Source organism: Shigella sonnei, assembly GCF_002950395.1.
Classification (GTDB): Bacteria; Pseudomonadota; Gammaproteobacteria; order Enterobacterales; family Enterobacteriaceae; genus ECMA0423.
The window spans coordinates 2,360,311-2,821,683 of sequence record NZ_CP026802.1; the positions used below are offsets into that span (position 1 = coordinate 2,360,311).

At 51.6% G+C, this 461,373-nt stretch carries 385 protein-coding genes, 6 tRNA genes, 3 rRNA genes, 1 other RNA gene, 53 pseudogenes and 1 other annotated feature (2 of these 449 cut by a window edge); of the genes and pseudogenes, 206 read left to right on the plus strand and 242 right to left on the minus strand.

Going from position 1 to position 461,373, the window contains the following annotated elements; all coding sequences use genetic code 11:
- Positions 1–455, minus strand: partial view of a DUF1266 domain-containing protein gene (locus C1P89_RS12565; RefSeq protein WP_001030939.1) — the 5' portion only. 253 nt of this gene lie to the left of the window's left edge; the window shows 455 of its 708 coding nt (coding positions 1–455); it begins with the start codon at positions 453–455; its stop codon lies off the left edge, out of view.
- Positions 456–556: 101 nt separating this feature from the next.
- On the opposite strand from C1P89_RS12565, the gene C1P89_RS12570 reads away from it, so the two are divergent.
- The gene (locus C1P89_RS12570) at positions 557–1,111 is read left to right on the plus strand and encodes a tetratricopeptide repeat protein (protein ID WP_001036500.1); all 555 of its coding nucleotides are present in this window, start codon (positions 557–559) and stop codon (positions 1,109–1,111) included.
- Between the two features lie 9 nt (positions 1,112–1,120).
- On the opposite strand, the gene C1P89_RS12575 is transcribed toward C1P89_RS12570, so the two are convergent.
- Together C1P89_RS12575 and C1P89_RS12580 are read right to left on the minus strand one after the other, a co-directional pair.
- Positions 1,121–2,548: a J domain-containing protein gene (locus tag C1P89_RS12575; protein ID WP_000786613.1), complete on the minus strand. Its 1,428-nt coding sequence runs from the start codon at positions 2,546–2,548 to the stop codon at positions 1,121–1,123.
- Complete coding sequence (locus C1P89_RS12580) at positions 2,545–3,252, minus strand: DUF1266 domain-containing protein (RefSeq protein WP_000367142.1); 708 nt, start codon at positions 3,250–3,252, stop codon at positions 2,545–2,547. The genes C1P89_RS12575 and C1P89_RS12580 overlap by 4 nt, the downstream gene beginning before the upstream one ends.
- A gap of 163 nt (positions 3,253–3,415) precedes the next feature.
- On the opposite strand from C1P89_RS12580, the gene ybeQ reads away from it, so the two are divergent.
- Positions 3,416–4,393: a Sel1 family TPR-like repeat protein YbeQ gene (gene ybeQ / locus C1P89_RS12585; protein WP_000232239.1), complete on the plus strand. Its 978-nt coding sequence runs from the start codon at positions 3,416–3,418 to the stop codon at positions 4,391–4,393.
- Positions 4,394–4,462: 69 nt separating this feature from the next.
- Here ybeQ and C1P89_RS12590 read toward each other — a convergent pair whose 3' ends face one another.
- Positions 4,463–4,945, minus strand: a complete 483-nt coding sequence (locus C1P89_RS12590; protein ID WP_001044880.1) for a zinc ribbon-containing protein — start codon at positions 4,943–4,945, stop codon at positions 4,463–4,465.
- Positions 4,946–5,179: 234 nt separating this feature from the next.
- On the opposite strand from C1P89_RS12590, the gene leuS reads away from it, so the two are divergent.
- From leuS to C1P89_RS12670, 16 genes and pseudogenes are all read left to right on the plus strand, one after another.
- The gene (gene leuS, locus C1P89_RS12595) at positions 5,180–7,762 is read left to right on the plus strand and encodes a leucine--tRNA ligase (RefSeq protein WP_005141714.1); all 2,583 of its coding nucleotides are present in this window, start codon (positions 5,180–5,182) and stop codon (positions 7,760–7,762) included.
- A 14-nt stretch (positions 7,763–7,776) separates the two neighbouring features.
- The gene (gene lptE / locus C1P89_RS12600) at positions 7,777–8,358 is read left to right on the plus strand and encodes an LPS assembly lipoprotein LptE (RefSeq protein WP_001269673.1); all 582 of its coding nucleotides are present in this window, start codon (positions 7,777–7,779) and stop codon (positions 8,356–8,358) included.
- Positions 8,358–9,389 carry a DNA polymerase III subunit delta gene (holA, locus tag C1P89_RS12605; protein WP_000620537.1) on the plus strand — a complete coding sequence of 344 codons (1,032 nt, stop codon included), beginning with the start codon at positions 8,358–8,360 and terminating at the stop codon, positions 9,387–9,389. The genes lptE and holA overlap by 1 nt, the downstream gene beginning before the upstream one ends.
- Position 9,390: 1 nt before the next feature.
- Positions 9,391–10,032, plus strand: coding sequence for a nicotinate-nucleotide adenylyltransferase (gene nadD / locus C1P89_RS12610; protein ID WP_000838889.1), 642 nt, complete (start codon positions 9,391–9,393; stop codon positions 10,030–10,032).
- Between the two features lie 23 nt (positions 10,033–10,055).
- Positions 10,056–10,667, plus strand: a pseudogene (locus tag C1P89_RS12615) (adenosylcobalamin/alpha-ribazole phosphatase).
- Positions 10,668–10,926: 259 nt separating this feature from the next.
- Positions 10,927–11,244, plus strand: a complete 318-nt coding sequence (gene rsfS / locus C1P89_RS12620) for a ribosome silencing factor (RefSeq protein ID WP_001161664.1) — start codon at positions 10,927–10,929, stop codon at positions 11,242–11,244.
- Positions 11,245–11,247: 3 nt separating this feature from the next.
- The gene (rlmH, locus tag C1P89_RS12625; RefSeq protein WP_000776104.1) at positions 11,248–11,715 is read left to right on the plus strand and encodes a 23S rRNA (pseudouridine(1915)-N(3))-methyltransferase RlmH; all 468 of its coding nucleotides are present in this window, start codon (positions 11,248–11,250) and stop codon (positions 11,713–11,715) included.
- A 30-nt stretch (positions 11,716–11,745) separates the two neighbouring features.
- The gene (gene mrdA, locus C1P89_RS12630; protein WP_000776184.1) at positions 11,746–13,647 is read left to right on the plus strand and encodes a peptidoglycan DD-transpeptidase MrdA; all 1,902 of its coding nucleotides are present in this window, start codon (positions 11,746–11,748) and stop codon (positions 13,645–13,647) included.
- Between the two features lie 2 nt (positions 13,648–13,649).
- Positions 13,650–14,762: a peptidoglycan glycosyltransferase MrdB gene (gene mrdB, locus C1P89_RS12635; RefSeq protein WP_000131719.1), complete on the plus strand. Its 1,113-nt coding sequence runs from the start codon at positions 13,650–13,652 to the stop codon at positions 14,760–14,762.
- 10 nt (positions 14,763–14,772) lie between these two features.
- Positions 14,773–15,861, plus strand: coding sequence for an endolytic peptidoglycan transglycosylase RlpA (gene rlpA, locus C1P89_RS12640; RefSeq protein WP_001231428.1), 1,089 nt, complete (start codon positions 14,773–14,775; stop codon positions 15,859–15,861).
- A 138-nt stretch (positions 15,862–15,999) separates the two neighbouring features.
- Positions 16,000–17,211, plus strand: coding sequence for a D-alanyl-D-alanine carboxypeptidase DacA (dacA, locus tag C1P89_RS12645; RefSeq protein WP_001092082.1), 1,212 nt, complete (start codon positions 16,000–16,002; stop codon positions 17,209–17,211).
- Positions 17,212–17,320: 109 nt separating this feature from the next.
- Positions 17,321–17,584, plus strand: coding sequence for a DUF493 family protein YbeD (gene ybeD / locus C1P89_RS12650; protein ID WP_000850550.1), 264 nt, complete (start codon positions 17,321–17,323; stop codon positions 17,582–17,584).
- 100 nt (positions 17,585–17,684) lie between these two features.
- On the plus strand, positions 17,685–18,326 hold the full coding sequence (gene lipB, locus C1P89_RS12655) for a lipoyl(octanoyl) transferase LipB (protein WP_000284027.1): 642 nt from the start codon (positions 17,685–17,687) through the stop codon (positions 18,324–18,326).
- Positions 18,327–18,585: 259 nt separating this feature from the next.
- A complete protein-coding gene (locus tag C1P89_RS12660; protein ID WP_000378031.1) occupies positions 18,586–19,539 on the plus strand; it encodes a YbeF family transcriptional regulator in 954 nt (317 codons plus the stop codon).
- Positions 19,540–19,747: 208 nt separating this feature from the next.
- Positions 19,748–20,713, plus strand: coding sequence for a lipoyl synthase (lipA, locus tag C1P89_RS12665; protein WP_000042632.1), 966 nt, complete (start codon positions 19,748–19,750; stop codon positions 20,711–20,713).
- 116 nt (positions 20,714–20,829) lie between these two features.
- Positions 20,830–22,176: an IS4-like element IS4 family transposase gene (locus tag C1P89_RS12670; RefSeq protein ID WP_000483769.1), complete on the plus strand. Its 1,347-nt coding sequence runs from the start codon at positions 20,830–20,832 to the stop codon at positions 22,174–22,176.
- Positions 22,177–22,251: 75 nt separating this feature from the next.
- On the opposite strand, the gene tatE is transcribed toward C1P89_RS12670, so the two are convergent.
- Positions 22,252–22,455 carry a twin-arginine translocase subunit TatE gene (gene tatE, locus C1P89_RS12675; protein WP_000503931.1) on the minus strand — a complete coding sequence of 68 codons (204 nt, stop codon included), beginning with the start codon at positions 22,453–22,455 and terminating at the stop codon, positions 22,252–22,254.
- Between the two features lie 128 nt (positions 22,456–22,583).
- On the minus strand, positions 22,584–23,372 hold the full coding sequence (locus C1P89_RS12680) for a deaminated glutathione amidase (RefSeq protein WP_005141211.1): 789 nt from the start codon (positions 23,370–23,372) through the stop codon (positions 22,584–22,586).
- Positions 23,373–23,464: 92 nt separating this feature from the next.
- On the opposite strand from C1P89_RS12680, the gene crcB reads away from it, so the two are divergent.
- On the plus strand, positions 23,465–23,848 hold the full coding sequence (gene crcB, locus C1P89_RS12685) for a fluoride efflux transporter CrcB (RefSeq protein WP_000939738.1): 384 nt from the start codon (positions 23,465–23,467) through the stop codon (positions 23,846–23,848).
- Between the two features lie 53 nt (positions 23,849–23,901).
- On the opposite strand, the gene cspE is transcribed toward crcB, so the two are convergent.
- The 3 genes and pseudogenes from cspE to C1P89_RS12700 all read right to left on the minus strand — a co-directional run bounded on the left by cspE (position 23,902) and on the right by C1P89_RS12700 (position 25,467).
- The gene (gene cspE / locus C1P89_RS12690) at positions 23,902–24,111 is read right to left on the minus strand and encodes a transcription antiterminator/RNA stability regulator CspE (protein WP_000034825.1); all 210 of its coding nucleotides are present in this window, start codon (positions 24,109–24,111) and stop codon (positions 23,902–23,904) included.
- 174 nt (positions 24,112–24,285) lie between these two features.
- Positions 24,286–24,753: pseudogene (gene pagP / locus C1P89_RS12695) on the minus strand (lipid IV(A) palmitoyltransferase PagP); the annotation flags it as partial.
- Positions 24,754–24,769: 16 nt separating this feature from the next.
- A protein-coding gene (locus tag C1P89_RS12700; RefSeq protein ID WP_094096600.1) for an IS1-like element IS1A family transposase occupies positions 24,770–25,467 on the minus strand; the annotation gives its coding sequence in 2 pieces (ribosomal slippage) (positions 24,770–25,218 and positions 25,218–25,467; 699 coding nt in all).
- Between the two features lie 49 nt (positions 25,468–25,516).
- Between C1P89_RS12700 and dcuC the strand changes: the two genes are divergently transcribed.
- On the plus strand, positions 25,517–26,884 hold the full coding sequence (gene dcuC, locus C1P89_RS12705; protein WP_032156018.1) for an anaerobic C4-dicarboxylate transporter DcuC: 1,368 nt from the start codon (positions 25,517–25,519) through the stop codon (positions 26,882–26,884).
- Between the two features lie 40 nt (positions 26,885–26,924).
- Here dcuC and dpiA read toward each other — a convergent pair whose 3' ends face one another.
- Together dpiA and dpiB are read right to left on the minus strand one after the other, a co-directional pair.
- Positions 26,925–27,605, minus strand: coding sequence for a two-component response regulator DpiA (gene dpiA, locus C1P89_RS12710; RefSeq protein WP_000126495.1), 681 nt, complete (start codon positions 27,603–27,605; stop codon positions 26,925–26,927).
- A complete protein-coding gene (dpiB, locus tag C1P89_RS12715; RefSeq protein WP_005141195.1) occupies positions 27,574–29,232 on the minus strand; it encodes a sensor histidine kinase DpiB in 1,659 nt (552 codons plus the stop codon). The genes dpiA and dpiB overlap by 32 nt, the downstream gene beginning before the upstream one ends.
- Before the next feature lie 379 nt (positions 29,233–29,611).
- Between dpiB and C1P89_RS12720 the strand changes: the two are divergent.
- From C1P89_RS12720 to yldA, 12 genes and pseudogenes are all read left to right on the plus strand, one after another.
- Positions 29,612–29,728, plus strand: a pseudogene (locus tag C1P89_RS12720) ([citrate (pro-3S)-lyase] ligase); the annotation flags it as partial.
- Between the two features lie 36 nt (positions 29,729–29,764).
- A protein-coding gene (locus C1P89_RS12725) for an IS1-like element IS1A family transposase (protein WP_094096600.1) occupies positions 29,765–30,462 on the plus strand; the annotation gives its coding sequence in 2 pieces (ribosomal slippage) (positions 29,765–30,014 and positions 30,014–30,462; 699 coding nt in all).
- Between the two features lie 16 nt (positions 30,463–30,478).
- Positions 30,479–31,447, plus strand: a pseudogene (gene citC / locus C1P89_RS12730) ([citrate (pro-3S)-lyase] ligase); the annotation flags it as partial.
- A gap of 14 nt (positions 31,448–31,461) precedes the next feature.
- Entirely contained in the window at positions 31,462–31,758 is a 297-nt protein-coding gene (gene citD / locus C1P89_RS12735) for a citrate lyase acyl carrier protein (RefSeq protein WP_000700703.1), read from the plus strand.
- Positions 31,755–32,663, plus strand: coding sequence for a citrate (pro-3S)-lyase subunit beta (gene citE / locus C1P89_RS12740; protein ID WP_000622357.1), 909 nt, complete (start codon positions 31,755–31,757; stop codon positions 32,661–32,663). Before citD ends, citE begins: the two co-directional genes overlap by 4 nt.
- Positions 32,664–32,673: 10 nt before the next feature.
- Positions 32,674–34,206 carry a citrate lyase subunit alpha gene (gene citF / locus C1P89_RS12745; protein ID WP_005141192.1) on the plus strand — a complete coding sequence of 511 codons (1,533 nt, stop codon included), beginning with the start codon at positions 32,674–32,676 and terminating at the stop codon, positions 34,204–34,206.
- Between the two features lie 3 nt (positions 34,207–34,209).
- The gene (gene citX, locus C1P89_RS12750) at positions 34,210–34,761 is read left to right on the plus strand and encodes a citrate lyase holo-[acyl-carrier protein] synthase (protein WP_000550422.1); all 552 of its coding nucleotides are present in this window, start codon (positions 34,210–34,212) and stop codon (positions 34,759–34,761) included.
- Positions 34,736–35,614, plus strand: coding sequence for a triphosphoribosyl-dephospho-CoA synthase CitG (gene citG / locus C1P89_RS12755; protein WP_000062445.1), 879 nt, complete (start codon positions 34,736–34,738; stop codon positions 35,612–35,614). The genes citX and citG overlap by 26 nt, the downstream gene beginning before the upstream one ends.
- Positions 35,615–35,664: 50 nt before the next feature.
- Positions 35,665–37,128: a citrate/succinate antiporter CitT gene (gene citT / locus C1P89_RS12760; protein WP_000050326.1), complete on the plus strand. Its 1,464-nt coding sequence runs from the start codon at positions 35,665–35,667 to the stop codon at positions 37,126–37,128.
- Between the two features lie 113 nt (positions 37,129–37,241).
- A complete protein-coding gene (gene rna, locus C1P89_RS12765) occupies positions 37,242–38,048 on the plus strand; it encodes a ribonuclease I (protein WP_000643398.1) in 807 nt (268 codons plus the stop codon).
- A 229-nt stretch (positions 38,049–38,277) separates the two neighbouring features.
- Positions 38,278–38,688, plus strand: coding sequence for a nucleoside diphosphate kinase regulator (rnk, locus tag C1P89_RS12770; protein WP_000089731.1), 411 nt, complete (start codon positions 38,278–38,280; stop codon positions 38,686–38,688).
- Positions 38,689–38,825: 137 nt separating this feature from the next.
- Entirely contained in the window at positions 38,826–38,915 is a 90-nt protein-coding gene (gene yldA, locus C1P89_RS26260; protein WP_000796528.1) for a small membrane protein YldA, read from the plus strand.
- Positions 38,916–38,918: 3 nt separating this feature from the next.
- Here the strand turns inward: yldA and C1P89_RS12775 are convergent, their stop codons facing one another.
- Positions 38,919–40,157 carry a zinc-dependent alcohol dehydrogenase gene (locus C1P89_RS12775; RefSeq protein ID WP_000646162.1) on the minus strand — a complete coding sequence of 413 codons (1,239 nt, stop codon included), beginning with the start codon at positions 40,155–40,157 and terminating at the stop codon, positions 38,919–38,921.
- A gap of 220 nt (positions 40,158–40,377) precedes the next feature.
- On the opposite strand from C1P89_RS12775, the gene uspG reads away from it, so the two are divergent.
- Positions 40,378–40,806: a universal stress protein UspG gene (gene uspG / locus C1P89_RS12780; protein WP_000278504.1), complete on the plus strand. Its 429-nt coding sequence runs from the start codon at positions 40,378–40,380 to the stop codon at positions 40,804–40,806.
- Positions 40,807–40,926: 120 nt separating this feature from the next.
- Here uspG and ahpF read toward each other — a convergent pair whose 3' ends face one another.
- Positions 40,927–42,492, minus strand: a complete 1,566-nt coding sequence (gene ahpF, locus C1P89_RS12785) for an alkyl hydroperoxide reductase subunit F (RefSeq protein ID WP_000887629.1) — start codon at positions 42,490–42,492, stop codon at positions 40,927–40,929.
- A gap of 170 nt (positions 42,493–42,662) precedes the next feature.
- Positions 42,663–43,226, minus strand: a complete 564-nt coding sequence (ahpC, locus tag C1P89_RS12790) for an alkyl hydroperoxide reductase subunit C (protein WP_000052796.1) — start codon at positions 43,224–43,226, stop codon at positions 42,663–42,665.
- A gap of 371 nt (positions 43,227–43,597) precedes the next feature.
- Here ahpC and dsbG point away from each other — a divergent pair.
- Positions 43,598–44,360: pseudogene (gene dsbG, locus C1P89_RS12795) on the plus strand (thiol:disulfide interchange protein DsbG).
- On the opposite strand, the gene C1P89_RS12800 reads toward dsbG, so the two are convergent.
- A protein-coding gene (locus C1P89_RS12800; RefSeq protein ID WP_094096600.1) for an IS1-like element IS1A family transposase occupies positions 44,354–45,051 on the minus strand; the annotation gives its coding sequence in 2 pieces (ribosomal slippage) (positions 44,354–44,802 and positions 44,802–45,051; 699 coding nt in all). The pseudogene dsbG and the gene C1P89_RS12800 overlap by 7 nt on opposite strands.
- 283 nt (positions 45,052–45,334) lie before the next feature.
- Here C1P89_RS12800 and citR point away from each other — a divergent pair.
- The 3 genes from citR (at position 45,335) to C1P89_RS12815 (ending at position 48,206) form a co-directional block, all read left to right on the plus strand.
- Positions 45,335–46,237: a DNA-binding transcriptional repressor CitR gene (gene citR / locus C1P89_RS12805; protein WP_000002480.1), complete on the plus strand. Its 903-nt coding sequence runs from the start codon at positions 45,335–45,337 to the stop codon at positions 46,235–46,237.
- A gap of 146 nt (positions 46,238–46,383) precedes the next feature.
- Positions 46,384–47,604, plus strand: a complete 1,221-nt coding sequence (locus C1P89_RS12810) for a phosphoadenosine phosphosulfate reductase (protein ID WP_000029836.1) — start codon at positions 46,384–46,386, stop codon at positions 47,602–47,604.
- Positions 47,577–48,206, plus strand: coding sequence for an IbrB-like domain-containing protein (locus C1P89_RS12815; RefSeq protein ID WP_000502944.1), 630 nt, complete (start codon positions 47,577–47,579; stop codon positions 48,204–48,206). The genes C1P89_RS12810 and C1P89_RS12815 overlap by 28 nt, the downstream gene beginning before the upstream one ends.
- Here C1P89_RS12815 and ybdL read toward each other — a convergent pair whose 3' ends face one another.
- The gene (ybdL, locus tag C1P89_RS12820) at positions 48,207–49,367 is read right to left on the minus strand and encodes a methionine-oxo-acid transaminase (protein WP_000183931.1); all 1,161 of its coding nucleotides are present in this window, start codon (positions 49,365–49,367) and stop codon (positions 48,207–48,209) included.
- Between the two features lie 108 nt (positions 49,368–49,475).
- Here ybdL and hcxA point away from each other — a divergent pair, with 108 nt between their 5' ends.
- Positions 49,476–50,564 carry a hydroxycarboxylate dehydrogenase HcxA gene (gene hcxA, locus C1P89_RS12825; RefSeq protein ID WP_001120463.1) on the plus strand — a complete coding sequence of 363 codons (1,089 nt, stop codon included), beginning with the start codon at positions 49,476–49,478 and terminating at the stop codon, positions 50,562–50,564.
- A gap of 9 nt (positions 50,565–50,573) precedes the next feature.
- Here the strand turns inward: hcxA and C1P89_RS12830 are convergent, their stop codons facing one another.
- From C1P89_RS12830 to entC, 7 genes are all read right to left on the minus strand, one after another.
- Complete coding sequence (locus C1P89_RS12830; RefSeq protein WP_000460431.1) at positions 50,574–50,771, minus strand: YbdD/YjiX family protein; 198 nt, start codon at positions 50,769–50,771, stop codon at positions 50,574–50,576.
- Between the two features lie 181 nt (positions 50,772–50,952).
- Complete coding sequence (gene cstA / locus C1P89_RS12835) at positions 50,953–53,058, minus strand: pyruvate/proton symporter CstA (protein ID WP_001043132.1); 2,106 nt, start codon at positions 53,056–53,058, stop codon at positions 50,953–50,955.
- A gap of 180 nt (positions 53,059–53,238) precedes the next feature.
- On the minus strand, positions 53,239–53,652 hold the full coding sequence (gene entH, locus C1P89_RS12840) for a proofreading thioesterase EntH (protein ID WP_000637949.1): 414 nt from the start codon (positions 53,650–53,652) through the stop codon (positions 53,239–53,241).
- Positions 53,600–54,400, minus strand: a complete 801-nt coding sequence (entA, locus tag C1P89_RS12845) for a 2,3-dihydro-2,3-dihydroxybenzoate dehydrogenase EntA (RefSeq protein WP_060552812.1) — start codon at positions 54,398–54,400, stop codon at positions 53,600–53,602. The genes entH and entA overlap by 53 nt, the downstream gene beginning before the upstream one ends.
- Positions 54,400–55,257, minus strand: a complete 858-nt coding sequence (entB, locus tag C1P89_RS12850; RefSeq protein ID WP_001007145.1) for an enterobactin biosynthesis bifunctional isochorismatase/aryl carrier protein EntB — start codon at positions 55,255–55,257, stop codon at positions 54,400–54,402. The genes entA and entB overlap by 1 nt, the downstream gene beginning before the upstream one ends.
- 13 nt (positions 55,258–55,270) lie before the next feature.
- Positions 55,271–56,881 carry a (2,3-dihydroxybenzoyl)adenylate synthase EntE gene (entE, locus tag C1P89_RS12855; protein ID WP_000026810.1) on the minus strand — a complete coding sequence of 537 codons (1,611 nt, stop codon included), beginning with the start codon at positions 56,879–56,881 and terminating at the stop codon, positions 55,271–55,273.
- A gap of 9 nt (positions 56,882–56,890) precedes the next feature.
- Positions 56,891–58,066, minus strand: coding sequence for an isochorismate synthase EntC (gene entC, locus C1P89_RS12860; protein WP_005141144.1), 1,176 nt, complete (start codon positions 58,064–58,066; stop codon positions 56,891–56,893).
- 374 nt (positions 58,067–58,440) lie between these two features.
- On the opposite strand from entC, the gene fepB reads away from it, so the two are divergent.
- Complete coding sequence (gene fepB, locus C1P89_RS12865; RefSeq protein WP_001234334.1) at positions 58,441–59,406, plus strand: Fe2+-enterobactin ABC transporter substrate-binding protein; 966 nt, start codon at positions 58,441–58,443, stop codon at positions 59,404–59,406.
- An 80-nt stretch (positions 59,407–59,486) separates the two neighbouring features.
- On the opposite strand, the gene entS is transcribed toward fepB, so the two are convergent.
- Positions 59,487–60,737, minus strand: coding sequence for an enterobactin transporter EntS (gene entS / locus C1P89_RS12870; protein ID WP_001041789.1), 1,251 nt, complete (start codon positions 60,735–60,737; stop codon positions 59,487–59,489).
- Between the two features lie 110 nt (positions 60,738–60,847).
- Here entS and fepD point away from each other — a divergent pair, with 110 nt between their 5' ends.
- Genes fepD through fepC form a run of 3 tightly spaced genes read left to right on the plus strand, consistent with a single transcriptional unit; the run spans position 60,848 to position 63,653 of the window.
- Positions 60,848–61,852: a Fe(3+)-siderophore ABC transporter permease gene (gene fepD / locus C1P89_RS12875; RefSeq protein WP_005141140.1), complete on the plus strand. Its 1,005-nt coding sequence runs from the start codon at positions 60,848–60,850 to the stop codon at positions 61,850–61,852.
- On the plus strand, positions 61,849–62,841 hold the full coding sequence (gene fepG / locus C1P89_RS12880) for an iron-enterobactin ABC transporter permease (protein WP_000640963.1): 993 nt from the start codon (positions 61,849–61,851) through the stop codon (positions 62,839–62,841). Before fepD ends, fepG begins: the two co-directional genes overlap by 4 nt.
- Complete coding sequence (gene fepC, locus C1P89_RS12885) at positions 62,838–63,653, plus strand: iron-enterobactin ABC transporter ATP-binding protein (RefSeq protein WP_000140653.1); 816 nt, start codon at positions 62,838–62,840, stop codon at positions 63,651–63,653. The genes fepG and fepC overlap by 4 nt, the downstream gene beginning before the upstream one ends.
- Here fepC and wzz(fepE) read toward each other — a convergent pair.
- The 4 genes from wzz(fepE) to fes form a co-directional block, all read right to left on the minus strand.
- Positions 63,650–64,783, minus strand: coding sequence for an LPS O-antigen length regulator Wzz(fepE) (gene wzz(fepE), locus C1P89_RS12890; RefSeq protein ID WP_000096745.1), 1,134 nt, complete (start codon positions 64,781–64,783; stop codon positions 63,650–63,652). The two genes, fepC and wzz(fepE), sit on opposite strands and share 4 nt — an antisense overlap.
- Positions 64,784–64,998: 215 nt before the next feature.
- Positions 64,999–68,880 carry an enterobactin non-ribosomal peptide synthetase EntF gene (gene entF / locus C1P89_RS12895; protein ID WP_000077684.1) on the minus strand — a complete coding sequence of 1,294 codons (3,882 nt, stop codon included), beginning with the start codon at positions 68,878–68,880 and terminating at the stop codon, positions 64,999–65,001.
- Entirely contained in the window at positions 68,877–69,095 is a 219-nt protein-coding gene (gene ybdZ / locus C1P89_RS12900) for an enterobactin biosynthesis protein YbdZ (protein WP_000885795.1), read from the minus strand. Before ybdZ ends, entF begins: the two co-directional genes overlap by 4 nt.
- A 2-nt stretch (positions 69,096–69,097) precedes the next feature.
- The gene (fes, locus tag C1P89_RS12905; RefSeq protein ID WP_000125824.1) at positions 69,098–70,300 is read right to left on the minus strand and encodes an enterochelin esterase; all 1,203 of its coding nucleotides are present in this window, start codon (positions 70,298–70,300) and stop codon (positions 69,098–69,100) included.
- Positions 70,301–70,542: 242 nt separating this feature from the next.
- On the opposite strand from fes, the gene fepA reads away from it, so the two are divergent.
- Entirely contained in the window at positions 70,543–72,783 is a 2,241-nt protein-coding gene (fepA, locus tag C1P89_RS12910) for a siderophore enterobactin receptor FepA (protein ID WP_001034921.1), read from the plus strand.
- A 174-nt stretch (positions 72,784–72,957) separates the two neighbouring features.
- On the plus strand, positions 72,958–73,578 hold the full coding sequence (gene entD / locus C1P89_RS12915) for an enterobactin synthase subunit EntD (RefSeq protein ID WP_001370282.1): 621 nt from the start codon (positions 72,958–72,960) through the stop codon (positions 73,576–73,578).
- Between the two features lie 121 nt (positions 73,579–73,699).
- Here entD and hokE (C1P89_RS12920) read toward each other — a convergent pair whose 3' ends face one another.
- Together hokE (C1P89_RS12920) and hokE (C1P89_RS12930) are read right to left on the minus strand one after the other, a co-directional pair.
- Positions 73,700–73,852 (minus strand): type I toxin-antitoxin system toxin HokE, encoded by a 153-nt coding sequence (hokE, locus tag C1P89_RS12920; RefSeq protein WP_000956465.1) that lies wholly within the window; start codon positions 73,850–73,852, stop codon positions 73,700–73,702.
- Between the two features lie 350 nt (positions 73,853–74,202).
- Positions 74,203–74,355: a type I toxin-antitoxin system toxin HokE gene (gene hokE / locus C1P89_RS12930; protein WP_000956455.1), complete on the minus strand. Its 153-nt coding sequence runs from the start codon at positions 74,353–74,355 to the stop codon at positions 74,203–74,205.
- Between hokE (C1P89_RS12930) and C1P89_RS26360 the strand changes: the two are divergent.
- From C1P89_RS26360 to ybdG, 6 genes and pseudogenes are all read left to right on the plus strand, one after another.
- Positions 74,324–74,592: pseudogene (locus tag C1P89_RS26360) on the plus strand (hypothetical protein). The gene hokE (C1P89_RS12930) and the pseudogene C1P89_RS26360 overlap by 32 nt on opposite strands.
- Positions 74,593–74,794: 202 nt before the next feature.
- Positions 74,795–75,913, plus strand: coding sequence for a YbdK family carboxylate-amine ligase (locus tag C1P89_RS12940; RefSeq protein ID WP_001130635.1), 1,119 nt, complete (start codon positions 74,795–74,797; stop codon positions 75,911–75,913).
- Between the two features lie 65 nt (positions 75,914–75,978).
- Positions 75,979–76,227 (plus strand): annotated as a pseudogene (locus C1P89_RS12945) (DUF1158 domain-containing protein).
- 64 nt (positions 76,228–76,291) lie between these two features.
- A complete protein-coding gene (locus C1P89_RS12950) occupies positions 76,292–76,660 on the plus strand; it encodes an MmcQ/YjbR family DNA-binding protein (protein ID WP_000360951.1) in 369 nt (122 codons plus the stop codon).
- Positions 76,661–76,753: 93 nt separating this feature from the next.
- Entirely contained in the window at positions 76,754–77,407 is a 654-nt protein-coding gene (gene nfsB, locus C1P89_RS12955; RefSeq protein WP_000351464.1) for an oxygen-insensitive NAD(P)H nitroreductase, read from the plus strand.
- Between the two features lie 107 nt (positions 77,408–77,514).
- Positions 77,515–78,762, plus strand: coding sequence for a mechanosensitive ion channel YbdG (gene ybdG, locus C1P89_RS12960; protein WP_001153148.1), 1,248 nt, complete (start codon positions 77,515–77,517; stop codon positions 78,760–78,762).
- A gap of 67 nt (positions 78,763–78,829) precedes the next feature.
- Here ybdG and pheP read toward each other — a convergent pair whose 3' ends face one another.
- The 5 genes from pheP to cusC all read right to left on the minus strand — a co-directional run bounded on the left by pheP (position 78,830) and on the right by cusC (position 86,440).
- Positions 78,830–80,206, minus strand: coding sequence for a phenylalanine transporter (gene pheP / locus C1P89_RS12965; protein ID WP_000786308.1), 1,377 nt, complete (start codon positions 80,204–80,206; stop codon positions 78,830–78,832).
- 101 nt (positions 80,207–80,307) lie between these two features.
- Positions 80,308–83,451, minus strand: a complete 3,144-nt coding sequence (gene cusA, locus C1P89_RS12970; protein WP_000573964.1) for a Cu(+)/Ag(+) efflux RND transporter permease subunit CusA — start codon at positions 83,449–83,451, stop codon at positions 80,308–80,310.
- Between the two features lie 11 nt (positions 83,452–83,462).
- Positions 83,463–84,686 (minus strand): Cu(+)/Ag(+) efflux RND transporter periplasmic adaptor subunit CusB, encoded by a 1,224-nt coding sequence (gene cusB, locus C1P89_RS12975; protein WP_000717117.1) that lies wholly within the window; start codon positions 84,684–84,686, stop codon positions 83,463–83,465.
- Positions 84,687–84,701: 15 nt separating this feature from the next.
- On the minus strand, positions 84,702–85,034 hold the full coding sequence (gene cusF, locus C1P89_RS12980) for a Cu(+)/Ag(+) efflux RND transporter periplasmic metallochaperone CusF (protein WP_000709879.1): 333 nt from the start codon (positions 85,032–85,034) through the stop codon (positions 84,702–84,704).
- 23 nt (positions 85,035–85,057) lie between these two features.
- Positions 85,058–86,440: a Cu(+)/Ag(+) efflux RND transporter outer membrane channel CusC gene (cusC, locus tag C1P89_RS12985; protein WP_000074268.1), complete on the minus strand. Its 1,383-nt coding sequence runs from the start codon at positions 86,438–86,440 to the stop codon at positions 85,058–85,060.
- Positions 86,441–86,596: 156 nt separating this feature from the next.
- On the opposite strand from cusC, the gene cusR reads away from it, so the two are divergent.
- From cusR to envY, 10 genes and pseudogenes are all read left to right on the plus strand, one after another.
- Entirely contained in the window at positions 86,597–87,280 is a 684-nt protein-coding gene (gene cusR, locus C1P89_RS12990) for a copper response regulator transcription factor CusR (RefSeq protein WP_000770953.1), read from the plus strand.
- Positions 87,270–88,718 carry a Cu(+)/Ag(+) sensor histidine kinase CusS gene (cusS, locus tag C1P89_RS12995; RefSeq protein ID WP_000253815.1) on the plus strand — a complete coding sequence of 483 codons (1,449 nt, stop codon included), beginning with the start codon at positions 87,270–87,272 and terminating at the stop codon, positions 88,716–88,718. The genes cusR and cusS overlap by 11 nt, the downstream gene beginning before the upstream one ends.
- Positions 88,719–89,455: 737 nt before the next feature.
- Positions 89,456–91,358: pseudogene (locus tag C1P89_RS13000) on the plus strand (type VI secretion system Vgr family protein).
- A gap of 27 nt (positions 91,359–91,385) precedes the next feature.
- Positions 91,386–91,847, plus strand: coding sequence for a DcrB-related protein (locus C1P89_RS13005; protein WP_001160804.1), 462 nt, complete (start codon positions 91,386–91,388; stop codon positions 91,845–91,847).
- A gap of 19 nt (positions 91,848–91,866) precedes the next feature.
- Positions 91,867–96,408, plus strand: a pseudogene (locus C1P89_RS13015) (RHS repeat-associated core domain-containing protein).
- 33 nt (positions 96,409–96,441) lie between these two features.
- Positions 96,442–97,139 (plus strand): IS1-like element IS1A family transposase gene (locus tag C1P89_RS13020; RefSeq protein ID WP_237158186.1). Its coding sequence is split into 2 segments (ribosomal slippage): positions 96,442–96,691 and positions 96,691–97,139, totalling 699 coding nucleotides; the frame shifts between segments, so codons are not numbered across the junction.
- A 6-nt stretch (positions 97,140–97,145) separates the two neighbouring features.
- Positions 97,146–97,886 (plus strand): annotated as a pseudogene (locus C1P89_RS13025) (GspE/PulE/PilB domain-containing protein); the annotation flags it as partial.
- A complete protein-coding gene (gene nfrA / locus C1P89_RS13030) occupies positions 97,873–100,845 on the plus strand; it encodes a bacteriophage adsorption protein NfrA (RefSeq protein WP_000662370.1) in 2,973 nt (990 codons plus the stop codon). The pseudogene C1P89_RS13025 and the gene nfrA, both read left to right, overlap by 14 nt.
- A complete protein-coding gene (locus tag C1P89_RS13035; protein ID WP_001224601.1) occupies positions 100,846–101,736 on the plus strand; it encodes a DUF4434 family protein in 891 nt (296 codons plus the stop codon). It begins immediately after the preceding gene.
- Between the two features lie 182 nt (positions 101,737–101,918).
- A complete protein-coding gene (gene envY / locus C1P89_RS13040; protein WP_001177463.1) occupies positions 101,919–102,680 on the plus strand; it encodes a DNA-binding transcriptional regulator EnvY in 762 nt (253 codons plus the stop codon).
- A 44-nt stretch (positions 102,681–102,724) separates the two neighbouring features.
- Here the strand turns inward: envY and C1P89_RS13045 are convergent.
- A tRNA-Arg gene (locus tag C1P89_RS13045) sits at positions 102,725–102,801 on the minus strand.
- A 350-nt stretch (positions 102,802–103,151) separates the two neighbouring features.
- Here C1P89_RS13045 and C1P89_RS13050 point away from each other — a divergent pair.
- Both C1P89_RS13050 and fimZ read left to right on the plus strand, forming a co-directional pair.
- A protein-coding gene (locus C1P89_RS13050) for an IS1-like element IS1A family transposase (protein WP_094096600.1) occupies positions 103,152–103,849 on the plus strand; the annotation gives its coding sequence in 2 pieces (ribosomal slippage) (positions 103,152–103,401 and positions 103,401–103,849; 699 coding nt in all).
- Between the two features lie 19 nt (positions 103,850–103,868).
- Positions 103,869–104,453, plus strand: coding sequence for a fimbria biosynthesis transcriptional regulator FimZ (gene fimZ / locus C1P89_RS13055; RefSeq protein ID WP_005141110.1), 585 nt, complete (start codon positions 103,869–103,871; stop codon positions 104,451–104,453).
- A 2-nt stretch (positions 104,454–104,455) separates the two neighbouring features.
- Here fimZ and sfmF read toward each other — a convergent pair whose 3' ends face one another.
- The 4 genes and pseudogenes from sfmF to C1P89_RS13075 form a co-directional block, all read right to left on the minus strand.
- The gene (gene sfmF, locus C1P89_RS13060; protein WP_011310155.1) at positions 104,456–104,971 is read right to left on the minus strand and encodes a fimbria assembly protein; all 516 of its coding nucleotides are present in this window, start codon (positions 104,969–104,971) and stop codon (positions 104,456–104,458) included.
- A 10-nt stretch (positions 104,972–104,981) separates the two neighbouring features.
- Positions 104,982–105,989, minus strand: coding sequence for a type 1 fimbria D-mannose specific adhesin FimH (gene fimH / locus C1P89_RS13065; RefSeq protein ID WP_000691067.1), 1,008 nt, complete (start codon positions 105,987–105,989; stop codon positions 104,982–104,984).
- Positions 105,990–106,001: 12 nt separating this feature from the next.
- A pseudogene (fimD, locus tag C1P89_RS13070) lies at positions 106,002–107,776 on the minus strand (outer membrane usher protein FimD).
- A gap of 47 nt (positions 107,777–107,823) precedes the next feature.
- A protein-coding gene (locus C1P89_RS13075; RefSeq protein ID WP_237158186.1) for an IS1-like element IS1A family transposase occupies positions 107,824–108,521 on the minus strand; the annotation gives its coding sequence in 2 pieces (ribosomal slippage) (positions 107,824–108,272 and positions 108,272–108,521; 699 coding nt in all).
- 55 nt (positions 108,522–108,576) lie between these two features.
- Between C1P89_RS13075 and C1P89_RS13080 the strand changes: the two are divergent.
- The 8 genes and pseudogenes from C1P89_RS13080 to C1P89_RS13115 all read left to right on the plus strand — a co-directional run.
- Positions 108,577–108,753, plus strand: a pseudogene (locus C1P89_RS13080) (hypothetical protein); the annotation flags it as partial.
- A 12-nt stretch (positions 108,754–108,765) separates the two neighbouring features.
- Positions 108,766–109,536, plus strand: a pseudogene (gene hyi, locus C1P89_RS13085) (hydroxypyruvate isomerase); the annotation flags it as partial.
- Positions 109,536–110,714, plus strand: a pseudogene (allB, locus tag C1P89_RS13090) (allantoinase AllB); the annotation flags it as partial. The pseudogenes hyi and allB, both read left to right, overlap by 1 nt.
- A 56-nt stretch (positions 110,715–110,770) precedes the next feature.
- Positions 110,771–111,631, plus strand: a pseudogene (locus C1P89_RS13095) (uracil/xanthine transporter); the annotation flags it as partial.
- A 55-nt stretch (positions 111,632–111,686) separates the two neighbouring features.
- A protein-coding gene (locus C1P89_RS13100; RefSeq protein WP_237158191.1) for an IS1-like element IS1A family transposase occupies positions 111,687–112,384 on the plus strand; the annotation gives its coding sequence in 2 pieces (ribosomal slippage) (positions 111,687–111,936 and positions 111,936–112,384; 699 coding nt in all).
- Between the two features lie 53 nt (positions 112,385–112,437).
- A complete protein-coding gene (locus tag C1P89_RS13105; protein WP_000495364.1) occupies positions 112,438–113,697 on the plus strand; it encodes a YlbE family protein in 1,260 nt (419 codons plus the stop codon).
- A gap of 10 nt (positions 113,698–113,707) precedes the next feature.
- Positions 113,708–114,361, plus strand: coding sequence for an oxamate carbamoyltransferase subunit AllH family protein (locus C1P89_RS13110; protein ID WP_000152509.1), 654 nt, complete (start codon positions 113,708–113,710; stop codon positions 114,359–114,361).
- A complete protein-coding gene (locus C1P89_RS13115; RefSeq protein WP_000855388.1) occupies positions 114,358–115,251 on the plus strand; it encodes a carbamate kinase in 894 nt (297 codons plus the stop codon). Before C1P89_RS13110 ends, C1P89_RS13115 begins: the two co-directional genes overlap by 4 nt.
- A 136-nt stretch (positions 115,252–115,387) precedes the next feature.
- On the opposite strand, the gene purK is transcribed toward C1P89_RS13115, so the two are convergent.
- The 4 genes from purK to ppiB all read right to left on the minus strand — a co-directional run bounded on the left by purK (position 115,388) and on the right by ppiB (position 118,299).
- Positions 115,388–116,455 carry a 5-(carboxyamino)imidazole ribonucleotide synthase gene (gene purK, locus C1P89_RS13120; protein ID WP_000815542.1) on the minus strand — a complete coding sequence of 356 codons (1,068 nt, stop codon included), beginning with the start codon at positions 116,453–116,455 and terminating at the stop codon, positions 115,388–115,390.
- Complete coding sequence (purE, locus tag C1P89_RS13125) at positions 116,452–116,961, minus strand: 5-(carboxyamino)imidazole ribonucleotide mutase (protein WP_001377893.1); 510 nt, start codon at positions 116,959–116,961, stop codon at positions 116,452–116,454. The genes purK and purE overlap by 4 nt, the downstream gene beginning before the upstream one ends.
- A 118-nt stretch (positions 116,962–117,079) precedes the next feature.
- Positions 117,080–117,802 carry a UDP-2,3-diacylglucosamine diphosphatase gene (gene lpxH, locus C1P89_RS13130; RefSeq protein WP_000212262.1) on the minus strand — a complete coding sequence of 241 codons (723 nt, stop codon included), beginning with the start codon at positions 117,800–117,802 and terminating at the stop codon, positions 117,080–117,082.
- 2 nt (positions 117,803–117,804) lie between these two features.
- The gene (ppiB, locus tag C1P89_RS13135) at positions 117,805–118,299 is read right to left on the minus strand and encodes a peptidylprolyl isomerase B (RefSeq protein WP_000256002.1); all 495 of its coding nucleotides are present in this window, start codon (positions 118,297–118,299) and stop codon (positions 117,805–117,807) included.
- 173 nt (positions 118,300–118,472) lie between these two features.
- On the opposite strand from ppiB, the gene cysS reads away from it, so the two are divergent.
- Positions 118,473–119,858 (plus strand): cysteine--tRNA ligase, encoded by a 1,386-nt coding sequence (gene cysS / locus C1P89_RS13140; protein WP_000912336.1) that lies wholly within the window; start codon positions 118,473–118,475, stop codon positions 119,856–119,858.
- A gap of 35 nt (positions 119,859–119,893) precedes the next feature.
- Here the strand turns inward: cysS and C1P89_RS13145 are convergent, their stop codons facing one another.
- The 3 genes from C1P89_RS13145 to folD all read right to left on the minus strand — a co-directional run bounded on the left by C1P89_RS13145 (position 119,894) and on the right by folD (position 121,603).
- Complete coding sequence (locus tag C1P89_RS13145; protein WP_001143567.1) at positions 119,894–120,415, minus strand: metal-dependent hydrolase; 522 nt, start codon at positions 120,413–120,415, stop codon at positions 119,894–119,896.
- A 107-nt stretch (positions 120,416–120,522) separates the two neighbouring features.
- Complete coding sequence (gene ybcJ / locus C1P89_RS13150; RefSeq protein ID WP_000190283.1) at positions 120,523–120,735, minus strand: ribosome-associated protein YbcJ; 213 nt, start codon at positions 120,733–120,735, stop codon at positions 120,523–120,525.
- 1 nt (position 120,736) lies between these two features.
- A complete protein-coding gene (gene folD, locus C1P89_RS13155) occupies positions 120,737–121,603 on the minus strand; it encodes a bifunctional methylenetetrahydrofolate dehydrogenase/methenyltetrahydrofolate cyclohydrolase FolD (RefSeq protein WP_000729155.1) in 867 nt (288 codons plus the stop codon).
- A 263-nt stretch (positions 121,604–121,866) separates the two neighbouring features.
- On the opposite strand from folD, the gene C1P89_RS13160 reads away from it, so the two are divergent.
- The 3 genes and pseudogenes from C1P89_RS13160 (at position 121,867) to mnmH (ending at position 124,833) form a co-directional block, all read left to right on the plus strand.
- Positions 121,867–122,564, plus strand: a protein-coding gene (locus C1P89_RS13160; RefSeq protein WP_094096600.1) for an IS1-like element IS1A family transposase whose coding sequence is annotated in 2 segments (ribosomal slippage) — positions 121,867–122,116 and positions 122,116–122,564 — 699 coding nt in all. Because the reading frame shifts where the segments join, the coding sequence is not laid out codon by codon here.
- Positions 122,565–122,743: 179 nt separating this feature from the next.
- Positions 122,744–123,670, plus strand: a pseudogene (gene allS, locus C1P89_RS13170) (HTH-type transcriptional activator AllS).
- Between the two features lie 68 nt (positions 123,671–123,738).
- The gene (gene mnmH, locus C1P89_RS13175; RefSeq protein ID WP_001157995.1) at positions 123,739–124,833 is read left to right on the plus strand and encodes a tRNA 2-selenouridine(34) synthase MnmH; all 1,095 of its coding nucleotides are present in this window, start codon (positions 123,739–123,741) and stop codon (positions 124,831–124,833) included.
- A gap of 233 nt (positions 124,834–125,066) precedes the next feature.
- Here the strand turns inward: mnmH and ybbP are convergent, their stop codons facing one another.
- On the minus strand, positions 125,067–127,481 hold the full coding sequence (gene ybbP, locus C1P89_RS13180) for a putative ABC transporter permease subunit YbbP (RefSeq protein ID WP_000561835.1): 2,415 nt from the start codon (positions 127,479–127,481) through the stop codon (positions 125,067–125,069).
- Entirely contained in the window at positions 127,478–128,164 is a 687-nt protein-coding gene (gene ybbA / locus C1P89_RS13185; RefSeq protein ID WP_001110573.1) for a putative ABC transporter ATP-binding protein YbbA, read from the minus strand. Before ybbA ends, ybbP begins: the two co-directional genes overlap by 4 nt.
- Here ybbA and tesA point away from each other — a divergent pair.
- Genes tesA through cnoX form a run of 3 tightly spaced genes read left to right on the plus strand, consistent with a single transcriptional unit; the run spans position 128,135 to position 130,472 of the window.
- Positions 128,135–128,758 (plus strand): multifunctional acyl-CoA thioesterase I/protease I/lysophospholipase L1, encoded by a 624-nt coding sequence (tesA, locus tag C1P89_RS13190; RefSeq protein WP_005141088.1) that lies wholly within the window; start codon positions 128,135–128,137, stop codon positions 128,756–128,758. The genes ybbA and tesA overlap by 30 nt on opposite strands.
- A complete protein-coding gene (ybbO, locus tag C1P89_RS13195; protein WP_000148959.1) occupies positions 128,748–129,557 on the plus strand; it encodes an NADP(+)-dependent aldehyde reductase in 810 nt (269 codons plus the stop codon). Before tesA ends, ybbO begins: the two co-directional genes overlap by 11 nt.
- A gap of 60 nt (positions 129,558–129,617) precedes the next feature.
- Entirely contained in the window at positions 129,618–130,472 is an 855-nt protein-coding gene (cnoX, locus tag C1P89_RS13200) for a chaperedoxin (protein ID WP_005141086.1), read from the plus strand.
- A 62-nt stretch (positions 130,473–130,534) separates the two neighbouring features.
- Here the strand turns inward: cnoX and fetB are convergent, their stop codons facing one another.
- Together fetB and fetA are read right to left on the minus strand one after the other, a co-directional pair.
- Positions 130,535–131,314, minus strand: coding sequence for an iron efflux ABC transporter permease subunit FetB (gene fetB / locus C1P89_RS13205; protein ID WP_001295323.1), 780 nt, complete (start codon positions 131,312–131,314; stop codon positions 130,535–130,537).
- The gene (gene fetA, locus C1P89_RS13210; RefSeq protein ID WP_001157540.1) at positions 131,301–131,978 is read right to left on the minus strand and encodes an iron efflux ABC transporter ATP-binding subunit FetA; all 678 of its coding nucleotides are present in this window, start codon (positions 131,976–131,978) and stop codon (positions 131,301–131,303) included. The genes fetB and fetA overlap by 14 nt, the downstream gene beginning before the upstream one ends.
- Before the next feature lie 145 nt (positions 131,979–132,123).
- On the opposite strand from fetA, the gene C1P89_RS13215 reads away from it, so the two are divergent.
- Both C1P89_RS13215 and C1P89_RS13220 read left to right on the plus strand, forming a co-directional pair.
- Positions 132,124–133,041, plus strand: coding sequence for an SPFH domain-containing protein (locus tag C1P89_RS13215; protein ID WP_000904504.1), 918 nt, complete (start codon positions 132,124–132,126; stop codon positions 133,039–133,041).
- Positions 133,038–133,496: an NfeD family protein gene (locus C1P89_RS13220; RefSeq protein WP_000970323.1), complete on the plus strand. Its 459-nt coding sequence runs from the start codon at positions 133,038–133,040 to the stop codon at positions 133,494–133,496. Before C1P89_RS13215 ends, C1P89_RS13220 begins: the two co-directional genes overlap by 4 nt.
- Here the strand turns inward: C1P89_RS13220 and cueR are convergent, their stop codons facing one another.
- The 4 genes and pseudogenes from cueR to glsA form a co-directional block, all read right to left on the minus strand.
- Positions 133,497–133,904 carry a Cu(I)-responsive transcriptional regulator gene (gene cueR / locus C1P89_RS13225; protein WP_001026747.1) on the minus strand — a complete coding sequence of 136 codons (408 nt, stop codon included), beginning with the start codon at positions 133,902–133,904 and terminating at the stop codon, positions 133,497–133,499. It abuts the gene before it with no gap.
- Positions 133,901–133,998, minus strand: a pseudogene (locus C1P89_RS25970) (hypothetical protein); the annotation flags it as partial. The pseudogene C1P89_RS25970 and the gene cueR, both read right to left, overlap by 4 nt.
- Before the next feature lie 30 nt (positions 133,999–134,028).
- The gene (locus C1P89_RS13230; RefSeq protein WP_000982172.1) at positions 134,029–135,321 is read right to left on the minus strand and encodes an APC family permease; all 1,293 of its coding nucleotides are present in this window, start codon (positions 135,319–135,321) and stop codon (positions 134,029–134,031) included.
- Between the two features lie 2 nt (positions 135,322–135,323).
- On the minus strand, positions 135,324–136,256 hold the full coding sequence (gene glsA, locus C1P89_RS13235; RefSeq protein WP_000883033.1) for a glutaminase A: 933 nt from the start codon (positions 136,254–136,256) through the stop codon (positions 135,324–135,326).
- Positions 136,257–136,517: 261 nt separating this feature from the next.
- On the opposite strand from glsA, the gene copA reads away from it, so the two are divergent.
- Positions 136,518–139,022, plus strand: a complete 2,505-nt coding sequence (gene copA / locus C1P89_RS13240) for a copper-exporting P-type ATPase CopA (protein WP_000083968.1) — start codon at positions 136,518–136,520, stop codon at positions 139,020–139,022.
- Positions 139,023–139,236: 214 nt separating this feature from the next.
- Here the strand turns inward: copA and C1P89_RS13245 are convergent, their stop codons facing one another.
- Positions 139,237–139,578, minus strand: coding sequence for a HigA family addiction module antitoxin (locus C1P89_RS13245; RefSeq protein ID WP_001344274.1), 342 nt, complete (start codon positions 139,576–139,578; stop codon positions 139,237–139,239).
- A 137-nt stretch (positions 139,579–139,715) separates the two neighbouring features.
- Here C1P89_RS13245 and C1P89_RS13255 point away from each other — a divergent pair, with 137 nt between their 5' ends.
- Together C1P89_RS13255 and ybaK are read left to right on the plus strand one after the other, a co-directional pair.
- Positions 139,716–140,510 carry a TraB/GumN family protein gene (locus C1P89_RS13255; protein ID WP_000365182.1) on the plus strand — a complete coding sequence of 265 codons (795 nt, stop codon included), beginning with the start codon at positions 139,716–139,718 and terminating at the stop codon, positions 140,508–140,510.
- A 203-nt stretch (positions 140,511–140,713) separates the two neighbouring features.
- Positions 140,714–141,193: a Cys-tRNA(Pro)/Cys-tRNA(Cys) deacylase YbaK gene (ybaK, locus tag C1P89_RS13260; RefSeq protein ID WP_000186627.1), complete on the plus strand. Its 480-nt coding sequence runs from the start codon at positions 140,714–140,716 to the stop codon at positions 141,191–141,193.
- Positions 141,194–141,229: 36 nt separating this feature from the next.
- Here ybaK and ushA read toward each other — a convergent pair whose 3' ends face one another.
- Positions 141,230–142,882 carry a bifunctional UDP-sugar hydrolase/5'-nucleotidase gene (gene ushA / locus C1P89_RS13265; protein ID WP_000771745.1) on the minus strand — a complete coding sequence of 551 codons (1,653 nt, stop codon included), beginning with the start codon at positions 142,880–142,882 and terminating at the stop codon, positions 141,230–141,232.
- A 217-nt stretch (positions 142,883–143,099) separates the two neighbouring features.
- Here ushA and fsr point away from each other — a divergent pair.
- From fsr to ybaL, 4 genes and pseudogenes are all read left to right on the plus strand, one after another.
- Positions 143,100–144,236 (plus strand): annotated as a pseudogene (gene fsr, locus C1P89_RS13270) (fosmidomycin MFS transporter); the annotation flags it as partial.
- 57 nt (positions 144,237–144,293) lie between these two features.
- Positions 144,294–145,450 (plus strand): IS3-like element IS600 family transposase gene (locus C1P89_RS13275; RefSeq protein WP_134799510.1). Its coding sequence is split into 2 segments (ribosomal slippage): positions 144,294–144,543 and positions 144,543–145,450, totalling 1,158 coding nucleotides; the frame shifts between segments, so codons are not numbered across the junction.
- 41 nt (positions 145,451–145,491) lie between these two features.
- Positions 145,492–145,587 (plus strand): annotated as a pseudogene (locus tag C1P89_RS26475) (hypothetical protein); the annotation flags it as partial.
- Positions 145,588–145,824: 237 nt separating this feature from the next.
- Positions 145,825–147,501, plus strand: a complete 1,677-nt coding sequence (gene ybaL, locus C1P89_RS13280) for a YbaL family putative K(+) efflux transporter (RefSeq protein ID WP_151350960.1) — start codon at positions 145,825–145,827, stop codon at positions 147,499–147,501.
- A 132-nt stretch (positions 147,502–147,633) separates the two neighbouring features.
- Here the strand turns inward: ybaL and gsk are convergent, their stop codons facing one another.
- Positions 147,634–148,938, minus strand: coding sequence for an inosine/guanosine kinase (gene gsk, locus C1P89_RS13285; protein WP_000671574.1), 1,305 nt, complete (start codon positions 148,936–148,938; stop codon positions 147,634–147,636).
- 151 nt (positions 148,939–149,089) lie between these two features.
- On the opposite strand from gsk, the gene aes reads away from it, so the two are divergent.
- Positions 149,090–150,049 carry an acetyl esterase gene (gene aes / locus C1P89_RS13290; protein WP_000801838.1) on the plus strand — a complete coding sequence of 320 codons (960 nt, stop codon included), beginning with the start codon at positions 149,090–149,092 and terminating at the stop codon, positions 150,047–150,049.
- On the opposite strand, the gene hemH is transcribed toward aes, so the two are convergent.
- The 8 genes from hemH to C1P89_RS13330 form a co-directional block, all read right to left on the minus strand.
- Entirely contained in the window at positions 150,046–151,008 is a 963-nt protein-coding gene (gene hemH / locus C1P89_RS13295; RefSeq protein ID WP_001250066.1) for a ferrochelatase, read from the minus strand. The two genes, aes and hemH, sit on opposite strands and share 4 nt — an antisense overlap.
- Before the next feature lie 131 nt (positions 151,009–151,139).
- On the minus strand, positions 151,140–151,784 hold the full coding sequence (gene adk / locus C1P89_RS13300; protein ID WP_005141066.1) for an adenylate kinase: 645 nt from the start codon (positions 151,782–151,784) through the stop codon (positions 151,140–151,142).
- A gap of 180 nt (positions 151,785–151,964) precedes the next feature.
- Positions 151,965–153,839, minus strand: coding sequence for a molecular chaperone HtpG (gene htpG, locus C1P89_RS13305; protein WP_000678201.1), 1,875 nt, complete (start codon positions 153,837–153,839; stop codon positions 151,965–151,967).
- A 109-nt stretch (positions 153,840–153,948) separates the two neighbouring features.
- A complete protein-coding gene (recR, locus tag C1P89_RS13310; RefSeq protein ID WP_001195025.1) occupies positions 153,949–154,554 on the minus strand; it encodes a recombination mediator RecR in 606 nt (201 codons plus the stop codon).
- The gene (locus C1P89_RS13315) at positions 154,554–154,883 is read right to left on the minus strand and encodes a YbaB/EbfC family nucleoid-associated protein (protein ID WP_000467098.1); all 330 of its coding nucleotides are present in this window, start codon (positions 154,881–154,883) and stop codon (positions 154,554–154,556) included. Before C1P89_RS13315 ends, recR begins: the two co-directional genes overlap by 1 nt.
- A gap of 52 nt (positions 154,884–154,935) precedes the next feature.
- On the minus strand, positions 154,936–156,861 hold the full coding sequence (gene dnaX, locus C1P89_RS13320) for a DNA polymerase III subunit gamma/tau (RefSeq protein ID WP_000122026.1): 1,926 nt from the start codon (positions 156,859–156,861) through the stop codon (positions 154,936–154,938).
- Positions 155,539–155,603 (minus strand) — a sequence feature (DnaX frameshifting element). It overlaps the preceding gene by 65 nt.
- 128 nt (positions 156,862–156,989) lie before the next feature.
- Positions 156,990–157,541, minus strand: coding sequence for an adenine phosphoribosyltransferase (apt, locus tag C1P89_RS13325; RefSeq protein ID WP_000127356.1), 552 nt, complete (start codon positions 157,539–157,541; stop codon positions 156,990–156,992).
- Positions 157,542–157,693: 152 nt separating this feature from the next.
- A complete protein-coding gene (locus tag C1P89_RS13330) occupies positions 157,694–158,071 on the minus strand; it encodes a DUF454 family protein (RefSeq protein WP_001188905.1) in 378 nt (125 codons plus the stop codon).
- 69 nt (positions 158,072–158,140) lie between these two features.
- Between C1P89_RS13330 and priC the strand changes: the two genes are divergently transcribed.
- Positions 158,141–158,668, plus strand: a complete 528-nt coding sequence (gene priC, locus C1P89_RS13335; protein WP_000844871.1) for a primosomal replication protein N'' — start codon at positions 158,141–158,143, stop codon at positions 158,666–158,668.
- A 13-nt stretch (positions 158,669–158,681) separates the two neighbouring features.
- Positions 158,682–158,843, plus strand: coding sequence for a pleiotropic regulatory protein RsmS (rsmS, locus tag C1P89_RS13340; RefSeq protein ID WP_000051146.1), 162 nt, complete (start codon positions 158,682–158,684; stop codon positions 158,841–158,843).
- Positions 158,844–159,054: 211 nt separating this feature from the next.
- On the opposite strand, the gene mscK is transcribed toward rsmS, so the two are convergent.
- Positions 159,055–162,417: a mechanosensitive channel MscK gene (gene mscK / locus C1P89_RS13345; RefSeq protein ID WP_000177726.1), complete on the minus strand. Its 3,363-nt coding sequence runs from the start codon at positions 162,415–162,417 to the stop codon at positions 159,055–159,057.
- Between the two features lie 127 nt (positions 162,418–162,544).
- On the minus strand, positions 162,545–163,192 hold the full coding sequence (gene acrR / locus C1P89_RS13350; RefSeq protein WP_000101737.1) for a multidrug efflux transporter transcriptional repressor AcrR: 648 nt from the start codon (positions 163,190–163,192) through the stop codon (positions 162,545–162,547).
- 141 nt (positions 163,193–163,333) lie between these two features.
- On the opposite strand from acrR, the gene acrA reads away from it, so the two are divergent.
- The 7 genes and pseudogenes from acrA (at position 163,334) to pdeB (ending at position 171,883) form a co-directional block, all read left to right on the plus strand.
- Positions 163,334–164,527, plus strand: a complete 1,194-nt coding sequence (gene acrA / locus C1P89_RS13355; RefSeq protein WP_011310152.1) for a multidrug efflux RND transporter periplasmic adaptor subunit AcrA — start codon at positions 163,334–163,336, stop codon at positions 164,525–164,527.
- A 22-nt stretch (positions 164,528–164,549) separates the two neighbouring features.
- A complete protein-coding gene (gene acrB / locus C1P89_RS13360; RefSeq protein WP_001132464.1) occupies positions 164,550–167,699 on the plus strand; it encodes an efflux RND transporter permease AcrB in 3,150 nt (1,049 codons plus the stop codon).
- A gap of 545 nt (positions 167,700–168,244) precedes the next feature.
- Positions 168,245–168,619, plus strand: a complete 375-nt coding sequence (gene tomB / locus C1P89_RS13365) for an Hha toxicity modulator TomB (RefSeq protein WP_000344800.1) — start codon at positions 168,245–168,247, stop codon at positions 168,617–168,619.
- A 25-nt stretch (positions 168,620–168,644) separates the two neighbouring features.
- Positions 168,645–168,863 carry a hemolysin expression-modulating protein Hha gene (hha, locus tag C1P89_RS13370; protein WP_001291435.1) on the plus strand — a complete coding sequence of 73 codons (219 nt, stop codon included), beginning with the start codon at positions 168,645–168,647 and terminating at the stop codon, positions 168,861–168,863.
- Between the two features lie 170 nt (positions 168,864–169,033).
- On the plus strand, positions 169,034–169,585 hold the full coding sequence (gene maa / locus C1P89_RS13375; RefSeq protein WP_000102564.1) for a maltose O-acetyltransferase: 552 nt from the start codon (positions 169,034–169,036) through the stop codon (positions 169,583–169,585).
- A gap of 115 nt (positions 169,586–169,700) precedes the next feature.
- Positions 169,701–170,171, plus strand: a complete 471-nt coding sequence (locus C1P89_RS13380; protein WP_000136192.1) for a YlaC family protein — start codon at positions 169,701–169,703, stop codon at positions 170,169–170,171.
- Between the two features lie 163 nt (positions 170,172–170,334).
- A pseudogene (gene pdeB / locus C1P89_RS13385) lies at positions 170,335–171,883 on the plus strand (cyclic-guanylate-specific phosphodiesterase PdeB).
- 41 nt (positions 171,884–171,924) lie between these two features.
- Here the strand turns inward: pdeB and C1P89_RS13390 are convergent.
- Both C1P89_RS13390 and ffs read right to left on the minus strand, forming a co-directional pair.
- Complete coding sequence (locus C1P89_RS13390; protein ID WP_000878140.1) at positions 171,925–172,278, minus strand: DUF1428 domain-containing protein; 354 nt, start codon at positions 172,276–172,278, stop codon at positions 171,925–171,927.
- A 119-nt stretch (positions 172,279–172,397) separates the two neighbouring features.
- Positions 172,398–172,494: signal recognition particle sRNA small type (ffs, locus tag C1P89_RS13395), an RNA gene on the minus strand.
- Between the two features lie 162 nt (positions 172,495–172,656).
- Here ffs and C1P89_RS13400 point away from each other — a divergent pair.
- On the plus strand, positions 172,657–172,968 hold the full coding sequence (locus tag C1P89_RS13400; RefSeq protein WP_000409911.1) for an MGMT family protein: 312 nt from the start codon (positions 172,657–172,659) through the stop codon (positions 172,966–172,968).
- A 30-nt stretch (positions 172,969–172,998) separates the two neighbouring features.
- Here C1P89_RS13400 and C1P89_RS13405 read toward each other — a convergent pair whose 3' ends face one another.
- Entirely contained in the window at positions 172,999–173,571 is a 573-nt protein-coding gene (locus C1P89_RS13405) for a YbaY family lipoprotein (protein WP_000779812.1), read from the minus strand.
- Positions 173,572–173,788: 217 nt separating this feature from the next.
- On the opposite strand from C1P89_RS13405, the gene tesB reads away from it, so the two are divergent.
- Complete coding sequence (gene tesB / locus C1P89_RS13410; RefSeq protein ID WP_000075876.1) at positions 173,789–174,649, plus strand: acyl-CoA thioesterase II; 861 nt, start codon at positions 173,789–173,791, stop codon at positions 174,647–174,649.
- A gap of 48 nt (positions 174,650–174,697) precedes the next feature.
- On the opposite strand, the gene amtB is transcribed toward tesB, so the two are convergent.
- The 6 genes and pseudogenes from amtB to cof all read right to left on the minus strand — a co-directional run bounded on the left by amtB (position 174,698) and on the right by cof (position 181,537).
- Positions 174,698–175,984 (minus strand): ammonium transporter AmtB, encoded by a 1,287-nt coding sequence (amtB, locus tag C1P89_RS13415; RefSeq protein WP_000685029.1) that lies wholly within the window; start codon positions 175,982–175,984, stop codon positions 174,698–174,700.
- A 29-nt stretch (positions 175,985–176,013) separates the two neighbouring features.
- Positions 176,014–176,352, minus strand: a complete 339-nt coding sequence (glnK, locus tag C1P89_RS13420; protein ID WP_000780338.1) for a P-II family nitrogen regulator — start codon at positions 176,350–176,352, stop codon at positions 176,014–176,016.
- Positions 176,353–176,532: 180 nt separating this feature from the next.
- Positions 176,533–178,314 (minus strand): SmdB family multidrug efflux ABC transporter permease/ATP-binding protein, encoded by a 1,782-nt coding sequence (locus C1P89_RS13425; RefSeq protein WP_001256217.1) that lies wholly within the window; start codon positions 178,312–178,314, stop codon positions 176,533–176,535.
- Entirely contained in the window at positions 178,307–180,079 is a 1,773-nt protein-coding gene (locus C1P89_RS13430; protein WP_001235578.1) for a SmdA family multidrug ABC transporter permease/ATP-binding protein, read from the minus strand. Before C1P89_RS13430 ends, C1P89_RS13425 begins: the two co-directional genes overlap by 8 nt.
- 29 nt (positions 180,080–180,108) lie before the next feature.
- A pseudogene (gene decR / locus C1P89_RS13435) lies at positions 180,109–180,567 on the minus strand (DNA-binding transcriptional regulator DecR).
- A 151-nt stretch (positions 180,568–180,718) separates the two neighbouring features.
- On the minus strand, positions 180,719–181,537 hold the full coding sequence (gene cof / locus C1P89_RS13440; RefSeq protein WP_000113027.1) for an HMP-PP phosphatase: 819 nt from the start codon (positions 181,535–181,537) through the stop codon (positions 180,719–180,721).
- 99 nt (positions 181,538–181,636) lie between these two features.
- Between cof and C1P89_RS13445 the strand changes: the two genes are divergently transcribed.
- Positions 181,637–183,337, plus strand: a complete 1,701-nt coding sequence (locus C1P89_RS13445; protein ID WP_001238215.1) for an SgrR family transcriptional regulator — start codon at positions 181,637–181,639, stop codon at positions 183,335–183,337.
- A 64-nt stretch (positions 183,338–183,401) separates the two neighbouring features.
- Positions 183,402–184,097: a 7-cyano-7-deazaguanine synthase QueC gene (gene queC / locus C1P89_RS13450; protein ID WP_000817229.1), complete on the plus strand. Its 696-nt coding sequence runs from the start codon at positions 183,402–183,404 to the stop codon at positions 184,095–184,097.
- A gap of 51 nt (positions 184,098–184,148) precedes the next feature.
- On the opposite strand, the gene fadM is transcribed toward queC, so the two are convergent.
- The 14 genes and pseudogenes from fadM to bolA form a co-directional block, all read right to left on the minus strand.
- Complete coding sequence (gene fadM / locus C1P89_RS13455; protein ID WP_001194534.1) at positions 184,149–184,547, minus strand: long-chain acyl-CoA thioesterase FadM; 399 nt, start codon at positions 184,545–184,547, stop codon at positions 184,149–184,151.
- Positions 184,548–184,640: 93 nt separating this feature from the next.
- Positions 184,641–184,973 (minus strand): helix-hairpin-helix domain-containing protein, encoded by a 333-nt coding sequence (locus tag C1P89_RS13460; RefSeq protein ID WP_049792794.1) that lies wholly within the window; start codon positions 184,971–184,973, stop codon positions 184,641–184,643.
- Positions 184,954–185,268, minus strand: a pseudogene (locus tag C1P89_RS13465) (integrase core domain-containing protein); the annotation flags it as partial. The gene C1P89_RS13460 and the pseudogene C1P89_RS13465, both read right to left, overlap by 20 nt.
- A gap of 59 nt (positions 185,269–185,327) precedes the next feature.
- Positions 185,328–186,125 carry an IS21-like element IS21 family helper ATPase IstB gene (gene istB / locus C1P89_RS13470; protein ID WP_000544828.1) on the minus strand — a complete coding sequence of 266 codons (798 nt, stop codon included), beginning with the start codon at positions 186,123–186,125 and terminating at the stop codon, positions 185,328–185,330.
- Positions 186,125–187,297 carry an IS21-like element IS21 family transposase gene (istA, locus tag C1P89_RS13475; RefSeq protein ID WP_000952382.1) on the minus strand — a complete coding sequence of 391 codons (1,173 nt, stop codon included), beginning with the start codon at positions 187,295–187,297 and terminating at the stop codon, positions 186,125–186,127. Before istA (C1P89_RS13475) ends, istB (C1P89_RS13470) begins: the two co-directional genes overlap by 1 nt.
- A gap of 102 nt (positions 187,298–187,399) precedes the next feature.
- A pseudogene (locus C1P89_RS13480) lies at positions 187,400–188,244 on the minus strand (IS3-like element IS600 family transposase); the annotation flags it as partial.
- 64 nt (positions 188,245–188,308) lie between these two features.
- Positions 188,309–188,413, minus strand: a pseudogene (locus C1P89_RS25975) (hypothetical protein); the annotation flags it as partial.
- A gap of 150 nt (positions 188,414–188,563) precedes the next feature.
- Positions 188,564–190,435 (minus strand): peptidylprolyl isomerase, encoded by a 1,872-nt coding sequence (gene ppiD / locus C1P89_RS13485; protein ID WP_000969372.1) that lies wholly within the window; start codon positions 190,433–190,435, stop codon positions 188,564–188,566.
- Between the two features lie 191 nt (positions 190,436–190,626).
- Positions 190,627–190,917 carry a nucleoid-associated protein HU-beta gene (gene hupB / locus C1P89_RS13490; protein WP_254892905.1) on the minus strand — a complete coding sequence of 97 codons (291 nt, stop codon included), beginning with the start codon at positions 190,915–190,917 and terminating at the stop codon, positions 190,627–190,629.
- A gap of 190 nt (positions 190,918–191,107) precedes the next feature.
- On the minus strand, positions 191,108–193,462 hold the full coding sequence (lon, locus tag C1P89_RS13495) for an endopeptidase La (protein WP_001295325.1): 2,355 nt from the start codon (positions 193,460–193,462) through the stop codon (positions 191,108–191,110).
- A 187-nt stretch (positions 193,463–193,649) separates the two neighbouring features.
- A complete protein-coding gene (gene clpX / locus C1P89_RS13500; RefSeq protein ID WP_000130305.1) occupies positions 193,650–194,924 on the minus strand; it encodes an ATP-dependent protease ATP-binding subunit ClpX in 1,275 nt (424 codons plus the stop codon).
- Positions 194,925–195,049: 125 nt separating this feature from the next.
- A complete protein-coding gene (clpP, locus tag C1P89_RS13505; protein WP_000122253.1) occupies positions 195,050–195,673 on the minus strand; it encodes an ATP-dependent Clp endopeptidase proteolytic subunit ClpP in 624 nt (207 codons plus the stop codon).
- Between the two features lie 245 nt (positions 195,674–195,918).
- Complete coding sequence (gene tig, locus C1P89_RS13510) at positions 195,919–197,217, minus strand: trigger factor (protein WP_001198387.1); 1,299 nt, start codon at positions 197,215–197,217, stop codon at positions 195,919–195,921.
- A gap of 343 nt (positions 197,218–197,560) precedes the next feature.
- Entirely contained in the window at positions 197,561–197,878 is a 318-nt protein-coding gene (bolA, locus tag C1P89_RS13515) for a transcriptional regulator BolA (RefSeq protein WP_000973448.1), read from the minus strand.
- 304 nt (positions 197,879–198,182) lie between these two features.
- Here bolA and C1P89_RS13520 point away from each other — a divergent pair, with 304 nt between their 5' ends.
- From C1P89_RS13520 to C1P89_RS13560, 9 genes are all read left to right on the plus strand, one after another.
- Positions 198,183–198,761 (plus strand): lipoprotein, encoded by a 579-nt coding sequence (locus tag C1P89_RS13520; protein ID WP_001295326.1) that lies wholly within the window; start codon positions 198,183–198,185, stop codon positions 198,759–198,761.
- A 43-nt stretch (positions 198,762–198,804) separates the two neighbouring features.
- Positions 198,805–200,280, plus strand: coding sequence for a muropeptide MFS transporter AmpG (ampG, locus tag C1P89_RS13525; RefSeq protein WP_000098441.1), 1,476 nt, complete (start codon positions 198,805–198,807; stop codon positions 200,278–200,280).
- Between the two features lie 460 nt (positions 200,281–200,740).
- Complete coding sequence (gene cyoA / locus C1P89_RS13530) at positions 200,741–201,688, plus strand: cytochrome o ubiquinol oxidase subunit II (RefSeq protein WP_001239441.1); 948 nt, start codon at positions 200,741–200,743, stop codon at positions 201,686–201,688.
- A 21-nt stretch (positions 201,689–201,709) separates the two neighbouring features.
- Positions 201,710–203,701, plus strand: coding sequence for a cytochrome o ubiquinol oxidase subunit I (gene cyoB, locus C1P89_RS13535; protein ID WP_000467180.1), 1,992 nt, complete (start codon positions 201,710–201,712; stop codon positions 203,699–203,701).
- The gene (locus C1P89_RS13540) at positions 203,691–204,305 is read left to right on the plus strand and encodes a cytochrome o ubiquinol oxidase subunit III (RefSeq protein WP_000179819.1); all 615 of its coding nucleotides are present in this window, start codon (positions 203,691–203,693) and stop codon (positions 204,303–204,305) included. Before cyoB ends, C1P89_RS13540 begins: the two co-directional genes overlap by 11 nt.
- Complete coding sequence (locus tag C1P89_RS13545; RefSeq protein ID WP_000019869.1) at positions 204,305–204,634, plus strand: cytochrome o ubiquinol oxidase subunit IV; 330 nt, start codon at positions 204,305–204,307, stop codon at positions 204,632–204,634. The genes C1P89_RS13540 and C1P89_RS13545 overlap by 1 nt, the downstream gene beginning before the upstream one ends.
- A gap of 11 nt (positions 204,635–204,645) precedes the next feature.
- Positions 204,646–205,536, plus strand: a complete 891-nt coding sequence (gene cyoE / locus C1P89_RS13550) for a heme o synthase (protein ID WP_000971327.1) — start codon at positions 204,646–204,648, stop codon at positions 205,534–205,536.
- 184 nt (positions 205,537–205,720) lie between these two features.
- Complete coding sequence (locus C1P89_RS13555) at positions 205,721–206,032, plus strand: type II toxin-antitoxin system TacA family antitoxin (RefSeq protein WP_001297137.1); 312 nt, start codon at positions 205,721–205,723, stop codon at positions 206,030–206,032.
- Positions 206,016–206,558 carry a GNAT family N-acetyltransferase gene (locus tag C1P89_RS13560; protein WP_000227791.1) on the plus strand — a complete coding sequence of 181 codons (543 nt, stop codon included), beginning with the start codon at positions 206,016–206,018 and terminating at the stop codon, positions 206,556–206,558. The genes C1P89_RS13555 and C1P89_RS13560 overlap by 17 nt, the downstream gene beginning before the upstream one ends.
- 55 nt (positions 206,559–206,613) lie before the next feature.
- Here the strand turns inward: C1P89_RS13560 and C1P89_RS13565 are convergent.
- A pseudogene (locus tag C1P89_RS13565) lies at positions 206,614–207,159 on the minus strand (SEL1-like repeat protein); the annotation flags it as partial.
- 54 nt (positions 207,160–207,213) lie between these two features.
- Between C1P89_RS13565 and C1P89_RS13570 the strand changes: the two are divergent.
- Positions 207,214–207,911 (plus strand): IS1-like element IS1A family transposase gene (locus C1P89_RS13570; protein WP_237158176.1). Its coding sequence is split into 2 segments (ribosomal slippage): positions 207,214–207,463 and positions 207,463–207,911, totalling 699 coding nucleotides; the frame shifts between segments, so codons are not numbered across the junction.
- Between the two features lie 16 nt (positions 207,912–207,927).
- On the opposite strand, the pseudogene C1P89_RS13575 reads toward C1P89_RS13570, so the two are convergent.
- Positions 207,928–208,326, minus strand: a pseudogene (locus tag C1P89_RS13575) (SEL1-like repeat protein); the annotation flags it as partial.
- 368 nt (positions 208,327–208,694) lie between these two features.
- Positions 208,695–209,392, minus strand: a protein-coding gene (locus C1P89_RS13580) for an IS1-like element IS1A family transposase (protein WP_237158176.1) whose coding sequence is annotated in 2 segments (ribosomal slippage) — positions 208,695–209,143 and positions 209,143–209,392 — 699 coding nt in all. Because the reading frame shifts where the segments join, the coding sequence is not laid out codon by codon here.
- A 118-nt stretch (positions 209,393–209,510) separates the two neighbouring features.
- Here C1P89_RS13580 and C1P89_RS13585 point away from each other — a divergent pair.
- A complete protein-coding gene (locus C1P89_RS13585) occupies positions 209,511–210,875 on the plus strand; it encodes an MFS transporter (protein WP_001000971.1) in 1,365 nt (454 codons plus the stop codon).
- Between the two features lie 127 nt (positions 210,876–211,002).
- Here the strand turns inward: C1P89_RS13585 and yajQ are convergent, their stop codons facing one another.
- Positions 211,003–211,494 (minus strand): nucleotide binding protein YajQ, encoded by a 492-nt coding sequence (gene yajQ, locus C1P89_RS13590; protein WP_001138904.1) that lies wholly within the window; start codon positions 211,492–211,494, stop codon positions 211,003–211,005.
- A gap of 167 nt (positions 211,495–211,661) precedes the next feature.
- Between yajQ and panE the strand changes: the two genes are divergently transcribed.
- On the plus strand, positions 211,662–212,573 hold the full coding sequence (panE, locus tag C1P89_RS13595; protein WP_000705865.1) for a 2-dehydropantoate 2-reductase: 912 nt from the start codon (positions 211,662–211,664) through the stop codon (positions 212,571–212,573).
- Positions 212,536–213,126, plus strand: coding sequence for a protein deglycase YajL (gene yajL, locus C1P89_RS13600; RefSeq protein ID WP_001276309.1), 591 nt, complete (start codon positions 212,536–212,538; stop codon positions 213,124–213,126). Before panE ends, yajL begins: the two co-directional genes overlap by 38 nt.
- Positions 213,127–213,179: 53 nt before the next feature.
- Here yajL and thiI read toward each other — a convergent pair whose 3' ends face one another.
- Positions 213,180–214,628: a tRNA uracil 4-sulfurtransferase ThiI gene (thiI, locus tag C1P89_RS13605; protein ID WP_000668643.1), complete on the minus strand. Its 1,449-nt coding sequence runs from the start codon at positions 214,626–214,628 to the stop codon at positions 213,180–213,182.
- A gap of 205 nt (positions 214,629–214,833) precedes the next feature.
- On the opposite strand from thiI, the gene xseB reads away from it, so the two are divergent.
- The 4 genes from xseB to yajO are packed head-to-tail and all read left to right on the plus strand — an operon-like array spanning position 214,834 to position 218,891.
- Positions 214,834–215,076 carry an exodeoxyribonuclease VII small subunit gene (xseB, locus tag C1P89_RS13610; protein WP_001124934.1) on the plus strand — a complete coding sequence of 81 codons (243 nt, stop codon included), beginning with the start codon at positions 214,834–214,836 and terminating at the stop codon, positions 215,074–215,076.
- Positions 215,076–215,975 carry a (2E,6E)-farnesyl diphosphate synthase gene (gene ispA / locus C1P89_RS13615; RefSeq protein WP_000347217.1) on the plus strand — a complete coding sequence of 300 codons (900 nt, stop codon included), beginning with the start codon at positions 215,076–215,078 and terminating at the stop codon, positions 215,973–215,975. The genes xseB and ispA overlap by 1 nt, the downstream gene beginning before the upstream one ends.
- A 24-nt stretch (positions 215,976–215,999) precedes the next feature.
- On the plus strand, positions 216,000–217,862 hold the full coding sequence (dxs, locus tag C1P89_RS13620; RefSeq protein ID WP_000006837.1) for a 1-deoxy-D-xylulose-5-phosphate synthase: 1,863 nt from the start codon (positions 216,000–216,002) through the stop codon (positions 217,860–217,862).
- Positions 217,863–217,916: 54 nt separating this feature from the next.
- Positions 217,917–218,891, plus strand: a complete 975-nt coding sequence (gene yajO / locus C1P89_RS13625; protein ID WP_001199810.1) for a 1-deoxyxylulose-5-phosphate synthase YajO — start codon at positions 217,917–217,919, stop codon at positions 218,889–218,891.
- Positions 218,892–218,944: 53 nt separating this feature from the next.
- Here yajO and pgpA read toward each other — a convergent pair whose 3' ends face one another.
- From pgpA to nrdR, 6 genes are all read right to left on the minus strand, one after another.
- A complete protein-coding gene (gene pgpA, locus C1P89_RS13630; RefSeq protein ID WP_000154044.1) occupies positions 218,945–219,463 on the minus strand; it encodes a phosphatidylglycerophosphatase A in 519 nt (172 codons plus the stop codon).
- Positions 219,441–220,418, minus strand: a complete 978-nt coding sequence (gene thiL, locus C1P89_RS13635; RefSeq protein ID WP_000742107.1) for a thiamine-phosphate kinase — start codon at positions 220,416–220,418, stop codon at positions 219,441–219,443. Before thiL ends, pgpA begins: the two co-directional genes overlap by 23 nt.
- A gap of 77 nt (positions 220,419–220,495) precedes the next feature.
- Positions 220,496–220,915: a transcription antitermination factor NusB gene (gene nusB, locus C1P89_RS13640; RefSeq protein WP_000801125.1), complete on the minus strand. Its 420-nt coding sequence runs from the start codon at positions 220,913–220,915 to the stop codon at positions 220,496–220,498.
- Positions 220,916–220,934: 19 nt separating this feature from the next.
- The gene (gene ribH, locus C1P89_RS13645) at positions 220,935–221,405 is read right to left on the minus strand and encodes a 6,7-dimethyl-8-ribityllumazine synthase (protein WP_001021161.1); all 471 of its coding nucleotides are present in this window, start codon (positions 221,403–221,405) and stop codon (positions 220,935–220,937) included.
- A gap of 87 nt (positions 221,406–221,492) precedes the next feature.
- A complete protein-coding gene (ribD, locus tag C1P89_RS13650) occupies positions 221,493–222,596 on the minus strand; it encodes a bifunctional diaminohydroxyphosphoribosylaminopyrimidine deaminase/5-amino-6-(5-phosphoribosylamino)uracil reductase RibD (protein WP_001150449.1) in 1,104 nt (367 codons plus the stop codon).
- A 3-nt stretch (positions 222,597–222,599) separates the two neighbouring features.
- Positions 222,600–223,049, minus strand: coding sequence for a transcriptional regulator NrdR (nrdR, locus tag C1P89_RS13655; protein ID WP_000543535.1), 450 nt, complete (start codon positions 223,047–223,049; stop codon positions 222,600–222,602).
- A gap of 150 nt (positions 223,050–223,199) precedes the next feature.
- Here nrdR and C1P89_RS13660 point away from each other — a divergent pair, with 150 nt between their 5' ends.
- The gene (locus tag C1P89_RS13660) at positions 223,200–223,739 is read left to right on the plus strand and encodes a SadB/YajI family lipoprotein (protein WP_001382892.1); all 540 of its coding nucleotides are present in this window, start codon (positions 223,200–223,202) and stop codon (positions 223,737–223,739) included.
- A 298-nt stretch (positions 223,740–224,037) separates the two neighbouring features.
- Entirely contained in the window at positions 224,038–224,922 is an 885-nt protein-coding gene (gene tsx, locus C1P89_RS13665) for a nucleoside-specific channel-forming protein Tsx (RefSeq protein WP_001398502.1), read from the plus strand.
- Positions 224,923–225,098: 176 nt separating this feature from the next.
- Here tsx and yajD read toward each other — a convergent pair whose 3' ends face one another.
- The 6 genes from yajD to queA form a co-directional block, all read right to left on the minus strand.
- On the minus strand, positions 225,099–225,446 hold the full coding sequence (gene yajD, locus C1P89_RS13670) for an HNH nuclease YajD (RefSeq protein WP_000974813.1): 348 nt from the start codon (positions 225,444–225,446) through the stop codon (positions 225,099–225,101).
- Between the two features lie 128 nt (positions 225,447–225,574).
- The gene (gene secF, locus C1P89_RS13675) at positions 225,575–226,546 is read right to left on the minus strand and encodes a protein translocase subunit SecF (RefSeq protein WP_000046637.1); all 972 of its coding nucleotides are present in this window, start codon (positions 226,544–226,546) and stop codon (positions 225,575–225,577) included.
- 10 nt (positions 226,547–226,556) lie between these two features.
- Entirely contained in the window at positions 226,557–228,404 is a 1,848-nt protein-coding gene (gene secD / locus C1P89_RS13680) for a protein translocase subunit SecD (protein WP_000934822.1), read from the minus strand.
- 27 nt (positions 228,405–228,431) lie between these two features.
- On the minus strand, positions 228,432–228,764 hold the full coding sequence (gene yajC, locus C1P89_RS13685; protein ID WP_000007629.1) for a preprotein translocase subunit YajC: 333 nt from the start codon (positions 228,762–228,764) through the stop codon (positions 228,432–228,434).
- Positions 228,765–228,786: 22 nt separating this feature from the next.
- A complete protein-coding gene (gene tgt, locus C1P89_RS13690; protein WP_000667319.1) occupies positions 228,787–229,914 on the minus strand; it encodes a tRNA guanosine(34) transglycosylase Tgt in 1,128 nt (375 codons plus the stop codon).
- A 55-nt stretch (positions 229,915–229,969) separates the two neighbouring features.
- Complete coding sequence (queA, locus tag C1P89_RS13695) at positions 229,970–231,040, minus strand: tRNA preQ1(34) S-adenosylmethionine ribosyltransferase-isomerase QueA (RefSeq protein WP_001266503.1); 1,071 nt, start codon at positions 231,038–231,040, stop codon at positions 229,970–229,972.
- A gap of 92 nt (positions 231,041–231,132) precedes the next feature.
- On the opposite strand from queA, the gene acpH reads away from it, so the two are divergent.
- Positions 231,133–231,714: an ACP phosphodiesterase gene (gene acpH / locus C1P89_RS13700; RefSeq protein ID WP_001009884.1), complete on the plus strand. Its 582-nt coding sequence runs from the start codon at positions 231,133–231,135 to the stop codon at positions 231,712–231,714.
- Between the two features lie 4 nt (positions 231,715–231,718).
- Here the strand turns inward: acpH and malZ are convergent, their stop codons facing one another.
- From malZ to phoB, 5 genes are all read right to left on the minus strand, one after another.
- Positions 231,719–233,536 carry a maltodextrin glucosidase gene (malZ, locus tag C1P89_RS13705; protein WP_000979370.1) on the minus strand — a complete coding sequence of 606 codons (1,818 nt, stop codon included), beginning with the start codon at positions 233,534–233,536 and terminating at the stop codon, positions 231,719–231,721.
- A 155-nt stretch (positions 233,537–233,691) separates the two neighbouring features.
- Positions 233,692–235,065: a proline-specific permease ProY gene (gene proY, locus C1P89_RS13710; protein WP_005141619.1), complete on the minus strand. Its 1,374-nt coding sequence runs from the start codon at positions 235,063–235,065 to the stop codon at positions 233,692–233,694.
- Between the two features lie 75 nt (positions 235,066–235,140).
- Positions 235,141–236,460, minus strand: a complete 1,320-nt coding sequence (brnQ, locus tag C1P89_RS13715) for a branched-chain amino acid transporter carrier protein BrnQ (protein WP_000149639.1) — start codon at positions 236,458–236,460, stop codon at positions 235,141–235,143.
- 406 nt (positions 236,461–236,866) lie between these two features.
- On the minus strand, positions 236,867–238,162 hold the full coding sequence (gene phoR / locus C1P89_RS13720; RefSeq protein WP_000893626.1) for a phosphate regulon sensor histidine kinase PhoR: 1,296 nt from the start codon (positions 238,160–238,162) through the stop codon (positions 236,867–236,869).
- Positions 238,163–238,219: 57 nt separating this feature from the next.
- The gene (gene phoB, locus C1P89_RS13725) at positions 238,220–238,909 is read right to left on the minus strand and encodes a phosphate response regulator transcription factor PhoB (RefSeq protein ID WP_000113933.1); all 690 of its coding nucleotides are present in this window, start codon (positions 238,907–238,909) and stop codon (positions 238,220–238,222) included.
- Between the two features lie 189 nt (positions 238,910–239,098).
- On the opposite strand from phoB, the gene sbcD reads away from it, so the two are divergent.
- From sbcD to araJ, 3 genes are all read left to right on the plus strand, one after another.
- Positions 239,099–240,301, plus strand: coding sequence for an exonuclease subunit SbcD (gene sbcD / locus C1P89_RS13730; protein WP_001221319.1), 1,203 nt, complete (start codon positions 239,099–239,101; stop codon positions 240,299–240,301).
- A complete protein-coding gene (gene sbcC, locus C1P89_RS13735; RefSeq protein ID WP_000698938.1) occupies positions 240,298–243,441 on the plus strand; it encodes an exonuclease subunit SbcC in 3,144 nt (1,047 codons plus the stop codon). Before sbcD ends, sbcC begins: the two co-directional genes overlap by 4 nt.
- A gap of 125 nt (positions 243,442–243,566) precedes the next feature.
- On the plus strand, positions 243,567–244,751 hold the full coding sequence (araJ, locus tag C1P89_RS13740) for an MFS transporter AraJ (RefSeq protein WP_005141012.1): 1,185 nt from the start codon (positions 243,567–243,569) through the stop codon (positions 244,749–244,751).
- Between the two features lie 142 nt (positions 244,752–244,893).
- Here the strand turns inward: araJ and mak are convergent, their stop codons facing one another.
- On the minus strand, positions 244,894–245,802 hold the full coding sequence (mak, locus tag C1P89_RS13745; RefSeq protein WP_001219328.1) for a fructokinase: 909 nt from the start codon (positions 245,800–245,802) through the stop codon (positions 244,894–244,896).
- A gap of 124 nt (positions 245,803–245,926) precedes the next feature.
- On the opposite strand from mak, the gene rdgC reads away from it, so the two are divergent.
- On the plus strand, positions 245,927–246,838 hold the full coding sequence (rdgC, locus tag C1P89_RS13750) for a recombination-associated protein RdgC (RefSeq protein WP_005141011.1): 912 nt from the start codon (positions 245,927–245,929) through the stop codon (positions 246,836–246,838).
- A gap of 77 nt (positions 246,839–246,915) precedes the next feature.
- Here the strand turns inward: rdgC and C1P89_RS13755 are convergent, their stop codons facing one another.
- The 8 genes and pseudogenes from C1P89_RS13755 to C1P89_RS13790 form a co-directional block, all read right to left on the minus strand.
- The gene (locus C1P89_RS13755; RefSeq protein WP_000194190.1) at positions 246,916–247,371 is read right to left on the minus strand and encodes an SF0329 family protein; all 456 of its coding nucleotides are present in this window, start codon (positions 247,369–247,371) and stop codon (positions 246,916–246,918) included.
- Positions 247,368–247,703: pseudogene (locus tag C1P89_RS13760) on the minus strand (DUF2773 domain-containing protein); the annotation flags it as partial. The gene C1P89_RS13755 and the pseudogene C1P89_RS13760, both read right to left, overlap by 4 nt.
- Positions 247,704–247,802: 99 nt before the next feature.
- On the minus strand, positions 247,803–249,149 hold the full coding sequence (locus C1P89_RS13765; RefSeq protein ID WP_000483769.1) for an IS4-like element IS4 family transposase: 1,347 nt from the start codon (positions 249,147–249,149) through the stop codon (positions 247,803–247,805).
- 145 nt (positions 249,150–249,294) lie between these two features.
- Positions 249,295–249,579 (minus strand): pyrimidine/purine nucleoside phosphorylase, encoded by a 285-nt coding sequence (gene ppnP / locus C1P89_RS13770; RefSeq protein ID WP_000941942.1) that lies wholly within the window; start codon positions 249,577–249,579, stop codon positions 249,295–249,297.
- A 71-nt stretch (positions 249,580–249,650) separates the two neighbouring features.
- Positions 249,651–250,328 carry an AroM family protein gene (locus C1P89_RS13775; protein WP_001276422.1) on the minus strand — a complete coding sequence of 226 codons (678 nt, stop codon included), beginning with the start codon at positions 250,326–250,328 and terminating at the stop codon, positions 249,651–249,653.
- A 257-nt stretch (positions 250,329–250,585) separates the two neighbouring features.
- Positions 250,586–250,777, minus strand: coding sequence for a protein YaiA (yaiA, locus tag C1P89_RS13780; RefSeq protein ID WP_001142439.1), 192 nt, complete (start codon positions 250,775–250,777; stop codon positions 250,586–250,588).
- Between the two features lie 49 nt (positions 250,778–250,826).
- The gene (aroL, locus tag C1P89_RS13785; protein ID WP_000193393.1) at positions 250,827–251,351 is read right to left on the minus strand and encodes a shikimate kinase AroL; all 525 of its coding nucleotides are present in this window, start codon (positions 251,349–251,351) and stop codon (positions 250,827–250,829) included.
- Between the two features lie 182 nt (positions 251,352–251,533).
- Positions 251,534–251,992, minus strand: a complete 459-nt coding sequence (locus C1P89_RS13790; RefSeq protein ID WP_000158159.1) for a YaiI/YqxD family protein — start codon at positions 251,990–251,992, stop codon at positions 251,534–251,536.
- A 119-nt stretch (positions 251,993–252,111) separates the two neighbouring features.
- Between C1P89_RS13790 and proC the strand changes: the two genes are divergently transcribed.
- A complete protein-coding gene (gene proC / locus C1P89_RS13795) occupies positions 252,112–252,921 on the plus strand; it encodes a pyrroline-5-carboxylate reductase (protein ID WP_001295331.1) in 810 nt (269 codons plus the stop codon).
- 16 nt (positions 252,922–252,937) lie between these two features.
- Here the strand turns inward: proC and C1P89_RS25980 are convergent.
- Positions 252,938–253,027 (minus strand): annotated as a pseudogene (locus C1P89_RS25980) (hypothetical protein); the annotation flags it as partial.
- A 50-nt stretch (positions 253,028–253,077) separates the two neighbouring features.
- Between C1P89_RS25980 and C1P89_RS13800 the strand changes: the two are divergent.
- Positions 253,078–253,775 (plus strand): IS1-like element IS1A family transposase gene (locus tag C1P89_RS13800; protein WP_094096600.1). Its coding sequence is split into 2 segments (ribosomal slippage): positions 253,078–253,327 and positions 253,327–253,775, totalling 699 coding nucleotides; the frame shifts between segments, so codons are not numbered across the junction.
- A gap of 16 nt (positions 253,776–253,791) precedes the next feature.
- On the opposite strand, the pseudogene adrA reads toward C1P89_RS13800, so the two are convergent.
- From adrA to C1P89_RS25985, 5 genes and pseudogenes are all read right to left on the minus strand, one after another.
- Positions 253,792–254,637: pseudogene (gene adrA, locus C1P89_RS13805) on the minus strand (diguanylate cyclase AdrA); the annotation flags it as partial.
- A 101-nt stretch (positions 254,638–254,738) separates the two neighbouring features.
- Entirely contained in the window at positions 254,739–255,059 is a 321-nt protein-coding gene (psiF, locus tag C1P89_RS13810; protein ID WP_001295332.1) for a phosphate starvation-inducible protein PsiF, read from the minus strand.
- 118 nt (positions 255,060–255,177) lie between these two features.
- Positions 255,178–256,593 carry an alkaline phosphatase gene (gene phoA / locus C1P89_RS13815; protein WP_005141005.1) on the minus strand — a complete coding sequence of 472 codons (1,416 nt, stop codon included), beginning with the start codon at positions 256,591–256,593 and terminating at the stop codon, positions 255,178–255,180.
- Positions 256,594–256,693: 100 nt separating this feature from the next.
- On the minus strand, positions 256,694–256,954 hold the full coding sequence (gene iraP, locus C1P89_RS13820; protein ID WP_000792970.1) for an anti-adapter protein IraP: 261 nt from the start codon (positions 256,952–256,954) through the stop codon (positions 256,694–256,696).
- A 181-nt stretch (positions 256,955–257,135) separates the two neighbouring features.
- Positions 257,136–257,339, minus strand: coding sequence for a hypothetical protein (locus C1P89_RS25985; RefSeq protein WP_005141002.1), 204 nt, complete (start codon positions 257,337–257,339; stop codon positions 257,136–257,138).
- 77 nt (positions 257,340–257,416) lie between these two features.
- Here C1P89_RS25985 and ddlA point away from each other — a divergent pair, with 77 nt between their 5' ends.
- Complete coding sequence (gene ddlA, locus C1P89_RS13825) at positions 257,417–258,511, plus strand: D-alanine--D-alanine ligase (protein WP_000413677.1); 1,095 nt, start codon at positions 257,417–257,419, stop codon at positions 258,509–258,511.
- 23 nt (positions 258,512–258,534) lie between these two features.
- Here ddlA and C1P89_RS13830 read toward each other — a convergent pair whose 3' ends face one another.
- Positions 258,535–258,747, minus strand: coding sequence for a DUF2754 domain-containing protein (locus C1P89_RS13830; protein ID WP_001295334.1), 213 nt, complete (start codon positions 258,745–258,747; stop codon positions 258,535–258,537).
- Positions 258,748–259,006: 259 nt separating this feature from the next.
- Between C1P89_RS13830 and C1P89_RS13835 the strand changes: the two genes are divergently transcribed.
- Positions 259,007–259,315 (plus strand): YaiY family protein, encoded by a 309-nt coding sequence (locus C1P89_RS13835; RefSeq protein WP_000763151.1) that lies wholly within the window; start codon positions 259,007–259,009, stop codon positions 259,313–259,315.
- 58 nt (positions 259,316–259,373) lie between these two features.
- Here the strand turns inward: C1P89_RS13835 and yaiW are convergent, their stop codons facing one another.
- Both yaiW and sbmA read right to left on the minus strand, forming a co-directional pair.
- Positions 259,374–260,468: a surface-exposed outer membrane lipoprotein YaiW gene (gene yaiW / locus C1P89_RS13840; RefSeq protein WP_000092034.1), complete on the minus strand. Its 1,095-nt coding sequence runs from the start codon at positions 260,466–260,468 to the stop codon at positions 259,374–259,376.
- Between the two features lie 12 nt (positions 260,469–260,480).
- Positions 260,481–261,701 carry a peptide antibiotic transporter SbmA gene (gene sbmA / locus C1P89_RS13845; RefSeq protein ID WP_005140994.1) on the minus strand — a complete coding sequence of 407 codons (1,221 nt, stop codon included), beginning with the start codon at positions 261,699–261,701 and terminating at the stop codon, positions 260,481–260,483.
- Positions 261,702–262,052: 351 nt separating this feature from the next.
- On the opposite strand from sbmA, the gene ampH reads away from it, so the two are divergent.
- Entirely contained in the window at positions 262,053–263,210 is a 1,158-nt protein-coding gene (gene ampH, locus C1P89_RS13850; RefSeq protein ID WP_000830741.1) for a D-alanyl-D-alanine-carboxypeptidase/endopeptidase AmpH, read from the plus strand.
- Here ampH and iprA read toward each other — a convergent pair whose 3' ends face one another.
- The gene (iprA, locus tag C1P89_RS13855; RefSeq protein ID WP_001295335.1) at positions 263,211–263,834 is read right to left on the minus strand and encodes a hydrogen peroxide resistance inhibitor IprA; all 624 of its coding nucleotides are present in this window, start codon (positions 263,832–263,834) and stop codon (positions 263,211–263,213) included.
- An 87-nt stretch (positions 263,835–263,921) separates the two neighbouring features.
- Positions 263,922–266,810 (minus strand): autotransporter YaiT-related protein, encoded by a 2,889-nt coding sequence (locus tag C1P89_RS13860; RefSeq protein ID WP_000556497.1) that lies wholly within the window; start codon positions 266,808–266,810, stop codon positions 263,922–263,924.
- A gap of 524 nt (positions 266,811–267,334) precedes the next feature.
- Here C1P89_RS13860 and hemB point away from each other — a divergent pair.
- Entirely contained in the window at positions 267,335–268,309 is a 975-nt protein-coding gene (gene hemB, locus C1P89_RS13865) for a porphobilinogen synthase (RefSeq protein ID WP_001295337.1), read from the plus strand.
- 105 nt (positions 268,310–268,414) lie between these two features.
- Here the strand turns inward: hemB and tauD are convergent, their stop codons facing one another.
- From tauD to tauA, 4 genes are read right to left on the minus strand one after another with little or no spacing between them, the layout of a single operon-like run.
- Positions 268,415–269,266 (minus strand): taurine dioxygenase, encoded by an 852-nt coding sequence (gene tauD / locus C1P89_RS13870; RefSeq protein WP_000004057.1) that lies wholly within the window; start codon positions 269,264–269,266, stop codon positions 268,415–268,417.
- Positions 269,263–270,090, minus strand: coding sequence for a taurine ABC transporter permease TauC (gene tauC / locus C1P89_RS13875; RefSeq protein ID WP_000114609.1), 828 nt, complete (start codon positions 270,088–270,090; stop codon positions 269,263–269,265). Before tauC ends, tauD begins: the two co-directional genes overlap by 4 nt.
- The gene (gene tauB, locus C1P89_RS13880) at positions 270,087–270,854 is read right to left on the minus strand and encodes a taurine ABC transporter ATP-binding subunit (RefSeq protein ID WP_000939375.1); all 768 of its coding nucleotides are present in this window, start codon (positions 270,852–270,854) and stop codon (positions 270,087–270,089) included. The genes tauC and tauB overlap by 4 nt, the downstream gene beginning before the upstream one ends.
- A gap of 12 nt (positions 270,855–270,866) precedes the next feature.
- A complete protein-coding gene (gene tauA, locus C1P89_RS13885) occupies positions 270,867–271,829 on the minus strand; it encodes a taurine ABC transporter substrate-binding protein (protein ID WP_001317652.1) in 963 nt (320 codons plus the stop codon).
- 609 nt (positions 271,830–272,438) lie between these two features.
- Between tauA and C1P89_RS26480 the strand changes: the two are divergent.
- Positions 272,439–272,849 (plus strand): annotated as a pseudogene (locus C1P89_RS26480) (PIG-L deacetylase family protein); the annotation flags it as partial.
- A gap of 126 nt (positions 272,850–272,975) precedes the next feature.
- Here the strand turns inward: C1P89_RS26480 and C1P89_RS26485 are convergent.
- Positions 272,976–273,095 carry a hypothetical protein gene (locus tag C1P89_RS26485; protein ID WP_122995270.1) on the minus strand — a complete coding sequence of 40 codons (120 nt, stop codon included), beginning with the start codon at positions 273,093–273,095 and terminating at the stop codon, positions 272,976–272,978.
- Between the two features lie 24 nt (positions 273,096–273,119).
- Between C1P89_RS26485 and C1P89_RS13895 the strand changes: the two genes are divergently transcribed.
- From C1P89_RS13895 to fghA, 6 genes are all read left to right on the plus strand, one after another.
- Positions 273,120–274,316 (plus strand): glycosyltransferase family 2 protein, encoded by a 1,197-nt coding sequence (locus C1P89_RS13895; RefSeq protein ID WP_005140990.1) that lies wholly within the window; start codon positions 273,120–273,122, stop codon positions 274,314–274,316.
- The gene (locus tag C1P89_RS13900) at positions 274,316–274,876 is read left to right on the plus strand and encodes an LbetaH domain-containing protein (protein ID WP_000919694.1); all 561 of its coding nucleotides are present in this window, start codon (positions 274,316–274,318) and stop codon (positions 274,874–274,876) included. Before C1P89_RS13895 ends, C1P89_RS13900 begins: the two co-directional genes overlap by 1 nt.
- Before the next feature lies 1 nt (position 274,877).
- A complete protein-coding gene (locus C1P89_RS13905; RefSeq protein ID WP_000596085.1) occupies positions 274,878–275,651 on the plus strand; it encodes a YaiO family outer membrane beta-barrel protein in 774 nt (257 codons plus the stop codon).
- Between the two features lie 187 nt (positions 275,652–275,838).
- Complete coding sequence (gene frmR / locus C1P89_RS13910) at positions 275,839–276,114, plus strand: formaldehyde-responsive transcriptional repressor FrmR (protein ID WP_001141271.1); 276 nt, start codon at positions 275,839–275,841, stop codon at positions 276,112–276,114.
- Between the two features lie 34 nt (positions 276,115–276,148).
- Positions 276,149–277,258 (plus strand): S-(hydroxymethyl)glutathione dehydrogenase, encoded by a 1,110-nt coding sequence (gene frmA / locus C1P89_RS13915; protein WP_000842102.1) that lies wholly within the window; start codon positions 276,149–276,151, stop codon positions 277,256–277,258.
- A 92-nt stretch (positions 277,259–277,350) separates the two neighbouring features.
- A complete protein-coding gene (gene fghA, locus C1P89_RS13920) occupies positions 277,351–278,184 on the plus strand; it encodes an S-formylglutathione hydrolase (protein WP_000419049.1) in 834 nt (277 codons plus the stop codon).
- A 225-nt stretch (positions 278,185–278,409) separates the two neighbouring features.
- On the opposite strand, the gene C1P89_RS13925 is transcribed toward fghA, so the two are convergent.
- The 8 genes from C1P89_RS13925 to C1P89_RS13960 all read right to left on the minus strand — a co-directional run bounded on the left by C1P89_RS13925 (position 278,410) and on the right by C1P89_RS13960 (position 286,819).
- Positions 278,410–278,949, minus strand: a complete 540-nt coding sequence (locus C1P89_RS13925) for a DUF2058 domain-containing protein (protein WP_001096707.1) — start codon at positions 278,947–278,949, stop codon at positions 278,410–278,412.
- A gap of 101 nt (positions 278,950–279,050) precedes the next feature.
- Positions 279,051–280,262, minus strand: coding sequence for a 3-(3-hydroxy-phenyl)propionate transporter MhpT (gene mhpT, locus C1P89_RS13930; protein WP_000107624.1), 1,212 nt, complete (start codon positions 280,260–280,262; stop codon positions 279,051–279,053).
- A gap of 286 nt (positions 280,263–280,548) precedes the next feature.
- A complete protein-coding gene (mhpE, locus tag C1P89_RS13935; RefSeq protein WP_001013517.1) occupies positions 280,549–281,562 on the minus strand; it encodes a 4-hydroxy-2-oxovalerate aldolase in 1,014 nt (337 codons plus the stop codon).
- On the minus strand, positions 281,559–282,509 hold the full coding sequence (mhpF, locus tag C1P89_RS13940) for an acetaldehyde dehydrogenase (RefSeq protein ID WP_000044314.1): 951 nt from the start codon (positions 282,507–282,509) through the stop codon (positions 281,559–281,561). The genes mhpE and mhpF overlap by 4 nt, the downstream gene beginning before the upstream one ends.
- On the minus strand, positions 282,506–283,315 hold the full coding sequence (gene mhpD / locus C1P89_RS13945; RefSeq protein ID WP_000160704.1) for a 2-keto-4-pentenoate hydratase: 810 nt from the start codon (positions 283,313–283,315) through the stop codon (positions 282,506–282,508). The genes mhpF and mhpD overlap by 4 nt, the downstream gene beginning before the upstream one ends.
- Positions 283,316–283,324: 9 nt before the next feature.
- Entirely contained in the window at positions 283,325–284,191 is an 867-nt protein-coding gene (gene mhpC, locus C1P89_RS13950) for a 2-hydroxy-6-oxonona-2,4-dienedioate hydrolase (RefSeq protein ID WP_000121898.1), read from the minus strand.
- 17 nt (positions 284,192–284,208) lie between these two features.
- Positions 284,209–285,153 (minus strand): 2,3-dihydroxyphenylpropionate/2,3-dihydroxicinnamic acid 1,2-dioxygenase, encoded by a 945-nt coding sequence (gene mhpB, locus C1P89_RS13955; RefSeq protein ID WP_000543457.1) that lies wholly within the window; start codon positions 285,151–285,153, stop codon positions 284,209–284,211.
- Between the two features lies 1 nt (position 285,154).
- Complete coding sequence (locus C1P89_RS13960; RefSeq protein WP_001007450.1) at positions 285,155–286,819, minus strand: bifunctional 3-(3-hydroxy-phenyl)propionate/3-hydroxycinnamic acid hydroxylase; 1,665 nt, start codon at positions 286,817–286,819, stop codon at positions 285,155–285,157.
- A gap of 41 nt (positions 286,820–286,860) precedes the next feature.
- On the opposite strand from C1P89_RS13960, the pseudogene C1P89_RS25990 reads away from it, so the two are divergent.
- The 6 genes and pseudogenes from C1P89_RS25990 to C1P89_RS13995 all read left to right on the plus strand — a co-directional run bounded on the left by C1P89_RS25990 (position 286,861) and on the right by C1P89_RS13995 (position 293,796).
- Positions 286,861–287,694, plus strand: a pseudogene (locus C1P89_RS25990) (DNA-binding transcriptional regulator).
- A gap of 76 nt (positions 287,695–287,770) precedes the next feature.
- The gene (gene lacI, locus C1P89_RS13975; protein ID WP_005141552.1) at positions 287,771–288,853 is read left to right on the plus strand and encodes a DNA-binding transcriptional repressor LacI; all 1,083 of its coding nucleotides are present in this window, start codon (positions 287,771–287,773) and stop codon (positions 288,851–288,853) included.
- Between the two features lie 122 nt (positions 288,854–288,975).
- Entirely contained in the window at positions 288,976–292,050 is a 3,075-nt protein-coding gene (lacZ, locus tag C1P89_RS13980; RefSeq protein ID WP_000177894.1) for a beta-galactosidase, read from the plus strand.
- A gap of 51 nt (positions 292,051–292,101) precedes the next feature.
- Positions 292,102–292,371: pseudogene (locus tag C1P89_RS13985) on the plus strand (MFS transporter); the annotation flags it as partial.
- A 55-nt stretch (positions 292,372–292,426) separates the two neighbouring features.
- A protein-coding gene (locus C1P89_RS13990) for an IS1-like element IS1A family transposase (protein ID WP_243461340.1) occupies positions 292,427–293,124 on the plus strand; the annotation gives its coding sequence in 2 pieces (ribosomal slippage) (positions 292,427–292,676 and positions 292,676–293,124; 699 coding nt in all).
- A 39-nt stretch (positions 293,125–293,163) separates the two neighbouring features.
- A complete protein-coding gene (locus tag C1P89_RS13995; RefSeq protein ID WP_001355805.1) occupies positions 293,164–293,796 on the plus strand; it encodes a LysE family transporter in 633 nt (210 codons plus the stop codon).
- 16 nt (positions 293,797–293,812) lie between these two features.
- On the opposite strand, the gene yahM is transcribed toward C1P89_RS13995, so the two are convergent.
- Positions 293,813–294,058: a protein YahM gene (gene yahM / locus C1P89_RS14000; protein ID WP_000290612.1), complete on the minus strand. Its 246-nt coding sequence runs from the start codon at positions 294,056–294,058 to the stop codon at positions 293,813–293,815.
- 314 nt (positions 294,059–294,372) lie between these two features.
- Here yahM and C1P89_RS14005 point away from each other — a divergent pair.
- A protein-coding gene (locus C1P89_RS14005; RefSeq protein WP_094096605.1) for an IS3-like element IS600 family transposase occupies positions 294,373–295,529 on the plus strand; the annotation gives its coding sequence in 2 pieces (ribosomal slippage) (positions 294,373–294,622 and positions 294,622–295,529; 1,158 coding nt in all).
- Positions 295,530–295,737: 208 nt separating this feature from the next.
- Here the strand turns inward: C1P89_RS14005 and yahL are convergent.
- From yahL to C1P89_RS14045, 9 genes and pseudogenes are all read right to left on the minus strand, one after another.
- Complete coding sequence (gene yahL, locus C1P89_RS14010; RefSeq protein ID WP_001359624.1) at positions 295,738–296,553, minus strand: protein YahL; 816 nt, start codon at positions 296,551–296,553, stop codon at positions 295,738–295,740.
- 242 nt (positions 296,554–296,795) lie between these two features.
- Positions 296,796–297,845, minus strand: a complete 1,050-nt coding sequence (yahK, locus tag C1P89_RS14015) for an NADPH-dependent aldehyde reductase YahK (RefSeq protein ID WP_000692738.1) — start codon at positions 297,843–297,845, stop codon at positions 296,796–296,798.
- An 86-nt stretch (positions 297,846–297,931) separates the two neighbouring features.
- Positions 297,932–298,006 (minus strand): annotated as a pseudogene (locus C1P89_RS25995) (hypothetical protein); the annotation flags it as partial.
- A 215-nt stretch (positions 298,007–298,221) separates the two neighbouring features.
- Complete coding sequence (locus C1P89_RS14020) at positions 298,222–299,604, minus strand: amidohydrolase family protein (protein WP_000665148.1); 1,383 nt, start codon at positions 299,602–299,604, stop codon at positions 298,222–298,224.
- 9 nt (positions 299,605–299,613) lie between these two features.
- On the minus strand, positions 299,614–300,564 hold the full coding sequence (locus C1P89_RS14025; RefSeq protein WP_000661647.1) for a carbamate kinase family protein: 951 nt from the start codon (positions 300,562–300,564) through the stop codon (positions 299,614–299,616).
- Positions 300,565–300,706: 142 nt separating this feature from the next.
- A complete protein-coding gene (locus tag C1P89_RS14030) occupies positions 300,707–302,125 on the minus strand; it encodes a YlbE family protein (protein ID WP_000083445.1) in 1,419 nt (472 codons plus the stop codon).
- Positions 302,125–303,672 carry an acyl-CoA synthetase FdrA gene (gene fdrA / locus C1P89_RS14035; RefSeq protein WP_000111860.1) on the minus strand — a complete coding sequence of 516 codons (1,548 nt, stop codon included), beginning with the start codon at positions 303,670–303,672 and terminating at the stop codon, positions 302,125–302,127. The genes C1P89_RS14030 and fdrA overlap by 1 nt, the downstream gene beginning before the upstream one ends.
- Positions 303,662–304,525 carry an oxamate carbamoyltransferase subunit AllH family protein gene (locus C1P89_RS14040; RefSeq protein WP_005141544.1) on the minus strand — a complete coding sequence of 288 codons (864 nt, stop codon included), beginning with the start codon at positions 304,523–304,525 and terminating at the stop codon, positions 303,662–303,664. Before C1P89_RS14040 ends, fdrA begins: the two co-directional genes overlap by 11 nt.
- Before the next feature lie 39 nt (positions 304,526–304,564).
- Complete coding sequence (locus C1P89_RS14045; RefSeq protein ID WP_000023648.1) at positions 304,565–305,170, minus strand: ankyrin repeat domain-containing protein; 606 nt, start codon at positions 305,168–305,170, stop codon at positions 304,565–304,567.
- A gap of 257 nt (positions 305,171–305,427) precedes the next feature.
- Here C1P89_RS14045 and C1P89_RS14050 point away from each other — a divergent pair, with 257 nt between their 5' ends.
- Both C1P89_RS14050 and C1P89_RS14055 read left to right on the plus strand, forming a co-directional pair.
- On the plus strand, positions 305,428–305,925 hold the full coding sequence (locus C1P89_RS14050; RefSeq protein WP_001013890.1) for a DUF1097 domain-containing protein: 498 nt from the start codon (positions 305,428–305,430) through the stop codon (positions 305,923–305,925).
- A 91-nt stretch (positions 305,926–306,016) separates the two neighbouring features.
- A complete protein-coding gene (locus C1P89_RS14055) occupies positions 306,017–306,949 on the plus strand; it encodes a LysR substrate-binding domain-containing protein (RefSeq protein WP_001084399.1) in 933 nt (310 codons plus the stop codon).
- Positions 306,950–306,990: 41 nt separating this feature from the next.
- On the opposite strand, the gene C1P89_RS14060 is transcribed toward C1P89_RS14055, so the two are convergent.
- Entirely contained in the window at positions 306,991–308,079 is a 1,089-nt protein-coding gene (locus C1P89_RS14060; RefSeq protein ID WP_000146391.1) for an EAL domain-containing protein, read from the minus strand.
- A 141-nt stretch (positions 308,080–308,220) separates the two neighbouring features.
- Positions 308,221–311,856 (minus strand): annotated as a pseudogene (gene ehaA / locus C1P89_RS14065) (autotransporter adhesin EhaA); the annotation flags it as partial.
- A 49-nt stretch (positions 311,857–311,905) separates the two neighbouring features.
- On the opposite strand from ehaA, the gene C1P89_RS14070 reads away from it, so the two are divergent.
- Positions 311,906–312,603 (plus strand): IS1-like element IS1A family transposase gene (locus C1P89_RS14070; RefSeq protein WP_094096600.1). Its coding sequence is split into 2 segments (ribosomal slippage): positions 311,906–312,155 and positions 312,155–312,603, totalling 699 coding nucleotides; the frame shifts between segments, so codons are not numbered across the junction.
- A 74-nt stretch (positions 312,604–312,677) separates the two neighbouring features.
- On the opposite strand, the pseudogene betT reads toward C1P89_RS14070, so the two are convergent.
- Positions 312,678–314,630 (minus strand): annotated as a pseudogene (gene betT, locus C1P89_RS14075) (choline BCCT transporter BetT); the annotation flags it as partial.
- Between the two features lie 138 nt (positions 314,631–314,768).
- Here betT and betI point away from each other — a divergent pair.
- The 4 genes from betI to ykgH all read left to right on the plus strand — a co-directional run bounded on the left by betI (position 314,769) and on the right by ykgH (position 319,407).
- Entirely contained in the window at positions 314,769–315,356 is a 588-nt protein-coding gene (gene betI / locus C1P89_RS14080; protein ID WP_001299022.1) for a transcriptional regulator BetI, read from the plus strand.
- 13 nt (positions 315,357–315,369) lie between these two features.
- On the plus strand, positions 315,370–316,842 hold the full coding sequence (gene betB / locus C1P89_RS14085) for a betaine-aldehyde dehydrogenase (RefSeq protein ID WP_000089075.1): 1,473 nt from the start codon (positions 315,370–315,372) through the stop codon (positions 316,840–316,842).
- Positions 316,843–316,855: 13 nt separating this feature from the next.
- On the plus strand, positions 316,856–318,526 hold the full coding sequence (gene betA / locus C1P89_RS14090) for a choline dehydrogenase (RefSeq protein ID WP_001159107.1): 1,671 nt from the start codon (positions 316,856–316,858) through the stop codon (positions 318,524–318,526).
- 212 nt (positions 318,527–318,738) lie between these two features.
- Positions 318,739–319,407: a protein YkgH gene (ykgH, locus tag C1P89_RS14095; RefSeq protein WP_000003137.1), complete on the plus strand. Its 669-nt coding sequence runs from the start codon at positions 318,739–318,741 to the stop codon at positions 319,405–319,407.
- A 242-nt stretch (positions 319,408–319,649) separates the two neighbouring features.
- On the opposite strand, the gene C1P89_RS14100 is transcribed toward ykgH, so the two are convergent.
- The 4 genes from C1P89_RS14100 to rclR all read right to left on the minus strand — a co-directional run bounded on the left by C1P89_RS14100 (position 319,650) and on the right by rclR (position 323,877).
- A complete protein-coding gene (locus C1P89_RS14100; RefSeq protein ID WP_000370405.1) occupies positions 319,650–320,345 on the minus strand; it encodes a LutC/YkgG family protein in 696 nt (231 codons plus the stop codon).
- Positions 320,338–321,765 (minus strand): LutB/LldF family L-lactate oxidation iron-sulfur protein, encoded by a 1,428-nt coding sequence (locus tag C1P89_RS14105; RefSeq protein WP_000023907.1) that lies wholly within the window; start codon positions 321,763–321,765, stop codon positions 320,338–320,340. Before C1P89_RS14105 ends, C1P89_RS14100 begins: the two co-directional genes overlap by 8 nt.
- A gap of 10 nt (positions 321,766–321,775) precedes the next feature.
- A complete protein-coding gene (locus C1P89_RS14110; RefSeq protein ID WP_001102119.1) occupies positions 321,776–322,495 on the minus strand; it encodes a (Fe-S)-binding protein in 720 nt (239 codons plus the stop codon).
- A 527-nt stretch (positions 322,496–323,022) separates the two neighbouring features.
- Positions 323,023–323,877 (minus strand): reactive chlorine-specific transcriptional regulator RclR, encoded by an 855-nt coding sequence (gene rclR / locus C1P89_RS14115; RefSeq protein ID WP_000339611.1) that lies wholly within the window; start codon positions 323,875–323,877, stop codon positions 323,023–323,025.
- Between the two features lie 225 nt (positions 323,878–324,102).
- Between rclR and rclA the strand changes: the two genes are divergently transcribed.
- The 3 genes from rclA to rclC all read left to right on the plus strand — a co-directional run bounded on the left by rclA (position 324,103) and on the right by rclC (position 326,378).
- The gene (gene rclA, locus C1P89_RS14120; RefSeq protein WP_001046304.1) at positions 324,103–325,428 is read left to right on the plus strand and encodes a reactive chlorine resistance oxidoreductase RclA; all 1,326 of its coding nucleotides are present in this window, start codon (positions 324,103–324,105) and stop codon (positions 325,426–325,428) included.
- A 108-nt stretch (positions 325,429–325,536) separates the two neighbouring features.
- The gene (gene rclB / locus C1P89_RS14125; RefSeq protein ID WP_000474092.1) at positions 325,537–325,773 is read left to right on the plus strand and encodes a reactive chlorine resistance periplasmic protein RclB; all 237 of its coding nucleotides are present in this window, start codon (positions 325,537–325,539) and stop codon (positions 325,771–325,773) included.
- An 11-nt stretch (positions 325,774–325,784) separates the two neighbouring features.
- Entirely contained in the window at positions 325,785–326,378 is a 594-nt protein-coding gene (gene rclC, locus C1P89_RS14130; protein ID WP_005140940.1) for a reactive chlorine species resistance protein RclC, read from the plus strand.
- Between the two features lie 159 nt (positions 326,379–326,537).
- Here the strand turns inward: rclC and C1P89_RS14135 are convergent, their stop codons facing one another.
- The 3 genes from C1P89_RS14135 to C1P89_RS14145 all read right to left on the minus strand — a co-directional run bounded on the left by C1P89_RS14135 (position 326,538) and on the right by C1P89_RS14145 (position 329,266).
- Positions 326,538–327,407 (minus strand): aldo/keto reductase, encoded by an 870-nt coding sequence (locus tag C1P89_RS14135; RefSeq protein WP_005140939.1) that lies wholly within the window; start codon positions 327,405–327,407, stop codon positions 326,538–326,540.
- 260 nt (positions 327,408–327,667) lie between these two features.
- Positions 327,668–328,896, minus strand: a protein-coding gene (locus tag C1P89_RS14140) for an IS3-like element IS2 family transposase (RefSeq protein ID WP_088895425.1) whose coding sequence is annotated in 2 segments (ribosomal slippage) — positions 327,668–328,581 and positions 328,581–328,896 — 1,230 coding nt in all. Because the reading frame shifts where the segments join, the coding sequence is not laid out codon by codon here.
- An 88-nt stretch (positions 328,897–328,984) separates the two neighbouring features.
- Positions 328,985–329,266 carry a hypothetical protein gene (locus tag C1P89_RS14145; RefSeq protein ID WP_014333975.1) on the minus strand — a complete coding sequence of 94 codons (282 nt, stop codon included), beginning with the start codon at positions 329,264–329,266 and terminating at the stop codon, positions 328,985–328,987.
- Between the two features lie 38 nt (positions 329,267–329,304).
- Between C1P89_RS14145 and C1P89_RS14150 the strand changes: the two genes are divergently transcribed.
- Positions 329,305–330,461, plus strand: a protein-coding gene (locus C1P89_RS14150; protein ID WP_087879964.1) for an IS3-like element IS600 family transposase whose coding sequence is annotated in 2 segments (ribosomal slippage) — positions 329,305–329,554 and positions 329,554–330,461 — 1,158 coding nt in all. Because the reading frame shifts where the segments join, the coding sequence is not laid out codon by codon here.
- A 45-nt stretch (positions 330,462–330,506) separates the two neighbouring features.
- On the opposite strand, the pseudogene C1P89_RS14155 reads toward C1P89_RS14150, so the two are convergent.
- From C1P89_RS14155 to proB, 8 genes and pseudogenes are all read right to left on the minus strand, one after another.
- Positions 330,507–331,208: pseudogene (locus tag C1P89_RS14155) on the minus strand (hypothetical protein); the annotation flags it as partial.
- Positions 331,209–331,224: 16 nt separating this feature from the next.
- Positions 331,225–331,922 (minus strand): IS1-like element IS1A family transposase gene (locus tag C1P89_RS14160; protein WP_094096600.1). Its coding sequence is split into 2 segments (ribosomal slippage): positions 331,225–331,673 and positions 331,673–331,922, totalling 699 coding nucleotides; the frame shifts between segments, so codons are not numbered across the junction.
- A gap of 94 nt (positions 331,923–332,016) precedes the next feature.
- A protein-coding gene (locus C1P89_RS14165; protein WP_094096600.1) for an IS1-like element IS1A family transposase occupies positions 332,017–332,714 on the minus strand; the annotation gives its coding sequence in 2 pieces (ribosomal slippage) (positions 332,017–332,465 and positions 332,465–332,714; 699 coding nt in all).
- Between the two features lie 250 nt (positions 332,715–332,964).
- On the minus strand, positions 332,965–333,996 hold the full coding sequence (locus tag C1P89_RS14170; RefSeq protein ID WP_005136263.1) for an IS630-like element IS630 family transposase: 1,032 nt from the start codon (positions 333,994–333,996) through the stop codon (positions 332,965–332,967).
- Between the two features lie 1,623 nt (positions 333,997–335,619).
- On the minus strand, positions 335,620–335,778 hold the full coding sequence (locus tag C1P89_RS26000; RefSeq protein ID WP_000788777.1) for a hypothetical protein: 159 nt from the start codon (positions 335,776–335,778) through the stop codon (positions 335,620–335,622).
- Between the two features lie 605 nt (positions 335,779–336,383).
- Positions 336,384–336,459, minus strand: a tRNA-Thr gene (locus tag C1P89_RS14185).
- Between the two features lie 114 nt (positions 336,460–336,573).
- Entirely contained in the window at positions 336,574–337,827 is a 1,254-nt protein-coding gene (gene proA, locus C1P89_RS14190) for a glutamate-5-semialdehyde dehydrogenase (protein ID WP_000893278.1), read from the minus strand.
- Between the two features lie 11 nt (positions 337,828–337,838).
- Entirely contained in the window at positions 337,839–338,942 is a 1,104-nt protein-coding gene (proB, locus tag C1P89_RS14195; RefSeq protein WP_001285288.1) for a glutamate 5-kinase, read from the minus strand.
- 287 nt (positions 338,943–339,229) lie between these two features.
- On the opposite strand from proB, the gene phoE reads away from it, so the two are divergent.
- Positions 339,230–340,285 (plus strand): phosphoporin PhoE, encoded by a 1,056-nt coding sequence (gene phoE / locus C1P89_RS14200; RefSeq protein ID WP_000749863.1) that lies wholly within the window; start codon positions 339,230–339,232, stop codon positions 340,283–340,285.
- 38 nt (positions 340,286–340,323) lie between these two features.
- Here phoE and crl read toward each other — a convergent pair whose 3' ends face one another.
- The 3 genes from crl to gpt all read right to left on the minus strand — a co-directional run bounded on the left by crl (position 340,324) and on the right by gpt (position 342,577).
- Positions 340,324–340,725 carry a sigma factor-binding protein Crl gene (crl, locus tag C1P89_RS14205; protein ID WP_000174677.1) on the minus strand — a complete coding sequence of 134 codons (402 nt, stop codon included), beginning with the start codon at positions 340,723–340,725 and terminating at the stop codon, positions 340,324–340,326.
- Between the two features lie 57 nt (positions 340,726–340,782).
- Entirely contained in the window at positions 340,783–342,027 is a 1,245-nt protein-coding gene (gene frsA / locus C1P89_RS14210) for an esterase FrsA (RefSeq protein WP_000189530.1), read from the minus strand.
- A 91-nt stretch (positions 342,028–342,118) separates the two neighbouring features.
- A complete protein-coding gene (gpt, locus tag C1P89_RS14215; protein WP_001291990.1) occupies positions 342,119–342,577 on the minus strand; it encodes a xanthine phosphoribosyltransferase in 459 nt (152 codons plus the stop codon).
- Positions 342,578–342,837: 260 nt separating this feature from the next.
- Here gpt and pepD point away from each other — a divergent pair, with 260 nt between their 5' ends.
- Positions 342,838–344,295 (plus strand): cytosol nonspecific dipeptidase, encoded by a 1,458-nt coding sequence (gene pepD / locus C1P89_RS14220; protein WP_001293027.1) that lies wholly within the window; start codon positions 342,838–342,840, stop codon positions 344,293–344,295.
- Positions 344,296–344,351: 56 nt separating this feature from the next.
- Here the strand turns inward: pepD and prfH are convergent, their stop codons facing one another.
- Positions 344,352–344,966, minus strand: coding sequence for a peptide chain release factor H (gene prfH / locus C1P89_RS14225; RefSeq protein WP_000602134.1), 615 nt, complete (start codon positions 344,964–344,966; stop codon positions 344,352–344,354).
- A pseudogene (locus C1P89_RS14230) lies at positions 344,963–345,583 on the minus strand (RNA ligase RtcB family protein); the annotation flags it as partial. The pseudogene C1P89_RS14230 and the gene prfH, both read right to left, overlap by 4 nt.
- A 225-nt stretch (positions 345,584–345,808) precedes the next feature.
- Here C1P89_RS14230 and C1P89_RS14235 point away from each other — a divergent pair.
- A pseudogene (locus C1P89_RS14235) lies at positions 345,809–347,015 on the plus strand (IS110-like element ISEc20 family transposase).
- Between the two features lie 23 nt (positions 347,016–347,038).
- Here the strand turns inward: C1P89_RS14235 and C1P89_RS14240 are convergent.
- The 4 genes and pseudogenes from C1P89_RS14240 to lafU form a co-directional block, all read right to left on the minus strand.
- Positions 347,039–347,560: pseudogene (locus tag C1P89_RS14240) on the minus strand (RNA ligase RtcB family protein); the annotation flags it as partial.
- A gap of 245 nt (positions 347,561–347,805) precedes the next feature.
- On the minus strand, positions 347,806–348,258 hold the full coding sequence (locus C1P89_RS14245) for a GNAT family N-acetyltransferase (RefSeq protein ID WP_001059889.1): 453 nt from the start codon (positions 348,256–348,258) through the stop codon (positions 347,806–347,808).
- Complete coding sequence (dinB, locus tag C1P89_RS14250; RefSeq protein ID WP_001226164.1) at positions 348,255–349,310, minus strand: DNA polymerase IV; 1,056 nt, start codon at positions 349,308–349,310, stop codon at positions 348,255–348,257. The genes C1P89_RS14245 and dinB overlap by 4 nt, the downstream gene beginning before the upstream one ends.
- Before the next feature lie 70 nt (positions 349,311–349,380).
- A complete protein-coding gene (lafU, locus tag C1P89_RS14255; protein WP_000207568.1) occupies positions 349,381–350,166 on the minus strand; it encodes a putative lateral flagellar export/assembly protein LafU in 786 nt (261 codons plus the stop codon).
- On the opposite strand from lafU, the pseudogene C1P89_RS14260 reads away from it, so the two are divergent.
- Positions 350,132–351,850: pseudogene (locus C1P89_RS14260) on the plus strand (flagellar biosynthesis protein FlhA); the annotation flags it as partial. The gene lafU and the pseudogene C1P89_RS14260 sit on opposite strands and share 35 nt — an antisense overlap.
- Before the next feature lie 122 nt (positions 351,851–351,972).
- Here the strand turns inward: C1P89_RS14260 and rayT are convergent.
- Positions 351,973–352,470 carry an REP-associated tyrosine transposase RayT gene (rayT, locus tag C1P89_RS14265; protein WP_000006258.1) on the minus strand — a complete coding sequence of 166 codons (498 nt, stop codon included), beginning with the start codon at positions 352,468–352,470 and terminating at the stop codon, positions 351,973–351,975.
- 70 nt (positions 352,471–352,540) lie between these two features.
- Positions 352,541–352,669, minus strand: a pseudogene (locus C1P89_RS14270) (ISAs1 family transposase); the annotation flags it as partial.
- A 54-nt stretch (positions 352,670–352,723) separates the two neighbouring features.
- Here C1P89_RS14270 and C1P89_RS14275 point away from each other — a divergent pair.
- Positions 352,724–353,421 (plus strand): IS1-like element IS1A family transposase gene (locus tag C1P89_RS14275; protein WP_094096600.1). Its coding sequence is split into 2 segments (ribosomal slippage): positions 352,724–352,973 and positions 352,973–353,421, totalling 699 coding nucleotides; the frame shifts between segments, so codons are not numbered across the junction.
- 288 nt (positions 353,422–353,709) lie between these two features.
- Here the strand turns inward: C1P89_RS14275 and C1P89_RS14280 are convergent.
- Positions 353,710–354,453, minus strand: coding sequence for a C40 family peptidase (locus C1P89_RS14280; RefSeq protein WP_237158188.1), 744 nt, complete (start codon positions 354,451–354,453; stop codon positions 353,710–353,712).
- A gap of 215 nt (positions 354,454–354,668) precedes the next feature.
- On the opposite strand from C1P89_RS14280, the gene dinJ reads away from it, so the two are divergent.
- The 3 genes from dinJ (at position 354,669) to dpaA (ending at position 356,106) form a co-directional block, all read left to right on the plus strand.
- The gene (dinJ, locus tag C1P89_RS14285; RefSeq protein ID WP_000729704.1) at positions 354,669–354,929 is read left to right on the plus strand and encodes a type II toxin-antitoxin system antitoxin DinJ; all 261 of its coding nucleotides are present in this window, start codon (positions 354,669–354,671) and stop codon (positions 354,927–354,929) included.
- A gap of 2 nt (positions 354,930–354,931) precedes the next feature.
- Positions 354,932–355,210, plus strand: a complete 279-nt coding sequence (yafQ, locus tag C1P89_RS14290; protein WP_000615976.1) for a type II toxin-antitoxin system mRNA interferase toxin YafQ — start codon at positions 354,932–354,934, stop codon at positions 355,208–355,210.
- A 155-nt stretch (positions 355,211–355,365) separates the two neighbouring features.
- A complete protein-coding gene (gene dpaA, locus C1P89_RS14295; protein WP_001225679.1) occupies positions 355,366–356,106 on the plus strand; it encodes a peptidoglycan meso-diaminopimelic acid protein amidase in 741 nt (246 codons plus the stop codon).
- Here dpaA and C1P89_RS14300 read toward each other — a convergent pair.
- A complete protein-coding gene (locus C1P89_RS14300) occupies positions 356,077–356,844 on the minus strand; it encodes a class II glutamine amidotransferase (protein ID WP_000333380.1) in 768 nt (255 codons plus the stop codon). The two genes, dpaA and C1P89_RS14300, sit on opposite strands and share 30 nt — an antisense overlap.
- A 205-nt stretch (positions 356,845–357,049) precedes the next feature.
- On the minus strand, positions 357,050–357,628 hold the full coding sequence (gene lpcA / locus C1P89_RS14305; protein ID WP_000284050.1) for a D-sedoheptulose 7-phosphate isomerase: 579 nt from the start codon (positions 357,626–357,628) through the stop codon (positions 357,050–357,052).
- A 239-nt stretch (positions 357,629–357,867) separates the two neighbouring features.
- Between lpcA and fadE the strand changes: the two genes are divergently transcribed.
- The gene (fadE, locus tag C1P89_RS14310) at positions 357,868–360,312 is read left to right on the plus strand and encodes an acyl-CoA dehydrogenase FadE (RefSeq protein WP_000973074.1); all 2,445 of its coding nucleotides are present in this window, start codon (positions 357,868–357,870) and stop codon (positions 360,310–360,312) included.
- Between the two features lie 42 nt (positions 360,313–360,354).
- On the opposite strand, the gene ivy is transcribed toward fadE, so the two are convergent.
- Entirely contained in the window at positions 360,355–360,801 is a 447-nt protein-coding gene (gene ivy, locus C1P89_RS14315) for an Ivy family C-type lysozyme inhibitor (RefSeq protein ID WP_005141527.1), read from the minus strand.
- A 180-nt stretch (positions 360,802–360,981) separates the two neighbouring features.
- Between ivy and yafV the strand changes: the two genes are divergently transcribed.
- Positions 360,982–361,752 (plus strand): 2-oxoglutaramate amidase, encoded by a 771-nt coding sequence (yafV, locus tag C1P89_RS14320; RefSeq protein ID WP_001118061.1) that lies wholly within the window; start codon positions 360,982–360,984, stop codon positions 361,750–361,752.
- Between the two features lie 41 nt (positions 361,753–361,793).
- On the opposite strand, the gene C1P89_RS14325 is transcribed toward yafV, so the two are convergent.
- From C1P89_RS14325 to C1P89_RS14380, 11 genes and pseudogenes are all read right to left on the minus strand, one after another.
- Entirely contained in the window at positions 361,794–362,930 is a 1,137-nt protein-coding gene (locus tag C1P89_RS14325; protein ID WP_000420787.1) for an ISAs1-like element ISEc1 family transposase, read from the minus strand.
- Between the two features lie 468 nt (positions 362,931–363,398).
- Positions 363,399–363,776, minus strand: a complete 378-nt coding sequence (locus C1P89_RS14330; RefSeq protein ID WP_001077737.1) for a hypothetical protein — start codon at positions 363,774–363,776, stop codon at positions 363,399–363,401.
- Positions 363,776–364,219 (minus strand): annotated as a pseudogene (locus C1P89_RS14335) (hypothetical protein); the annotation flags it as partial. The pseudogene C1P89_RS14335 and the gene C1P89_RS14330, both read right to left, overlap by 1 nt.
- Before the next feature lie 4 nt (positions 364,220–364,223).
- Positions 364,224–365,360: pseudogene (locus tag C1P89_RS14340) on the minus strand (ISAs1-like element ISEc1 family transposase).
- A 261-nt stretch (positions 365,361–365,621) separates the two neighbouring features.
- Positions 365,622–366,071 carry an RHS element protein dsORF-h1 gene (locus tag C1P89_RS14345; protein ID WP_005141515.1) on the minus strand — a complete coding sequence of 150 codons (450 nt, stop codon included), beginning with the start codon at positions 366,069–366,071 and terminating at the stop codon, positions 365,622–365,624.
- Between the two features lie 11 nt (positions 366,072–366,082).
- On the minus strand, positions 366,083–370,300 hold the full coding sequence (locus C1P89_RS14350; protein ID WP_000508700.1) for an RHS element core protein: 4,218 nt from the start codon (positions 370,298–370,300) through the stop codon (positions 366,083–366,085).
- 75 nt (positions 370,301–370,375) lie between these two features.
- Positions 370,376–370,923 (minus strand): annotated as a pseudogene (locus tag C1P89_RS14355) (hypothetical protein); the annotation flags it as partial.
- A gap of 98 nt (positions 370,924–371,021) precedes the next feature.
- Positions 371,022–371,777, minus strand: a complete 756-nt coding sequence (istB, locus tag C1P89_RS14365) for an IS21-like element ISSso4 family helper ATPase IstB (RefSeq protein ID WP_001282649.1) — start codon at positions 371,775–371,777, stop codon at positions 371,022–371,024.
- Between the two features lie 16 nt (positions 371,778–371,793).
- The gene (istA, locus tag C1P89_RS14370; RefSeq protein ID WP_000447022.1) at positions 371,794–373,329 is read right to left on the minus strand and encodes an IS21-like element ISSso4 family transposase; all 1,536 of its coding nucleotides are present in this window, start codon (positions 373,327–373,329) and stop codon (positions 371,794–371,796) included.
- 226 nt (positions 373,330–373,555) lie between these two features.
- Positions 373,556–375,160 (minus strand): annotated as a pseudogene (locus C1P89_RS14375) (type VI secretion system Vgr family protein); the annotation flags it as partial.
- A gap of 209 nt (positions 375,161–375,369) precedes the next feature.
- On the minus strand, positions 375,370–375,888 hold the full coding sequence (locus C1P89_RS14380; protein WP_001142968.1) for an Hcp family type VI secretion system effector: 519 nt from the start codon (positions 375,886–375,888) through the stop codon (positions 375,370–375,372).
- A gap of 696 nt (positions 375,889–376,584) precedes the next feature.
- Between C1P89_RS14380 and tssB the strand changes: the two genes are divergently transcribed.
- From tssB to ykfM, 18 genes and pseudogenes are all read left to right on the plus strand, one after another.
- Entirely contained in the window at positions 376,585–377,085 is a 501-nt protein-coding gene (gene tssB / locus C1P89_RS14385) for a type VI secretion system contractile sheath small subunit (RefSeq protein ID WP_000037389.1), read from the plus strand.
- 34 nt (positions 377,086–377,119) lie between these two features.
- A complete protein-coding gene (locus tag C1P89_RS14390) occupies positions 377,120–377,344 on the plus strand; it encodes a hypothetical protein (protein WP_000123970.1) in 225 nt (74 codons plus the stop codon).
- A gap of 50 nt (positions 377,345–377,394) precedes the next feature.
- Positions 377,395–378,870, plus strand: a pseudogene (gene tssC, locus C1P89_RS14395) (type VI secretion system contractile sheath large subunit).
- Positions 378,871–378,876: 6 nt separating this feature from the next.
- Positions 378,877–379,290 carry a type VI secretion system baseplate subunit TssE gene (gene tssE / locus C1P89_RS14400; protein WP_000611742.1) on the plus strand — a complete coding sequence of 138 codons (414 nt, stop codon included), beginning with the start codon at positions 378,877–378,879 and terminating at the stop codon, positions 379,288–379,290.
- A gap of 3 nt (positions 379,291–379,293) precedes the next feature.
- Positions 379,294–381,144 carry a type VI secretion system baseplate subunit TssF gene (tssF, locus tag C1P89_RS14405; RefSeq protein WP_000393837.1) on the plus strand — a complete coding sequence of 617 codons (1,851 nt, stop codon included), beginning with the start codon at positions 379,294–379,296 and terminating at the stop codon, positions 381,142–381,144.
- Positions 381,108–382,190, plus strand: a complete 1,083-nt coding sequence (tssG, locus tag C1P89_RS14410) for a type VI secretion system baseplate subunit TssG (protein WP_000348788.1) — start codon at positions 381,108–381,110, stop codon at positions 382,188–382,190. The genes tssF and tssG overlap by 37 nt, the downstream gene beginning before the upstream one ends.
- A gap of 24 nt (positions 382,191–382,214) precedes the next feature.
- Positions 382,215–383,495, plus strand: a complete 1,281-nt coding sequence (tagH, locus tag C1P89_RS14415) for a type VI secretion system-associated FHA domain protein TagH (protein WP_001113715.1) — start codon at positions 382,215–382,217, stop codon at positions 383,493–383,495.
- On the plus strand, positions 383,492–384,016 hold the full coding sequence (gene tssJ / locus C1P89_RS14420) for a type VI secretion system lipoprotein TssJ (protein ID WP_001080148.1): 525 nt from the start codon (positions 383,492–383,494) through the stop codon (positions 384,014–384,016). The genes tagH and tssJ overlap by 4 nt, the downstream gene beginning before the upstream one ends.
- A gap of 2 nt (positions 384,017–384,018) precedes the next feature.
- Positions 384,019–385,350, plus strand: coding sequence for a type VI secretion system baseplate subunit TssK (gene tssK / locus C1P89_RS14425; protein ID WP_000246431.1), 1,332 nt, complete (start codon positions 384,019–384,021; stop codon positions 385,348–385,350).
- Positions 385,351–385,354: 4 nt separating this feature from the next.
- Positions 385,355–386,116, plus strand: coding sequence for a type IVB secretion system protein IcmH/DotU (gene icmH / locus C1P89_RS14430; protein ID WP_000343289.1), 762 nt, complete (start codon positions 385,355–385,357; stop codon positions 386,114–386,116).
- Positions 386,117–386,124: 8 nt separating this feature from the next.
- On the plus strand, positions 386,125–388,914 hold the full coding sequence (gene tssH, locus C1P89_RS14435; RefSeq protein ID WP_000614404.1) for a type VI secretion system ATPase TssH: 2,790 nt from the start codon (positions 386,125–386,127) through the stop codon (positions 388,912–388,914).
- Positions 388,911–389,653, plus strand: a pseudogene (gene vasI / locus C1P89_RS14440) (type VI secretion system-associated protein VasI). Before tssH ends, vasI begins: the two are co-directional and overlap by 4 nt.
- A 4-nt stretch (positions 389,654–389,657) precedes the next feature.
- Positions 389,658–391,070, plus strand: coding sequence for a type VI secretion system protein TssA (gene tssA / locus C1P89_RS14445; RefSeq protein WP_001240535.1), 1,413 nt, complete (start codon positions 389,658–389,660; stop codon positions 391,068–391,070).
- A 78-nt stretch (positions 391,071–391,148) separates the two neighbouring features.
- Positions 391,149–394,613, plus strand: a pseudogene (tssM, locus tag C1P89_RS14450) (type VI secretion system membrane subunit TssM).
- A gap of 10 nt (positions 394,614–394,623) precedes the next feature.
- On the plus strand, positions 394,624–395,976 hold the full coding sequence (locus C1P89_RS14460; protein ID WP_001087736.1) for a VasL domain-containing protein: 1,353 nt from the start codon (positions 394,624–394,626) through the stop codon (positions 395,974–395,976).
- 23 nt (positions 395,977–395,999) lie between these two features.
- Positions 396,000–396,482, plus strand: coding sequence for an Hcp family type VI secretion system effector (locus C1P89_RS14465; RefSeq protein WP_001284199.1), 483 nt, complete (start codon positions 396,000–396,002; stop codon positions 396,480–396,482).
- A gap of 43 nt (positions 396,483–396,525) precedes the next feature.
- Positions 396,526–397,468: pseudogene (locus C1P89_RS14470) on the plus strand (hypothetical protein).
- Positions 397,469–397,477: 9 nt separating this feature from the next.
- On the plus strand, positions 397,478–397,957 hold the full coding sequence (gene ykfM, locus C1P89_RS14475; RefSeq protein ID WP_001236637.1) for a protein YkfM: 480 nt from the start codon (positions 397,478–397,480) through the stop codon (positions 397,955–397,957).
- A gap of 136 nt (positions 397,958–398,093) precedes the next feature.
- On the opposite strand, the gene C1P89_RS14480 is transcribed toward ykfM, so the two are convergent.
- The 3 genes from C1P89_RS14480 to dnaQ all read right to left on the minus strand — a co-directional run bounded on the left by C1P89_RS14480 (position 398,094) and on the right by dnaQ (position 400,149).
- Positions 398,094–398,879 (minus strand): lipoprotein YafT, encoded by a 786-nt coding sequence (locus C1P89_RS14480; RefSeq protein ID WP_001053628.1) that lies wholly within the window; start codon positions 398,877–398,879, stop codon positions 398,094–398,096.
- A 329-nt stretch (positions 398,880–399,208) separates the two neighbouring features.
- A tRNA-Asp gene (locus C1P89_RS14485) sits at positions 399,209–399,285 on the minus strand.
- A 132-nt stretch (positions 399,286–399,417) separates the two neighbouring features.
- Positions 399,418–400,149, minus strand: a complete 732-nt coding sequence (gene dnaQ / locus C1P89_RS14490) for a DNA polymerase III subunit epsilon (protein WP_001297205.1) — start codon at positions 400,147–400,149, stop codon at positions 399,418–399,420.
- 64 nt (positions 400,150–400,213) lie between these two features.
- On the opposite strand from dnaQ, the gene rnhA reads away from it, so the two are divergent.
- On the plus strand, positions 400,214–400,681 hold the full coding sequence (gene rnhA, locus C1P89_RS14495) for a ribonuclease HI (protein WP_000917883.1): 468 nt from the start codon (positions 400,214–400,216) through the stop codon (positions 400,679–400,681).
- On the opposite strand, the gene C1P89_RS14500 is transcribed toward rnhA, so the two are convergent.
- Positions 400,678–401,400, minus strand: a complete 723-nt coding sequence (locus C1P89_RS14500) for a class I SAM-dependent methyltransferase (protein ID WP_001297210.1) — start codon at positions 401,398–401,400, stop codon at positions 400,678–400,680. The two genes, rnhA and C1P89_RS14500, sit on opposite strands and share 4 nt — an antisense overlap.
- A 33-nt stretch (positions 401,401–401,433) precedes the next feature.
- On the opposite strand from C1P89_RS14500, the gene gloB reads away from it, so the two are divergent.
- The gene (gene gloB / locus C1P89_RS14505) at positions 401,434–402,189 is read left to right on the plus strand and encodes a hydroxyacylglutathione hydrolase (RefSeq protein ID WP_001052720.1); all 756 of its coding nucleotides are present in this window, start codon (positions 401,434–401,436) and stop codon (positions 402,187–402,189) included.
- Between the two features lie 71 nt (positions 402,190–402,260).
- The gene (gene mltD, locus C1P89_RS14510) at positions 402,261–403,619 is read left to right on the plus strand and encodes a murein transglycosylase D (RefSeq protein ID WP_000644685.1); all 1,359 of its coding nucleotides are present in this window, start codon (positions 402,261–402,263) and stop codon (positions 403,617–403,619) included.
- A 48-nt stretch (positions 403,620–403,667) separates the two neighbouring features.
- Here mltD and C1P89_RS14515 read toward each other — a convergent pair whose 3' ends face one another.
- Positions 403,668–404,291, minus strand: coding sequence for a class I SAM-dependent methyltransferase (locus tag C1P89_RS14515; protein ID WP_000016005.1), 624 nt, complete (start codon positions 404,289–404,291; stop codon positions 403,668–403,670).
- 3 nt (positions 404,292–404,294) lie between these two features.
- The gene (locus tag C1P89_RS14520; RefSeq protein WP_001230983.1) at positions 404,295–405,095 is read right to left on the minus strand and encodes an endonuclease/exonuclease/phosphatase family protein; all 801 of its coding nucleotides are present in this window, start codon (positions 405,093–405,095) and stop codon (positions 404,295–404,297) included.
- A 240-nt stretch (positions 405,096–405,335) separates the two neighbouring features.
- On the opposite strand from C1P89_RS14520, the gene yafC reads away from it, so the two are divergent.
- The gene (gene yafC, locus C1P89_RS14525; protein WP_000648577.1) at positions 405,336–406,250 is read left to right on the plus strand and encodes a DNA-binding transcriptional regulator YafC; all 915 of its coding nucleotides are present in this window, start codon (positions 405,336–405,338) and stop codon (positions 406,248–406,250) included.
- On the opposite strand, the gene dkgB is transcribed toward yafC, so the two are convergent.
- From dkgB to gmhB, 8 genes are all read right to left on the minus strand, one after another.
- The gene (gene dkgB, locus C1P89_RS14530) at positions 406,247–407,050 is read right to left on the minus strand and encodes a 2,5-didehydrogluconate reductase DkgB (RefSeq protein WP_000997036.1); all 804 of its coding nucleotides are present in this window, start codon (positions 407,048–407,050) and stop codon (positions 406,247–406,249) included. The genes yafC and dkgB overlap by 4 nt on opposite strands.
- Positions 407,051–407,212: 162 nt before the next feature.
- Positions 407,213–407,289 (minus strand) — tRNA-Asp (locus tag C1P89_RS14535).
- A 193-nt stretch (positions 407,290–407,482) separates the two neighbouring features.
- Positions 407,483–407,598 (minus strand): 5S ribosomal RNA (rrf, locus tag C1P89_RS14540).
- Between the two features lie 94 nt (positions 407,599–407,692).
- Positions 407,693–410,595: ribosomal RNA gene (locus tag C1P89_RS14545) — 23S ribosomal RNA — on the minus strand.
- Positions 410,596–410,778: 183 nt separating this feature from the next.
- Positions 410,779–410,854, minus strand: a tRNA-Ala gene (locus C1P89_RS14550).
- 42 nt (positions 410,855–410,896) lie between these two features.
- A tRNA-Ile gene (locus C1P89_RS14555) sits at positions 410,897–410,973 on the minus strand.
- A 68-nt stretch (positions 410,974–411,041) separates the two neighbouring features.
- A 16S ribosomal RNA gene (locus C1P89_RS14560) occupies positions 411,042–412,583 on the minus strand.
- The 16S, 23S and 5S rRNA genes sit together here with 3 tRNA genes alongside, the layout of an rRNA operon.
- 363 nt (positions 412,584–412,946) lie before the next feature.
- Positions 412,947–413,522 (minus strand): D-glycero-beta-D-manno-heptose 1,7-bisphosphate 7-phosphatase, encoded by a 576-nt coding sequence (gene gmhB / locus C1P89_RS14565; RefSeq protein ID WP_001140187.1) that lies wholly within the window; start codon positions 413,520–413,522, stop codon positions 412,947–412,949.
- A gap of 187 nt (positions 413,523–413,709) precedes the next feature.
- Here gmhB and metN point away from each other — a divergent pair, with 187 nt between their 5' ends.
- The 7 genes from metN (at position 413,710) to C1P89_RS14600 (ending at position 420,174) form a co-directional block, all read left to right on the plus strand.
- Positions 413,710–414,741 carry a methionine ABC transporter ATP-binding protein MetN gene (gene metN / locus C1P89_RS14570; RefSeq protein WP_000593994.1) on the plus strand — a complete coding sequence of 344 codons (1,032 nt, stop codon included), beginning with the start codon at positions 413,710–413,712 and terminating at the stop codon, positions 414,739–414,741.
- Complete coding sequence (locus C1P89_RS14575; RefSeq protein ID WP_001294600.1) at positions 414,734–415,387, plus strand: methionine ABC transporter permease MetI; 654 nt, start codon at positions 414,734–414,736, stop codon at positions 415,385–415,387. The genes metN and C1P89_RS14575 overlap by 8 nt, the downstream gene beginning before the upstream one ends.
- A 39-nt stretch (positions 415,388–415,426) precedes the next feature.
- Entirely contained in the window at positions 415,427–416,242 is an 816-nt protein-coding gene (metQ, locus tag C1P89_RS14580; RefSeq protein ID WP_000874224.1) for a methionine ABC transporter substrate-binding lipoprotein MetQ, read from the plus strand.
- A gap of 117 nt (positions 416,243–416,359) precedes the next feature.
- Positions 416,360–416,764 (plus strand): Rcs stress response system protein RcsF, encoded by a 405-nt coding sequence (rcsF, locus tag C1P89_RS14585; RefSeq protein ID WP_001202327.1) that lies wholly within the window; start codon positions 416,360–416,362, stop codon positions 416,762–416,764.
- Positions 416,761–417,468, plus strand: a complete 708-nt coding sequence (tsaA, locus tag C1P89_RS14590) for a tRNA (N6-threonylcarbamoyladenosine(37)-N6)-methyltransferase TrmO (protein ID WP_000094011.1) — start codon at positions 416,761–416,763, stop codon at positions 417,466–417,468. The genes rcsF and tsaA overlap by 4 nt, the downstream gene beginning before the upstream one ends.
- Before the next feature lie 110 nt (positions 417,469–417,578).
- Positions 417,579–419,297 carry a proline--tRNA ligase gene (gene proS / locus C1P89_RS14595; RefSeq protein ID WP_001260712.1) on the plus strand — a complete coding sequence of 573 codons (1,719 nt, stop codon included), beginning with the start codon at positions 417,579–417,581 and terminating at the stop codon, positions 419,295–419,297.
- A gap of 52 nt (positions 419,298–419,349) precedes the next feature.
- The gene (locus C1P89_RS14600) at positions 419,350–420,174 is read left to right on the plus strand and encodes a YaeF family permuted papain-like enzyme (RefSeq protein ID WP_005139446.1); all 825 of its coding nucleotides are present in this window, start codon (positions 419,350–419,352) and stop codon (positions 420,172–420,174) included.
- A 154-nt stretch (positions 420,175–420,328) separates the two neighbouring features.
- Here the strand turns inward: C1P89_RS14600 and nlpE are convergent, their stop codons facing one another.
- From nlpE to C1P89_RS14615, 3 genes and pseudogenes are all read right to left on the minus strand, one after another.
- Positions 420,329–421,039, minus strand: coding sequence for an envelope stress response activation lipoprotein NlpE (gene nlpE, locus C1P89_RS14605; protein WP_000239192.1), 711 nt, complete (start codon positions 421,037–421,039; stop codon positions 420,329–420,331).
- A 73-nt stretch (positions 421,040–421,112) separates the two neighbouring features.
- A pseudogene (gene arfB, locus C1P89_RS14610) lies at positions 421,113–421,474 on the minus strand (alternative ribosome rescue aminoacyl-tRNA hydrolase ArfB).
- Positions 421,471–422,016 (minus strand): YaeQ family protein, encoded by a 546-nt coding sequence (locus C1P89_RS14615; RefSeq protein WP_001185303.1) that lies wholly within the window; start codon positions 422,014–422,016, stop codon positions 421,471–421,473. The pseudogene arfB and the gene C1P89_RS14615 overlap by 4 nt, the downstream one beginning before the upstream one ends.
- 165 nt (positions 422,017–422,181) lie before the next feature.
- Here C1P89_RS14615 and C1P89_RS14620 point away from each other — a divergent pair, with 165 nt between their 5' ends.
- Positions 422,182–422,382 carry a YaeP family protein gene (locus C1P89_RS14620; RefSeq protein WP_000417058.1) on the plus strand — a complete coding sequence of 67 codons (201 nt, stop codon included), beginning with the start codon at positions 422,182–422,184 and terminating at the stop codon, positions 422,380–422,382.
- Positions 422,369–422,629, plus strand: coding sequence for a Rho-binding antiterminator (gene rof, locus C1P89_RS14625; RefSeq protein WP_000062297.1), 261 nt, complete (start codon positions 422,369–422,371; stop codon positions 422,627–422,629). Before C1P89_RS14620 ends, rof begins: the two co-directional genes overlap by 14 nt.
- Before the next feature lie 48 nt (positions 422,630–422,677).
- On the opposite strand, the gene tilS is transcribed toward rof, so the two are convergent.
- The 3 genes and pseudogenes from tilS to ldcC form a co-directional block, all read right to left on the minus strand.
- Positions 422,678–423,976 (minus strand): tRNA lysidine(34) synthetase TilS, encoded by a 1,299-nt coding sequence (gene tilS, locus C1P89_RS14630; RefSeq protein ID WP_000176562.1) that lies wholly within the window; start codon positions 423,974–423,976, stop codon positions 422,678–422,680.
- A gap of 64 nt (positions 423,977–424,040) precedes the next feature.
- A complete protein-coding gene (locus C1P89_RS14635; RefSeq protein WP_000901098.1) occupies positions 424,041–424,430 on the minus strand; it encodes a VOC family protein in 390 nt (129 codons plus the stop codon).
- 56 nt (positions 424,431–424,486) lie between these two features.
- Positions 424,487–426,573, minus strand: a pseudogene (gene ldcC / locus C1P89_RS14640) (lysine decarboxylase LdcC).
- On the opposite strand from ldcC, the gene C1P89_RS26005 reads away from it, so the two are divergent.
- Both C1P89_RS26005 and C1P89_RS14645 read left to right on the plus strand, forming a co-directional pair.
- On the plus strand, positions 426,484–426,702 hold the full coding sequence (locus C1P89_RS26005; RefSeq protein WP_239964994.1) for a hypothetical protein: 219 nt from the start codon (positions 426,484–426,486) through the stop codon (positions 426,700–426,702). The pseudogene ldcC and the gene C1P89_RS26005 sit on opposite strands and share 90 nt — an antisense overlap.
- Positions 426,703–426,769: 67 nt before the next feature.
- Positions 426,770–428,116 (plus strand): IS4-like element IS4 family transposase, encoded by a 1,347-nt coding sequence (locus C1P89_RS14645; RefSeq protein ID WP_005139426.1) that lies wholly within the window; start codon positions 426,770–426,772, stop codon positions 428,114–428,116.
- A 48-nt stretch (positions 428,117–428,164) separates the two neighbouring features.
- Here C1P89_RS14645 and accA read toward each other — a convergent pair whose 3' ends face one another.
- The 17 genes from accA to rpsB form a co-directional block, all read right to left on the minus strand.
- Positions 428,165–429,124 carry an acetyl-CoA carboxylase carboxyl transferase subunit alpha gene (gene accA, locus C1P89_RS14650; protein WP_000055743.1) on the minus strand — a complete coding sequence of 320 codons (960 nt, stop codon included), beginning with the start codon at positions 429,122–429,124 and terminating at the stop codon, positions 428,165–428,167.
- A gap of 12 nt (positions 429,125–429,136) precedes the next feature.
- Positions 429,137–432,619, minus strand: a complete 3,483-nt coding sequence (dnaE, locus tag C1P89_RS14655; RefSeq protein WP_001294773.1) for a DNA polymerase III subunit alpha — start codon at positions 432,617–432,619, stop codon at positions 429,137–429,139.
- Between the two features lie 36 nt (positions 432,620–432,655).
- Positions 432,656–433,252, minus strand: coding sequence for a ribonuclease HII (rnhB, locus tag C1P89_RS14660; protein WP_000569430.1), 597 nt, complete (start codon positions 433,250–433,252; stop codon positions 432,656–432,658).
- Positions 433,249–434,397: a lipid-A-disaccharide synthase gene (gene lpxB / locus C1P89_RS14665; protein WP_000139654.1), complete on the minus strand. Its 1,149-nt coding sequence runs from the start codon at positions 434,395–434,397 to the stop codon at positions 433,249–433,251. Before lpxB ends, rnhB begins: the two co-directional genes overlap by 4 nt.
- Positions 434,397–435,185: an acyl-ACP--UDP-N-acetylglucosamine O-acyltransferase gene (gene lpxA, locus C1P89_RS14670; protein ID WP_000565966.1), complete on the minus strand. Its 789-nt coding sequence runs from the start codon at positions 435,183–435,185 to the stop codon at positions 434,397–434,399. The genes lpxB and lpxA overlap by 1 nt, the downstream gene beginning before the upstream one ends.
- A gap of 3 nt (positions 435,186–435,188) precedes the next feature.
- Positions 435,189–435,644, minus strand: coding sequence for a 3-hydroxyacyl-ACP dehydratase FabZ (fabZ, locus tag C1P89_RS14675; protein ID WP_000210739.1), 456 nt, complete (start codon positions 435,642–435,644; stop codon positions 435,189–435,191).
- Between the two features lie 104 nt (positions 435,645–435,748).
- The gene (gene lpxD / locus C1P89_RS14680; RefSeq protein WP_001139282.1) at positions 435,749–436,774 is read right to left on the minus strand and encodes a UDP-3-O-(3-hydroxymyristoyl)glucosamine N-acyltransferase; all 1,026 of its coding nucleotides are present in this window, start codon (positions 436,772–436,774) and stop codon (positions 435,749–435,751) included.
- 3 nt (positions 436,775–436,777) lie between these two features.
- Entirely contained in the window at positions 436,778–437,263 is a 486-nt protein-coding gene (gene skp, locus C1P89_RS14685; protein ID WP_000758956.1) for a molecular chaperone Skp, read from the minus strand.
- Between the two features lie 121 nt (positions 437,264–437,384).
- Entirely contained in the window at positions 437,385–439,817 is a 2,433-nt protein-coding gene (bamA, locus tag C1P89_RS14690) for an outer membrane protein assembly factor BamA (RefSeq protein ID WP_001240896.1), read from the minus strand.
- 29 nt (positions 439,818–439,846) lie between these two features.
- Positions 439,847–441,199, minus strand: coding sequence for a sigma E protease regulator RseP (gene rseP / locus C1P89_RS14695; RefSeq protein ID WP_005139421.1), 1,353 nt, complete (start codon positions 441,197–441,199; stop codon positions 439,847–439,849).
- 11 nt (positions 441,200–441,210) lie between these two features.
- Positions 441,211–442,068, minus strand: a complete 858-nt coding sequence (gene cdsA / locus C1P89_RS14700; protein WP_000922446.1) for a phosphatidate cytidylyltransferase — start codon at positions 442,066–442,068, stop codon at positions 441,211–441,213.
- 12 nt (positions 442,069–442,080) lie between these two features.
- The gene (ispU, locus tag C1P89_RS14705; protein ID WP_005139419.1) at positions 442,081–442,839 is read right to left on the minus strand and encodes a (2E,6E)-farnesyl-diphosphate-specific ditrans,polycis-undecaprenyl-diphosphate synthase; all 759 of its coding nucleotides are present in this window, start codon (positions 442,837–442,839) and stop codon (positions 442,081–442,083) included.
- Positions 442,840–443,027: 188 nt separating this feature from the next.
- Positions 443,028–444,224, minus strand: a complete 1,197-nt coding sequence (gene ispC, locus C1P89_RS14710) for a 1-deoxy-D-xylulose-5-phosphate reductoisomerase (RefSeq protein ID WP_000811923.1) — start codon at positions 444,222–444,224, stop codon at positions 443,028–443,030.
- Between the two features lie 91 nt (positions 444,225–444,315).
- Positions 444,316–444,873: a ribosome recycling factor gene (frr, locus tag C1P89_RS14715; RefSeq protein WP_000622418.1), complete on the minus strand. Its 558-nt coding sequence runs from the start codon at positions 444,871–444,873 to the stop codon at positions 444,316–444,318.
- 291 nt (positions 444,874–445,164) lie between these two features.
- Positions 445,165–445,890, minus strand: coding sequence for a UMP kinase (gene pyrH / locus C1P89_RS14720; protein ID WP_000224573.1), 726 nt, complete (start codon positions 445,888–445,890; stop codon positions 445,165–445,167).
- A gap of 146 nt (positions 445,891–446,036) precedes the next feature.
- On the minus strand, positions 446,037–446,888 hold the full coding sequence (tsf, locus tag C1P89_RS14725; RefSeq protein ID WP_000818114.1) for a translation elongation factor Ts: 852 nt from the start codon (positions 446,886–446,888) through the stop codon (positions 446,037–446,039).
- Between the two features lie 257 nt (positions 446,889–447,145).
- Positions 447,146–447,871: a 30S ribosomal protein S2 gene (gene rpsB / locus C1P89_RS14730; protein WP_000246884.1), complete on the minus strand. Its 726-nt coding sequence runs from the start codon at positions 447,869–447,871 to the stop codon at positions 447,146–447,148.
- Between the two features lie 367 nt (positions 447,872–448,238).
- Here rpsB and map point away from each other — a divergent pair, with 367 nt between their 5' ends.
- The 5 genes from map (at position 448,239) to C1P89_RS14760 (ending at position 454,037) form a co-directional block, all read left to right on the plus strand.
- On the plus strand, positions 448,239–449,033 hold the full coding sequence (map, locus tag C1P89_RS14735) for a type I methionyl aminopeptidase (RefSeq protein ID WP_001018194.1): 795 nt from the start codon (positions 448,239–448,241) through the stop codon (positions 449,031–449,033).
- A gap of 61 nt (positions 449,034–449,094) precedes the next feature.
- Entirely contained in the window at positions 449,095–451,767 is a 2,673-nt protein-coding gene (gene glnD / locus C1P89_RS14740) for a bifunctional uridylyltransferase/uridylyl-removing protein GlnD (RefSeq protein WP_001094568.1), read from the plus strand.
- A gap of 30 nt (positions 451,768–451,797) precedes the next feature.
- Positions 451,798–452,622, plus strand: coding sequence for a 2,3,4,5-tetrahydropyridine-2,6-dicarboxylate N-succinyltransferase (gene dapD, locus C1P89_RS14745; RefSeq protein ID WP_001186650.1), 825 nt, complete (start codon positions 451,798–451,800; stop codon positions 452,620–452,622).
- Between the two features lie 54 nt (positions 452,623–452,676).
- Positions 452,677–453,489 (plus strand): phosphodiesterase YaeI, encoded by an 813-nt coding sequence (yaeI, locus tag C1P89_RS14750; RefSeq protein ID WP_000625634.1) that lies wholly within the window; start codon positions 452,677–452,679, stop codon positions 453,487–453,489.
- Positions 453,490–453,650: 161 nt separating this feature from the next.
- Positions 453,651–454,037 (plus strand): DUF3461 family protein, encoded by a 387-nt coding sequence (locus tag C1P89_RS14760; protein ID WP_000272188.1) that lies wholly within the window; start codon positions 453,651–453,653, stop codon positions 454,035–454,037.
- An 88-nt stretch (positions 454,038–454,125) separates the two neighbouring features.
- Here the strand turns inward: C1P89_RS14760 and cdaR are convergent, their stop codons facing one another.
- The 5 genes and pseudogenes from cdaR to dgt (C1P89_RS14785) form a co-directional block, all read right to left on the minus strand.
- Positions 454,126–455,283 carry a DNA-binding transcriptional regulator CdaR gene (gene cdaR, locus C1P89_RS14765; RefSeq protein ID WP_000929439.1) on the minus strand — a complete coding sequence of 386 codons (1,158 nt, stop codon included), beginning with the start codon at positions 455,281–455,283 and terminating at the stop codon, positions 454,126–454,128.
- A gap of 154 nt (positions 455,284–455,437) precedes the next feature.
- Positions 455,438–456,862, minus strand: a complete 1,425-nt coding sequence (gene degP / locus C1P89_RS14770; protein WP_000753946.1) for a serine endoprotease DegP — start codon at positions 456,860–456,862, stop codon at positions 455,438–455,440.
- A 129-nt stretch (positions 456,863–456,991) separates the two neighbouring features.
- Positions 456,992–457,690 (minus strand): annotated as a pseudogene (gene dgt / locus C1P89_RS14775) (dGTP triphosphohydrolase); the annotation flags it as partial.
- Positions 457,691–457,699: 9 nt separating this feature from the next.
- Positions 457,700–458,397 (minus strand): IS1-like element IS1A family transposase gene (locus C1P89_RS14780; protein ID WP_094096600.1). Its coding sequence is split into 2 segments (ribosomal slippage): positions 457,700–458,148 and positions 458,148–458,397, totalling 699 coding nucleotides; the frame shifts between segments, so codons are not numbered across the junction.
- Between the two features lie 55 nt (positions 458,398–458,452).
- Positions 458,453–459,286 (minus strand): annotated as a pseudogene (dgt, locus tag C1P89_RS14785) (dGTPase); the annotation flags it as partial.
- 83 nt (positions 459,287–459,369) lie between these two features.
- On the opposite strand from dgt (C1P89_RS14785), the gene mtnN reads away from it, so the two are divergent.
- The 3 genes in view from mtnN to C1P89_RS14800 are tightly spaced (at most 37 nt apart) and all read left to right on the plus strand, a layout consistent with a single transcriptional unit that may run on beyond the window.
- Entirely contained in the window at positions 459,370–460,068 is a 699-nt protein-coding gene (mtnN, locus tag C1P89_RS14790; protein ID WP_000689844.1) for a 5'-methylthioadenosine/S-adenosylhomocysteine nucleosidase, read from the plus strand.
- On the plus strand, positions 460,061–460,861 hold the full coding sequence (btuF, locus tag C1P89_RS14795) for a vitamin B12 ABC transporter substrate-binding protein BtuF (protein ID WP_001129927.1): 801 nt from the start codon (positions 460,061–460,063) through the stop codon (positions 460,859–460,861). The genes mtnN and btuF overlap by 8 nt, the downstream gene beginning before the upstream one ends.
- A 37-nt stretch (positions 460,862–460,898) precedes the next feature.
- Positions 460,899–461,373 carry the 5' portion of a TRIC cation channel family protein gene (locus C1P89_RS14800; RefSeq protein ID WP_000964227.1) on the plus strand. Its footprint extends 149 nt past the window's final position, so only the first 475 of its 624 coding nucleotides appear in the window; the start codon lies at positions 460,899–460,901; its stop codon lies off the right edge, out of view.

Genomic DNA, 461,373 nt, shown 5'->3' on the forward strand with positions numbered 1-461,373 from the left:
TGAGCTCGTGCATAGACGCGCGATTGCAGCCATAAACTCTCTTCTTCCGTCAGCCAGTTGTTGAGCACACCGACCCGTGACAGAAACCCCATTCGAACATAATCCCAGGCTTTGATTCCCCCTTCTCCACAGCACATAGCGGTTTGGGCAACGAATTGGGTATAAATCAACCCTCTCTCCGAGCCACCAGCAATTAATGCTTTCCACTCTTCAGGGGAAGAGCGTTGCCATGTCAGATATAAGCCAGCTAAATCATTGGCATGACCATCATCAGTCATCTGATAAATAGTCTGAATTAAATCATCACGATTATTTATTCCCCAGGATGATGAGAGATCGAATTCTTTTATCCCAGTATACATTTTTGGCGAGTCATGCGCGGGTTTGCAACTCTGATTAAGTATTTCCATGGGCGCAGAAAGCGCAAAAAGAAGATATTGTTCTTCCTTATTCATTTTTTAATAATCCCTTAAGTGCATTAACTGACTACTTTTTTATTATTGATGAGTATAAACTTGACGCTTTCAAAATAAAAAGAAAATCGAAGCATTCACACATGAATAAAAAATCAATGTATATATTCGCAATTTTTATAGTTGCAGCAATTACCTGTATTAGCCAACCCAAGAAAACGACGTTGCGTGATAAAGCCATGGTGAATTATGCCTTTGATTATTTAAGATCACCAGGCAGTCTACCGTTAACCACGGCAGCCACGGAGCTTTCCGCGATTCATGGTCACTCAACATCGCAATATCGCCTTGGCGAATTTTATCTTCATGGTAGCGACGGTAAACCACTGGATTATACACAGGCGAGATACTGGTATGAGCAATCAGCAGAACAGGAAAATCCGCGCGCACAAAGCAAACTGGGGTGGATCTACCTGAAAGGCCTGGGAGTCAAACCCGATACCCGTAAAGCAATTCTCTGGTATAAGGAAGCAGCTGAACAAGGGTATGCTCATGCTCAATATACTTTGGGTTTGATCTACAGAAATGGCACTGGTATTAATGTTAACCATTATGAATCTCAAAAATGGTTAAAACTGGCCGCCAAACAACATTACAAAAATGCGGAAAGATTACTTGCCGGACTTCCCGCACATTAACGTCGACTGTCACCCGAAGAGATGGAGTATTTTTCCTATCAAACCGGCAAAGATAAAAATGTAGAAAATAATTTTGATGACGCCCAGACAGCCCAGCCCGCCATCGTCAACGGGCATTGGCTGCGGTTGCGGCTCCGGCTCGACGGTTTCCTGACCGGTAAAATTCGCCGCCTGAATTAATAATCGACGAATAATTAATGCTTCCAGTGGACAACGATCTTCTGCATCAAGGCGGCTCACAATCGGCATTAATGATTCTTCTGTCGGTTGGCTGGCCTGCACTAATTGTTTGGCAACTAAATATAATGGCCATAAGGGATGTTCTGTATCACGCGTGAGTGAGATCCGCGGCTTACGTCCTTTGTGCAAAACCATCTCGACCAGTGAACGCCCCAGCGCAGAGAGTTTTTCATCGCTGAGTATTTCGTATAAATGAAAACGCGTACGGGCGCTGTCGCCGGGGACATAAAGTAGCTGTTTACCCTGATCGTTAACCAGTTCACGAGCTTCAATCATCATCACCACTAACGGGTAATAATCGACCCGATGCTGACGGCACCATTGCAATATTAAAGCATCCGCCTGGGTGGAGGGATACTCGCGCCAGTAGTCACAAAGTTCTGCCAGCAAGCTTTCGCCTTCTCCACAATAGACGCGTTGCGCGTATTCATAATAACGCGCATCTTCATTATCAGGTTCAGCTTCCCGCCACGACCGGGCGTAATCCAGAAGTTCGGGGATATCCAGGCGACCTGCGCTATACCAGCGGAGTAAATTTCTGTGCAGTTTTGCATCATCGGGGATGATCACTGCGCGATGTTGCGCTAAATACAATGTCAGCCATTCTGGATGCGATGACCAAATCCGAGCGAACATTTGGTAAAAATCGATGGTGTCATTTTGCACGGCAACGGGCAGATGCAGAATGGTCTGGAAGTTAAAAACATTCCCCTTCGCAATGGCATATAAAAAGGATTCCAGTTCTTCTTCGTCTATTTCCCCGACGTTTTCCTCCTGCAACCACCGCAATCTTTCTGCTAATAACACCACGCACTCGAAGGATAAATGGGCAGTGTTCATGGCGATTGTGCACAGCGACCAGCGTAATTCATCAATCTCTTCCATCGAGCAATAATTTAATTGCTGAATGAATCGCTGCCAGGCGGAGGGCAGAAAACGTTCGCTATCAGAGGCAAGTAACGCGCGAAAGGCGAGCAGAATTTCATGTTCTGCTACCTCATATTCTTCTGGTTGCCAAACAGATTTAGCAGGCGACTGCGCAATCCGGAGCGCCTCCTCATACGCCTGACGAAGTTGTTTAAAACCCTGCGGATCGGTTTCTGGATGAAAGGACGGTAACAGCGCCAGATAAGCGCGGCGGATAATATCGACGTCAGTCGTTTCCTCTATTTCGAGGATCTTCCAGCAATTTTTCATAGGTCGCTCATATCCTTAAGCGTTTCCGGGCATGTGGGGTAGTCAGCCAGTGGTTGCCAGGACAAGGCAGGGTAATACGCATCATCACTGGCAAATAATTGATAAAACATATCATTGCCGGAATCGTCGTATTCTTTACGAGCTAAGAATTCGCGTAATAAAGGCAGATGATCATCTTCGGGAGACTGCCAATATTGCCGACCAAAGGTATAACCGGCAAAGTATTGCCGCCAGTTACTATAATAACGTAGAGCCCGTAGATGAATACGCGACTGGATCCATAGACTTTCTTCTTCACTCAACCAGTTATTAAGTACGCCCATTCGACTTAAAAAACCCATCCGGACATAATCCCATGCTTTAATTCCTCCCTCACCACAGCATTCGGCTGTGCTGGCGACAAATTGCGCATAAGCCTGACCTTGCTCATTTAGTTCAGCAAGATAGTCACGCCATTCACATGGCGAATAACGAAACCAGCGGTGATAAAACCCTGCCAACCGAGCGGCATGACCGTTATCGATCATTCGGTGAATTGTGCGCAGCAGGTCATCACGGTCATCAATTCCCCATGAGGAAGAAAGGTCAAAAAAGCATGTACCTAAATACATTTTGGGGGATGAATGCGAAGGTAAACAGCATTCATTGCGTATTTCCATCGGAGTGGAAAGTGCAAACAATATTTTTTGCGACCCCATGTCCATATAATTTATCCTTAAACATTCATTTAATGAATGTAAACTACATTTCGAGACTCAGTTATTTATACTTTTCTGACGCAACATAATACGCATAAAATAAGGCTTACGCAAAAATGGAACACATAAAAATATAATATGTTTTATCTACAACCATAAGGAAATGATAATGGTTTTTACGTCAAGTTGCTGCGATAATTTATCAATAGATGAGATTATCGAACGTGCTGAAAAAGGCGATTGCGAGGCTCAATATATTGTTGGGTTTTATTATAATCGCGATAGCGCAATTGACTCTCCGGACGACGAAAAGGCCTTTTACTGGCTGAAGCTGGCCGCTGAGCAAGGTCATTGTGAAGCACAGTATTCCTTAGGGCAAAAGTATACCGAGGATAAAAGCCGTCATAAAGATAATGAGCAAGCCATCTTCTGGCTGAAAAAAGCTGCCCTACAAGGCCATACTTTCGCTTCCAACGCCCTTGGCTGGACACTGGATCGTGGAGAAGCCCCCAATTATAAAGAAGCGGTTGTCTGGTATCAGATAGCCGCGGAGAGCGGAATGTCTTATGCGCAAAATAATCTTGGGTGGATGTACAGAAATGGCAACGGAGTCGCAAAAGACTATGCGCTGGCATTTTTCTGGTACAAACAAGCTGCATTACAAGGCCATAGTGACGCGCAAAACAATCTGGCCGATCTTTATGAAGACGGAAAAGGCGTTGCTCAAAACAAGACACTCGCCGCATTCTGGTATTTGAAAAGCGCACAGCAGGGTAATCGGCACGCCCAGTTTCAAATTGCATGGGATTATAACGCTGGCGAAGGGGTGGACCAGGACTATAAGCAAGCGATGTACTGGTATCTGAAGGCTGCCGCTCAGGAAAGCGTCGGCGCTTACGTCAACATCGGTTATATGTATAAACACGGACAAGGCGTTGAGAAAGATTATCAGGCTGCCTTTGAATGGTTTACGAAAGCCGCTGAATGCAATGACGCCACTGCCTGGTATAACCTGGCCATTATGTATCACTACGGAGAAGGAAGACCTGTCGATCTCCGACAGGCTCTCGACCTGTATCGTAAAGTTCAGTCATCCGGAACCAGAGATGTCAGTCAGGAAATTCGTGAGACTGAAGATTTACTGTAGAGATAAAAACAAGGGCCGGGGAATTTCATTCGGCCCATATTCTCTTTATTGCTGTGCGAAATCAGACTATTACGGCTCAAACGGGCGTCTCTGGAACTGGTCATGACCACATTTCGGGCATAGCGTCAGCACTTCCGGTGTGTAGATCGGGAGATGGAAGTGACATTTCTCGCAGACCAGATTTCCCAGCCCGACCACTTCTCCGCTGTGATAAACCCCATGATGATTGAGGTCCTGGAAAACTTCGCGCCATTCAAGCTGCGTTTTATCGGTGATATCTGCCAGCTCCTGCCATAAGCTTTCTTTAATCACCCGCATAAAGACGCTGTCAGATTCTTCTTTCAGGCTCTCTTCATAGCTCATGGCGAACTCTTCCAGGTCACGTCTTACAGCTCGCGTCAGCTCATCGACCTCGGTTCGCGTTAACTCCCCTGTTTTTATTACGCGCTCGCGCGCCTGTTCCACCAGTGCGTCGATATCACGTTCGCCATTGCGCAGGCGTTCGCTCAGTGACGCGACCAGTTCACGGTAATATTGAGCAACCTTGTTCATCGTTTCATCTCCCGGGTCGTTAACTGACTATAATAATAGACGTTCTTTGTTCCTTGCTTTGCTAATACGCCCACAAACTCTGTAAATTAATGTATGAATAATCCGGGCATCATTTCAACGTCGAGTGCGCGAAAGGCTGTTTTGACGCGGACGTTTGGGCTATGCTATGCGGATCTGAAAAACCACCTCAACGCTACATTTGTAGCCGTATTGAAAACAGGACCACTGGCTGCCATGCAAGAGCAATACCGCCCGGAAGAGATAGAATCCAAAGTACAGCTTCATTGGGATGAGAAGCGCACATTTGAAGTAACCGAAGACGAGAGCAAAGAGAAGTATTACTGCCTGTCTATGCTTCCCTATCCTTCTGGTCGACTACACATGGGCCACGTACGTAACTACACCATCGGTGACGTGATCGCCCGCTACCAGCGTATGCTGGGCAAAAACGTCCTGCAGCCGATCGGCTGGGACGCGTTTGGTCTGCCTGCGGAAGGCGCGGCGGTGAAAAACAACACCGCTCCGGCACCGTGGACGTACGACAACATCGCGTATATGAAAAACCAGCTCAAAATGCTGGGCTTTGGTTATGACTGGAGCCGCGAGCTGGCAACCTGTACGCCGGAATACTACCGTTGGGAACAGAAATTCTTCACCGAGCTGTATAAAAAAGGCCTGGTATATAAGAAGACTTCTGCGGTCAACTGGTGCCCGAACGACCAGACCGTACTGGCGAACGAACAAGTTATCGACGGCTGCTGCTGGCGCTGCGATACCAAAGTTGAACGTAAAGAGATCCCGCAGTGGTTTATCAAAATCACTGCTTACGCTGACGAGCTGCTCAACGATCTGGATAAACTGGATCACTGGCCAGACACCGTTAAAACCATGCAGCGTAACTGGATCGGTCGTTCCGAAGGCGTGGAGATCACCTTCAACGTTAACGACTATGACAACATGCTGACCGTTTACACTACCCGCCCGGACACCTTTATGGGTTGTACCTACCTGGCGGTAGCTGCGGGTCATCCGCTGGCGCAGAAAGCGGCGGAAAATAATCCTGAACTGGCGGCCTTTATTGACGAATGCCGTAACACCAAAGTTGCCGAAGCTGAAATGGCGACGATGGAGAAAAAAGGCGTCGATACTGGCTTTAAAGCTGTTCACCCATTAACGGGCGAAGAAATTCCCGTTTGGGCAGCAAACTTCGTATTGATGGAGTACGGCACGGGCGCAGTTATGGCGGTTCCGGGTCACGACCAGCGCGACTACGAGTTTGCCTCTAAATACGGCCTGAACATCAAACCAGTTATCCTGGCTGCTGACGGCTCTGAGCCAGATCTTTCTCAGCAAGCCCTGACTGAAAAAGGCGTGCTGTTCAACTCTGGCGAATTCAACGGTCTTGACCATGAAGCGGCCTTCAACGCCATCGCCGATAAACTGACTGCGATGGGCGTTGGCGAGCGTAAAGTGAACTACCGCCTGCGCGACTGGGGTGTTTCTCGTCAGCGTTACTGGGGCGCGCCGATTCCGATGGTGACGCTGGAAGACGGTACCGTAATGCCGACCCCGGACGACCAGCTGCCGGTGATCCTGCCGGAAGATGTGGTGATGGACGGCATTACCAGCCCGATTAAAGCAGATCCGGAGTGGGCAAAAACTACCGTTAACGGTATGCCAGCGCTGCGTGAAACCGACACTTTCGACACCTTTATGGAGTCCTCCTGGTACTATGCGCGCTACACTTGCCCAGAGTACAAAGAAGGTATGCTGGATTCCGAAGCGGCTAACTACTGGCTGCCGGTGGATATCTACATTGGTGGTATCGAACACGCCATTATGCACCTGCTCTACTTCCGCTTCTTCCACAAACTGATGCGTGATGCAGGCATGGTGAACTCTGACGAACCAGCGAAACAGTTGCTGTGTCAGGGTATGGTGCTGGCAGATGCCTTCTACTATGTTGGCGAAAACGGCGAACGTAACTGGGTTTCCCCGGTTGATGCTATCGTTGAACGTGACGAGAAAGGCCGTATCGTGAAAGCGAAAGATGCGGCAGGCCATGAACTGGTTTATACCGGCATGAGCAAAATGTCCAAGTCGAAGAACAACGGTATCGACCCGCAGGTGATGGTTGAACGTTACGGCGCGGACACCGTTCGTCTGTTTATGATGTTTGCTTCTCCGGCTGATATGACTCTCGAATGGCAGGAATCCGGTGTGGAAGGGGCTAACCGCTTCCTGAAACGTGTCTGGAAACTGGTTTACGAGCACACAGCAAAAGGTGATGTTGCGGCACTGAACGTTGATGCGCTGACTGAAGATCAGAAAGCGCTGCGTCGCGATGTGCATAAAACGATCGCTAAAGTGACCGATGATATCGGCCGTCGTCAGACCTTCAACACCGCAATTGCGGCGATTATGGAGCTGATGAACAAACTGGCGAAAGCACCAACCGATGGCGAGCAGGATCGCGCTCTGATGCAGGAAGCGCTGCTGGCCGTTGTCCGTATGCTTAACCCGTTCACCCCGCACATCTGCTTCACGCTGTGGCAGGAACTGAAAGGCGAAGGCGATATCGACAACGCGCCGTGGCCGGTTGCTGACGAAAAAGCGATGGTGGAAGACTCCACGCTGGTCGTGGTGCAGGTTAACGGTAAAGTCCGTGCCAAAATCACCGTTCTGGTGGACGCAACGGAAGAACAGGTTCGCGAACGTGCTGGCCAGGAACATCTGGTAGCAAAATATCTTGATGGCGTTACCGTGCGTAAAGTGATTTACGTACCAGGTAAACTCCTCAATCTGGTCGTTGGCTAAGCGCGGGAGGAAGCGTGCGATATCTGGCAACATTGTTGTTATCTCTGGCGGTGTTAATCACCGCCGGGTGTGGCTGGCATCTGCGTGATACCACGCAGGTTCCTTCCACTATGAAGGTCATGATCCTGGACTCAGGCGATCCGAACGGGCCATTAAGCCGTGCAGTGCGTAACCAGTTACGTCTGAATGGTGTCGAGTTGCTTGATAAAGAAACCACGCGTAAGGACGTTCCATCCCTGCGTTTGGGTAAAGTGAGCATCGCGAAAGATACCGCATCGGTATTCCGTAACGGTCAAACAGCAGAGTATCAGATGATCATGACGGTGAATGCGACCGTGTTGATCCCCGGCCGTGATATCTACCCGATTAGCGCCAAAGTCTTCCGTTCGTTCTTTGATAACCCGCAAATGGCGTTAGCGAAAGATAACGAACAAGACATGATCGTAAAAGAGATGTACGACCGTGCTGCCGAACAGCTGATTCGTAAGCTGCCAAGCATCCGTGCTGCGGATATTCGTTCCGACGAAGAACAGACGTCGACCACAACGGATACTCCGGCAACGCCTGCACGCGTCTCCACCACGCTGGGTAACTGATGATTCGGTTGTACCCGGAACAACTCCGCGCGCAGCTCAATGAAGGGCTGCGCGCGGCGTATCTTTTACTTGGTAACGATCCTCTGTTATTGCAGGAAAGCCAGGACGCTGTTCGTCAGGTAGCTGCGGCACAAGGATTCGAAGAACACCACACTTTTTCCATTGATCCCAACACTGACTGGAATGCGATCTTTTCGTTATGCCAGGCTATGAGTCTGTTTGCCAGTCGACAAACGCTATTGCTGTTGTTACCAGAAAACGGACCGAATGCGGCGATCAATGAACAACTTCTCACACTCACCGGACTTCTGCATGACGACCTGCTGTTGATCGTCCGCGGTAATAAATTAAGCAAAGCGCAAGAAAATGCCGCCTGGTTTACTGCTCTTGCGAATCGCAGCGTGCAGGTGACCTGTCAGACACCGGAGCAGGCTCAGCTTCCCCGCTGGGTTGCTGCGCGCGCAAAACAGCTCAACTTAGAACTGGATGACGCGGCAAATCAGGTGCTCTGCTACTGTTATGAAGGTAACCTGCTGGCGCTGGCTCAGGCACTGGAGCGTTTATCGCTGCTCTGGCCAGACGGCAAATTGACATTACCGCGCGTTGAACAGGCGGTGAATGATGCCGCGCATTTCACCCCTTTTCATTGGGTTGATGCTTTGTTGATGGGAAAAAGTAAGCGCGCATTGCATATTCTTCAGCAACTGCGTCTGGAAGGCAGCGAACCGGTTATTTTGTTGCGCACATTACAACGTGAACTGTTGTTACTGGTTAACCTGAAACGCCAGTCTGCCCATACGCCACTGCGTGCGTTGTTTGATAAGCATCGGGTATGGCAGAACCGCCGGGGCATGATGGGCGAGGCGTTAAATCGCTTAAGTCAGACGCAGTTACGTCAGGCCGTGCAACTCCTGACACGAACGGAACTCACCCTCAAACAAGATTACGGTCAGTCAGTGTGGGCAGAGCTGAAAGGGTTATCTCTTCTGTTGTGCCATAAACCCCTGGCGGACGTATTTATCGACGGTTGATATGAAATCTTTACAGGCTCTGTTTGGCGGCACCTTTGATCCGGTGCACTATGGTCATCTAAAACCCGTGGAAACGCTGGCGAATTTGATTGGTCTGACGCGGGTCACAATCATCCCTAATAATGTTCCTCCGCATCGTCCCCAGCCGGAAGCGAACAGCGTGCAGCGTAAACACATGCTTGAACTGGCGATTGCCGACAAGCCATTATTTACTCTTGATGAACGCGAGCTAAAGCGCAATGCCCCCTCTTACACTGCGCAAACACTGAAAGAGTGGCGGCAGGAACAAGGACCGGACGTGCCGCTGGCGTTTATTATTGGTCAGGATTCACTGCTGACCTTTCCGACCTGGTACGAATACGAAACGATACTCGACAATGCACATTTGATCGTCTGTCGGCGTCCAGGTTACCCACTTGAAATGGCGCAACCGCAATACCAGCAATGGCTGGAAGATCATTTGACACATAACCCGGAAGATCTTCACCTTCAGCCTGCCGGTAAAATTTATCTGGCTGAAACGCCGTGGTTTAACATCTCGGCGACCATCATCCGCGAACGTTTGCAAAACGGTGAATCGTGTGAGGATTTATTGCCGGAACCGGTACTGACTTACATTAACCAACAAGGCTTGTATCGCTGATACCTGTCGTTACGGAGGGCATGATGCGACTGTGGTTAATTCGTCATGGTGAAACGCAAGCGAATATCGATGGTCTTTACAGCGGTCATGCGCCCACCCCCCTGACCGCGCGCGGTATTGAGCAAGCGCAAAATCTGCATACGCTGCTACATGGTGTTTCCTTTGATCTGGTTTTATGCAGTGAACTGGAACGGGCACAGCATACCGCACGACTGGTTCTCAGTGACCGCCAGCTCCCCGTGCAAATCATCCCTGAACTCAACGAAATGTTTTTTGGCGACTGGGAGATGCGACATCATCGCGACCTCATGCAAGAAGATGCCGAAAACTATAGCGCGTGGTGCAATGACTGGCAGCATGCAATCCCCACGAACGGTGAAGGATTTCAGGCATTTTCGCAACGTGTGGAACGCTTTATCGCAAGGCTTAGTGAATTTCAGCACTATCAGAATATTTTAGTCGTCAGCCATCAGGGTGTACTGAGTCTGTTAATCGCCCGTTTAATTGGCATGCCTGCCGAGGCTATGTGGCATTTTCGCGTTGACTAGGGGTGTTGGAGCGCCATTGATATCAACCAAAAATTCGCGACGCTACGCGTCCTCAATAGCCGTGCCATCGGGGTCGAGAATGCATGACTTTTCTGTTTTTTTACGGGTAAGCCGCAACGACCATTGACAGACCCGGGCAGGCTGATATTCTCCGCAGCCAGACTTTTTTCGCCAGACACGACTTTGTAGAAATTGTTTTACAAAAATGGCGATGCAATCTGCGGCGCGGGGTGGGATGATAGCCCACTTTCGAAAGCCGATTCGGCGACAATTGTCCCGAAATCGCCTCTGGTTCAGGTATACTGACAGACCATTTTTATCTATTTGATTCACCCAGGGGGAAAACTTGCAGGGTAAAGCACTCCAGGATTTTGTTATCGACAAAATTGATGACCTCAAAGGTCAGGACATCATCGCCTTAGACGTTCAAGGCAAATCCAGCATCACCGACTGCATGATCATCTGTACGGGTACGTCCAGCCGTCATGTTATGTCCATTGCTGACCACGTTGTGCAGGAGTCTCGCGCAGCGGGCCTGTTACCGCTCGGCGTAGAAGGTGAAAACAGCGCCGACTGGATTGTCGTGGATTTGGGCGATGTGATTGTCCATGTCATGCAGGAAGAGAGCCGTCGCCTGTATGAACTGGAAAAACTCTGGAGTTAATGCGTGAAGCTGCAACTTGTCGCCGTGGGAACGAAAATGCCGGACTGGGTACAAACCGGTTTTACCGAGTACCTGCGTCGTTTTCCGAAAGATATGCCCTTCGAGCTGATTGAAATTCCGGCCGGAAAACGCGGCAAGAATGCGGACATCAAGCGCATACTCGACAAAGAGGGTGAGCAGATGTTGGCGGCCGCAGGCAAAAACCGCATTGTCACCCTCGATATTCCAGGCAAGCCCTGGGATACGCCGCAGTTAGCCGCTGAGCTGGAACGCTGGAAGCTGGATGGTCGCGACGTCAGTCTACTGATTGGCGGGCCTGAAGGGTTGTCGCCTGCCTGTAAAGCGGCGGCGGAGCAGAGCTGGTCGCTGTCGGCGCTTACCCTCCCCCATCCGCTGGTTCGCGTGCTGGTCGCAGAGAGTCTGTACCGGGCGTGGAGCATCACCACCAACCATCCTTATCACCGTGAGTGATAAGGGAGCTTTGAGTAGAAAACGCAGCGGATGAAACTACAGAACTCTTTTCGCGACTATACGGCAGAGTCCGCGCTGTTTGTGCGCCGGGCGCTGGTCGCCTTTTTGGGGATTTTGCTGCTGACCGGCGTGCTTATCGCCAACCTGTATAATCTGCAAATTGTTCGCTTTACCGACTACCAGACTCGCTCTAATGAAAACCGCATTAAGCTGGTGCCTATCGCGCCCAGCCGCGGCATTATCTACGACCGTAATGGTATCCCTCTGGCCCTCAACCGCACTATCTACCAGATAGAAATGATGCCAGAGAAAGTCGATAACGTGCAGCAAACGCTGGACGCTTTGCGCAGCGTGGTTGATCTGACCGATGACGATATTGCTGCATTCCGAAAAGAGCGCGCACGTTCACACCGTTTCACCTCTATTCCGGTGAAAACTAACCTGACCGAAGTACAAGTAGCTCGCTTTGCCGTCAATCAGTACCGTTTTCCGGGTGTCGAAGTTAAAGGCTATAAACGTCGTTACTATCCTTACGGTTCGGCGTTGACCCACGTCATCGGCTATGTGTCGAAAATCAACGATAAAGACGTCGAACGCCTGAATAATGACGGCAAACTGGCCAACTATGCGGCAACGCATGATATCGGTAAGCTGGGCATTGAGCGTTACTATGAAGACGTGCTGCACGGTCAGACCGGTTATGAAGAGGTTGAAGTTAACAACCGTGGGCGTGTTATCCGCCAGTTAAAAGAAGTACCACCGCAAGCCGGACACGATATTTACCTGACGCTGGATCTCAAACTCCAGCAATATATTGAAACGCTGCTGGCGGGTAGCCGCGCAGCTGTGGTTGTCACCGATCCGCGTACAGGTGGGGTGCTGGCGCTGGTTTCCACGCCTAGTTATGACCCAAACCTGTTTGTTGACGGTATCTCCAGCAAAGATTATTCCGCCTTGTTGAACGCCCCGAATACACCGCTGGTGAACCGCGCCACACAGGGGGTTTATCCTCCCGCGTCTACAGTTAAACCCTATGTGGCGGTTTCGGCATTGAGCGCCGGGGTGATCACGCGCAATACGACGCTGTTTGACCCAGGCTGGTGGCAACTGCCAGGTTCGGAAAAACGTTATCGTGACTGGAAAAAATGGGGCCACGGGCGTCTGAATGTCACAAGATCGCTGGAAGAATCTGCGGATACCTTCTTCTATCAGGTGGCCTACGATATGGGGATCGATCGCCTCTCCGAATGGATGGGTAAATTCGGTTATGGTCATTACACCGGTATCGACCTGGCGGAAGAACGTTCCGGCAACATGCCTACCCGCGAATGGAAACAGAAACGCTTTAAAAAACCGTGGTATCAGGGTGACACCATTCCGGTTGGTATCGGTCAGGGTTACTGGACAGCGACCCCAATCCAGATGAGTAAGGCACTGATGATCCTGATTAATGACGGTATCGTGAAGGTTCCTCATTTGCTGATGAGCACCGCCGAAGACGGCAAACAGGTGCCATGGGTACAGCCGCATGAACCGCCCGTCGGCGATATTCATTCCGGTTACTGGGAGCTGGCGAAAGACGGTATGTACGGTGTTGCTAACCGCCCTAACGGTACGGCGCATAAATACTTTGCCAGCGCACCGTACAAAATTGCGGCGAAATCCGGTACCGCTCAGGTCTTCGGTCTGAAAGCGAACGAAACCTATAATGCGCACAAAATTGCCGAGCGTTTACGTGACCACAAACTGATGACCGCCTTTGCGCCATACAACAATCCGCAAGTGGCTGTCGCCATGATTCTGGAGAACGGTGGTGCGGGTCCGGCGGTTGGTACACTGATGCGCCAGATCCTCGACCACATTATGCTGGGTGATAACAACACCGATCTGCCTGCGGAAAATCCAGCGGTTGCCGCAGCGGAGGACCATTAATCATGACGGATAATCCGAATAAAAAAACATTCTGGGATAAAGTCCATCTCGATCCCACAATGCTGCTGATCTTACTGGCATTGCTGGTTTACAGCGCCCTGGTTATCTGGAGCGCCAGCGGTCAGGATATTGGCATGATGGAGCGTAAAATCGGCCAAATCGCGATGGGTCTAGTCATCATGGTGGTGATGGCGCAAATTCCTCCACGCGTTTATGAAGGCTGGGCCCCCTATCTCTATATCATCTGTATTATTTTGCTGGTGGCGGTAGATGCTTTCGGTGCCATCTCTAAAGGTGCTCAACGCTGGCTGGACCTCGGTATTGTTCGTTTTCAGCCGTCGGAAATTGCCAAAATAGCCGTACCACTGATGGTTGCGCGCTTTATCAACCGCGACGTTTGCCCGCCATCGTTGAAGAACACTGGCATCGCGCTGGTGCTGATATTTATGCCCACGCTGCTGGTGGCTGCACAGCCTGACCTGGGAACATCAATCCTCGTTGCGCTTTCCGGTCTGTTTGTACTGTTCCTCTCTGGCCTTAGCTGGCGTCTGATTGGCGTCGCAGTAGTGCTGGTGGCGGCGTTCATTCCGATTCTGTGGTTCTTCCTGATGCATGATTACCAGCGCCAGCGCGTAATGATGCTCCTAGACCCGGAATCAGACCCACTCGGCGCGGGCTATCACATTATTCAGTCTAAAATTGCTATTGGCTCCGGCGGATTACGCGGCAAAGGCTGGCTGCACGGCACTCAGTCACAGCTTGAATTTCTCCCCGAACGCCATACCGACTTTATCTTCGCGGTACTGGCGGAAGAGCTGGGATTAGTGGGCATTCTGATTCTGCTCGCTCTCTACATTCTGCTGATCATGCGCGGGCTGTGGATAGCCGCCAGAGCGCAAACCACCTTTGGTCGCGTCATGGCTGGTGGCTTAATGCTGATATTATTCGTTTATGTCTTCGTAAATATTGGTATGGTAAGCGGTATTCTGCCGGTTGTAGGGGTTCCGCTCCCACTGGTCAGTTATGGAGGATCGGCGCTAATTGTGCTGATGGCTGGGTTCGGGATTGTAATGTCAATCCACACCCACAGGAAAATGTTGTCGAAAAGCGTGTAAGAGGTGCGCAATGCGTAAGCAGTGGCTCGGGATCTGCATCGCGGCAGGAATGCTCGCGGCATGTACAAGCGATGATGGTCAGCAACAGACGGTAAGTGTACCGCAGCCTGCGGTATGTAACGGCCCCATAGTTGAAATTAGCGGGGCGGACCCGCGTTTCGAACCACTGAACGCGACGGCAAATCAGGATTACCAGCGCGACGGTAAAAGCTACAAAATCGTGCAGGATCCGTCTCGATTTAGCCAGGCGGGACTGGCGGCAATCTATGATGCCGAACCCGGCAGTAACCTGACGGCCTCTGGCGAAGCTTTCGATCCGACACAGCTGACGGCGGCCCATCCAACGCTTCCGATCCCCAGCTACGCCAGAATCACTAACCTGGCTAACGGGCGAATGATCGTGGTGCGCATTAATGATCGCGGCCCTTACGGCAACGACCGCGTTATTTCACTTTCTCGCGCGGCAGCTGACCGTCTTAACACGTCAAACAACACCAAAGTTCGTATCGATCCGATTATTGTCGCCCAGGATGGTTCGCTTTCTGGTCCTGGTATGGCTTGTACCACAGTCGCCAAACAGACTTACGCCCTGCCAGCACCTCCCGATTTAAGCGGTGGCGCGGGAACAAGTTCAGTGTCTGGCCCGCAGGGTGACATTCTTCCGGTCAGTAATTCGACGCTAAAAAGCGAAGATCCGACCGGCGCGCCGGTAACCAGTAGCGGTTTCCTCGGCGCTCCAACGACCTTAGCGCCTGGTGTACTGGAAGGCAGCGAACCGACGCCTGCGCCACAGCCCGTTGTTACAGCTCCGTCGACAACGCCTGCAACCTCGCCTGCAATGGTGACACCGCAAGCCGCCTCGCAAAGCGCCAGCGGCAACTTTATGGTGCAAGTCGGGGCCGTAAGCGATCAGGCTCGTGCGCAACAGTACCAACAGCAACTGGGACAGAAGTTCGGCGTCCCCGGTCGCGTAACTCAAAATGGCGCGGTCTGGCGGATCCAGCTTGGCCCATTCGCCAGCAAAGCCGAAGCCAGTACCTTGCAGCAACGTTTGCAAACCGAAGCCCAATTACAGTCATTTATTACTACCGCGCAGTAGCGTAAAGCAGGCATCTGATGTGTCAATTTCTGTAAATGACGTTAACAAAGTCACGCGGAAAGTCAGATGCCTGCCGGTAGTGCATTTGCTATAGTAGGGCACTTTTTTAATTCCATCACGGATGTCGTAGTTCAGACCATGAATACCATTTTTTCCGCTCGTATCATGAAGCGCCTGGCGCTCACCACGGCTCTTTGCACAGCCTTTATCTCTGCTGCACATGCCGATGACCTGAATATCAAAACTATGATCCCGGGTGTACCGCAGATCGATGCGGAGTCCTACATCCTGATTGACTATAACTCCGGCAAAGTGCTCGCCGAACAGAACGCAGATGTCCGCCGCGATCCTGCCAGCCTGACCAAAATGATGACCAGTTACGTTATCGGCCAGGCAATGAAAGCCGGTAAATTTAAAGAAACTGATTTAGTCACTATCGGCAACGACGCATGGGCCACCGGTAACCCGGTGTTTAAAGGTTCTTCGCTGATGTTCCTCAAACCGGGCATGCAGGTTCCGGTTTCTCAGCTGATCCGCGGTATTAACCTGCAATCGGGTAACGATGCTTGTGTCGCCATGGCCGATTTTGCCGCTGGTAGCCAGGACGCTTTTGTTGGCTTGATGAACAGCTACGTTAACGCACTGGGCCTGAAAAATACCCACTTCCAGACGGTACATGGTCTGGATGCTGATGGTCAGTACAGCTCCGCGCGAGATATGGCGCTGATCGGCCAGGCATTGATCCGTGACGTACCGAATGAATACTCGATCTATAAAGAAAAAGAATTTACGTTTAACGGTATTCGCCAGCTGAACCGTAACGGCCTGTTATGGGATAACAGCCTGAATGTCGACGGCATCAAAACCGGACACACTGACAAAGCAGGTTACAACCTTGTTGCTTCTGCGACTGAAGGCCAGATGCGCTTGATTTCTGCGGTGATGGGCGGACGTACTTTTAAAGGCCGTGAAGCCGAAAGTAAAAAACTGCTAACCTGGGGCTTCCGTTTCTTCGAAACCGTTAACCCACTGAAAGTAGGTAAAGAGTTCGCCTCTGAACCGGTTTGGTTTGGTGATTCTGATCGCGCTTCGTTAGGGGTTGATAAAGACGTGTACCTGACCATTCCACGTGGTCGCATGAAAGATCTGAAAGCCAGCTATGTGCTGAACAGCAGTGAATTGCATGCGCCGCTGCAAAAGAATCAGGTCGTCGGAACTATCAACTTCCAGCTTGATGGCAAAACGATCGAGCAACGCCCGCTGGTTGTGTTGCAAGAAATCCCGGAAGGTAACTTCTTCGGCAAAATCATTGATTACATTAAATTAATGTTCCATCACTGGTTTGGTTAAAAATTGAACACTTGAAAGTGTAATTTCCGTCCCCATATACTAAGCATCAGTAAAAAACTCCCGCCTTCTGGCGGGAGTTGCTATTTAATTACGTTACGCCGGAGCTGACATGAAAACCAAACTTAACGAACTGCTTGAATTCCCTACTCCTTTTACTTACAAAGTTATGGGGCAGGCGTTACCTGAGCTGGTTGATCAGGTGGTTGAAGTGGTACAGCGCCATGCGCCAGGTGACTACACCCCAACGGTAAAACCAAGCAGCAAAGGCAACTACCACTCGGTATCTATCACTATCAACGCCACTCATATCGAGCAGGTTGAAACACTGTATGAAGAACTAGGCAAAATCGATATTGTCCGCATGGTTCTGTAACTCGCTTCTCCGTTACCCGGCCCCTGGTCGGGTAACTCCCCTCTCCTCGCTGTGATATACTTTTCCCCCACTTTTACTCATTCTCCACGGAGATGCAGTTTTGTATCAGGATAAAATTCTTGTCCGCCAGCTCGGTCTTCAGCCTTACGAGCCAATCTCCCAGGCTATGCATGAATTCACCGATACCCGCGATGATAGTACCCTTGATGAAATCTGGCTGGTCGAGCACTATCCGGTATTCACCCAAGGTCAGGCAGGAAAAGCGGAGCACATTTTAATGCCGGGTGATATTCCGGTGATCCAGAGCGATCGCGGTGGGCAGGTGACTTATCACGGGCCGGGGCAACAGGTGATGTATGTGTTGCTTAACCTGAAACGCCGTAAACTCGGTGTGCGTGAACTGGTGACCTTGCTTGAGCAAACAGTGGTGAATACCCTGGCTGAACTGGGTATAGAAGCGCATCCTCGGGCTGACGCGCCTGGTGTCTATGTCGGGGAAAAGAAAATTTGCTCACTGGGTTTACGTATTCGACGCGGTTGTTCATTCCACGGTCTGGCATTAAACGTCAATATGGATCTTTCACCATTTTTACGTATTAATCCTTGTGGGTATGCCGGAATGGAAATGGCTAAAATATCACAATGGAAACCCGAAGCGACGACTAATAATATTGCACCACGTTTACTGGAAAATATTTTAGCGCTACTAAACAATCCTGACTTCGAATATATTACCGCTTAATTGCATACCTCAATGGCCCAATTTACACTGGGTCATTACTCATAATACCTGCTAATGCTTTACATCTCCTTCGCGTTTGTATACTTTCTTTATCACTTGCAGAAATGCGGTGCTACGCCTTGCTCCGTAACTCACCCCATTGATTAACCTATTGAAATAGTTGATTATGGTGAGCAAAAGCGTTCCGTTCCAATTAGACATAAGATTATTGTAATTTTTTTAAATATTATTTTTCCATGAATAAAATTGGAGTAAGTGCGTGGATAGTAATAATCAAATTGAACCCTGTTTAAGCAGAAAGTCGTCAGAAGGTAAACCACAAATATTTACAACCTTACGAAATATTGATCTTAACCTTCTGACTATTTTTGAAGCTGTATATGTACATAAAGGGATCGTTAATGCAGCGAAAGTGCTTAATCTGACCCCCTCGGCAATCAGTCAGTCTATTCAGAAACTGCGCGTTATATTCCCTGACCCATTGTTTATTCGCAAAGGCCAGGGTGTCACTCCTACCGCATTTGCGATGCATCTACATGAGTATATCAGTCAGGGCCTTGAGTCCATTCTTGGCGCGCTGGATATCGAAGGAAGCTATGATAAGCAACGAACGATAACTATTGCGACCACTCCCTCGGTCGGAGCCCTGGTCCTTCCTGTCATCTATCGGGCGATTAAAACTCACTATCCGCAGCTTTTACTGCGCAACCCGCCCATCAGCGACGCGGAAAACCAACTCAGTCAGTTTCAAACCGATCTCATCATCGATAACATGTTTTGCACCAATCGTACGGTGCAACATCATGTTCTGTTCACCGACAATATGGTGTTAATTTGCCGCGAGGGAAATCCACTACTCTCTTTAGAAGATGACAGAGAGACTATCGACAACGCTGCGCATGTACTCCTGTTACCGGAAGGGCAAAATTTCAGCGGTCTGCGGCAGAGAGTTCAAGAGATGTTTCCGGACCGGCAAATCAATTTCACCAGCTACAACATTTTGACAATCGCTGCACTGGTTGCCAACAGTGACATGTTAGCGATTATTCCCAGCCGTTTTTATAACCTGTTTAGTCGTTGCTGGCCGCTGGAAAAACTGCCTTTTCCGTCCTTAAATGAGGAGCAAATAGATTTCTCTATCCACTACAACAAATTCAGCCTGCGTGATCCCATCCTGCACGGGGTAATAGATGTTATCCGTAATGCATTTTGAAAAAGTATTGTTACAGCCAGATCACAGCGCAGAACGATAAAATGGCACAATCCAACAACAATTTTACATTTTCGCGACCGCTTTGGCTGCTTTCAGGTCCGTTTCAATGATATACTGCCAGTCGTTAATTCAAAAATAGTTGATAATTACAACAATCTATTGAATTGAAACGCTTTCCTTCGTAATTCGCAACTGGAACACGCACGCTATGAGTAAACCCATTGTGATGGAACGCGGTGTTAAATACCGCGATGCCGATAAGATGGCCCTTATCCCGGTTAAAAACGTGGCAACAGAGCGCGAAGCCCTGCTGCGCAAGCCGGAATGGATGAAAATCAAGCTTCCAGCGGACTCTACACGTATCCAGGGCATCAAAGCCGCAATGCGCAAAAATGGCCTGCATTCTGTCTGCGAGGAAGCCTCCTGCCCTAACCTGGCGGAATGCTTCAACCACGGCACAGCAACGTTTATGATCCTCGGCGCTATTTGTACCCGCCGTTGTCCGTTCTGTGATGTTGCCCACGGTCGCCCGGTAGCTCCTGATGCCAATGAACCAGTGAAACTGGCGCAGACCATTGCCGATATGGCGCTGCGTTATGTGGTTATCACCTCCGTTGACCGTGATGACCTGCGCGATGGCGGTGCCCAGCACTTTGCGGATTGCATTACTGCCATTCGGGAAAAAAGCCCGCAAATCAAAATTGAAACTCTGGTGCCGGATTTCCGTGGTCGTATGGATCGTGCTCTGGATATTCTGACTGCAACGCCACCAGATGTGTTCAACCATAACCTGGAAAACGTACCGCGTATTTACCGTCAGGTACGGCCTGGTGCAGATTACAACTGGTCGCTGAAGCTGCTGGAACGCTTTAAAGAAGCGCATCCGGAAATCCCGACCAAGTCTGGTCTGATGGTGGGACTGGGTGAAACCAATGAAGAAATTATTGAGGTAATGCGCGACCTGCGCCGTCATGGTGTGACGATGTTAACGCTGGGGCAATATTTGCAGCCAAGCCGCCATCACCTGCCGGTTCAACGTTACGTTAGCCCGGATGAGTTCGACGAAATGAAAGCCGAAGCGCTGGCGATGGGCTTTACCCATGCTGCATGCGGTCCGTTTGTCCGCTCTTCTTACCACGCCGATTTGCAGGCGAAAGGGATGGAAGTTAAGTAATCCTGTAATAATTACTTACATCTGTCTGATAAAAAACCCGCTTTTTGAAGTAATGCCGATCAGTTAAGGATCAGTTGACCGATCCAGTGGCTGTGTAAGAATCCGGAAACGCTCACTTGTTTCCGGATTTTTTTATGCACATTGGACAGGCTCTTGATCTGGTATCCCGTTACGATTCTCTGCGTAACCCACTGACTTCTCTGGGGGATTACCTCGACCCCGAACTCATCTCTCGTTGCCTTGCCGAATCAGGTACTGTAACGCTACGCAAGCGCCGTCTTCCCCTCGAAATGATGGTCTGGTGTATTGTTGGCATGGCGCTTGAGCGTAAAGAACCTCTTCACCAGATTGTGAATCGCCTGGACATCATGCTGCCGGGCAATCGCCCCTTCGTTGCCCCCAGTGCCGTTATTCAGGCCCGCCAGCGCCTGGGAAGTGAGGCTGTCCGCCGCGTGTTCACGAAAACAGCGCAGCTCTGGCATAACGCCACGCCGCATCCGCACTGGTGCGGCCTGACCCTGCTGGCCATCGATGGTGTGTTCTGGCGCACACCGGATACACCAGAGAACGATGCAGCCTTCCCCCGCCAGACACATGCCGGGAACCCGGCGCTCTACCCGCAGGTCAAAATGGTCTGCCAGATGGAACTGACCAGCCATCTGCTGACGGCTGCAGCCTTCGGCACGATGAAGAACAGCGAAAATGAGCTTGCTGAGCAACTTATAGAACAAACCGGCGATAACACTCTGACGTTAATGGATAAAGGTTATTACTCACTGGGACTGTTAAATGCCTGGAGCCTGGCGGGAGAACACCGCCACTGGATGATACCTCTCAGAAAGGGAGCGCAATATGAAGAGCTCAGAAAACTGGGTAAAGGCGATCATCTGGTGAAGCTGAAAACCAGCCCGCAGGCACGAAAAAAGTGGCCGGGACTGGGAAATGAAGTGACAGCCCGCCTGCTGACCGTGACGCGCAAAGGAAAAGTCTGCCATCTGCTGACGTCGATGACGGACGCCATGCGCTTCCCCGGAGGAGAAATGGCGGATCTGTACAGTCATCGCTGGGAAATCGAACTGGGATACAGGGAGATAAAACAGACGATGCAACTGAGCAGGCTGACGCTGAGAAGTAAAAAGCCGGAGCTTGTGGAGCAAGAGCTGTGGGGTGTCTTACTGGCTTATAATCTGGTGAGATATCAGATGATTAAAATGGCGGAACATCTGAAAGGTTACTGGCCGAATCAACTGAGTTTCTCAGAATCATGCGGAATGGTGATGAGAATGCTGATGACATTGCAGGGCGCTTCACCGGGACGTATACCGGAGCTGATGCGCGATCTTGCAAGTATGGGACAACTTGTGAAATTACCGACGAGAAGGGAAAGGGCCTTCCCGAGAGTGGTAAAGGAGAGGCCCTGGAAATACCCCACAGCCCCGAAAAAGAGCCAGTCAGTTGCTTAACTGACTGGCATTAGCTTTTTGAAGCGGTTTTTTTTGTATCGAACAAGATATTGAGGGAGCGTCCTGCTCGCCACGTCACTCTTTATGAGAGAGCTTTTCAGCCTGAAGATCAACGTCTGCGCCTTTTTTCGCCGCAGCATCGTCATCATTCATCGCCTTCTTGAACCCTTTAATGGCCGCTCCAAGGTCTCCGCCCAGCGTACGTAACTTCTTAGTCCCAAACAGCAGAACGACCAGCGCCGCAACTACCAGCAGTTTGGTAATACTAATCTCCCCCATAGATACCTTCTTGACATATAACCGGCAACAGAACGCGCCTTAAAAACCAGAGAATATTAACGGTCATTCGACGCGCGCACACAATAGCAATCTGTAACAAGGTGAATCAAGCGCCGAGTAAAAAAACATCATAATAATTGCGGCGGCGCAAAGCGACGGTTGTTTAAGACGGGCAGTTGCGCGCGCACCTGACGCACACGTTCGGGCGTCACTTCCGCCATAATGAGTGCAGGCATTTCTGACGCTGCCGCAATGGTGACGCCAAAGGGATCTATAATCCAGCTTTGCCCGATATTTTTGTTCCCGCACTCCCCCGCCGCCACCATATAACAGGTGGTATCCAGCGCACGAGCGGCAAGCAACGTTGACCAGTGATGCTCTTTGAGCGGCCCGCGAACCCAGGCGGCAGGAAGTACCAGGATTTCAGCTCCCTGTAATGCCTGTGCCAGCGCCAGCTCTGGAAAGCGTAAGTCATAACAGGTCATCAGACCGACCTTCATCCCCTCCACCTCGAGTAACGGAGCGATTTCATTACCAGCATCAACACGGCGTGATTCCTGAATGGCAAATGCATCATAGAGATGCAATTTGGCATAACGGGCGACGATGTTTCCTGCCTGTAGCGCCACCAGCATATTCCATGCGCGCCCCGGCGTTGAAGGAACATGAATCGTCAGAATTGTCGTCATCATGTTACGTTTACTTTCTCGCCGTAAACGTCCGAGGAATTCGCCTTCCAGCAGCTGTGCTGATTTAACCGATAGATCTGCATCATGATCATCGCGCGCCAGCAATGCTTCCGGCAGGACGAACAGCGATACGTCGTTTTCCGCCGCCTGCGCCATCAACGAGGCACAAATCTCAGCGTTCTTTTCCCACACAGATGTAACAGCAAACTGTCCTGCGGCAACCAGCATTGCCACCTCCTGTCAGAGTCGTAAAATTCGCCAACGACGATTATTCGGCGTTACACTTATCACTCATACAAATCAAATAGCAGGATTTTGCAGTGTTACAACTTCTTTTAGCAGTTTTTATTGGCGGTGGTACGGGAAGCGTGGCGAGATGGCTGTTAAGTATGCGATTTAACCCGCTGCATCAGGCGATTCCGTTGGGGACGCTGGCAGCAAACCTGATTGGGGCATTCATCATAGGAATGGGATTCGCCTGGTTCAGCAGGATGACGAACATTGATCCAGTGTGGAAAGTATTAATCACCACCGGATTTTGTGGCGGTCTAACAACCTTCTCAACATTTTCGGCAGAAGTGGTGTTTTTGTTACAAGAGGGCCGCTTTGGCTGGGCGTTACTGAACGTTTTCGTCAACCTTCTGGGGTCTTTTGCCATGACCGCACTGGCTTTCTGGCTGTTTTCGGCCTCAACCGCACACTAAAGACCAAAAAAAACCCGCTGATTAAGCGGGTTTTGAATTCTTGCTGACGTATCTTACAGAGCGATTACGTTTGCAGCAGAAGGGCCTTTGGCACCGTTAGTGATTTCGAACTCTACGCGCTGACCTTCAGCAAGAGTTTTAAAACCATTAGTCTGGATTGCAGAGAAGTGTACGAACACGTCTTTGCTGCCGTCTTCCGGAGTAATGAAACCGAATCCTTTGGACTCATTAAACCACTTAACGTTACCTTTAATCTTAGACATCAAAATTACCTTTACATGAAAAATAGACACAAATGCTGTGTCGGTTACCAGTACACCAATTGTGGTACGCTTTGTCCAGTGCAACTTTACTAAAAAGTGATAAAAGTCGCGTTATTTTTGATGTTACTTATTTTAGTTATTGATTTTAAAGAAGTTACTAAAACTTCATTTGTCTCAAAACTGAAAGCGCATCCAGGCAAAGTACACATTGCCATTGTTGTAGGTACCCGGAATGTAGGTCATCTGAAAAGTCACTGGGCCATAACCCACGGAGGCCAATGGCAGTAGAACCGGGAGAGGGATGTAATTCCAGTTATCGCGTGCCGTTACGCCAGCGGTGAATCCCAGACCTAAATGAAAATTTTCATCCGCCAGCGGTCGCCAGGTACTTTCCCATCCGTATCCGGCAATCGGTTCCCATTTGTTCCACGAGTCCTTAAATGCCATGGCATACAGGCCATGCCAGTTTCCTTTTTCATCCCATCGCGACTGACCAAAACCGCCACCCCACGGTCGCTCGTTATAGCGATCGGTTTTTTCTTTGTCGTAAGCGAAACGTGCATGCCAGGTGATGGCAGGAATATATAAATCATAATGTTCAGGCTGTTGCCAGGTTTGTGCAATATTTTCTCTAAACGTTGTCGGTAATGACTCCAACTTATTGATAGTGTTTTATGTTCAGATAATGCCCGATGACTTTGTCATGCAGCTCCACCGATTTTGAGAACGACAGCGACTTCCGTCCCAGCCGTGCCAGGTGCTGCCTCAGATTCAGGTTATGCCGCTCAATTCGCTGCGTATATCGCTTGCTGATTACGTGCAGCTTTCCCTTCAGGCGGGATTCATACAGCGGCCAGCCATCCGTCATCCATATCACCACGTCAAAGGGTGACAGCAGGCTCATAAGACGCCCCAGCGTCGCCATAGTGCGTTCACCGAATACGTGCGCAACAACCGTCTTCCGGAGACTGTCATACGCGTAAAACAGCCAGCGCTGGCGCGATTTAGCCCCGACATAGCCCCACTGTTCGTCCATTTCCGCGCAGACGATGACGTCACTGCCCGGCTGTATGCGCGAGGTTACCGACTGCGGCCTGAGTTTTTTAAGTGACGTAAAATCGTGTTGAGGCCAACGCCCATAATGCGTGCAGTTGCCCGGCATCCAACGCCATTCATGGCCATATCAATGATTTTCTGGTGCGTACCGGGTTGAGAAGCGGTGTAAGTGAACTGCAGTTGCCATGTTTTACGGCAGTGAGAGCAGAGATAGCGCTGATGTCCGGCAGTGCTTTTGCCGTTACGCACCACCCCGTCAGTAGCTGAACAGGAGGGACAGCTGATAGAAACAGAAGCCACTGGAGCACCTCAAAAACACCATCATACACTAAATCAGTAAGTTGGCAGCATCACCATTGGGGTTGTGGTTATTGTGGGTGTAGCTCGCTACATCATTAAAGGGTATTCCGCCACTGGTGTGTTATTTGTCGGTGGCCTGTTATTGCTGATTATCAGTGCCATTATGGGGCACAAAGTGTTACCGTCCAGCCAGGCTTCAACAGGCTACAGCGCCACGGATATCGTTGAATACGTTAAAATATTACTAATGAGCCGCGGCGGCGACCTCGGCATGATGATTATGATGCTGTGTGGATTTGCCGCTTACATGACCCATATCGGCGCGAATGATATGGTGGTCAAGCTGGCGTCAAAACCATTGCAGTATATTAACTCCCCTTACCTGCTGATGATTGCCGCCTATTTTGTCGCCTGTCTGATGTCTCTGGCCGTCTCTTCCGCAACCGGTCTGGGTGTTTTGCTGATGGCAACCCTATTTCCGGTGATGGTAAACGTTGGTATCAGTCGTGGCGCAGCTGCTGCCATTTGTGCCTCCCCGGCGGCGATTATTCTCGCACCGACTTCAGGGGATGTGGTGCTGGCGGCGCAAGCTTCCGAAGTGTCGCTGATTGACTTCGCCTTCAAAACGACGCTGCCTATCTCAATTGCTGCAATTATCGGCATGGCGATCGCCCACTTCTTCTGGCAACGTTATCTGGATAAAAAAGAGCACATCTCTCATGAAATGTTAGATGTCAGTGAAATCACCACCACTGCTCCTGCGTTTTATGCCATTTTGCCGTTCACGCCGATCATCGGTGTACTGATTTTTGACGGTAAATGGGGTCCGCAATTACACATCATCACTATTCTGGTGATTTGTATGCTGATTGCCTCCATTCTGGAGTTCCTCCGCAGCTTTAATACCCAGAAAGTTTTCTCTGGTCTGGAAGTGGCTTATCGCGGGATGGCAGATGCGTTTGCTAACGTGGTGATGCTGCTGGTTGCCGCTGGGGTATTCGCTCAGGGGCTTAGCACCATCGGCTTTATTCAAAGTCTGATTTCTATCGCTACCTCGTTTGGTTCGGCGAGTATCATCCTGATGCTGGTATTGGTGATTCTGACAATGCTGGCGGCAGTCACGACCGGTTCAGGCAATGCGCCGTTTTATGCGTTTGTTGAGATGATCCCGAAACTGGCGCACTCTTCCGGCATTAACCCGGCGTATTTGACTATCCCGATGCTGCAGGCGTCAAACCTGGGTCGTACCCTATCACCCGTTTCTGGCGTAGTCGTTGCGGTTGCCGGGATGGCGAAAATCTCACCATTTGAAGTCGTAAAACGCACCTCGGTGCCGGTGCTTGTTGGTTTGGTGATTGTTATCGTTGCTACAGAGCTGATGGTGCCAGGAACGGCAGCAGCGGTCACAGGCAAGTAAATAGTAATGCCGGAGGCAAGTTTCCTCCGGCTTTATCATGTCACCCACTGTGGTATATGCGTTGTGGTCTGCCAACTTTGCCGTGAACAATTTCAGCAATAATCAGATGGCGGCTGGCGCAATATTCAAGATAACGCCTGGCAGTGGTGCAGCTGATGGTCAGTGCCTGCGCCACCGTTTCTGCCGTATGTTGCACACCAGGCTCTTTAAACAGTTTTCGCACCGCGTTTAGCGTCAAGGGGTCAATGCCGGTCGGTAGCTCGTCCTTAGGTTCACCGCGAGCATAAGCATTAAACATCTCATCAATTTGCTTCTGGCTGGCGCTATCAATACTTTCCAGCATATGTTTACGCTGGCGGAAACGGGTTAGCGTTTGCCCCAGCCGTTCATAGGCAATGGGCTTAATGAGATAATCAAATACACCACAACGTACGGCTTCAGACACCGTTTCCATATCGCTGGCTGCAGTGGTAAACACCACGTCGCCGGGATAATGCGCCTGCACCAGTTCATGCAGTAAATTAATCCCTCTACCGTCAGGAAGATAGTTATCGAGCAAGATTAGCCCCGGCTTAAAACGCTCGATCATCATTCGGGCCTGCGCCAGATTTCCCGCCAGTAATATCTGACTGAATCCGGGAATGTGACGAATATATTCCGCATGCATCTCTGCCAGCGGCGTTTCGTCCTCAACGATCAATAGGGTTAATGGAGCTGTCATTAGGTTTCACTTTCGGAATATAGATTGAAAATAAGGTACCGCAGGGATCATTATCTTCGAGAGTGATAACACCACCGCAGCGCGTTACGTAGCTGGCAATCAAGTACAACCCAATGCCATGTTCACCGGGCTCGTCAGCACGCGTACTGACCCCCTGCTCAAATATTTTGTCTCTTAGAGACTCTGGAACGCCGCAGCCCTGATCGGCGACTTCAATCACCACATCATCGCCTTCATCGCTGAGGAATAATTCAACGATCTTGTTTCCTTCATCGCTACGCAGGCTGGCTTCGAAGGCGTTATCAAGTAAATTGCCAACAATGGCGGCAAACTCGGTGCTATCCAGTCCTGGCGGCAGTTGCGAAAGCTGGCTACCGGGGACGATGATCATTTTTAGCCCCAGTTCGCGGGCGCGCTGCACTTTACCAAAAAGCAGCCCCGCCACCTGGCGATCGGCAAACGCCTCACGCAGGCTGTCAATAAGCTGTTGCTGGGCCTGAGACTCCCCCTGCACCATGGCCAGCACGCGATCATACTCTTTCATCTGCAACAGACCATTGAGCGTCGACATCCAATTGAGATGCTCGTGTCGCAATGTACGAAGGCTCTCGACGTATTGTTTTATTTGCGTCAGTTGCGCATTGAGGGTGGAAATTTCGTCTTTACTACGAAAGCTGATAATGGCCCCCAGCAAATCATCACCTGAACGAATAGCTTCCCGGTTGGCAATAACGTTCAGACCATTAAAGTTCGCCACCACATCCTGACGTTTTTCATCAATCTGTTCGGTAAAGAAATCGGCGGGCCTGACCACTTCAGCAATGGGTTTACCCAACCATTGCCGTCCGGGAGAGCTCAGCCCCAGCATCTTTCTTGCGTTACGATTGATGGCTGTAATGTAACCATGCGGATCCACCGCAATCAGCCCTTCATAAACCGAACTAAACAGCGCCTCTTGCTGACGGACCACGCGTGCGATTTGCTTTGGCTCCATGCCCATCATTTGTCGACGGATATGCGCGGCCAGGAACCACGACAGCAACATCAGAATCCCTAACAGCACGACAAACACGCCTGCCATCGGTAATAAAAACTCAGCCCGCCAGCTATCGATTTTACTCACCAGGTAGCCAATCGACACCACGCCGATGACTTTTCCATCGTCATCAAAGATTGGCGTTTTGGCGCGCATCGCCATCCCCATTGCCCCTTTCCCGGTAATGAAGTAGCTCTCCCCTTTCTCCAGCGCGCCCTGTTTGGTGAACTGCATAGGATAACCAATTTTCTCCGGATTAAGATGGTAAAGGCGGATCGAGTGCCGGTCGCCAATCACCACATAATCAAAATCGGTATCTCTTTGTAATTTGTTAGCGATGGTCGCCAGCCGTTTGTAGTCACGCGTTTTCACCGCAGAGATGACACTGTCATTGGAGGCAATAATTTTCGCCTGATTCATTGCCATGTCGCGTACATGAAGCGTTAAATAGTCCTCAAAACTGGCCGTAAAATATTGCGCCAGGGCTGCAATGACAAATATTGAGAACACCAGAATCAGCAAAAAGATACGCAGCGGAAATGCCAGTCTTTGGAAAAATGCAAACTGTTTATTCTCGTTAAGCTGCAACATTGTTTTCCTTGCGGGTTGTCCCGAGCCTCTTTGACGGATGTAATTAAAATGTTGAATCAAAATACATAGATATTAATTATGATCGTGGCAAATTTTATTCATTAAATCAATTAAATCACTTAAACCTGCAGGTCATTTCGTAATTACATTAATTAAAAAACTTAAAACCATTAAATAAATAAAAAACCACTAACTCTATGTGAAATAAATCAAAATTTCACGCTGCAATACTCCTTAGAATGTATAGCGAAAGGAGAAAAAGATATACCTCGATCACCCCCCTTTCTCCCAAGTGAAAATAAAAGGTTATCAACTTGCAACATTGAACAACATTCGTTGCAAATCGATAACAACATGCACCTTCAGGATACTATTTATTATGTTCGGCAATGATATTTTCACCCGCGTAAAACGTTCAGAAAATAAAAAAATGGCGGAAATCGCCCAATTCCTGCATGAAAATGATTTGAGCGTTGAGGTGATGCTGCCAACTTACTGATTTAGTGTATGATGGTGTTTTTGAGGTGCTCCAGTGGCTTCTGTTTCTATCAGCTGTCCCTCCTGTTCAGCTACTGACGGGGTGGTGCGTAACGGCAAAAGCACTGCCGGACATCAGCGCTATCTCTGCTCTCACTGCCGTAAAACATGGCAACTGCAGTTCACTTACACCGCTTCTCAACCCGGTACGCACCAGAAAATCATTGATATGGCCATGAATGGCGTTGGATGCCGGGCAACTGCACGCATTATGGGCGTTGGCCTCAACACGATTTTACGTCACTTAAAAAACTCAGGCCGCAGTCGGTAACCTCGCGCATACAGCCGGGCAGTGACGTCATCGTCTGCGCGGAAATGGACGAACAGTGGGGCTATGTCGGGGCTAAATCGCGCCAGCGCTGGCTGTTTTACGCGTATGACAGTCTCCGGAAGACGGTTGTTGCGCACGTATTCGGTGAACGCACTATGGCGACGCTGGGGCGTCTTATGAGCCTGCTGTCACCCTTTGACGTGGTGATATGGATGACGGATGGCTGGCCGCTGTATGAATCCCGCCTGAAGGGAAAGCTGCACGTAATCAGCAAGCGATATACGCAGCGAATTGAGCGGCATAACCTGAATCTGAGGCAGCACCTGGCACGGCTGGGACGGAAGTCGCTGTCGTTCTCAAAATCGGTGGAGCTGCATGACAAAGTCATCGGGCATTATCTGAACATAAAACACTATCAATAAGTTGGAGTCATTACCGAGCGTTGACACCACAGTCGAAGTATTTATTACCGTAACCCGCGATGAAAAGCTTATCACGTGCGGTGGAATTGCCGGAAATATTATTAAATGCGTTGCTATCAGTGAATCCGTTCGCGGTGAAGGACTGGCGCTGACATTAGCCACTGAATTGATAAACCTCGCCTATGAGCGGCACAGCACGCATCTGTTTATTTATACCAAAACCGAATACGAGGCGCTGTTCCGCCAGTGCGGTTTTTCCACGCTGACCAGCGTACCCGGCGTGATGGTGCTGATGGAAAACAGCGCCACGCGGCTGAAACGCTATGCCGAATCGCTGAAAAAATTTCGTCATCCAGGGAACAAGATTGGCTGCATTGTGATGAACGCCAATCCCTTCACGAATGGTCACCGTTATCTGATTCAACAAGCTGCGGCACAGTGCGACTGGTTGCATCTGTTTTTAGTCAAAGAAGATTCTTCACGCTTCCCCTATGAAGACCGGTTGGATCTGGTGTTAAAAGGCACCGCCGATATTCCACGCCTGACTGTGCATCGCGGCTCCGAATACATCATCTCCCGCGCTACGTTCCCTTGCTACTTCATTAAAGAACAGAGCGTCATTAACCATTGTTACACCGAAATTGATCTGAAGATTTTCCGTCAGTACCTCGCTCCCGCGCTGGGTGTAACTCACCGCTTTGTCGGTACTGAACCCTTTTGTCGCGTTACCGCCCAGTACAACCAGGATATGCGCTACTGGCTGGAAACGCCGACTATCTCCGCACCGCCCATCGAACTGGTTGAAATTGAGCGGCTGCGTTACCAGGAGATGCCGATATCCGCTTCCCGGGTACGTCAACTGCTGGCGAAAAACGATCTCACGGCTATCGCGCCGCTGGTCCCTGCAGTCACGCTGCATTATTTGCAGAACCTGCTTGAGCACTCCCGCCAGGACGCGGCAGCTCGTCAAAAGACCCCCGCATGAGAAACAGGTGAAAAATGAAAATAAACCAGCCCGCCGTTGCAGGCACCCTTGAGTCTGGGGATGTGATGATACGCATCGCCCCACTCGATACGCAGGATATCGACCTGCAAATCAATAGCAGCGTTGAGAAACAGTTTGGCGATGCAATTCGCACCACCATTCTGGACGTTCTCGCCCGCTACAACGTGCGCGGCGTACAGCTGAATGTCGATGACAAAGGCGCACTGGACTGCATTTTACGTGCACGACTGGAAGCCCTGCTGGCACGCGCCAGCGGTATCCCGGCTCTGCCATGGGAGGATTGCCAATGATTTCCGCTTCGCTGCAACAACGTAAAACTCGCACCCGCCGCAGCATGTTGTTTGTGCCTGGTGCCAATGCCGCGATGGTCAGCAACTCCTTCATCTACCCGGCTGATGCCCTGATGTTTGACCTCGAAGACTCCGTAGCATTGCGTGAAAAAGACACCGCCCGCCGCATGGTTTACCACGCGCTGCAACATCCGCTGTATCGCGATATTGAAACCATTGTGCGTGTCAACGCGCTGGATTCCGAATGGGGTGTCAACGACCTGGAAGCCGTCGTTCGCGGTGGTGCGGACGTTGTGCGTCTGCCGAAAACCGATACCGCTCAGGATGTTCTGGATATCGAAAAAGAGATCCTGCGTATCGAAAAAGCCTGTGGTCGTGAACCCGGCAGCACCGGCCTGCTGGCGGCGATTGAATCTCCGCTGGGGATTACCCGCGCAGTGGAAATCGCTCACGCTTCCGAGCGTTTGATCGGTATCGCCCTCGGTGCAGAAGACTATGTGCGCAACCTGCGTACAGAACGCTCCCCGGAAGGAACTGAACTGCTGTTCGCACGCTGTTCCATTTTGCAGGCCGCGCGCTCTGCGGGTATTCAGGCGTTCGATACCGTCTATTCCGACGCTAACAACGAAGCCGGATTCCTGCAAGAAGCCGCCCACATCAAACAGCTGGGCTTTGACGGCAAATCGCTGATCAACCCGCGTCAGATTGATCTGTTGCACAACCTCTACGCACCGACCCAGAAAGAAGTGGATCACGCCCGCCGCGTCGTAGAAGCCGCTGAAGCCGCCGCTCGCGAAGGCCTCGGCGTGGTTTCCCTGAACGGCAAGATGGTGGACGGTCCGGTTATCGATCGTGCCCGTCTGGTGCTCTCCCGTGCAGAACTTTCCGGCATCCGCGAAGAATAAGGCAATCAAAATGACGCAGAAAATTGAACAATCTCAACGACAAGAACGGGTAGCGGCCTGGAATCGTCGCGCTGAATGCGATCTTGCCGCTTTCCAGAACTCACCAAAGCAAACCTACCAGGCTGAAAAAGCGCGCGATCGCAAACTGTGCGCCAACCAGGAAGAAGCGATTCGTCGCTCTGGTTTACAGGACGGCATGACGGTTTCCTTCCATCACGCTTTCCGTGGCGGTGACCTGACCGTCAATATGGTGATGGACGTCATCGCTAAGATGGGCTTTAAAAACCTGACCCTGGCGTCCAGCTCCCTGAGTGATTGCCATGCGCCACTGGTAGAACACATTCGCCAGGGCGTGGTTACCCGCATTTATACCTCCGGCCTGCGCGGTCCACTGGCAGAAGAAATTTCCCGTGGTCTGCTTGCGGAACCGGTGCAAATCCACTCTCACGGCGGACGTGTGCATCTGGTACAGAGCGGCGAACTGAATATCGACGTGGCTTTCCTCGGCGTCCCGTCCTGTGATGAATTCGGTAATGCCAACGGTTACACCGGTAAAGCCTGCTGCGGCTCCCTCGGCTATGCAATGGTTGATGCCGACAACGCAAAACAGGTTGTGATGCTTACCGAAGAACTGCTGCCTTATCCGCATAATCCGGCAAGCATTGAGCAAGATCAGGTTGATTTGATCGTCAAAGTTGACCGCGTTGGCGATGCTGCAAAAATCGGCGCTGGCGCGACCCGTATGACCACTAACCCGCGCGAACTGCTTATTGCCCGTAGCGCTGCGGATGTGATTGTCAACTCTGGCTACTTCAAAGAAGGTTTCTCCATGCAAACCGGCACCGGCGGCGCATCGCTGGCGGTAACCCGTTTCCTGGAAGACAAAATGCGTAGCCGCGATATTCGCGCCGACTTCGCCCTCGGCGGTATTACCGCGACGATGGTTGATCTGCACGAAAAAGGTCTGATCCGCAAACTGCTGGATGTGCAGAGCTTTGACAGCCATGCTGCGCAATCGCTGGCCCGTAACCCCAATCACATCGAAATCAGCGCCAACCAGTACGCTAACTGGGGTTCGAAAGGCGCATCGGTTGATCGTCTCGACGTGGTGGTACTGAGCGCGCTGGAAATTGACACCCAGTTCAACGTTAACGTGCTGACCGGCTCTGACGGCGTACTGCGTGGTGCTTCCGGTGGTCACTGCGATACCGCGATTGCCTCTGCGCTTTCCATCATCGTCGCGCCGCTGGTACGCGGTCGTATTCCGACTCTGGTGGATAACGTGCTGACCTGCATCACCCCAGGCTCCAGTGTCGATATTCTGGTCACAGACCACGGTATCGCAGTTAACCCGGCACGTCCGGAACTGGCAGAACGTCTGCAGGAAGCGGGCATTAAAGTGGTTTCCATTGAGTGGCTGCGCGAACGCGCGCGTCTGCTGACCGGTGAACCACAGCCGATTGAATTCACCGACCGCGTCGTTGCCGTTGTGCGTTACCGCGATGGCTCGGTGATCGATGTTGTGCATCAGGTGAAGGAATAAGCCATGCACCTGCTTCCTGAACTCGCCAGCCACCATGCGGTGTCAATTCCCGAGCTGCTCGTCAGCCGGGATGAAAGGCAAGCACGGCAACACGTCTGGCTCAAGCGCCATCCTGTTCCACTGGTCTCCTTTACCGTGGTTGCGCCTGGGCCGATTAAAGACAGCGAGGTCACACGCCGAATTTTTAATCATGGCGTGACAGCCTTGCGTGCCTTAGCCGCAAAACAGGGCTGGCAAATTCAGGAGCAGGCTGCACTGGTTTCCGCCAGCGGGCCGGAGGGCATGTTGAGCATTGCCGCCCCGGCTCGCGACCTCAAGCTCGCCACCATTGAGCTTGAACATAGTCATCCTCTCGGGCGGTTATGGGATATCGATGTCCTGACGCCCGAAGGCGAAATTCTCTCCCGCCGCGACTATTCACTGCCGCCTCGCCGCTGCCTGTTGTGCGAGCAAAGCGCAGCCGTCTGCGCGCGTGGAAAAACCCATCAACTGACCGATTTACTCAACCGCATGGAGGCACTGCTGAACGATGTCGATGCCTGCAACGTCAACTAAAACCACAAAGCTTGCGACGTCATTGATCGATGAGTACGCCCTGCTGGGCTGGCGCGCCATGCTGACTGAAGTCAATCTGTCACCGAAACCAGGCCTCGTGGATCGGATTAACTGCGGTGCACATAAAGATATGGCGCTGGAAGATTTCCACCGCAGCGCGCTGGCGATTCAGGGCTGGCTACCCCGTTTCATTGAATTTGGTGCCTGTAGTGCGGAAATAGCACCAGAAGCGGTACTCCACGGATTACGCCCAATTGGTATGGCTTGCGAAGGTGATATGTTCCGCGCCACTGCGGGCGTAAACACGCATAAAGGCAGCATTTTTTCTTTAGGGCTACTATGTGCGGCAATTGGCCGTTTGCTTCAACTCAACCAACCGGTAACGCCAACAACCGTTTGTTCTACGGCGGCAAGTTTCTGCCGTGGCCTGACCGATCGAGAACTGCGTACCAATAATTCACAACTGACGGCAGGTCAACGGTTGTACCAGCAGCTTGGCCTTACCGGCGCACGCGGTGAAGCCGAAGCGGGTTATCCACTGGTGATCAATCACGCCTTGCCGCATTACCTCACTCTGCTGGATCAGGGGTTAGATCCTGAACTGGCATTGCTCGATACCTTGCTCCTACTGATGGCGATCAACGGCGATACCAACTTTGCATCGCGCGGTGGCGAGGGGGGCCTGCGCTGGCTACAGCGCGAGGCGCAAACATTATTGCAAAAAGGGGGCATTCGAACCCCCGCCGATCTCGATTATCTCCGGCAGTTCGACAGGGAGTGTATCGAACGAAATCTCAGTCCAGGCGGCAGTGCCGACCTGCTGATCCTTACCTGGTTTTTAGCACAGATTTAATTATTTAAGCACTTGATAAATTTGGAAATATTAATTTTCGGAGAACCCGTATGTCTTTAGCAAAAGATAATATATGGAAACTATTGGCCCCACTGGTGGTGATGGGTGTCATGTTTCTTATCCCTGTCCCCGACGGTATGCCACCACAGGCATGGCATTACTTCGCTGTGTTTGTGGCAATGATTGTCGGCATGATCCTCGAGCCAATTCCGGCAACAGCGATCAGTTTTATTGCGGTTACTATTTGCGTTATTGGCAGTAATTACCTGCTCTTTGATGCCAAAGAATTAGCTGACCCAGCGTTTAATGCGCAAAAACAGGCGCTGAAATGGGGTCTGGCTGGTTTTTCCAGCACCACGGTATGGCTGGTATTTGGCGCATTTATTTTTGCATTAGGGTATGAAGTTTCCGGGTTAGGTCGTCGCATTGCCCTTTTCCTGGTGAAATTCATGGGCAAACGCACGCTGACGTTGGGTTATGCGATTGTCATTATCGACATTCTGCTGGCACCGTTTACACCGTCCAACACCGCGCGTACCGGGGGTACGGTTTTTCCGGTCATTAAAAACCTGCCGCCGCTGTTTAAATCATTCCCCAACGATCCGTCCGCGCGTCGTATTGGCGGCTATTTGATGTGGATGATGGTCATTAGTACCAGTCTGAGTTCGTCCATGTTTGTCACCGGTGCGGCACCAAACGTGCTGGGTCTGGAGTTCGTCAGCAAAATTGCCGGTATCCAGATTAGCTGGTTGCAGTGGTTCCTCTGCTTCCTGCCGGTTGGGGTTATCTTGCTTATCATTGCGCCGTGGCTTTCCTACGTGCTGTACAAACCGGAAATCACACACAGTGAAGAAGTGGCAACCTGGGCGGGTGATGAACTGAAAACCATGGGTGCGCTGACACGCAGAGAGTGGACACTGATTGGCCTTGTATTGCTCAGCTTAGGTTTGTGGGTTTTTGGCAGTGAAGTCATTAATGCTACTGCAGTTGGTCTGCTGGCAGTTTCGCTAATGCTGGCCCTGCACGTTGTGCCTTGGAAAGATATTACCCGCTATAACAGCGCATGGAACACGCTGGTCAACCTGGCAACTCTGGTTGTGATGGCTAACGGCCTGACTCGTTCTGGCTTTATTGACTGGTTCGCCGGTACCATGAGTACGCACCTGGAAGGATTCTCACCAAACGCAACGGTGATTGTACTGGTTCTGGTGTTCTACTTTGCACACTACCTGTTTGCCAGCCTGTCTGCGCACACCGCAACCATGCTGTCGGTTATTCTGGCCGTCGGTAAAGGTATTCCGGGCGTACCAATGGAACAACTGTGTATCCTGCTGGTGCTGTCTATCGGTATCATGGGCTGTCTGACGCCGTATGCAACCGGTCCTGGGGTGATTATTTACGGCTGTGGCTATGTGAAATCAAAAGATTACTGGCGTCTTGGCGCAATCTTCGGGGTGATTTACATCTCTATGTTGCTGTTGGTTGGCTGGCCGATTCTCGCCATGTGGAACTAATACGTTCGCCAAACGCTGAATAAATCATCACGCCCGCCAGGTAAGCCCACCTGGCGGGCTTTTTTATGATTTAATAGATAGTATTCAGTGTATGTATGAGTTCCACACCCATTATGAAAGCATTCTGGCGTAACGCCGCGTTGCTCGCGGTTTCTCTGCTTCCCTTCTCTTCTGCCAACGCCGTAGCGTTGCAGGCAAAACAGTATGGCGATTTTGATCGCTATGTCCTGGCCCTCTCCTGGCAAACCGGATTTTGCCAGAGTCAACACGATCGAAATCGTAACGAACGAGATGAATGTCGCCTACAAACCGAAACGACCAACAAAGCTGATTTTCTGACCGTACATGGTCTGTGGCCAGGATTGCCTAAATCGGTTGCTGCCCGTGGTGTTGATGAACGCCGCTGGATGCGCTTCGGTTGCGCTACTCGCCCAATCCCGAATCTACCAGAAGCGCACGCCAGCCGGATGTGTTCATCGCCGGAAACCGGGTTATCACTGGAAACGGCCGCTAAACTAAGTGAAGTCATGCCAGGAGCTGGCGGACGTTCCTGCCTGGAACGCTACGAATATGCCAAACACGGTGCCTGCTTTGGTTTTGATCCGGACGCATACTTCGGTACGATGGTACGCCTGAATCAAGAAATTAAAGAGAGCGAAGCCGGAAAATTCCTTGCGGATAATTACGGTAAAACAGTGAGCCGCCGTGACTTTGACGCCGCCTTTGCCAAAAGCTGGGGAAAAGAGAACGTGAAAGCAGTTAAGCTAACGTGCCAGGGTAACCCTGCGTATTTGACTGAAATTCAGATCTCGATCAAAGCTGACGCCATCAACGCTCCGCTTTCTGCAAACTCATTCTTGCCACAACCACACCCAGGCAACTGTGGCAAAACCTTTGTGATTGATAAAGTGGGTTATTAATCATCTGATTTACAAAACACGCTAATTCGTCTTCCATAAACCGTGACGATTAAGAATTATACATAATGCGCTGCATTGAGGAATTCCCTGAATGTGACGCAAATCACTTCAAAGAGTGAGCAACAGTCAGTATCATCATGTGAGTTAAACCCTCGCCGCCTGACGGTGAGGGTTTTCTTTTGGGTATGTTTATCTGCGACACTCGCAGTACCGACGACATGGAGTAAAAATGTCCAGACCAACTATCATCATTAACGACCTGGATGCCGAACGCATCGATATTCTGCTGGAGCAACCCGCCTATGCTGGTTTGCCAATCGCCGACGCGTTAAACGCAGAGTTGGATCGCGCCCAAATGTGTTCGCCAGAAGAGATGCCACACGACGTGGTGACAATGAACAGCCGGGTTAAATTCCGCAATCTTAGCGATGGCGAAGTGCGTGTGCGCACGCTGGTGTATCCGGCAAAAATGACCGATAGCAATACTCAGCTTTCCGTTATGGCTCCGGTAGGTGCCGCACTGCTGGGGCTGCGCGTTGGCGATTCCATTCACTGGGAACTTCCGGGCGGCGTTGCAACCCACCTTGAAGTGCTGGAACTCGAATACCAGCCAGAAGCTGCTGGCGACTACCTGCTTTAATCCCATCTGCACAAGCGATAACTCGCTTTGCCCAGAGGATGCACTCGCATCCTCTTTACGCAAAATCAGCAATTTTTCCTGGTTCTCACTGTTCACTTTTGCTGCAAAATTATTCCGTTTCGTTTGTGGGAATAACCATGGCAGAAGCATTTTACATCCTGATAGGATTTCTGATTATGGCGGCGATTATCGTCATGGCTGTCCTTTACCTCGAAAACCACTCCTGACGATCATATTGTTCCCCCCGGCATCGCATTCACCAGACCTGAAACCGCCTTCTGCGCCGCCTCTGCGCTTTGTGCACCGGGTACCAGAATCACCTTACGGCACTCCTCTTCACGTTTTTCGAAAATCTCATATCCCCGGGCGGCCTCTTCAAACGGCATATAGTGGGTAACAATTTCTTCTGGTTTCAGTAATCCTTTCTCAATTAACGGTAATAATTCACCCAGCCATGCGTGAACGTGGGTCTGTCCCATTTTAAACGTCAACCCTTTATCAAAGGCGTCGCCAAACAGGAAACCGTGAATAAATCCAGCGTAGACGCCCGGTACGCTAACAATGCCGCCACGCCTGACCGCCGCAATACACTGGCGCAACGCTTTACCGCTGCTGCCCTCCAGTTTCAGGTTAGTCAGCACCGTTTCCGTGGTGCTGCCTTTCGCTTCAAAACCGACGGCGTCTATTACTGCATCCACGCCCCGGTGACCTGCCGTTTGTTCAATAATTGACTGTGCCGGATCGCTATCTTCATCGAAATTAATCGGGATCGCGCCGTAGCGGTCAGCGGCGAAACGCAAGCGGTAGGGATGATGATCAACAACAAAAATCTGTTCCGCACCGAGCAACCGTGCACAGGCGATTGTCAACAATCCCACTGGACCGGCACCATAGACTGCAACGCTTGAACCTTGTTGGATCTGCGCATTTTTTGCTGCCTGCCATGCCGTTGGCAGAATATCAGAAAGGAAAAGGGCTTTATCATCTGAAAGCAAAGGCGGTACTTTAAACGGCCCCACATTCCCTTTAGGGACGCGGACATATTCCGCCTGTCCACCAGGAACGCCACCATACAGGTGACTATAACCAAACAATGCCGCGGGAGCTGGTATCTGTTTTTTATTGAGCGCAGCGCCTTTACCCGCATTGGTATTTTCGCAGGCGGCATATTGCTGCATTCGACAGAAAAAACAGTCGCCACAAGCAATGACAAACGGAATTACCACCCGGTCGCCTTTTTGCAAATTTTTTACGTCCTTTCCGGTTTCAACGACTTCCCCCATAAATTCATGACCCAAAATATCGCCATGTTTAACCTGGGGTATTTTGCCTCGATAAAGATGGAGGTCAGAGCCACAGATCGCCGTTGCCGTAATACGCAGAATAATATCATCAGCCTGTTCAATGCCCGGATCGGGAACATTTTCTACCTGAACGTGATGTGGGCCGTGATAAGTCAATGCTTTCATGCAACCTCCAGAGACAGTTCAAAAAAGAGTCAGTCTTTAAGGGTAGCTATCACAGCGGGAAAACGGGCGGTACCGCAGGTTTTGGGAGAATTCCTGGTGTTCAGTGAGAATATATTAATCACAGAAACCGTTCGTAAGGAAAAAGAACCAGACAAATATCAGGGATAAATATTATAATCATGGCGAATGATTTGTTCATGATTAACAGGGAGAAAGGGTTATGTATAAGACAATCATTATGCCAGTTGATGTATTTGAAATGGAATTGAGCGACAAAGCTGTTCGCCACGCTGAATTCCTCGCCCAGGATGACGGAGTTATTCATCTACTTCACGTACTACCCGGGTCAGCCAGCCTGAGCCTGCACCGTTTTGCCGCTGATGTGCGTCGTTTTGAAGAGCATCTGCAACATGAAGCAGAAGAACGTCTGCAAACGATGGTCAGCCACTTCACCATCGATCCTTCCCGCATTAAACAACATGTCCGTTTTGGTAGCGTGCGGGATGAAGTCAATGAGTTGGCAGAAGAACTGGGGGCTGATGTTGTAGTTATCGGTTCTCGCAACCCATCGATTTCGACCCATCTGTTAGGTTCTAACGCCTCGAGCGTGATCCGCCACGCCAATCTGCCTGTACTGGTCATTCGCTAACAGATAAAAGTATTTATGCCGCCCTGCCTGGAACATCCCGGCAGGGCTTTTTAATGCCATAAAAAAGCCGCCAGGTTTGACCCCGGCGGCTAAGCAATTGCAGGTGAATCTTACTTCTTCTTATGCAGTTTTGGTGCGAATCAGGTAGTCAAAAGCACTCAAAGAGGCTTTGGCACCTTCGCCAGTGGCGATGATGATCTGCTTGTACGGAACCGTCGTACAGTCACCCGCTGCGAATACGCCTTTGACGTTGGTTTCGCATTTCGCATCAATGATAATCTCACCCATGCGGTTACGTTCGACTGCGCCTTCGAGCCAGTTGGTGTTCGGCAGCAGACCAATCTGCACGAAAATACCGGCCAGTTCGATGTTGTGAATATCGCCGCTGACACGATCTCGATATTCCAGACCAACGACTTTGCTGCCGTCGCCTTTCACTTCCGTGGTTTGCGCATTCAGAATAATGTCGACGTTTTTCAGGCTGCGCAGTTTGTCCTGCAGAACCTGGTCGGCTTTCATTTCTGGCGCAAATTCCAGCAGCGTTACGTGCTCAACGATACCCGCCAGGTCAATTGCCGCTTCCACGCCGGAGTTACCGCCGCCGATAACCGCTACGCGTTTACCTTTAAACAGCGGGCCGTCGCAGTGCGGGCAGTAGGTCACGCCTTTGGTGCGATACTGATCTTCGCCCGGAACGTTCATGTTGCGCCATTTTGCACCGGTCGCCACGATAATGCTGCGTGCTTTCAGTACCGCGCCAGAAGCTGTTTCAATCTGATGCAGACCACCTTCAACTGCTGCTGGGATCAGTTTGCTGGCGCTCTGGCTGTCGATCACATCAACGTCGTATTCATCAACGTGAACTTTCAGTGCGCCTGCCAGCTTCTGCCCTTCAGTCTTCGGTACAGAAATGTAGTTTTCGATATCAACGGTATCGAGGATCTGACCACCAAAACGTTCGCCCATCAGACCGGTACGGATGCCTTTACGTGCGGAGTAAATTGCTGCCGCTGCACCCGCCGGGCCGGAACCGACGATTAATACGTCATAAGCATCACGCTTGTTCAGCTCTTCTGCCGCACGTTTTTCCGCGCCCGTATCAATTTTGGCAACGATTTCAGTCAACGTCATGCGGCCCTGACCAAACTCTTTCCCGTTTACGAACACTGCCGGAACGCCCATCACGTTGCGATCGGTGATTTCGTTCTGGAAGGTGCCGCCGTCAATTGCAGTGTGCTTGATGCGCGGGTTCAGTACGCTCATCAGGTTCAGCGCCTGCACCACGTCCGGGCAGTTATGGCAAGAGAGCGAGTAATAGGTTTCGAATTCAAAATCACCGTCAATATGGCGAATCTGCTCCAGCAGAGACTGCGCTTCTTTCGACGGATGACCACCGGTCCACAGCAACGCCAGTACCAGCGAGGTGAACTCGTGGCCCAGCGGGGAGCCTGCAAAACGTGGCCCCTGGTTGGAACCTGGGTTGGTGATCAGGAAAGACGGCTTACGCACCGGCAAGCTGTTATCTTCTTTAAAGGTGACTTTGTCTGACAGTTCTGCGATTTCAGCCAACAGTTCCTTGATTTCTGCCGATTTAGCGCTGTCATCCAGCGTGGCAATTAACTCAACAGGCTTGGTCAATTTCTCAAGGTAAGCCTTGAGTTGAGTTTTCATATTTGTGTCGAGCATGTTTATCTCCTGGGCTTTAAACATCATCATGCAAGCGGCCTCTACGGCTACCTGGATGCAGCTTGCATCATGGTGCGGGGAAGAAAATCGGGTGCCGCAGCACCCGAAGAATTAGGTGAATTTCCGAAGTATTTCGCGCCGGAGTTGGTAGCGCGAAAGACGAAGGAAATTTAGATTTTACCAACCAGGTCCAGAGACGGAGCCAGAGTTGCTTCACCTTCTTTCCATTTAGCCGGGCAAACTTCACCTGGGTGAGAAGCTACGTACTGAGCTGCTTTGATTTTACGCAGCAGATCAGACGCGTCACGGCCAATGCCTTCAGCGGTAACTTCGATTGCCTGGATGATACCCTGCGGGTCAACAACGAAGGTCGCACGGTCAGCCAGACCTTCATCTTCACGCATGTTGTCGAAGTTACGGGTCAGGGCGCCAGTCGGGTCGCCGATCATCGCATATTTGATTTTAGCGATGGTTTCAGAGCTGCTGTGCCATGCTTTGTGGGTGAAGTGAGTATCGGTAGATACTGCGTATACGTCTACGCCCAGTTTCTGCAGTTCTTCGTAGTGGTCAGCAACGTCACCCAGTTCGGTCGGGCATACGAAAGTAAAGTCAGCCGGGTAGAAGAAGAAGACGCTCCAGCGGCCTTCGGTATCTTTTTCGGTGATTTCGATGAATTCGCCGTTTTTGAATGCCTGGTTTTTAAAAGGTTTAATTTTGGTGTTAATCAAGGACATCTATACTTCCTCCGTGTTTTCGATGAGATGTAAGGTAACCAATTTTTGCCGATTCGGCTAATGCGTTTCCATTATCAAATCGATAAGTTTTACCTTACAACCTTCGTAAGACAACTTTGTGAACTTTGCACCGCCAGCGGCGATAAAAAGTAAAATGGCCCCCTTTCCAGGTGACCGTGTAATCTGAACTACCCTTTGGTATCTTCAGCGCCTGCCTGCAGGCTGAGGTGTTGCCCTTACAAATGCAACAACGACATGGATTACAACACCCTCATAAACAAAGGGCAATCACCTGATCTAAGCTCTTACCTATGACAGTGATAGGTTATGCCTTTTACTCGACTTTTGCACTGACTGAAAAGGACAAATTAATGTTAAAAAAGATACTTTTACTGGCTCTGCTTCCTGCAATCGCCTTCGCAGAGGAACTTCCTTCCCCAGTAAAAGCGATTGAAAAACAGGGCATTACAATCATCAAAACGTTCGATGCCCCCGGAGGAATGAAAGGTTATCTCGGAAAGTATCAGGATATGGGCGTCACCATCTACCTACCTGACTCCCGATGGTAAGCACGCTATCTCTGGTTACATGTACAACGAGAAAGGTGAAAACCTGAGTAACACACTTATCGAAAAAGAAATTTACGCACCAGCCGGACGCGAAATGTGGCAACGGATGGAACAATCCCACTGGATCCTCGACGGTAAAAAAGATGCGCCGGTCATTGTCTACGTCTTCGCCGATCCGTTCTGCCCATATTGTAAACAGTTCTGGCAGCAGGCGCGCCCGTGGGTAGATTCTGGCAAAGTGCAATTAAGAACATTGTTGGTTGGGGTTATCAAGCCAGAAAGCCCGGCGACAGCAGCGGCAATTCTTGCCTCCAAAGATCCCGCAAAAACCTGGCAACAATATGAAGCCTCTGGTGGCAAGCTTAAGCTAAACGTGCCTGCAAACGTAAGTACAGAGCAAATGAAAGTGTTAAGTGACAATGAGAAACTGATGGACGATCTGGGGGCAAATGTCACGCCGGCTATCTATTACATGAGTAAGGAAAATACGCTGCAACAGGCCGTGGGGTTGCCCGATCAGAAAACGCTTAATATCATTATGGGGGTAATGACTCCAACTTATTGATAGTGTTTTATGTTCAGATAATGCCCGATGACTTTGTCATGCAGCTCCACCGATTTTGAGAACGACAGCGACTTCCGTCCCAGCCGTGCCAGGTGCTGCCTCAGATTCAGGTTATGCCGCTCAATTCGCTGCGTATATCGCTTGCTGATTACGTGCAGCTTTCCCTTCAGGCGGGATTCATACAGCGGCCAGCCATCCGTCATCCATATCACCACGTCAAAGGGTGACAGCAGGCTCATAAGACGCCCCAGCGTCGCCATAGTGCGTTCACCGAATACGTGCGCAACAACCGTCTTCCGGAGACTGTCATACGCGTAAAACAGCCAGCGCTGGCGCGATTTAGCCCCGACATAGCCCCACTGTTCGTCCATTTCCGCGCAGACGATGACGTCACTGCCCGGCTGTATGCGCGAGGTTACCGACTGCGGCCTGAGTTTTTTAAGTGACGTAAAATCGTGTTGAGGCCAACGCCCATAATGCGTGCAGTTGCCCGGCATCCAACGCCATTCATGGCCATATCAATGATTTTCTGGTGCGTACCGGGTTGAGAAGCGGTGTAAGTGAACTGCAGTTGCCATGTTTTACGGCAGTGAGAGCAGAGATAGCGCTGATGTCCGGCAGTGCTTTTGCCGTTACGCACCACCCCGTCAGTAGCTGAACAGGAGGGACAGCTGATAGAAACAGAAGCCACTGGAGCACCTCAAAAACACCATCATACACTAAATCAGTAAGTTGGCAACATCACCCATTATGGGAAATAAATAAAAGGTAATTCATGGATGGTTGAACTATATCCCTGCTTTTCAACCATCCTAAAAAAGCATGAATTGCTCGCTCTACCCTAAGTGGCTGTGCTATTTTAGAAAAACTTAATCCTGAGTTAAGCAAAAAAACATAATCAATAAAAATACATACGCAAAAAACATTGATTAAGTGAATATACCATGGAAGAAAAATATAAACCGGAGTAGTGTATGGCCAATCTCTACGACTTGAAAAAATTCGACTTAAATCTTCTTGTCATATTTGAGTGTATTTACCAGCATTTAAGCATTAGCAAAGCTGCTGAATCACTATATATCACCCCATCAGCCGTGAGCCAGTCGTTACAACGCTTACGTGCGCAATTTAATGACCCTGTATTCATTCGCTCAGGAAAAGGTATCGCGCCGACGACAACAGGGTTGAATCTGCATCACCATCTTGAGAAAAACCTCAAAGGCCTTGAACAAACAATTAATATAGTCAATAAGTCCGAACTAAAGAAAAACTTTATTATCTACGGCCCTCAGCTCATTTCTTGCTCTAATAATAGTATGCTGATCCGCTGCCTACGGCAAGATGCCTCTGTCGAGATTGAGTGCCATGATATCCTCATGTCAGCAGAGAATGCTGAAGAACTGTTGGTTCACCGCAAAGCCGATCTGGTGATCACCCAAATGCCAGTGATCAGCCGTTCCGTCATTTGCATGCCATTGCATACAATTCGCAATACTCTAATTTGTAGTAATAAGCATCCGCGAATTACTGACAATAGCACTTATGAACAAATTATGGCAGAAGAGTTCACCCAATTAATATCCAAATCAGCAGGAGTTGATGATATTCAAATGGAAATAGACGAGAAGTTTATGAATCGCAAAATTTCATTTCGTGGTTCCTCTTTGCTGACAATAATTAATAGCATTGCAGTTACAGATTTACTGGGAATAGTCCCCTATGAACTTTATAACTCCCACCGTGACTTTCTTAATTTAAAAGAGATAAAACTAGAACATCCGTTACCTTCAATAAAGCTTTACATTTCCTATAATAAATCTTCTTTAAATAATTTGGTGTTCTCCCGATTTATTGACCGTCTAAATGAGAGTTTTTGATATATAACTACAGACAGCTACTATAACTTTCATCTATTTATTCACAGCGCGAATGAAAAATAAAACACTCTGCTTTACAGTGTTTACTTTATAATTAACAGTCTTATCTCACTGTTCACCCTGTAACGTTCAGAGAGCGTCTTCAGATGTCTATTTATAAAATTCCTCTTCCGCTCAATATTCTGGAAGCTGCACGAGAGCGTATTACCTGGACACTCAACACCCTACCCCGCGTTTGTGTCTCATTTTCTGGCGGCAAAAACTCTGGTTTAATGCTGCATCTGACAGCCGAACTTGCCCGACAAATGGGCAAAAAAATCTGCGTTTTGTTTATCGACTGGGAGGCGCAATTCTCTTGCACCATTAACTATGTTCAGTCCCTGCGCGAGTTGTACACCGATGTCATCGAAGAGTTTTACTGGGTTGCGCTCCCGCTTACGACGCAAAATTCCCTTTCACAATACCAACCCGAATGGCAGTGCTGGGAACCTGATGTCGAATGGGTGCGTCAGCCCCCGCAAGATGCGATAACCGATCCTGACTTTTTCTGCTTTTACCAGCCAGGCATGACCTTCGAACAATTTGTACGTGAGTTTGCCGAATGGTTTTCACAAAAACGTCCGGTGGCGATGATGATCGGCATCCGTGCGGATGAGTCCTACAACCGTTTTGTCGCCATCGCCAGTTTAAATAAACAACGTTTTGCCGACGATAAACCATGGACTACGGCCGCACCAGGCGGTCATAGCTGGTACATTTACCCCATTTACGACTGGAAAGTGGCTGATATCTGGACCTGGTATGCAAATCATCAAAATCTCTGCAACCCACTGTATAACCTAATGTATCAGGCAGGCGTTCCTCTGCGTCATATGCGAATTTGCGAACCTTTTGGCCCGGAGCAACGACAAGGATTATGGCTCTATCACGTTATCGAACCGGATCGCTGGGCTGCTATGTGCGCACGAGTCAGCGGGGTAAAAAGTGGCGGCATTTACGCCGGACATGATAATCATTTCTATGGGCATCGGAAAATCCTCAAGCCAGAACATTTAGACTGGCAAGAATATGCATTATTGCTGCTCAATAGCATGCCGGAAAAAACAGCTGAGCATTACCGCAATAAAATCGCCATTTATTTGCACTGGTATCAGAAAAAAGGCATCGAGGTTCCACAAACCCAGCAAGGGGACATTGGCGCGAAAGATATCCCCTCCTGGCGGCGGATATGCAAAGTTTTACTCAATAACGATTACTGGTGTCGGGCATTATCATTTAGTCCTACGAAAGCGAAGAACTATCAGCGTTATAACGAACGGATAAAAGGAAAACGTCAGGAATGGGGGATACTATGCAACAACGATTAACGCAGGATTTAACGCAATTTCTCGCCAGCTTGCCGGAAGATGATCGCATCAAAGCGATTAATGAAATCCGCATGGCGATCCATCAGGTTAGCCCCTTTCGTGAAGAGCCAGTGGATTGCGTTCTGTGGGTTAAAAACAGCCAACTTATGCCTAATGATTACAACCCAAACAACGTGGCACCACCCGAAAAAAAACTGCTGCAAAAATCCATTGAAATAGATGGTTTTACCCAACCCATTGTGGTCACACATACGGATAAAAATGCCATGGAAATCGTGGATGGTTTTCACCGCCATGAAATTGGTAAAGGCTCATCATCATTAAAATTACGCTTAAAAGGTTATTTGCCGGTGATCTGTCTGGAAGGTACGCGTAATCAACGCATCGCCGCGACTATTCGTCATAATCGCGCTCGTGGACGCCATCAAATCACCGCCATGTCGGAAATCGTCCGTGAACTTAGCCAGTTGGGATGGGACGATAATAAAATTGGCAAAGAGCTGGGAATGGACAGCGACGAAGTGCTGCGCCTGAAGCAAATTAACGGCCTGCAAGAGCTGTTTGCCGACCGTCAATATTCCCGCGCCTGGACGGTTAAATAACTAAAGCTGGCGCAGGCGTTCAGCTGCTGCCAGCAACGTCGATTCCTTCTTGGCAAAACAGAGACGAATCAGTTTATGTGGGAAGGGATCGGCGCAAAACACCGACAGCGGAATCGCCGCTACGCCGTGCTCCTGCGTCAGCCACTGGCAAAACTCAACATCATCCAGGGTAGAAACCGCGCTGTAATCCACCAGCAAAAAGTATGTACCTTCACACGGTAAAATCTCCAGCCGGCTTTCATTTAAGGCATTTACCAGAATATCGCGCTTCTGGCGATAAAAGTCCGGTAACGCAAGATAATGCTCAGGTTCTGCACGTAGCATATCAGCAAGCGCCAGCTGTGCCGGGGTATTCACCGAAAAGGTCAGATACTGATGTACCTTGCGAATTTCGGCGCTGATGGGCGCTGGCGCAACACAATAACCCACTTTCCAGCCGGTCATATGATAGGTCTTGCCAAATGAAGAAACCGCCACTGCCCGCTCACGCAGCTGCGAATGCGCCAGCACACTGGCATGGCCCTGTTGTGAAAAGTTGATGTGCTCGTAGACTTCATCGCTAATGACAAAAATCTCGTGCCCGGCGATCGCCTGCCACAAAGCGGCGAAATCAGCCTGCTGCCAGACAGTTGCACTGGAGTTATGCGGAGTGTTGAGGATCACCAGTCTGGTGCGCTCGCTTAATAATGCGGCAAATTCCTGCCAGTCAACGCGAAAATGCGGTGGTTGCAGTGCCATACGCTTCACTATTCCCCCAGAAAGCGCGATGGCGGGGGCGTAACTGTCATAGCTGGGATCAAAACAAATCACTTCATCGCCATTGCGCACCAGTGCGGTAATCGCCGCGTATAACGCTTCCGTCGCCCCTGCCGTTACGGTGATATCGCTATCGGCATCTGGTTGATAGCCATACAAACGTTCCGTTTTCTGAGCAATCGCCTCGCGCAAGGCCTGCACGCCGGTCATGGGCGCGTATTGGTTTGCCCCCTGGGCAACGTGGTACGCCAGCCGCTCCTGTAAATAGCGCGGACCATCAAAATCAGGAAAGCCTTGCGACAGGTTAATCGCCTGGTGTTGCTGCGCCAGCGCGCTCATCTGGGTGAAAATAGTGGTGCCAAGTTGTGGAAGTTTGCTTTGTGGAATCAGAGGGTTATTTGTCATTTTTATTGTACCTGACGAAGTTGCGTGTTGAAGGCACTATAACACGATGCTAGTATTTGGCAATCAAGACGTTTAGATGTCTAAATAAAACAATAAGGACAACACAACATGCCTCACAATCCTATCCGCGTGGTCGTCGGCCCGGCTAACTACTTTTCACATCCAGGAAGTTTCAATCACCTGAACGATTTTTTCACTGATGAACAACTTTCTCGCGCGGTGTGGATCTACGGCAAACGCGCCATTGCTGCGGCGCAAACCAAACTTCCGCCAGCGTTTGGACTTCCAGGGGCAAAGCATATTTTGTTTCGTGGTCATTGCAGCGAAAGCGATGTACAGCAACTGGCGGCTGAGTCCGGTGACGATCGCAGCGTGGTGATTGGCGTCGGCGGCGGCGCACTGCTCGACACCGCGAAAGCCCTCGCCCGCCGTCTCGGTCTGCCATTTGTTGCCGTTCCGACGATCGCCGCTACCTGCGCCGCCTGGACACCGCTCTCCGTCTGGTATAACGATGCCGGACAGGCGCTGCATTATGAGATTTTCGACGACGCCAATTTTATGGTGCTGGTGGAACCAGAGATTATCCTCAACGCGCCGCAACAATATCTGCTGGCGGGGATCGGTGACACGCTGGCGAAATGGTATGAAGCGGTGGTGCTGGCTCCGCAACCAGAAACGTTGCCGCTAACCGTGCGACTGGGGATCAATAATGCGCAGGCCATTCGCGACGTATTGTTAAACAGTAGCGAACAGGCGCTGAGCGATCAGCAAAATCAACAGTTAACGCAATCATTTTGCGATGTGGTGGATGCTATTATTGCTGGTGGTGGGATGGTCGGTGGTCTGGGCGATCGTTTTACGCGTGTGGCGGCGGCTCATGCCGTGCATAACGGTCTGACTGTCCTGCCGCAAACCGAGAAATTTCTCCACGGCACCAAAGTCGCTTATGGCATTCTGGTACAAAGCGCCTTGCTAGGTCAGGATGATGTGCTGGCGCAATTAACCGGGGCGTATCAGCGTTTTCATCTGCCGACCACGCTGGCGGAGCTGGAAATGGATATCAATAATCATGCGGAGATCGACAAAGTGATTACCCACACCCTGCGTCCGGTGGAATACATTCATTACCTGCCAGTCACGCTGACACCAGATACGTTGCGTGCAGCGTTCGAAAAAGTGGAATCGTTTAAAGCCTGACGTGCAAATTTAGCAGCAGCGCGCGCCGCCTTTTCCACCGTAGCGCGCGTCCTGCCGCTCACGGAAAAACTCTTCGTAGGTCATCGGCGTTTGATCGGGATGGTTAACCCGCATATGTTCGACATAGTTGTCGTAATCAGGCATACCAATCATCAGCTTCGCCGCCTGACCTAAATATTTTCCGGCTTTTGCCAGTGAATCAAACATCTTGGCCTCCGCTAACCATGTTGCTGAAAGAGTGCCGGATGCGGCGTGAACGCCTTATCCGGCCTACAAATGCTATCAACGCGCTCGGTCAGTCCCCTCGCCCCATCGGGGAGAGGGTTAGGGTGAGGAGGAACCCTCGGCACTATGCCAACATTCGCCAACATCCCCCCTCACTCTGACTTTAGTGTGCGCCTTTTGCCTGCGCCACGATCTCCTCGACATTTTCCGGCATTGGCTCATACGGCGTTTCTTTCGCCGTTGGCTTCGGATCTTTCAATGCCGCCAGTGCCGACTTAATCGAGAACAGCGCCAGAACCACCACGACCACCATAAAGAAGATGGTTAACCCGGCATCCAGACGGTTGTTGAACACCAGTTGCGCCAGCTGTGACTCAGTATACTGCGACGGAATATTGCCGCTGTCGATCATTGCCTGGAACTTATTAGCAATGGCCAGGAAGCCGACTTTCGCATCCGGGCTAAACGCTTTCTGCCAGCCTGCGGTCAGGGTACAAATCAGCAGCCAGGCCGTTGGTACCAGCGCCACCCAGGCGTAACGTTGACGTTTCATCTTGAACAACACCACGGCACAGAGCATCAGCGCCATCCCTGCCAGCATCTGGTTGGCAATACCAAACAGCGGCCACAGAGTGTTAATGCCGCCCAGCGGATCGACCACGCCCTGATGGAGGAAGTAGCCCCACGCCAGTACGCACAGCGCTGTTGCCAGCAGGTTAGCAGGCAGTGAATCGGTCCGCTTCAGGCCAGGAGACACCACGCCCAGCAGATCCTGCAACATAAAGCGCGCAGCACGCGTACCCGCATCTACCGCCGTCAGAATAAACAGAGCTTCAAACAGAATGGCGAAGTGATACCAGAACGCCACATCCATCATACCACCCAGCGCACCGTGCAGGATGTAAGCCATCCCCACCGCCAGCGTCGGCGCACCGCCCGCACGGGAAATGATCGACTGTTCACCCACTTCGCTGGCAATCTGGTTGAGCGTATCCGGAGTAATCGCAAAGCCCCAGCTACTCACCACCTGCGCGGCAGAAGCGACCACATCCGCCGTCCCTGCCGGAGCCAGCACCGCCATCGGGCTGTTCATGGCGAAGTACACGCCCGGATCGATGATACAGGCGGAAACCAGTGCCATAATCGCCACGAAGGATTCCATTAACATTCCACCGTAGCCGATAAAGCACGCCTGCCCTTCGTTCGCCAGCATCTTCGGCGTGGTGCCGGAAGAGATCAGCGCATGGAAGCCTGACACCGCGCCACAGGCGATGGTGATAAACAGGAACGGGAACAGATTACCGGTCCATACCGGGCCAGTGCCATCGACAAATTTGGTCAGCGCAGGCATGGTCAGCGTCGGACGCATAATCAAAATGCCTACCGCCAGACCAACGATAGTCCCGATTTTCAGGAAGGTAGAGAGGTAGTCACGCGGGGCCAGCAGTAACCACACCGGCAGCACCGCCGCCACAAAACCGTAGCCCACCAGCATCCAGGTCAGCTGCACGCCGGTAAAGTCAAAGTACGGTGCCCAGGTCGGGCTTTCTGCCACCCAGCCGCCAGAGATAATGGCAAAAATAAGGAACACCAGGCCAATCACTGACACTTCGCCAATACGCCCCGGACGCAGATAGCGCAGGTAGATTCCCATAAAAATCGCCAGCGGAATGGTGAACGCAACGGTATACGTTCCCCACGGGCTATGAGTCAGGGCTTTCACCACGATCATCGCCAGTACTGCAAGGATAATGACCATGATCATAAAGCAGGCTACCAGCGCAATCACCCCGGCAGTTGGCCCCATCTCTTCTTTGACCAGCTCACCCAGCGAGCGACCGTCACGGCGCGTAGAAACAAACAGCACCATGAAATCCTGCACCGCACCGGCGAGAACCACCCCGGCGAGCAGCCAGATCATCCCCGGCAGGTAGCCCATTTGCGCTGCCAGCACCGGCCCCACCAGCGGCCCTGCTCCGGCAATGGCCGCAAAATGGTGACCGAACAGCACTTTCTTGTCCGTCGGCACATAGTCCAGCCCGTCGTTATGGCGCACCGCTGGCGTCATACGCGTCGGGTCAACCGCCAGCACATTTTTGGCGATATACAGCCCATAAAAACGGTAAGCGATCAGATAGATACAGACCGACGCCACCACAATCCACAGCGCGTTGATCTGTTCCCCACGATTTAAAGCAATGTATCCCAGAGCAAATGCTCCCATTACAGAGAGCACTGTCCAGACGAGGTATTTCCCTGATTTGTTCATAGTTGTTATCCGTGTGCGTGTCCATAGAGATGTTACATTTTGTTTCTATAACATCTTTGTACGATTTAACAACACGGTAACCATGTAAATCGGAGTTGAAACCAATATTTAACTTAACAATGTTAACTCGATCACTCCGTTAACCGAGTTTTCCTGCAATCTCATTTAATTCTGTCGGGCTCATCCCAAAACTGCCGTACCCAGCCGACAAGTGCAGCAACGCCGCCCCTGTTCATCGAAAACGATGATTTCCCAGCTCTGATTTTGCCGCCCAAGATGCAGCGGCTGGCAGACGCCGCGTACCTTGCCTTCAGACACCGGGCGATGATGGGTGGCGTTAAGTTCCGTACCCACCACACACTGCCCGTCACGGGTCATCATAAATCCGGCCATCGATCCCAGCGTTTCAGCCAGCGCCGCCGACGCGCCGCCATGCAGCAGGCCAAACGGCTGATGAGTACGGGTATCAACCGGCATTTCGGCTTCCAGCACATCATCTCCCAGACGGGTATACACAATTCCCAGATGCGCCACCATTGTGTTATCGCTGGTGGCGTTCAGTTCGTCGAGCGTTAAATGGCGTTTCCAGATCATGCTTATGCCCCAGCGTTGAGCCGCCATCGACCACAATATCCTGTAGGGTGATATGGCTGGCGAGGTCAGAGGCGAGGAACAAAATCGTGTTGGCGATCTCTTGTGGACGGGCGATTTTCCCCAGCGGAATGCCGAGTTTAAACTGCTCGCCAAAGCCGCGAATACGCTGTTCTTCGGCGTCATCGCTCACCCACAGCGTGCGTTGCATATCGGTGTCGGTGGAGCCAGGCGAAACCACATTACAGCGCACGCCGCTAACCGCCAGTTCCAGCCCGACGCTCAACGCCAGGCTTTTCAGCGCCGCTTTCGATGCGCCATAAGCACTCATACCAATACGCGGCGTGTGTGCGGCGTCGGACGCCACAGTGACAATCGCCCCGCCCCGCTGACGGCGAAACTGGTTCATGGTTTGCTGAAACAGGTTAAACGCACCGCCGACGTTAACCGCAAAAGTCTGCTGCCAGTCCTCTTTACTGAGCTGATCGGTCGCGCCCATGCGCAAAATTCCCGCCGCATTGACCAGCACGTCCAGTCGCTCCGTTTCAGCTAACAGTCGCTGACATACCTGCGCGACCTGCGCAGCATCGGCAACATCCATCACTTCGGTCGCAAAGGGATATTGCTCCTGAGCGAACGCTTGATCAAAACCGGTAACTTTCGCTCCCGCTTCAACAAACGCCAGCGCCGTGGCGTAGCCGATACCTTTACCTGCGCCGGTTACCCAGACATTTTTACCGCTGAAATCCATTATTTCACCTCGCGGGAGAGTAGCTTCCACCAGGCGTCGATGGTCGGGTTTTTCGCCAGCATGACAAAGTCGATATCGCCATGCACTTTGCGCCAGCGCGCCGCCAGCGCCATCATGCGCACCGAATCCAGACCGTAGTCGATCAGGTTGTCGTCATCGAACGGTTCATCGGACTCGTCCAGCAACGGCAGGATAACCTCACGCAGCGCCGCTTTCCTGGCGGGGACAGGTGCTGGCAGTAATCCTTCAGTCATCACCACCCGGCCAGACCGCCCGGCCACATATTTCAGCGACATCAAATGCTCGTCACGGCTGAAATCGGCCAGCGCATCCGCCACCATAAACGGTTTAATATCGCGCATAAATGCGTCGGTTGCGGTGGTCATACAGCCAATGTGGGCATATACCCCGGTAATAATCAGCTGGTTACGTCCACTCTCTTTGAGCATTTGCTCCAGCGGAGAACGATGAAACGCGCTGTAGCGCCACTTCACCAGCACCGTGTCGTCGGCATCTGGCGTCAGGCGATCCACCACCTTTTGCTGTTCCGGCGAACGGGTCAGGCCCGGCCCCCACATATCATTCAACAGCGCCCGATCTTCATCGCTCTGCTCTTTCGGCTGGGCGGTGTAATAAACCGGGATATTGTGCTGTTTGCAGTAGTCGCGCAGCGCAGCAATATTCGCGATCACCTGCTCCATCATCGGGCAGTTCTCGCCCCAGAAGCTGACAAAATAGTCCTGCATATCATGGATTAACAACGCGGCACGTTGCGGTTCAAAGGCCCAGTCAACTTTATTCTGCGGAATATCGTGAGACTCCGGCAGTGCGTAAGCCTGTAATTTTGGAATAGCCATCGTGTTCTCTCCTTCAGGCTGATGCGCGTGACGCCAGCCACTGACGTAATTGTTTTTTATCGACTTTCCCGACCGCCGTCAGCGGAAGTGAATCCACACACTCCACGCGATCCGGTAATTTAAATTCGGCAATACCCTGTTCACGCAGGAAACGACGCACCTGCACCGCGCGCAGCGGCTCTTTTACCACCAGATAAGCACAGCTTTTTTCGCCCATCAGCTCATCTTCCATGCTCACCAGTGCGGCATAGATCACCGCCGGATGGCGCAGCAGCAGGTTTTCGATCTCTTCGGCAGCGATCTTCTCGCCGCCACGGTTGATCTGATCTTTCTCGCGCCCCTGCACGGTGATGTAACCCTCTGGATCAATAGAGATCAGATCGCCGGAACAGTAAAAACCGTTGGCATCAAAGGCACTGGCATTGTGCTGCGGACTTTTGTAATAACCGCGGAAGGTGTACGGCCCGCGCGTCATCAGGCGTCCAACTTCCCCTTGCGGCAGTGGATTTCCTTCAGCATCAGCAACCCATACTTCATCGTCCGGACACATTGGGTAACCCTGGGTATGGATAATTTTCTCCGCGCTATCATCAAGTCGGGTGTAGTTCACCAGCCCTTCCGCCATGCCAAACACCTGCTGCAACTGGCAGCCAATCTCAGCGGAAATACGCGCCGCAAGGGTGGCAGAAAGACGTGCGCCGCCGACCTGTAACAGTTTCAGCGAGGCAAGCTGCGCCCGGCTTTCGCCTTCAGCCAGCGCCTGCAACCACAGGCTGACTGCCGGCGGCACCAGCGCGGTAACGTTAACCTGATGTTTTGCAATCAACGGGAAGCAAAGCGTGGCGCTGGGATCGGCCGCCAGAACAACCGTTCCTCCGGCAAGAAAGACGCCCAGCGATCCTGGCGAACTCATAGCGTAGTTATGAGCCGCCGGGATCGCGCACAGGTAGCGTGTCTGTTGTGTGAACTGACAAATCTCGACGCTACGACGCACGCTGTAGTAGTAGTCGTTATGAGTGCGCGGGATCAGCTTCGGTGTACCGGTGGTGCCGCCGGAAAGCTGGAAATAGGCCACTTCATCAGCAGGTGATGGCGTAGCAGTAAAACCGTCTGCCGGATGGTTAATCGCATCCTGCAAGTTATGCTCACCGCTGTCGTTGAGCAGTTGCACCACGCGAATGGAGGAATGTTCTGTGACGAAAGTATTGAGGAAATCATCCCCGCTAAACAGCGCATGTTGGCGATCGGCAATCAGTAACGCCGGTTCAATCTGGCTGGCATAGGCGTTCAGTTCACTACGCTGATGGCTGAACAACGCCAGCACCGGCGCAACGCCCAGTTTCAGCAGTGCGAAAAAGGTAATGTAAAGTTCAGCGACGTTACCCAGTTGTACCAGCGCGGTTTCACCGGGTTTAATGCCCTGACGGCGTAAACTACACGCGAGGTTATCCGCCGCCTGATTCAGCTCCCGGTAACTCAACTGTCGCTCGCCGTCGATAACCGCGATGCTGTCACTCGCAGCGTGGCGAGTCAGAATGTCGGTCAGCGGCAAATCCTGCCAGTAGCCTTTTTCCCGATAGCGACGGGCAAACTCTTCCGGCCAGCGGGTGAATGGAATGCTCATCCTCGCTCCTTAATGCAATCCAAAAACGTTCAACATGGTAGAAAGTTTGACGCCTGTTTCGCGCCACTCACCCAACGGTGACGACGCAGGCACAATCCCCGCTCCGGCAAACAGACGCACCTGATTTTCCCGCAGCTTCGCGCAGCGGATGGTCACCACCCATTCGCCGTTACCTTCGCTGTCACACCAACCCACAATGCCGCCAAACAGTTCGCGGTCAAACGGCTCCAGTTCAGCAATAACCTGGGTCGCGGCCTGATGCGGGAAACCGCTCAGCGCGGGGGTCGGATGCAGCAGACAGGCCAGAGTCAGTGCGTTTTCTTGCGAATTCGCTTTACCTTCAAAGGGAGTTGCGAGATGCCACAGCGTCGGCGTGGTAATCAATTGTGGAGAGGAGGGAACGTGTAACTCACTACTGCGTTCGCGCAGTACCTCTTTCATCGCCTGAGTCACCAGTTCATGTTCATGGCGATCTTTTTCTGACGCCAGCAGACGATTACCCGCTTCGCGATCGAGCACTTCATCCGGCTGACGACGCGCGGAACCGGCTAACGGAATGGAGCTAAAACGCTCGCCGTCTTTACGTAGCAGCAGTTCCGGGCTGGCCCCCAGCAGGACGCCACCATCAGCCAGCGGGACATGGAAGTTGTAACTAACCGGGTTTTGCGCAATCAACCGTTCCAGCAATACGCCACTATCAATGGCGGCGTCAGTGGTGATATCAATCAATCGTGACAACACCACTTTGTCGACCTGCGGCGTGGCGGTAAGTGCGGCGGCGCGGGCAACCATCTGTTCAAACGTGGTTTGTTCAGGAATTGCCTGGCGTTCCACCACGTTCAGCGACTGGCTGCGGGTAAAACAGTGGGCTGAGGTCTGTTTTTCCTGACGGGAGAACGACTGCCAGGATTCGGGAATATACAGCGACGAAGGCTGACGTGGATCGAAGGGAATCGCCCCGACCATCACCGGATTTTTGATGCCCTGCGCTTTGGCATCGGCAAACAGCGCGGCGAGTTTTTGCTGGAAGGGACTGTCGGGCGAATCCCCGTTCACAGCCGGTTCATCGAAGCGGGCGAAACATCCTGACGTCGTAAAACTGCGGTACGGCGACATAAAGAAAAAGCGATTGGGCGCAAGTGTTGCCATGGTCTGCTGTACTTCCTCAGCCAGTGACGTATCCATATCATCCTCCACAAAATGATAAAGGCTTTAATAATGATTATCATTTATATTTTCGGTCGCTAACCTAAAAGCAAACGCGCACTATGTCAACTCTTGAGGTAACGCAATCTGCAACTCGGGGTTGCATCTGGTTGTGGTTACAATGAAAATGAGAAGCATTATTGATGAATTCGCATAAGCGCAATGTGATGTCCTGCGCCGTTTTGCCCCCTCTCCCTTCCAGGGTGAGGGCTGGGGTGAGGGTTAATGTTCGCACCAGTGCTGGCTGTTCCCCTCACCCTAACCCTCTCCCCAAAGGGGCGAGGGGACGGATTGTGCGCTTTGTCGAATTTGTCATTACGCCCTTAACCTTATTAATAACAGGAAGCTGACTTGTGAGACTCGCCCCGCTCTACCGCAACGCCCTTCTATTAACAGGACTTTTGCTTTCAGGAATAGCCGTAGTTCAGGCCGCCGACTGGCCGCGTCAGATTACTGACAGCCGGGGCACTCATACCCTGGAAAGCCAGCCGCAGCGTATTGTTTCCACCAGCGTCACCCTGACCGGATCACTGCTGGCGATTGATGCTCCGGTGATCGCCAGCGGCGCGACCACGCCGAATAACCGCGTCGCAGATGACCAGGGCTTTTTACGCCAGTGGAGCAAGGTGGCGAAAGAACGCAAACTGCAACGGCTCTATATCGGCGAACCGAGCGCCGAAGCCGTTGCCGCGCAAATGCCGGATCTGATTTTAATTAGCGCAACCGGCGGGGATTCGGCGCTGGCGCTGTATGATCAGCTTTCCACCATCGCCCCGACATTAATCATCAATTACGACGACAAAAGCTGGCAGTCGCTGTTAACGCAGCTTGGCGAAATTACCGGGCATGAGAAACAAGCGGCAGAGCGGATTGCACAGTTTGATAAGCAACTGGCAGCGGCGAAAGAGCAAATCAAATTACCGCCGCAGCCGGTCACTGCCATTGTCTATACCGCCGCTGCACACAGTGCCAATCTCTGGACGCCGGAATCAGCACAAGGGCAGATGCTGGAACAACTCGGCTTTACGCTGGCGAAGTTGCCCGCAGGGTTAAACGCCAGCCAAAGCCAGGGCAAACGCCATGACATCATTCAGCTTGGTGGGGAAAATCTGGCTGCTGGGTTAAACGGTGAATCGCTATTCCTGTTCGCCGGTGATCAGAAAGACGCCGATGCGATTTATGCCAATCCACTGCTCGCGCACCTGCCTGCAGTACAAAACAAGCAGGTTTATACGCTGGGAACCGAGACGTTCCGCCTGGATTACTACAGCGCCATGCAAGTGCTGGACAGACTTAATTCACTGTTAAAAAAAGATTGATAAAACATACAATTAGAGCACTAATAATCCCCTCGCCCCTTTGGGGAGAGGGTTAGGGTGAGGGGAAAATGCACCTTTAGCTAACTGTCAGACGCTGTCACCTGCGGCGGCGTCTGGCGAAAACGTCGCAACTCCACCAGCACCAGCAATAACAACACGCCGATAATCAACAAACCAAAACCGCTCGCGCTTGCGGAAGCAACCGGTGTCATCATCGCGCCCAAACCACCCAACAGCGCCGCGCCTATGGCATCGCCCGTCACGTTCTGCGCCGTCCACAAACCGTTAATCCGCCCTAACATCGCTTCCGGGGTTTGCGTTTGCAGCATTGTATATTGCAGCAACGAACTAACCGCGCTCAGCCAGCCGAACAGCGCCAGACAAACCACGCCTAAAATCCACATCGGCATCAGGCCAAACAGACCAATGGCGAGGAACGATCCCAGCGTGGAGAGCAGCATCAATAACCCTGGTCGCGCACTATGTGCCAGCTTCCCGCTGGTTAACGCACCAATAGCCGCACCGAGCGGGATCGCCGCATAGAGAAAACCAATCTGTGCCGCCGACATCTGCCAGTTGTCAGCCAGCGCCGGATACAGTACCCGCACCGCGCTCGCCATCGTCAATAAACCACCCAGCAACGCAATCCCTCCTACCAGCGGGCTGGCGAGCAGAAAACGAAATCCTGCCAGTAATGATTTCAACGGATGCTCGCGCGGCTGCGGTGGCGGTGGCAACGCCGGAAGGCTTAACAACGGTAGCAAGGTAATAAACGTGCCCGCCGCCGCCAGCCCGTAGTTCCAGGCTACGCCGCCGGTCGCCAGCAATAAACCGCCAATCATGGGCGAAATCACCGACCCCAGACGCACGGTCAACATGGTGATCGCCCCGGCCTGCATTAAGTTTTCACGCCCTACCAGTGCAGGTGTTGCCGCCAGTAGCGCCGTAACACCAAGTGATGCGAAAAAACCATCCCATAAACCAAGTAAATAGATTGCCAGCAATGACGGCTCCGGCAGCAGCGCGTTCAGGCACAGTCCAATGAAGCCAATGCCACAGGTGCCGCGCGCCAGCAAAATCACTTTTTTGCGCTCATAGCGATCCGCCAGCACACCGCCAACCATCAGGCCAACAAACATCGCGCCGCCGGTCAGCGTCACCGAAAGCCCCACCTGCCAGGTAGAATGCGTCATCATCTGGATCTGCACCGGCACCGCGACGCCGAGCAAACCCAGAGACACAATTGAGATAAAACGAGCGAGGAATACTGCGCGAAACGCCGGGTGCGTTTTCAACAGGCTGAGGTTAAGCAGCCAGGATTGTTTATTCATTACAATGCCTTGCCATCAAATATTTTAAATACCTATTCTTAGGCTGCACATGCTAACATATCCAAATAAGATCGATAACGATAATTAATTTCATTATCATGGAAGTTCGTATGTCTGGTTCTGTTGCCGTGACACGCGCCATTGCCGTGCCCGGATTGCTGTTATTACTGATTATCGCGACGGCATTAAGCCTGCTCATTGGGGCAAAATCACTCCCCGCGTCAGTAGTGCTGGAGGCCTTCTCAGGCACCTGCCAGAGCGCCGACTGCACCATCGTGCTCGACGCGCGACTGCCGCGCACCCTTGCCGGTTTACTTGCAGGCGGTGCGCTTGGGCTTGCTGGGGCGTTAATGCAAACCCTCACCCGAAATCCACTTGCCGACCCCGGCTTGCTTGGCGTGAACGCCGGAGCCAGCTTTGCCATTGTGCTGGGTGCGGCGCTGTTTGGTTACTCATCCGCGCAGGAACAACTGGCGATGGCCTTCGCCGGGGCGCTGGTGGCCTCATTGATTGTTGCCTTTATCGGCAGTCAGGGCGGCGGGCAGTTAAGTCCGGTGCGTTTAACCCTGGCGGGCGTGGCGCTGGCGGCGGTGCTGGAAGGGCTGACCAGCGGCATCGCCCTGCTTAATCCTGACGTCTACGATCAACTGCGTTTCTGGCAAGCCGGTTCGCTGGATATTCGCAATCTACATACCTTAAAAGTGGTGCTGATCCCGGTTCTGATCGCCGGAGCAACTGCGCTATTACTGAGTCGCGCGCTGAACAGTTTGAGCCTCGGCAGTGACACCGCGACGGCGCTGGGCAGTCGCGTGGCGCGCACACAGTTGATTGGTCTGCTGGCGATTACCGTGCTTTGTGGTAGTGCGACGGCGGTAGTTGGCCCGATTGCCTTTATCGGCCTGATGATGCCGCACATGGCGCGCTGGCTGGTAGGTGCCGATCATCGCTGGTCGCTGCCCGTCACGCTACTTGCTACCCCTGCCCTGCTGCTGTTTGCCGATATCATCGGGCGGGTGATTGTGCCCGGCGAACTGCGCGTTTCTGTGGTCAGTGCGTTTATTGGTGCACCGGTGCTGATCTTCCTCGTGCGACGTAAAACGCGAGGTGGTGCATGATTTACGTCTCTCGCCGATTACTCATCACCTGTTTGCTGCTGATTTCCGCCTGTGTGGTTGCAGGTATCTGGGGATTACGCAGCGGTGCCGTCACGCTGGAAATCTCGCAGGTATTCGCCGCGTTGATGGGCGATGCGCCGCGCAGTATGACGATGGTGGTCACCGAATGGCGTTTACCACGCGTGCTGATGGCGCTGTTGATTGGCGCGGCGCTGGGCGTCAGCGGCGCGATTTTTCAGTCGCTGATGCGTAACCCGCTCGGCAGCCCTGACGTAATGGGCTTTAACACCGGGGCGTGGAGCGGCGTGCTGGTGGCGATGGTGCTGTTTGGTCAGGACCTGACGGCTATCGCGCTGGCAGCAATGGTGGGCGGCATTGTCACTTCTCTGTTGGTCTGGCTGCTCGCCTGGCGTAACGGTATCGACACCTTTCGGTTGATTATTATCGGCATCGGCGTTCGCGCCATGCTGGTGGCCTTTAATACTTGGCTGTTGCTGAAAGCGTCTTTAGAAACGGCGCTAACAGCGGGTTTGTGGAATGCCGGATCGCTCAATGGCCTGACGTGGGCAAAAACTTCGCCTTCCGCACCCATCATCATATTGATGCTCATTGCCGCCGCCTTGCTGGTGCGGCGAATGCGCTTGCTGGAGATGGGCGATGATACCGCCTGCGCGCTGGGCGTCAGCGTCGAGCGTTCGCGTCTGTTAATGATGCTGGTTGCAGTGGTGCTTACCGCTGCGGCAACGGCGCTTGCCGGGCCGATTTCCTTTATTGCTTTAGTCGCGCCGCACATTGCCCGACGCATTAGCGGCACCGCTCGCTGGGGGCTGACCCAGGCGGCGCTGTGCGGAGCGCTGTTACTGCTGGCGGCCGATCTCTGCGCCCAACAACTGTTTATGCCGTATCAACTTCCGGTTGGCGTCGTTACCGTCAGCCTCGGCGGTATTTACCTTATCGTCTTGTTAATTCAGGAGTCTCGCAAAAAATGACCGAATCAGTAGCCCGTTTGCGCGGCGAACAGTTAACCCTGGGATATGGCAAATATACCGTTGCGGAAAATCTGACTGTAGAAATTCCTGATGGTCACTTCACGGCAATTATCGGACCAAATGGCTGTGGTAAATCCACGTTACTGCGTACCTTAAGCCGCCTGATGACGCCTGCTCACGGGCATGTCTGGCTGGATGGCGAGCACATTCAACATTACGCCAGTAAAGAAGTTGCACGCCGGATTGGTCTGTTGGCGCAAAATGCTACCACGCCGGGCGATATCACCGTGCAGGAGCTGGTGGCGCGTGGACGTTATCCGCATCAACCGCTGTTTACCCGCTGGCGCAAAGAGGATGAAGAAGCGGTAACGAAAGCGATGCAGGCCACGAGAATAACTCATCTGGCAGATCAAAGCGTGGATACCCTTTCTGGCGGACAACGCCAGCGAGCGTGGATCGCGATGGTGCTAGCCCAGGAAACGGCAATTATGCTGCTCGACGAACCCACGACCTGGCTGGATATCAGTCATCAGATTGATCTACTGGAACTGTTAAGCGAACTGAACCGCGAGAAAGGCTATACCCTGGCGGCGGTGCTGCACGATCTTAATCAGGCCTGTCGTTACGCCAGCCATTTGATTGCATTGCGGGAAGGGAAAATTGTTGCTCAGGGAGCGCCGAAGGAGATTGTCACTGCTGAACTGATTGAGCGCATTTATGGTCTGCGATGCATGATCATTGACGATCCGGTAGCCGGAACGCCGCTTGTGGTGCCGCTCGGACGAACGGCACCTTCAACCGCAAATAGTTAAACTAAGTGGTCTGCCATCATGGCATCCTGTTTTCTGGATGCCATCGCATAGCGCAATAACACGCTACCACAAGCCACCATCCCGCCGATCAGCGCGGAAAGGATCACAATAATCGCCTTACCCGGACCGTCTTTTTTCACTGGCAATGACGGGCTTAACTGATATTTAAACGGCGTAAAATTCACATCGTTGACATTTGCTTTTGTTAATTGCTCGACAAGATACTGCCGATTACGTAATTCACCGTTCAGTTCCGCAACGTCAGTAACCGCTTTTTCAATTTCCAGTTTGCGTTCAATACCGTCTGCGCCGAGAGAAATAGAGAAATCGGGGTCATCTTTAACGGCCTGACCATTACTGTATACGGGCTTTTTAATTCCTGCCGCGTTGGCAATGTCGAGTGAATAATTGAGGCGCTGAATGTTTGCATCAAGTTGATTTTTCGTTTTAATGCGATCCTGAGCCAGTTTTTCTTTTTCAAACTGGGTTTTGATCTCCAGTTTATTACGGACGTTTTCTATCGACTCTTTCACCACCAACGCAGAGATATAATCGATATACCCGCTCAAAACGGTCTGCGCCTCTTTACTGGTTGGCGCGGTAAAACTTAGCGTCCAGGAGGTATACAGTGACGGTTCATCTTTTTTCTTACTGGCATTGTCATCAACCGCTTTCATTTTTTCGCTCAATGCAACAATAGCGCGATGCAAATCCAGTTCATCGATTTTCGCCTCTTTTAATTGGTCCATCACATAAGGTGATGAACGCAGGTACTCTTCCAGCAAGCTAACAGACTGAAACTTCTTGATAAACAGGTTAAATGCACCGCCACGGTCGATATTAACATCGAGATCAAGAACGCGGAGTTTGGTAAAGGTTTTCTCCAGGTCCTGCCACTGAATGGCTTCGGCGGGAGTAATAACGGCTGAGCTGGTCCATTTTTGCGGCAGGATGAAAGAGATCAGTAAACCTGCGCAGGCAAATGCAAAAACGACCGCCATGACCGTTTTTTTGGCCCGCCATAAAACTTCGATTAGATTAAGTAAATCAATTTCATTATTACTGGGCGACGCCAGAGGATACTCAGAAAAATGAGCGTCACTTCCCTGTTTAATATTCAATGATGACATGGGGTATAACCTGAAAATGAGTCCAATAGGGGAAAATCTCCACGGCGCTCACTTTACCAGTTGGTGAGAATTATCCGAAGCTGAAGTTTGTAAATTCCTTCCACTGAATGCAATATTCACTCTATTTAAGAGAAATATTCATCAAACCTATAAATCAAACAAATAAAAAACCCATAATTATTTTCTGTAATTATGGGTTTATAGATAATATTAATTTACCTGTTTAGCGTTGCGCGAATAATCGGCCCAATTTTTACAAACGCCCCTGGAGAGATAATATCCACATGCGCACAATCCTGACGATAGATATCCAGCTCCGCAATCCACGGCGACCAGGCGCGTTCAGGACTCATACCTTCCTGAAGCGTGCGTTCAGCAACAAACAACGTCGCTTTACCGTCAAACGGTACGCTATGAGCAGTCGTCAGCAGGCGCACAGCATCAGCGTAGTTGCCTTCAATGGTGGTAAACAACTCCGTTGAAGTACTTCCCTGCTGTGCCGCCAGGAAGGCCTCGCGCTCGCGGTTAATCTCCGCCAGCACTTCCGGGTCCAGACCATTAGCTTCTTTTTCCTGCCAGTTTTGCGTTTCTGGCGGCCAGGTATCCAGCAAGCCAAGAAATGCCACCTGTTCGCCACGGGCACGCAGTCGCGCCGCAATACCCTGCGCCAGCGTACCGCCAAGGGAATACCCCAGCAGGTAATAAGGGCCGTGCGGTTGTTGCTCAAGTAACGTTGCCAGATGCGCTTCGCAGACTTCATCCAGGTTTGTCGCTGTCTGCATGGGTCCATGAGGGCGCGGCGACTGAATGCCAATAATCGACCATTGTGGATCGAGATAACGCGAGAGTACGCTAAACTGCCAGGCAAAACCGGACGCCGGATGGAAACAAAACAGCGTCGGGCCATTACCTTCACGCAACGGCAGAATGGTTTCGAATCCCATGCGCCGGGAGCTGTCCTCTTCACCATCAATAATCGTTGCCAGTTTGGCGACGGTTGACGCGACCATCACCTGCCCCGGCGTCACCTGACGAGCAAACTGTCGACTTAACTGCGCTGCCAGTTTCATTGCCAGTAGCGAATGACCGCCCAGCGCAAAGAAATCAGCATCGGCATCCTGCACGTCACAACCCAGCAACGACGCGAATGCCGCGGCGATAATCGTTTCACTGCCCGCTTTCGGTGCACGTCCCGACGCTTGTGTCTTCAGTTCAGGCAACGGTAAGGCTTTGCGATCCAGCTTGCCGTTGGCGCTAAGAGGTAACTGTGGAAGTTGCAGCAGAACCACCGGTACCATATGTGGTGGCAATGTTTCACGAAGCTGCGCCTGCAATGCGCTGGTATCCAACGGCAGGCCCGATTGCGACACCAGATAGCCCACCAACTGACGCGCATCACCACCAGTGGCTGCCGCCTGGTTAATCACACAGGCGTGGGTAACGGCTTGTTCGACATCCGGCAGCGCCTGCATCACGCGATCGATTTCGCCCAGTTCGATACGCTGCCCGCGAATTTTTAGCTGATCGTCACTGCGCCCGAGGTACTCCACCGCGCCGTTATCCAGCCAGCGGGCAACGTCTCCGGTACGGTACATCCGTTCGCCAGGAGCAAAAGGATCGGCAATAAAGCGGCTGGCGGTCAGATCGGGGCGTCCGAGATAGCCCTGCGCCAGTTGAATGCCGGTAAGATAGAGATCACCCGCCACACCCGGCGGCACCGGATGCATCATCGCATCAAGAATACGCAGCCCCATGTTCCACACCGGATAACCAATCGGCACACTGCTGCCGCGCACCTGTGCCAGTTCCTCGCCAAAAGCCGGATACCAGCTGACATCTACCGCCGCTTCCGTCGGGCCATACAGATTATGTAACGGCGCACCGGTTAACTGTTGCCATTCACGGCATAAATCAGCCGGTAAGGCTTCACCACTACAGAAAACCTGTTTCAACGTCGCGCAACTCTGGCGAGCGGTTTGCGGAGTCAGCGAGGCAACAAATGCCGCCAGCATCGACGGCACAAAGTGCGTGGTCGTTACGCCATATTCGGCAAAGAATTGCTGCATAGCGAGCGGGTCACGGTGCGCTTCCGGTTCAGCCATCACCAGTTTTGCCCCTGCGATAAACGGCCAGAAAAACTCCCACACCGAGACATCAAAACTGCACGGCGTTTTTTGGGCAACGACATCTTCGCCTGTAAGCGGGTAGTGATTTTGCATCCATAACAGGCGGTTAACGATAGCCGTCTGCCCGACCATTACCCCTTTCGGCCTGCCGGTGGAGCCAGAGGTAAAGATGATATAAGCCGTGTGGTGCGGTTGTGAAAGTTGCAGCGGCGCACTGCCCTGGGGGGTAAGCGGGGCGTTATAGCAAAGGCTTGTTAAATTGGGAACATCGCTAAAGCGCGGCAGTTGATCGTCGGTGGTAATTAACAGCGACGGACGCGCATCTTCCAGCATCATTTTCAGGCGATCGTCCGGATAGCCGGTATCCAGCGGTAGCCAGGCCGCGCCAGCTTCAACTATTGCATGGAGTGCCAGGGTCAAAAAGACCGAGCGCGGTAGTGCCACCGCCACGCTGTCCCCTGGTTTAACGCCGCGCTCACGCAGCAGATTCGCCAGCGCCACCACCTGCTCGCGCATTTCCCGATAGCTGAACAGGTAACGCGCATCTGCCAGCGCCGGAGCATCCGGTGTTTTTGCCGCTTGTTCTGCCACCAGCGCGCTCAGCGTGGTTTCTGGAATCTCAACCTGAGTGGCGTTGATCTGCGCCAGCTGCGCATACTCACCTGGCAGCATAATATCGACATCGCCGCACAACAGCGCCGGATCCGCGGCGAACTGGGCAATCAGCATTTTCAGGCGTTCAGCATGCTGGATTAACGTTGGCTCATCGTAACGCTGTTTATTGGCGAGGATCTCAATACTCAAATCACCGTGTTCATCCGGGAACAGGGCCAGTTCAAGGTCATTAACCGGACCGGTTGCCAGGGTATGGGTTTGCGCCTGAACACCAGGAATATCCAGTTGGTAATCAAATACCTTAATATTGAGTACCGGACCAAACAGCGGTTCATCACCTGCCGCTCGCCCGCTGTCACGGACAATTTGTTCGGCATCGTAACGTTGATGGCGACGCATTTTTTTCAGTTGAGCCGCCAGTCGGGTTGCCAGTTCCGGCAGCGTTTCTTGCGCCGCAATGTGAATACCCAACGGTAAAACGTTGAGCACGGGTCCGCTAGCCGTCAGCGCCGCCGAGCCCAGTCGACGCATAAAGATAAATCCGGCGGCATAGTCCATGCGATTGCACAATCGCCCCAGCCACAAGGCTGCCAGCGCAAGGGCTAAATCGGTACGCTGCACACCTGAAAGTTGCGTAGCCAGCTGGCGGAATTCCCCGTCGGTAAATTCCAGTTTCAGGCGCAGAATATCTGCCGAAGCGCTGCGCCCCGGTAAAGGTGCCGGAGAAAGTGACGCGGGCGGCGGCAGTTGACGACGCTGTTCTGCCCAGAATGCCGCATCACGCTGCCAGGCTTCGCTTTCGCGGTATTGCTGGTACTCTTCCACTACATCAGCGAAAGGCGTAAACGGCGAAGCAGGCGTTGGTTCGCCACGCAGCCATGTGCAGTAAATATTGGCGATCTGGCGAGTAATGGCCGGGAAACTGAAGCCATCGACCAGCAAATGGTGATAACGCTGATACCAGTACCAGCGGTTATCCGCAACATGTATCAGCTGATGAAAGACCAGTGGTTTACCGCTATCGACGCGCAAATCTTGTTGCAAATCCGTCAGCATTAATGCCTGCGCAGTACCGTGCGGATCAATATTGGTTCGCAGGTCGATAATTTCTGGCTGTTCGAATATCAGCGCATCATCGACCCACTGCCAGACTTCGCCGTTATCTTCCGTAAAACGCATCCGCAACGTATCTGCTTGCGCTAGTCCGGCAACCACCGCGCGGGCCAGTAATGGCGCATCAACATCTCCAGTTAACTCAACGTAATGCGCCACGCTCCAGGCGGAGGGTAAATCCGACAGTTTTTCTGCCATCCAGATGCCGGGCTGTGCGGCGACCAAAGGTAAATGCTGGCTCATTGTGCCTCCTGCAACTGGGTGAAATTGGCCGGTGTCAGAGTACGCCAGTGGACTTCCAGCCACTGCTGGCAGGACGCCTGTGACTGCGGCTGACACACAATGTCCCAGCCTGCCGATAAGAGGCATTGTTGCGGCCACAGACTGAATTGCCCCTGCGCATTGCGCAAAATGTAAAACGCTCCCTGCGGATCATCGAAGGGATTACTGAATGCCATACTCAACTCCTGTCATGGAAAAGTGGTTGCCAGAGGTCGATTAACCCCTGCATCAAGCCACCGCGCCAACAAAGCGCATCATGTCCGCCGTCAACCTGACGCCAGAAAATGGATTCTTTTATAGGGTGCAATTGCGCATACAGCGCCTGATTGGCCCGCATGATCATCGGCTCGCGAATACCCGCTTCCAGCACAATGCGCAGACCTTCGGCGCTAACTTCACCAGCTTTTAGCTTTTCAAGTAACACGCCCTCTTGCTGCCCGTCCCGATGCGGCCACCAGTACGATCCTGACTGGCTTAATACACAGCCAAAGCGTTCAGGCCAGTGCAGTCCGGCATACAGCGCGGACAGCCCACCAAAACTCTGCCCGGCGACCACGGTGCGATCGGCGCGATCGCTAAAAGGGGCAATAGCTTTCACCAGGGGTAATAACTCTTGCTGTACTGCCAGCCAGAAATCCGCATTACACGGCAGTTCGTGGGCGCGGTGCGTGGTGTCGATAGCGTCGATCAACACATACACGGCGGGAGGAAGTTGCTGACGATGGGTCAGCGAAGTCAGCACAGGCCAGACGGGCATACTTTGCGCCCAAAATTCGCCATCGAGCAAAACTGCCAGCGGACGTTCTTCTGCTGTTACATCGCCGGTGGTAAAAATCCATACACGACGTGAATTTTTCAACCGTTCACTTTTCCAGATAATTTCTTTGGCTGCTATTTCTGGCACTTGCGGACAATCCCATCCCGGTTGCAGAGGCGCTTGCGGCATTTCGAGTGCAGAAACAGCGTGCCCTCGCCCGCCTTTCCAGCTTTGTGGATTCAGCGGATCGGCTATTGCCTGGGGTAATAGTTTTCGCCAGCCTTCACGTAATTCGAGGCGATCGGGGGATGGTGCAGAAAAAATGTCATCGCGTTCGGTGGGAATAAAGCAGTAGCTGCCGCGCCAGTTGGCATTGAGTTGTGTCGTCCACTGCCAGACATCAGTACCTGCAATTCGCTGCATCGACTGGGGCTGGCTGTTCTGATGATGATCGGTCACACCAGTGATGTAGATCCATACGCGCTTTATCGTCGAGTATTCTTCAGAACCTTGGGGATCACGCCACCAGAAAGTGACCTCAAACATTTCGTCATTCAGACGCTGCCATTCCGGGCCATGTTTCGACTGCCACCAGCTCTCACTTCCTACTTTTAACGCCGTCACACCATAACCCCATGTTTACTGTGCAATTTTTCATTGATTGCAGAAATATATTGATAATATTATTGATAACCATTTGCATTTGCAATAGCGTAATGGCGCGCCGTGGGAAGCGCGGACATTTATTAACCAACTGCACTGCGTGTCTTTCAGGATCAAAGGTTTTCGCGGTAGCGGGATGCGTCGTGTTGAGGACGACCATGCCCGACAGTTGCAATTCGTGGCAAAAATGCAGGAATAAAACAATGAACAAGAAGATTCATTCCCTGGCCTTGTTGGTCAATCTGGGGATTTATGGGGTAGCGCAGGCACAAGAGCCGACCGATACTCCTGTTTCACATGACGATACCATTGTCGTTACCGCCGCCGAGCAGAACTTACAGGCGCCTGGCGTTTCGACCATCACCGCAGATGAAATCCGCAAAAACCCCGTTGCCCGCGATGTGTCGGAGATCATCCGTACCATGCCAGGCGTTAACCTGACCGGTAACTCCACCAGTGGTCAGCGTGGGAATAACCGACAGATTGATATTCGCGGTATGGGTCCGGAAAACACGCTGATTTTGATTGACGGCAAGCCGGTAAGCAGCCGTAACTCGGTGCGTCAGGGCTGGCGTGGCGAGCGCGATACCCGTGGTGATACCTCCTGGGTGCCACCTGAAATGATTGAACGTATTGAAGTTCTGCGTGGTCCGGCAGCTGCGCGTTATGGCAACGGCGCGGCGGGCGGCGTGGTTAACATCATTACCAAAAAAGGCAGCGGTGAGTGGCACGGCTCCTGGGACGCTTATTTCAATGCACCAGAACATAAAGAGGAAGGTGCCACTAAACGCACCAACTTCAGCCTGACCGGTCCGCTGGGCGACGAATTCAGCTTCCGCTTGTATGGCAACCTCGACAAAACCCAGGCTGACGCGTGGGATATCAACCAGGGCCATCAGTCCGCGCGTGCCGGAACGTATGCCACGACGTTACCAGCCGGGCGCGAAGGGGTGATCAACAAAGATATTAATGGCGTGGTGCGCTGGGATTTCGCGCCATTGCAATCGCTGGAACTGGAAGCAGGTTACAGCCGCCAGGGCAACCTGTATGCGGGCGACACCCAGAACACCAACTCCGATTCCTATACCCGCTCGAAATATGGCGATGAAACCAACCGTCTGTATCGCCAGAACTACTCGCTGACCTGGAACGGCGGCTGGGATAACGGAGTGACCACCAGCAACTGGGTGCAGTATGAACACACCCGTAACTCGCGTATTCCGGAAGGTCTGGCAGGCGGTACCGAAGGGAAATTTAACGAAAAAGCGACACAGGATTTCGTCGATATCGATCTTGATGACGTGATGCTGCACAGCGAAGTTAACCTGCCGATTGATTTCCTCGTTAACCAAACGCTGACGCTGGGTACGGAGTGGAATCAGCAACGGATGAAGGACTTGAGTTCCAATACCCAGGCGCTGACCGGGGCGAACACCGGCGGCGCTATTGATGGTGTGAGTGCCACCGACCGTAGCCCGTATTCAAAAGCAGAAATTTTCTCGCTGTTTGCCGAAAACAACATGGAGCTGACTGACAGCACCATCGTAACGCCGGGGCTGCGTTTCGATCATCACAGTATTGTCGGCAATAACTGGAGCCCGGCGCTGAACATATCGCAAGGTTTAGGCGATGACTTCACGCTCAAAATGGGCATTGCCCGTGCTTATAAAGCACCGAGCCTGTACCAGACTAACCCGAACTACATTCTCTACAGTAAAGGTCAGGGCTGCTATGCCAGCGCGGGCGGCTGCTATCAGCAAGGTAACGATGACCTGAAAGCAGAAACCAGCATCAACAAAGAGATTGGTCTGGAGTTCAAACGCGACGGCTGGCTGGCGGGCGTCACCTGGTTCCGTAACGATTATCGCAATAAGATTGAAGCGGGCTATGTGGCTGTAGGGCAAAACGCAGTCGGCACCGATCTCTATCAGTGGGATAACGTGCCGAAAGCAGTGGTTGAAGGTCTGGAAGGATCGTTAAACGTACCAGTTAGCGAAATGGTGATGTGGACCAATAACATCACTTATATGCTGAAGAGTGAAAACAAAACCACGGGCGACCGTTTGTCGATCATCCCGGAGTACACGTTGAACTCAACGCTGAGCTGGCAGGCGCGGGAAGATTTGTCGATGCAAACGACCTTCACCTGGTACGGTAAGCAGCAGCCGAAAAAATACAACTACAAAGGTCAGCCAGCGGTTGGCCCGGAAACCAAAGAAATCAGTCCTTACAGCATTGTGGGTCTGAGCGCGACCTGGGATGTGACGAAGAATGTCAGTCTGACCGGCGGCGTGGACAACCTGTTCGACAAACGTTTGTGGCGTGCGGGTAATGCCCAGACCACGGGCGATCTGGCAGGGGCCAACTATATCGCGGGTGCCGGGGCGTATACCTATAACGAGCCGGGACGTACGTGGTACATGAGCGTAAACACTCACTTCTGATGCTAACGTCAGATTGTTGACAAAGTGCGCGTCGTTCATGCCGGATGCGGCGTGAACGCCTTATCCGGCCTACAAAAATCTTGCCAATTCAATATATTGCAGGACCATGTAGGCCTGATAAGCGTAGCGCATCAGGCAGTTTTGCGTTTGTCATCAGTCTCGAATATGGTCGATATGAAAACTACGCATACCTCCCTCCCCTTTGCCGGACATACGCTGCATTTTGTTGAGTTCGATCCGGCGAATTTTTGTGAGCAGGATTTACTCTGGCTGCCGCACTACGCACAATTGCAACACGCTGGACGTAAACGTAAAACAGAGCATTTAGCCGGACGGATCGCTGCTGTTTATGCCTTACGGGAATATGGCTATAAATGTGTGCCCGCAATCGGCGAGCTACGCCAACCTGTCTGGCCTGCGGAGGTATACGGCAGTATTAGCCACTGTGGGACTACGGCATTAGCCGTGGTATCTCGTCAACCGATTGGCATTGATATAGAAGAAATTTTTTCTGTACAAACCGCAAGAGAATTGACAGACAATATTATTACACCAGCAGAACACGAGCGACTCGCGGACTGTGGTTTAGCCTTTTCTCTGGCGCTGACACTGGCATTTTCCGCCAAAGAGAGCGCATTTAAGGCATCGGAGAGACAAACTGAAGCAGGTTTTCTGGATTATCAGATAATTAGCTGGAATAAACAGCAGGTCATCATTCATCGTGAGAATGAGATGTTTGCTGTGCACTGGCAGATAAAAGAAAAAATAGTCATAACTCTGTGCCAACACGATTAATTGACAACATCTGGTACGATTCGCCCGCAGCCATCACTGACTGCGGGCGAAAGTGTAAAGCAGGTGCCTTACCACTCTGACCTGACAACCGGATATGCAGGGATTGCTCCCCGCACAACGGCTACTTCTTCGGTTCGTAAGCGAGAACAGCCTTAAACTCAATATTACGTTCCTTTACGGTGAACTCACACAGCGAGTCTCCGACCAGAAGCGTAAATCCCAGCACCGTCAAACACAGCACTATGACTGCCACAAGGGCATATTTCGTCAGCATGTTTATATTGCCTCCATGCGAAGAAGGGACTACCATCCGAGTTGTTGAGGTTCGGAGTGGCAGCCCCAGGATTGATAGAAATATCTCCTGGGGCTTCATCTTTCCAGACCTCAGAGTAAACCTGAAACCGGAAAGCTTCAGGCACCCGCCGTTATCTTACCCTTCCTCAGCAAAATATCTGTTTATTTATACAGTAAGTCCTGTTTCGGACTTCTGTTGGCAACACTCGTTATTGCTCGTAAAACGAAATCGCCCGCAGCCATCACTGACCGCGGGCGAAAGTGTAAAGCAGGTGCCCTACCATCCTGACCTGACAACCGGATATGCGGGGATTACTCCCCGCACAACGGCTACTTCTTCGGTTCGTAAGCGAGAACAGCCTTAAACTCAATATTACGTTCCTTCACCGTAAACTCACACAGCGAGTCTCCGACCAGAAGCGTAAATCCCAGCACCGTCAAACACAGCACTATGACTGCCGCAAGGGCATATTTCGTCAGCATGTTTATATTGCCTCCATGCGAAGAAGGGACTACCATCCAAATTGTTCGGGTTTGGAGTGGCAGCCCCAGGGTTGATAGAAATATCTCCTGGGGCTTCATCTTTCCAGACCTCAGAGTAAACCTGAAACCGGAAAGCTTCAGGCACCCGCCGTTATCTTACCCTTCCTCAACAAAATGGCTGTTTATTTATACAGTAAATCCTGTTTCGGACTTCTCACTCCTCATTTAATCAACTGAAGCTGAGCCCGTTTTTTCTGCATGCCTCAATCGTCAAAATTCTTCGCCATCAGCCAGCTCTGCCATAACTTGCCACATTGAAAAAGTAGCCAAATTGCTTCAGTCACCATCATCAAAAAAAGAAACATTCCAGAACTTCCGCATCTCGCCCAGCCGCTCCGACTTCTATACTGAATAGAAAACGCCAACATAAGAGAAACCTATGCCATTACCCGATTTTCATGTTTCTGAACCTTTTACCCTCGGTATTGAACTGGAAATGCAGGTGGTTAATCCGCCGGGCTATGACTTAAGCCAGGACTCTTCAATGCTGATTGACGCGGTTAAAAATAAGATCACGGCCGGAGAGGTAAAGCACGATATCACCGAAAGTATGCTGGAGCTGGCGACGGATGTTTGCCGTGATATCAACCAGGCTGCCGGGCAATTTTCAGCGATGCAGAAAGTCGTATTGCAGGCAGCCGCAGACCATCATCTGGAAATTTGCGGCGGTGGCACACACCCGTTTCAGAAATGGCAGCGTCAGGAGGTATGCGATAACGAGCGCTATCAACGAACGCTGGAAAACTTTGGCTATCTCATCCAGCAGGCGACCGTTTTTGGTCAGCATGTCCATGTTGGCTGCGCCAGTGGCGATGACGCCATTTATTTGCTGCACGGCTTGTCACGGTTTGTGCCGCACTTTATCGCCCTTTCCGCCGCGTCGCCATATATGCAAGGAACGGATACGCGTTTTGCCTCCTCACGACCGAATATTTTTTCCGCCTTTCCCGATAATGGCCCGATGCCGTGGGTCAGTAACTGGCAACAATTTGAAGCCCTGTTTCGCTGTTTGAGTTACACCACGATGATCGACAGCATTAAAGATCTGCACTGGGATATTCGCCCCAGTCCTCATTTTGGCACGGTGGAGGTTCGGGTGATGGATACCCCGTTAACCCTTAGCCACGCGGTAAATATGGCGGGATTAATTCAGGCTACCGCCCACTGGTTACTGACAGAACGCCCGTTCAAACATCAGGAGAAAGATTACCTGCTGTATAAATTCAACCGTTTCCAGGCCTGTCGCTATGGGCTGGAAGGCGTCATTACCGATCCGCACACTGGCGATCGTCGACCGCTAACGGAAGACACCTTGCGATTGCTGGAAAAAATCGCCCCTTCCGCACATAAAATTGGTGCATCGAGCGCGATTGAGGCCCTGCATCGCCAGGTCGTCAGCGGTCTGAATGAAGCGCAGCTGATGCGCGATTTCGTCGCCGATGGTGGCTCGCTGATTGGGCTGGTGAAAAAGCATTGTGAGATCTGGGCCGATGACTAAGTAGGGAATTGCCTTACAGAAGAATATCCCTGACAATGGTGTTTTAACTTACATTTAACAATGTTATGAAACACCCTTTAGAAACCTTGACTACCGCAGCAGGCATTTTGCTGATGGCTTTCCTCTCTTGCCTGCTGCTGCCCGCCCCCGCACTGGGGCTGACGCTGGCACAAAAACTGGTGACCATGTTCCATCTGATGGATCTTAGCTAGCTTTACACTTTATTGTTTTGTCTGTGGTTTTTAGTGCTGGGCGCTATTGAGTATTTTGTTCTGCGCTTTATCTGGCGACGCTGGTTCTCGCTGGCGGATTAAACGTCGATTATCGCCGTACTTCGCGGCATACTTTGCTTATTCTCCTTCGCCTAAAGGAACGTTTATGGATAAGCAATCACTGCACGAAACGGCGAAACGCCTGGCCCTTGAGTTACCCTTTGTCGAGCTTTGCTGGCCTTTTGGCCCGGAGTTCGATGTTTTTAAAATTGGCGGCAAAATTTTTATGCTGTCGTCGGAGCTGCGCGGCGTCCCCTTTATCAATCTGAAGTCCGATCCACAAAAATCCCTGTTAAATCAGCAGATATACCCGAGCATTAAGCCAGGGTATCACATGAATAAAAAGCACTGGATTTCGGTGTATCCCGGCGAGGAAATCTCCGAAGCGTTACTTCGCGATCTGATCAACGATTCGTGGAATCTGGTGGTTGATGGTCTGGCTAAACGCGATCAAAAAAGAGTGCGTCCAGGCTAAAGCGGAAATCTATAGCGCATTTTTCTCGCTTACCATTTCTCGTTGAACCTTGTAATCTGCTGGCACGCAAAATTACTTTCACATGGAGTCTTTATGGATATCATTTCTGTCGCCTTAAAGCGTCATTCCACTAAGGCATTTGATGCCAGTAAAAAACTTACCCCGGAACAGGCCGAGCAGATCAAAACTCTCCTGCAATACAGCCCATCCAGCACCAACTCCCAGCCGTGGCATTTTATTGTTGCCAGCACGGAAGAAGGTAAAGCGCGTGTTGCCAAATCCGCTGCCGGTAATTATGTGTTCAACGAACGTAAAATACTTGATGCCTCGCACGTCGTGGTGTTCTGTGCAAAAACCGCGATGGACGATGCCTGGCTGAAGCTGGTTGTTGACCAGGAAGATGCTGATGGCCGCTTTGCCACGCCGGAAGCGAAAGCCGCGAACGATAAAGGTCGCAAGTTCTTCGCTGATATGCACCGTAAAGATCTGCATGATGATGCAGAGTGGATGGCAAAACAGGTTTATCTCAACGTCGGTAACTTCCTGCTCGGCGTGGCGGCTCTGGGTCTGGACGCGGTACCCATCGAAGGTTTTGACGCCGCCATCCTCGATGCAGAATTTGGTCTGAAAGAGAAAGGCTACACCAGTCTGGTGGTTGTTCCGGTAGGTCATCACAGCGTTGAAGATTTTAACGCTACGCTGCCGAAATCTCGTCTGCCGCAAAACATCACCTTAACCGAAGTGTAATTCTCTCTTGCCGGGCATCTGCCCGGCTATTTCCCCTCAGATTCTCCTGATTTGCATAACCCTGTTTCAGCCGTCATCATAGGCTGCTGTTGTATAAAGGAGACGTTATGCAGGATTTAATATCCCAGGTTGAAGATTTAGCGGGTATTGAGATCGATCACACCACCTCGATGGTGATGATTTTCGGTATTATTTTTCTGACCGCCGTCGTGGTGCATATTATTTTGCATTGGGTGGTACTGCGGACCTTCGAAAAACGTGCCATCGCCAGTTCACGGCTTTGGTTGCAAATCATAACCCAGAATAAACTCTTCCACCGTTTAGCTTTTACCCTGCAGGGGATTATCGTCAATATTCAGGCGGTATTCTGGCTGCAAAAAGGCACCGAAGCGGCAGATATTCTGACTACCTGCGCGCAGTTGTGGATCATGATGTATGCGCTGCTTTCAGTCTTCTCGTTGCTGGATGTTATTTTGAATCTGGCGCAGAAATTCCCGGCGGCATCTCAGTTACCGCTGAAAGGGATATTTCAGGGGATTAAACTGATCGGCGCGATCCTGGTCGGCATTTTGATGATCTCGCTGCTGATTGGTCAGTCGCCAGCGATTCTGATCAGCGGTCTTGGTGCAATGGCTGCCGTGCTGATGTTGGTATTTAAAGATCCGATTCTTGGTCTGGTGGCCGGTATTCAGCTTTCCGCGAACGATATGCTGAAACTGGGCGACTGGCTGGAGATGCCGAAATACGGCGCAGATGGCGCGGTGATCGATATTGGGTTAACCACCGTCAAAGTGCGTAACTGGGACAATACCATTACCACTATTCCCACCTGGTCTCTGGTTTCTGACTCCTTTAAAAACTGGAGCGGGATGTCAGCATCTGGCGGGCGACGTATTAAGCGCAGTATCAGTATTGATGTCACCAGTATTCGTTTTCTTGATGAAGACGAAATGCAACGTCTGAATAAAGCGCATTTGTTAAAGCCTTATTTAACCAGCCGCCATCAGGAAATTAATGAGTGGAATCGCCAGCAAGGTTCTACGGAGTCGGTATTAAACCTGCGCCGAATGACCAATATTGGAACCTTTCGTGCCTATCTGAACGAATATCTGCGTAACCATCCGCGGATTCGTAAAGATATGACCTTAATGGTACGCCAACTGGCTCCAGGTGATAACGGTTTACCGCTCGAGATCTACGCGTTTACTAACACCGTGGTGTGGCTGGAATATGAAAGCATTCAGGCTGATATATTCGATCACATATTTGCGATTGTCGAAGAGTTTGGTCTGCGACTTCATCAGTCGCCAACCGGCAATGATATTCGCTCTCTGGCGGGTGCATTTAAGCAGTAATTAAAAAAACCGCTCTCATCGAATGGATGAGAGCGGACATCGTTTTGTCGGATGTAGCGTGAATGCCTTATTTCCGACGCAGCGTTTTAAATGCCACAAACAGGAATACAATCCACACCGGCAGCAGGATCGCTGACAAGCGCATATCATCCATCGTGCACATCAGCAGCAAAATCATGCCGAGGAAGGCAATGCAGAGATAGTTTCCGAACGGATAGAGCAGCGCCTTAAACTGTGTTTCACGCCCCTGACGTCGCATCGCTGCACGAAAACGCAGATGCGCCAGACAGATCATAATCCAGTTCAACAGCAGCGTTGCTACCACCAGCGCCATCAGCAGACCAAACGCTTTTTGCGGCAGCAGATAGTTGATTAACACCACCAGCGAAGTGATCGCTCCGGAAAGCATCAGCGAGTTAATCGGCACACCGCGACGGCTGACGCGAGTCAAAAACTTCGGCGCATTACCCTGCACAGAAAGGCCAAACAGCATGCGGCTGTTAGAGTAAACCCCGCTGTTATACACTGACAGCGATGCTACCAGAATGACGAAGTTCAGCGCAGAAGCTACCACGTTGCTGTCGAGATTATGGAAAATCATCACAAACGGGCTACTGTTGGATTTCACTTCCACCCACGGATAGAGCGCCAGTAAAACCACCAGTGAACCGATGTAAAACAGCAGGATGCGATACACCACCTGATTTACCGCTTTTGGAATGCTTTTATCCGGATCGCGCGCTTCAGCGGCAGTAATCCCAATCAGCTCCAGACCGCCGAAGGAGAACATAATTACCGCCAGCGACAAAATCAGCCCATTCCAGCCGGTGGCGAAGAAACCACCGTAGCGCCAGAGGTTGTCGATACTGGCTTTCTCGCCGCCGTGACCAGAAAACAGCAGCCACAGGCCAAAGCCGATCATACCGATGATTGCCAGCACTTTAATCAACGCAAACCAGAACTCGGTTTCGCCATATAAGCGCACGTTCACCAGGTTAACGGCGTTGATGATAATAAAGAAGGCGGCAGCCCAAATCCACGTTGGAACATCCGGGAACCAGTACTGCATATAGATGCCCGCAGCGGTCAGCTCTGCCATTCCCACCAGCACGAACATTACCCAGTAGTTCCAGCCAGAGAGGAAGCCCGCAAACGGTCCCCAGTATTTATAGGCAAAGTGGGCAAATGAACCGGATACCGGCTCTTCGACCACCATCTCGCCAAGCTGGCGCATAATCAGGAAAGCGATGATCCCGGCGACGCCGTAGCCCAGCAATACAGCCGGACCCGCCATCTGAATCGCCGGACCAATGCCAAGAAACAGACCAGTACCAATTGCGCCACCCAGCGCAATCAGTTGAATATGACGGTTATGTAATCCGCGATGAAGCGTCGGCTCTTGATTCGACGCAGTATCTTCCGATACGGTTGACGCGTTTTTCACGCCTTTCCCCTGTGTGTCTTTTTTGTTGAGGGGCACCTTTTAACATTTAGTGCCCATCGTCGCAAGACACAATCCACACGGTTAAACGGGGTATCCTGCTTTTATTTCCGTACCCGATGTCGGTGCAGCCACATCAGCTTATACGCCGCCGGGATAATAAACAGCGACAGCAAAGGTGCGGTGATCATGCCGCCAATCATCGGTGCGGCAATCCGGCTCATCACCTCTGAACCAGCCCCCGTTCCCCACAGAATCGGCAGCAGACCGGCGATAATCACCGCCACCGTCATCGCTTTCGGGCGCACGCGCAGTACCGCGCCGTGATACAACGCCTCATCCAGCTTCTGCTCACTGAATGTTTGCGGATTATTCAACGACGGCTCGGCCTCTATGGCGTGACGTAAATACATCAGCATCACCACGCCAAATTCGGCGGCGACCCCGGCAAGGGCAATAAAACCGGTGCCCGTTGCCACAGAAAGATGAAAGCCCATCCACCACAGCAACCAGATGCCGCCCACCAGCGCAAACGGTACGCTGCTGATAATCAGCAACGCTTCGCCCACCCGACGGAATGCCAGATACAACAGCACGAAGATGATCATCAGTGTCATCGGCACCATGAGTTTCAGCTTATGGTTGGCGCGCTCCAGTAGCTCGAACTGCCCGGAGAATGCCACGCTGGTGCCCGGTTTTAACTGCACTTTTTCAGCTATCGCTTTTTGCAAATCGTGAACCACCGACACCATGTCACGATCGCGGGCATCGATATAAATCCAGCTCGTCGGGCGCGCATTCTCGGTTTTCAGCATCGACGGTCCGGTAGAGACTTTAACGTCGGCCACGTCTGCCAGGGTGATTTGCTGCTTCATCGGCGTCAGGATCGGTAGCTGGCGCAGTGCCTGCGGGCTATCGCGCCAGCTTTGCGGATAACGCAGATTAATGGGATAACGGGCAATCCCTTCCACCGTTTCGCCAACCATCGCCCCGCCCACCGCAGAAGTCACAAACAACTGCACATCCGCCACCGTCATACCGTAACGCGCGGCTTTTTCACGGTTAATCTCAACGTTGATATAGCGCCCACCTTCCAGACGCTCGGCTAGAGCAGAAGCCACGCTTGGCACCGTTCGCGCTACTTCTTCAATTTGCTCAGCCATCGCGTCGATATCCGCCAGCACAGTGCCGGAAACTTTAATGCCGATGGGGCTTTTAATGCCGGTTGAGAGCATATCGATACGGTTACGAATTGGCGGCACCCACAGATTCGCCAGCCCCGGCAGCCGCACGGTGTTATCCAGTTCCTCAATGATTTTGTCCATCGTCATGCCAGGCCGCCACTGATCCTGCGGCTTAAGCTGGATGGTCGTTTCAACCATCTCGAGCGGAGCAGAATCGGTGGCGGTTTCCGCTTTCCCGGTTTTGCCAAATACCCGCGCCACTTCAGGTACGCTCATAATTAGCTTGTCGGTTTTTTGCAGCATACTCGCCGCCTCTGCTGCGGAAATCCCCGGCAGCGTCGATGGCATATACAACAAGTCGCCTTCATTGATCTGCGGTAAAAATTCCCCGCCAACTTTATTGAGCGGCCAGAGAACCGTCAGCACCGAAAGCGCTGCCACCAACAGCGTGGTTTTCGGCCAGTGCAGTACTTTCAGCAATAGAGGATGATAAACACGAATCAAAAAGCGATTGAGCGGGTTACTGCTTTCCGGCGGAATTTTGCCACGGATCCAGTACCCCATCAGGATAGGGATCACTACGATCGCCAGCAGCGCCGCGCCCGCCATCGCATAGGTTTTAGTGAACGCCAACGGGCCAAACAGACGCCCTTCCTGCCCTTCCAGGGTGAAGATCGGGATAAACGACAACGTGATAATCAGCAGACTGATAAATAGCGCCGGACCCACTTCAACAGATGCATCGGTGATCACCTGCCAGCGCGTTTTATTATCCAGCGTGGCGTCAGGATGCTGGTGCTGCCACTCTTCCAGCCGTTTATGTGCATTTTCGATCATGACGATAGCGGCATCGACCATCGCCCCGACGGCAATCGCAATGCCGCCCAACGACATAATATTGGCATTCAGTCCCTGGAAGTGCATGACAATAAAAGCAATACACAACCCCAGCGGCAACGAAATAATCGCCACCAGCGCCGAGCGCACATGCCAGAGAAACAGCGCACAGACTACCGCCACCACGATAAACTCTTCCAGCAACTTGCCGCTGAGGTTGTCGATGGCGCGGTCAATGAGCTGGCTGCGATCGTATGTTGTAACTATCTCCACGCCTTCCGGCAGACTACTTTTCAGCGTTTCCAGTTTGTCCTTCACGGAGGCGATCACTTCTCGGGCGTTTTTGCCGGAGCGCAGGATCACCACCCCGCCCGCCACTTCGCCTTCGCCATTCAGTTCGGCAATGCCCCGGCGCATCTCCGGGCCAATCTGGACCTTCGCAACATCACGCAGATAAACGGGCACGCCATTTTCACTGGCTTTTAAAACGATGTGATTAAAGTCGTCGAGCGTTTGCAGATAGCCGCTGGCGCGCACCATATATTCCGCTTCCGCCAGTTCGATCGACGAACCGCCCGCTTCCTGGTTTGAAGCATCCAGCGCGCTTTTTACTTCGGCTAGACTGATGCCATATTGCGCCAGGCGCTGGGGATCGATAACCACCTGATACTCTTTCACCACGCCGCCCACCGACGCCACTTCCGCAACGTCAGGGATGGTTTTTAGCTCATATTTGAGAAACCAGTCCTGCAATGAGCGTAAATCGGCCAGATCGTGCTTACCGCTGCGATCCACCAGTGCATATTCATAGATCCAGCCAACACCCGTGGCATCTGGTCCCAGCTCGGCGCTGACTCCCGCAGGCAGCTTACCCTGTACCTGGTTGAGGTACTCCAGCACCCGCGAACGCGCCCAGTACGGATCGGTACCATCTTCGAAAATGACATACACATAAGAGTCTCCAAACTGCGAGAAACCGCGCACAGTCTTCGCGCCAGGCACCGACAACATGGTGGTGGTTAGCGGATAAGTCACCTGATTTTCAACGATTTGCGGTGCCTGACCGGGATAGCTGGTTTTAATAATCACCTGCACATCGGAGAGATCCGGCAGCGCATCCACTGGCGTGTTAATGATGGTCCAGGTGCCCCAGATGCTCAGAAACAACGCGCCCATCAGCACCAAAAAACGGTTCGCCACCGAGCGACGAATAATCCATTCAATCATTGGTTATTCCCTCAATGCGCATTGGTAGCACTTTCAGAGCGCATCCGCTCCAGTGCGCCAGAAATATTGGCTTCGGAATCAATCAGGAACAGGCCGCTGGAAACCACCTTTTCACCTTCCGCCAGACCAGAGTGTAACGCGGTGACGCCTTGCGATGCCTGGAAAACGGCAACGCGTTTCGGTACAAAGCGTCCGTCGGCATCAACGGTAATCACCCGCTGTTCGTTGCCGGTATCAATCAGCGCCTGTGACGGAATGAGCAGCATCGGTTCGCTGGCGGTGTTGAGTTGCAACCAGGCGTTCATGCCCGGTTTTAGCGCCTCGTCGGCGTTGTCGACTTCCAGACGCAGCTGCAGCGTGCGGGTCGCGGCATCCACGCCAGGTAGCAGCGTCCATTTGCGGATGGTGAGTGTTTTATCCGGTCGCGCCGGAACGGTGAGCGTAAACTGCGAGGCATCTTTCACCAGCCAGGCGATAGACTCCGGGATCGCAGCAGTGACCCACACCGGGTCCATACCCTGAATTTTCGCTACCACGTTATCTTTGGCGATATTCATTCCCGCGCGCAGATCAAACGCGGTGATCACGCCATCAATGGGTGCTTTGAGCGTAAAGCGAGTCTGGATTTTTTGCGTGGCGATCAGGCGGCGAATATCCGCCTCCGGCATTCCCGCCAGTCGCAGCCGCTCAAGAATGCCTTCAGTCTGGGTCGCCGTACCGCCGGTTTCGCGCAGCAGTAAATACTCACTCTGCGCTTCCACCCAGTCAGGAATGGTCAGGTCGAGAAGCGGTGTGCCCTTTTGTACTTTATCGCCCACGGTAAGCGGATACACCTTGTCGATAAACCCGGCAGCGCGAGCCTGCACAATGGCATACTGATACTCGTTGTAACTGACATTCGCCGGGAAACTCTGGGCAAAAGTCAGCGGTCCGCGCGTGACGGTAGCCGTTTTCACCCCCAGATTCTGCGTCTGAGTCGGGTCAATGCGCACACCAGACGCAGAACTCTCTTCATCGGCATATTTCGGCACCAGATCCATATCCATAAACGGCGATTTACCTGGTTTATCGAACCGCGTATTGGGGTACATCGGGTCGTACCAGAATAAGATTTTACGTTCTGCGGTCGACGTTTTTTCTGCGGGTGGTTCAGCCTTTGCAAACCAGGTAAAACCTGCCGCAGAAATAATACCGCCCGCGATCATGCTGCCGATAATAAGCGCGATTTTTTTCATCTCATTAAACCTGGGTTACTGGCTGACTTTAATATCCTGTAATAAAGAAAGGTTGCCCTGCTGGACAAAATTAAACGCCACTTTGTCGCCGGTTTTAATTTCACTCATTTTCGTCTGCGGGGTGATGGTAAAGCGCATAGTCATCTCCGGCCAGTTCACGGCAGCAATCGGATCGTGATGGATGGTGATTTTTTTGCTTTCCAGATCAATACCCTTTACCACGCCAGTGGCGCTAATAACCTGCGGTTGTACTTCGCTCATGGTTTCATGATGATGTTCGTTAGCCTGGGCATTAAAGCCAATAACGGTAAACAGACTGAACATTGCGACTTGCAGTGCTTTTTTCATTTATTCTCTCCTGGAGTTAAAAATTATTGCTGCCAACCGCCCCCTAAGGCGGTATACAAAGAAATTTCGTTAACCTGACGGGCATAATTCAGGTCGAGTAAAGTTTGTCGGGTTGCAAATAAAGAACGCTCGGCATCCAGCACTTCCAGATAACTTACCGCGCCGTGCTGATATAATGCCCGCGCCCGTTGCAAAGTAATTTGCAGCGACGCCAGATAACGCTGCTGGGCGCTGATTTGATCGTTCAGGCTTTGACGTAATGCCAGCGCATCTGCCACTTCTTTAAAGGCGTTCTGGATTTTCTGTTCATAATTCACTACCGACTGCTGCTGGCGAATTTCGGCGATATCCAGATTGGCCTGGTTGCGTCCGGCATTAAAAATGGGGATCTCAATTTTAGGAATAAAATTCCACATCCCGCTGCTAGCGTTAAATAATGAAGACAGATCGCTGCTGGCGGTTGATATTCCGCTGGTCAGGCTGATAGACGGGAAAAATGCCGCACGCGCAGCACCAATATTAGCATTAGCCGCCATTAACGCGTGTTCAGCTTCCATAATATCCGGGCGCTGCAATAAGATTTGCGACGACAAGCCCGCCGGTAATTTAACGCTTTGCAGGCTGCCGCTGTTTACTGTCTGCGCTTGCGGCAGTTTGCCGTAGCTTCCCAATAACAGTTGCAATGCATTATTCGCCTGCGCCAGTTCCCCCTGACGTTTAGCGATGTCACTGCGGGTACTTTCTATCACCCCGCGAGCCTGTTCCAGCGCCAGAACATTGCTGCTACCGGTCAACAGTTGTTTTTCGACAAACGCATATGACTGCTGATAATTACGCAGCGTTTCTTCGGCTATTTGCAATTGCGCATACGCCAGTTGCTGATTGAAATAGCTTTGCGCGACATTAGAAACCAGCAGAATATGCACCGCGCGCTGAGCTTCCTCAGTGGCTAAATAATTTTGTCGCTCGGCTTCGCTCATGTTCTTTAAGCGACCGAAAAAATCGAGGTCAAAGCTGGCGTTAAGGCCGGTCGAAAACTCCCGTGTCGTGGCGGTATTCCCTTTAAGATTACCGCTCCAGCTGCCGCTGCCCTCGCCATTGAGCTGTGGGTAGCGGTCGGCATCGGTCAGACGATATTGCGCCCGTGCCTCCTGCACTTTCAGCGTCGCCATGCGCAAATCCCGGTTATTCACCAGCGCCTCGCTAATCAGCGTCTTCACCTGATTATCAACAAAAAAGGTGCGCCAGCCCACGTTCTGGTAGTTATCTGCTGCGTTAACCAAGCCGTTCTGGCTGAGTGAGAACTGCTGCGGCACGGGCATTGCCGTACGCTGATAATCCGGTGCCAATGAACAACCGGTTAGCGCAAGGGCCACACAAAATGGCAGAAGTTTACAAGGAGACATAGGCTCATAATTTCTGGTGATTTTATACCGCCAACTTTACTCGCCAGGCTCTGATTTTCCGGTGACAGGAAAATGACAAAATTGTCATTTTGCCAATAAGCGATTGCCATCTGATCCCGCTACTCTAGAATTGCCCGGGCAACATGCGGAGGAAAAATGAAACTGTTGATTGTCGAAGATGAAAAGAAAACCGGAGAATACTTGACCAAAGGGTTAACCGAAGCCGGTTTTGTGGTCGATTTGGCCGACAACGGGCTGAATGGCTACCATCTGGCGATGACCGGTGATTATGACCTGATAATCCTCGATATTATGCTGCCGGACGTGAACGGCTGGGATATCGTGCGCATGTTGCGCTCCGCCAATAAAGGGATGCCGATTCTGTTGCTTACCGCGCTTGGCACCATTGAACATCGCGTCAAGGGGCTGGAGTTGGGGGCCGATGACTATCTGGTGAAGCCGTTCGCTTTTGCTGAACTGCTGGCGCGGGTGCGCACTCTCCTGCGGCGCGGGGCGGCGGTGATTATCGAAAGTCAGTTTCAGGTTGCCGATCTGATGGTCGATCTCGTCAGCCGCAAAGTCACCCGCAGCGGCACGCGCATCACTCTGACCAGTAAAGAGTTTACTCTGCTGGAGTTTTTTCTCCGCCATCAGGGCGAAGTGCTGCCCCGCTCGCTTATCGCCTCGCAGGTGTGGGACATGAATTTCGACAGCGACACTAACGCCATTGATGTGGCGGTGAAGCGGCTACGCGGCAAAATCGACAACGACTTTGAGCCGAAGCTGATTCAGACCGTGCGCGGCGTGGGCTATATGCTTGAGGTGCCGGATGGTCAGTAAGCCATTTCAGCGCCCGTTTTCGCTGGCAACCCGTCTGACCTTTTTTATCAGCCTGGCCACCATCGCGGCGTTTTTCGCCTTTGCATGGATCATGATCCACTCAGTGAAAGTGCATTTTGCCGAGCAGGATATTAATGATTTAAAAGAAATTAGCGCCACCCTTGAACGGGTACTTAATCATCCTGACGAGACGCAAGCCCGACGCTTAATGACGCTGGAAGATATCGTCAGTGGTTATTCCAACGTGTTGATTTCCCTGGCAGATAGCCACGGCAAAACGGTGTATCACTCCCCCGGTGCGCCGGATATCCGCGAGTTTACGCGTGACGCCATACCCGATAAAGACGCTCAGGGTGGCGAGGTGTATCTCCTTTCCGGCCCGACGATTATGATGCCAGGCCACGGTCACGGGCATATGGAACACAGCAACTGGCGGATGATTAACTTGCCGGTTGGCCCGTTGGTGGACGGCAAACCGATTTATACGCTCTACATCGCGCTTTCGATCGATTTTCATCTTCATTACATAAATGATTTGATGAATAAACTTATTATGACCGCATCTGTCATCAGCATCCTGATCGTCTTTATCGTGCTATTGGCGGTACATAAAGGTCACGCGCCGATCCGCAGCGTCAGCCGTCAAATCCAGAATATCACCTCGAAAGATCTCGACGTTCGCCTTGACCCGCAGACCGAGCCCATTGAGCTGGAACAGCTGGTACTGTCGTTCAACCATATGATCGAGCGTATTGAGGATGTCTTTACCCGCCAGTCCAATTTCTCAGCGGATATCGCTCACGAAATTCGCACGCCGATTACCAATCTCATCACGCAAACGGAAATCGCCCTCAGCCAGTCTCGCAGCCAGAAGGAGCTGGAAGATGTGCTCTACTCTAATCTCGAAGAGCTGACGCGAATGGCGAAAATGGTCAGCGATATGCTGTTTCTCGCTCAGGCCGATAACAACCAGCTAATCCCCGAAAAGAAAATGCTCAACCTGGCGGATGAAGTCGGCAAAGTGTTCGATTTTTTCGAGGCGTTAGCGGAAGATCGCGGCGTGGAGTTGCGATTTGTTGGCGACAAATGTCAGGTTGCGGGCGATCCGCTGATGCTGCGTCGGGCGTTAAGCAACCTGCTTTCTAATGCCCTGCGTTATACGCCAACCAGAGAGACAATTGTAGTGCGCTGTCAGACGGTCGATCACCAGGTGCAAGTTACCGTCGAAAACCCCGGTACGCCCATTGCGCCCGAGCACTTACCGCGATTGTTTGACCGTTTCTACCGCGTTGACCCTTCCCGCCAGCGAAAAGGCGAAGGTAGCGGCATTGGGCTGGCGATAGTGAAATCGATTGTTGTCGCGCATAAAGGCACGGTTGCAGTAACGTCAGATGCGCGGGGGACAAGGTTTGTGATTATGCTGCCGGAGAGAGAGTGATTATTAAGTTCAAATTCAGGGCGTGGTGCATCACCTCCTGGTATTGTTGATCAACAAATTAGAGAAAAACTTATTAAACATATGAAATATCGAAGGCTTTTATTTTTCAAAGTTTCACGAGATGTTTGTATATGAAACTTAGTTAAATCTGTGTTTCTTCCAATTGTAGATCACAATGCCCTTTCTAAATTTTCATCGTTATAAACAAGCCATCTATCATATAAAGCAATGAATAATTTAATCGCGATTAATCATCATTAATTGTTATATTATTCACTCAATCTATTTGTCAAGTGAATTTGATAAATTCCTAATTTAAAATATCCACTATTGAGCCAGTATTTAACAACGTTAAGATGTGCAATGTGCAGATCATGTTATCATGGGTGGAGCGGTAGCATATATTTCTTATGCAATCATTCATTTTAATAATGTTAATTGGATTATTTATTGCTGTGAATAAAAATATATTATGAATATTGGTTTAACTTTGCGTTTTTGTTACTCGTTGTGATATGCGTACCTGTCCTGAATAACGCCAAGAAACAAGAGGTTGAGCTTGTGATTATTTTTTTGACTGAACAGACACCCGTTTCTGTAAAGTAATATTTAAACAAAATTCTCACATAACCATAGCATTTTCTGTTCCTTCCCTAATAACGTCTGAAGTCGTCCCGCTTATCACATTATCCGCAGTTGTACGGTACGGATCATTATTCATTTTACTGGAGGTTGCTATGTCAACCGGATTACGTTTCACACTGGAAGTGGACGGCCTGCCGCCGGACGCTTTTGCGGTGGTTTCCTTTCATCTGAACCAGTCACTCTCTTCGCTCTTTTCCCTCGATCTCTCCCTGGTCAGCCAGCAGTTTCTCTCCCTTGAATTTGCGCAGGTGCTGGACAAAATGGCCTACCTGACGATATGGCAGGGCGATGAAGTACAGCGCCGGGTGAAAGGCGTGGTGACCTGGTTTGAACTCGGGGAGAACGACAAAAACCAGATGCTGTACAGCATGAAGGTGCACCCGCCGCTGTGGCGTGCCGGTCTGCGCCAGAACTTCCGTATCTTCCAGAACGAGGACATCAAAAGCATCCTCGGCACGATGTTGCAGGAAAACGGGGTGACCGAATGGAGTCCGCTGTTCAGCGAGCCGCATCCTTCCCGTGAGTTTTGTGTCCAGTACGGTGAGACTGATTACGATTTCCTGTGCCGGATGGCGGCGGAGGAAGGCATCTTCTTTTATGAGGAGCATGCTTACAAAAGTACCGACCAGAGCCTGGTGCTGTGCGACACAGTCCGCCATCTGCCCGAATCTTTTGAAATCCCATGGAACCCGAACACCCGTACCGAGGTGAGCACCCTCTGCATCAGCCAGTTCCGCTACAGCGCACAAATCCGCCCTTCTTCCGTGGTGACCAAAGACTACACCTTTAAACGCCCCGGCTGGGCCGGACGTTTTGAACAGGAAGGCCAGCACCAGGACTACCAGCGCACGCAGTATGAAGTGTATGACTACCCCGGACGTTTCAAGGGTGCTCACGGGCAGAACTTTGCCCGCTGGCAGATGGACGGCTGGCGAAACAATGCAGAAACCGCGCGGGGAATGAGTCGCTCGCCGGAGATATGGCCGGGACGACGAATTGTGCTGACGGGGCATCCGCAGGCGAACCTGAACCGGGAATGGCAGGTGGTGGCAAGTGAACTGCACGGCGAACAGCCACAGGCGGTGCCAGGACGGCAGGGAGCGGGGACGGCGCTGGAGAACCATTTTGCGGTGATCCCGGCAGACAGAACATGGCGACCACAGCCGTTGCTGAAACCGCTGGTCGACGGCCCGCAGAGCGCTGTCGTGACAGGACCGGCAGGCGAGGAAATCTTCTGCGACGAACATGGTCGCGTGCGGGTGAAGTTCAACTGGGACCGTTATAACCCGGCAGACCAAGACAGTTCGTGCTGGATCCGTGTGGCACAGGCGTGGGCAGGCACCGGTTTTGGCCACCTGGCGATACCGCGTGTGGGTCAGGAAGTGATTGTAGACTTCCTCAACGGCGATCCGGACCAGCCGATCATTATGGGGCGCACCTACCACCAGGAAAACCGCCCCCCCCGGCAGCCTGCCGGGAACAAAGACGCAGATGACCATCCGCTCCAAAACGTACATGGGCAGCGGATTTAATGAGCTGAAGTTTGATGATGCGACAGGGAGAGAACAGGTCTACATCCACGCGCAGAAGAACATGGATACCGAAGTGCTCAACGACCGTACCACCACCGTAAAACACGATCACCGCGAAACCGTAAAAAATGACCAGACGGTCACGATCCAGGAAGGTAACCGCCTTCTTACGGTGGAAAAAGGCCACAAGATCACCGGAGTACTGAAAGGGTCTTTATCTGAGGATGTCTTTCAGGACAGAGGCACGATTGCCGGTTCGGTGCATGTTGACGCTGTAAACAATGGTGGCGAAGGCGACGGTATACAGGCTTATACGGCGATTAAGGAAATTTTGCTGGCCGTGGAGGAAAGCAAAATTGCGCTGACGCCGGATAGCATTCAGCTACAGGTCGGGGAATCGACGGTAATCAGGCTGTCGAAGGATGGCATCACCATCGTGGGCGGTTCTGTTTTCATCAACTGATTCACTCAGATTATCAGGGAGTATTTTATGCAGTTCACTTTTAATGAAGGCCACATTCAACTGCCGTCTCAATGGCAGGATCAGTCAATGCAGGTCCTGGTGTCCACAGATAACAGTGGCATCAACCTGGTCATTACCCGCGAAGCCGTTCCACAGGGAACCCTGACACCAGAGCTGTACCAGGAAACGCTGGCGCTGTACCAGGGCAAACTTGATGGGTACACCGAACATGCCTGCCGGGAAATCACTCTGGCAGAGGCCCCGGCCTGGCTGCTGGATTATTCCTGGAACGGTCCGGAAGATGAGGGGAATCAGGGGCGGATTAGCCAGATAGCCGTATTCCAGCGGCGTGGAGATACGCTGCTGACCTTCACTTTCAGCACCTCCTTATCCCTGAAGAACAGTCAAAAGACGATGCTGCTGGAGGTGATAAAGAGCTTCACCCCGTTGCCACCGGAGAATGACATCCAAAAGGACCAGCCGCGCTGACATAAACGAGGGATAACACATGAGTGAAGGACCAGGCGGGCCACAGGGAGCGACCGCAGGCGGTACGCTGGCAATGCGAATGCTGTCACAGCAGGCGATGGTCGCCAGCCAGATGAAACGGGCAGCCAACGACAAAGCCATTGCACAGATGTTGGCATCAAAAAAGTCTGGCCCCCCGCCGCCAGGCTGGGCGATGAAATTCAGCACAAGAGTTTTTTGGGGGCGCTGGCAGGGGCCGTACTGGGGGCGATAGTGACCATCGCAGAAGGTTGCCTGATTATGGCCGCCTGTGCCACCGGCCCTTATGCGCTGGTTCTGGTACCTGCGCTGATGTATGCCAGCTATAAGGCGAGTGATTATGTGGAGGAGAAACAGAACCAGCTTGAATCATGGATAAACAGCTTTTGTGACACGGACGGCGCCATCAATACCGGTTCTGAAAACGTAAAAATTAACGGCGAGCTGGCCGCACGTGCAGCGGTCACCCTTCCCCCTCCTCCCCCACCTGGAGCAATACCTGAAGTCCCACAGGGGGAACCCTCATGGGGTGATATTGCCACTGACCTGCTTGAATCGGCAGCGGAAAAAGCAGTACCACTGGCGAAGGCCTGGGGGAACGCTGTTATCACCCTGACGGACAGCAATGCCGGTTTTATGGATCGCGTCAGCGCCGGCGCATCGCTTCTGTTTCCCGCCGGTCCGGTATTAATGGAGTTTGCCACCATGGTGGGCGGGCGTGGCGAAATCAAAAAAGATGTGGATTTCCCGGAAGCCGGTGAGGACACGGCGCTCTGCGACAAGGAGAACAAACCACCGAGGATAGCCCAGGGCAGCAGCAACGTCTTTATCAACAATCAGCCTGCCGCGCGCAAGGGCGACAAACTGGAGTGCAGTGCGGCGATCGTGGGAGGTTCGCCGGACGTCTTTATTGGCGGTGAGCAGGTCACATATCTGGATATCCAGCCGGAGTTCCCGCCGTGGCAGAGAATGATCCTGGGGGGAATAACGATAGCCAGCTATCTTCTGCCGCCAGCGGGACTACTGGGAAAACTGAAGAATCTGGCGAGACTCGGCAAACTGGGAAACTGCTGGGGAAAAGCGGGAAGCTGCTGGGCGCAAAGCTCGGCGCGTTGCTGGGGAAAACAGGTAAGTCGTTAAAAAGTATTGCCAATAAAGTCATCAGATGGGTAACAGATCCTGTCGATCCGGTAACCGGCGCATACTGCGACGAACGTACCGACTTCACCCTGGGCCAGACCCTCCCCCTCTCCTTCACCCGTTTCCACAGTTCTGTACTGCCGCTGCATGGCCTGACCGGCGTGGGCTGGAGCGACTCCTGGAGCGAATACGCCTGGGTGCGTGAACAGGGAAACCGGGTGGATATCATCAGCCAGGGAGCCACGCTGAGATTTGCCTTCGACGGTGACAGTGATACGGCGGTTAACCCGTATCACGCCCAGTACATTCTGCGCCGCCGCGATGATTATCTGGAGCTGTTCGACAGGGATGCACTGAGCAGCCGCTTCTTTTATGACGCCTTTCCGGGAATGCGTCTGCGCCACCCGGTGACTGACGATACCAGCGATGACCGCCTGGCACACAGCCCCAATGACCGGATGTACATGCTGGGCGGGATGAGCGACACCGCCAGCAACCGCATCACGTTTGAGCGCGACAGCCAGTACCGGATCACGGGTGTCAGTCACACCGACGGGATCCGGCTTAAACTGACGTACCACGCCAGCGGCTACCTGAAAGCCATTCACCGCACGGATAACGACATACAGACGCTGGCGACCTACGAACAGGATGCGCGGGGGCGGCTGACAGAAGCGGATGCGCGGCTGGACTACCACCTGTTTTATGAGTACGACGCTGCGGACCGGATCATCCGCTGGTCCGATAACGACCAGACGTGGAGCCGTTTCACCTACGATGAACAGGGCCGGTGCGTGAATGTCACCGGGGCGGAGGGCTATTACAACGCCACGCTGGACTATGGTGACGGCTGCACCACCGTGACGGACGGCAAGGGCATTCACCGTTATTACTATGATCCTGACGGCAATATTCTGCGGGAAGAAGCGCCGGACGGCAGCACCACCATGTATGAATGGGATGAATTCCATCACCTGCTGGCCCGCCACTCCCCTGCCGGGCGGGTGGAGAAATTTGAATACAACGCCGCACACGGTCAGTTAAGCCGTTACACGGCGGCAGACGGCGCGGAGTGGCAGTACCGCTATGATGAGCGCGGCCTGCTCAGCAACATCACCGACCCTGCCGGGCAGACGTGGACACAGCAGTGTGATGAACGCGGCCTGCCGGTAAGTCTGGTGTCGCCACAGGGCGAAGAGACCCGGCTGGCATACACCGCTCAGGGGCTGCTGTCGGGAATATTCCGCCAGGATGAACGGCGTCTGGGCATAGAGTACGACCACCACAACCGGCCGGAAACACTCACCGACGTGATGGGCCGTGAACACCACACCGAATACAGCGGTCACGACCTGCCAGTGAAGATGCGCGGCCCCGGCGGTCAGTCAGTGCGGTTACAGTGGCAGCAGCACCATAAACTGAGCGGCATTGAACGTGCTGGAACCGGCGCGGAAGGATTTCGCTATGACCGCCACGGCAACCTGCTGGCCTGGACGGACGGCAACGGTGTTGTCTGGACGATGGAATACGGTCCGTTCGATTTTCCGGTGGCGCGAACGGACGGTGAAGGCCACCGCTGGCAGTACCGCTACGATAAAGACACGCTGCAACTGACAGAAGTCATCAACCCGCAGGGTGAGTCATATCTTTATGTTCTGGATAACTGCGGCCGGGTGACGGAAGAGCGTGACTGGGGCGGCGTGGTCTGGCGTTACCGCTATGACGCCGATGGCCTCTGTACCGCCAGGGTTAACGGCCTGGAGGAAACCATCCTCTACAGCCGGGACGCCGCAGGCCGCCTGGCAGAAATCATCTCGCCGGAAGGCAAAACGCAGTATGCCTATGACAAATCCGGCAGGCTGACGGGTATCTTCAGCCCGGACGGCACATCACAGCGCACCGGCTATGACGAACGCGGGCGGGTGAATGTCACCACTCAGGGCCGACGGGCCATTGAATACAACTACCCCGATGAACACACCGTCATCCGCTGTATCCTGCCACCGGAAGATGAACGCGACAGACACCCCGGTGAATCCCTGCTGAAAACCACGTACCGCTACAACGCCGCCGGAGAACTGACAGAGGTCATTCTGCCGGGGATGAGACGCTGACGTTCAGCCGTGATGAGGCGGGACGTGAAGTGCTCCGGCACAGTAACCGGGGTTTTGCCTGTGAACAGGGCTGGAATGCAGCCGGTCAGCCTGTCAGTCAGCGCGCCGGATTTTTTCCGGCAGAAGCCACATGGGACGGGCTGGTTCCCTCACTGGTACGGGAGTACCGTTACGACAGCGCGGGTAACGTGTCAGGCGTCACCAGCCGGGAAGATTACGGACGGGAAACACGGCGGGAGTATCGGCTGGACCGGAACGGCCAGGTCACGGCGGTGACAGCCTCAGGCACCGGGCTGGGCTATGGCGAAGGCGATGAGTCCTATGGCTATGACAGCTGCGGCTACCTGAAGGCGCAGTCTGCGGGCAGGCACCGGATAAGTGAAGAGACTGACCAGTATGCCGGAGGCCACCGGCTGAAACAGGCCGGAAACACGCAGTATGACTATGACGCCGCAGGCCGGATGGTCAGCCGCACCAGACACCGTGACGGCTACCGACCGGAAACAGAGCGGTTCCGGTGGGACAGCCGGGACCAGCTGACCGGGTATTGCAGCGCACAGGGTGAGCTGTGGGAATACCGCCACGACGCCAGCGGCAGACGAACAGAGAAACGCTGCGACCGGAAGAAAATCCGCTTCACGTATCTGTGGGACGGCGACAGTATTGCGGAAATCCGGGAATACCGCGATGATAAACTGTACAGCGTAAGGCACCTGGTGTTTAACGGCTTTGAGCTGATAAGCCAGCAGTTCAGCCGGGTACGGCAGGCGCATCCGTCGGTGGCCCCGCAGTGGGTGACGCGGACGAATCATGCGGTGAGCGACCTGACGGGCCGCCCGCTGATGCTCTTTAACAGTGAAGGAAAGACGGTCTGGCGACCGGGGCAGACCAGCCTGTGGGGGCTGGCACTCAGCCTGCCCGCAGACACCGGCTACCCGGACCCGCGCGGGGAACTGGACCCGGAAGCCGACCCCGGCCTGCTGTATGCAGGACAGTGGCAGGATGCGGAATCCGGGCTGTGCTATAATCGGTTCCGGTATTACGAGCCGGAAACCGGAATGTACCTGGTGAGTGATCCGCTGGGGTTGCAGGGCGGGGAGCAGACTTACCGGTATGTGCCGAATCCTTGTGGGTGGGTTGATCCGCTGGGATTGGCTGCAAGTTCTAAAATCAGCAGTTTGATGGACTATATTGGCGATGGTCGTCGTGTTAGTGGGCATACGGGTTTCCTGGATGGGGTTCGTTTATCACGTAGTCAAATAAACAAGGTGATGCTGCCAACTTACTGATTTAGTGTATGATGGTGTTTTTGAGGTGCTCCAGTGGCTTCTGTTTCTATCAGCTGTCCCTCCTGTTCAGCTACTGACGGGGTGGTGCGTAACGGCAAAAGCACTGCCGGACATCAGCGCTATCTCTGCTCTCACTGCCGTAAAACATGGCAACTGCAGTTCACTTACACCGCTTCTCAACCCGGTACGCACCAGAAAATCATTGATATGGCCATGAATGGCGTTGGATGCCGGGCAACTGCACGCATTATGGGCGTTGGCCTCAACACGATTTTACGTCACTTAAAAAACTCAGGCCGCAGTCGGTAACCTCGCGCATACAGCCGGGCAGTGACGTCATCGTCTGCGCGGAAATGGACGAACAGTGGGGCTATGTCGGGGCTAAATCGCGCCAGCGCTCGCTGTTTTACGCGTATGACAGTCTCCGGAAGACGGTTGTTGCGCACGTATTCGGTGAACGCACTATGGCGACGCTGGGGCGTCTTATGAGCCTGCTGTCACCCTTTGACGTGGTGATATGGATGACGGATGGCTGGCCGCTGTATGAATCCCGCCTGAAGGGAAAGCTGCACGTAATCAGCAAGCGATATACGCAGCGAATTGAGCGGCATAACCTGAATCTGAGGCAGCACCTGGCACGGCTGGGACGGAAGTCGCTGTCGTTCTCAAAATCGGTGGAGCTGCATGACAAAGTCATCGGGCATTATCTGAACATAAAACACTATCAATAAGTTGGAGTCATTACCGAACAACTCGATACAGCACTGCGTAATCGCGTCGAAGGTCTACGCTTGGGCGGTTCAATGCTGATGCAGGGGCTGATTAGCGCCGAGCAGCTGGCACAGGCGCTGGCAGAGCAAAACGGCGTGGCGTGGGAATCCATCGATGCCTGGCAGATCCCTTCCTCGCTGATTGCCGAAATGCCGGCCTCCGTGGCGCTGCATTATGCGGTACTGCCGCTGCGTCTGGAAAATGATGAGTTAATTGTCGGCAGTGAAGATGGTATTGACCCGGTTTCGCTGGCGGCCCTGACGCGTAAAGTCGGACGCAAAGTGCGTTACTTCATTGTTCTGCGGGGACAAATTGTCACGGGGTTACGTCACTGGTATGCACGCCGACGCGGTCACGATCCGCGGGCAATGTTGTACAATGCGGTTCAGCATCAGTGGCTCACGGAACAGCAGGCCGGTGAAATCTGGCGGCAATATGTGCCGCATCAGTTCCTGTTCGCCGAAATACTGACCACGCTCGGTCATATTAATCGTTCAGCAATTAACGTGTTGTTATTGCGCCATGAACGCAGTTCTCTGCCGCTCGGCAAGTTTTTGGTCACCGAAGGCGTTATCAGCCAGGAAACGTTGGATCGCGTCCTGACAATTCAACGCGAATTACAAGTTTCGATGCAATCACTATTACTCAAAGCAGGTTTAAACACAGAACAGGTTGCGCAACTGGAGTCCGAAAATGAAGGAGAATAACCTTAATCGCGTCATCGGATGGTCTGGTTTACTGCTGACGTCTTTATTGAGTACCAGCGCACTCGCAGACAATATCGGCACCAGCGCAGAAGAGCTGGGGCTGAGCGATTATCGCCATTTTGTTATTTATCCCCGTCTCGATAAGGCGCTGAAGGCACAGAAAAATAACGACGAAGCAACCGCCATCCGCGAATTTGAATATATACACCAGCAGGTGCCGGATAATATTCCGCTGACTTTATACCTTGCGGAAGCCTATCGCCATTTTGGTCATGATGACCGGGCGCGGCTGTTGCTTGAGGATCAACTGAAACGTCACCCAGGAGATGCCCGACTTGAGCGCAGTCTGGCGGCTATTCCGGTTGAAGTGAAAAGCGTTACAACTGTTGAAGAACTGCTTGCCCAGCAAAAAGCGTGCGATGCTGCACCGACCCTGCGTTGTCGCAGTGAAGTCGGGCAGAATGCCCTGCGGCTTGCACAGTTACCTGTCGCCAGAGCGCAACTGAACGATGCGACGTTTGCTGCATCGCCGGAAGGAAAAACGCTGCGAACCGATCTGCTGCAACGGGCAATCTACCTGAAACAATGGTCCCAGGCAGATACGCTATACAATGAAGCACGCCAGCAGAACACATTAAGCGCGGCAGAACGCCGTCAGTGGTTTGACGTGCTTCTTGCCGGGCAGCTGGACGATCGGATCCTAGCACTGCAATCACAGGGGATCTTCACCGATCCTCAGTCATATATTACTTACGCGACCGCGCTGGCTTATCGTGGCGAAAAAGCACGCCTCCAGCATTATCTCAATGAAAATAAGCCGCTGTTTACCACGGACGCACAAGAGAAAAGTTGGCTCTATCTGTTATCTAAATACAGCGCCAACCCCGTTCAGGCATTGGCGAATTATACGGTGCAGTTTGCCGATAACCGCCAGTATGTTGTTGGCGCGACGCTACCGGTGCTGTTAAAAGAAGGTCAGTACGACGCAGCGCAAAAACTGCTCGCCACCCTCCCCGCCAATGAAATGCTTGAGGAGCGTTATGCTGTCAGCGTGGCGACCCGTAACAAGGCTGAATCTCTGCGTCTGGCACGATTGCTGTATCAGCAAGAACCGGCAAATCTTACCCGCCTGGATCAACTGACCTGGCAACTGATGCAGAACGAGCAGTCACGCGAAGCTGCCGATTTATTGCTGCAACGCTATCCTTTCCAGGGCGATGCGCGTGTCAGCCAGACTTTAATGGCGCGACTGGCGTCTCTGCTGGAAAGTCATCCTTACCTGGCAACGCCGGCGAAGGTGGCGATTTTATCGAAACCCTTACCGCTGGCGGAGCAACGTCAGTGGCAAAGTCAGTTGCCGGGTATTGCAGATAATTGCCCGGCAATAGTTCGCTTGCTGGGCGATATGTCGCCTTCCTACGATGCTGCCGCCTGGAACCGTCTGGCAAAGTGTTATCGGGACACGCTACCCGGTGTGGCGTTGTATGCATGGCTTCAGGCCGAACAACGACAACCGAGCGCCTGGCAACATCGTGCGGTAGCCTATCAGGCGTATCAGGTTGAGGACTACGCCACCGCACTGGCGGCCTGGCAGAAAATCAGTCTTCACGACATGAGCAATGAGGATCTGCTTGCTGCTGCCAATACCGCCCAGGCGGCAGGAAATGGTGCGGCTCGCGATCGCTGGCTACAACAGGCAGAACAACGTGGACTGGGAAGCAATGCCCTCTACTGGTGGCTGCATGCACAACGTTACATTCCTGGTCAGCCGGAACTCGCACTGAACGATCTCACGCGCTCAATCAATATTGCGCCTTCTGCCAACGCTTACGTTGCGCGGGCGACAATTTATCGCCAACGTCATAATGTCCCGGCCGCGGTGAGTGATTTGCGCGCCGCGCTGGAACTGGAACCGAATAATAGCAACATCCAGGCAGCGCTTGGTTACGCCTTGTGGGATAGCGGTGATATCGCACAGTCGCGGGAAATGCTCGAACAGGCGCATAAAAGGCTTCCGGACGATCCGGCACTGATCCGACAACTGGCCTACGTGAACCAGCGTCTGGATGACATGCCTGCGACGCAGCACTACGCCCGGCTGGTGATTGATGACATTGATAATCAGGCGCTGATAACCCCACTGACCCCAGAGCAAAATCAACAACGCTTCAATTTCCGCCGTTTGCATGAGGAGGTCGGTCGCCGCTGGACGTTCAGTTTCGATTCTTCTATCGGCTTGCGTTCCGGGGCAATGAGTACCGCTAACAATAATGTTGGCGGCGCAGCGCCAGGGAAAAGCTATCGTAGCTACGGGCAACTGGAAGCCGAGTACCGCATCGGACGCAATATGCTGCTGGAAGGCGACCTGCTCTCAGTTTATAGCCGCGTCTTTGCCGATACCGGAGAAAACGGGGTGATGATGCCGGTGAAAAATCCGATGTCCGGCACCGGTCTGCGCTGGAAGCCGCTGCGCGATCAGATCTTTTTCCTCGCCGTCGAACAGCAGTTGCCGCTGAACGGGCAAAATGGCGCATCCGATACCATGCTGCGCGCCAGCGCCTCATTCTTTAATGGCGGCAAATACAGCGACGAATGGCACCCGAACGGTTCAGGCTGGTTTGCCCAAAACCTGTACCTCGATGCGGCGCAATATATCCGCCAGGATATTCAGGCGTGGACGGCAGATTATCGCGTCAGCTGGCATCAGAAGGTAGCTAACGGACAGACTATTGAGCCTTACGCTCACGTTCAGGACAACGGCTATCGTGATAAAGGCACTCAGGGCGCGCAGCTTGGCGGAGTCGGGGTCCGCTGGAATATCTGGACCGGCGAGACGCACTACGACGCCTGGCCGCACAAAGTCAGTCTCGGCGTCGAGTATCAACATACCTTTAAGGCGATTAATCAACGTAACGGAGAGCGCAACAACGCGTTTCTCACCATTGGAGTGCACTGGTAAATGCGTAAGTTCATTTTCGTATTGCTGACACTGCTTTTGGTCAGCCCTTTTTCCTTTGCGATGAAAGGTATTATCTGGCAACCACAAAACCGAGATAGTCAGGTTACCGATACCCAGTGGCAGGGGCTGATGAGTCAGTTACGTTTGCAAGGCTTCGATACCCTGGTTTTGCAATGGACCCGTTACGGCGATGCATTTACCCAGCCAGAACAGCGCACGTTATTGTTTAAGCGTGCCGCAGCTGCGCAACAGGCTGGCCTGAAACTGATTGTCGGGCTGAACGCCGATCCGGAATTTTTTATGCACCAGAAACAGTCGTCCGCAGCGCTGGAAAGCTATCTTAATCGCCTGCTGGCTGCCGATCTCCAGCAAGCCAGATTATGGAGCGCCGCGCCTGGCATAACGCCGGATGGCTGGTACATCAGGGCGGAAATTGACGACCTGAACTGGCGCAGCGAAGCTGCCCGTCAGCCTTTGCTAACATGGTTAAACAACGCGCAGCGGCTGATTAGCGATGTTTCAGCAAAACCGGTTTATATCAGTAGTTTTTTCGCCGGAAACATGTCGCCAGATGGCTATCGCCAACTGCTGGAACAAGTTAAAGCAACCGGAGTTAATGTCTGGGTACAGGATGGCAGCGGCGTGGATAAACTTACCGCTGAACAGCGTGAACGTTATCTACAGGCCAGCGCCGATTGCCAAAGCTCCGCCCCAGCAAGCGGCATTGTTTATGAACTGTTTGTCGCCGGCAAAGGCAAAACCTTTACAGCGAAACCGAAACCGGATGCAGAGATCGCCTCGCTGTTAGCGAAACGTTCCTCTTGCGGTAAAGACACTCTCTATTTCTCTCTGCGCTATTTGCCCGTCGCGCACGGCATTCTCGAGTATTAAATCTCCTCCAGGTAAGTCGGGTACGACCTGGCTTACCTCTTTCGCTCTCGTCAGAATTCCATCAAGATTAATTGCTAAAAAGCGTGCTAAAGAAAGAAGATCGTTATCGGCGAACGGGCCGATCACTCATGCAGGAAGCATAGATCCTTTGAGCGGAGTTTCTGATATCTGAGGAGTGCGAAATGCAATTGAGCAGCAGTGAACCTTGCGTGGTGATCCTGACCGAAAAAGAGGTAGAGGTAAGCGTCAATAACCATGCTACGTTTACCCTTCCGAAAAACTACCTGGCCGCCTTCGCGTGCAACAATAACGTCATTGAACTCTCAACGTTAAATCACGTATTAATCACCCACATCAACCGTAACATCATCAACGATTATCTGTTGTTTTTAAATAAGAACTTAACCTGTGTAAAGCCCTGGTCGCGGCTGGCAACCCCGGTTATCGCTTGTCATAGCCGTACACCGGAAGTGTTCCGGCTAGCCGCCAACCACAGCAAGCAGCAACCCAGCAAACCCTGCGAAGCGGAGTTGACGCGCGCATTGCTTTTTACCGTATTGTCTAACTTTCTTGAGCAATCGCGGTTTATTGCCCTACTGATGTATATCTTACGCAGCAGCGTCCGCGACAGCGTCTGCCGCATTATTCAAAGCGATATTCAGCATTACTGGAATCTGCGAATTGTCGCCAGTTCGCTATGTTTAAGCCCCAGCCTGCTCAAAAAGAAATTAAAAAACGAAAATATCAGCTATAGCCAGATTGTCACAGAGTGTCGTATGCGTTACGCCGTACAGATGTTATTGATGGATAACAAAAATATCACTCAGGTGGCGCAATTATGTGGCTATAGCAGCACGTCGTACTTTATCTCTGTTTTTAAGGCGTTTTACGGCCTGACACCGTTGAATTATCTCGCCAAACAGCGACAAAAAGTGATGTGGTGAAGAGCAAAGCGGAACGGATAAGACGGGGTTAAATGAAGAAGAAATGGCGCGCCCTGCAGGATTCGAACCTGCGGCCCACGACTTAGAAGGTCGTTGCTCTATCCAACTGAGCTAAGGGCGCGTTGATACCGCAATGCGGTGTAATCGCGTGAATTATACGGTCAACCCTTGCTGAGTCAATGGCTTTTGATCTGGTTGCTGAACAAGTGAACGACCGCGTCTGATTTTCTGATTTATTACGCTATAGCGGCAAACAAATGCACACCGCTGCGCGTTTGAATCAAGAAAACCCGTATTTTCATGTATCAAAGTACAATTTACCGCCCTAACGGAAAATTGTCCGCTCCTATGAGACTGGTAACTATGAAACCAACGTCGGTGATCATTATGGATACTCATCCTATCATCAGAATGTCGGTGATGCTGCCAACTTACTGATTTAGTGTATGATGGTGTTTTTGAGGTGCTCCAGTGGCTTCTGTTTCTATCAGCTGTCCCTCCTGTTCAGCTACTGACGGGGTGGTGCGTAACGGCAAAAGCACTGCCGGACATCAGCGCTATCTCTGCTCTCACTGCCGTAAAACATGGCAACTGCAGTTCACTTACACCGCTTCTCAACCCGGTACGCACCAGAAAATCATTGATATGGCCATGAATGGCGTTGGATGCCGGGCAACTGCACGCATTATGGGCGTTGGCCTCAACACGATTTTACGTCACTTAAAAAACTCAGGCCGCAGTCGGTAACCTCGCGCATACAGCCGGGCAGTGACGTCATCGTCTGCGCGGAAATGGACGAACAGTGGGGCTATGTCGGGGCTAAATCGCGCCAGCGCTGGCTGTTTTACGCGTATGACAGTCTCCGGAAGACGGTTGTTGCGCACGTATTCGGTGAACGCACTATGGCGACGCTGGGGCGTCTTATGAGCCTGCTGTCACCCTTTGACGTGGTGATATGGATGACGGATGGCTGGCCGCTGTATGAATCCCGCCTGAAGGGAAAGCTGCACGTAATCAGCAAGCGATATACGCAGCGAATTGAGCGGCATAACCTGAATCTGAGGCAGCACCTGGCACGGCTGGGACGGAAGTCGCTGTCGTTCTCAAAATCGGTGGAGCTGCATGACAAAGTCATCGGGCATTATCTGAACATAAAACACTATCAATAAGTTGGAGTCATTACCCAGAATGTCTATTGAAGTTCTGTTGCAAAAAAACAGTGAATTGCAGATTGTCCTGAAAACGGATGATTACCGCATAACCATCGATTATCTCCGAACCCGTCCTGTTGATTTAATCATTATGGATATAGACTTGCCCGGAACAGACGGTTTTACCTTCCTGAAAAGGATCAAACAAATCCAGAGCACAGTGAAAGTGTTATTTTTATCATCGAAATCAGAATGCTTTTATGCTGGCAGAGCGATACAAGCTGGTGCTAACGGTTTTGTCAGTAAATGCAATGATCAGAATGATATTTTTCATCCCGTTCAGATGATCCTCTCCGGATACACGTTTTTTCCTAGCGAAACGCTCAACTATATAAAAAGCAATAAATGTAGTACGAATAGTTCAACGGTCACTGTGCTATCTAATCGTGAAGTGACCATATTACGTTATCTGGTTAGCGGATTATCTAATAAAGAAATTGCCGATAAGTTATTACTTAGCAATAAAACAGTTAGTGCGCATAAATCTAATATTTATGGCAAACTAGGTTTGCATTCAATTGTAGAGCTTATCGACTACGCCAAATTATACGAATTAATATAATATTAATTATAATTGATCATAAATATCGCATCCGCTTTCTCCACACCTGGCTGAACACCGCTGGCTAACGCTCGATAATTGGCAAAAAAGTTTAGTGTGACATTGCCATTTGCATCTACTTCCTCAGTCGGGCTCGCCTCCCCCAGTGCGAGCCGGGAGCGATCGCTATTACGTAATTCGATGGCGACGGTTTGTGCCATTGCGGGATCATCCAGAGCCAGCAGGTTGGTATCGGATGCCGGCGTTCCCGTAAATAAAATCGCAACTGAACCCGGAGGACATCCCTCCAGCCGCAGGCTAAAAGGGACGAGTGCCGTGGTATCGCCAGCGTTCAGTAATTGTGTCGTAGGCCATCTGCCTAAATCTACCGTCTTATCAATATCCGCAGTGTTTACGGTACAGGAGAAATCAACAACGTTACCGTGCAAATTGATATTAATCGTTCCCAAAGGGTCAGCTGCCCATCCACTGGAACTCCACAGTAACCCGCAGAAACAGCTAAAGAGTACTCTTCTCATTCTCCGTACCTCATTGATAATCGACGCGTAAATACCCCAGCGCGCTAAACGGCCCTTCGGTCGGTTTTTGACCGGTAATACTGATAGGCCAGGCGCGAAGTGTGACATTGGCTGCCGCAGCTGCATCCAGACGGAAAGGAATAACGCTATTGAGATCGTTAGGCGTGATCGGCGTATCGTTCTGATCGGCGACAATAAAACCTAAATCCTGATTGTCCGACACCATCGCCTGACCAGAAACGGCACTGGCTTCCAGACGCATTGTTAAATAAGCCTGCGCAGCAACATTCGTACATTTGATCGCAATGCTCTTGGTTTGCGGCATGACGCCAGCTGGTCGATTCCCCGGCCCTGCCGCACTAAATAACGATGCGCCGATATCACCAAAATCAAATTCAACAATCTGCCCGGCATTTAATTCGCAGTTTTGCGGCACTTCAACCCGGCCACCAAAACTAATGGTATAAACAGGTGTAACCAACGGATCGTAAGGCGTTGATGTCACATACACGGTAAACATCACCTGTCTGGGGATCTCCACCATGTTAATAAAGGGACGAATAACCTTTAAACGAAATATCAAACGAGAATCCATCACCCCGAACGGAAGGTTTTGCGAAACGTTAGGATCTGTTCCCATCCGAATATAATTTTGCGGGGGGAACTGAATATCCATCACACTATCAACCAGACTCATCGCACCTAATAGATAATCATTTAATTGCATATATTTATAATTATCGATAGTTTCCTGAACAATAAAGTTAGTGACATAACTACGGTATGTATAATTCACCAGCGTGCCGGGTGGACAAATTGCTGAGACACCTACCCAGCCGGATTTTTCCGGTAAAACAACAATCTGCCCTGGCTGGTTATTGGTGCTATTAAAGACATTTGAGAGATCATAGTGTTCATCTTCTGCTACGCCAGTACTATTTGCACAAACAGTAGCCCAGGATATGTTTGCCAGACACAAACATGCCATTGCCAATAATAATCTGCAGATTATCTTCATTGATAATTTCCTTTATGAGCCAGGATGTGTGCAAACTGCCGAAATAACAGTGACGGCTTGCTGTAAGCTTTGCTTTGGCAATACATAGTGCGCAATGCAGCGTGAGTTCGCGCCGTCTCCCCACTGAACCAGTAATTCACCAGACAATGGCGCACCACTTAAATAAACTTGCCCGTCATCACCCACCATACTGGTTATTCCGGTACTGTTTTCCCGTACCAGTGATCCAAACGGCACCGGTTTTCCGCCCTGGGTAACGGTAATGAGCGCCCGCACGCCTATGCGGGTATCAAAATTGGCACGAACCAACGCGCCTTGCGTCGGCACAACGCTGCTAATATTTTTTTCAACATCGATGGAATTCCCCATCGTATTGGTATCAAGCGCGATACGGTTATACCGATAAACCGTGGCATACGGCATCACCGCATAGCCGCGCCAGTCGGTTAAAATGCCAGTTTGATTTTCAATGCGTACACCGCCTGCGCCAGGCGCTTTAATCAAAACATTGGTATCCCCTAAAGGCTGGCTCAGTGTTATGCCATTTTCATGCCCGACCACACCGCCAGACAGCTGCCAGTTAACGTCATGTTGATCGCGGTCGTAGTTATACCCGACCCCCAGCGTACCGTAAGTGGCCTGCCAGTTTGCCGTGGCGCTGCCCGTGTACCCATTATTCGAGGTATCGCCCTGGCTTACGTGATAACTCAGGTTGTGGCCTTCCAGTAAGGTCCCACCAACGCCTGCCAGCCAGCTATTTTGCCCGTTGCTGTTACGGTTAGCGTTCAAGGAGGCATAAGCGCGGTCGAGCGCATTTTCCCGGGTGTAGCGACGTTTGGTCAAAACATTGAAAGGCACTGAAACATTAAGTCCGACAATATGTTCGTTATCGGGGATCCCTACAGATTCATTCCACGAAAATGAGAGTGAATAACTGATGCCAACCCAGCTGCTGGTATACCCCACCTGATACCAGGTATCTGAATCCGAAGTATTCCAGTATTTTTGATGGGTACCAGAGATATAAAGCGAGCCAAAGTCATTAAGTGATTGTGAAATATTTAACTGCAAACGGTCTTTGCGGCTAAAGCGTAAATTGTGGTAATTCACGATTATCGGTTCATCGCGATGCTCACCGTCGTAATCGTAATCATATTCGTACCCCTCCATTCGACGATACGCAACATCATCAAGGGTATAAAAACCTTGTGTCGAATAGCGGTAACCCATTAACTGAAAATTGGTGCCGAAGGTGTACATCGATTTCGCATAGAGGAAGCGAATGGAATCCCCCTCATGACGACTGTCGTCGGCTAACTGGCTGCGCGCATGGGTCACATCCAGCGACACTGCGCCCCAGTTCCCGAGGTTGCGCCCCAGCCCTAATAAAAAGGCGGTGTAATTGGCAGATAATTGCGTCCCGCCGTAGGCAGTAAATTCCTGTGGTAAACCACCGAGTGCCGTGCCCTGAAAAAAGAAAGGTGATGATTGCTGACTATTACCGCTACGAAAATCGCCCGCCGTCAGGTCAAATTTGAAACGCCCTTCGCGTTGTAAAATCGGCACTGTTGAATACGGAATTGTGTAATTCTGCCATCGCGCTCGTCGATGGTGACATCCAGATCGCCATTTGAAGATGTCGGGTGCAAATCAGTAATTTCAAAAGCACCGGGGGAAACATAGCTTTGATAGATAATAAAACCATTTTGCCGAATCGTTAGCTGGGCCGCCGTACGGGCAATCCCACGTACCGTTGGGGCAAACCCTTGCTGGCTATCTGGATACATATTATCGGAAGAATAAAGCCGTACACCACGAAGGTAATGACTCCAACTTATTGATAGTGTTTTATGTTCAGATAATGCCCGATGACTTTGTCATGCAGCTCCACCGATTTTGAGAACGACAGCGACTTCCGTCCCAGCCGTGCCAGGTGCTGCCTCAGATTCAGGTTATGCCGCTCAATTCGCTGCGTATATCGCTTGCTGATTACGTGCAGCTTTCCCTTCAGGCGGGATTCATACAGCGGCCAGCCATCCGTCATCCATATCACCACGTCAAAGGGTGACAGCAGGCTCATAAGACGCCCCAGCGTCGCCATAGTGCGTTCACCGAATACGTGCGCAACAACCGTCTTCCGGAGACTGTCATACGCGTAAAACAGCGAGCGCTGGCGCGATTTAGCCCCGACATAGCCCCACTGTTCGTCCATTTCCGCGCAGACGATGACGTCACTGCCCGGCTGTATGCGCGAGGTTACCGACTGCGGCCTGAGTTTTTTAAGTGACGTAAAATCGTGTTGAGGCCAACGCCCATAATGCGTGCAGTTGCCCGGCATCCAACGCCATTCATGGCCATATCAATGATTTTCTGGTGCGTACCGGGTTGAGAAGCGGTGTAAGTGAACTGCAGTTGCCATGTTTTACGGCAGTGAGAGCAGAGATAGCGCTGATGTCCGGCAGTGCTTTTGCCGTTACGCACCACCCCGTCAGTAGCTGAACAGGAGGGACAGCTGATAGAAACAGAAGCCACTGGAGCACCTCAAAAACACCATCATACACTAAATCAGTAAGTTGGCAGCATCACCGAACAGGCGAAAGCCTTAATGGCGCAATATCGGGTACCGGTAGTCGTGGAAGTTATTCTTGAGCGTGTGACCAATATTTCGATGGGCAGCGAACTGGATAACGTCATGGAATTTGAAGATATCGCCGATAACGCAGTGGACGCACCGACTGAAACCTGCTTCATGCACTATGAATAAGGGAGATAAATAATGTTACGTTTCTCTGCTAATTTATCGATGTTATTTGGTGAATATGATTTTCTCGCCCGTTTTGAGAAAGCTGCGCAGTGTGGTTTTCGCGGCGTTGAATTTATGTTTCCTTATGACTACGACATTGAAGAATTAAAACAGGTGCTGGCGAGTAATAAACTCGAACATACGCTGCACAATCTACCGGCGGGTGACTGGGCGGCGGGGGAGCGCGGTATTGCCTGTATTCCTGGCCGTGAAGAAGAGTTTCGGGATGGCGTAGCAGCAGCGATTCGTTATGCCCGTGCGCTGGGGAATAAAAAAATTAACTGTCTGGTCGGTAAAACGCCGGCTGGTTTCAGCAGTGAACAGATTCACGCAACGCTTGTAGAAAACCTGCGTTATGCCGCGAATATGCTGATGAAAGAAGATATTTTATTACTGATTGAACCTATTAACCATTTTGATATTCCTGGTTTCCATCTCACCGGAACTCGGCAGGCGCTGAAATTGATTGATGATGTTGGTTGCTGCAATTTGAAAATTCAGTATGACATTTATCACATGCAGCGGATGGAAGGTGAATTAACCAACACCATGACTCAGTGGGCCGATAAAATTGGTCACCTGCAAATTGCTGATAATCCGCATCGCGGCGAACCGGGGACCGGAGAAATTAATTATGATTATCTCTTTAAGGTAATCGAAAATTCTGACTACAACGGTTGGGTTGGGTGTGAATATAAACCCCAAACCACCACGGAAGCCGGTTTACGCTGGATGGATCCGTACTTTCTGAACCGGGTCGTAGCCACTGGGAAGGTTATGAAACCGGTACTCGCGCAGCGGCAAAAGGTGGTATCACCACCATGATCGAAATGCCGCTCAACCAGCTGCCTGCAACGGTTGACCGCGCTTCAATTGAACTGAAGTTCGATGCCGCTAAAGGCAAGCTGACTATCGATGCGGCACAACTCGGTGGCCTGGTGTCTTACAACATCGACCGTCTGCATGAGCTGGATGAAGTGGGCGTTGTCGGCTTCAAATGCTTCGTTGCGACCTGTGGCGATCGCGGTATCGACAACGACTTCCGTGATGTAAACGACTGGCAGTTCTTCAAAGGTGCGCAGAAGCTGGGCGAACTGGGGCAGCCGGTGTTGGTGCACTGCGAAAACGCGCTGATCTGTGACGCACTGGGCGAAGAAGCGAAACGTGAAGGTCGCGTAACTGCCCATGACTATGTGGCTTCGCGTCCGGTATTTACCGAAGTGGAAGCGATTCGCCGCGTGCTGTATCTGGCGAAAGTTGCCGGTTGCCGTCTGCACGTTTGCCATATCAGCAGCCCGGAAAGTGTTGAAGAAGTGACTCGTGCACGTCAGGAAGGTCAGGATGTTACCTGTGAATCCTGCCCGCATTACTTTGTACTGGATACCGATCAGTTCGAAGAAATCGGTACTCTGGCGAAGTGTTCACCGCCGATCCGCGATCTGGAAAACCAGAAAGGCATGTGGGAAAAACTGTTTAACGGTGAAATCGACTGCCTGGTTTCCGACCACTCACCATGCCCTCCGGAAATGAAAGCCGGCAACATCATGGAAGCATGGGGCGGTATTGCCGGTCTGCAAAACTGTATGGACGTGATGTTCGATGAAGCGGTACAGAAACGCGGAATGTCTCTGCCAATGTTCGGCAAATTAATGGCGACTAACGCAGCAGATATTTTCGGTCTGCAGCAAAAAGGCCGTATCGCCCCAGGAAAAGATGCCGACTTCGTCTTCATTCAGCCGAATAGCAGCTATGTTCTTACCAATGACGATCTGGAATATCGCCACAAAGTCAGCCCGTATGTTGGCCGTACCATTGGCGCGCGTATCACGAAAACCATCTTACGTGGTGATGTGATTTACGACATTGAACAGGGCTTCCCTGTTGCGCCGAAAGGTCAATTTATCCTTAAACATCAGCAGTAATCTGGCCCCTGCAATGCCCGTCCTTGCGGCGGGCATTCTCCGGTTAAGGTGTGTTTATGTTCAATTTTGCAGTCAGCCGCGAAAGCCTGTTATCAGGATTTCAGTGGTTTTTCTTTATTTTTTGCAACACGGTTGTGGTTCCTCCTACGCTACTTTCTGCTTTTCAGTTGCCGCAAAGTAGCCTGCTTACGCTCACGCAATATGCTTTTCTTGCTACCGCACTGGCCTGCTTCGCTCAGGCGTTCTGCGGTCATCGTCGCGCTATTATGGAAGGGCCGGGTGGCCTGTGGTGGGGAACCATCCTTACTATCACCCTTGGCGAAGCATCGCGCGGGACACCGATCAACGATATCGCTACCAGTCTGGCGGTGGGGATTGCACTCTCCGGCGTGCTGACGATGTTGATTGGTTTTAGCGGATTAGGCCATCGCCTGGCACGGTTATTTACGCCGTCGGTGATGGTCTTGTTTATGTTGATGCTGGGCGCACAGCTGACCACTATCTTTTTCAAAGGTATGCTCGGGCTGCCGTTTGGCATAGCCGACCCATATTTTAAAATTCAGTTACCACCGTTCGCGCTCTCGGTGGCGGTGATGTGCCTGGTACTGGCGATGATTATCTTTCTGCCGCAACGTTTTGCCCGTTATGGCCTGCTGGTCGGCACCATAACCGGCTGGTTGTTGTGGTACTTTTGCTTTCCTTCTTCGCATTCGCTCTCCGGTGAGTTGCACTGGCAGTGGTTCCCGCTCGGCAGTGGCGGTGCTTTGTCGCCGGGAATTATTCTGACGGCGGTGATTACAGGTCTGGTAAATATCAGCAATACCTACGGTGCGATTCGGGGCACGGATGTTTTTTATCCGCAGCAGGGCGCGGGGAATACGCGTTATCGTCGCAGCTTTGTGGCGACCGGATTTATGGGTGATGCTGCCAACTTACTGATTTAGTGTATGATGGTGTTTTTGAGGTGCTCCAGTGGCTTCTGTTTCTATCAGCTGTCCCTCCTGTTCAGCTACTGACGGGGTGGTGCGTAACGGCAAAAGCACTGCCGGACATCAGCGCTATCTCTGCTCTCACTGCCGTAAAACATGGCAACTGCAGTTCACTTACACCGCTTCTCAACCCGGTACGCACCAGAAAATCATTGATATGGCCATGAATGGCGTTGGATGCCGGGCAACTGCACGCATTATGGGCGTTGGCCTCAACACGATTTTACGTCACTTAAAAAACTCAGGCCGCAGTCGGTAACCTCGCGCATACAGCCGGGCAGTGACGTCATCGTCTGCGCGGAAATGGACGAACAGTGGGGCTATGTCGGGGCTAAATCGCGCCAGCGCTGGCTGTTTTACGCGTATGACAGTCTCCGGAAGACGGTTGTTGCGCACGTATTCGGTGAATGCACTATGGCGACGCTGGGGCGTCTTATGAGCCTGCTGTCACCCTTTGACGTGGTGATATGGATGACGGATGGCTGGCCGCTGTATGAATCCCGCCTGAAGGGAAAGCTGCACGTAATCAGCAAGCGATATACGCAGCGAATTGAGCGGCATAACCTGAATCTGAGGCAGCACCTGGCACGGCTGGGACGGAAGTCGCTGTCGTTCTCAAAATCGGTGGAGCTGCATGACAAAGTCATCGGGCATTATCTGAACATAAAACACTATCAATAAGTTGGAGTCATTACCTGGCTCGTTTATTAGAACGTTTGCAATAAGGGGTTCCCATGTTTACATCAGTGGCGCAAGCCAATGCTGCGGTTATCGAACAAATTCGTCGCGCTCGTCCACACTGGCTGGATGTGCAACCGGCTTCTTCACTTATCAGCGAACTAAACGAGGGCAAAACACTGCTTCACGCCGGGCCGCCAATGCGCTGGCAGGAGATGACCGGACCCATGAAAGGGGCGTGCGTGGGCGCATGTCTGTTCGAAGGCTGGGCGAAAGATGAAGCGCAGGCGCTGGCAATACTGGAGCAGGGGGAAGTGAACTTCATTCCTTGTCACCATGTGAATGCCGTCGGTCCAATGGGCGGTATTACTTCTGCCAGTATGCCGATGCTGGTGGTCGAGAACGTGACCGACGGCAACCGGGCGTACTGCAACCTCAACGAAGGTATCGGCAAAGTGATGCGTTTTGGCGCTTACGGCGAAGATGTCCTGACTCGCCATCGCTGGATGCGCGATGTGTTAATGCCAGTATTAAGCGCGGCGCTGGGGCGCATGGAGCGCGGTATCGATCTCACGGCGATGATGGCGCAGGGCATTACGATGGGCGATGAGTTCCATCAACGCAATATTGCTTCCTCTGCACTGTTAATGCGTGCGCTGGCCCCACAAATTGCTCGCCTCGATCATGATAAACAGCACATCGCCGAAGTGATGGATTTCCTCAGCGTGACCGATCAGTTCTTCCTCAACCTCGCGATGGCTTACTGCAAGGCGGCGATGGATGCTGGCGCGATGATCCGCGCAGGCAGCATCGTCACGGCAATGACCCGCAACGGCAATATGTTCGGGATTCGGGTAAGCGGGCTGGGCGAACGCTGGTTTACTGCGCCTGTAAACACTCCGCAAGGTCTGTTTTTCACCGGCTTCTCGCAGGAGCAGGCGAACCCGGATATGGGCGATAGCGCGATTACCGAAACCTTTGGTATCGGAGGTGCGGCAATGATCGCAGCGCCTGGCGTAACGCGCTTTGTCGGTGCGGGTGGCATGGAAGCGGCCAGAGCGGTATCTGAAGAGATGGCGGAAATTTACCTTGAGCGCAATATGCAGTTGCAGATCCCAGGCTGGGATTTTCAGGGCGCGTGCCTGGGACTGGACATTCGTCGCGTGGTAGAAACCGACATTACGCCACTCATCAATACCGGTATCGCCCATAAAGAGGCGGGGATCGGGCAGATTGGCGCAGGCACTGTGCGGGCACCGCTGGCGTGTTTTGAACAGGCGCTGGAAGCACTGGCTGAAAGCATGGGGATTGGTTGAGGAACGCGCAATGACGATCATCCATCCTCTGCTTGCCAGCCGTAGTGCACCGAATTATCGCCAGTCCTGGCGGTTAGCGGGAGTGTGGCGACGGGCGATTAACCTGATGACGGAAAGCGGCGAACTGTTAACGCTGCATCGTCAGGGTAGTGGTTTCGGCCCCGGAGGATGGGTGCTTCGCCGCGCGCAATTCGATGCGTTATGCGGTGGATTATGCGGCAATGAACGACCACAGGTTGTGGCTCAAGGGATTCGCCTCGGGCGTTTCACGGTTAAACAGCCACAGCGTTATTGTTTGCTGCGTATTACGCCGCCTGCGCATCCTCAACCGCTTGCAGCTGCATGGATGCAACGCGCGGAGGAAACCGGGCTTTTCGGGCCACTGGCGTTGGCGGCAGGCGATCCGCTGCCTGCTGAGTTACGCCAGTTTTTTGCCTATTCCGACAATCTTCAACTCGTTACCACAGCGGTGAGCGTCAGTTATTTACGTTATGCCGCGCAAGGATATTTCGCCTCGCCACTCCTGCACTTTGTCCATGCTCTGAGTTGCCCGAAACGTACCGCTGTTGCGATTGATTCGCTGCTGGCGCTGGGGCATACGTCAGGGGCAGATACGCTGCTGGGGTTCTGGCTTGGCCAACAATTATTACAAGGAAAACCATGAAAACACTGGTTGTAGCTCTTGGGGGCAACGCCTTACTCCAGCGCGGTGAGGCGCTGACGGCGGAAAATCAATATCGCAATATCGCCAGTGCTGTACCCGCGCTGGCACGCCTGGCCCGTTCTTATCGGCTGGCGATTGTTCACGGCAACGGGCCGCAGGTGGGGCTGCTGGCGTTACAGAATCTGGCGTGGAAAGAGGTAGAACCGTATCCGCTGGATGTGCTGGTGGCGGAAAGCCAGGGGATGATTGGCTATATGCTGGCGCAGAGCTTGAGCGCACAGCCGCAGATGCCGCCTGTTACGACGGTGCTGACGCGCATTGAGGTTTCGCCTGATGATCCGGCGTTTTTGCAGCCAGAGAAATTTATTGGTCCGGTTTATCAGCCAGAAGAACAAGAGGCACTGGAAGCGGCTTACGGCTGGCAGATGAAACGTGATGGTAAATATTTGCGCCGGGTGGTGGCGTCTCCGCAACCGCGTAAAATTCTCGACAGCGAAGCCATCGAGTTGTTGCTCAAAGAGGGGCATGTGGTGATTTGCAGTGGCGGCGGAGGTGTGCCTGTGACGGAAGATGGGGCAGGGAGTGAAGCAGTGATTGATAAAGATCTCGCCGCTGCGTTGCTCGCCGAGCAGATTAATGCCGATGGACTGGTGATCCTCACCGATGCTGATGCGGTATATGAAAACTGGGGAACGCCGCAGCAACGTGCCATTCGCCATGCCACACCGGATGAGTTAGCGCCATTTGCCAAAGCCGATGGTTCGATGGGGCCGAAGGTAACGGCGGTGAGTGGTTATGTCAGAAGCCGTGGTAAACCCGCGTGGATTGGGGCGTTATCGCGAATTGAAGAGACGCTGGCGGGCGAAGCGGGGACCTGTATTTCGCTGTAGTGATGAGAGCATCCGGCAATCGGTGCACCATGCCTGATGCGACGCTTGACGCGTCTTATCAGGCCTACAATGGGTACCGGAGCGGTAAGCCGGATAAGGCGTTTACGCCGCATCCGGCAATCAAATGAGCACCTGCTTAACTGAACTTACTCTGCGCCCAAATCACGCCGCTGGCATACTCTGGCGGCAGCAGCGGGATTAAGGCTTCCAGCGTCGCAGTCAGACGCGATGTGTCGCTGTCGGTCAAATTCAGATGCCCCACTTTACGCCCCGGACGGACTTCTTTGTCGTACCAGTGCAGATGCACCAGCGGCAATTTCAGCCAGTCATAATTCACATCGCTACCAATCAGATTGATCATCACCGACGGATTATTCACTACTGGTTGCGGTAACGGCAGATCGGTAATCGCCCGCAGATGCAGCTCAAACTGGCTGATGCTGGCACCATTTTGTGTCCAGTGACCGCTGTTATGCACACGCGGAGCCAGTTCGTTGATCAGCAGACCTTGCGGGGTGACAAAACACTCCATCGCCATCACGCCCACATAGCCCAGCTCCTGCATAATCGCCGACAGCATCTCTTCGGCTTGCGCCTGCTGCTGTGCGTTGGCCTGCGGAAAAGCGACGCTGGTGCGCAAAATACCGTCCTGATGCAGGTTATGCGTCAGCGTATAAAACACGGTGCTGCCATCAAAGCCGCGCGCGCCAACCAGCGACACTTCACCAGAGAAGTTAATGCCCTGCTCGACAATACATTCGCCGTAACACTCTGCCGGTAACTGTTCGGTTTCATTGGCGCGTAAACGCCATTGACCGCGACCGTCATAGCCACCAGTGCGACGCTTAACAATCGCCAGTTCACCTAAACGATCAAACACCGCAGGCCACTCGCTGCGATCGGCAAGTAACTGCCACGGCGCGGTCGGCAGGTGGAGCTTATCGAAAAGCTGCTTCTGAGTCAGACGGTCAGCAATAATCGGGAACACATCGCGGTTCACAAAGGCCGGATGGCGCGCCAGCTCGCGGGTTAATGCGGTTTCCGGCCAGCGTTCGATCTCAGCGGTAATCACGCTTTGTTGAAAAGGCACCGCCGCCGGTTCAGCGTCCAGCCCGACTGGCCAGACAGCAATGCCTAACGGTTCGCCTGCCTGACGCAGCATACGGCCTAACTGCCCGTTACCGAGGACGCAAACCTGTTTCATGCCGTACCTCGCGGGTCCGGGTTTTCCAGCACTTCATCAGTTTGTGCTTTGCGCCAGTCATTCAGACGCTGGTGTAGCTCTTTATCGTGAGTCGCGAGAATTTGTGCTGCCAGTAATGCCGCGTTTGCCGCGCCAGCTTTACCAATCGCCAGCGTACCCACCGGAATGCCGCGCGGCATTTGTACGATGGAGTAGAGGCTATCGACACCGCTCAGTGCGGCGCTCTGTACTGGCACGCCCAGCACCGGCACCAGCGTTTTGGCGGCAATCATGCCTGGCAGGTGCGCTGCGCCACCTGCGCCCGCAATAATCACCTGATAACCGTTCTCTTCGGCGCTTTCGGCGAAGCTGAACAGTTTATCGGGGGTGCGGTGAGCAGAAACCACTTCAACGTGGTGCGGGACATTCAGGATTTCGAAGATTTCGGCGGCGAACTGCATGGTAGCCCAGTCGCTTTTGGACCCCATCACGATGGCGACACGCGCCGGATTATTGCGGGAAGACATGCGTCTTAAAACTCCTGTGGTGCACAACTCTCGGCTTTAGAGGGCACAGAGAATAGCACGGAAAGAGAGCAAGGAAAACGGTTGCGTGGCTGTGAAATCAGCAAAGTTGCGGTTTTTTTTAAAACGGAAAATGAATCAGCTCAACGTCATCCGCCGTGACTTTCACCATCGAACCTTCCGTATGCCAGGCACCGAGTACCACGCGAAAAGCAGGTTGCTGGTTGGCGATAAGTTCATGTACCGCCGGGCGATGGGTATGTCCGTGGATCAGCCATTGCACCTGATGTTTTTCCATCGCACTGACTACCGCGTTTTGGTTAACGTCCATGATCGCCAGCGATTTACTGCTGTTGGCTTCTTTACTGTTCGCTCGCATTCGCGCGGCAATGCGTTTGCGCACAAACAACGGCAGGGCGAGGAATAGCATTTGCAGCCAGGGTTTGTGGACTTTGGCGCGAAAAGCCTGATAACCCGCGTCATCGGTGCACAGCGTGTCGCCATGCATAATCAACACCCGGCGGCCATAAAGTTCGAGCACCTTTTCTTCCGGCAATAACGTCATGCCACTTTCACGGGCAAAGCGTTTGCCGAGCAGAAAATCACGGTTGCCATGAATGAAATAACAGGGAACGCCAGAATCGGACACCGCTTTGATCGCTGCCGCCATCTGGCGATGGAGTGGATTGGGCTCGTCGTCGCCAATCCACGCTTCAAACAGATCGCCAAGAATATACAGCGCGTCGGCCTTGCGAGCTTCCCCCGCTAAAAAACGCAGAAAACCGGCGGTGATCGCCGGTTCTTCCACGCAGAGATGAAGATCTGCAATAAAGAGTGTCGCCACGATTACTCGCTAACGGTCACGCTTTCAATGATAACGTCTTCTTTTGGCACGTCCTGGTGCATACCGCTACGACCGGTTGCAACACCTTTGATTTTGTCTACCACGTCCATGCCTTCAACCACTTCAGCAAACACGCAGTAGCCCCAACCTTGCAGGCTTTCGCCAGAGAAGTTCAGGAAGTCGTTATCAACCACGTTGATGAAGAACTGTGCAGTTGCAGAGTGCGGAGCCTGAGTACGGGCCATTGCCAGCGTACCACGGGTATTTTTCAGACCGTTGTTGGCTTCGTTTTTGATCGGTTCTTTGGTGGCTTTTTGTTTCATGCCCGGTTCAAAACCGCCGCCCTGAATCATAAAGCCGTTGATAACACGGTGGAAAATGGTGTTGTTGTAAAAACCTTCGCGGCAGTAGTCCAGGAAGTTTTTAACTGTTTCAGGTGCTTTATCGTCAAAAGTTTTGATGACAATATCGCCGTGATTGGTGTGGAAAGTAACCATTTTTGCATCCTGTTCCGTTTGATTGGTGCTTCAACCCAGTTCGGGTCATATATAGGGTGGTGTTATAGCATAACCGCACGATCGGATCATCACGCAATGTATGCTGATTCGCGCGGGAAATATGGGTATTATACGCAACTCAATTACCCACACATGTCTAAACGGAATCTTCGATGCTAAAAATCTTCAATACTCTGACACGCCAAAAAGAGGAATTTAAGCCTATTCACGCCGGGGAAGTCGGCATGTATGTGTGTGGAATCACCGTTTACGATCTCTGTCATATCGGTCACGGGCGTACCTTTGTTGCTTTTGACGTGGTTGCGCGCTATCTGCGTTTCCTCGGCTATAAACTGAAGTATGTGCGCAACATTACCGATATCGACGACAAAATCATCAAACGTGCCAATGAAAATGGCGAAAGCTTTGTGGCGCTGGTGGATCGCATGATCGCCGAAATGCACAAAGATTTTGATGCTTTGAACATTCTGCGCCCGGATATGGAGCCGCGCGCGACGCACCATATCGCAGAAATTATTGAACTCACTGAACAACTGATCGCCAAAGGTCACGCTTATGCGGCGGACAACGGCGACGTGATGTTCGACGTCCCGACCGATCCGACTTATGGTGTGCTGTCGCGTCAGGATCTCGACCAGCTGCAGGCAGGCGCGCGCGTTGACGTGGTCGACGACAAACGCAACCCGATGGACTTCGTTCTGTGGAAGATGTCGAAAGAGGGCGAACCGAGCTGGCCGTCTCCGTGGGGCGCGGGCCGTCCAGGCTGGCACATTGAATGTTCGGCAATGAACTGCAAGCAGCTGGGTAACCACTTTGATATCCACGGCGGCGGTTCTGACCTGATGTTCCCGCACCACGAGAATGAAATCGCGCAGTCCACCTGTGCCCATGATGGTCAGTATGTTAACTACTGGATGCACTCCGGAATGGTGATGGTTGACCGCGAGAAGATGTCCAAATCGCTGGGTAACTTCTTTACCGTGCGCGATGTGCTGAAATACTACGATGCTGAAACCGTGCGTTACTTCCTGATGTCGGGCCACTATCGCAGCCAGCTGAACTACAGCGAAGAGAACCTGAAGCAGGCGCGTGCGGCGCTGGAGCGTCTCTACACTGCCCTGCGCGGCACAGAAAAAACCGTTGCTCCTGCCGGTGGCGAAGCGTTTGAAGCGCGCTTTATTGAAGCGATGGACGACGATTTCAACACCCCGGAAGCCTATTCCGTACTGTTTGATATGGCGCGTGAAGTAAACCGTCTGAAAGCAGAAGATATGGCAGCGGCGAATGCAATGGCATCTCACCTGCGTAAACTTTCCGCTGTATTAGGCCTGCTGGAGCAAGAACCGGAAGCGTTCCTGCAAAGCGGCGCGCAGGCAGACGACAGCGAAGTGGCTGAGATTGAAGCGTTAATTCAACAGCGTCTGGATGCCCGTAAAGCGAAAGACTGGGCGGCGGCAGATGCGGCGCGTGACCGTCTTAACGAGATGGGGATCGTTCTGGAAGATGGCCCGCAAGGGACCACCTGGCGTCGTAAGTAATTGCGCTATTGCCGGATGCGAGTTTTCGCATCCGGTTATCGTCTGCGCCACCACAACATTCCCATCAGTAGCATCCCCGGCAACCACACCCACATCAATTCAGAAATAATCACCTGATGCCCGTACGGCGTGGTGTAACAAGACAATGCAAACGGCGCGACTTTAATCACCTGCCAGGGAGCGAAAAAGCGTTCATCTGACCACGGCCACAGCCAGCCAACACCCTTACCGCCAGTGGTTACCGAATCCAGCATGCTGTGCGATAGCAACGAGACGGTTAAAAACAGCCAGCAGCGAATCAGCCCAGCCCTGAACCATCGGCGTCCAATCAGCACACATAACAGCGGGACAACAAACGCAAACACCAGCGAATGGGTAAACCCGCGATGACCAAAAACATTGCCGTAAGCAACGCCAAATTTAAACGACAATACGTCGGCGTCGGGCAGCATCGCCAGGATGATTCCGGCAAATAACAGACGCGGAGGGATGACTTTCGAACTCAACCCTAAACCAATGCATAGGGGAACGGCGGCGTGCGTAATAACGGTTGGCATGATGGTCGCTTCGGCAAAATGTCGATGCTATCAGCATGGATGAACGGGGCGTAGAGGGCAAAAGTCTGAAAAGAGAACCGGCCTGTTGATACAGGCCGGGAAAGGGATCAGGCAACAACCTGTACGCTGTGACCTGCAAAACTCACTGTCTGACCGGCGACGATTTTGCAGCGTTTGCGCGTTTCAACCGCGCCGTCGGCTTTCACCTGGCCTTCGGCAATCGCGATTTTCGCCTGCGCGCCGCTTTCGCTCCAGCCTTCCAGTTTCAGCAAGTCGCACAGCTCAACGTGCGGATGTTTACCTAAAGAAAATGTCGCCATGTTACTCACCCTGTGGATCATGATATTCAACGCACGCCTGTAGCGTGTTTTCAATCAGCGTGGCAACCGTCATCGGGCCAACGCCGCCCGGAACAGGCGTAATGTATGAGGCGCGTTTAGCCGCGTCTTCAAACACGACGTCGCCCACAACTTTGCCATTTTCCAGACGGTTGATGCCGACATCAATCACAATTGCGCCTTCTTTGATCCAGTCACCAGGAATAAAGCCCGGCTTGCCGACGGCAACGATCAGTAGATCGGCATTTTCTACGTGGTGACGCAGATTTTTAGTGAAGCGGTGAGTCACGGTAGTGGTGCAACCTGCGAGCAACAGTTCCATGCTCATTGGACGACCGACGATATTCGATGCGCCAATCACCACGGCGTTGAGGCCGAAGGTATCAATGTTGTAACGCTCAAGCAGCGTGACGATGCCGCGAGGGGTGCAGGGGCGCAGACGCGGCGCGCGCTGGCACAGGCGACCGACGTTATAAGGATGGAAACCGTCTACGTCTTTGTCCGGGTGAATACGTTCCAGCACTTTGACGTTATCAATACCCGCCGGTAACGGCAGTTGAACCAGAATGCCATCGATGGTGTTGTCGGCATTCAGCGCATCGATAAGCTCCAACAGCTCCGCTTCGCTGGTGGTTTCCGGGAGGTCATAAGAGCGGGAGACGAACCCGACTTCTTCACAAGCCTTGCGTTTGCTTGCGACATAAATTTGCGATGCAGGGTTACTACCCACCAGCACAACGGCCAGTCCTGGTGCCCGCAGTCCGGCTGCAATACGCGCCTGAACTTTTTGAGCAACTTCAGAGCGCACCTGCTGCGCAATCGTTTTACCGTCAATAATCTTTGCTGCCATCAGAGAGAGGATTCCATCTGTTACGTAGGTCGAAGGGGATGCGCCTATTTTGTCAGAAGCGGGGCGCGCTGTCAGGTTTCGTTTCAGATTTATCGCGTGAAGCGACCTCTTGCGAAGGTGGGGCGCACCGTCGCTGAGATTGAAAGCTTCATTTTTCGTCCATGATGGCGTTGTAAATCTGGAACTGACTTATTTCCTTGTCTAAGGAGGTGATGCTGCCAACTTACTGATTTAGTGTATGATGGTGTTTTTGAGGTGCTCCAGTGGCTTCTGTTTCTATCAGCTGTCCCTCCTGTTCAGCTACTGACGGGGTGGTGCGTAACGGCAAAAGCACTGCCGGACATCAGCGCTATCTCTGCTCTCACTGCCGTAAAACATGGCAACTGCAGTTCACTTACACCGCTTCTCAACCCGGTACGCACCAGAAAATCATTGATATGGCCATGAATGGCGTTGGATGCCGGGCAACTGCACGCATTATGGGCGTTGGCCTCAACACGATTTTACGTCACTTAAAAAACTCAGGCCGCAGTCGGTAACCTCGCGCATACAGCCGGGCAGTGACGTCATCGTCTGCGCGGAAATGGACGAACAGTGGGGCTATGTCGGGGCTAAATCGCGCCAGCGCTGGCTGTTTTACGCGTATGACAGTCTCCGGAAGACGGTTGTTGCGCACGTATTCGGTGAACGCACTATGGCGACGCTGGGGCGTCTTATGAGCCTGCTGTCACCCTTTGACGTGGTGATATGGATGACGGATGGCTGGCCGCTGTATGAATCCCGCCTGAAGGGAAAGCTGCACGTAATCAGCAAGCGATATACGCAGCGAATTGAGCGGCATAACCTGAATCTGAGGCAGCACCTGGCACGGCTGGGACGGAAGTCGCTGTCGTTCTCAAAATCGGTGGAGCTGCATGACAAAGTCATCGGGCATTATCTGAACATAAAACACTATCAATAAGTTGGAGTCATTACCGGCAATCTAAAACCTTAAGAGAACAACATCAATACAAAAGTTGGAATATTTTTCCAAAACTAGATTTAGTCCACAAATTGAACAGGGTTATCATGTAAAAATACTGATAAATCAGAGGATAAGAAAATCACGCAACTTGCGGATTTAAAAGGGGATACCTGAAGATGTTCGATCCAGAAACCTTGCGGACTTTCATTGCGGTTGCTGAAACAGGAAGTTTTTCAAAAGCGGCAGAACGATTATGTAAAACCACGGCGACGATCAGTTATCGCATTAAACTTCTGGAAGAGAATACCGGAGTGGCGCTGTTTTTCCGCACGACTCGCAGCGTGACGTTGACAGCGGCTGGCGAGCATCTACTTTCCCAGGCCAGAGACTGGCTGAGCTGGCTGGAAAGTATGCCCAGCGAGCTGCAACAGGTGAATGATGGCGTGGAACGCTAGGTGAATATTGTCATCAACAACCTGCTCTATAACCCCCAGGCCGTCGCCCAGTTGCTGGCGTGGCTGAATGAGCGTTACCCCTTTACCCAGTTTCACATCTCCCGACAAATCTATATGGGCGTCTGGGACTCGCTATTGTACGAAGGTTTTTCGCTGGCTATCGGGGTCACGGGAACTGAGGCGCTGGCAAATACCTTTAGTCTTGATCCCTTAGGATCGGTGCAATGGCGCTTTGTCATGGCGGCGGATCATCCGCTGGCGAACGTTGAAGAGCCGCTAACAGAAGCGCAGTTGCGGCGCTTTCCGGCGGTCAATATTGAAGACAGCGCCCGAACCTTAACCAAACGCGTCGCCTGGCGATTGCCGGGGCAAAAAGAGATTATTGTTCCCGATATGGAAACGAAAATCGCCGCCCATCTGGCGGGTGTTGGCATTGGTTTTTTGCCAAAATCACTTTGCCAGTCAATGATCGATAATCAACAACTGGTCAGCCGGGTAATCCCAACGATGCGCCCTCCTTCGCCATTGAGTCTGGCATGGCGCAAATTTGGCAGCGGCAAAGCGGTAGAAGATATTGTGACCTTGTTTACCCAGCGCAGGCCGGAAATCAGCGGATTTTTAGAAATTTTCGGCAACCCACGCAGTTAAAAATCAAGTTTCCTTGCGCGTTGGCGCGTAAAATAGCGCGCAAGCTGATTTGAGGTTCACTTTTAACTATGCAAGAGAGACACACGGAACAGGACTATCGTGCCCTGCTGATTGCTGATACGCCCATTATTGATGTTCGCGCCCCTATCGAGTTTGAGCAAGGCGCAATGCCCGCCGCTATCAACCTGCCGTTAATGAATAACGATGAACGCGCCGCCGTTGGCACTTGTTATAAACAGCAAGGCTCAGACGCGGCGCTGGCGCTGGGGCATAAACTGGTGGCGGGTGAAATTCGTCAGCAGCGCATGGACGCCTGGCGGGCAGCGTGCCTGCAAAATCCGCAAGGTATTCTCTGCTGCGCCCGTGGCGGTCAGCGCTCACATATTGTGCAAAGCTGGTTGTATGCAGCGGGGATTGATTATCCGCTGGTGGAAGGCGGTTATAAGGCACTGCGCCAAGCCGCGATTCAGGCGACTATTGAACTGGCACAAAAACCGATAGTGCTGATTGGCGGTTGTACCGGCAGCGGTAAAACGCTGTTAGTGCAGCAACAGCCGAACGGTGTTGATCTGGAAGGGTTAGCGCGTCATCGCGGTTCGGCGTTTGGTCGCACCTTACAACCACAACTTAGCCAGGCGAGTTTTGAAAACCTGCTGGCTGCCGAAATGCTAAAAACCGACGCCCGTCAGGATTTGCGCCTGTGGGTGCTGGAAGACGAAAGCCGGATGATCGGTTCGAATCACCTGCCGGAATGCCTGCGCGAGCGAATGACTCAGGCGGCGATTGCGGTGGTAGAAGATCCGTTTGAGATCCGTCTTGAGCGCCTGAACGAAGAGTATTTCTTGCGTATGCATCATGATTTTACCCACGCGTACGGCGACGAACAGGGCTGGCAGGAATATTGCGAATACCTGCATCACGGACTTTCGGCTATTAAGCGTCGGCTGGGGTTACAGCGCTATAACGAACTCGCTGCCCAGCTGGATACGGCGCTGACAACGCAACTCACCACCGACAGCACCGACGGTCATCTGGCCTGGCTGGTGCCGTTACTTAAAGAATATTACGACCCGATGTATCGCTATCAGCTTGAGAAAAAAGCGGAAAAAGTTGTCTTTCGCGGTGAGTGGGCGGAAGTGGCGGAATGGGTTAAGACGCAGTGATGGGCGGTATTCTGAAACGGCGATTGTCGTGAGAACAGAATGGTTGCACCAGAATACAGATATAAAAAACCGACATGACAGTTGGTTTCATATTTATTGCCAAAATGCACACTGTTCATGCCAGATGCGGCGTAAACGCCTTATCCGGCCTACACAATCTTGCAAAATCAATATATTGCACGCTCTTCGTAGGCCTGATAAGCGTAGCGCATCAGGCAATCTAACACCTGTCATCACCCCGCAAACTGCCTGAACAGCGCCTTACCCTTAACCAGTCGCGCACCCAGCCAGCCGCCGAAAAGCGACAGCAGCAGTGCACCGCTGCACGGCAGAACAATCCACAATCGCCAGTCTGGCTCCCACGGGAAATCAAACACTTTCGCCTGCAACACTGCCAGCGCCGTTTCCGCACCAATTGCGGCTACCAGGCCAGAAACAAACCCAAGCATGGCGAACTCACACCACAACGTGGTACGCAGCAGTTTTTTCCCCGCACCGAGTGTGCGCCACACCACCAGCTCCTGATGACGCTGACGCATTCCCACCTGCACCTGTGCCAGCAACAGCAACATACCGCAGGCGGTGACCAGCACCACCATCACCTCCAGCGCCCGACTTACCTGCTCCAGCACCTGACCGACCTGTTTTAAAATCGCGCCAATATCTAACAGGCTAATGGTCGGGAACTGGCGGTTGAGTTGCGTCAACATGCCGTTGCCATTCTCCCAGCGGAAACTGGTAAGCCAGCTCTGCGGTTGCCCGTCTAATGCCCCTTCCGGGAAAATAAAATAGAAATTAGGCCGCAGACTTTCCCAGTCCACTTTGCGCAGGCTGGTCACTTTAGCGCGGAACTCCTGGGTATCGCCCATAAAAGTCACGGTATCACCGAGGGCAACGTTTAAGCGTTTCGCCAGCCCCTCTTCCATCGACACTTCATCGGCTTTTGGCGGCCAGTTACCGGCGACAATCGGATTATGATCGGGCCGCGTATTTTGCCAGGTAAGATTGAGTTCGCGATTAAGCGCCTCATCTTCATTACCTTCTGTCGGCTTATCGTTAATCGCCGTCAGCCGCGCCCGCACTACCGGATAAAATGATTCCGGGACTATATGATGTTCCGCGAGGAACGCTTTTAGCGGTGCTACCTGTTCTGTGGCGATGTTAATTAAAAAGTAGTTCGGGCTTTCTGGCGGTAGCTGCTGCTGCCAGCGGTCGAGCAGATCGCCACGCAATACCAGCAACAGCGCCAGCAGCATAAAGGAGAGCGAAAATGCCGAAAGCTGGCTTAACGTTGACCACGGCTGACGTAACAGGCGGCTAACCGCCAGGCGCAGAGGTAGCGATTTCAGCGTCATGCGGCGAAGTACATTCAGCTGCATCCAGCCCAGCACACCGCACAGCAAAGCCAGTACTACCGCGCCCGCCAGCACCGCCCAAAGCAGCATGCTGCCACCCATTAATCCGGCGAGCAGCAGCACAACCACCACACTGACAATCGGCAGATAAAACTTCAGCGGCCAGACGTTCGCTACCACATCATTACGTAATACGCGTAAAGGCTGCGTTGCCAGCAACAAGCGGTATGGTCGTAGCCCCACCAGCAGCGAGATGACCGTCATGGTGCCAAGCGCCCACAGCCACGGCCAGAGGCTGGCTGGCGGTAGTGCAGCAGGCAGAACGGGCTTGAGCAGCACCATCAACACGTTTTCGAACAACAGGCCTATGGCCCCACCGGTAACGGCTGAAAGCGTCAGCACCATCAACCACTGACCGACGATTAGCTTACGCAGTTGCGCTCGCCCTGCCCCCAGCGTTTTGAGGATCGCTACCAGATCGTAGCGACTGCGACAGTAATGATTCATCGCTACCGCCACCGCTGCCACTGCCAGCAGCAAGGTCAGAAGCGCCGAAAGCAGCAGGAACTGTTGCGAGCGTTCCATCGATCGCCCCAGCGCGCCTTCGTCCTGTTCCAGACCGTACCAGCGTTGTTCGGGTTTAAGCTGAGGTAACAACCATTTATCATAGCCGTCGAGCTGGTTCTCGTTGCCGCCGAATTTATAACGCCAGGTGACCCGACTCCCCGGCTGCACGGCTCCGGTTTTATCGACATCCGCCAGATTCATCATCAGACGCGGAGCCATCTGGAAGGGGTTAAAACCGGAATCCGGTTCCTGAATCACTTCTCCGGCAATCCGCAAGGTGGCATCGCCCACGTCAATGGTGTCGCCCGTTTTCAGGTTAAGCAGTGCCATCAGGCGTGGGGCCAGCAATACGCTGCCCGCCTGCGGTTTCAGGCCAGGGGGATTAGTTTGCAGATCGCCATACATCGGGTAGATATCATCCACCGCTTTGACGTTCGCCAGCTGCGGTGTGTCGCCTGCAAAGGTCATTGTGGCGAAAGTCAGCTGCTTGCCGACTTTCAGGCCGCGCTTTTGCGCTTCCTCCAGCCACGCTTGCGGCACTTCGCGTGAACTGCGCAACGCCCGATCGCCCGCCATAAACTCACGGCTTTGCTGGCTTAAGCCCTTCTCCATGCGATCGCTGATATTGCCCAGCGCCAGCACGCAGGCCACCGCCAGGCTTAGCGCCAGCCAGACAATTAATAGCGACGGCGAACGCCATTCGCGCCAGAACCAACGTGCAATCATGCTTCCTCCTGCAACTGCCCGTTCACCAGCCGTAAGCAGCGGTCGCAGCGTGCCGCCAGTTGCAGGTCGTGGGTCACCATAATCAACGTGGTGCCATGTTCACGGTTGAGGGAAAACAGCAGGTCGGCAATTTTATCGCCCGTCTGGCGGTCAAGGTTGCCGGTGGGTTCGTCGGCAAACAGCACATCAGGTCGACCATTAAAGGCTCGTGCCAGCGCCACTCGTTGCTGTTCACCGCCGGAAAGCTGTGCCGGAAGATGATCCAGACGTTTACCCAGCCCTAACTGTTCGAGCAACGCTTTCGCCCCGTTACGACTTTCCGCGCTACTCTCACCGCGCAGCAGAGCCGGAAGCTCGACGTTTTCCAGCGCGTTAAGGGTAGGAATTAACATAAATGACTGAAAAACAAAGCCGACGTGCTTCGCGCGCAACTTTGCCCGCGCTTCTTCGTCCATATTATGTAGCGGTTGTCCCACCAGACTCACTTCGCCACTGCTGCCGTCATCAAGCCCGGCGAGGATCGCCAGCAAGGTTGACTTACCCGATCCCGACTCGCCCACCAGTGCGATGGTCTCGCCACGTTTGACAACCAGCTCAACTCCGGTGAGGATGGAGAGTTCATGCTCCCCCTGACCGACGGACTTCTTAAGATGATGAACTTCAACAATGTTTTCCGCTGGCATTTGCCCTTCCTGTTCCTGGCCCTGTTAACCTTCCGTGCCGCCGCAGCGGACACGTTATTGATTCTGGGTGATAGCCTGAGCGCCGGGTATCGAATGTCTGCCAGCGCGGCCTGGCCTGCCTTGTTGAATGATAAGTGGCAGAGTAAAACGTCGGTAGTTAATGCCAGCATCAGCGGCGACACCTCGCAACAAGGACTGGCGCGCCTTCCGGCTCTGCTGAAACAGCATCAGCCGCGTTGGGTGCTGGTTGAACTGGGCGGCAATGACGGTTTGCGTGGTTTTCAGCCACAGCAAACCGAGCAAACGCTGCGCCAGATTTTGCAGGATGTCAAAGCCGCCAACGCTGAACCATTGTTAATGCAAATACGTCTGCCTGCAAACTATGGTCGCCGTTATAATGAAGCCTTTAGCGCCATTTACCCCAAACTCGCCAAAGAGTTTGATGTTCCGCTGCTGCCCTTTTTTATGGAAGAGGTCTACCTCAAGCCACAATGGATGCAGGATGACGGTATTCATCCCAACCGCGACGCCCAGCCGTTTATTGCCGACTGGATGGCGAAGCAGTTGCAGCCTTTAGTAAATCATGACTCATAAAGCAACGGAGATCCTGACAGGTAAAGTTATGCAAAAATCGGTCTTAATTACCGGATGTTCCAGTGGAATTGGCCTGGAAAGCGCGCTCGAATTAAAACGCCAGGGTTTTCATGTGCTGGCAGGTTGCCGGAAACCGGATGATGTTGAGCGTATGAACAGCATGGGATTTACCGGCGTGTTGATCGATCTGGATTCGCCAGAAAGTGTTGATCGCGCAGCCGACGAAGTGATCGCCCTGACCGATAATTGTCTGTATGGGATCTTTAACAATGCCGGATTCGGCATGTATGGCCCCCTTTCCACCATCAGCCGCGCGCAGATGGAACAGCAGTTTTCCGCCAACTTTTTCGGCGCACACCAGCTCACCATGCGCCTGTTACCCGCGATGTTACCGCACGGTGAAGGGCGTATTGTGATGACATCATCGGTGATGGGATTAATCTCCACACCGGGTCGTGGCGCTTACGCGGCCAGTAAATATGCGCTGGAGGCATGGTCAGACGCGCTGCGCATGGAGCTACGCCACAGCGGAATTAAAGTCAGCCTGATCGAACCCGGTCCCATTCGTACTCGCTTCACCGACAACGTCAACCAGACGCAAAGTGATAAACCAGTCGAAAATCCCGGCATCGCCGCCCGCTTTACGTTGGGACCGGAAGCGGTGGTGGACAAAGTACGCCATGCTTTTATTAGCGAGAAGCCGAAGATGCGCTATCCGGTAACGCTGGTGACTTGGGCAGTAATGGTGCTTAAGCGCCTGCTGCCGGGGCGCGTGATGGACAAAATATTGCAGGGGTGAGTTGAAGCGCGCGCTTAAGCCCCCATGTCAAAGAAAATATCGACAACAGAGAGCGACTCCATGTCCGTAGAAAATATTGTCAACATTAACGAATCTAACCTGCAACAGGTTCTTGAACAGTCGATGACCACTCCGGTGCTGTTCTATTTTTGGTCTGAACGTAGCCAGCACTGTTTGCAGTTAACCCCAATTCTGGAAAGCCTTGCGGCGCAGTACAACGGGCAATTTATTCTGGCGAAGCTGGACTGCGATGCGGAGCAGATGATTGCCGCCCAGTTTGGTCTGCGCGCGATTCCGACGGTGTATCTGTTCCAGAACGGGCAACCGGTAGATGGCTTCCAGGGGCCGCAACCGGAAGAGGCGATCCGCGCCCTGCTGGATAAAGTGCTGCCGCGCGAAGAAGAGCTGAAAGCGCAGCAGGCGATGCAACTGATGCAGGAAGGCAATTTCACCGATGCCCTGCCATTGCTGAAAGACGCCTGGCAGTTGTCGAATCAGAACGGGGAGATCGGCCTGCTGTTGGCAGAAACGCTGATTGCGCTGAACCGTTCTGAAGATGCAGAAGCGGTGCTGAAAACCATTCCGTTACAGGATCAGGACACCCGCTACCAGGGGATGGTGGCGCAAATCGAACTGCTGAAGCAGGCGGCTGATACGCCGGAAATTCAACAGTTGCAACAGCAGGTGGCGGAGAATCCAGAAGATGCCGCACTGGCGACGCAACTGGCGCTGCAACTGCATCAGGTTGGGCGCAATGAAGAGGCGCTGGAGTTGCTGTTCGGGCATCTGCGTAAAGATCTCACCGCCGCAGACGGTCAGACGCGTAAAACGTTCCAGGAGATCCTCGCTGCGCTGGGTACGGGTGATGCACTGGCGTCGAAGTATCGCCGCCAGCTGTATGCATTGTTGTATTGATATTCCGTTGATCGGCACATGAACCACAACGCCGGATGCGATGCTGCGCATCCGGCATCGCATCATTTCTTCTTCAATTGCGTCACCACCAACTGGTGGCGCGAATTATAAAACTTACGATAGGTTAAATAGCAGGCAATAATGGTCGACAAGCTGGCGGTTGAGAGCAGCATAAAGGTCACCATAATCTGATATTTAATCGCCTTCACCGGATCAATCCCGGCAAATATCAGCCCGGACATCATTCCTGGTAAACTCACTAAGCCAACCGTTTTTGCTGAATCGACCGTCGGAATTAAAGCCGCGCGAATACTGTCGCGAATCAATATCGCTGAAGCCTGCTTCGGCGTCGCACCAAGACTCAGTTTCTCCTGAATCTGTTGCTGTTCGCTAATGACCCGTTGCCCTAAATTGTTGTAACACAACCCCACCGCTACCATGGCGTTACCGGCAATCATCCCGGCGATAGGGATCACCTGCATCGGGATAAATTCAATCGACCCTGAGAGAATCAGCACCGCCAGGGTAATTCCCGCCCCGACCGTAATGGCAATAAACGATGAGATAAAAGCTTTAGCAATATATTTACTGCGTTTTTGCGCGTTCCACGCCGCATTAAAGCAGATAAATAACACCATCAATAATGTCAGGCTGGCATCATCCACGCTGAAAATATACTTCAGCACATAGCCGACAATAATCAGCTGAATTATCGCTCGTCCGACGCTCCAGAGAATATCTTTCTCCAGCGCCAGTTTTTCTTTATGGCTAATTAAGATTGCCACCACCACCAGCATTAATGCCAGTGCTAATGATTCGTTAGTAATATTATGCGAGTTCATAGCGTGCTTCCTGCATTTCTCCGGCATGCGGTTGCAGTGTAATCACTTTATCCGCATGATTAATTTCGTCTTTATCGTGTGTCACCCACAGCACGGCAATATTTTGCTCGCGCACATAACGATGGATCATCTCATTAACGTTATGTTTATTACTTTCATCCAGCGCACTGGTGATTTCATCCAGCAATAAAACCTTCGGCATAAATTGCAGGTTACGAATCAGTGAGATGCGTTGTTTTTCACCACCAGATAGCTCGGCGATATTTTTCGTCAAAATGCTGTCCGGCAAGGCGAAGCGTTCGAGAAAATCGAGAAAAATGGCTGGGTCAGGCTGCCGGTTACGGATCTGCCAGGGAAAGATCAGATTATCGTATACCGTATCGCCAAACAGCGTCGGTGTCTGGGCGCAGTAAGAGACTTGTTGGCGGTAGATTTCTGGCTTTAGTGTGCTGACATCCTCACCTTCAAACAGTAACGTTCCGCTGGTTGGGCTGATCAATGAAGCAACTATTTTTAGCAGCGTACTTTTGCCACAACCAGAAGGACCGGTAATTAACTTAAATTCGCCAGCACGCAGCGAAAAATTGATGTTATTAAGAATCTTCGCATCACCCGCCAGATATCCTACGTTTTGTAGCTGAAGCAAAGGACTATTTTCCTGCATCGCTGTTCCCTTTTTCTGATTTTTACTAAAAACAGTTTATCCTTCGCAGGAATAAGGGGGAACTCTCTTTCAGTAATCAGGTATAATTTGTTTAATCAAGCAGCAATTTTGCTGATTATGGACGGTACAACAGGAGGTTTTTCCGATGCTTATCTTTATCCCGATTCTCATTTTTGTCGCGCTGGTCATTGTCGGCGCGGGCGTCAAAATCGTGCCGCAGGGCTATCAATGGACGGTAGAACGTTTTGGTCGCTATACCAAAACGTTACAGCCGGGGCTCAGTCTGGTGGTGCCGTTTATGGATCGCATTGGTCGCAAGATCAATATGATGGAGCAAGTGCTCGATATCCCTTCCCAGGAAGTTATCTCGAAAGATAACGCCAACGTTACCATCGACGCAGTCTGTTTTATTCAGGTGATTGACGCGCCGCGCGCGGCTTATGAAGTCAGCAATCTGGAGCTGGCGATCATCAACCTGACCATGACTAACATCCGTACCGTGTTGGGTTCAATGGAACTTGACGAAATGCTCTCTCAGCGCGACAGCATCAACTCACGCCTGCTGCGTATTGTCGATGAAGCCACCAACCCGTGGGGGATTAAAGTCACCCGTATTGAAATTCGCGACGTGCGCCCACCGGCAGAGCTTATCTCTTCAATGAACGCGCAGATGAAAGCGGAACGTACCAAACGCGCTTACATTCTTGAAGCGGAAGGGATCCGTCAGGCGGAAATCCTCAAAGCCGAAGGTGAAAAACAGTCGCAAATCCTGAAAGCGGAAGGCGAACGTCAGTCGGCGTTTTTACAGGCTGAAGCGCGTGAACGTTCCGCCGAAGCAGAAGCCCGCGCCACCAAAATGGTGTCTGAAGCTATCGCCTCCGGTGATATTCAGGCGGTGAACTACTTCGTAGCGCAGAAATACACCGAAGCGTTACAGCAGATCGGTACCTCCAGTAACAGCAAAGTAGTGATGATGCCATTAGAGGCCAGCAGCCTGATGGGGTCGATTGCCGGGATTGCCGAGCTGGTGAAAGACAGCGCCAACAAACGGACTCAGCCATGATGGAGTTAATGGTCGTTCATCCACATATTTTCTGGCTCAGTCTCGGCGGTTTGCTGCTGGCAGCCGAGATGCTGGGCGGAAATGGTTATTTGTTGTGGAGCGGCGTGGCAGCGGTGATTACCGGCCTGGTGGTCTGGCTGGTGCCGCTGGGTTGGGAGTGGCAAGGGGTAATGTTTGCCATCCTGACGCTGCTCGCCGCCTGGCTGTGGTGGAAATGGTTGTCGCGGCGGGTGCGCGAACAAAAGCACAGCGATAGTCATTTAAACCAGCGCGGGCAGCAGCTGATTGGCCGACGTTTTGTGCTGGAATCTCCGCTGGTCAACGGGCGCGGTCATATGCGCGTCGGTGACAGTTCATGGCCTGTCAGCGCCAGCGAGGATCTCGGTGCAGGTACGCATGTTGAAGTCATTGCGATAGAAGGGATAACCCTACATATCCGAGCCGTCTCGTCTTAATCACCCTGCCCGATGATGACAGCAGCCGGAGAGATTTTCGATAATCGGGCAGTCGGCGCTGTCATCGCCAGGGCAGGCATTCGCCAGTGCCAGCAGCTGGTCGCGCATGGATTGCAGCTCCTCAATGTGTCGTTCGATCTCCGCCACCTTCTCCAGCGTGCGCCGTTTGACGTCGGCGCTGTGCCGCTGCGGGTCGTTAAACAGATTCACCAGCTCGCCGCTCTCTTCCAGGTTAAAGCCCACCTGCCGTGCCTGGCGCAGTAAGGTCAGTTCGTTGAGATGCTGCTGCGTGTAGGTGCGATAACCGTTTTCGCTGCGCATCGGCGGCGTCACCAGCCCCTTCTCTTCATAGAAGCGAATGGCTTTGCTGGTCAGGCCGGTAATTTTTGCTACATCGCTGATGTTCATCGTTCGCGCAACGCCTCCTGTGCTTTGTTAAAGGGTTTCAACAGATATTCAAGCACGTTTTTTTGCCAGTGCGAATATCGACCGCCACCACAATAATACAGGAAGTACTGCGCACAGAGAGATGTTATACGGTTTTATTGCGCTTCATGACCATTGCCACAATAAGGCTGAGTAAGAGTGAGCCAATAATCCATATCAACGCACGGCTACCCTGGGACCACAGACTGTAGATAAAGCCAACGATCACCAACAACATCACCAACGTACCAACGATAAGAATCGGCAACGAGGCGTGAATATCATGACGCAGGCGGATCGCCACCACAAACACCGCCAGGTAGCAAATCAAAAAGGTGGCGCTGGCAACACTGGCGAGTGAGCCTAAATTTAGCGCCGCCGTCATCAGCATAATCAACACCACGACAATAATGTTGCCCCAGGTACTCTGCCGCCACAGGGATTTATTCATTAGCTTCGGCAGTTCGCGTTCGCTGCCCATGTTGTCCATGATGTTAAACACGGCGAACAGGTTCGCGTTAATGGCTGAAGCCGTCGCCAGTAAAGCGCCGATGACGACGATCACATAACCCACATGCCCGAGCAGCGGAGAAGCAGCCTGCGCTACGGCGGTATCAGCATATTTTTCTAACTCTAATGCCGATACATCGCTAAGCAAAACCAGCGCCAGCGAGATATAAAGCAACGTGGTAACGCCAATCGCCACCAGAAACGCCCGTGGCATAATGACCTGCGGATCTTTCACTTTATCCGCCGCGTTCGCCATCATGCCAAAGCCCGCATAGGCAAGGAAGGTTATCCCAATACAGGAGAAGAACGCACCGGAGCTGGGGGGCGCAGAGACGGAAATATGCGCCGGTTGCAGCGACCAGACACCGGCAATAATCAGCAATAACAGGATCATCATTTTAATGCCGACGAGGATCACTTCCAGCCGCCCTACCGCATGGTTGCTTAAGGAGTTGAAAAGCGTCATCACCGCAATGATCCCCAACGCGTAGAGCAAAATAAGGTGCTCCTCCTGGCTGCCTTCATGCAAAAACTGCACGGCATAAGCGCCAAAAGCACGGGCAACCATGGCGATGCTCACCGCCAGCGTCAACAGGTACAGCAACGAGAGCGCTAGCGAAAAGACGCCGTTGCCTAATCCGCGACGAAAAAAGTCGATAATACCGCCATTGCTGGGATAGCTCGCCCCCAGACGCGCATAGGCATAACCGGAAAACATCGCCACAATACCGCCAAAAGCAAAGGCGACCCAGGTCGAGGCTTCCATTAGCAACGCAGCCTGCCCCAGCAGCGCGAAGATCCCCGCCCCCACCATTGCCCCAATACCGATGGAAACGACGTTCCATAGACCGAGGGGTTTGTTACCGTTATTACCTTCCGTGTTCATCATGATCAGCCCTTAAACACGTTATAGCCGAGTTGCTTAGCGACCGATGCCACCATTTTTTGACCGCGAACACTGTTGCCTTCTTCGTCCAGCGGTGGTGAGAACGCGGCAATTCCCATCACGCCAGGGACGACCGCCAGAATACCGCCACCTACACCGCTTTTGCCCGGTAAACCAACGCGATACGCCCAGTCACCGGAGCGACCATACAGCCCTTCCATCATCATTTCGGCCAGAATGTACGGCACGTTGTCGGCCTGAAGAACGCGTTTATGCGTCAACGGATTCACACCACCCGCCGCCAGCGTCGCGCCAAGCGTTGCCAGTTCAACAGTATTGATGAGCGTAGAGCACTGACGGGTGTACACGTCACAGGCTTCCATTGCATCACAATAGAGATATCCGGCGGAGTACAGCAGCCAGGCAATGGCCCGGTTATGGAAGTTGGTTGTTTGTTCCGACTGGTTGACTTCGTCAGAGAGCGCTACCTGCTCACCAGCCAGTTGCTGTTGGATATGTAAAATTCGCTGCCAGCGTTGTTCAACATTTTCAGCGTTAATCAGGCTGGTGGTGGCAATAGCGCCAGCATTTACCAGTGGCGACAGCGGTTTGCCGCCATGCAACTCTAAGGCGATAACTGAGTTAAAGGGCAATCCGGTCGGGTCAGCGCCAATTTTGTCCTGTACCGCCTGCGGGCCGACATCTTCTAACGCAAGGGCTAACGTACAGACTTTAGAGATGGATTCCAGTGCAAAGCGGTAATCACTGTCACCCGCACTATAGACGTTGCCATCGCAGGTCACGATAGCCACTGCCGCCAGTTGACCTGGTACATTCGCCAGAAAGGGAATGTAATCGGCATTTTGTCCGCCGTTAAGTGAGTGAAATTGGGTGTAAGCCTGATCCACTGCCTGCTGTAATTTGTTTGCATCTAACATCTTTTGTTAACTCCTTTTTATAGATGCGGGAGGTAATTCCTCACCCCGGTGCCGATTTTCAGGCATCCTGATTTAACTTAGCACCCGCAACTTAACTACAGGAAAACAAAGAAATAAATGTCTAATCCTGATGCAAATCGAGCCGATTTTTTAATCTTTACGGACTTTTACCCGCCTGGTTTATTAATTTCTTGACCTTCCCCTTGCTGGAAGGTTTAACCTTTATCACAGCCAGTCAAAACTGTCTTAAAGGAGTGTTTTATGTCACAAACTATCGACCTGACCCTGGACGGCCTGTCCTGCGGTCACTGCGTTAAACGCGTGAAAGAAAGTCTTGAACAGCGCCCGGATGTTGAGCAGGCGGATGTGTCTATCACTGAAGCGCACGTTACCGGGACTGCCAGTGCAGAACAGCTGATCGAAACCATCAAACAAGCGGGTTATGACGCATCTGTAAGCCACCCAAAGGCTAAACCGCTGGCGGAGTCATCAATCCCGTCGGAAGCACTGACAGCGGTTTCTGAGGCGCTTCCGGCAGCGACCGCCGATGACGATGACAGCCAGCAGTTGCTGCTGAGCGGCATGAGCTGCGCCAGCTGTGTCACCCGCGTACAAAATGCGCTGCAAAGCGTACCGGGCGTCACTCAGGCACGGGTAAACCTGGCGGAGCGTACTGCGCTGGTGATGGGCAGTGCCTCCCCACAAGATTTAGTGCAGGCGGTGGAAAAAGCGGGCTACGGTGCGGAAGCGATTGAAGATGACGCTAAACGCCGCGAGCGCCAGCAAGAAACCGCCGTAGCTACGATGAAGCGCTTCCGCTGGCAGGCAATTGTTGCACTGGCTGTGGGTATCCCGGTAATGGTCTGGGGGATGATCGGCGATAACATGATGGTCACCGCTGACAACCGCAGCTTGTGGTTAGTTATCGGCCTGATAACCCTGGCAGTGATGGTTTTCGCCGGCGGCCATTTTTACCGCAGTGCATGGAAAAGCCTGCTGAACGGTGCAGCGACGATGGATACGCTGGTGGCGCTGGGAACGGGTGTGGCGTGGCTCTATTCGATGAGCGTCAACCTGTGGCCGCAGTGGTTCCCGATGGAAGCGCGGCATCTTTACTATGAAGCCAGTGCGATGATTATCGGTCTGATTAATCTCGGCCATATGCTGGAAGCGCGCGCACGTCAGCGTTCTTCTAAGGCGCTGGAGAAATTACTCGATTTAACCCCACCGACGGCGCGAGTGGTCACCGCAGATGGTGAAAAAAGCGTGCCGCTGGCGGAAGTTCAGCCAGGGATGTTACTGCGCCTGACGACCGGCGATCGCGTGCCGGTAGATGGCGAGATTACCCAGGGCGAAGCATGGCTGGATGAAGCGATGCTGACGGGCGAACCAATCCCACAGCAAAAAGGCGAAGGCGAAAGCGTCCATGCCGGGACAGTGGTACAGGACGGCAGTGTGCTGTTTCGTGCCAGTGCGGTTGGCAGCCATACCACGCTGTCACGGATCATTCGCATGGTGCGCCAGGCCCAGAGCAGCAAGCCAGAAATCGGTCAGCTGGCGGATAAAATCTCAGCCGTATTTGTACCTGTGGTGGTGGTGATTGCGCTGGTCAGTGCGGCAATCTGGTACTTCTTTGGTCCGGCACCGCAAATTGTTTATACCCTGGTGATTGCCACCACGGTACTGATTATCGCCTGTCCGTGTGCGCTGGGGCTGGCGACGCCGATGTCGATTATTTCCGGCGTCGGGCGGGCGGCTGAGTTTGGCGTGCTGGTGCGGGACGCCGACGCGCTGCAACGCGCCAGTACACTCGATACCGTCGTGTTCGATAAAACCGGGACGCTGACCGAAGGGAAGCCGCAGGTTGTCGCAGTGAAAACGTTTGCTGATGTTGATGAAGCGCAGGCATTGCGTCTGGCGGCGGCACTGGAGCAAGGTTCCAGCCATCCGCTGGCACGGGCGATCCTCGATAAAGCAGGTGATATGCAGCTGCCGCAGGTCAACGGTTTCCGCACATTGCGCGGGCTGGGCGTGAGCGGTGAAGCTGAAGGTCATGCGTTATTGCTGGGCAATCAGGCGCTGTTAAATGAGCAACAGGTTGGTACCAAAGCTATCGAAGCGGAGATTACTGCTCAGGCATCGCAAGGAGCAACGCCTGTGCTGCTGGCGATTGACGGGAAAGCAGTAGCCCTGCTGGCTGTACGCGATCCGTTGCGTAGTGATAGCGTGGCGGCGCTGCAACGCCTGCATAAAACGGGATATCGTCTGGTGATGTTGACCGGGGATAACCCAACCACCGCCAATGCGATCGCCAAAGAAGCTGGAATTGATGAAGTGATTGCCGGAGTGCTGCCGGACGGTAAAGCCGAAGCGATCAAACGTCTGCAAAGTGAAGGACGTCAGGTGGCAATGGTGGGCGACGGCATTAACGACGCGCCAGCGCTGGCCCAGGCGGATGTCGGCATTGCGATGGGTGGCGGCAGTGATGTTGCCATTGAAACCGCGGCGATTACCCTGATGCGCCATAGCCTGATGGGCGTTGCGGATGCGCTCGCGATTTCCCGCGCAACGCTGCGCAACATGAAGCAGAACCTGCTCGGTGCCTTTATCTACAACAGCATCGGTATTCCGGTCGCCGCCGGTATTTTGTGGCCGTTTACGGGAACACTGCTTAACCCGGTAGTTGCCGGAGCGGCAATGGCGCTCTCGTCGATTACCGTAGTGAGTAACGCCAACCGGTTGCTGCGGTTTAAACCGAAGGAATAAGTACGTCATTGCGGATGCGCTGCTTTAGGGCGGCGCATTTGGCATCGACGCATGACTGCCGGATGCGGCGTAAACGCCTTATCCGGCCTACGGTTCAGGCACAGGTTTGTAGGCCTGATAAGACGGGTAAGCGTCGCATCAGGCAATGGTGCTCGGATGCCGGATGCGGCGTGAACGCCTTATCCGGCCTACGAGATGAAGCGATGTTTTGGCCTTACGCGACCTTTTTTGCACGCTCTTCACGGCGTGCCAAATATTCAGCCACTGTTTCAATCCGTCCCAATTCTTCCTGGGTGCGCATGTTGTTTTCAACTTCCCAAAGATCAACTGCCGCCTGGAGGTTTAGCCTAAAATCGACTGTGGTATCAAAAACTTTCGCCAGACGGAATGCCATCTCAGTGGTGAGTTTACGATTGTTATTGATCAGTGCACTGACGCTATTACGATGAACATGCAGCAACTCTGCTAACTCATTGATTTTCAAATCGAGCGGTTCCAGATATTCATAGAGAAGAATATCTCCGGGTGTCGTCGGTTTTCTTGTTGCCTGTTTCATGGTTTTTAACTGTTGCTTCCCTGTGAATAGCGATGCAAGAACATACTGAATCATACAAACACATTAAACAAGTCCCCAACTCCATTTGCGCCATCCCTCACCGCGCGCTAGCATGATATTTCACAAAGGGAGGTCGTATGGATCTGTTGTACCGGGTAAAAACGCTTTGGGCCGCGCTGCGCGGTAATCATTACACCTGGCCTGCCATCGATATCACCCTTCCCGGCAATCGCCATTTTCATCTGATTGGCAGTATTCATATGGGTAGCCACGATATGGCTCCCCTGCCCACCCGTTTGCTCAAAAAGCTCAAAAACGCCGATGCGCTGATCGTCGAGGCGGATGTTTCCACCAGCGATACGCCTTTTGCTAATTTGCCTACTTGCGAGGCGCTGGAAGAGCGCATTAACGAGGAGCAACTCCAAAATCTGCAGCACATTAGCCAGGAGATGGGCATTTCTCCGTCGCTCTTTTCTACTCAACCGCTGTGGCAAATCGCGATGGTTCTTCAGGCGACGCAGGCACAAAAACTGGGGCTGCGGGCAGAATACGGTATCGATTACCAGTTATTGCAGGCGGCGAAGCAACAACATAAACCCGTGATTGAACTGGAAGGGGCTGAAAACCAGATTACCATGTTGCTCCAGCTCCCTGACAAAGGACTGGCGCTGCTGGACGATACGCTGACCCACTGGCATACCAACGCACGGTTGCTGCAACAAATGATGAGCTGGTGGCTGAATGCACCTCCGCAAAATAATGATATAACGCTGCCCAATACGTTCAGTCAGTCGCTGTACGATGTGCTGATGCATCAGCGAAATCTCGCCTGGCGGGATAAATTACGCGCCATGCCGCCGGGGCGATATGTGGTCGCGGTCGGTGCACTACACCTGTATGGAGAAGGGAATTTGCCGCAAATGTTGCGCTAAAAAAATGGCCAATATCGCTATTGGCCCGTCAAAGAGGAATTTCATTTTTTTATTATTATGCCGTCACTTTAAGCGACGGTGTAACTCGATTGTCGCTCAATCTCACCATCCTGCCAATACTCTTAGGCAAGATGACTCTTTTTTTTGGACCGCCATCAGGCGTATGCTTGCTTCGTTTTTTTGTTTAAGGCAGGAAAATTACCATGACACCCGCAGTTAAATTACTCGAAAAAAACAAGATTTCGTTTCAAATCCATACCTACGAGCACGATCCGGCTGAAACCAATTTTGGCGATGAAGTCGTCAAAAAATTAGGTTTGAATCCGGATCAAGTCTACAAAACGCTACTGGTGGCAGTGAACGGTGATATGAAACATCTGGCAGTGGCCGTTACGCCGGTCGCAGGTCAACTGGATCTTAAAAAAGTAGCAAAAGCGCTGGGTGCCAAGAAAGTTGAGATGGCCGATCCGATGGCCGCGCAGCGTTCGACGGGATACCTGGTTGGGGGGATTAGCCCACTGGGGCAGAAAAAACGTCTGCCGACGATTATCGACGCCCCCGCACAAGAATTTGCCACTATTTATGTTTCTGGCGGCAAGCGCGGACTGGATATCGAACTGGCGGCAGGCGATCTGGCGAAGATCCTCGATGCCAAATTTGCTGATATCGCCCGCCGCGATTAAGCATTGTGCCGGATGCAAATATCCGGCACTTTCGGATTACTGCCAGCTCACCTCACCTTTCGGTTCATAAACACTCACATCCAGCGGCGAGCTTTTCTGGATATACGCTTTCAGCACTTCGGCATCAATAAAGCCGGTATTCACATAGCCCGGTTTGTTATCAAGGCGCGGATAGCCATCACCGCCGGTGGCATTGAAGTTTAATGTCGCCATACGGTAAGTTTTCGCCGGATCGACCGGTTCGCCTTTGATTTTCAGGTCGTTGAGTTTGCCGTCTTTCGCCACAAAGCTAACGTTGGCAAATTGCGGGTAGGCACCTGAATCTGGCTTCATTTGTGCGACGGCGGTCAGGTAATCAATCACCTCTTTACCGATCATGTCGGCATACACCACCACATTGCCGAATGGCTGCACTTTCAGTACGTTTTTATAGCTGATATCGCCTGCTTCGATAGAATCACGAATTCCTCCTCCACTCATCACCGCAAAGTCGGCACCAGTGCGATCCATTTGGGCTGCCAGAATCAACCGCCCCATATTGGTCTGTACAAAACGCACTTTGTCACGATCGCCTTCCAGACGACCATTGGTTTCGCCTATTTTCACTTCCAACTGCGCTTTGCCTTTGTTCTGGAACGGCGATAACAGCGAGATCATTTGCTGGTTTTCAGCGATTTCAGGGGTGTACAGCACGCGCTCGCTTTTCCCGTCTTCCCAGGTCACTTTCTTCTTCAGGTTCACCGGAATCAGCTGGTAGTTAACCATTTTCATTTCGCCATTACGAAACTCAAAATCAGCCCGTCCCACGTATTTGCCCCACTCATGCGCCTGCACAATCCAGATGCCGTTTTGTTGATCTGGTTTGCATGGCGTACCCGGCACGTAATCGACCTGTTTTTTGTTTTCTGCCGCCATGCAGACCGGATCTTGCGAGTGACCACCGACGATCATCGCCAGCGATCCGGCAGGCAGCGCGCGTGCCATCTCCACATCGCCCGGTGCGTTAGAGCCGTGCTCACCATTATCGTAATGCCCCATATGGGTCGCCGCGATAATAATGTCTGGCTTTTCTGTCTGTTGCAGCTCCTGAATCACCAGCTTCGCTTCATCGGCGGGCTTACGAAATTCGATATCAGTGAAGTATTCCGGGTTACCAATTTTTGCTGTGTCATCGGTTGTCAGCCCAATAACGGCAATTTTCAGATCCTGACGCTTAAACAGCGCCCACGGTTTAAACAGGCGCTCGCCAGTACTTTTCTGGTAGATATTCGCGGAAAGCAACGGGAACTTGGCCCACTTTTCCTGCTGGCGTAATACGGTGAGCGGATTATCAAATTCATGATTACCGATCGCCATCGCGTCATAGCCCACCAGATTCATACCGCGAAAATCAGGTTCGGCATCCTGTAAGTCAGACTCGGGCACGCCAGTGTTAATGTCGCCACCGGAAAGTAGCAGCACGCTACCGCCTTCAGCCGCAACCTCTTTGCGGATACCATCCACCAGCGTTTTTTGCGCCGCCAGACCATATTCGCCATATTCATTGCGCCAAAAATGCCCATGATGATCATTGGTATGCAGAACTGTAATTTTGTAGGTTTTATCCTGCTCATACGCCAGAGCAGTTTCACTCGCCAGTGTAAATGTGGTTAACAGCGCTAACGCCACGCCCCGCTGCAATAATTTCATACTTCTCTCCCTGACCTGATTTCAACGTGTTGAAAAATAGTATGACGCGACATCATAGACAAGTCTGCGTCCGGTGAAGATAAATCTGCATCCAGATTAGAAATTCTGTATTCGGCGTTGAGACTTCCTTCAGACGACGCATACAGGTATGTTAGTCGGGTAATAATCACAAATAAGATCATTCTTTACATCGCAACCCTGAAAAAGTGACTTTCCTATGGCAATGAGTGAACAACCCCAGCCTGTGGCGGGCGCGGCTGCGTCAACGACCAAGGCCCGAACATCGTTTGGTATTTTAGGTGCTATCAGCCTCTCACATCTGCTGAACGACATGATCCAATCGCTGATTCTGGCGATTTATCCGCTGCTTCAGTCAGAATTTTCTCTGACATTTATGCAGATTGGCATGATAACCCTCACCTTCCAGCTCGCCTCTTCGCTACTGCAACCAGTGGTCGGCTACTGGACCGATAAATATCCGATGCCGTGGTCGTTGCCAATTGGCATGTGCTTTACCTTAAGTGGTCTGGTGCTGCTTGCGCTGGCGGGCAGTTTTGGCGCAGTTCTGCTGGCGGCGGCGCTGGTCGGTACCGGTTCATCGGTCTTTCATCCGGAATCTTCTCGCGTAGCCCGTATGGCTTCCGGCGGGCGGCATGGCCTGGCGCAATCTATCTTTCAGGTCGGCGGCAACTTTGGCAGTTCCCTGGGACCCTTGCTGGCGGCGGTGATTATCGCGCCTTATGGCAAAGGCAACGTTGCCTGGTTTGTGCTTGCGGCACTGCTGGCGATCGTGGTGTTGGCGCAAATTAGCCGTTGGTACTCGGCACAGCACCGAATGAATAAAGGAAAACCCAAAGCGACGATAATCAATCCACTGCCGCGCAACAAAGTGGTACTGGCAGTCAGCATTCTGTTAATCCTCATTTTCTCGAAATATTTCTATATGGCGAGCATCAGCAGCTATTACACCTTTTATCTGATGCAAAAATTCGGATTATCTATCCAGAATGCCCAGCTTCATCTGTTTGCCTTCCTGTTTGCCGTTGCGGCAGGTACGGTGATCGGCGGGCCTGTAGGGGATAAAATTGGACGGAAATATGTGATTTGGGGCTCTATCCTCGGCGTTGCGCCGTTTACGCTGATTTTACCCTACGCCAGCCTGCACTGGACGGGGGTTTTAACGGTGATTATTGGATTTATCCTCGCTTCGGCATTCTCTGCCATTCTGGTCTACGCTCAGGAGCTACTTCCGGGACGTATCGGTATGGTTTCTGGACTCTTTTTCGGTTTTGCTTTTGGCATGGGAGGTCTGGGAGCGGCAGTTCTGGGGCTTATCGCCGATCACACTGAGGTAGCCTGAGTTTAACGGACACTCCTTCCTGAAATAGAATGGCATCAGAAGGAGCTAATAATGAGCAGAAAAACCCAACGTTACTCTAAAGAGTTCAAAGCCGAAGCTGTCAGAACGGTTCCTGAAAATCAACTTTCGATCAGTGAAGGCGCTTCCCGATTATCTCTTCCTGAAGGCACTTTAGGACAATGGGTTACCGCCGCCAGAAAAGGGCTCGGTACTCCTGGTTCCCGCACGGTGGCTGAACTGGAATCTGAAATTCTGCAACTGCGTAAGGCGTTAAATGAAGCTCGCCTTGAGCGAGATATATTAAAAAAAGCAACAGCGTATTTTGCACAGGAGTCGCTGAAAAATACGCGTTAATCGAACAATGGCGACAACAATTTCCCATTGAAGCGATGTGTCAGGTATTTGGTGTATCCAGGAGCGGTTATTACAACTGGGTACAGCATGAACCCTCAGACAGAAAACAAAGTGATGAGCGGCTAAAACTGGAGATTAAGGTGGCACATATCCGCACTCGCGAAACATATGGAACCCGGCGGCTCCAGACGGAGCTGGCAGAGAATGGCATCATCGTTGGTCGTGACCGACTGGCACGTCTTCGTAAGGAGCTAAGGCTACACTGTAAGCAGAAACGCAAGTTCAGAGCGACTACGAACTCGAACCACAATCTGCCAGTTGCGCCAAATCTGCTGAACCAGACGTTCGCTCCTACAGCACCAAATCAGGTCTGGGTGGCGGACCTGACGTATGTTGCCACACAGGAGGGATGGTTGTACCTCGCTGGCATCAAAGATGTTTATACGTGCGAAATTGTCGGCTACGCCATGGGAGAGCGCATGACAAAAGAGCTGACAGGTAAAGCCCTGTTTATGGCGCTCAGGAGCCAGCGCCCACCTGCCGGGCTAATCCACCACTCTGATCGAGGTTCACAGTACTGCGCATACGATTACCGGGTCATACAGGAGCAGTCTGGTCTGAAAACATCAATGTCGCGTAAAGGTAACTGTTACGACAACGCTCCGATGGAAAGCTTCTGGGGAACGCTGAAAAATGAGAGCCTGAGCCACTATCGTTTTAATAACCGGGATGAAGCCATCTCAGTAATACGGGAATACATTGAGATTTTCTACAATCGTCAGCGTCGTCACTCTCGTCTGGGGAATATCTCCCCGGCAGCCTTCAGGGAAAAATATCATCAGATGGCTGCTTAAAAAAAGAACAAATGGTAGTGTCCGCTATTGCCAGTACACCTCACACCAGCATCGAGTTAGTCTATAAAATCTGTGCTTTCCTGCCACTATTGGGGATGTTGACCATATTCCTGCCTGATAACCGGCATAAAGACTGATTTCATTGCAGCCAAAGGCAAACTTTGGCTGCATCGTTTTACAGTCGCCATAAGCCTTTCCTCTGTTAAACCGCCTTCTGTTTTCCGATCCGTGCTTTTTTTGCAGCTAATTCCATTTTTCTGCAAAATTCAATAATTATTCATGAACATCATCAATGAAATTGTCATAAACTATTACCTGTAATTTTGGTTTTCCCGGCCAAAAATGGACAATAACCACCAGGAAAAGGAGACGGAATGCATCACGCCACCCCGCTTATCACCACCATTGTTGGCGGCCTTGTGCTCGCCTTTATCCTCGGCATGCTGGCCAATAAACTACGTATTTCTCCTCTGGTGGGATATCTGTTAGCGGGTGTGCTGGCAGGACCATTCACTCCGGGCTTTGTTGCCGATACCAAGCTTGCGCCGGAACTGGCTGAACTGGGCGTCATTCTGTTGATGTTTGGCGTCGGTTTGCACTTTTCGCTGAAGGATTTGATGGCGGTAAAGGCCATCGCCATTCCCGGTGCGATCGCCCAGATAGCCGTGGCGACGCTGCTGGGTATGGCGCTCTCTGCCGTGCTGGGCTGGTCGTTAATGACCGGTATCGTGTTCGGTTTATGTCTTTCCACCGCCAGTACCGTGGTGTTACTGCGCGCACTTGAAGAACGGCAATTAATTGACAGTCAGCGTGGGCAAATCGCCATCGGTTGGTTGATTGTGGAAGACCTGGTAATGGTTCTGACGCTGGTGTTGCTGCCCGCAGTGGCAGGAATGATGGAACAGGGCGATGTGGGCTTTGCCACTCTTGCAGTCGATATGGGGATCACCATCGGCAAAGTGATCGCATTTATCGCCATTATGATGCTGGTAGGTCGCCGTCTGGTGCCGTGGATTATGGCACGCAGCGCGGCAACCGGTTCTCGCGAGCTATTTACCCTGTCGGTGCTGGCGCTGGCGTTAGGGATTGCCTTTGGTGCGGTGGAGTTGTTTGACGTCTCCTTCGCACTTGGCGCGTTCTTTGCCGGGATGGTACTGAACGAGTCTGAACTGAGTCACCGTGCCGCCCACGATACGCTGCCATTGCGCGACGCGTTTGCGGTGCTGTTTTTTGTCTCCGTCGGGATGTTGTTTGATCCGTTAATTCTGATTCAGCAACCGCTGGCAGTGCTGGCGACGCTGGCAATTATTCTGTTTGGTAAATCGGTCGCGGCCCTGTTCCTTGTCCGTCTGTTTGGTCACTCCCAACGTACGGCATTAACCATCGCCGCCAGCCTGGCGCAGATTGGTGAGTTCGCGTTTATCCTGGCGGGACTGGGAATGGCATTGAATTTACTGCCGCAGGCCGGACAAAACCTGGTACTGGCAGGGGCGATCCTGTCGATTATGCTCAACCCGGTACTGTTCGCACTACTGGAGAAATATCTGGCGAAGACCGAAACGCTGGAAGAGCAGACGCTGGAAGAGGCAATCGAAGAAGAGAAACAGATCCCAGTGGATATTTGCAACCATGCGCTATTGGTGGGTTACGGTCGTGTAGGCAGCCTGCTGGGGGAGAAATTGGTCGCCTCTGATATTCCGCTGGTGGTGATTGAGACGTCACGAACCCGTGTTGATGAGCTGCGAGAGCGTGGGGTCCGCGCTGTATTGGGCAATGCAGCGAACGAAGAAATTATGCAACTGGCGCATCTGGAATGTGCAAAATGGCTGATCCTGACGATCCCCAACGGTTATGAAGCGGGTGAGATTGTGGCGTCTGCCCGCGCGAAAAACCCGGATATTGAGATTATCGCCCGCGCCCATTATGACGATGAAGTGACGTATATCACCGAACGTGGCGCGAATCAGGTAGTGATGGGTGAACGTGAAATTGCCCGTACTATGCTGGAACTGCTGGAAACGCCACCGGCGGGTGAAGTGGTGACGGGGTAAACGGTGGTTGCCGGATGTAAAATATGAAAAATATGTAGGCATGATAAGACGCGCCAGCGTCGCATCAGGCATCGAGAGCCAAATGCCAGATGCGGCGTGAACGCCTTATCTGGCCTACGAACCGACGATAACTTAACGATCCCAGTAAGACTCTTCCAGGCTGTCTTCACGCTCCGGCAAGCCGCGCGTTAAACGAGGTGAATGCTGGTTCAGTACCTGATAGCTCACACGGTTAGCATATTTACACACCTGCGCTAACGATGAATAAGTTAACCAGGTGAATTTATGTTTGCTGGAGTTTGGTACGTTGCTACGATGGTAGCTGTTGGCGGTAATGTCATGCAGCAACGCTGCCAATGCGCCATCCCCCGCTCCATTAGTGTTCATGATTTTTTCCGGCCCGCCCATGTACGGCGCAATGTGCGAATAGACACGCAGCGGATTCTGGCAATCCTTGTGGCGCATGGCGCGGCTAAACTCATACTGGTTGAATTCCGCTATAGCGCCCGGCAGCAGCGGATGCTGGGTTTTACGTTTCGCTTCGTCTTCGGTAAAGCCCGCCATATACAAGCCGATTGGCCCGGCGGTGCACAGCACCAGATCTACCCAGTCCAGCGCCTTGTCAGATGCCAACAACGGATCGCTTTCTCCGGTCAACGCTTCGGCTTCATCTTCGTTCATCGCAAGGATAGAGACGTGATCTTTGAGGAATTGCTGCCACCACTGCGGATTCTCGGCAATGACAAACTTGGTGCCCAGCGTCAGCACCACCGGTACGTTATATTTCTTCGCGTACTCAATGGCTTTCATGGTTGCTTCCGGCATGGGTTCACCCGGTTTGCAACGCACCAGATAAGAGGTGAGAACCAGTGCCGAGGCTCCGGCAATCACATCTTCCGGAATGCTTTCAGCCCGCAGCTGGTTCATGTGGCCTGGACTGATAGCAAAGGTACGTTCCCCGGACTCGCCAATCAGCGTAAAGCAACGACCAATCGGGCCATCCACGCCTTGTAGATAGTTAAGATCGGTACGGCTGGAAGTGTTACACAGGTAACGATAGGCATAACTGCCAATTTCAATATTGCTGCACATGACGCCCAGCAGCACCGAACGGTCGTCCGCGAGCACCGAGTAGTTGTGCATGGTGTTACCAATGGTGCCACCCGCAAACTGATGGGTAATCAGGTTTTTCTGTTTTAGCTCCTGATAAAGCGCTTCGGCTACGTCATCCTCAATCACCAGTGAATGCCCGGCGCTTAATCCATAACGCTCAATGAATTCATCATCCACTTTCGCTTCAATATCGACCAGCGTCTGGTCAATACCTACGACCCAGGCGGCGCTGGTTTCGTTTTCTGGCTGGAATTGCTGAAGCAGCGGATCGCGTGCATTTACAGGGAAGTAATGTTTGGATTTACGTTTACCGGGAAATTTCATGGTTGTTTTTACGGGTGGTTAACTGAGCGGCGAATGTTAACACAATCTGACGGGAGCGCGCGAGACGCAGCCAGTTTCAATATCAGCAGGCGGGATCGCATTTTCATGGCAGTGGTTCCTTACAATGACGTAATTTGAAAGGAGTTTTTGTATGAAGCCGGAAAACAAACTACCTGTTCTGGACCTTATTTCTGCTGAAATGAAGACCGTTGTGAATACTCTTCAGCCGGATTTACCGTCCTGGCCCGCAACGGGAACGATTGCTGAGCAACGACAGTATTACACGCTTGAGCGCCGATTCTGGAATGCGGGCGCTCCAGAAATGGCAACCAGAGCTTACATGGTTCCAACAAAATATGGGCAGGTGGAAACACGTCTCTTTTGTCCGCAGCCAGATAGCCCGGCGACGCTATTTTATTTGCATGGAGGCGGTTTTATTCTCGGCAATCTCGATACCCACGATCGCATCATGCGCCTGCTGGCAAGCTACAGCCAATGTACGGTGATTGGTATTGATTACACCCTTTCACCTGAAGCGCGTTTTCCGCAAGCGATAGAGGAAATTGTGGCTGCTTGTTGTTATTTCCACCAGCAGGCGGAGGATTATCAAATCAATATGTCCCGCATTGGCTTTGCCGGTGATTCCGCAGGTGCCATGCTGGCGCTCGCCAGTGCGTTGTGGTTGCGTGATAAACAGATCGATTGCGGTAAAATTGCGGGTGTTTTGCTGTGGTATGGGCTTTACGGATTACGGGATTCCGTGACTCGTCGTCTGTTGGGCGGTGTCTGGGATGGCTTAACGCAACAGGATTTGCAGATGTATGAAGAGGCGTATTTAAGCAACGACGCGGACCGCGAGTCACCGTATTACTGTCTGTTTAATAATGATCTCACTCGCGAAGTTCCGCCCTGTTTTATTGCCGGGGCGGAGTTCGATCCGCTGCTGGATGACAGCCGTCTGCTTTACCAGACGTTAGCGGCGCATCAGCAGCCCTGTGAGTTCAAACTCTACCCAGGTACGCTGCATGCCTTTTTGCATTATTCACGGATGATGAAAACCGCCGACGAGGCTCTTCGCGACGGCGCTCAGTTCTTTACCGCTCAGCTTTAGCGATACGCGGCAACAAGATTAGCCATCATTTCGATATGTTCCGGCGTGGCATTAAGCGCTGGAATATATTCATATTTTTTCCCGCCCGCACCGAGGAAGACCTCACGGTTTTGCTCGGCAATCTCTTCCAGCGTCTCCAGACAATCCGCAGCAAAGCCCGGGCACATCACCTGTATATGACCTACGCCTTTTTCTCCGAGCATTTTCAGCGTTTCGTCGGTATAAGGCATCAGCCAGGGTTCCCGGCCAAAGCGCGACTGAAAGGTCATCATCACTTTTTCCGGTGCCATCCCCAGTGCGGAAGCCAGTTCGCGAGTCGTTGTGCGGCAACGTTGCGGGTAATCATCGCCTTCATCTGCATAACGCTGGGGAATGCCATGATAAGAGAGCAGCAGCAGATCCGGTTCGCCATGTTTGGCAAAAGAAGCGCGTACGCTGTTCGCCAGTGCATTAATGTAATCGTGGTTATCGGCGTAATCACGAATAAACGATATCCCCGGAATGCTACGTTTGCGCGCCAGAATGCGTGCCAGTTCATCCCATACCGCACCGACCGTAGAACAGGAGAATTGCGGATAAAGCGGCAGCACCACAATATGATCTACATGCTCTGCCAGGAGTTCATCGACGGCGCTTTCCAGTGATGGCGAGCCGTAGCTCATTCCCAGCGCTACGGGCGTCTCCGGTAAACGTTGTGCCAGCGCCTGCTGTTGCTGGCGGCTGTAAACCATCAGCGGCGAGCCACCTTCCATCCAGACCGAGGCGTACAGCTTCGCCACACGCGGCGAGCGCAGCGGCAAAATAACGCCGCGCAGCAATGGCCACCATAACAACCGTGAGGTATCAACCACGCGTCTGTCGCTTAAAAATTGTTTCAGATAGCGTTTTACCGCTTCAGGTGTGGGGGTATCGGGCGTACCCAGGTTTGCCAGCAGGATACCGATTTTAGTCTGACGCATTACCGCCTCTTATCGATTCAACTTGTTGATAATTGTAGCGGAAAAGTGAGGAAGAAGAACTAATTGCTGTGAGAGGTATTGCCTGAGGTGGATGAGCAGACCTGCCCGAAAGCAGATCTGCTGCGGCTTGATTAGCCGAGGATTTTTTCCAGATCAGCGCGAACTTCAGCAACCGACTTGGTGCCGTCAACTTTCGCGTATTTGGTGTTACCCGCTTCCGCTTCTTTGAAGTAGTAGCCGATCAGCGGTGCAGTCATCTGATGGTATTCAACCAGACGTTTACGCACGGTTTCTTCCTGATCGTCTTTACGGGTAGTCAGTTCTTCACCGGTAACGTCGTCTTTGCCTTCTACTTTCGGCGGATTGAATTTAACGTGATAAACACGACCAGACGGCGCATGAACGCGGCGGCCTACGATACGATCAACAATCAGTTCGTCCGGTACGTCGAATTCCAGAACGTAATCAACATTGATGCCCGCTTCTTTCATCGCGTCTGCCTGCGGAATGGTACGCGGGAAGCCGTCCAACAGGAAACCATTACGGCAGTCTTCCTGAGCAATGCGCTCTTTAACCAGCGCGATCACCAGTTCGTCGGTGACCAGTTTGCCAGCATCCATAATGTCTTTTGCTTGTTTACCCAGCTCGGAGCCAGATTTGACCGCAGCACGCAGCATATCGCCAGTGGAGATTTGCGGAATACCATATTTCTCCATGATGAACTGAGCCTGAGTCCCTTTCCCCGCGCCCGGAGCGCCAAGCAGAATGATACGCATTGCGAAAATCCCCTTAAAATGTGTCGATTTTTTTGAAAAAGCGATAAACGATACCACCAACAGGCGATTGCCTCAAGAAAGGCACCTGAGGCTGAAACGGTTAATGGCGAGATAATTTGCGGAAAGTGCAGATGATGAAAAGAAAAATGCCGGATGACACAAAGGTCATCCGGCATGACATCAGGAAACCAGCAGCTGGTTCATACGACGAATAAACAGGTTCGGATCTTCCAGCGTGCCGCGTTCTGCCAGCAGCGCCTGATCCAGCAGCAGTTCTACCCACTCGCTGAACTTCGCTTCATCTTCAGTATCTGCCGCACGTTTCACCAGTACGTGATCCGGGTTCAGTTCGAAGATGTATTTCACTTCTGGCACTTTCTGGCCCGCCGCAGCGAACAGTTTCGCCATCTGAGTGCTCATTTCGTCCGCGTCGGTCGAAACGATCGCTGGCGTATCGGTCAGACGGTGAGTCAGACGGACATCTTTCACGCGCTCGCCGAGCAGGGCTTTCACACGGTCGATGAACGGAGTCAGTGCTTTCTCCGCTTCTTTCGCGCTCTCATCAACTTCGTCAGCCAGTTTTTCCAGCGACTCGTCAACTTTAGACACCGACTGGAACGGTTTACCGTCGAACTCAGTCAGATAGTTCATCATCCACTCATCGATGCGGTCGGAAAGCAGCAGAACTTCGATGCCTTTCTTACGCAGCAGTTCCAGGTGCGGGCTGCTCTTCGCTGCCGCATAGCTGTCTGCGGTGATGTAGTAGATTTTCTCCTGCCCTTCTTTCATGCGGGAAACGTAGTCTTCCAGAGATACGGTCTGCGCAGAAGAATCGGTATGGGTAGAAGCAAAACGCAGCAGTTTGGCGATCGCTTCCTGGTTAGCGAAATCTTCCGCCGGACCTTCTTTCAGTACCAGGCCAAACTGTTGCCAGAAGGTCTGGTATTTTTCCGCGTCGTCTTTCGCCAGTTTTTCCAGCATTTGCAGCACACGCTTGGTCAGCGCATTGCGCAGGTTACGCGTTACCGTGCTGTCCTGGAGGATTTCACGGGAAACGTTCAGCGGCAGATCGCTGGAGTCAATCAGACCACGCACGAAGCGCAGATAGTTCGGCATGAACTGTTCTGCGTCGTCCATGATGAACACACGCTGGACGTACAGTTTCAGGCCGTGTTTATGATCACGGTTCCACATATCCCACGGAGCCTGGGACGGAATGTACAGCAGGCTGGTGTACTCCTGCTTACCTTCAACGCGGTTGTGGCTCCAGGTCAGCGGATCATTAAAGTCGTGGGCGATGTGTTTGTAGAACTCTTTGTACTCTTCATCGGTGATTTCCGACTTGTTACGAGTCCACAGCGCCTGCGCTTTGTTGATTTTCTCCCAGGAGATAACGGTTTCGCCGTCTTTCTCTTCGCGTTTTTCGATCTCTACCGGCAGCGCGATATGGTCGGAGTATTTGCTGATGATGGAACGCACGCGCCAGTCATCGAGGAACTCGTCTTCGCCTTCACGCAGATGCAGGGTGATTTCAGTACCACGATCTTCTTTGGTGATGTCGGCAACGGTATATTCACCTTCGCCAGCCGATTCCCAGAAGACGCCGTTTTCTGGTTTTTCGCCTGCCGCGCGAGTACGCACGGTCACTTTGTCGGCCACGATAAACGCAGAGTAGAAACCAACACCAAACTGACCGATCAGCTGGCTGTCTTTCGCCTGGTCAGAACCCAGGGATTCGAGGAATGATTTGGTACCGGATTTAGCGATAGTCCCCAGATGGTCAATCACTTCGTCGCGGGTCATCCCCACGCCGTTATCAGAGATGGTCAGCGTGCGCTTGTCTTTATCGAAAGAGACACGAACGCGCAGTTCGCCATCACCTTCGTACAGGTCCGGGTTAGATAGCGCACGGAAACGCAGCTTGTCCGCCGCATCGGAGGCGTTAGAGATAAGCTCACGCAGGAAGATTTCTTTATTGGAATAGAGAGAATGGATCATCAGGTGCAGAAGCTGTTTCACTTCTGACTGAAAACCACGAGTTTCTTGTCCTTTCATGTAGGTCTACCTCAATAATGCCATTTTAAGGTTAAAAACAGGATGAGGGAGAGATGGGGACAAGGGAGAATAATTTCAAGCGAGAGCAGGTGATCCTGCTCTCGTTTGCTTAAAAACGAATCTTATGACGCCCGGCAAGGGAGTGTGACAGCGTGGTGCCATCGACCATTTCCAGTTCGCCGCCAACCGGTACGCCATGAGCGATTCGGCTGGCTTCCACGTCATATTGCGCGCAAAGCTCGGCAATGTAGTTAGCGGTAGCTTCACCTTCAACCGTGGGATTGGTGGCGAGGATCACTTCAGTGATTTTTTCCTCTGCCAGACGCTGTTCCAGACGATCAAGCCCGATATCATCCGGACCGATGCCGTCCAGCGGTGACAGATGCCCCATCAACACAAAATAACGACCAGAAAACTGCCCCGTCTGCTCAATGGCGTAGATGTCCGCCGGACTCTCCACCACACAGATTTGACCGTTTTCCTGACGACGCGGATTCGAACAGATGTTACAGACTTCCTGTTCGGTGAAAGTGCGGCAATCGGCGCAGTGGCCGATTTCCGACATCGCCCGGGTGAGCGCCTGCGCCAAACGCATCCCGCCGCTACGATCGCGCTGAAGCAGCGTGAACGCCATACGCTGCGCCGACTTCGGGCCAACGCCCGGCAGACAGCGCAGTGCTTCCATAAGCTGTGTTAACAGCGGGCTGGTTTGCATCAGAACGGCATCTTAAAGCCAGGCGGCAGCTGCATTCCGGAGGATACAGAGGCCATTTTTTCTTTCTGCGTTTCTTCAATACGACGTGCTGCGTCGTTGAATGCTGCAGCCACCAGGTCTTCCAGCATCTCTTTGTCGTCTTCCAGCAGGCTCGGGTCGATCTCTACGCGACGGCAGTTGTGTGCACCGTTGATGGTCACTTTTACCAGACCTGCGCCAGATTCGCCGGTGACTTCCAGCTGCGCGATCTCTTCCTGCATTTTCTGCATTTTTTCTTGCATCTGCTGGGCTTGCTTCATCAGGTTACCCAGACCGCCTTTACCAAACATAGGTTTCTCTCTCAATCACGTTAAGGATGACGAACGTAAGCTGTGCTTACGATCAAATGGGGCGGATACTTTCTTCATCCAGCTCCGCATCGAAAAACCGACGCAGGGTCTGAATATTATTATCCGCAATAATGGACTCGCGCGCCTGCGCAAGTTTTTCTTCGTATATCGCCTGACGCCACTCCAGCGGCGTACGCACCGCGGGATTATCATCTTCAACGATAGTCAGTTCAACCGTTGAACCTTTTAACATGCTCAACGCTTCAGCCAGTTTTTGCTGTGCACCGCGGTTGTTCAAATGCCGCTGAGAGGAGCGCAAATGCAGACATACTGCGTTGTCGCTCTCCTCTTTCCAGGCATTTAACGCCACCTGTTCGACCAGTTTTGGTAGCGAAAGTTGGCTCACCTGTGCCGCCCACGGGTCGCGCTCAATGGCTTCTGCCGCTAGCTTCGCCGCCAGTTCCGGCGTTTTTTCATGTTCCAGCGCTTTTTTCAGCGCCTTCGGCGTGGCGACCACTTCTTTTTGCTGCATCACCGGAGTGGTCGCCTTCCAGCGATACGCTTCTTTTTTGGCTGACGCTTTTTCCAGCGCCGATGGCACCGGACGCGCCTGAACGCGATCGGTGACCGAAGCCAGTCTTTCCAGCGCAGCGTTATTCACCGGCCGCGCGCGGGTAGCGGCTGCCGATTCACTCTTTTTTGCTTTGGTTGCTCCCTGCACGCACTGCAACTGCTGGCGCGCCGCCAGCACCTGGCTGGTGGTTTCCGGGAGCGGTACAGTCGGTGCCTGCTGCGGCGCTGATTGCGGCGGCACCTGGGTTGGCGTCATTACTGCCGTTGGCACGACGGGTGCAAAGGACTGGCGTGGCACTTCTGGCTCAGGCAGCGGCATACGCGGATGGAACGCCAGCGCGCGCAGCAGCGTCATCTCAACGCCCATGCGGCGGTCCGGCGCATACGGTAATTCTTTGCGACCAATCAACAGCGTCTGATAGTAAAGCTGAATATCCGTCGGCGGTATGGTGCGCGCCAGTTCACGCATCCGCAGCTCAATGGCGGCCATGTCGTTGCCAAGTGCAGCAGGCGAAAGTTGTACCATCGCAATACGATGCAACAGGCCGAGCATTTCCACCAGCAACGCTTCCCACTCGATACCACGGGCAGCGGCTTCATTAATCAGCGCCATTACGCGCTCGCCGTTGGCCTCGACCATCGCTTCAACCAGCGACAGCGCCTGATCGTCATCAAGCGTACCCAGCATCGCACTGACTGCCTGGGTTGAAACCTGGCCGTCACCGCTGGCAATCGCCTGGTCGGTCAGACTTAAGGCATCTCGCAGGCTGCCTTCAGCGGCGCGCGCCAGCAATTGCAACGCCCGCGGCTCGTGAGCGATATGTTCTTCGTTGAGGATGTGCTCAAGTTGATGGCGAATTTGCTCGACATCCAGCGCCTTGAGATGAAATTGCAAACAGCGCGACAAAATCGTCACCGGCAATTTCTGTGGATCGGTCGTCGCCAGCAGAAACTTAACGTGCTCCGGCGGCTCTTCAAGGGTTTTTAACAGTGCGTTAAAGCTGTGGCGCGACAGCATATGCACTTCGTCGATCAGATAAACTTTGAAACGACCACGCGCCGGAGCGTACTGGACGTTATCCAGCAGGTCGCGGGTATCTTCAACTTTGGTGCGCGAGGCGGCGTCGATTTCAATCAGATCGACAAAGCGCCCCTGCTCGATTTCACGACAGTTATCGCACACGCCGCACGGCGTCGCGGTAATGCCGGTTTCGCAGTTTAGCCCCTTCGCCAGCAGTCGGGCGATAGAGGTTTTTCCGACGCCACGGGTGCCGGAAAAAAGATAAGCATGATGAATACGCCCTAACGACAAGCCGTTCGCCAGTGCGGTCAGCACATGTTCCTGGCCGACGACGTCAGCAAAGGTTTGTGGGCGCCATTTTCGGGCTAAGACCTGATAACTCATTGGCAGGCTCTGAAACGCTGGAAGGTGGATTCACGAAGGGGTAATGCTAACACAGCCCCGTCAGAACGGCGAGGCTGAATGCACATCTTGTGCTGTCCGTAGCGTGGGCAGCACAAGACTGGCGATAATTAATGGCCCGGGAACGGGACAAGGCTGTAGCTGGTAATGCCCTGTTTTTCGAGACGCTGTTCGCCGCCGAGATCGAACAGGTTGATAATGAACGCAGCGTCAGCCACTTCACCACCCAGACGACGGATCAGTTTAACGGTCGCTTCGATAGTGCCGCCGGTTGCCAGCAGATCGTCCACCACCAGAACTTTGTCGCCCGGTTTGATGGCATCAACGTGGATCTCCAGCTGATCGGTGCCGTATTCCAGGTCGTAAGTTTCACTGATGGTTTCACGCGGCAGTTTGCCCGGTTTACGGACCGGTACAAAGCCAACGCCCAGACCCAGAGCTACCGGAGCGCCAAACAAGAAGCCACGCGCTTCGGTGCCGACAACTTTGGTAATGCCCGCATTTTTGTAACGCTCAACCAGCAAGTCGATGCTGAGAGCGTAAGCTTTCGGGTCTTCCAGTAAGCTGGTGACATCGCGGAAAAGAATGCCGGGTTTTGGGTAGTCCTGAATGCTTTTGATGCTATTTTTGAGATACTCAAGCTGCTGTGCAGTCGCGGTCATAAGTGTATGCCTGCTTGTTACGGTGGTACTCACGGCGCGTTTTAAACGTATCAAAAGTAACAGTTGTTTAACCTTTGACCGCCTGCGCCTGTGCTCGAAAACGCCAGAATGTACTGGCTGTACGCAATAATTGCAACTGCGATTGTTGTGCTTCAGTGCTTTTCTTGCTTTTCATCAATCACCGGAATTCGCCACATATAGAAAAGCAAACAGGCGAGAATTACCAGCAACATGATGCGCACCCATGGCATCTGGACGAACCACAGAGAAATGGCAAACGTGAGCAAAATAAGCAAAATCGCCCGCGGTTTGACGCCGCGCGGCATCGCATGATGTTTCTGCCAGAAACGTAGATAGCTGCCAAACCATGAGCGGTACAGCAACCAGGCGTGAAAGCGCGGGGAAGAACGGGCAAAGCACCAGGCCGCCAGCAGGATAAACGGCGTCGTCGGTAATACCGGTAATACCACGCCCAGCGTACCCAGCACTACCGCCAGCCAGCCAATGATGATTAAAATGATTCGTTGCATATTGAGTGTTGTCAGCTTACAGAGTGGCTACTTTAGCATAACAATTATCATTTTCATTGAGGTCTTATCGTGAAAACCGCCCTGCTGCTGGAAAAACTGGAAGGACAGCTCGCTACGCTGCGTCAGCGTTGTGCCCCGGTGTCACAGTTCGCCACGCTAAGTGCTCGTTTCGACAGGCATCTTTTTCAGACTCGTGCGACAACACTACAGGCTTGTCTCGACGAGGCGGGCGATAATCTGGCTGCGCTTTGTCATGCGGTTGAGCAGCAACAGCTGCCGCAAGTGGCCTGGCTGGCGGAACATCTGGCGGCACAACTGGAAGCCATCGCGCGTGAAGCCTCCGCCTGGTCATTGCGCGAGTGGGACAGTGCGCCACCGAAAATTGCCCGCTGGCAGCGTAAACGTATTCAGCATCAGGATTTTGAGCGGCGGCTACGTGAGATGGTTGCCGAACGCAGAGCCCGCCTGGCGCGGGTGACCGATCTCGTGGAACAGCAAACGCTGCATCGTGAAGTGGAAGCCTATGAAGCGCGCCTGGCACGCTGCCGCCATGCGCTGGAAAAAATCGAAAACAGGCTAGCGCGCTTAACCCGCTAGCAATGGAGAGAGTATGTCACTTGAAAATGCCCCTGACGATGTCAAACTGGCTGTCGATTTGATTGTGCTGCTGGAAGAAAATCAGATCCCAGCCCGCACCGTGCTGCGCGCGCTGGATATTGTAAAACGCGATTATGAAAAGAAATTAACGCGCGATGATGAGGCGGAAAAGTGAGAAATAAATGGGGCCGCTAAATGTCCCCTAAGATTGTGGGCAAACGCAAAACTGCCTGATGCGCTACGCTTATCAGGCCTACACCGCTCCTGCAATACATTGAATTCTTGCGGTTTCGTAGGCCGGATAAGGCGGTCACGCCGCATCCGGCATGAACAACGCGCACTTTGTCAGTAATCTCGGGGCAACTAAATGTCGCCCCCTTTGGTTATTACCCTACCGCTGGCGTCGGGTCATCGCCTTTGTAGTCGCGTTTGACTTCCGTCACCTCATCGCCCTTCTCGTTGTGCAGATGCACTTCAAGCTGGTTAAAGGCAATGTTGATGTCGTTTTCACGGCACAGCTGATCGATAGTACGGTTCAGCTCATCGACAGTACGACTACGGTCACGCAGTTCACGCACATACAGACGCAGCTCATGATCCAACGTGCTGGCACCAAACGCCGTAAAGAAGACTTCCGGCATTGGTTCGTGCATCACCCTTGGGTGCTCAGTCGCCGCCTTCAGTAACACTTTACGCACTTTTTCCAGATCGGAGCCATAGGCCACGCCGAGACGGATCACCAGACGCGTAGTAGTGTCAGTCAACGACCAGTTGATCAGACGCTCGGTAACAAACGCTTTGTTCGGGATGATCACTTCTTTGCGATCGAAATCGGTAATCGTTGTCGCACGAATACGGATCTTACTTACCGTCCCCGAGAAGCTACCAATGGTTACCGTATCGCCAATACGCACCGGACGTTCGAACAGAATGATCAAACCGGAGACGAAGTTACCGAAAATTTCTTGTAAACCAAAACCAAGACCTACGGATAATGCTGCGGCCAGCCACTGGAGTTTATCCCAAGAGACGCCCAGCGATCCGAACACCGTCATCGCACCAACGGCAATAATGATGTAGTTAAGGATGGTAGTAATGGCATACGACGCGCCCTGACGCATATTCAGTCGCGAGAGCACCAGCACTTCCAGTAAACCAGGCAGGTTGCGAATCAACGCCCAGGCCACCATTGAGGCGATAATCGCAAACAACAGACTGCCCATGGTGACGTTTTTCACCACCGCAGCGCCAGCTTCAGTGCCGTTGTAATGCCAGAGCGTGATGCTGTCGAGATAGCTGAACACGGTGATCAAATCGGACCAAATTGCCCAGAACATGACACCGAACAGCGCAAACATCAGCAACATGGTAATACGCAGCGTCTGCTGGTTAACCTGTTCCAGTGCAATGGTGGGTTCTTCCGGCGGTTCGGCACCTTCTGCGCCCTCTTTCACCAGATTCTGCCGACGCGCCAGCGCACGACGCCAGGCGATACGCCGCGCCGCTACGCTTAAGCCGCGCAATACCGTCTGGTAGAGCAAGTTCCAGATGATCACCAGATAAACGGTTTCAATCCAACGCCCGGAGAGGCGCAGCGTGGTGTAGAAATAACCCGTGGCAGTCAGCACCATCAATGCAATCGGGATAATCGACAGCACGGTAATGGTGACCAGTCGCATGGTGTGCGACTCTTTATCACGCCAGCTTTCGCGGCACATTGGCCATACCAGGAAGGCAATCAGCAGCAGGTTGAAGAAAATCATCGCCTGCCCCAGCACATCATCCATCAGATGCAGCGGGGAAAGTTCTGCCACCACAGACCAGAAATGGATAGGCAGCAACGCGAGACTGATGCGGACAATTTGCCGACGCCAGTGGCTGGTCTGCTGCTCCGGCATGCCGAAGTGACGCACGGCAACGCCATTTTTCTCCAGTACCTTCCAGCACAGGCCAAACACCAGCCAGAAAATCGCCAGTTTTTTACTGAACGACCATAGCAGTTCGCTGATGTTGAGCTGCATGGTCAACAGAATCAGGCCAACCGCGAGAATAATCAGGCACACCGGCAGCGCGCGGATCAGGTCGATAAGGATCGCTTTTGGTGTGTTGAGCTGGCTATCGTTACGCAGGGAACCCACAGCGGAAGCCAGTTTCTGTTGATACGCTTTCAGCCAGCCCAGACGCCAGTGGATCAGCCCGGCAATCAACAGCAGCGGCAAACCGGCGAGGAAAGCGATAAAAACGGCAGGCCAGGCTTTTTCCCAGTTCACCGTGATTTTCATCGACTTAAATTCATCTTTCAGGCTTTGCGGGAACGCTTTGATCCAGTCCCAGTCCATTGGACGGTTACTGTTCACCCAAAAGATTTGCTGAGTCAGGATGGATTTCAGGTTTTTCGATACGCTCATTAACTGCTGCTGGTTGATTTGCAGGTTAATGGCCATCATCAGCTGGTTACCCAACTGTTTGTTGAGTTGATCCAGCAATTCGCGACGCATATCAACCACTTGCAATAACGCATCGTGAACTTCGCTGTTGACTTCGTTGGTGTGACCTTCTTCCAGTTTGTTGACGAACGCATCGCTCTGGAAGAGTGCATCACGCTGCTGGTTAACTTCAAACTGTTCGAGACGCAAATCCGCGATGCGGTTGGTCATGTTTTCCAGTTCATCCGCCGAGGGCAGCGTTTGTTGTTGCTGGTAAAGGATACGAGACAACAGCAGGCTGCCCTTCAGGACGGCAATCTGCTCTTTAATATTGCGTTCCGATTGCAGCGCCCGCTCCAGCCAGTTTTTGACTTTAATGTTTTGCTGCATCAACTGATTACCGTTTTCAGTCGCGGTAATCAGACGCTGACTTAACTGCTGGTTAATTTCCAGTTCCTGTTTCACCAGCGGATTAGCCTGAATACGCGCGGCTTCATCCGGGGAGACGGCTTCCTGCGCCGTTTTTTCAGTTAAAGTCAGGCGCTTGCTGTTTACCGCTTCTTGCAACAGCTGCAACTGGTGCTCCAGACGGGCGCTGTTCGCCGTCACGTAATCACGTTGCTTTTGCAAGGTATCCTGCAAGACGGTGTTCCCTTCCAGGCTTTTACGCTGCTGGTCAATCTCCGCATTCAGCAACGCCTGCTGAGCCTGCATTAACACTTTCTGGCTGGGACGTAAGGCAGTCTCGCCGACATCAGTCCCATCCAGACGACTGCGAATTTGTTGCAGCTGCTGCGAAGCGTTATACATCGCATTTTGCACGCGTTCGGGCTGCGTCTGTAACGAAACCAGCTGGCTGTTATAAGACGCCAGATCGTTTTGTGCGTTTTGCAAATCGTCCAGCGCCTGGGCAACGCGAGTTTCCAGCTGGCGCAACGAAAGCGTACTCAGAATTTTGCGCGTTTCTTCGTCGTTATCGACATCGCTAAGTGCTGTTAACGCCGCGGTCGCCTGGCGCATTTTTTCCGGCGCTTCAGCGACTTTTTGCCGTAGCTGAACTGTCTCTTCTTTTATGCGATCGATTTTATCGAGGGTGGCTAATGTATCTGTCAGATCCTGCTGCACCAGTTTGTCCTGAGCAGAAAGATCTTTTTGTTTATTTAGTGAGTCAAGTTGCGCCTGCAGGTCCGCTTTTGTCGGCAGATCACCATTCGATGACGCCCGCGCAAACGCCGTGTTCTGGCATAACAAGACAAAAACAAAAGCAATAAATGCTGAAAAAACAAAATGCCGTGATCGTTTGTAATACTGGAACATAGTCATGATGAATGAAGGTTTCTGAACCTGAAGAACGACCTGAAAAAGTCAAACCGCAAGAATATCACGACGCAGTGAACCAGAATAGCAACGACGAAAATGTCCAGGAAAAATCCTGGAGTCAGATTCAGGGTTATTCGTTAGTGGCAGGATTACGAAGCGTGGGGCACAGGAGATACATCTCCAGTAAGATGGCGACGTAATCGCGGGCTTCTTTTTTAAGATCAAAAGATTGCGGGGCAAAGAGCCAGTTTTCCATCAGGCCGGAAATATAGCCGCGCATAATAATTGCTGCCCGACGCGTCATTAAATCCGCAGGCAACATTTTCGCTTCAATACAATGTTTTAACGTTTGTTCTATACGGTCATAACTTTCCAGACAGAGATTACGTTGTGCCTGTTGCACAACAGCCATTTCTCCGACAAATTCGCATTTGTGGAATATAATCTCCATCAATAATCGACGTCGTTCTTCTGTCACCGTGGATTCAAGAACATGAATTAATATCTCTCTTAATACTGAGAGTGGATCGCCAGGGAATTTTGCCTGATACTCAAGCTCTAGTTCACCAATATTGGATTCTGACAGTTCCCAGATCTCACTGAACAAATCCGACTTGTCTTTAAAATGCCAGTAGATTGCACCGCGCGTAACGCCAGCTGCTTTTGCAATCTCGCCCAGCGAGGTGGATGATACCCCCTGCTGTGAGAAAAGACGTAGAGCCACATCGAGGATGTGTTGGCGCGTTTCTTGCGCTTCTTGTTTGGTTTTTCGTGCCATATGTTCGTGAATTTACAGGCGTTAGATTTACATACATTTGTGAATGTATGTACCATAGCACGACGATAATATAAACGCAGCAATGGGTTTATTAACTTTTGACCATTGACCAATTTGAAATCGGACACTCGAGGTTTACATATGAACAAAAACAGAGGGTTTACGCCTCTGGCGGTCGTTCTGATGCTCTCAGGCAGCTTAGCCCTAACAGGATGTGACGACAAACAGGCCCAACAAGGTGGCCAGCAGATGCCCGCCGTTGGCGTAGTAACAGTCAAAACTGAACCTCTGCAGATCACAACCGAGCTTCCGGGTCGCACCAGTGCCTACCGGATCGCAGAAGTTCGTCCTCAAGTTAGCGGGATTATCCTGAAGCGTAATTTCAAAGAAGGTAGCGACATCGAAGCTGGTGTCTCTCTCTATCAGATTGATCCTGCGACCTATCAGGCGACATACGACAGTGCGAAAGGTGATCTGGCGAAAGCCCAGGCTGCAGCCAATATCGCGCAATTGACGGTGAATCGTTATCAGAAACTGCTCGGTACTCAGTACATCAGTAAGCAAGAGTACGATCAGGCTCTGGCTGATGCGCAACAGGCGAATGCTGCGGTAACTGCGGCGAAAGCTGCCGTTGAAACTGCGCGGATCAATCTGGCTTACACCAAAGTCACCTCTCCGATTAGCGGTCGCATTGGTAAGTCGAACGTGACGGAAGGCGCATTGGTACAGAACGGTCAGGCGACTGCGCTGGCAACCGTGCAGCAACTTGATCCGATCTACCTTGATGTGACCCAGTCCAGCAACGACTTCCTGCGCCTGAAACAGGAACTGGCGAATGGCACGCTGAAACAAGAGAACGGCAAAGCCAAAGTGTCGCTGATCACCAGTGACGGCATTAAGTTCCCGCAGGACGGTACGCTGGAATTCTCTGACGTTACCGTTGATCAGACCACTGGGTCTATCACCCTACGCGCTATCTTCCCGAACCCGGATCACACTCTGCTGCCGGGTATGTTCGTGCGCGCACGTCTGGAAGAAGGGCTTAATCCAAACGCTATTTTAGTCCCGCAACAGGGCGTAACCCGTACGCCGCGTGGTGATGCCACCGTACTGGTAGTTGGCGCGGATGACAAAGTGGAAACCCGTCCGATCGTTGCAAGCCAGGCTATTGGCGATAAGTGGCTGGTGACAGAAGGTCTGAAAGCAGGCGATCGCGTAGTAATAAGTGGGCTGCAGAAAGTGCGTCCTGGTGTCCAGGTAAAAGCACAAGAAGTTACCGCTGATAATAACCAGCAAGCCGCAAGCGGTGCTCAGCCTGAACAGTCCAAGTCTTAACTTAAACAGGAGCCGTTAAGACATGCCTAATTTCTTTATCGATCGCCCGATTTTTGCGTGGGTGATCGCCATTATCATCATGTTGGCAGGGGGGCTGGCGATCCTCAAACTGCCGGTGGCGCAATATCCTACGATTGCACCGCCGGCAGTAACGATCTCCGCCTCCTACCCCGGCGCTGATGCGAAAACAGTGCAGGACACGGTGACACAGGTTATCGAACAGAATATGAACGGTATCGATAACCTGATGTACATGTCCTCTAACAGTGACTCCACGGGTACCGTGCAGATCACCCTGACCTTTGAGTCTGGTACTGATGCGGATATCGCGCAGGTTCAGGTGCAGAACAAACTGCAGCTGGCGATGCCGTTGCTGCCGCAAGAAGTTCAGCAGCAAGGGGTGAGCGTTGAGAAATCATCCAGCAGCTTCCTGATGGTTGTCGGCGTTATCAACACCGATGGCACCATGACGCAGGAGGATATCTCTGACTACGTAGCGGCGAATATGAAAGATGCCATCAGCCGTACGTCGGGCGTGGGTGATGTTCAGTTGTTCGGTTCACAGTACGCGATGCGTATCTGGATGAACCCGAATGAGCTGAACAAATTCCAGCTAACGCCGGTTGATGTCATTACCGCCATCAAAGCGCAGAACGCCCAGGTTGCGGCGGGTCAGCTCGGTGGTACGCCGCCGGTGAAAGGCCAACAGCTTAACGCCTCTATTATTGCTCAGACGCGTCTGACCTCTACTGAAGAGTTCGGCAAAATCCTGCTGAAAGTGAATCAGGATGGTTCCCGCGTACTGCTGCGTGATGTGGCGAAGATTGAGCTGGGTGGTGAGAACTACGACATCATCGCAGAGTTTAACGGCCAACCGGCTTCCGGTCTGGGGATCAAGCTGGCGACCGGTGCAAACGCGCTGGATACCGCTGCGGCAATCCGTGCTGAACTGGCGAAGATGGAACCGTTCTTCCCGTCGGGTCTGAAAATTGTTTACCCGTACGACACCACGCCGTTCGTGAAAATCTCTATTCACGAAGTGGTTAAAACGCTGGTCGAAGCGATCATCCTCGTGTTCCTGGTTATGTATCTGTTCCTGCAGAACTTCCGCGCGACGTTGATTCCGACCATTGCCGTACCGGTGGTATTGCTCGGGACCTTTGCCGTCCTTGCCGCCTTTGGCTTCTCGATAAACACGCTAACAATGTTCGGGATGGTGCTCGCCATCGGCTTGTTGGTGGATGACGCTATCGTTGTGGTAGAAAACGTGGAGCGTGTTATGGCGGAAGAAGGTTTGCCGCCAAAAGAAGCTACCCGTAAGTCGATGGGGCAGATTCAGGGCGCTCTGGTCGGTATCGCGATGGTACTGTCGGCGGTATTCGTACCGATGGCCTTCTTTGGCGGTTCTACTGGTGCTATCTATCGTCAGTTCTCTATTACCATTGTTTCAGCAATGGCGCTGTCGGTACTGGTAGCGTTGATCCTGACTCCGGCTCTTTGTGCCACCATGCTGAAACCGATTGCCAAAGGCGATCACGGGGAAGGTAAAAAAGGCTTCTTCGGCTGGTTTAACCGCATGTTCGAGAAGAGCACGCACCACTACACCGACAGCGTAGGCGGTATTCTGCGCAGTACGGGGCGTTACCTGGTGCTGTATCTGATCATCGTGGTCGGCATGGCCTATCTGTTCGTGCGTCTGCCAAGCTCCTTCTTGCCAGATGAGGACCAGGGCGTATTTATGACCATGGTTCAGCTGCCAGCAGGTGCAACGCAGGAACGTACGCAGAAAGTGCTCAATGAGGTAACGCATTACTATCTGACCAAAGAAAAGAACAACGTTGAGTCGGTGTTCGCCGTTAACGGCTTCGGCTTTGCGGGACGTGGTCAGAATACCGGTATTGCGTTCGTTTCCTTGAAGGACTGGGCCGATCGTCCGGGCGAAGAAAACAAAGTTGAAGCGATTACCATGCGTGCAACACGCGCTTTCTCGCAAATCAAAGATGCGATGGTTTTCGCCTTTAACCTGCCCGCAATCGTGGAACTGGGTACTGCAACCGGCTTTGACTTTGAGCTGATTGACCAGGCTGGCCTTGGTCACGAAAAACTGACTCAGGCGCGTAACCAGCTGCTTGCAGAAGCAGCGAAGCACCCTGATATGCTGACCAGCGTACGTCCAAACGGTCTGGAAGATACCCCGCAGTTTAAGATTGATATCGACCAGGAAAAAGCGCAGGCGCTGGGTGTTTCTATCAACGACATTAACACCTCTCTGGGCGCTGCATGGGGCGGTAGCTATGTGAACGACTTTATCGACCGCGGTCGTGTGAAGAAAGTTTACGTCATGTCAGAAGCGAAATACCGTATGCTGCCGGATGATATCGGCGACTGGTATGTTCGTGCTGCTGATGGTCAGATGGTGCCATTCTCGGCGTTCTCCTCTTCTCGTTGGGAGTACGGTTCGCCGCGTCTGGAACGTTACAACGGCCTGCCATCCATGGAAATCTTAGGCCAGGCGGCACCGGGTAAAAGTACCGGTGAAGCAATGGAGCTGATGGAACAACTGGCGAGCAAACTGCCTACCGGTGTTGGCTATGACTGGACGGGGATGTCCTATCAGGAACGTCTCTCCGGCAACCAGGCACCTTCACTGTACGCGATTTCGTTGATTGTCGTATTCCTGTGTCTGGCGGCGCTGTACGAGAGCTGGTCGATTCCGTTCTCCGTTATGCTGGTCGTTCCGCTGGGGGTTATCGGTGCGTTGCTGGCTGCCACCTTCCGTGGCCTGACCAATGACGTTTACTTCCAGGTAGGCCTGCTCACAACCATTGGGTTGTCGGCGAAGAACGCGATACTTATCGTCGAATTCGCCAAAGACTTGATGGATAAAGAAGGTAAAGGTCTGATTGAAGCGACGCTTGATGCAGTGCGGATGCGTTTACGTCCGATCCTGATGACCTCGCTGGCGTTTATCCTCGGCGTTATGCCGCTGGTTATCAGTACTGGTGCTGGTTCCGGCGCGCAGAACGCAGTAGGTACCGGTGTAATGGGCGGGATGGTGACCGCAACGGTACTGGCAATCTTCTTCGTTCCGGTATTCTTTGTGGTGGTTCGCCGCCGCTTTAGCCGCAAGAATGAAGATATCGAGCACAGCCATACTGTCGATCATCATTGATACAACGTGTAATCACTAAGGCCGCGCAAGCGGCCTTTTTTATGCATAACCTACGAACATTAAGGAGTAATTGAACCACCAACTCAGGATCTCATACGAAAACCAGTATTAACCACGGATAAAATTCATAAAAAATACTGATTGTTAGTTAATTTATATTAAGTAGCGCTAATAGATTTAATAATCCATAATCATTTAGAGGCTATTCTTAATTATTTGCGGTAATTCTTTATTCATTCCTCGGTTATTACGTCATATTCAGAGCAATCCTGGTATTAGTGTCACCAATTTCATCTGGCGATAATCCTGAAATGTTATGAACAGTTCGAGCAGACTGCTTTTACCTGCTGCGGGTTAGTGCTAGTATGAAAAAGTGAGTCCTGTCCCGATTCCTTCCTAATTGTAATTTTTCGTAATAATGCGATGAAAACCTGCAAAGAGTGGCTTATAGTTAAGCTAACAAACGAGAGGGCAAGTCCAGGTCAGTAAGTTTTTTCCATCCCGAAAGGTGTCCGTTAGTTCAACCGCTAAGAAGGGGACGCGTTATGGATGAATACTCACCCAAAAGACATGATATCGCACAGCTTAAGTTTCTCTGTGAAACCCTGTATCATGACTGCCTTGCAAACCTTGAAGAAAGCAATCATGGCTGGGTTAACGACCCAACCTCGGCGATCAACCTCCAGTTGAATGAACTGATTGAGCATATTGCGACCTTCGCACTTAATTACAAAATTAAGTATAATGAAGACAATAAGCTCATTGAGCAGATCGACGAATATCTGGATGACACCTTTATGTTGTTCAGTAGTTATGGTATTAATATGCAGGATCTTCAGAAATGGCGGAAGTCAGGTAATCGACTATTCCGTTGTTTTGTCAATGCGACGAAAGAGAATCCTGCGAGTTTATCTTGTTAGAATTATTACAACCATGGGTAGAAGTATGTCCGAAAAACCTTTAACGAAAACCGATTATTTAATGCGTTTACGTCGTTGCCAGACAATTGACACGCTGGAGCGTGTTATCGAGAAAAATAAATACGAATTATCAGATAATGAACTGGCGGTATTTTACTCAGCCGCAGATCACCGCCTCGCCGAATTGACCATGAATAAACTATACGACAAGATCCCTTCCTCAGTATGGAAATTTATTCGCTAATAAATAATTCGCTTTCGGAGCTATAACCGGCTGTTTATTAAGAATTTTATACTTTTCACCATGAAGACATACCCTATGTGATCTTTATCACACAGATGTAATGGGAACGTTCTCTTCACTGACTTTTCGTCTTACTGTGTTGCCGCATTTTCAGCAACCGGAGGTCAGTAATGAGCACAGAAAAAGAAAAGATGATTGCTGGTGAGTTGTATCGCTCGGCAGATGAGACGTTATCTCGCGATCGCCTGCGCGCTCGTCAGCTTATTCACCGATACAATCATTCCCTGGCGGAAGAGCACACATTACGCCAGCAAATTCTCGCTGATCTATTCGGTCAGGTGACAGAGGCTTATATTGAGCCAACGTTTCGCTGTGACTATGGCTATAACATTTTTCTCGGTAATAATTTTTTCGCCAACTTCGATTGCGTGATGCTTGATGTCTGCCCTATTCGCATCGGTGATAACTGTATGTTGGCACCAGGCGTTCATATCTACACGGCAACACATCCCATCGACCCTGTAGCACGTAATAGCGGTGCTGAACTGGGGAAACCCGTCACCATCGGTAATAACGTCTGGATTGGCGGACGCGCGGTCATTAACCCTGGTGTGACCATTGGTGATAACGTCGTGGTAGCCTCAGGTGCAGTTGTCACAAAAGATGTCCCGGACAACGTTGTCGTGGGCGGTAATCCAGCCAGAATAATTAAAAAATTGTAATCGGTTTTTCGCAACTGTTATGCAAAATTGTGGTAAATCTGTTACTTCCCCTCTACTATTCCCACGTTAAAATAGGGTGTTCCCTGGAAAGTTGCAGATACCACGAAGGCAAACGATGACCGAAATACAACGCCTGCTGACCGAAACGATTGAGTCTCTGAATACCCGCGAAAAACGCGACAACAAACCCCGCTTTAGTATCAGTTTTATCCGTAAACATCCGGGGCTGTTTATCGGTATGTACGTTGCTTTTTTTGCCACCCTGGCGGTGATGTTGCAGTCCGAAACGCTGTCAGGCTCTGTCTGGCTACTGGTTGTATTATTTATCCTGCTTAATGGTTTCTTCTTTTTCGATGTCTACCCACGCTACCGCTATGAAGATATCGACGTGCTGGATTTCCGCGTTTGCTATAACGGCGAATGGTACAACACGCGCTTTGTACCTGCCGCGCTGGTTGAAGCCATCTTGAACTCTCCGCGTGTCGCGGATGTTCATAAGGAACAACTGCAAAAAATGATCGTCCGTAAAGGTGAACTGTCTTTTTACGATATTTTTACCCTCGCTCGCGCCGAATCAACATCTTAAGTTAGGGTTACATACCAGGCGTAAAGCTCTGCGCTTGGTCAAATGACAATGATCGTTTCCACCCATCACTTCATGAAATACCAGCTCTACCTCCTTATCTCCTGCCAGCCTTTTTCCACAATCAGATATACTTTCCCTACACTGTGTTAATAAGGATATGCTGGTGAGAACACGACATCTGGTCGGCCTTATTTCGGGAGTACTGATTCTTTCAGTATTGCTGCCTGTCGGCTTAAGCATCTGGCTGGCCCATCAGCAGGTAGAAACATCGTTTATTGAAGAGCTGGATACCTATTCCTCCCGCGTCGCTATTCGGGCCAATAAGGTGGCGACACAAGGGAAAGATGCGCTGCAAGAGCTGGAAAGATGGCAAGGCGCTGCCTGTAGCGAAGCCCATCTCATGGAAATGCGTCGGGTATCTTACAGTTATCGCTATATTCAGGAAGTGGTTTATATCGATAACAACGTTCCCCAGTGTTCGTCTCTGGAGCATGAAAGTCCGCCCGATACCTTCCCCGAGCCAGGTAAAATTTCGAAAGATGGTTATCGTGTCTGGTTAACATCGCATAACGATTTAGGCATTATCCGTTACATGGTCGCCATGGGAACGGCACATTATGTCGTCATGATCGACCCCGCTTCCTTTATTGATGTCATTCCCTATAGCTCATGGCAAATTGATGCCGCCATTATTGGCAATGCCCATAACGTTGTCATAACCAGCAGCGATGAAATTGCTCAGGGAATTATTACCAGGCTACAAAAAACACCCGGTGAGCATATCGAAAATAATGGAATCATTTACGATATCCTGCCCTTCCCGGAGATGAATATTTCGATCATCACCTGGGCTTCAACGAAAATGTTGCAGAAAGGCTGGCATCGGCAAGTCTTTATTTGGTTACCGCTCGGGTTGGTGATTGGCCTGCTGGCAGCGATGTTTGTGCTGCGTATTTTGCGCCGTATCCAGTCACCGCATCATCGGCTGCAGGATGCTATCGAAAATCGTGATATTTGCGTGCACTATCAGCCGATTGTCTCCTTAGCCAATGGCAAAATTGTCGGTGCTGAGGCACTGGCGCGCTGGCCGCAGACAGACGGTAGTTGGTTGTCACCAGATAGTTTTATTCCGCTGGCACAGCAAACGGGCCTTTCTGAGCCATTGACGCTACTGATTATAAGAAGCGCCTTTGAAGATATGGGCGACTGGCTGCGTCAGCATCCACAGCAGCATATTTCGATCAATCTTGAATCCACCGTGCTCACCTCGGAAAAAATCCCGCAATTGCTGCGTGAAATGATCAATCAATCAGGTTAATCCCAGACAGATCGCGCTTGAACTCACTGAACGCGAGTTTGCCGATCCGAAAACCAGCGCCCCGATAATTTCTCGCTACCGGGAGGCGGGCCATGAAATTTATCTTGATGATTTTGGTACGGGATATTCAAGTTTAAGTTATTTACAGGATCTGGATGTCGACATTCTGAAGATCGATAAATCTTTCGTTGATGCGCTGGAATATAAAAATGTCACGCCGCATATCATCGAAATGGCAAAAACACTGAAACTGAAAATGGTAGCGGAGGGAATCGAAACCAGTAAACAAGAAGAGTGGCTACGCCAGCATGGCGTGCACTACGGTCAGGGCTGGCTCTACAGCAAGGCATTACCGAAAGAAGATTTCTTACGCTGGGCCGAGCAACATTTGTGAATTTTTGGGCTGACGGCACGCCGCACAGCCCGTCACGCTACCTATTCGTCGATGATTGACTCGAATCCGCCATAGATCATTCGCTTGCCGTCAAACGGCATGGACTCGCCGAACTCTTTCATCCGTGGGTCCGACATCATCTTTTGATTAGCAGCGTCGCGGACCTCTTTTGAAGGGTATTCAATCCAGCTAAAGACAACCTCTTCATTCTCTTCCGCTTTCACCGCCATACGAAAATCGGTCACTTTGCCATCCGGTACATCGCTGGCCCAGCATTCGACAATACGAAGCGCGCCAAACTCTTTAAACAATGGCGCAGCCTTAGCGGCCATTTCCCGATAGGCATCCTTTTTATCGGCAGGAACGGCAACCACAAAACCATCAACATACTTCATCAGACATACCTCCGAAGCGTACTGCGCAGCCAGACAATTCTTGCGACGTCAGTTGTGGTTAAAGTTTAGCTATGTTGGGATTTTTTGACGAAACGGTGGGAGGCAGAAATGGGTGGGGGCCCTGCCAGCTACATCCCGGCACACGCGTCATCTGCCTTGGCTGCTTCCTTCCGGACCTGACCTGGTAAACAGAGTAGCGTTGCGGGAGAACCAACAGAGCCCCCATTGAGAGCGTTGAGAACCAACGCGCAGGCGCATTATCACTGCTGCCCCGGCTAATTGCAACCCATCGCGTGCCAGATGCTGGTTTCTTGCGCAATGCGACTTCACTCGGGCGTTTTTCCAGATTATGCTGAAAAATTACCTCAGGAAGAAAAGATGGAAAAAGAAGATTCATTTCCCCAACGCGTCTGGCAAATCGTCGCCGCTATTCCCGAAGGCTATGTCACCACTTACGGTGATGTGGCGAAACTGGCGGGATCGCCCCGCGCCGCGCGCCAGGTGGGCGGTGTGTTAAAGCGTCTCCCTGAAGGCAGCACCTTACCCTGGCACCGGGTGGTTAATCGCCACGGCACAATTTCGCTAACCGGACCGGATTTACAGCGTCAGCGACAGGCATTACTGGCAGAAGGTGTGATGGTATCGGGAAGCGGGCAAATCGACTTGCAGCGTTATCGCTGGAACTACTAACCCTCTCCGGGCGGAGAGGGTTAACGTCGCTTAATATTGCGTAGGAGCTGGAACTGCCGAAGACGGATTCACCTGAGTTGGTGAAGTCGAAGGTACGGTAGTCGTTGCACCACCGCTGGCCTGAACCGGCACGGCGGTTTGCTGCATCGGCACCAATGTCAGGTCGGCTTTAGTTCCGCCCTTGTTGATCACCGGCTGAACGGTATCGGTAATAAATACCAGTTTGTCATTCACGGTAATCGCCGCACTCAACAGAATACGCGCGTTCGGCTGAACATCTGCCGGGTTAAAAGGCAGAACAAAGCTGAATGGTGACTGTTTACCTTCGGTACGCACCGCTTTCTGCGCCAGCACTTTTGACGGCGCATCGGCTAACGACGCGTCAGAAAGTGTCACGGTCAGCACAGCATCAGGCGGCAGTGCGACTTTCTGACGGATCCAAACGGTACCGGAGACATTCGGTTGCTGGATAGCAGGTTGTTGTGTTGCTGAAATAGACGTATTTGCCGCCGGTGCTGGCGTCTGAATATCCGCGCTTTTATCTGCGCAAGCCGCCAACGCAATCGCAACCGCTAAACAACTGGCCATGTGCACGAGTTTCATTCACTTCTCCTTATTATCAATGCACCAGCGGGCTAACTTTCCTCGCCGGAAGAGTGGTTAACAAAATAGTAACGTCAACAAGTGTGGCACACATCACGCATTTCTGCCTGTAATTAGCCCGTAATTCAGACTATTGCACCCATCGGACCAGTGGCAAATTTGCGTTATACTCAACTCACTTTGGCTTGCTGCGGCAGCTTAGTTACTGGAGAGTTATATGAGTCAGGCGCTAAAAAATTTACTGACATTGTTAAATCTGGAAAAAATTGAGGAAGGACTCTTTCGCGGCCAGAGTGAAGATTTAGGTTTACGCCAGGTGTTTGGCGGCCAGGTCGTGGGTCAGGCCTTGTATGCTGCAAAAGAGACCGTCCCTGAAGAGCGGCTGGTACATTCGTTTCACAGCTACTTTCTTCGCCCTGGCGATAGTAAGAAGCCGATTATTTATGATGTCGAAACGCTGCGTGACGGTAACAGCTTCAGCGCCCGCCGGGTTGCTGCTATTCAAAACGGCAAACCGATTTTTTATATGACGGCCTCTTTCCAGGCACCTGAAGCGGGTTTCGAACATCAAAAAACAATGCCGTCCGCGCCAGCGCCTGATGGCCTGCCTTCGGAAACACAAATCGCCCAATCGCTGGCGCACCTGCTGCCGCCAGTGCTGAAAGATAAATTCATCTGCGATCGTCCGCTGGAAGTCCGTCCGGTGGAGTTTCATAACCCACTGAAAGGTCACGTCGCAGAACCACATCGTCAGGTGTGGATCCGCGCAAATGGTAGCGTGCCGGATGACCTGCGCGTTCATCAGTATCTGCTCGGTTACGCTTCTGATCTTAACTTCCTGCCGGTAGCTCTACAGCCGCACGGCATCGGTTTTCTCGAACCGGGGATTCAGATTGCCACCATTGACCATTCCATGTGGTTTCATCGCCCGTTTAATTTGAATGAATGGCTGCTGTATAGCGTGGAGAGCACCTCGGCGTCCAGCGCACGCGGCTTTGTGCGCGGTGAGTTTTATACTCAGGACGGCGTGCTGGTTGCCTCGACCGTTCAGGAAGGGGTGATGCGTAATCACAATTAAAAAAATAGCCGGAGGTGAAAACCGTCCGGCTGTTTTTTGCAGTGCTTGTTACGCGTTATAGGCATTCTCGCCGTGGCTGTTGACGTCCAGCCCTTCTCGCTCCTGTTCTTCCGGCACACGCAGACCAACCGTCAGATCCGCCAGTTTGTAGCCAATAAATGCCACCACACCGGACCAGACGATCGTAATGGCGATGCTTTCCAGCTGTACCAGCAACTGATGGCCCATCGTCACACCTTCAGCGAAGCCCACGCCACCCAGCGAACTGGCGGCAAAAATCCCAGTCATGATACAGCCGACAATGCCACAAACGCCGTGCACACCGAAGACATCGCAGGGATCATCCACCCGCAGCAAGCGTTTGAGCATAGTAACGCCCCACAAGCCCGCCAGACCAGCTACCACGCCGATAATCAACGCGCCGCCAACCCCAATGTAGCCACACGCTGGCGTCACGCCGACCAGACCGGCAATCGCGCCAGAACACGCTCCCAGCAGAGAAGGCTTACCACGCAGCGCCCATTCACCGAAGATCCAGCCAAGAATTGCCGCCGCCGTTGCGACCACAGTATTCACAAATGCCAGTGCCGCGATTTCATTCGCCGTGCCCGCTGACCCGGCGTTAAAGCCAAACCAACCAATATAGAGAATGGCAGTACCGGTGAAGACCATTGGCAGGTTGTGCGGTTTAAACGCCTCTTTGCCGAAGCCCACGCGTTTGCCTATCAGATACGCGCCCACCAGACCGGCGATTGCGGCGTTAATATGCACCACCGTGCCACCCGCGAAATCCAGCGCACCGTGAGAAGCCAGCAAACCACCGCCCCACACCATATGCGCAATCGGAATGTAAGAGAGCGTCAGCCATACCACCACGAAAATCAACACAGCTGAGAAGCGGATTCGTTCCGCCAGCGCCCCAACGATCAAGCCGACGGTAATGCAGGCAAACGAGCCCTGAAACGCCACGTGGATATACTGATAAATGCTGCCCATCACCGCCGTCAGTTCGATGTTTTTTAGCATCAACCAGTTAATGTTGCCGAAGAAGTTGTTGCCCTCACCAAACGCCAGCGAGTAACCGTAAACCACCCAGAGAATACAGACCAGTGCAAACGTCACCGTCACCTGCGTCAGCATCGACAGCACGTTTTTGCCGCGAATCAACCCACCGTAAAACAGGGCAATCCCCGGAATAGTCATAAACAGCACCAGCGCAGTACAAATCATCATAAACGCATTGTCGGCTTTATCGGCCACCGCAGGTGCAGCCATTACCAGTCCCGGCAGCATCGCCAGTGAAGCAAGCCCAGTTTTTATCGTCGCTATCTTCATTTTTCGTTCCTGTTGCTGTGTGCCAGAGATTACAGCGCCGCTTCGTCGGCTTCGCCGGTACGAATACGAATGACGCGTTGCAATTCAGCGACGAAGATTTTGCCGTCGCCAATTTTTCCGGTGTAAGCCGCCTTACTGACGATATCGATCACTTCATCGAGTTGGTCATCAGCAATCGCCACATCAATTTTTACTTTTGGCAGGAAGTTGACGCTGTATTCCGCCCCCCGGTACAGCTCGGCATGCCCTTTCTGACGCCCGAAACCTTTCACTTCGGTGACGGTCAGGCCCTGAATACCAATGGAAGATAACGCTTCACGAACGTCTTCCAGCTTGAATGGTTTGATTATCACGGTCACCAGCTTCATAGATCCCCTCCGGTCAGAATTCGGTAATGGTTCTGCTACACGAAGAAGGTATTGCAAGCGGTGTGCCAGAAATGAAAAACGAGAAAGAGAGCAGGAAGTTAAGAAGTTTGAAAATGAAAACGCACTATGACAGTGCACAGTGCGTTACATTTTTGCACCAACGATGAAATATTGCGCTATTCAGGCGCTCAATGATTCCTCTTCACGCACGCTGGCTGCCAGCTCTTCGCCCGCAAGTTGCAGTTGATACATCTGCCAGTAGCGTCCCTGGGCAGCCAGCAGTTGCTGGTGAGTGCCCTGCTCCACGGCTTGCCCACGATGAAGCACCAGAATGGTGTCGGCATCAACAATGGTCGATAAGCGGTGAGCAATCACCACCAGCGTGGTATGTTCACGCACCGCCGCCAGAGCATGTTGAATCGCCTGTTCAGTCCCGGAGTCAATGCTGGCGGTTGCCTCATCAAGGATCAGGATTTGCGGCGTCTCGACCAGCACGCGCGCCAGTGCCAGCAGTTGCTTTTGCCCAACTGAGAGATTATTCCCCTGCTCGCCCAGCGGCGTGTAAATACCGTCGCTCATGCTACGCGCCAGCTCCGCCAGTTGCACGGTTTCCAGCGCCTGCCAGACGCGTTCTTCGGAGATATCCCGCCCCAGCGTCACGTTGGCGAGGAAGGTATCCGCCAGCACCACCGGATCTTGCTGCACCATTGCCACGCCCTGGCGCAGCGCGCTGTGACTTAGCGAACTTAATGGACGACCATCAAGGCGAATCTCACCTTCCGTTAGCGGGTAATAGCCCATCAATAAACTGGCGAGGGTACTTTTACCACTGCCGGTATGCCCGACCAGCGCCACAAAGTTACTCGAAGGCACAGAGAGATTAATGTTCTTTAGCACCAGATTGTCATCGCGATAAGCAAATGACACGTTATCGACTTCGATGGTGCCACTCTGTAACGGGTAATCATCATTGCCATATTGCTGGCGCGGTCCGTCCATCAGTTCAAACACGCGCTCACCAGCAACAACAGCCTGTTGCAGCATCGCCTGTTGCGTGGTCAGTTCGATTAAGGGTTCGTTAAGTCGCCCAAGATAGCTGATAAAGGCATACAGCACGCCCACTTCAATGGTGCCGCTGGCGGAGAAGCCAAACAGCATCAACAATCCACAAAGAATGAGCGATGAAAACAGACTCAGCAGCGGACGCAGCAGAAAACCGTCGAGGCGCAGGGTTTGCATCCTCGCCATATAGTGTGAACGACTGGCCTCACCCATACGTTCGCCAAATCGCGCCTGCTGACGGAACTGCTGGATGACGCTCATGCCATTGATGATTTCGTTAAAGCCGTCGTTGATATCCGCCAGATAGGCGCGCACACGACGGACAATCGGCGTGCTGTAACGTTGATATATCACCATTACCACCAGCACTACCGGGAAAATCATTATCGCCACCAGCGCCATTCGCCAGTCGAGGCTGAACATCGCCACCAGCATCGCGCCCACCAGTGCGGCACTGCGCAGGACAGTTGCCACTACGGTAACGTAGAGATCGCGGATCACTTCAGTGTCATTAGTGACGCGGGAAATCACCTGCCCGACGGGTTGGGTATCAAACTCGCTTAATGGCTGGCGTAACGCAGCATCCATCACGTCGGTACGCAACTGTTGCACTACGCCTACTGCCGCCCGATTAAACAGCAGCGACTGCGCGTAATGTAGCCCGGCGGCAAACAGTTGTAGCCCAACATACGCCGCAGCCAGCCCTGCAACCACTTTCAACGGCAGGTTATTTTTCGCTACCATATTGTCGATAAAATAGCTGATAAGCAGCGGCCCACTGACTTCTGCCGCCGCCGCAACCCACATCATCAGGACCGCAATCCCCAGCGGTTTACGCCACGGTGAACCGTACGCTAACAGGCGCTTGAGAGTCGGCCACAGTTGGCTAAAACTACGCATCGACGGCCTCCTCGTGATTTTCCGGAGCGTCGTCGAGCGCCGCCTCCAGTTGTTGATAGCGATACATATCGCGATACCAGCCGCTTTGTTGCGCCAGCACATCATGATTGCCACGCTGGGCGATATGTCCGTGCTGCATCACAATAATTTCACTGGCTTCCGTCAGTGCCGAAAGGCGATGGGCACTGATGATTACCGTTCTTCCCTGTCCCCACTGACGCAGGTTATGCAGGATCTGGTGCTCTGTGCGTCCGTCCACCGCCGAAAGCGCATCATCAAGGATGAGGATTTCCGCGTTGACTAATAACGCACGAGCAATAGAGATACGCTGTTTTTGCCCGCCGGAAAGCATCACGCCGCGCTCGCCCACCTCTGTATCGTAACCTTGCGGTAAACGCAAAATATCGTCATGTACGCTGGCTAACCGCGCGACATGCTCAATCTCTTGCTGGGTGGCATTCGGGCAACCCAGCGCGATGTTATTTGCCACGGTGTCAGAAAAAAGGAATGGCGTCTGGCTGACCACCGCCAGGCGGCTACGCCAGCTATCGAGTTGTAACTTCGTCAGAGGAATATCATGAAAGCGAATATCCCCCTCGCTAACGTCGAAATGACGCTGAATGAGCGACAACAGGGTACTTTTGCCGGAACCAGTCGGCCCGCAGATACCCAGCATCTGACCGGGTTTCAGGGCGAAATTGACGTTTTCCAGCGCAGGATGGTCAGTCTGCGGATACGTGAACTGGTGAATATTTACATCAAGTTCGCCACGCCCTTCCGGCACGGGTTCGCTACCATCGTTCACCACCGGCGCTTCCGCCAGCATCGCACGAATACGGCTGTACGCAGCACTACCACGTTCCACAATGTTAAACATCCATGCCAGCGCCAGCATTGGCCAAATCATCAGACCTAAATACATCATAAAACTGGTGAGCTGGCCCAGCGTTAAACTGCCCTGCACCACCATCCAACTACCGCCGCCAATCGCCAGCAAGTTCGCCATACCAATCGCGATATAGATGGTCGGGTCGAAACGAGCATCAATACGCGCCACCCGCATGTTTTTTTTGCCGGTATCTTCGGCATCCGCGGCAAATAACGCCGACTGGCGATCTTCCAGACCAAAGGCTTTGATCATGCGGATACTGGTGAGGCTTTCCTGGGTGCGGTCATTAAGACTGGAAAACGCCGCCTGTGCCAGCTTAAAGCGTTCATGCAAAGCATCGCCGTTGCGCTTAATCATGATCGCCATCACTGGCATCGGCAACAGGGCAAATAAGGTCAACTGCCAGCTAATTTGCGTAGACATCATAATCAACACAGCGCAGCCCATTACCAGTGAATCCACCAGCGTCAGCACCCCTTCTCCGGCGGCAAACACGACGCAATCGACGTCATTGGTCGCACGAGCCATGAGATCACCCGTGCGATGACGCAGGTAAAACTCCGGGTGCTGCCGGCTTAGCTGACGGTAATAATCTTCACGCAGTTCAACAGCCAGTTGGTAAGACGCGCCAAACAGCAATACGCGCCAGACATAACGCAGGAGATAAACCACAACGGCAATCAGCACCATGGTGGCGATCCACATCAGGATCAGCCCGGTAGTAAAGTGTTGTTCTGTCACGCCATCGACAACAATACCAACCACTTTTGGCGGAACCAGTTGCAGCATCGCGATAATGACAAGCAAGGCGACAGCCCCGAGATAGCGACGCCATTCCCGACGGAAATACCAGCTTAATTGAGCAAATAATCGCACGCGTTGTGTCCTGACCTGATTCTGGATATTTATTCGATGGGTAAAGAAGTGGTGTATTTAATCTGTTCCATCGCGAAGCTGGAAGTGACGTCCGACAGCCCCGGCACGCTGTTTACCAGACGCTTATAAAACTCGTCGTAGCGTTTCATGTCGGCAACCTGGACGCGCATCAGATAATCGTATTCACCAGCCATGCGCCAGAACCCCAGCACTTCTGGCATTTCGGTAACCACCGTGACAAAGCGGCAATACCATTCGCTGCTGTGATGTTGCGTTTTTATCAGCACAAAGGCGGTCAGGCCGAGGCCTATTTTTTCCGGATCCAGCAGGGCGACTTTGCCGATAAGGATACCGTCGTCCTCCAGCCGTTTCAGGCGCTTCCAGCAAGGGGTGGTTGTCAGATTAACGGCTTCAGCCAGTGCCTACAAAGAGAGGGTGCAATCCTGCTGCAGTAAGGCCAGCAGCTTACGGTCAATTTTATCTAACATAGCCCTTCCACGGAGAATTTTTTTCTCTTTTAATTCTATTTTAAAGGTGAAATCACGACAATTTATTCTGTGCGGTTTAAACACCACGGCACAAAATGACAAATTCAACGCAAAAAAACCGGGCAATTGCCCGGTGCTGGAAGGGATCTCGTTATTCGGGGGAATAAGGTAGATGTGGATAGTCCAGCCAGTGCGTCAAATAGTGAGAGACAGCCTGATTTCGGCAATGTCCAATCACCGGTAAATGCGGGAGCTCCGCGCGCAGTTGCGGCATCGCATTGCCCATAATAAACCCGCTACCGACGCTGCCTAACATTTCGCGATCGTTCATCGCATCACCAAAGGCCATGCAATCGCGCAACGATAAACCTAAATGTTGGGTCAGCACCGTCAATGCAGCGCCTTTATTGCAGCCCACCGGCAGCACTTCGAGGCAATCTGTGGCGGAAAAACACAAATGTGCACGCTCGCCTAATGCTTCGTATAGCTGGATCTGCAAGCGTGTAAGATCGTCGTGATCGCCACAGAAGCAGATCTTGGTGACGCTGCCGAGTGGCATTTTTTTGACATCGATTATCTGATAACGAAAACCGCTATAGACAAATGCCTGCAACAACGCAGGGATCTCTTTCCCGGTAAACCAACCGTCGTCATTGAAGATATGCATGCTGGCTCGGGTATCCCATTGCTGATACAGCACCAGCTCCGCGACATCCGCAGGTAAATCATCACGATGTAAAAGTTCACCTTCCAGAGAATGCACGCGCGTTCCGTTGCCGGTAATCAAATATGCATCCAGCGATAGCGCCCCGAGAATATGCTGCATCTCCAGCGCATGACGCCCCGTGGCAAAAGTGAGGGTAATGTCGCGTTCACGCAGTCGCGCCAAAGTAGAGAGGGTTTTCTCACCTAAATGATGGTCAGGCATCAATAAAGTGCCATCCATATCAAATGCTGCCAGACGAGCCATTTCTTTCTCCACTCTGTGACACGGTTAATGGAGATTGAGTATCACCTGATATATACGGAAGTAATAGTGAATAGTTAAATAATATTGTTCCGGGTTTATATGCGATTGCTCAACCGTCTTAACCAGTATCAACGTCTGTGGCAACCTTCAGCCGGAAAGCCGCAAACCGTCACCGTCAGCGAACTGGCCGAACGCTGTTTTTGCAGCGAACGCCATGTTCGTACGCTGTTGCGTCAGGCACAGGAGGCGGGATGGCTGGAGTGGCAGGCGCAGTCAGGACGCGGAAAGCGCGGACAATTACGCTTTCTGGTCACGCCGGAATCGCTACGCAATGCGATGATGGAACAGGCACTGGAAACCGGAAAGCAGCAAGATGTGCTGGAGCTGGCGCAACTGGCCCCAGGTGAGCTGCGCACTCTGTTACAGCCGTTTATGGGCGGACAATGGCAAAACGATACACCCACGTTGCGTATTCCCTACTATCGCCCGCTCGAACCGCTACAACCAGGCTTTTTGCCCGGCCGTGCCGAGCAGCATCTCGCCGGGCAGATATTTTCCGGCCTGACCCGCTTCGATAATAATACTCAGCGCCCGATTGGCGATTTAGCGCATCACAGGGAAACCTCTACTGACGGGTTACGCTGGGACTTTTATCTTCGTTCAACCCTACACTGGCATAACGGCGATGCAGTAAAAGCCTCACACTTACACCAGCGATTATTGATGCTGTTACAACTGCCAGCACTGGATCAATTATTTATTAGCGTGAAGCGTATTGAAGTCACCCATCCGCAGTGTCTGACCTTCTTTTTACATCGCCCCGATTACTGGCTTGCGCACCGGCTGGCGAGCTATTGCAGCCATCTGGCGCATCCGCAATTCCCACTGATCGGCACTGGTCCTTTTCGCTTAACACAATTCACAGCGGAGCTGGTGCGCCTGGAGAGCCATGATTATTACCATTTGCGTCATCCGCTGCTTAAAGCGGTTGAGTACTGGATAACTCCGCCGCTTTTCGAAAAAGATTTGGGAACCAGTTGTCGGCATCCCGTGCAAATCACCATCGGCAAACCGGAGGAGCTGCAACGGGTCAGCCAGGTCAGTAGTGGCATCAGTTTAGGTTTTTGCTATTTAACGTTGCGCAAAAGTCCCCGACTCTCCCTCTGGCAGGCGCGAAAAGTGATCTCCATTATTCATCAATCCGGTTTATTACAAACGTTAGAAGTCGGAGAAAACCTGATCACCGCCAGTCATGCATTACTGCCAGGCTGGACTATTCCGCACTGGCAAGTACCGGATGAAGTCAAACTACCGAAAACCTTGACGCTGGTTTATCACCTACCGATAGAACTTCATACCATGGCAGAACGCCTACAGGCGACACTGGCAGCGGAAGGCTGTGAACTCACAATTATTTTTCATAACGCAAAAAACTGGGACGACACGACCCTACTGGCACACGCAGACCTCATGATGGGCGACAGATTAATTGGCGAAGCACCGGAATATACTCTGGAGCAATGGCTACGTTGCGATCCACTATGGCCACATGTTTTCGACGCTCCAGCATATGCACATCTGCAATCGACGCTGGACGCGGTGCAAGTAATGCCTGATGAGGAAAACCGATTTAATGCCCTGAAAGCGGTTTTTAGCCAGTTAATGGCAGACGCGACGCTGACGCCGCTGTTCAACTATCACTATCGCATTAGTGCCCCTCCCGGCGTGAACGGTGTGCGACTGACACCGCGCGGCTGGTTTGAATTTACCGAAGCCTGGCTTCCCGCGCCGTCGCAATGAATAGCTGGTCCGGGTTAATCGCAGGCGTTACCATAACGCTTTTATTGTTCAAGCAGGATTATCTATGAAACGTGCTGTCGTTGTGTTCAGTGGAGGCCAGGATTCCACCACCTGTCTGGTGCAGGCATTACAACAATATGATGAAGTCCATTGCGTGACGTTCGATTACGGTCAGCGACATCGCGCAGAAATCGACGTGGCACGCGAACTGGCGCTGAAACTGGGAGCACGCGCGCATAAGGTTCTTGATGTAACGCTGCTCAACGAGCTGGCGGTCAGCAGCCTGACACGTGACAGCATTCCGGTGCCTGATTATGAACCTGAAGCCGATGGCATCCCGAATACGTTTGTCCCTGGGCGTAATATTTTGTTCCTGACGCTGGCGGCAATATATGCGTATCAGGTAAAAGCAGAAGCCGTAATTACCGGCGTCTGTGAAACGGATTTCTCCGGCTACCCGGATTGCCGCGATGAGTTTGTGAAAGCACTAAACCATGCCGTCAGTTTGGGCATGGCGAAAGATATTCGTTTTGAAACGCCGCTGATGTGGATTGATAAAGCGGAAACCTGGGCGCTGGCAGATTATTACGGCAAACTGGATTTAGTCCGTAACGAAACGTTGACCTGCTATAACGGCATTAAAGGCGACGGTTGCGGTCATTGTGCGGCATGTAATTTACGCGCCAACGGTTTGAATCATTATCTGGCCGATAAACCGACGGTGATGGCAGCGATGAAGCAGAAAACCGGGTTGAGGTAATTATTCCGGGTGTCGCCGGATGCGGCTTGAGCATCCGGCACCACAAAACGTTTACTTAACCATCTGCTCCAGCTTTTCGCGCAATTCCCCTTCCAGAGCTAATGCTTTCTGCGTTTTAAGATCAATACAAACAAACGTAATAAGCGCATCCGCTACCACCTGCCCTTCCGGCTCCAGTGTAATGACCTGGCTTAAGATGCCGCTTTTACCGTTTAATTGCTGCAACTGACTGGTAATAGTTAACAGGTCGCTTAATACCGCTGGGCGACGATAGTTAATATTGATATTGACCACGACGAAGGCGATGTTATGGGCCGTCATCCACTGAAAACTGTCGCTATTTTCCAACCCATCCCAGCGGGCTTCTTCGAGAAATTCAAGGTAGCGGGCGTTGTTGACGTGCTGGTAAACGTCGAGATGATATCCACGAACTTTGATTTGTGTTTGCATAGCGCAATAACCTTACGTTGTTGTTATAAGTACAGAGGTCATAACTGGTATGACCTCTTCAGTCTGGCAAAAAATTGCCACTATGCAAATTAATTACAGGGTTAATACCGCCAGATTACGTTCCACCAGCGAATTGCCCATCCCCGGCACCTGCTTTAGATCCTCCACCGTTTTAAACGGACCGTACTCTTCGCGATAACTGACAATCGCCTGCGCTTTCTTCAGGCCAACGCCATTCATCGCGCGGGCTAGCTCTTCCGCGCTGGCATTATTAATGCTGACCCGGGTGCCTTCTTCGTCACTGGCTTTCGCCGGTACTGCTGCTTTACTTTGTGCTGCAGGAGCTTCCGCTTTGGTTTCTACTGAGGTGTACTGGCAATAGCGGACACTACCATTTGTTCTTTTTTTAAGCAGCCATCTGATGATATTTTTCCCTGAAGGCTGCCGGGGAGATATTCCCCAGACGAGAGTGACGACGCTGACGATTGTAGAAAATCTCAATGTATTCCCGTATTACTGAGATGGCTTCATCCCGGTTATTAAAACGATAGTGGCTCAGGCTCTCATTTTTCAGCGTTCCCCAGAAGCTTTCCATCGGAGCGTTGTCGTAACAGTTACCTTTACGCGACATTGATGTTTTCAGACCAGACTGCTCCTGTATGACCCGGTAATCGTATGCGCAGTACTGTGAACCTCGATCAGAGTGGTGGATTAGCCCGGCTGTCAACGCCACGATGTTTGACCGTTATTTGCCATTTTCATGCCCGCTAAATACTTTCGTTACTGATGCTGTCCGCTTTCCACCATTTCATCATCACTGATTGGCGTTGTGTTTTTGGTCAGCACTCCAGCTTTACGTTTCTCTTTTAACCGGTAACTCTCTCCTTTGATATTCAGCGTGGTTGAGTGATGTAGCAGCCGATCCAGGATCGCTGTTGCCAGTACGTGATCTCCGAACATTTCTCCCCAGTCTGCGAACCCTTTGTTTGACGTCAGTATGATGCTCGCTTTTTCATATCGACGGTTCAGTAGCCGGAAGAACAGACTGGCTTCCTCTCTGTTCATCGGCAGATAGCCTATTTCATCCAGGATCAACACCCGGGCATAACTCAGTTGCTGTAGCTGACGCTCCAGCCGGTTTTCCTGTTTCGCTTTCATCAGTGTCGCGATCAGTCTGTCCAGTGGCATAAACAGTACCCGATGTCCCGCATCCACCGCTTTCACGCCAAGAGCTATGGCCAGATGAGTTTTTCCGACACCAGGAGGGCCCAGCAGGATCACGTTTTCGCTGCGCTCCACGAACGCCAGACCAGCCAGTTCCCGGACAACCTTACGGTCGATGCCCGGCTGGAAGGTAAAGTCGAACTGCTCCAGCGTTTTGACCCACGGCAGACGAGCCTGCTTCAGCCTGGACTCCATACCGCGCTGATGCCTGCCGTTCCATTCCTGCTGTAGCGCCATGCACAGGAACTCCCGGTAGTTCAGCTCTTTTTTAGCTGCCTGTTCCAGCAGGCTTTCAACGTGATAACTCAGATGCTCCATTTTCAGGCGACTCAGCAGGACTTCCAGTTCATGCATCACAACAGCTCCTCATAGGCACTCAGTGGTCGATGTTCCACCTGACTGACCTGCTGCCAGAGCGGGGCGTGATGCTCCGGCACTGTCTGCCAGCCAGACGATGCTGAACAGAGGCGATGTGAGGCCACCAGTTTCTCATTACTGTAGATCCGCAACTCGTCATCCAGCGATATTCGTATCGATACCGGCTGACCACACAGCGCTTCGGGAACGCTGTAACGATTACCACCAACCTCGATATAGCTGTCCCAGGACACATGGCGGATATCGAAGTAACTGGTATCGAAGTCTGTATCCGGTAACGGCTGCAGATGTTCCTGCTCCAGCGCGAAGCGCTGTTCCGGCGTTTCTTTGAACTGGCGAAGCTCCCGTTTGTCAGCCACATCGGCTATCCATTGCTCCAGTTGTTGATTGACATGAGTGAAGCTGTCGAACCTGCGGTACCGGACGAAGAAGTTCTCCTTGAGGTATTTCACCATCCGCTCAACCTTACCTTTTGTTCTGGCCCTGCGTGGACGGCATGCCCGTGGCAGGAAGTTATAGTGGTCAGCCAGCAACAGGAATCCGGAGTTGAACACGACTTTCCCGTTGTTATTCTTCAGCACCGCAGCCTTCTGGTTATCAACCAGCACCGTTTTCACACAACCACCGAAGTAGCGGAAGGCGCGAACCAGTGATTCGTAGGTATGCTCAGCATCCTGTTTTGGTGCGGCGAAGACATGGAAGCTGCGGGAGAACCCCAGCGTATTAACCGCAAAGTTAACTTTGCACCGTTGCCCGGCAACCTCCACCTCAACTTCGCCCCAGTCATGCTGGAGCTGGTATCCAGGCTGAGTTTCGAAGCGAACTGTTCTTTTTGACGGACGCATTTTACGTTTGGGCTGGATGTAGTAACGCAGCATGGAACGTCCGCCCGTATAACCCATTGCCTTAATCTCCGCGAAGATAACCTCGCTATTCCAGACATTCTCTGCCAGGCGCATGTCGATGTAATCCATAAACGGTTTCAGCTTAACCATTTTGTGGCGGGTCTTTCTGGCTGGCGGTTCAGGGTATTTGAGGTAGCGTCTGACCGTCCGTTCAGAGCAACCAATCTGAGTCGCAATATCGACGATGTACGCGCCCTGCTGGCGCATTTGCTTTATCATGTAAAAGTCCTCTCTGCTCAGCATGTTGATGTCCTTTCTGGTGTGAGAACCTTAAGGAAACAACATGTTGGGTGGAGCGGACAATCCAAATGGCGAATTACCGTCTTATATCACTGGCGCTGACACGGCAGGTGGGCGCTGGCTCCTGAGCGCCATAAACAGGGCTTTACCTGTCAGCTCTTTTGTCATGCGCTCTCCCATGGCGTAGCCGATAATTTCGCACGTATAAACATCTTTGATGCCAGCGAGGTACAACCATCCCTCCTGTGTGGCAACATACGTCAGGTCCGCCACCCAGACCTGATTTGGTGCTGTAGGAGCGAACGTCTGGTTCAGCAGATTTGGCGCAACTGGCAGATTGTGGTTCGAGTTCGTAGTCGCTCTGAACTTGCGTTTCTGCTTACAGCGTAGCCTTAGCTCCTTACGAAGACGTGCCAGTCGGTCACGACCAACGATGATGCCATTCTCTGCCAGCTCCGTCTGGAGCCGCCGGGTTCCATATGTTTCGCGAGTGCGGATATGTGCCACCTTAATCTCCAGTTTTAGCCGCTCATCACTTTGTTTTCTGTCTGAGGGTTCATGCTGTACCCAGTTGTAATAACCGCTCCTGGATACACCAAATACCTGACACATCGCTTCAATGGGAAATTGTTGTCGCCATTGTTCGATTAACGCGTATTTTTCAGCGACTCCTGTGCAAAATACGCTGTTGCTTTTTTTAATATATCTCGCTCAAGGCGAGCTTCATTTAACGCCTTACGCAGTTGCAGAATTTCAGATTCCAGTTCAGCCACCGTGCGGGAACCAGGAGTACCGAGCCCTTTTCTGGCGGCGGTAACCCATTGTCCTAAAGTGCCTTCAGGAAGAGATAATCGGGAAGCGCCTTCACTGATCGAAAGTTGATTTTCAGGAACCGTTCTGACAGCTTCGGCTTTGAACTCTTTAGAGTAACGTTGGGTTTTTCTGCTCATTATTAGCTCCTTCTGATGCCATTCTATTTCAGGAAGGAGTGTCCGTTAAACTCAGGCTACCTCATACCGCCGTCGGTTTCGCCACAGAAGCTGCCGCCAGCGCGCTATGAGACATTCCGGCACAGGCCAGGGACAGGGTAATGAGCAGTGCTTTAATTCCGTGTTTCATACTGTTTTCTCCTTGTTTGTTAACAGTGGAATCACCTTAACGGGAGTGAAAACAGTAAACAAATGGCAATGTTCAGAAATGGAAAAGGCCGCGAAAGCGACCTTTTCTTGTTACAGCTGCAACGCATTTTTTTGCGAGGCGGCTTCAGGATTATTGCTGTTCCAGCGCATCGCCAATTTTGATTTTCGCCTCTTTACGCAGGTTACTCATCAGAGCTTCAAAGACGATTTGTGCGTTGTTCTGGGTGATACCCTGCACCATCGCTTTTTTCTGATCTTCCGGCATTGAACCTTGTTTCACTTCATCCAGCGCCAGCAGAACCACATTACCTTGCATATCGGTCGCCATACCGTAGCTCGGTTTGTCTTTCGCTGGCAGTGGCAGTGCAAACGCCGCCTGGCTAATCGGGTCACGACCGGAACGGCTTAAGGTTTTCGGCTCGCCAAATTTCAGACCGGCAGCCTGCATAGCTTCCGCCCCTTTGCCGGCTTTCAAATCAACCAGCAGTTTCTCAGCATCCACTTTCGCCTGTTGTTCAGCTTTGTTGTGCTGAACCAGTGCCTTAACTTGTTCCTGAACATCTGCCAACGGTTTCACCGCTTCCGGTTTGTGCTCGCTGATGCGCAGCACGAATGCGCGGTCGCCGTCTACGGTGATGATGTCAGAGTTGATGCCCGGCGCGCCGTTTTCACCTACCAGACCGCCGTTAAAGATAGCGTCGGCAACCGGCTTGAAGTTCAACTCTTCCGGCAGGTTATCTTTGCTGAACCAACCCGTCTGAGTGGCTTTAACGCCGGCAGCTTGCTCTGCACCGGCCAGAGACTCGGTGTCGTTGCTTGCCGCATCGCTCACTTTCTGCTGCAGCGCATAGTACGCATCGAGGGCTTTTTCGTGTTTCACTTTCGCCGCAATGTCGTCACGTACTTCGTCTAACGATTTCACTTTCGCTGGCTGAATGTCGTCCAGACGTACAATCAGGAAACCGACCGAAGATTTGATGACACCAGACAGTTGGCCTTTTTCTTTCAGACCAGCATTTTTCAGTTCGTCGGGGATAGTGGCATCTTCTAACCAACCCATATCGCCGCCGTTACGGGCAGAGATAATATCGGCAGATTTTTCTTTGGCTAATGCAGCAAAATCACCGCCTTTATTCAGCTCATCAAGTACCGCTTTCGCTTCATCTTCAGTTTTGGTCTGGATGATGCTGTAGCGGGTACGCTGCGGCTGGGTGAATTGATCCTGATGCTGATCGTAGTAGCTCTGGATATCCGCATCGCTAACCGGTTGCTGCATCGTTGCGGCATCCAGCTTGATGTAACTCACGCGGAATTGTTCCGGCGTCATGAAATTGTTTTTGTTTTGTTCGTAGTAGCTGGCAATCTCCTGTTCGGTCACAGGCTGCTTCGCCGCCAGCGCGTTAACATCGATAGTCGCCTCACGCACCACGCGTTGTTGCGCGACCAGTGCCGCCAGCTCGTCGGTTTCACCTTTCAGCATAAAATCGGTACCGGCAACACCGTTAATCAGCTGTTGGGTAGTGAGCTGGTTACGCAGCGCCTGGGCGTACTGATCGGCGGTCATCCCCATCTGGTTGAGGATACCGTTATAGCGGCTGTTATCAAATTTGCCGTCAACCTGGAAGGCTGGGGTCGCGAAAATCGCCTGTTTAACCTGCTCATCACTGATACCCAGTTTCAGCTCACGAGCGTACTGATCCAACAGCGCCTCGTCGATCAGACGATTCAGCACCTGTTGACGCAGGGTTTTCATATAGCCTTCGTTCGCTGCCAGCTCGGAGTATTGATCGCCCAGCTGTTGCTGCATGCGATTACGCTCGCTGTTAAAGGCGTTCTCGAACTGCCCACGGCTGATTTCCTGGTCATTCACTTTTGCGGCGTAGTTATTGCCTCCGCCAATCAGGTAACCACTCACGCCGGTCAATATGAACGACACGATAATGATACCGAAAATAATCTTGAGCACGAGACTGTTTGCAGCCGTGCGTAAGCTGTCCATCATGGTGTAACAACACTCCGCTGTAGATGACTGTGTACCTCACGCAACGTATCGATGCGCGCAAAGGCCTATTGTGACAAGAAACGGGGGCAATTGTCAGCCCACAAGACACAGAAAGTCACCGAATACAAATAAAAAAGGCACATCAGTAGATGCGCCCTTGAACTTCGTCACATCCCCACTGGGGACAACGCTTAGTTTACCGCGTCTTTCAGTGCTTTACCTGCACGGAAGCTCGGTACTTTAGCGGCAGCGATGGTGATCTCTTTACCGGTCTGCGGGTTGCGGCCAGTACGGGCAGCACGCTCTTTAACGGCAAAAGTACCAAAACCTACCAGTGCTACATCATCCCCTTCTTTCAGAGATTCAGTTACGGAAGCAATAATAGCATCTAACGCACGGCCAGCCGCAGCTTTAGAGATATCAGCCCCTGCAGCAATCTTGTCGATCAATTGAGATTTATTCACTCTTCTCTTCCTCTTTATAATTTATATCGCACTTGAATCCTTCAAGGTACGAACGCGCAGCAGTTATATCAGGCCAGCCATCCCCTTACAACACCCCTTAATAAGGGCAAGCCCGATCCGCCATCTAACTTAGCGAGACAAAAAAAGGCTGGCAAGCCCGAATTAGCCTGCCAGCCCTGTTTTTATTAGTGCATTTTGCGCGAGGTCACTATTTTGCAGTCACAACCTGCATGCCAGACGGTTCATTTTGCAGCGCCAGAGTCAGAACTTCCTCAATGCGCTTCACAGGATGAATGTCCAGATCGGCAATTACGTTGTCAGGAATCTCTTCCAGATCGCGTTTATTTTCGAACGGAATTAGCACTGTTTTAATCCCGCCGCGATGCGCTGCCAGGAGTTTTTCTTTCAAACCACCGATCGGCAGTACCTGACCACGCAGAGTGATCTCACCGGTCATTGCCACATCGGCACGAACCGGGTTACCGGTCAGGCAAGAAACCAGCGCGGTGCACATAGCAATACCGGCACTCGGACCATCTTTCGGCGTCGCACCTTCCGGTACGTGGACGTGGATGTCACGTTTTTCGTAAAAATCAGGGTTGATCCCCAGTTTTTCCGCACGCGCACGAACCACCGTTAACGCCGCCTGAATAGACTCCTGCATCACTTCGCCGAGCGAACCGGTATAGGTCAGTTTGCCTTTACCCGGAACACATGCGGTTTCAATGGTCAGCAAGTCACCGCCCACTTCCGTCCACGCCAGACCGGTTACCTGACCGACACGGTTTTCGTTATCAGCGCGACCATAGTCGAAACGCTGAACACCGAGGTAGTCATGCAGGTTATCGCCGTTAATTTCGATATGTTTTAATGACTTATCGAGCAGTAACTGCTTAACCGCTTTGCGGCACAGTTTGGAGATTTCACGCTCCAGACCACGCACGCCCGCCTCACGGGTGTAGTAACGAATAATGCCGATAATGGCGCTATCGTCGACGGTCAGCTCACCTTTTTTCAGTGCATTACGTTCAATCTGCTTCGGCAGCAGGTGACGTTTGGCGATGTTCAGTTTTTCATCTTCGGTATAACCGGAGAGGCGAATCACTTCCATACGATCCAGCAGCGGTGCCGGAATGTTCATGGAGTTCGACGTCGCGACAAACATCACGTCGCTGAGATCGTAATCCACTTCCAGGTAGTGGTCGCTGAACGCTACGTTCTGCTCTGGATCCAGCACTTCAAGCAGTGCAGAGGCCGGATCGCCTCGCATGTCAGAAGACATTTTGTCGATCTCATCGAGCAGGAACAGCGGGTTTTTCACGCCCACTTTCGCCATTTTCTGGATCAGTTTACCCGGCATAGAACCGATGTAAGTACGGCGGTGACCACGGATTTCCGCTTCATCACGCACGCCGCCCAGCGCCATACGGACATATTTACGCCCGGTGGCTTTGGCAATGGACTGACCAAGAGAGGTTTTACCTACCCCCGGCGGCCCTACCAGGCAGAGGATCGGTCCCTTGATTTTGTTGACACGGCTTTGAACCGCAAGGTACTCAAGGATGCGATCTTTCACGCGCTCCAGACCATAATGGTCGGTATCAAGGATTTCCTGCGCCTGACGCAGGTCTTTTTTGACCTTGCTGCGCGCATTCCACGGTACCTGTACCATCCAGTCGATATAACCACGCACTACGGTCGCTTCTGCCGACATCGGAGACATCATTTTCAGCTTCTGCAACTCTGCTTCCGCTTTCTCTTTTGCCTCTTTCGGCATCTTCGCCGCGTCGATTTTGCGCTTCAGGGCTTCGTTTTCGTCCGGCGCGTCGTCCATTTCACCGAGTTCTTTCTGAATAGCTTTCATTTGCTCGTTCAGATAGTACTCACGCTGGGATTTCTCCATCTGCTTTTTAACGCGGTTGCGAATGCGTTTCTCAACCTGCAGCAGATCGATTTCCGATTCCATCATTGCCATCAGATATTCCAGACGTTCGTTAACGTCGGACATCTCCAGAACGGACTGTTTGTCAGCCAGTTTCAGCGGCATATGTGCAGCAATGGTATCCGCCAGACGCGCCGGATCGTCGATGCTATTCAGCGACGTCAGCACTTCTGGTGGGATTTTTTTGTTCAGCTTGATGTAGCCTTCGAACTGGCTGATTGCAGTACGCACCAGCACTTCCTGTTCCCGCTCATCAATGGTCGGCGACTCCAGATACTCCGCCTTCGCAGAAAAGTGTTCGCCATTGTCAGAGAGCGCAGAAATACGCGCGCGCTGTAACCCCTCGACCAGCACTTTGACGGTGCCGTCAGGCAGTTTCAGCATCTGCAATATAGAGGCCACGGTCCCGACGGTGAAAAGATCGTTTACACCCGGCTCATCCGTTGAAGCTTCTTTCTGCGCGACCAGCATAATTTTTTTATCATGGTCCATCGCCGCTTCCAGACAACGGATAGATTTTTCCCGCCCGACAAATAAGGGGATGACCATGTGCGGATAAACCACCACATCGCGCAGCGGCAATACGGGGATTTCAATGCGTTCAGAACGCTCAGGATTCATAGAGCTCTCTCTTAGTTTAATTTCCGCCAGGTAATCAGATGACACGACTGTGCTTCACGCCATCTATTAACATGTACGTCAGTATATGGGGATGTTTCCCCCACATTCAACGCCGAGAATAGAGGAAAAATTAAAGGGGAGATAAAATCCCCCCTTTTTGGTTAACTAATTGTATGGGAATGGTTAATTATTCACCAGATGCCTGTTGCGCTTCCGGCTTACCATAAATCAGCAACGGTTTGCTTTGACCATCAATTACCGACTCGTCGATAACCACTTTTTCGACGTCTTCCATGGACGGCAGATCGTACATGGTATCGAGCAGTGCGGCTTCTACGATGGAACGCAGGCCACGGGCACCGGTTTTACGCGCCATCGCTTTCTTAGCGATAGCATCCAGCGCCTCGTCACGGAATTCCAGATCCACGCCTTCCAGATTAAACAGCGCCTGATACTGCTTGGTCAGGGCGTTTTTCGGCTCTTTGAGGATCTGAATCAGAGCTTCTTCGCTCAGTTCATTCAACGTTGCTACAACCGGCAGACGACCAATGAACTCAGGGATAAGACCAAACTTGATCAGATCTTCCGGTTCAACCTGCGCCAGCAGCTCGCCTTCGCTTGCTTTGTCGGACTTCGCTTTTACCGTCGCGCCAAAACCAATGCCGGAGCCGGTTTCTACACGGTGGGAAATCACTTTATCCAGACCGGCAAACGCACCGCCACAAATAAACAGGATCTTAGAGGTATCAACCTGCAAGAATTCCTGCTGCGGATGTTTACGCCCACCTTGCGGTGGAACAGCAGCTACCGTACCTTCGATCAGTTTCAACAGTGCCTGCTGTACGCCTTCACCGGAAACGTCTCGGGTAATGGACGGGTTGTCTGACTTACGAGAAATCTTGTCGATTTCATCGATGTAGACAATCCCGCGCTGCGCTTTCTGTACGTCGTAATCGCACTTTTGCAACAGCTTCTGAATGATGTTTTCAACGTCTTCGCCCACATAACCGGCTTCGGTCAGCGTGGTTGCGTCGGCCATGGTGAACGGGACGTCCAGCAGGCGCGCCAGCGTTTCAGCCAGCAGCGTTTTACCGGAACCGGTCGGACCGATCAGCAGAATGTTACTTTTGCCCAACTCGACACCATTGCTGGTATCGCCGTTGCGCAGACGTTTGTAATGGTTGTATACCGCGACCGCCAGCACTTTTTTCGCCTGTTCCTGGCCGATAACGTAATCGTCCAGGTGGTTGCGAATTTCATGCGGCGTCGGTAGCGCACTGCGTTCACGATGCGGTGCAACTTCTTTAATCTCTTCGCGAATGATGTCGTTACATAAATCAACACATTCGTCGCAGATATACACGGATGGACCGGCAATCAGCTTGCGCACTTCATGCTGGCTTTTGCCGCAAAAAGAGCAATACAGCAATTTGCCTGAGCCATCTTTGCGTTTATCTGTCATGGGTCAAAACCTCTTCTTTGTTCTTTGTGCCGCACACGACGACGCAAATGCCATTCTCAGGCGCAAGCCGCTTACAGCGTTGTGCCGCCCTGGATAAGTATAGCGGCACAGTTGCGCCTCTGGCATCAATTACGATGGGTCAGAATCGAATCGACCAGACCGTATTCCACCGCTTCAGGGGCGGAAAGGAAGCGATCGCGCTCGGTATCACGTTCAATCTGTTCTAATGATTGACCCGTATGAAGCGCCATAAGTTCATTCATGCGCCCTTTAACTTTCAGAATTTCACGGGCATGAATTTCGATATCGGTCGCCTGGCCCTGGTAGCCGCCCAACGGTTGGTGAATCATCACGCGCGAATTCGGCAGGCAAAAACGTTTACCTTTTGCCCCTGCGGTCAGCAAGAAAGCGCCCATCGAGGCCGCCTGGCCCATACAGATGGTGCTGACATCAGGCTTGATAAACTGCATGGTGTCATAGATAGACATCCCGGCAGTGATCACCCCGCCTGGGGAGTTAATGTACAGATAGATATCTTTTTCTGGGTTTTCCGCTTCTAGGAACAGCATCTGCGCCACAATCAGGTTCGCCATGTGGTCTTCAACCTGGCCAGTCAGAAAAATGACGCGTTCCTTAAGTAGACGAGAATAGATATCAAAAGAGCGCTCACCGCGTGAGGTCTGTTCAATGACCATCGGCACCAGCGCCATATGGGGTGCAAAGTTATCTCGTTCGCCGCTGTATGACATTTCCGTCTCCTGGATAAAATTGAAAAAACCTGCTGTACCGATTGTAACCTTATGGACGGATTATCAGCTAGTCCCTGTGTTATGGGTACGGCATCACCATATTTCAAGCATAACAATCTTTTGTTGTTACGCTAACACCGAAAGAGGCTTTTCGCACGGTTCCATGCAAAATTCATGACAAAAAAAAGCCCACCACCTGGCGGTGACGGGCCTTTGTGCGAATTTAGCGCGTTATGCTGCGTAAATTACGCCTGCTGGTTCATCAGCTCGTTGAAAGTGGTTTCTTTTTCAGTCACTTTCGCTTTCGCCAGTACAGCTTCAACAGCCTGTTCTTCCAGAGCAACATTGCGCATGTTGTCCATCAGTTCTTTGTTTTTGCTGTAGAACTCGATAACTTCTTTCGGATCTTCGTACGCAGAAGCCATCTCTTCGATCAGGCCTTTCACGCGCTCTTCGTCAGCTTTCAGCTCGTTGGTGCGGATAACTTCGCCCAGCAGCAGGCCAACAACTACGCGGCGTTTAGCCTGTTCTTCGAACAGTTCGCGCGGCAGTTCCAGAGCTCGTTTTTCGTTGCCACCGAAACGCTGTGCAGCCTGGCGACGCAGAACGTCGATTTCGCTGTCGATCAGCGCAGCCGGTACGTCGATGTCGTTAGCTTTTACCAGACCTTCGATCGCCTGAGACTTAACGCGGTTACGGATGGCGCTCTTCAGCTCGCGCTCCATGTTTTTACGCACTTCAGCGCGCAGACCTTCTACGGAACCATCTTCAACGCCGAAACGTTTGATGAATTCTGCAGTCAGTTCCGGCAGTTCACGCTCTTCAACTTTCTTCAGGTTGATAGCGAATTTCGCTGCTTTACCTTTCAGATTTTCTGCGTGGTATTCTTCCGGGAAGGTCACGTCGATGGTGAACTCTTCGCCAGCTTTGTGGCCTTTGATACCGTCTTCAAAGCCCGGGATCATACGACCCTGGCCCATCGCCAGTACGAAATCAGACGCTTTACCGCCTTCGAACTCTTCGCCGTCTACAGAACCGGTGAAGTCGATGGTTACGCGGTCTTCTGCTTCAACGGCGCCGTCTTTTTCTTTCCAGGTCGCCTGCTGTTTACGCAGAGTATCCAGCATGCCGTCAACGTCAGCGTCGGTCACTTCAACGATCGGTTTTTCAACTTCGATCGCTTCCAGACCCTGCAGTTCAACTTCCGGATAAACTTCAAACTCTACAGAGTAGGTGAAGTCTTCACCCAGCTTGTATTCGCCCGGAACATAAGTCGGTGCGCCAGCCGGATTGATTTTTTCTTTAATGATGGCGTCAATGAAGTTACGGCTCATCAGGTCACCCAGAACGTCCTGGCGTACAGACGCGCCATAACGCTGAGCAACGATATTCATTGGCACTTTGCCTTTGCGGAAGCCGTCAATACGTACTTTTTTCGCAACGTTGACCAGCTCGCTTTTAACAGCGGTCTCGATGCTGTCAGCAGCGATAGTAATCGTTACACGGCGGCCAAGGCCTTGAGTGGTTTCAACTGAAACTTGCATCTTGTTACCTCAAAAAATCACAGTGCTCGGTCAACTCTTACCCCGCAAGCACAGGTTGTTGGCTTCGCGGAACCGGGATGTTCTTATAATCAATCACATTCCCTGTTACCAGAATCATCCCGAAAGCATTCAAATAGGACGCGGCATTATAGCGGCATCACTTTTATGAGTCGAGAACGGTTATTGCGCGCTGTCGCGTATTTTTTCACAATTCCCGGGCAATTTTCGTCTAAATGCTGGGCAAAAAGCGCAAAATCCAGACAAAACAAAACGGCCCGCAGGCCGTTTTTCATAAAATCTTTAGCAACATACTGGAAAAGCGCCGACAGTTGCAAATGCGTTTTTACGCGATGCTTCCTGCTCCACGACAGGGAGGAGAGGCAAAGACGGTGTCCTGCAACCCTTCCCACTCCTTAATAGTGTAAGTATGCAGAGCCAGCGCATGAACGGTAGTAGAGAGTTCCTCCGCTAAAGTACTGTAAATCATTCGATGACGATTCAGAAAACGTTCACCCGTAAAACGATCGCTGACCAGCACAACTTTAAAATGGCTTTCAGAGCCGGCTGGGACATTGTGACGATAGCTTTCATCCACTACTTCGAGGAATACGGGTTGGAACGCCGCCCTTAATTTTTCTTCTATCCGCTCACGTATCATCATGAAATATCTCCTCCGACAACGCTGAGATGTCATCCATCCCTTTAAATACTAGCCGCTTTTACCGTTTCCATTGCAGCTTAACAACAAATATTTAGGTTTCGTCCTGGTTTTTCCGTCAAGCGTATGAAGTTTACTGATTTAAAGATTGAAACACAGGCCTCGCATCAGCGTTTCTTTTACCAGGGGTGATTATTTCGCCAACATGATGAATTTACATGCCTTACCCACTTCCCCTCGCCGTTGGCAATGTTATGATGGCGGGAATTTTTACCAAACACGCTTAAGAGTCTCTGAGAGCCCGAACATGTTCAAAAAAATCCTCTTCCCGTTAGTTGCTCTGTTTATGCTTGCAGGATGCGCAAAACCGCCAACAACTATTGAAGTTTCCCCGACGATTACACTGCCACAGCAGGATCCAAGCCTGATGGGCGTCACCGTAAGCATTAATGGTGCCGATCAGCGTACCGATCAGGCGCTGGCAAAAGTCACCCGCGATAATCAAATCGTTACCCTGACCGCCTCCCGAGATCTGCGTTTCCTGCTGCAAGAAGTGCTGGAAAAACAGATGACCGCGCGTGGTTACATGGTTGGTCCGAATGGCCCGGTTAATCTGCAAATCATCGTTAGCCAACTGTATGCTGACGTGTCCCAGGGCAACGTGCGCTACAACATCGCGACCAAAGCGGATATCGCCATCATCGCTACCGCGCAGAATGGCAACAAAATGACCAAAAACTATCGTGCCAGCTACAACGTTGAAGGTGCGTTCCAGGCCTCCAACAAAAATATCGCCGATGCGGTTAACAGTGTGCTGACCGATACCATCGCTGATATGTCTCAGGACACCAGCATCCACGAATTCATCAAGCAGAACGCGCGTTAATTTCTGCCCTCTGGCCCGGTGCAAACCGGGCCTGTAGACGCCCATGTCCAGTCAATATTTACGTATTTTTCAACAGCCGCGTTCAGCCATATTGCTGATCCTGGGTTTTGCTTCCGGGCTACCGCTCGCCCTGACATCCGGTACCTTACAGGCCTGGATGACGGTCGAGAATATTGATCTCAAAACCATTGGTTTCTTCTCTCTGGTAGGCCAGGCTTACGTTTTTAAATTCCTCTGGTCACCGCTGATGGACCGCTACACGCCCCCATTTTTTGGGCGGCGGCGCGGTTGGCTGCTCGCCACGCAAATCCTGTTATTAGTCGCCATTGCGGCGATGGGTTTTCTCGAACCTGGCACCCAACTCCGCTGGATGGCGGCACTGGCGGTGGTGATCGCTTTTTGCTCGGCCTCCCAGGATATTGTCTTCGATGCGTGGAAAACCGATGTGCTCCCGGCAGAAGAACGTGGTGCGGGCGCGGCAATCAGCGTGCTGGGTTACCGTTTAGGGATGCTGGTTTCCGGCGGCTTAGCCCTGTGGCTGGCAGATAAATGGCTGGGCTGGCAGGGCATGTACTGGTTGATGGCGGCGCTGTTGATCCCTTGTATTATCGCGACGTTGCTTGCACCAGAACCGACCGACACCATTCCTGTGCCAAAAACGCTGGAACAAGCGGTTGTTGCACCTCTGCGAGATTTCTTTGGTCGCAATAATGCCTGGCTTATTTTGCTTCTTATCGTGCTGTATAAGCTGGGCGACGCATTCGCCATGAGCCTGACAACCACGTTTTTGATTCGCGGCGTCGGGTTTGATGCGGGTGAAGTAGGCGTGGTTAACAAAACGCTTGGCTTACTGGCGACCATTGTGGGCGCATTGTACGGTGGGATTTTGATGCAGCGCCTGTCGCTGTTCCGGGCGCTGCTGATTTTCGGCATTTTACAAGGTGCGTCTAACGCTGGTTACTGGCTGCTGTCGATTACTGATAAGCATCTCTACAGCATGGGCGCAGCCGTCTTTTTCGAAAACCTCTGTGGCGGGATGGGCACATCAGCCTTTGTCGCGCTGTTAATGACGCTGTGTAATAAGTCATTTTCCGCTACTCAATTTGCCCTGCTCTCAGCGCTTTCCGCTGTAGGACGAGTTTATGTCGGCCCCGTGGCGGGTTGGTTTGTTGAAGCACACGGCTGGTCGACATTCTATCTATTCTCCGTCGCCGCTGCCGTACCGGGGCTTATTTTGCTGCTGGTTTGCCGCCAGACGCTTGAATATACACGAGTAAATGACAACTTTATCTCCCGTACCGAATATCCGACAGGTTATGCCTTTGCCATGTGGACACTGGCGGCGGGCGTCAGCCTGTTGGCCGTGTGGTTACTGCTGTTGACGATGGACGCGCTGGATTTGACGCACTTCTCTTTCCTGCCTGCTCTGCTGGAAGTCGGGGTTTTAGTCGCCCTTTCTGGCGTCGTGCTTGGTGGTTTGCTGGATTATCTGGCTCTACGAAAAACGCATCTGACGTAATCTGTAAATATTATTTAGCTGTAGTAATCACTCGCCGTAATTATTACGGCTAAATAAACATCAGTATCGCTTAATAATATTTGTTCTTTTGTGCGGCTTAGCGTTTGGAAATTATTGACGCAATTTATGAATTCTATTTTTTCTTACACGATTCAGCTAATGAGTCTTTATTTTCCCCCCACCCAATTGTCACCATAATGATAATTATTTGTTAAACAATTGTTTTATTCCAGATTGGTTATACCAATTGCCCGTCCAAACTCCTTCTGCACTCCCCTTTCGTTATAACGCCCTTTTGCAACAGCTTCTTAAAATCAACTTGATATGTTTTGCAACATATGTAACCTGACAGCCAAATCCAAGTAACAGGAATTTAATCATGCTTACAGTAATGTAACCTCCCCGTAAAATGCCCACACACTTTAAACGCCACCAGATCCCGTGGAATTGAGGTCGTTAAATGAGACTCAGGAAATACAATAAAAGTTTGGGATGGTTGTCATTATTTGCAGGCACTGTATTGCTCAGTGGCTGTAATTCTGCGCTGTTAGATCCCAAAGGACAGATTGGTCTGGAGCAACGTTCACTGATACTGACGGCATTTGGCCTGATGTTGATTGTCGTTATTCCCGCAATCTTGATGGCTGTTGGTTTCGCCTGGAAGTATCGTGCGAGCAATAAAGATGCTAAGTACAGCCCGAACTGGTCACACTCCAATAAAGTGGAAGCTGTGGTCTGGACGGTACCTATCTTAATCATCATCTTCCTTGCGGTACTGACCTGGAAAACCACTCACGCTCTTGAGCCTAGCAAGCCGCTGGCACACGACGAGAAGCCCATTACCATCGAAGTGGTTTCCATGGACTGGAAATGGTTCTTCATCTACCCGGAACAGGGCATTGCAACCGTGAATGAAATCGCTTTCCCGGCGAACACTCCGGTGTACTTCAAAGTGACCTCCAACTCCGTGATGAACTCCTTCTTCATTCCGCGTCTGGGTAGCCAGATTTATGCCATGGCCGGTATGCAGACTCGCCTGCATCTGATCGCCAACGAACCCGGTACTTATGACGGTATCTCCGCCAGCTACAGCGGGCCGGGCTTCTCAGGCATGAAGTTCAAAGCTATTGCAACACCGGATCGCGCCGAATTCGACCAATGGGTCGCAAAAGCGAAACAGTCGCCGAACACCATGTCTGACATGGCTGCGTTCGAAAAACTGGCCGCGCCTAGCGAATACAACCAGGTGGAATATTTCTCCAACGTGAAACCAGACTTGTTTGCCGATGTGATTAACAAGTTTATGGCTCACGGTAAGAGCATGGACATGACCCAGCCAGAAGGTGAGCACAGTGCACACGAAGGTATGGAAGGCATGGACATGAGCCACGCGGAATCCGCCCATTAAAGGGGTTGAGGAAGAATAAAGATGTTCGGAAAATTATCACTTGATGCAGTCCCGTTCCATGAACCTATCGTCATGGTTACGATCGCTGGCATTATTTTGGGAGGTCTGGCGCTCGTTGGCCTGATCACTTACTTCGGTAAGTGGACCTACCTGTGGAAAGAGTGGCTGACCTCCGTCGACCATAAACGCCTCGGTATCATGTATATCATCGTGGCGATTGTGATGTTGCTGCGTGGTTTTGCTGACGCCATTATGATGCGTAGCCAGCAGGCTCTTGCCTCGGCGGGCGAAGCGGGCTTCCTGCCACCTCACCACTACGATCAGATCTTCACCGCGCACGGCGTGATTATGATCTTCTTCGTGGCGATGCCTTTCGTTATCGGTCTGATGAACCTGGTGGTTCCGCTGCAGATCGGCGCGCGTGACGTTGCGTTCCCGTTCCTCAACAACTTAAGCTTCTGGTTTACTGTTGTTGGTGTGATTCTGGTTAACGTTTCTCTCGGCGTGGGCGAATTTGCGCAGACCGGCTGGCTGGCCTATCCACCGCTATCGGGAATAGAGTACAGTCCGGGAGTCGGTGTCGATTACTGGATATGGAGTCTCCAGCTATCCGGTATAGGTACGACGCTTACCGGTATCAACTTCTTCGTTACCATTCTGAAGATGCGCGCACCGGGCATGACCATGTTCAAGATGCCAGTATTTACCTGGGCATCACTGTGCGCGAACGTACTGATTATTGCTTCCTTCCCAATTCTGACGGTTACCGTCGCGTTGTTGACCCTGGATCGCTATCTGGGCACCCATTTCTTTACCAACGATATGGGTGGCAACATGATGATGTACATCAACCTGATTTGGGCCTGGGGCCACCCGGAAGTTTACATCCTGATCCTGCCTGTTTTCGGTGTGTTCTCCGAAATTGCGGCAACCTTCTCGCGTAAACGTCTGTTTGGTTATACCTCGCTGGTATGGGCAACCGTCTGTATCACCGTGCTGTCGTTCATCGTTTGGCTGCACCACTTCTTTACGATGGGTGCGGGCGCGAACGTAAACGCCTTCTTTGGTATCACCACAATGATTATCGCCATCCCGACCGGGGTGAAGATCTTCAACTGGCTGTTCACCATGTATCAGGGCCGCATCGTGTTCCATTCTGCGATGCTGTGGACCATCGGTTTTATCGTCACTTTCTCGGTGGGCGGGATGACTGGCGTGCTGCTGGCAGTACCGGGCGCGGACTTCGTTCTGCATAACAGCCTGTTCCTGATTGCGCACTTCCATAACGTTATCATCGGCGGCGTGGTCTTCGGCTGCTTCGCAGGGATGACCTACTGGTGGCCTAAAGCGTTCGGTTTCAAACTGAATGAAACCTGGGGTAAACGCGCGTTCTGGTTCTGGATCATCGGCTTCTTCGTTGCCTTTATGCCGCTGTATGCGCTGGGCTTCATGGGCATGACCCGTCGTTTGAGCCAGCAGATTGACCCGCAGTTCCACACCATGCTGATGATTGCAGCTAGCGGTGCAGTACTGATTGCGCTGGGTATTCTCTGCCTCGTTATTCAGATGTACGTTTCTATTCGCGACCGCGACCAGAACCGTGACCTGACTGGCGACCCGTGGGGTGGCCGTACGCTGGAGTGGGCAACCTCTTCCCCGCCTCCGTTCTATAACTTTGCCGTTGTGCCGCACGTTCACGAGCGTGATGCATTCTGGGAAATGAAAGAGAAAGGCGAAGCGTATAAAAAGCCTGACCACTATGAAGAAATTCATATGCCGAAAAACAGCGGTGCAGGTATCGTCATTGCAGCTTTCTCCACCATCTTCGGTTTCGCCATGATCTGGCATATCTGGTGGCTGGCGATTGTTGGCTTCGCAGGCATGATCATCACCTGGATCGTGAAAAGCTTCGACGAGGACGTGGATTACTACGTGCCGGTGGCAGAAATCGAAAAACTGGAAAACCAGCATTTCGATGAGATTACTAAGGCAGGGCTGAAAAATGGCAACTGATACTTTGACGCACGCGACTGCCCACGCGCACGAACACGGGCACCACGATGCAGGCGGAACCAAAATCTTCGGATTTTGGATCTACCTGATGAGCGACTGCATTCTGTTCTCAATCTTGTTTGCTACCTATGCCGTTCTGGTGAACGGCACCGCAGGCGGCCCGACAGGTAAGGACATTTTCGAACTGCCGTTCGTTCTGGTTGAAACTTTCTTGCTGTTGTTCAGCTCCATCACCTACGGCATGGCGGCTATCGCCATGTACAAAAACAACAAAAGCCAGGTTATCTCCTGGCTGGCGTTGACCTGGTTGTTTGGTGCCGGATTTATCGGGATGGAAATCTACGAATTCCATCACCTGATTGTTAACGGCATGGGTCCGGATCGCAGCGGCTTCCTGTCAGCGTTCTTTGCGCTGGTCGGCACGCACGGTCTGCACGTCACTTCCGGTCTTATCTGGATGGCGGTGCTGATGGTACAAATCGCTCGTCGCGGCCTGACCAGCACTAACCGTACCCGCATCATGTGCCTGAGCCTGTTCTGGCACTTCCTGGATGTGGTTTGGATCTGTGTGTTCACTGTTGTTTATCTGATGGGGGCGATGTAATGAGTCATTCTACCGATCACAGCGGCGCGTCCCATGGCAGCGTAAAAACCTACATGACAGGCTTTATCCTGTCGATCATTCTGACGGTGATTCCGTTCTGGATGGTGATGACAGGAGCTGCCTCTCCGGCCGTAATTCTGGGAACAATCCTGGCAATGGCAGTGGTACAGGTTCTGGTGCATCTGGTGTGCTTCCTGCACATGAATACCAAATCAGATGAAGGCTGGAACATGACGGCGTTTGTCTTCACCGTGCTAATCATCGCTATCCTGGTTGTAGGCTCCATCTGGATTATGTGGAACCTCAACTACAACATGATGATGCACTAAGAGCGGCGGTTATGATGTTTAAGCAATACCTGCAAGTAACGAAACCAGGCATCATCTTTGGCAACCTGATCTCGGTGATTGGGGGATTCCTGCTGGCCTCAAAGGGCAGCATTGATTATCCCCTGTTTATCTACACGCTGGTTGGGGTGTCACTGGTTGTGGCGTCGGGTTGTGTGTTTAACAACTACATCGACAGGGATATCGACAGAAAGATGGAAAGGACGAAGAATCGGGTGCTGGTTAAAGGCCTGATCTCTCCTGCTGTCTCGCTGGTGTACGCCACCTTGCTAGGCTTTGCTGGCTTTATGCTGCTGTGGTTTGGCGCGAATCCGCTGGCCTGCTGGCTGGGGGTGATGGGCTTTGTGGTTTATGTCGGCGTTTATAGCCTGTACATGAAACGCCACTCGGTCTACGGCACATTGATTGGTTCGCTCTCCGGCGCTGCGCCGCCGGTGATTGGCTACTGTGCAGTAACCGGCGAGTTCGATAGCGGCGCAGCGATCCTGCTGGCTATCTTCAGCCTGTGGCAGATGCCTCACTCCTATGCCATCGCCATTTTCCGCTTTAAGGATTATCAGGCGGCAAACATTCCGGTATTGCCAGTGGTAAAAGGCATTTCGGTGGCGAAGAATCACATCACGCTGTATATCATCGCCTTTGCCGTTGCCACGCTGATGCTCTCTCTTGGCGGTTACGCTGGGTATAAATATCTGGTGGTCGCCGCGGCGGTGAGCGTCTGGTGGTTAGGTATGGCCCTGCGCGGTTATAAAGTTGCTGATGACAGGATCTGGGCGCGCAAGCTGTTCGGCTTCTCTATCATCGCCATCACAGCCCTCTCGGTGATGATGTCCGTTGATTTTATGGTGCCGGACTCGCATACGCTGCTGGCTGCTGTTTGGTAACACAACCTCTCTATTAAAAAGGTGCTACGGCACCTTTTTTATTGTCTGAGATCAGAGATACGGCTAATAACCGTATGTCTTGACAGAGTGAGCAGATGAACATAAATTAATCATACGGTTGATAGCCGTATTATGTATGAGATCGACTCCCTACGATTTCATTCAGTTAATCAAAGAGGTCATAATGCCTGGAAAAACAGCCACTCTACCCGATGTCGATAAAACGCTGAAAAATGCGCGGGTCGAACTCAAAACTAGTCCCGACGCCAAAAACAAACTTCGTGAAGCTGCGCAAGCCGTTGGGGTAGATTTAAGCGCTTTTATTTTGAGCGCTGCTATGGAACGCGCCGAAAGTGTGCTTGATAACCAACGTCGCCGTGAGCTTTCGAATCAAAGCTGGGAACTGATGAACCAACTCATCGCTGAACCTGCTCAACCGACGCTCGCCCTCAAGGCGTTAATGAAAAGGAAAAACAGCGATGGTCGACAAGCATGAAGAGATTACTCTGCCCATAGTCCTCTCCTGTAATTATCAGTCTGATATTACTTATCCTGGGCAAAAACAGTTTGATTGCGGTAACTCTGTTATCGATAAATTTGTACGCGCATCGCTAAAGAAAAGTGTGCGTAATAGCGACTGTGCGGCTAAAGCACTTATTGACAGACAAAGTGGTGAACTGATCGGCATCTGTACTTTTACGGCATATTCGCTGGAAAAACAACGCGTTTCTGGCGTCCTTCAGGGTTCACAACCTTCAGAAATTGGTGTTGTCAGATTAGTCATGTTGGGGGTAGCACGGAAGTATCAAAAGCGGGGCTTTGGTCAGGACCTACTATGTGATTTTTTTGAACATGTAAAAATAATTCACCAGGCATTACCAATTAAAGGGGTTTATCTTGATGCTGACCCTGCCGCCATTAATTTTTATGCTCGTCTCGGCTTTGTTCAGCTTTCAGCGACACCAAATGCTTTTGGTGCTGTACCTATGTTTTTGGCGATTCAGCATATTCTCGCGGCTTAGATTATTATCGCCACCCGCCAGGGCAAGTTTTGCCTTAGCCGGGGGCTGAGCAGCGTTACCACTTTTGTTCAATTGCCCCCGCTTTCAGCAACTCCACATCCTTGCCGTTAATGGTTGCCGTTGCGGCAACGATTGTGGTCCTTACAGTTGCACAAGATTTTCGCTCAAATTCCGGTTTATAAAGAATAAGAGACGAATTACTGGTAAATGAACCAAATAGGTAATCAGTAAAGCTAATATTCAGCCGGTTTAAACCGAAAGGCGCGAAGCCAACCGTTTGGTTAATCTCCTTACCGGATGGGCGACGAATGCTGAATGTCACGCGAAGATTGGCCACTTCGCCTAATTTATTGGTGGTGGCGAAGAGGCTATCCATGCAGGAAAAACCTTTATCTAAAAAATTATCTCGCATCCCAGAACGGGTAACCGTAATCACGGGTAACGTATCGTCAACCGTTTTTCTGTCAATCATGTCTTTTCGACAAGTAGCCAGAAAGTCTTCCGGGCCACCATAAATGTGGACACCTTTATCAAGATATTCCTTCGCTTTCTTACAATCTACCTCAACATACTGACCATTGGCGTACATAATGCCCAACCGGTGATGCTGCCAACTTACTGATTTAGTGTATGATGGTGTTTTTGAGGTGCTCCAGTGGCTTCTGTTTCTATCAGCTGTCCCTCCTGTTCAGCTACTGACGGGGTGGTGCGTAACGGCAAAAGCACTGCCGGACATCAGCGCTATCTCTGCTCTCACTGCCGTAAAACATGGCAAATGCAGTTCACTTACACCGCTTCTCAACCCGGTACGCACCAGAAAATCATTGATATGGCCATGAATGGCGTTGGATGCCGGGCAACTGCACGCATTATGGGCGTTGGCCTCAACACGATTTTACGTCACTTAAAAAACTCAGGCCGCAGTCGGTAACCTCGCGCATACAGCCGGGCAGTGACGTCATCGTCTGCGCGGAAATGGACGAACAGTGGGGCTATGTCGGGGCTAAATCGCGCCAGCGCTGGCTGTTTTACGCGTATGACAGTCTCCGGAAGACGGTTGTTGCGCACGTATTCGGTGAACGCACTATGGCGACGCTGGGGCGTCTTATGAGCCTGCTGTCACCCTTTGACGTGGTGATATGGATGACGGATGGCTGGCCGCTGTATGAATCCCGCCTGAAGGGAAAGCTGCACGTAATCAGCAAGCGATATACGCAGCGAATTGAGCGGCATAACCTGAATCTGAGGCAGCACCTGGCACGGCTGGGACGGAAGTCGCTGTCGTTCTCAAAATCGGTGGAGCTGCATGACAAAGTCATCGGGCATTATCTGAACATAAAACACTATCAATAAGTTGGAGTCATTACCTGCCCAACCTGGACCATGCTAAATTCACACCGTGCTGCGCGGCCTGATTAAATAGTGCATACGCTTTGGCATAATCCACCCGCACCTGCTCACCGTCGTAGTAGATACCCCCCAGCGCTAACGGAGCTTCTCTGTCACCTTGTTTAGCCGCTAACTCGAACCATTTAATCGCTTCCTGAACATCAGGTTTGGTATCATAACGAGGCTGATAATATTCCCAGCCTAACAGGCTCTGCGCGTCGATATCTCCCGATTCAGCCATTTTATGCAGTGTATTTATAACATCGGGAGCAGGTTTACCACCGTATATGCTGTCATACAATTCATGCGCTTTCTCGCTGGCCACCACGCTTGGTGAAACTATCAGCATTACAGAAAATAATATTCTTTTAGTTAACATGTATACCTTTATGTCCTCACTGTCATATATTTCCATAATAATTAACCACCAAATATCCATTTAATGAATAAATACAGTGCCATAAAGGTCCAAGTAATAAGCACACATTTAGCCTGAAACATTATCATCCATGTCACCAAATCGTTTATTTAGTGAGATAAAACTAGCATATTCGTAAGATAAAAAATGCACATGGCAATCAAGAAATGATATTATTACTTTTTTGATGTAAAACTATTTAGTTTTAAAATTCATTTTTTCAACATATAGAGCATTCATTTTATGAATGCAAAAAAACATACCTGACACACAAATTACTCTCCTCTGTAATATTTTCTCATTAACACTCTGTTGGTAATGACTCCAACTTATTGATAGTGTTTTATGTTCAGATAATGCCCGATGACTTTGTCATGCAGCTCCACCGATTTTGAGAACGACAGCGACTTCCGTCCCAGCCGTGCCAGGTGCTGCCTCAGATTCAGGTTATGCCGCTCAATTCGCTGCGTATATCGCTTGCTGATTACGTGCAGCTTTCCCTTCAGGCGGGATTCATACAGCGGCCAGCCATCCGTCATCCATATCACCACGTCAAAGGGTGACAGCAGGCTCATAAGACGCCCCAGCGTCGCCATAGTGCGTTCACCGAATACGTGCGCAACAACCGTCTTCCGGAGACTGTCATACGCGTAAAACAGCCAGCGCTGGCGCGATTTAGCCCCGACATAGCCCCACTGTTCGTCCATTTCCGCGCAGACGATGACGTCACTGCCCGGCTGTATGCGCGAGGTTACCGACTGCGGCCTGAGTTTTTTAAGTGACGTAAAATCGTGTTGAGGCCAACGCCCATAATGCGTGCAGTTGCCCGGCATCCAACGCCATTCATGGCCATATCAATGATTTTCTGGTGCGTACCGGGTTGAGAAGCGGTGTAAGTGAACTGCATTTGCCATGTTTTACGGCAGTGAGAGCAGAGATAGCGCTGATGTCCGGCAGTGCTTTTGCCGTTACGCACCACCCCGTCAGTAGCTGAACAGGAGGGACAGCTGATAGAAACAGAAGCCACTGGAGCACCTCAAAAACACCATCATACACTAAATCAGTAAGTTGGCAGCATCACCCACTCTGTTTACCCAACATGCGCTCCGCACTACACTATGTGGGCATTTTTTTAAGGGGTGGTAATGAACGATTATAAAATGACGCCAGGTGAGAGGCGCGCGACCTGGGGTTTAGGGACCGTATTCTCGTTGCGCATGCTGGGCATGTTTATGGTTCTGCCGGTTCTGACCACGTACGGCATGGCTCTGCAAGGTGCCAGCGAAGCATTAATCGGTATTGCCATTGGTATTTATGGTCTGACTCAGGCCGTTTTTCAGATTCCGTTTGGCCTGCTTTCCGACCGCATTGGTCGCAAACCATTAATTGTCGGTGGGCTGGCGGTGTTTGCCGCCGGTAGCGTTATCGCTGCGCTTTCCGACTCCATCTGGGGAATTATTCTGGGCCGGGCGCTACAAGGCTCTGGAGCAATTGCCGCCGCCGTTATGGCGCTGCTTTCCGATCTCACGCGCGAACAAAACCGCACCAAAGCGATGGCGTTTATCGGCGTGAGCTTTGGCATTACCTTTGCCATTGCGATGGTGCTTGGCCCGATCATCACTCACAAACTTGGGCTGCACGCGCTGTTCTGGATGATCGCTATTCTGGCAACAACCGGCATTGCGTTGACCATTTGGGTTGTGCCCAACAGTAGCACTCACGTACTTAATCGTGAGTCCGGAATGGTGAAAGGCAGTTTCAGTAAAGTGCTGGCGGAACCGCGGCTGCTGAAACTCAACTTTGGCATTATGTGTCTGCACATGCTTCTGATGTCTACGTTTGTTGCCCTGCCCGGACAGCTAGCTGATGCGGGGTTCCCGGCGGCTGAACACTGGAAGGTCTATCTGGCGACGATGTTAATCGCCTTTGGCTCGATCGTGCCTTTCATTATCTACGCTGAAGTTAAGCGCAAAATGAAGCAAGTCTTTGTCTTCTGCGTCGGGTTGATCGTGGTTGCGGAAATTGTGTTGTGGAACGCACAAACGCAGTTCTGGCAACTGGTGGTCGGCGTGCAGCTTTTCTTTGTGGCGTTTAATTTGATGGAAGCCCTTCTGCCCTCACTTATCAGTAAAGAGTCGCCAGCAGGTTACAAAGGTACGGCGATGGGTGTCTACTCCACCAGCCAGTTTCTTGGCGTGGCGATTGGCGGTTCGCTGGGCGGCTGGATTGACGGCATGTTTGACGGTCAGGGGGTATTTCTCGCTGGCGCAATGCTGGCCGCAGTGTGGCTGGCAGTCGCCAGTACCATGAAAGAACCGCCGTATGTCAGCAGTTTGCGCATTGAAATCCCGGCGGACATTGCCGCAAACGAAGCGTTAAAAGTGCGTTTGCTGGAAACTGAAGGCGTCAAAGAAGTGTTGATTGCAGAAGAAGAGCATTCAGCTTATGTGAAAATCGACAGCAAAGTGACAAATCGCTTTGAGGTTGAACAGGCAATTCGTCAGGCATAAAAAACGCGGCGAATTGCCTGCTGCGCTACGCTTACCAGGCCTACAAAGTTCTTGAGTTACAAACCGTTGTAGGCCGAATCAGGCGTTCATGCCGCATCTGACATGAACAAAACGCACATTGTCGCGATTAATCGCGGAAGTTTTTGAACTGGAACGGCTGGCCGAGATCGCCACCACGTACCATCGCCATGACAGCCTGCAAATCATCACGAGATTTGCCAGTCACACGGATCTCATCGCCCTGAATTTGCGCCTGCACTTTCAGTTTGCTGTCTTTAATCATCTTGACGATTTTCTTCTGGGTCGCGCTCTCAATGCCCTGTTTCAGTTTCGCTTCCACAAACCAGGTTTTACCGCTATGAACGATATTTTCCGGTACATCCAGTGAACTGCCTTCAATGCCGCGCTTCAGCAGCTTGGCACGCAGAATATCCAGCAACTGATTGACCTGGAAATCGGACTCGCTCAACACTTTGATGGTTTTGCTGGCGTCGTTCAGCTCAAATGAGGCTTCAACATTACGGAAGTCAAAACGGGACTCCACTTCGCGGCTCGCGTTATCGACCGCGTTACGTGCTTCCTGAAGATCAACTTCAGAGACAATATCGAAAGATGGCATCTTTTCCTCTCCCTTCATTTTTGATGCGAAGCATAATACCCGCAAAGTTAAATAACCGACAGTCCTGCACCAGGACGTATCCCTTAATTGTGCATAGTCACAACAGCATGCACAATTAAGGGATAGCCTTATTGAACACCCGGAGTGGTTGCGGGTGAGGAGGAACAATGAAAATTACCGTATTGGGATGCGGTGCCTTAGGGCAATTATGGCTTACAGCACTTTGTAAACAGGGTCACGAAGTTCAGGGCTGGCTGCGCGTACCGCAACCTTATTGTAGTGTGAATCTGGTTGAGACTGATGGTTCGATATTTAACGAATCGCTGACCGCCAACGATCCCGATTTTCTTGCCACCAGCGATCTGCTCCTGGTGACGCTGAAAGCATGGCAGGTTTCCGATGCCGTCAAAAGCCTCGCGTCCACACTGCCTGTAACCACGCCAATACTGTTAATTCACAACGGCATGGGCACCATCGAAGAGTTGCAAAACATTCAGCAGCCATTACTGATGGGCACCACCACCCATGCCGCCCGCCGCGACGGCAATGTCATTATTCATGTGGCAAACGGAATCACGCATATTGGTCCGGCACGGCAACAGGACGGCGATTACAGCTATCTGGCGGATATTTTGCAAACCGTGTTGCCTGACGTTGCCTGGCATAACAATATTCGCGCCGAGCTGTGGCGCAAGCTGGCCGTCAACTGTGTGATTAATCCACTGACCGCCATCTGGAATTGCCCGAATGGTGAATTACGTCATCATCCGCAAGAAATTATGCAGATATGCGAAGAAGTCGCGGCAGTGATCGAGCGCGAAGGGCATCATACTTCAGCAGAAGATTTGCGTGATTACGTGATGCAGGTGATTGATGCCACAGCGGAAAATATCTCGTCGATGTTGCAGGATATCCGCGCGCTGCGCCACACCGAAATCGACTATATCAATGGTTTTCTCTTACGCCGCGCCCGCGCGCATGGGATTGCCGTACCGGAAAACACCCGCCTGTTTGAAATGGTAAAAAGAAAGGAGAGTGAATATGAGCGCATCGGCACTGGTTTGCCTCGCCCCTGGTAGTGAAGAGACTGAAGCCGTCACCACTATCGATCTGCTGGTTCGCGGCGGTATCAAAGTCACCACTGCCAGCGTCGCCAGCGATGGCAACCTGGCCATTACCTGCTCGCGCGGCGTGAAGCTGCTGGCGGATGCGCCGCTGGTCGAGGTGGCTGATGGCGAATATGACGTGATCGTACTGCCTGGTGGCATTAAAGGCGCAGAGTGTTTTCGCGATAGTACCCTGCTGGTTGAAACCGTTAAACAGTTCCACCGTTCCGGGCGTATCGTCGCGGCTATTTGCGCCGCGCCAGCCACCGTGCTGGTACCGCACGATATCTTCCCGATTGGCAATATGACCGGCTTCCCGACGCTGAAAGACAAAATTCCCGCCGAACAATGGCAGGACAAGCGCGTCGTCTGGGATGCACGGGTAAAATTGCTGACCAGCCAGGGGCCGGGTACGGCTATTGATTTTGGTCTGAAAATTATCGACCTGCTGGTTGGGCGCGAGAAAGCCCATGAAGTGGCATCACAACTGGTGATGGCGGCAGGGATTTATAATTATTACGAGTAGTGTCGGATGCGGCAAACGTCGCATCTGACCAGATGCGACGTAAAAACCACAAATTATGGGCGATACACCTTCACATTGTTAAAGCCCTGCTCGCGCAGATAGAGCGCCTGCAGACGGCTCATCACCCCGCGCTCACACCACAGTAGCCAGGTTCTGTTCTGGTCGAGATCGCCAAATTTGGTGCTCAGTTTATAGAACGGCAGAGAAACCACGTCGATACCTTCAACCTTCAGCGGCTTATCTTCCTGCTCATCGACAGAACGGATATCGAGGATCACGTCGTTCGGGCCAAAGCCATTGACGGTTTCCACTTCCACCACTTCCTGCTCGGTCTGCTGGGCGATTTCGCGGATATCAACGTTATTCGCTTCCTCAACCACTTTATCGAGAATACTGAAGTCGAACTTCTCTTCTTCCGCTTCAATCTTCGATTTAACCGCTTTCACCGTCGGGCTTTTGGAGATCACGCCACAATATTCTGGCATCGTGCGAGCAAAGTCTTCAGTGCCAATCTGGCGGGCCAGGTTGATGATGTGCTCTTTGTCGTAAGAAATCAGCGGACGCAGGATCAGCGTATCAGAGACGTTATCAATCAGGCGCAGGTTGGTCAGCGTCTGACTGGACACCTGGCCGAGCGCTTCGCCGGTGACCAGCGCCTGTACGCCGTAACGTTCAGCCACTTTAGACGCGGCACGCACCATCATACGTTTGAGGATAACGCCCATCTGACCGTCGTCGATTTTCTCGAGAATTTCCCCGACGACCGGTTCGAAATTAATGGCGACAAAACGCACGCGGTGGGAGCTGCCAAAGCGGTTCCACAGATAATGCGCCACCTGACGCACGCCAATTTCATGCGCTGCGCCGCCGAGGTTAAAGAAGCAGTAATGCACGCGGCAGCCGCGACGCATCAACATATAACTGGAAACACCGGAGTCGAAACCACCGGAAATGAGCGACAGCACATCTTCCTGGGTGCCAATCGGGAAACCGCCAATACCTTCGTAGCGGCCTTTAATCAGCAGAAGACGATCGTCTTCCACTTCCAGATGGACAGTTACATCCGGGTTAGTCAGCTTCACGCGCGCGGATTCAATATGCTGATTTAAACCGCCGCCGACGTAACGTTCCACATCAATCGAGCTAAAATCATGTTTGCCACGGCGCTTCACGCGTACGCAGAAGGTTTTGCCTTCCAGCTGATCGCGATATTGAACCAACGCTTTCTCGAAAATATCGTGCATGTCGGTAAACGGCACGTCTTCGACTTCGAGAATATGGTGGATACCCGGAATACGGGTCAGGGCGTCGCGAATAGCCAGACGCTGTTTTTCATCTTTTGCGCGAACTTCGATGTTATCCCAGTGGCGGACGACAGCGAGCGTCTCATCATAGTGCTTTAAAACGTTACGAATGTTCCCGGTAAGGATTTTTATAAAGCGCAAGCGCACAGATTGGCTTTTGATGGTGATTTCCGGGAACAATTTAATGATAAACTTCATGGCGGCAATGGTTCGTTGGCAAGCCTTAAGCGACTTGTATAGGGAAAAATACAGCAGCCCACACCTGCGGCTGCATCCAGGCGCGGAAGTATACCACTAACATCGCTTTGCTGCGCACATCACCTTACCATTGCGCGTTATTTGCTATTTGCCCTGAGTCCGTTACCATGACGGGGCGAAAAATATTGAGAGTCAGACATTCATTATGCCGAAGAAAAATGAGGCGCCCGCCAGCTTTGAAAAGGCGCTGAGCGAGCTGGAACAGATTGTAACCCGTCTGGAAAGTGGCGACCTGCCGCTGGAAGAGGCGCTGAACGAGTTCGAACGCGGCGTGCAGCTGGCACGTCAGGGGCAGGCCAAATTACAACAAGCCGAACAGCGCGTACAAATTCTGCTGTCTGACAATGAAGACGCCTCTCTACCCCCTTTTACACCGGACAATGAGTAATGGACTTTCCGCAGCAACTTGAAGCCTGCGTTAAGCAGGCCAACCAGGCGCTGAGCCGTTTTATCGCCCCACTGCCCTTTCAGAACACTCCCGTGGTCGAAACCATGCAGTATGGCGCATTATTAGGTGGTAAGCGCCTGCGACCTTTTCTGGTTTATGCCACCGGTCATATGTTCGGCGTTAGCACAAACACGCTGGACGCACCCGCTGCCGCCGTTGAGTGTATCCACGCTTACTCATTAATTCATGATGATTTACCGGCGATGGATGATGACGATCTGCGTCGCGGTTTGCCGACCTGCCATGTGAAGTTTGGCGAAGCAAACGCGATTCTCGCTGGCGACGCTTTACAAACGCTGGCGTTCTCGATTTTAAGCGATGCCGATATGCCGGAAGTGTCGGACCGCGACAGAATTTCGATGATTTCAGAACTGGCAAGCGCCAGCGGTATTGCCGGAATGTGCGGTGGTCAGGCATTAGATTTAGATGCGGAAGGCAAACACGTACCTCTGGACGCACTCGAGCGTATTCATCGTCATAAAACCGGCGCATTGATTCGCGCCGCCGTTCGCCTTGGTGCATTAAGCGCCGGAGATAAAGGGCGTCGTGCTCTGCCAGTACTCGACAAGTACGCAGAGAGCATCGGCCTTGCCTTCCAGGTTCAGGATGACATCCTGGATGTGGTGGGAGATACTGCAACGTTGGGAAAACGCCAGGGTGCCGACCAGCAACTTGGTAAAAGTACCTACCCTGCACTTCTGGGTCTTGAGCAAGCCCGGAAGAAAGCCCGGGATCTGATCGACGATGCCCGCCAGTCGCTGAAACAACTGGCTGAACAATCACTCGATACCTCGGCACTGGAAGCGCTAGCGGACTACATCATCCAGCGTAATAAATAAACAATAAGTATTAATAGGCCCCTGATGAGTTTTGATATTGCCAAATACCCGACCCTGGCACTGGTCGACTCCACCCAGGAGTTACGACTGTTGCCGAAAGAGAGTTTACCGAAACTCTGCGACGAACTGCGCCGCTATTTACTCGACAGCGTGAGCCGTTCCAGCGGGCACTTCGCCTCCGGGCTGGGCACGGTCGAACTGACCGTGGCGCTGCACTATGTCTACAACACCCCGTTTGACCAATTGATTTGGGATGTGGGGCATCAGGCTTATCCGCATAAAATTTTGACCGGACGCCGCGACAAAATCGGCACCATCCGTCAGAAAGGCGGTCTGCATCCGTTCCCGTGGCGCGGCGAAAGCGAATATGACGTATTAAGCGTCGGGCATTCATCAACCTCCATCAGTGCCGGAATTGGTATTGCGGTTACTGCCGAGAAAGAAGGCAAAAATCGCCGCACCGTCTGTGTCATTGGCGATGGCGCGATTACCGCTGGCATGGCGTTTGAAGCGATGAATCACGCGGGCGATATCCGTCCTGATATGCTGGTGGTCCTCAACGACAATGAAATGTCGATTTCCGAAAATGTCGGCGCGCTCAATAACCATCTGGCACAGCTGCTTTCCGGTAAGCTTTACTCTTCGCTGCGCGAAGGCGGGAAAAAAGTTTTCTCTGGCGTTCCGCCAATTAAAGAGCTGCTCAAACGTACCGAAGAACATATTAAAGGCATGGTAGTGCCTGGCACGTTGTTTGAAGAGCTGGGCTTTAACTACATCGGCCCGGTTGACGGTCACGATGTGCTGGGGCTTATCACCACGCTGAAGAACATGCGCGACCTGAAAGGCCCGCAGTTCCTGCATATCATGACCAAAAAAGGTCGTGGTTATGAACCGGCAGAAAAAGACCCCATCACTTTCCACGCCGTGCCTAAATTTGATCCCTCCAGCGGTTGTTTGCCGAAAAGTAGCGGCGGTTTGCCGAGCTATTCAAAAATCTTTGGCGACTGGTTGTGCGAAACGGCAGCGAAAGACAACAAGCTGATGGCGATTACTCCGGCGATGCGTGAAGGTTCCGGCATGGTCGAGTTTTCACGTAAATTCCCGGATCGTTACTTCGACGTGGCAATCGCCGAGCAACACGCGGTGACCTTTGCCGCCGGTCTGGCGATTGGTGGGTACAAACCCATTGTCGCGATTTACTCCACTTTCCTGCAACGCGCCTATGATCAGGTGCTGCATGACGTGGCGATTCAAAAGCTCCCGGTCCTGTTCGCCATCGACCGCGCGGGCATTGTTGGTGCTGACGGTCAAACCCATCAGGGCGCTTTTGACCTCTCTTACCTGCGCTGCATACCGGAAATGGTCATTATGACCCCGAGCGATGAAAACGAATGTCGCCAGATGCTCTATACCGGCTATCACTATAACGACGGCCCGTCCGCGGTGCGCTACCCGCGCGGTAACGCGGTTGGCGTGGAACTGACGCCGCTGGAAAAACTGCCAATTGGCAAAGGCATTGTGAAGCGTCGTGGCGAGAAACTGGCGATCCTTAACTTTGGTACGCTGATGCCAGACGCGGCGAAAGTCGCTGAATCGCTGAACGCTACGCTGGTCGATATGCGTTTTGTGAAACCGCTTGATGAAGCGTTAATTCTGGAAATGGCCGCCAGCCATGAAGCGCTGGTCACCGTAGAAGAAAACGCCATTATGGGCGGCGCAGGCAGCGGCGTGAACGAAGTGCTAATGGCCCATCGTAAACCAGTACCCGTGCTGAACATTGGCCTGCCTGACTTCTTTATTCCACAAGGAACTCAGGAAGAAATGCGCGCCGAACTCGGCCTCGATGCCGCCGGTATGGAAGCCAAAATCAAGGCCTGGCTGGCATAATCCCTACTCCACTCCTGCTATGCTTAAGAAATTATTCATGGCAGGAGTGGCAGCATGCAATACAACCCCTTAGGAAAAACCGACCTTCGCGTTTCCCGACTTTGCCTCGGCTGTATGACCTTTGGCGAGCCAGATCGTGGTAATCACGCATGGACACTGCCGGAAGAGAGTAGCCGTCCCATCATTAAACGCGCGCTGGAAGGCGGCATAAATTTCTTTGATACCGCCAATAGCTATTCCGATGGCAGCAGCGAAGAGATCGTTGGTCGCGCACTGCGGGATTTCGCCCGTCGTGAAGACGTGGTCGTTGCGACGAAAGTGTTCCATCGCGTTGGTGATTTACCGGAAGGATTATCCCGTGCACAAATTTTGCGCTCTATCGACGACAGCCTGCGCCGTCTCGGCATGGATTATGTCGATATCCTGCAAATTCATCGCTGGGATTACAACACGCCGATCGAAGAGACGCTGGAAGCCCTGAACGACGTGGTAAAAGCCGGGAAAGCGCGTTATATCGGCGCGTCATCCATGCACGCTTCGCAGTTTGCTCAGGCCCTGAAGCTACAAAAACAGCACGGCTGGGCGCAGTTTATCAGTATGCAGGATCACTACAATCTGATTTATCGCGAAGAAGAGCGCGAGATGCTGCCTCTGTGTTATCAGGAGGGCGTGGCGGTGATTCCGTGGAGCCCGCTGGCGCGGGGGCGACTGACGCGTCCGTGGGGAGAAACTACCGCACGACTGGTGTCTGATGAGGTGGGGAAAAATCTCTATAAAGAAAGCGATGAAAATGACGCGCAGATCGCAGAGCGGTTAACGGGCGTCAGTGAAGAACTCGGTGCAACACGAGCACAAGTTGCGCTGGCCTGGTTATTGAGTAAACCGGGCATTGCCGCACCGATTATCGGTACATCGCGGGAAGAACAGCTTGATGAGCTGCTGAACGCGGTGGATATCACTTTGAAGCCAGAACAGATTGCCGAACTGGAAACGCCGTATAAACCGCATGCGGTCGTAGGATTTAAATAAGAGTCCAGGCCTGATGAGACGTGACAAGCGTCACATCAGGCATCGGTGCACAACTACGACAGAATACCCAGCGGCCAGTGATGACCGATAAAGTACAGGATGCCTGCGGAAATCACCCCGGCGACAATATCGTCGATCATGATCCCCATGCCGCCATGTACATTGCGATCAAACCAGCGGATCGGCCACGGCTTCCACATATCCAGAATACGGAAAATCACAAACCCGGCGGCAACCCACTGCCAGTCATTGGTCGGCAGCGCCATGAGCGTGATCCACATACCAATAAATTCGTCCCAGACAATGCTGCCGTGATCGTGCACGCCCATATCTTTCGCCGTTTGATGACAAAGATAGACGCCGATACAGATCCCCAACATCACCACCAGCGAGTAGAGCTGCCAGGGTAAAAAGGTCATCAGATACCAGAACGGAATCGCTGCCAGCGATCCCATCGTGCCAGGAACGATTGGGCTTAATCCACTTCCGAATCCGACAGCAAGCAGATGCCACGGATTACTCATCTTCAGGCGACTTTTCGCGACATCTTTATGGCGTGGCAAAATGGTCATATCCTTTCCAGTCAAACGTGACAGGTTCGCCGTCACGAATAAAACAAAGCCCTTCGATATCGGCGGTCATTTGCCCGATACAGGTAAACGGTACGCCAAGGTGTCCGAGAGCAACATCCAGCGCGCCACGGTTCAGTTCCGGCACCGTGAAACACAACTCGTAATCTTCACCGCCAGAGAGCGCCCAGCGCAGCGCCTGTTCCGGTTCAACATGGCGAGAAAGCGCATCAGAAAACGGCAGCAATGCTAGGTCAATACGTGCGCCGCAGTCGCTGGCTTTCACGATATGCCCGAGATCGGAAATCAGACCGTCAGAGAGATCGATAGCTGAATTTGCCAGATCGCGCAGTGCCTGCCCCTGTAAAATACGCGGCGATGGACGGAGATGACGTTTGATCAAGTAGTCAGCATCTTTAGCATCGGCAACCTGCAAACGGTTTTGCAAAATCGCCAGCCCGGCGGCGCTATCGCCCGGTGTACCGGTCACATAGATCCAGTCACCCGGTTTCGCCCCAGAGCGCGTTAAGGCTCGTCCCATCGGAACAAAGCCGTGGATACCCAACGTCATTGATAATGGCCCACGCGTGGTATCGCCGCCAATGAGTTGCATATCGTAATAATTGAGAAGATCAAACAAACTGTCGCTGAAGGACTCAAGCCACGCTTCGTCTACGTCCGGTAAGGTTAATGCCAGCGTCAGCCAGGCCGGATCGGCCCCCATCGCTGCCAGATCGCTTAGGTTCACCGCCAGTGCTTTATAAGCCAGATCAGCAGGATCGATATCAGGGAGGAAATGGTTACCCGCCACCAGCGTATCAGTGCTGATCGCCAGGGTCTGTTTCTCGGGGATATTGAGAAGTGCGCAATCGTCGCCGATGCCCAGTTCGACATCAAGACGAGAACTTCTTACACGGTCAAAATAACGGGCAATCAGGGAGAACTCGCCACATGCCATACGTTATGCCTCAGCAGGTAAAAAAGAAAAGGCCGACGATCATGGAACGGTCTTCCGTGAATCTACCGGCCTGGATATCACTTTTTGTTAGGGCGAATCACAGGTGCTGCTTTATCGAGTACGCCGTTGACGAACTTATGGCTGTCTTCTGCGCCGAACGATTTCGCCAGTTCGATCGCTTCGTTAATGGCCACTTTGTATGGCACATCGCTACGTTTAGACAGTTCGTACAGCGCAATGCGCAGTACTGCTTTTTCTACCTGTCCCAGTTCTTCCAGCAGGCGGGACAGGTATGGCTTCATCAGTCCGTCGAGGTATGCGGTATTAGTCGCCACCCCGGCCAGCAGCTCACGGAAGTACAGGACGTCAACGTCTTTTACATCCTGTTCAGCCAGGAACTGGTATTCAACATCAGCGATGTCGTTCTGGGACAACTGCCAGGAGTAGAGCGCCTGGACGGCACACTCACGAGCGCGGCGACGAGCAGCAGGTTTCACGGATTTCCCCTTACTAATTTCAGGCCTTGATGGCTTTCAATACATTAATCATTTCAAGCGCGGTCAGTGCAGCTTCTGCACCTTTGTTGCCAGCTTTGGTGCCAGCACGTTCGATCGCTTGTTCAATGCTTTCAGTGGTCAGAACCCCAAAAGCAACCGGAATTTCGCTGTCCTGGGCAACATGCGCCAGGCCGTTGCTTGCACCACCAGCGACATATTCAAAGTGGGCAGTGCCACCACGAATAACCGTACCCAGCGCAATCACCGCGTCGTATTTACCGGTTTTAGCCAGTGCACCCGCCGCCAGCGGCAGCTCATAGGCACCAGGCACCCAAACAACGGTAATGTTTTCATCTTTTACCTGACCGATACGTTTCAGTGCGTCAATTGCACCTTCCAGCAGGCTGTCATTGATAAAGTTGTTGAAACGCGCGATGGTGATGGCGACGCGAGCGTCCGGGGTAGCAACGTTAGCTTCAATAATGTTCATTTTCTTCCTTCGGGTTCGAGTATGGCCCCGCAGGGGGCGGATTTTAGCATAATATTTCGTGCGCTGCTTCCCTTTCGAGCCGGGAGATCATGCACCCACTAAATGCAGGCAAACATCCGGGCCTACATGACGTATCTCTTTGAATTTAAATTGGGGGGCGTCGGCTAATTTCTCAAGCCCTGGCAGCGTGCATAATCCGCGGGCGTCGCTGCCTAATAGTTTAGGTGCGATATAGACAATCAGCTCATCGACTAAACCCGCCTGCAGCAATGCGCCAGCGAGCGTTGGCCCCGCTTCCACCCAGATGCTGTTAATTTGCTGTTTACCCAGTTGCATCATCAGTACAACCAGATCCAGATGACCTTTATGCTCTGGAATCAGCAAGGTACGCACCGTTTCCGGCCACTCACTAGAATCTTCCTGCGTACGCGCGAACCAGGTTTCGCCGGGCTGCTGCACAATGCGATGTTCCGGCGTCACGCGATTTTGGCTATCAATCACAATACGTACTGGCTGGCGGAGATTTTGTTGCGGGTAGAGCGCCTGAGTTTGTTCATCCAGTTCAGACCAACGCACTGTTAAGGCTGGATCATCCGCCAGCACCGTGGCGCTGCTGGTTAAAATGGCATGACTTTGTGCGCGCTGTCGTTGTACGTCGCGCCGCGCCTGAGGCGAAGTGATCCACTGGCTTTCGCCGCTCGCCATCGCCGTGCGGCCATCAAGCGATGCGCCAAGTTTTAACTGAATATAAGGAAAGCCGGTGCGCATCCGCTTGAGAAAGCCTTTATTCAATTGCTCGGCTTCACTCATCATCAGCCCGTGGCTGACGTCAATGCCAGCCTGTTGCAGACGGTAAAGTCCACGCCCAGCGACCTGCGGGTTAGGATCCTGCATCGCTGCGACCACGCGCGCTACGCCAGCGGCGATGAGTGCGTCACAGCACGGTGGCGTACGGCCATGATGGCTACAGGGTTCGAGTGTCACATACGCCGTTGCGCCTTTGGCTTTTTCACCCGCCATACGCAACGCGTGTACTTCGGCATGTGGTTCACCCGCTCGTTGGTGGTAACCTTCACCGACAATTTCGCCATCTTTGACAATGACGCACCCGACATTCGGGTTGGGGTGGGTGGTAAAACGTCCTCGTTGCGCCAGCTTTAGCGCCCGCGCCATGTAATACTCGTCCTGCACGGCTTAGTCCTCCAGGCGCGCGATCTCTTCGCCAAATTCTTTGATATCTTCGAAACTGCGGTAGACAGAGGCAAAACGGATATAGGCGACTTTATCGAGCTTTTTCAATTGCTCCATCACCAGATTGCCAATCATCTTGCTCGGTACTTCGCGCTCACCGGTGGCGCGCAGCTGCGATTTAATATGATTGATTGCCATTTCAACGTCATCGGAACTCACCGGACGTTTTTCCAGCGCCCGCAGCATTCCGCTACGCAATTTCTCTTCATTAAACGGTTCACGCACGTCGTTGCTTTTTACAACACGCGGCATAACCAGCTCCGCCACTTCAAAGGTGGTGAAACGTTCATTACACACCAGACACTGCCGACGGCGGCGTACGGATGAACCCTCGCCCACGAGACGAGAGTCAATTACCTTAGTGTCCACGGCGAAACAGAATGGGCAATGCATACGGCGTCCTGACCAGGTGGTTAACGGAAATCTATTTTACCCTGAACTGACGATACAACAAAGGCGCAACGCTTTTGAGATAAAGGATCGATGCTTTCGCTGCTTTTACCCTCTACCATTAGGCTAATTGCGACGAGAAAGGGACGACCTATGAATACTAACGTTTTTCGACTGCTCCTGCTGGGAAGCCTGTTCAGCCTTAGCGCCTGTGTGCAGCAAAGTGAAGTGCGACAGATGAAACACAGCGTCAGCACGCTGAACCAGGAGATGACGCAACTCAATCAAGAAACAGTCAAAATCACTCAGCAAAACAGGCTGAATGCAAAATCCAGCAGTGGGGTTTACCTTCTGCCTGGAGCGAAAACACCGGCAAGACTGGAAAGCCAGATCGGTACTTTACGTATGTCGCTGGTGAATATTACGCCTGATACAGATGGCACCACCCTTACACTACGTATTCAGGGTGAGTCGAATGATCCCTTGCCCGCATTCAGCGGAACTGTTGAATATGGGCAAATTCAGGGAACAATAGACAACTTTCAGGAAATCAATGTGCAGAATCAATTGATTAATGCCCCTGCCAGCGTCCTCGCCCCCAGCGATGTTGATATTCCGTTACAATTAAAGGGGATTTCTGTGGATCAGTTAGGCTTTGTACGTATCCACGACATTCAACCTGTTATGCAGTAAACGTATTTCGGGACGATTTTGTGCGTCCCGCAACATCTTTCCCCGTCATTTTGTTACTCTGCTTACATCACCTGGATTGATAGTAAAAGTTTGCAACAAGGGCGAAAGTCAGTACAATCCCCGCCCGAATGTGTGTAAACGTGAACGCAATCGATTACGTAAATGATAGAACTGTGAAACGAAACATATTTTTGTGAGCAATGATTTTTATAATAGGCTCCTCTGTATACGAAATATTTAGAAACGCAATTTGCGCCTTTTTCACTCCCGCAAGGGATTTTCAAACAGTGGCATACATATGAAAAAAACATTACTGGCAGCCGGTGCGGTACTGGCGCTCTCTTCGTCTTTTACTGTCAACGCAGCTGAAAACGACAAACCGCAGTATCTTTCCGACTGGTGGCACCAGAGCGTTAACGTTGTCGGAAGCTATCACACCCGTTTCGGACCGCAGATCCGCAACGATACCTACCTTGAGTACGAAGCATTCGCTAAAAAAGACTGGTTCGACTTCTATGGTTATGCGGATGCGCCGGTATTCTTCGGCGGTAACTCCGATGCTAAAGGTATCTGGAACCACGGTTCTCCGCTGTTTATGGAAATCGAACCACGTTTCTCCATCGACAAGCTGACCAATACTGACCTTAGCTTCGGTCCGTTCAAAGAGTGGTACTTCGCGAACAACTACATTTACGACATGGGTCGTAATAAAGATGGTCGCCAGAGCACCTGGTACATGGGTCTGGGTACCGACATCGATACTGGTCTGCCGATGAGCCTGTCCATGAACGTCTATGCGAAATACCAGTGGCAGAACTATGACGCAGCGAACGAAAACGAGTGGGACGGTTACCGTTTCAAAATTAAATACTTTGTGCCGATTACCGATCTGTGGGGCGGTCAGCTGAGCTACATCGGCTTCACCAACTTCGACTGGGGTTCCGATTTAGGGGATGACAGCGGTAACGCAATCAACGGTATTAAGACCCGTACTAATAACTCTATCGCTTCCAGCCATATTCTGGCTCTGAACTACGATCACTGGCACTACTCTGTCGTAGCTCGTTACTGGCACGACGGTGGTCAGTGGAACGACGATGCAGAACTGAACTTCGGCAACGGCAACTTCAACGTTCGCTCTACCGGCTGGGGTGGTTACCTGGTAGTAGGTTACAACTTCTGATTATGAAAATGCCGGGATTTATTCCCGGCATTTCTGATTGTTAACAACGTGTGCTTTGTTCATGCCGGATGCGGCGTAAACGCTTTGTCCGGCCCACAAAAGCACGTAAATTCAATATATTGCTGAAATAACGTAGGCCTGATAAGCGTAGCGCATCAGGCAATTTTACGTTTTAATCACTTCTTCTTGTTCATCATCGCTTTCAGGTCAGCGAATGGGTTGTACTTCGCTTCACCGACATCTTTCTGCGCATCTTCCCCTGCGATAACGGTCGTACCATACTGATCCGCTTCGGTATATTTCGAATGCTCATGATCGTGGCAATAGAGACAAAGCAATTCCCAGTTACTGCCATCTTCCGGGTTATTGGTATGGTCGTGATCAATGTGGTGAACGGTAAGTTCACGCAGGTTGGAATAAACAAACTCGCGGGAACAGCGACCGCAGACCCACGGATAGATTTTTAATGCTTTTTCGCGATAGCCGCTTTCTAACCGCGCATAGTTTTTTGGGATGATAGCCATGAAAAGTTACCTGGATGAAATGTAGGGTTACGCGCAGTTTCCCAAGATGCGGGGATTTTCGCAATCTCCATACATCAAAAAAAATCCCGATCTTCTGACCGGGATTTTCAACATCAACGGGAACTTGATTACGGCAGAATTGACGGCTGATCCGCCCCTTCTTTTTCCACTTTCTGCTGCAACATGTGTTCGCGCTTCATACCCAGTTTCAGAGCCAACGCAGATGCTACGTAGATGGAAGATGCAGTGCCGATGGAAACACCGATAAGCATGGTCAGCGAGAAGCCTTCCAGTACCGGACCACCGAAGAGATACAGCATCAGGATAACCATCAAGGTAGTACCGGATGTGATCAAGGTACGGTGCAGCGTCTGGGTCAAGGACACGTTAAAGATTTCGTAAGGCGTACCGCGACGGATCTTGCGGAAGTTTTCACGAATTCGGTCCGATACCACGATACTGTCGTTAAGCGAGTAACCGATAACCGACATCAACGATGCCACAATGGTCAGGTCAATCTCGATATGGAATAACGACAAAATACCCAGCGTAATGATAACGTCGTGCGCCAGCGCAATAACCACCCCTGCCGCCAGTCGCCACTCAAAGCGGAAACCTACGTACACGAGGATAGACAGCAGCGCTGCCATCAACGCCATCGCACCGGTTTGCGCAAGGTCTGCCCCCACGCTCGGACCGACGAACTCAATACGCTTCACTGCTGCATTCTGATTGGTGGATTCGTTAATCACCTTCAGAACCTGGCTGCCCAGCACCTGACCGCCGGTTTCGCCTTCAGCAGGCGGCATACGGACCATGATGTCGTGGCTGCTACCAAAGTTTTGCAGCATTGGCTCTTCAAAACCGGCTTTTTGCAATGCATCACGCATTACGTCAATTTCAGCCGGTTTTTCGAGCGTAATTTCGATAACCGTACCACCGGTGAAATCCAGCCCCCAGTTAAAGCCGCGCACGCCCATAATAACGATAGCAGCGATTAACAGCAGACCAGAGATGCCGAAAGCCCAGTAGTCCCAGCGCATAAAGTCATAGACTTTACGGCCGTGGTTTAGTTGTTCAACAGTATATTCCTGTGCCACATCGCACTCCTCAGATTGACAGCTTCTTGACGCGCTTGCCGCCATATAGCAGGTTTACGATGGCACGCGTACCGACAATCGCGGTAAACATCGACGTCGCCACACCGATACCGGTAGTAATCGCGAACCCTTTAATTGCCCCGGTACCCACTGCGTACAGGATGATGACTTTAATCAGCGTGGTGATGTTCGCATCGAAGATAGAACTGAATGCGCCACGATAACCTTCATCAATTGCCTGTTGAACAGTACGTCCGTTGCTCAACTCTTCTTTAATACGTTCGTTGATCAGTACGTTCGCATCGACCGCTACCGCAAGGGTTAAGACGATACCCGCGATACCTGGCATACTCAGTGTTGCGCCTGGCAACAGCGACATAATACCGACGATCAAGATCAAGTTGGCAATCAGAGCACTGGTCGCAATCAGACCAAACTTCTTATAGAAGATGATCATGAACAGAATAGAAACCAGCAGACCGGCAAGGCAAGCCTCCAGCCCCTGCTCAATGTTCTGCATACCCAGGGTCGGGCCAATTGTACGTTCTTCAACAATCTGAATCGGCGCGATCAACGCACCGGCACGCAGCAGCAGTGACAGCTGACGGGCTTCGTTCGGGTTGTTGATGCCGGTGATACGGAAGCTGTTACCCAGACGAGACTGGATGTTGGCGATGTTAATCACCTCTTCCTGTTTCACCAGAACCGCACGACCATTTGCATCTTTCTTACCGCTGTCTTTGTACTCCACAAACAGGGTTGCCATCGGTTTGCCGATGTTGTCCTTGGTGAAGTTAGACATAATGTTGCCACCAGCGCTATCGAGCGAGATGTTAACCTGCGGCTGGTTGTATTCGTCCTGGCTGGAAGTGGAGTCGGTGATATGGTCACCGGTCAGAATTACGCGTTTGTACAGCACAACCGGCTGACCTTCGCGGGTCTGTTTCACTTCAGAGTCGCCCGGTACGCGACCGGATGCCGCAGCGGCCTGATCAACATTGGTGTTTACCAGACGGAATTCCAGCGTTGCCGTCGCGCCCAGAATCTCTTTCGCACGCGCAGTGTCCTGAATACCAGGCAGTTCAACAACGATACGGTCAGCACCCTGACGCTGAACCACCGGCTCCGCCACGCCAAGTTGGTTTACACGGTTACGCAGGATATTAATGTTCTGCTGCACCGCATATTCACGCGCTTCACTCAGACGAGCATCGCTCATTACCGCACGCAGCTGGTTGCTGCCCTGGCTGCTAATCACCAGGTCCGGATGGCGCTTGCTCAGATACGCAATGGCTTCATCACGAGCTTTAGCATCGCGGAAAGTGATGCTCAGGCCGTAGTTGTTTTCTTTACGAACAGTGGTATACGGGATGCCCTTTTCGCGCAGGTCACTGCGTAGGCTATCGATATTTTGTTCCTGGAGTTTGCCAAGCGCGGTGTCCATATCCACTTCCATCAGGAAGTGAACGCCGCCACGCAGGTCAAGGCCGAGCTTCATCGGCTCAGCATGAATAGCTGCCAGCCAGCGCGGCGTTGCCGGGGCAAGGTTAAGCGCCACGACGTATTTGTCACCCATAACGCCCATTAATGCTTCACGAGCGCGCAACTGGGTGTCAGTGGAGTCGAAGCGCGCAAGAATAGCGCCCTCTTCCAGTGCCACAGACTTAGCAGTTATTTTTTCTTCTTGTAACGTTTTCTGGACCTGGATCAGCGTTTGCTCACTGGCGGCGACTCCGCGCGCACCAGTGATCTGAACAGCCGGATCCTCACCAAACAGGTTGGGAAGCGCATACAGCAGACCGATGACAATCACCACGATCAGCATGACGTACTTCCACAAAGGATAACGGTTTAACACGGCAATTCCCTTAGGGAAAAATTTTAATTACAGCGCCTTCATGGTGCCTTTCGGCAGGACGGCAGCTACGAAGTCACGTTTAATAACTACTTCAGTGGTGTCATTCAGCGCGATAGCAATGTAGCCGTTTTCCGCTACTTTGGTTACGCGACCAACCAGGCCACCGTTCGTCAGAACTTCATCACCTTTGGCAATGGAGTCCATCAGCTTTTTGTGTTCTTTGGTGCGCTTCTGCTGTGGACGCAGGATCATGAAATAGAAAATCAGACCGAATACCACCAGCATCAAAATCAAAGACATCGGGCTACCTTGCGCCGGTGCACCCGTTGCCGCTACCGCATCAGAAATAAAAAAGCTCATTAAATTTCCCTCATTATTAATATTAATCAACGTTCAAAGGTGGTACTTCTCGCCCCTGACGCTGGTAAAAATCAGTTACGAAGCTCTCTAATTTACCCTCTTCAATAGCCTTGCGTAAACCCGCCATCAAACGCTGGTAGTAACGAAGGTTATGAATGGTGTTGAGTCGCGCGCCTAATATTTCGTTGCAACGGTCAAGATGATGCAAGTAAGCGCGTGAATAATTGCGACAGGTGTAGCAATCACACTCAGGATCAAGTGGGCCAGTATCGCTCTTATACTTCGCATTGCGGATTTTCACCACGCCATCGGTCACGAACAAATGACCATTTCGGGCGTTGCGGGTTGGCATTACGCAGTCAAACATATCGATACCACGACGTACGCCTTCAACCAGGTCTTCTGGTTTACCAACGCCCATCAGGTAACGCGGTTTGTCTGCCGGAATTTGCGGGCATACATGCTCCAGAATGCGGTGCATATCTGCTTTCGGCTCACCCACAGCCAGACCGCCGACAGCGTAGCCATCAAAACCGATATCTACCAGACCTTTAACAGAAATATCACGTAAATCTTCGTAAACGCTGCCCTGAATGATACCAAACAGCGCATTTTTGTTTCCGAGACTGTCAAAACGCTCACGGCTACGCTTCGCCCAACGCAGAGACATCTCCATGGAGCGTTTTGCGTAATCCCAGTCAGCAGGATACGGCGTACACTCATCAAAGATCATGACGATATCCGAACCAAGATCGTACTGAATCTCCATTGATTTTTCAGGATCGAGGAAAATCGGATCGCCGTTGATCGGGTTACGGAAGTGCACGCCCTGTTCGGTGATTTTACGAATATCGCCAAGGCTGAAGACCTGGAAGCCGCCGGAGTCGGTGAGGATCGGCCCCTTCCACTGCATAAAATCGTGCAGATCGCCGTGCAGTTTCATGATTTCCTGGCCCGGGCGCAGCCACAGGTGGAAGGTGTTGCCGAGGATAATTTGCGCGCCAGTGGCTTCAACTTCTTCCGGCGTCATCCCTTTTACGGTGCCGTAGGTGCCAACAGGCATAAAACAAGGCGTTTCCACTACGCCACGATCAAAGACCAGGCGGCCACGGCGTGCGCGACCGTCGGTGGTGTCCAGTTCAAATTTCATTTTTTCTCCACTACGTCAGAAAAACAGTCCAACGTTTTAAACCAGCGCCACGGAATTACTCCCCGACGCGCTCATTAATTGCCTGCGGATTGTACGTGATAAACATCGCATCACCGTAACTAAAAAAGCGATATTTCTCTTCTACCGCTGCTTTATAGGCGTTCATGGTGTGTTGATAACCGGCAAAGGCCGAAACCAGCATAATCAGCGTCGATTCCGGCAGGTGGAAGTTTGTCACCAGCGCATCGACCACTTTGTACTGGAAGCCCGGATAGATAAAGATTTGGGTATCGTCAAAGAACGGTTCGATAAGATCGTTTTTCGCCGCCTGAGCCGCGCTTTCCAGCGAACGTACTGAGGTGGTGCCAACCGCAATCACCCGGTTACCGCGCGCTTTCGCCGCCAGTACCGCGTCTACCACATCCTGCGGCACTTCAGCGTATTCCGAGTGCATGATGTGATCTTCAATGGTGTCGACGCGCACCGGCTGGAAGGTGCCCGCACCAACGTGCAACGTCACAAACGCCATCTCCACGCCTTTGGCGCGTAATTTTTCCAGCAAAGGTTCGTCAAAATGCAGACCTGCGGTCGGGGCTGCAACCGCGCCCGGTTTTTCGCTATAAACGGTTTGATAAAGTTCGCGGTCAGCGTCTTCGTCCGGACGGTCGATATACGGCGGCAGCGGCATATGGCCGATGCTGTTGAGAATATCCAGCACCGAGCGTTCATCATTAAATTCGACTTCAAACAGTGCGCCGTGGCGCGCGGTCATTGTTGCGTTAATACTTTCGTCATCGCCCAGCAGCAGTTCTGCGCCAGGTTTTGGCGCTTTCGAGGCGCGAATATGCGCAAGAATGCGTTTGTCGTCGAGCATCCGTTCAACCAGCACTTCAATCTTGCCGCCGCTGGCTTTACGCCCAAACAGGCGCGCCGGGATCACGCGGGTATTATTAAAAACCAGAAGATCGCCGGGGTTGAGCTTATCAAGTAAATCGGTGAAAGTACCGTGCGTCAGCGCGCCCGTCGGCCCGTCCAGCGACAGTAAACGACAGCTACTGCGTTCAGGCATGGGATAGTGGGCAATCAGGGATTCGGGCAATTCAAAGGAGAAATCGGTAACGCGCATGACACTGACTCAGACTAAAATAAGAGGCGGGTAGTCTAGTGCCGGGGCGCTCTCCCTGCAACCTTTACCCCCTTTTGGATAGAATATAATCGATGAATTTTTTAGCTCACCTGCATTTAGCCCATCTCGCGGAAAGCTCGCTTTCCGGCAATTTACTGGCTGATTTCGTACGCGGAAATCCTGAAGAAAGTTTTCCGCCCGACGTCGTGGCTGGCATTCATATGCATCGACGTATCGACGTATTAACCGACAATCTGCCGGAAGTCCGCGAAGCACGGGAATGGTTTCGTAGTGAAACTCGCCGCGTTGCGCCTATTACGCTGGATGTCATGTGGGATCACTTTCTTTCCCGCCACTGGTCGCAGCTGTCGCCGGACTTTCCGCTACAGGAATTTGTCTGTTATGCCCGCGAGCAAGTGATGACGATTTTGCCGGACTCACCGCCACGTTTTATCAATCTGAACAATTACTTGTGGTCAGAGCAGTGGCTGGTGCGCTATCGCGATATGGATTTCATCCAGAACGTGTTAAACGGCATGGCAAGCCGCCGCCCACGTCTGGATGCCCTGCGTGACTCCTGGTACGATTTAGACGCTCATTATGACGCCCTCGAAACCCGCTTCTGGCAGTTTTATCCGCGGATGATGGCGCAGGCGTCACACAAGGCGTTATAAAACGTTAGTTCATCCATACCGTAGCCGAAATGGCAGGCAAAGCCAGAATCCCGTCAGTCAGTTGCCCATGCCTTTCTTTGCATTGCCATTGCACGGCATTGAGCAACGGTGACGCGGGTAGCACGACTTCACAAGCTTCGCCACGGTTGATTGCCACCAGTACACGCTGCTGATTCAGCACGCGGACAAATACCACCACGTTATCTTCCGCATACAGCACCTGACAGCCGCCATGACGTAGCGCCTGACTTTTCTTACGCAGCGCAATCATTCGCTGGTACAGCGCGAATAACGCCGTATCCTGCTTTTCCACCTGCCAGGGGAACGGTTTACGGCAAAACGGATCGTTTTTGCCATCCAGTCCTACTTCATCACCGTAATAAATGCACGGTACACCAGGCCAGGTGAACAGCCAGACCACCGCCAGCGGCAGGCGCGCAATATCCCGACCGAGCAGCGTTTTAAATCGCGCAGTATCGTGGCTGTCGAGCTGATTAAACATACGTAATTGTTGTTGATGAGAAAGCCCTGCGCGGTAATTATCCATCCAGGCCATACAGGTTTGGGCATCAATTTGCTGCGGATCGTAAGAGATATCGGTATTGGCAAGAAATCCCCACAACGGGAATGTGAAGCCACGATAGTTCATGGCGGCATCTTCCACATCGGCCTGTAACCATTGCCGTGCATCGCCAAAATGTTCGCCGACAATATACGCTTCCGGCTGGGTTTCTTTCGCCGCTTCGGTGCTCCCAGCAACGTGCTGCATATTATTGCGCGCCCCACCCGCCTCCCCTAGCATATGCACCACATCCAGCCGCCAGCCGTCCATACTCCACGGCGCTTTCAGCCAATGGCGGACAATACTGTCTTCCCCGCGATAAATTTCATTCACCAGACTTTCCGACTGATAATCCAGCTTCGGCAAGCTGGCATAGCCAAGCCAGTCGAGCGCCGTGCCATCATCACTAAACGAGTACCAGTCGCGCCAGGGCGATTCAGGGTTGTGACAAGCTCCCCCCGTGCCACGATTGTGCCTGTCAAACCAGGCATGGGAATCGCCACTGTGGTTAAACACGCCATCCAGCCCCAGCCGCATTCCCAGCTGCTGCGTATTGTGGCGTAAGCGCAGCAACGCCCCATCACCGCCAAACTGCGGATCGACATGGCGATAATCCTCGGTATCGTATTTATGTACGCTGGGAGCTTTAAACACCGGATTGAGATACAGCGCCGTCACGCCAAGCTTTTTCAGATACGGCAGTTTTTCGCTTATCCCGTCCAGATCGCCGCCATAGAACGTTGATCCGCCCGCCTGCGCCGTGACCGGTTCATCCCAGTCACGCAAGATGATCTCTTGTCCGGCTGCATGATGGTAATAGACATGATCCTGTTCAGCTTCACGAGGAAGACTACGCGCAAAACGATCAGGGAAGATCTGATAAAAAATCTGATCCGCAGCCCATTGTGGGCCGATATCCGGTACATCGACGGCAAACTGCTCCAGTCGTGCCGGCGGCATTCGGCTGAAGCCCTGCGGTGTAAACCAACGCTGGCGATCGTGCCACAGCAGTTTGAAACTGTAACGCCGCCGGGGTTGTCCGCTGGAGAGATCAATCGCCGCACGCCATGCGGTGACGCCAGGCTGCTGCTGACTGCGATGCTTATGCATCGATACTGACATTTCTTCGTTATCGTGTTCTGTACGCAGCATAATGCGCTGCGGTGGGTCTTCGCCCGTCAGCCACAGTGTAATGAGCAGTTGATCTTTGCTTTGTTTAACAAATGGGGGCACCGGCAGGTGCCATGCATTTAACATCATAATTCCCCTGTGATGAAAATCTGATCACCTTGCCATAGCCTAATGCAGGATCACTCATCATCTGAAGGATATTTGGGGGAGGAGGACGGGGGCGGATAACTTTCGGAATAGCCGGATCAGGATTTCCTCCTGAACCGGCTTACAGAACGCAAGGATTACTGGTTTTCAGCCAGCTGACGATCGTGGCGACGCTTAAACATCCAGCCAATCAACAGCACAACAATCCACGCGAAACCGACATACAGCGAGATACGCGTATCCGGGTGATAACCAATCAACCCGATAATAAAGAGCAGGAAAATCAGCCCGCCGATGGTCGTTGCTACCCCACCCGGCACTTTAAATTTCAGCGCCTTAACTTCTTCTGGCGGCAAACAGCGACGGAAGGCAATTTGCGACAGCAGGATCATAATCCACACCCACACCGTGGCGAAGGTTGCCAGCGAAGCGATCACCAGGAAGACGTTTTCCGGCATGATGTAGTTCAGATACACCGCAAACAGCAGCGCGGTAGTCATCACCAGCACCGTAACCCACGGAATACCGCGACGCGACGTTTTGCTGAAAATTTTCGGCGCGCTGCCCTGCTCTGCCATACCGTGGAGCATACGGCCTACGCCAAAGACGTCACTGTTAATTGCCGATAGCGAAGCGGTCAGCACAACAAAGTTAAGAATGCTGGCGGCAAAGGTAATGCCCATATGCTGGAACGTCAGCACGAACGGGCTACCGGCAGTGCCAACCTGATTCCACGGGTAGATAGACATAATGACGAACAGCGTACCGACGTAGAACACCAGAATACGCATCGGCACGGAGTTAATCGCACGCGGTATCGATTTCTCAGGATCTTTCGCTTCACCGGCGGTAATCCCGATAATTTCGATCCCACCGTAAGCAAACATCACCATTTGCAACGACATCACCATCCCAAGCCAGCCGTTACTGAAGAAGCCGCCGTTGCTCCACAGATTATGAATACCGGTCGGTTGCCCGCCGTTGCCAATCCCCCAGATGATGATGCCGAAACCAGCGACAATCATGATGATGATGGTGGCGACTTTAAAGAACGAGAACCAGAATTCCAGCTCCCCGAAGACCTTCACGCTCATCAGGTTTACGGCGCAAATGATCAGCACCACGCTCAGTACCCAAATCCAGTGCGGCACCGTCGGGAACCAGACACCCATATAGATACCAAAAGCGGTCACATCGGCGATGGCGACAATAAGGATTTCAAAGCAGTAGGTCCAGCCGGTAATGTAACCTGCCAGCGGGCCGAGGTTTTCCTGCGCATAACGCGAGAAAGAGCTGGCGGCCGGGTTATGTACCGACATTTCCCCCAGCGCACGCATAATGATATACGCCGCGATACCACCGATAATATAGGCCAACAACACGCTCGGACCGGCCATTTTGATGGCGTCTGCCGAACCGTAAAACAGCCCGGTACCAATTGCTGAACCCAGTGCCATAAAGCGTATGTGGCGGGTACTTAGCCCACGCTTTAGCTTGTTCTTACTTTCCATCAATTCCTAACCCATCAACACAATAAAAAACCACGGGGCATCGCAGCCCCGTGGTTAAAACAAATGTTCAGTGATTTAGTGAGCGCTGGAGGTCACCTGACGACCTGCCGCGCGATCCCAGATAATGGCCAGAACCACCATCACCACTGTTGGCATTAACCACGCCAGACCTTGTTCGGCCAGCGGTAAACGCTGCGCCCAGGACGGTAAGATATCGCTGAATGCAGATGCTTTGATCCCGTCGAGAATACCAAAAAGCAGGCTGATAAACATCGGCGGAGCAATCACGCGGGACGAATTATGCCACCATGAGCGTGTAAAACTTAATACAACCAGTGCGATACACGGCGGATAAATAGCGGTCAGCACCGGTACGGAGATCTGGATCAGCTGGCTTAAGCCGAGGTTAGAAACCACCATCGAGAAGCCGCCGAGGATAAACACCAGCGTACGATAAGAGAGCGGTACGTACTGGGCAAAGAATTCTGCACAAGCACAGGTCAGGCCAACTGCCGTTACCAAGCAGGCGATGAAGATTAACGCCGCCAGCAGGAAGCTACCGCCGCCGCCAAAGGTGTGCTGAACGTAAGCATGCAGAATAGCAGCGCCGTTTGCAGACTGATCGACCAGCGACGCGCTGTCTGAACCCAGACGGAACAGCGCCAGGTACAGCAGAGTCAGACCAACACCCGCCATCAGGCCAGCCCAGACGGTATAACGGGTCAGCAGACGCGCTTCGGTAACGCCACGAGAACGCGCCGCGTTAACAATAACGATACCAAACACCATTGCGCCCAGCGTATCCATGGTCAGATAGCCGTTAACGAAGCCGTTAGAAAACGCAGCGTTTTGATAAGCCTCAGTCGCCGTGCTGATAGAACCCGCCGGCCAGACAATCGCGGCAACAGACAGGATGACCAGCGCGATAATTTTCAGCGGCGCAAGGAAGTTGCCCACGGTATCCAGCAGCTTGCCCGGATAGAGCGAAACCAGAATAACGATAGCGAAATAGACCAGGCTGTAGATAAACAGCGGCAGCGCGGAATCACCAGTCAGCGGCGCAATCCCCACTTCAAAGGAAACGGTAGCTGTACGCGGCGTAGCGAAAAGCGGCCCCACCGCCAGGTAACAAACCGTTGCCAGCAGCACGCCAGCGACTTTACCGATTGGCGTGCTGAGGCTGTCAACACCGCCGCCAACTTTTGCCAGCGCCACTACCGTTAATACCGGCAGGCCAACGGCAGTAATGAGGAAGCCGAATGCCGCAGTCCAGACGTGTTCGCCAGCCTGCAAGCCGACCATTGGAGGGAAAATAATGTTACCTGCGCCGACGAACAACGCAAATGTCATAAAGCCCAGAGCGATGATATCGCGCGATCTTAATTGATGGGTCATAAATCATACTGCCTGTGGATGTGGTGTTGTAACGTTAAATTTTTGTGCCAATCCCTGGGGATGATACAGCGGTATATTTAAACAATTTTAGCGGGAAATACTCCCAACCAGGCGCGGCGAAGAATAGTTTTTCGATTTACCGCGTTAATGCAGTCAGTATGACAGCACCTGAAGCGCAATTTAAACGCTTATAACGTTTTAAAGCAAGGAGGGATCTAAAAACCAGAGGTATATAGCGATAAGAAATCACCAACCAGTATAAAACACTATTTCCGTGAAAAAGACATGGCTAATCATGCGAACAAAAAATCACCAACCGTTGTAAAATCTAACGCCCGTATTTTGACTGCAAAGAAAATAAGCCAGCATCGACTGGCTTATGGCAATAAAAGATGACAAAGGCGGATTAATCGCTGTTTTTGGCAATTAAACGTTCCGGGATAACAAAACTGAAACGTGTTCCTTTTCCTACTGTACTCTCAATATTCAGGCGACTTTCGTGATGATTCACAGCATGTTTCACGATCGCTAACCCTAATCCGCTACCGCCGGTTTGCCGGGAACGCGCTTTATCAACGCGATAAAAACGCTCGGTCAGGCGCGGAATATGCTCCGGTGCAATGCCCGGTCCGTTATCTTCAACGCTAAATTCGGCACCGTGCGGCACTCGCTGCCAGCGTACGGTGATATGCGTGCCTTCTGGAGTATGATTCACGGCGTTATAGACCAGGTTCGAAATCGCACTGCGTAGCTGATCTTCGTTGCCAGACACTTTGAGGCCGTTATCTATCTCAAAGGTAAATGTCTGTTTTTTCTGACTCAGAGTCTGAGCCTCGCGCTCAACAACGCGCAGCATCATCGGCACATCAACCTTTTCATTGAGCAATTGCGTCGGCGCGGCTTCAATTTTCGACAGCGTTAGCAACTGCTTCACCAGCCCTTCCATCCGCTGGGTCTGCTCGCGCATGGTGTGCAACGCTTTTTCGCGTACCGCGCCTTCCAGCGGCTGCTCATCCATCATCTCCAGGTAACCCTGTAACACGGTCAATGGCGTACGTAACTCATGGCTCACGTTGGCAAAAAAGTTACGCCGCGCCCCTTCCAGTTGATGCATTTGCGTGACATCACGCGCCACCATCAGCAACTGTTTGTGGGTATAAGGCATGACGCGAATTTCCAGATGCCGCCCGGTGTTGAGCACCAGATTGAGCGGGCGAGAAAAATCACGCGTTTTCAGATATTGCGTAAACTCCGGGTAACGCAGTAGGTTAAGGATGTTCTGCCCGTTATCTTCCGGCCAGCGCAAACCAAGAATTTGTTGCGCCAGACCGTTACACCAGAAAATACCGCTCTCTTCCGTGGTCAGCACCACCGCGTCGGGCAGCGACTCCGCGCCGCTACGAAAGCGTTTAATCAGATTGCCCAGTTCACGGCGGCGTTTTTTATTTCGCAGCTGCATCTGGTGTAAGCCGTATAGTAGCGGTTCCCAGCTACCACGCCCCGGTGGCGGGGTCATACTGCGATCCACCCACAGCCACCATGAAAGGCGCAATAAATTCCAGAAATGCCAGATAAGCAGTCCTGTTACCGATGCCAGCAAAAACCAGGGCAGGTAACCAAAAAATGCACCCAGGATGAAAGCCGGGAGGCAGCAAAGTAGCAGCTCCAGCACCAGCCTTTTCCACGACAGCCGTTCCAGCACGTAAGATACTCCCGTTAAGAAATCATAAGCCCTGCTCTGCGTCCGATGAGCAAGGCGTTAAAAGCGGGTTGAAAAACGATATCCTGTACCGCGCACGGTCTGCACCATGCGGTCATGCCCGCCGGGCTCCAGTGCTTTACGCAGGCGACGAATGTGGACATCGACCGTGCGGTCTTCCACATACACGTTAGTTCCCCAGACGTGGTTTAACAGCTGCTCGCGGCTGTACACGCGCTCAGGATGCGTCATAAAAAAGTGCAGCAGTTTAAATTCTGTCGGCCCCATCTCCAGCGGCTCTTCGCCCGCCATCACTCGGTGAGATGTCGGGTCGAGACTTAATCCCTGCATCTCAATCACCTCTTCCACCGCCATTGGCGAAATACGGCGCATTACCGCTTTGATTCGCGCCACCAGCTCCTTCGGCGAAAACGGCTTGGTGATATAGTCATCCGCGCCGGTTTCAAGGCCGCGCACGCGATCTTCTTCTTCCCCTCTGGCGGTCAACATCACCACTGGAATATCCCGGGTCATCGACTCGCGCTTAAGGTGTTTGATGAACTGGATACCGGAGCCGCCAGGTAACATCCAGTCAAGGAGAATTAAATCCGGCCAGGGTTCATTCAGTTGATTCACAGCACTGTCATAATCTTCCGCTTCGACCGGCTGAAAGCCATTTTGTTCGAGCACGAAGCAGACCATTTCGCGAATTGGAGCTTCATCTTCTACGACCAGAATACGTCTCGCCATGATTTGCCCTGTTGTAATAAATAGGTTGCGATCATTAATGCGACGTCATTATGCGTCAGATTTATGACAGATTTATGAAAAGCTCGTCGCACATATCTTCAGGTTATTGATTTCCGTGGCGCAGAAAAAAGCAAATGGCACATCTGTTTGGGTATAATCGCGCCCATGCTTTTTCGCCAGGGAACCGTTATGCGCATCCTTCACACCTCAGACTGGCATCTCGGCCAGAACTTCTACAGTAAAAGCCGCGAAGCTGAACATCAGGCTTTTCTTGACTGGCTGCTGGAGACAGCACAAACCCATCAGGTGGATGCGATTATTGTTGCCGGTGATGTTTTCGATACCGGCTCGCCGCCCAGTTACGCCCGCACGTTATACAACCGTTTTGTTGTCAATTTACAGCAAACTGGCTGTCATCTGGTGGTACTGGCAGGAAACCATGACTCGGTCGCCACGCTGAATGAATCGCGCGATATCATGGCGTTCCTCAATACTACCGTGGTCGCCAGCGCCGGACATGCGCCGCAAATCTTGCCTCGTCGCGACGGGACGCCAGGCGCAGTGCTGTGCCCCATTCCGTTTTTACGTCCGCGTGACATTATTACCAGCCAGGCGGGGCTTAACGGTATTGAAAAACAGCAGCATTTACTGGCAGCGATTACCGATTATTACCAACAACACTATGCCGATGCCTGCAAACTGCGCGGCGATCAGCCTCTGCCCATCATCGCCACGGGACATTTAACGACCGTGGGGGCCAGTAAAAGTGACGCCGTGCGTGACATTTATATTGGCACGCTGGACGCGTTTCCGGCACAAAACTTTCCACCAGCCGACTACATCGCGCTCGGGCATATTCACCGCGCACAGATTATTGGCGGCATGGAACATGTTCGCTATTGCGGCTCCCCCATTCCACTGAGTTTTGATGAATGCGGTAAGAGTAAATATGTCCATCTGGTGACATTTTCAAACGGCAAATTAGAGAGCGTGGAAAACCTGAACGTACCGGTAACGCAACCCATGGCAGTGCTGAAAGGCGATCTGGCGTCGATTACCGCACAGCTGGAACAGTGGCGCGATGTATCGCAGGAGCCACCTGTCTGGCTGGATATCGAAATCACTACTGATGAGTATCTGCATGATATTCAGCGCAAAATCCAGGCATTAACCGAATCATTGCCTGTCGAAGTATTGCTGGTACGTCGGAGTCGTGAACAGCGCGAGCGTGTGTTAGCCAGCCAACAGCGTGAAACCCTCAGCGAACTCAGCGTCGAAGAGGTGTTCAATCGCCGTCTGGCACTGGAAGAACTGGATGAATCGCAGCAGCAACGTCTGCAGCATCTTTTCACCACGACGTTGCATACCCTCGCCGGAGAACACGAAGCATGAAAATTCTCAGCCTGCGCCTGAAAAACCTGAACTCATTAAAAGGCGAATGGAAGATTGATTTCACCCGCGAGCCGTTCGCCAGCAACGGGCTGTTTGCTATTACCGGCCCAACAGGTGCGGGGAAAACCACCCTGCTGGACGCCATTTGTCTGGCGCTGTATCACGAAACTCCGCGTCTCTCTAACGTTTCACAATCGCAAAATGATCTCATGACCCGCGATACCGCCGAATGTCTGGCGGAGGTGGAGTTTGAAGTGAAAGGTGAAGCGTACCGTGCATTCTGGAGCCAGAATCGGGCGCGTAACCAACCCGACGGTAATTTGCAGGTGCCACGCGTAGAGCTGGCGCGCTGCGCCGACGGCAAAATTCTCGCCGACAAAGTGAAAGATAAGCTGGAACTGACAGCGACGTTAACCGGGCTGGATTACGGGCGCTTCACTCGTTCGATGCTGCTTTCGCAGGGGCAATTTGCTGCCTTCCTGAATGCCAAACCCAAAGAACGCGCGGAATTGCTCGAGGAGTTAACCGGCACTGAAATCTACGGGCAAATCTCGGCGATGGTTTTTGAGCAGCACAAATCGGCCCGCACAGAGCTGGAGAAGCTGCAAGCGCAGGCCAGCGGCGTCACGTTGCTCACGCCGGAACAAGTGCAATCGCTGACAGCGAGTTTGCAGGTACTTACTGACGAAGAAAAACAGTTAATTACCGCGCAGCAGCAAGAACAACAATCGCTAAACTGGTTAACGCGTCAGGACGAATTGCAGCAAGAAGCCAGCCGCCGTCAGCAGGCCTTGCAACAGGCGTTAGCCGAAGAAGAAAAAGCGCAACCTCAACTGGCGGCGCTTAGTCTGGCACAACCGGCACGAAATCTTCGTCCACACTGGGAACGCATCGCAGAACACAGCGCGGCGCTGGCGCATATTCGCCAGCAGATTGAAGAAGTAAATACTCGCTTACAGAGCACAATGGCGCTTCGCGCGAGCATTCGCCACCACGCGGCGAAGCAGTCAGCAGAATTACAGCAGCAGCAACAAAGCCTGAATACCTGGTTACAGGAACACGACCGCTTCCGTCAGTGGAACAACGAACTGGCGGGTTGGCGTGCGCAGTTCTCCCAACAAACCAGCGATCGCGAGCATCTGCGGCAATGGCAGCAACAGTTAACCCATGCTGAGCAAAAACTTAATGCGCTTGCGGCGATCACGTTGACGTTAACCGCCGATGAAGTTGCTAGCGCCCTGGCGCAACATTCCGAGCAACGCCCACTGCGTCAGCGCCTGGTCGCGCTGCATGGGCAGATTGTTCCCCAACAAAAACGTCTGGCGCAGTTAATGGTCACTATCCAGAATGTCACTCTGGAACAGACGCAACGTAATGTCGCACTTAACGAAATGCGCCAGCGTTATAAAGAAAAGACGCAGCAACTTGCCGATGTGAAAACCATTTGCGAGCAGGAAGCGCGCATCAAAACGCTGGAAGCTCAACGTGCACAGTTACAGGCGGGTCAACCTTGTCCACTTTGTGGTTCCACCAGCCACCCGGCGGTCGAGGCGTATCAGGCGCTGGAGCCTGGTGTTAATCAGTCTCGATTACTGACGCTGGAAAACGAAGTTAAAAAGCTCGGCGAAGAAGGTGCGGCGCTGCGCGGGCAACTGGATGCATTAACGAAGCAGCTTCAGCGCGATGAAAACGAAGCGCAAAGCCTCCGACAAGATGAGCAAGCACTTACTCAACAATGGCAAGCCGTCACGACCAGCCTCAATATCACCTTGCAGCCACAGGACGATATTCAACCGTGGCTGGATGCACAAGATGAGCACGAACGCCAGCTGCGGTTACTCAGCCAACGACATGAATTACAAGGGCAGATTGCCGCGCATAATCAGCAAATTATCCAGTATCAACAGCAAATTGAACAACGCCAGCAGCAGCTCTTAACGGCATTGACGGGTTATGCACTGACATTGCCACAGGAAGATGAAGAAGAGAGCTGGTTGGCGACACGTCAGCAAGAAGCGCAGAGCTGGCAGCAACGCCAGAACGAATTAACCGCGCTGCAAAACCGTATTCAGCAGCTGACGCCGATTCTGGAAACGTTGCCGCAAAGTGATGATCTCCCGCACAGCGAAGAAACTGTGGCGCTGGATAACTGGCGGCAGGTTCATGAACAATGTCTCGCATTACACAGCCAGCAGCAGACGTTACAGCAACAGGATGTTCTGGCGGCGCAAAGTCTGCAAAAAGCCCAGGCGCAGTTTGACACCGCGCTACAGGCCAGCGTCTTTGACGATCAGCAGGCGTTCCTTGCGGCGCTAATGGATGAACAAACACTAACGCAGCTGGAACAGCTCAAGCAGAATCTGGAAAACCAGCGCCGTCAGGCGCAAACGCTGGTCACACAGACAGCAGAAACGCTGGCACAGCATCAACAACACCGACCTGACGGGTTGGCTCTCACTGTGACGGTGGAGCAGATTCAGCAAGAGTTAGCGCAAACTCACCAAAAGTTGCGTGAAAACACCACGAGTCAAGGCGAGATTCGCCAGCAGCTGAAGCAGGATGCAGATAACCGTCAGCAACAACAAACCTTACTGCAGCAAATTGCTCAAATGACGCAGCAGGTTGAGGACTGGGGATATCTGAATTCGCTAATAGGTTCCAAAGAGGGCGATAAATTCCGCAAGTTTGCCCAGGGGCTGACGCTGGATAATTTAGTCCATCTCGCTAATCAGCAACTTACCCGGCTGCACGGGCGCTATCTGTTACAGCGCAAAGCCAGCGAGGCGCTGGAAGTCGAGGTTGTTGATACCTGGCAGGCAGATGCAGTACGCGATACCCGTACCCTTTCCGGCGGCGAAAGTTTCCTCGTTAGTCTGGCGCTGGCGCTGGCGCTTTCGGATCTGGTCAGCCATAAAACACGTATTGACTCGCTGTTCCTTGATGAAGGTTTTGGCACGCTGGATAGCGAAACGCTGGATACCGCCCTTGATGCGCTGGATGCCCTGAACGCCAGTGGCAAAACCATCGGTGTGATTAGCCACGTTGAAGCGATGAAAGAGCGTATTCCTGTGCAGATCAAAGTGAAGAAGATCAACGGCCTGGGCTACAGCAAACTGGAAAGTACGTTTGCAGTGAAATAACTATTCAGCAGGATAATGAATACAGAGGGGCGAATTATCTCTTGGCCTTGCTGGTCGTTATCCTGCAAGCTATCACTTTATTGGCTACGGTGATTGGTAGCCGTTCTGGTGGTTGTGATGGTGGTATGAAAAAAGTCATTTTATCTTTGGCTCTGGGCACGTTTGGTTTGGGGATGGCCGAATTTGGCATTATGGGCGTGCTCACGGAGCTGGCGCATAACGTAGGAATTTCGATTCCTGCTGCCGGGCATATGATCTCGTATTATGCACTGGGGGTGGTGGTCGGTGCGCCAATCATCGCACTCTTTTCCAGCCGCTACTCACTCAAACATATCTTGTTGTTTCTGGTGGCGTTGTGCGTCATTGGCAACGCCATGTTCACGCTCTCTTCGTCTTACCTGATGCTTGCCATTGGTCGCCTGGTTTCCGGCTTTCCGCATGGCGCATTTTTTGGCGTCGGCGCGATCGTGTTATCAAAAATTATCAAACCCGGAAAAGTCACCGCCGCCGTGGCGGGGATGGTTTCCGGGATGACAGTCGCCAATTTGCTGGGCATTCCGCTGGGAACGTATTTAAGTCAGGAATTTAGCTGGCGTTACACCTTTTTATTGATCGCTGTTTTTAATATTGCGGTGATGGCATCGGTCTATTTTTGGGTGCCAGATATTCGCGACGAGGCGAAAGGAAATCTGCGCGAACAATTTCACTTTTTGCGCAGCCCGGCCCCGTGGTTAATTTTCGCCGCCACGATGTTTGGCAACGCAGGTGTCTTTGCCTGGTTCAGCTACGTAAAGCCATACATGATGTTTATTTCCGTTTTTTCGGAAACGGCGATGACCTTTATTATGATGTTAGTTGGGCTAGGGATGGTGCTGGGAAATATGCTAAGTGGCAGGATTTCAGGACGTTATTCACCACTGCGCATTGCAGCAGTGACTGACTTTATCATTGTACTGGCACTGCTGATGCTCTTTTTCTGCGGCGGCATGAAAACAACGTCGCTTATTTTTGCTTTTATTTGTTGCGCGGGATTATTTGCCCTTTCAGCACCTCTGCAAATATTGTTACTGCAAAACGCCAAAGGCGGAGAGTTATTAGGTGCCGCAGGTGGGCAAATAGCGTTTAACCTCGGTAGCGCCGTCGGCGCATATTGCGGAGGTATGATGCTGACGCTGGGGCTGGCATATAATTACGTGGCGCTGCCTGCCGCCCTGCTTTCGTTTGCTGCGATGTCATCGTTGCTGCTGTATGGTCGCTATAAGCGCCAGCAAGCGGCGGATAGTCCGGTGCTGGCGAAACCACTGGGGTAGATTACTGTCACGGTGCGCGTTGCTTATTGCCGGATGCGGCGTGAACGCCTTATCCGCCCTACGCGGTTCTGGCACATTTTGTAGGCCTGATAAGACGCGGCAAGCGTCGCATCAGGCATGATGCGCCAATTGCCTACGTTTTTTACTCTTGTGGCCATAACCACGCAGCGCCGCGTACGCCGCTGGAATCACCGTGCTTCGCCTTACGCACCGGCGTTTCACATTCGCCGCCGAAGACAAATTGTTTAATCAACTGCCCAACCGTTTGATATAAACGGTCTACATTGCTCATCCCGCCCCCCAGGACAATCACATCCGGATCGAGAATATTCACGACATGTGCCAGCGATTTTGCCAGCCGCAGCTCGTAGCGACGCAATGCCAGTTCCGCTACCGGATCGCTTTCTTCAACCAGGCGGATAATTTCACTGCCTTTCAGCGCATGTCCGCTCAAACGACGATAATCCGTCGCGAATCCCGTGCCCGAAATAAAGGTTTCAATACAACCTTGTTTACCGCAATAACAAGGGACTTCCTCGCGATAACGCAGCTCGTCTTCATCCATCCACGGTAGCGGATTGTGTCCCCACTCGCCTGCCGTGCCATTGCCGCCGATATGCGCCCGCCCATTTAATGCCACGCCCGCGCCGCATCCCGTGCCGATAATCACGGCAAATACCGTCTGCGCTCCCGCTGCCGCGCCATCTACTGCTTCTGAAACCGCCAGACAGTTGGCATCATTTGCCAGCCGCACTTCCCGCTGCAACCTCGCGCTTAAGTCTTTATCGAATGGCTGACCGTTGAGCCAGGTTGAATTGGCATTCTTCACCACACCGGTGTAGGGCGAAATCGAACCTGGAATGCCCATACCTACCGTTCCGCGCTGCCCTGTCGCCTGCTCCGCCATATCAACCAACGTGGCGATCGTTTCAATAGTCTGCCGGTAATCATCACGCGGCGTGGGCAGACGATGGCGGTACAACTGCTCCCCTGCATCGCCCAGTGCAATCACTTCAGTTTTGGTGCCGCCTAAATCGATACCTATACGCACTGTACTCTCCTTATTTTTTTCAATATCAATAGCGTAGAGACGGACAACCGGATTGGCAATGCAAGGCCGCCGACAATTCGTTATCATGCCCGCTAAATTTAACGACAAGGCCGTGGAAATTATCATGCTGTGGTTCAAAAATTTAATGGTTTACCGTCTTAGCCGCGAGATTTCGCTGCGTGCAGAAGAGATGGAAAAACAGCTAGCCTCGATGGCATTTACCCCATGCGGCAGCCAGGACATGGCGAAGATGGGCTGGGTTCCTCCGATGGGATCGCACAGCGATGCGTTAACGCACGTTGCCAATGGTCAAATTGTTATCTGCGCGCGCAAAGAAGAAAAAATCCTCCCGTCTCCGGTGATTAAACAGGCGCTGGAAGCGAAAATCGCCAAACTGGAAGCGGAACAGGCGCGTAAGCTGAAGAAAACCGAAAAAGATTCGCTGAAAGACGAAGTGCTGCACTCTCTGCTGCCGCGTGCTTTCAGCCGTTTTAGCCAGACAATGATGTGGATCGACACGGTTAACGGTTTGATTATGGTGGACTGCGCCAGTGCCAAAAAAGCGGAAGATACGCTGGCATTACTGCGTAAAAGCCTGGGGTCGTTACCGGTTGTACCATTGAGCATGGAAAACCCGATTGAACTGACGCTGACCGAATGGGTTCGCTCCGGTAGTGCGGCACAGGGCTTCCAGCTGCTTGATGAAGCCGAGCTGAAATCGTTGCTGGAAGATGGCGGCGTGATCCGCGCGAAGAAACAAGATCTGACCAGCGAAGAGATCACCAATCACATTGAAGCCGGAAAAGTGGTGACTAAACTGGCGCTCGACTGGCAGCAGCGCATTCAGTTTGTGATGTGCGACGATGGTTCGCTCAAGCGTCTTAAGTTCTGCGACGAGCTGCGCGATCAAAACGAAGATATCGACCGTGAAGATTTCGCCCTGCGTTTTGATGCCGATTTCATCCTGATGACTGGTGAACTGGCAGCGTTAATTCAAAACCTGATTGAAGGATTAGGTGGCGAAGCACAACGTTAATTGCTGATTTTCCTTTAATGCCGGATGCGACGCCTGCCGCGTCTTATCCGGCGTACGAAGCCACACCAGGCATATAATTATTCGCTACGGCGAGCAATAATTTTTAGCGCAGCAATATTATGCGTTTTACGCCGTAACTGATCTAATCGCCTCATCCCTATTCGCCTGTCAGCAGCACGCAGAATATTCACTAACCCCCATTTATCGCTGGTAAATTGTTTTGTTAACAGCTCCGCTTTTGGGGTATCAATATATTCACGCAATAAATCAGAAATTGAACAAATATCCGTCAGGTAAGGATACCAGCAAGTTTCACCGTGAAAATTACGCACTCCAGCGTTACCTGCAATAAAGTCTTTCGGGTAATCCCAGATCACGTTTTTATCCAACGTGATCCAATAACGCGGTAAATCGGTACTTCCACCATTTTGGCTGCGCATGAGATAACGGGTACAGTGAATTTGCAGGTTGATCGTTGGCGTCAGTAAGTCATAGATCTCCCGCTGTAACTTGCTCCATGGACGTTGTGTCATTGTTTTTCCTCAAGCCGGTGACGCGCTTCACTGCGAATTTTCCGCGTTGCCCCGGTTTTCACTAAATCACGTAACTGCGAAAGATCGGGTTGTTCGACAAATAAGAGTAATGATAGATCCTCTTTTAACCACGCCGTTTTCACATCGGCAGCCAGCTGTGGATTATTAATAGCCAGCGACCGATCCTGAGACTCAGTCAATGTCGTTAACAACGACGCCGGGGTATGTGCGTTGCGTAATGCCGTTTGGCGCAAATGATCATTGCGACTTTGCAGCAATGCACGCCACCATTCATCATCTGATTTATCTTTTATCGTAGCCAGTTCCGCAAAAAATACCTGGAGATCTTCACTGATATTTATATCAACCTTGATGAATTATGAATATATCGGAAATTGAAAAAATCGCAGCAAAGGAATAATGCCAGTCAGTTAAGCAACTGACTGGCTCTTTTTCGGGGCTGTGGGGTATTTCCAGGGCCTCTCCTTTACCACTCTCGGGAAGGCCCTTTCCCTTCTCGTCGGTAATTTCACAAGTTGTCCCATACTTGCAAGATCGCGCATCAGCTCCGGTATACGTCCCGGTGAAGCGCCCTGCAATGTCATCAGCATTCTCATCACCATTCCGCATGATTCTGAGAAACTCAGTTGATTCGGCCAGTAACCTTTCAGATGTTCCGCCATTTTAATCATCTGATATCTCACCAGATTATAAGCCAGTAAGACACCCCACAGCTCTTGCTCCACAAGCTCCGGCTTTTTACTTCTCAGCGTCAGCCTGCTCAGTTGCATCGTCTGTTTTATCTCCCTGTATCCCAGTTCGATTTCCCAGCGATGACTGTACAGATCCGCCATTTCTCCTCCGGGGAAGCGCATGGCGTCCGTCATCGACGTCAGCAGATGGCAGACTTTTCCTTTGCGCGTCACGGTCAGCAGGCGGGCTGTCACTTCATTTCCCAGTCCCGGCCACTTTTTTCGTGCCTGCGGGCTGGTTTTCAGCTTCACCAGATGATCGCCTTTACCCAGTTTTCTGAGCTCTTCATATTGCGCTCCCTTTCTGAGAGGTATCATCCAGTGGCGGTGTTCTCCCGCCAGGCTCCAGGCATTTAACAGTCCCAGTGAGTAATAACCTTTATCCATTAACGTCAGAGTGTTATCGCCGGTTTGTTCTATAAGTTGCTCAGCAAGCTCATTTTCGCTGTTCTTCATCGTGCCGAAGGCTGCAGCCGTCAGCAGATGGCTGGTCAGTTCCATCTGGCAGACCATTTTGACCTGCGGGTAGAGCGCCGGGTTCCCGGCATGTGTCTGGCGGGGGAAGGCTGCATCGTTCTCTGGTGTATCCGGTGTGCGCCAGAACACACCATCGATGGCCAGCAGGGTCAGGCCGCACCAGTGCGGATGCGGCGTGGCGTTATGCCAGAGCTGCGCTGTTTTCGTGAACACGCGGCGGACAGCCTCACTTCCCAGGCGCTGGCGGGCCTGAATAACGGCACTGGGGGCAACGAAGGGGCGATTGCCCGGCAGCATGATGTCCAGGCGATTCACAATCTGGTGAAGAGGTTCTTTACGCTCAAGCGCCATGCCAACAATACACCAGACCATCATTTCGAGGGGAAGACGGCGCTTGCGTAGCGTTACAGTACCTGATTCGGCAAGGCAACGAGAGATGAGTTCGGGGTCGAGGTAATCCCCCAGAGAAGTCAGTGGGTTACGCAGAGAATCGTAACGGGATACCAGATCAAGAGCCTGTCCAATGTGCATAAAAAAATCCGGAAACAAGTGAGCGTTTCCGGATTCTTACACAGCCACTGGATCGGTCAACTGATCCTTAACTGATCGGCATTACAGCAAAGGAAATATTATTATGGGTTAAAGAGAGGATATTTCAGAAAAATGCCCTCCCGTTCAAGGGGAAGGCGAGGAATTACAGATAGCGGCACAGATAAGAGGTGGGTTCGGCAACTTGCAGATGAAACTCACTGTGACCGGGAACATTAAACACCGAACCGGCTTCATACACCTGCCAGTCGGTCGCGTCAGGCAGTAACACATTCAGCGCGCCACTGATTACCGTCATCTCTTCCGGCTCAGCGGTGCTGAAGGTGTATTCGCCTTCAACCATAACACCCACGCTGGCGCGACCAGTGCTGCTGCTGGAAAAGCCGATTGATTTCACTTTGCCGGAAAAGTACTCATTACTTTGAAGCATAAACTGGCCCTGTCTGGTAGTTGAACATCTACTTCACTATAGGGGCCAGAGGCGCTGGCTGTCACGCAAAATTACACCAGTAATTCCGCAGCCAGCCGTGCAATCAATACGTTAGACAGCAAGACAGGAACATCGAGCTGTTTTTGCAGTAAATCGCGATGACGTTGGTGAAATCCTAAACAATCCAGCATGATGACATCAGCCCCTTTTGCCAGTAATTCTTTCCCGGCATCAATGATTTTTTGTTCTGAATCATGAATGGGGTTACCCAATGAAAATACCGGCGATTTCTGCAAAATTTGCCATTTTTGCGCCTGAACGGTCAGCATCTCCTCAACCGGAACGATAACCCCCACCTGATGATCTTCAACAATAGAGGAAACCAGTGGAGGCAATATTCGCGACGGCTCAAGAAAGATCGTATTACGCGCAGTCATACTACTAATGTTTGCTGTACTCATTAATAAAATGACGTCATAACCCTGATTATCGAGCACTTCAACCACACCTTGCAGGTCTCGCTCCACTTTACGACGCGAAACATGGGCCAGCTGGTTGTCATTTAATAATGTGAGAATGGTGTCTTCGCCTGCTTCTGGCGCGTACTCCGCCATCACTTCTTCACGACTTAACTTCCCCAGCAGGCTATGATGGGAAATATTATCTTCGTCAATGTATTCCGTCAGGAGCGGCAAAACCTCCTGCATAGGTACAATGCCGATGGTCAGGATCGCCAACGACGCACTCATTGTTCATCCACCTTACTTTTCTTTCGTCGTTAATTACCGGGCAAGTGTGAAGCACCACTGCTGACACTTACTTGTGCTACAAATGACAAAAAGCGTAGCAGCAGACGTGCACGGCATAATGTAAAGATTCCAAATGATTCCAGTAATGGATTGTTATTGTTTAATATTCTAATTATTAGAAAAACATGAATTATGAAAAATGTGACGCAGATCCCTTGTAGTGGCACTCAGAATCCCTTCCGAGCAGTCTGATGCGGTCACTCTTTGTCAGGGTCCTCATAGCGTTTTTTCGCATCCATCGCTTCCTGAGCCGTCGGATGTTCACTGATCAACGAGTCTGGTTTAGGATGATCGGCTCTGAGTTGGTACCAGGTTACCGTCTGTCCTGGCTTTCCTTTTTCAATCGTCACTATATATGCTTCACGAGGATAAGGCGGTTTCGTTGGCATCGTTCTTCCTTATTTCACGGGATGAACGTTAAGTATAGGCGCTCTAAAATCAACAATTGATCGTCTGTGCCAGGGCGCTACGAATTTCAGAAATCACCTGGCTGGGTTCGTTTGTTGCGTCGATGATAATATGCGCAACTTCGCGATATAGCGCATCGCGTTCTTCCAGCACTTCCTGAACTTCTTCGCTCAGCGGTTTTCCCGTTAAGGTTGGCCGTAAATCTTCTTCCGGTGCAGCTTGCAGTCGGTTAACCAGGACTGATACTGGCGCACACAAATAAACCACGATCCCGTTATTTTGCATGAAGTGACGATTAAATTCCGTCAGAATAATGCCGCCGCCTGTAGCGATAACGGTGGATGGCGCAGTTACCGCTTCCAGCGCCGCCGTTTCTCTGGCGCGAAATCCCGCCCACTCTTCCCTTTCGACGATCTCCGCGACCGTCATATTGAGCTGTGATTGCAACCACTGATCGGTATCGACAAACCGACGGTTAAGCGAATCGGCAAGGGCCATTCCGACCGTTGTTTTACCACAGCCCCGAGGCCCGATCAGAAAAAGAGGTTGTGTCATCGTGGGTTTTCCCCAATAGGTCGCAATGCGGCGAAAGCCGGTGTCATGAGAATAGCGATCATACCATCAAACTAGTACAATTTCGATTGTAAAGAAAAAATTCCACTTAAAGTGAAAATCTCAATACATCCCTTACTATACCAATAAATATTCAAGAATGAAGTGTAAATAATAAATTACATTTAGCCACGACTACGTTGCACTTCCAGCCACCACTTCTCCAGCTCCGCGGCAAAGGCCTGGCGGTCACGTTGTGAAAGGCTATCTGGTCCGCCGGTCTGGATCCCACTGGCACGTAAGGTATCCATAAAATCGCGCATCGTCAGGCGCTCACGAATGGTCGCTGGCGTGTAACGTTCGCCGCGCGGATTAAGCGCCGCTGCGCCTTTCTCGATGGCTTCAGCAGCCAAAGGTATATCTGCGGTGATCACCAAATCGCCCGCTTCACACTGCCGGACAATTTCGTTATCGGCAACGTCGAAACCTGCCGCGACGCGCAGCGTACGAATAAATCGCGATGGCGGCACGCGTAAACTCTGGTTTGCTACCAGTACCAGCGGCATCTGCATACGTTCCGCCGCGCGATACAAAATCTCTTTAATTACATTGGGACACGCGTCGGCATCCACCCAAATTGTCATAAAGTCATCCTTTGTTGGGTAATCCTCTATTGTGTCGCGCTTTTGCCTTCCGGCATAGTTCTGTTTATGCTTCTGCCAGCGATTATCAAAACAATGAATTTCACGGCAGGAGTGAGGCAATGGAAAAGAAAATCGGTTTTATTGGCTGCGGCAATATGGGAAAAGCCATTCTCGGCGGTCTGATTGCCAGCGGTCAGGTGCTTCCAGGGCAAATCTGGGTATACACCCCCTCCCCGGATAAAGTCGCCGCCCTGCATGACCAGTTCGGCATCAACGCCGCAGAATCGGCGCAAGAAGTGGCGCAAATCGCCGACATCATTTTTGCCGCCGTTAAACCTGGCATCATGATTAAAGTGCTTAGCGAAATCACCTCCAGCCTGAATAAAGACTCTCTGGTCGTTTCTATTGCTGCAGGTGTCACGCTCGACCAGCTTGCCCGCGCGCTGGGCCATGACCGGAAAATTATCCGCGCCATGCCGAACACTCCCGCGCTGGTTAATGCCGGGATGACCTCCGTAACGCCAAACGCGCTGGTAACCCCCGAAGATACCGCTGATGTGCTGAATATTTTCCGCTGCTTTGGCGAAGCGGAAGTAATTGCTGAGCCGATGATCCACCCGGTGGTCGGTGTGAGCGGTTCTTCGCCAGCCTACGTATTTATGTTTATCGAAGCGATGGCCGACGCCGCCGTGCTGGGCGGGATGCCACGCGCCCAGGCGTATAAATTTGCCGCTCAGGCGGTAATGGGTTCCGCAAAAATGGTGCTGGAAACGGGAGAACATCCGGGGGCACTGAAAGATATGGTCTGCTCACCGGGAGGCACCACCATTGAAGCGGTACGCGTACTGGAAGAGAAAGGCTTCCGTGCCGCAGTGATCGAAGCGATGACGAAGTGTATGGAAAAATCAGAAAAACTCAGCAAATCCTGATGACTTTCGCCGGACGTCAGGCCGCCACTTCGGTGCGGTTACGTCCGGCTTTCTTTGCTTTGTAAAGCGCCAAATCTGCCGATTTCAACCACTCACGATAGGGTGATGCTGCCAACTTACTGATTTAGTGTATGATGGTGTTTTTGAGGTGCTCCAGTGGCTTCTGTTTCTATCAGCTGTCCCTCCTGTTCAGCTACTGACGGGGTGGTGCGTAACGGCAAAAGCACTGCCGGACATCAGCGCTATCTCTGCTCTCACTGCCGTAAAACATGGCAACTGCAGTTCACTTACACCGCTTCTCAACCCGGTACGCACCAGAAAATCATTGATATGGCCATGAATGGCGTTGGATGCCGGGCAACTGCACGCATTATGGGCGTTGGCCTCAACACGATTTTACGTCACTTAAAAAACTCAGGCCGCAGTCGGTAACCTCGCGCATACAGCCGGGCAGTGACGTCATCGTCTGCGCGGAAATGGACGAACAGTGGGGCTATGTCGGGGCTAAATCGCGCCAGCGCTGGCTGTTTTACGCGTATGACAGTCTCCGGAAGACGGTTGTTGCGCACGTATTCGGTGAACGCACTATGGCGACGCTGGGGCGTCTTATGAGCCTGCTGTCACCCTTTGACGTGGTGATATGGATGACGGATGGCTGGCCGCTGTATGAATCCCGCCTGAAGGGAAAGCTGCACGTAATCAGCAAGCGATATACGCAGCGAATTGAGCGGCATAACCTGAATCTGAGGCAGCACCTGGCACGGCTGGGACGGAAGTCGCTGTCGTTCTCAAAATCGGTGGAGCTGCATGACAAAGTCATCGGGCATTATCTGAACATAAAACACTATCAATAAGTTGGAGTCATTACCCGCTACCGCGCAGGGTAATTTGTAACTGTCGGGTAAGCGCCACAATCGCTTCATCGCCCACATCATGACCCCAGGTATCGTTGATGCTCTTGAAATGGTCGATATCGATAATCAGTAACGTTGCATCGCGATTATGCCGCCGACAGTTATCAAATTCATTGCGTAACATAGTTTCCCAATGACGTCGGTTATACACGCCCGTCATGCCGTCGCGAGTACTCATGACCTGCAACCTGCGTTTATGTTCCGCCAGTTTGGTTGCCGTCTGGTAGCTGACCCAGCCAAACAGCAGAGGATAAACGACAATAATGGGAAGGGAGAGCCACCATTCCAGCGGCGCACTATTGAACGACACGGTAATGCCCGTAAGCTCGAGGGTGACAAGGCAGGAAACCACCATCAACACCAGACCCGCGACAAACAGACGGGGGCCGCCTGCCCCCATCAAATTCAGACACATAATCATCAACATAGCGGTGGAAGGCAGCACGTTTACGCCCATTACGCCTACCCACATTCCCGCTAATACTGCATCGGTTTTTAAGTTGTAAATTTCCCGGCTAAGCGGATCGACGGCCCTGCTCGCTATCTGCCAGGCTAAATGCGGCCAGACGAACGCCCAGCCGACCAACACCAGCCACCACCAGCCCGGCGGCGGGTGCGAAACCAGCGTTGAAGCAATCGGTAAGAACATGCCAGCCAGGCCAACCGCACGGGGTAGTCTGACGCGACGGGCGAAGCGCAGCCCGGACCGCTGATGTTCGTTTTGAGGAGTTAAAGGAGGTTCCTCCCCATGCGCCGCCGCTTTTTTGAAAAAGTTTTCATCATTCATTATTTTTGGGAACATTCAGAAACAATTTTCCCAAATTATAGAGACGGGGCTAAAGGCAGAAGTATGAAATTTCGGGTGAGCCACTTTCGTAGCTCACCCGTTAGCACTATCAGGTATCAGGCGGCTTTCTTGAGGCAGGCACTCATAAACTTATTACGATCATCACCTTTCAGAGATTGTTGCGTTGCTTGATTATTACATTCGCGCATCTTTTGCTGCTGTGGCGTCAAACTTTTTTCACCAGGCGCAGACTTGCTGTTCTTCAGGCAATCACTCATGTAGGTCTTACGAGCATCCCCTTTCAACGCCTGCGCCGTCGCCTGCTGATTACAGGAGGTCATACGCTGTTGTTGTGGGGTTAAGGTTCTCTCGGCAGCGCCGACGGTGGTTAAAAAAACCAGACCAAAAAGCAAGGTAACCAGTAATGTTATTTTCATAGCACCATCCCTCTTCATGTTTTAACCATGAGCGTTTGCGCCCGTGATCTGCCATTAAGTCTGGTTGCTAACAGCAAAAAAACCACCCGGCAGCGAAAATTCACTGCCGGGCGCGGTTTTATTTCAGCCCCAGAGCGGCTTTCATGGTGTAGAAGAGATCGGTCTGGTCGGTCAGTCCAACAACATTGGCGGCATGCGGACCATACGCCGCAATACGCAACTGACTGCCGGTATGTTCTTGTGAATCCTCTTCGGAATTCCCGTAACTCATCACCATCACTGCGCCATCTTTAGTATTTAGCGCCTGAGTGAGGCCCGGCGCTTTGGTATCCGGCGCAACAACCTGGCTGGCGTGGGCGTGATCAGCGGTGACTATGACCAGCGTGTTACCCTCCTTTTTAGCGAATTCCAGCGCCCGTTGTACGGCTTCATCGAGATCGACCGTCTCGCCAATTTGCCCACAAGGATTCGCAGCGTGATCCTGTTTATCGATTGACGCACCTTCAACTTGCAGGAAAAATCCTTTCTCATTTTTACTCAACAATTCAATGGTTTTGTCGGTCATCTGTGCCAGGGTTGGTACACTGTCATTACGTTGCGGATTAGGCGTACAGGTGACTGCGGGCTTATCGATATTGCCGTGGTACGTTGCTTTCGGCCCTAGCCAGCGCACTGGCATATTGCCGTCAGCAAACAGGCCAAGCAGGGGTTTTTGCTGATTCGCTTCCGTCACCGAATTCAGTGAGGCAGCATCGTTCACCAACTGATAACCACGCGCCTGTGCCTGTTCACGCAGCGTTTTTCCCTGCCATTCACCAGCGGTTGCCGTTTCAGCAAAGGTTTTTGCGCCGCCGCCAAGCGTAACGTCGGCACGAGCGTTAAGCAGCTGTTCGGTAATCGATCCTTTTCCGCCTTTTTCCAGAGCGTTACCCGGACATTTTTCACTGGTCGCGCTCGGACCGTAGCATTTGCGCGAAGTCACATGTGCCACCAGCGCAGCGGGCGTGGCATCCTGCAACTCTGCGGTAGAAACGTTACCGGTCGCCAGACCTGCGGCTTTTGCCATTTCCAGAATCGTTGGGTGATCTTTTTCGTGAATATCGACGCCCAGCGCGCCGTTATAGGTTTTGACACCGGTTGACCAGGCGGTTGCTGATGCAGCCGAGTCGGTGACGTAGTCCGGTTTGCCAGTTTTTTTATTCAGCGCATAGTGAGTGTATTGCCCGGTAAGCGGTAAGGCATCGATACCTTTAAAAAAGCCGCCCGCACCTTCGGCATAATTACGTGCGGCAGTAATTTCCGAATCCCCCATCCCATCGCCAATCAGCAAAATAATATTTTTTGCAGGTTTATCGCTAAGAGAATCACGCAGAGCGGCGGTCTGATCACTCGTTAAGCGGCGAGCACCGCCGGGTGCAGTAATATCGCCCTGAGCAGCCCGGTTTTCCAGAACAGGCATTTCTGGTGTCCGGGCTTTTGTCACAGGGGTAAACAGTAACGGTAAGAGTGCCAGTGCAATAGTGCTTTGTTTCACTTTATTTTCTCCATGTACAAATACATTAAAAAATAAAAACAAAGCGACTATAAGTCTCGGCCGTGACAACTTTATGACAGCTGTTGAAAAGATTAACTTTTTACTGACGAGGATGCTTCAATAACTTCTTTACGTAATCGCGCAGCAGCTCCGTATCGTCGTCAGGAATGCTGGCATCGGGCTTTACCTCGTACAGCGCCCCCTCTACCTGATCAATCAACCGCTGTTGGTCATTTTGCGCCATATTGCGAAGCATTGCAGTGACGATAATCTCCAAAGCTTCTACCTGCGCACACAGTTCTTTCGACTCTTCTTCTTTTTGGGCAAGCTTAAATAACAACTCAGCAATGAGATTTTTCATGTCTGTATTTCCTTATCCAAAGTATGGAGAAGTTAACATTATGTTTCACAACTTCATAGTGTCTGGAAGTATTATTTTTATGACAAAGGAAATACTTTGCGCAAATATTTTTTGTTTGATTACCAGCGAAACGTTTCTCTTATTTAAATAATTACCCACACAAAATATAGGCTTTTAATTATCAACCTTTATTATAAATAAAAGTTATGAAATATATTCTCTTCGTTAACTTATAATTAAGAGAAAAAAACTCACCGCATTGCCATTTAAGCCAGGAATAAATTAGCTTCCCGTTCATCATTTTTGTGATCTCGCGCACATCTTTGAGATAACGCACTTTCTTCACCAGTACGTTGCACGCTTTGTCAGCAGAAGATTGCAACAATCTTTCAGAAGGCCGCGAATCCCCCGTTTTGTCGTGGTAATGTATGCACTTTGTGTTAGACGGGATAGGTTTTTAAGATGGAAAAACTGCGGGTAGGAATCGTTTTTGGTGGTAAATCAGCGGAACATGAAGTGTCTCTGCAATCGGCAAAAAACATTGTCGATGCCATTGATAAAAGTCGCTTCGACGTTGTGCTGCTGGGCATTGATAAACAAGGGCAATGGCACGTCAGCGATGCCAGCAATTATCTGCTAAATGCAGACGATCCTGCCCATATTGCGTTGCGCCCTTCGGCGACCAGCCTTGCGCAGGTGCCAGGTAAACATGAGCATCAGCTTATCGACGCGCAAAACGGTCAGCCGTTGCCGACGGTGGATGTCATTTTCCCGATTGTCCACGGTACGCTGGGCGAAGATGGTTCCTTGCAGGGAATGCTGCGGGTCGCCAATTTACCGTTTGTAGGTTCTGATGTTCTGGCTTCAGCAGCCTGTATGGATAAAGATGTCACCAAACGTCTGCTACGCGATGCCGGGCTGAACATTGCGCCATTTATTACCCTGACGCGCGCTAATCGTCACAACATCAGTTTTGCCGAAGTGGAGTCTAAACTGGGGTTACCACTGTTTGTAAAACCGGCTAATCAGGGCTCTTCTGTTGGTGTCAGCAAAGTAACCAGTGAAGAACAGTACGCAATTGCCGTCGATCTGGCGTTCGAGTTCGATCATAAAGTGATCGTTGAGCAAGGGATCAAAGGTCGTGAGATCGAATGCGCAGTTCTGGGCAACGACAATCCGCAAGCCAGCACCTGTGGCGAGATCGTACTCACCAGCGATTTCTATGCCTACGACACCAAGTACATTGACGAAGATGGCGCGAAAGTGGTAGTTCCGGCAGCCATTGCACCAGAGATCAACGATAAGATCCGGGCGATTGCCGTTCAGGCTTATCAGACGTTGGGATGCGCAGGCATGGCGCGTGTAGACGTGTTTTTAACCCCAGAGAACGAAGTGGTGATCAACGAGATCAACACACTGCCTGGCTTCACCAACATCAGTATGTATCCGAAGCTGTGGCAAGCCAGCGGTCTGGGTTACACCGATCTGATCACACGTTTGATTGAGCTGGCGCTGGAGCGTCACGCTGCGGATAACGCATTGAAAACCACAATGTAATATTTTAACGCCCGATAATATTCTTATTGGGCGTTTTCAGTTTCTTCATCGCGACGACGAATAATCAACCCCGCCAGCCAGAAACTAATCACCCACGTCACCAGACCGACGGCATAGGTCTGCCAACCTTTTGCTTCAAATCCCAGTAACCCCACCACGCCATTAAGAATGAATATAAGGCCAATGGCGAACGCATAGTAGTGCCAGTCACGGCGGATTTTTACAGGCAGATTCATGGCAGCTCCGTTAACGAAAAACAACATCCTTGCATATTCTGTAACAACCGTCTGTGGTGTAGACAACATTTTCGTAATTGTTAATAAATTTAACTTAAGGTTGCCATTTTGTAACTCACAACGAAGATTCACGCTTCGGGAATATTCCCAACATCAATTTACCATGATTCTGATATTGACAATCTAAATGACCTGTCAGACTTGCCATAAGCCGCTGGTATCACACCAGAAGAGAAGCAGATGACTTCCGGAGGTTTTTATGGCTGATTTCACCCTGTCAAAATCGCTGTTTAGCGGAAAATATCGCAATGCCTCTTCAACGCCTGGCAACATTGCCTATGCGTTGTTTGTGCTGTTTTGCTTTTGGGCTGGGGCGCAATTGCTGAACCTGTTAGTGCATGCGCCCGGCGTCTATGAGCGTTTAATGCAGGTCCAGGAAACAGGTCGCCCACGGGTGGAAATTGGTTTAGGTGTCGGCACCATTTTCGGGCTGATCCCGTTTTTAGTAGGCTGCCTCATTTTTGCAGTGGTGGCGCTATGGCTGCACTGGCGACATCGCCGCCAGTAAGATTTACGTTGCCAGATACGGCCTAAAACGCCTTATCTGGCATGACATTCCTGTTTGATCACTGTTTCATACAACGCGCCCGCCGTTCGTCTACGCGCTTCGCAAACCAGGCCGTAGTCAGGTTGCGGGTGATTTTCGGGCTTTCCAGTTGAATGCCAGGCAACATTTCGCGGGGTAGTGATTTACCCGTTTTCGCTTCGGCAAGTTGATAAACTTTCTTGTACAGCGCCGTCTCCTCAAAAGAGAAGCTGTCACCTTTCTCTAACTGACGGCGAATTTCGCTGTCGCTCATCCCCAGTTTTCCCGCCAGTTTGCGCGTTGCCAGTTCGGTTTTCCCGGGTTCTTTACTGTCGTAACGAATTAAATCACCGTCCAGTGCCAGCTTCACGCCGCTGGCCTTACTGACTGCGTTCTGAAACGCGGCATTACGGCTGGCGTACCAGCCAGCGTTAAAATCAGCAAAGCGGTATATCGGTGCGCTATAGCTGGCGGGATAATTCAGTAAATGGTAAGTACCAAACCACAACCCGCCGCGGCGACTGAAGACTTCCTGACGAACTGTACCGTCCATTTTCCACGGATACCCTTTGGTATGCTGTTCGGCAAAAGCAATGCTGACCTGCATCGGCCCACCGGTGCGCACCGGATTAAGCGAACCAAACAGCGTCTGCCCCATTGGTACCATGCTGATCAGATCGTCAAAAATCGCGCTCAATTGCTTTTCTGTACGCACCGAATCTAACCGTTCGCTATAACTTTTGCCGTTTGGCGATTTGATTTTTAGCGCGGTATGAACCAGAAAAGCAGGAATGTGCATCCGTTCAGCACGACGGTCAATCTCTTGCCAGGCGATCTTGCTTAAGCCCGGAACGGCCGGATCTGCCTGATAATTTGACTCCTGCTGCGCCACCGCCAGCACCGAGCAGACGTTTTCCAGCGTCGGTGCCAGCCCCTGACTTTCAAAGGTGATGGCGAGATCTTTCGCCCAGGCATCGCGGTCTTTCACGCTCGCAGGCATCTTCTGCCGCACGACGCTCGCTACATCTATCGCTTTTTCGCCCTTTTTCAACGGTTGCGGAGCCTGACTACTACACCCCGCTAAAACCAGAACCGCCAACAATGACAGCGAAGATAGATGATTGACGCGCGACATTACTTCTCCTTTTTAGCTCAAGGTATGGGTTACTTCCTGAATTTTGTCACCATCCAGCTCATGTTCAAAGCTGCGCAGACGTTTGTAGATAGACATCAACTCAACCAGTGTGGTCCATGAGTTAATCAGGTACTGGAAAGCACCGCGAACCTGACCAAAAACGTTGGTAATCTGCGTCATCAGGCCGAGCGTAATCGTACCGGCAACAATTGACGGAAACAGCAAGAACAAACCGAAAACGTTATCGACCTGCAAATAGAGAATGCGGGCGATGTTGAAATACATATAGTGAAAATAGAGGCGAAAATAGTTTTTCCGTACGGCGCTAAACAGCTCGCGTACCGTAGGCGGCGTCGCGCGCGTGGCATCGTCTTCACCATAAACCAGCTCTTTACGGTAGGCGGCCTCTACTCGCTGGTTTTTAAACTCCAGCCCCGGCAGTTTGATCCCTACCACTGCCAGCCATCCGGTCCCCATCAGCGACCAGACGATAGCGGCAATCACCAGACCATACGGAATGTGCCCGATAATCGGCAGCTCCGGCACATGCGCGGAGAGCGTTACCAGCACCGGCAGGAAGGCGATCAACGTCATGATGGCGTTGATAAAACTGACGCCCATATTCTCCAGCGTTGAAGCAAAACGCATGGTGTCTTCCTGCACACGCTGTGCGGCACCTTCGATATGACGCAGTTGTTGCCAGTTCGCCATGTAATATTCGTTCATCGCCGTACGCCAGCGGAACACATAGTGACTGACAAAGAAGTTGTTCAGTACACTGATCACCACCGCGATCAGCGCAATCCCCAGAAAGACGCCCACTTCGCGGTAAAATTGTTCGATAGTGACTTTATGCGGCGAACTTAGCGCGGTTTGAATCAAATCATAGAACGGTGCATACCAGGCGTTGACGGCGACCCCGACTTCCACCAAAAACCAGGTGACGAAGATGATCAGTGCAGTACCGAGTATTGACCAGTATTGCCAACGGTGCGGGCTGTAGATAAACCAGAAAAATGCAAAAAGTCCTACGCAAACAATGTAGTAAGCGTAAAAAATCAGGAAATCCAACGACCAGAAACGCGCGGCGCTAATCGGGATCTGCCCGGAAGCGCCGGTGATACGCGCCACCCAGTCTCCCCCACCGGCTTGCCAGAAGATAACGGCAATCAATGCCCAAACAAAGGCCGAGAGAAAAAACGCTCCCGGCTTTGGGAAAAAAGACTTAAACATATGCACTCCTGCTAACTTCTTATCGTTTTAACAACTGCTGTGTATTAACCGCATGACCACTACAAAGCGTCAGCCAAATGAAACCGCCCATTGTGACCCATAGCAAGGCGCTTAGTTCGCCAGCCTGACCATAAGAATTGTTTCGACGGATTTCACAAACCAAAGATTGTTTACATAAGCGGATTAACACGCGCAGGATCACAAATGCAGGCATTGGTGAGCAGGAAAAAGATCGTGTTTACGCGCCGTTACGTTTTTAACACTATTATTGCACTAATTCGCCCTTTGCAATCCATCAATGAGTAGTATAAATACGCTCAGTTACCTTCATTCAATCTATGGACACCACCGTTGAAACGTAGTCTGCTTTTTTCTGCCGTGCTGTGTGCGGCGTCATTGACCTCCGTCCATGCGGCGCAGCCGATCACTGAACCGGAGTTTGCCTCTGATATTGTCGATCGTTATGCCGATCATATTTTTTACGGCAGCGGTGCAACGGGGATGGCGCTGGTTGTTATCGACGGTAACCAGCGCGTCTTTCGTAGTTATGGCGAAACGCGACCTGGTAATAACGTTCGCCCGCAGCTGGATTCGGTCGTGCGTATTGCTTCCCTCACCAAACTAATGACCAGTGAAATGCTGGTGAAATTGCTCGACCAGGGGACCGTAAAGTTAAACGATCCGCTAAGTAAATATGCTCCGCCAGGCGCACGCGTGCCGACCTACAATGGGACGCCCATTACCCTAGTGAATCTGGCAACCCATACCAGCGCCCTGCCCCGTGAACAGCCCGGTGGCGCGGCACATCGTCCGGTGTTTGTCTGGCCAACGCGCGAGCAACGCTGGAAATACCTTTCTACGGCGAAGCTGAAAGCCGCGCCAGGCAGTCAGGCGGCGTACTCTAACCTTGCGTTCGACCTGCTGGCAGATGCACTGGCGAATGCGTCCGGCAAGCCTTATACCCAGTTGTTTGAAGAGCAGATTACCCGTCCATTGGGGATGAAAGACACCACCTACACCCCCTCACCGGATCAGTGCCGCCGTTTAATGGTTGCTGAGCGCGGTGCCAGTCCGTGCAATAACACGCTGGCGGCAATTGGCAGCGGCGGCGTCTATTCCACGCCTGGCGATATGATGCGCTGGATGCAGCAGTATTTGTCATCTGATTTTTATCAGCGCAGTAACCAGGCAGATCGCATGCAGACGTTGATTTATCAGCGCGCGCAGTTTACGAAAGTGATTGGCATGGATGTCCCCGGCAAAGCGGATGCGCTTGGTTTAGGCTGGGTATATATGGCCCCGAAAGAGGGTCGTCCGGGGATTATTCAGAAGACAGGCGGTGGTGGCGGTTTCATTACCTATATGGCGATGATCCCGCAGAAGAATATTGGCGCGTTTGTGGTGGTCACTCGTTCGCCGTTGACGCGCTTTAAAAATATGAGCGATGGCATCAATGATCTGGTGACCGAGCTAAGCGGGAATAAACCGTTGGTTATCCCCGCATCCTGATTAATACTCTGAAGGCAAACGGTTGATAGCGACCAGTTTGCCTTTATTCATTTCGATATAGCCGCCTTTACGCAAAGCAGCGAGAACTTCTGCGACGACAGAACGCGATATGCGTGTACGTTGATGGATATAATTCATCACACCAATACGTGATCGCAATTCTTCATTCCAGTCAATCATTGATAATAATGTTGCGCGGATTTGTTCGTAGGAATTATGCCCAATGAGCTGCACGTCGCGTAATTCCAGAATTCTATTTTGCCAGGCTAACCAGTAAAAAGCGTCTCGCCAGAGTTGATTTTGTTCAATAAGCGTAATGGTTTGTTTGGCTGGTAGATGATATCCCGTACAATTTCCTTCTGATATTAATTTGTATGGTATATCGTTTTTCATTAAACCATCAGCCAGCCCCATAATATAAGGGGCCTGGGTAATACCGATAAGTACGTTTTCTTCTCTACGCAGAGAGATAACTCCCTCTAAAATAACGAAAGTATCTTCGTTATTGACATCACTGGAAAATATAACTTGCTTTTCATTATTAAACTCGAAGCGCGTACCGTATCTGGACAAACATTTATCGAGCTTACCAAATTCCTGAAGAGGTTTAACTACAGATAACATTTGCGCGTCCTTTGCAGTAATGCCCGTCAAATCCTTGACGGGCATTATTTAGATTAAATTACCAGTATTTCTTCGGAGTGAAGAATATTACCAGGTATATTTAACACCCACGTTCGCGGACCAGTCTTGATCTACGTCACCACCACCGAGGTAGTTAGCATCGGTATAGGCGCTGAAGTTCTTGGTGAAGCTGAACTGAGTACCCAGACCAACACGTACCGCAGACCCTTCAGTACCGTTATCGATGGAATCACCGTTCACATCGTTATCGTTGTTAGAGTCGTCGTAGACGTAAGCCAGTTTGAAGTACGGAGTCAGAGCCTGATCTTCGCTGTAGGTGAAGGTATAACCTGCATCTACACCCAGTTCATAACGCATGCTGTCGTAAGACTGACCGTCAACTTTCATGTCGTTGCTCAGCTGGTAGTCATCACCAGACTGGAACAGACCAGAAACGCTGCCGTAAGGAGTCACGTAACCAGCATCACCCAGTTTGAAGTCGTAACCGGCTTTCAAGCCGAAGCCCCAAGCGTCGGAGTTGGTGCTACCGTCAACGTAAGTACCGTTGCTCATGGTTGCAGACAGGTCGTTGTTGAAGTGAGAGTAGCTCAAGCTACCATCAACAAAGACGTTGTTCGCGAAGTGAGCAGAAGAGTAGATGTAGGCAGTCTGGCTGTCTTGATCTACCTGACCAGAACGGTCATTCATGTCACCTTTAGCGAAGCCTGCAGCCGCACCGACGATCCACTTAGCGTTGTTACCGTCAACTTTGGTATCAACACCGACCATGATGCCGTTAACATCCTGATCATAGTTGATGGTGCCGTTGTCGCCGTTGAAGTTACCACCGAAGTAGCTTACCCATGCGCCGCCGTTATCAGCCAGGCCATGACGAGAGTTGGTCAGACGAGTACCAACGGTGTCTTGTTCCAGGTTCCAGATATTGGTGTTCGCAGACGGGATGCTCAGCGCCATGTTAGCGTAGTCGGTCAGCTCCATCTGTTGCAGAACAACGGTGTTACCGCGCTGTTCAGCCTGATAGGTGTATGCACCCAGGTCAGCTTTGTTAGCAGCAGAGAAGGTCGCGTTGGTTTTGGTATCATCGATATAGATGAGCTGCTTACCTGCGTAATCAGCAATCGCACCAGCGCCAGTGGAGTTGTCGATACGAACTTTGTAGTTACCGGTTGCAGCTACAACGTTGTCTGCAGAGCTGTTGTCAACTTCGTCGCCATTGTTAATGTCGTTGTTACCATTAACGGTCAAGTGACCATCAGAGTTCATCGCAATAACACCATAACCGTAGTTAGCTTTGCTGGTGTCGTTGGTACGATCGTTGACGAGGTCTGCATTCAGGATGTAATCATTACTATGAATGTCAAACACACCTGCGTAAACATTACCGTTGTTATCTTTAACGTTGCCACTGGTCAGTTCCAGAGTATCAGTTGCAAATACGCTGGAGATGTCATTCATGTTGGTGTTTACATCCAGCACACCACCGTTAGTAACGGTAATGGTATTGGCATACAGCGGTGCATATGCCCAAGCTGAAGCAGTATCTTCACCGAAGTTAACGGTTGAGAAGGTATCAATGGTCAGGTGATCGGTGTTAACTTCACCGTTAACTTCCATTGAAGAACCACCGTTCAGAGTGATGGTGTCAGAAGTCAGAGAAGAATCTGCACTCACGTTAACCTGAGAACCGCTGTTGATCGCCAGGGTATCGATCAGGGAAGTTTTCGTGGTTTCCCAATCAGAACCGTTGTTCAGAACAACATCGAATACGCCGCTCTGGAATGCGTTAGCGTTATCAACACGATTCCAGCCATCTTCAGAGTAAGAAGCGTACGGGTTCAGGCTGTTTGGTGCAACGTCGTAGAAGGCTTCGTCAGCAACAACAACGTCATAATCAATATTCGCTGAACCAACCCATTTGGTGTTGTTCAGAGTCAGGTTCAGGTGATCGACGTTCTGATCGTCAGTTGCCCAACCGCCATGAGTGTAAGCAGTGGTAGAGTTGTCAATCAGGTGACCCGTCGCGTCAAAGTTAGCGTTCCAGGTACTGTCAAATACAACGTCACCAAGCAACTGAGAGTTGTTGAACGTAACGTTGTTGACCATACGATAATCAGAAGTGTCATCATCGATGAAGGCTAACGCAACATCATCAGCAGGAGATGCGCCATTGCCGTAGTCACTTGGTTCAACAGAATTGCCGAAATGACCACGATCTGATTGTTCGTCTTCAGTCCATGAACCAGAAGTTACAGTAGAGTCATTAACAACGATGTTGTTGTCCCACTGATGACCTTCGGTATTGTAGGTCGCATTACCGAGGTCGTGTTGAACCAAAGTAATACCTGCAACATGGGAGTTGTTGCTGATGTTGATGTTACTTTCAACATCCAGAGTCACAGCGGTACCAAGACCAGCGGTTACCAAACGATCATAATCTGTCTTAGATGTTTTACCGTCTGCATCCAGATAAGTATCGGTGAAGTAGAAGGCGTCAAAATCATCGTCAATAGTAGAATTAGCGATGTTCAGAGTGAAGATGTCGCCATCAACCCAGTCGTGGCCAGTATAATCGCTACCGTTGGTCCAGACGTAGTCGCCATAACCAACCTGGTAAGATGTAACCATACCATGAACAATTGAGTTGGAGATGTTCAGTGTATTACCGGTATCTGTGCCATAATCGTGGTTCAGATAATAAGTAGAAATTACACCATTTACAGTGTCGCCGCTGAAAGTGGTATCAAAGTAACCATCAGCTGCGTGGTCATATACATAACCACCGTAAGTCAGATAATCGTGATCAATTTTAGTGCTGTCACCCCAATTGTAGATGGTGGCTGCGTCATCGTGATACCCGAAGGTGTTATAAGTAGCTGCATTAGCCTGAGAGGTGATAGCCAGAGTGCAAGCCAATGCTAATTGTGATACTACAAGTTTCTTTTTCCAGGAGTGCATTTGTCATCCCTCCTCAGGGACGTAATAAGTTGATCCATCAATTATCAATGCATAGAAAACATATTATGTTTCGCGCTAACGATTATGCTGCGTTACAGACGAATGGTTCAATTATTCTTTCCCCTAAGTCCGAATGTGGACATATATAATTTATGGAGAAAAACACGCATCAAATTGATAAAAGGACGATATTTCAACATGTTGCAGATAATGTTATTTTTGATACATACGCGTTATAAATATCAAAAACACAAACCAGATAAATATCTTATCAATATACAACAAAGTTTGAATTATTCAATTTATAGCAGCACAACCAAACGCCAAAAAAATAATAACCAAGAGCTATAAATAAAGATTAAAAATATTTTCAGTGAATATGAAATTATTGCTATTTCTATTACAAAGATGTCCTGGTCTCTCTTTCATTCTCTTCTTGTCAACATCGCGACAACTTTCGTAAAACACTCCTGCCCCGCTTCAGGTATACTGTGCACCTTAATTCCACAAACATCAGGCAGACCATGACAGACTTAATCCAACGCCCTCGTCGCCTACGCAAATCTCCTGCGCTGCGCGCTATGTTTGAAGAGACAACACTTAGCCTTAACGACCTGGTGTTGCCGATCTTTGTTGAAGAAGAAATTGACGACTACAAAGCCGTTGAAGCCATGCCAGGCGTGATGCGCATTCCAGAGAAACATCTGGCACGCGAAATTGAACGCATCGCCAACGCCGGTATCCGTTCCGTAATGACTTTTGGCATCTCTCACCATACCGATGAAACCGGCAGCGACGCCTGGCGGGAAGATGGACTGGTGGCGCGTATGTCGCGCATCTGCAAGCAGACTGTGCCAGAAATGATCGTCATGTCAGACACTTGTTTCTGTGAATACACTTCTCACGGTCACTGCGGTGTGCTGTGCGAGCATGGCGTCGACAACGACGCGACTCTGGAAAATTTAGGCAAGCAAGCCGTGGTTGCAGCTGCTGCAGGCGCAGACTTCATCGCCCCTTCCGCCGCGATGGACGGCCAGGTACAGGCGATTCGTCAGGCGCTGGACGCTGCAGGCTTTAAAGATACGGCGATTATGTCGTATTCGACCAAGTTCGCCTCTTCCTTTTATGGCCCGTTCCGTGAAGCTGCCGGAAGCGCATTAAAAGGCGACCGCAAAAGCTATCAGATGAACCCAATGAACCGTCGCGAGGCGATTCGTGAATCACTGCTGGATGAAGCCCAGGGCGCAGACTGCCTGATGGTTAAACCTGCTGGAGCGTACCTCGACATCGTGCGTGAGCTGCGTGAACGTACTGAATTGCCGATTGGCGCGTATCAGGTGAGCGGTGAGTACGCGATGATTAAGTTCGCCGCGCTGGCGGGTGCTATAGATGAAGAGAAAGTCGTGCTCGAAAGCTTAGGTTCAATTAAGCGTGCGGGTGCGGATCTGATTTTCAGCTACTTTGCGCTGGATTTGGCTGAGAAGAAGATTCTGCGTTAATTTTTTTCCTCTCAGAAAGGGGGAGTTAACCTGTTGAAAGTACGGTGAACGCCCCCTCACCCTAACCCTCTCCCCAAGGGGGCGAGGGAACCGTCCGCACTCGTATCACCCCGCCCGATAAAACGGTTTATCCCCAAGGATCGTCGCCCGATGCATAATCCGCCGCTGTGGCAGGTAATCGGCATTGGCATAGTGCTGAGTCACGCGGTTATCCCAAATCGCAATATCATTCGGTTGCCAGCGCCAACGCACCTGAAACTCCGGTTTAGTGATATGGGCGAATAAAAAGCCTAACAAGGCTTCGCTCTCTTTCTCGCTGACATCGACAATTCGCGTAGTAAAGCCTTCATTCACAAACAGCGCCTGTTTACCGCTCACCGGATGCGTTCGCACCACCGGATGTAGCAACGGAGGATTTTTCGCGACCGCCTCGCGCCAGCGTTGATGTTCCTCCTCGGTTTTGCGGTATTTGTATTCCGGGAACGATTTACGGAAATCATGCTCCGCACGCAGCCCGCTCAGCAGCTGGCGGAAGGGAACAGAGAGCGCCTCATAGGCCGCAATACCGCTGGTCCAGAGCGTATCACCGCCGGTCGAAGGTAACTCTTTAGCTGCCAGAATCGCCCCTGCGGGTGGCGTTTCAATAAATGTCACATCGGTATGCCAGTTGTCGTTATCCGGCGGATTATCGTTATGGGTATCCAGCACGATGATCTCGTCAACCCCTTCGGCATGAGGGTAAACAGGGTGAATATGCAGTTCGCCAAAACGCTGGGCCAGCGCGCGTTGCTGCTGCGGCGTAATAGCTTGATCGCGCAGAAATACCACCTGATAGCGCAGCACCGCATGGTAAAGCTGTTCAAACTGATTATCGCTTAACGGGCGCGTCAGGTCGGCACCCGAAATTTGTGCGCCGATATACGGCCCCAGCGGGGTAATACTCAGACGTTCACTCATTGTACTTCTCCATGCCAGGGCGTCAGACGGCGCTGTAACGCGCGCAGACCCAGTTCTAAAAGAAAGGCGATAATCGCAATCACCGCGATCCCCGCCAGTACCACGTCAGTCGCGAGAAATTCACCCGCTGACTGAACCATAAATCCTAAACCGCGTGTCGCGGCAATCAGCTCCGCCGCTACCAGCGTAGACCAGCCCACACCCAGACCAATGCGTAATCCGGTGAGGATTTCCGGCAGCGCGCCGGGCAAAATGACAAACCACAGCACCTGCGCACGGCTGGCACCCAGCGACTGGGCGGCACGAATGCGAACCTGCTGCGCGCTTTTCACCCCCGCCAGCACCGACATCGCCACCGGTGCAAAAATCGCTAAATAGATCAATAAGATCTTCGAGGTTTCACCAATACCAAACCAGATCACCATCAGCGGCAAATAAGCCAGCGGCGGCACCGGACGATAAAGTTCGATTACCGGATCCAGAATGCCGCGCACCGTCGGGCTTAGCCCCATGGCGATCCCGACCGGAATACCGATCACCACCGCCGCGAGTAGCGCCAGCACAATGCGCGTCAGGCTGGCTGCCAGATGCTGCCACAGCGTGGCGTCCATAAATCCCTGCGGTCCGGCAATGGTGAGCAGTTTTGCCAGTACTTGTTGCGGCGGCGGCAAAAACAGCGGGCTAATCAGTTGCAGCGCCGCCACCGTCCACCATACAGTGAGTAAAACCGCTAACGTGCCAATGCTTAAGGTCACCTGACGCGAGAGCGGCCAGCGCCATTTCAGCCGCCGCGAATGCAGTTTTTCATTAATGAGCACACTCATGAGAACGCCTCCCGTTGCTCAAATACGCGGCTTAAAACATATTCGCGCATGGCGATGAATTGTGGATCGGACTTGATGCTGCGGCTCGACTCTCCCGCAACAAAGCGGCGAGCAAAGTTGAGCGGCAGCCGCTCCAGCACACGGCCAGGGCCGGATGAAAGCAGAACCAGTTCAGTCGCCATAAACACCGCTTCTTCTATATCGTGGGTAATCAACAGCACCTGCTTGCCCGTCTCCTGCCAGAGTTTCAGCAGCAGAGTTTGCATCTGGTCGCGGGTGAAGGCGTCCAGCGCACCAAACGGTTCGTCGAGTAATAACAGCTGGGGATTCGCCGCCAGCGCGCGGGCAATCCCCACCCGCTGACGTTGACCACCGGAAAGCTGCCAGATATAGCGTTTTTCTGCGCCTTCCAGCCCCACTTTTTTCAGCATCTGGTGCGCGATTTCCAGTCGCTGCATTTTCTCTATACCTGCCAATTGCAGGCCGAACGCCACGTTGTCCTGTACATTGCGCCACGGTAGTAGCCCTTCATTCTGAAAAACCACCCCGCGCTCTGCTCCCGGTCCCTCAATACGCTTACCCGCCAGTTGAATGCTGCCATGCTGATAAGGCACAAAACCGGCAATCAGATTCAGCAGGGTGGTTTTACCGCAGCCGGACGGCCCCAGCACCACCAGTAGCTCGCCGCTTTCCAGCGTCAGGTTGATATCTTCCAGTGCCGGTTTGCCGCCATAATCGGCATAGAGATGAGAGATTTGCAGCATCTGCGCCTCCTTTTATTGCACGAAGCGCGAGGTAACGTACTGGCTGTAATCATTCGCTACAGCCGGGACCTTGCCCTGCTCTTTCAAAAACTGCGCGGTGTCGATGATTGCTTTGTTCACCGGTCCGGTCAGTTCTGCCGTTTGTTGCTGCGGCGTCAGATAGGTATTCCCCTTCACCAGCCCCGGAACGTCACCTTCCGGCACGCCGCTTAAACGCGCCAGTTTGCTGATGTTTTCCGGCTGTTTCAGCCACGCGTCTGGGTTAGCAATGTACGGTTGCTGAGCATCGATGGCGCTTTTAGCGAACGCTTTCACGACCTCAGGATGTTTCTCGGCAAAATCTTTGCGCACCACCCAGACGTCCAGCGTTGGCGCACCCCACTGCCCGACCTGTTCAGAATCGGTCAACACCTTGCCGTCTTTTTCCAGGGCGTTAACCGCCGGTGCCCAGACATAAGCACCATCAATATCACCCCGCTGCCATGCGGCGATAATCGCGGGCGGCTGCAGGTTCACAATCTCCACTTGCCCTGGTTTAATCCCCCAGTGTTTCAGCGCCGCCAGCAGGCTGTAGTGGGTGGTGGAGATAAACGGTACGGCAATGCGTTTGCCAATCAAATCTTCGGGTTTGCTGATAGTTTTCTTTACCACCAGCGCTTCGGAGTTACCCAGTTTTGACGCCAGCAAGAAGACTTCAATCGGCACCTGTTGGCTGGCTGCAACCGCTAATGGGCTGGAACCGAGGTTGCCGATTTGCACGTCGCCAGAAGCCAGCGCCCGCACGATGCTGGCTCCGCTGTCAAACTTACGCCAGTCCACGCTCGCCCCGCTCTCTTTAGCAAAGGTGTTGTCGGCCTGAGCCACTTTCGCCGGTTCGGCTGAGGTTTGATACGCCACGGTGACGTTCACCGCCTGTGCCTGAAAAGCGATGAATGCCAGTGCGGCAAGAAGTGTGTTACGCGATGAAATTGCCATGATTGTCTGCTCCCCTGTCTTGTTATGGGAGCAGTATTCAGGAATAAAAACATTCATTAAAAGAATTAGTCGTTATCGCACAGATGATTTTATTCTTAGCAAAAAAACGGCAAAGGAAAGATTAAATATGCAATTACTCCGTTCTAACAATTGGGAAAATTACTACACTTCATTTTAGTGATGCATAAACAACCACATTACGAGATTTATTACTTCATTGTTTCTATCAATACATATAATAAAACTATTATATTCGCATTGTATATATCACTGTATCATTCTCAATCACTCGCATATTACATTCACATAATGTATATAAACAATACTTGTTCACAGAACATATTTTTTAAATGCAATTAATTGACAAACTAAATCACATCTAAATACAATGTATAAAACAAAATAACTATACATACCAAACATACAAACACTTAACATATGAATTGCATAAAAACATTACCCAGTCGAACCTCCGGGTCTGAAAGCCCTTGCTTTTCAGTTATTAGCAACATTTAACATTTATAAATTAACATCTGGCTGCGCCAGAGATTACGTCTCTGAGTGCATCGTTGTGCTTGTAGTATAATAAATAAAATGGAGTGTCATTAAGTGGATAAGGTTTTAGATTCAGCCCTCCTTTCTTCGGCAAATAAAAGAAAGGGTATCCTTGCTATTGGCGCACATCCTGACGATATAGAATTAGGCTGTGGCGCATCGCTTGCTCGTCTTGCGCAAAAAGGAATTTATATCGCAGCAGTGGTGATGACTACCGGCAACTCTGGTACAGATGGAATAATCGATCGCCATGAAGAATCGCGCAACGCCCTAAAGATATTAGGGTGCCACCAAACTATTCATCTTAATTTTGCTGACACCCGCGCTCATTTACAGCTCAATGATATGATTTCCGCCCTGGAAGACATCATTAAAAATCAAATTCCTTCTGATGTTGAAATCATGCGGGTATATACCATGCATGATGCCGACCGCCATCAGGATCATCTCGCTGTTTATCAAGCTTCAATGGTTGCCTGCCGCACTATTCCACAAATTCTCGGCTACGAAACCCCAAGTACCTGGCTTTCATTTATGCCTCAGGTTTTTGAATCCGTTAAAGAAGAATATTTCACAGTCAAACTTGCTGCATTAAAAAAACATAAAAGCCAGGAACGACGTGATTATATGCGTCATGATCGCCTGCGTGCAGTTGCACAATTTCGCGGGCAACAGGTCAATAGCGATCTGGGTGAAGGCTTTGTAATTCATAAAATGATTCTTTGAGCAAATTGCATGAAAACCTGGATATTTATCTGTATGTCCATAGCAATGTTGCTATGGTTTTTAAGTACGCTAAGACGTAAACCCAGTCAAAAGAAAGGCTGTATTGACGCCATTATACCTGCGTATAACGAAGGCCCGTGTCTGGCGCAGTCACTGGATAATCTACTGCGTAACCCTTATTTTTGCCGGGTAATTTGCGTTAACGACGGCTCCACGGACAATACCGAAGCGGTCATGGCGGAAGTCAAACGCAAATGGGGCGACCGCTTTGTTGCCGTCACGCAAAAAAATACCGGTAAAGGTGGTGCGCTGATGAATGGCCTCAATTATGCCACCTGCGACCAGGTTTTTTTAAGTGATGCCGACACCTATGTTCCGCCCGATCAAGACGGAATGGGCTATATGCTGGCAGAAATTAAGCGCGGTGCTGATGCCGTAGGCGGCATTCCCTCTACTGCGTTGAAAGGCGCGGGGCTGTTACCGCACATCCGCGCGACCGTAAAGTTGCCGATGATTGTTATGAAGCGCACGCTACAGCAGCTCCTGGGCGGCGCACCGTTTATTATCAGCGGTGCCTGCGGAATGTTCCGTACTGATGTATTGCGTAAGTTCGGTTTCTCGGATCGTACTAAAGTCGAAGACCTTGATCTCACCTGGACATTAGTGGCAAACGGCTACCGTATTCGGCAGGCGAATCGCTGCATCGTATACCCACAGGAATGCAACAGTCCGCGTGAGGAGTGGCGTCGCTGGCGGCGTTGGATTGTGGGCTACGCGGTCTGTATGCGCCTGCATAAAAGGCTTTTATTTAGCCGCTTCGGTATCTTCAGTATATTTCCTATGCTGTTGGTTGTGATTTATGGCGTTGGGATTTATCTCACTACCTGGTTTAATGAATTCATCACCACCGGGCCGCATGGTGTGGTGTTGGCAATGTTTCCGCTTATCTGGATCGGCGTAGTTTGTGTTATTGGTGCTTTTAGCGCCTGGTTTCATCGTTGCTGGTTGTTGGTGCCTTTAGCGCCGCTTTCCGTTGTGTATGTATTATTAGCTTATGCCATCTGGATTATCTATGGACTTATTGCCTTTTTTACTGGACGCGAACCTCAGCGCGACAAACCCACCCGCTATTCCGCACTGGTGGAAGCGTCAACCGCTTATTCCCAACCTTCTGTCACAGGAACTGAAAAACTATCTGAAGCTTAATGTTAAAGAGAAAAATTATTCAGATTGCAGACCAGGTAATTATTGATGAAACTGCAGGTGAAGTTGTTATCGGCGCGAATACCCGTATTTGTCATGGTGCCGTTATTCAGGGTCCGGTAGTGATTGGCGCAAACTGCCTGATAGGTAATTATGCGTTTATTCGTCCTGGCACAATAATCAGCAATGGTGTAAAAATTGGTTTTGCCACCGAAATTAAAAATGCGGTTATTGAAGCGGAAGCAACGATTGGTCCGCAATGTTATATTGCCGACTCGGTAGTTGCAAACCAGGCATATTTGGGCGCACAAGTACGTACCAGTAATCATCGTCTGGATGAACAGCCTGTGTCTGTTCGAACTCCAGAGGGAATTATCGCTACCGGATGCGATAAATTAGGTTGTTATATCGGGCAGCGTTCACGCCTTGGCGTACAAGTTATTATTTTGCCTGGGCGAATTATTTCCCCGAACACGCAACTTGGCCCGCGCGTGATTGTAGAACGTAATTTACCTACCGGAACTTATTCACTCCGACAAGAACTTATCCGTACAGGAGATTAAAATGATAAAACGGACGTTATTAGCGGCGGCCATTTTTAGCGCATTGCCCGCTTATGCCGGGTTAACTTCCATTACCGCGGGCTACGATTTTACCGATTATTCTGGCGATCATGGCAACCGTAATTTAGCGTATGCTGAACTGGTGGCGAAAGTTGAAAACGCAACGCTGCTTTTTAATCTTTCCCAGGGGCGTCGTGATTATGAAACTGAACATTTCAATGCCACTCGCGGTCAGGGTGCGGTCTGGTATAAATGGAATAACTGGCTGACAACCCGAACGGGTATTGCCTTTGCGGATAATACGCCGGTCTTTGCCCGCCAGGATTTTCGTCAGGATATTAACCTGGCCCTGTTGCCAAAAACGCTTTTCACGACCGGTTATCGCTACACTAAATATTACGATGATGTCGAAGTCGATGCCTGGCAAGGCGGCGTATCACTCTATACTGGCCCGGTGATCACCAGCTACCGCTATACCCATTATGACTCCAGCGATGCAGGTGGTAGTTATAGCAATATGATTTCCGTGCGTCTGAATGACCCGCGCGGCACTGGTTATACGCAACTATGGCTAAGCCGCGGAACAGGCGCTTACACCTATGACTGGACGCCAGAAACACGCTACGGCAGCATGAAGAGCGTCAGTTTGCAACGTATTCAACCGCTGACTGAGCAACTTAATCTCGGGCTGACGGCAGGTAAAGTGTGGTACGACACCCCAACCGATGATTATAACGGTCTGCAACTTGCAGCCCATCTGACCTGGAAATTCTGATTGCTTCTGCCGCCCGCTATCCGGGGCGGCCTTCCCTGCCGATTAGCCCCACTCCCTTTCCTCGTTGTTTTCCGACCACATTCACCGGATAAATTTTATTCTCCAGCGTTATATACTATAGGGAGGTATGCATTGACATATAGCATACCTCCCTATAGTATATTGCGTGCAGATGATGAGGTGCGAAATGCCCAGTACTCCGGAAGAGAAGAAAAAGGTCCTTACTCGAGTTCGTCGTATTCGGGGGCAGATTGATGCTCTGGAACGGTCGCTGGAGGGTGATGCCGAATGCCGTGCCATACTCCAACAGATCGCTGCCGTTCGGGGCGCGGCTAACGGGCTGATGGCAGAAGTGCTTGAAAGCCATATCCGGGAAACGTTTGACCGAAATGACTGCTACAGCCGCGAAGTCAGCCAATCCGTTGACGACACTATTGAACTGGTTCGAGCCTATCTTAAATAGCTGAATCTATTACCATATTGAGGAAGAGCGAGAGATGAAATCACGTGCTGCCGTTGCATTTGCTCCCGGTAAACCGCTGGAAATCGTTGAAATTGACGTTGCACCACCGAAAAAAGGTGAAGTGCTGATTAAAGTCACCCATACCGGCGTTTGCCATACCGACGCATTTACCCTCTCCGGGGATGACCCGGAAGGTGTATTCCCGGTGGTTCTCGGTCACGAAGGGGCCGGCGTTGTGGTTGAAGTCGGTGAAGGCGTAACCAGCGTCAAACCTGGCGACCATGTGATCCCGCTTTACACCGCGGAGTGCGGCGAGTGTGAGTTCTGTCGTTCTGGCAAAACTAACCTCTGTGTTGCGGTTCGCGAAACCCAGGGTAAAGGCTTGATGCCAGACGGCACCACCCGTTTTTCTTACAACGGGCAGCCGCTTTATCACTACATGGGGTGCTCTACATTCAGTGAATACACCGTGGTCGCGGAAGTGTCTCTGGCCAAAATTAATCCAGAAGCAAACCATGAACACGTCTGCCTGCTGGGCTGTGGCGTGACCACCGGTATTGGCGCGGTGCACAACACAGCTAAAGTCCAGCCAGGTGATTCTGTTGCCGTGTTTGGTCTTGGCGCGATTGGTCTGGCAGTGGTTCAGGGCGCGCGTCAGGCGAAAGCGGGACGGATTATCGCTATCGATACCAACCCGAAGAAATTCGATCTGGCGCGTCGCTTCGGTGCTACCGACTGCATTAACCCGAATGACTACGACAAACCGATTAAAGATGTCCTGCTGGATATCAACAAATGGGGTATCGACCATACCTTTGAATGCATCGGTAACGTCAACGTGATGCGTGCGGCGCTGGAAAGTGCGCACCGCGGCTGGGGTCAGTCGGTGATCATCGGGGTGGCAGGTTCTGGTCAGGAAATCTCCACCCGTCCATTCCAGTTGGTCACTGGTCGCGTATGGAAAGGTTCCGCGTTTGGCGGCGTGAAAGGTCGTTCCCAGTTACCGGGTATGGTTGAAGATGCGATGAAAGGTGATATCGATCTGGAACCGTTTGTCACGCATACCATGAGCCTTGATGAAATTAATGACGCCTTCGACCTGATGCATGAAGGCAAATCCATTCGAACCGTAATTCGTTACTGATTTCCCGCAGGTATACCCCGTCCACTTCAGACGGGGTTCTTAATACTCTCCCCGGGCAGCCGTCCGGGGGATTAACCGTGAGATAATGACTGATGGAACTCATTGAAAAACATGCCAGCTTTGGCGGCTGGCAAAATGTGTATCGGCATTATTCCCAATCACTGAAATGTGAAATGAATGTCGGCGTCTATCTCCCACCAAAAGCCGCGAATGAAAAATTGCCGGTGCTGTACTGGCTTTCAGGCCTGACCTGCAACGAGCAGAATTTCATTACTAAATCGGGGATGCAGCGTTACGCGGCTGAGCACAACATTATTGTTGTTGCGCCGGACACCAGTCCGCGAGGCAGTCATGTCGCAGATGCCGACCGTTACGATCTCGGGCAAGGTGCCGGGTTTTACCTGAACGCAACGCAAGCGCCGTGGAATGAACATTACAAAATGTATGACTATATCCGCAACGAGCTGCCGGATTTAGTGATGCAACATTTTCCGGCAACGACCAGAAAGTCTATCTCTGGTCATTCTATGGGCGGGCTGGGCGCGCTGGTGCTGGCGTTACGTAACCCAGATGAATATGTCAGCGTCTCGGCGTTTTCGCCCATTGTCTCCCCATCGCAAGTACCGTGGGGACAGCAAGCCTTTGCCGCATATCTTGGTGAAAATAAAGATGCCTGGTTGGATTACGATCCGGTGAGTCTTATTTCACAAGGTCAACGCGTTGCGGAAATCATGGTTGATCAGGGGTTGAGTGATGATTTTTACGCGGAACAGCTGCGGACTCCAAATCTTGAAAAGATCTGCCAGGAGATGAATATCAAGACGTTAATCCGTTATCACGAGGGTTACGACCACAGCTATTATTTTGTCTCCAGTTTTATTGGCGAGCATATTGCCTACCACGCCAATAAACTGAATATGCGTTGATAATAGTGCACGACTGCCGGATGCGGCGTGAACGCCTTATCCGGCCTACACTTCGCCCGTAAACCGTAGGCCTGATAAGACGCGCAAAGCGTCGCATCAGGCATGGCGCACGACTGCCGGATGCGGCGTGAACGCCTTATCCGGTCTACACTTCGCCCATAAACCGTAGGCCTGATAAGACGCGCATAGCGTCGCATCAGGCATCTGCGCACGACTTATCTATGTTTACCACATCAAATCATCAGGCACTTTGAAGTCGGCATACGGATCGTCTTCATCCTGCTCTTCGGCACTGAGCGCGCTGTGCAACACAATACTGCTGGCATCACGCTGAGCAATTTTATCGGCAACACTGGCGGGAATAATGGTGTATTCACCTTCGCTATTGTTATCGACCAACAAGCGGGCAATCGCCAGACGACCATTAATCAACTGCGCCTGTGTGAGCTTATCGACAAAAATCTTCTTAATCAGATTGCCGTCAGTGAAGTTAAAACCAATATCGCCATTGGCAATGGTGATTCGGTTCATTTCAATGAGCTGCTTCACCTGGGCTTTATATTCTTTCGCCAACGCCGCTTGTTTTTGCTGTTCGCTAAGCTGTTTATCACGCTCAAGCTGTGCCTTTTTATTTTCTTCTACCGCAGCCCGAGCTTCACGCGCCTGAACGCGCGATTTTTTCGCCGTTCTCTCGACCTTCGCCGCTTTTTTGCTGGTGACTAATCCTGCTTTGAGCAACTGCTCTTGTAAGGTAAGTTTTGCCATTTTTGTTTCCAAACCCGCTGAATAATTTTTAGCGAGTATACCTGTAAACGCCGTGGGTGTATTGGGGGCAAGTCCCTTTCGCCCCTGCTTAATAAGGCGCGTCAGGCATCGGCACACGGCTGCATTCTTGATCTCCGACTCATCAAAATAAACACCGCCAACCCAGCAACAAGAATACCCGGTGCAGAAGCGGCCATTACGCCGACCGTGCCAGTGCCTAATGCCAGCATTTTCCCGGCCAGTAACGGACCGCTCATAGCCCCCAGACGCCCTACCGCCACGGCTGTTCCCACACCTGTTGCGCGGATCTGCGAACTGTAAAACAACGGTGCCAGGGCATACAAAACGCTTTGCCCACCTGTCGCAAACAACCCCGCGACAAATCCCGCCAGCAACATACCGTTAAATGACGACACCGTTCCAAGCGCCAGCAGCGAAGCTAACATGCCGCTATAAATCAGTAGCGACATGGTTACTGGACGCAGCTTATCCATCAATGCGCCCAACATTAACGTCCCGCTTGCCGCCCCCATTTGCAGGGCAAACATCACCCCTGCCGCCTGCGATGGCTGGAATCCTTGCTCCACCAAAAGTAGCGGTAGCCAGTTGATCAACATATAAACCACCAGCAGAGTGAAGAAATAACACAACCACAGCAGCAGCGTCGCGGTTGCCGTTTCTGGCGCAAATAAGGCACGCAGTGGTGGCGCAGCCTGTTTTTCGCCAGCGAAAACCGCTGACTCCGGCAGCCAGCGCATTAATAGCGGCACCAGAATCAACGGCACCACACCACCTACCCAAAACACCGTTTGCCATGCTAAGTTTGCCCCCGCGAAACCCAGTGTCGCCGCCAGCGCCGCGCCAATGGGAACACCGCAATACATCAGGCTCACTGCCGTCCCACGAAAACGTGGACCCGCGGCTTCAGATGTCAGGGCGATAAGATTCGGCAACGCCGCCCCCAGCCCGACACCGGTCATCAGCCGCGCAAAGACCAGTGAGGGGAAATCCCAGGCAATCGCCGTTGCCAGTGAGAACAAACCAAACAGCGCAACTGAGCCAATCAAAATACGCTTACGACCATAACGGTCTGCCAGCATCCCGCCAACCAACGCGCCGGGTAGCAAACCGAGTATTCCGGCGCTAAATATCCAGCCCATTTGCATTTTATCGAGTGCGAAAGCCTGGGCGATGCCACCCGCCGCAATGCCAGCCGCCTGAAGATCCAGCCCTTCCATCAGAGCGACCAAAAAACAAAGCCCGATGGTCAGCATCAGGCGGGATGAAGATGATGAAGGGGTACGAGTCGACATAAGATGAACCTCATTGCGAGTGCAGGTGAATCGCGACTGATACATTGCCAGCCGCGTAATCAGAACTATTTAATGACTGCCTACGGGCGAAATGTAGCGAAATGTAGGCCGGATAAGGCGTTCACGCCGCATCCGGCAGTCGTGCGCAGATGCCTGATGCGACGCTAACGCGTCTTATCAGACCTACAAATTCTCACGCCATCCGTAGGCCGGACAAGGCGTTCACGCCGCATCCGGCTGTCGTGCTGGGATGGGCATACAAAATGCACGTTATCGGCAGTCATCATTATTTGTTGTTGCGCAGATCCAGCGCCACGTCGACGATCATATCCTCCTGGCCGCCAACCATCCGGCGTTTGCCCAGCTCAACGAGAATATCCACCGCACTTAAGCCATAACGCGCCGCCGCCGTTTCACAGTGACGCAGGAAGCTCGAGTAAACACCAGCGTATCCCAGCGCCAGCGTTTCGCGATCGACTCGTACCGGACGATCCTGCAACGGACGCACCAGGTCGTCGGCGGCATCCATTAACGCATAGAGATCGGTCCCATGCTGCCAGCCCAGTTTATCCGCGGCGGCAATAAACACTTCCAGCGGTGCGTTACCTGCGCCCGCGCCCATTCCCGCGAGGCTGGCGTCGATTCGGTCGCAGCCCTCTTCCACCGCCGCGATAGAGTTCGCCACGCCAAGACTCAGGTTATGGTGAGCGTGCATGCCGGTTTGCGTTTCTGGTTTCAACACTGCTTTCAGGGCGCGGAAACGGTCACGGATATCGCTCATGTTCATCGCACCGCCAGAATCCACCACATAAATACAGGTCGCACCGTAGCCTTCCATCAGCTTTGCCTGCTTGGCGAGATTCTCCGGCGTGGTCATATGGCTCATCATCAGAAAACCAACGGTGTCCATTCCGAGCTCGCGGGCATACTGAATATGCTGGGCGGAAACATCAGCTTCGGTACAGTGCGTTGCCACACGAACCACCCGCGCGCCAGCCTGCCAGGCATTTTTCAGATCGTGAATAGTGCCGATTCCTGGCAGCAACAACGTCGCGATTTTGGCGTGCCTCACCACATCCGCCGCCGCTTCAATCCATTCAAGGTCGCTATGTGCGCCGAAACCATAGTTAAAGCTGGAACCTTGCAAACCGTCGCCGTGGGCCACTTCAATCGAATCCACGCGGGCATCGTCCAGTGCTTTGGCAATCTGGCGAACGTTTTCCAGCGAATACTGATGACGAATGGCGTGCATACCGTCACGCAATGTGACGTCCGAGATATAAAGTTTTTTACCGTTCATGCCGCTTCTCCTGCCTTGCGCGCCAGTGACTGGGCCATTTTTTCCGCTGTCGCCAGCGCACTGGAAGTCATAATATCGAGGTTGCCCGCATAGGCAGGCAGATAATGCGCTGCGCCTTCGACTTCCAGCCAGACCGCTGTTTTCAGTCCGGAGAATTGCCCCACGCCCGGTAAATTGACCGGTTTATCCTGCGGGATAACTTCAAACTGCACGCGCTGTTTCAGGCGATAACCCGGTACGTAAGCCTGCACCGCCTCAGCCATTTCATTGATTGAGGCTTCGATATCATCTTGTGAAGCTTCGTCGCTCAATACATACACCGTGTCACGCATCATCAACGGTGGCTCTGCTGGGTTAAGCACAATAATCGCCTTCCCTTTTGCCGCGCCGCCCACCACTTCAATGGCTCGGGAAGTGGTTTCCGTAAATTCATCGATATTGGCACGCGTGCCAGGTCCGGCAGATTTACTGGCGATAGAAGCGATAATTTCGGCGTAATGAACACGCGCCACGCGTGAAACTGCCGCCACCATTGGAATGGTGGCCTGGCCGCCGCAGGTGACCATGTTGACGTTCAGTTGATCGACGTTCGCCTCGAGGTTAACCACCGGCACGCAGTAAGGGCCGATGGCAGCAGGCGTCAGGTCAATTAAGCGAATATCCGGTTTCGCTTCGCGTAAAGCGGCATCGTTTTTCACATGCGCGCCCGCGCTGGTCGCATCAAATACAATGTCGATATCAGCAAATTCAGGCATGTTCATCAGCCCGATCACCCCTTCATGGGTGGTGGCGACGCCCATACGTCTGGCACGCGCCAGACCGTCGGACTGAGGATCAATGCCGACCATCACCGCCATCTCCAGATGCTGACCGTGACGCAAAATTTTAATCATCAGATCGGTGCCAATGTTGCCAGAACCGATAATGGCGACTTTACGCTTACTCATGACAGACTTCCTTTTGGGGCTGCGCTTGAAAATGTCGCAGCAACTGAACCTATGCCTTCAATATGGGCTTCAAAACGATCGCCCGCATTCACCGCCACCATCGGGCCTAATGCCCCGGTAAGAATGATATCTCCGGCGCGCAGCGGTTCACCCAGACTGGCCATTTTGCGTGCCAGCCAGACGGCGGCATTAAGCGGATGTCCCAGGCATTCGCTGCCGCGCCCGCTGGAAACCTCTTCGTTATTACGCGTCATCTTCATGGCGCAGTTTTTCAGGTCTAACCCCGCCGGACGTTGCGCCGGACCGCCGATGACATACACCCCGCAGGAAGCGTTATCTGCCACGGTATCGACAAACTGAATCGACCAGTCGCGAATGCGGCTCCCCACCACTTCCAGCGCCGGAAGTACCCATTCAATGGCGTTATACAGTTCGTCGAAGGTGATATCAGTTGCGGGTAAATCGCGGTTCAACACCAGTGCGATCTCCGCTTCAATGCGGGGTTGCAGAACACGGGAAAAAGGAATGATTTCGTTATCGCCATAACACATGTCGGCAAATAACGTCCCAAAATCCGGTTGATCAACGCCCAGTTGTTGTTGCACTTTCGGATGCGTCAGGCCCACTTTACGCCCTACCACGCGACGCCCCTGCACAACGTCATATTGCACATTTATGTGCTGAATGGCGTAGGCCGCTTCAGCGTGATCGATACCAATCAGATCGCGCAGCGGCGCAATCGCTTCGCCCTGCTCTGCGGCGCGGCGTAAATCCGCCGCCAGTTGCTCAAGAGTATGCTTCGTCATGACCATTCCTTAAGGGCGTGCGAGGAAATTCAGCACCAATTGATTGAAAGCGTCGGCATGTTCCCACTGCGCCCAGTGACCACAGTCGCGGAAGATATGCAGTTCAGAACCGGCAATGCCGGACAGCAGACGCAGACCCGCATCCATCGGCACAAAGCGGTCGTTGCGCCCCCAGACAATCAGGGTTTGCGCTTTGATTTCCGCCAGACGTGGGCCAAAATCCGGGAACTGTTTCGGATTAGCTTCCAGGCTCTTAACGAAGTTTTCCAGGTGATCGCGGCGCGACAGCATATTATTCAGGCGCGCTTCAAACAGGGCGTCGGTCAAATCGCTGGTATCGAAAACGAAGATATCCATCATCAGCTTCAGGTTTTCGATAGTCGGCTGACGATAAAGCTGATTCAGTCGCTTAATACCTTCGGTTGGCATCGGCGTAAACAAACTCATGCCGCCCGTACCGCCGCCCATCAGCACCAGTTTGCCGACGCGCTCCGGCCAGTTAAGGGTGAACGCCACAGAACTATGGCCGCCCATCGAGTTGCCCAGCAGGTGGATTTTGGCGATATCCAGTTGATCCACCACGCTTTTCAGGATTCGTGCATTAAGATCCGATCGTGAACCACTATTAACGATCGAATCGCTTTTGCCCCAACCCGGACAATCCAGCAGGATCACCCGATAGCCCGCCTCTACCAGCGGATCGATATTGCGGCTGAAGTTCGCCCAGCCAGTAGCACCCGGGCCGGAACCATGCAGCAGGACAACGGTTTCGTCGCCTTGTCCGCAGTCATTAAAATGGATGCGCAGCGTTTTACCCGCTTCTTCTACATTCAGAAAACGGCTGGTGGCGGCTTCGGTTTGTGGCTGATAACTCATCATCTTCTCCTGCATATTCAGTTCTCTGTTCTGGCGCTTAACGAGCCAAATCCGGCAATCCACTCCGGGATTGGGCGGTAATAACGCCCTTCGCTACGCCAGTTGCCAAATGCAGAAATAGCGGCAAAAGCGGCGACCCAGGTTTTGATTTCATGTGTCGACTTTCCGGCAATGGCGGAAAGCTCTTCGTTACTGACGGCATCCAGTTCCTGTATGCGTCCCTGCTCCAGCAAAGTCATGAACTGGTTATCCCAAATCGGGTTGAGCGGATGCAGAGTTCTCTGATCCTCAACAAACTTCTCAGCGGCGCTAATCACCCTTTGCTGACGCAATTCGCGCTCACTGGCGGGTAAATCTTTCCCGCTCCCCAACAGACGGTCGCGCATATGGGCATCGGCTTTCGCCAGTTCGGGCACCGGCGGCTGATGGGAAAGCCCACCGGAACCCAGGAACAGCACGCGTTTATTGAGAGTGCTGGTGAAACGTCCAATGGCTTCACCCAACATGCGGGTACGCTGGAAACCGGGCAGCGGCGTGGCGACACCGTTGATGAACACAGGCAGAACTGGCACCTTATCCAGCCCACCGAGCAGGAACTCCAGCGGCTGGGCGAACCCGTGGTCCACCTGCATACAGTAAGAAACGGCAAGATCGATCCCGCTCTTCATGACAGCATGCGCACAGGCCTCCGCCAGCTCCACAGGCACGGGCAGCTCTCCTGCCGCACTGCCGAAATCACCAATTGCCGTCGCTCCAACGCCTAAACAGAACGGTGGCATCACGTCATAGAAAAAGCCGTTGTAGTGATCTGGCGCAAACAGCACCACCAGTTCAGGGGAGAAAGCCGCAATACGCTCGCGGGCGCTGGCAATCACGCCATTGACCTCATCGAGTACCTCTTGCGCCGGGTCGACATACCCCACCAACGGCGAGTGGGAAAGACAGTGAAGATAAGCGTGCATATCAGGCTACCTTTTCGACAGAAACGTCGGCATCAGGGCGGGTCAGCGTCATCACCGACGCCAGTTTATTCAGCGTATTGCCCAGGGTTTGCGGAATGGCGGTGGCGGCAACAAAGCGATCCGGGCGCATCACCACCAGCGAAGCATTGTGTTGCGCGAACCAGCTACGCAGACGACCTTGCGTATCGCCCACGTGTAGCACGCCGTCGTGGTTATCCTGTGCGGTATGAATTTGCACTTCCGGCACCACCTGAATGAAGCGTGTGCCCAACGCGCGCCACTGCTGGATTTGCTCGTCGCTCATCCCCCACAGTGGATTGCATCCCCAGCCAATTACCGCGAAGTTCGCGCCGATCGCGTTATCGAGCAGCGTCACGTCGCCGTTTTCCAGCGTGACTTTCGGCTGAATAAACATCTTGCCGACCGGAGAGTGCTTCGCTTCGCCCTCACGCACCAGCGCACCGCCGTAATATTGCGGCATCGGCTTGAAGCGCATTTCGAGGAAGTAGCGTTTTACTGGCGGCAGATAATTCAACAGCCAGGAAACGCCGTCACGTAACGTACCCTGCCAGCGTTTCGGCGGAGCCAGCACGTTGCCCGCCGTCACGGACAGGTCAATCATCGCTTTGGCGTGATCGCGACGTTCTTGTTGATAGGTATCGAGCAGCGCATCGCGGGCTTTCCCCTGGATAACCAACGCCAGTTTCCAGGCGAGGTTAAAGGCGTCGCGCATACCACTGTTATAGCCCTGCCCCTGCCACACCGGCATGATGTGCGCGGCATCGCCCGCCAGCAGTACGCGATCAATACGGAAACGTTGCGCCAGTCGCGCGTTATGGGTGTAGACACGCTGGCGAATCAATTCAACATTGTCCGGATTAGGCAGCACTTTGCTTAACAGCTTGCGCATATTTTGCGGCTCACGCAGCTGCTCTTCGGTTTCTCCCGGCATCACCATAAATTCAAAGCGACGTACCGCATGAGGCAGCGCGGCAGAAACATACGGGCGCACCGGATCGCAACACAAATAGATATGCGGCGTACTTAACGGATCGTTGGCGATATCTACCACAATCCACTGATTTGGCGCAGTTTTACCTTCAAACGGCACATTCAGGGTGCGACGAACAAAACTTGCCCCACCATCACAGGCCACCAGCCACTGGGCTTTGATCGTTTCCCGCTGCCCTTCTGCCGTTTTCAGGTGCAAGGTCACTTCGTCATCTTGCTGGCTGAAGGCCTCCAGCTCGCGGGAAAACAAGCAGCGCACATTCGGAAAACGCGACAACCCTTCCAGCATCACCGCATCGACCTGTGGCTGAATAAAGGCGTTACGGCGCGGCCAGCCAAATTCATCGGTCATTGGCTGAATATCAGCAAAACAGCGGCCTTTTGGGGTGAGAAAACGCATCGCGTGCCACGGTGTAGTGTGCGGCAGAACATTCTCGACCAGGCCGACCGACTGCATGGTGCGCAGCGCCTCGTCATCAATACCAATCGCACGCGGGTAGTCGATCAACTTATCGAGTTTCTCCACCACCAGCACGTCAATGCCCATCTGACCGAGATAGTTCGCCATCATCAGCCCAACCGGACCGGCACCAGCGATCGCCACCTGAACGCTATGGTTAACAGCAGGCTGGATGTCAGGGTGTTGTATTGCCATTTCTGCACAACGTTGTTTTAACTATAGAAATGTCAATTAATATGCAGAACAATGAGCAGACGGAATACAAAACCGTGCGCGGCTTAACCCGCGGTCTAATGTTATTAAATATGTTAAATAAACTTGATGGCGGTGCCAGCGTCGGGCTGCTGGCGGAACTCAGCGGCCTGCATCGCACCACTGTGCGGCGACTGCTGGAGACGCTGCAGGAAGAGGGATATGTCCGCCGTAGCCCCTCCGATGACAGTTTTCGTCTGACCATCAAAGTGCGGCAATTAAGCGAAGGATTTCGTGACGAACAGTGGATTTCTGCACTGGCGGCCCCGCTGCTGGGCGATCTGTTGCGCGAAGTGGTATGACCAACAGATGTGTCCACCCTGGATGTTGATGCAATGGTGGTACGCGAAACCACCCACCGTTTCAGCCGCTTATCCTTTCACCGGGCAATGGTCGGGCGACGTTTACCGCTCCTGAAAACCGCCTCGGGCCTGACCTGGCTGGCCTTTTGCCCGGAACAAGAACGCAAGGAATTAATCGAAATGTTAGCCGCCCGCCCCGGTGATGACTATCAACTGGCACGAGAACCGTTAAAGCTGCAAGCCATTCTGGCGCGCGCGCGCAAAGAGGGTTACGGACAGAACTACCGCGGCTGGGATCAGGAGGAGAAGATCGCCTCTATCGCCGTACCGCTGCGCAGTGAACAACGGGTGATTGGCTGTCTGAATCTGGTGTATATGGCGAGCGCAATGACCATTGAACAGGCAGCGGAAAAGCATCTTCCGGCGCTACAACGGGTAGCAAAACAGATCGAAGAAGGGGTTGAATCGCAGGCTATTCTGGTGGCCGGACGGCGAAGCGGCGTGCATTTACGTTGACACCATCGAATGGCGCAAAACCTTTCGTGGTATGGCATGATAGCGCCCGGAAGAGAGTCAATTCAGGGTGGTGAATGTGAAACCAGTAACGCTATACGATGTCGCAGAGTATGCCGGTGTCTCTTATCAGACCGTTTCTCGCGTGGTGAACCAGGCCAGCCACGTTTCTGCGAAAACGCGGGAAAAAGTGGAAGCGGCGATGGCGGAGCTGAATTACATTCCCAACCGCGTGGCACAACAACTGGCGGGCAAACAGTCGTTGCTGATTGGCGTTGCCACCTCCAGTCTGGCCCTGCACGCGCCGTCGCAAATTGTCGCGGCGATTAAATCTCGCGCCGATCAACTGGGTGCCAGCGTGGTGGTGTCGATGGTAGAACGAAGCGGCGTCGAAGCCTGTAAAGCGGCGGTGCACAATCTTCTCGCGCAACGCGTCAGTGGGCTGATCATTAACTATCCGCTGGATGACCAGGATGCCATTGCTGTGGAAGCTGCCTGCACTAATGTTCCGGCGTTATTTCTTGATGTCTCTGACCAGACACCCATCAACAGTATTATTTTCTCCCATGAAGACGGTACGCGACTGGGCGTGGAGCATCTGGTCGCATTGGGTCACCAGCAAATCGCGCTGTTAGCGGGCCCATTAAGTTCTGTCTCGGCGCGTCTGCGTCTGGCTGGCTGGCATAAATATCTCACTCGCAATCAAATTCAGCCGATAGCGGAACGGGAAGGCGACTGGAGTGCCATGTCCGGTTTTCAACAAACCATGCAAATGCTGAATGAGGGCATCGTTCCCACTGCGATACTGGTTGCCAACGATCAGATGGCGCTGGGCGCAATGCGCGCCATTACCGAGTCCGGGCTGCGCGTTGGTGCGGATATCTCGGTAGTGGGATACGACGATACCGAAGACAGCTCATGTTATATCCCGCCGTTAACCACCATCAAACAGGATTTTCGCCTGCTGGGGCAAACCAGCGTGGACCGCTTGCTGCAACTCTCTCAGGGCCAGGCGGTGAAGGGCAATCAGCTGTTGCCCGTCTCACTGGTGAAAAGAAAAACCACCCTGGCGCCCAATACGCAAACCGCCTCTCCCCGCGCGTTGGCCGATTCATTAATGCAGCTGGCACGACAGGTTTCCCGACTGGAAAGCGGGCAGTGAGCGCAACGCAATTAATGTGAGTTAGCTCACTCATTAGGCACCCCAGGCTTTACACTTTATGCTTCCGGCTCGTATGTTGTGTGAAATTGTGAGCGGATAACAATTTCACACAGGAAACAGCTATGACCATGATTACGGATTCACTGGCCGTCGTTTTACAACGTCGTGACTGGGAAAACCCTGGCGTTACCCAACTTAATCGCCTTGCAGCACATCCCCCTTTCGCCAGCTGGCGTAATAGCGAAGAGGCCCGCACCGATCGCCCTTCCCAACAGTTGCGCAGCCTGAATGGCGAATGGCGCTTTGCCTGGTTTCCGGCACCAGAAGCGGTGCCGGAAAGCTGGCTGGAGTGCGATCTTCCTGAGGCCGATACTGTCGTCGTCCCCTCAAACTGGCAGATGCACGGTTACGATGCGCCCATCTACACCAACGTGACCTATCCCATTACGGTCAATCCGCCTTTTGTTCCCGCGGAGAATCCGACGGGTTGTTACTCGCTCACATTTAATATTGATGAAAGCTGGCTACAGGAAGGCCAGACGCGAATTATTTTTGATGGTGTTAACTCGGCGTTTCATCTGTGGTGCAACGGGCGCTGGGTCGGTTACGGCCAGGACAGCCGTTTGCCGTCTGAATTTGACCTGAGCGCATTTTTACGCGCCGGAAAAAACCGCCTCGCGGTGATGGTGCTGCGCTGGAGTGACGGTAGTTATCTGGAAGATCAGGATATGTGGCGAATGAGCGGCATTTTCCGTGACGTCTCGTTGCTGCACAAACCGAGCACACAAATCAGCGATTTCCATGTTGCCACTCACTTTAATGATGATTTCAGCCGCGCGGTACTGGAGGCAGAAGTTCAGATGTACGGCGAGCTGCGCGATGAGCTGCGGGTGACGGTTTCTTTGTGGCAGGGTGAAACGCAGGTCGCCAGCGGCACCGCGCCTTTCGGCGGTGAAATTATCGATGAGCGTGGTGGTTATGCCGATCGCGTCACGCTACGTCTGAACGTCGAAAACCCGGCGCTGTGGAGCGCCGAAATCCCGAATCTCTATCGTGCGGTGGTTGAACTGCACACCGACGACGGCACGCTGATTGAAGCAGAAGCCTGCGATGTCGGTTTCCGCGAGGTGCGGATTGAAAATGGTCTGCTGCTGCTGAACGGCAAGCCGTTGCTGATTCGCGGCGTTAACCGTCACGAGCATCATCCTCTGCATGGTCAGGTCATGGATGAGCAGACGATGGTGCAGGATATCCTGCTGATGAAGCAGAACAACTTTAACGCCGTGCGTTGTTCGCATTATCCGAACCATCCGCTGTGGTACACGCTGTGCGACCGCTTCGGCTTGTACGTGGTGGATGAAGCCAATATTGAAACCCACGGCATGGTGCCAATGAATCGTCTGACCGATGATCCGCGCTGGTTACCCGCGATGAGCGAACGCGTAACGCGAATGGTGCAGCGCGATCGTAATCACCCGAGTGTGATCATCTGGTCGCTGGGGAATGAGTCAGGCCACGGCGCTAATCACGACGCACTCTATCGCTGGATCAAATCTGTCGATCCATCCCGCCCGGTGCAGTATGAAGGCGGCGGAGCCGACACCACGGCCACCGATATTATTTGCCCGATGTACGCGCGCGTGGATGAAGACCAGCCCTTCCCGGCTGTGCCGAAATGGTCCATCAAAAAATGGCTTTCGCTACCTGGAGAGACGCGCCCGCTGATCCTTTGCGAATACGCCCACGCGATGGGTAACAGTCTTGGCGGCTTCGCTAAATACTGGCAGGCGTTTCGTCAGTACCCCCGTTTACAGGGCGGCTTCGTCTGGGACTGGGTGGATCAGTCGCTGATTAAATATGATGAAAATGGCAATCCGTGGTCGGCTTACGGCGGTGATTTTGGCGATACACCGAACGATCGCCAGTTCTGCATGAACGGTCTGGTCTTTGCCGACCGCACGCCGCATCCAGCGCTGACAGAAGCAAAACACCAGCAGCAGTTTTTCCAGTTCCGTTTATCCGGGCAAACCATCGAAGTGACCAGCGAATACCTGTTCCGTCATAGCGATAACGAGCTTCTGCACTGGTCGGTGGCGTTGGATGGCAAGCCGCTGGCAAGCGGTGAAATGCCTCTGGATGTTGCTCCACAAGATAAACAGTTGATTGAACTGCCTGAACTACCGCAGCCGGAGAGCGCCGGACAACTCTGGCTTACGGTACACGTAGTGCAACCGAACGCGACCGCATGGTCAGAAGCCGGACACATCAGCGCCTGGCAGCAGTGGCGTCTGGCGGAAAACCTCAGCGTGACACTCCCCGCCGCGCCCCACGCCATCCCGCAACTGACCACCAGCGAAACGGATTTTTGCATCGAGCTGGGTAATAAACGTTGGCAATTTAACCGCCAGTCAGGCTTTCTTTCACAGATGTGGATTGGCGCTGAAAAACAACTGCTGACGCCGCTGCGCGATCAGTTCACCCGTGCACCGCTGGATAACGACATTGGCGTAAGTGAAGCGACCCGCATTGACCCGAACGCCTGGGTCGAACGCTGGAAGGCGGCGGGCCATTACCAGGCCGAAGCAGCGTTGTTGCAGTGCACGGCAGATACACTTGCCGACGCGGTGCTGATTACGACCGCTCACGCGTGGCAGCATCAGGGAAAAACCTTATTTATCAGCCGGAAAACCTACCGGATTGATGGTAGTGGTCAAATGGCGATTACCGTTGATGTTGAAGTAGCGAGCGATACACCGCATCCGGCTCGGATTGGCCTGACCTGCCAGCTGGCGCAGGTAGCAGAACGGGTAAACTGGCTCGGATTAGGGCCGCAAGAAAACTATCCCGACCGCCTTACTGCCGCCTGTTTTGACCGCTGGGATCTGCCATTGTCAGACATGTATACCCCGTACGTCTTCCCGAGCGAAAACGGTCTGCGCTGCGGGACGCGCGAATTGAATTATGGCCCACACCAGTGGCGCGGCGACTTCCAGTTCAATATCAGTCGCTACAGCCAACAACAACTGATGGAAACCAGCCATCGCCATCTGCTGCACGCGGAAGAAGGCACATGGCTGAATATCGACGGTTTCCATATGGGGATTGGTGGCGACGACTCCTGGAGCCCGTCAGTTTCAGCGGAATTCCAGCTTAGCGCCGGTAGCTACCATTACCAGTTGGTCTGGTGTCAAAAATAATAATAACCGGGCAGGCCATGTCTGCCCGTATTTCGCGTAAGGAAATCCATTATGTACTATTTAAAAAACACAAACTTTTGGATGTTCGGTTTATTCTTTTTCTTTTACTTTTTTATCATGGGGGCCTACTTCCCGTTTTTCCCGATTTGGCTACATGACATCAACCATATCAGCAAAAGTGATACGGGTATTATTTTTGCCGCTATTTCTCTGTTCTCGCTATTATTCCAACCGCTGTTTGGTCTGCTTTCTGACAAACTCGGGCTGCGCAAATACCTGCTGTGGATTATTACCGGCATGTTAGTGATGTTTGCGCCGTTCGGTGATGCTGCCAACTTACTGATTTAGTGTATGATGGTGTTTTTGAGGTGCTCCAGTGGCTTCTGTTTCTATCAGCTGTCCCTCCTGTTCAGCTACTGACGGGGTGGTGCGTAACGGCAAAAGCACTGCCGGACATCAGCGCTATCTCTGCTCTCACTGCCGTAAAACATGGCAACTGCAGTTCACTTACACCGCTTCTCAACCCGGTACGCACCAGAAAATCATTGATATGGCCATGAATGGCGTTGGATGCCGGGCAACTGCACGCATTATGGGCGTTGGCCTCAACACGATTTTACGTCACTTAAAAAACTCAGGCCGCAGTCGGTAACCTCGCGCATACAGCCGGGCAGTGACGTCATCGTCTGCACGGAAATGGACGAACAGTGGGGCTATGTCGGGGCTAAATCGCGCCAGCGCTGGCTGTTTTACGCGTATGACAGTCTCCGGAAGACGGTTGTTGCGCACGTATTCGGTGAACGCACTATGGCGACGCTGGGGCGTCTTATGAGCCTGCTGTCACCCTTTGACGTGGTGATATGGATGACGGATGGCTGGCCGCTGTATGAATCCCGCCTGAAGGGAAAGCTGCACGTAATCAGCAAGCGATATACGCAGCGAATTGAGCGGCATAACCTGAATCTGAGGCAGCACCTGGCACGGCTGGGACGGAAGTCGCTGTCGTTCTCAAAATCGGTGGAGCTGCATGACAAAGTCATCGGGCATTATCTGAACATAAAACACTATCAATAAGTTGGAGTCATTACCCACTTATTTATGGATGAAATCACTATGGATCCTTTGCACGCCGTTTACCTGACCGTAGGACTGTTCGTGATTACTTTTTTTAATCCGGGAGCCAATCTCTTTGTGGTAGTACAAACCAGCCTGGCTTCCGGTCGACGCGCAGGGGTGCTGACCGGACTGGGCGTGGCGCTGGGCGATGCATTTTATTCCGGGTTGGGTTTGTTTGGTCTTGCAACGCTAATAACGCAGTGTGAGGAGATTTTTTCGCTTATCAGAATCGTCGGCGGCGCTTATCTCTTATGGTTTGCGTGGTGCAGCATGCGCCGCCAGTCAACACCGCAAATGAGCACACTACAACAACCGATTAGCGCCTCCTGGTATGTCTTTTTTCGCCGCGGATTAATTACCGATCTCTCTAACCCGCAAACCGTTTTATTTTTTATCAGTATTTTCTCAGTAACATTAAATGCCGAAACACCAACATGGGCACGTTTAATGGCCTGGGCGGGGATTGTGCTCGCATCAGTTATCTGGCGAGTCTTTCTTAGTCAGGCGTTTTCTTTGCCCGCTGTGCGTCGTGCTTATGGGCGTATGCAACGCGTTGCCAGTCGGGTTATTGGTGCAATTATTGGTGTATTCGCGCTACGCCTGATTTACGAAGGGGTGACGCAGCGGTGAGCAGATAATTTACTCTCTACGTAATCAACCTGATTTGCCGAATCCCGACTATCGGCGATGATAGCCCCCGTAATGCGTGGTCCTTATTTCCGATAAGTTTACTTGAGTCTTTAGCTTCCCATTTCAGCCCACTCTCCCCTGTGTGGGCTTTTTTCATTGGTCTGACCCGTCCTGAATAGCCAAACAATGGCAATGTTCCACTTTGCAGGGATGATAATAAGGGGATCTGATTCAGAAGAGTTTTGAAAAGTTGGACCGCCATCGAGGCCTCGAACCCCGTACCATACAACAATCCTGGTTGTCGTCTGCTCTTCCTGATGAGCTAATGGCGGTTTTTGATATGAGCCTTACAGCATATTTTCTGTCAGGCTTGAGTGCGATGCGTAAGGTACAGAAAAGACCCCACACAAACATGATGGAATTATGATTTTTTTCATATGAATGTCAACCCACACATTCACAAAACATCTGCATGAGATCATTTTTTATACACCGCATGGCTGCGAAACCACTGAGGTAGCCTGAGTTTAACGGACACTCCTTCCTGAAATAGAATGGCATCAGAAGGAGCTAATAATGAGCAGAAAAACCCAACGTTACTCTAAAGAGTTCAAAGCCGAAGCTGTCAGAACGGTTCTTGAAAATCAACTTTCGATCAGTGAAGGCGCTTCCCGATTATCTCTTCCTGAAGGCACTTTAGGACAATGGGTTACCGCCGCCAGAAAAGGGCTCGGTACTCCTGGTTCCCGCACGGTGGCTGAACTGGAATCTGAAATTCTGCAACTGCGTAAGGCGTTAAATGAAGCTCGCCTTGAGCGAGATATATTAAAAAAAGCAACAGCGTATTTTGCACAGGAGTCGCTGAAAAATACGCGTTAATCGAACAATGGCGACAACAATTTCCCATTGAAGCGATGTGTCAGGTATTTGGTGTATCCAGGAGCGGTTATTACAACTGGGTACAGCATGAACCCTCAGACAGAAAACAAAGTGATGAGCGGCTAAAACTGGAGATTAAGGTGGCACATATCCGCACTCGCGAAACATATGGAACCCGGCGGCTCCAGACGGAGCTGGCAGAGAATGGCATCATCGTTGGTCGTGACCGACTGGCACGTCTTCGTAAGGAGCTAAGGCTACGCTGTAAGCAGAAACGCAAGTTCAGAGCGACTACGAACTCGAACCACAATCTGCCAGTTGCGCCAAATCTGCTGAACCAGACGTTCACTCCTACAGCACCAAATCAGGTCTGGGTGGCGGACCTGACGTATGTTGCCACACAGGAGGGATGGTTGTACCTCGCTGGCATCAAAGATGTTTATACGTGCGAAATTGTCGGCTACGCCATGGGAGAGCGCATGACAAAAGAGCTGACAGGTAAAGCCCTGTTTATGGCGCTCAGGAGCCAGCGCCCACCTGCCGGGCTAATCCACCACTCTGATCGAGGTTCACAGTACTGCGCATACGATTACCGGGTCATACAGGAGCAGTCTGGTCTGAAAACATCAATGTCGCGTAAAGGTAACTGTTACGACAACGCTCCGATGGAAAGCTTCTGGGGAACGCTGAAAAATGAGAGCCTGAGCCACTATCGTTTTAATAACCGGGATGAAGCCATCTCAGTAATACGGGAATACATTGAGATTTTCTACAATCGTCAGCGTCGTCACTCTCGTCTGGGGAATATCTCCCCGGCAGCCTTCAGGGAAAAATATCATCAGATGGCTGCTTAAAAAAAGAACAAATGGTAGTGTCCGCTATTGCCAGTACACCTCACCACTGCTGGTGCTTTTTTAAGCGAAGTGTCGCCGATCACAACAAAATATCGGCGAAAAGGCGGTGGAATGCCATTTGGCATACGGATATACAGATGAAATGATTACCTGCTTTGCGATTCACTCTCTGGTGGAATAACAACTTGCAGGTGGAACCCTTTCTGAACTAAAGAGTGTAGCGGATTTTAACGTGCTTATTTACAGGATAATATCTGTCACCTAATTCCTGCACTCTATTAGATATCCATTCATTTAATCGTGCATCATCTCTGTATGTTTTTACGTCCAGAACAGAGAGCAATAACATCACCAGTGATTCAGGAAAAACAGGGTAGATATTTTTTAAGTGTAATAATAATCCATGCGCAAGCGCCTGCTTAATGGGCGCGTCTGTCTCCGGAATAGACGACATTTCGCGAAGCCATTTTTCCACATGCATACACTCTTTCCCTTTAGGGAAAAGTCTCAGCAAAGGCATATGGTGTTCAAGAAGAATACATTTGCAATCTGTTCGCACTGAATTGATAAACTGCACTAATTTCTTAAGCCCGGTAAAGCGTCCAGCCTGCACATTTGCTTTAATATCAAGAAACGCATCATCCTGGTCATATACCCAAACTGTCCCTTTTTGATTTTCAAGTATGCGAAAAACAAACTTAACCGGGTGATCAGGGTAATCCATCCAGTCATAAAATCCTGGGAAATCATTAAACTGCACATTTATGGTGAGTGCGTTATCGTCTGACCACTCACAGTCTCGTACGGCAGCCATGAGATGAATGAGTTTGTCGTCATCGACTAAATCATCACGACAATCATAAGGATAATCATAATATTGTTTAATCAAAACCTTGAATATATCGACACAGGAAACCAGGGAGCTTTTGATATCCTCTGGTAACTGATTGTTTTTAACCGTATTAAGTATGCTTTGTTGCGTATATGGCATCAAATTATTGTGCGGAGCTTTTAATGATATCATCGCGATCTCTCTTAAATAAAAATAAACGTCGCAGATAATAAAGCGCTGATTAAACCAGGCACTATCAGAAATCGCTCATAACTAACGTGAGAAGTATTGTGTACTGGAGGGAGTTAATTTAACAATTTGAATTTACGTTATAGGTTTTACTGCTACTTTGATATTATTTCGCTCTCCTTAACTAAAAAGTTAAGTGGAGAGCGAAGTTAATATGTTAAACCACAGCGTATTTATTAATTTTTTCAATCTGTTAGTGTGCGATTATCGATAACAAAACGATATTTCACATCACCACGCAGCATTCGCTCATAGGCTTCATTAATTTGATCGGCCCGAATCATCTCTATATCAGCCACGATGCCATGTTCGGCGCAAAAATCGAGCATCTCCTGAGTTTCTGGAATGCCGCCAATCATAGAATCGGCTATCGCACGGCGTTTCATGATCAGGTTGAAAACTTCCGGCGATTTATGCGGTGTCGCAGGCGCACCAACCAGCGTCATGGTGCCATCACGCTTCAGCAAGGTGGTAAAATCGTCGAGATTATGTGGCGCAGCTACTGTATTCAAAATGAAATCGAAACTCTTCAGATGAGCCGCCATCTCATCGGCATTGCGTGAGTTAACAACTTCATCGGCCCCCAGGGCTTTTTCCGCTTCGCGTTTTGCCTCAGAAGTGGTAAATGCCACCACATGTGCCCCCATCGCGTGGGCCAGCTTAATCCCCATATGTCCCAGACCGCCGATGCCGACCACGCCCACTTTTTTACCCGGCCCGGCCTGCCAGTGACGTAGCGGCGAGTACGTGGTGATCCCTGCACACAACAAAGGAGCCACCGCCGCCAGCTGCTCTTGCGGGTGACGAATACGCAGAACATATCGCTCATGAACGACGATCTGTTGTGAGTAGCCGCCCAGAGTATGGCCCGGTTCGTCCGGCGTCGGCGAGTTATAGGTGCCGATCATGTGATCACAGTAGTTTTCCAGCCCGTCCTCACACTCTTCGCAATGTTTACAACTGTCGACAATGCAGCCGACACCGACCAGATCGCCCGGCGCATGTTTTTCTACCTGATCACCAACGGCTACCACACGCCCCACAATTTCATGACCCGGTACGCAGGGGTAAACCGTCCCCGCCCACTCGGAACGGACCTGGTGGAGATCGGAATGGCAGACGCCACAGTAAGCGATTTCGATTTTGACATCATTCGGTCCCGGTTCACGCCGTGTGATATCCATCGGTTCAAGTGGTTGTTTAGCGGAATATGCACCAACAGCTTTGATCTTCATTGTGTTTACTCCTGATTAGCTATGTGTATTTGGCGACGCCTGATATGTCATCGCGGCAAAACGCGTCCATTGAATATAGCCAATATTTAAACCACCCGATCCAGCCCCAACATGCCGCGAACCTGAATGAAACAGAGCAGCAACGTTCCCCATAAGGCGAGCGCCTATAAGTGTGATATTTGCTATCCGTAAAAGACTAAAATCGGCAAAACTGATGATCTTTTCACGTAGACAAATAGTTATCTACACAACGTCAATAAGGGCATATTCCTCAAAGATAATGTCCATTTCTGCCGACACTATCATATTGAGGTCGCCCCACTCCCTGGGGCTTAAATCTCTTACAATTCACCGTTGCAGGCGTTTCAAATGCGCATCAACCTGCCACACTCCCCCACACCAGTTGCCCTTTATGGAACGTTGCGGTTCTCGGCGAGATACGCGCCACCGCCTCGGCGGAACAGGAGGCGTCCACCAGCACAAAGCTGGCATCATCCTGCGCTTTTGGCCATACACGCTCGCCTTTTTCATTCAGCGGCAATACATCGCCAGTGGCTAGAAACAGCGAACGGGAGAGGTTCTGTTCGTTAGGACGAATATAGAGCTGCGCGTAGAGATTGGCTTTTTCCAGCATGTCGCCCAGACCATAAGGCGACCAGTGGTCGATAACGCTGTCAGTGCCAGTCATCACTTTTACGCCTTTGTCGTGCAACTGTTTGAGCGGCATATGCAGCGTGCCAATCGGCACCGTCGAGGCGATAGAAATTTGCTGCGCCGCCATCCGATTCGCCAGCGCATCGACCTGTTGTTCGTTGAGCGTAGCCAGCGCAAAGGCGTGGCTGATGGTCAGCTTACCTTTCAGTTGCGGCGTTTTCTCTACCGTTTCAACCATATAATTGATGGCTGCCACGCCCGACGGAGTGGTTTCGTGCAGGTGAATATCGACACCTTTGTCGTAGTCCAGCGCAATCTGAAACATGGTGTCGAGGGATTTTTCCATCGCGCCATCGACACTGGTCGGGTCCAGCCCGCCGACGTAATGCGCACCCGCCTGCATCGCTTCGCGCATTAAGGGTTCCGATTTCGACAGCAGCAAACCGTGCTGCGGGAAGGCGACGATTTCACACTCGAAGCCCGCCTGACGCCGCGCCAGCACCGCCTGCAAATTTTGCAGATTTTTTAGGCCGGAAACCGGTTCGATATTGCAGTGGCTGCGGGCAATGGTGGTGCCTTTCGACTGCAATAGATCGATCAGTTTTTCCGCCCGCTCCTGCGTATACGGTTGTAACTCCGGCAGCATTTTCTGCTTGAGTTTGATCATGTCCTGGATAGTGGTGCCTGCCGGACGATTGAGCGAGCGCCACGGCCCGCCGTAGAAGGTTTTGTCGAGATGAATATGCATGTCGCGAGTGGTGGGTAGCATCAACTTACCGCCAGCGTCATAGTGCGGCAGCGTGGCGTCCGGATGCTGCTTGTTCTCGCGCAGGGCGACAATTTTGCCGTCCTGAATCTCCACGGTCTGGCGCGCCGTGCGGGTCTGCACCGCCACACCGTTTTCGTAGTCAAAACCGGTTTCCAGCAGCACGTTATCGAGATAGTAATGCGGGTCAGTGATTTTCATGGTGTTGTTCGCTTCGCAGTTTAGGGTGCCAGCTACCGCCGCATGGGCGAGCGGCACATAGGTACCAAACAGCGCGGCGGCGGTGACCATCTTACCGCTCTGGCTCAGAAATTCACGGCGGCTATTGCTTTCTTTCATCCTACGTCCTTACGTTTTAATAATATGGGTGCCCGTTTCACCGCGCAGCGCCGCAGGCAGGCATTCCGGCGTGGTGATAATCACTTCTTTGCCGCCCTGCTCCAGGAACGTCAGGCTGGCGATGATTTTTGGCAACATGCTGCCGGGAGAAAAATGCCCTTCCTGCATATAGCGAGTCATGGTGGCAATATCCACCCGATCCAGCGCCTGCTGCTGCGGTTTACCAAAGTGGATACAGACTTTTTCGACGTCGGTGGTGATCACCAGAATGTCGGCGTGAATTTCACGGGCCAGCAGCGCGGTAGAGAGATCTTTGTCAATAACCGCGTCCACGCTTTGGTAATCCCCCGCTTCAGTACGCACTACCGGAATTCCACCGCCGCCCGCGCCAATTACGACAAAACCTTGTTGGATCAGCGCCTTAATGGCGGGTGCTTCGACAATACGTTTCGGTTCCGGCGAGGCGACCACGCGACGATAGCCCCGTCCGGCATCTTCAACAAAACACCAGTCAGGGTTTGCCTTTTGTAGTTTGTCACGCTGGCTTTCACTGAAGAATGCACCAATGGGCTTGGTGGGATGGGCAAAACCTGGATCGTTTTTATCCACTTCCACCTGAGTTACCACGGTGACGGCTTTTTTCTCGCCGTGACGCGCCAGTCGGTTATTCAGCGCCTGTTGGATCAGATAGCCGATGCCGCCCTGCGTATCTGCCACACAGTTCGCCAGCGGCGTTAAGGGCAGCCCTTCGCGCTCGTGGGCAATCTCCGCACGGCGTAAATCCAGCCCGACCTGCGGCCCGTTACCGTGGGTCAGCACAATGTCGTAATCGGAAGCCAGCATTTCCAGCACCGTATCGGCCACGGCTTTCACCGCCTCCGCCTGATGCTCAATCGACTGGCTGGCGTTATCTTTGATAATGCTGTTGCCACCAATGGCAACGACCACAAGCTCTTTCATGTTGTTATGTCCGCTACAGAGGGTGATGAGGTTATGACCAACGCCAGACTGCCTGATGCGCTACGCTTATCAGGCCTACAATTCTCGGGCCATCCGTAGGCCGGATAAGGCGTTCACGCCGCATCCGGCATAAACATGTAAGTCAGACGCCGTAACGTTCGCACCAGCCGAGAATGGCTTTCTCGAAGCAAGCGAATGGTGGATGCACAATGCCCGCGCCAATCATGCCGACGCCCGCATCTTTATGGGCGATGGCGGTGTTGATCACCGGCAGAATGCCGCTGCTACCCACGCGGGTGATGTCGATTGCCGACGGCACGCCCATAAAACCGAGCAGCGGAATGGTGACGTTGGGGTTTTCACCGAGAGTGATTTCACGCATCTGACGGGAGAAATCGATAGCCTCTTCCACCGTGCCGCCCACCAGCGCGACGATTGCAGGCGCGGTCGCCATAGCAAATCCACCAATACCGTAGGTTTCGGTGATGGCGCTGTCGCCGATATCCAGCCCCGAATCTTCCGGCTTATAACCGGCAAACATCGGGCCGATCACCTGCTGCGCCGGGCCGGTAAACCATTGCCCCGGCAGGCCGCTGACCCGCAGGCCGAACTCGACGCCGTTACGCGCCATGGTGGTGACCACGGTGCTGTATTCGATGCCGTGCGCCGCATCCATCGCCGCTTTACACATCGCCATCCACGTCGGGCCGGAGAAGTAGTCGCTGCTGGCGACAAACTCGAACACTTCGCGCTGTTGCTCGACGGAATAGCCTGCCTGAATGATCCCCGGCGTCAGTGCCTGAATCAGCAGCGTCGTCCCGGCGTTATTGCGGTTATGGCACTCATCGCCCATATGCAGCGCCTGCGCCAGCATTAAGCGCAGATCGATCTCACCGATAATTTTCATCGCGTCGCGCAGCATTGGCCCCTGCACATCGCGCATCCAGTTGAGGCGGTCGATCACGCTCTGATCGTTGGCACCCATACGCAAAATCTTCGCCATCTGCTCGCTCATATTGGTGTAAGCGATGTTGCCGTAGGTTTTGTTTTTCACGATGTGCATAAACATCGAGGCCGAGGTAACGCCCGCCATCGATCCCACACAGTCGTGTTCGTGGCACGGCGAGAAGGTGATCTCCCCGGAGGCCGCCAGTTCAGCCGCCTCGTCGAGATCTTTCGCCAGTCCTTCGAACACCAGCGCTCCGGTGACCGCGCCTTTCATCGCGCCGCACATTTTTTCCCAGGTGATCGGCGGCCCGGCGTGAAGAATGGTTTTCGGCGTCATGCCCGGCACCACGTTAATCGCCTGATCAAAACCAATCAGCACCGGATGCGACTGGATAATGCGCTCCAGCGCCTGCTGGTTAGCGGCGGCGATTTTGTCTGCCAGCGGCGAATCGGCAATGTTATCCAGCGCCTGCACCACCTGCATATTGCCCTGCCCCGGCGGCGTCCAGTCGAGTTGAGTCACTTCTACATGCTGCTTTTTCAGGTCATCGCTAAACATGGCGATGCCGACGTTAATAACGTTCAATGGTTGGCTAAACAGTGACTGGCTCATCAGGCTTCCTCCCCTTTGCAGATAAATTCACGCGCCAGCAATCCGGTATTGGTGCTGCTGCTCGCCAGAATCACTCCGGCATCAAGCAGCATCTGGCTTTGTTGTTCTAACGATGGCGTATCAAGATCGGTACCCAGCACATAGGCGAGAATGATCAACTCGCGTCCTTCGGCAGCGGCGATCGCTTTCGCTTCTTTGATCGCCTCGATGGTGGAGCCGACCGGATCTTCATGCGATCCAAATCCGAGCACAAAATCCATCACGATCACCGCCACTTCTGGATCGCGCGCCTCTTCGATCAAGCGACTGATGCGGTTGGTGGGGTCAATCATTGGATGCGGCTTGCCGTTCGTGAAGTCGTCATCGCCAAAGTCGAGGAAGGTGTGTTTGATGCTGCGGTTGATATCTTGCAGGCGGAATTCCGGATCGGGCTGAATGTTGCTGTAGACATCGCCATGTTTTTCCATCACCGCGAACATGGTTTCGTCGCACAGCGTGCCGCCGCAGAACAGGCCACGAATGTATTTCTGCTGCGGTTGCAGACGCGCACGCACATCAGCAATCAACGGCTGGTTAAGCGTATGCAGGTCGAGATTTTCCTGTTTCACGCCGGAGAGCATCACCGCTTTTAGCGCCGCCTCTTTGCTGCCGCGGGCAAACTGTAGCCCCTGCTCATCCACCGGCGTTTCAACGCGACCGAGGAAGCAGACCACCACCGGCTTGCGGCAGGCACGTGCGCGTTCCAGCACTTTGCGGGCCACCGCAGGCGCGGGAGGTTTTGAAATCAGTGCGATAATTTCAGTTTGCGGATCGTTTTCCAGCATCCCGATGGCGTCGAGCATCATCAGGCCGCCGATTTTCTCGCTCAGGTCGCGCCCGCCGGTGCCAATCAGTTGTGAAACACCGCCACCAAATTCATGAATGCGGACGCTCAGCTCCTGGCTGCCGGTGCCGGATGCGCCAACAATACCGATATTGCCGCGACGCACGGCGTTACCAAAACAGAGCGCCGCGCCGTTAATAATCGCCGTGCCGCAGTCCGGCCCCATCATCAGCAGCCCTTTTTCGTGGGCCAACTGCTTGAGCGCCAGTTCATCTTCAACTGAGACGTTATCGGAAAACAGCATCACGTTGAGATCGTTTTGCAGCGCCTGACGCGCTTCGCGAGCGGCAAACAGACCGTTGACCGAAATCACCGCCAGGTTACTTTCCGGGATATGCTTTTTGGCGCTGGCAATAGTGGCGTAACGCGCCTCGTGCGAGCCGCTTTGCGCTTTGGTGTTGAACAGTTCTTCAATCTCCACCAGCAACTGCTCGTTGTCCGCACCCGATTTACCATTGATGACAATCATCAGGTCGCCGTTTTTCGCCTGTTCCAGCGTCGGCGTCAGCAGTCCTAAATTTTTCAGCACACCTTTGTTCATTTCGGTCGCCATCGCCACAAATGCCTGCTCGACGCCGTCGAGTTTATTTGCACGCGTGGAGATAGACATCAGCGAGACAGAATCAAAATAGGTATTCGGTTTAATGACTATTTTAACTGACATAATTCCCTCCGTAGGTTTGGCTCAGCGCACAACCATCGGCCATGCCATACAGCATGTCGCAGCCGGAACTGGAGCCAATATGTTTAATTTTTTCTATTGCCTGAGTTGAATTCCCAGGGACGCCATAAATAATGTTGTGAATAAAGCGATGAATATTTTCCCGGCAGCGTTGTTGTAATGCGGCTTCCAGCGTTATGGCACTTAATAACGTGGTGTTATTTCTGCCGCGTAGCAGACCGCGATAAAATTCCTCTTTGTATTTTTCTGCCGGATGCCCGGGAATAAATAAAATAAGCGCCAGACCTGTTAAATAATCATCGGCTGATGGCGTAAGGCCAATCCCTAACCCAATCATACTGGCGACCGCTGCGGCGATATTTTGCTTATCGTTTACTGTCTGAATAACTGCCCGTCGTTTAATATGTAATTCTTTATTTAACGCCTGATAAAACGGATTATCGCCGCGATAATTAAACAGGGTTTCATTTTCCCCCAGGTGCTGATGAATAATGTCGTGCCACTGTAGCCAGGCGATAAGGTGAAAATTCACAGCGGTCATTTGCAAGGTTGGGGACAGCCAACGCCGACAACGACTCATCTCTATATGAAGATGTTGACCAACCGTAATACCTTGATCGTCAAACTGAACCTTATCACCATGCCGGAACAGATCATCAAAGTGAGTGAGTGCCAACCGACAACTGTTTGGCGCATTGTCGTACTCTTCACAAAGCAGCGTCAGCAACTGCTGGCGAGCCGGGAGTGCGATATTTACCGCTCTGGCAAAGACCTGTTCAACCTGTCCTTGCCCCCGCTGCGCCAGAAAATCCGCATCCGCAGTTAGCGCCCACACACACCGTTTTTCTGGTGTGTTGATAGCCAGCCTCCCGGTTTATGCACCTGCGGCAATCAGTAACTGCGCAATCTCTTCAAAGCCCCGTTCCCGCGCCAGTTCCAGTGGCGTTTTGCCATATTTATCGGTCAGATGCGGGCTGGCACCGTGTTCCAGCAATAACTGCACAATCGCCTGCTGTTTAATACCACCATCATTAAGCACAATCGCTTCCAGTAGCGGCGTCCAGCCTACATGGTTGGTCTGGTTAACGTTAATCTCCGTATGCGCCAAAAGCTCTTTTACAATACTTAAATGGCCTTTTTCACAGGCAGGCGTCAGGCCGACACCGCCAAAACGGGTTACGCAATTAAGATCGGGTTTAGCCGGTAAAATAATTCGTAGTAGCGTTAAATCATCGTTCAGACAGCTAATTAAAAAAGGATTTAAACAGGTATAATCTTGCTTATTAATATCCGCTCCGGCATCAATTAATGCCTGAACGCAAGCATATTGCTGATATAAACTTGCCAGCGTAATTGCCGTTTTCCCCTGACGATCGCAGGTATTAATATCGACACCCAGCGCAAGGCAGGTTTTTACTTTATCGATATCACCCTGTTGTGCAGCCAATAAATAGTCGGCAGGTAGATTTTTTATACTCATTCACATTCCCCTGGTTTTTGTGGCTGTTTTCGATGAATTGAGAATAGCAACGATAATCTGATAAAAGAACCCGCTTAAATTTAATTCGCCGTATCTCGCCTTTTTGTTGAATAATATTCAACAATCTTTTCGCAGTGTGCGGTAGTGCAATATTTGTTTCTTTGACCCGATACCCTTTCACTCAATCAGGTTTTATTTCTCTATAGTCTGCACATGTAAGAGTAGCTTTCGTCCATGTCTAACCAGAGGGGAACAAGATGAACGGACTCACGGCAACGGGTGTCACCGTCGGTATTTGTGCAGGGCTTTGGCAGTTAGTGTCTTCACATGTCGGGCTCTCTCAAGGATGGGAATTATTAGGAACCATTGGCTTCGTCGCCTTTTGCAGTTTTTATGCCGCAGGCGGCGGTAAATCGGGGTTTATCAGAAGTCTGGCGGTTAATTATTCCGGGATGGTGTGGGCGTTTTTCGCCGCGCTGACTGCTGGTTGGCTGGCCTCTGTAAGTGGACTGTCCGCGTTCTGGGCGAGCGTAATTACTACCGTACCCTTCTCGGCGGTAGTGGTCTGGCAAGGGCGTTTCTGGTTACTGTCCTTTATTCCCGGTGGCTTTCTCGGCATGACGCTGTTTTTTGCCAGCGGGATGAACTGGACGGTGACGTTACTGGGTTTTCTGGCGGGTAACTGCGTGGGGATAATTTCAGAATATGGTGGACAAAAATTAAGCGAAGCGACGACTAAACGCGACGGGTATTAAAAGTTATTCAAAAATGATTATCTATCTTTAACCGATACCTCTACAGTCATAGCTGGAGAAATTCATAGTAGATAATGGCGAGAATGGTTTAATGAACTCAATTTTTACCGAAGAGAATCTGTTGGCATTTACTACCGCTGCGCGTTTTGGCAGCTTCAGTAAAGCCGCAGAAGAGTTGGGTTTAACCACTTCCGCCATTAGCTACACCATCAAGCGTATGGAGACGGGGCTGGATGTGGTGCTGTTCACTCGCAGTACCCGCAGCATTGAGTTAACGGAGTCCGGGCGTTATTTTTTCCGCAAAGCTACCGACCTGCTGAATGATTTTTATGCCATCAAACGCAGTATCGATACTATTTCGCAGGGCATAGAAGCGCGTGTGCGCATTTGTATTAATCAGCTGCTTTATACGCCCAAACACACCGCACGCTTGTTACAGGTGCTGAAAAAGCAGTTTCCTACCTGCCAGATTACCGTCACCACCGAAGTGTATAACGGCGTCTGGGATGCGATTATTAATAATCAGGCCAATATCGCCATCGGCGCACCCGATACACTACTGGACGGCGGCGGTATTGATTACACTGAAATTGGCGCGATTCGCTGGGCTTTTGCTATCGCCCCGGATCACCCGTTAGCCTTTGTGCCGGAACCCATCGCCGAAAGCCAACTGCGTCTCTACCCTAATATTATGGTGGAGGACACCGCGCATACGATTAATAAAAAAGTGGGCTGGTTGCTGCACGGGCAGGAGTCAATTCTGGTGCCAGATTTCAACACCAAATGTCAGTGCCAGATTTTAGGTGAAGGAATTGGTTTTTTGCCGGATTACATGGTCCGTGAGGCGATGACGCAATCCCTGCTGGTTACCCGACAAATCCATAATCCGCGCCAGGATTCGCGCATGTTACTGGCGACTCAGCATTCTGCTACGGGTCAGGTGACGCAGTGGATTAAAAAACAATTTGCGCCAAATGGCATATTAACGGGGATCTATCAGGATTTACTGCATCGGGAGAATTAATCGCTGCCAACCTCCCGATGCGCTGTGAATAGCGGTTTACATCAACCACCTGCTTTCATTACCCATTCAGAGATAAATTTATTACCCGGTACTGGCGGAGAGTACAAATAGCCCTGCAAAAAGTGAACGCCTTTACCGATCATTAAATCCGCCTGCTCCTGGGTTTCTACCCCTTCCGCCACGATACTCAGACCAGGCTTACGCGCTAGTTCGACAATATTGTCCACAATATGACCGGAGATTTCGTCGACACTCGCCATTTGCACAAATGACTTATCGATCTTAATAAAATCGACCGGGAACGCCTGCAAGTAACGATAGGTCGCATAACCCGTACCAAAGTCATCCAGCGCAAAGGTAATGTTGTGCTGATGAAGGCTGTCAAATATCGCTCTGGCTTCTGGCGTTACCGGAATAGGGTTACGTTCCGTTAGCTCGAGAACCAGCTTGATTTTATCGTTACCTAATTTCTTAACCAGGTTCAGACACTCTTTTTCAAATCCCGCTGCCAAAAAACAACCCGCCGAGACGTTGATGCCAATATGGAAATTGTCCGGCAGCAAATGTTTTACCGGCATCAGAATATCCGCAGTCTGTTTCATCAGTTGGCGGGTCATTATGACAATAAGACCGGATGACTCCGCCAGAGGAATAAACTGATCCGGTGGGATAATTCCCGTTTGTGGATGTTCCCAGCGGACAAGTACCTCACAGCCCGTCAGTACCCCAGTCTGCGCGCAGAAAACCGGTTGGATCCACGGTTTGAATTCGTGGTTTTCCAACGCCAGACTGATGGCTTCAGGCGTGACGATATGGTGACAACGGTTATCAGGGATATAAAAATTATTTTTATTTCCCGTGCCACTGATGACTTGCGGATGATATTGAAAAAAGATATCCCGCCAGAAGGTAATATCACTCTGGATGCCTAGTTTTTCATACAGCTGCTTCTTTTGATGTGAAATTGTCTTTGCACTGCGATTTCTGTACTGTGAGATTTCTGTAACCGACATTCCCTCCATTAGCAGCTTGAGTAAAAGCCGTTCTTTTTCGGACACGATACCAGGCAACGTCAAATTCACCGTTGCCCCGAACTCTTCCAAAAAAACACTCAAATCATGCGAAGCCATTGAACACACCTTGATTAAATCTTGTGCGCCAGCTAAATCTGCGAGTCTTCACTCTGACTGATAAAGCTGGCTGCAAGAAAATGACACAGAGAGCCGAATTATCTCCCGTTCGGCTCTCTCTCCTTTTACTCATTATTCAGATCAGAATTGCCACTTAATGCCAACCATTGCAGAGGTGTCATTATATCCCCTATCGGCAACCTGAACGCCCACATTCCCCCAGACATTCAGGTTGGCATTTAGCTGTCCTTCCACCCCGGTTTTTATCTCAGCAATATTTCGGGCTCCATCCTGAGTGACGGACACGCCATCCATACTGGTGCTGAAATCCTTACTGTTATGCAGCCAGTTCACTTCTACAAACGGCTGGAACTCGCGGGATTTACCGTCATCCATTTTATGGTGGCTCTTCAGCCAGGTTTTTACGCCAAGTCGGGTTTGAACATTGCCATCACCGTTGCTATGAACGAGGGTTCCGTTGCTTTCGCGGTGCTTATCGGCTTTGACTCCCATCCAGGTAACCTGTGCTTGCGGCTGAACATACCATTCATTACGCGTTCCCTGGCTGCCATTAAATTCAGCTAATTTGTGTTTGTATCCAGCTTCCAGTGAAGCGGTAAATCCTTTTGATTTATAGGATTCACTTTGTAAGTCATCCCCTTTCACTGTGTTATCAAACCAGCTGTACTGCGCCCAACTGTCGAGATACGCGCCATTACGCGACTCGTCATCGGCATACCAGGTGGCATAGAGGCCGGTGCTATATCCGTTCACACTCGCTTTTGCACGATAACCGGTTCGCGAGGAAATGGTTTTGCTGTCGCTGTTGCCATATCCCGCCATGACCCCAACATGCCAGCTGTCGCTGCCGTTTTGGCTCCACTGCGCGACATCGCCTCCCAGTTGCAGAACATAGCGATTGCTTTGGGTTTTCAGCTGGCCGCTGCCATCACGCCATTTATTATGACCACCTTCATGGCGCATCCACATAGTGGTTTGTTTCTGCTCACCCGTCACCATGTCGGTATAGTACGTATTACCCAGACGCTCATGCAGACGCGTGGTGAACATTGTATTCGCTGCTGCAAGGTTCGCAATGTAGCTACCCGCCTCCGGTCGCAGGTCATTATCCACATTCAGATCCGGACCCGGCGTAGGTGTCGGGTTAGGGTTCGGCTCTGGATTCGGGTTTGGCTCCGGATTCGGCATCGGGTCTGGCTCCGGCTGCAGTTCAGGAGAATCACTGCCGCTGGTCAGATACCAGTTACCACTATTTGCCCCTTGTCCACGCGCGAGAGTGTAGTCATACGCCCCCGCAACGATACGACCAGCCTGAACAAATTCGCCCTCAGACTTACCGTCTACATGGATAAGTTCGATACCGTTAAGGGTTTTCGCACCTGTACCGCCAGCGTTATTCACCGTAACGGCAGTCGTGCCGCTAGTATCGCCCTCGACAACCAATTTATCGGTTACTGAGTCATCGCCATTCAGTACCGTATTCATTACTAGTTGACCGTTATTACCGTGGTAGTTCCCCTTCACCACTAACACATTGCCAGCTTGCTGTCCTGACATTCCGGTCATCAGCGTACCGTTGTTGGTCAGATTGCCGCCCAGGGTGTAATTCACAGACGCAGCCGCTCTTTTTTCAGCGCTATTATTCAACGCCAGGGTACCGTTGTTCTCAACGTTTGCGCTACCCAATCCCTGCGCATGACTTACCAGGACATTAGCCGAATTAGCAATGTTCACATTCGCTGTCAGGTTGCTGTTATCGCCCGCGATGTCCAGCGTGCCGCCCTGAATATTCAGCTCTCCGCTCCCCGTTAACGAACCGGTTGAAGTGCCCCCGTTGGTAACCGTCAGACTGCCACCATTTAAGCTCAGCAGTGAATCGGCGCTGCCATTGAGCGTGCCCACGGTCTGGCTGTGACCATTCATATCCAGTTCAGTCTCTGCCGCCAGACGCAGTTCATGGGTATTACCCAACACGTTATCGTTATTCAACAAAAGCGTCCCACTGCGCAGATCGGTAACACCGGTATAGTCGTTGTCTTTGTTAGAAAGCGATACGGTCTGACCCTTCTGGCTGCTGAATGCCAGGTCACCACTGCCGGTAATCTTTGCGCTGAGATCGGCGGCATTCTCGCTTTTACCGTTAGAGCTCAGCACCAGAGCATCGCTGTCGGTAGCGTGTAAATCAAGCTGGGTCAGGCCGTAACCGATATACAGACCGTCATTGTTTACCCCACTCGTCAGACGATAGTCGTAAGTGCCGACGGCCGCTTTTTGCCCATTCTGCTGAATATCACGTTGGGCACTGCTGGAGAGGATTTGCCCATTTTTATCCTGCAATTGCAGATTGCCCGCATCGCCCAGAACTTCCGCACCTTGCGCATCAACCAGCTTAATGGCGCTGTTACCATCATCGACTTCAGTGAGCGATAACGCAGAGTCAATATCACGAGATACTGAGCGGACAACGTCACTGTCAGAAACCTGAATCACACCCTCGCCGCGCAAATCCAGCGTTTTACTAACGTTGACCGTCCCTTCTGTCATCTGTGCACCTGCTGTCAGGGCACCAAAATCAACGGTTCCGCCGGAGAATCCCAAAGTGCTAATGGAGTGAGCGCCCTTACCCACTGTTACCAGGCTTCCCTGACCCGCAGTGATCCCGCCTCTCTGCAGAAACTCAGCATTCTTTTCCAGGTTAAATGTCGTGTTCTGGAACGCCAGTGAACCCTGGAACCAGTCTGTATAAGCAAACTCATCGAAGGAGAATTCGTGATTCCCCATGTTTATTTCAACAATACCTCTACCTTGAAGATCGTTATCAAATACCCAATCTTTATTGGCATTGATTTGCAGTTTGCCATCAACATCCAGGTCCGCACGGCCGATGTTCTTGTCTTCAGAAATAACCGCGACAGCACCAGAAGCGACATCAATATATCCGCTGAATGCATAGTTATTGCCGGTCAGCGCCACTGTCCCACTGTCGATACTTATTGTACCGTTGCCGGAAATCTTATTGGCAAAGGTCATGCTATCGTCAGCCTTCAGGTGTAATTTCCCGCGGTTGTTGATTTCTGCGGTACCTATATTTTGGGTGATCCCTAAAGCGCCATTTTGCTCAATTTTGACTTTACCGCTAAAGGCGGAGTTATCCCCGGTTAAGTAAGTCGTACCATTGAGCGCATTGATATAGCCCAGGCCCTCGCTGTCACTGACAATATCCGCGGAAATAGTCGCGTTTTTATCCGTGTGGTTTAAGGTGATTTTCTTCTCGGATGTCTTTGCCCACACAAACTCAATTTTTTCGGCATCAATAATCCCTGCAGCCTTCGCTGCGCTTCCTTCCTGTGCACCTAACGCTAACTCAGAGTTGGTGCTTAAACTAATAGTCGGCGCAGAGATTTTACCACCTTCCGAAACAGCAAGTGTTGTATCGGAGTTTTGATCATAATAACCCAGGCTAATTTTCTCACTGGCATTAACTTCACCGCCGTTATTAACTGACAGGTACTGATTACCACCGTAACTGCCGTAAACGCCCATAAAGAAGGTTTTAGAATTTACCTGGCTGCCTTCACCACTGACATTTCCCTGCAAATAGGTCAGACGGCTGGTGCCCTTAACATGGATTTTGCCGCCGTTGGAGACATTAAAATAGCCGCGATCGTGTCTCATGCCTGAGTTTGACTCATACAAATCATCAGCATATAACTCGCTGCCAGCATTGGAGACATTCAGGAACCCCGTACCGGTGATGCTGCCAACTTACTGATTTAGTGTATGATGGTGTTTTTGAGGTGCTCCAGTGGCTTCTGTTTCTATCAGCTGTCCCTCCTGTTCAGCTACTGACGGGGTGGTGCGTAACGGCAAAAGCACTGCCGGACATCAGCGCTATCTCTGCTCTCACTGCCGTAAAACATGGCAACTGCAGTTCACTTACACCGCTTCTCAACCCGGTACGCACCAGAAAATCATTGATATGGCCATGAATGGCGTTGGATGCCGGGCAACTGCACGCATTATGGGCGTTGGCCTCAACACGATTTTACGTCACTTAAAAAACTCAGGCCGCAGTCGGTAACCTCGCGCATACAGCCGGGCAGTGACGTCATCGTCTGCGCGGAAATGGACGAACAGTGGGGCTATGTCGGGGCTAAATCGCGCCAGCGCTGGCTGTTTTACGCGTATGACAGTCTCCGGAAGACGGTTGTTGCGCACGTATTCGGTGAACGCACTATGGCGACGCTGGGGCGTCTTATGAGCCTGCTGTCACCCTTTGACGTGGTGATATGGATGACGGATGGCTGGCCGCTGTATGAATCCCGCCTGAAGGGAAAGCTGCACGTAATCAGCAAGCGATATACGCAGCGAATTGAGCGGCATAACCTGAATCTGAGGCAGCACCTGGCACGGCTGGGACGGAAGTCGCTGTCGTTCTCAAAATCGGTGGAGCTGCATGACAAAGTCATCGGGCATTATCTGAACATAAAACACTATCAATAAGTTGGAGTCATTACCCAGCGAGTCAATGATTCCCGCGCCATATGCAGACATGGCGCGGTTTTATGCAAAAACAATCACGCGTCCGGGAACATCACGCTATGGCCCGGCGCTTCACGATGGAGATGAATAAAGTTAAGGTGCCGCTCGTACTGGTCAAGAATATCGGTGATCACCTGCTCTTTGCTGTAGTCCATCAGGTCGTTGCCCTGGCTGCCTTCTAACAGGAAGGTTTCCAGTCGGTAGTAGGTCGATTTACCGATACGTGCGCGGTAGGTAAAGCCCGGCACCGAATATTGCTGCGGCCAAATCTGATAGACAAAGTTTTGCTCTTCGCCCATATGCACCAACAAATCCAGATGCCCCAACTGTTGTCCCTCTTCCGGCGGCAGGCTTTTTAGCTCCACGTACGCGCCGCGCAACCGCAGCTCCTGCGCCACTTCTTCCATTGCCGGGTAACAGACCGTCTCCATCATCTGTTTAGTGTAACGCGTGCCCGGATAATTCATCAGGCGCGATAGACGTTTTTTCCAGCTCAGGCGATCCTGAAGCCCCAGCGGTCGCGGCGCGGTATCGCGGTTGACACTTTCACGGCGGTAATCTTCTACCTTCAGAGATTTATACAACCCCGCCATCACGAAGAAAATCACAAAGCTGAACGGCAGCCCCATGATTACCGTGGTGTTTTGCAGCGCGGATATCCCGTTGGTCATCAGCATGCCGAGCGTCAGCAGACCAATCGCCACCGACCAGAAGACGCGCAGCCAGCCGGGGGCGTCGCTGTTGATATCTTTAAGCTGCGAGGTGAAATTCCCCAGCACCAGCGCACCGGAGTCCGCCGAGGTCACATAAAACAGCAGGCCAGTAATGGTGGCGACGGAGGCGCTAAAGGTAAACGCCGGATACTGCGCCAGCAGGCTGTAGAAGCCGCGCTCCGGATGGACCATCGCTTCCTCGGCAAATGCCGCGCCGCCGTGGATGATTTCATACAGCGCGCTATTGCCGAATACCGAGAGCCATAACAGCGTGAAGGTAAACGGAATAATCAACGTGCCCAGCACGAACTGGCGAATGGTACGCCCACGCGAGATACGCGCCAGGAACAAGCCGACAAACGGCGACCATGCCACCCACCATGCCCAGAAGAAGAGCGTCCAGTTATTCATCCACTCAACCGGACGGTCGAAGGCAAAACTGTTGAGCGTCATGCCCATAAAGCGATTCACATAGTCGCCAACGTTCAGCACCAGCGCATTAAGCAGGAACGAGGTGTCGCCCATAAACAATACGAACAGGATCAATCCCAGCGCCAGCGCAACGTTAAGTTCCGATAACACACGAATGCCCTTATCGACACCGGAGGTGACAGAGATCGTGGCGATTATCACCGACAAGGCGATCAGTGCCGCTTTTGCCGCCATCGAATCGGGAATATCAAACAGTACGCTCAAGCCATAGTTAAGCTGCACCACACCGATACCGAGCGTAGTGGCAATACCGAAGATAGTGCCGATCACCGCTGCAATATCCACTGAGTGACCTATCGGCCCGTTAATCCGTTTACCGAAGATCGGGTACAGCGCCGAGCGGATGGTGAGCGGCAAATTATAACGATAGCTAAAGTATCCGAGCGCCATGCCCATCAGCGCATACATCGACCAGCCGGTTAAGCCGTAGTGAAACAGCGTCCAGACCATCGCCTGACGCGCGGCCTCAATCGTCTGTCCCGCGCCTTCCGGCGGCTGCATATACTGCGTTACCGGTTCGGCTACGGAGAAGAACATCAGGTCGATACCGATCCCGCCAGCAAACAGCATCGCCGCCCAACTCAGCAGGCTGAATTCCGGTTTGGATTGTTCTGGCCCGAGCTTCACCGAACCAAAACGCGAACAAGCGATACAGACCACAAAGACAATATAGAGCGTTGCCGCCAGTAGATAGTACCAACCGAAGGTTTTAGAAACCCAGTCCAGCGTGCGGCCAATCCACAGGGCCGAGAAGTCGCGAAACAGGATCGTTGTCAGGGAAAAGGTCTGTCATCCAGTATCCCCACTGTTATTGTTACCATTTAAAATCAAATTCGTAACAATTACGACACATTTTATATTGAACGTCCAATCAATAACCGCTTTAATAGATAAACAACGCTGATGAATGGAGTGGCGAAAATGCCCAAATTGGGGATGCAGTCGATCCGGCGCAGACAACTGATCGACGCCACACTGGAAGCAATAAATGAAGTGGGCATGCACGATGCAACGATCGCGCAGATCGCCCGCCGTGCAGGCGTTTCTACGGGGATCATCAGCCACTATTTCAGGGACAAAAATGGTCTGCTGGAAGCAACCATGCGCGATATCACCAGTCAGCTGCGTGACGCGGTTTTGAATCGATTACATGCACTTCCGCAGGGCAGTGCAGAGCAGCGATTACAGGCGATTGTTGCCGGAAACTTCGATGAAACTCAGGTGAGCAGTGCGGCGATGAAAGCCTGGCTGGCGTTCTGGGCCAGCAGTATGCATCAGCCGATGCTCTATCGTTTACAGCAGGTCAGCAGCCGCCGCTTGCTGTCGAATCTGGTGAGCGAGTTTCGCCGCGAATTGCCGCGCGAACAGGCACAGGAAGCGGGCTACGGCCTTGCCGCGCTGATTGACGGATTATGGCTGCGCGCGGCACTAAGCGGCAAACCGCTGGATAAACCTCTCGCACACTCGCTGACCCGTCACTTTATTACTCAGCATTTACCCACCGATTAACCGAGGAGACGTGATGTCCCGAATGGCAGAACAGCAGCTTTATATACATGGTGGTTATACCTCCGCCACCAGCGGTCGCACCTTCGAGACCATTAACCCGGCCAACGGTAACGTGCTGGCGACCGTGCAGGCCGCCGGGCGTGAGGATGTCGATCGCGCCGTGAAGAGTGCCCAACAGGGGCAAAAAATCTGGGCGGCGATGACCGCTATGGAGCGCTCGCGTATTCTGCGTCGGGCCGTTGATATTCTGCGTGAACGCAATGACGAACTCGCAAAACTGGAAACCCTCGATACCGGAAAAGCATATTCGGAAACCTCAACCGTCGATATCGTTACCGGTGCGGACGTGCTGGAGTACTACGCCGGGCTGATCCCGGCGCTGGAAGGCAGCCAGATCCCGTTGCGTGAGACGTCATTTGTTTATACCCGCCGCGAACCGCTGGGTGTGGTGGCGGGGATTGGCGCATGGAACTACCCGATTCAGATTGCCCTGTGGAAATCCGCCCCGGCGCTGGCGGCAGGCAACGCAATGATTTTCAAACCGAGCGAAGTCACCCCGCTTACCGCGTTAAAGCTGGCTGAAATTTACAGCGAAGCGGGCCTGCCGGACGGCGTATTTAACGTGTTGCCGGGGGTGGGCGCGGAGACCGGGCAATATCTGACCGAGCATCCGGGCATTGCCAAAGTGTCATTTACCGGCGGTGTCGCCAGCGGCAAAAAAGTGATGGCTAACTCGGCGGCCTCTTCCCTGAAAGAAGTGACCATGGAACTGGGCGGTAAATCACCGCTGATCGTTTTCGATGATGCGGATCTCGATCTCGCCGCCGATATCGCCATGATGGCAAACTTCTTCAGCTCCGGTCAGGTGTGTACCAATGGCACCCGCGTCTTCGTTCCGGCGAAATGCAAAGCCGCATTTGAGCAGAAAATTCTGGCGCGCGTTGAGCGCATTCGCGCGGGCGACGTTTTCGATCCGCAAACTAACTTCGGCCCGCTGGTCAGCTTCCCGCATCGCGATAACGTGCTGCGCTATATCGCCAAAGGCAAAGAGGAAGGCGCGCGCGTACTGTGCGGCGGCGATGTACTGAAAGGCGATGGCTTCGATAACGGCGCATGGGTTGCACCGACCGTGTTCACCGATTGCCGCGACGAAATGACCATCGTGCGCGAAGAGATCTTCGGTCCGGTGATGTCGCTTCTCACTTATGAATCTGAGGACGAAGTGATTCGCCGCGCCAATGATACCGACTACGGCCTGGCGGCGGGCATCGTGACGGCGGACCTGAACCGCGCGCATCGCGTCATTCATCAGCTGGAAGCGGGTATTTGCTGGATCAACACCTGGGGCGAATCCCCGGCAGAGATGCCCGTTGGCGGCTACAAACACTCCGGCATTGGTCGCGAGAACGGCGTGATGACGCTCCAGAGTTACACCCAGGTGAAGTCCATCCAGGTTGAGATGGCTAAATTCCAGTCCATATTCTAACCAGGAGGTTTATTTGCAATTTGACTACATCATTATTGGTGCCGGCTCAGCCGGCAACGTTCTCGCTACCCGTCTGACTGAAGATCCGAATACCTCCGTGCTGCTGCTTGAAGCGGGCGGCCCGGACTATCGCTTTGACTTCCGCACCCAGATGCCCGCAGCGCTGGCGTTCCCACTACAGGGCAAACGCTACAACTGGGCCTATGAAACAGAGCCTGAACCGTTTATGAATAACCGCCGCATGGAGTGCGGACGCGGTAAAGGCCTGGGTGGATCGTCGCTGATCAACGGCATGTGCTACATCCGTGGCAATGCGCTGGATCTCGATAACTGGGCGCAAGAACCCGGTCTGGAGAACTGGAGTTATCTCGACTGCCTGCCCTACTACCGCAAGGCCGAGACTCGCGATGTGGGCGAGAACGACTACCACGGTGGCGATGGCCCGGTGAGCGTCACTACCTCCAAACCCGGCGTCAATCCGCTGTTTGAAGCGATGATTGAAGCGGGCGTGCAGGCGGGCTACCCGCGCACGGACGATCTCAACGGTTATCAGCAGGAAGGTTTTGGTCCGATGGATCGCACCGTCACGCCGCAGGGCCGTCGCGCCAGTACCGCGCGCGGTTATCTCGATCAGGCCAAATCGCGCCCTAACCTGACCATTCGTACTCACGCTATGACCGATCACATCATTTTTGACGGCAAACGCGCGGTGGGCGTCGAATGGCTGGAAGGCGACAGCACCATCCCAACCCGCGCAACGGCCAACAAAGAAGTGCTGTTATGTGCAGGCGCGATTGCCTCACCGCAGATCCTGCAACGCTCCGGCGTCGGCAACGCTGAACTGCTGGCGGAGTTTGATATTCCGCTGGTGCATGAATTACCCGGCGTCGGCGAAAATCTTCAGGATCATCTGGAGATGTATCTGCAATATGAGTGCAAAGAACCGGTTTCCCTCTACCCTGCCCTGCAGTGGTGGAACCAGCCGAAAATCGGTGCGGAGTGGCTGTTTGGCGGCACTGGCGTTGGTGCCAGCAACCACTTTGAAGCAGGCGGATTTATTCGCAGCCGAGAGGAATTTGCGTGGCCGAATATTCAGTACCATTTCCTGCCAGTAGCGATTAACTATAACGGCTCGAATGCGGTGAAGGAGCACGGTTTCCAGTGCCACGTCGGCTCAATGCGCTCGCCAAGCCGTGGGCATGTGCGGATTAAATCCCGCGACCCGCACCAGCATCCGGCAATTCTGTTTAACTACATGTCACACGAGCAGGACTGGCAGGAGTTCCGCGACGCAATTCGCATCACCCGGGAGATCATGCATCAACCGACGCTGGATCAGTATCGTGGCCGCGAAATCAGCCCCGGCACGGAATGTCAGACGGATGAGCAGCTCGATGAGTTCGTGCGTAATCACGCCGAAACCGCCTTCCATCCGTGCGGTACCTGCAAAATGGGTTACGACGAGATGTCCGTGGTTGACGGCGAAGGCCGCGTGCATGGGCTGGAAGGCCTGCGCGTGGTGGATGCGTCAATTATGCCGCAGATTATCACCGGGAATTTGAACGCCACGACAATTATGATTGGCGAGAAAATAGCGGATATGATTCGTGGACAGGAAGCGCTGCCGAGGAGCACGGCGGGATATTTTGTGGCAAATGGGATGCCGGTGAGAGCGAAAAAATGAGTCGTGATGTGAACTAACGCAGGAACCGATCAGATTGAGAGTTACCGTTCCAGAGAGGGGGACCGAATCCTTATATAAACACTGAGGTAACTCTCATGCTTCATATCCAGTATTCATGATGCTGGTTTTTTGCTGATATTTACCCCGAACATTCCTGATACAGACTATTAATACAACCTTATCTGCGGCAGATTTTATTTTCTGGATATATTATGAGTGAACAAATCAAACAGGATATCGATCTGATTGAGATTTTATTTTATCTGAAGAAAAAGATTCGTGTTATCCTTTTTATTATAGCTATCTGTATGGCAATGGTGCTTTTATTTCTGTATGTCAATAAAGATAATATAAAAGTGAGTTACAGCCTAAAAATAAACCAGACAACACCAGGCATACTTGTTAACTGTGATAGCAATAATAACTTTGCCTGTCAGACCACAATGACTGAAGATGTTATACAGCGAATTACTACATTTTTTCACACCAGCCCAGATGTCAAGAACAGAGAAATAAAGCTGGAATGGTCAGGAGATAAGAGAGATTTACCAACTGCTGAAGCGGAAATATCTCGCGTGCAGGCGTCTATTATCAAATGGTATGCGTCAGAATACCATAATGGCAGGCAAGTTCTCGATGAGATACAAATACCTTCAGCAATTAACAGTGAGCTTTATACAAAAATGATATACCTGACCAGGAACTGGTCATTGTATCCGAACGGTGATGGCTGTGTAACTATAAGCTCACCAGAAATAAAAAATAAATACCCTGCTGCCATTTGCCTGGCTCTGGGATTTTTTCTAAGCATTGTAATTTCTGTAATGTTTTGCCTTGTCAAAAAAATGGTAGATGAATACCAACAAAACTCTGGGCAGTAATAAACAGCATTCTGATAGAGAGTGCCTGTATAAAGCTGAAGTGACAATGACCGGGAAGGGAACCCGTTTTCAGGAATGGATGCCTGTCTTTTTCACTGTAAATATCCTGGCATTACTAATGCCAGGATATTTACAGAAGAGCAGCATAACCATGACGGAACGGGGTTAAGTCAGGTTGTCCTTAACGCTATTTTCAACCTCGTATGCCTTCTTCAGGTTTATGTTCAGATCTCATATCTCTCTCAGCAATCCTCAATAATCAGATACACCGCTTTCACCGGACCATGAACCCCGACGACTTTGATAAGCTCAATATCCGCCGTTGAGCTGGGACCACTGATGATGTTAATACATGACGGCATTCGTTCACCGGCCTGCGCTTTCTGATGCAATTTTTCTGCGAGTTGCGCTACACGCGGCAGGATTGTGCTTTTACGCAGGATAAAAAGAGAAGATTCCGGGAGCAGGCTCAATGAACGCCCGCGCTCGACGGCGGAAAAAAGAACCACGCCTCCCGATTCGGTTAAACCATATTCAGCATACACGACACCCACTTTAGCCTGCTCTGCCTGCGAGATATTCTCGGCACCTTTCGCCGGATCCCAAACAACGGCATTGCATTCCTGCTGCAAACGTTCACTAATCCCCAATTCCTCCAGCCTCGTGTCACCGCTAATCACGACCGACTGATCTCCCAGCTCTTTACACAGACGTATTGCAGCTTCTGCCGCCTTCGCCTCGCTGGTCAGCTCACAGCGCGTCAACATAACATCGCTGGCAAACTGAATAAACGCGTCACAGCGCTGCTGTTGGTTAAGTTGGGTAAGCCGCTCGTTAGCATAGTTGTTAAGCGGCGCATCTTCTGCTTGCGGTTCAAGTCGCAGCGGGCGACCCAGTGCCTGAGCAACGTTATTCAAAAATTCGCTCCGATTATCCATTCTTTTTCTCCTGCGCCTGATGTTTCTTAAACCAACTACGGAAACTCTCTCCGTCAGCTTCAGGAAGATCGCGTGCTTCCATCCAGTCGCTAATCGCGCCAAATTTGAGTGGTGTTTTGCCGCCATTGATAAACCAGCTTGCCGCATGAGCGCCGGCCATCATCCCGACTTTCCACAATCCTGGATGACTATTGGCATAAGCGAACATTTTTATCGCCCGTTGCTCTGCTTTTGCGGTGATCCCTTTTTCAGCCATCACCCGACGATGACGCAAAATCAGTTTTGACAGCGGAATACGCACCGGACACACGCTGTCACAAGCAGTGCATAAAGAGCAGGCGTAGGGTAAATCTTTAAAATCTTTATAGCCGCCAAGTAGCGGAGAAATCACCGCACCAATTGGCCCTGGATAAATAGAGCCATATCCATGACCGCCAATATGGCGATATGCCGGACAAGTATTCATACAAGCCCCGCAGCGAATACAGCGCAGCACATCCCGAAATTCAGAGGCCAGCACCTCAGAACGCCCGTTATCGACAATAACCAGATGAAACTCTTCAGGACCATCAACGTGCCCCGCTTCGCGCGGTCCTGTCAGCCAGGTGTTGTATCCCGTCAAACGTGCACCAACGGCACTGCGCGCCAGCATGGTGATCAATACATCTACCTCGGCAAACGTGGGGGCAATACGCTCCATTCCCATCACTGCAATATGCGTTTTAGGCAGCGTGGTACACATTCGCGCATTACCTTCATTGGTCACTAGGCATACCGAACCTGTCTCTGCCACCGCGAAATTACAGCCGGTAATACCTATTTCAGCACTGAGGAAATCTTCGCGGATTTTTTGCCGGATGAATAAGGTCATCGCTTCAGGCGTTTCCGGCCCCTCATAGCCCAGACGTTCGTGTAGCACTCGACGGATCTGATGGCGATCTTTATGAATTGCCGGGACCACAACATGAGATGGCGGATCTTGATCCAGCTGGAGAATATATTCACCCAGATCGGTTTCAATCACCTGAATGCCAGCATCCTGCAACACATGATTGACACCAATCTCTTCGGTCACCATCGATTTAGATTTCACCACCTTCCGGGCATTTTTGCGTTGGGCAACCTGTAAAATGTAGCGGGTAGCGTCTTCTTTGGTTTTTGCAAACCAGACGTGACCGCCGTTTTGCGTCACTTTTTCTGAGAGCTGGTACAGATAAGCGTCGAGATTACTCAGAACATGATCACGTATCTGGGCGGCCCGATCGCGCCACTCCTCCCAGTGCCCCAATTCATCGACCATTTTTTGCCGATTTGCCCCAATACGCTGCTGCGCGTTTGCCACCGCTTTGCGCATGATCGGATCTTCAATTTGCTGACGGATGCGTGTCTTAAAATCTGTATTACTGGTTTTGATCGACATCTTTATATCCTCAGCGGCTCATCAACACTTCAGCAATATGCATCACTTTGACTTTCTGCCCTTCCCGTTGTAATCGCCCACTGATGTTCAGCAGGCAACTCACGTCAGCACCAATTAAATACTCAGGGCGGACTTCCATCAGGTGCACAACCTTTTCTTTCACCATCTCGCCGGATATTTCGGCCATTTTGACCGAGAACGTGCCGCCAAATCCGCAGCAGGTATCCTGTTCAGCAAAGGTCAACAGCTCCAGTCCACGCACATTTTTCAGCAGCGTAAGTGGCTCGTCCTTCACTCCCAGCTTACGGGCCAGGCTACAAGATGGGTGATACACAGCTCTCCCTTGCAAACTGGCACCTACATCGACTACCCCTAATTTATTAACAATAAAAGAGGTGAGATCCTGCATACGCGCGGCAACCTTTTCGGCACGTGATGCCCATTCGGGTTCATCCGCCAGATACGTCGGGTAACTTTTTACGGCATAGGTGCAAGAGCCAGCCGGTGAAATAATGGGATCGTCGTTATCCTCCAGTGCGGCGATCAGATTTTTCATCCCTGGAATCGCTTCTTTGATATAACCGCTATTGATCGCAGGCTGACCGCAGCATCCCTGTTTCTCCGGGAAATTTACGCGACAGCCGAGTTTTTCCAGTAGCAGCACGGAGTCTCGTGCCATTCTTGATTTCAGGGCGTCACCAATACAGGTGACAAAGAAATTGACATTCACAACTAATACTCCATTACTTCATGCCCATTTATGCCCGATGGTTCCCCTCCTTCCGGGGGATCAATCATCAATAAATATGGCGTTCTTTTTTAATTGGCTAGCAACATACCACCCCTCATTTGTGTGACAAATGATAATCTTTCATCCAAACTTCAAATGCAATAACTAATTTTATTTCTTTCGGCATCGCTCACATTTTATGGGGAAATCGACGTTCATTTTTGGCATAAGAAATCCATTTAAAAAGGCTACATCCCTTATACCTATTCAGAGCTACTTATTCAGGGGTTATTGAGATATACACTGATGGTGTACAAAAAAATCACCGACAATAATCACGTATCAAGTAATAGTCGGGGTTTTATTTAATTGAAGCAATTTAGTTTGCATTTTTATTTAAAAACTGAGCTAGAGTCCATCAGAAAAAAATATATAAAGCCCAAACCACCGTTGGAAATAGAAATAGTTGAAAGGCTCACAACTCCCGGAATGCGGATTATCTTTGCCCTGATTTCTGGCGGTTTTATTCAGGGTGCAAGCTGTCTGACCCTTTCCCGATATTCTCCCGGAGTACAACCAAACTCGCGGACAAACGCCTTGTGAAAAGATGATTCACTGGCATAGCCTACTGACTCAGCGATCACCACAACAGGGAGCATTTCCCGGGAAAACATCTGGGCCGCTATTTGTAGACGCAACTTTGTTAATACAGCCAGCGGCGTGGTTCCGGAAACATCACGGAAAAGCTGGGCAAAACTTGCCCGAGACATGTGGGCGATGCTGGCCAGCGATTCGACGGTCCAGGCGTGTCCTGGCATTTCCAGCATTTGCTGTATTACCGCACCAAGACGTGGATGCAGAAGCAAACTGAGAATGTTTTTCTCTGTATTAACCTGTGCAATCCACTCACGCACCGCGAGGGTAAAGAATGTAGCGCAGATCTGGCTACACAGTGCATCCACTCCCGGCATCGCCGATCTGGATTCCTGTTGTAAAAACGGGATCGCCTCCCTCAGCCAGTTATATTCCACGCTGTGGTTAACCGGTGCTAAAAACAGCGTTTCCGGCAAAGACGTTAAAAAATAACGCGCCGAATGTTGCAACCGAAGAGTGCCGCAGACAATACAGGTCGATTCATTATCGACATGACTCAGGCGATGAGCTGAATTTTGTGGTAGCAGGACCACATTTCCCGGGCGTAATGTAAAAATCTCTCCCGTCGGCATTTCCAGCTTCGCCGCTCCTTGCGTTAACGCATGCCAACGAATAACCGATAATTCCCCGGCACCATGTTGAAGCTGCCAGTCACTTCCTAACACGCAATTCTTATCGATCGTTCCTTGTGGAGCGTTAAGCATCAACAAACGGCTAAGGGCATCCATATCAGACTCCTGAGTGGTTTTTGATTACAAACACCAACAATCTTAGTAAATAACTAATCTAATACCATCAAATGGTTAATCATGATTTTTGTTTTGTGATTCTGATTAAGAAAAAGAAAATACCAGACGATAAGACAAAATATCAAGCGTTGTGAAGAAATGGTATTTGCTCTTTTGCGTCTATAGTCATGATGTCAAATGAACGTGTTTCGACAGGAAATCATCATGAATAAATATCAGGCAGTTATTATTGGTTTTGGCAAGGCTGGAAAAACATTAGCCGTCACGCTGGCAAAAGCAGGTTGGCGAGTGGCTCTCATCGAACAATCAAATGCAATGTATGGCGGGACCTGTATTAATATCGGCTGCATCCCAACCAAAACATTGGTTCATGACGCACAGCAGCACACAGATTTTGTCCGTGCCATACAGCGTAAAAATGAAGTGGTTAATTTTTTACGTAATAAGAATTTTCATAATCTTGCGGATATGCCCAATATCGACGTGATCGACGGCCAGGCGGAGTTTATCAATAATCATAGCCTGCGTGTTCATCGGCCTGAGGGAAATCTGGAAATTCATGGCGAGAAAATTTTTATTAATACCGGTGCACAAACCGTGGTTCCGCCAATTCCTGGAATTACCACCACGCCTGGTGTATATGACAGCACCGGATTACTTAATCTAAAAGAATTGCCTGGGCATTTAGGTATTTTGGGCGGCGGATATATTGGCGTTGAGTTCGCCTCTATGTTCGCTAATTTTGGCAGCAAGGTAACCATTTTAGAAGCAGCTTCGCTGTTTTTGCCTCGGGAAGATCGGGATATTGCTGATAATATCGCGACGATTTTACGCGATCAGGGCGTCGATATTATCCTCAATGCCCATGTGGAGCGAATCAGTCACCATGAAAATCAAGTGCAAGTGCATAGCGAGCACGCCCAACTGGCGGTGGATGCACTGTTAATAGCTTCCGGTCGTCAACCGGCTACCGCTTCGTTACATCCAGAAAATGCCGGTATCGCAGTAAACGAGCGCGGGGCAATTGTCGTTGACAAGCAATTACATACCACCGCAGACAATATTTGGGCGATGGGAGATGTTACCGGCGGGCTGCAATTTACTTATATTTCACTGGATGATTACCGCATTGTGCGTGATGAGTTGCTGGGAGAAGGCAGACGTAGTACTGATGATCGGAAAAATGTGCCTTATTCCGTATTCATGACACCGCCACTGTCCAGGGTTGGTATGACAGAAGAACAGGCCAGAGAGAGTGGTGCTGATATTCAGGTGGTGACATTGCCTGTAGCTGCAATTCCGCGTGCCAGAGTGATGAATGATACTCGTGGGGTATTAAAAGCGATTGTTGATAATAAAACCCAACGTATATTAGGGGCATCACTGCTGTGTGTTGACTCCCACGAGATGATCAATATAGTGAAAATGGTGATGGATGCCGGGCTGCCTTATAGCATATTACGCGATCAGATATTTACTCATCCGTCGATGAGCGAATCACTCAATGATCTATTTTCATTAGTCAAATAAACTCAAAATCAGACGCCAGAACAAATATTCTGGCGTCTCAGAGAAAAGAATCTTATTAATTCTCTGTTACTCTATAACTTCTTAATCACTTCATTGATGGTATTTTATATGTTTAAAAAATCTGTTTTATTTGCAACACTATTATCTGGCGTTATGGAATTTTCCACCAATGCAGATGATAAAATAATTCTGAAACATATCAGCGTCTCGTCAGTATCAGCATCACCGACAGTTCTGGAGGATACCATTGCTGATATAGCCAGAAAATATAATGCTTCATCCTGGAAAGTCACATCGATGCGAATTGATAATAATTCAACCGCAACAGCAGTATTGTATAAATAAGGATGTTCACAATGGAAAAATACCTGCACCTGTTAAGTCGGGGAGATAAAATTGGCCTGTCATTGATTCGTCTGAGTATTGCGATTGTTTTTATGTGGATTGGGTTATTAAAGTTTGTCCCTTACGAGGCAGACAGCATTACACCATTCGTCGCAAACAGTCCACTAATGTCGTTCTTTTATGAACACCCGGAAGACTATAAACAGTATCTGACTCACGAAGGCGAATACAAACCAGAAGCAAGGGCATGGCAATCGGCCAATAATACCTATGGTTTTTCCAACGGTCTTGGCGTCGTGGAGGTGATTATTGCTCTGCTGGTTTTGGCTAATCCTGTCAATCGCTGGTTAGGTTTATTGGGAGGACTGATGGCATATACCACGCCGCTGGTAACACTCTCATTTTTAATCACCACCCCGGAGGCATGGGTACCCGCATTGGGTGACGCTCATCATGGTTTCCCTTATTTATCCGGTGCTGGTCGCTTGGTATTGAAAGATACTCTGATGCTGGCAGGTGCTGTCATGATAATGGCAGATTCGGCGCGGGAAATTCTTAAACAACGCAGTAATGAATCCAGTTCAACGTTAAAAACTGAATATTGATAATCCGAACACTGTCTGTTGTTCACTTTTTCAGGCGTCAGGCCCCCTTTCTGATGATGAAGCCTGACGCCATATTACCGGAGATATGACAGAGTGAAGATCAATATCACTCCCCTGTTAAAAGATTCTTGTCGTCTCAGGTAAAATATATGATTAATATCAATCATGTATTTTTACAGCAAGACAACCACGAACAAATTCAGGATTAAAATGTTTTACCGACTCCCCAACATAACCCAAATCAAGCGAACTAATTTGTGCCATTTCTTTCTCTGTCAGTGAGAAATCCCAGATAGCAAAATTTTCTTCGATACGCTGTTGATGTGTCGATTTCGGAATAACGACCACTCCCCGTTGAATATTCCAACGCAGAATGACTTGAGAAATCGATTTTTGATGGGCATCTGCAATACTCTGAAGCAGATTATTTTCAAAGGGTTTATGTCGTCCACCACCTAACGGAGCCCATGCTTCAGGCTGCACGTTATAATACTTCATGGTTGCCAGCGCCTCTGGTTGGGCAAAATAGGGATGCAACTCGACCTGGTTGACCATCGGTTTAACTCTTACCGTTTCACAAAAGTTCGCCAGAACATGAGGATAGAAATTGGAAACCCCAATTGCTTTTAATTTGCCCTCTTCATAGGCATCTTCGAGTGCACGCCACACACTGAAATAATCGCGCATAGCCTGGTGCAATAAATAGAGGTCGAAGTACTCTAGTCCCGATTTTTTTAATGATGCTTCAATACCTGCTGCTGCCGTATCCTGATTCAACATATCCTGCCCCCACAATTTAGACGTTATAAATAACTCATCTCGGGTACATAAACCTTCAGATATAGCTTCACGAACGGCTTCACCGACGGCATCTTCATTACCGTATACCGCTGCAGTGTCGATGAGTCGATAACCCGTGCGGATAGCGTTCAACACTGACTGTTTGCACACGTTTTTATCGGTAACCTGAAAAACACCAAATCCCATCATCGGCATTTTCAGATTGTTACTTAATACGGAAAATTCCACTGTCAGTCCCTCCATTAGGCATGAACAATGAGTCTACGTTAAAACATAACCTCAAATTAGTATGTGGATTTTGATATCACTTATGCAAAAAATTCATTAATAATGTAGGACTGAAACCTCTCTATTTTCGGGGACAACGAAGCAGACGCTACCAGTGCTTTTGCCTTCGACCTTGCTGTTTTTGATACACTTAGGGCCCTGGGCATAACGAAAATGTGCGATATCACGAAGAATTAATGGAGAATGTGATGGATTTGCCCCTATATTTCCAGACATCTGTTATCACTTAACCCATTACAAGCCCGCTGCCGCAGATATTCCCGTGGCGAGCGATAACCCAGCGCACTATGCGGATGCCATTCGTTATAATGCTCGAACGCCTCTGCAAGGTTCTTTGCTGCCGTTAACCCGTCTGGTTTGGGCATGATACTGATGTAGTCACGCTTTATCGTTTTCACGAAGCTCTCTGCTATTCCGTTACTCTCCGGACTCCGCACCGCCGTGTTCTTCGGTTCAAGTCCCAACATCCGGGCGAACTGGCGTGTTTCATTAGCCCGGTAGCATGAACCATTATCCGTCAGCCACTCCACTGGAGACGACGGAAGATCGTTGCCGAAGCGGCGTTCCACCGCTCCCAGCATGACGTCCTGTACTGTTTCACTGTTGAAGCCGCCGGTAGTCACCGCCCAGTGCAGTGCCTCACGATCACAGCAGTCCAGCGCGAACGTGACACGCAGTCTCTCTCCGTTATCACAGCAGAACTCGAACCCGTCAGAGCACCATCGCTGATTGCTTTCTTTCACGGCCACTCTGCCTGTATGTGCCCGTTTCGATGGCGGTACAGCAGGTTTTCGCTCAAGCAACAGCGCATTCTGGCGCATGATCCGGTAAACACGTTTGGCATTGATCGCAGGCATACCATCAAGTTCTGCCTGTCTGCGAAGCAGCGCCCATACCCGACGATAACCATACGTGGGCAGCTCTCCGATAACATGGTGTATACGGAGAAGCACATCCGTATCATCAGTGTGACGACTGCGGCGGCCATCCATCCAGTCATCGGTTCGTCTGAGAATGACGTGCAACTGCGCACGCGACACCCGGAGACAACGGCTGACTAAGCTTACTCCCCATCCCCGGGCAATAAGGGCGCGTGCGCTATCCACTTTTTTGCCCGTCCATATTCAACGGCTTCTTTGAGGAGTTCATTTTCCATCGTTTTCTTGCCGAGCAGGCGCTGGAGTTCTTTAATCTGCTTCATGGCGGCAGCAAGTTCAGAGGCAGGAACAACCTGTTCTCCGGCGGCGACAGCAGTAAGACTTCCTTCCTGGTATTGCTTACGCCAGAGAAATAACTGGCTGGCTGCTACACCATGTTGCCGGGCAACGAGGGAGACCGTCATCCCCGGTTCAAAGCTCTGCTGAACAATTGCGATCTTTTCCTGTGTGGTACGCCGTCTGCGTTTCTCCGGCCCTAAGACATCAATCATCTGTACTCCAATGACTAGTCTAAAAACTAGTATTAAGACTATCACTTATTTAAGTGATACTGGTTGTCTGGAGATTCAGGGGGCCAGTCTACTGTGTTTCTGTTAGCCATTGTCCGGCGGCTTTTTGCTGGGTAATGCTTGCCTGCACCTCTCTGGCTGATCTTTGCCAATATTTAGAAGTTAAGAGGAGGTCGTCCGCTAAATCTTCCAGACGACTACCGATCTGTGCGTCGGTATAGCCCTTTTTCACCATTCCGTTGACAGCTTTTGAAATTAAACCAGCAGAGTTATTGGCAAAGTCTTTCAAATCCTTTTTAGTTAAGAATCCTTCATTCATTAAAGTGTGAGGTAGCCTGAGTTTAACGGACACTCCTTCCTGAAATAGAATGGCATCAGAAGGAGCTAATAATGAGCAGAAAAACCCAACGTTACTCTAAAGAGTTCAAAGCCGAAGCTGTCAGAACGGTTCTTGAAAATCAACTTTCGATCAGTGAAGGCGCTTCCCGATTATCTCTTCCTGAAGGCACTTTAGGACAATGGGTTACCGCCGCCAGAAAAGGGCTCGGTACTCCTGGTTCCCGCACGGTGGCTGAACTGGAATCTGAAATTCTGCAACTGCGTAAGGCGTTAAATGAAGCTCGCCTTGAGCGAGATATATTAAAAAAAGCAACAGCGTATTTTGCACAGGAGTCGCTGAAAAATACGCGTTAATCGAACAATGGCGACAACAATTTCCCATTGAAGCGATGTGTCAGGTATTTGGTGTATCCAGGAGCGGTTATTACAACTGGGTACAGCATGAACCCTCAGACAGAAAACAAAGTGATGAGCGGCTAAAACTGGAGATTAAGGTGGCACATATCCGCACTCGCGAAACATATGGAACCCGGCGGCTCCAGACGGAGCTGGCAGAGAATGGCATCATCGTTGGTCGTGACCGACTGGCACGTCTTCGTAAGGAGCTAAGGCTACGCTGTAAGCAGAAACGCAAGTTCAGAGCGACTACGAACTCGAACCACAATCTGCCAGTTGCGCCAAATCTGCTGAACCAGACGTTCGCTCCTACAGCACCAAATCAGGTCTGGGTGGCGGACCTGACGTATGTTGCCACACAGGAGGGATGGTTGTACCTCGCTGGCATCAAAGATGTTTATACGTGCGAAATTGTCGGCTACGCCATGGGAGAGCGCATGACAAAAGAGCTGACAGGTAAAGCCCTGTTTATGGCGCTCAGGAGCCAGCGCCCACCTGCCGGGCTAATCCACCACTCTGATCGAGGTTCACAGTACTGCGCATACGATTACCGGGTCATACAGGAGCAGTCTGGTCTGAAAACATCAATGTCGCGTAAAGGTAACTGTTACGACAACGCTCCGATGGAAAGCTTCTGGGGAACGCTGAAAAATGAGAGCCTGAGCCACTATCGTTTTAATAACCGGGATGAAGCCATCTCAGTAATACGGGAATACATTGAGATTTTCTACAATCGTCAGCGTCGTCACTCTCGTCTGGGGAATATCTCCCCGGCAGCCTTCAGGGAAAAATATCATCAGATGGCTGCTTAAAAAAAGAACAAATGGTAGTGTCCGCTATTGCCAGTACACCTCAGTGTTAATACCAGAATCACCGCCCTTCCATATGCCTTTCCCTGTTTTCTTATCAACTACATATTCAGCCTCGTCATAGCTTTTGGTAGCGCGTTCCTTTACATCTTTACCGATGGCATCTAGTATTTTTCTGCGTCCCGGATCACCCTGGAGGCTATCGATCCCGTTGTCATACGCCCAACGCTCAAGATTATTAAGTAAGTTGTAATCAACTCCACCAAGCCTTGCACGTTGGATTAGCTCCCCTTCTGTTTCAGCATTAGCAAAGCTGTTAGCCATAAATTCAGAGGTTTTACTAACAGCCATCACGCCAGCAGCAGCCGTAGCGCCTCCAAATAACAGAGCGCCCATCGTGGCGGAATTCCCTGATCCTCCCTTAACGGGGGCAAATTGAGCTTTTCTGTTGCCATTAATCTTACGTTGTTGCTGTTGTAGGCGTTTCATCTGACTATTCATACGCGCCAGGCTGATAGCCCCTTGCTCATATTGTTTTGCTATCTCTCTAGCCTGTGCAATAGCTTTGTATTGTTCCGCTACAGAGAGACGGTGCATTGCACTGATAGAGCTTGATACATCAAGGAGTTTTAATTCTGCTTTCTCTTTACGTGCTGCTATTTGTTGCTGTTGCCTTGCCTGTGCTCTTGCTGCGGCAGCTTGTGCTCTTTGATTCTGCTTTTCTGTTTTAGCTTTCTGTTGAGCAATCTTGGGTAATGACTCCAACTTATTGATAGTGTTTTATGTTCAGATAATGCCCGATGACTTTGTCATGCAGCTCCACCGATTTTGAGAACGACAGCGACTTCCGTCCCAGCCGTGCCAGGTGCTGCCTCAAATTCAGGTTATGCCGCTCAATTCGCTGCGTATATCGCTTGCTGATTACGTGCAGCTTTCCCTTCAGGCGGGATTCATACAGCGGCCAGCCATCCGTCATCCATATCACCACGTCAAAGGGTGACAGCAGGCTCATAAGACGCCCCAGCGTCGCCATAGTGCGTTCACCGAATACGTGCGCAACAACCGTCTTCCGGAGACTGTCATACGCGTAAAACAGCCAGCGCTGGCGCGATTTAGCCCCGACATAGCCCCACTGTTCGTCCATTTCCGCGCAGACGATGACGTCACTGCCCGGCTGTATGCGCGAGGTTACCGACTGCGGCCTGAGTTTTTTAAGTGACGTAAAATCGTGTTGAGGCCAACGCCCATAATGCGTGCAGTTGCCCGGCATCCAACGCCATTCATGGCCATATCAATGATTTTCTGGTGCGTACCGGGTTGAGAAGCGGTGTAAGTGAACTGCAGTTGCCATGTTTTACGGCAGTGAGAGCAGAGATAGCGCTGATGTCCGGCAGTGCTTTTGCCGTTACGCACCACCCCGTCAGTAGCTGAACAGGAGGGACAGCTGATAGAAACAGAAGCCACTGGAGCACCTCAAAAACACCATCATACACTAAATCAGTAAGTTGGCAGCATCACCCAATCTTGTCTACTTCGCTTTGTGGGTAATGACTCCAACTTATTGATAGTGTTTTATGTTCAGATAATGCCCGATGACTTTGTCATGCAGCTCCACCGATTTTGAGAACGACAGCGACTTCCGTCCCAGCCGTGCCAGGTGCTGCCTCAGATTCAGGTTATGCCGCTCAATTCGCTGCGTATATCGCTTGCTGATTACGTGCAGCTTTCCCTTCAGGCGGGATTCATACAGCGGCCAGCCATCCGTCATCCATATCACCACGTCAAAGGGTGACAGCAGGCTCATAAGACGCCCCAGCGTCGCCATAGTGCGTTCACCGAATACGTGCGCAACAACCGTCTTCCGGAGACTGTCATACGCGTAAAACAGCCAGCGCTGGCGCGATTTAGCCCCGACATAGCCCCACTGTTCGTCCATTTCCGCGCAGACGATGACGTCACTGCCCGGCTGTATGCGCGAGGTTACCGACTGCGGCCTGAGTTTTTTAAGTGACGTAAAATCGTGTTGAGGCCAACGCCCATAATGCGTGCAGTTGCCCGGCATCCAACGCCATTCATGGCCATATCAATGATTTTCTGGTGCGTACCGGGTTGAGAAGCGGTGTAAGTGAACTGCAGTTGCCATGTTTTACGGCAGTGAGAGCAGAGATAGCGCTGATGTCCGGCAGTGCTTTTGCCGTTACGCACCACCCCGTCAGTAGCTGAACAGGAGGGACAGCTGATAGAAACAGAAGCCACTGGAGCACCTCAAAAACACCATCATACACTAAATCAGTAAGTTGGCAGCATCACCCACAGTGACCTACCCCTAGCTCATAGTGAACTACCCCCCTAGTTCACAGTGACCTATATAGTATAAAGAATATTATTTATAGTATTTAATTATAGTATTGGTGGAAGTCATTTCCTAAGTAGGTAGGAAACCACTTCCTAGGTTACTTCCTAAATAGATCGGAAATCATTTCCTAAATAGCTGCGCTTAATACCGCTACACTTTTGCCAGCCCATGTTTGCCTCCGGGGAATGGGCTGACGGTTTCCATAAAATGGCGAACTTTTTTCAACAGTTGCCACATTGAGCTGCACTGATGATTACGCGTTATTGTGTCGTGAAGTGCCTGCCATAGCCGTTCAACATGATTCACCCATGGCGAGTAAACCGGCTGATAAATGACCCTGAACTTCGGGTTCTCCTTCAGCCAGCTCTGTGTTTCCCGGCTTTTGTGGATAATGTAGTTGTCCACGATCAGCGTGATGGTTTTCGCCCGACGGTATGTCGCTTTAAGCCGCTTCAGCAGGCTGATGAACAGCGCCGAACTTTTGCTGTTGCCGCCCACACAGCTGACTTTACCTGTCCCGCTGTGCAGCGCTCCGGCCAGATAATATTTTTCATTCTGTCCCGGCGTGACCACCCGTTTTTGCTGTCCGCGCAGTTGCCAGTCCGCACCGATTTTGGGATTAAGATGGATATCCACTTCATCTTCATAAAAGACCGGATGCTCTGCGCTGCATTCGTCCAGTGCTTTATGGATTGCTGCCATCTTTTCATCTTTATGCGGGTCACGGATACGCAGAGTTGGCGCAGCCCTTCGCCACACAATCCCCGCAGACGGCAACCAGCGGCGAACGGTTCCGGCATTTAACTGGCAACCGGTTATCTCATTGATTTTTATTGCCAGCAGTTCTGTACTCCAGCGTGAACGCTGGTAGCCAAAGTCGCCGGGAGAATGTTTTACCAGCTCACGTAACAGTGTGCAGATATGCTCAAACGGCCAGCGACGGGCACGCCCGGCAGGTAATGATTTCAGTCCCTCAACACCCGACTGCGTGAACCAGTTAATCCAGCGTCCAACAGAGGAACGGGCGCAGCAGAGCGTTCTGGCAACGTCGCTGACACGGTCGCCCCGGTGCAGCATCAGCATGGCAGTCAGTCTGCGGGCATAATTTTTATCGTGTGTTTTATGGATGGCTTTCTGCATCAGGCGTCGTTCGTCACGGGAAATTGGTGCTATGATCGGCATTGCTCAGTCCGGTTGGTGATTTGTTTTGATTTGGCGATTGATCAGATCGCACAATCCGGGCTAAGTTCCCTCAAAGTGATCTACTATTCCGCGCAGCTATTTAGGTGTTATTTATACTTATCGGGTATCAGTTTTGATAGGGGTATCAGACTTGATAGGGGTAACAGAATTCTGTGGGGGTAGTTCACTATGACCTACCCCTAGTTCACTGTGAGCTACCGTTACATCCAATCATCTTCCGATGTAACGTATCGTTACTACCGATGTGTAATATCGTTACATTCAATAATTAGTCTATGTAACATATCGTTACTACCAACTTTCTTACAGAGAGCATTTCAGATAAATGAATGTAACCTCTCGTTACATCCATTTGTCACATAGCACTCTGTGTAATGTCTTTCTATGTGTGTGCCATAATCCCCCTATATTCCCTGTGTAAATCATAGAATAATGCTCTCTATTCCCTGTGTAATTCCCTACTAAAAAATCCAATGAAAAGTAGCTTAAAAGTTCAATTCTTACTTTCTTCACTTTTACATCACTTTCGCAAAGCCTTGTGTAATGCGGCTTACAGAGCACCATCAGAAATTGTTGGCTAAAAATTGTTCTGCTTGTTTCTGAACGAGTTTCTCGTTTGTGCAAATTTTAAAATTTATTTTGTTTTTATAGCCTTATTTCGTGTAATGCCTGGCATAGCAAGCCCTTTTCTTGTGTTGTCAAGACATTTGGCAACGTTCAAACATCTGTTTAGAAATGCCAAATTGTTGATCTAACAAATAAACCTGTATAAACAGAACACCATTTAATCTATTCCCCTGTGTAACCCACCACATCACACAATAAAAACAAAAAACTTTAATTATATTTCATAGCATACAAAAGTCAATAGAAGCCCTTTCGTGCTCCTACGTAAAAAATCCATCACTTTTCCCCTGATACATCAATTCAAGGCGTTATATGTGTTCCTTAGCACATATAACATTTATTATGTTAAGTGGATTTTGGCCTATATTTTGACCTGCACCCGCATAAACACTGGTTTCATCGCTTACAGCCCTTGTGAGACGTGGTGCTGTTTCTAGCATCTGATCCGACATAAAACCGATCATTCTCGTGTTTAGTGAAAGTTTAGTGAGAGACATTACAGAAAGGCTTTCTGTGTAATGATTTAATAGGTAAAAACGATGTTGATTACGCAAGAAAATTCCTTGCTGATATTTGGGGATTCTGGATTTTCCAGATCGGGGGGCGCTGAAAATCGCGTTAAGCACCTCTCGCAATCTAGCCATAAGGGAAGGGATATAGGTATTAAGATGTATTTATAGCTATTTATGGCTATTTATTTTTTATTTACCTTTACTTAAAAATAACCTTATAAATCAATAAGATACATAATTATCTGTTTATATTTTAATCAAGTTTAATACCCTTAAATCACCTGAAAATAGCCTTAAATACCCCAATAATTAATTTTAAGGTTTTCCGTGTTCTCTTCCGCATTATGAAAATGCAAAATAAGGCACAAAACAAGCGCACAGACGCATTAAACACACATCACCTATCCCTATACCGAGTAATGAAAACAGCGTTAGAATGCGTCCTGTTGCGTTCTGGAGATTTTCAGAAATCCTCTCTAAGCCATTTCAACTCACTAAGGAGTTTTCTTTCTTCGTTCTCTCTCTGTTTACGCTCTAGCCAGGCTTTTCCTTCTGGCGTAGACAGGAACTTACGAGCGTGAATCTTGCGGTTATTACGTTTGATTGCTGCAATGTTTTTCATCGTGTGCCTCTGTATTCATATGAAAATTAACAAGTTACATACTACACAGGGAGACTACGCATAAAACACAATACAAGTAAAGATACATTTTCAAGACAATAGGAGCCATAAAGCGCCTTTGATGGTTATACCAAAAAATAAGCGCCGTAGGCGTATCCACTAAAAAGGGCTTTTTCACAAAAGCTATGAAGTCTTAGCAGTTCTTCTCTTATCAGGCACCCGTTGTACTCCGGTGGACGAAACCGTGCTAGAGCTTGATTCTTTCCCGATCAAGTTAGGTTTTGAAGAGGTGGGCTTTAATCCACTATTGCACTTAAAACTCTTCCCATCATTTAGCCTGTTTATCCTCTGCAACGTCTCACGACGTGTAGCATCATTGGACACCGCGCCAGGTGTGGAACATCTTGCTAAGAGTTTTGGTAGAAGGTTTAGAGACGGTGGCACGTCTTCCAGCTTCAAAGGAACTTGTTACGAGGTTGAGCCTGGGAACTACTCGCCCATACGTGTTACACTACCAAAGCCCATAACAACGTATAGGCGTTTGTAAGTGATAACAGAAGATACAATTTCTTAGAGAAGTTAAGCTAAGTTATTAATTTTCTTAATGGTGCCGATAATAGGAGTCGAACCTACGACCTTCGCATTACGAATGCGCTGCTCTACCAACTGAGCTATATCGGCCCTGAAAGGACATGTTCACGAACGTGAATCACGGTGGACAAGGTTAAAACTAACCGGGCGATGCGTCAATGGCCTTGTGAATCAAATGGCTACTTTTGCATCACCCGGTTTTATTTACGCACGAATGGTGTAATCACCAATGCCGATCCACTTGTAAGTGGTCAGTGCTTCCAGCCCCATTGGGCCACGCGCGTGGAGTTTTTGTGTGCTTACCGCCACTTCCGCACCCAGACCAAACTGGCCGCCGTCGGTAAAACGCGTAGAGGCGTTAACGTAAACAGCGGACGAATCCACTTCGTTAACAAAACGCTGGGCGTTGCGCATATCGCGGGTCAGGATCGCATCGGAGTGTTGTGTGCCGTGTTCACGAATATGGGCGATGGCATCGTCAAGATCGCTGACGATTTTGACGTTCAAATCTAATGACAGAAACTCATCGTCATACTCTTCGGCTTTAACAGCAACCACCTTCGCAGGGCCTGCCTGCAACTGCGCCAGTGCAGCTGCATCTGCGTGTAATGTCACGCCGCTTTCCGCCATTTGTTTGCTTAATGCGGGCAGGAAGCTATCGGCGATGTTTTTATTCACCAGCAACGTTTCAACCGTATTACATGTGCTCGGACGCTGAGTTTTCGCGTTGACGATCACTTTTAATGCTTCAGCGATCTCTACACTTTCATCAACGTAAATATGGCATACGCCTATACCACCTGTGATCACCGGGATTGTCGACTGTTCACGGCACAGTTTATGCAAACCAGCGCCACCACGCGGGATCAGCATGTCGATGTATTTATCCATACGCAGCATTTCACTGACCAGCGCACGGTCAGGATTATCAATCGCCTGCACGGCACCCGCCGGTAAGCCGCAGGATTTCAGGGCGTCCTGAATCACCGCCACCGTTGCAGCGTTAGTGCGACACGTTTCTTTGCCACCGCGCAGGATCACCGCATTACCGGTTTTCAGGCACAGCGAAGCGACATCAACCGTCACGTTCGGGCGCGCTTCATAAATCACGCCAATAACCCCCAGCGGTACGCGACGACGCTCAAGACGCAGGCCGCTGTCCAGTACGCCGCCATCGATTACCTGCCCCACCGGATCGGCGAGGTTGCACACCTGACGTACATCGTCGGCAATGCCTTTCAGCCGTGCGGGCGTCAGTGCCAGACGGTCAAGCATCGCTTCGCTAAGGCCATTGGCTCGCGCGTCAGCAACATCCTGGGCGTTAGCGTTGAGGATGATTTCGCTTTGTGCTTCCAGTTCATCGGCGATTTTTTCCAGCACGCGATTTTTTTCGCGGCTGGAGAGTTGCGCTAATTTATACGAGGCTTGCTTCGCAGCAATGCCCATTTGTTCCAGCATCGGCCAGCTCCTTAACGGGTAATCATGTCATCACGGTGAACGGCAACCGGGCCGTATTCATATCCCAGTATTGCATCAATTTCTTGCGAGTGGTGTCCGGCAATACGGCGTAATGCATCGCTGTTGTAACGACTGACGCCGTGGGCGATATCGCGGCCTTCGAGGTTGCAAATGCGGATGACTTCACCACGCGAGAAATTGCCAGTCACGCTTTTAATGCCTTTCGGCAACAGGGAGCTGCCGCGTTCCAGAATGGCGGCAGTTGCCCCTTCATCTACCGTGATTTCACCCGCCGGCGGCGCACCGAAAATCCAGCGTTTACGGTTTTCAAGCGGAGTCGCCTGGGCATGGAACAGCGTACCGACGGAAATGCCTTCCATCACATCACCAATAACGCCCGGCTTGCTGCCCGCGGCAATAATGGTGTCGATACCCGCACGGCAAGCCACGTCAGCGGCCTGCAATTTGGTACTCATGCCGCCAGTTCCGAGGCCTGAAACGCTGTCACCGGCAATCGCGCGCAGTGCGTCATCAATGCCGTAAACATCTTTAATCAGTTCTGCCTGCGGATTGCTGCGCGGGTCAGCGGTATACAAACCTTTTTGATCGGTCAGCAGCAACAGTTTATCGGCACCCGCCAGAATCGCCGCCAGCGCAGAAAGGTTATCGTTATCGCCGACTTTAATCTCTGCCGTAGCGACAGCATCGTTCTCATTGATTACCGGAACGATATTGTTATCGAGCAACGCACGCAGGGTGTCGCGGGCGTTCAGGAAGCGTTCACGGTCTTCCATATCAGCACGGGTCAGCAGCATTTGCCCGACGTGAATGCCATAAATCGAAAACAGCTGTTCCCACAGTTGAATCAGTCGACTCTGCCCTACCGCTGCCAGCAGTTGTTTCGAGGCGATAGTCGCTGGCAGTTCCGGGTAACCCAGGTGCTCACGTCCGGCGGCGATCGCGCCCGACGTCACAATAACAATCCGATGCCCGGCGGCATGTAACTGCGCGCACTGGCGAACAAGTTCAACAATATGGGCACGGTTCAGACGGCGCGATCCGCCTGTTAGCACACTGGTGCCGAGTTTTACCACCAGCGTCTGGCTGTCACTCATGATTCTCTGCCATTCAATTTTAGGAAAAATGATATCAAACGAACGTTTTAGCAGGACTGTCGTCGGTTGCCAACCATCTGCGAGCAAAGCATGGCGTTTTGTTGCGCGGGATCAGCAAGCCTAGCGGCAGTTGTTTACGCTTTTATTACAGATTTAATAAATTACCACATTTTAAGAATATTATTAATCTGTAATATATCTTTAACAATCTCAGGTTAAAAACTTTCCTGTTTTCAACGGGGCTCTCCCGCTGAATATTCGCGCGTTAATTAAAATCAGGAATGAAAATGAAAAAGAGCACTCTGGCATTAGTGGTGATGGGCATTGTGGCATCTGCATCTGTACAGGCTGCAGAAATATATAATAAAGACGGTAATAAACTGGATGTCTATGGCAAAGTTAAAGCCATGCATTATATGAGTGATAACGCCAGTAAAGATGGCGACCAGAGTTATATCCGTTTTGGTTTTAAAGGTGAAACACAAATTAACGATCAACTGACTGGTTATGGTCGGTGGGAAGCGGAGTTTGCCGGAAATAAAGCGGAGAGTGATACTGCACAGCAGAAAACGCGTCTCGCTTTTGCCGGGTTGAAATATAAAGATTTGGGTTCTTTCGATTATGGTCGTAACCTGGGCGCGTTGTATGACGTGGAAGCCTGGACCGATATGTTCCCGGAATTTGGTGGCGATTCCTCGGCGCAGACCGACAACTTTATGACCAAACGCGCCAGCGGTCTGGCGACGTATCGGAACACCGACTTCTTCGGCGTTATCGATGGCCTGAACTTAACCCTGCAATATCAAGGGAAAAACGAAAACCGCGACGTTAAAAAGCAAAACGGCGATGGCTTCGGCACGTCATTGACATATGACTTTGGCGGCAGCGATTTCGCCATTAGTGGGGCCTATACCAACTCAGATCGCACCAACGAGCAGAACCTGCAAAGCCGTGGCACAGGCAAGCGTGCAGAAGCATGGGCAACAGGTCTGAAATACGATGCCAATAATATTTATCTGGCAACTTTCTATTCTGAAACACGCAAAATGACGCCAATAACTGGCGGCTTTGCCAATAAGACACAGAACTTTGAAGCGGTCGCTCAATACCAGTTTGACTTTGGTCTGCGTCCATCGCTGGGTTATGTCTTATCGAAAGGGAAAGATATTGAAGGTATCGGTGATGAAGATCTGGTCAATTATATCGACGTCGGTGCTACGTATTATTTCAACAAAAATATGTCAGCGTTTGTTGATTATAAAATCAACCAACTGGATAGCGATAACAAATTGAATATTAATAATGATGATATTGTCGCGGTTGGCATGACCTATCAGTTTTAATGGATATTGCCGGATGTGATACATCCGGCACATTTCACTCACGCCGTTAACTTCACCGGTTCATCACGAAAATCATCCGCCGGTTCCAGCTTCAGATTCAGCGTCGTCAGCAGTTCACGCAGCTTCTCGTGAAACTCACGTAGGGTGTGCTCCAGTCGTTCAACCACTTCAGTGTCTTTTACCGGAACACTCTTCCAGTCGCCTGCTTTATCGAACAGACCAAACTGGTAACTGTAGGTAAAACGGGATTCCTGCGCTTCAAGCTCCATCCACCAGCCCCAGAACTCACGCACTTCCGGTGCCGGTTTCACGTTGACGCATACAGCCAGACAATCGAAAAAGAATCGATTATCTTCGCACTTACCTTCACGAATATACGGGCCTAGTGCGGTAAATTTTTTGATCAATCTGCTCTTCGGGTGTCCACTCGGTAACGTCATTGCAATCTCCTGTTGTGATGCAACTGTTTTACCAAATTGGCAAATTTTAGCAAATTTTTAACACAAGCGTTTTTCGATCCAGCCGGTGATTTCCTGAAGACCTTTGTCAAAATTCCGATACACCGGGTTAAATGGGATCTCTAATAATTTACCGTCAGCAGATGATGAGGTGATTAAGCGTGAGTCCTCTTCCGGGCTGAACGGATCGTTCTTCCAGTAGCCTGATAACATTGGCGTTGGGCAGCGACGCCCCAGCAATCCTTGCACTTTTAATGAATAGCGATTCAGCTCCACGCGTAACGCTTCGTCGGAAGCATCATGCATCCCCAAACGACTCGCCAGAACGTCAAGATACATTTCCGGCACCTGTTGCTGGCACTTAAAATCACTCAACAGGGTATGAACTACCGGACCAAGACAGGCAACCGCTTTCAGACGCGGCGATTCAAGATATGCCAGACGCACGGCAACGTTAGCGCCGAAACGGAAACCAAAGGCCGCGACGCGAGTGTGATCCACCCACGGTACGTTAGGCAGAGCCTTTAAAACGTGCTGATGCAACAGGCTGGAGTCCTGGGTGAGCTTCCATTTTGATGAAAAGCCCACCGACGGCATATCAATAGTCAGCATCGCAATGCCGCGCGGCGCAAAATAACGTTCATACAGGCTGTAATAGTCCGTCTGCATCGCATCCAGACCACCACACATTAATACTGTCGGGAACGGGCCATCGCCTTTCGGCATATGCAAAAAGCCGGTGATGGGCGCACCGCCGGGTACGGTAAACTCCATCTGCCGCATCGTGCCCGGCAGACGCTGGGCGGCTTCTTCATAGGCACGGTTTGACAAAGCCTGCGCTTGCTCGGCCAGGTCATCTCCTTTCAGATGAGGATAGGCAGCAATGTTGTACAACGTAGCCGCATGCAGCCAGTGACGACCACTGAGTTGCGGATCTTCTTCCGCACAGGCTTTTTGTTGCCACACCATCGCCTGGATGGCCCACTCATAAATCCAGTTGCCACCACGGTAGCCAATCACCGTATCGTATAAATCATCGTCGGTACGTTCGGCATCGCTCATCACAATACGCGCCTGGACGTCGAGGATTTCACGTGGGTCAATGCCGCGCCAGATCCACATCAGACGGTTAATCATGCGATACCAGTGAGGGATGGTTTTACCATCAAGGGCCGACTGCACAGGCGGTTGTGCGCCGTGATTAAAGCGGCGGACTAGCGTCGAGGTTTCAGGATGTTTAAAGCGGGGTTTGAACAGGGTTTCGCTCAGGTTTGCCTGTGTCATGGATGCAGCCTCCAGAATACTTACTGGAAACTATTGTAACCCGCCTGAAGTTAAAAAGAACAACGCCCGGCAGTGCCAGGCGTTGAAAAGATTAGCGACCGGAGATTGGCGGGACGAATACGACGCCCATATCCCACGGCTGTTCAATCCAGGTATCTTGCGGGATATCAACAACATAGTCATCAACCAGCGGACGACCAGCCGGTTTTGCGAAGATGGTGACAAAGTGCGCTTTTGGATACATTTCACGAATCGCAACCGCAGTACCACCGGTATCCACCAGGTCATCAATAACGATGAAGCCTTCGCCATCGCCTTCTGCGCGTTTTAGCACTTTAAGCTCGCGCTGGTTGTCGTGATCGTAGCTGGAAATACAAACGGTATCGACATGACGAATACCCAGTTCACGCGCCAGTAACGCACCCGGTACCAGACCGCCACGGCTTACGGCAATAATGCCTTTCCATTGTTCAGAAGGCATCAGTCGGCTTGCGAGTTTACGTGCATGGATCTGCAACATGTCCCAGGTGACGATGTATTTTTCGCTCATGTGAAGTGTCCCAGCCTGTTTATCTACGGCTTAAAAAGTGTTCGAGGGGAAAATAGGTTGCGCGAGATTATAGAGATCTGGCGCACTAAAAACCAGTATTTCACATGAGTCCGCGTCTTTTTACGCACTGCCTCTCCCTGACGCGGGATAAAGTGGTATTCTCAAACATATCTCGCAAGCCTGTCTTGTGTTGACAACATTTTCTGCTAACCCTGTGACCTGCAATACTGTTTTGCGGGTGATCGACAAGGAGACTTAACGTGTCTGAACTGTCTCAATTATCTCCACAGCCGCTGTGGGATATTTTTGCCAAAATCTGTTCTATTCCTCACCCGTCCTATCATGAAGAGCAACTCGCTGAATACATTGTTGGTTGGGCAAAAGAGAAAGGTTTCCATGTCGAACGCGATCAGGTAGGTAATATCCTGATTCGTAAACCTGCTACCGCAGGTATGGAAAATCGTAAATCGGTCGTCTTACAGGCCCACCTCGATATGGTGCCGCAGAAAAATAACGACACCGTGCATGACTTCACGAAAGATCCTATCCAGCCTTATATTGATGGCGAATGGGTTAAAGCGCGCGGCACCACGCTGGGTGCAGATAACGGCATTGGTATGGCGTCTGCGCTGGCGGTTCTGGCTGACGAAAACGTGGTTCACGGCCCGCTGGAAGTGCTGCTGACCATGACCGAAGAAGCCGGTATGGACGGTGCGTTCGGCTTACAGAGCAACTGGTTGCAGGCTGATATTCTGATTAACACCGACTCCGAAGAAGAAGGTGAAATCTACATGGGTTGTGCGGGGGGTATCGACTTCACCTCCAACCTGCATTTAGATCGTGAAGCGGTTCCAGCTGGTTTTGAAACCTTCAAGTTAACCTTAAAAGGTCTGAAAGGGGGTCACTCCGGCGGGGAAATCCACGTTGGCCTGGGTAATGCCAACAAACTGCTGGTGCGCTTCCTAGCGGGTCATGCAGAAGAACTGGATCTGCGCCTTATCGATTTCAACGGCGGCACACTGCGTAACGCCATCCCGCGTGAAGCCTTTGCGACCATTGCTGTCGCAGCTGATAAAGTCGACGTCCTGAAATCTCTGGTGAATACCTATCAGGAGATCCTGAAAAACGAGCTGGCAGAGAAAGAGAAAAATCTGGCCTTGTTGCTGGACTCTGTAGCGAACGATAAAGCTGCCCTGATTGCGAAATCTCGCGATACCTTTATTCGTCTGCTGAACGCCACCCCGAACGGTGTGATCCGCAACTCAGACGTGGCAAAAGGTGTGGTCGAAACCTCCCTGAACGTCGGTGTGGTGACCATGACTGATAATAACGTAGAAATTCACTGTCTGATCCGTTCTCTGATCGACAGCGGTAAAGACTACGTGGTGAGCATGCTGGATTCGCTGGGTAAACTGGCTGGCGCGAAAACCGAAGCGAAAGGCGCATATCCTGGCTGGCAGCCGGACGCTAATTCTCCGGTGATGCATCTGGTACGTGAAACCTATCAGCGTCTGTTCAACAAAACGCCGAACATCCAGATTATCCACGCGGGCCTGGAATGTGGTCTGTTCAAAAAACCGTATCCGGAAATGGACATGGTTTCTATCGGGCCAACTATCACCGGTCCACACTCTCCGGATGAGCAAGTTCACATCGAAAGCGTAGGTCATTACTGGACACTGCTGACTGAACTGCTGAAAGAAATTCCGGCGAAGTAATTATTTGATTTGCTGCCGGATGGCGTTTAATCGCCTTCCGGCAGTTTCATCCTTCATTATCCTTCGATAAAAGCCATCCCTGTAAATGTCCGTCTCGGGTTGCCACGTTCAATCTGGTGATGGAACATTCGCCGCTGCGATTTCAGCACCGCGCTATTTTCCTGTTGCTGCTGCTCCAGCTTCCAGGCAATCAGCAATCGTGCCAGCCGCTTGTTAGCATGCTGACTACGCTCTGACTGAACCTTCACGCTAATACCGGATGCCAAATGCGTGGCGCGTACCGCCGAGTCGGTTTTATTGACATGTTGACCGCCCGGCCCCGACGAACGCAACGTCTCATAACGGATTGCATCCGATTGTTCCTGCTCATCAGCGGTAAAACGCCCAATGCCCAGAAACCAGTTTTTGCGCCCATGATGAGGCCGATACGGACTCGGACAAATCCACTGAATAGTGCCGCACCAGCTTTCGCTTAATGCCCATGCGTTATCGCCATCCAGAGAAACCAGAGCTGAACGCAGCGTGTCAGAGTAGCGGCCCGTTTCTGTTTCCAACACCGTTACCGCGACGTCTTGTCGGGCAGCTTCTTTAATTAATCGCTCCAGCGCCTTTTTCACTGCGAGACAACATTCTTCCGGCCCCTGCGCTGAGGAGAGTTGTAGCAAGATCATCCTTTTTTCCCTCCACTGTTTTTGAGCGTTAGCACCGGACGCAGCCGCGCGACAGGAATAATTAAACCAGCCTGCACCAGACATTGCACCACGCTTTCAGCCGATTTATAGGCTTGTGGCGCTTCTTCAAAGATGAGTTGTTTATCGCGACAAATTACCCGACTGCCAAGTTCAGTACGTGAGAGCTGCGTCGCTGTGTATTTCGCTGCCAGACGCCCTTTACACTCGGTGCGCCCCCATTTACGCCCAGCCCCATGCGCCAGCGAGTGGAGCGTTTTTTCGTTCGCAACAGGCTGTACAAGCTAGGAGTAATCACCGAGTGAACCGGGAATAATCACCAGACCGTTGTCATCCGGCGTGGCACCTTTACGATGCAACCAGCCCTGTTGATCGCCGATTTGACACGCGCTAACAAAGTTATGCGCCACATCCAGAACCGGACTTCCGGTGGCCTTAACCTGTTGCATTATGCGTAAAGAGATCAGCTGGCGATTAATACGCGCAAACGCCAGCGCATCGTCATGTTCCGCAATATACCGTAGCGCGTCGTCACTGCCTTCAGGCAAACCATGATGCGAAAACGAGGCAATATGCCGCTGTAAAATAGACTGCCCCGTTACTTTATTCGTACCCCTTATAATGGGGTGTTAGCCAGCCAGACCCGGCATGATTACTGCCCCCAGTCGTCCATGATCCGGGGGGTGATGTCACCGGGTCTGGTGGGGCGCTGGTAACCGCTAATAGGGGTCAGGTCAGGCACTTTTGCCGGGACCGTCTGTAACGTGGATGCCGGTACCTGCTCCCCGTGGTTATCTGGTTAACCCATATACAAGGGAGACAGAATGACCGAATCCAGCGATTACGAATCCGTCCAGGTCTTTATCGGCGTTGATGTCGGTAAAGATACGCATCACGCTGTTGCCATTAATCGTTCAGGTAAACGCCTGTTCGATAAAGCATTACCCAACGACGAAAACAAACTCAGGTCGCTAATATCTGACCTGAAACAACATGGTCAGATACTGCTGGTTGTTGATCAGCCAGCTACCATCGGTGCGTTACCTGTCGCCGTTGCCCGCTCAGAAGGAGTCCTTGTCGGATACCTCCCTGGACTGGCCATGCGCCGCATAGCCGACTTACACGCCGGTGAAGCTAAAACTGATGCTCGTGACGCTGCCATCATTGCCGAAGCTGCCCGTACCCTGCCTCACGCGCTACGCACGCTGAAACTGGCTGACGAGCAAATCGCCGAACTCTCCATGCTCTGCGGCTTCGATGATGATCTTGCCGCACAGACAACGCAGGCCAGCAACCGTATCCGCGGCCTTCTGACCCAGATACATCCGGCACTGGAGCGCGTTCTCGGTCCGAGACTTGAGCACCCGGCGGTACTCGATCTTCTCCAGCGATATCCCTCACCAGAAAAACTCGCTTCGCTGGGCTTCGCTGGGTGAGAAGAAGCTGGCAGCCCAGCTCTGCAAACTTGCGCCTCGTCTGGGTAAACGCCTTGCAGCAGACATAGCTCAGGCACTGGCCGAACAAACCGTCGTCGTTCCCGGCACGAATGCCGCTGCCGTAGTACTGCCACGTCTGGCACTCCAGCTCATCACGCTGCGTAAGCAAAGAGACGAGGTGGCGCTTGAGGTAGAACAGCGAGTTCTTGCTCACCCTCTTTACCCGGTCCTGACCAGTATGCCCGGAGTCGGTGTCAGGACCGCAGCCAGACTCCTCACCGAGGTCGCCTGCCGCGCCTTCGCCTCTGCCGCACATCTCGCTGCTTATGCTGGCCTTGCGCCGGTAACTCGGCGATCCGGCTCGTCAATACGCGGTGAGCATCCCTCGCGACGGGGTAATAAAGCTCTCAAACGGGCGTTGTTCCTGTCGGCCTTCGCCGCGCTCAGGGATCCGCTCTCCAGGGCTTACTACACCCGCAAAATGAGTCAGGGAAAACGACACAATCAGGCGCTTATCGCCCTGGCGAGACGACGCTGCGACGTTCTGTTCGCCATGATGCGCGACGGGACTTTTTATACCCCGCAGGGGTCATAACATGCTTGACAACTTAATAGGGGCACCCCCCGCGAGCCGCTATGAACCAACAGTTGCAGATGTTGTGCATCCAGACCTGCCAGTGCAAACAGTTCAGCGTCGATGATTTGATCAACTTGTTGCAGTTCAGCGAAATGATTGCCGCCACCGATAGAGCCAAGCGAGCTGCGCCACGGATGCTGTGCAAATGCTGACGGCAGGTTTTCCTCCAGCCAGCTTTCTTCAGCAACGTCATCCAAAGCTGATAATCGCTTTTCAAACTTATCGGCGTTGTATTTGCGAGCGAGAATATCTGTTTGCCATAGCGCCATGCCGCAGCCGATATCATTGCCGACCAGTGCTGGGTAAAAACGGCCAACAGAGAAGAACGCTGCGCCAATCGGGTAGCCGCGTCCGGGATGTAAATCTGGCATCCCCACTACGCGCTGCATGTTGGGTAAATTTGCCGTGGTGTGTAATTGTTGGATCGCTAAACTCTCGATCCACAGGTCATCAGATGCGATGGTAAATACCGCATCGGATAAGGGACGAATATATTTGCCCATGTACCATTCCGTAAATAGACTCGTCATACTTCAAGTTGCATGTGCTGCGACTCGAATTATTGAGAGTAACAATTAAAAAATCAGGAAATGGCAGACGAATCCAGGGCAAGAAAAAAAGAATTAATCCTGGAAAGGTCTGCAAAGAGTCATTGATAAAGGATTTGTCATGATTTACCTCCTTGCAGTTTGTGGAATAAGAAAACGCGCACATACTAGGCGGGCGTTATTTTCATTGCAAGCTGGATTTAATGTTGCGGTTTATATTGCATATAAAAATTAGTAAACCACGCTCCCCGGCATTCAACGTGCTGCTGCTTAACTGTCTGAAAACCATAACGTTCAAAAAAGGGTTTTGCGGTTATGCTGGCATCTACCGTAAGTTCGGATTCAGACTTAATAAATGGTTTTAACAAGGCGCTGGCAACCCCGCGGCGGGTGTATTCAGGGTCAACAAATAACATATCGATATAATGTTCAATGCGGGAAATAAAACCAACCGGTTGTGCATTAATGACCGCAACCCACACTTGTGATTTCGCGAGTTTCTCCTTCCAGCGAGATTCGTCAATCTGCGCCCAGGCGGCAATTTGTTGTGGAGAATAATGCTGACTGGCGGTCATCGTAACCGCTCTAATGAAAATAGCGCATAGTTGCTGAAAATCGCCAGGCTGATAGTTTCTTATTTGTATGTTATTCATAATCCCAGCACCAGTTGTCTTTCCATTTGCGGATCAAGCAACGTCACATGCAGCCCCACCAGTCGCACACCGCGCCCGCCGCGGCGTTCATCCCAGGTTTTACGCGCGGTGGCGATTAAGTCAGCTTTATTCAGCCGCGGCCAGACGTGCTCCTGAGTGGTTTGCTGAAAATCGTCGAACTTTAATTTCACCCCCTGGCGGGCAATCAGTAAATCAGGTTTTACCTTTGCCAGACGGCGTTCAAGTTCCGGATACAGCCGCTCGATAATCGCTTCACATTCAGACCAGTGGTGGATATCTTCCGCCATCGTGCGTTCCACGCCGACGGATTTTCGCAACCGTTCGCTGTTAACGTCGCGCTCGTCAATCCCCTGACTACGCTCCCACAAAATGCGGCCAAATTTGCCAAAGCGTTTAAGCAGCATCACCAGATCACACTTTTGTACATCACCGCAGGTTCGTAGCCCCATCGCTTCCAGTTTTGCCGCCGAGACTTTGCCGACGCCGGGGATTTTTGCCAGTGGTAAGGTTTGTAAAAATGCCGGAACTTCTGCCGGCGTAATCACAAACTGGCCGTTGGGTTTATTCATGTCGGAGGCGATTTTGGCGAGAAACTTTACGGGTGCCACGCCCGCAGACGCCGTCAGTTGCAGCTCGTTGAAAATCGTCTGGCGGATTTCCTGGGCGATGAGGGTCGCAGAACCGTGGCAATGGACGCTATCGGTGACGTCGAGATAAGCCTCATCCAGTGACAACGGTTCAATACGCGAGGTGTAGCGCGAGAAGATTTCGCGGATATGATTTGAGGCTTCTTTGTAGGCGTCAAAGCGCCCCGGAAGCAAGGTGAGATGCGGGCATAATTTGAGCGCCATCCCTGTCGGCATAGCGCTACGTACGCCAAATTTACGCGCGGGATAATTGGCGGTACTGATCACCCCCCGACGTTCGCGGCTGCCGCCAATAGCAATAGGGATATCGCGCAGGGCGGGATTGTCGCGCATCTCCACCGCTGCGAAAAAGCAGTCCATATCCACATGAATGATTTTACGCATTGCTCACCTCTCAACACTGGTAAAGTATACAGTGATTTCAGAGTTTGAGAAATGCGTAAAGATTCAGCATTTAACGCGTTCGCTGCGAAAGCACCTGCTGCTTATCCAGCTTTTGCACCAGCGGCTGCACCACTTTATCCCCATGCTGACCAAAGTATTGATACAGCGTATCGGACGCACTTTTGGTCAGCACCATAATCTCAATGCGCCGGTTGCCCGCGCTTTGCGGATTTTTGGAATCCAGCAGCATCTGGTCCGCCATTGCGCTTACCTGCATCACTTTATCTTCCGGCATTCCGGCCTCTTCCAGCACCCGACGAGCCGAAAGCGCGCGATCGCCCGAAAGGTTCCAGTTGTTGTAGATATTGTTTTTGTAAGCCATCGCATCGGTATGCCCGGTAATAATAATTTTGTTATCGAGCGAGTCGAAAACTGGCGCGAGCTCCACCAGCAGCGTTTTAAAGAACGGCATAATCTGCGCGCTGCCGCGTTCGAACATATTGCGATTCTGGTCGTCTTTAATCAGCACGCGTAATCCCTGGGGAACAATCTCCATCTCCAGATTCGCTTCCATATGCGCATCACGGGCAATGGTGGTGATACTGGTTGCCAGCTCGCCAAGCTCGGTGGCGGATTTCTTCTTCAGCAGCGCCGTTTTCTCATTGACGTCGCGCGCTTTTTTCTCCGTTTCTTCCGGCACCGCCACGGTGGCAGGTTTTGGCGGATGAGACGGGCTGATTTTATTTAACGGCGACAGCCCGCCACCGTTAAAAATCGACTGCCCGTGCAGCGCGGCGATAATGCTTTCACGCTCGGATTTACTGACGCTGTTGACAATCAACTTTATTGTCGTCACCAAAGGGGCCGAGCGTATCTCCGAGGTTTCTGCCCGCTTTACCCTGGACGCGATGCCCGGTAAGCAGATGGCGATTGACGCCGATCTTAATGCCGGGTTGATCAATCAGGCGCAGGCACAAACCCGACGTAAAGATGTTGCCAGCGAGGCCGATTTCTACGGCGCGATGGACGGGGCATCGAAATTTGTGCGCGGGGATGCTATCGCCGGGATGATGATTCTGGCGATCAACCTGATCGGCGGCGTCTGTATCGGGATCTTCAAATACAACCTGAGCGCCGACGCCGCCTTCCAGCAGTATGTGCTGATGACCATCGGCGACGGGCTGGTGGCGCAAATCCCTTCCCTGCTACTCTCCACCGCGGCGGCGATTATCGTCACCCGCGTCAGCGACAACGGCGATATCGCCCATGACGTGCGTAACCAGTTGCTGGCAAGCCCATCGGTGCTCTACACCGCTACCGGAATTATGTTCGTACTGGCGGTAGTGCCGGGAATGCCACATCTGCCGTTTTTGCTGTTCAGCGCCCTGCTTGGCTTTACCGGCTGGCGGATGAGCAAACGCCCGCAGGCGGCGGAAGCGGAAGAGAAAAGTCTCGAAACGCTGACCCGCACCATCACCGAAACCAGCGAGCAACAGGTCAGTTGGGAAACCATTCCGCTGATCGAGCCCATCAGCTTAAGCCTCGGCTACAAGCTGGTGGCGCTGGTGGACAAAGCCCAGGGCAACCCGCTCACCCAGCGTATTCGCGGCGTGCGACAGGTGATATCCGACGGCAACGGCGTGCTGCTGCCGGAGATCCGCATTCGGGAAAACTTCCGCCTTAAGCCCAGCCAGTACGCTATTTTCATCAACGGCATTAAGGCTGATGAAGCGGATATTCCGGCGGATAAACTGATGGCGCTGCCCTCCAGCGAAACCTACGGCGAGATAGACGGCGTGCTGGGGAACGACCCGGCGTACGGGATGCCGGTGACCTGGATCCAGCCTGCGCAGAAAGCGAAGGCGCTGAATATGGGGTATCAGGTGATCGACAGCGCCAGCGTGATTGCTACCCATGTAAATAAGATTGTGCGCAGCTATATTCCTGATTTATTTAACTATGACGATATTACGCAGTTGCATAACCGTTTGTCGTCGATGGCACCGCGCCTGGCGGAGGATTTAAGCGCGGTGCTCAATTACAGCCAGTTGCTGAAAGTGTACCGGGCGCTGCTGACCGAAGGCGTTTCCCTGCGCGATATCGTCACCATCGCCACCGTGCTGGTCGCCAGTAGCGCGGTGACCAAAGATCATATTCTGCTGGCAGCCGATGTGCGCCTGGCGCTGCGGCGCAGCATTACCCATCCGTTCGTTCGCAAGCAGGAGCTGACGGTGTATACCCTGAATAATGAGCTGGAAAATCTGCTGACTAACCTAGTGAATCAGGCGCAACAGGGCGGTAAAGTGATGCTCGACAGCGTGCCAGTGGACCCGAATATGCTCAACCAGTTCCAGAGCACGATGCCACAGGTGAAAGAGCAGATGAAAGCGGCGGGGAAAGACCCGGTGCTGCTGGTGCCACCGCAGCTGCGCCCTTTGCTGGCGCGTTATGCAAGGTTGTTTGCGCCGGGGCTGCATGTGCTGTCGTATAACGAAGTGCCGGACGAGCTGGAGTTGAAGATTATGGGGGCGTTGATGTAAGTATCCGGCATTGGTGCACAACTGCCGGATGCGGCGTAAACGCCTTATCCGGCCTACCGTTCAGGCACAAGTTTGTAGGCATGATAAGACGCGCCAGCGTCGCATCAGGCATCTGCGCATAATTATAAAATGATACGCTCGCCAGCATTTATATCCGTTACGTCCCCCGCCCAATCGATGGGATATAACCCTCGCGCGACATCGCGATGGAACGTTGAGAATGGCCAATCACTCACTTGCTTTACCCAACCATGCTTTACTGGATTTATATAAATATAATCAACATGATGCCTATAATCTTTGGTATTGCGGATGGCGTGCTCCCAAAAACGTGGTTGCCAGATATTTTTCAATCCACAAGCATGGGTAAATTGCTTTTTAATTTCCCGCCAGCGAGAGGAAAAATCATCATCGCCTTCAGGTAATGTCCATATGCAATGCATATGCTCTGGCAAAACGACCCAGGCGTTGATTTCAAAAGGCCTGTCTCGCTTAACTTTAATAATGGCGTTACGGAGCATCTGGTACTGGGTGGTCAAGAGTTGGCTTCGACGATTGCGTAAATTCACCGTGAAAAACCAGGTTCCCCCCTTGATGTAATAACGACGATATTCAGACATGGCGACTCCTTTTTCTCAACGGTAAGAAGAAAAGGAAAGGTCGGCAATGAGGTGATGGAACAGGGCAAGATTACGAAAGCCCGCTCCCCTCAAGGACTGACGCCAGATAGTTTCTGTCCATGGCTGCTTTTCGCATCTTACGTCTTAACCCTGCCTTGAATACCTTATCATTCGTCAAAATATTAATAGCGATGTGCCGGTGATGCTGCCAACTTACTGATTTAGTGTATGATGGTGTTTTTGAGGTGCTCCAGTGGCTTCTGTTTCTATCAGCTGTCCCTCCTGTTCTGCTACTGACGGGGTGGTGCGTAACGGCAAAAGCACTGCCGGACATCAGCGCTATCTCTGCTCTCACTGCCGTAAAACATGGCAACTGCAGTTCACTTACACCGCTTCTCAACCCGGTACGCACCAGAAAATCATTGATATGGCCATGAATGGCGTTGGATGCCGGGCAACTGCACGCATTATGGGCGTTGGCCTCAACACGATTTTACGTCACTTAAAAAACTCAGGCCGCAGTCGGTAACCTCGCGCATACAGCCGGGCAGTGACGTCATCGTCTGCGCGGAAATGGACGAACAGTGGGGCTATGTCGGGGCTAAATCGCGCCAGCGCTGGCTGTTTTACGCGTATGACAGTCTCCGGAAGACGGTTGTTGCGCACGTATTCGGTGAACGCACTATGGCGACGCTGGGGCGTCTTATGAGCCTGCTGTCACCCTTTGACGTGGTGATATGGATGACGGATGGCTGGCCGCTGTATGAATCCCGCCTGAAGGGAAAGCTGCACGTAATCAGCAAGCGATATACGCAGCGAATTGAGCGGCATAACCTGAATCTGAGGCAGCACCTGGCACGGCTGGGACGGAAGTCGCTGTCGTTCTCAAAATCGGTGGAGCTGCATGACAAAGTCATCGGGCATTATCTGAACATAAAACACTATCAATAAGTTGGAGTCATTACCCCATTTTGTTCTCCTTAATTATGTAAGGAGTATTTGATCATGCATAAGCATTAAAAAACAGTTTCAAGTAATGAGGAATATCTCAAATTTTAAACATAAAATGCGAATTATTTAGTACAAAAAGTGTACTTCTGATGATCTTTCCCTGGGTGATGGAATAACAGGAAAGCGGCTCGCAAAAACGCACAGATTTGTAGGCATGATAAGACGCGTCAGCGTCGCATCAGGCATCTGCGCACCACCGCCGGATGCGGCGTAAACGCCTTATCCGTCCTACAAAATCGTCTCTTCCGTCAATATCCGCCGCGCGCCCAAAAAATGATCCTGCCAGAAAGGTTCAGCTAACCGACTTACCCGAATGGTTTCCCCGGTGCGCGGTGACTCAATAAACTGACCGTCGCCCAGATACACCCCCATATGGTCGGCAATCTCGCGGCTGTGGATATGGAAAAACAGCAAATCTCCCCGGCGCAGGTCGTTATTCGCCACAATGGTTGCCCGACGGTAGTGATACATCTCATTGGCCGTACGCGGGAGCTTCGCCTCGAGGATCTTGTTGTAGGCATAAAAAACTAACCCACTACAATCGAAGCCTTGATCGGGCCGCGTGCCGCCCCAGACGTAAGGCTTGCCAAGCTGCTGCTCCAGACGGTGAATCGCCACTTCGGTGATGTTATGCAGGTGATCGCTGCTTAAAAAGTGGTTGTTTTCCGCCAGCGCCTGCCAGCGTCTGTCACTCGCCTTGAGCGGCGCAGGAAACCATTCTGGATGCTGTTTTATCTGCTCCCGGTTGTGCTGGCGCAGCGCCCTTCTGCTTTGGGCATTGCCTTCCACAATGTAGCTGGCCTGTTTTTTCAGATGGGTTTGGTACTGTTTTAATAAACGCGCACGGTTTTGCATCCGCTGGCGGGCGGCGTAGCTGAAAGAGATATGTGATGTGGTGGCGCAGGCAAATGAAGAAAACGGCAAGCAAAGCAACAGTAATCCCGACAACACAAAAGAGGGAATCGACGGCAAAGACATTCTCAATAATGGCTGGTCATGCATTGATGTTGCAGTGTATCCTGGCCCGTACCTGAACAAACTTAATAAACCATTATTATAAAATTAATAAATATATTTCAGTTTATTATGTAAAAACATCCGTTTATTAAATTACTCATGGATTGTCGCTGTTGCTCATTTGAGCTACAATTCAAGCTGAATAAATATACAGCACAGGAGATCCCCCAATGGCTGCTAACGCGTTTGTTCGCGCCCGAATCGATGAAGATCTGAAGAATCAGGCGGCGGACGTACTGGCCGGGATGGGGCTGACCATCTCTGACCTGGTTCGCATAACCCTCACAAAGGTCGCGCGTGAAAAGGCATTGCCGTTTGATTTACGCGAGCCTAATCAATTAACCATTCAATCAATCAAAAACAGCGAAGCTGGCGTTGATGTTCATAAGGCCAAAGACGCTGATGATTTATTTGATAAATTAGGAATTTAAATATGATTCAAAGGGATATTGAATACTCGGGACAATTTTCAAAGGATGTAAAACTTGCACAAAAGCGTCATAAGGATATGAATAAATTGAAATATCTTATGACGCTTCTTATCAATAATGCTTTACCGCTTCCAGCTGTTTATAAAGACCACCCGCTGCAAGGTTCATGGAAAGGTTATCGCGATGCTCATGTCGAACCGGACTGGATCCTGATTTACAAACTTACCGATAAACTTTTACGATTTGAGAGAACTGGAACTCACGCGGCGCTCTTTGGGTAAAGCACGCTGCCGATGAAATTTGTAAACCCTGCGCCGACAGGCTTGCGTAAAACTCTTTTGGTGATAATGTGAGCCTTCCAAATCCAGACTATTCCGATTTGGGATCTATTTTGCCGTCCTGGCGTGTGTAACCGTTTTATCAAGGAATAAGCAGTATGCGTAAAATCGCATTAATTCTTGCGATGTTGTTGATCCCGTGCGTTTCGTTTGCCGGTTTGCTGGGCAGCAGTAGCTCGACCACGCCAGTGAGCAAAGAGTATAAGCAGCAGTTGATGGGATCCCCTGTCTACATCCAGATCTTCAAGGAAGAACGTACGCTCGATCTCTACGTCAAAATGGGCGAGCAATATCAGCTGCTCGACAGTTATAAAATCTGTAAATATTCCGGCGGCTTAGGGCCAAAACAGCGTCAGGGCGATTTCAAAAGCCCGGAAGGGTTTTATAGCGTCCAGCGTAATCAGTTAAAACCAGACAGCCGTTACTACAAAGCGATTAATATTGGTTTCCCCAATGCCTATGACCGTGCGCATGGTTATGAAGGGAAATACCTGATGATCCACGGCGATTGTGTTTCCATCGGCTGCTACGCAATGACCAATCAGGGTATTGATGAGATCTTCCAGTTCGTTACTGGTGCGCTGGTGTTTGGTCAGCCGAGCGTGCAAGTGAGTATTTACCCGTTCCGCATGACCGACGCCAATATGAAGCGCCATAAATATTCCAACTTTAAGGACTTCTGGGAGCAACTGAAGCCGGGTTACGACTACTTTGAGCAAACCCGTAAGCCACCGACCGTTTCTGTGGTCAATGGTCGTTACGTGGTCAGCAAGCCGTTAAGCCACGAAGTTGTGCAGCCACAACTGGCATCAAACTACACGCTCCCCGAGGCAAAATAAGCGCCATTCGCCTGGCATAATCTTTTGCCAGGTTTCATTGCCCGTCAGCGGCTGTGTTGCAATCACCGTGACCACATCATTCGGTGTGGTCTGCGAGCTGAAGTCGATTTCCACATCCTGATCCAGCAGCGTTGCCACGCCAAACGGCGCGCGGCGGGTGATCCAGTGTAAATTAGTCGAGCAATACGCCATCACATAGCGCCCGTCAGAAAGCAGCATGTTGAAAACGCCCTTCTGCCGCAGTTCATCCGCCAGTGAGGCGATATATTTAAACACTGCCGCCATGTTGCCCGGTGTGCGCGGGTAACGCTGCGTTAATTTATGCAGGAGCCAGCAGAAGGCTTTTTCGCTATCGGTTTCACCGACCGGGCGGAAGTTGCCGGTTTCCAGTGATTTGTAGCCCGTCAGTTGTCCGTTATGGGCATAAGTCCAGTTACGCCCCCATAACTCACGGGTAAACGGGTGAGTATTTTCCAGCGCCACCTCGCCCCGATTGGCCTGGCGAATATGAGCCACCACCGAACAGGATTTTATCGGGTAGTCCTGGACAAGTTTGGCGATGGGGGAATTAAAGCTGGGTTGTGGATCTTTAAATGTGCGACAGCCTTTACCTTCGTAAAAGGTAATGCCCCAGCCATCTTTATGTGGCCCGGTTCCACCACCACGCTGCACCAGACCGGTGAAACTAAAGCAGATATCGGTAGGGACGTTGGCGCTCATCCCGAGCAATTCGCACATGGGTAACCTCCACAACAGCGGGAGCGCATGGCCCCCGGCGAAGATTGATTTAAGAATTTTCAGGCCGGATGCGGCGTAAACGTCTTATTCGGCCTACGGTTCGCGTACAGATTTGTAGGCATGATAAGACGCATCAGCGTCGCATCAGGCATCAGCGCACAAGTGCCGGATGCGGCGTAAACGCCTTATCCGGCCTACGCCAGACTTACTTAACCATCTCTTTTTCAATTAACTGGATCAGGATATGGATCACTTTAATGTGAATCTCCTGAATGCGGTCGGCATAACCAAAGTGCGGAACGCGAATTTCGATATCCGCCGTGCCAGCCATTTTACCGCCGTCTTTACCGGTCAGGGTGATCACTTTCATCCCCTTCTCACGCGCCGCTGCGATCGCTTTGATCACGTTTGCAGAGTTACCGGAGGTGGAGATCCCCAGCAGTACATCGCCTTCGCGACCTACCGCTTCAACGTAGCGGGAGAAAATATCATTGAAACCGAAATCATTACCGACGCAGGAAATATGACTAACGTCAGAAATAGCAATCGCCGGGTAGCCCGGACGGTTTTCACGGTAGCGACCGGTCAACTCTTCGGCAAAGTGCATAGCGTCGCAATGGGAACCGCCGTTGCCGCAGGAAAGCACTTTGCCACCGGCTTTAAAGCTGTCTGCTAACAGGACCGCCGCGCGCTGAATGGCGTGAATATTGGCGTCATCTTTTAAAAAGTTAGCCAGCGTTTCCGCCGCTTCGTTCAGTTCGTTACGAATAAGATCCTGGTACATGAGGATATCCTTCAGCATAAATGTAATAGACAAAATGCAGTGTACCGGATACCGCCAAAAGCGAGAAGTACGGGCAGGTGCTATGACCAGGACTTTTTGACCTGAAGTGCGGATAAAAACAGCAACAATGTGAGCTTTGTTGTAATTATATTGTAAACACATTGCTAAATGTTTTTACATCCACTACAACCATATCATCACAAGTGGTCAGACCTCCTACAAGTAAGGGGCTTTTCGTTATGATGATTTTGAGTATTCTCGCTACGGTTGTCCTGCTCGGCGCGTTGTTCTATCACCGCGTGAGCTTATTTATCAGCAGTCTGATTTTGCTCGCCTGGACAGCCGCCCTCGGCGTTGCTGGTCTGTGGTCAGCGTGGGTACTGGTGCCTCTGGCCATTATCCTCGTGCCATTTAACTTTGCGCCTATGCGTAAGTCGATGATTTCCGCGCCGGTATTTCGCGGTTTCCGTAAGGTGATGCCGCCGATGTCGCGCACTGAGAAAGAAGCGATTGATGCGGGCACCACCTGGTGGGAGGGCGACTTGTTCCAGGGCAAGCCGGACTGGAAAAAGCTGCATAACTATCCGCAGCCGCGCCTGACCGCCGAAGAGCAAGCGTTTCTCGACGGCCCGGTAGAAGAAGCCTGCCGGATGGCGAATGATTTCCAGATTACTCATGAGCTGGCGGATCTGCCGCCGGAGTTGTGGGCGTACCTTAAAGAGCATCGCTTCTTCGCGATGATTATCAAAAAAGAGTACGGCGGACTGGAGTTCTCAGCTTATGCCCAGTCTCGCGTGCTGCAAAAACTCTCCGGCGTGAGCGGGATCCTGGCGATTACCGTCGGCGTGCCGAACTCATTAGGCCCGGGCGAGCTGCTGCAACATTACGGCACTGACGAGCAGAAAGATCACTATCTGCCGCGTCTGGCGCGTGGTCAGGAGATCCCTTGCTTTGCACTGACAAGCCCGGAAGCGGGTTCCGATGCGGGCGCGATTCCGGACACCGGGATTGTCTGCATGGGCGAATGGCAGGGCCAGCAGGTGCTGGGGATGCGTCTGACCTGGAACAAACGCTATATTACGCTGGCACCGATTGCGACTGTGCTTGGGCTGGCGTTTAAACTCTCCGACCCAGAAAAGCTGCTGGGTGGCGCAGAAGATTTAGGTATTACCTGTGCGCTGATCCCGACCACCACGCCGGGCGTGGAAATTGGTCGTCGCCACTTCCCGCTGAACGTACCGTTCCAGAACGGACCGACGCGCGGTAAAGATGTCTTCGTACCGATCGATTACATCATCGGTGGGCCGAAAATGGCCGGGCAAGGCTGGCGGATGCTGGTGGAGTGCCTCTCGGTAGGCCGCGGCATCACCCTGCCTTCCAACTCAACCGGCGGCGTGAAATCGGTAGCGCTGGCAACGGGCGCGTATGCTCACATTCGCCGTCAGTTCAAAATCTCTATCGGTAAGATGGAAGGGATTGAAGAGCCGCTGGCGCGTATTGCCGGTAATGCCTACGTGATGGATGCTGCGGCATCGCTGATTACCTACGGCATTATGCTCGGCGAAAAACCTGCCGTGCTGTCGGCTATCGTTAAGTATCACTGTACCCACCGCGGGCAGCAGTCGATTATTGATGCGATGGATATCACTGGTGGCAAAGGCATTATGCTCGGGCAAAGCAACTTCCTGGCGCGTGCTTACCAGGGCGCACCGATTGCCATCACCGTTGAAGGGGCTAACATTCTGACCCGCAGCATGATGATCTTCGGACAAGGAGCGATTCGTTGCCATCCGTACGTGCTGGAAGAGATGGAAGCGGCGAAGAACAATGACGTCAACGCGTTCGATAAACTGTTGTTCAAACATATCGGTCACGTCGGTAGCAACAAAGTTCGCAGCTTCTGGCTGGGCCTGACGCGCGGTTTAACCAGCAGCACGCCAACCGGCGATGCCACTAAACGCTACTATCAGCACCTGAACCGCCTGAGCGCCAACCTCGCCCTGCTTTCTGATGTCTCGATGGCAGTGCTGGACGGCAGCCTGAAACGTCGCGAGCGCATCTCGGCCCGTCTGGGGGATATTTTAAGCCAGCTCTACCTCGCCTCTGCCGTGCTGAAGCGTTATGACGACGAAGGCCGTAATGAAGCCGACCTGCCGCTGGTGCACTGGGGCGTACAAGATGCGCTGTATCAGGCTGAACAGGCGATGGATGATTTACTGCAAAACTTCCCGAACCGCGTGGTTGCCGGGCTGCTGAATGTGGTGATCTTCCCGACCGGACGTCATTATCTGGCACCTTCTGACAAGCTGGATCATAAAGTGGCGAAGATTTTACAAGTGCCGAACGCCACCCGTTCCCGCATTGGTCGCGGTCAGTACCTGACGCCGAGCGAGCATAATCCGGTTGGCTTGCTGGAAGAGGCGCTGGTGGATGTGATTGCCGCCGACCCAATTCATCAGCGGATCTGTAAAGAGCTGGGTAAAAACCTGCCGTTTACCCGTCTGGATGAACTGGCGCACAACGCGCTGGCGAAGGGGCTGATTGATAAAGATGAAGCCGCTATTCTGGTGAAAGCTGAAGAAAGCCGTCTGCGCAGTATTAACGTTGATGACTTTGATCCGGAAGAGCTGGCGACGAAGCCGGTAAAGTTGCCGGAGAAAGTGCGGAAAGTTGAAGCCGCGTAATTGAATAACGGAGCCGAAAGGCTCCGTTTCTTTATCCGCTAATTATTTAAAATTAAAGCCATCCGGATGGTTTTCCAGGCTGCCGGTCAACGCCGCGAACAGCACCGTTTTACCATCAATCGAAAGCGCATCGTTCACATTCAGCCAGGTGAGTTTCTCTTGCGACGTTTTCTCATCAATAGTCGAGAACAGCCCCGTCATCTGATTAGATTTCTCGGACCACATCACAGCGATACGTTGCGAGCCACAGTCATGCGGTTTGCACGCGCTCATCACCTGATACGTATCATCTCCCAACGTTACGGTTTGTGCGGGAGTATAAGTACCGCCTTTCATCACCCAGGCAGGCAGCTTATGCCCTTGTACCATCTGATTAAATGCAGCTTTGGTGGTTTCGCCCTTTGCAAGGCTGCTAATGGTTAAATCATCCTGCGCCATTGCACTGGTGGCGATGACCAGAGCGGCGACTGTCGTTATTGTCTTAAACATCATTCCTCCCGAGCTTATCCTGCCCATGTTATTAACCTTCTAAAGCCTGGCGATAACACGATAATTTGCAAATCAGATATTTCCAATATCAGCATTTGTTATCAATTTATTCTGCGCTAAGGCAACTGCCTGATAAGGTGTTAAAGTTATAAAACCCTTCGCATAAAGGAGTTGTACACCGTGCCTGGTTTGAAGATTACGCTTTTGCAGCAACCACTGGTGTGGATGGATGGCCCTGCCAACCTGCGTCATTTTGATCGTCAACTGGAAGGTATTACCGGGCGCGATGTGATCGTTCTACCGAAGATGTTTACCAGCGGCTTTGCCATGGAAGCGGCAGCTTCGTCGCTAGCACAAGATGACGTAGTGGACTGGATGACAGCTAAGGCGCAGCAGTGCAATGCGCTGATTGCAGGCAGTGTTGCATTACAAACGGAGTCTGGTTCGGTTAACCGCTTTTTGCTGGTTGAGCCGGGCGGCACGGTACATTTTTATGATAAGCGTCATCTGTTCCGCATGGCAGATGAGCATCTACATTATAAAGCGGGCAATGCGCGAGTGATTGTGGAATGGCGCGGCTGGCGTATTTTGCCGTTGGTGTGCTACGACTTACGTTTTCCGGTGTGGTCGCGCAATCTCAACGATTATGACCTCGCCATCTACGTTGCCAACTGGCCTGCTCCGCGCTCTCTGCACTGGCAGGCATTGCTGACGGCCCGCGCGATTGAGAATCAGGCGTATGTGGCGGGATGCAATCGCGTCGGCAGCGATGGCAACGGCTGCCATTATCGCGGTGACAGCCGGGTGATTAATCCACAAGGCGAGATTATCGCTACTGCCGACGCGCATCAGGCAACGCGCATTGATGCGGAGCTGTCGATGATGGCATTGCGGGAATATAGAGAAAAGTTTCCGGCATGGCAGGATGCGGATGAGTTTAGGTTGCGGTGAGTGGGGGTTGTGTTTAAGGCTGGGGGAGAGTCGGGGTAAGACTACGAAAGCCCGCTCTCCGCAAGGACTGACGCCAGATAGTTTCTGTCCATAGCTGCTTTTCGCATCTTACGTCTTAACCCTGCCTTGAATACCTTATCATTCGTCAAAATATTAATAGCGATGTGCCGTATCCCTGAAAATAATTCTGCTGCATTTCCTCTTCTTATTTTGCAGTCGTCTTCATTCATTACCACGTCCAGACGCCAGTGCAGCTTATTCTCCACGTGCCAGTGGTTTCGGATTGCTGTGGCGAACTTCTCTGCGGTTAAATCAGCAGAACTGATATAATATCTGACCGTCATTTCTGGCTCTTTCTTTTGTTCTGCTATTATGGACCGAAAGGAGACTGCCACGCATAATTTCTTCAGCCCTTTCCATTCAAACGTGAAATCAATAAGTTCATCAGGGACATCGCAAACAATATGAAGACGGATTTCTTCTCTGCCGTGACTCTTTTCACTGATTGCGTAACTGTCATGCTCTGGATTATTTAATTCTTTCAGCGGAAATTTTTCCTCAAAGGCTTTATTAAGCCGCCCCTGGTTTCCTTTTACCGCGAATAAATAATCACCGCCCTGTTTTTGTATCTTCTCTGCAATATCTTTCTGGCATCCCATCGCATCAGTTGTGATGATTTTTCCTTTAATATCCAGCATGTTAAGAAGTTCAGGAATGGCTGTAATCTCATTGGATTTCTCATCCGTCTTAATCTGCCCGAGAACCAGACTGTGCATTGTTGAGAACGCACTAATGACATGAATCGCTCCCTTGCGGCGACTCTTGTCATAAGAGTGCCGGAGCGTTTTTCCATCAATTGCAATGACGTCTTTATCATCTGAAGAATGGCAGTCACGCATCCAGTTAATAAAGCACTCGTGAAATTTTGCAGGACTGATACAGGATACAACTCTGGCAATAGTATCGTGAACAGGAATACCATTTTCAAAATCACCATATTGCTTCAAAAAATCGAGATGTGTTTCACCAAAATCCTCTATATCTTCCCAACCCTCTGCACCAGAAATGACGGCACAAATAGTCAACAGTAGAATATCTGACAATTTATGTTCTACTTTCCAGGCTTGTCTGTAATCGGGGATAATAGAAATATGTTCCATCAGTTTTTTAAGTTCCATTTTGTTCTCCTTATTTATGCAAGGAGTATTTGATCATATATAAGCTATGAAAAATAGTTTTAGGTAATAAGGAATATCTCAATTATTGAACATTTAGCGCGAATTATTTAGTACAAAAAGTGTACTTCCGATGATCTTTCCCTGCTCCAAAGTCTTCTAAAATCAACAAAGTAGACTCTTAATTATATTTATCAACACAATAGTCTATCCTATTACTATCTTGACAAGAGAGAACCGTTTTTTATTTAAATATATGATACACATCATTAAATATATAACCATACTTTTTCATAAGGCAATCTAACTTAGCTCTTAAATCACCAAAGCCCATCACACCATAACATCTAATAGCCATTGCCACACGTCACTATGGATTTATTTCCACCTGCAATTACTTCGTCCTAACTTTAATTTAATCTCAAGAAGCATTAAGATCTCAATAGCGAGCTTAATACTTCTTGAATAATATCACTCCTGACCAAAATTTTTCCACACTAATGCATGAGACTTTGATTTGTCACCCAGAAATTTACTTAAATCTTGCCAAAGTAAAGAATTGCTATCGGTCGCAGTGACTATTGCCTCTATAAGCCCTGTAGCTACAACTGTGGCCAATTCATCATCAAGCGAGACCATACCATCTTCGACATGTTTAAATATTTTTTCTCTTTCAATATCCCCCATTTCATAAAAATTTTTTACAATCGTTTTTCCAACCTGAGAGAACAACATAACCACCGGTGGCGTTTCTGGATGCCAGTATTCATTAGCTAATGAGACTGTCTCAGACAAAACAGTGGAAAATGATGCCATTTTTTCTATATAACTAGCAATATATTGGTTCATTACTTGCCTCCCAAAGCATTCTGTAAATCCTGAAGAACGTTTTCTGCTGCTGCTCGATCCCCTGGAGATGCTGTTGGATTCTTATCCAACCAATCCTGTAAAGCCCTTGTATAATCCTGTGCTTTCAATACATGTCCTCTACCACCAACTTTTTCACCTGTGGCCAATTCATAACGAACAGCATCTGCTGTGCTTCCACTTCCTACTTTTGCATTTGGCCGATAAAGATCGTCTATAATATTTTTCAAATTTGAATCTGTAACGTCGGGTTTTCCCATTTTCTGTCGCAATTCATCTTTATACCGTTCATGCTGCATACGATCCCTTGCGCTATTCTCATCTTCTGGTCCCCATCCTCCCGGGCTTCCCGTACTGCCGCCGGCCAAGCAGTTCTTCTCTTCATCCGTCAAATCCTTCCCAACATTCGGCTGACTCCCTAGGGAAAGATTACGAAAGCCCGCTCCCCGCAAGGACTGACGCGAGATAGTTTCTATCCATGGCTGCTTTTCGCATCTTACGTCTTAACCCTGCCTTGAATACCTTATCATTCGTTAAAATATTAATAGCGATGTGCCGTATCCCTGAAAATAATTCTGCGGCGTTTCCTCTTCTTATTTTGCAGTCGTCTTCATTCATTACCACGTCCAGACGCCAGTGCAGCTTATTCTCCACGTGCCAGTGGTTTCGGATTGCTGTGGCGAACTTTTCTGCGGTTAAATCAGCAGAACTGATATAATATCTGACCGTCATTTCTGGCTCTTTCTTTTGTTCTGCTATTATTGACCGAAAGGAGACTGCCACGCATAATTTCTTCAGTCCTTTCCATTCAAACGTGAAATCAATAAGTTCATCAGGGACATCGCAAACAATATGAAGACGGATTTCTTCTCTGCCGTGACTCTTTTCACTCATTGCGTAACTGTCATGCTCTGGATTATTTAATTCTTTCAGCGGAAATTTTTCCTCAAAGGCTTTATTTAGCCGCCCCTGGTTTCCTTTTACCGCGAATAAATAATCACCTCCCTGTTTTTGTATCTTCTCTGCAATATCTTTCTGGCAACCCATCGCATCAGTTGTGATGATTTTTCCTTTAATATCTAGCATGTTAAGAAGTTCTGGGATAGCTGTAATCTCATTAGATTTCTCATCCGTCTTGATCTGTCCGATGACCAGACTGTGCATTGTTGAGAACGCACTAATGACATGAATCGCTCCCCTGCGGCGACTCTTGTCATAAGAGTGCCGGAGCGTTTTTCCATCAATTGCAATGACGTCTTTATCATCTGAAGAATGGCAGTCACGCATTCAGTTAATAAAGCACTCGTGAAATTTTGCAGGACTGATACAGGATACAACTCTGGCAATGGTATCGTGAACAGGAATACCATTTTCAAAATCACCATATTGCTTCAAAAAATCGAGATGTGTTTCCCCAAAATCCTCTATATCTTCCCAACCCTCTGCACCAGAAATAACGGCACAAATAGTCAACAGTAGAATATCCGATAATTTATGTTCCACTTTCCAGGCTTGTCTGTAATCGGGGATAATAGAAATATGTTCCATCAATTTTTTAAGTTCCATTTTGTTCTCCTTAATTATGTAAGAAGTATTTGATCATGTATAAGCAATAAAAAACAGCTTTAGGTAATAAGGAATATCTCAATTTTTAAACATAAAATGCGAATTATTTAGTACAAAAAGTGAACTTCTGATGATCTTTCCCTGCGGGTCATGTCGCCCTGCCGCGCCGCCGGTTTTCCGCTCATGGTTTATTCCTTTTCTTTTACCTTACATGGCCATACAAATAGTTACCTATACTGTCTTTGAATATTGCCCTACCATTTAAAGCCCACCTATTTTTTGCGACAGCAAAGGGATTTCTTTTTTAATCCAACCTATCATTTCATTTTTTTCAAAACACACGTTAATGCCATTCACACTTCCACATTCACCAAAAGCATCAAAATAAATTTCACATTTATTATTACCTTTCGAAATGATACTACCCCCCCATCTTATATTGTTATATTTTTCTTTTCTGAAATACTTCATTTGCAATAAATCAATTATCTTACCAGCATAAAGATCTCTAATTTCATTCACCACCACTTTATATCTGTATATTTCATTAAGACCTTCCTTGCTAAGCGGAACTAACGTGGTAACATACGATGGAAGATTAATTATCTCTATCGTTTTCACGCTATCTATTCCACACAATTCATTCACTCGCCCCATCCCCAATACCGAACCAGAAAATAGAGACAATAAAACCATCAAATATTTCATCATAAAAAACCTCACTATTCTGGCGTACCCGTTATTTTCATCGTCTGCAACGGTCCATCCACCCGATAAAAAGGCAGTCCACTATGAGCTCCTCTGGTACACTCACCTAAAGTTTTCGCCGCACGCGATTCAATTATTGTAATAACCCTTGCCTCTTCTTTATTCTCATATTTCTTATCTGTTCGGCTTAAAAGAGCCATGAAATTTTCCTTATCAAGAAGGCAATACTGCGCATGAGCAAACTCATGTCCCAAACCTAATGCAGGCGATTGTGATTTCGAGTTTAATTCAGTTGAACAAAATAAAGATGCTCTACTATTCCAATATATCGTCATATTATTCGAATTAAATCTAACATTGGTTCCTTCAATATACTCTATATTTATAGTTTCTTCAGAGCTTGATAAAAAATCTATAGTTTCTTTCATTTGTGAATCTTGTTTTAAATACTCAACAGCCTGATTAAAATCACTTGGATCACCGTTAACATGGAATTTTAAACCCAAAGAATCTATAAACCGAACAGGGTTTAATGGATATTTATACAGATTCCATTCACCTCTCAGCCCTATCGGATCCTGGGTGATATACCTTCCCTGCAACGGGTCATAGTACCGGTTGCGGTTGTAGTACAGCCCCGACTCCTCATCATACTGCTGCCCCGGCAGACGGAGTGACTGCTGGAGGTGCTGCGCGCTGGTTTCGCCCAGCAGGTTTCCCCATTCGTCATACTCCCCCTGCCACGCCGTTTCCCCTTCCGGGCTGATGAGCGCCAGCGGCAGTCCCCGGTGGTCGCAGTGGTAAAGATGAAGTTTCCTCTCCGGGATGTATTCCGCCTCCAGCTGCGCGGCCATCTGCTCCGCCGTCAGCCCGCACTGCGCAAGCCATGCCTCACTCTCCGCACTCACCGCTCCCGCGCGCAGTTCCCGCTCCAGCCTCCCCAGCATCACCGACAGCTCCGCCGGTAGCGTCACACCCGTGTCCTCCTGCAACACCTCCGCCAGGCTCCGGTGCCGCGCCTTCGCCTGTTCGCCATTCTCTGTTTCGATTCTCAGGAGCGGCGTGAAGCTCCCCGGCTGGTATACCGTCTGGATACGCGTGGTGCCGGTCTGTATCGTCGTCAGCCTGTCACCGTCCCACCCGTACCATGTCACCTCCGGTTTACGCGACAGCGACATCCACCCCGTCAGGTCACGCTCCCGCCGCCATACCCGTTTTCCCGTCCGGCGGCCCAGCGGGTCATAGAGGTACCGGCTCTCCACCTGTGGTTCGCCGTGCTGTATCCGCGTGTAGAACACCAGGCGGTGCTGGCTGTCGTAGTGATAGTGGTGGGTGCGCTCGTCGTGCATCCGGATAACCCCTTCCGGGATACGGTCCGTCTTCTCCGCCAGCCTGCCGTATTCATCGTAGCGATAGACATAGTGCGCATCTTCCGCGATGCGGTTATCCGGCCACGCCGTGAGGGTGCTGTCCGGGTGCAGTTCCGGGTCCGGCAGCCGATTTCCTGCCGGGTCTGTTGCATACGGGATATCGATATCCAGGTTCGCTGCCGTGGTGTGGACGCCCGTCAGCCTCCCCGTGTCGCTGTAACGGTACTCCCGGCTCTCCTGCGGGCCACTGATGCGGATTAGCTGTCCGTTGTCGTTCCAGTCGTAGTCACGGTCAAGCTGCGGAAGGTTCAGGTGCCTGCTCCGGAGCTGGCCGCTGGTATTCCAGGCGGTGGCAAGTTCATATGCCTCCCCGCCGAAGCTGCGGGCCGTCTCACGGTGCAGCCGGTCCCGCGTGTACTCGACCAGCGGTGTTCCGCCCAGCTTCATCCCCGCAAGATAACCGCTGCCATACGTCAGCCACTCCACCGGCGGCAGGCCGTCCGGCTCCTGACGGGTCGCCAGCCCCTGTTCGCTGTACGCGTGCCCCGTCTCATGCTCCCACAGCATCTCCCCCGTCTCCGGGGTCTCCACCGTCTGCCGTTCGCCCGTCAGACGGCCTTTATCGTCATAGCCGTAGTGGACCGCCACACGGTGGCCTTCACTCAGGTGGCTGATTTCTGTCAGCCAGCCGTGGTCGTCATACTGCCACTGCTCCGCCGGTTCACCGTTCACCGTGCGCCGGGTGATACGGTCCGACGCATCGTAATGCCAGAGGGTGATAAGCCCCTCATCTTCACTCTGCGTGAGTTTTCCGGTCAGGTCATACTGGTAACGTTGCGTCCGGCCGTCAAAGCCGCGCTGCTCCGTCAGCCTGTCGACCGGGTCATACCGGAACGTGGACTGGCTGCCGTTCTCGTTGGTCAGCACAGTGATGCGCCCGGCGGCGTCATACCCCATGCTTCGCGTCAGACCGCCCTGCGTGGTGCTGACGGCCTTTCCCCACGCATCATACTGTATCTCACTGCGGCTGCCGTCCGGGGCAACGATAGCGGTGAGGTCTCCTGCGGCGCTGTACTCATAACGGGTTTCACGCCCCTGCGCATCCCTCTGACTGACCAGTTGACCGCGCGGGTTATAACTGCTGTAAGTGCTGATGCCTTCTTCCCGGTGAACGGCGATTTGTTGACCGTACCGGTCATACTCATACCGCGTCGTGTACCCCGAGCAGTCCGTAAACGCCTGAAGCTGACCGTACCGGTTTCGCGTTATTCTCCGCCTCACCCCGGTTCCGTCTTCCACCGCACAGGGCAGGCCACTGCGGGAAGAATCATAAAACCAGCGCGTAATGTTACCGTTGCGCGAGGTCTCTTCCGCCAGCCTGCCCTGACGGTCATATTTCCGGCTGCTGCGTAAACCATCCGGATATGTCACTGACGTCAGTTGCAACTGGTTGTTGTAACCATACCGTACCGTCCTGCCGTCCGGCAGTACCACTGAAGTCAGCTTTCCAGACGCCATATGCAGCCGGTACTCCGTCCGCCGCCCCGCCGCATCCGTCTGCGCCTTCAGCCTCCCCGCCTCATCATACTCGCTGCGGGTGATGCTCCCGTCGGCATGCTCCTTCTTCACCACCCGCTTCAGGCCACCCTCGCCTTCCGTGTACAGCACCTCCCGCCGGTTCAGGCTGTCCGTGATGATTACCCGGCTCTCTCCGTACTCAAAGCGGTAGTCCAGCCCCTCCGGGTTGACCTGCTCCGTCACCCGACCGGTATCATCATACCGGTAGCGGCTCTCCGGCCTCCCCGCATAATGGTGCGCCACCATCCGCCCGGCGTGCTCCGCATCATAAGTAAACCCGCGAACCTGCGTCCCGCTGCGGTCATACACCGCCCGCAGTTCACCACCGGCCGTGTACGTGTAGCGCGCCAGCGGCGCAGTCGGCTGTTCATCCGGGTATGCCGGGTCGTGTGTCAGCCATACCGCCTCCAGCCGGATACCGTTATCGGCACCGTACTCTGTACCGGCGGGCAGCGTGTCGGGGAAAACCTGAGAAGAGGAAACAGAACGGGGACTGGCCGGGGAAGATAAGGAAGAGGCGCGCTGTTTACGGGACGCTTCCGCCCGCTGCGCCTGCGTGCTCAGCGCCATGTGAAAACGGCGGCCCGCGCCGTCCGTCACCCCCGTCACCGCGCCCGCCACGTCACCCTCCGCCGCCCGGTGGAAAGTCAGTGAGCGCCCGAAGCCATCCACCACGACCGTCAGTACCCGGTATGCGGGCGGCTCCGGCCAGCTGAGTATCCACCACGGCCCCTGAAGGCTGTTTGTCGCCAGGTACACATGCGGACTCAGGCGAACATCTTCCGGCAGCACCTGCCAGAGCGCGCTTAGCGGCTGCGAACTGTGCTGCGCCGCCACTCCGCCCCGCGCCAGCCAGAGTGACTCGCTGCGGCTGTAGCTTATCTCGCCGGGAAACAGCGGCTCAAAGTGAATGCTCCTGCCGCCGCTGTCGTTGAGTATCAGGCCTTCATCGCGTATCTGTAAGCGGATATCGAAGGGCGCTTTCCAGCCGGGACCAAACACCCCCACCGGCGCGGGTGTTCTGGTCCGGTAGCTGCTGTAGGCACGGAAAAGAATAAACGGCAGCGGGCAGGGCAGCGCAAGGTCCGTCTCGCCCGGAAGCACCTTCGCACCCAGCACCGGGTTCACCGGGTTCACCGGGTTAGCATAGGTAATCCCTCCCGGACACACCGAACAGGCCACTCCCGTCGGCGCACCTATCAGCACACCCGCTGAACCCTGCACAATATCCAGTCCCTTGCGGGTCATGTCGCCCTGCCGCGCCGCCGGTTTTCCGCCGCCCATGAATCAATTCCTTCTGCTTTTAATATGGTTCATCTGGTCACTGCACCAGTTCCGTTTTAATTTTTTGCACCTGACTCAAAATTGCCGCATATCCGGCATTCCGGGGGTAAATCTTTCGGCACAGGCGCATCCGGTACAGGTTGTGTGGCACCACAGTTCCAGTTAATCACTGGCGCATCACCGTTCACATCCGACTCCCCTTCCAGATGAATGTGCGTACCGTTGAGAAATATGCTTCCGTCCTTCGTCAGCACCAGCCTTGCCTTACCACAGCAGAGTTCAAGATGCTCACCGGCAGAATAAACTGCTGTTTGTCCGGTGTTTTCCTTCATCGTCTTGCCCACCGAGAAGGTGACGTTATTCCCTACATTGACGCTGTAGCCCATTCCCACCATCAGTGATTTATGCAGCCCTACCTGTGAGGACTGCAACAACGCCACCGAGGTATTCATAATGCCGCCTACCGTCGTCTGGTAAGCCACACCCACCGTCAGCGCACGAATGATCCCCACCTTTTCAACCTGGTTTGATCCCACTTTGATAATCTGGTTACTGCCCACCGTTTCCACCTGGTTGACACCAACCGTCTGTATCTGATTAACGCCAATGTTCTGGATCTGGTTGCGTATTCCGCTCTATTCGATCACGGATTGGCATCGAAGTTCGATCAGCGATTCGCATCCATTCGATCAACCGGGAACTTAACTTTTTCTACCGCTTTTTAACTCGTTTTTTCGCTGCTTTCCACTGTCGGGGGATTTTTCCTCAGGGACTCTCCCTGAAGGACCACTCTGTGTGAGTTATGTACCAGTCTGTCCAGGATGGCATCTGCTGTTGTTGGGTTCTCCATCAGACCATGCCATTTATCTACCGGGAACTGGCTTACCACTATCGTGCTGCTTTGTCCGTAACGATCCTCTGTGATCTCCAGAAGGTCATTACACTGGGCGTTACTTAACTGTTCCAGCCCCAGATCGTCCAGGATTAGAACCTGTATTTTTTGCAACTGTTTCAGATATTTCAGCCAACTGCCATCAACACGTCCCTGAGCCAACTGTTCCAGTAATCGCCCGGTTCTACAGTACCGGACGCTGTATTTCTGTCGACATGCCTGTTCGCCCAGCGCATTGGCTATCCAGCTCTTACCGCATCCTGTCGGACCGGTTATCAGTAGGTTTTTCCTGTGGATTATGTAGTGGCCGTTCAGCAGTTCCCTCATCTGTTCAGCCCGCAGACCTCTTGAGGCCGGATAACGCAGCCCTTCCGGTGTTGCCTGATATTTCAGGCAGGCATTTTTTCTCAACCGTGCCACACGACTGTTTTCTCTGCTCAGAAGCTCGTCATCAACCAGCAGTGTCAGCCTTTCCTCGAACGACAGTTCGTCGTAAGTCTGAGGCGTTTCCCGTTGCCGTATCAGGCTCCCGGCCATCGCCGGGAGTTTCAGTTGGGTCAGTTTGTTTAACAGATTATCACTCATACGGTTGTTCCTTCTGTCAGTGATAGTAGCCAGGACCACGCAGGTTTTCATGCTCTGAAGCATATGCCGGATGTTGTTCGCCCTGGCGGGATAACGGAAGCTCAACGTTATCCCGATGATGACGCAGCAGATTGTCGATAAAGCGTCTGTCCGGGGCGTTATAGTGCAGGGCAACGTAACAGGCCTTTTCCAGCCGTTCCGGGCCGTATTTTTTCTGAAGTGCCAGCAGACCCAGGACTGCACGGTAAGCCAGCTCCGGATGGGGTTTGGCTTTCAGCATGGATTCAACCACCCGGCCTGTGGACGGACCTGTACGGTTTCCCTGCTCGATAAGGCGTTCCGGTGTCCATGTCCCATGCCGCCGGTGGCGTTCTGGCATGTGAAGCGGATTGGTTGTGTGTTTATATTCATGTGTGCTGCGCGGATGTTGCGCCACACACTGCCCCTTGTGCCAGAGCTGTACCACCGACTGCCCCACCTTCAGTGACAGACGCTGACCGACCAGTTCGTGTGGAACGGAGTACCAGTGACGGGCATATTCAACGTGGTAGTCAGGGCCAACCTTCACGGCTTTGTATTCCGTGTATTCATAAGGCTCCAGAGGCAGCGGAGAGAGTGCTGGTGCATCCAGCATGCGGAAGCGTTCTGCGCGGGTTTGATTACCGTATCCCTTCATTGGTCGGTTATTCATGTCCGTCAGCAACTCCCGAAGGCGTGCATTCAGCGCCCTGAGCGTGTGGAAGGTTTCATTACGGATGCGGGCAAGAAGCCATCGCTCGACGATGAGGACGCCGTTTTCTGCTTTTGGTTTATCTTTAGGTTTGCGCGGGCGGGCCGGGATAATAACCGTGCCATAGTGCTCAGCCAGCGCCTGATAACTGTCGTTGATGACAGGCTCATAGCGATCGGCTTTTTTCACTGCGCTTCTGAGGTTATCGGGGATGAGCAGCTTCGGTACGCCGCCCAGGAAGGTCAGGCAACGGCTGTGGGCATTTAACCATGACATCATGTCCTGACCTTCGCACGCTTCAACATAGGTATAGTTGGACGCCCCCATTACAGCCACGAAGATTGCCACGCGGCGTATCTCTCCGGTGTCCGGATTAATAACAGGGACCGTAGGACCACAGAAGTCGATAAAGAGCTTTTCGCCAGCACGATGCTCCTGTCGCATGGAGAGGCGTCGCGTTTTTTTCCACTTCCGGTAGCAACGGCAGAAGTGTGAGTATCCCATCGCTTTGTCACCCGCCTGTGCCTTGTATTCCATCCACAACAGTTGGCGCGTCACGCCAGGTTTTCTCATTTCCGTATCGAAGTACAGCATGTCAGGCATAACAAGCTCTGACGCAGAGGTGTCTTTGGGCGGGAAAATGAGTTTCTCCAGCGTGTCATGGGATATATCCGCAGGTAATGGCCATGACAGAGAAGAGGCTTTGAAGCGGGCAAGAACCTCAAAAACGGTTGAGGCGCTGATGTGTAACGTCAGTCCGATACAACGGTTAGTCAGCTTCTTATCGAACTTGAGCTGAAGGATCTTAAAACAAGTTTCCATAGTGCTCCTGGATTTTCTCTTTTTGGACATTGACGTCTCCACTGGTTTAAACACGGCAATGGAGACTGTGGTGAAAAGAGTTAATTCCCGGAGTGACTGGCGAATTCCAATCAATGATCGGAAGTATGCCAAATCGTGATCGATTGTGATGCCAAACTGTGATCGGAGATGGATGCCAAATCATGATCGATTCGAATGCCAAACTGCGATCGATTCAGATGCCATTTTGCATCTGGTTATTGGTAACGGTGATCGCCTGGTTGTTACCTATTTTTTCGGCATGGTTGTTTATCACATCCGTGGTGCGGTTATTCAGCACCTCGGTGTTCATGTTCTTCTGCACGTGGATGTAGACCTGTTCTTTCCCTGTCGCATCGTCAAACTTCAGTTCATTAAACCCGCTGCCCTTATAGGTTTTCGAACGAATGGTCATCTGCGTCTTCGTCCCCGGCAGGCTACCGGGTGTGCGGTTTTCCTGGTGGTAGGTACGCCCCATAATAATCGGCTGGTCCGGATCGCCGTTGAGGAAGTCCACAATGACCTCCTGACCCACGCGCGGTATCGCAAGGTTACCGAATCCGGTGCCTGCCCACGCCTGTGCCACACGGATCCAGCATGAACTGTCCTGGTTTGACGGGTTATAGCGGTCCCAGTTAAATTTCACCCGCACGCGGCCATGTTCATCACAGAAGATTTCCTCGCCTGCCGGTCCCGTCACGACGGCGCTCTGCGGGCCATCCACCAGCGGTTTCAGCAACGGCTGTGGCCGCCATGTCCGGTCTGCCGGTATTACCGCAAAGTGGTTATTCAGCGTGGTTCCTGAACCACTGCGTCCCGGCACCGCCTGCGGCTGCTCGCCGTGCAGTTCACTTGCCACCACCTGCCATTCCCGGTTCAGGTTCGCCTGCGGATGCCCCGTCAGCACAATTCGCCGTCCCGGCCATATCTCCGGAGAACGGCTTGTTCCGCGCGCCACTTCTGCGTTGTTGCGCCAGCCATCCATCTGCCAGCGGGCAAAGTTCTGCCCGTGAGCACCCTTGAAACGTCCGGGGTAGTCATACACTTCATACTGTGTGCGCTGGTAATCCTGGTACTGGCCTTCCTGATCAAAACGCCCTGCCCAGCCGGGTCGTTTAAAGGTGTAGTCTTTGGTCACCACGGAAGAAGGACGGATTTGTGCGCTGTAGCGGAACTGGCTGATGCAGAAGGTACTTACCTCGGTACGGGTGTTCGGGTTCCAGGGGATCTCAAAGGACTCCGGCAGATAACGCACGGTGTCGCACAGGACCAGGCTCTGGTCGGTACTTTTTTGCGCGTGCTCCTCATAAAAGAAGATGCCTTCCTCCGCCGCCATCCGGCACAGGAAATCGTAATCAGTTTCGCCGTACTGGACACAAAACTCACGGGAAGGATGCGGCTCGCTGAACAGCGGACTCCACTCGGTCACACCGTTTTCCTTCAGGATCGTCGCGAGGATGCTTTCGATGTCCTCATTCTGGAAGATACGGAAGTTCTGGCGCAGCCCTGTGCGCCACAGCGGTGGGCATACCTTCATGCTGTACAGCATCTGGTTTTTGTCGTTCTCCCCCAGTTCAAACCAGGTCACCACACCTTTCACCCGGCGCTGTACGTCATCGCCCTGCCATATCGTCAGGTAGGCCATTTTGTCCAGTACCTGCGGAAATTCAAGGGAGAGAAACTGCTGGCTGACCAGAGAGAGCTCGAGGGAAAAGAGCGAAGAGAGTGACTGGTTCAGATGAAAGGAGACCACCGCAAAAGCATCCGGTGGCAGGCCGTCCACTTCCAGCGTGAAACGTAATCCGGTTGACATAGCAACCTCCGGGGTTAAGGAAAAACAGACAGTTCGCTGTTAAAGCGGCTGTGACAGTACAGTGTTACGCTTGCGTTCAGGCACGCTACCGCCGAAGTTTCCGGCATCCGCCATCTCCCGTGAACGTAACCCCTTACTGACAACCTTTCTTTCTACGGCGTAATACAAAAACAGCATCCGGCCTGATAGCCGGATGCTGTTGGCTTAACTTATGCTTCCAGTGGTGCGCGCCAGTCGTCGGCACCGGAGGTGCCAGATTTGACGTGTTCCCATTCAATTTTGCGGTAGGCCAGTGAAACCTCGAGCAACTGGGTGAACTCGCGTTTCGCCGGGTCCTGGCAATGCGGCATATGCAGTTTCATATCGACAATCGTCGAATCAGTCAGGCGGGTAGTGAAATAATGCTCCTGTTTGCCCTCCACAGAGGTACGCCACCAGTGAAGTTCAGTGGTTGGCAGCATTTCGCCGGAGGCCAGTGCGTTGTACATCAGCGGAACCGCTTTGTTCAGCGCCACGGTAAAAATGAAAGGCTTGTGAGCACGCTGACCCGCAGGCTGACCGGACTGAGGAGTGGTCGGGACAGTAACGTTATGCAGGAATTCCTGCACCAGCATCTCGTCTTCGTGCCCCTGCACATAGATGTTGCCGACAGAATCAGCGGTAAATGCACCTGCAGTAATATTTCCCTGGGTCTGACCAGTGATGGAGATATAACACGGTGTTGGCATTTGTAAACTCCTTGTTAACGTGGTTAATTACTACTTACAATGACCTGCCGTTAATCCCAGACAGGCAGATGCAGCTCACTTCACGGAACCGCATCATTTTTCAGTATTTTTTACATACAAACCGAGCTAGAATTTACGGTTGTCGTAAAAACTATTTTTAAAATCATTAAATCTCTTATTCAGCAATAACTTAATAATATATATCTGGATAACCATACCCAACTGTTCAAAGTCCGTATTGCCTCCATAAAATGGCCAAAGCTGAATCATGAATAAATATTGTATTTATCCTTTCTGAATTATCATTTTGATAATTTTTGAGATATTCCTTAAAAATACCCACTTAATCAATCACAAAACAAATATATAAACAAGCAATCATTAGATTAGCTTATTTTTAATGAAATTATTATATACTTCAATAAGTTACACAAAAACTCTATATTTAAATTATTGCCATAATACACCTGACGCGAATTGCACAGGTTCACACAATCTATTTAACGCTTGCAGAATACCCCTCTTTACGATCGATAAAAAGTCCTTTTCTTATTTATTTTGAAGCGTAAAATGCGGGGTGATGAAGGAGTGGTGATTTTATTTTCACCGCCATTAGGGCGGCATTGCCGATATTTTTTTGCGGTACAAATATGCCGTGTTCATGGCCTGTACGAGATAACATGACGGATCACTTTTATGAGCAAAAAATTTGAAGGCAGCGTCGCGCCCCGCGAGCGTATTAATATATCGTATGTCCCAAAAACAGATGGCCAGACGGCTGAAGTGGAACTTCCGCTTAACATGCTCGTTGTCGGCGATACCGGAAATACGCAGGAAACATCCCCACTGGATGAACGTCAGGCAGTTTCCGTTAACAAGCACAATTTCGGTGCAGTGATGGCTGAAGCAGCCATTGGCCTCAATTTTACTGTCCCCGCCACGCTGAAGGGAAGCACAACAGACGATGAACTGAATGTGGCGCTGAATATCAAATCACTGGATGATTTTTCACCAGATAGCGTGGCCCGGCAGGTTCCGGAAGTGAATAAATTGCTGGAACTGCGTGAAGCACTGACTGCACTGAAGGGGCCGATGGGTAACCTTCCGGCATTCCGTACCCAGCTCCAGGCATTGCTGGAAAATGAAGAGTCCCGCGAGCAGTTGCTCAAAGAAATCGGTCTGGTGAGCAATAAATAACCACCACTATTTCATTAAACAGGGTTATCCAGGCATGACGGCACACAAAAATATCTCCGGGACATACCACCTCTCTGTTGCAGACATTCTGCAGGTGGTTTACCAGGTATGTTTCAGCCCGTCCGTTGAAATCAACCAGGATGGTGTGGCTGCGCTGATTACAACACTGGATCGCCGTATCAGTGATCTATTGGATGAGATTATCCATTTTTGTGAGTTTCAGCAGAGCGCGTCGCACTGGCAGCGCGTACTTCACTGATGGCGAAAAGCCGGTTTCAGAAACACAGCTAAAACAGAAGGATTTTCAGTATGTCTTTACAGGAAGAGGAACTCGTTTCCAGTCATGCCGGGCAGCCTGAGCAGGCATCGTCGCTGCTTGATCAAATCATGGCACAGACCCGTATTCAGCCCGGTTCGGAAGGTTATGACGTTGCCCTCCAGGGTGTGACAGCCTTTATTGCCAGCATCCTGCAATCCACTGCATCTGCCGAACCGGTCAATAAACTGGCCGTGGACAGCATGATTGCAGATATTGATGAACGCATCAGCCGCCAGATGGATGTCATCATCCATGCGCCTGCCTTTCAGCAGGTCGAGTCGTTCTGGCGCTCACTGAAAACCATGGTGGATCGCGTTGATTTCCGTGAAAACATCAAGGTCAACGTGCTTCATGTCACCAAGCAGGAACTTCTGGAAGACTTTGAGTTTGCGCCAGAAATTATTCAGTCCGGATTTTATAAGCACGTTTATTCGTCCGGTTTCGGACAGTTTGGCGGTAAACCCATCGCTGCCGTGCTGGGCGCTTATGAGTTCAAAAATACCGCGCCTGACATGAAACTGCTGCAATACGTCAGTGCCGTGGGCGCAATGGCGCACGCACCGTTCCTGTCCTCCGTTTCCCCGGAGTTTATGGGGCTGAACTCGTGGACCGAACTGCCTAATATCAAAGATCTTTATGCCATCTTTGAAGGTCCGGCCTACACCAAATGGCGCGCCCTGCGTGACTCGGAAGATTCGCGCTATTTAGGGCTTACGGCACCCCGCTTCCTGCTTCGCCAGCCCTATTCACCAACAGATAACCCTGTTAAGAACTTTAACTATTACGAAGATGTCAGCCAGAACCACGAAGATTATCTGTGGGGTAATACGGCCTGGATGCTGGCATGCAATATCGCAGACAGTTTTGCCAAATACCGCTGATGTCCAAACATTATCGGTCCGCAAAGCGGCGGCGCAGTGAAAGATCTGCCGATGCATCTGTTCGAAACGATGGGGCAGATTCAGGCCAAAATCCCAACCGAGGTGCTGGTCACCGATCGCCGCGAATTTGAACTGGCTGAAGAGGGTTTTATCACCCTTACCATGCGTAAAGACTCTGATAATGCAGCCTTTTTCTCTGCAAACTCGGTACAAAAACCGAAGCACTTTCCGGGAAAAGATGCAGAAACCAACTATAAGCTGGGTACGCAGCTTCCTTATCTCTTCATCATCAATCGGTTAGCGCACTACATCAAGGTGTTGCAGCGTGAACAACTGGGGTCATGGAAAGAAAGGAGCGACTTAGAAAGAGAGCTTAATACCTGGATCCGTCAGTATGTTGCCGACCAGGAAAACCCGCCTGCAGACGTGCGCAGCCGCAAACCTCTGCGCGCTGCCAAAGTTGAGGTTATGGATGTAGAAGGCGAACCCGGCTGGTACCAGGTTGCGCTAAGCGTGAGACCTCATTTTAAATTTATGGGGGCAAATTTTGAGCTTTCCCTGGTTGGCCGGTTAGACAGGGAGTAACACACCATGATACCGGATCGGGAAAGAACCACAGGTTCTCTTTTTGAGCGTATGGAAGCCTCTTCGGCCAGAAACCGGCAGGGAGGCAGTATTCATTCGCTCAGGCAATCCATTCGCCAGAACCTACGAAACATTCTTAATACCCGGTCCGGTAGTTGCCGGGGTGCGCCTGAGCTGGGCATTGATGAACCGGAAGGGGCTGAAAACTTCCGCGAATCCATGAGTCGGGCCATCGAGCAATGTATAGAACGCTATGAACCCCGGATCTCACACGCTGAAGTGCAGGCAGTGGTTTCATCCGCCTCCAGCCCGCTGGATATGACGTTTCATATTACAGCCTGGGTGACATTTAACGAAACGCATGAGGTGCTTGAATTTGATATGGCACCGAATGGCAGCCAGCATTACCGGGTGGACTGACAAATGGAATTTGAAGAACGCTATTTCCGGGAAGAACTCGATTACCTGCGCCAGCTTAGCAAGCTGCTGGCAACGGAAAAACCCCATCTGGCCCGCTTCCTGGCCGAAAAAGATGCAGATCCGGATATTGAACGCCTGCTGGAAGGGGTGGCTTTTCTTACCGGCAATCTCCGCCAGAAAATTGAGGATGAATTCCCAGAACTGACGCACGGGCTTATTAAGATGCTATGGCCTAATTACCTGCGTCCGGTTCCGGCAATGACCCTTATTGAATATACGCCGGATATGGATAAGTCTTCTGTACCGGTGTTAATCCCCCGTAATGAGCAGTTTACAACCAACGCCGGGGAAATCAGAGTTGATGAAGTGCTGCCCTCTGATGCTAAAAAGGAGGAGCCGCCTCCCTGTACCTTCACCCTCTGCCGGGATATCTGGCTGCTGCCCGTTCGCCTGGAGCAGATTGAAAACCGCAGTACGACCCGTAATGGTGTTATCAACATCACCTTTTCGGTCGCACCGGGAACGGACTTCCGCACGCTGGATCTGAACAAACTTCGCTTCTGGCTCGGCAATGACGACAACTATACCCGTGACCAGCTTTATTTATGGTTCTGCGAATACTTGCAGGGTGCCGACCTGACTGTGGGTGAACAGCATATTCGCCTGCCTGAGTTTATGCTAAAAGCTGTCGGTTTTGAGCCGCAGGATGCCATGCTGCCCTGGCCGAAAAACGTCCACAGCGGCTACCGGATCCTTCAGGAGTATTTCTGTTACCCCGATGCGTTTCTCTTTTTTGATCTTTGTGGTTGTCCGGCTTTGCCTGACGGATTGCAGGCGGAATTCTTTACCCTGCAACTGCGTTTTTCGCGCCCTTTGCCCGTGGACATCCGGCTGCGCCGCGATTCCCTGCGCCTGTATTGCGCACCTGCCATTAATTTATTTATCCACCATGCAGAAGCCATCACGCTGGACAACCGGCGGGCAGACTATCCGCTGGTTCCCAGCCGCCATTACCCACAACATTACGATGTATTTTCCGTTAACAGTGTGGTGAGCCAGGTCCAGGATATGTTCAGGAAAAAAGATCTGGGGCGTCCTGTTTCGACGCAGGCCGCGCGCCAGTGGCCAGCCTTTGAAAGTTTCAGCCATCAGATAGAATACAGCCGGAAGCGGGAAGTGGTGTACTGGCATCACCGGACCAAAACATCCCTGTTCCATCGCGGCTTTGATCATACCCTTGCCTTTATACATGCTGATGGCAGTTATCCGTCAGACGAATCTCTGCTCAGTAATGAAGTGGTTTCGGTATCGCTGACCTGTACCAACCGTGAGCTTCCGTCACAAATTCGTTCCGGCGATATCACCGGCACAACCGGAAAAAATGCGGCTGTTGCTTCATTTCGCAACATTACCCGCCCGACGCAACCACTCTGGCCGGTCATTGATGGCAGCCTGCACTGGCCCCTACTCTCCGCCATGAACCTGAATTATCTGTCATTACTGGATACGGACGCGCTGAAGCAGGTCATCGCCAACTTTGATCGCCACGCAATCCATCATCCGCAGACGGCACGGCTGTCACAACAAAAGCTGGATGCCATTGAGCGTCTGGAGACCCGCCCCGTTGATCGCCTGTTTACGGGTATTCCCGTCCGGGGGCTGGCTTCCACGCTGTATCTGCACCCGGAGCCGTTTGTCTGTGAAGGGGAAATGTATCTGCTCGGTACGGTGCTTTCGCATTTTCTGTCGCTGTACGCCAGCGTTAACTCATTCCACATGCTGACCGTTGTGAACACAGAAAGCCAGGAGACATGGAAATGGACGGAAAGAATCGGGCAGCATCCTCTTATCTGAGTCCGGGAAATCCCCCGGCAGATAAAGAGCAGAATGATCCGCTGGCACAGGTTTTCCATAATGCCTGCTCTTACAATTTTTTTGCGATGGCGGAGCTGTTGCACCGCCTGGCAAAGGGTGAAAAGGGGACGCCAGAATTATCCCTGCGCGACGATCCGGCACAGGAAACCCTGCGTTTCAGCGCCGATGCCAGCCTTGCCTTCCCGTGCAGTGATATCAGTGCGCTGAAACGGGATACGTCAGGGGCATTCAGGATGACCACCACCTTTATGGGGTTACAGGGGAGCCAGTCGCCTCTCCCCGGTTATTACCTCGCTCACCTGGCCTGGAAAGCGGTACATGAACAAAGTCCGGTAGGTGATTTTCTGGATATGTTCAGCCACCGCCTGACCCAGTTTGTCTGGCATATCTGGCGTAAGTACCGCTATCACATCAGTTTTCGTAACGGCGGTGTGGATGCGTTCTCGCAGCGCATGTACTCCCTTGTCGGGCTGGGCCACCGCCAGCTTCGCGATAAGCTGGCGATTAATCACAGCAAAATGCTGGCGTATTCCGGGATCCTGGCAAATCCGGGACGATCCCCGGAAATTATCTGTGGCCTGGTGTCCCACTGCTTTGATTTGTCAGAAGTGACACTGCAAAACTGGCAACGTCGCAAGGTGGATATTGAACCGGATCAGCAAAATAGTCTGGGGAGCTATTCTCTTAAAAATGGCGAAAAACTGGCGGGAAGATCGGTACTGGGCAACTTTGTTCTGGGTACACGAGTGCCCGATCTCAGCGGAAAATTCCAGCTCAGTATTACCAGCCTGACCCGAAAACAGTTCCTCTCTTTTCTGCCGTCCGGCGAAAACTTCCTGCCACTGACGATGTTCGTGTCCTTCATCCTGCGCGATCAGCTTGCCTGGGACTTACATCTGGGGCTGGCGCCGGAGCAGGTGGGCGCAATGCGCCTGGGCGATAACAAAAGTGCGCTGCTGGGCTGGACCAGCTTCCTCGGCACACCGGAAGAACGACCCTCAGTCACCATCAGGGTACGGTCGTAAATTATGATAATCACGGAGCAGAATATGCCGGAAGAGAAACTACAGACGCTTTCATTGCAGGTCATTAACGGCAGTGAGCTGGAAAGCGGGCGGGCGGCGCGCTGTCTGTTCACACAGCAGGGAAATGTCGGCCATGGCCCCGAATGCCACTGGTCGGTACAGGATCGTCAGCAGAGCATTCCGGCCCAGGCTTTTACCGTTATCCTGCACGATGGCACATTTTGTCTGCGCCCGCAGACGGCACAACTGTGGCTGAATCAGGCAAAAGTCACAGCAACATCAGACCTAATACAGTTGCGCCAGGGCGATGAGATCCAGATCGGACGGCTGATGGTGAGGGTTCATCTGAACCGGGGAGATATTCCCCATTACGATGAGGAAATGGCCACTCCCGAAACCATCGTTACCAATCGCGATATGCTCACGGATACCCTGCTATCAACGGAGGGTGCGCCACACTATCCGGGAATGACTCACCGGCACCAGCTTGCAGACACCGTGGTAAACGGTTTTTCTGCCGATCCACTCCAGGCTCTTCAGTCCGAAAGCCTGATTACCACGGGCGATCCGCTTTCAGGCATTGCGGCTGTCCGGCCATCGGCACCGCTGTCCGATCCGGCAAGTAATGGGGGGATCAATACTCCGTTTATGGATCTGCCGCCCATTTATGCCAGCCCCGGCGATCGTAATGACGACGTCTCTGCGGCAGAAATGGCGCAACGCCACGTTGCGGTCACCCCCTTACTGCGCGGTCTTGGCGGCTCGCTTACCATGAGCAATTCCGACGATGCGGATGATTTTCTGGAGGAGGCCGGACGAACGTTACAGGCCGCAATAAAAGGTCTGCTCGATTTGCAGCAGCAGCGTAACAGCCTCTCAGACAAACATTTGCGCCCGCTGGAAGATAACCCGCTGCGCCTGAACATGGATTACGCCACCGCGCTCGACGTAATGTTTGCCGAAGGTAAAAGCCCGGTACATCTGGCGGCTCCCGCCGCCGTCAGTGAAAGCCTGCGCAATGTCCGCCACCACGAAGAAGCTAACCGGGCAGCGATTGTGGAGTCGCTTCGTGTCCTGCTGGATGCTTTCTCACCACAAAATCTGCTGCGCCGCTTTGTGCAGTACCGCCGCAGCCATGAACTGCGCCAGCCGCTGGATGATGCCGGAGCATGGCAAATGTACAGCCATTATTACGAAGAACTGGCCTCCGATCGCCAGCAGGGGTTTGAGATGCTGTTTAACGAGGTCTACGCCCAGGTCTATGACCGGGTGCTTCGTGAAAAACAGCGGGAGCCGGAAGCATGAACAGGAAGGCGTTTCTGGCCTGCGTGCTGATGTGCGTCATATTAACCGGCTGCGAAACGGCGAAAAAAATCAGTGAGGTGATCAAAAACCCGGATATCCAGGTCGGGAGCCTGAAGGAGCAACCTTCGGAAATAACCGTCACCCTGCTGACCGAACCGGACACCAATACCAATGCGGAAGGTGAATCAGCCGCCGTGGATGTGCAACTGGTGTACCTGACTGACGACTCAAAATTGCTGGCAGCCGACTATGACCAGATAGCCAGCACGCCGCTACCGGATGTGCTGGGTAAAAACTATATCGACCACCAGGATTTCAACCTGTTGCCGGACACCATCAAAACCCTGCCGCCGGTAAAGCTGGATGAGAAAACGCAGTTTATTGGTGTCGTGGCCTATTTCTCCGATGACCAGGCCACTGAATGGAAACAAATCGAGACGGTGGAAGGAATCGGCCACCATTACCGCCTGCTGGTGCATGTACGTCAAAGCAGCATCGAAATGAAAAAAGAGGATGAATAATTATGGCAACCACCCGCAACAAGGTGATGTGGCAGGAAGGGATGCTGATGCGTCCACACCATTTCCAGCAGCAGCAGCGTTACAACGACTACCTGGATAACCAGCGTTTCCGGGCCATGAATGATTTATCCTGGGGATTTACCGAACTCACCCTCAACAATGAACTGCTGGCGCAGGGTAAGATCATGATTGACAGCGCGTCAGGCACACTGCCCGACGGCACCGTCTTTTCTATCCCCGACCAGGACGCACTGCCCGATCCGCTGCACCCGCAAAATTTTCCGGACGAAAGAAGCCGCAATATCTACCTCGCTCTGCCGGTCGCCAGTGATGTGAGAAATGAAATCAGCGACGGACGGCGAATCGGGCGTTACCGGCTGAATTATGCCGATGTCCGGGATTTGCATTCAGAAGAAGGTGACGCGCGAACATTGACGCTGGGTCAACTGACGCCGCGCATTATGAGCGGTGCAGAAGATATGAGCGCCTATATTACGCTCCCGCTTTGCCGTATCAGCGATCGCCATGCCGATGGCTCCCTGACGTTGGATGACGATTTTATCCCCTCCTGCCAGAATATTCAGGTCAGTAAGAAACTGCGTGTTTATCTCAAAGAGGTACAGGGGGCCATTGGCGGACGGGCAAGCGATCTGGCAAACCGTATTGGCTCTCCGGCGCAGAGCGGCATCGCGGATGTGGCGGAATTTATGATGTTGCAGTTACTTAACCGTAACCAGACCCGGTTTACCCATCACGCCCGTCGATCCCAGCTCCACCCGGAAGATTTCTACCTTGATCTTGCCGGGTTGCTGGGTGAACTGATGACCTTTACCGAGCCGTCGCGCCTGCCCTGCCCGCTTGATGTGTATGATCATCATGACCTGACCAAAATATTTAAAACGCTGTTACCGGAAGTCAAACGGGCGCTGCATACCGTACTGTCGCCAAGAGCCGTCAATCTGCCGCTGCATCTGCGTGACGGTATCTGGCAGGCCGATATCCATGACACAGAACTGCTGCAATCTGCCACCTTTGTGCTGGCCGTGGCGGCAAATATGCCGGTCGATCAGATCCAGCGCCAGTTTATCCAGCAGTCGAAAATTTCCTCGCCGGAAAAAATCCGCAATATGGTCAGTGTGCAGATCCCCTGTATTCCATTGCGTGCCCTTATGGTGGCTCCCCGCCAGCTTCCTTACCATTCCGGGTTCAGCTATTTCGAACTCGACAAGAGTGGCCAGGCCTGGACAGAAATGGCTGCCGCCGGGGCCGTTGCACTGCATGTTTCCGGCAGTTTCCCGGATCTGAACATGCAACTGTGGGCGATAAGAGGGTAAGACGATGGATGAGGGGTCACTGTCTCTGCCACCATTTACCGGACACGACGAAAAAAGCCAGCGCAACTACCATCTCGCGCTTCGTGGCAACAGCCTGAATCCGATGATCGACGCGGCCACGCCGCTACTCGGTATGGTAATGCGCCTTTCAACCATGAACAGCCAGACGATGCCGGAGCATCTTTTTGCTCAGGTGGTGACAGATGTTCAGGCCGTGGAGCAACTGCTTCAGGAGCAGGGCTACGAACCGGGCGTGATTATCTCGTTTCGCTACATCCTCTGCACGTTTATTGATGAAGCGGCGCTCGGTAACGGCTGGTCAAACAAGAACGAGTGGATCAAGCAGTCATTGCTGGTCCATTTCCACAACGAAGCCTGGGGTGGCGAGAAAGTTTTCATCCTGCTGGAGCGCCTGATCCGTGAACCCAAACGTTACCAGGATCTGCTGGAATTTCTCTGGATCTGTTTTTCTCTGGGATTTCGCGGGCGCTACAAAGTGGCAGCACAGGATCAGGGGGAATTTGAGCAGATCTACCGCCGTCTGTACCACGTTCTGCATAAACTGCGCGGCGATGCCCCTTTCCCGCTGTTACACCAGGACAAAAAAACCCAGGGCGGGCGTTATCAGCTCATCAGTCGCCTGACTGTTAAACATATTTTTTGTGGTGGCGTTGTCGTGCTGGCGTTGTTTTACCTGTTCTATCTGTTGCGGCTGGACAGCCAGACGCAGGACATCCTGCACCAGCTAAACAAATTACTTCGATAAGGACGTTTATGATCCAGATTGATCTTCCCACGCTGGTAAAACGGCTGAACCTGTTCTCCCGCCAGGCGCTGGAGATGGCCGCCTCTGAATGTATGAGTCAGCAGGCAGCGGAAATTACCGTCAGCCATGTGCTCATTCAGATGCTCGCCATGCCACGCAGTGACCTGCGGGTTATTACCCGCCAGGGCGATATTGGCATGGAAGAGTTGCGCCAGGCGCTGACGGTAGAGAACTACACAACCGCCCGTTCTGCGGACAGCTACCCGGCGTTTTCCCCGATGCTGGTTGAGTGGCTTAAAGAGGGCTGGCTGCTGGCGTCGGCTGAGATGCAGCACAGCGAACTGCGCGGCGGCGTGTTGCTGCTGGCCCTGCTGCATTCGCCGCTGCGTTATATACCGCCTGCTGCCGCCCGGCTGTTGACCGGCATTAACCGTGACCGTCTGCAACAGGACTTTGTGCAGTGGACACAGGAGTCGGCGGAATCAGTCGTGCCGGATGCAGACGGTAAAGGCGCAGGCACAATGACGGACGCCTCTGACACCCTGCTTGCCCGCTATGCCAAAAACATGACCGCAGACGCCCGTAACGGCAGGCTTGACCCGGTACTGTGCCGCGACCACGAAATCGACCTGATGATCGACATTCTCTGCCGCCGCCGTAAAAACAACCCGGTGGTGGTGGGCGAAGCGGGCGTGGGCAAAAGCGCACTGATTGAAGGGCTGGCGCTGCGCATCGTGGCAGGCCAGGTGCCGGACAAGCTGAAAAACACCGATATCATGACCCTTGACTTGGGCGCATTGCAGGCCGGGGCGTCGGTGAAGGGTGAATTCGAAAAACGTTTCAAAGGGCTGATGGCGGAGGTCATTTCCTCCCCGGTGCCGGTCATTCTGTTTATCGACGAAGCACATACCCTGATTGGCGCGGGCAACCAGCAGGGCGGGCTGGATATCTCCAACCTGCTCAAACCGGCGCTGGCGCGCGGCGAGCTGAAAACCATCGCCGCCACCACCTGGAGCGAGTACAAAAAATACTTCGAAAAAGATGCCGCCCTGTCGCGCCGCTTCCAGTTGGTGAAGGTCAGCGAACCCAACGCTGCCGAAGCCACCATTATTCTGCGCGGTCTGTCGGCGGTCTATGAACAGTCTCACGGCGTGCTGATTGATGATGACGCCTTGCAGGCCGCTGCGACATTAAGCGAGCGTTATCTCTCCGGGCGTCAGTTACCGGACAAAGCGATTGATGTGCTGGATACCGCCTGCGCCCGTGTGGCCATCAACCTGTCGTCGCCGCCGAAGCAAATCTCGGCGCTGACCACTCTGAGCCACCAGCAGGAGGCGGAAATTCGCCAGCTTGAGCGCGAGCTTCGCATCGGACTGCGTACCGACACATCACGGATGACCGAGGTGCTGGTGCAGTATGATGAAACGCTGACGGCGCTGGATGAACTGGAAGCGGCCTGGCACCAGCAGCAGACGCTGGTCCGGGAGATTATCGCGCTGCGCCAGCAGTTACTGGGCGTGGCAGAGGACGATGCGGCGCCGTTGCCGGACGCAGATACCGTGGAGGATACGCAGCCAGAGTCAGAGTCAGAGTCAGAGTCAGAGTCAGAGTCAGAGCAGGATAATACCGGTGCCGAACCGGCTGATGAGGCCGACAGAGAACAACCGGAAGAGACCGCTGAAACAGTTTCCCCGGTACAGCGGCTGGCCCAGCTCACTGCCGAACTGGACGCCCTGCATAACGACCGGTTGCTGGTCTCCCCGCACGTCGATAAAAAACAGATTGCGGCGGTGATTGCCGAATGGACCGGCGTGCCGCTCAACCGCCTGTCGCAGAATGAAATGTCGGTCATCACCGACCTGACGAAATGGCTGGGTGACACCATCAAAGGCCAGGACCTGGCGATTGCCAGCCTGCATAAGCATCTACTGACCGCACGCGCCGACCTGCGTCGTCCGGGACGCCCGCTCGGTGCGTTCCTGCTGGCTGGCCCCAGCGGTGTGGGTAAAACCGAAACCGTCCTGCAACTGGCAGAGCTGCTCTACGGCGGTCGCCAGTACCTGACCACCATCAATATGTCCGAATTCCAGGAGAAACACACCGTCTCGCGGCTGATTGGTTCGCCTCCGGGCTACGTTGGCTACGGTGAAGGCGGCGTACTGACCGAAGCGATTCGCCAGAAACCCTACTCGGTAGTACTGCTCGATGAAGTGGAAAAAGCGCACCCGGATGTGCTCAACCTGTTCTACCAGGCGTTCGATAAGGGCGAAATGGCAGACGGTGAAGGCCGCCTGATTGACTGCAAAAATATCGTCTTCTTCCTGACGTCCAACCTCGGCTACCAGGTAATAGTCGAGCATGCCGATGACCCGGAAACCATGCAGGAAGTACTGTATCCGGTGCTGGCCGACTTCTTCAAACCTGCCCTGCTGGCGCGTATGGAAGTGGTGCCGTATCTGCCGCTGTCGAAAGAGACGCTCGCCACCATTATCGCCGGAAAACTGGCCCGTCTGGATAACGTGCTGCGCAGTCGCTTTGGTGTAGAAGTGGTCATTGAACCGGAAGTGACGGACGAAATCATGAGCCGCGTCACCCGCGCGGAAAACGGCGCGAGGATGCTGGAATCGGTCATCGATGGCGACATGCTACCGCCGCTCTCGCTGCTGCTGTTGCAGAAAATGGCGGCTAACACGGCGATTGCCCGGATTCGGTTGTCGGCAGTGGACGGCGCATTTACGGCAGACGTGGAAGATGCTCAGAACGACGAGTCCGTCACAAAGGATGAAACGGTTTTATGAGCAGGTTGCGCGTTTTCCGGCAGACAGGATGGTTTATCGCGGGCCTGATGACGGGCTTACCCGCCACTGCCGCGCCCGCAGAAGCATCGTCAATGGCCGGTGTGGCGGTCGCCGTCGCCACCACGACCCCGCCGGATGCGACAGCCACGTTACAGGCCATGCAGTCCTGTCGGCGGGAGTCCGCGGCGCTGGAGCGGCTTGACTGCTATGACCGCCTGCTGGCACCGCTGTCCCCGTCAGGGTTTGACGGGGCGCTGGTCAAAGCCGGTTTTGTGGGCGAGGCCTGGACCCGCGCCACAGAGCAGGAAAAACGCCGCGAGGGCAACACCACAGAACTGCTGGTGACGCAGGTGCCGGGGAGCGCCCGACGGTGGTGATAACCACCCCGGCTATCGGTCATGTTCCGCCACGCCCGGTGCTGATGTTCAGTTGCGTGGACAATATCACCCGGATGCAGGTGGCGCTGATGCACCCTCTGGATGTCCATGATATCGCCGTCACTCTGAATGCCGACAACCGGGCATTGCGCAGCCACTGGTTTGTGCGCGAGAACGGCACCCTGCTGGAGTCCAGCCGGGGGTTATCCGGGATTGATGAAATTAAGCAACTGTTCGGCGCAAAAACGCTGACGGTGGATACCGGCGCAGACAATGCCGCCGGAAAGCTGACCTTTAACATTGACGGGCTGGCAAGGGCGATTGCTCCCCTGCGCGATGCCTGCCACTGGGCGGGAGAATAAAAATATGGCAATGGACTTACGCGATCCGAATGTCTGGATATCGCACCTGCTGGAAAACCTGCCGGAAGAGAAACTGGCATCGGCGCTGAAAGATGACAACCCGAACTGGGAGTATATCGACGGCGAAATCGTCAAGCTGGGATCGCTGGCCCACAGTCAACTGGATATCCCGGAACTCCAGCGCCGGGGGCTGGTCATTCTGGCTTCGGAGAGTAAGGATTTTCGTCTGCTGGCGCATCTGCTAAGAACCCTGCAACACGCCGGTGATCCTCATCTCGCATTGCGCCTGCTGGCGCTGTATGTGGAGCATTACTGGGCGGTGGCTGCGCCGCAGAATATGGCGCATAAAAAACGCTTTGCCAGCCAGGTCATTAAACGCTTTGAAACAGGTATTGAAGTTTTTTCACAGAACGCCGCCACAGCGCAGCGCGATGCGCTGTCAGGGCAACTGGCAAAACTGGCGCAATGCTGGCAGTCACATAACGCCCCGGAACTGGCACAGGCTACTGATGATCTTTTTGCCCTGTACCAGCGTGCGTTTAATCGTGCGGCACCGGCTCCTGTCCCCACTCCGGCGGCCTCCGGTAGTTCACCACAGACCACCGCCACGTCTGAAAGCGGCGTGACGCAACCCAGTGCTCCGGCTCCCCAAATCGTCATCGACAGTCACGACGACAAAGCCTGGCGCGACACGCTGTTAAAAGTGGCGGCCATTTTATGTGAACGCCAGCCGGATTCACCGCAGGGCTACCGTCTGCGCCGCCATGCGCTTTGGCAGAACATCACCAGTACGCCCCAGGCGGAAAGCGATGGCCGTACTCCACTGGCTGCGGTCTCCGCCGATATGGTGGCAGATTACCATGCTCAGCTCGGTAGTGCCGATATGGCGCTGTGGCAGCAGGTGGAGAAAAGCGTACTGCTGGCTCCTTACTGGCTGGATGGTCACTGCCTTTCTGCACAGACGGCGCTGCGTCTGGGTTACAAACAGGTGGCAGACGCCATCCGCGATGAGGTCATCCGCTTCCTTGAGCGTCTGCCCCAGCTTACCGGGCTGCTGTTTAATGACCACACACCGTTTATCAGTGAGCAGACGAAACAATGGCTGGCAGCTTCGCCCGACGCCAAAGTTGCACCGGTTGCGCAAATCGGTGAGGAATCGAAGGCAGCCAGAGCCTGTTTTGCTGAGCAGGGTCTGGAGGCGGCGCTGCGATATCTGGACATGCTACCCGAAGGCGATCCCCGCGATCAGTTTCACCGCCAGTACCTTGCCGCACAGTTGACGGAAGAGGCGGGGCTGGTACAGCTTGCGCAGCAGCAGTACCGGATGTTGTTCAGGATGGGATTGCAGATGATGGTGGCAGACTGGGAGCCGTCCCTGCTTGAGCAGCTAGAACAAAAATTCACGGCAGAACAATAAAAGAGAACAGGAGTTTTTGTGTTCAGATTACCAACACCCCGACTACTCAGCGGACTCAAATCAGCCCTGCGACCGGCGATGCCCCGGTTTAAAGTCTCTGCTTTCTGGCTGCTGATACTGGCGTGGATTTTTCTGCTGGTGTGGATCTGGTGGAAAGGCCCGATGTGGACGCTGTATGAAGAACAGTGGCTCAAACCACTGGCGAACCGCTGGCTGGCAACGGCGGCGTGGGGGATTATTGCCCTGGTGTGGCTTACCGTCCGGGTGATGAAGCGCCTGCAACAGCTTGAAAAAATGCAAAAGCAACAGCGCGAGGAAGCCGTTGATCCGCTCAGCGTGGAACTGAACGCCCAGCAGCGTTATCTTGACCGCTGGCTGCTGCGCCTGCAACGCCATCTCGACAACCGCCGTTTCCTGTGGCAGTTGCCGTGGTATATGGTCATCGGCCCGGCGGGCAGTGGCAAAACGACACTGCTGCGCAAGGGGTTTCCGTCCGACATTATTTATGCCCCGGAGGGCGCACGCGGCGCAGAACAACGCCTGTACCTCACGCCCCATGTCGGTAAACAGGCGGTGATCTTTGATATCGACGGCACACTCTGCGCTCCCGCTGATGCGGATATCCTGCATCGCCGTCTGTGGGAACATGCCCTCGGCTGGCTGAAAGAAAAGCGCGCGCGCCAGCCGCTGAACGGGATTATTCTGACACTCGATTTACCCGATCTGCTGACCGCAGACAAACGCCGCCGCGAGCATCTGTTACAGACGCTGCGCAGCCGCTTACAGGATATACGCCAGCATCTTCACTGCCAGTTACCGGTTTACGTGGTACTGACCCGGCTTGATTTATTACAGGGTTTTGCCGCCCTGTTCCAGTCACTCAACAGACAGGATCGCGATGCGATTCTGGGCGTCACGTTCACCCGCCGTGCCCATGAAAATGATGACTGGCGAACAGAGTTGAATGCTTTCTGGCAGACATGGGTGGATCGAATGAATCTGGCGTTGCCGGATCTGATGGTCGCTCAGACTCACACCCGCGCGTCTTTATTCAGTTTTTCCCGCCAGATGCAGGGAAGCCGTGAACCGCTGGTGTCACTGCTTGAGGGTCTGCTTGATGGCGAAAATATGAACGTGATGCTGCGTGGTGTCTATCTCACCTCTTCGCTTCAGCGTGGACAGATGGATGATATATTCACCCAGTCTGCCGCCCGCCAGTACCGGCTGGGCAATAACCCACTGGCGTCCTGGCCCCTGGTGGACACCGCGCCTTATTTCACCCGCAGCCTGTTCCCGCAGGCATTACTCGCAGAGCCTAATCTGGCAACAGAGAGCCGCGCCTGGCTGATACGTTCCCGTCGCCGCCTGACGGTTTTCTCTGCCACAGGCGGCGTGGCAGCACTGCTGCTCATCACCGGCTGGCATCACTATTACAACGGTAACTATCAGTCCGGCATCACCGTGCTTAAGCAGGCCAAAGCCTTTATGGACGTGCCGCCTCCGCAGGGGGAAGATGACTTTGGCAACCTGCAACTGCCGCTCCTGAACCCGGTACGCGATGCCACACTGGCCTATGGCGACTGGGGCGACCGCAGCCGTCTGGCCGATATGGGACTGTACCAGGGACGACGTATCGGGCCTTATGTGGAACAGACCTATCTGCAACTGCTGGAGCAACGTTACCTGCCCTCGCTGTTTAACGGGCTGGTCAAAGCGATGAACGCCGCGCCGCCGGAGAGTGAAGAAAAACTCGCGGTGCTGCGCGTGATGCGAATGCTGGAGGACAAAAGCGGACGTAACAATCAGGTGGTGAAGCAGTATATGGCAAAACGCTGGAGCGAAAAGTTCCACGGTCAGCGCGATATCCAGGCACAACTGATGTCCCATCTTGACTACGCGCTGGCTCATACTGACTGGCACGCAGAGCGTCAGGCGGGCGACGGTGACGCCATCAGCCGCTGGACGCCATATGACAAGCCCGTGGTATCAGCACAGAAAGAACTGAGCAAACTGCCTGTCTACCAGCGGGTTTACCAGAGCCTGAAAACGCGGGCGCTGGGCGTTCTTCCTGCCGACCTCAATCTGCGTGACCAGGTAGGGCCAACCTTTGACCAGGTGTTTACATCTGCCGATGACAACAAACTGGTTGTTCCACAGTTTATCACCCGCTACGGCCTGCAAAGCTATTTTGTAAAACAGCGCGATGAACTGGTTGAACTGACAGCGATGGATTCCTGGGTACTTAACCTCACCCGCAATGTGAAATACAGTGACGCCGACCGTGCGGAAATCCAGCACCAGTTGACCGAGCAGTATATCAGCGACTACACCGCCACCTGGCGGGCTGGGATGGACAATCTGAATATCCGCAATTTTGAGTCCATCGGACAACTGACCGGGGCGCTGGAGCAGGTTATCAGCGGCGACCAGCCTTTGCAGCGGGCGCTGACCGTGCTGCGTGACAGCACACAGCCAGGCGTCTTTTCTGAAAAACTCTCTGCCAAAGAACGGGAGGAAGCCCTGGCAGAGCCGGATTACCAGTTACTCACCCGCCTCGGGCATGAATTCGCCCCGGAAAACAGTACCCTGGCAGTACAGAAAGACAAAGAAAGCACGATGCAGGCCGTGTATCAGCAACTCACCGAGTTGCACCGCTACCTGCTGGCAATCCAGAACGCGCCTGTACCAGGGAAATCGGCGCTGAAAGCCGTGCAGTTACGGCTTGATCAGAACAGCAGCGATCCGATATTCGCCACCCGCCAGATGGCAAAAACGCTGCCTGCTCCGCTCAACCGCTGGGTTGGCAGACTGACTGACTAGGCCTGGCATGTGGTGATGGTGGAGGCTGTTCATTATATGGAAGTGGACTGGCGCGACAGCGTGGTGAAACCGTTTAACGAGCAACTGGCAAATAACTATCCGTTTAATCCGCGTTCTGCACAGGATGCCTCACTGGATGCCTTCGAACGCTTCTTTAAACCGGATGGCATACTGGATACCTTCTACCAGCAGAACCTGAAGCTGTTTATCGATAATGACCTGAGTCTGGAGGATGGCGATAACAACGTCATTATTCGCGAAGATATTATTGCGCAACTGGAAACTGCGCAGAAAATCCGTGACATCTTCTTCAGCAAACAGAACGGTCTGGGAACATCCTTTGCCGTGGAAACGGTATCGCTTTCAGGCAATAAACGCCGCAGTGTACTGAACCTTGACAGTCAGTTAGTCGATTACAGCCAGGGCCGTAACTATACCGCCCATCTGGTCTGGCCTAACAACATGCGCGAAGGCAACGAAAGTAAGCTGACGCTCATCGGCACCAGCGGCAACGCGCCGCGCAGTATCAGCTTCAGCGGGCCGTGGGCGCAGTTCCGCCTGTTCTGGGCCGGACAACTGACCGGAGTACAGGATGGCAACTTTACCGTGCGCTTTAGCGTGGACGGTGGCGCGATGACCTACCGTGTGCATACCGACACGGAAGATAACCCGTTCAGCGGTGGGTTGTTCAGCCAGTTTGGTCTGTCAGACACACTGTACTGAGGAGGCAGGGATGAATAGTAACGTACTGACACAAACTATCGTTACCGGCAGTGACCCGCGCGGGCTGCCGGAATTCAGCGCCATCCGCGAGGAAATAAACAAAGCCAGCCACCCGTCACAGCCTGAGCTGAACTGGAAACTGGTGGAGTCGCTGGCGCTGGCGATTTTTAAAGCCAACGGTGTGGATTTACACACCGCCACCTACTATACGCTTGCCCGGACACGGACACAGGGACTGGCGGGATTCTGCGAAGGTGCGGAACTGCTGGCGGCAATGGTAAGCCACGACTGGGATAAGTTCTGGCCGCAGGGCGGCCCGGCGCGTACTGAAATGCTGGACTGGTTTAACTCCCGAACCGGCAATATTCTGCGTCAGCAAATCTCCTTTGCGGAATCCGACCTACCACTGATCTACCGCACAGAGCGGGCATTGCAGCTTATCTGCGATAAGCTCCAGCAGGTGGAACTGAAGCGCGTTCCGCGCGTGGAGAATCTGCTCTATTTTATGCAGCACACGCGTAAACGGCTTGAACCCCAGCCGAAGAGTAACGCTGAGAACGCCGCACAGACCACGGTCAGAACGCTGATTTATGCCCCGGAAACACTGGCATCTTCCACACCAGAAGCGGTAGTGCCTCCCCTGCCCGGCCTGCCTGAGATGAAAGTGGAAGTGCGCAGTCTGACAGAGAATCCCCCACAGGCCAGTGTGATAAAGCAAGGCAGTACGGTAAGAGGGTTTATCGCAGGGATCGCCTGTTCAGTGGCTGTCGCCTCAGCATTGTGGTGGTGGCAGGTCTATCCGGTGCAGCAGCAACTGTTACAGGTTAACGACACCGCTCAGGGCGCAGCAACGGTGTGGATGGCCTCACCTGAACTCGAAAACTATGAGCGCAGGCTGCAACAACTTCTTGATACCTCCCCGGTACAGCCGCTGGAAACCGGGATGCAGATGATGCGTGTTGCCGACAGTCGCTGGCCGGAAAGCCTGCAACAGCAACAGGCCTCGACACAATGGAATGAGGCACTCAAAACCCGCGCACAGAGTAGCCCGCAGTTGCGTGGCTGGTTGCAGACCCGCCAGGACTTACATGCTTTTGCAGATCTAGTGATGCAGCGCGAGAAAGAGGGACTAACCCTTTCCTATATCAAAAATGTCATCTGGCAGGCGGAGCGGGGACTGGGGCAGGAAACCCCCGTTGAGTCTCTGTTGACGCAGTACCATGATGCCCGTGCGCAGAAGCAGAATACAGATGCGCTGGAAAAACAAATTAATGAGCGACTCGAAGGCGTGTTAAGCCGCTGGCTGCTGCTGAAGAATAACGTCATGCCAGAGGCGGCAACCGGTACCACGGCCGAAAAATAATTATTTAATTAAAGGAGATTATCATGGCAAATATAAGTTATTTATCTTTGAGTGGAGAGACACAAGGGCTAATTTCAGCAGGTTGCTCAACGCTTGATTCTGTCGGAAACAAAGCGCAGCCAGAACATAAAGATCAGATCATGGTTTATGCGTTAATGCATTCCATCTCAAGAAGTCAAAATGTCAATCATCATGAATTAATTATCACCAAACCGGTTGATAAATCCTCACCATTGCTGGCAAAAGCACTTAGTGACAATGAAAAAATGGCAATATGTGAATTTATACTCTACCGAACCAGTAAAGCGGGTATTTACCAGCCTTATTATAAAATAAATCTGTCAAAAGCCCGAATATCAAGTATTGATTTTGTCACACCGCATGCTGTCCTGGAAAAAGAACTGGAACCACAGGAGAGAATTGCCTTTATTTATGAAGATATTTCCTGGGAGCATACGTTAGCCGGTACGAATGCAATGAGTAAATGGCAGGATCGTGTACAGTAACTTACTGTAATAACATAATAAATTACTATTGCGGAGAGATAAAATGGCTGGTTTAAGGAATAACAACAACACACAGAATGCACAGTGGGCTGATTATGTGGGTGACATTCTTCGGGGGGCTCAGCCGATAAACCAGCTAGTACCTCAGCACCCTTATCTTAACGACGTCCCACTCATTGATGAGTTAAGGCATCAGAACACTCATCATGTTATTCTCTTGACACTTGATGTTGCAAAAAAAAAAAAAAAAAAAAAAAAAAAAAAAAAAAATACTCAGCCCAATAACATCATTTGATTACATTCATTTTATCACTACACATCCTTCAGGTATAAAAGATACACTCGCCTGGTTAGTTAACGCGAGTAAATTAATGACTGAGTTTGATGACAATGGGAAAATTATATTTAACATTAATGCCTTAAAGTATACAAAAGCAAGTTACTTTGAAATACTTGGAGAGAAATATATAAAAATCACAACATCCAGCCCCTGGCTTTTAGAAAAGCTCGGTAAATATATTTTCTCTTCACGAGCGCCTCAAGTTCTGGAACTCGCTATTGGCTGGCGAGGAGCTTTATCTGAATCAATAAAAGGAGTTAAGTTCTGTATCTGGTTTTCAGTAGCCTGGAGAACCATAGAATTTATTATGAGTTCAGAGCGAGATCTGGTTAATTTTCTTGGCGATTTTTCAATGGATGTGGCCAAAGCAGTTATAGCCGGTGGTGTTGCAACCGCTATTGGAAGCCTGGCTTCTTTTGCCTGTGTTAGCTTTGGCTTTCCAGTAATTCTTGTCGGAGGAGCAATTTTACTGACAGGGATAGTGTGTACAGTTGTTTTAAATGAAATCGATGCTCAATGCCATTTATCAGAAAAATTAAAATATGCAATTAGAGATGGACTAAAACGGCAACAGGAACTTGATAAATGGAAAAGGGAAAACATGACTCCATTTATGTATGTTCTTAACACTCCACCCGTGATATGAGGATTAACCATGCGTTTACATGTTAAATTAAAAGAGTTTCTTTCGATGTTTTTTATGGCCATATTATTTTTCCCTGCATTCAATGCTTCTTTGTTTTTTACCGGAGTTAAACCTCTATATTCAATAATAAAATGCTCCACGGAAATATTTTATGATTGGAGAATGTTGATTCTGTGCTTTGGTTTCATGTCGTTTTCCTTTTTAAATATTCATGTAATTTTACTTACGATAATAAAATTATTCTTAATCAAAAAAACGAAGGTAGTCAATTTCGCCACAGACATAACAATACAGCTAACTCTTATATTTTTACTAATAGCTATCGTAATAGCACCTTTAATAGCTCCTTTTGTCACAGGATATGTCAATGCTAATTATCACCCCTGCGGTAATAATACGGGAATTTTCCCAGGAGCAATCTATATTAAAAATGGCATGAAATGTAATAATGAATATATTTCTCGCAAGGAAGATTCAGCAGTTAAATAATTAAACATTCTAAAACAAACAGTTTTTAACTCCGGATTCCATGTCCTTTCTTGCACTGTCTTTGTCAAGAAAAATTTCTTATGCAAAGAATTTTGTATTATTTCCGCCAGAAATTCCTGGCGGCAGATATAATTTATTATTGATAGCGGTTAACCAAATCTTTTACCATCGCTTTATAGGTCTTTTGCTTAAGTTGCATGATTTGCTGCTCTGTCATATCAGTCGTACTGGCTTCATTCTTGTCGGGCAATGGTGGAAGCACTTTATATTCATAATTCACCGGCGACCAGGCAGCCCACTCACCTGTAGCTACATCCACCAGCGTGAATCGTACCAGATAGCGCAGTGACATCGTGTCAGTCAATTTTTGATTTTTATAATCTGACCAAACTATTGATTTCAATCCAGAGTCATATTTTCCTGTCTGCAACGTATCCTGGAAAACAATAATCGCTTTCTGATGCCCTTTTGCAGCCACAAAACGCAGTGCCTGCATCCAGTTCATATTCTCAGCACTGGCAACATCCTCGTTCTCATTTTTATCTTTGTTTTTGTTACAAGTCAGAGGCTTTTGCCTGTCCGGGATACCAGAGAATGTGGAAACAGTATAATATTTTCGCATCTCCTCCTGCATAATGGTTTCCGGTGCGCGGTTGCCGGATTGAACAAGTATTACAGGAGAATTAAGGGGAACGCGGAACTCATCTCCATCAAGCGCAGCTTGAATATCCTCTTCGGATACGGCCAGAGTGGTTTCATTACCGAATAAATCTTTGTCTGTCAGTTGCTGGGGAGTGTTTTTATTAATATTACTTTGTGTGACTTGAGCTTTTTTCTTCTTTTCATCAATAGAAGATTCAGAGGCACATCCTGCAAGCAGCGAGAATAATACACATATACAACAAACCCTTCTTAAATTCATAATCGGACACTCCCTCGCCTGTCATAATCATGGTAATGTTTAGCTAACGATTTTTAATTATATACTCCACTTGAATCAGAACAAACAAAAATAACAGTATATATAAATTCATTAAATCAATAGAAAAATGAAAATCATAACATTCAAATATATTTAAATTGAATGATTCGATAGTATGATTAAATATTAATGATATGGTCTACCATATGTGATTAACACATTTACAGCATAACAAAACCATAGACCGAAGAAATAGCGGGATTTAAATGCAAAAAAACCGCAAAATTAAAAATCTTGCGGTTCTCTGAACTCATTTTCATGAGTGAATTTGGCGGAACGGACGGGACTCGAACCCGCGCCCCCCTGCGTGACAGGCAGGTATTCTAACCGACTGAACTACCGCTCCGCGTTGTGTTCCGTTGGGAACGAGGCGAATATTACGGATTGCCTCACCCTTCGTCAACGGTTTTTCTCATCTTTTGAATCGTTTGCTGCAAAAATCGCCCAAGCCGCTATTTTTAGCGCCTTTTACAGGTATTTATGCCCGCCAGAGGCAGCTTCCGCCCTTCTTCTCCACCAGATCAAGACGGGCTTCATGAGCTGCAAGCTCTTCATCTGTCGCAAAAACAACGCGTAACTTACTTGCCTGACGTACAATGCGCTGAATTGTTGCTTCACCTTGTTGCTGCTGTGTCTCTCCTTCCATCGCAAAAGCCATCGACGTTTGACCACCGGTCATCGCCAGATAAACTTCCGCAAGGATCTGTGCATCGAGTAATGCCCCGTGTAGCGTTCGTTTACTGTTATCTATTTCGTAGCGGGCACATAACGCATCGAGGCTGTTGCGCTTACCAGGAAACATTTTCCTCGCCACCGCAAGGCTATCGGTGACCTTACAGAAGGTATTGGTCTTCGGAATATCGCGCTTAAGCAACGAAAACTCGTAGTCCATAAAGCCGATATCGAACGCTGCGTTATGGATCACCAACTCCGCGCCGCGGATATAGTCCATGAACTCATCGGCTACTTCGGCAAACGTGGGCTTATCGAGCAAAAATTCATCGGCAATACCATGTACGCCAAAGGCTTCCGGATCCACCAGCCGATCGGGTTTGAGATAAACATGGAAGTTATTGCCCGTCAGGCGACGGTTCACCACTTCAACGGCACCAATCTCAATGATCTTGTGGCCTTCATAGTGCGCACCAATCTGGTTCATACCGGTGGTTTCGGTATCGAGAACGATCTGGCGTGTAATTGCAGTGCTCATAGCGGTCATTTATGTCAGACTTATCGTTTTACAGTTCGATTCAATTACAGGAAGTCTACCAGAGATGCTTAAACAGGTAGAAATTTTCACCGATGGTTCGTGTCTGGGCAATCCAGGACCTGGGGGTTACGGCGCTATTTTACGCTATCGCGGACGCGAGAAAACCTTTAGCGCAGGCTACACCCGCACCACCAACAACCGTATGGAGTTGATGGCCGCTATTGTCGCGCTGGAGGCGTTAAAAGAACATTGCGAAGTCATTTTGAGTACCGACAGCCAGTATGTCCGCCAGGGTATCACCCAGTGGATCCATAACTGGAAAAAACGTGGCTGGAAAACCGCAGACAAAAAACCAGTAAAAAATGTCGATCTCTGGCAACGTCTTGATGCTGCCCTAGGGCAACATCAAATCAAATGGGAATGGGTTAAAGGCCATGCCGGACACCCGGAAAACGAACGCTGTGATGAACTGGCTCGTGCTGCGGCAATGAATCCCACACTGGAAGATACGGGCTACCAAGTCGAAGTTTAAGCTTGTGGTTTACGACATTGCCGGGTGGCTCCAACCGCCTGGCGAATTCGTGGCTTGTTTTTACTCTGTTTCATCGGGTTTAGCGTTAAAGGAATAGTCCGTTTCCGGGCAACAATAAGTTGTAAGCAACCAAGCGCAGGAATATGCGCATTCAATAGTTTTCCTCCGTGTTTGTTCCACGGGAGAACGTGGAAACGGCTGGCGTGCAGCACTTCAAAATTCAACAAAGAGAGCCAGTCCAGTTGCCGCATCAGAGTAAACATCCGGCTGTTATAGGGCGAGGTTTTTCGCAATACCGGCACAAGTTTGCGTAATCCCATTAAACTAATGGGATTGAAGCCACTAATCACCAGCCAGCCATCATCAATCAATACCCGATCGGTTTCACGCAATAAACGATGCGGATCGGTGCACCACGGCAATGTATGTGCCAGTAGACAAACATCAACGGATTTATCGGCAAAAGGAAGATGAAGTGGATCCGCCTGCACCTGGACGGGCATTCCTTGCGCAGAAACATTCACTTGATGAGAAACCGCGCACGCTTCGCAATTGATTTCTGCGCTTAAATTGCCAATCTTAAGCAGATGAAAACCATACATTTTAGTGAACCACGGGTTGAGCTGGCGCTCCAGCGCCTTGCGATAAAGCTCTCCCCAGGGCAAATCGCCCCAGCGATCAGGAGCCACGACAGTTTGAGGGACTCTTGCCGGTTTCATCACAACCTTCCGTTTCACACTAAGAGGTAATCTATGAATCTTAACAGTATTCCCGCCTTTGATGACAATTACATCTGGGTTTTGAATGATGAAGCAGGTCGCTGCCTGATTGTCGATCCCGGAGACGCAGAGCCAGTATTAAACGCCATTGCCGCCAATAACTGGCAACCGGAGGCCATATTTCTCACCCACCATCATCACGATCACGTTGGCGGCGTAAAAGAACTGGTGGAAAAGTTTCCGCAAATTGTGGTGTATGGTCCACAAGAGACACAAGATAAGGGAACAACACAGGTAGTCAAAGATGGCGAAACTGCCTTCGTTTTGGGGCATGAATTTAGTGTAATTGCCACACCGGGTCACACTTTAGGACATATCTGTTACTTCAGTAAACCTTATCTATTTTGCGGCGACACGCTGTTTTCTGGTGGGTGTGGTAGGTTGTTTGAAGGGACAGCATCACAAATGTATCAATCACTTAATAAGTTAAGTGCGTTACCTGACGATACATTGGTATGTTGTGCTCATGAATATACGTTATCAAATATGAAGTTTGCTTTGAGTATTCTTCCGCACGATTTGTCCATAAATGATTATTATCGTAAAGTTAAGGAGTTACGGGCAAAAAATCAAATAACACTACCCGTAATTCTGAAAAATGAGCGGCAAATTAATGTTTTTTTAAGAACGGAAGATATTGATTTAATTAATGTAATTAATGAAGAAACATTATTGCAACAACCTGAAGAGCGTTTTGCATGGTTAAGGTCAAAGAAAGATAGGTTCTGATAAAACTTTCTTGTCATCGGCTCCGTTCGCCGTTATGATCGGTCGTCTTTTAAGCAACTATTGACACACACATGAAGGCAAAAGCGATATTACTCGCCTCTGTCCTGCTCGTGGGTTGCCAGAGTACCGGCAACGTTCAACAGCACGCACAGAGCCTTTCTGCAGCTGGTCAAGGGGAAGCAGCAAAGTTTACAAGTCAGGCACGATGGATGGACGATGGGACGTCTATCGCGCCAGATGGTGACTTGTGGGCTTTCATTGGCGACGAGCTAAAGATGGGAATTCCGGAAAATGACCGGATTCGCGAACAGAAACAGAAATATTTACGCAATAAGAGCTATCTCCACGATGTAACTTTACGGGCAGAGCCGTATATGTACTGGATAGCAGGGCAAGTTAAAAAACGTAACATGCCTATGGAACTGGTACTACTACCCATAGTGGAGAGCGCTTTTGATCCTCACGCAACGTCTGGCGCCAATGCCGCAGGCATCTGGCAGATCATTCCGAGCACGGGGCGCAATTATGGTTTGAAACAGACCCGCAATTATGACGCGCGTCGCGATGTTGTTGCTTCAACAACTGCCGCGCTGAATATGATGCAGCGTCTGAACAAAATGTTTGACGGCGACTGGCTTCTGACCGTAGCGGCTTATAACAGCGGCGAAGGTCGGGTCATGAAGGCAATTAAAACGAACAAAGCGCGTGGGAAATCCACGGACTTCTGGTCGTTACCGTTGCCGCAGGAAACGAAGCAGTACGTGCCTAAAATGCTGGCATTGAGTGATATTCTCAAAAACAGCAAGCGTTATGGCGTACGTCTGCCAACGACCGATGAAAGCCGTGCTCTGGCGCGTGTGCACCTGAGTAGCCCGGTTGAAATGGCGAAGGTTGCAGATATGGCGGGGATTTCCGTCAGCAAGCTGAAGACATTCAACGCTGGCGTGAAAGGCTCCACGCTGGGCGCAAGTGGGCCGCAGTACGTGATGGTGCCAAAGAAGCATGCAGATCAACTGCGTGAATCTCTCGCTTCAGGCGAAATTGCTGCTGTACAGTCGACGCTGGTTGCCGACAATACGCCGCTTAACAGCCGTGTTTACACCGTACGCTCTGGCGACACGCTTTCAAGCATCGCTTCACGTCTCGGCGTAAGCACCAAAGATTTGCAGCAGTGGAACAAACTGCGCGGATCTAAGCTGAAGCCAGGCCAAAGTTTGACGATTGGTGCAGGCAGTAGCGCACAGCGGTTGGCAAACAACAGCGATAGCATTACGTATCGTGTGCGCAAAGGCGATTCGCTTTCAAGCATTGCTAAACGCCACGGCGTGAACATCAAAGATGTGATGCGCTGGAACAGCGACACTGCGAATCTGCAACCAGGCGATAAGCTGACGTTGTTTGTGAAAAACAACAACATGCCAGATTCCTGACAAACCAGATAATAAAAAAGGCACCGATTCCCCCGGTGCCTTTTTTATTTATGCCGCTTTATGTGCTTCTACCATGATGATATCACTGGTGAAAGAGCCATCAGTCTGCAAGGAAAAATACGTTCTCACCTCTGTCGATGCGCTCTGTTGGTAAATGCGAATAGCGTCTACTAACGCTTCTGGCGTACGCATTCTCACGACCCATGAAGAAAATTCCAGCGGTAACTTATCTGTAATTAAATTATCAACTATCAGATTGGCTTCATTGATTAACGTCAACCACGCACCGCTGGCGTAGTTTCGTACGTGAGAGGTATCGCGTAATGCTTCTACCGCCTGTAACCAGATGTCGCGCACTGGGTGACCCGGAGACATTACATCCATCACAATCAGCCTACCGCCAGGTTTCAATATCCTATTCACTTCTCGCAGTGCTGCACCAACATCATGCCAGTGATGGGCAGAATAACGGCTGATAACAATATCAAATGCGTTATCGGCAAATGGCAGACTTGCGGCATATCCCTGGCGGGTGGTGATATTTTTCAGTTGCCGGGCTTCGGCAGCTTGTGCCACGACATCCAGCATGTGGGCAGATAAGTCATACGCCACCACCGCGCTCACGTTTTGCGCAGCGCCAAACGTTGGTCTGCCCTGCGGCAGACCTGACATACCTTATTTATCAGGCTTGCCGGGACTGAATTCAACGAGTAGCGGATTGTGATCGGAAGCGCGCGTAACCAGTACAGAAGCTTCACTGACGTTCAGACCACGGTAGAAAACAAAATCGAGCGGGCGACCAAACGCCCGACGGCGCTGATCATCGGTAAAACGCACCTGGCGCAGCGACATTTCCCGCGCAAAGCGATATAACGCGTTCATCCTTCTACGGCTCCAGGCATTGAAATCTCCCGCCATAATGACCGGGCCGCTGTGGTGAGCTATCTGATCACCAATAGGAAGTAACTGCTTACTATAGACATCCACGCCCAGACTGAAGTTGACGGCGTGTATATTAACCACCATCAACAGGCGGGTGTCAGGTAATGGATAGACCGTCACCAGTGCCGACTTCGCCAGACGCAAAATGGGTTCTCGTTCACGTAACGGGCAGCAATACACTGGATGTGCCGCCGAAAGGGTCATTACGCCAGAAGGATGTTGTGGCAGCACGAAAGCGGGTACCTGATCGGCGGCAAGATAGTTAGCGGTCGCAAACTGTACCAACTCTGGCGTTGTTTGCGCTTCCTGCAATAACACCAGATGTGCGTCTTTGCCGTAATTCTTTAATACCGACAACCATTCAGCGCGTTGCTGTTTGTATATGTTCCACACCAGGATCCGAATACGCTCTTCGGTACTTAACGGTTCTCCGGGTGGTAATGCCTGGCCGATGCTCGCAAAAGACCCCGGCGGTAAGATCCTCTCCGCAGGTTGTCCGGCAACATAGCGCATGGCATAGGTGTTTTTTCGCACTTTTGACTTTGAAACCTCTATTACGTCAACCCTTCCGCACTCGGGAGGGTTCTACTGTTATAGGGATTTTAGCTCACTCTTTCAACGAGCAATTGTATATTGTTATGTAAGCAAGTGCTTACACCGGTCAGAAATTTGCTCATTATTGAGAACATTAAATCGGATGACATATCACGCATCCTGATGGTTTAATGACAAATAAATTCAAAATATCTCATCTATTTTGCAACAGGAGCAAAAATGAAAGCCACGTCGGAAGAACTCGCCATTTTTGTTTCGGTCGTCGAAAGCGGCAGCTTTAGCCGGGCAGCGGAACAATTAGGGCAAGCAAACTCAGCGGTAAGCCGGGCGGTGAAAAAGCTGGAAATGAAACTTGGCGTTAGCCTGCTTAATCGGACCACGCGGCAACTTAGCCTGACGGAAGAAGGCGAGCGTTATTTTCGTCGCGTACAGTCAATTTTGCAGGAGATGGCAGCGGCAGAATCAGAAATTATGGAGACGCGTAATACACCGCGTGGACTGTTACGGATCGATGCCGCAACTCCAGTGGTGCTGCACTTTCTGATGCCGTTAATTAAGCCTTTCCGTGAACGCTATCCGGAAGTCACTTTATCGCTAGTCTCCTCCGAAACGATTATTAATTTGATCGAAAGAAAAGTGGATGTCGCGATACGCGCTGGTACGTTAACGGACTCCAGCTTACGTGCCAGGCCGTTATTTAACAGTTATCGAAAAATTATCGCCTCCCCCGATTATATTTCCCGCTACGGGAAGCCAGAAACGATCGACGATTTAAAGCAACATGTTTGCCTGGGATTCACTGAACCCGCTTCCCTCAATACCTGGCCGATAGCCTGTAGTGATGGACAATTACATGAGGTGAAGTACGGTTTGTCATCCAATAGTGGGGAAACACTGAAACAGCTTTGCCTGAGTGGCAACGGGATTGCGTGTTTGTCCGACTACATGATCGACAAAGAAATCGCTCGCGGAGAATTGGTGGAGTTAATGGCAGATAAAGTGTTGCCAGTGGAAATGCCATTCAGTGCCGTCTATTACAGCGACCGTGCGGTAAGTACGCGCATCCGGGCTTTTATCGATTTCCTTAGCGAGCATGTAAAAACAGCTCCCGGAGGAGCTGTCAGAGAGGCTTAATCCCATTCAGGAGCCAGACCTTCCGGGCTAACCAGGCGGTCGTTGCAATCCAGTGCGGCGATCGCTTTTTTATCTTCGGCATCAAGCTGTAAATTTTGTGCCTTAAGATTACTTTCCAGGTTTTTACGTTTAGTAGAAGAAGGAATTACTGAGTAACCTTCCCCCATAGCCCACGCCAGAATCACTTGTGCCGGAGTCGCATTGTGTTTAGCTGCAATACGAGCAATAACCTCATCTTTCAGTGCCTTACCATAAGCCAGCGTCATATAGGAAGTGATATGAATACCGTGCTGTTTAGCCCAGGCAACCACTTTACGGTTTTGCAGATAAGGAGAGAGTTCAATCTGGTTGGTAGCGATGTTTTCAGCGCCAACAGCAGCAATCGCTTTTTCCATCAACGGGATCGTGAAGTTGGAAATACCGATCTCACGTGTCAGACCTTGTTTTTTGGCCTCCAGCAGCGCCTGCATAAACTCTTCAACAGAGACTTCATCGTTTGGTGACGGCCAGTGGATTAGCGTCAGATCAACATAATCGGTACGCAATTTTTGCAGGCTCTCTTTTAGACTCGGGATCAATTTGTCTTTGCTGAGATTTTCAATCCAGATTTTAGTGGTGATGTAGAGTTCATGACGTGGCACGCCACTTTCTGCAATCGCCTGACCTACTGCGGCTTCGTTATCATAGATTTGTGCAGTATCAATTGCGCGATAACCAAGTTCAAGCGCCGTTTTCACAGATGAAATAACAACGTCGTCTTTGAGACGGAAAGTACCTAAACCAAATGCAGGGATAGCCATAATATGCCTCTTTTAATGCTATTTTCGTTAACTGAGGTGATTATGGGCTTCAGACTGTTGCGGAAAAAGAGCATAAAATGCAGAGGATTTTTGCGATTCTGGCAATAATAGATATACAGACGAAAAAAAACCTCGAGCGTTAACTCGAGGCTTCTTAATAAGTGGCGGAACGGACGGGACTCGAACCCGCGACCCCCTGCGTGACAGGCAGGTATTCTAACCGACTGAACTACCGCTCCACCGAATTCTTTTACAACCACCGGTTTTATGACCGGCTTACTGCTTAATTTGATGCCTGGCAGTTTATGAATCACTTCGTGATTCACCCTTCGGGCCGTTGCTTCGCAACGTTCAAAAGCTTTCGCTTTTGTCCTACTCTCTTATCGAGTAGTGAACTGCCTCAAAGGTCAGTGCCATTCTTCGTAATTTGATGCCTGGCAGTTCCCTACTCTCGCATGGGGAGACCCCACACTACCATCGGCGCTACGGCGTTTCACTTCTGAGTTCGGCATGGGGTCAGGTGGGACCACCGCGCTACGGCCGCCAGGCAAATTCTGTTTTATCAGACCGCTTCTGCGTTCTGATTTAATCTGTATCAGGCTGAAAATCTTCTCTCATCCGCCAAAACACCTTCGGCGTTGTAAGGTTAAGCCTCACGGTTCATTAGTACCGGTTAGCTCAACGCATCGCTGCGCTTACACACCCGGCCTATCAACGTCGTCGTCTTCAACGTTCCTTCAGGACCCTTAAAGGGTCAGGGAGAACTCATCTCGGGGCAAGTTTCGTGCTTAGATGCTTTCAGCACTTATCTCTTCCGCATTTAGCTACCGGGCAGTGCCATTGGCATGACAACCCGAACACCAGTGATGCGTCCACTCCGGTCCTCTCGTACTAGGAGCAGCCCCCCTCAGTTCTCCAGCGCCCACGGCAGATAGGGACCGAACTGTCTCACGACGTTCTAAACCCAGCTCGCGTACCACTTTAAATGGCGAACAGCCATACCCTTGGGACCTACTTCAGCCCCAGGATGTGATGAGCCGACATCGAGGTGCCAAACACCGCCGTCGATATGAACTCTTGGGCGGTATCAGCCTGTTATCCCCGGAGTACCTTTTATCCGTTGAGCGATGGCCCTTCCATTCAGAACCACCGGATCACTATGACCTGCTTTCGCACCTGCTCGCGCCGTCACGCTCGCAGTCAAGCTGGCTTATGCCATTGCACTAACCTCCTGATGTCCGACCAGGATTAGCCAACCTTCGTGCTCCTCCGTTACTCTTTAGGAGGAGACCGCCCCAGTCAAACTACCCACCAGACACTGTCCGCAACCCGGATCACGGGTCCACGTTAGAACATTAAACATTAAAGGGTGGTATTTCAAGGCCGGCTCCATGCAGACTGGCGTCCACACTTCAAAGCCTCCCACCTATCCTACACATCAAGGCTCAATGTTCAGTGTCAAGCTATAGTAAAGGTTCACGGGGTCTTTCCGTCTTGCCGCGGGTACACTGCATCTTCACAGCGAGTTCAATTTCACTGAGTCTCGGGTGGAGACAGCCTGGCCATCATTACGCCATTCGTGCAGGTCGGAACTTACCCGACAAGGAATTTCGCTACCTTAGGACCGTTATAGTTACGGCCGCCGTTTACCGGGGCTTCGATCAAGAGCTTCGCTTGCGCTGACCCCATCAATTAACCTTCCGGCACCGGGCAGGCGTCACACCGTATACGTCCACTTTCGTGTTTGCACAGTGCTGTGTTTTTAATAAACAGTTGCAGCCAGCTGGTATCTTCGACTGATTTCAGCTCCATCCGCAAGGGACTTCACCTACATATCAGCGTGCCTTCTCCCGAAGTTACGGCACCATTTTGCCTAGTTCCTTCACCCGAGTTCTCTCAAGCGCCTTGGTATTCTCTACCTGACCACCTGTGTCGGTTTGGGGTACGATTTGATGTTACCTGATGCTTAGAGGCTTTTCCTGGAAGCAGGGCATTTGTTGCTTCAGCACCGTAGTGCCTCGTCATCACGCCTCAGCCTTGATTTTCCGGATTTGCCTGGAAAACCAGCCTACACGCTTAAACCGGGACAACCGTCGCCCGGCCAACATAGCCTTCTCCGTCCCCCCTTCGCAGTAACACCAAGTACAGGAATATTAACCTGTTTCCCATCGACTACGCCTTTCGGCCTCGCCTTAGGGGTCGACTCACCCTGCCCCGATTAACGTTGGACAGGAACCCTTGGTCTTCCGGCGAGCGGGCTTTTCACCCGCTTTATCGTTACTTATGTCAGCATTCGCACTTCTGATACCTCCAGCATGCCTCACAGCACACCTTCGCAGGCTTACAGAACGCTCCCCTACCCAACAACGCATAAGCATCGCTGCCGCAGCTTCGGTGCATGGTTTAGCCCCGTTACATCTTCCGCGCAGGCCGACTCGACCAGTGAGCTATTACGCTTTCTTTAAATGATGGCTGCTTCTAAGCCAACATCCTGGCTGTCTGGGCCTTCCCACATCGTTTCCCACTTAACCATGACTTTGGGACCTTAGCTGGCGGTCTGGGTTGTTTCCCTCTTCACGACGGACGTTAGCACCCGCCGTGTGTCTCCCGTGATAACATTCTCCGGTATTCGCAGTTTGCATCGGGTTGGTAAGTCGGGATGACCCCCTTGCCGAAACAGTGCTCTACCCCCGGAGATGAATTCACGAGGCGCTACCTAAATAGCTTTCGGGGAGAACCAGCTATCTCCCGGTTTGATTGGCCTTTCACCCCCAGCCACAAGTCATCCGCTAATTTTTCAACATTAGTCGGTTCGGTCCTCCAGTTAGTGTTACCCAACCTTCAACCTGCCCATGGCTAGATCACCGGGTTTCGGGTCTATACCCTGCAACTTAACGCCCAGTTAAGACTCGGTTTCCCTTCGGCTCCCCTATTCGGTTAACCTTGCTACAGAATATAAGTCGCTGACCCATTATACAAAAGGTACGCAGTCACACGCCTAAGCGTGCTCCCACTGCTTGTACGTACACGGTTTCAGGTTCTTTTTCACTCCCCTCGCCGGGGTTCTTTTCGCCTTTCCCTCACGGTACTGGTTCACTATCGGTCAGTCAGGAGTATTTAGCCTTGGAGGATGGGCCCCCATATTCAGACAGGATACCACGTGTCCCGCCCTACTCATCGAGCTCACAATATGTGCATTTTTGTGTACGGGGCTGTCACCCTGTATCGCGCGCCTTTCCAGACGCTTCCACTAACACACACACTGATTCAGGCTCTGGGCTGCTCCCCGTTCGCTCGCCGCTACTGGGGGAATCTCGGTTGATTTCTTTTCCTCGGGGTACTTAGATGTTTCAGTTCCCCCGGTTCGCCTCATTAACCTATGGATTCAGTTAATGATAGTGTGACGAATCACACTGGGTTTCCCCATTCGGAAATCGCCGGTTATAACGGTTCATATCACCTTACCGACGCTTATCGCAGATTAGCACGTCCTTCATCGCCTCTGACTGCCAGGGCATCCACCGTGTACGCTTAGTCGCTTAACCTCACAACCCGAAGATGTTTCTTGCGATTCATCATCGTGTTGCGAAAATTTGAGAGACTCACGAACAACTTTCATTGTTCAGTGTTTCAATTTTCAGCTTGATCCAGATTTTTAAAGAGCAAAACTTCGCAGTGAACCTTTGCAGGTACACTCTGAAGTATTTTTTATTTAATCACTACAGAGATGGTGGAGCTATGCGGGATCGAACCGCAGACCTCCTGCGTGCAAAGCAGGCGCTCTCCCAGCTGAGCTATAGCCCCATAACATGTAGTTAAAACCTCTTCAAATTTGCGATGCAAATTTGGTAGGCCTGAGTGGACTTGAACCACCGACCTCACCCTTATCAGGGGTGCGCTCTAACCACCTGAGCTACAAGCCTGTAGAGGTTTTACTGCTCATTTTCATCAGACAATCTGTGTGAGCACTGCAAAGAACGCTTCTTTAAGGTAAGGAGGTGATCCAACCGCAGGTTCCCCTACGGTTACCTTGTTACGACTTCACCCCAGTCATGAATCACAAAGTGGTAAGCGCCCTCCCGAAGGTTAAGCTACCTACTTCTTTTGCAACCCACTCCCATGGTGTGACGGGCGGTGTGTACAAGGCCCGGGAACGTATTCACCGTGGCATTCTGATCCACGATTACTAGCGATTCCGACTTCATGGAGTCGAGTTGCAGACTCCAATCCGGACTACGACGCACTTTATGAGGTCCGCTTGCTCTCGCGAGGTCGCTTCTCTTTGTATGCGCCATTGTAGCACGTGTGTAGCCCTGGTCGTAAGGGCCATGATGACTTGACGTCATCCCCACCTTCCTCCAGTTTATCACTGGCAGTCTCCTTTGAGTTCCCGGCCGGACCGCTGGCAACAAAGGATAAGGGTTGCGCTCGTTGCGGGACTTAACCCAACATTTCACAACACGAGCTGACGACAGCCATGCAGCACCTGTCTCACAGTTCCCGAAGGCACCAATCCATCTCTGGAAAGTTCTGTGGATGTCAAGACCAGGTAAGGTTCTTCGCGTTGCATCGAATTAAACCACATGCTCCACCGCTTGTGCGGGCCCCCGTCAATTCATTTGAGTTTTAACCTTGCGGCCGTACTCCCCAGGCGGTCGACTTAACGCGTTAGCTCCGGAAGCCACGCCTCAAGGGCACAACCTCCAAGTCGACATCGTTTACGGCGTGGACTACCAGGGTATCTAATCCTGTTTGCTCCCCACGCTTTCGCACCTGAGCGTCAGTCTTCGTCCAGGGGGCCGCCTTCGCCACCGGTATTCCTCCAGATCTCTACGCATTTCACCGCTACACCTGGAATTCTACCCCCCTCTACGAGACTCAAGCTTGCCAGTATCAGATGCAGTTCCCAGGTTGAGCCCGGGGATTTCACATCTGACTTAACAAACCGCCTGCGTGCGCTTTACGCCCAGTAATTCCGATTAACGCTTGCACCCTCCGTATTACCGCGGCTGCTGGCACGGAGTTAGCCGGTGCTTCTTCTGCGGGTAACGTCAATGAGTAAAGGTATTAACTTTACTCCCTTCCTCCCCGCTGAAAGTACTTTACAACCCGAAGGCCTTCTTCATACACGCGGCATGGCTGCATCAGGCTTGCGCCCATTGTGCAATATTCCCCACTGCTGCCTCCCGTAGGAGTCTGGACCGTGTCTCAGTTCCAGTGTGGCTGGTCATCCTCTCAGACCAGCTAGGGATCGTCGCCTAGGTGAGCCGTTACCCCACCTACTAGCTAATCCCATCTGGGCACATCCGATGGCAAGAGGCCCGAAGGTCCCCCTCTTTAGTCTTGCGACATTATGCGGTATTAGCTACCGTTTCCAGTAGTTATCCCCCTCCATCAGGCAGTTTCCCAGACATTACTCACCCGTCCGCCACTCGTCAGCGAAACAGCAAGCTGTTTCCTGTTACCGTTCGACTTGCATGTGTTAGGCCTGCCGCCAGCGTTCAATCTGAGCCATGATCAAACTCTTCAATTTAAAAGTTTGATGCTCAAAGAATTAAACTTCGTAATGAATTACGTGTTCACTCTTGAGACTTGGTATTCATTTTTCGTCTTGCGACGTTAAGAATCCGTATCTTCGAGTGCCCACACAGATTGTCTGATAAATTGTTAAAGAGCAGTTGCGACGCAGCTTTCAGCTCACTGTCGCGAGGTGGCGTATATTACGCTTTCCTCTTTCAGAGTCAACCCTGAATTTCAGGATTTTTTCTCTTCAACCGAACCGGCTGTTTGTGTGAAGTGATTCACATCCGCCGTGTCGATGGAGGCGCATTATAGGGAGTCGGCTCAGGAAGACAAGCGGAAAAATGCATTTTTATTTCAACCGCTCATCTTTTAATCATTGCGCCGGTTTTTGCTGCTTTTTTATCGCTTGCGGCAGGTCTGCCAGGCTATTTAACACCCAATCTGCCGCGTTTTCTGCTTCAGGTGTAATAGGTTTACCCGTACGCACCAGCACTTTTGTTCCCACGTTCGCCGCAACCGCTGCCTGCATATCTTCTAATTTATCGCCCACCATATAAGAAGCGGCCATATCAATATGCAAATAATCGCGTGCTGACAAAAGCATCCCCGGATGTGGTTTGCGGCAATCGCAGACCTGGCGAAACTCTTCAACACTACCCTGCGGATGATGCGGGCAATAATAGATACCATCCAGATCGACATCTCGGTCCGCCAGCGACCAGTCCATCCACTCGGTCAGCGTTTCAAACTGTGCTTCGGTAAATTTACCGCGAGCAATGCCAGACTGGTTGGTTACTACCACCAGCGCAAAGCCCATTTTTTTTAGCTCGCGCATGGCGTCAATAACACCGTCGATAAATTCAAAGTTGTCGATCTCATGGACATAGCCGTGATCGACATTAATGGTGCCATCACGGTCAAGAAAAATTGCGGGTACGCTCTTCGCCACCTTTTATAGCTCCTTAATAAGGCATGGGACGCTAGTATCGCATGTTTCGACCTGCAAGAAAGTGCTCTTCGCATAAACCTGATTGATTTAGACGTCTGGATGCCTTAACATCCATTTCATTGACGGCGTTGCCCGTTTCAGGCATTCGAGATGCCACGACTAACTTAATGACGATAATAAATAATCAATGATAAAACTTTCGAATATCACCAAAGTGTTCCACCAGGGCACCCGCACCATCCAGGCGTTGAACAACGTCAGCCTGCATGTGCCAGCTGGACAAATTTATGGCGTTATCGGTGCCTCAGGCGCGGGTAAGAGTACGCTTATACGTTGTGTAAACCTGCTGGAGCGCCCAACCGAGGGTAGCGTGCTGGTCGATGGCCAAGAATTGACCACGCTGTCAGAATCCGAGTTGACCAAAGCTCGCCGCCAGATTGGTATGATTTTCCAGCATTTTAACCTGCTCTCTTCGCGTACTGTTTTTGGCAACGTGGCTCTGCCGCTGGAGCTGGACAACACACCGAAAGACGAGATCAAACGTCGCGTGACGGAATTGCTGTCATTGGTTGGTCTTGGCGATAAGCATGATAGCTACCCGTCGAATCTTTCCGGTGGGCAGAAACAACGTGTGGCGATTGCCCGTGCATTAGCCAGCAATCCCAAAGTATTGCTGTGTGATGAAGCCACCAGCGCGCTGGACCCGGCAACGACACGTTCTATTCTCGAACTGCTGAAAGACATTAACCGCCGTCTGGGTTTGACGATTCTGTTGATCACCCACGAAATGGACGTTGTGAAGCGTATTTGTGATTGCGTGGCGGTCATCAGCAATGGCGAACTGATCGAGCAGGACACGGTAAGTGAAGTGTTCTCGCATCCGAAAACGCCGCTGGCGCAGAAGTTTATTCAGTCGACCCTGCATCTGGATATCCCGGAAGATTACCAGGAACGTCTGCAAGCGGAGCCATTTACTGACTGCGTGCCGATGCTGCGTCTGGAGTTTACCGGTCAATCGGTCGATGCCCCACTGCTTTCTGAAACCGCGCGTCGTTTCAACGTCAACAACAACATTATTAGCGCGCAGATGGACTACGCCGGTGGCGTTAAATTCGGCATCATGCTGACTGAAATGCACGGCACACAACAAGATACGCAAGCCGCCATTGCCTGGCTGCAGGAACACCATGTAAAAGTAGAGGTACTGGGTTATGTCTGAGCCGATGATGTGGCTGCTGGTTCGTGGCGTATGGGAAACGCTGGCAATGACCTTCGTATCCGGATTTTTTGGCTTTGTGATTGGTCTGCCGGTTGGCGTTCTGCTTTATGTCACGCGTCCGGGGCAAATTATTGCTAACGCGAAGCTGTATCGTACCGTTTCTGCGATTGTGAACATTTTCCGTTCCATCCCGTTCATTATCTTGCTGGTATGGATGATTCCGTTTACCCGCGTTATTGTCGGTACATCGATTGGTTTGCAGGCAGCAATTGTTCCGTTAACCGTTGGTGCAGCACCGTTTATTGCCCGTATGGTCGAGAACGCTCTGCTGGAGATCCCAACCGGGTTAATTGAAGCTTCCCGCGCAATGGGTGCCACGCCAATGCAGATCGTCCGTAAAGTGCTGTTACCGGAAGCGTTGCCGGGTCTGGTGAATGCGGCAACTATCACCCTGATTACCCTGGTCGGTTATTCCGCGATGGGTGGTGCAGTCGGTGCCGGTGGTTTAGGTCAGATTGGCTATCAGTATGGCTACATCGGCTACAACGCGACGGTGATGAATACGGTACTGGTATTGCTGGTCATTCTGGTTTATTTAATTCAGTTCGCAGGCGACCGCATCGTCCGGGCTGTCACTCGCAAGTAACGTTCAACACAACATAAATAATTGAAGAAGGAATAAGGTATGGCGTTCAAATTCAAAACCTTTGCGGCAGTGGGAGCCCTGATTGGATCACTGGCACTGGTAGGCTGCGGTCAGGATGAAAAAGATCCAAACCACATTAAAGTCGGCGTGATTGTTGGTGCCGAACAGCAGGTAGCAGAAGTCGCGCAGAAAGTTGCGAAAGACAAATATGGCCTGGACGTTGAGCTGGTAACCTTCAACGACTATGTTCTGCCAAACGAAGCATTGAGCAAAGGCGATATCGACGCCAACGCCTTCCAGCATAAACCGTACCTTGATCAGCAACTGAAAGATCGTGGCTACAAACTGGTCGCAGTAGGCAACACTTTTGTTTATCCGATTGCTGGTTACTCCAAGAAAATCAAATCACTGGATGAACTGCAGGATGGTTCGCAGGTTGCCGTGCCAAACGATCCAACTAATCTTGGTCGTTCACTGCTGCTGCTGCAAAAAGTGGGCTTGATCAAACTGAAAGATGGCGTTGGCCTGCTGCCGACCGTTCTTGATGTTGTTGAGAACCCAAAAAATCTGAAAATTGTTGAGCTGGAAGCACCGCAGCTGCCTCGATCTCTGGACGACGCGCAAATCGCTCTGGCAGTTATCAATACCACCTATGCCAGCCAGATTGGCCTGACTCCAGCGAAAGACGGTATCTTTGTCGAAGATAAAGACTCCCCGTACGTGAACCTGATCGTAACGCGTGAAGATAACAAAGACGCCGAGAACGTGAAGAAATTCGTCCAGGCTTATCAGTCTGATGAAGTTTACGAAGCAGCAAACAAAGTGTTTAACGGCGGCGCTGTTAAAGGCTGGTAATTTTTAGGCTGTTTCCACAATTTGTAATATCATTCAGGACGGGCGCTTGCCCGTCTTGTCATTTTTACAAGCTCCTGATTCAATATTGACGTTTTGATCATACATTGAGGAAATACTATGCGTGCTTTACCGATCTGTTTAGTAGCACTCATGCTAAGCGGCTGTTCCATGTTAAGCAGATCCCCTGTCGAACCCGTTCAAAGCACTGCACCCCAGCCGAAAGCGGAGCCTGCAAAACCGAAAGCGCCGCGCGCCACGCCGGTCCGAATTTATACCAATGCAGAAGAATTAGTCGGCAAACCGTTCCGCGATCTCGGTGAAGTCAGTGGCGACTCTTGCCAGGCCTCTAATCAGGACTCTCCGCCGAGCATTCCAACCGCGCGTAAGCGGATGCAAATCAACGCCTCTAAAATGAAAGCCAATGCGGTATTACTGCATAGCTGCGAAGTCACCAGCGGTACGCTAGGCTGCTATCGTCAGGCTGTATGTATCGGCTCTGCGCTTAACATTACGGCGAAATGAGCAGTTTCCAGTTCGAGCAAATAGGCGTTATTCGCTCGCCCTATAAAGAAAAATTCGCCGTTCCGCGCCAGCCTGGTCTGGTAAAAAGCGCCAACGGCGAACTGCATCTCATTGCTCCCTACAACCAGGCCGACGCCGTTCGCGGCCTGGAAGCGTTCAGCCATTTATGGATCCTTTTCGTCTTTCATCAAACGATGGAAGGCGGCTGGCGTCCGACTGTGCGTCCACCGCGCCTCGGCGGTAACGCCAGAATGGGGGTTTTCGCAACACGCTCTACTTTCCGCCCTAACCCAATTGGTATGTCGCTGGTAGAGCTGAAAGAGGTTGTTTGCCATAAAGACAGCGTGATTCTGAAGCTCGGCAGTCTGGATCTGGTCGATGGTACGCCGGTAGTGGATATCAAACCGTATCTCCCCTTTGCCGAATCGCTTCCCGATGCCAGTGCCAGCTATGCGCAAAGTGCGCCAGCTGCAGAGATGGCGGTGAGTTTTACCGCAGAGGTCGAAAAGCAGCTTTTGACGCTGGAGAAGCGTTATCCGCAGTTAACGCTGTTTATCCGCGAAGTACTGGCGCAGGACCCGCGCCCGGCCTATCGTAAAGGTGAGGAAACGGGCAAAACCTATGCCGTCTGGCTACATGATTTTAACGTTCGCTGGCGCGTCACCGACGCAGGTTTTGAAGTCTTTGCGCTGGAACCGCGTTAAATTCACGCCCTTCTCTTTTGACATTTCTTTTGCACTGGTAAACTAAATCACTTTTTTTGTCCCAGGCTCGCCTTGAGCCTGTTCTACCTTCCAACTGGAACCGTAACAACATGCGTACTAGCCAATACCTGCTCTCCACTCTCAAGGAGACACCTGCCGACGCCGAGGTGATCAGCCATCAGCTGATGCTGCGCGCCGGGATGATCCGCAAGCTGGCCTCCGGGTTATATACCTGGCTGCCGACCGGCGTGCGCGTTCTGAAAAAAGTCGAAAACATCGTGCGTGAAGAGATGAACAACGCCGGTGCAATCGAGGTGTCGATGCCGGTGGTTCAGCCAGCCGATTTGTGGCAAGAGAGTGGTCGTTGGGAACAGTACGGTCCGGAACTGCTGCGTTTTGTTGACCGTGGCGAGCGTCCGTTCGTACTCGGCCCAACTCATGAAGAAGTTATCACTGACCTGATTCGTAACGAGCTTAGCTCTTACAAACAGCTGCCGCTGAACTTCTATCAGATCCAGACCAAGTTCCGCGACGAAGTGCGTCCGCGTTTCGGCGTCATGCGTTCCCGCGAATTCCTGATGAAAGATGCTTACTCTTTCCATACTTCTCAGGAATCCCTGCAGGAAACCTACGATGCAATGTATGCGGCCTACAGCAAAATCTTCAGCCGCATGGGGCTGGATTTCCGCGCCGTGCAAGCCGACACCGGTTCTATCGGCGGCAGCGCCTCTCACGAATTCCAGGTGCTGGCGCAGAGCGGTGAAGACGATGTGGTCTTCTCCGACACCTCTGACTATGCAGCGAACATTGAACTGGCAGAAGCTATCGCGCCGAAAGAACCGCGCGCTGCTGCTACCCAGGAAATGACGCTGGTTGATACGCCGAACGCGAAAACCATCGCGGAACTGGTTGAACAGTTCAATCTGCCGATTGAGAAAACGGTTAAGACTCTGCTGGTTAAAGCGGTTGAAGGCAGCAGCTTCCCGCTGGTTGCGCTGCTGGTGCGCGGTGATCACGAGCTGAACGAAGTTAAAGCAGAAAAACTGCCGCAGGTTGCAAGCCCGCTGACTTTCGCGACCGAAGAAGAAATTCGTGCTGTGGTTAAAGCCGGTCCGGGTTCACTGGGTCCGGTAAACATGCCGATTCCGGTGGTGATTGACCGTACCGTTGCGGCGATGAGTGATTTCGCTGCTGGTGCTAACATCGATGGTAAACACTACTTCGGTATCAACTGGGATCGCGATGTCGCTACCCCGGAAGTTGCAGATATCCGTAACGTGGTGGCTGGCGATCCAAGCCCGGATGGCCAGGGTACGCTGCTGATCAAACGTGGTATCGAAGTTGGTCACATCTTCCAGCTGGGTACCAAGTACTCCGAAGCACTGAAAGCCTCCGTACAGGGTGAAGATGGCCGTAACCAAATCCTGACGATGGGTTGCTACGGTATCGGGGTAACGCGTGTGGTAGCTGCGGCGATTGAGCAGAACTACGACGAACGCGGCATCGTATGGCCTGACGCTATCGCGCCGTTCCAGGTGGCGATTCTGCCGATGAACATGCACAAATCCTTCCGCGTACAAGAGCTTGCTGAGAAACTGTACAGCGAACTGCGTGCACAAGGTATCGAAGTGCTGCTGGATGACCGCAAAGAGCGTCCGGGCGTGATGTTTGCTGATATGGAACTGATCGGTATTCCGCACACTATTGTGCTGGGCGACCGTAACCTCGACAACGACGATATCGAATATAAATATCGTCGCAACGGCGAGAAACAGTTAATTAAGACTGGTGACATCGTCGAATATCTGGTGAAACAGATTAAAGGCTGATGCCAGAAAGGGTCCTGAATTTCAGGGCCCTTTTTTACATGGATTGTATAAAATGGATAAACCAAAGGCGTACTGCCGCCTGCTTCTCCCCAGCTTTCTTTTACTTTCGGCTTGTACCGTTGATATCAGCCAGCCAGACCCATCAGCCACAGCAGTAGATGCCGAGGCAAAAACATGGGCTGTCAAATTCCAGCATCAAAGCTCTTTCACCGAACAATCAATAAAAGAAATAACGGTACCTGATCTCAAACCCGGCGATTTGCTGTTCTCCTCAAGCCTTGGGGTAACCTCATTTGGAATCCGCGTCTTCAGCACTTCCTCTGTGAGTCACGTTGCAATCTATCTGGGTGATAATAACGTTGCAGAAGCGACAGGCGCTGGCGTCCAGATCGTTTCCCTTAAAAAAGCGATGAAGCATAGTGATAAGCTTTTCGTCTTACGAGTCCCGGATCTTACCCCGCAACAAGCCACAGATATCACCGCGTTTGCCAATAAAATCAAAGATAGCAGTTATAACTATCGCGGCATTGTCGAATTTATTCCCTTTATGGTGACTCGCCAGATGTGCTCACTGAATCCGTTCTCCGAGGATTTTCGCCAACAGTGCGTCAGCGGCCTGGCGAAAGCGCAGTTAAGCAGTGTGGGCGAAGGAGACAAAAAGTCGTGGTTTTGTTCGGAATTTGTCACTGATGCATTTGCCAAAGCCGGGCATCCGCTTACGCTGGCGCAATCAGGCTGGATTAGCCCTGCCGATCTGATGCATATGCGTACTGGCGATGTCTCTGCGTTTAAGCCAGAAACGCAGTTACAGTATGTTGGGCACCTGAAGCCAGGGATTTATATCAAGGCGGGTCGCTTTGTTGGGCTGACTCAGTGATAAAGCCAGCCTCGTGCACAAAATGCCGGATGCGTCGTGAACGCCTTATCCGGCCTACAAAATCGTGCTAATTCAAAATGTTGCATTATATGCTGTAGGCCTGATAAGCGCAGCGCATCAGGCAATTTTGCGTTTGTTTCTGCCTTAAGCAGGTTTACTGCCCCAAACTACTGCAATCCTTATTCGGGTAAAATTTACCCGCCGTATCGGGCGCTAATACTTTGGTTGGCGCACCAGTATCCGGATTAGCCTCAAGCGTAAAGTGACCTTCTACTGACAGTAACACCGGTTTTTCACTGTGACCGCGCGCAGCCAGGTAGCTACGCTCCAGCTCTGCGTTATTCGCTACCATGAAACGTTTTCCGGTCGCGCAATCAGTGAAGGTCGCCGCATCAGCCATATAAAAATACATGCCTCGCAGGGTCATCGGCGTCATAGGTAAACTGGATTGTGCCGGTTCCAGCGTATAGTTGAACTGCGATTCAATTGGATTGCCTTCACGATCGAGCATCTCCAGCGCATCGCCTTTCGCCCGATAATATGACTTTTCACCTTTGCTGTCGGTTAATACCAGCTTGTCAGCGGTTCGCGCCCATGTACCGTAGGAAGCGAAGGAGGAAGGTTCTTCACGAGCACCGAGATAACGCTCATTCATCACCCATGTTCCGTCTTTTTCGAGGAACAGAGAGGTTTCGATCCCTTCGCAATCGGCACACGGCAGCACGCCGCGCCAACTTTGCGGCATCGGTTTTAGTTCGGCAGCCTGCGCCGGAGAAAGCGTATCGACTTCGGCCCGATTATTACATCCCATCAGAGTAAAGAGGCTGATTACAGCCATCGCTGTCACTATCGCTTTTTTCACCATCCATTCCTTCTTTTTATTCCCGACCGCTGCGTACTTTGCCGCGCATCGCCTTCACGCTTGATTTTTGTGCTTTCTATGCCAGCCTGCGCTCTTTCGATGCACGGGTGGGCCGCGTGGGTCGTCGGGCTTTTTGTTCTGTTGTTAAATCTTTAATCACTGCCACCAGCCGGGCCAGCGCCGCTTCGCGGTTCAGTTCCTGACTGCGGTATTCCTGTGCCTTAATGACAATTACGCCATCATGCTGATCAAATGATGGCTGGCGGCGAGCAGACGCTCTTTGTAATACTCTGGCAGGCTGGACGCCCGAATGTCAAAACGCAGATGAATAGCCGTTGAGGTCTTATTAACATGCTGCCCGCCCGCGCCCTGCGCACGAATGGCGGTGATCTCAAGCTCACCATCGGGAATAGCAACATGTCGGGAAATCACAATCATGAAGGTTGTTGCCAGGCGGTTAAGTTCACTTCCAGATTATTCTTATCATCCGATAACCAGATCACGCCATCCTGAATCGTTGCCTGCAGCGTCATGGTACGATCGGCAAAGGCGCTTACTTTCGCCAGTTGTTCATCGTCCAGATACCAGACGGAAAGATTGGCAAACTGCACACATTTGCTCTGATTTTGCTGCCACCAGATTTGCGCCGCCCGGCTATTATAGGTAAACAGCGCCACTTTTGCGGCCTGGGTGCAGGCTTTCTTAATCCGCCGCTCATCCGGCAGCCCCAGCTCAATCCACAAATCAATGCCCAGGTGATCGTTACGCAGCCACGCTTCCGGCTCATAATCGGCACACAAACCACGGGTAAATTGCAGACGTTCATCAGCATATTTCAGCCACGCCAGCAGGCGCAGCATCATACGCTCCTGGGTTTCTGAAGGGTGGCGCGCCAGCGTCAGAGAGGCATCGAGAAACTGGTTGCGGTCGAGATCGGCCACATTAACCGTCGCTTTATAAATTGTCGCTTTAAGCGCCATAAGAAAACTCCTTTCGAATCAGGAGGCCATTGTAACGGAATACGTGCAGTTGCGGCGCTGATATTGCAGAAATGAGTGTGGTATAGTCACCTTGCGAAACAGAGTTTATCTTCGTAGGCTTAGACTTGCATCCACGGTTAAGTCAGAGTGCTGACAGGAGGGCATGTGGAAAAATATTGTGAGTTAATACGCAAGCGGTACGCGGAAATCGCCAGCGGAGACTTAGGATACGTTCCGGACGCGCTGGGCTGCGTTTTGAAAGTGCTGAATGAAATGGCTGCCGACGACGCCCTTTCTGAGGCTGTCAGGGAAAAAGCAGCATACGCTGCGGCAAACTTACTGGTGAGCGATTATGTCAATGAATGATGCGTATCAACCAATCAATTGTGATGATTACGATAATCTTGAGCTCGCCTGCCAGCATCATTTAATGCTGACACTTGAGCTGAAAGATGGCGAAAAATTGCAGGCAAAAGCCAGTGATTTAGTCTCCCGCAAAAATGTGGAGTATCTGGTCGTCGAGGCCGCTGGCGAAACCCGCGAGCTGCGTCTGGATAAAATTACCAGCTTTAGCCACCCGGAAATCGGTACGGTGGTGGTAAGCGAATCCTGATTGACTTTCGCCGGATGCGACGTTTGATGCGTCTTATCCGGCTTTCACTTAACTAAGCGTTTTCTGCCAGACAAAACTTACGCCATTCTCACCTTCAGCCACACCTTCTTGCGTCACAAATACCCCTGCCGCCGCAATCAGCGTTTCGCCATAAAACAGCAGTGGCGTGGTGTCACGTAGCCACGGCGGCACGCCCAGCTCTTGCCAGATTTTCTTTAGCTTACGTCCGCCGTTACGCCCGACAATATGCAGCAATCCTGGCGCTTTGAAACGCACGCTGACCGCTTCGTCTGCACGCGGAGGGCGAATATCGCCTCCCGCAGTAAGCTGTACACTTCCCAGCCCCGCCGGTAATTCCAGCGGTTGTAGCCACGTCTGCCACGGCACAATGGTTTCGCTTTGCCCAGTGACGGATTTAATCCACCACAGTTGCGACTGATAGCGCCGTATTTCAAACGCGCCAAAACGTAAACAGGGGGAGGCATCTTCCCGCGCCAGCGCCACTTCCTGCCAGATCCGCACCAGCGCGTCGCGGGAAGGCATCGGTGCATTCTGCCCTGCCAGCCAGCGGCGGATAATCGCCGCGCGACGGGCATCACTCATCGCCAGCATTGGCGCAATCTGCAGCGTCCCCTGCGACGTTTGGCAGTGTGCTAAATCATCCGCCAGCAGTTCATCCAACAGACTCTCTTGTTCAGCACAAAGTGCGGCGCTGCGGGCCGTTGCTTCGGCAAAATGCGGCCAACGCTGCTGCAATAACGGCACTACACGCAGGCGCAGAAAGTTACGATCGTATGAGTCGTCCTGATTACTTTCGTCTTCAATCCAGCGTAAACCATGCGCCAATGCCCACTGCTCCAGTTCCCCCCGCGTGCGGGCAAGCAACGGGCGGATAAGCCGTGTTCCGGCAAATTCCGAAACTTCCCCCATAGCCGAAAGCCCGGCAGGGCCGCTACCGCGTTTTAGCGCCAGCAGAAAGGTTTCACATTGATCGTCGAGATGTTGCGCGGTGACCAGCACTTCACCGGGTAACAGGGTACGAGCAAATGCCTGATAACGCGCCTGCCGCGCCTGGGCCTCAATGCCCAGTCCTTCTTGCGCAAGTTGCACGCGCTCGACCACCAGCGGCACCTGCCACTGTTGGCAGATGTTCTCGCAATGCCTAACCCAGGCATCGGCATTAGCACTTAAACCATGATGCACATGGATAGCGCGTAGAGTGACGCCCGGATTTTCCGTCCGCCACTGCACCAACTGATGCAGCAGAACGGTGGAGTCAAGCCCGCCGCTAAAGGCCACCAGAATCTGGCGTGAGGTGAGAAGTTGTCTATTGAGCGTGAGTGTCATGATGGTGCGATTTTACAGTAGCAATGCCCGGCACGTTACCGGGCAAATGCGGCGATGACAAGCCTTACTGCTCATACAGTTCCAACGGCAGCCCGTCCGGATCGTTAAAGAACGTGAAGCGTTTTTGCGTGTATGGATCGACACGGATGGCTTCACACTTCACGTTATGGCTTTCAAGGTGCGCCACTGCCGCATCGATATCATCAACGCTAAAAGCCAGATGACGCAGGCCGCAAGCTTCCGGTCGGCTGGGGCGCTCCGGCGGGAACGGAAAAGAGAAAAGCTCAATCACATATTGCCCATTAAGCGCCAAATCCCCTTTCCACGAGTCGCGCGCTTCGCGATAGACTTCGCTTTGCAGCGTGAAACCAAGAATATCGCAGTAGAAAGCTTTGCTCACCGCATAATCCGTCGCAATAATCGCAATATGGTGAACCTGTTTTAAACCCAGCATAACGTCTCCTTTATTTGTTAACAGCACGTTACTCGCCCGGAAGCCGCTCTGGCAAGTTATCCCGCCATTTTTAGGACTCGTACGCGGTAAACGCCGTCTTCGTCCTGTTTCGCGCCGTGAATATCCGTTTCAAAACCGGGGTAATGTTGCCCTACGGAACAAAGCATCAGTAGAAAATCGAGTACCGTGCGGCTCTCTTTGGTCAGCATTTCTCCTGGCATCAACAGCGGTACGCCCGGTGGATAAGGCAGGATCATATTTGCCGATACTCTACCGACCAGTTGTTCCAGCGCAATGGTTTCTACTTCACCTTTAATCTGTCTCTGCCATGCCTGATGTGGCGTCATGATCATTTCCGGCAAAGTATCGAATGCCCGCAACATCAAACCGGGAAGATCGTGTTTACGAATCAGCTTATGGATCCCTTGCGCCAGATCCTGAATACGCATATTGCGGTAGAAATCGGGATCTTCAGCATAGAGATCGGGTAGCATATTTTTGATCCGCAGGTTGAGATCGTAAGAGCGTTTAAATTCCGTCAACCCACGCAATAATCCCATTGCTTTGGTTTTATCGATACCAATACTAAAGAGAAACAGCAGGTTATAAGGGCCGGTTTTCTCTACTACGATCCCACGTTCGTCGAGGAATTTTGCCACCAGCGCCGCCGGGATCCCCTCCTCGCTCATATTGCCCTGTTCGTCCATCCCCGGTGTCAAAATAGTGACTTTAACCGGATCGAGAAACATATGATCGGCATCCGCATCGTTAAAGCCGTGCCACTGTTCGCCTGGCGCAACGGGCCAGCATTCGGCTTCATCCACCTGCGGCGGTTGCCAGATATCGAAAAACCAACCGTCAGACTCTTCCCGCAACCGCTGGACCTCTTTGCGAAAATGCAGCGCCCGCTCCACCGAACGGTTAATCAGCCGTTTGCCCGGATTACCACGCAGCATCGCCGCCGCCGTCTCAACCGAAGCAACAATGGGATAACTGGGCGAGGTGGTGGTATGCATCATAAAGGCTTCGTTAAACGCCTCTTCGTCATACTCGCCTTTAATGTGGATCAGCGAAGCCTGCGATAACGCCGCCAGCATTTTGTGGGTCGATTGCGTTTCGAAGATCACTTTTCCCGCAACACGCTCGCCGCTCATACCACTTTTCCCCTGGTAGATCGGATGAAAATGGGTGTACGGCACCCAGGCGGAATCGAAGTGGATCGACGGGACATCCAGCGTCTGTTTGATCCAGTCGGTGTTGTAGAGCAAGCCATCATAGGTGGAGTTGGTAATCACCGCATGAACCGGCCATTGTGCCTGCGTGGTGGCAGCGACTTTCTCTTCGATGCTGTCGCGAGTAAATTCACGGCGCGGGATCCCACCAAGAATCCCCAACGCATTACGCGTCGGTTTCAGCCAGACTGGCACTACATCGTTCATCATCAACAGATGCGCCAGCGATTTATGACAATTGCGGTCGATCAACAGCGTACTGCCGGATGGCGCGGCGTACATACCCACAATTTTGTTCGACGTCGATGTTCCGTTGGTAACGATATAACTCTGTTCCGCGCCAAAAGTCCGCGCGATGTACTCTTCCGCTTCCAGGTGTGGCCCGGTGTGGTCGAGCAACGAACCAAGCTCGGTGACCGAAATAGAGACATCAGCCTTGAGGGTATTCCCGCCGAAAAAATCATAAAACAGGCAGCCAACCGGGCTTTTTTGATATGCGGTGCCGCCCATATGCCCCGGCGTACAAAAGGTGTACTTCCGCTCTTTGACGTAGGTAAACAAGGCTTTCGTGAACGGCGGCGTAATGTTATCAAGATATTCGTTGGTGTACTGACGCATACGAATGGCGATATCTTCCGCCTGCCCAGCGCATATTCAAAAAACCAGAGCGCCATCCGCATATCCTGCACGCTGACATCCATCGTCGAGTGGGTGTTGATGAAGGCATAAAGCGGGAGATATTCATTAAGTTGATTGATATCGCTGCATAAATCGAGACTGTACTCATCCCAGTCAAAAATCACGCCACAAATTCGAGGGTTATGTTCGATAAATTTCAGCAAATCAACGCTGTTTTGTGGCCAGATAATCTGAAAGCCTTGCGCCACCAGCGCCGACTCCAGTTCTTTGATGGGCTCATCTTTATAAAAGACGCCATGCGGTCCCATAATGGCAATGATGTTCATGTGTTCCTCCTGGAAAATCCTTCCTTAATCATAGCCTGCTCAAACCGTGGCGATAAAAAAGGGCCACCGAAGTGACTAATGCCGATCAGTTAAGGATCAGTTGACCGATCCAGTGGCTGTGTAAGAATCCGGAAACGCTCACTTGTTTCCGGATTTTTTTATGCACATTGGACAGGCTCTTGATCTGGTATCCCGTTACGATTCTCTGCGTAACCCACTGACTTCTCTGGGGGATTACCTCGACCCCGAACTCATCTCTCGTTGCCTTGCCGAATCAGGTACTGTAACGCTACGCAAGCGCCGTCTTCCCCTCGAAATGATGGTCTGGTGTATTGTTGGCATGGCGCTTGAGCGTAAAGAACCTCTTCACCAGATTGTGAATCGCCTGGACATCATGCTGCCGGGCAATCGCCCCTTCGTTGCCCCCAGTGCCGTTATTCAGGCCCGCCAGCGCCTGGGAAGTGAGGCTGTCCGCCGCGTGTTCACGAAAACAGCGCAGCTCTGGCATAACGCCACGCCGCATCCGCACTGGTGCGGCCTGACCCTGCTGGCCATCGATGGTGTGTTCTGGCGCACACCGGATACACCAGAGAACGATGCAGCCTTCCCCCGCCAGACACATGCCGGGAACCCGGCGCTCTACCCGCAGGTCAAAATGGTCTGCCAGATGGAACTGACCAGCCATTTGCTGACGGCTGCAGCCTTCGGCACGATGAAGAACAGCGAAAATGAGCTTGCTGAGCAACTTATAGAACAAACCGGCGATAACACTCTGACGTTAATGGATAAAGGTTATTACTCACTGGGACTGTTAAATGCCTGGAGCCTGGCGGGAGAACACCGCCACTGGATGATACCTCTCAGAAAGGGAGCGCAATATGAAGAGCCCAGAAAACTGGGTAAAGGCGATCATCTGGTGAAGCTGAAAACCAGCCCGCAGGCACGAAAAAAGTGGCCGGGACTGGGAAATGAAGTGACAGCCCGCCTGCTGACCGTGACGCGCAAAGGAAAAGTCTGCCATCTGCTGACGTCGATGACGGACGCCATGCGCTTCCCCGGAGGAGAAATGGCGGATCTGTACAGTCATCGCTGGGAAATCGAACTGGGATACAGGGAGATAAAACAGACGATGCAACTGAGCAGGCTGACGCTGAGAAGTAAAAAGCCGGAGCTTGTGGAGCAAGAGCTGTGGGGTGTCTTACTGGCTTATAATCTGGTGAGATATCAGATGATTAAAATGGCGGAACATCTGAAAGGTTACTGGCCGAATCAACTGAGTTTCTCAGAATCATGCGGAATGGTGATGAGAATGCTGATGACATTGCAGGGCGCTTCACCGGGACGTATACCGGAGCTGATGCGCGATCTTGCAAGTATGGGACAACTTGTGAAATTACCGACGAGAAGGGAAAGGGCCTTCCCGAGAGTGGTAAAGGAGAGGCCCTGGAAATACCCCACAGCCCCGAAAAAGAGCCAGTCAGTTGCTTAACTGACTGGCATTACCACCGAAGTGACCCTTTTTCAGAACTTTTGCGAATTACGCGTAACCGTAGCTCATCAGGCGCTGATAACGACGATTTTTTAAATCTTCAGTGCTTAACACATCGAGATCGGCCAGATCCGCCAGCAGTTGCGCTTTCAACGATACCGCCATCGCTTCCGGGTTACGGTGAGCGCCGCCCAGCGGTTCCGGGATGATGGAGTCGATCAGTTTCAGCTCTTTCAGACGCGGAGCGATGATACCCATCGCTTCAGCCGCCAGCGGCGCTTTGTCGGCGCTCTTCCACAGAATGGACGCACAACCTTCCGGCGAGATAACGGAATAGGTGCTGTATTGCAGCATATTCACTTTATCGCCCACGCCAATCGCCAGCGCACCGCCAGAACCACCTTCACCGATAACCGTACAAACTACCGGTACGCCGAGGCGAGACATTTCACGCAGGTTGCGTGCAATGGCTTCAGACTGACCACGCTCTTCTGCGCCCACGCCAGGATAAGCCCCCGGGGTGTCGATAAAGGTGATGATAGGCATCTTAAAGCGTTCAGCCATTTGCATCAGACGCAGTGCTTTGCGGTAACCTTCTGGCGCTGGCATACCAAAGTTACGGCGAATTTTTTCTTTGGTTTCACGACCTTTTTGATGACCAATGATCATCACCGGACGACCGTCAAGACGGGCGATACCACCGACGATAGCTTTATCGTCTGCATACGCGCGGTCGCCAGCCAGTTCGTCAAATTCATCAAATGCCAGGCGAACGTAATCCAGGGTATAAGGACGCTGTGGATGGCGTGCCAGTTGCGCAATCTGCCATGCACCGAGATCGGCGAAGATTTTACGTGTCAGTTCTACGCTTTTTTCACGCAGACGATGCACTTCTTCATCGATGTTAATATCCAGTTTCTCATCCTGACGGCTAACCGCAGTCAGAGAATCGATTTTCGCTTCCAGCTCTGCAATCGGCTGTTCAAAATCAAGGAAATTCAGACTCATAGTATTCCTGTATTAGTCAAACTCCAGTTCCACCTGCTCCGAACCAATGAGGCCACGGAGATCGTTTAATAAACGATCGCTCGGAGAGACACGCCACGTCGCGCCAAAACGCAACCGCGCGCGTGCATCCGCCCTCTGATAGTAGAGATGTACTGGAATTGTCCCAGAGCGGTGGGCTTCCAGAGACTGACGGAGTCGGTTTAAAAGCTGGTCATCAATTTGCCTGTCCGTCAGCGAGATAGCAAGCCCGCGAGCATATTTTTCCCGGGCTTCGTCAATATCCATCACTTCGCGAGCGGTCATTTTAAGCCCACCGCTGAAGTCATCAAAGCTGACCTGTCCGCTGACGATAAGTATGCGGTCTTTTTCCAGCAATTGCTGGTATTTATCCAGGGCGTCAGTAAACAACATCACTTCCAGCCGCCCGGAACGGTCATCCAGCGTGCAGATACCGATACGATTGCCGCGCTTGGTGACCATAACCCGCGCGGCAACAACGAGCCCCGCAGCCGTGATGACTTTACCACGTTCTGTCGGGTGCATGTCTTTCAGCCTTACGCCTCCGACATAACGCTCAATCTCTTTTAAATACTGGTTGATAGGGTGTCCCGTAAGGTACAGACCTAACGTTTCACGTTCCCCATCTAACACCACCTGCTCCGGCCACGGTTGGCAGCTGGCGTAGGATTGTTCAATTTGTTCCGGCTCTTCGGCCAGCACGCCGAACATATCGGCCTGACCGATAGCTTCCGCTTTCGCGTGTTGATCTGCCGCTTTTAACGCATCACCCAGCGAGTTCATCAGCGCCGCGCGGTGTGGCCCAAGACGGTCAAACGCCCCGGACATGATCAGTTTTTCCAGCACCCGCCGGTTTAACTTTTTGGTGTCGGTACGGGCGCAGAGATCAAACAGTTCGCGGAAGTAGCCGCCTTTATTACGGGCTTCGATGATGGCCTCAATCGGACCTTCACCTACCCCTTTGATGGCGCCAATACCATACACGATTTCGCCGTCGTCGTTGACGTGGAAATGGTAAAGACCGGAGTTTATATCTGGTGGCAGGATTTTCAGCCCCATCCGCCAGCACTCATCCACCAGGCCCACCACCTTCTCGGTGTTGTCCATATCGGCGGTCATTACCGCCGCCATAAACTCCGCCGGATAGTGCGCTTTCAGCCATAACGTTTGATATGACACCAAAGCATAGGCCGCAGAGTGCGATTTGTTAAATCCGTAACCCGCGAATTTCTCCACCAGGTCGAAGATTTTCATCGCCAGTTCGGCGTTGATTCCGTTCTTTTCTGCACCTTCAGCAAATACAGAACGCTGCTTAGCCATCTCTTCCGGCTTTTTCTTACCCATCGCACGACGCAGCATATCCGCGCCACCGAGGGTATAACCAGAAAGCACCTGCGCAATCTGCATGACCTGTTCCTGATACAGGATGATGCCGTAGGTTGGCTCCAGTACCGGTTTCAGGCTTTCATGCTGCCACTGTACGTCCGGATAGGAAATCTCTTCGCGACCATGTTTACGGTCGATAAAGTTATCCACCATCCCTGACTGCAACGGGCCGGGGCGGAACAGTGCCACCAGTGCGATCATATCTTCGAAGCAGTCAGGTTGCAGACGCTTGATCAGGTCCTTCATGCCGCGCGATTCAAGCTGGAATACCGCCGTGGTTTCCGAGCGTTGCAGCATGTCGAAGCTTTTCTTATCATCCAGCGGGATCGCAGCGATATCCAGCGGCGGCTCGCCATTCTTCGCCCGCCGCTTGTTGATCATCTCCAGCGCCCAGTTGATGATGGTGAGCGTACGCAAACCAAGGAAGTCGAACTTCACCAGTCCGGCGTATTCAACGTCGCTTTTATCAAACTGGGTGACCGGATGTTTGCCCTCTTCATCGCAGTAAAGCGGCGCAAAATCGGTAATTTTGGTCGGCGCGATAACCACCCCACCGGCGTGCTTACCGGCGTTACGGGTGACCCCTTCCAGTTTGCGCGCCATGTCGATCAGCGCCTTAACTTCTTCATCCGCTTCGTAGATTTCCGGCAGCTGCGGCTCGGCTTCAAACGCTTTCGCCAGCGTCATCCCCGGATCGGGCGGGATCAGTTTCGAGATACGATCGACAAAGCCGTACGGATGCCCCAGCACGCGGCCTACGTCGCGGATCACCGCTTTCGCCGCCATTGTACCGAAGGTGATGATCTGCGATACCGCATCACGACCGTACATGTCCGCTACGTGCTCGATAACCTGATCGCGTTTCTCCATACAGAAGTCAACGTCGAAGTCAGGCATGGAGACACGTTCCGGGTTAAGGAAACGTTCGAACAGCAGGTCAAATTCCAGCGGATCGAGGTCGGTGATTTTCAGCGCGTAGGCCACCAGTGAACCCGCACCGGAGCCACGGCCTGGCCCTACCGGTACGCCGTTATCTTTCGACCACTGGATAAATTCCATAACGATGAGGAAGTAGCCCGGGAAGCCCATCTGGTTGATAACCTGAAGTTCAGTCTCCAGACGTTCGTCATATTCCGGGCGGCGCTTAACACGTTCTTCCTCGTCAGGGAATAAAAAGGCCAGACGCTCTTCCAGGCCCTCTTTTGCACGCTTGACCAGATAATCTTCGGTGCTCATGTCCCCGGTCGGGAACTGCGGCAGGAAGTATTCACCAAGACGCACGGTTACGTTACAACGTTTGGCGATCTCAACGGTGTTGGCAAGAGCTTCGGGGATGTCGGCAAACAGCTCGCACATCTCCTCTTCGCTACGCATATATTGCTGCGGCGAATAGTTACGCGGGCGTTTAGGATCGTCGAGGGTAAAGCCGTCGTGGATCGCGACGCGGATTTCGTGTGCGTCAAAGTCGCTGCTGTCGATAAAGCGCACGTCGTTGGTCGCCACGACGGGCAAACCGCGCGCTTCCGCCAGTTCCACCGCCGCGTGCAGATAGCTTTCTTCGTCCGGCCTGCCGGTGCGGATCAGCTCAAGAAAATAGCGATCCGGGAAGTGTTCTTCATAAAACGCGACACACTCATCTACCAGCGCGCTGTTACCACGCAAAAGACTGCGTCCGACGTCGCCCATGCGTCCGCCGGAAAGAAGGATCAACCCTTCGTTTAATTCGATAAGCCAGTCGCGATCGATGATCGGCCCGGCGGCACCGTACCCGCGCTGATACGCTTTTGAGATCAGCAACGTCAGATTCTGATAGCCGGTATTGTTCGCCGCCAGTACCGTCAGGTGGGTTAACTCATCACCCAGCAGGTCGCACTGGACGTTAAAATCTGCCCCGACGATAGGCTTAATCCCTGCGCCATGTCCCGCTCCGTAGAACTTCACCAGACCACAAAGGTTGGTGAAATCGGTGATCGCCAGTGCTGGCATACCCAACGCCGCCGCCTTTTTTACCAACGGTGCGGTTTTGGCCAGGCCATCGATCATCGAGTAGTCGCTGTGCACCCGCAGGTGTACGAAACGTGGTTCAGACATCTTCAGATTCCGGTTTACTTAATCTCGACACAAGAATCAGGACGCAAGTCCCAGTGCGCGTTTGACAGGCCCAAAGCTGCGCCGATGGTGTTCGGTCGCGCCGTGTTCAGCCAGTTTTTCCAGATGAAAAGCGGTTGGGTACCCTTTGTGTTGGGCAAAACCATATTGCGGGAAAACAATATCCAGCGCCGCCATTTCGGCGTCACGCGTCACTTTCGCCAGGATAGACGCGGCACTGATTTCCGGTACGCGGCTATCGCCTTTCACCACAGCCATCGCAGGCATCGGTAATTTCGGGCAGCGGTTACCATCAATCAACACATATTCCGGCGCAATATGCAGCCCAGCGACGGCACGCTGCATCGCCAGCATGGTCGCATGAAGAATGTTCAGCTCGTCGATTTCGTGGGGTTCCGCGCGGCCCAGACTCCAGCTCAACGCTTTCTCTTTGATCTCTTCATAGAGCGCCAGACGGCGTTTTTCGCTCAGCTTTTTGGAATCATTCAGCCCGGCAATCGGGCGCGCCGGGTCAAGGATCACCGCAGCGGTGACGACCGCGCCAACTAACGGCCCGCGTCCGACTTCATCCACACCCGCAACCAGCTGCGTGTGCGGATAAACAAATTCGATCATTGTGCTAACTCCAGAACGGCTTGTGCCGCCTGCTCATCGGCATTGCAGCGGATCTGCTGATGCAGTTCACGGAAGGTATCGTGCATCGCGTGGCTGGTTTTCCCGTTCGCCAACAGCGGTAACAGCGCCGCAGCCAGTTTTTGCGGCTCACACTCTTCCTGCAATAATTCTTTAACTAACTCTCTGCCCGCCAGCAGATTTGGCAGCGAGACATAATCAGTTTTCACCAGCCGCTTCGCCAACCAGAAGGTAAAAGGCTTCATGCGATATCCCACCACCATCGGGCATTTCGCCAGCATACACTCCAGGGCTGCCGTACCCGACGCCAGTAGCGCCGCATCGCTGGCGACCATCGCCTCACGGCCCATCCCATCCAGCAAATGAACTGAAAGGTCTGGCGCGACTTCAGCTTTGATGCGTTCAAACTGCTCGCGGCGTTTGGCATTCACCAGTGGCACCACGATTTCGAGATCCGGATATGTCTGGCGCAAAAGCTGGGCCGTTTTCAGGAAATCGGCACTAAGCATTTCAACTTCTGCACCACGGCTCCCCGGTAGCAACGCCAGGCAGTGGGCATCGTGAGGGATCCCCAGCACATCACGGGCGGCATTTTTATCTGGATCTAACGGCATGGCATCAGCCATGGTATGACCGATAAAGCGGCACGGTACATTGTATTTGTCATAAAACGCTTTTTCGAAAGGCAGAAATGCGAGCACCAGATCGGTGGCTCTGCCTATTTTGAAAACGCGTTTCTGTCGCCACGCCCAGACGGATGGACTGACGTAATGAATGGTTTTGATACCCTGCTTTTTGAGGTTACCTTCAAGAGTAATATTGAAGTCGGGCGCATCAATACCAACAAAAACATCTGGCTTCAGTTCGCCAAAACGCTTTGTCAGATCGGCACGAATATGCAGTAAGCGACGCAGACGACCGAGCACTTCAACAATGCCCATTACCGCCAGTTCTTCCATTTCGTACCAAGCTTCGCAGCCTTCAGCCTGCATTCGTGGCCCGGCAACACCAACAAAGCGGGCGTTGGGCACATGTTCTTTCAGAGCGCGGATTAAACCGGCCCCCAGGATATCGCCGGAGGTTTCTCCGGCGACCAGGGCAATCGTTAATGGACGCTGTTCAGTCATTAACGAATCAGACCGCGCGTTGAGCGTGCAAAGAAATCGGTAAAGGCTTTCACTTCCGGATATGTTTCCGCCAGTTCAGCAATTTCCGGTTTCACTTCATCGAGCGTTTTACCGCTACGATAAATCAGCTTATACGCATTGCGGATAGCGGTAATCGCCTCACGGCTGAATCCGCGGCGCTTCAGCCCTTCGATATTGACACCGAACGGCGTTGCGTGGTTACCCTGCGCAATGACATAAGGAGGGACGTCCTGCGCCACACCGGAGCAGCCGCCAACCATCACGTGCGCACCAATGATGCAGAACTGATGGACTGCGGTCATGCCGCCGATGATCGCGAAGTCGTCAACCGATACGTGACCCGCCAGCGTTGCGTTGTTGGCGAGAATACAGCGGTTACCTACCGTACAATCGTGCGCAATGTGCGCGTTGATCATCAGTAAGTTGTCGCTGCCCACCTTCGTCAATCCACCGCCCTGGACTGTGCCACGATGAATGGTGACGCTTTCGCGAATGCGGTTACGATCGCCGATTTCCACACGGGTCGGTTCGCCAGCATATTTCAGATCCTGGTTAACTTCGCCGATGGAGGCGAACTGATAAATCTCATTATCGCGGCCAATTTTAGTATGACCATTCACGACAACGTGAGATTTCAGTACGGTACCCTCACCAATTTCGACATGGGGTCCAACGATACAAAAAGGACCAATGTGTGCGTTCGCGCCAATTGACGCGCCCTCTTCCACAATGGCGGTTGGATGCACAAAGGCGGATTTATCAATCACGTATCAGGCCTCCCGGCTACGAGCACACATCATCGTTGCTTCGCAAACTACTTTACCATCGACCAGAGCAACCCCTTTAAAACGGGTCAGGCCGCGGCGCGTTTTTTCGAAAGTGACTTCCATGATCATTTGATCGCCAGGCACGACCGGGCGCTTGAAGCGCGCTTCGTCAATACCAGCGAAGTAGTACAGCTCACCCGGTTCCAGTTTTCCTACGCTTTTAAACGCCAGAATACCTGTTGCCTGTGCCATTGCTTCCAGAATCAGCACACCCGGGAAAATCGGTTTTCCAGGGAAATGGCCCTGGAAGAATGGCTCATTGACAGAGACATTTTTTACTGCGCGCAGAAAACGACCTTCTTCAAAATCCAGCACGCGATCCACCAGTAAGAACGGGAAACGGTGCGGCAGAAGTTCTAAAATCTCTTCAATCTGCAGAGTATGAGTGTTAGTAGTCAAGATACTCTTCCTGTCAAAATATAAGAAACGACAATAATAACACGGCCTGCCGCAATCGTAAGAATGAGACAGGCCGTAAAGTTTGGCGAACAAAAGATGGAACGTTAGTCTTGTTGATTAACCTTGCGCTCAAGCGATTTCAGACGCTTGCTCATGTCATCAATGTTCATCACCAGTGCAGCGGTTTTGCGCCAGACTTTGTTGGGTTGCAGCGGAATGCCTGAGGAATAGACGCCTGGTTCAGTGATGGGACGCATCACCATACCCATGCCCGTAACCGTCACTTTGTCGCATATTTCCATATGCCCGTTGATTACGCTGGCTCCGCCGATCATGCAGTAACGACCAATTTTCAGGCTGCCCGCCATAATGACGCCACCGGCAACCGCCGTATTGTCGCCAATCACGACGTTATGTGCAATCTGGCACTGGTTATCAATGATCACGCCATTGCCAATAACAGTGTCATCCAGCGCGCCGCGATCGATGGTTGTGCAGGCACCGATCTCCACGCGATCGCCAATAATTACGCGACCAATCTGTGGGATCTTCACCCAGTTACCACGATCGTTGGCATAACCAAAGCCGTCTGCGCCTACCACTGTTCCGGACTGGATCAGGCAATTCTGACCGATCTGGATCTCATGGTAAATGGTTACGTTCGCCCAGAGACGCGAACCTGCACCGATTTTGCTGTTTTTACCTACGAAGCAACCGGCACCGATAATCACGTTATCGCCCAGTTCAACGCCGGACTCAATCACCGCGTTAGCGCCAATCGATACGTTGTTACCCAGCTTCGCCGTCGCGTCGATCACCGCACTGGGTGCAATGTTCTGCGCGGGCTGCGGCGTGGTATCTAAAATTTGCGCCATGCGCGCGTAAGTCAGGTAGGGATTCTTCACTACCAGCGCGGCACTTTTCGCGAAAGGAAGATCGTCCTGGGTCATGACAACCGCGGACGCCTGGCACAAGCCTAAATGCTCACGGTATTTTGGGTTAACCATGAACGTAATGTGACCTGTTTGTGCAGATTGCATGGACGCAACGCCGGTGATGACGATATCGCCATCACCGTGTAGTTCTGCATCCAACTGCTGCGCTAAATCAGCCAGTCGAATTGAAGGCATTACTTATTTAACCTGTTTCAGTACGTCGGCAGTGATGTCTTTTACATCGCTGCTGTTGTAAGCAACGGCGTTTGCATCAACAACCAGATCGATATCCTGGCTGTTGGCAACGGATTTCACAGCAGTCTGGATACGAGTAACCAGTTTGCCGCGTTCTTCGTTGGAACGACGTGCGCGATCCTGCTCAAAAGCCTGCGCTTTCTGAGCAAAAGTCTGGCGCTGAGCCATCACGTCTTTTTCCAGCTTAGTGCGATCGCTGCCCGCTTTCATGGACTGCAGCTTTTTCATTTTAGCCTGCAGATCGGTTTCCATACGCTGCAGTTCGCTGGCACGGCCTTTGAACTCATTTTCCAGCGTGTTAGAAACACCGGTTTTCTGCGCTACCTGCTGGAACAGGCTGCCCATATTGACGATTGCAATTTTGTCAGCCGCCTGAGCAGAAGTTGCCAGTGCTAAACCGAGACCTGCCGCTAATAACCACTTTTTCACAATAAACTCCTTACCATCCCATTTGCACCGGAGGGTGCAGTTCTTTGCGTGGCCCGGCGATCTTATATTGATCGCCTAAAGTCATCGCTACACTACCACTACATTCCTTTGTGGAGAACACTTACCAGGTTTTACCGATGTTAAACTGGAACTGTTCTGCCTTGTCTCCATCGTACTTTTTGAACGGCTGGGCGTAGGAGAACACCAACGGCCCCAATGGGGACATCCATTGTAATGCGATACCCGCAGACATACGGATATTGCTTGGATCACTATAGTCCGGATATCCAGAATATTGGCTGGAATCCCAGTTTGTATCCCAAACGGTACCCATATCCCAGAAGAAGGAAGTACGAACCGAGTTAGCATACTTATCGCTAATAAACGGCGTCGGGGTGATGAACTCGAGGCTGGCAACCGCCATGGCGTTACCGCCTACAGCATCATCCGATTTACACAGGTCTTTCGCGCCGTCCTGAGTCGCACATTCGTAATCATAGTCCGGATCATAATTACTGGCCTGATGCGGGAAGTAAACTGCTTTCGGACCAATTGTATTGGACTGGAAGCCACGCACGGTGCTGGAACCACCGGCATAGAAGTTCTCGTAGAACGGCATCTCTTTGCCGCCTAAACCATCACCATAACCCCAGCGGGTACGCCCCAGAACAACCCATTTGTGATCGTCATCGATCGGCACATAAGTCGCCGTGTCTAACGTCACTTTGTAGTATTCGTTATCCGATCCAGGAATGGTCACTTTACCGGTCAGGTTGACACGTGAACCATCTGTCGGGAAGTAACCACGGTCAAGCTTGTTATAGGTCCAACCATAGTTGAACGTGAAGTCGTCCGTTTTGAAGCTGTTATCCTGATCAGAGGTGCTCGGATGTTCACCCATAGAGTACAGATAACGCCACATCGCAACCTGAGGCTGCATGTTGGACAGGGAGTTATGTACATAACCCAGACCTGCACGCAGCGAGTTATATTCGTTGATCGGGAAGCCCAACGTCACGTCTGTACCATAACTCTTGTTGGTATAGTCGGACAGGTCGGCGTCATCTGCCTGGAAGTCATTATAGAAGAGACGACCACCGAGGCTTACACCATCTACAGTGAAGTACGGGTTGGTTACCGACAATTCAGCATAGGTCTGGTAATCGTTTTTGGTCCCGTTGATACCAACAGCATAACCTGTACCTAACCAGTTATCCTGTTGCACGCCAGCCTGGAAGCTCACGCCACTTTCAGTACCGTAACCAATCCCGAAGTTGAAGCTACCGGTGTTACGTTCTTTCACCTTGTAGACTACATCTACCTGGTCCGGGCTACCCGGAACACGTTGGGTATCGGTATCGACAGTTTCAAAGAAGCCCAGACGATTCAGACGCTCCTTACCCTGATCGACCAGATCGCTTCCCAGCCATGCACCTTCCATCTGACGCATTTCGCGACGCAGGACGGCATCTTTCGAGGTATCGTTACCTTCAAAACGGATCTTACGCACGTAGAAACGGTTACCCGCATCAACGTTCACGCGTAATTTAACGGTTTTGTCGGCATCGTTAATTTCAGGCATCGACTGTACGCGCGGATAGGCATAACCATAGCGACCGAGAAGCTTTTTGATGTCATCTTCCATCTTGGTCACTTTGGTGCCGTTATACAGCTCGCCCGGCTCGATCTTAGTCAGCTGCTCAATTTCAGCGGAGTGCCCGGCAAGGTTGCCGCTCACTTCAACGCCAGAAAGCTTGTACTGATCGCCTTCGGTAATGTTCACCGTGACGTAAATACCTTTTTTATCTGGCGTCAGACTGACCTGGGTAGAGTCGATGTTGAAACGGGCATAACCGCGATCCAGATAGTAGCTGCGCAGGGTTTCAAGGTCGCCCGCCAGTTTCTGTTTCTGGTATTTACGATCGCCTACCACGTTCCACCACGGCACTTCGTCACGCAGTTGGAAATGAGAGATCAGTTCGTCGGTGGTGAAAGCATGGTTACCAACAATGTTAATTTGCTGGATTTCAGCTGACACACCTTCCTGGAACACCAGTTTTAGGTCAACACGGTTGCGCGGCAGCGGGGTCACGACAGCTTTTACGCTGGCGCTATATTTACCGACGCTGTAGTAGAAGTCTTCCAGACCTTTCTCGATATCGGCAATGGTGGTGCGATCGAGGGATTCGCCCACACGCACACCAGAAGCCTCGAGGTTTTGCTTCAGCATGTCATCTTTCACCGATTTGTTACCGGAGAAAGTAATGCTGGCAATGGTCGGACGTTCTTTTACCTGAACCAGAAGGGTATCACCATCACGAAGGACGCGAACATCCTCAAAGTTGCCGGTAGCAAACAGAGCGCGAATGGTATTACTGATATCTTCATCATTAACCGTGTCGCCTGTGCGCACCGGCATACTGAGGAGTGCCGCACCAACGGCGACACGCTGAAGGCCTTCGAAATGAATATCTTTCACTACGAACCCTTCAGCACCGTATACGGTGGCGCTGCTAAACAGCAGCGACGCTATGAGCAACTTTTTCATCGCCATCGTTATTATGCGTTCTTCCTAACTAACTCTCATAACCGAGAGAAATCATTGAAAAGTGCAAGCCCCATTAACAGCACCAGCAGAATCGAGCCAATGCGATAACAAAAGTCTTGAACCCGCTCGGATACCGGTCCGCCCTTGATCTTTTCGATCGCAAGGAACAGCAGATGCCCCCCGTCAAGTACGGGCAACGGAAACAGGTTAATTATCCCTAAGTTCACGCTAATAAGCGCAAGAAACGGCAGGTAATAAACTACCCCGAGTTCCGCTGTCATCCCAGCCCCCTTGGCGATAGAGATCGGCCCACTGAGGTTGTTCAGTTTCACATCACCGGTGATCAATTTTCCCAGCATACTGACCGTCAGCTTCATCAGCTGCCACGTTTTGTCCGTGGCTTCGACGATGGCGTTGAACGGCCCATACTGGCGTACAACTTTATACTCATCTGGCAAAGGAATGACTTTCGGCTCAATACCGACAAAACCAATCGCTTTACCATTACCCGGTTTACTCTCCGGGATTAATGTCAAAGACAAGGGACTCCCCTGCCTTTCGATTTCTAACGCTAAGGATTTACCCGGGTTATCCCGGACAAGCATCACAAAGGTCACCCACTGCGTTAAGGGCTGACCATCGACTTTAACGATCCTGTCGCCTGCTTGCAAACCTGCCTTGCTTGCCGCCGAGTTTGGCTGCACATTTTCCAGTACAGGTTCAATTTGCGGCCCACGAGGACGAATCCCCAGCGAAGATACCGGATCTTCTTTATCAGGCTCAAACGCCCAGTGACGTAAATCGAGCTTTACATCCCGCCGTTGGTCGCTGCCAAATGGCGCTACTGTAATGGTGGTGCTTTCATCGCCAATTTTATCGACCAACTGCAAACGCACGGCATCCCAATCAGGCGTTTCGATACCATCTACGGCTTTTAGTTCCGTACCTGGTGCAATTTGTGCTTCCGCAGCTATCGAATTGGCTGCTATTTCACCAACCACCGGACGTACGCCAGGCACACCAATAATAAAAACCAGCCAGTAGGCAAAGATAGCAAAAATGAAGTTTGCAACCGGACCTGCGGCAATAATCGCCGCTCGTTGGCCAACAGATTTATTATTGAAGGCATGGTGGCGGAGTTCCGGAACGACCGGTTCTGCGCGCTCATCCAGCATTTTGACATAACCGCCCAGCGGAATCAGGGCCATAACATATTCGGTGCCGAGCTTATCAGTTCGCCGCCAGAGCGCCTTACCAAACCCTATTGAGAAACGCTCAACGCGAACACCACAACGCCGGGCAACCCAGAAATGACCAAATTCATGCACGGTGATAAGTACACCCAGTGCAACGATGAACGAAGCCAAATCCCAGAGAAAACTCAGCATATTACCTTCCGTTAAAGCGTCCTGAATACCAGTAACAACAAGCAAGCAAAGACCGGTACCGCAGCCGTCAGGCTATCAATACGATCTAAAATACCACCGTGTCCTGGAATTAAATGACCGCTGTCCTTAATTCCTGCTTCACGCTTAAACATACTCTCGGTCAGATCGCCGAGCACTGAGGCTAACGCTGCGACAATAGAGCAAATGAGTAAGGTGACGGGAGCGACGTCGAGATTCGCCCACATGCCATAACCCCATGAGATTACCGCTGCGGTCGCTAGTCCACCTATAAAGCCTTGCCAGGTTTTACCCGGAGAAACCTTCGGTGCCAGCTTATGTTTACCAAACAATTTGCCAAACATATATGCGCCGGAGTCAGCGCCCCATACCAGGATCATGACATAGAGCAGCCATATTGCGCCACTGTAATGATTCTCGTCATAGTGCCAGGCCCGTAACGCCAGCATGCCCCAGAAGAAGGGAACAATGGTTAGCACGCCAAAAATAAGGCGCAATGTTTTAGAGTTACGCCAGATTGCTGCGGAACCTGGGTAAAACAGCACCAGCAATAGCGCGACAATCCACCAACCCAACGAAGCCCAAAGTGAGATTTCAACCAGCGGTTGATGAATATTTCGGTGATATTCCGGCAACAGAAAAAGCATCAGCGCCAACAATAACCCGCATAACACCGCCAACCATACTCGCTGCGAACGAGTGGTAAAACCGCTAAGCTGTCCCCATTCCCACGCTGCCAGCATGCAGACCACCAGCGTTACGATGGCGAACCCCACCGGCGGCAACAGAAACAACGCCGCGATGACGACGGGTATTAACACAAAAGCAGATATCAGGCGATACTTCAGCAAAAGCGCCCCCCATCAGGCTGTTTCATCACCGGGCTCGGTGCCGCCGAAACGACGCTCTCGATTAGCAAAGGCATTTAACGCCCCTTCAAAGTCTTGTTCATCGAAATCGGGCCAGAGAACATCTGTAAAGTAAAGTTCGGCATAGGCAATTTGCCAAAGCAAAAAGTTACTAATGCGATGCTCCCCCCCAGTCCTAATTACTAAATCTACAGGGGCCAGTTCATGCATACAGACATGCTGGTTTAGCATCTCTTCATCTATCTGATCTGGTTGCAGGTTTCCTTGCTGCACCTTTTCAGCCAGTTGCCTGACTCCCTGGACTATATCCCAACGTCCACCGTAGTTCGCCGCAATATTCAGCGTCAGACCGGTATTCCCAGCTGTTAGCGCTTCAGATTTACGAATACGTTCTTGCAAACGCGAGTTAAAGCGACTGGTATCGCCAATAATACGCAGACGCACGTTATGTCGGTGCAGACTTTTTACTTCGCTATCGAGCGCCCACACAAACAGTTCCATTAACGCACTGACTTCCTGCGCTGGTCGGTTCCAGTTTTCACTACTAAAGGCATACAGCGTTAACGCCTCAATACCGTTGTTGGCCGCAAAAGAGACAGCCCGGCGGACGGATTTTGCCCCGGCTTTATGCCCAAAGGCACGAATCCTCCCTTGCTTTTTTGCCCAGCGACCATTGCCGTCCATAATGATCGCAACATGACGGCAGCCATGCGCTGGCAATTTTTCGCTAAGTGGTTGAGTAGCAGACAACATCACGCGTTTTTTATTCCCTGACAGGGTTTACGGTACTCAGGAATACTGAAGCCTATACAAAAAAAAGCCGTGTAAAACCACGGCATACCTGACCTTATAAAGCCAACTACTTACGATCAGATGGCGCAGACTATATCACTGAAGCCCTACGCTAACAAATAGCGCGACTCTCTGTAGCCGGATTATCCTCAGCTTGCGAGACGCATCACCTCTTTTCTGGCGACTTCACGCGCGTTCGCATCAACAGATAACACATCGTCCACACATTGTGGTTCGCGCATATCCATTTTTTCCAGTACAGATAAATTCAACGCAGCGATATCCGTAAAGCGGATTTGTTGCGCAAGAAAAGCAGCAACGGTGATTTCGTTTGCGGCATTCAATGCTGTCGTCGCTGCCTGACCTTGTTCGAACGCCTCCATCGCCAGTTTCAGGCATGGATAACGATCATAATCCGGTGCGGCAAATGTCAACGCACTTAGTTTGCAAAAATCGAGCGGCTTCACGCCAGAGTTCACGCGATTCGGCCATGCCATGGTGTGGGCAATTGGCGTACGCATATCCGGTTCCCCCAGCTGCGCCAGAACACTGCCGTCCTGATAGCGCACCATTGAGTGAATCACTGACTGCGGGTGAATCAGCACTTCCATCTGGCTGGCGCTGGCGTTAAACAGCCAACGCGCTTCAATGTATTCCAGACCTTTGTTCATCATGGTAGCCGAATCGACAGAAATTTTACGTCCCATCGACCAGTTCGGATGACGGCAGGCTTGATCGGGCGTCATTGTTGCCAAATCGCGCAATGGCGTCTCACGGAAAGGGCCACCAGACCCGGTAAGTAAAATGGACACCACGCCATTTTGCTCAAGGTCAGCGTATCCCAGATTATGCTGGATAGGTTGCGGTAAACTCTGAAAAATGGCGTTATGTTCGCTATCGACCGGTAACAATTGCGCTTTGCTCTGCTTTACGGCGTCCATAAACAGACGTCCGCAGGTAACCAGTGATTCTTTATTGGCCAGCAAAATGGTTTTACCCGCGCGGATCGCAGCAAGCGTAGGTAACAGCCCAGCAGCGCCAACAATGGCTGCCATCACCTGATCAACATCCTCAAGCGCTGCCATATCGCAAGCGGCTTGTTGCCCACTTAAGACTTCGGTGCGGCTACCCTGTTGCTGTAGCATCGTTTTAAGAAGTTTCGCACTCGCTTCATCGTCCATTACGGCATAGCGGGGAGAGAATTCCAGGCACTGTTCTACCATGCGAGTGACATTTTTGCCTGCCACCAGCGCAACTACGCGGAAGTGTTCGGGATTATGGCGCACCACGTCCAGCGTGCTGCAACCAATCGAGCCGGTCGAGCCCAGAATGGTGAGTTGCTTCATGAAACATCCAGAGTTGAGACAGAATAAAAAGCAAAACGCCGCCAGCCGATCCGCAAGGATCTACTGAGCGGCGTTTTTGTCGTTCAAGAAATCAGAACTGCATCAGTTCTGCTTCTTTGTCTGCCAGCGCCGCTTCAATTTTCTTGATTGCAGCATCAGTCAGTTTCTGTACATCGTCCTGAGAACGGCGATCGTCGTCTTCGCTGATCTCTTTATCTTTCAACAGTGCTTTCACTTTGTCGTTCGCGTCACGACGCACGTTACGTACTGCAACACGCGCTTGTTCTGCTTCACCACGAACGATTTTGGTCAGATCTTTACGACGTTCTTCCGTCAGCGGCGGCAGCGGAACACGGATGTCGCTACCCGCAGAGTTCGGGTTCAGGCCAAGATCGGACGCCATAATCGCTTTTTCAACGGCCGGAGACATTGAACGATCAAACACGTTGATTTTCAGAGTACGGGAATCTTCTACCGTTACGCTTGCCAGCTGACGCAGCGGCGTCGGCGTGCCGTAATATTCCACGACAATGCCATCCAGCAGGCTGGGAGAAGCACGACCCGTGCGTATTTTGCTGATTTGGGTTTTGAACGCTTCTACGCATTTGTCCATGCGTACTTCAGCATCTTTTCTGATATCGCTAATCACGTTACGAATCCTTGAAAACTTGTCTCAGTCAGACCAGACAGTCACACACAGTGGAAGTGTGCTAAGTATAGCCCTGATTAAACATATTACGGGTAATCGTCTGGATTATTAGGCTATTTTATTTGCCATTTTGGCCCCGAGCAGTGCTCGCCATCCTCACGTACTTTTGTACGCTCCGGTTGCTGCGCGCTGGCCGTGACCAAACTGCCTGCAACAATAACGCCTTATAACCAGACTTACGCCCCCGCGATACTTACGCGGAATCTTACCCTTATTTATCCATCACGGGAATTATTCCGTGATTAAAGTCCCTTCTTTTTCACCCATTACCACACGGCGCAGCGCACCCGGTTTGTTCATATTGAAAACACGAATCGGTAATTTATGGTCACGAGCCAGCGTGAAGGCCGCCAGGTCCATGACTTTCAGCTCTTTTTCCAGCACTTCGCTGTAAGTCAGTTGCTCGTACATGGTTGCGGTTGGATCTTTCGCCGGATCAGCGGTAAACACGCCGTCAACTTTGGTTGCTTTCAGCACCACATCGGCTTCAATTTCGATACCACGCAGGCAAGCTGCTGAGTCGGTGGTAAAGAACGGGTTACCTGTACCGGCGGAGAGGATCACCACACGGTTGTTGCGCAACAGGCTGATAGCTTCTGCCCAGCTGTAGCTGTCGCACACGCCATTCAATGGAATAGCGGACATCAGACGAGCGTTCACATAGGCGCGGTGCAGTGCATCACGCATTGCCAGGCCGTTCATTACGGTCGCCAGCATCCCCATGTGGTCGCCCACAACGCGGTTCATACCCGCTTTCGCCAGACCAGCGCCACGGAACAGGTTACCCCCACCAATCACCACACCAACCTGAATACCCAGTTCAACCAGTTCTTTGATTTCCTGAGCCATACGATCCAGTATGCTTGCATCAATACCGAAGCCTTCAGTGCCCTGCAGAGCTTCGCCACTCAACTTAAGCAGAATGCGTTTATAGACGGGTTTTGCATTGGTAGCCATGTTTCTTTCCTGAGACTGTCAACGATTGAAATGAATTAATACTAGCGACATTGTACGTCGCTTTTCAGCGCAGCCCCACAAGGGTTAGCTGAATTTACAAGATGGGCACAAAAAGAAGCCGCCCTCAGGCGGCTCCTTTTCGATAATTAAGACTGCTTGGACATCGCAGCAACTTCTGCTGCAAAGTCAGTCTCAACTTTCTCGATGCCTTCCCCCACTTCGAAGCGGATGAAGCCAGTCACTTCAGCGTTATGCTCTTTCAGCAGCTGACCAACAGTTTTGCTTGGTTCCATAACGAACGGCTGACCGGTCAGAGAAACTTCGCCGGTGAATTTCTTCATGCGGCCTTCAACCATTTTCTCTGCGATTTCTTTCGGCTTACCAGACTGCATCGCGATATCCAGCTGTACCTGGTATTCTTTTTCTACCACTTCAGCGGATACGTCTTCTGGTTTGATGAATTCTGGCTTGCTTGCAGCAACGTGCATAGCGATGTGTTTAACCAGCTCTTCGTCAGCGCCTTTAGCAGCAACCAGAACGCCGATACGCGCACCGTGCTGATAAGAACCCAGAACGTCGCCTTCCAGCGCAGCAACGCGGCGAATGTTGATGTTCTCACCAATTTTCGCTACCAGCGCAACACGTTCTTCTTCGAACTGTGCTTTCAGAACTTCAACGTCAGTGATTTTGCCAGCAACAGCTGCGTCCAGAACTTTGTCTGCGAACGCCTGGAAACCAGCGTCTTTTGCAACGAAGTCAGTCTGGCAGTTAACTTCCAGAATGATGCCGTAGTTGCCGTCGATTTTGGTTTTGATCACGCCGTCAGCAGCAACGTTGCCTGCTTTTTTCGCTGCTTTAATAGCACCGGACTTACGCATGTTTTCGATTGCCAGCTCGATGTCGCCGTTAGCTTCAGTCAGTGCTTTTTTGCAATCCATCATGCCTGCGCCAGTACGCTCACGCAGCTCTTTTACCAGGGATGCGGTAATTTCAGCCATTCTAAAATCCTCGGAGATGTGATCTGCCCGGCATTAAACCGCACAGATATAAAAGTGAAAAAGGGGGCCATATGCAGGCCCCCTAACCAAACGTGTACTACCTGGTCTATAAGGGCTCTCCCCCTTCATATTTCGCGCCGCAGATGCGTTGTCTTCGCTCGCTCATCCCGGTCACTTACTGATGTAAGCTCCCGGGAATTCTCGAGCTTGCCGCCTTTCTGCAACTCGAACTATTTTGGGGGAGTTATCAAGCCTTATTACTCAGCTTCTACGAAGCTTTCTTCCGCCTGGGAAGCCAGATCCTGAGAACGGCCTTCACGTACGGTTGCAGCAACAGCGCCCAGGTACAGGGTCACAGCACGGATTGCGTCGTCGTTACCCGGGATAACGAAGTCAACACCGTCCGGATCAGAGTTGGTATCAACGATAGCAAATACCGGAATACCCAGGTTGTTTGCTTCTTTGATAGCAATGTGTTCGTGGTCAGCATCGATTACAAACAGAGCGTCCGGCAGACCGCCCATGTCTTTGATACCGCCCAGGCTGTTTTCCAGTTTCTCCAGCTCACGAGTGCGCATCAGCGCTTCTTTCTTGGTCAGCTTTTCGAAAGTACCGTCCTGAGACTGAGTTTCCAGGTCTTTCAGACGTTTGATGGACTGACGAACGGTTTTCCAGTTAGTCAGCATACCGCCCAGCCAGCGATGGTTCACGAAGAACTGGTCGCAGCTCAGAGCAGCGTCTTTCACCGCTTCGCTTGCAGCGCGTTTAGTACCAACGAAAAGGATTTTACCTTTGCGAGAAGCAATCTTGTTCAGTTCAGCCAGAGCTTCGTTGAACATCGGTACAGTTTTCTCAAGGTTGATGATGTGAACTTTGTTACGCGCACCGAAGATGAACGGCTTCATTTTCGGGTTCCAGTAACGGGTCTGGTGACCGAAGTGAACACCAGCCTTGAGCATGTCGCGCATGGAAACAGTTGCCATGATTAAAACCTCTATATAAAAGTTGGGGTTATGCCTCCACGTATCCCATATTACCGACCCCAAAGGGCACCCCGGAATATGTGCCGATACGTGTGTGTTGTTACACAAAGTGAGATTGTCGCTTCCGTCCAGTCTGTGTATACGAAATGGATCGGAAGTCCGGCGCGCTTTATACCACAAATACGTCATGGACACCAATAATTGTTGGCGCTGTGTACAGCATCAGACGTTGAATTTTCTATTATAGAAAACGTTCAGTGGCACGTTTGGCGAAATTCAGAATGATTCTCAATTTGCCCGGGTGTGATACCATTGACGGCACTTACATATATATTGTCGGTATCACCGACGCTGATGGACAGAATTAATGGCTATCTCAATCAAGACCCCAGAAGATATCGAAAAAATGCGCGTCGCTGGCCGACTGGCTGCCGAAGTGCTGGAGATGATCGAACCGTATGTTAAACCGGGCGTCAGCACCGGCGAGCTGGATCGCATCTGTAATGATTACATTGTTAATGAACAACACGCGGTTTCTGCCTGCCTCGGCTATCACGGCTATCCGAAATCCGTTTGCATCTCTATTAATGAAGTGGTGTGCCACGGTATCCCGGACGATGCGAAGCTGCTGAAAGATGGCGATATCGTTAACATTGATGTCACCGTAATCAAAGATGGTTTCCACGGCGATACCTCGAAAATGTTTATCGTCGGTAAGCCGACCATCATGGGCGAACGTCTGTGCCGCATCACGCAAGAAAGCCTGTACCTGGCGCTGCGCATGGTCAAACCAGGCATTAACCTGCGCGAAATCGGTGCGGCGATTCAGAAGTTTGTCGAAGCAGAAGGCTTCTCCGTCGTTCGTGAATATTGCGGACACGGTATTGGTCGCGGCTTCCATGAAGAACCGCAGGTGCTGCACTATGACTCCCGTGAAACCAACGTCGTACTGAAACCTGGGATGACGTTCACCATCGAGCCAATGGTCAACGCGGGTAAAAAAGAGATCCGCACCATGAAAGATGGCTGGACGGTAAAAACCAAAGATCGCAGCTTGTCTGCACAATATGAGCATACTATTGTGGTGACTGATAACGGCTGCGAAATTCTGACGCTACGCAAGGATGACACCATCCCGGCGATAATCTCGCACGACGAATAAGATGAAGCCGGCGAATGCCGGCTTTTTTAATGCGATAATTTAATCTTATGGGTGGCGCACAATGAATACCCTTCCAGAACAGTACGCAAACACCGCTCTCCCCACCCTGCCCGGTCAACCGCAAAATCCATGCGTCTGGCCCCGTGATGAATTAACCGTCGGTGGGATAAAAGCCCATATCGATACTTTCCAGCGTTGGCTGGGTGATGCCTTTGACAATGGGATCTCTGCAGAACAGTTGATTGAGGCGCGCACCGAGTTTATCGACCAGCTCCTGCAACGATTATGGATTGAAGCGGGATTCAGCCAGATTGCCGACCTGGCATTGGTCGCCGTCGGTGGCTACGGTCGTGGCGAGCTGCATCCACTTTCTGACATCGATTTACTGATTTTAAGCCGTAAAAAGCTCCCGGACGATCAGGCGCAAAAAGTGGGCGAGCTGTTAACGCTGCTCTGGGATGTAAAGCTGGAAGTCGGTCATAGTGTGCGCACGCTTGAAGAGTGCATGCTGGAAGGGTTATCGGATTTAACCGTCGCCACCAATTTAATCGAATCCCGCTTATTAATTGGCGATGTTGCGCTCTTCCTCGAACTGCAAAAACATATTTTTAGCGAAGGATTCTGGCCTTCCGACAAGTTCTACGCGGCGAAAGTTGAAGAACAGAACCAGCGCCATCAGCGTTACCACGGCACCAGCTACAATCTTGAACCAGACATCAAAAGTAGCCCTGGCGGCTTGCGCGATATCCACACTCTGCAATGGGTGGCCCGCCGTCATTTTGGCGCAACATCGCTGGATGAAATGGTTGGGTTTGGCTTCTTAACCTCAGCGGAGCGGGCGGAATTAAACGAATGTCTGCATATACTGTGGCGTATTCGCTTTGCCCTGCATCTGGTCGTCAGCCGTTACGATAATCGCCTGTTATTCGATCGCCAACTTAGCGTCGCTCAGCGTCTGAATTACAGTGGTGAAGGCAACGAACCGGTCGAGCGGATGATGAAGGATTACTTCCGCGTTACACGCCGCGTCAGTGAACTCAACCAGATGCTGCTGCAACTGTTCGATGAAGCCATCCTCGCCCTTCCCGCCGACGAAAAACCACGTCCAATCGACGATGAGTTTCAGCTACGCGGTACGCTAATCGACCTGCGTGATGAAACACTATTTATGCGCCAGCCGGAAGCCATCTTGCGTATGTTCTACACCATGGTGCGCAACAGTGCGATCACCGGCATTTACTCCACCACGCTGCGCCAGTTACGCCATGCCCGTCGCCATCTGCAACAACCGCTGTGTAATATTCCGGAAGCACGAAAACTGTTTTTGAGCATTCTGCGTCACCCCGGAGCGGTGCGGCGCGGGCTATTGCCAATGCATCGCCATAGCGTGCTCGGCGCGTATATGCCGCAATGGTCGCATATCGTCGGGCAGATGCAGTTTGATCTGTTCCACGCCTACACGGTGGATGAACATACTATCCGCGTGATGCTGAAACTGGAGAGTTTTGCCAGTGAAGAAACGCGCCAGCGCCATCCGTTGTGTGTGGACGTCTGGCCGCGCCTGCCGTCAACTGAGCTGATTTTCATCGCCGCGCTGTTTCACGATATCGCCAAAGGACGCGGCGGCGACCACTCCATTCTCGGTGCTCAGGATGTAGTGCATTTTGCAGAACTCCACGGGCTGAACTCACGCGAAACACAGCTGGTTGCCTGGCTGGTTCGCCAGCACTTGCTGATGTCGGTGACAGCACAACGCCGCGATATTCAGGACCCTGAAGTCATCAAGCAGTTTGCCGAAGAAGTTCAAACGGAAAATCGTCTGCACTATCTGGTATGCCTGACAGTGGCTGACATTTGCGCCACCAACGAAACGCTGTGGAATAGCTGGAAGCAAAGTCTGTTGCGCGAACTCTATTTTGCCACCGAAAAGCAGCTACGACGCGGAATGCAAAACACGCCGGATATGCGCGAACGGGTTCGCCATCACCAACTCCAGGCACTGGCACTACTGCGCATGGATAACATCGACGAAGAGGCGCTGCACCAAATTTGGTCACGCTGTCGTGCTAACTATTTTGTCCGCCATAGCCCAAATCAACTGGCCTGGCATGCCCGCCATTTATTACAGCATGATTTAAGCAAACCGCTGGTATTGCTTAGCCCGCAGGCTACGCGTGGAGGCACCGAGATTTTTATCTGGAGCCCGGACCGCCCCTATCTGTTTGCCGCCGTCTGTGCCGAATTAGACCGCCGCAATTTAAGTGTTCACGACGCACAAATTTTCACCACTCGCGACGGTATGGCGATGGATACCTTCATCGTGCTGGAACCCGATGGTAGCCCGCTATCCGCAGATCGTCATGAGGTTATTCGGTTTGGTCTGGAGCAGGTACTGACACAAAGTAGCTGGCAGCCACCACAGCCGCGTCGTCAACCGGCTAAACTACGTCACTTTACTGTTGAAACCGAAGTGACGTTTTTGCCAACCCATACCGACCGCAAATCGTTCCTTGAGCTTATCGCGCTCGACCAGCCAGGACTGCTGGCGAGAGTCGGGAAAATTTTTGCCGATCTGGGAATTTCGCTTCATGGTGCCCGAATTACAACCATTGGCGAGCGAGTAGAAGATTTATTCATAATTGCCACCGCTGACCGGCGTGCACTTAATAACGAGTTGCAGCAGGAAGTGCATCAGCGGTTGACAGAGGCCCTCAATCCAAACGATAAAGGGTGATGTGTTTACTGATATGAAAAGAGTTTAACAATGCAGCAGTTACAGAACATTATTGAAACCGCTTTTGAACGCCGTGCCGAGATCACGCCAGCCAACGCAGACACCGTTACCCGCGAAGCGGTAAATCAGGTGATCGCCCTGCTGGATTCCGGTGCACTGCGTGTAGCGGAAAAAATTGACGGTCAGTGGGTGACGCATCAGTGGTTGAAAAAAGCGGTGCTGCTCTCTTTCCGTATTAATGATAATCAGGTGATCGAAGGGGCAGAAAGCCGCTACTTCGACAAAGTGCCGATGAAATTCGCCGACTACGACGAAGCACGTTTCCAGAAAGAAGGCTTCCGCGTTGTGCCACCAGCGGCGGTACGTCAGGGTGCGTTTATTGCCCGTAACACCGTGCTGATGCCGTCTTACGTCAACATCGGCGCATATGTTGATGAAGGCACCATGGTTGATACCTGGGCGACCGTCGGTTCTTGTGCGCAGATTGGTAAAAACGTCCACCTTTCCGGTGGCGTGGGCATCGGCGGCGTGCTGGAACCGCTGCAGGCTAACCCAACCATCATTGAAGATAACTGCTTCATTGGCGCACGCTCTGAAGTGGTTGAAGGGGTGATTGTCGAAGAAGGTTCCGTCATTTCCATGGGCGTATACATTGGTCAGAGCACCCGTATTTACGACCGTGAAACCGGCGAAATCCACTACGGTCGCGTTCCGGCGGGGTCTGTGGTTGTTTCAGGTAATCTGCCGTCAAAAGATGGCAAATACAGCCTCTACTGTGCGGTTATCGTTAAGAAAGTTGACGCGAAAACTCGCGGCAAAGTCGGCATTAACGAACTGCTGCGTACCATCGACTAAAAGTATGCACACGGGCAGCACGACGCTGCCCGATTTTTTTTGCAGGGATGAGCGATGATTTCACGCCGCCGATTGTTGCAGGCTACTGCCGCGACGATAGCCACGAGCTCAGGTTTCGGTTATATGCATTACTGGGAGCTAGGCTGGTTTGAATTAATCCGTCACCGCCTCGCCTTTTTTAAAGACAACGCAGCACCATTCAAAATTCTTTTTCTGGCCGATCTCCATTACTCTCGTTTTGTTCCTTTAAGCCTGATTTCTGACGCGATTGCTCTTGGCATAGAACAAAAGCCCGATTTGATATTACTGGGCGGCGATTACGTATTATTTGATATGCCGCTGAATTTTTCGGCGTTTAGTGATGTCCTCTCCCCCCTTGCCGAATGTGCGCCGACGTTTGCCTGCTTCGGCAACCACGATCGCCCTGTTGGTACAGAAAAAAATCACTTAATTGGCGAGACGTTGAAATCAGTGGGCATCACGGTGTTGTTTAACCAGGCTACGGTGATCGCCACGCCGAACAGGCAATTCGAACTGGTAGGCACCGGTGACTTATGGGCCGGACAATGCAAACCACCTCCCGCCAGCGAAGCAAATCTGCCAAGACTGATGCTGGCACATAATCCCGACAGCAAAGAAGTCATGCGTGATGAACCCTGGGATCTGATGCTGTGCGGCCATACTCACGGCGGGCAACTGCGCGTACCGTTGGTTGGTGAACCTTTTGCCCCTGTCGAAGATAAACGTTACGTCGCCGGATTAAATGCCTTTGGCGAACGACACATCTACACAACCCGTGGCGTGGGCAGTTTGTATGGTTTGCGTCTGAACTGCCGCCCGGAAGTAACGATGCTGGAACTGGTGTAGAACGTGAATTTTATCACCACAATAAAGCAGGTAATTTTTTGATTTTTACGCCATGATAGAAGTCTGGAAGAAAAAGGCTTTCTGCGATCACAGTCGAGCCGGGCGGGCCATGCCAAATGCTAAAATAAGCACAATTTACTGACTCATTTTGAGGTAACGCTATGTACGACAATCTGAAAAGTCTGGGTATTACCAATCCTGAAGAAATTGATCGTTACAGCCTCCGGCAGGAAGCCAACAACGATATTCTGAAAATCTATTTCCAGAAAGACAAAGGCGAGTTTTTCGCCAAGAGCGTGAAGTTTAAATATCCGCGTCAGCGTAAAACGGTCGTCGCTGATGGTGTGGGTCAGGGTTATAAAGAAGTCCAGGAAATCAGCCCGAATCTACGGTATATCATTGATGAGCTTGATCAAATCTGCCAGCGTGACCGCAGCGAAGTTGATCTTAAGCGTAAGATCCTCGACGACTTACGTCACCTGGAGTCAGTCGTAACCAATAAGATCAGCGAGATTGAAGCCGATCTGGAAAAACTAACGCGTAAATAATGCCGAACTGACGGTTAACTCGGACATTCCCCTCTACCCTTCGGGCTGAGGGGAATGAGCCAGCGCCGCCTCGACCTTAACGCATAACCTACCGCTCTTCATCCAGTTGTAACGCCACATACAGCAGCAACCTGTCATCAAAATTACCCAAATCAAGCCCGGTCAGTTCCGATATACGATTAAGCCGATACTCCAGAGTATTACGATGAATAAACAGCGCCTTTGACGTAGCCAGCGGTTGCACATTGTGGCGAAACCACGCCGCCAGCGTTCGTCGCAGCAAGCCATTATTGTCCATCGCTTTCAGCCGCGCCAGCGGTCGCGCCAGTTCGTTGGCCTGCCAGTCGCCACGCAAACTGTCGAGTAACACAGGTAACATCAGATCCTGATAAAAATAGCAGCGACTTTCTGGCATCCGCTGTTTACCCACCACCATCGTCGTTTTCGCCGTACGATAGGATCGGGCAATACTGCCAGGACCGGTAAAATAGTTGCCCAGTGAAACGCGAAAACGCAGCTGGCCGTACTCTTTCATGCGGGTAATCAGTTGTTCAACTCGCTTACGATGATCTTCTGCATCCCAGCGCCCAAAAGAGTTCAACGCCGGTTTCAACACCACCATTTCGGTCAGCGAAACAATTGCCACCAGATTATTACGCTCGGGCGTAGTCAGCGCATTTTGCAGTTGTTGTAACTCCGCCATTGCGCTGTCCACGCCAAGCTGACCGCTGTCGACCTCAACAATAGCCACCACTCGCGGTTGATTGAGATCAATCCCCAGCCGTTGCGCCCATTCAGTAAGTGCGGGAGTATTCTCCTCAGCCTGAATCAGGTTCATCACCAGTTCTTCCCGCAAACGGCTATCCTGCGCCAACAGGTGCATCAACCGCGACTGTTCCAGCATCATTTCAGCCGTCATGCAGACCAGTTCGCCATATTTACGCAGATTCTCTGGTTCACCTGTCAGGCCAATTACGCCGACAATTTCACCTTCCAGCCGTAACGGTAGATTAATCCCCTGCCGCACACCGTGCAGATGACGTGCTACCGCGTCATCGATATCGACGACTCGTCCCTGTGAAAGTACCAGCAATGCACCTTCGTGCAATTCACCAATACGCTCACGATCGCCGCTGCCGATAATTCGCCCGCGGGCATCCATTACGTTGATATTGGTATCGATGATGCGCATGGTACGTGCCACGATATCCTGCGCCATTTTGGTATCAAGATGCCAGCCAGCCATAAGTCCTCCGTTATGCACGGCTTAGCATAAGGAAGTACGTAACGTACGGCATTGTGCAAATGCCCAAAGGATGATGAAGATGTATGGAGTTGTGGCGAAGTTCACAGATTGTAAGGAGAACCCCTTCCCGTATTCAGGAAGGGGTTGAGGGAGATTACTGCATTAACAGGTAGATGGTGCTGTCGCCGCGCTGAATGTTCAGTGCCAGCACAGACGGTTTGCTGTCGAGCACTTTACGCAGTTCAGCGATGTTTTTCACTGCCTGCTGGTTCGCGCCAATAATCACATCACCTTTCTTCAGGCCGATCTGCGCAGCCGGAGTGCCCGTTTTCACGTTGTTCACTACCACGCCCTGATCTTTGCCTTTGTTGCTCATCTCAGCGCCTTCAATGCCGTTGAAGATGGAGCTGGAATCAACCTGATTCTGGCTGCTCTGCTGCAGTTCCAGGTTCACGTTAACCTGCTTACCGTCGCGCAGTAAGCCCAGGGTCAGTTTGCTGCCCACCGGCATAGTACCCACCTGAGCACGCAGTGCGGCAAAGCTGCTGATCGGCTTACCGTTCAGTGAGGTGATCACATCACCCGCTTTAATGCCCGCTTTTGCAGCGGAGGAATTAGGCAGAACCTGGCTTACGAAAGCACCGCGCTGGGCGTCAACTTTCATCGCTTTGGCCAGTTCGGAGTTCAGCTCAGTCCCCATAATCCCCAGCTCACCGCGTTTCACCTGGCCGTATTCCACCATCTGCGAGGTCAGGTTTTTCACCATGTTACTCGGGATAGCAAAACCGATACCGATGTTGCCGCCGTCCGGTGCGAGGATCGCGGTGTTGATACCGATCAGTTCGCCGTTCAGGTTAACCAGCGCACCACCGGAGTTACCACGGTTGATCGCTGCATCGGTCTGGATGAAGTTTTCGTAGTTTTCAGCATTCAGGCCGCTACGCCCCAGCGCAGAGACAATCCCGGAAGTTACCGTCTCGCCCAGACCAAACGGGTTACCAATCGCTACGGTGTAATCACCCACGCGCAGTGCATCAGAATCCGCCATCTTAATTGCGGTCAGGTTTTTCGGGTTCTGGATTTGGATCAGCGCGATATCAGAGCGCGGATCTTTGCCAACCATCTTCGCGTCGAACTTACGACCATCGCTCAGCTGGACTTTAATCACCGTCGCGTTATCAACAACATGGTTGTTGGTGACGACATAGCCTTTATCGGCATCAATGATGACGCCGGAACCCAGCGCCATGAATTTCTGTTGCTGGCCGCCGCCATTACCGCCCTGGCCCCCCTGGCAGAACGGAGAGCTCTGAAACGGTGAACCTTCCTGGCAGAACGGAGAATCATCACCGAAGAACTGCTGGAAATTACGCGGCATACGCGGCGTATTAACGGTTGTGCTACCTTCTACGTTAATGCTGACCACTGAAGGCATCACCTTTTCGAGCATCGGTGCAAGGCTTGGCATCTGCTGGGCTGTCGTTGCTGAAGAAGTCTCAGCCGCCGTTGCAGAGAGCGGAGATAACGCCAAACCTAAACTCAGAGCCAGTGCACTCAGTGCTAATGTGGTTTTTTTCATGTATTTCAGTCTCGATTAACAGATAACGCAAAATTGCTGTGTTCTTCAGATTCGTTTTATAGCGCGAAGTTCCGAACTAAAGTTTCTGCAAAAGGTAAAAATTTATTGTTCGTCTTTACAAAAGCCTGGTTATTGTTCTACGGCCATCAGACGTCGGTATTCATCCCACGCATAGAGGTCGGTCATACCGCTGATATAATCCTGCAGTAGGCGGCAACGGTAATAATATTCCCATAGCGGAAACTCAGGAGAATCTGACGGTAATTTACTGACAGCCTCGACATAGGCCAGCCGATGGCGCGTCGAGAGTTTGTGGAATAAGCGCGACTCAATAGGGAAACGTTTCACCCGTTCTTTTTCTACCAGTTCAGTAAAGTCTGATAACGACAGGCTTAATAAAGGACGATAAATCTCTAATAATCCGCTAATGACCCGATAGCCCTGCAATTCAAGCTGCTCGACATCCGGATGGCTAAACACATGTTTTACAGCGACATTTTTATATAGCTTAAGAAGATCGCTGCATTCGCTGGCATCTTCCAATAATGCATGATTAAACGTTCCGGCGAAAATCGCAGGCAGATTATCAATAAATCGTTGTGCCGCGTAGGGTACCAGTTTATTTAGGGTGTTTACCCGTAAATACATAAAAAACTGATCTTCCGTACTGCGGCTTAAACTATTTGAGCGTGATTTTTCCCAGGCATTTTCAACCACTAGCGAAAAGAGCGAACCTTTCTCATGCTGACCCCACGCCTCGTGCAAATGATGATAAAGCTGCTCAACGGTAAATATTCTTTTCTCTACCGCATCTTCAAGGTCGGTAATGACTCCAACTTATTGATAGTGTTTTATGTTCAGATAATGCCCGATGACTTTGTCATGCAGCTCCACCGATTTTGAGAACGACAGCGACTTCCGTCCCAGCCGTGCCAGGTGCTGCCTCAGATTCAGGTTATGCCGCTCAATTCGCTGCGTATATCGCTTGCTGATTACGTGCAGCTTTCCCTTCAGGCGGGATTCATACAGCGGCCAGCCATCCGTCATCCATATCACCACGTCAAAGGGTGACAGCAGGCTCATAAGACGCCCCAGCGTCGCCATAGTGCGTTCACCGAATACGTGCGCAACAACCGTCTTCCGGAGACTGTCATACGCGTAAAACAGCCAGCGCTGGCGCGATTTAGCCCCGACATAGCCCCACTGTTCGTCCATTTCCGCGCAGACGATGACGTCACTGCCCGGCTGTATGCGCGAGGTTACCGACTGCGGCCTGAGTTTTTTAAGTGACGTAAAATCGTGTTGAGGCCAACGCCCATAATGCGTGCAGTTGCCCGGCATCCAACGCCATTCATGGCCATATCAATGATTTTCTGGTGCGTACCGGGTTGAGAAGCGGTGTAAGTGAACTGCAGTTGCCATGTTTTACGGCAGTGAGAGCAGAGATAGCGCTGATGTCCGGCAGTGCTTTTGCCGTTACGCACCACCCCGTCAGTAGCTGAACAGGAGGGACAGCTGATAGAAACAGAAGCCACTGGAGCACCTCAAAAACACCATCATACACTAAATCAGTAAGTTGGCAGCATCACCTTCAAGGTCTGCCACACAATAGGAGATGTCGTCGGCAGCTTCCATAATCCACGTTAATGGAAAACGACTGTAAAGCGCCAAATTAAGTTCTTTACGCAACCGGGCAATATAGGCTTCTTCAGAAAGATAATAACCCGGCTTTTTCATTAAATAGTGATGTGTCTCAGGCGTTTCGCCACGCCACCACGCCGGACGGGTATATTTTAAAATACCGCCAACCTGTGCCCAAGTGAGATTCATCCGCATCAATGTATGCACCAGACGAATGCCTTGTGCATTCCCCTCAAAATGACATAAGTCCTGACGAATCTTGCGCCGCAGCTCGTTAAGCTGTTCTTCCCCGTCCCGTAAACGTAGTGCCGCCACGCTGCAGCGATCGTCAGTCAGAGGCTGGCTTTCGGCATCTTCCGGGTGCAAACGTTGGCGAAACCAGTCATTTATCGCTGCTTCGCCAAAATGACCAAACGGCGGATTGCCGATATCGTGCATCAGGCATGACATCTCAACAATGCTTTCAAAGGGGCCGGTCAGTTCATCCAGGCCGTATGCTTCCAGCAATTTAAGCTCTTTCAGACGGCTTAAAATTTCTTTGGCGATGTAGCGTCCCACCTGCTGGACTTCCATCGAGTGGGTAAGACGCGTGCGCACGGCGGCATTGCGCTCCAGTGGAAAAACCTGGGTCTTTTGTTGCAGACGACGAATTGCCGGAGAGTTGATGATACGCCCGCGATCGCTCTCGAAGATCCGCAGGATCTCATGTTCGGTTTTAACGCCCTGCGGTGAACGGTAACGACGATGCCAGTTTATTTTTTTTCGGAAATCAATCTGTGCCATGTCCTCTCCCGCGTGAGAAATACGCTTCCCCGTAAGCGCATGGTAAACTATGCTTTCAAATCGGGCTTATCGCGAGTAAATCTATGAAAATCGGCATCATTGGTGCAATGGAAGAAGAAGTTACGCTGCTGCGTGACAAAATCGAAAACCGTCAAACTATCAGTCTCGGCGGTTGCGAAATCTATACCGGCCAACTGAATGGAACCGAGGTTGCGCTTCTGAAATCGGGCATCGGTAAAGTCGCTGCGGCGCTGGGTGCCACTCTGCTGTTGGAACACTGCAAGCCAGATGTGATTATTAACACCGGTTCTGCCGGTGGCCTGGCACCAACGCTGAAAGTGGGCGATATCGTTGTCTCGGACGAAGCGCGTTATCACGACGCGGATGTCACGGCATTTGGTTATGAATACGGTCAGTTACCAGGCTGTCCGGCAGGCTTTAAAGCTGACGATAAACTGATCGCTGCCGCTGAGGCCTGCATTGCCGAACTGAATCTTAACGCTGTACGTGGCCTGATTGTTAGCGGCGACGCTTTCATCAACGGTTCTGTTGGTCTGGCGAAAATCCGCCACAACTTCCCACAGGCCATTGCTGTAGAGATGGAAGCGACGGCAATCGCCCATGTCTGCCACAATTTCAACGTCCCGTTTGTTGTCGTACGCGCCATCTCCGACGTGGCCGATCAACAGTCTCATCTTAGCTTCGATGAGTTCCTGGCTGTTGCCGCTAAACAGTCCAGCCTGATGGTTGAGTCACTGGTGCAGAAACTGGCACATGGCTAAGTCACTGTTCAGGGCGCTGGTCGCCCTGTCTTTTCTTGCGCCACTGTGGCTCAACGCCGCGCCGCGCGTCATCACGCTTTCTCCCGCCAACACTGAACTTGCCTTTGCCGCCGGGATCACGCCGGTTGGGGTCAGCAGCTATTCCGACTATCCTCCACAAGCGCAAAAGATTGAGCAGGTTTCCACCTGGCAGGGGATGAATCTGGAACGCATTGTCGCGCTGAAACCCGATCTGGTGATTGCCTGGCGTGGAGGTAATGCCGAGCGGCAGGTTGACCAGCTGGCTTCGCTGGGAATAAAAGTGATGTGGGTCGATGCGACAAGCATTGAACAAATTGCCAATGCGTTACGTCAATTGGCCCCCTGGAGTCCGCAACCGGATAAGGCCGAACAAGCCGCGCAATCCCTGCTGGATCAGTACGCGCAATTGAAAGCGCAATATGCTGATAAACCTAAAAAACGTGTTTTTCTGCAATTCGGCATTAATCCGCCATTTACCAGTGGAAAAGAGTCGATTCAAAACCAGGTACTCGAAGTTTGTGGCGGAGAAAACATCTTTAAAGACAGCCGGGTTCCCTGGCCGCAAGTTAGCCGCGAACAGGTGTTAGCACGCTCGCCACAGGCGATTGTCATTACAGGCGGACCGGACCAAATTCCTAAAATCAAACAATACTGGGGTGAACAGCTCAAAATTCCCGTTATTCCTCTCACGAGTGACTGGTTTGAACGTGCAAGCCCACGTATTATCCTCGCTGCACAACAGCTCTGTAATGCGCTTTCACAGGTAGATTAGCGCCTGACCTTTTTAGGTGCTCAGTGGGGATTGAACAATGCTCGTCTATTGGCTGGATATAGTCGGCACAGCGGTATTTGCCATCTCCGGCGTTTTGTTAGCCGGAAAATTGCGTATGGACCCTTTTGGTGTTCTGGTACTGGGCGTGGTTACCGCTGTAGGCGGCGGGACAATTCGCGACATGGCGCTGGATCACGGCCCGGTATTTTGGGTGAAAGATCCCACCGATCTGGTCGTTGCAATGGTAACCAGCATGCTGACCATCGTGCTGGTGCGCCAGCCAAGACGCTTACCAAAATGGATGTTGCCGGTGCTGGACGCCGTTGGTCTGGCGGTGTTTGTCGGCATTGGCGTGAATAAAGCCTTTAATGCGGAAGTCGGTCCGTTAATCGCGGTTTGTATGGTCGTCATTACTGGCGTTGGCGGCGGGATCATTCGTGATGTACTGGCCCGCGAGATCCCCATGATTTTACGTACAGAAATCTACGCAACTGCCTGTATTATCGGCGGTA

What these genes read in the sequence shown, in the direction of transcription:
- C1P89_RS13315 (WP_000467098.1), bottom strand. Translation starts at nt 154,883, where the DNA reads ATGTTTGGTAAAGGCGGTCTGGGTAACCTGATGAAGCAAGCCCAGCAG.
- clpP (WP_000122253.1), bottom strand. Translation starts at nt 195,673, where the DNA reads ATGTCATACAGCGGCGAACGAGATAACTTTGCACCCCATATGGCGCTG.
- rlpA (WP_001231428.1), top strand. Translation starts at nt 14,773, where the DNA reads ATGCGTAAGCAGTGGCTCGGGATCTGCATCGCGGCAGGAATGCTCGCG.
- C1P89_RS14020 (WP_000665148.1), bottom strand. Translation starts at nt 299,604, where the DNA reads ATGAAAGAAAGCAATAGCCGCCGTGAATTTCTGAGCCAGAGCGGTAAG.
- araJ (WP_005141012.1), top strand. Translation starts at nt 243,567, where the DNA reads ATGAAAAAAGTCATTTTATCTTTGGCTCTGGGCACGTTTGGTTTGGGG.
- C1P89_RS14760 (WP_000272188.1), top strand. Translation starts at nt 453,651, where the DNA reads ATGTACGACAATCTGAAAAGTCTGGGTATTACCAATCCTGAAGAAATT.
- entA (WP_060552812.1), bottom strand. Translation starts at nt 54,400, where the DNA reads ATGGATTTCAGCGGTAAAAATGTCTGGGTAACCGGCGCAGGTAAAGGT.
- leuS (WP_005141714.1), top strand. Translation starts at nt 5,180, where the DNA reads ATGCAAGAGCAATACCGCCCGGAAGAGATAGAATCCAAAGTACAGCTT.
- yldA (WP_000796528.1), top strand. Translation starts at nt 38,826, where the DNA reads ATGGCAGAAGCATTTTACATCCTGATAGGATTTCTGATTATGGCGGCG.
- C1P89_RS26485 (WP_122995270.1), bottom strand. Translation starts at nt 273,095, where the DNA reads ATGAATTACAAAGCCTTCACCCAGATCGCTATTGACCTGTTGCCCGCG.
- pyrH (WP_000224573.1), bottom strand. Translation starts at nt 445,890, where the DNA reads ATGGCTACCAATGCAAAACCCGTCTATAAACGCATTCTGCTTAAGTTG.
- C1P89_RS14030 (WP_000083445.1), bottom strand. Translation starts at nt 302,125, where the DNA reads ATGAGCCAGTCACTGTTTAGCCAACCATTGAACGTTATTAACGTCGGC.
- yahL (WP_001359624.1), bottom strand. Translation starts at nt 296,553, where the DNA reads ATGATATCATTAAAAGCTCCGCACAATAATTTGATGCCATATACGCAA.
- fetB (WP_001295323.1), bottom strand. Translation starts at nt 131,314, where the DNA reads ATGAACTCGCATAATATTACTAACGAATCATTAGCACTGGCATTAATG.
- dxs (WP_000006837.1), top strand. Translation starts at nt 216,000, where the DNA reads ATGAGTTTTGATATTGCCAAATACCCGACCCTGGCACTGGTCGACTCC.
- adk (WP_005141066.1), bottom strand. Translation starts at nt 151,784, where the DNA reads ATGCGTATCATTCTGCTTGGCGCTCCGGGCGCGGGGAAAGGGACTCAG.
- icmH (WP_000343289.1), top strand. Translation starts at nt 385,355, where the DNA reads ATGGATGAGGGGTCACTGTCTCTGCCACCATTTACCGGACACGACGAA.
- fdrA (WP_000111860.1), bottom strand. Translation starts at nt 303,672, where the DNA reads ATGTCAGTTAAAATAGTCATTAAACCGAATACCTATTTTGATTCTGTC.
- C1P89_RS13255 (WP_000365182.1), top strand. Translation starts at nt 139,716, where the DNA reads ATGGATCTGTTGTACCGGGTAAAAACGCTTTGGGCCGCGCTGCGCGGT.
- recR (WP_001195025.1), bottom strand. Translation starts at nt 154,554, where the DNA reads ATGCAAACCAGCCCGCTGTTAACACAGCTTATGGAAGCACTGCGCTGT.
- C1P89_RS13545 (WP_000019869.1), top strand. Translation starts at nt 204,305, where the DNA reads ATGAGTCATTCTACCGATCACAGCGGCGCGTCCCATGGCAGCGTAAAA.
- acpH (WP_001009884.1), top strand. Translation starts at nt 231,133, where the DNA reads ATGAATTTTTTAGCTCACCTGCATTTAGCCCATCTCGCGGAAAGCTCG.
- C1P89_RS14500 (WP_001297210.1), bottom strand. Translation starts at nt 401,400, where the DNA reads ATGAAACCGGCAAGAGTCCCTCAAACTGTCGTGGCTCCTGATCGCTGG.
- sbcD (WP_001221319.1), top strand. Translation starts at nt 239,099, where the DNA reads ATGCGCATCCTTCACACCTCAGACTGGCATCTCGGCCAGAACTTCTAC.
- entD (WP_001370282.1), top strand. Translation starts at nt 72,958, where the DNA reads ATGAAAACTACGCATACCTCCCTCCCCTTTGCCGGACATACGCTGCAT.
- dnaE (WP_001294773.1), bottom strand. Translation starts at nt 432,619, where the DNA reads ATGTCTGAACCACGTTTCGTACACCTGCGGGTGCACAGCGACTACTCG.
- C1P89_RS14330 (WP_001077737.1), bottom strand. Translation starts at nt 363,776, where the DNA reads ATGAACCAATATATTGCTAGTTATATAGAAAAAATGGCATCATTTTCC.
- C1P89_RS14045 (WP_000023648.1), bottom strand. Translation starts at nt 305,170, where the DNA reads ATGAGTATAAAAAATCTACCTGCCGACTATTTATTGGCTGCACAACAG.
- accA (WP_000055743.1), bottom strand. Translation starts at nt 429,124, where the DNA reads ATGAGTCTGAATTTCCTTGATTTTGAACAGCCGATTGCAGAGCTGGAA.
- C1P89_RS14615 (WP_001185303.1), bottom strand. Translation starts at nt 422,016, where the DNA reads ATGGCGCTTAAAGCGACAATTTATAAAGCGACGGTTAATGTGGCCGAT.
- C1P89_RS13330 (WP_001188905.1), bottom strand. Translation starts at nt 158,071, where the DNA reads ATGCAACGAATCATTTTAATCATCATTGGCTGGCTGGCGGTAGTGCTG.
- C1P89_RS13220 (WP_000970323.1), top strand. Translation starts at nt 133,038, where the DNA reads ATGATGGAGTTAATGGTCGTTCATCCACATATTTTCTGGCTCAGTCTC.
- C1P89_RS14300 (WP_000333380.1), bottom strand. Translation starts at nt 356,844, where the DNA reads ATGTGCGAATTGCTCGGGATGAGCGCCAACGTCCCTACCGATATCTGC.
- dnaX (WP_000122026.1), bottom strand. Translation starts at nt 156,861, where the DNA reads ATGAGTTATCAGGTCTTAGCCCGAAAATGGCGCCCACAAACCTTTGCT.
- tomB (WP_000344800.1), top strand. Translation starts at nt 168,245, where the DNA reads ATGGATGAATACTCACCCAAAAGACATGATATCGCACAGCTTAAGTTT.
- glnD (WP_001094568.1), top strand. Translation starts at nt 449,095, where the DNA reads ATGAATACCCTTCCAGAACAGTACGCAAACACCGCTCTCCCCACCCTG.
- hokE (WP_000956465.1), bottom strand. Translation starts at nt 73,852, where the DNA reads ATGCTGACGAAATATGCCCTTGTGGCAGTCATAGTGCTGTGTTTGACG.
- mhpC (WP_000121898.1), bottom strand. Translation starts at nt 284,191, where the DNA reads ATGAGTTATCAGCCACAAACCGAAGCCGCCACCAGCCGTTTTCTGAAT.
- C1P89_RS13380 (WP_000136192.1), top strand. Translation starts at nt 169,701, where the DNA reads ATGACCGAAATACAACGCCTGCTGACCGAAACGATTGAGTCTCTGAAT.
- tssF (WP_000393837.1), top strand. Translation starts at nt 379,294, where the DNA reads ATGGAATTTGAAGAACGCTATTTCCGGGAAGAACTCGATTACCTGCGC.
- C1P89_RS14325 (WP_000420787.1), bottom strand. Translation starts at nt 362,930, where the DNA reads ATGGAACTTAAAAAACTGATGGAACATATTTCTATTATCCCCGATTAC.
- proS (WP_001260712.1), top strand. Translation starts at nt 417,579, where the DNA reads ATGCGTACTAGCCAATACCTGCTCTCCACTCTCAAGGAGACACCTGCC.
- rsmS (WP_000051146.1), top strand. Translation starts at nt 158,682, where the DNA reads ATGTCACTTGAAAATGCCCCTGACGATGTCAAACTGGCTGTCGATTTG.
- metQ (WP_000874224.1), top strand. Translation starts at nt 415,427, where the DNA reads ATGGCGTTCAAATTCAAAACCTTTGCGGCAGTGGGAGCCCTGATTGGA.
- C1P89_RS14060 (WP_000146391.1), bottom strand. Translation starts at nt 308,079, where the DNA reads ATGGCTTCGCATGATTTGAGTGTTTTTTTGGAAGAGTTCGGGGCAACG.
- cusA (WP_000573964.1), bottom strand. Translation starts at nt 83,451, where the DNA reads ATGATTGAATGGATTATTCGTCGCTCGGTGGCGAACCGTTTTTTGGTG.
- btuF (WP_001129927.1), top strand. Translation starts at nt 460,061, where the DNA reads ATGGCTAAGTCACTGTTCAGGGCGCTGGTCGCCCTGTCTTTTCTTGCG.
- fimH (WP_000691067.1), bottom strand. Translation starts at nt 105,989, where the DNA reads ATGAAGATAATCTGCAGATTATTATTGGCAATGGCATGTTTGTGTCTG.
- C1P89_RS13540 (WP_000179819.1), top strand. Translation starts at nt 203,691, where the DNA reads ATGGCAACTGATACTTTGACGCACGCGACTGCCCACGCGCACGAACAC.
- nfsB (WP_000351464.1), top strand. Translation starts at nt 76,754, where the DNA reads ATGGATATCATTTCTGTCGCCTTAAAGCGTCATTCCACTAAGGCATTT.
- gloB (WP_001052720.1), top strand. Translation starts at nt 401,434, where the DNA reads ATGAATCTTAACAGTATTCCCGCCTTTGATGACAATTACATCTGGGTT.
- ispU (WP_005139419.1), bottom strand. Translation starts at nt 442,839, where the DNA reads ATGTTGTCTGCTACTCAACCACTTAGCGAAAAATTGCCAGCGCATGGC.
- rna (WP_000643398.1), top strand. Translation starts at nt 37,242, where the DNA reads ATGAAAGCATTCTGGCGTAACGCCGCGTTGCTCGCGGTTTCTCTGCTT.
- C1P89_RS13925 (WP_001096707.1), bottom strand. Translation starts at nt 278,949, where the DNA reads ATGGCAAAACTTACCTTACAAGAGCAGTTGCTCAAAGCAGGATTAGTC.
- sbmA (WP_005140994.1), bottom strand. Translation starts at nt 261,701, where the DNA reads ATGTTTAAGTCTTTTTTCCCAAAGCCGGGAGCGTTTTTTCTCTCGGCC.
- yajQ (WP_001138904.1), bottom strand. Translation starts at nt 211,494, where the DNA reads ATGCCATCTTTCGATATTGTCTCTGAAGTTGATCTTCAGGAAGCACGT.
- C1P89_RS14105 (WP_000023907.1), bottom strand. Translation starts at nt 321,765, where the DNA reads ATGTCGATCAAAACCAGTAATACAGATTTTAAGACACGCATCCGTCAG.
- fadM (WP_001194534.1), bottom strand. Translation starts at nt 184,547, where the DNA reads ATGCAAACACAAATCAAAGTTCGTGGATATCATCTCGACGTTTACCAG.
- citG (WP_000062445.1), top strand. Translation starts at nt 34,736, where the DNA reads ATGTCGATGCCTGCAACGTCAACTAAAACCACAAAGCTTGCGACGTCA.
- cyoA (WP_001239441.1), top strand. Translation starts at nt 200,741, where the DNA reads ATGAGACTCAGGAAATACAATAAAAGTTTGGGATGGTTGTCATTATTT.
- C1P89_RS12940 (WP_001130635.1), top strand. Translation starts at nt 74,795, where the DNA reads ATGCCATTACCCGATTTTCATGTTTCTGAACCTTTTACCCTCGGTATT.
- fghA (WP_000419049.1), top strand. Translation starts at nt 277,351, where the DNA reads ATGGAACTCATTGAAAAACATGCCAGCTTTGGCGGCTGGCAAAATGTG.
- rnk (WP_000089731.1), top strand. Translation starts at nt 38,278, where the DNA reads ATGTCCAGACCAACTATCATCATTAACGACCTGGATGCCGAACGCATC.
- acrB (WP_001132464.1), top strand. Translation starts at nt 164,550, where the DNA reads ATGCCTAATTTCTTTATCGATCGCCCGATTTTTGCGTGGGTGATCGCC.
- proB (WP_001285288.1), bottom strand. Translation starts at nt 338,942, where the DNA reads ATGAGTGACAGCCAGACGCTGGTGGTAAAACTCGGCACCAGTGTGCTA.
- tsx (WP_001398502.1), top strand. Translation starts at nt 224,038, where the DNA reads ATGAAAAAAACATTACTGGCAGCCGGTGCGGTACTGGCGCTCTCTTCG.
- dinB (WP_001226164.1), bottom strand. Translation starts at nt 349,310, where the DNA reads ATGCGTAAAATCATTCATGTGGATATGGACTGCTTTTTCGCAGCGGTG.
- citD (WP_000700703.1), top strand. Translation starts at nt 31,462, where the DNA reads ATGAAAATAAACCAGCCCGCCGTTGCAGGCACCCTTGAGTCTGGGGAT.
- tatE (WP_000503931.1), bottom strand. Translation starts at nt 22,455, where the DNA reads ATGGGGGAGATTAGTATTACCAAACTGCTGGTAGTTGCGGCGCTGGTC.
- apt (WP_000127356.1), bottom strand. Translation starts at nt 157,541, where the DNA reads ATGACCGCGACTGCACAGCAGCTTGAGTATCTCAAAAATAGCATCAAA.
- psiF (WP_001295332.1), bottom strand. Translation starts at nt 255,059, where the DNA reads ATGAAAATAACATTACTGGTTACCTTGCTTTTTGGTCTGGTTTTTTTA.
- C1P89_RS13895 (WP_005140990.1), top strand. Translation starts at nt 273,120, where the DNA reads ATGAAAACCTGGATATTTATCTGTATGTCCATAGCAATGTTGCTATGG.
- yafQ (WP_000615976.1), top strand. Translation starts at nt 354,932, where the DNA reads ATGATTCAAAGGGATATTGAATACTCGGGACAATTTTCAAAGGATGTA.
- istB (WP_000544828.1), bottom strand. Translation starts at nt 186,125, where the DNA reads ATGCATGAACTGGAAGTCCTGCTGAGTCGCCTGAAAATGGAGCATCTG.
- tesA (WP_005141088.1), top strand. Translation starts at nt 128,135, where the DNA reads ATGAACTTCAACAATGTTTTCCGCTGGCATTTGCCCTTCCTGTTCCTG.
- cdaR (WP_000929439.1), bottom strand. Translation starts at nt 455,283, where the DNA reads ATGGCTGGCTGGCATCTTGATACCAAAATGGCGCAGGATATCGTGGCA.
- C1P89_RS14575 (WP_001294600.1), top strand. Translation starts at nt 414,734, where the DNA reads ATGTCTGAGCCGATGATGTGGCTGCTGGTTCGTGGCGTATGGGAAACG.
- C1P89_RS12950 (WP_000360951.1), top strand. Translation starts at nt 76,292, where the DNA reads ATGGATAAGCAATCACTGCACGAAACGGCGAAACGCCTGGCCCTTGAG.
- ahpF (WP_000887629.1), bottom strand. Translation starts at nt 42,492, where the DNA reads ATGCTCGACACAAATATGAAAACTCAACTCAAGGCTTACCTTGAGAAA.
- fepD (WP_005141140.1), top strand. Translation starts at nt 60,848, where the DNA reads ATGTCTGGTTCTGTTGCCGTGACACGCGCCATTGCCGTGCCCGGATTG.
- malZ (WP_000979370.1), bottom strand. Translation starts at nt 233,536, where the DNA reads ATGATGTTAAATGCATGGCACCTGCCGGTGCCCCCATTTGTTAAACAA.
- thiL (WP_000742107.1), bottom strand. Translation starts at nt 220,418, where the DNA reads ATGGCATGTGGCGAGTTCTCCCTGATTGCCCGTTATTTTGACCGTGTA.
- istB (WP_001282649.1), bottom strand. Translation starts at nt 371,777, where the DNA reads ATGAGTGATAATCTGTTAAACAAACTGACCCAACTGAAACTCCCGGCG.
- lacZ (WP_000177894.1), top strand. Translation starts at nt 288,976, where the DNA reads ATGACCATGATTACGGATTCACTGGCCGTCGTTTTACAACGTCGTGAC.
- dapD (WP_001186650.1), top strand. Translation starts at nt 451,798, where the DNA reads ATGCAGCAGTTACAGAACATTATTGAAACCGCTTTTGAACGCCGTGCC.
- C1P89_RS13660 (WP_001382892.1), top strand. Translation starts at nt 223,200, where the DNA reads ATGAATACTAACGTTTTTCGACTGCTCCTGCTGGGAAGCCTGTTCAGC.
- yajC (WP_000007629.1), bottom strand. Translation starts at nt 228,764, where the DNA reads ATGAGCTTTTTTATTTCTGATGCGGTAGCGGCAACGGGTGCACCGGCG.
- C1P89_RS13215 (WP_000904504.1), top strand. Translation starts at nt 132,124, where the DNA reads ATGCTTATCTTTATCCCGATTCTCATTTTTGTCGCGCTGGTCATTGTC.
- yaiA (WP_001142439.1), bottom strand. Translation starts at nt 250,777, where the DNA reads ATGCCAACGAAACCGCCTTATCCTCGTGAAGCATATATAGTGACGATT.
- frsA (WP_000189530.1), bottom strand. Translation starts at nt 342,027, where the DNA reads ATGACACAGGCAAACCTGAGCGAAACCCTGTTCAAACCCCGCTTTAAA.
- tilS (WP_000176562.1), bottom strand. Translation starts at nt 423,976, where the DNA reads ATGACACTCACGCTCAATAGACAACTTCTCACCTCACGCCAGATTCTG.
- cusC (WP_000074268.1), bottom strand. Translation starts at nt 86,440, where the DNA reads ATGTCTCCTTGTAAACTTCTGCCATTTTGTGTGGCCCTTGCGCTAACC.
- betI (WP_001299022.1), top strand. Translation starts at nt 314,769, where the DNA reads ATGCCCAAATTGGGGATGCAGTCGATCCGGCGCAGACAACTGATCGAC.
- tagH (WP_001113715.1), top strand. Translation starts at nt 382,215, where the DNA reads ATGCCGGAAGAGAAACTACAGACGCTTTCATTGCAGGTCATTAACGGC.
- mscK (WP_000177726.1), bottom strand. Translation starts at nt 162,417, where the DNA reads ATGACTATGTTCCAGTATTACAAACGATCACGGCATTTTGTTTTTTCA.
- C1P89_RS13585 (WP_001000971.1), top strand. Translation starts at nt 209,511, where the DNA reads ATGAACGATTATAAAATGACGCCAGGTGAGAGGCGCGCGACCTGGGGT.
- ppiD (WP_000969372.1), bottom strand. Translation starts at nt 190,435, where the DNA reads ATGATGGACAGCTTACGCACGGCTGCAAACAGTCTCGTGCTCAAGATT.
- ybdL (WP_000183931.1), bottom strand. Translation starts at nt 49,367, where the DNA reads ATGACAAATAACCCTCTGATTCCACAAAGCAAACTTCCACAACTTGGC.
- phoB (WP_000113933.1), bottom strand. Translation starts at nt 238,909, where the DNA reads ATGGCGAGACGTATTCTGGTCGTAGAAGATGAAGCTCCAATTCGCGAA.
- C1P89_RS14380 (WP_001142968.1), bottom strand. Translation starts at nt 375,888, where the DNA reads ATGCCAACACCGTGTTATATCTCCATCACTGGTCAGACCCAGGGAAAT.
- aes (WP_000801838.1), top strand. Translation starts at nt 149,090, where the DNA reads ATGAAGCCGGAAAACAAACTACCTGTTCTGGACCTTATTTCTGCTGAA.
- frmA (WP_000842102.1), top strand. Translation starts at nt 276,149, where the DNA reads ATGAAATCACGTGCTGCCGTTGCATTTGCTCCCGGTAAACCGCTGGAA.
- tssJ (WP_001080148.1), top strand. Translation starts at nt 383,492, where the DNA reads ATGAACAGGAAGGCGTTTCTGGCCTGCGTGCTGATGTGCGTCATATTA.
- C1P89_RS13425 (WP_001256217.1), bottom strand. Translation starts at nt 178,314, where the DNA reads ATGCGTAGTTTTAGCCAACTGTGGCCGACTCTCAAGCGCCTGTTAGCG.
- betB (WP_000089075.1), top strand. Translation starts at nt 315,370, where the DNA reads ATGTCCCGAATGGCAGAACAGCAGCTTTATATACATGGTGGTTATACC.
- rpsB (WP_000246884.1), bottom strand. Translation starts at nt 447,871, where the DNA reads ATGGCAACTGTTTCCATGCGCGACATGCTCAAGGCTGGTGTTCACTTC.
- C1P89_RS14600 (WP_005139446.1), top strand. Translation starts at nt 419,350, where the DNA reads ATGGATAAACCAAAGGCGTACTGCCGCCTGCTTCTCCCCAGCTTTCTT.
- ampG (WP_000098441.1), top strand. Translation starts at nt 198,805, where the DNA reads ATGTCCAGTCAATATTTACGTATTTTTCAACAGCCGCGTTCAGCCATA.
- metN (WP_000593994.1), top strand. Translation starts at nt 413,710, where the DNA reads ATGATAAAACTTTCGAATATCACCAAAGTGTTCCACCAGGGCACCCGC.
- ybbO (WP_000148959.1), top strand. Translation starts at nt 128,748, where the DNA reads ATGACTCATAAAGCAACGGAGATCCTGACAGGTAAAGTTATGCAAAAA.
- tssB (WP_000037389.1), top strand. Translation starts at nt 376,585, where the DNA reads ATGAGCAAAAAATTTGAAGGCAGCGTCGCGCCCCGCGAGCGTATTAAT.
- cstA (WP_001043132.1), bottom strand. Translation starts at nt 53,058, where the DNA reads ATGAACAAATCAGGGAAATACCTCGTCTGGACAGTGCTCTCTGTAATG.
- xseB (WP_001124934.1), top strand. Translation starts at nt 214,834, where the DNA reads ATGCCGAAGAAAAATGAGGCGCCCGCCAGCTTTGAAAAGGCGCTGAGC.
- yajD (WP_000974813.1), bottom strand. Translation starts at nt 225,446, where the DNA reads ATGGCTATCATCCCAAAAAACTATGCGCGGTTAGAAAGCGGCTATCGC.
- phoE (WP_000749863.1), top strand. Translation starts at nt 339,230, where the DNA reads ATGAAAAAGAGCACTCTGGCATTAGTGGTGATGGGCATTGTGGCATCT.
- C1P89_RS13995 (WP_001355805.1), top strand. Translation starts at nt 293,164, where the DNA reads ATGGATCCTTTGCACGCCGTTTACCTGACCGTAGGACTGTTCGTGATT.
- brnQ (WP_000149639.1), bottom strand. Translation starts at nt 236,460, where the DNA reads ATGACCCATCAATTAAGATCGCGCGATATCATCGCTCTGGGCTTTATG.
- ppiB (WP_000256002.1), bottom strand. Translation starts at nt 118,299, where the DNA reads ATGGTTACTTTCCACACCAATCACGGCGATATTGTCATCAAAACTTTT.
- envY (WP_001177463.1), top strand. Translation starts at nt 101,919, where the DNA reads ATGCAATTGAGCAGCAGTGAACCTTGCGTGGTGATCCTGACCGAAAAA.
- C1P89_RS13245 (WP_001344274.1), bottom strand. Translation starts at nt 139,578, where the DNA reads ATGAAACAGGCAACAAGAAAACCGACGACACCCGGAGATATTCTTCTC.
- rof (WP_000062297.1), top strand. Translation starts at nt 422,369, where the DNA reads ATGTCAATGAATGATGCGTATCAACCAATCAATTGTGATGATTACGAT.
- C1P89_RS13005 (WP_001160804.1), top strand. Translation starts at nt 91,386, where the DNA reads ATGCAGTTCACTTTTAATGAAGGCCACATTCAACTGCCGTCTCAATGG.
- ivy (WP_005141527.1), bottom strand. Translation starts at nt 360,801, where the DNA reads ATGTTTAAGACAATAACGACAGTCGCCGCTCTGGTCATCGCCACCAGT.
- iraP (WP_000792970.1), bottom strand. Translation starts at nt 256,954, where the DNA reads ATGAAAAATCTCATTGCTGAGTTGTTATTTAAGCTTGCCCAAAAAGAA.
- iprA (WP_001295335.1), bottom strand. Translation starts at nt 263,834, where the DNA reads ATGTTATCTGTAGTTAAACCTCTTCAGGAATTTGGTAAGCTCGATAAA.
- citE (WP_000622357.1), top strand. Translation starts at nt 31,755, where the DNA reads ATGATTTCCGCTTCGCTGCAACAACGTAAAACTCGCACCCGCCGCAGC.
- queC (WP_000817229.1), top strand. Translation starts at nt 183,402, where the DNA reads ATGAAACGTGCTGTCGTTGTGTTCAGTGGAGGCCAGGATTCCACCACC.
- ybeD (WP_000850550.1), top strand. Translation starts at nt 17,321, where the DNA reads ATGAAAACCAAACTTAACGAACTGCTTGAATTCCCTACTCCTTTTACT.
- C1P89_RS12575 (WP_000786613.1), bottom strand. Translation starts at nt 2,548, where the DNA reads ATGAAAAATTGCTGGAAGATCCTCGAAATAGAGGAAACGACTGACGTC.
- C1P89_RS13110 (WP_000152509.1), top strand. Translation starts at nt 113,708, where the DNA reads ATGACGATCATCCATCCTCTGCTTGCCAGCCGTAGTGCACCGAATTAT.
- lon (WP_001295325.1), bottom strand. Translation starts at nt 193,462, where the DNA reads ATGAATCCTGAGCGTTCTGAACGCATTGAAATCCCCGTATTGCCGCTG.
- tsaA (WP_000094011.1), top strand. Translation starts at nt 416,761, where the DNA reads ATGAGCAGTTTCCAGTTCGAGCAAATAGGCGTTATTCGCTCGCCCTAT.
- mhpB (WP_000543457.1), bottom strand. Translation starts at nt 285,153, where the DNA reads ATGCACGCTTATCTTCACTGTCTTTCCCACTCGCCGTTGGTGGGGTAT.
- nfrA (WP_000662370.1), top strand. Translation starts at nt 97,873, where the DNA reads ATGAAGGAGAATAACCTTAATCGCGTCATCGGATGGTCTGGTTTACTG.
- tig (WP_001198387.1), bottom strand. Translation starts at nt 197,217, where the DNA reads ATGCAAGTTTCAGTTGAAACCACTCAAGGCCTTGGCCGCCGTGTAACG.
- C1P89_RS12775 (WP_000646162.1), bottom strand. Translation starts at nt 40,157, where the DNA reads ATGAAAGCATTGACTTATCACGGCCCACATCACGTTCAGGTAGAAAAT.
- C1P89_RS12580 (WP_000367142.1), bottom strand. Translation starts at nt 3,252, where the DNA reads ATGGACATGGGGTCGCAAAAAATATTGTTTGCACTTTCCACTCCGATG.
- uspG (WP_000278504.1), top strand. Translation starts at nt 40,378, where the DNA reads ATGTATAAGACAATCATTATGCCAGTTGATGTATTTGAAATGGAATTG.
- rclB (WP_000474092.1), top strand. Translation starts at nt 325,537, where the DNA reads ATGTTTAAAAAATCTGTTTTATTTGCAACACTATTATCTGGCGTTATG.
- C1P89_RS14055 (WP_001084399.1), top strand. Translation starts at nt 306,017, where the DNA reads ATGAACTCAATTTTTACCGAAGAGAATCTGTTGGCATTTACTACCGCT.
- ybeQ (WP_000232239.1), top strand. Translation starts at nt 3,416, where the DNA reads ATGGTTTTTACGTCAAGTTGCTGCGATAATTTATCAATAGATGAGATT.
- C1P89_RS14460 (WP_001087736.1), top strand. Translation starts at nt 394,624, where the DNA reads ATGAATAGTAACGTACTGACACAAACTATCGTTACCGGCAGTGACCCG.
- tsf (WP_000818114.1), bottom strand. Translation starts at nt 446,888, where the DNA reads ATGGCTGAAATTACCGCATCCCTGGTAAAAGAGCTGCGTGAGCGTACT.
- purK (WP_000815542.1), bottom strand. Translation starts at nt 116,455, where the DNA reads ATGAAACAGGTTTGCGTCCTCGGTAACGGGCAGTTAGGCCGTATGCTG.
- ybaK (WP_000186627.1), top strand. Translation starts at nt 140,714, where the DNA reads ATGACACCCGCAGTTAAATTACTCGAAAAAAACAAGATTTCGTTTCAA.
- glnK (WP_000780338.1), bottom strand. Translation starts at nt 176,352, where the DNA reads ATGAAGCTGGTGACCGTGATAATCAAACCATTCAAGCTGGAAGACGTT.
- gsk (WP_000671574.1), bottom strand. Translation starts at nt 148,938, where the DNA reads ATGAAATTTCCCGGTAAACGTAAATCCAAACATTACTTCCCTGTAAAT.
- C1P89_RS13520 (WP_001295326.1), top strand. Translation starts at nt 198,183, where the DNA reads ATGTTCAAAAAAATCCTCTTCCCGTTAGTTGCTCTGTTTATGCTTGCA.
- frmR (WP_001141271.1), top strand. Translation starts at nt 275,839, where the DNA reads ATGCCCAGTACTCCGGAAGAGAAGAAAAAGGTCCTTACTCGAGTTCGT.
- mrdB (WP_000131719.1), top strand. Translation starts at nt 13,650, where the DNA reads ATGACGGATAATCCGAATAAAAAAACATTCTGGGATAAAGTCCATCTC.
- yaiW (WP_000092034.1), bottom strand. Translation starts at nt 260,468, where the DNA reads ATGTCGCGCGTCAATCATCTATCTTCGCTGTCATTGTTGGCGGTTCTG.
- rnhB (WP_000569430.1), bottom strand. Translation starts at nt 433,252, where the DNA reads ATGATCGAATTTGTTTATCCGCACACGCAGCTGGTTGCGGGTGTGGAT.
- rclR (WP_000339611.1), bottom strand. Translation starts at nt 323,877, where the DNA reads ATGGATGCCCTTAGCCGTTTGTTGATGCTTAACGCTCCACAAGGAACG.
- mtnN (WP_000689844.1), top strand. Translation starts at nt 459,370, where the DNA reads ATGAAAATCGGCATCATTGGTGCAATGGAAGAAGAAGTTACGCTGCTG.
- rayT (WP_000006258.1), bottom strand. Translation starts at nt 352,470, where the DNA reads ATGTCTGAATATCGTCGTTATTACATCAAGGGGGGAACCTGGTTTTTC.
- C1P89_RS26005 (WP_239964994.1), top strand. Translation starts at nt 426,484, where the DNA reads ATGTTCGATAAATTTCAGCAAATCAACGCTGTTTTGTGGCCAGATAAT.
- ybbA (WP_001110573.1), bottom strand. Translation starts at nt 128,164, where the DNA reads ATGCCAGCGGAAAACATTGTTGAAGTTCATCATCTTAAGAAGTCCGTC.
- mhpD (WP_000160704.1), bottom strand. Translation starts at nt 283,315, where the DNA reads ATGACGAAGCATACTCTTGAGCAACTGGCGGCGGATTTACGCCGCGCC.
- nlpE (WP_000239192.1), bottom strand. Translation starts at nt 421,039, where the DNA reads ATGGTGAAAAAAGCGATAGTGACAGCGATGGCTGTAATCAGCCTCTTT.
- C1P89_RS14050 (WP_001013890.1), top strand. Translation starts at nt 305,428, where the DNA reads ATGAACGGACTCACGGCAACGGGTGTCACCGTCGGTATTTGTGCAGGG.
- entS (WP_001041789.1), bottom strand. Translation starts at nt 60,737, where the DNA reads ATGAATAAACAATCCTGGCTGCTTAACCTCAGCCTGTTGAAAACGCAC.
- fepG (WP_000640963.1), top strand. Translation starts at nt 61,849, where the DNA reads ATGATTTACGTCTCTCGCCGATTACTCATCACCTGTTTGCTGCTGATT.
- C1P89_RS14350 (WP_000508700.1), bottom strand. Translation starts at nt 370,300, where the DNA reads ATGGGCGGCGGAAAACCGGCGGCGCGGCAGGGCGACATGACCCGCAAG.
- citT (WP_000050326.1), top strand. Translation starts at nt 35,665, where the DNA reads ATGTCTTTAGCAAAAGATAATATATGGAAACTATTGGCCCCACTGGTG.
- gpt (WP_001291990.1), bottom strand. Translation starts at nt 342,577, where the DNA reads ATGAGCGAAAAATACATCGTCACCTGGGACATGTTGCAGATCCATGCA.
- map (WP_001018194.1), top strand. Translation starts at nt 448,239, where the DNA reads ATGGCTATCTCAATCAAGACCCCAGAAGATATCGAAAAAATGCGCGTC.
- dinJ (WP_000729704.1), top strand. Translation starts at nt 354,669, where the DNA reads ATGGCTGCTAACGCGTTTGTTCGCGCCCGAATCGATGAAGATCTGAAG.
- C1P89_RS13390 (WP_000878140.1), bottom strand. Translation starts at nt 172,278, where the DNA reads ATGAAGTATGTTGATGGTTTTGTGGTTGCCGTTCCTGCCGATAAAAAG.
- queA (WP_001266503.1), bottom strand. Translation starts at nt 231,040, where the DNA reads ATGCGCGTTACCGATTTCTCCTTTGAATTGCCCGAATCCCTGATTGCC.
- maa (WP_000102564.1), top strand. Translation starts at nt 169,034, where the DNA reads ATGAGCACAGAAAAAGAAAAGATGATTGCTGGTGAGTTGTATCGCTCG.
- acrR (WP_000101737.1), bottom strand. Translation starts at nt 163,192, where the DNA reads ATGGCACGAAAAACCAAACAAGAAGCGCAAGAAACGCGCCAACACATC.
- sfmF (WP_011310155.1), bottom strand. Translation starts at nt 104,971, where the DNA reads ATGAGAAGAGTACTCTTTAGCTGTTTCTGCGGGTTACTGTGGAGTTCC.
- tauC (WP_000114609.1), bottom strand. Translation starts at nt 270,090, where the DNA reads ATGAGTGTGCTCATTAATGAAAAACTGCATTCGCGGCGGCTGAAATGG.
- dnaQ (WP_001297205.1), bottom strand. Translation starts at nt 400,149, where the DNA reads ATGAGCACTGCAATTACACGCCAGATCGTTCTCGATACCGAAACCACC.
- fepC (WP_000140653.1), top strand. Translation starts at nt 62,838, where the DNA reads ATGACCGAATCAGTAGCCCGTTTGCGCGGCGAACAGTTAACCCTGGGA.
- ispA (WP_000347217.1), top strand. Translation starts at nt 215,076, where the DNA reads ATGGACTTTCCGCAGCAACTTGAAGCCTGCGTTAAGCAGGCCAACCAG.
- ybbP (WP_000561835.1), bottom strand. Translation starts at nt 127,481, where the DNA reads ATGATTGCACGTTGGTTCTGGCGCGAATGGCGTTCGCCGTCGCTATTA.
- panE (WP_000705865.1), top strand. Translation starts at nt 211,662, where the DNA reads ATGAAAATTACCGTATTGGGATGCGGTGCCTTAGGGCAATTATGGCTT.
- hemH (WP_001250066.1), bottom strand. Translation starts at nt 151,008, where the DNA reads ATGCGTCAGACTAAAATCGGTATCCTGCTGGCAAACCTGGGTACGCCC.
- entC (WP_005141144.1), bottom strand. Translation starts at nt 58,066, where the DNA reads ATGGATACGTCACTGGCTGAGGAAGTACAGCAGACCATGGCAACACTT.
- dkgB (WP_000997036.1), bottom strand. Translation starts at nt 407,050, where the DNA reads ATGGCTATCCCTGCATTTGGTTTAGGTACTTTCCGTCTCAAAGACGAC.
- purE (WP_001377893.1), bottom strand. Translation starts at nt 116,961, where the DNA reads ATGTCTTCCCGCAATAATCCGGCGCGTGTCGCCATCGTGATGGGGTCC.
- C1P89_RS12680 (WP_005141211.1), bottom strand. Translation starts at nt 23,372, where the DNA reads ATGCTGGTTGCCGCAGGACAGTTTGCTGTTACATCTGTGTGGGAAAAG.
- thiI (WP_000668643.1), bottom strand. Translation starts at nt 214,628, where the DNA reads ATGAAGTTTATCATTAAATTGTTCCCGGAAATCACCATCAAAAGCCAA.
- tesB (WP_000075876.1), top strand. Translation starts at nt 173,789, where the DNA reads ATGAGTCAGGCGCTAAAAAATTTACTGACATTGTTAAATCTGGAAAAA.
- yafC (WP_000648577.1), top strand. Translation starts at nt 405,336, where the DNA reads ATGAAAGCCACGTCGGAAGAACTCGCCATTTTTGTTTCGGTCGTCGAA.
- nrdR (WP_000543535.1), bottom strand. Translation starts at nt 223,049, where the DNA reads ATGCATTGCCCATTCTGTTTCGCCGTGGACACTAAGGTAATTGACTCT.
- cysS (WP_000912336.1), top strand. Translation starts at nt 118,473, where the DNA reads ATGCTAAAAATCTTCAATACTCTGACACGCCAAAAAGAGGAATTTAAG.
- mltD (WP_000644685.1), top strand. Translation starts at nt 402,261, where the DNA reads ATGAAGGCAAAAGCGATATTACTCGCCTCTGTCCTGCTCGTGGGTTGC.
- C1P89_RS13960 (WP_001007450.1), bottom strand. Translation starts at nt 286,819, where the DNA reads ATGGCAATACAACACCCTGACATCCAGCCTGCTGTTAACCATAGCGTT.
- cusS (WP_000253815.1), top strand. Translation starts at nt 87,270, where the DNA reads ATGGTCAGTAAGCCATTTCAGCGCCCGTTTTCGCTGGCAACCCGTCTG.
- C1P89_RS13445 (WP_001238215.1), top strand. Translation starts at nt 181,637, where the DNA reads ATGCGATTGCTCAACCGTCTTAACCAGTATCAACGTCTGTGGCAACCT.
- bolA (WP_000973448.1), bottom strand. Translation starts at nt 197,878, where the DNA reads ATGATGATACGTGAGCGGATAGAAGAAAAATTAAGGGCGGCGTTCCAA.
- entH (WP_000637949.1), bottom strand. Translation starts at nt 53,652, where the DNA reads ATGATCTGGAAACGCCATTTAACGCTCGACGAACTGAACGCCACCAGC.
- C1P89_RS14100 (WP_000370405.1), bottom strand. Translation starts at nt 320,345, where the DNA reads ATGGATAATCGGAGCGAATTTTTGAATAACGTTGCTCAGGCACTGGGT.
- holA (WP_000620537.1), top strand. Translation starts at nt 8,358, where the DNA reads ATGATTCGGTTGTACCCGGAACAACTCCGCGCGCAGCTCAATGAAGGG.
- hha (WP_001291435.1), top strand. Translation starts at nt 168,645, where the DNA reads ATGTCCGAAAAACCTTTAACGAAAACCGATTATTTAATGCGTTTACGT.
- tssG (WP_000348788.1), top strand. Translation starts at nt 381,108, where the DNA reads ATGGACGGAAAGAATCGGGCAGCATCCTCTTATCTGAGTCCGGGAAAT.
- yahM (WP_000290612.1), bottom strand. Translation starts at nt 294,058, where the DNA reads ATGGCGGTCCAACTTTTCAAAACTCTTCTGAATCAGATCCCCTTATTA.
- ppnP (WP_000941942.1), bottom strand. Translation starts at nt 249,579, where the DNA reads ATGCTTCAAAGTAATGAGTACTTTTCCGGCAAAGTGAAATCAATCGGC.
- rnhA (WP_000917883.1), top strand. Translation starts at nt 400,214, where the DNA reads ATGCTTAAACAGGTAGAAATTTTCACCGATGGTTCGTGTCTGGGCAAT.
- ahpC (WP_000052796.1), bottom strand. Translation starts at nt 43,226, where the DNA reads ATGTCCTTGATTAACACCAAAATTAAACCTTTTAAAAACCAGGCATTC.
- pgpA (WP_000154044.1), bottom strand. Translation starts at nt 219,463, where the DNA reads ATGACCATTTTGCCACGCCATAAAGATGTCGCGAAAAGTCGCCTGAAG.
- copA (WP_000083968.1), top strand. Translation starts at nt 136,518, where the DNA reads ATGTCACAAACTATCGACCTGACCCTGGACGGCCTGTCCTGCGGTCAC.
- C1P89_RS26000 (WP_000788777.1), bottom strand. Translation starts at nt 335,778, where the DNA reads ATGAAAAACATTGCAGCAATCAAACGTAATAACCGCAAGATTCACGCT.
- hokE (WP_000956455.1), bottom strand. Translation starts at nt 74,355, where the DNA reads ATGCTGACGAAATATGCCCTTGCGGCAGTCATAGTGCTGTGTTTGACG.
- fepA (WP_001034921.1), top strand. Translation starts at nt 70,543, where the DNA reads ATGAACAAGAAGATTCATTCCCTGGCCTTGTTGGTCAATCTGGGGATT.
- rclA (WP_001046304.1), top strand. Translation starts at nt 324,103, where the DNA reads ATGAATAAATATCAGGCAGTTATTATTGGTTTTGGCAAGGCTGGAAAA.
- clpX (WP_000130305.1), bottom strand. Translation starts at nt 194,924, where the DNA reads ATGACAGATAAACGCAAAGATGGCTCAGGCAAATTGCTGTATTGCTCT.
- fadE (WP_000973074.1), top strand. Translation starts at nt 357,868, where the DNA reads ATGATGATTTTGAGTATTCTCGCTACGGTTGTCCTGCTCGGCGCGTTG.
- ykgH (WP_000003137.1), top strand. Translation starts at nt 318,739, where the DNA reads ATGAGTGAACAAATCAAACAGGATATCGATCTGATTGAGATTTTATTT.
- crl (WP_000174677.1), bottom strand. Translation starts at nt 340,725, where the DNA reads ATGACGTTACCGAGTGGACACCCGAAGAGCAGATTGATCAAAAAATTT.
- rseP (WP_005139421.1), bottom strand. Translation starts at nt 441,199, where the DNA reads ATGCTGAGTTTTCTCTGGGATTTGGCTTCGTTCATCGTTGCACTGGGT.
- C1P89_RS13555 (WP_001297137.1), top strand. Translation starts at nt 205,721, where the DNA reads ATGCCTGGAAAAACAGCCACTCTACCCGATGTCGATAAAACGCTGAAA.
- mrdA (WP_000776184.1), top strand. Translation starts at nt 11,746, where the DNA reads ATGAAACTACAGAACTCTTTTCGCGACTATACGGCAGAGTCCGCGCTG.
- dpiA (WP_000126495.1), bottom strand. Translation starts at nt 27,605, where the DNA reads ATGACAGCTCCATTAACCCTATTGATCGTTGAGGACGAAACGCCGCTG.
- dpaA (WP_001225679.1), top strand. Translation starts at nt 355,366, where the DNA reads ATGCGTAAAATCGCATTAATTCTTGCGATGTTGTTGATCCCGTGCGTT.
- C1P89_RS13105 (WP_000495364.1), top strand. Translation starts at nt 112,438, where the DNA reads ATGTTTACATCAGTGGCGCAAGCCAATGCTGCGGTTATCGAACAAATT.
- tauD (WP_000004057.1), bottom strand. Translation starts at nt 269,266, where the DNA reads ATGAGTGAACGTCTGAGTATTACCCCGCTGGGGCCGTATATCGGCGCA.
- entF (WP_000077684.1), bottom strand. Translation starts at nt 68,880, where the DNA reads ATGAGCCAGCATTTACCTTTGGTCGCCGCACAGCCCGGCATCTGGATG.
- lpcA (WP_000284050.1), bottom strand. Translation starts at nt 357,628, where the DNA reads ATGTACCAGGATCTTATTCGTAACGAACTGAACGAAGCGGCGGAAACG.
- dacA (WP_001092082.1), top strand. Translation starts at nt 16,000, where the DNA reads ATGAATACCATTTTTTCCGCTCGTATCATGAAGCGCCTGGCGCTCACC.
- tssE (WP_000611742.1), top strand. Translation starts at nt 378,877, where the DNA reads ATGATACCGGATCGGGAAAGAACCACAGGTTCTCTTTTTGAGCGTATG.
- ushA (WP_000771745.1), bottom strand. Translation starts at nt 142,882, where the DNA reads ATGAAATTATTGCAGCGGGGCGTGGCGTTAGCGCTGTTAACCACATTT.
- aroL (WP_000193393.1), bottom strand. Translation starts at nt 251,351, where the DNA reads ATGACACAACCTCTTTTTCTGATCGGGCCTCGGGGCTGTGGTAAAACA.
- folD (WP_000729155.1), bottom strand. Translation starts at nt 121,603, where the DNA reads ATGGCAGCAAAGATTATTGACGGTAAAACGATTGCGCAGCAGGTGCGC.
- C1P89_RS14170 (WP_005136263.1), bottom strand. Translation starts at nt 333,996, where the DNA reads ATGCCGATCATAGCACCAATTTCCCGTGACGAACGACGCCTGATGCAG.
- C1P89_RS12590 (WP_001044880.1), bottom strand. Translation starts at nt 4,945, where the DNA reads ATGAACAAGGTTGCTCAATATTACCGTGAACTGGTCGCGTCACTGAGC.
- lpxD (WP_001139282.1), bottom strand. Translation starts at nt 436,774, where the DNA reads ATGCCTTCAATTCGACTGGCTGATTTAGCGCAGCAGTTGGATGCAGAA.
- cueR (WP_001026747.1), bottom strand. Translation starts at nt 133,904, where the DNA reads ATGAACATCAGCGATGTAGCAAAAATTACCGGCCTGACCAGCAAAGCC.
- C1P89_RS14635 (WP_000901098.1), bottom strand. Translation starts at nt 424,430, where the DNA reads ATGCTGGGTTTAAAACAGGTTCACCATATTGCGATTATTGCGACGGAT.
- C1P89_RS13560 (WP_000227791.1), top strand. Translation starts at nt 206,016, where the DNA reads ATGGTCGACAAGCATGAAGAGATTACTCTGCCCATAGTCCTCTCCTGT.
- C1P89_RS14465 (WP_001284199.1), top strand. Translation starts at nt 396,000, where the DNA reads ATGGCAAATATAAGTTATTTATCTTTGAGTGGAGAGACACAAGGGCTA.
- C1P89_RS14025 (WP_000661647.1), bottom strand. Translation starts at nt 300,564, where the DNA reads ATGAAAGAGCTTGTGGTCGTTGCCATTGGTGGCAACAGCATTATCAAA.
- tauB (WP_000939375.1), bottom strand. Translation starts at nt 270,854, where the DNA reads ATGCTGCAAATCTCTCATCTCTATGCCGATTATGGCGGCAAACCGGCA.
- citR (WP_000002480.1), top strand. Translation starts at nt 45,335, where the DNA reads ATGGCCAATCTCTACGACTTGAAAAAATTCGACTTAAATCTTCTTGTC.
- cyoB (WP_000467180.1), top strand. Translation starts at nt 201,710, where the DNA reads ATGTTCGGAAAATTATCACTTGATGCAGTCCCGTTCCATGAACCTATC.
- ybdZ (WP_000885795.1), bottom strand. Translation starts at nt 69,095, where the DNA reads ATGGCATTCAGTAATCCCTTCGATGATCCGCAGGGAGCGTTTTACATT.
- cyoE (WP_000971327.1), top strand. Translation starts at nt 204,646, where the DNA reads ATGATGTTTAAGCAATACCTGCAAGTAACGAAACCAGGCATCATCTTT.
- lipA (WP_000042632.1), top strand. Translation starts at nt 19,748, where the DNA reads ATGAGTAAACCCATTGTGATGGAACGCGGTGTTAAATACCGCGATGCC.
- cspE (WP_000034825.1), bottom strand. Translation starts at nt 24,111, where the DNA reads ATGTCTAAGATTAAAGGTAACGTTAAGTGGTTTAATGAGTCCAAAGGA.
- C1P89_RS13230 (WP_000982172.1), bottom strand. Translation starts at nt 135,321, where the DNA reads ATGATGAACACGGAAGGTAATAACGGTAACAAACCCCTCGGTCTATGG.
- yahK (WP_000692738.1), bottom strand. Translation starts at nt 297,845, where the DNA reads ATGAAGATCAAAGCTGTTGGTGCATATTCCGCTAAACAACCACTTGAA.
- hemB (WP_001295337.1), top strand. Translation starts at nt 267,335, where the DNA reads ATGACAGACTTAATCCAACGCCCTCGTCGCCTACGCAAATCTCCTGCG.
- istA (WP_000447022.1), bottom strand. Translation starts at nt 373,329, where the DNA reads ATGGAAACTTGTTTTAAGATCCTTCAGCTCAAGTTCGATAAGAAGCTG.
- C1P89_RS13905 (WP_000596085.1), top strand. Translation starts at nt 274,878, where the DNA reads ATGATAAAACGGACGTTATTAGCGGCGGCCATTTTTAGCGCATTGCCC.
- tssK (WP_000246431.1), top strand. Translation starts at nt 384,019, where the DNA reads ATGGCAACCACCCGCAACAAGGTGATGTGGCAGGAAGGGATGCTGATG.
- tssA (WP_001240535.1), top strand. Translation starts at nt 389,658, where the DNA reads ATGGCAATGGACTTACGCGATCCGAATGTCTGGATATCGCACCTGCTG.
- C1P89_RS13755 (WP_000194190.1), bottom strand. Translation starts at nt 247,371, where the DNA reads ATGACACAACGTCCATGGAGCAAGTTACAGCGGGAGATCTATGACTTA.
- lpxB (WP_000139654.1), bottom strand. Translation starts at nt 434,397, where the DNA reads ATGACTGAACAGCGTCCATTAACGATTGCCCTGGTCGCCGGAGAAACC.
- mnmH (WP_001157995.1), top strand. Translation starts at nt 123,739, where the DNA reads ATGCAAGAGAGACACACGGAACAGGACTATCGTGCCCTGCTGATTGCT.
- cusR (WP_000770953.1), top strand. Translation starts at nt 86,597, where the DNA reads ATGAAACTGTTGATTGTCGAAGATGAAAAGAAAACCGGAGAATACTTG.
- C1P89_RS13035 (WP_001224601.1), top strand. Translation starts at nt 100,846, where the DNA reads ATGCGTAAGTTCATTTTCGTATTGCTGACACTGCTTTTGGTCAGCCCT.
- C1P89_RS13790 (WP_000158159.1), bottom strand. Translation starts at nt 251,992, where the DNA reads ATGACAATTTGGGTGGATGCCGACGCGTGTCCCAATGTAATTAAAGAG.
- ybcJ (WP_000190283.1), bottom strand. Translation starts at nt 120,735, where the DNA reads ATGGCGACATTTTCTTTAGGTAAACATCCGCACGTTGAGCTGTGCGAC.
- C1P89_RS14345 (WP_005141515.1), bottom strand. Translation starts at nt 366,071, where the DNA reads ATGATGAAATATTTGATGGTTTTATTGTCTCTATTTTCTGGTTCGGTA.
- acrA (WP_011310152.1), top strand. Translation starts at nt 163,334, where the DNA reads ATGAACAAAAACAGAGGGTTTACGCCTCTGGCGGTCGTTCTGATGCTC.
- rcsF (WP_001202327.1), top strand. Translation starts at nt 416,360, where the DNA reads ATGCGTGCTTTACCGATCTGTTTAGTAGCACTCATGCTAAGCGGCTGT.
- citF (WP_005141192.1), top strand. Translation starts at nt 32,674, where the DNA reads ATGACGCAGAAAATTGAACAATCTCAACGACAAGAACGGGTAGCGGCC.
- C1P89_RS12810 (WP_000029836.1), top strand. Translation starts at nt 46,384, where the DNA reads ATGTCTATTTATAAAATTCCTCTTCCGCTCAATATTCTGGAAGCTGCA.
- mhpT (WP_000107624.1), bottom strand. Translation starts at nt 280,262, where the DNA reads ATGTCGACTCGTACCCCTTCATCATCTTCATCCCGCCTGATGCTGACC.
- yajL (WP_001276309.1), top strand. Translation starts at nt 212,536, where the DNA reads ATGAGCGCATCGGCACTGGTTTGCCTCGCCCCTGGTAGTGAAGAGACT.
- C1P89_RS13835 (WP_000763151.1), top strand. Translation starts at nt 259,007, where the DNA reads ATGGCTGATTTCACCCTGTCAAAATCGCTGTTTAGCGGAAAATATCGC.
- C1P89_RS14515 (WP_000016005.1), bottom strand. Translation starts at nt 404,291, where the DNA reads ATGTCAGGTCTGCCGCAGGGCAGACCAACGTTTGGCGCTGCGCAAAAC.
- htpG (WP_000678201.1), bottom strand. Translation starts at nt 153,839, where the DNA reads ATGAAAGGACAAGAAACTCGTGGTTTTCAGTCAGAAGTGAAACAGCTT.
- cnoX (WP_005141086.1), top strand. Translation starts at nt 129,618, where the DNA reads ATGTCCGTAGAAAATATTGTCAACATTAACGAATCTAACCTGCAACAG.
- ispC (WP_000811923.1), bottom strand. Translation starts at nt 444,224, where the DNA reads ATGAAGCAACTCACCATTCTGGGCTCGACCGGCTCGATTGGTTGCAGC.
- tauA (WP_001317652.1), bottom strand. Translation starts at nt 271,829, where the DNA reads ATGGCAATTTCATCGCGTAACACACTTCTTGCCGCACTGGCATTCATC.
- ykfM (WP_001236637.1), top strand. Translation starts at nt 397,478, where the DNA reads ATGCGTTTACATGTTAAATTAAAAGAGTTTCTTTCGATGTTTTTTATG.
- cusF (WP_000709879.1), bottom strand. Translation starts at nt 85,034, where the DNA reads ATGAAAAAAGCACTGCAAGTCGCAATGTTCAGTCTGTTTACCGTTATT.
- amtB (WP_000685029.1), bottom strand. Translation starts at nt 175,984, where the DNA reads ATGAAGATAGCGACGATAAAAACTGGGCTTGCTTCACTGGCGATGCTG.
- fetA (WP_001157540.1), bottom strand. Translation starts at nt 131,978, where the DNA reads ATGCAGGAAAATAGTCCTTTGCTTCAGCTACAAAACGTAGGATATCTG.
- C1P89_RS14390 (WP_000123970.1), top strand. Translation starts at nt 377,120, where the DNA reads ATGACGGCACACAAAAATATCTCCGGGACATACCACCTCTCTGTTGCA.
- mhpF (WP_000044314.1), bottom strand. Translation starts at nt 282,509, where the DNA reads ATGAGTAAGCGTAAAGTCGCCATTATCGGTTCTGGCAACATTGGCACC.
- mhpE (WP_001013517.1), bottom strand. Translation starts at nt 281,562, where the DNA reads ATGAACGGTAAAAAACTTTATATCTCGGACGTCACATTGCGTGACGGT.
- rclC (WP_005140940.1), top strand. Translation starts at nt 325,785, where the DNA reads ATGGAAAAATACCTGCACCTGTTAAGTCGGGGAGATAAAATTGGCCTG.
- ribH (WP_001021161.1), bottom strand. Translation starts at nt 221,405, where the DNA reads ATGAACATTATTGAAGCTAACGTTGCTACCCCGGACGCTCGCGTCGCC.
- C1P89_RS13900 (WP_000919694.1), top strand. Translation starts at nt 274,316, where the DNA reads ATGTTAAAGAGAAAAATTATTCAGATTGCAGACCAGGTAATTATTGAT.
- C1P89_RS13405 (WP_000779812.1), bottom strand. Translation starts at nt 173,571, where the DNA reads ATGAAACTCGTGCACATGGCCAGTTGTTTAGCGGTTGCGATTGCGTTG.
- ddlA (WP_000413677.1), top strand. Translation starts at nt 257,417, where the DNA reads ATGGAAAAACTGCGGGTAGGAATCGTTTTTGGTGGTAAATCAGCGGAA.
- proY (WP_005141619.1), bottom strand. Translation starts at nt 235,065, where the DNA reads ATGGAAAGTAAGAACAAGCTAAAGCGTGGGCTAAGTACCCGCCACATA.
- C1P89_RS12570 (WP_001036500.1), top strand. Translation starts at nt 557, where the DNA reads ATGAATAAAAAATCAATGTATATATTCGCAATTTTTATAGTTGCAGCA.
- tssH (WP_000614404.1), top strand. Translation starts at nt 386,125, where the DNA reads ATGATCCAGATTGATCTTCCCACGCTGGTAAAACGGCTGAACCTGTTC.
- C1P89_RS13145 (WP_001143567.1), bottom strand. Translation starts at nt 120,415, where the DNA reads ATGCCAACCGTTATTACGCACGCCGCCGTTCCCCTATGCATTGGTTTA.
- C1P89_RS13400 (WP_000409911.1), top strand. Translation starts at nt 172,657, where the DNA reads ATGGAAAAAGAAGATTCATTTCCCCAACGCGTCTGGCAAATCGTCGCC.
- proC (WP_001295331.1), top strand. Translation starts at nt 252,112, where the DNA reads ATGGAAAAGAAAATCGGTTTTATTGGCTGCGGCAATATGGGAAAAGCC.
- entE (WP_000026810.1), bottom strand. Translation starts at nt 56,881, where the DNA reads ATGAGCATTCCATTCACCCGCTGGCCGGAAGAGTTTGCCCGTCGCTAT.
- C1P89_RS13775 (WP_001276422.1), bottom strand. Translation starts at nt 250,328, where the DNA reads ATGAGTGCGTCGTTGGCGATCCTGACCATCGGCATTGTACCTATGCAG.
- fimZ (WP_005141110.1), top strand. Translation starts at nt 103,869, where the DNA reads ATGTCTATTGAAGTTCTGTTGCAAAAAAACAGTGAATTGCAGATTGTC.
- yajO (WP_001199810.1), top strand. Translation starts at nt 217,917, where the DNA reads ATGCAATACAACCCCTTAGGAAAAACCGACCTTCGCGTTTCCCGACTT.
- cusB (WP_000717117.1), bottom strand. Translation starts at nt 84,686, where the DNA reads ATGAAAAAAATCGCGCTTATTATCGGCAGCATGATCGCGGGCGGTATT.
- C1P89_RS14480 (WP_001053628.1), bottom strand. Translation starts at nt 398,879, where the DNA reads ATGAATTTAAGAAGGGTTTGTTGTATATGTGTATTATTCTCGCTGCTT.
- C1P89_RS13830 (WP_001295334.1), bottom strand. Translation starts at nt 258,747, where the DNA reads ATGAATCTGCCTGTAAAAATCCGCCGTGACTGGCACTACTATGCGTTC.
- C1P89_RS14245 (WP_001059889.1), bottom strand. Translation starts at nt 348,258, where the DNA reads ATGAATAACATACAAATAAGAAACTATCAGCCTGGCGATTTTCAGCAA.
- C1P89_RS12830 (WP_000460431.1), bottom strand. Translation starts at nt 50,771, where the DNA reads ATGTTTGATTCACTGGCAAAAGCCGGAAAATATTTAGGTCAGGCGGCG.
- hcxA (WP_001120463.1), top strand. Translation starts at nt 49,476, where the DNA reads ATGCCTCACAATCCTATCCGCGTGGTCGTCGGCCCGGCTAACTACTTT.
- citX (WP_000550422.1), top strand. Translation starts at nt 34,210, where the DNA reads ATGCACCTGCTTCCTGAACTCGCCAGCCACCATGCGGTGTCAATTCCC.
- ybaL (WP_151350960.1), top strand. Translation starts at nt 145,825, where the DNA reads ATGCATCACGCCACCCCGCTTATCACCACCATTGTTGGCGGCCTTGTG.
- glsA (WP_000883033.1), bottom strand. Translation starts at nt 136,256, where the DNA reads ATGTTAGATGCAAACAAATTACAGCAGGCAGTGGATCAGGCTTACACC.
- prfH (WP_000602134.1), bottom strand. Translation starts at nt 344,966, where the DNA reads ATGATCTTGCTACAACTCTCCTCAGCGCAGGGGCCGGAAGAATGTTGT.
- bamA (WP_001240896.1), bottom strand. Translation starts at nt 439,817, where the DNA reads ATGGCGATGAAAAAGTTGCTCATAGCGTCGCTGCTGTTTAGCAGCGCC.
- C1P89_RS12815 (WP_000502944.1), top strand. Translation starts at nt 47,577, where the DNA reads ATGGGGGATACTATGCAACAACGATTAACGCAGGATTTAACGCAATTT.
- sbcC (WP_000698938.1), top strand. Translation starts at nt 240,298, where the DNA reads ATGAAAATTCTCAGCCTGCGCCTGAAAAACCTGAACTCATTAAAAGGC.
- dpiB (WP_005141195.1), bottom strand. Translation starts at nt 29,232, where the DNA reads ATGTTGCAGCTTAACGAGAATAAACAGTTTGCATTTTTCCAAAGACTG.
- degP (WP_000753946.1), bottom strand. Translation starts at nt 456,862, where the DNA reads ATGAAAAAAACCACATTAGCACTGAGTGCACTGGCTCTGAGTTTAGGT.
- nadD (WP_000838889.1), top strand. Translation starts at nt 9,391, where the DNA reads ATGAAATCTTTACAGGCTCTGTTTGGCGGCACCTTTGATCCGGTGCAC.
- C1P89_RS13115 (WP_000855388.1), top strand. Translation starts at nt 114,358, where the DNA reads ATGAAAACACTGGTTGTAGCTCTTGGGGGCAACGCCTTACTCCAGCGC.
- proA (WP_000893278.1), bottom strand. Translation starts at nt 337,827, where the DNA reads ATGCTGGAACAAATGGGCATTGCTGCGAAGCAAGCCTCGTATAAATTA.
- tgt (WP_000667319.1), bottom strand. Translation starts at nt 229,914, where the DNA reads ATGAAATTTGAACTGGACACCACCGACGGTCGCGCACGCCGTGGCCGC.
- C1P89_RS13860 (WP_000556497.1), bottom strand. Translation starts at nt 266,810, where the DNA reads ATGCACTCCTGGAAAAAGAAACTTGTAGTATCACAATTAGCATTGGCT.
- istA (WP_000952382.1), bottom strand. Translation starts at nt 187,297, where the DNA reads ATGCTGAGCAGAGAGGACTTTTACATGATAAAGCAAATGCGCCAGCAG.
- rdgC (WP_005141011.1), top strand. Translation starts at nt 245,927, where the DNA reads ATGCTGTGGTTCAAAAATTTAATGGTTTACCGTCTTAGCCGCGAGATT.
- entB (WP_001007145.1), bottom strand. Translation starts at nt 55,257, where the DNA reads ATGGCTATTCCAAAATTACAGGCTTACGCACTGCCGGAGTCTCACGAT.
- yaeI (WP_000625634.1), top strand. Translation starts at nt 452,677, where the DNA reads ATGATTTCACGCCGCCGATTGTTGCAGGCTACTGCCGCGACGATAGCC.
- cof (WP_000113027.1), bottom strand. Translation starts at nt 181,537, where the DNA reads ATGGCTCGTCTGGCAGCATTTGATATGGATGGCACTTTATTGATGCCT.
- ybdG (WP_001153148.1), top strand. Translation starts at nt 77,515, where the DNA reads ATGCAGGATTTAATATCCCAGGTTGAAGATTTAGCGGGTATTGAGATC.